Origin of the sequence: Streptomyces sp. NPDC048603, from assembly GCF_043199475.1 — a bacterium.
GTDB lineage: Bacteria > Actinomycetota > Actinomycetes > Streptomycetales > Streptomycetaceae > Streptomyces.
In genome coordinates this window covers 24,039-477,804 of record NZ_JBICVY010000006.1, presented here as the reverse complement: position 1 = coordinate 477,804, position 453,766 = coordinate 24,039, and the positions used below count along the sequence as shown (strand labels likewise).

401 protein-coding genes and 3 pseudogenes (1 of these 404 running past the window's edge) are annotated in these 453,766 nt (G+C 71.8%); 242 read left to right on the top strand and 162 right to left on the bottom strand.

What is annotated here, in order from left to right; all coding sequences use genetic code 11:
• From ACGFQ9_RS17670 to glmM, 5 genes are all read left to right on the top strand, one after another.
• Positions 1-554: the end of an ABC-F family ATP-binding cassette domain-containing protein gene (locus ACGFQ9_RS17670; protein WP_393574779.1), read on the top strand. 1,075 nt of this gene lie to the left of the window's left edge; 554 of the gene's 1,629 nt are visible here — the last part of the coding sequence; its start codon lies off the left edge, out of view; it ends in the stop codon at positions 552-554.
• Positions 555-595: 41 nt separating this feature from the next.
• The gene (locus ACGFQ9_RS17665) at positions 596-1,855 is read left to right on the top strand and encodes a glycosyltransferase family 87 protein (protein WP_393574698.1); all 1,260 of its coding nucleotides are present in this window, start codon (positions 596-598) and stop codon (positions 1,853-1,855) included.
• A gap of 204 nt (positions 1,856-2,059) precedes the next feature.
• A complete protein-coding gene (gene rplM / locus ACGFQ9_RS17660; RefSeq protein ID WP_393574697.1) occupies positions 2,060-2,503 on the top strand; it encodes a 50S ribosomal protein L13 in 444 nt (147 codons plus the stop codon).
• A gap of 42 nt (positions 2,504-2,545) precedes the next feature.
• A complete protein-coding gene (gene rpsI, locus ACGFQ9_RS17655) occupies positions 2,546-3,055 on the top strand; it encodes a 30S ribosomal protein S9 (RefSeq protein WP_393574696.1) in 510 nt (169 codons plus the stop codon).
• Between the two features lie 143 nt (positions 3,056-3,198).
• The gene (gene glmM / locus ACGFQ9_RS17650; protein ID WP_393574695.1) at positions 3,199-4,557 is read left to right on the top strand and encodes a phosphoglucosamine mutase; all 1,359 of its coding nucleotides are present in this window, start codon (positions 3,199-3,201) and stop codon (positions 4,555-4,557) included.
• Positions 4,558-4,620: 63 nt separating this feature from the next.
• Here the strand turns inward: glmM and ACGFQ9_RS17645 are convergent, their stop codons facing one another.
• Both ACGFQ9_RS17645 and coaA read right to left on the bottom strand, forming a co-directional pair.
• Positions 4,621-5,571 (bottom strand): DUF389 domain-containing protein, encoded by a 951-nt coding sequence (locus tag ACGFQ9_RS17645; protein ID WP_393574694.1) that lies wholly within the window; start codon positions 5,569-5,571, stop codon positions 4,621-4,623.
• 25 nt (positions 5,572-5,596) lie between these two features.
• Positions 5,597-6,604 carry a type I pantothenate kinase gene (gene coaA, locus ACGFQ9_RS17640; protein ID WP_393574693.1) on the bottom strand — a complete coding sequence of 336 codons (1,008 nt, stop codon included), beginning with the start codon at positions 6,602-6,604 and terminating at the stop codon, positions 5,597-5,599.
• A 271-nt stretch (positions 6,605-6,875) separates the two neighbouring features.
• Here coaA and ACGFQ9_RS17635 point away from each other — a divergent pair, with 271 nt between their 5' ends.
• The 9 genes from ACGFQ9_RS17635 to ACGFQ9_RS17595 all read left to right on the top strand — a co-directional run bounded on the left by ACGFQ9_RS17635 (position 6,876) and on the right by ACGFQ9_RS17595 (position 15,676).
• Positions 6,876-7,634, top strand: a complete 759-nt coding sequence (locus tag ACGFQ9_RS17635) for a hypothetical protein (RefSeq protein WP_393574692.1) — start codon at positions 6,876-6,878, stop codon at positions 7,632-7,634.
• Positions 7,634-8,425, top strand: a complete 792-nt coding sequence (locus ACGFQ9_RS17630) for a hypothetical protein (protein WP_393574691.1) — start codon at positions 7,634-7,636, stop codon at positions 8,423-8,425. Before ACGFQ9_RS17635 ends, ACGFQ9_RS17630 begins: the two co-directional genes overlap by 1 nt.
• Before the next feature lie 109 nt (positions 8,426-8,534).
• The gene (gene glmS, locus ACGFQ9_RS17625) at positions 8,535-10,382 is read left to right on the top strand and encodes a glutamine--fructose-6-phosphate transaminase (isomerizing) (protein WP_393574690.1); all 1,848 of its coding nucleotides are present in this window, start codon (positions 8,535-8,537) and stop codon (positions 10,380-10,382) included.
• 58 nt (positions 10,383-10,440) lie between these two features.
• Positions 10,441-10,809 carry a holo-ACP synthase gene (locus ACGFQ9_RS17620; RefSeq protein WP_393574689.1) on the top strand — a complete coding sequence of 123 codons (369 nt, stop codon included), beginning with the start codon at positions 10,441-10,443 and terminating at the stop codon, positions 10,807-10,809.
• 4 nt (positions 10,810-10,813) lie between these two features.
• Positions 10,814-12,220 carry an NAD(P)H-hydrate dehydratase gene (locus ACGFQ9_RS17615; RefSeq protein WP_393574688.1) on the top strand — a complete coding sequence of 469 codons (1,407 nt, stop codon included), beginning with the start codon at positions 10,814-10,816 and terminating at the stop codon, positions 12,218-12,220.
• Between the two features lie 137 nt (positions 12,221-12,357).
• Positions 12,358-13,500 carry an alanine racemase gene (gene alr, locus ACGFQ9_RS17610; RefSeq protein ID WP_393574687.1) on the top strand — a complete coding sequence of 381 codons (1,143 nt, stop codon included), beginning with the start codon at positions 12,358-12,360 and terminating at the stop codon, positions 13,498-13,500.
• Between the two features lie 118 nt (positions 13,501-13,618).
• A complete protein-coding gene (locus ACGFQ9_RS17605; protein ID WP_393574778.1) occupies positions 13,619-14,728 on the top strand; it encodes an alpha/beta fold hydrolase in 1,110 nt (369 codons plus the stop codon).
• Positions 14,700-15,224, top strand: coding sequence for a tRNA (adenosine(37)-N6)-threonylcarbamoyltransferase complex ATPase subunit type 1 TsaE (gene tsaE, locus ACGFQ9_RS17600; RefSeq protein ID WP_393574686.1), 525 nt, complete (start codon positions 14,700-14,702; stop codon positions 15,222-15,224). Before ACGFQ9_RS17605 ends, tsaE begins: the two co-directional genes overlap by 29 nt.
• Before the next feature lie 239 nt (positions 15,225-15,463).
• Positions 15,464-15,676 (top strand): hypothetical protein, encoded by a 213-nt coding sequence (locus ACGFQ9_RS17595; protein ID WP_393574685.1) that lies wholly within the window; start codon positions 15,464-15,466, stop codon positions 15,674-15,676.
• Between the two features lie 219 nt (positions 15,677-15,895).
• Here the strand turns inward: ACGFQ9_RS17595 and ACGFQ9_RS17590 are convergent, their stop codons facing one another.
• A complete protein-coding gene (locus ACGFQ9_RS17590) occupies positions 15,896-16,483 on the bottom strand; it encodes a hypothetical protein (protein ID WP_393574684.1) in 588 nt (195 codons plus the stop codon).
• Positions 16,484-16,700: 217 nt separating this feature from the next.
• On the opposite strand from ACGFQ9_RS17590, the gene tsaB reads away from it, so the two are divergent.
• Genes tsaB through ACGFQ9_RS17570 form a run of 4 tightly spaced genes read left to right on the top strand, consistent with a single transcriptional unit; the run spans position 16,701 to position 19,304 of the window.
• Positions 16,701-17,369 (top strand): tRNA (adenosine(37)-N6)-threonylcarbamoyltransferase complex dimerization subunit type 1 TsaB, encoded by a 669-nt coding sequence (gene tsaB / locus ACGFQ9_RS17585; protein ID WP_393574683.1) that lies wholly within the window; start codon positions 16,701-16,703, stop codon positions 17,367-17,369.
• 8 nt (positions 17,370-17,377) lie between these two features.
• On the top strand, positions 17,378-17,890 hold the full coding sequence (gene rimI, locus ACGFQ9_RS17580; RefSeq protein ID WP_393574777.1) for a ribosomal protein S18-alanine N-acetyltransferase: 513 nt from the start codon (positions 17,378-17,380) through the stop codon (positions 17,888-17,890).
• A 5-nt stretch (positions 17,891-17,895) separates the two neighbouring features.
• Positions 17,896-19,047 carry a tRNA (adenosine(37)-N6)-threonylcarbamoyltransferase complex transferase subunit TsaD gene (gene tsaD, locus ACGFQ9_RS17575; protein WP_393574682.1) on the top strand — a complete coding sequence of 384 codons (1,152 nt, stop codon included), beginning with the start codon at positions 17,896-17,898 and terminating at the stop codon, positions 19,045-19,047.
• A 17-nt stretch (positions 19,048-19,064) separates the two neighbouring features.
• Positions 19,065-19,304 (top strand): hypothetical protein, encoded by a 240-nt coding sequence (locus ACGFQ9_RS17570; protein WP_393574776.1) that lies wholly within the window; start codon positions 19,065-19,067, stop codon positions 19,302-19,304.
• Positions 19,305-20,027: 723 nt separating this feature from the next.
• Here the strand turns inward: ACGFQ9_RS17570 and ACGFQ9_RS17565 are convergent.
• Positions 20,028-21,341: a methyltransferase domain-containing protein gene (locus tag ACGFQ9_RS17565; RefSeq protein ID WP_393574681.1), complete on the bottom strand. Its 1,314-nt coding sequence runs from the start codon at positions 21,339-21,341 to the stop codon at positions 20,028-20,030.
• 90 nt (positions 21,342-21,431) lie between these two features.
• Between ACGFQ9_RS17565 and ACGFQ9_RS17560 the strand changes: the two genes are divergently transcribed.
• On the top strand, positions 21,432-22,370 hold the full coding sequence (locus ACGFQ9_RS17560) for a polysaccharide deacetylase family protein (RefSeq protein ID WP_393574680.1): 939 nt from the start codon (positions 21,432-21,434) through the stop codon (positions 22,368-22,370).
• Positions 22,371-22,464: 94 nt separating this feature from the next.
• Positions 22,465-23,436, top strand: a complete 972-nt coding sequence (locus tag ACGFQ9_RS17555; protein WP_393574679.1) for a polysaccharide deacetylase family protein — start codon at positions 22,465-22,467, stop codon at positions 23,434-23,436.
• A 31-nt stretch (positions 23,437-23,467) separates the two neighbouring features.
• Here ACGFQ9_RS17555 and ACGFQ9_RS17550 read toward each other — a convergent pair whose 3' ends face one another.
• Positions 23,468-24,871 (bottom strand): FtsW/RodA/SpoVE family cell cycle protein, encoded by a 1,404-nt coding sequence (locus tag ACGFQ9_RS17550; protein ID WP_393574678.1) that lies wholly within the window; start codon positions 24,869-24,871, stop codon positions 23,468-23,470.
• Between the two features lie 333 nt (positions 24,872-25,204).
• On the opposite strand from ACGFQ9_RS17550, the gene groES reads away from it, so the two are divergent.
• Entirely contained in the window at positions 25,205-25,513 is a 309-nt protein-coding gene (gene groES, locus ACGFQ9_RS17545) for a co-chaperone GroES (RefSeq protein WP_360891066.1), read from the top strand.
• A gap of 113 nt (positions 25,514-25,626) precedes the next feature.
• Positions 25,627-27,258: a chaperonin GroEL gene (gene groL / locus ACGFQ9_RS17540; RefSeq protein WP_393574677.1), complete on the top strand. Its 1,632-nt coding sequence runs from the start codon at positions 25,627-25,629 to the stop codon at positions 27,256-27,258.
• A 102-nt stretch (positions 27,259-27,360) separates the two neighbouring features.
• Here groL and ACGFQ9_RS17535 read toward each other — a convergent pair whose 3' ends face one another.
• The 3 genes from ACGFQ9_RS17535 to ACGFQ9_RS17525 form a co-directional block, all read right to left on the bottom strand.
• Complete coding sequence (locus ACGFQ9_RS17535; protein WP_393574676.1) at positions 27,361-28,059, bottom strand: ester cyclase; 699 nt, start codon at positions 28,057-28,059, stop codon at positions 27,361-27,363.
• Between the two features lie 65 nt (positions 28,060-28,124).
• A complete protein-coding gene (locus ACGFQ9_RS17530) occupies positions 28,125-28,898 on the bottom strand; it encodes an SDR family NAD(P)-dependent oxidoreductase (protein ID WP_393574675.1) in 774 nt (257 codons plus the stop codon).
• 25 nt (positions 28,899-28,923) lie between these two features.
• Positions 28,924-29,610 carry an MOSC domain-containing protein gene (locus ACGFQ9_RS17525; protein ID WP_393574674.1) on the bottom strand — a complete coding sequence of 229 codons (687 nt, stop codon included), beginning with the start codon at positions 29,608-29,610 and terminating at the stop codon, positions 28,924-28,926.
• 89 nt (positions 29,611-29,699) lie between these two features.
• On the opposite strand from ACGFQ9_RS17525, the gene ACGFQ9_RS17520 reads away from it, so the two are divergent.
• Complete coding sequence (locus tag ACGFQ9_RS17520) at positions 29,700-30,599, top strand: LysR family transcriptional regulator (RefSeq protein ID WP_393574673.1); 900 nt, start codon at positions 29,700-29,702, stop codon at positions 30,597-30,599.
• 73 nt (positions 30,600-30,672) lie between these two features.
• Here the strand turns inward: ACGFQ9_RS17520 and ACGFQ9_RS17515 are convergent, their stop codons facing one another.
• Positions 30,673-30,999 carry a WhiB family transcriptional regulator gene (locus ACGFQ9_RS17515; protein ID WP_365104104.1) on the bottom strand — a complete coding sequence of 109 codons (327 nt, stop codon included), beginning with the start codon at positions 30,997-30,999 and terminating at the stop codon, positions 30,673-30,675.
• 379 nt (positions 31,000-31,378) lie between these two features.
• Here ACGFQ9_RS17515 and ACGFQ9_RS17510 point away from each other — a divergent pair, with 379 nt between their 5' ends.
• The 4 genes from ACGFQ9_RS17510 (at position 31,379) to ACGFQ9_RS17495 (ending at position 35,947) form a co-directional block, all read left to right on the top strand.
• A complete protein-coding gene (locus ACGFQ9_RS17510; RefSeq protein ID WP_003948568.1) occupies positions 31,379-31,990 on the top strand; it encodes a response regulator transcription factor in 612 nt (203 codons plus the stop codon).
• A gap of 374 nt (positions 31,991-32,364) precedes the next feature.
• On the top strand, positions 32,365-32,997 hold the full coding sequence (locus ACGFQ9_RS17505) for a sigma-70 family RNA polymerase sigma factor (RefSeq protein ID WP_393574672.1): 633 nt from the start codon (positions 32,365-32,367) through the stop codon (positions 32,995-32,997).
• Between the two features lie 163 nt (positions 32,998-33,160).
• Positions 33,161-34,672, top strand: a complete 1,512-nt coding sequence (guaB, locus tag ACGFQ9_RS17500; RefSeq protein ID WP_393574671.1) for an IMP dehydrogenase — start codon at positions 33,161-33,163, stop codon at positions 34,670-34,672.
• A 150-nt stretch (positions 34,673-34,822) separates the two neighbouring features.
• Positions 34,823-35,947 carry a GuaB3 family IMP dehydrogenase-related protein gene (locus tag ACGFQ9_RS17495; protein ID WP_365104113.1) on the top strand — a complete coding sequence of 375 codons (1,125 nt, stop codon included), beginning with the start codon at positions 34,823-34,825 and terminating at the stop codon, positions 35,945-35,947.
• Positions 35,948-36,093: 146 nt separating this feature from the next.
• Here ACGFQ9_RS17495 and ACGFQ9_RS17490 read toward each other — a convergent pair whose 3' ends face one another.
• Together ACGFQ9_RS17490 and ACGFQ9_RS17485 are read right to left on the bottom strand one after the other, a co-directional pair.
• Positions 36,094-36,561, bottom strand: a complete 468-nt coding sequence (locus ACGFQ9_RS17490; protein WP_393574670.1) for a hypothetical protein — start codon at positions 36,559-36,561, stop codon at positions 36,094-36,096.
• A 148-nt stretch (positions 36,562-36,709) separates the two neighbouring features.
• A complete protein-coding gene (locus tag ACGFQ9_RS17485) occupies positions 36,710-37,939 on the bottom strand; it encodes a nucleotide sugar dehydrogenase (protein WP_393574669.1) in 1,230 nt (409 codons plus the stop codon).
• A 230-nt stretch (positions 37,940-38,169) separates the two neighbouring features.
• Between ACGFQ9_RS17485 and ACGFQ9_RS17480 the strand changes: the two genes are divergently transcribed.
• From ACGFQ9_RS17480 to ACGFQ9_RS17455, 6 genes are all read left to right on the top strand, one after another.
• Entirely contained in the window at positions 38,170-39,876 is a 1,707-nt protein-coding gene (locus tag ACGFQ9_RS17480) for a glycerol-3-phosphate dehydrogenase/oxidase (RefSeq protein ID WP_393574668.1), read from the top strand.
• A gap of 156 nt (positions 39,877-40,032) precedes the next feature.
• Positions 40,033-42,951 carry a protein kinase gene (locus tag ACGFQ9_RS17475; protein ID WP_393574667.1) on the top strand — a complete coding sequence of 973 codons (2,919 nt, stop codon included), beginning with the start codon at positions 40,033-40,035 and terminating at the stop codon, positions 42,949-42,951.
• Positions 42,952-43,069: 118 nt separating this feature from the next.
• Positions 43,070-46,759 (top strand): hypothetical protein, encoded by a 3,690-nt coding sequence (locus tag ACGFQ9_RS17470; protein WP_393574666.1) that lies wholly within the window; start codon positions 43,070-43,072, stop codon positions 46,757-46,759.
• Between the two features lie 137 nt (positions 46,760-46,896).
• Complete coding sequence (locus ACGFQ9_RS17465; protein ID WP_393574665.1) at positions 46,897-48,801, top strand: serine/threonine-protein kinase; 1,905 nt, start codon at positions 46,897-46,899, stop codon at positions 48,799-48,801.
• A gap of 182 nt (positions 48,802-48,983) precedes the next feature.
• Entirely contained in the window at positions 48,984-50,612 is a 1,629-nt protein-coding gene (locus ACGFQ9_RS17460) for a succinic semialdehyde dehydrogenase (protein ID WP_393574664.1), read from the top strand.
• A 295-nt stretch (positions 50,613-50,907) separates the two neighbouring features.
• A complete protein-coding gene (locus ACGFQ9_RS17455) occupies positions 50,908-52,659 on the top strand; it encodes a GMC oxidoreductase (RefSeq protein ID WP_393574775.1) in 1,752 nt (583 codons plus the stop codon).
• A 48-nt stretch (positions 52,660-52,707) separates the two neighbouring features.
• Here the strand turns inward: ACGFQ9_RS17455 and ACGFQ9_RS17450 are convergent, their stop codons facing one another.
• Together ACGFQ9_RS17450 and ACGFQ9_RS17445 are read right to left on the bottom strand one after the other, a co-directional pair.
• Positions 52,708-54,357, bottom strand: a complete 1,650-nt coding sequence (locus ACGFQ9_RS17450) for a hypothetical protein (RefSeq protein ID WP_393574663.1) — start codon at positions 54,355-54,357, stop codon at positions 52,708-52,710.
• A 456-nt stretch (positions 54,358-54,813) separates the two neighbouring features.
• The gene (locus ACGFQ9_RS17445; RefSeq protein WP_393574662.1) at positions 54,814-55,077 is read right to left on the bottom strand and encodes a chorismate mutase; all 264 of its coding nucleotides are present in this window, start codon (positions 55,075-55,077) and stop codon (positions 54,814-54,816) included.
• Positions 55,078-55,411: 334 nt separating this feature from the next.
• Between ACGFQ9_RS17445 and guaA the strand changes: the two genes are divergently transcribed.
• The 4 genes from guaA to ACGFQ9_RS17425 all read left to right on the top strand — a co-directional run bounded on the left by guaA (position 55,412) and on the right by ACGFQ9_RS17425 (position 59,894).
• Positions 55,412-56,992, top strand: coding sequence for a glutamine-hydrolyzing GMP synthase (guaA, locus tag ACGFQ9_RS17440; protein WP_393574661.1), 1,581 nt, complete (start codon positions 55,412-55,414; stop codon positions 56,990-56,992).
• A 211-nt stretch (positions 56,993-57,203) separates the two neighbouring features.
• The gene (locus ACGFQ9_RS17435; RefSeq protein WP_393574660.1) at positions 57,204-58,022 is read left to right on the top strand and encodes a class II aldolase/adducin family protein; all 819 of its coding nucleotides are present in this window, start codon (positions 57,204-57,206) and stop codon (positions 58,020-58,022) included.
• Positions 58,023-58,124: 102 nt separating this feature from the next.
• Complete coding sequence (locus tag ACGFQ9_RS17430; RefSeq protein ID WP_393574659.1) at positions 58,125-59,390, top strand: hypothetical protein; 1,266 nt, start codon at positions 58,125-58,127, stop codon at positions 59,388-59,390.
• A gap of 24 nt (positions 59,391-59,414) precedes the next feature.
• A complete protein-coding gene (locus ACGFQ9_RS17425; protein WP_393574658.1) occupies positions 59,415-59,894 on the top strand; it encodes a DoxX family protein in 480 nt (159 codons plus the stop codon).
• Here the strand turns inward: ACGFQ9_RS17425 and ACGFQ9_RS17420 are convergent.
• Together ACGFQ9_RS17420 and ACGFQ9_RS17415 are read right to left on the bottom strand one after the other, a co-directional pair.
• Complete coding sequence (locus ACGFQ9_RS17420) at positions 59,840-60,064, bottom strand: hypothetical protein (protein ID WP_393574657.1); 225 nt, start codon at positions 60,062-60,064, stop codon at positions 59,840-59,842. The genes ACGFQ9_RS17425 and ACGFQ9_RS17420 overlap by 55 nt on opposite strands.
• Positions 60,051-61,376 carry a PspC domain-containing protein gene (locus tag ACGFQ9_RS17415; RefSeq protein ID WP_393574656.1) on the bottom strand — a complete coding sequence of 442 codons (1,326 nt, stop codon included), beginning with the start codon at positions 61,374-61,376 and terminating at the stop codon, positions 60,051-60,053. Before ACGFQ9_RS17415 ends, ACGFQ9_RS17420 begins: the two co-directional genes overlap by 14 nt.
• A 143-nt stretch (positions 61,377-61,519) precedes the next feature.
• Between ACGFQ9_RS17415 and ACGFQ9_RS17410 the strand changes: the two genes are divergently transcribed.
• Positions 61,520-62,818: a PspC domain-containing protein gene (locus ACGFQ9_RS17410; RefSeq protein WP_393574655.1), complete on the top strand. Its 1,299-nt coding sequence runs from the start codon at positions 61,520-61,522 to the stop codon at positions 62,816-62,818.
• A complete protein-coding gene (locus ACGFQ9_RS17405) occupies positions 62,815-63,498 on the top strand; it encodes a LuxR C-terminal-related transcriptional regulator (protein WP_393574654.1) in 684 nt (227 codons plus the stop codon). Before ACGFQ9_RS17410 ends, ACGFQ9_RS17405 begins: the two co-directional genes overlap by 4 nt.
• Positions 63,499-63,568: 70 nt before the next feature.
• On the opposite strand, the gene ACGFQ9_RS17400 is transcribed toward ACGFQ9_RS17405, so the two are convergent.
• From ACGFQ9_RS17400 to ACGFQ9_RS17385, 4 genes are all read right to left on the bottom strand, one after another.
• The gene (locus ACGFQ9_RS17400) at positions 63,569-64,171 is read right to left on the bottom strand and encodes a hypothetical protein (protein ID WP_393574653.1); all 603 of its coding nucleotides are present in this window, start codon (positions 64,169-64,171) and stop codon (positions 63,569-63,571) included.
• Between the two features lie 54 nt (positions 64,172-64,225).
• On the bottom strand, positions 64,226-65,302 hold the full coding sequence (locus ACGFQ9_RS17395) for an NlpC/P60 family protein (RefSeq protein ID WP_393574652.1): 1,077 nt from the start codon (positions 65,300-65,302) through the stop codon (positions 64,226-64,228).
• A 104-nt stretch (positions 65,303-65,406) separates the two neighbouring features.
• A complete protein-coding gene (locus tag ACGFQ9_RS17390; protein WP_393574651.1) occupies positions 65,407-65,760 on the bottom strand; it encodes a hypothetical protein in 354 nt (117 codons plus the stop codon).
• A 44-nt stretch (positions 65,761-65,804) separates the two neighbouring features.
• Positions 65,805-66,704, bottom strand: coding sequence for an alpha/beta fold hydrolase (locus ACGFQ9_RS17385; RefSeq protein ID WP_393574650.1), 900 nt, complete (start codon positions 66,702-66,704; stop codon positions 65,805-65,807).
• A 140-nt stretch (positions 66,705-66,844) separates the two neighbouring features.
• On the opposite strand from ACGFQ9_RS17385, the gene ACGFQ9_RS17380 reads away from it, so the two are divergent.
• Positions 66,845-67,192: an ArsR/SmtB family transcription factor gene (locus ACGFQ9_RS17380; protein WP_393574649.1), complete on the top strand. Its 348-nt coding sequence runs from the start codon at positions 66,845-66,847 to the stop codon at positions 67,190-67,192.
• A 12-nt stretch (positions 67,193-67,204) separates the two neighbouring features.
• On the top strand, positions 67,205-69,721 hold the full coding sequence (pcrA, locus tag ACGFQ9_RS17375) for a DNA helicase PcrA (RefSeq protein WP_393574648.1): 2,517 nt from the start codon (positions 67,205-67,207) through the stop codon (positions 69,719-69,721).
• 126 nt (positions 69,722-69,847) lie between these two features.
• On the opposite strand, the gene ACGFQ9_RS17370 is transcribed toward pcrA, so the two are convergent.
• Both ACGFQ9_RS17370 and ACGFQ9_RS17365 read right to left on the bottom strand, forming a co-directional pair.
• The gene (locus ACGFQ9_RS17370; protein ID WP_393574647.1) at positions 69,848-71,485 is read right to left on the bottom strand and encodes a peptidoglycan DD-metalloendopeptidase family protein; all 1,638 of its coding nucleotides are present in this window, start codon (positions 71,483-71,485) and stop codon (positions 69,848-69,850) included.
• Between the two features lie 222 nt (positions 71,486-71,707).
• A complete protein-coding gene (locus ACGFQ9_RS17365; RefSeq protein WP_393574646.1) occupies positions 71,708-72,508 on the bottom strand; it encodes an esterase/lipase family protein in 801 nt (266 codons plus the stop codon).
• 197 nt (positions 72,509-72,705) lie between these two features.
• Between ACGFQ9_RS17365 and ACGFQ9_RS17360 the strand changes: the two genes are divergently transcribed.
• Positions 72,706-73,113: a cobalamin B12-binding domain-containing protein gene (locus tag ACGFQ9_RS17360; protein ID WP_393574645.1), complete on the top strand. Its 408-nt coding sequence runs from the start codon at positions 72,706-72,708 to the stop codon at positions 73,111-73,113.
• Positions 73,114-73,283: 170 nt separating this feature from the next.
• Here ACGFQ9_RS17360 and ACGFQ9_RS17355 read toward each other — a convergent pair whose 3' ends face one another.
• Both ACGFQ9_RS17355 and ACGFQ9_RS17350 read right to left on the bottom strand, forming a co-directional pair.
• The gene (locus ACGFQ9_RS17355) at positions 73,284-74,942 is read right to left on the bottom strand and encodes a DUF5691 domain-containing protein (RefSeq protein ID WP_393574644.1); all 1,659 of its coding nucleotides are present in this window, start codon (positions 74,940-74,942) and stop codon (positions 73,284-73,286) included.
• A 75-nt stretch (positions 74,943-75,017) separates the two neighbouring features.
• Positions 75,018-76,373 (bottom strand): SWIM zinc finger family protein, encoded by a 1,356-nt coding sequence (locus ACGFQ9_RS17350; RefSeq protein ID WP_393574643.1) that lies wholly within the window; start codon positions 76,371-76,373, stop codon positions 75,018-75,020.
• 134 nt (positions 76,374-76,507) lie between these two features.
• Here ACGFQ9_RS17350 and ACGFQ9_RS17345 point away from each other — a divergent pair, with 134 nt between their 5' ends.
• The 5 genes from ACGFQ9_RS17345 (at position 76,508) to sucD (ending at position 84,004) form a co-directional block, all read left to right on the top strand.
• Positions 76,508-77,614: an AAA family ATPase gene (locus tag ACGFQ9_RS17345; protein ID WP_393574642.1), complete on the top strand. Its 1,107-nt coding sequence runs from the start codon at positions 76,508-76,510 to the stop codon at positions 77,612-77,614.
• On the top strand, positions 77,611-79,974 hold the full coding sequence (locus ACGFQ9_RS17340) for a DUF5682 family protein (RefSeq protein WP_393574641.1): 2,364 nt from the start codon (positions 77,611-77,613) through the stop codon (positions 79,972-79,974). Before ACGFQ9_RS17345 ends, ACGFQ9_RS17340 begins: the two co-directional genes overlap by 4 nt.
• Before the next feature lie 355 nt (positions 79,975-80,329).
• On the top strand, positions 80,330-81,703 hold the full coding sequence (locus ACGFQ9_RS17335; RefSeq protein ID WP_393574640.1) for a vWA domain-containing protein: 1,374 nt from the start codon (positions 80,330-80,332) through the stop codon (positions 81,701-81,703).
• Between the two features lie 211 nt (positions 81,704-81,914).
• On the top strand, positions 81,915-83,096 hold the full coding sequence (sucC, locus tag ACGFQ9_RS17330) for an ADP-forming succinate--CoA ligase subunit beta (RefSeq protein ID WP_393574639.1): 1,182 nt from the start codon (positions 81,915-81,917) through the stop codon (positions 83,094-83,096).
• A 23-nt stretch (positions 83,097-83,119) separates the two neighbouring features.
• A complete protein-coding gene (gene sucD, locus ACGFQ9_RS17325) occupies positions 83,120-84,004 on the top strand; it encodes a succinate--CoA ligase subunit alpha (protein ID WP_030031032.1) in 885 nt (294 codons plus the stop codon).
• Between the two features lie 154 nt (positions 84,005-84,158).
• Here the strand turns inward: sucD and ACGFQ9_RS17320 are convergent, their stop codons facing one another.
• The gene (locus ACGFQ9_RS17320; RefSeq protein ID WP_393574638.1) at positions 84,159-85,787 is read right to left on the bottom strand and encodes a helix-turn-helix domain-containing protein; all 1,629 of its coding nucleotides are present in this window, start codon (positions 85,785-85,787) and stop codon (positions 84,159-84,161) included.
• A gap of 110 nt (positions 85,788-85,897) precedes the next feature.
• Between ACGFQ9_RS17320 and ACGFQ9_RS17315 the strand changes: the two genes are divergently transcribed.
• Positions 85,898-87,649, top strand: coding sequence for a DUF6350 family protein (locus ACGFQ9_RS17315; protein WP_393574637.1), 1,752 nt, complete (start codon positions 85,898-85,900; stop codon positions 87,647-87,649).
• 725 nt (positions 87,650-88,374) lie between these two features.
• Positions 88,375-88,767, top strand: a complete 393-nt coding sequence (locus tag ACGFQ9_RS17310; protein ID WP_393574636.1) for a hypothetical protein — start codon at positions 88,375-88,377, stop codon at positions 88,765-88,767.
• Between the two features lie 55 nt (positions 88,768-88,822).
• Here the strand turns inward: ACGFQ9_RS17310 and ACGFQ9_RS17305 are convergent, their stop codons facing one another.
• Complete coding sequence (locus ACGFQ9_RS17305) at positions 88,823-89,425, bottom strand: hypothetical protein (protein ID WP_393574635.1); 603 nt, start codon at positions 89,423-89,425, stop codon at positions 88,823-88,825.
• Between the two features lie 256 nt (positions 89,426-89,681).
• Here ACGFQ9_RS17305 and purN point away from each other — a divergent pair, with 256 nt between their 5' ends.
• On the top strand, positions 89,682-90,305 hold the full coding sequence (gene purN / locus ACGFQ9_RS17300; RefSeq protein ID WP_393574634.1) for a phosphoribosylglycinamide formyltransferase: 624 nt from the start codon (positions 89,682-89,684) through the stop codon (positions 90,303-90,305).
• On the top strand, positions 90,302-91,867 hold the full coding sequence (purH, locus tag ACGFQ9_RS17295; RefSeq protein ID WP_393574633.1) for a bifunctional phosphoribosylaminoimidazolecarboxamide formyltransferase/IMP cyclohydrolase: 1,566 nt from the start codon (positions 90,302-90,304) through the stop codon (positions 91,865-91,867). Before purN ends, purH begins: the two co-directional genes overlap by 4 nt.
• Positions 91,868-91,956: 89 nt before the next feature.
• Here the strand turns inward: purH and ACGFQ9_RS17290 are convergent, their stop codons facing one another.
• Entirely contained in the window at positions 91,957-92,604 is a 648-nt protein-coding gene (locus ACGFQ9_RS17290; protein WP_393574632.1) for a hypothetical protein, read from the bottom strand.
• A 274-nt stretch (positions 92,605-92,878) separates the two neighbouring features.
• Between ACGFQ9_RS17290 and ACGFQ9_RS17285 the strand changes: the two genes are divergently transcribed.
• The 4 genes from ACGFQ9_RS17285 to ACGFQ9_RS17270 all read left to right on the top strand — a co-directional run bounded on the left by ACGFQ9_RS17285 (position 92,879) and on the right by ACGFQ9_RS17270 (position 96,786).
• Positions 92,879-93,739 (top strand): bifunctional methylenetetrahydrofolate dehydrogenase/methenyltetrahydrofolate cyclohydrolase, encoded by an 861-nt coding sequence (locus ACGFQ9_RS17285; protein WP_393574631.1) that lies wholly within the window; start codon positions 92,879-92,881, stop codon positions 93,737-93,739.
• On the top strand, positions 93,729-94,178 hold the full coding sequence (locus tag ACGFQ9_RS17280) for a DUF3017 domain-containing protein (protein ID WP_393574630.1): 450 nt from the start codon (positions 93,729-93,731) through the stop codon (positions 94,176-94,178). The genes ACGFQ9_RS17285 and ACGFQ9_RS17280 overlap by 11 nt, the downstream gene beginning before the upstream one ends.
• A gap of 221 nt (positions 94,179-94,399) precedes the next feature.
• Positions 94,400-95,389, top strand: a complete 990-nt coding sequence (locus ACGFQ9_RS17275; RefSeq protein WP_393574629.1) for a malate dehydrogenase — start codon at positions 94,400-94,402, stop codon at positions 95,387-95,389.
• 110 nt (positions 95,390-95,499) lie between these two features.
• Entirely contained in the window at positions 95,500-96,786 is a 1,287-nt protein-coding gene (locus ACGFQ9_RS17270; RefSeq protein ID WP_393574628.1) for a hypothetical protein, read from the top strand.
• Positions 96,787-96,821: 35 nt separating this feature from the next.
• Here the strand turns inward: ACGFQ9_RS17270 and ACGFQ9_RS17265 are convergent, their stop codons facing one another.
• On the bottom strand, positions 96,822-97,334 hold the full coding sequence (locus ACGFQ9_RS17265) for a carboxymuconolactone decarboxylase family protein (protein ID WP_393574627.1): 513 nt from the start codon (positions 97,332-97,334) through the stop codon (positions 96,822-96,824).
• A 46-nt stretch (positions 97,335-97,380) separates the two neighbouring features.
• Between ACGFQ9_RS17265 and ACGFQ9_RS17260 the strand changes: the two genes are divergently transcribed.
• A complete protein-coding gene (locus tag ACGFQ9_RS17260; protein WP_393574626.1) occupies positions 97,381-98,787 on the top strand; it encodes a PLP-dependent aminotransferase family protein in 1,407 nt (468 codons plus the stop codon).
• A 60-nt stretch (positions 98,788-98,847) separates the two neighbouring features.
• Here ACGFQ9_RS17260 and ACGFQ9_RS17255 read toward each other — a convergent pair whose 3' ends face one another.
• The gene (locus tag ACGFQ9_RS17255) at positions 98,848-99,723 is read right to left on the bottom strand and encodes a hypothetical protein (RefSeq protein WP_393574774.1); all 876 of its coding nucleotides are present in this window, start codon (positions 99,721-99,723) and stop codon (positions 98,848-98,850) included.
• Positions 99,724-99,849: 126 nt separating this feature from the next.
• Here ACGFQ9_RS17255 and ACGFQ9_RS17250 point away from each other — a divergent pair, with 126 nt between their 5' ends.
• Positions 99,850-100,209: a hypothetical protein gene (locus tag ACGFQ9_RS17250; protein ID WP_393574625.1), complete on the top strand. Its 360-nt coding sequence runs from the start codon at positions 99,850-99,852 to the stop codon at positions 100,207-100,209.
• 52 nt (positions 100,210-100,261) lie between these two features.
• Positions 100,262-101,458 carry a glutathionylspermidine synthase family protein gene (locus tag ACGFQ9_RS17245; protein ID WP_393574624.1) on the top strand — a complete coding sequence of 399 codons (1,197 nt, stop codon included), beginning with the start codon at positions 100,262-100,264 and terminating at the stop codon, positions 101,456-101,458.
• A gap of 98 nt (positions 101,459-101,556) precedes the next feature.
• Here ACGFQ9_RS17245 and rocD read toward each other — a convergent pair whose 3' ends face one another.
• A complete protein-coding gene (gene rocD, locus ACGFQ9_RS17240; RefSeq protein WP_393574623.1) occupies positions 101,557-102,762 on the bottom strand; it encodes an ornithine--oxo-acid transaminase in 1,206 nt (401 codons plus the stop codon).
• 246 nt (positions 102,763-103,008) lie between these two features.
• Between rocD and glyA the strand changes: the two genes are divergently transcribed.
• The 4 genes from glyA (at position 103,009) to ACGFQ9_RS17220 (ending at position 107,392) form a co-directional block, all read left to right on the top strand.
• On the top strand, positions 103,009-104,322 hold the full coding sequence (gene glyA, locus ACGFQ9_RS17235; RefSeq protein WP_393574622.1) for a serine hydroxymethyltransferase: 1,314 nt from the start codon (positions 103,009-103,011) through the stop codon (positions 104,320-104,322).
• Between the two features lie 102 nt (positions 104,323-104,424).
• Complete coding sequence (gene trpS / locus ACGFQ9_RS17230; RefSeq protein WP_393574621.1) at positions 104,425-105,438, top strand: tryptophan--tRNA ligase; 1,014 nt, start codon at positions 104,425-104,427, stop codon at positions 105,436-105,438.
• Between the two features lie 240 nt (positions 105,439-105,678).
• The gene (locus ACGFQ9_RS17225) at positions 105,679-106,266 is read left to right on the top strand and encodes a 2'-5' RNA ligase family protein (RefSeq protein WP_393574620.1); all 588 of its coding nucleotides are present in this window, start codon (positions 105,679-105,681) and stop codon (positions 106,264-106,266) included.
• A 163-nt stretch (positions 106,267-106,429) separates the two neighbouring features.
• A complete protein-coding gene (locus ACGFQ9_RS17220) occupies positions 106,430-107,392 on the top strand; it encodes a YihY/virulence factor BrkB family protein (protein WP_393574619.1) in 963 nt (320 codons plus the stop codon).
• Here the strand turns inward: ACGFQ9_RS17220 and ACGFQ9_RS17215 are convergent.
• A complete protein-coding gene (locus ACGFQ9_RS17215) occupies positions 107,343-108,602 on the bottom strand; it encodes a D-alanyl-D-alanine carboxypeptidase family protein (protein WP_393574618.1) in 1,260 nt (419 codons plus the stop codon). The two genes, ACGFQ9_RS17220 and ACGFQ9_RS17215, sit on opposite strands and share 50 nt — an antisense overlap.
• Positions 108,603-108,723: 121 nt before the next feature.
• On the opposite strand from ACGFQ9_RS17215, the gene ACGFQ9_RS17210 reads away from it, so the two are divergent.
• Together ACGFQ9_RS17210 and ACGFQ9_RS17205 are read left to right on the top strand one after the other, a co-directional pair.
• Entirely contained in the window at positions 108,724-108,999 is a 276-nt protein-coding gene (locus ACGFQ9_RS17210) for an SCO4848 family membrane protein (RefSeq protein ID WP_393574617.1), read from the top strand.
• A complete protein-coding gene (locus ACGFQ9_RS17205) occupies positions 108,999-110,393 on the top strand; it encodes a metallophosphoesterase (protein WP_393574616.1) in 1,395 nt (464 codons plus the stop codon). The genes ACGFQ9_RS17210 and ACGFQ9_RS17205 overlap by 1 nt, the downstream gene beginning before the upstream one ends.
• Positions 110,394-110,411: 18 nt before the next feature.
• On the opposite strand, the gene ACGFQ9_RS17200 is transcribed toward ACGFQ9_RS17205, so the two are convergent.
• From ACGFQ9_RS17200 to ACGFQ9_RS17140, 13 genes are all read right to left on the bottom strand, one after another.
• The gene (locus ACGFQ9_RS17200) at positions 110,412-111,113 is read right to left on the bottom strand and encodes a TetR family transcriptional regulator (RefSeq protein ID WP_393574615.1); all 702 of its coding nucleotides are present in this window, start codon (positions 111,111-111,113) and stop codon (positions 110,412-110,414) included.
• 11 nt (positions 111,114-111,124) lie between these two features.
• Complete coding sequence (locus ACGFQ9_RS17195; protein WP_393574614.1) at positions 111,125-111,529, bottom strand: thiol-disulfide oxidoreductase DCC family protein; 405 nt, start codon at positions 111,527-111,529, stop codon at positions 111,125-111,127.
• A gap of 3 nt (positions 111,530-111,532) precedes the next feature.
• Positions 111,533-111,937, bottom strand: coding sequence for a hypothetical protein (locus ACGFQ9_RS17190; RefSeq protein ID WP_393574613.1), 405 nt, complete (start codon positions 111,935-111,937; stop codon positions 111,533-111,535).
• 127 nt (positions 111,938-112,064) lie between these two features.
• Positions 112,065-114,287: an alpha/beta fold hydrolase gene (locus ACGFQ9_RS17185; RefSeq protein ID WP_393574612.1), complete on the bottom strand. Its 2,223-nt coding sequence runs from the start codon at positions 114,285-114,287 to the stop codon at positions 112,065-112,067.
• Between the two features lie 51 nt (positions 114,288-114,338).
• The gene (locus tag ACGFQ9_RS17180; protein ID WP_393574611.1) at positions 114,339-115,091 is read right to left on the bottom strand and encodes an alpha/beta fold hydrolase; all 753 of its coding nucleotides are present in this window, start codon (positions 115,089-115,091) and stop codon (positions 114,339-114,341) included.
• Between the two features lie 69 nt (positions 115,092-115,160).
• Positions 115,161-115,697 carry a hypothetical protein gene (locus ACGFQ9_RS17175; RefSeq protein ID WP_393574610.1) on the bottom strand — a complete coding sequence of 179 codons (537 nt, stop codon included), beginning with the start codon at positions 115,695-115,697 and terminating at the stop codon, positions 115,161-115,163.
• A gap of 21 nt (positions 115,698-115,718) precedes the next feature.
• Positions 115,719-116,855 (bottom strand): serine hydrolase domain-containing protein, encoded by a 1,137-nt coding sequence (locus tag ACGFQ9_RS17170; protein ID WP_393574609.1) that lies wholly within the window; start codon positions 116,853-116,855, stop codon positions 115,719-115,721.
• Between the two features lie 89 nt (positions 116,856-116,944).
• Positions 116,945-117,565 (bottom strand): Uma2 family endonuclease, encoded by a 621-nt coding sequence (locus ACGFQ9_RS17165; protein ID WP_393574608.1) that lies wholly within the window; start codon positions 117,563-117,565, stop codon positions 116,945-116,947.
• Positions 117,566-117,717: 152 nt separating this feature from the next.
• Complete coding sequence (locus tag ACGFQ9_RS17160; RefSeq protein ID WP_393574607.1) at positions 117,718-118,485, bottom strand: succinate dehydrogenase iron-sulfur subunit; 768 nt, start codon at positions 118,483-118,485, stop codon at positions 117,718-117,720.
• On the bottom strand, positions 118,485-120,239 hold the full coding sequence (sdhA, locus tag ACGFQ9_RS17155) for a succinate dehydrogenase flavoprotein subunit (protein ID WP_393574606.1): 1,755 nt from the start codon (positions 120,237-120,239) through the stop codon (positions 118,485-118,487). The genes ACGFQ9_RS17160 and sdhA overlap by 1 nt, the downstream gene beginning before the upstream one ends.
• A gap of 26 nt (positions 120,240-120,265) precedes the next feature.
• Positions 120,266-120,742 (bottom strand): succinate dehydrogenase hydrophobic membrane anchor subunit, encoded by a 477-nt coding sequence (locus tag ACGFQ9_RS17150; RefSeq protein ID WP_393574605.1) that lies wholly within the window; start codon positions 120,740-120,742, stop codon positions 120,266-120,268.
• A 5-nt stretch (positions 120,743-120,747) separates the two neighbouring features.
• Positions 120,748-121,128 carry a succinate dehydrogenase, cytochrome b556 subunit gene (gene sdhC, locus ACGFQ9_RS17145; protein ID WP_389471039.1) on the bottom strand — a complete coding sequence of 127 codons (381 nt, stop codon included), beginning with the start codon at positions 121,126-121,128 and terminating at the stop codon, positions 120,748-120,750.
• Between the two features lie 133 nt (positions 121,129-121,261).
• The gene (locus ACGFQ9_RS17140) at positions 121,262-121,891 is read right to left on the bottom strand and encodes a 2-oxo-4-hydroxy-4-carboxy-5-ureidoimidazoline decarboxylase (protein ID WP_393574604.1); all 630 of its coding nucleotides are present in this window, start codon (positions 121,889-121,891) and stop codon (positions 121,262-121,264) included.
• A gap of 328 nt (positions 121,892-122,219) precedes the next feature.
• Here ACGFQ9_RS17140 and ACGFQ9_RS17135 point away from each other — a divergent pair, with 328 nt between their 5' ends.
• Both ACGFQ9_RS17135 and ACGFQ9_RS17130 read left to right on the top strand, forming a co-directional pair.
• Entirely contained in the window at positions 122,220-122,960 is a 741-nt protein-coding gene (locus ACGFQ9_RS17135; RefSeq protein WP_393574773.1) for an RNA polymerase sigma factor, read from the top strand.
• Positions 122,960-124,051, top strand: coding sequence for a hypothetical protein (locus ACGFQ9_RS17130; RefSeq protein WP_393574603.1), 1,092 nt, complete (start codon positions 122,960-122,962; stop codon positions 124,049-124,051). Before ACGFQ9_RS17135 ends, ACGFQ9_RS17130 begins: the two co-directional genes overlap by 1 nt.
• Before the next feature lie 159 nt (positions 124,052-124,210).
• Here ACGFQ9_RS17130 and ACGFQ9_RS17125 read toward each other — a convergent pair whose 3' ends face one another.
• Positions 124,211-125,128 carry a peptidoglycan-binding protein gene (locus ACGFQ9_RS17125; protein ID WP_393574602.1) on the bottom strand — a complete coding sequence of 306 codons (918 nt, stop codon included), beginning with the start codon at positions 125,126-125,128 and terminating at the stop codon, positions 124,211-124,213.
• 169 nt (positions 125,129-125,297) lie between these two features.
• On the opposite strand from ACGFQ9_RS17125, the gene ACGFQ9_RS17120 reads away from it, so the two are divergent.
• Positions 125,298-126,893, top strand: a complete 1,596-nt coding sequence (locus ACGFQ9_RS17120) for a methylmalonyl-CoA mutase (protein WP_393574601.1) — start codon at positions 125,298-125,300, stop codon at positions 126,891-126,893.
• A 45-nt stretch (positions 126,894-126,938) separates the two neighbouring features.
• Positions 126,939-127,640 carry a leucine efflux protein LeuE gene (gene leuE, locus ACGFQ9_RS17115; RefSeq protein ID WP_393574600.1) on the top strand — a complete coding sequence of 234 codons (702 nt, stop codon included), beginning with the start codon at positions 126,939-126,941 and terminating at the stop codon, positions 127,638-127,640.
• Here the strand turns inward: leuE and ACGFQ9_RS17110 are convergent.
• Genes ACGFQ9_RS17110 through ACGFQ9_RS17100 form a run of 3 tightly spaced genes read right to left on the bottom strand, consistent with a single transcriptional unit; the run spans position 127,633 to position 131,110 of the window.
• Positions 127,633-128,775, bottom strand: a complete 1,143-nt coding sequence (locus tag ACGFQ9_RS17110; RefSeq protein WP_393574599.1) for an acyltransferase family protein — start codon at positions 128,773-128,775, stop codon at positions 127,633-127,635. The two genes, leuE and ACGFQ9_RS17110, sit on opposite strands and share 8 nt — an antisense overlap.
• Positions 128,772-130,136: a polysialyltransferase family glycosyltransferase gene (locus ACGFQ9_RS17105; RefSeq protein ID WP_393574598.1), complete on the bottom strand. Its 1,365-nt coding sequence runs from the start codon at positions 130,134-130,136 to the stop codon at positions 128,772-128,774. Before ACGFQ9_RS17105 ends, ACGFQ9_RS17110 begins: the two co-directional genes overlap by 4 nt.
• On the bottom strand, positions 130,136-131,110 hold the full coding sequence (locus ACGFQ9_RS17100; RefSeq protein WP_393574597.1) for a glycosyltransferase family 2 protein: 975 nt from the start codon (positions 131,108-131,110) through the stop codon (positions 130,136-130,138). The genes ACGFQ9_RS17105 and ACGFQ9_RS17100 overlap by 1 nt, the downstream gene beginning before the upstream one ends.
• Before the next feature lie 233 nt (positions 131,111-131,343).
• On the opposite strand from ACGFQ9_RS17100, the gene ACGFQ9_RS17095 reads away from it, so the two are divergent.
• From ACGFQ9_RS17095 to ACGFQ9_RS17040, 12 genes and pseudogenes are all read left to right on the top strand, one after another.
• A complete protein-coding gene (locus ACGFQ9_RS17095) occupies positions 131,344-132,633 on the top strand; it encodes a DUF6716 putative glycosyltransferase (protein ID WP_393574772.1) in 1,290 nt (429 codons plus the stop codon).
• Positions 132,630-133,382 (top strand): annotated as a pseudogene (locus ACGFQ9_RS17090) (cytidylyltransferase domain-containing protein); the annotation flags it as partial. The gene ACGFQ9_RS17095 and the pseudogene ACGFQ9_RS17090, both read left to right, overlap by 4 nt.
• A gap of 68 nt (positions 133,383-133,450) precedes the next feature.
• Positions 133,451-134,359 (top strand): N-acetylneuraminate synthase family protein, encoded by a 909-nt coding sequence (locus ACGFQ9_RS17085; protein WP_393574596.1) that lies wholly within the window; start codon positions 133,451-133,453, stop codon positions 134,357-134,359.
• Positions 134,360-134,572: 213 nt separating this feature from the next.
• Complete coding sequence (locus tag ACGFQ9_RS17080; protein ID WP_393574595.1) at positions 134,573-135,700, top strand: hypothetical protein; 1,128 nt, start codon at positions 134,573-134,575, stop codon at positions 135,698-135,700.
• A 137-nt stretch (positions 135,701-135,837) separates the two neighbouring features.
• Positions 135,838-137,082, top strand: coding sequence for an amidohydrolase (locus ACGFQ9_RS17075; protein WP_393574771.1), 1,245 nt, complete (start codon positions 135,838-135,840; stop codon positions 137,080-137,082).
• 241 nt (positions 137,083-137,323) lie between these two features.
• Entirely contained in the window at positions 137,324-138,376 is a 1,053-nt protein-coding gene (locus ACGFQ9_RS17070; protein WP_393574594.1) for a BMP family protein, read from the top strand.
• 184 nt (positions 138,377-138,560) lie between these two features.
• Positions 138,561-140,219 (top strand): ABC transporter ATP-binding protein, encoded by a 1,659-nt coding sequence (locus ACGFQ9_RS17065; protein WP_393574770.1) that lies wholly within the window; start codon positions 138,561-138,563, stop codon positions 140,217-140,219.
• Positions 140,216-141,331, top strand: a complete 1,116-nt coding sequence (locus ACGFQ9_RS17060) for an ABC transporter permease (protein WP_393574593.1) — start codon at positions 140,216-140,218, stop codon at positions 141,329-141,331. Before ACGFQ9_RS17065 ends, ACGFQ9_RS17060 begins: the two co-directional genes overlap by 4 nt.
• Positions 141,328-142,587, top strand: a complete 1,260-nt coding sequence (locus ACGFQ9_RS17055) for an ABC transporter permease (protein WP_393574592.1) — start codon at positions 141,328-141,330, stop codon at positions 142,585-142,587. Before ACGFQ9_RS17060 ends, ACGFQ9_RS17055 begins: the two co-directional genes overlap by 4 nt.
• A 5-nt stretch (positions 142,588-142,592) precedes the next feature.
• Positions 142,593-142,991 carry a cytidine deaminase gene (locus tag ACGFQ9_RS17050; RefSeq protein ID WP_393574591.1) on the top strand — a complete coding sequence of 133 codons (399 nt, stop codon included), beginning with the start codon at positions 142,593-142,595 and terminating at the stop codon, positions 142,989-142,991.
• Positions 142,992-143,102: 111 nt separating this feature from the next.
• On the top strand, positions 143,103-144,380 hold the full coding sequence (locus ACGFQ9_RS17045; protein WP_393574590.1) for a thymidine phosphorylase: 1,278 nt from the start codon (positions 143,103-143,105) through the stop codon (positions 144,378-144,380).
• A 110-nt stretch (positions 144,381-144,490) separates the two neighbouring features.
• Positions 144,491-144,856, top strand: coding sequence for a hypothetical protein (locus ACGFQ9_RS17040; RefSeq protein WP_393574589.1), 366 nt, complete (start codon positions 144,491-144,493; stop codon positions 144,854-144,856).
• On the opposite strand, the gene ACGFQ9_RS17035 is transcribed toward ACGFQ9_RS17040, so the two are convergent.
• Both ACGFQ9_RS17035 and ACGFQ9_RS17030 read right to left on the bottom strand, forming a co-directional pair.
• Positions 144,770-145,750, bottom strand: a complete 981-nt coding sequence (locus ACGFQ9_RS17035; protein ID WP_393574588.1) for a sigma-70 family RNA polymerase sigma factor — start codon at positions 145,748-145,750, stop codon at positions 144,770-144,772. The genes ACGFQ9_RS17040 and ACGFQ9_RS17035 overlap by 87 nt on opposite strands.
• Before the next feature lie 86 nt (positions 145,751-145,836).
• The gene (locus ACGFQ9_RS17030) at positions 145,837-146,511 is read right to left on the bottom strand and encodes a L,D-transpeptidase family protein (RefSeq protein WP_393574769.1); all 675 of its coding nucleotides are present in this window, start codon (positions 146,509-146,511) and stop codon (positions 145,837-145,839) included.
• Between the two features lie 201 nt (positions 146,512-146,712).
• Between ACGFQ9_RS17030 and ACGFQ9_RS17025 the strand changes: the two genes are divergently transcribed.
• Entirely contained in the window at positions 146,713-147,678 is a 966-nt protein-coding gene (locus ACGFQ9_RS17025; protein ID WP_393574587.1) for a hypothetical protein, read from the top strand.
• 72 nt (positions 147,679-147,750) lie between these two features.
• On the opposite strand, the gene ACGFQ9_RS17020 is transcribed toward ACGFQ9_RS17025, so the two are convergent.
• The gene (locus ACGFQ9_RS17020) at positions 147,751-149,121 is read right to left on the bottom strand and encodes an MFS transporter (RefSeq protein ID WP_393574586.1); all 1,371 of its coding nucleotides are present in this window, start codon (positions 149,119-149,121) and stop codon (positions 147,751-147,753) included.
• Between the two features lie 98 nt (positions 149,122-149,219).
• Here ACGFQ9_RS17020 and ACGFQ9_RS17015 point away from each other — a divergent pair, with 98 nt between their 5' ends.
• Positions 149,220-150,146 (top strand): LysR family transcriptional regulator, encoded by a 927-nt coding sequence (locus tag ACGFQ9_RS17015; RefSeq protein ID WP_393574585.1) that lies wholly within the window; start codon positions 149,220-149,222, stop codon positions 150,144-150,146.
• On the opposite strand, the gene ACGFQ9_RS17010 is transcribed toward ACGFQ9_RS17015, so the two are convergent.
• The 3 genes from ACGFQ9_RS17010 to ACGFQ9_RS17000 all read right to left on the bottom strand — a co-directional run bounded on the left by ACGFQ9_RS17010 (position 150,097) and on the right by ACGFQ9_RS17000 (position 152,735).
• Positions 150,097-151,203 (bottom strand): LuxR C-terminal-related transcriptional regulator, encoded by a 1,107-nt coding sequence (locus ACGFQ9_RS17010; RefSeq protein WP_393574584.1) that lies wholly within the window; start codon positions 151,201-151,203, stop codon positions 150,097-150,099. The genes ACGFQ9_RS17015 and ACGFQ9_RS17010 overlap by 50 nt on opposite strands.
• Before the next feature lie 369 nt (positions 151,204-151,572).
• Positions 151,573-151,938 carry a cupin domain-containing protein gene (locus ACGFQ9_RS17005; protein WP_393574583.1) on the bottom strand — a complete coding sequence of 122 codons (366 nt, stop codon included), beginning with the start codon at positions 151,936-151,938 and terminating at the stop codon, positions 151,573-151,575.
• An 80-nt stretch (positions 151,939-152,018) separates the two neighbouring features.
• Positions 152,019-152,735: an alpha/beta hydrolase gene (locus tag ACGFQ9_RS17000; protein WP_393574582.1), complete on the bottom strand. Its 717-nt coding sequence runs from the start codon at positions 152,733-152,735 to the stop codon at positions 152,019-152,021.
• Between the two features lie 114 nt (positions 152,736-152,849).
• Here ACGFQ9_RS17000 and ACGFQ9_RS16995 point away from each other — a divergent pair, with 114 nt between their 5' ends.
• The 3 genes from ACGFQ9_RS16995 to ACGFQ9_RS16985 all read left to right on the top strand — a co-directional run bounded on the left by ACGFQ9_RS16995 (position 152,850) and on the right by ACGFQ9_RS16985 (position 155,295).
• Positions 152,850-153,998: an adenosine deaminase gene (locus ACGFQ9_RS16995; protein ID WP_393574581.1), complete on the top strand. Its 1,149-nt coding sequence runs from the start codon at positions 152,850-152,852 to the stop codon at positions 153,996-153,998.
• Between the two features lie 140 nt (positions 153,999-154,138).
• Positions 154,139-154,402: a hypothetical protein gene (locus ACGFQ9_RS16990; protein WP_393574580.1), complete on the top strand. Its 264-nt coding sequence runs from the start codon at positions 154,139-154,141 to the stop codon at positions 154,400-154,402.
• A 140-nt stretch (positions 154,403-154,542) separates the two neighbouring features.
• Positions 154,543-155,295 carry a hypothetical protein gene (locus tag ACGFQ9_RS16985; protein ID WP_393574579.1) on the top strand — a complete coding sequence of 251 codons (753 nt, stop codon included), beginning with the start codon at positions 154,543-154,545 and terminating at the stop codon, positions 155,293-155,295.
• Between the two features lie 13 nt (positions 155,296-155,308).
• On the opposite strand, the gene ACGFQ9_RS16980 is transcribed toward ACGFQ9_RS16985, so the two are convergent.
• The 3 genes from ACGFQ9_RS16980 to ACGFQ9_RS16970 are packed head-to-tail and all read right to left on the bottom strand — an operon-like array spanning position 155,309 to position 156,812.
• Positions 155,309-155,509, bottom strand: coding sequence for a PspC domain-containing protein (locus ACGFQ9_RS16980; protein ID WP_393574578.1), 201 nt, complete (start codon positions 155,507-155,509; stop codon positions 155,309-155,311).
• Positions 155,510-155,544: 35 nt separating this feature from the next.
• On the bottom strand, positions 155,545-156,138 hold the full coding sequence (locus tag ACGFQ9_RS16975; protein WP_393574577.1) for a VanZ family protein: 594 nt from the start codon (positions 156,136-156,138) through the stop codon (positions 155,545-155,547).
• A gap of 44 nt (positions 156,139-156,182) precedes the next feature.
• Entirely contained in the window at positions 156,183-156,812 is a 630-nt protein-coding gene (locus ACGFQ9_RS16970) for a PH domain-containing protein (RefSeq protein ID WP_393574576.1), read from the bottom strand.
• A 150-nt stretch (positions 156,813-156,962) separates the two neighbouring features.
• Here ACGFQ9_RS16970 and deoC point away from each other — a divergent pair, with 150 nt between their 5' ends.
• From deoC to ACGFQ9_RS16955, 3 genes are read left to right on the top strand one after another with little or no spacing between them, the layout of a single operon-like run.
• Complete coding sequence (deoC, locus tag ACGFQ9_RS16965) at positions 156,963-157,925, top strand: deoxyribose-phosphate aldolase (RefSeq protein WP_393574768.1); 963 nt, start codon at positions 156,963-156,965, stop codon at positions 157,923-157,925.
• A gap of 5 nt (positions 157,926-157,930) precedes the next feature.
• Positions 157,931-159,367, top strand: coding sequence for an aldehyde dehydrogenase family protein (locus tag ACGFQ9_RS16960; RefSeq protein WP_393574575.1), 1,437 nt, complete (start codon positions 157,931-157,933; stop codon positions 159,365-159,367).
• Positions 159,360-160,265, top strand: a complete 906-nt coding sequence (locus ACGFQ9_RS16955) for an aldehyde dehydrogenase family protein (RefSeq protein WP_393574574.1) — start codon at positions 159,360-159,362, stop codon at positions 160,263-160,265. The genes ACGFQ9_RS16960 and ACGFQ9_RS16955 overlap by 8 nt, the downstream gene beginning before the upstream one ends.
• A gap of 79 nt (positions 160,266-160,344) precedes the next feature.
• Here the strand turns inward: ACGFQ9_RS16955 and ACGFQ9_RS16950 are convergent, their stop codons facing one another.
• A complete protein-coding gene (locus tag ACGFQ9_RS16950) occupies positions 160,345-160,698 on the bottom strand; it encodes a hypothetical protein (RefSeq protein ID WP_393574573.1) in 354 nt (117 codons plus the stop codon).
• Between the two features lie 23 nt (positions 160,699-160,721).
• Between ACGFQ9_RS16950 and ACGFQ9_RS16945 the strand changes: the two genes are divergently transcribed.
• Positions 160,722-161,432 (top strand): uridine kinase, encoded by a 711-nt coding sequence (locus ACGFQ9_RS16945; protein WP_393574572.1) that lies wholly within the window; start codon positions 160,722-160,724, stop codon positions 161,430-161,432.
• Positions 161,433-161,441: 9 nt separating this feature from the next.
• Here the strand turns inward: ACGFQ9_RS16945 and ACGFQ9_RS16940 are convergent, their stop codons facing one another.
• Both ACGFQ9_RS16940 and ACGFQ9_RS16935 read right to left on the bottom strand, forming a co-directional pair.
• Positions 161,442-162,299 (bottom strand): hypothetical protein, encoded by an 858-nt coding sequence (locus tag ACGFQ9_RS16940; protein WP_393574571.1) that lies wholly within the window; start codon positions 162,297-162,299, stop codon positions 161,442-161,444.
• Between the two features lie 251 nt (positions 162,300-162,550).
• On the bottom strand, positions 162,551-163,291 hold the full coding sequence (locus tag ACGFQ9_RS16935) for a SigE family RNA polymerase sigma factor (RefSeq protein WP_393574570.1): 741 nt from the start codon (positions 163,289-163,291) through the stop codon (positions 162,551-162,553).
• Between the two features lie 171 nt (positions 163,292-163,462).
• On the opposite strand from ACGFQ9_RS16935, the gene afsQ1 reads away from it, so the two are divergent.
• From afsQ1 to ACGFQ9_RS16915, 4 genes are all read left to right on the top strand, one after another.
• Complete coding sequence (afsQ1, locus tag ACGFQ9_RS16930) at positions 163,463-164,140, top strand: two-component system response regulator AfsQ1 (protein WP_393574569.1); 678 nt, start codon at positions 163,463-163,465, stop codon at positions 164,138-164,140.
• On the top strand, positions 164,137-165,645 hold the full coding sequence (locus ACGFQ9_RS16925) for an ATP-binding protein (RefSeq protein WP_393574568.1): 1,509 nt from the start codon (positions 164,137-164,139) through the stop codon (positions 165,643-165,645). Before afsQ1 ends, ACGFQ9_RS16925 begins: the two co-directional genes overlap by 4 nt.
• Complete coding sequence (locus ACGFQ9_RS16920) at positions 165,638-166,267, top strand: hypothetical protein (protein ID WP_393574567.1); 630 nt, start codon at positions 165,638-165,640, stop codon at positions 166,265-166,267. Before ACGFQ9_RS16925 ends, ACGFQ9_RS16920 begins: the two co-directional genes overlap by 8 nt.
• A gap of 150 nt (positions 166,268-166,417) precedes the next feature.
• Positions 166,418-166,765, top strand: a complete 348-nt coding sequence (locus ACGFQ9_RS16915; RefSeq protein WP_393574566.1) for an antibiotic biosynthesis monooxygenase family protein — start codon at positions 166,418-166,420, stop codon at positions 166,763-166,765.
• Positions 166,766-166,835: 70 nt separating this feature from the next.
• Here the strand turns inward: ACGFQ9_RS16915 and ACGFQ9_RS16910 are convergent, their stop codons facing one another.
• The 4 genes from ACGFQ9_RS16910 to ACGFQ9_RS16895 all read right to left on the bottom strand — a co-directional run bounded on the left by ACGFQ9_RS16910 (position 166,836) and on the right by ACGFQ9_RS16895 (position 170,590).
• Positions 166,836-167,270, bottom strand: a complete 435-nt coding sequence (locus ACGFQ9_RS16910) for a CBS domain-containing protein (RefSeq protein WP_393574565.1) — start codon at positions 167,268-167,270, stop codon at positions 166,836-166,838.
• 160 nt (positions 167,271-167,430) lie between these two features.
• Positions 167,431-169,089 carry a phospho-sugar mutase gene (locus ACGFQ9_RS16905; RefSeq protein ID WP_393574564.1) on the bottom strand — a complete coding sequence of 553 codons (1,659 nt, stop codon included), beginning with the start codon at positions 169,087-169,089 and terminating at the stop codon, positions 167,431-167,433.
• 84 nt (positions 169,090-169,173) lie between these two features.
• A complete protein-coding gene (locus ACGFQ9_RS16900) occupies positions 169,174-169,980 on the bottom strand; it encodes a purine-nucleoside phosphorylase (RefSeq protein ID WP_393574563.1) in 807 nt (268 codons plus the stop codon).
• 172 nt (positions 169,981-170,152) lie between these two features.
• On the bottom strand, positions 170,153-170,590 hold the full coding sequence (locus tag ACGFQ9_RS16895; protein ID WP_365104371.1) for a gamma-glutamylcyclotransferase: 438 nt from the start codon (positions 170,588-170,590) through the stop codon (positions 170,153-170,155).
• 328 nt (positions 170,591-170,918) lie between these two features.
• Between ACGFQ9_RS16895 and ACGFQ9_RS16890 the strand changes: the two genes are divergently transcribed.
• Together ACGFQ9_RS16890 and ACGFQ9_RS16885 are read left to right on the top strand one after the other, a co-directional pair.
• Positions 170,919-172,358 carry an NAD(P)H-quinone dehydrogenase gene (locus ACGFQ9_RS16890; RefSeq protein ID WP_393574562.1) on the top strand — a complete coding sequence of 480 codons (1,440 nt, stop codon included), beginning with the start codon at positions 170,919-170,921 and terminating at the stop codon, positions 172,356-172,358.
• Positions 172,359-172,533: 175 nt separating this feature from the next.
• Complete coding sequence (locus ACGFQ9_RS16885; RefSeq protein ID WP_393574561.1) at positions 172,534-173,484, top strand: DeoR/GlpR family DNA-binding transcription regulator; 951 nt, start codon at positions 172,534-172,536, stop codon at positions 173,482-173,484.
• 173 nt (positions 173,485-173,657) lie between these two features.
• On the opposite strand, the gene ACGFQ9_RS16880 is transcribed toward ACGFQ9_RS16885, so the two are convergent.
• Together ACGFQ9_RS16880 and ACGFQ9_RS16875 are read right to left on the bottom strand one after the other, a co-directional pair.
• A complete protein-coding gene (locus ACGFQ9_RS16880; protein WP_393574560.1) occupies positions 173,658-174,203 on the bottom strand; it encodes a hypothetical protein in 546 nt (181 codons plus the stop codon).
• Positions 174,204-174,212: 9 nt separating this feature from the next.
• Positions 174,213-181,463: an RHS repeat-associated core domain-containing protein gene (locus tag ACGFQ9_RS16875; RefSeq protein WP_393574559.1), complete on the bottom strand. Its 7,251-nt coding sequence runs from the start codon at positions 181,461-181,463 to the stop codon at positions 174,213-174,215.
• 405 nt (positions 181,464-181,868) lie between these two features.
• Here ACGFQ9_RS16875 and ACGFQ9_RS16870 point away from each other — a divergent pair, with 405 nt between their 5' ends.
• The gene (locus ACGFQ9_RS16870; protein WP_393574558.1) at positions 181,869-186,788 is read left to right on the top strand and encodes an FG-GAP-like repeat-containing protein; all 4,920 of its coding nucleotides are present in this window, start codon (positions 181,869-181,871) and stop codon (positions 186,786-186,788) included.
• 103 nt (positions 186,789-186,891) lie between these two features.
• Here ACGFQ9_RS16870 and ACGFQ9_RS16865 read toward each other — a convergent pair whose 3' ends face one another.
• Positions 186,892-187,320 (bottom strand): hypothetical protein, encoded by a 429-nt coding sequence (locus ACGFQ9_RS16865; RefSeq protein WP_393574557.1) that lies wholly within the window; start codon positions 187,318-187,320, stop codon positions 186,892-186,894.
• Complete coding sequence (locus ACGFQ9_RS16860; protein WP_393574556.1) at positions 187,320-194,570, bottom strand: RHS repeat-associated core domain-containing protein; 7,251 nt, start codon at positions 194,568-194,570, stop codon at positions 187,320-187,322. Before ACGFQ9_RS16860 ends, ACGFQ9_RS16865 begins: the two co-directional genes overlap by 1 nt.
• A 405-nt stretch (positions 194,571-194,975) precedes the next feature.
• Here ACGFQ9_RS16860 and ACGFQ9_RS16855 point away from each other — a divergent pair, with 405 nt between their 5' ends.
• Positions 194,976-199,991, top strand: a complete 5,016-nt coding sequence (locus ACGFQ9_RS16855; protein WP_393574555.1) for an FG-GAP-like repeat-containing protein — start codon at positions 194,976-194,978, stop codon at positions 199,989-199,991.
• 120 nt (positions 199,992-200,111) lie between these two features.
• On the opposite strand, the gene ACGFQ9_RS16850 is transcribed toward ACGFQ9_RS16855, so the two are convergent.
• A complete protein-coding gene (locus ACGFQ9_RS16850) occupies positions 200,112-201,875 on the bottom strand; it encodes an acetyl/propionyl/methylcrotonyl-CoA carboxylase subunit alpha (protein ID WP_393574554.1) in 1,764 nt (587 codons plus the stop codon).
• A 306-nt stretch (positions 201,876-202,181) separates the two neighbouring features.
• Between ACGFQ9_RS16850 and ACGFQ9_RS16845 the strand changes: the two genes are divergently transcribed.
• Positions 202,182-202,643: a hypothetical protein gene (locus tag ACGFQ9_RS16845; protein WP_393574553.1), complete on the top strand. Its 462-nt coding sequence runs from the start codon at positions 202,182-202,184 to the stop codon at positions 202,641-202,643.
• 3 nt (positions 202,644-202,646) lie between these two features.
• On the opposite strand, the gene ACGFQ9_RS16840 is transcribed toward ACGFQ9_RS16845, so the two are convergent.
• The 4 genes from ACGFQ9_RS16840 to ACGFQ9_RS16825 form a co-directional block, all read right to left on the bottom strand.
• Positions 202,647-203,255, bottom strand: coding sequence for a nucleoside triphosphate pyrophosphatase (locus ACGFQ9_RS16840; RefSeq protein WP_393574552.1), 609 nt, complete (start codon positions 203,253-203,255; stop codon positions 202,647-202,649).
• A gap of 22 nt (positions 203,256-203,277) precedes the next feature.
• Positions 203,278-203,412 carry a morphogenic membrane protein MmpB gene (gene mmpB / locus ACGFQ9_RS16835; protein WP_393574551.1) on the bottom strand — a complete coding sequence of 45 codons (135 nt, stop codon included), beginning with the start codon at positions 203,410-203,412 and terminating at the stop codon, positions 203,278-203,280.
• Between the two features lie 89 nt (positions 203,413-203,501).
• The gene (locus ACGFQ9_RS16830) at positions 203,502-203,708 is read right to left on the bottom strand and encodes an acyl-CoA carboxylase epsilon subunit (protein WP_393574550.1); all 207 of its coding nucleotides are present in this window, start codon (positions 203,706-203,708) and stop codon (positions 203,502-203,504) included.
• Positions 203,709-203,716: 8 nt separating this feature from the next.
• Entirely contained in the window at positions 203,717-205,303 is a 1,587-nt protein-coding gene (locus tag ACGFQ9_RS16825) for an acyl-CoA carboxylase subunit beta (RefSeq protein WP_393574549.1), read from the bottom strand.
• A gap of 144 nt (positions 205,304-205,447) precedes the next feature.
• Between ACGFQ9_RS16825 and ACGFQ9_RS16820 the strand changes: the two genes are divergently transcribed.
• The 4 genes from ACGFQ9_RS16820 to ACGFQ9_RS16805 all read left to right on the top strand — a co-directional run bounded on the left by ACGFQ9_RS16820 (position 205,448) and on the right by ACGFQ9_RS16805 (position 209,692).
• Positions 205,448-206,299 carry a biotin--[acetyl-CoA-carboxylase] ligase gene (locus ACGFQ9_RS16820; protein WP_393574548.1) on the top strand — a complete coding sequence of 284 codons (852 nt, stop codon included), beginning with the start codon at positions 205,448-205,450 and terminating at the stop codon, positions 206,297-206,299.
• A gap of 160 nt (positions 206,300-206,459) precedes the next feature.
• A complete protein-coding gene (locus ACGFQ9_RS16815; RefSeq protein ID WP_393574547.1) occupies positions 206,460-207,611 on the top strand; it encodes an adenylate/guanylate cyclase domain-containing protein in 1,152 nt (383 codons plus the stop codon).
• Positions 207,612-207,654: 43 nt separating this feature from the next.
• Positions 207,655-208,473 (top strand): enoyl-CoA hydratase/isomerase family protein, encoded by an 819-nt coding sequence (locus ACGFQ9_RS16810; protein ID WP_393574546.1) that lies wholly within the window; start codon positions 207,655-207,657, stop codon positions 208,471-208,473.
• 103 nt (positions 208,474-208,576) lie between these two features.
• The gene (locus ACGFQ9_RS16805; protein WP_393574545.1) at positions 208,577-209,692 is read left to right on the top strand and encodes a diguanylate cyclase domain-containing protein; all 1,116 of its coding nucleotides are present in this window, start codon (positions 208,577-208,579) and stop codon (positions 209,690-209,692) included.
• 129 nt (positions 209,693-209,821) lie between these two features.
• Here ACGFQ9_RS16805 and ACGFQ9_RS16800 read toward each other — a convergent pair whose 3' ends face one another.
• Complete coding sequence (locus tag ACGFQ9_RS16800; protein WP_393574544.1) at positions 209,822-210,469, bottom strand: TetR/AcrR family transcriptional regulator; 648 nt, start codon at positions 210,467-210,469, stop codon at positions 209,822-209,824.
• Positions 210,470-210,599: 130 nt separating this feature from the next.
• Between ACGFQ9_RS16800 and ACGFQ9_RS16795 the strand changes: the two genes are divergently transcribed.
• Genes ACGFQ9_RS16795 through hutH form a run of 3 tightly spaced genes read left to right on the top strand, consistent with a single transcriptional unit; the run spans position 210,600 to position 213,687 of the window.
• A complete protein-coding gene (locus ACGFQ9_RS16795) occupies positions 210,600-211,469 on the top strand; it encodes an alpha/beta fold hydrolase (protein WP_393574543.1) in 870 nt (289 codons plus the stop codon).
• A complete protein-coding gene (locus tag ACGFQ9_RS16790; protein ID WP_393574542.1) occupies positions 211,469-212,104 on the top strand; it encodes a dihydrofolate reductase family protein in 636 nt (211 codons plus the stop codon). Before ACGFQ9_RS16795 ends, ACGFQ9_RS16790 begins: the two co-directional genes overlap by 1 nt.
• 41 nt (positions 212,105-212,145) lie before the next feature.
• A complete protein-coding gene (hutH, locus tag ACGFQ9_RS16785) occupies positions 212,146-213,687 on the top strand; it encodes a histidine ammonia-lyase (RefSeq protein ID WP_393574767.1) in 1,542 nt (513 codons plus the stop codon).
• Positions 213,688-213,761: 74 nt separating this feature from the next.
• Here hutH and ACGFQ9_RS16780 read toward each other — a convergent pair whose 3' ends face one another.
• The gene (locus ACGFQ9_RS16780; protein WP_393574541.1) at positions 213,762-214,064 is read right to left on the bottom strand and encodes a hypothetical protein; all 303 of its coding nucleotides are present in this window, start codon (positions 214,062-214,064) and stop codon (positions 213,762-213,764) included.
• 108 nt (positions 214,065-214,172) lie between these two features.
• Here ACGFQ9_RS16780 and ACGFQ9_RS16775 point away from each other — a divergent pair, with 108 nt between their 5' ends.
• The 3 genes from ACGFQ9_RS16775 to ACGFQ9_RS16765 all read left to right on the top strand — a co-directional run bounded on the left by ACGFQ9_RS16775 (position 214,173) and on the right by ACGFQ9_RS16765 (position 216,600).
• The gene (locus ACGFQ9_RS16775; RefSeq protein WP_393574540.1) at positions 214,173-214,514 is read left to right on the top strand and encodes a hypothetical protein; all 342 of its coding nucleotides are present in this window, start codon (positions 214,173-214,175) and stop codon (positions 214,512-214,514) included.
• 145 nt (positions 214,515-214,659) lie between these two features.
• On the top strand, positions 214,660-215,916 hold the full coding sequence (locus ACGFQ9_RS16770) for an Ig-like domain-containing protein (RefSeq protein WP_393574539.1): 1,257 nt from the start codon (positions 214,660-214,662) through the stop codon (positions 215,914-215,916).
• A 255-nt stretch (positions 215,917-216,171) separates the two neighbouring features.
• Complete coding sequence (locus ACGFQ9_RS16765) at positions 216,172-216,600, top strand: Ig domain-containing protein (RefSeq protein ID WP_393574538.1); 429 nt, start codon at positions 216,172-216,174, stop codon at positions 216,598-216,600.
• A 34-nt stretch (positions 216,601-216,634) separates the two neighbouring features.
• Here the strand turns inward: ACGFQ9_RS16765 and ACGFQ9_RS16760 are convergent, their stop codons facing one another.
• Complete coding sequence (locus ACGFQ9_RS16760) at positions 216,635-217,564, bottom strand: helix-turn-helix transcriptional regulator (protein ID WP_393574537.1); 930 nt, start codon at positions 217,562-217,564, stop codon at positions 216,635-216,637.
• Positions 217,565-217,742: 178 nt separating this feature from the next.
• Here ACGFQ9_RS16760 and ACGFQ9_RS16755 point away from each other — a divergent pair, with 178 nt between their 5' ends.
• The 5 genes from ACGFQ9_RS16755 to ACGFQ9_RS16735 all read left to right on the top strand — a co-directional run bounded on the left by ACGFQ9_RS16755 (position 217,743) and on the right by ACGFQ9_RS16735 (position 225,288).
• Positions 217,743-218,798, top strand: a complete 1,056-nt coding sequence (locus ACGFQ9_RS16755) for an NAD(P)-dependent alcohol dehydrogenase (RefSeq protein ID WP_393574536.1) — start codon at positions 217,743-217,745, stop codon at positions 218,796-218,798.
• A 122-nt stretch (positions 218,799-218,920) separates the two neighbouring features.
• Positions 218,921-221,122: a sulfatase-like hydrolase/transferase gene (locus tag ACGFQ9_RS16750; protein ID WP_393574535.1), complete on the top strand. Its 2,202-nt coding sequence runs from the start codon at positions 218,921-218,923 to the stop codon at positions 221,120-221,122.
• 111 nt (positions 221,123-221,233) lie between these two features.
• Entirely contained in the window at positions 221,234-223,483 is a 2,250-nt protein-coding gene (locus ACGFQ9_RS16745; protein ID WP_393574534.1) for an MMPL family transporter, read from the top strand.
• Between the two features lie 4 nt (positions 223,484-223,487).
• Positions 223,488-224,630, top strand: a complete 1,143-nt coding sequence (locus ACGFQ9_RS16740) for a sensor histidine kinase (RefSeq protein WP_393574533.1) — start codon at positions 223,488-223,490, stop codon at positions 224,628-224,630.
• Positions 224,623-225,288, top strand: coding sequence for a response regulator (locus ACGFQ9_RS16735; protein WP_393574532.1), 666 nt, complete (start codon positions 224,623-224,625; stop codon positions 225,286-225,288). Before ACGFQ9_RS16740 ends, ACGFQ9_RS16735 begins: the two co-directional genes overlap by 8 nt.
• Positions 225,289-225,550: 262 nt before the next feature.
• On the opposite strand, the gene ACGFQ9_RS16730 is transcribed toward ACGFQ9_RS16735, so the two are convergent.
• The 5 genes from ACGFQ9_RS16730 to ACGFQ9_RS16710 form a co-directional block, all read right to left on the bottom strand.
• A complete protein-coding gene (locus ACGFQ9_RS16730) occupies positions 225,551-225,832 on the bottom strand; it encodes a hypothetical protein (protein WP_393574531.1) in 282 nt (93 codons plus the stop codon).
• A 21-nt stretch (positions 225,833-225,853) separates the two neighbouring features.
• Entirely contained in the window at positions 225,854-226,516 is a 663-nt protein-coding gene (gene msrA, locus ACGFQ9_RS16725; RefSeq protein ID WP_393574530.1) for a peptide-methionine (S)-S-oxide reductase MsrA, read from the bottom strand.
• A gap of 103 nt (positions 226,517-226,619) precedes the next feature.
• Positions 226,620-227,729: a hypothetical protein gene (locus tag ACGFQ9_RS16720; RefSeq protein WP_393574529.1), complete on the bottom strand. Its 1,110-nt coding sequence runs from the start codon at positions 227,727-227,729 to the stop codon at positions 226,620-226,622.
• Positions 227,726-229,330, bottom strand: coding sequence for a M48 family metallopeptidase (locus ACGFQ9_RS16715; RefSeq protein ID WP_393574528.1), 1,605 nt, complete (start codon positions 229,328-229,330; stop codon positions 227,726-227,728). Before ACGFQ9_RS16715 ends, ACGFQ9_RS16720 begins: the two co-directional genes overlap by 4 nt.
• Positions 229,331-229,561: 231 nt before the next feature.
• The gene (locus tag ACGFQ9_RS16710; RefSeq protein WP_393574527.1) at positions 229,562-230,674 is read right to left on the bottom strand and encodes a hypothetical protein; all 1,113 of its coding nucleotides are present in this window, start codon (positions 230,672-230,674) and stop codon (positions 229,562-229,564) included.
• 50 nt (positions 230,675-230,724) lie between these two features.
• Between ACGFQ9_RS16710 and ACGFQ9_RS16705 the strand changes: the two genes are divergently transcribed.
• On the top strand, positions 230,725-231,891 hold the full coding sequence (locus tag ACGFQ9_RS16705) for a cystathionine gamma-synthase (RefSeq protein ID WP_393574526.1): 1,167 nt from the start codon (positions 230,725-230,727) through the stop codon (positions 231,889-231,891).
• A 195-nt stretch (positions 231,892-232,086) separates the two neighbouring features.
• Positions 232,087-233,172: a S1C family serine protease gene (locus ACGFQ9_RS16700; protein WP_393574525.1), complete on the top strand. Its 1,086-nt coding sequence runs from the start codon at positions 232,087-232,089 to the stop codon at positions 233,170-233,172.
• Positions 233,173-233,184: 12 nt separating this feature from the next.
• On the opposite strand, the gene ACGFQ9_RS16695 is transcribed toward ACGFQ9_RS16700, so the two are convergent.
• The 3 genes from ACGFQ9_RS16695 to ACGFQ9_RS16685 form a co-directional block, all read right to left on the bottom strand.
• Positions 233,185-233,436: a hypothetical protein gene (locus ACGFQ9_RS16695; protein ID WP_393574524.1), complete on the bottom strand. Its 252-nt coding sequence runs from the start codon at positions 233,434-233,436 to the stop codon at positions 233,185-233,187.
• Positions 233,433-233,849 carry an RNA polymerase subunit sigma-70 gene (locus ACGFQ9_RS16690; RefSeq protein ID WP_393574766.1) on the bottom strand — a complete coding sequence of 139 codons (417 nt, stop codon included), beginning with the start codon at positions 233,847-233,849 and terminating at the stop codon, positions 233,433-233,435. Before ACGFQ9_RS16690 ends, ACGFQ9_RS16695 begins: the two co-directional genes overlap by 4 nt.
• Positions 233,850-233,988: 139 nt before the next feature.
• Complete coding sequence (locus ACGFQ9_RS16685; protein WP_393574523.1) at positions 233,989-234,519, bottom strand: MarR family winged helix-turn-helix transcriptional regulator; 531 nt, start codon at positions 234,517-234,519, stop codon at positions 233,989-233,991.
• 311 nt (positions 234,520-234,830) lie between these two features.
• On the opposite strand from ACGFQ9_RS16685, the gene ilvA reads away from it, so the two are divergent.
• The 3 genes from ilvA to ACGFQ9_RS16670 all read left to right on the top strand — a co-directional run bounded on the left by ilvA (position 234,831) and on the right by ACGFQ9_RS16670 (position 238,121).
• On the top strand, positions 234,831-236,063 hold the full coding sequence (gene ilvA / locus ACGFQ9_RS16680) for a threonine ammonia-lyase (RefSeq protein ID WP_393574522.1): 1,233 nt from the start codon (positions 234,831-234,833) through the stop codon (positions 236,061-236,063).
• 157 nt (positions 236,064-236,220) lie between these two features.
• Positions 236,221-237,261, top strand: coding sequence for an ATP-binding cassette domain-containing protein (locus ACGFQ9_RS16675; RefSeq protein WP_393574521.1), 1,041 nt, complete (start codon positions 236,221-236,223; stop codon positions 237,259-237,261).
• A 2-nt stretch (positions 237,262-237,263) separates the two neighbouring features.
• The gene (locus ACGFQ9_RS16670) at positions 237,264-238,121 is read left to right on the top strand and encodes an ABC transporter permease (protein ID WP_393574765.1); all 858 of its coding nucleotides are present in this window, start codon (positions 237,264-237,266) and stop codon (positions 238,119-238,121) included.
• 134 nt (positions 238,122-238,255) lie between these two features.
• Here the strand turns inward: ACGFQ9_RS16670 and greA are convergent, their stop codons facing one another.
• Together greA and ACGFQ9_RS16660 are read right to left on the bottom strand one after the other, a co-directional pair.
• Positions 238,256-238,753: a transcription elongation factor GreA gene (gene greA / locus ACGFQ9_RS16665; RefSeq protein WP_393574520.1), complete on the bottom strand. Its 498-nt coding sequence runs from the start codon at positions 238,751-238,753 to the stop codon at positions 238,256-238,258.
• 277 nt (positions 238,754-239,030) lie between these two features.
• Positions 239,031-239,456 carry a DUF4307 domain-containing protein gene (locus ACGFQ9_RS16660; RefSeq protein ID WP_393574519.1) on the bottom strand — a complete coding sequence of 142 codons (426 nt, stop codon included), beginning with the start codon at positions 239,454-239,456 and terminating at the stop codon, positions 239,031-239,033.
• A gap of 120 nt (positions 239,457-239,576) precedes the next feature.
• On the opposite strand from ACGFQ9_RS16660, the gene mca reads away from it, so the two are divergent.
• The 3 genes from mca (at position 239,577) to ACGFQ9_RS16645 (ending at position 241,385) form a co-directional block, all read left to right on the top strand.
• Positions 239,577-240,458, top strand: coding sequence for a mycothiol conjugate amidase Mca (gene mca / locus ACGFQ9_RS16655; protein ID WP_393574518.1), 882 nt, complete (start codon positions 239,577-239,579; stop codon positions 240,456-240,458).
• A 2-nt stretch (positions 240,459-240,460) separates the two neighbouring features.
• The gene (locus ACGFQ9_RS16650; RefSeq protein WP_393574517.1) at positions 240,461-240,709 is read left to right on the top strand and encodes a hypothetical protein; all 249 of its coding nucleotides are present in this window, start codon (positions 240,461-240,463) and stop codon (positions 240,707-240,709) included.
• An 82-nt stretch (positions 240,710-240,791) separates the two neighbouring features.
• The gene (locus tag ACGFQ9_RS16645; protein ID WP_393574516.1) at positions 240,792-241,385 is read left to right on the top strand and encodes a hypothetical protein; all 594 of its coding nucleotides are present in this window, start codon (positions 240,792-240,794) and stop codon (positions 241,383-241,385) included.
• Positions 241,386-241,615: 230 nt separating this feature from the next.
• Here ACGFQ9_RS16645 and ACGFQ9_RS16640 read toward each other — a convergent pair whose 3' ends face one another.
• Positions 241,616-245,158 carry a tetratricopeptide repeat protein gene (locus ACGFQ9_RS16640; RefSeq protein WP_393574515.1) on the bottom strand — a complete coding sequence of 1,181 codons (3,543 nt, stop codon included), beginning with the start codon at positions 245,156-245,158 and terminating at the stop codon, positions 241,616-241,618.
• 115 nt (positions 245,159-245,273) lie between these two features.
• On the opposite strand from ACGFQ9_RS16640, the gene ACGFQ9_RS16635 reads away from it, so the two are divergent.
• From ACGFQ9_RS16635 to ACGFQ9_RS16600, 8 genes are all read left to right on the top strand, one after another.
• Positions 245,274-245,927 carry a hypothetical protein gene (locus ACGFQ9_RS16635; protein ID WP_393574514.1) on the top strand — a complete coding sequence of 218 codons (654 nt, stop codon included), beginning with the start codon at positions 245,274-245,276 and terminating at the stop codon, positions 245,925-245,927.
• Between the two features lie 87 nt (positions 245,928-246,014).
• Entirely contained in the window at positions 246,015-247,661 is a 1,647-nt protein-coding gene (locus tag ACGFQ9_RS16630; protein WP_393574513.1) for a recombinase family protein, read from the top strand.
• A gap of 110 nt (positions 247,662-247,771) precedes the next feature.
• On the top strand, positions 247,772-249,844 hold the full coding sequence (locus ACGFQ9_RS16625; protein WP_393574512.1) for a thioredoxin domain-containing protein: 2,073 nt from the start codon (positions 247,772-247,774) through the stop codon (positions 249,842-249,844).
• A gap of 210 nt (positions 249,845-250,054) precedes the next feature.
• Entirely contained in the window at positions 250,055-251,311 is a 1,257-nt protein-coding gene (locus tag ACGFQ9_RS16620) for a glycosyltransferase (RefSeq protein ID WP_393574511.1), read from the top strand.
• Positions 251,308-253,011 (top strand): ArnT family glycosyltransferase, encoded by a 1,704-nt coding sequence (locus ACGFQ9_RS16615; RefSeq protein ID WP_393574510.1) that lies wholly within the window; start codon positions 251,308-251,310, stop codon positions 253,009-253,011. The genes ACGFQ9_RS16620 and ACGFQ9_RS16615 overlap by 4 nt, the downstream gene beginning before the upstream one ends.
• Positions 253,012-253,019: 8 nt before the next feature.
• The gene (locus ACGFQ9_RS16610) at positions 253,020-254,240 is read left to right on the top strand and encodes a glycosyltransferase (protein WP_393574509.1); all 1,221 of its coding nucleotides are present in this window, start codon (positions 253,020-253,022) and stop codon (positions 254,238-254,240) included.
• A 72-nt stretch (positions 254,241-254,312) separates the two neighbouring features.
• A complete protein-coding gene (locus ACGFQ9_RS16605) occupies positions 254,313-256,748 on the top strand; it encodes a galactose oxidase-like domain-containing protein (protein ID WP_393574508.1) in 2,436 nt (811 codons plus the stop codon).
• 86 nt (positions 256,749-256,834) lie between these two features.
• Positions 256,835-257,929 (top strand): virginiamycin B lyase, encoded by a 1,095-nt coding sequence (locus tag ACGFQ9_RS16600; RefSeq protein WP_393574507.1) that lies wholly within the window; start codon positions 256,835-256,837, stop codon positions 257,927-257,929.
• On the opposite strand, the gene ACGFQ9_RS16595 is transcribed toward ACGFQ9_RS16600, so the two are convergent.
• Entirely contained in the window at positions 257,926-258,582 is a 657-nt protein-coding gene (locus ACGFQ9_RS16595; RefSeq protein ID WP_393574506.1) for a hemolysin III family protein, read from the bottom strand. The two genes, ACGFQ9_RS16600 and ACGFQ9_RS16595, sit on opposite strands and share 4 nt — an antisense overlap.
• 251 nt (positions 258,583-258,833) lie before the next feature.
• Between ACGFQ9_RS16595 and ACGFQ9_RS16590 the strand changes: the two genes are divergently transcribed.
• Positions 258,834-260,669 carry a phosphoenolpyruvate carboxykinase (GTP) gene (locus ACGFQ9_RS16590; RefSeq protein ID WP_393574505.1) on the top strand — a complete coding sequence of 612 codons (1,836 nt, stop codon included), beginning with the start codon at positions 258,834-258,836 and terminating at the stop codon, positions 260,667-260,669.
• A gap of 129 nt (positions 260,670-260,798) precedes the next feature.
• Here the strand turns inward: ACGFQ9_RS16590 and ACGFQ9_RS16585 are convergent, their stop codons facing one another.
• The 4 genes from ACGFQ9_RS16585 to ACGFQ9_RS16570 are packed head-to-tail and all read right to left on the bottom strand — an operon-like array spanning position 260,799 to position 265,269.
• Entirely contained in the window at positions 260,799-261,410 is a 612-nt protein-coding gene (locus ACGFQ9_RS16585; RefSeq protein ID WP_393574504.1) for a hypothetical protein, read from the bottom strand.
• Positions 261,397-262,995, bottom strand: coding sequence for a substrate-binding domain-containing protein (locus ACGFQ9_RS16580; RefSeq protein ID WP_393574503.1), 1,599 nt, complete (start codon positions 262,993-262,995; stop codon positions 261,397-261,399). The genes ACGFQ9_RS16585 and ACGFQ9_RS16580 overlap by 14 nt, the downstream gene beginning before the upstream one ends.
• On the bottom strand, positions 262,992-264,176 hold the full coding sequence (locus ACGFQ9_RS16575; RefSeq protein WP_393574502.1) for a toxic anion resistance protein: 1,185 nt from the start codon (positions 264,174-264,176) through the stop codon (positions 262,992-262,994). Before ACGFQ9_RS16575 ends, ACGFQ9_RS16580 begins: the two co-directional genes overlap by 4 nt.
• Positions 264,177-264,189: 13 nt before the next feature.
• Positions 264,190-265,269 (bottom strand): substrate-binding domain-containing protein, encoded by a 1,080-nt coding sequence (locus ACGFQ9_RS16570; protein WP_393574501.1) that lies wholly within the window; start codon positions 265,267-265,269, stop codon positions 264,190-264,192.
• 96 nt (positions 265,270-265,365) lie between these two features.
• Here ACGFQ9_RS16570 and ACGFQ9_RS16565 point away from each other — a divergent pair, with 96 nt between their 5' ends.
• Complete coding sequence (locus tag ACGFQ9_RS16565; protein ID WP_393574500.1) at positions 265,366-265,797, top strand: hypothetical protein; 432 nt, start codon at positions 265,366-265,368, stop codon at positions 265,795-265,797.
• Positions 265,798-265,915: 118 nt separating this feature from the next.
• On the opposite strand, the gene ACGFQ9_RS16560 is transcribed toward ACGFQ9_RS16565, so the two are convergent.
• Positions 265,916-266,311: a hypothetical protein gene (locus tag ACGFQ9_RS16560; RefSeq protein WP_393574499.1), complete on the bottom strand. Its 396-nt coding sequence runs from the start codon at positions 266,309-266,311 to the stop codon at positions 265,916-265,918.
• Positions 266,312-266,400: 89 nt separating this feature from the next.
• A complete protein-coding gene (locus tag ACGFQ9_RS16555) occupies positions 266,401-267,612 on the bottom strand; it encodes a pyridoxal phosphate-dependent aminotransferase (RefSeq protein WP_393574498.1) in 1,212 nt (403 codons plus the stop codon).
• Between the two features lie 364 nt (positions 267,613-267,976).
• On the opposite strand from ACGFQ9_RS16555, the gene ACGFQ9_RS16550 reads away from it, so the two are divergent.
• Entirely contained in the window at positions 267,977-268,417 is a 441-nt protein-coding gene (locus ACGFQ9_RS16550) for a rhodanese-like domain-containing protein (protein ID WP_393574497.1), read from the top strand.
• Between the two features lie 72 nt (positions 268,418-268,489).
• Here ACGFQ9_RS16550 and ACGFQ9_RS16545 read toward each other — a convergent pair whose 3' ends face one another.
• A complete protein-coding gene (locus ACGFQ9_RS16545; protein WP_393574496.1) occupies positions 268,490-269,428 on the bottom strand; it encodes a GNAT family N-acetyltransferase in 939 nt (312 codons plus the stop codon).
• Positions 269,415-270,833, bottom strand: coding sequence for a KamA family radical SAM protein (locus ACGFQ9_RS16540; protein WP_393574495.1), 1,419 nt, complete (start codon positions 270,831-270,833; stop codon positions 269,415-269,417). Before ACGFQ9_RS16540 ends, ACGFQ9_RS16545 begins: the two co-directional genes overlap by 14 nt.
• A 611-nt stretch (positions 270,834-271,444) precedes the next feature.
• Here ACGFQ9_RS16540 and ACGFQ9_RS16535 point away from each other — a divergent pair.
• From ACGFQ9_RS16535 to ACGFQ9_RS16510, 6 genes are all read left to right on the top strand, one after another.
• On the top strand, positions 271,445-272,716 hold the full coding sequence (locus tag ACGFQ9_RS16535) for a DinB family protein (RefSeq protein ID WP_393574494.1): 1,272 nt from the start codon (positions 271,445-271,447) through the stop codon (positions 272,714-272,716).
• Positions 272,717-272,790: 74 nt separating this feature from the next.
• Positions 272,791-274,002 carry an MFS transporter gene (locus tag ACGFQ9_RS16530; protein ID WP_393574493.1) on the top strand — a complete coding sequence of 404 codons (1,212 nt, stop codon included), beginning with the start codon at positions 272,791-272,793 and terminating at the stop codon, positions 274,000-274,002.
• Positions 273,999-275,240: a hypothetical protein gene (locus ACGFQ9_RS16525; RefSeq protein ID WP_393574492.1), complete on the top strand. Its 1,242-nt coding sequence runs from the start codon at positions 273,999-274,001 to the stop codon at positions 275,238-275,240. The genes ACGFQ9_RS16530 and ACGFQ9_RS16525 overlap by 4 nt, the downstream gene beginning before the upstream one ends.
• A 2-nt stretch (positions 275,241-275,242) precedes the next feature.
• On the top strand, positions 275,243-276,535 hold the full coding sequence (locus ACGFQ9_RS16520) for a SidA/IucD/PvdA family monooxygenase (RefSeq protein ID WP_393574491.1): 1,293 nt from the start codon (positions 275,243-275,245) through the stop codon (positions 276,533-276,535).
• 2 nt (positions 276,536-276,537) lie between these two features.
• Positions 276,538-277,794 carry an aminotransferase class V-fold PLP-dependent enzyme gene (locus tag ACGFQ9_RS16515; protein WP_393574490.1) on the top strand — a complete coding sequence of 419 codons (1,257 nt, stop codon included), beginning with the start codon at positions 276,538-276,540 and terminating at the stop codon, positions 277,792-277,794.
• A gap of 20 nt (positions 277,795-277,814) precedes the next feature.
• Positions 277,815-278,693, top strand: coding sequence for a hypothetical protein (locus ACGFQ9_RS16510; protein WP_393574489.1), 879 nt, complete (start codon positions 277,815-277,817; stop codon positions 278,691-278,693).
• Between the two features lie 47 nt (positions 278,694-278,740).
• On the opposite strand, the gene ACGFQ9_RS16505 is transcribed toward ACGFQ9_RS16510, so the two are convergent.
• The 5 genes from ACGFQ9_RS16505 to ACGFQ9_RS16485 all read right to left on the bottom strand — a co-directional run bounded on the left by ACGFQ9_RS16505 (position 278,741) and on the right by ACGFQ9_RS16485 (position 283,700).
• Complete coding sequence (locus ACGFQ9_RS16505) at positions 278,741-279,190, bottom strand: nitroreductase family deazaflavin-dependent oxidoreductase (protein ID WP_393574488.1); 450 nt, start codon at positions 279,188-279,190, stop codon at positions 278,741-278,743.
• A 237-nt stretch (positions 279,191-279,427) separates the two neighbouring features.
• On the bottom strand, positions 279,428-279,622 hold the full coding sequence (locus ACGFQ9_RS16500) for a hypothetical protein (protein ID WP_393574487.1): 195 nt from the start codon (positions 279,620-279,622) through the stop codon (positions 279,428-279,430).
• A 79-nt stretch (positions 279,623-279,701) separates the two neighbouring features.
• The gene (locus tag ACGFQ9_RS16495; protein WP_393574486.1) at positions 279,702-280,718 is read right to left on the bottom strand and encodes a YdcF family protein; all 1,017 of its coding nucleotides are present in this window, start codon (positions 280,716-280,718) and stop codon (positions 279,702-279,704) included.
• A 22-nt stretch (positions 280,719-280,740) separates the two neighbouring features.
• The gene (locus ACGFQ9_RS16490; RefSeq protein ID WP_393574485.1) at positions 280,741-282,369 is read right to left on the bottom strand and encodes an amidohydrolase family protein; all 1,629 of its coding nucleotides are present in this window, start codon (positions 282,367-282,369) and stop codon (positions 280,741-280,743) included.
• 44 nt (positions 282,370-282,413) lie between these two features.
• Positions 282,414-283,700, bottom strand: a complete 1,287-nt coding sequence (locus tag ACGFQ9_RS16485) for an alanine racemase (RefSeq protein WP_393574484.1) — start codon at positions 283,698-283,700, stop codon at positions 282,414-282,416.
• 174 nt (positions 283,701-283,874) lie between these two features.
• Here ACGFQ9_RS16485 and ACGFQ9_RS16480 point away from each other — a divergent pair, with 174 nt between their 5' ends.
• On the top strand, positions 283,875-284,291 hold the full coding sequence (locus ACGFQ9_RS16480) for a RidA family protein (protein WP_393574483.1): 417 nt from the start codon (positions 283,875-283,877) through the stop codon (positions 284,289-284,291).
• A gap of 92 nt (positions 284,292-284,383) precedes the next feature.
• Here ACGFQ9_RS16480 and ACGFQ9_RS16475 read toward each other — a convergent pair whose 3' ends face one another.
• Both ACGFQ9_RS16475 and ACGFQ9_RS16470 read right to left on the bottom strand, forming a co-directional pair.
• Positions 284,384-285,718: a M14 family metallopeptidase gene (locus ACGFQ9_RS16475; RefSeq protein ID WP_393574482.1), complete on the bottom strand. Its 1,335-nt coding sequence runs from the start codon at positions 285,716-285,718 to the stop codon at positions 284,384-284,386.
• 200 nt (positions 285,719-285,918) lie between these two features.
• Positions 285,919-287,616 (bottom strand): chitinase, encoded by a 1,698-nt coding sequence (locus ACGFQ9_RS16470; protein ID WP_393574481.1) that lies wholly within the window; start codon positions 287,614-287,616, stop codon positions 285,919-285,921.
• A gap of 399 nt (positions 287,617-288,015) precedes the next feature.
• Between ACGFQ9_RS16470 and ACGFQ9_RS16465 the strand changes: the two genes are divergently transcribed.
• The 6 genes from ACGFQ9_RS16465 (at position 288,016) to ACGFQ9_RS16440 (ending at position 293,627) form a co-directional block, all read left to right on the top strand.
• Positions 288,016-288,888, top strand: coding sequence for a hypothetical protein (locus tag ACGFQ9_RS16465; RefSeq protein ID WP_393574480.1), 873 nt, complete (start codon positions 288,016-288,018; stop codon positions 288,886-288,888).
• An 82-nt stretch (positions 288,889-288,970) separates the two neighbouring features.
• Complete coding sequence (cpaB, locus tag ACGFQ9_RS16460; RefSeq protein WP_393574479.1) at positions 288,971-289,678, top strand: Flp pilus assembly protein CpaB; 708 nt, start codon at positions 288,971-288,973, stop codon at positions 289,676-289,678.
• Between the two features lie 7 nt (positions 289,679-289,685).
• A complete protein-coding gene (locus ACGFQ9_RS16455; RefSeq protein ID WP_393574478.1) occupies positions 289,686-290,993 on the top strand; it encodes a CpaE family protein in 1,308 nt (435 codons plus the stop codon).
• A 3-nt stretch (positions 290,994-290,996) separates the two neighbouring features.
• A complete protein-coding gene (locus tag ACGFQ9_RS16450; protein ID WP_393574477.1) occupies positions 290,997-291,365 on the top strand; it encodes a TadE/TadG family type IV pilus assembly protein in 369 nt (122 codons plus the stop codon).
• Between the two features lie 397 nt (positions 291,366-291,762).
• Positions 291,763-292,188 carry a TadE/TadG family type IV pilus assembly protein gene (locus ACGFQ9_RS16445; protein WP_393574476.1) on the top strand — a complete coding sequence of 142 codons (426 nt, stop codon included), beginning with the start codon at positions 291,763-291,765 and terminating at the stop codon, positions 292,186-292,188.
• 95 nt (positions 292,189-292,283) lie between these two features.
• Positions 292,284-293,627, top strand: coding sequence for a CpaF family protein (locus tag ACGFQ9_RS16440; RefSeq protein ID WP_393574475.1), 1,344 nt, complete (start codon positions 292,284-292,286; stop codon positions 293,625-293,627).
• Positions 293,628-293,677: 50 nt separating this feature from the next.
• Here ACGFQ9_RS16440 and ACGFQ9_RS16435 read toward each other — a convergent pair whose 3' ends face one another.
• Positions 293,678-294,886 (bottom strand): RNA-guided endonuclease InsQ/TnpB family protein, encoded by a 1,209-nt coding sequence (locus tag ACGFQ9_RS16435; RefSeq protein ID WP_393574474.1) that lies wholly within the window; start codon positions 294,884-294,886, stop codon positions 293,678-293,680.
• 140 nt (positions 294,887-295,026) lie between these two features.
• Here ACGFQ9_RS16435 and ACGFQ9_RS16430 point away from each other — a divergent pair, with 140 nt between their 5' ends.
• From ACGFQ9_RS16430 to ACGFQ9_RS16390, 9 genes and pseudogenes are all read left to right on the top strand, one after another.
• On the top strand, positions 295,027-295,965 hold the full coding sequence (locus ACGFQ9_RS16430) for a type II secretion system F family protein (RefSeq protein ID WP_393574473.1): 939 nt from the start codon (positions 295,027-295,029) through the stop codon (positions 295,963-295,965).
• A 4-nt stretch (positions 295,966-295,969) separates the two neighbouring features.
• Complete coding sequence (locus ACGFQ9_RS16425; protein WP_393574472.1) at positions 295,970-296,863, top strand: DUF5936 domain-containing protein; 894 nt, start codon at positions 295,970-295,972, stop codon at positions 296,861-296,863.
• On the top strand, positions 296,863-297,549 hold the full coding sequence (locus tag ACGFQ9_RS16420) for a response regulator (protein WP_393574471.1): 687 nt from the start codon (positions 296,863-296,865) through the stop codon (positions 297,547-297,549). Before ACGFQ9_RS16425 ends, ACGFQ9_RS16420 begins: the two co-directional genes overlap by 1 nt.
• Positions 297,550-297,659: 110 nt before the next feature.
• On the top strand, positions 297,660-297,842 hold the full coding sequence (locus ACGFQ9_RS16415; RefSeq protein ID WP_393574470.1) for a hypothetical protein: 183 nt from the start codon (positions 297,660-297,662) through the stop codon (positions 297,840-297,842).
• Positions 297,839-298,489 carry a pilus assembly protein TadG-related protein gene (locus ACGFQ9_RS16410; RefSeq protein WP_393574764.1) on the top strand — a complete coding sequence of 217 codons (651 nt, stop codon included), beginning with the start codon at positions 297,839-297,841 and terminating at the stop codon, positions 298,487-298,489. The genes ACGFQ9_RS16415 and ACGFQ9_RS16410 overlap by 4 nt, the downstream gene beginning before the upstream one ends.
• Positions 298,490-299,101: 612 nt before the next feature.
• The gene (locus ACGFQ9_RS16405) at positions 299,102-299,743 is read left to right on the top strand and encodes an OmpA family protein (protein ID WP_393574469.1); all 642 of its coding nucleotides are present in this window, start codon (positions 299,102-299,104) and stop codon (positions 299,741-299,743) included.
• 20 nt (positions 299,744-299,763) lie between these two features.
• Positions 299,764-300,057, top strand: coding sequence for a hypothetical protein (locus tag ACGFQ9_RS16400; RefSeq protein WP_393574468.1), 294 nt, complete (start codon positions 299,764-299,766; stop codon positions 300,055-300,057).
• Between the two features lie 83 nt (positions 300,058-300,140).
• On the top strand, positions 300,141-300,401 hold the full coding sequence (locus tag ACGFQ9_RS16395; RefSeq protein WP_393574467.1) for a CAP domain-containing protein: 261 nt from the start codon (positions 300,141-300,143) through the stop codon (positions 300,399-300,401).
• A 161-nt stretch (positions 300,402-300,562) separates the two neighbouring features.
• Positions 300,563-300,962 (top strand): annotated as a pseudogene (locus ACGFQ9_RS16390) (GNAT family N-acetyltransferase).
• A gap of 13 nt (positions 300,963-300,975) precedes the next feature.
• On the opposite strand, the gene ACGFQ9_RS16385 reads toward ACGFQ9_RS16390, so the two are convergent.
• Positions 300,976-301,548, bottom strand: a complete 573-nt coding sequence (locus ACGFQ9_RS16385; protein WP_393574466.1) for a GNAT family N-acetyltransferase — start codon at positions 301,546-301,548, stop codon at positions 300,976-300,978.
• Between the two features lie 249 nt (positions 301,549-301,797).
• On the opposite strand from ACGFQ9_RS16385, the gene ACGFQ9_RS16380 reads away from it, so the two are divergent.
• Positions 301,798-302,808 carry a quinone oxidoreductase family protein gene (locus ACGFQ9_RS16380; RefSeq protein ID WP_393574465.1) on the top strand — a complete coding sequence of 337 codons (1,011 nt, stop codon included), beginning with the start codon at positions 301,798-301,800 and terminating at the stop codon, positions 302,806-302,808.
• A 141-nt stretch (positions 302,809-302,949) separates the two neighbouring features.
• Here the strand turns inward: ACGFQ9_RS16380 and ACGFQ9_RS16375 are convergent, their stop codons facing one another.
• The 3 genes from ACGFQ9_RS16375 to ACGFQ9_RS16365 form a co-directional block, all read right to left on the bottom strand.
• Positions 302,950-303,366 carry a hypothetical protein gene (locus ACGFQ9_RS16375; protein WP_393574464.1) on the bottom strand — a complete coding sequence of 139 codons (417 nt, stop codon included), beginning with the start codon at positions 303,364-303,366 and terminating at the stop codon, positions 302,950-302,952.
• A gap of 121 nt (positions 303,367-303,487) precedes the next feature.
• Positions 303,488-303,679 carry a hypothetical protein gene (locus ACGFQ9_RS16370; RefSeq protein WP_393574463.1) on the bottom strand — a complete coding sequence of 64 codons (192 nt, stop codon included), beginning with the start codon at positions 303,677-303,679 and terminating at the stop codon, positions 303,488-303,490.
• A gap of 11 nt (positions 303,680-303,690) precedes the next feature.
• Complete coding sequence (locus ACGFQ9_RS16365; RefSeq protein WP_393574462.1) at positions 303,691-304,542, bottom strand: helix-turn-helix domain-containing protein; 852 nt, start codon at positions 304,540-304,542, stop codon at positions 303,691-303,693.
• 305 nt (positions 304,543-304,847) lie between these two features.
• On the opposite strand from ACGFQ9_RS16365, the gene ACGFQ9_RS16360 reads away from it, so the two are divergent.
• The 6 genes from ACGFQ9_RS16360 to ACGFQ9_RS16335 all read left to right on the top strand — a co-directional run bounded on the left by ACGFQ9_RS16360 (position 304,848) and on the right by ACGFQ9_RS16335 (position 312,374).
• Positions 304,848-305,372 (top strand): ATP-binding protein, encoded by a 525-nt coding sequence (locus ACGFQ9_RS16360; RefSeq protein ID WP_393574461.1) that lies wholly within the window; start codon positions 304,848-304,850, stop codon positions 305,370-305,372.
• 305 nt (positions 305,373-305,677) lie between these two features.
• Positions 305,678-306,031 carry a hypothetical protein gene (locus ACGFQ9_RS16355; RefSeq protein WP_393574460.1) on the top strand — a complete coding sequence of 118 codons (354 nt, stop codon included), beginning with the start codon at positions 305,678-305,680 and terminating at the stop codon, positions 306,029-306,031.
• Between the two features lie 107 nt (positions 306,032-306,138).
• A complete protein-coding gene (locus ACGFQ9_RS16350) occupies positions 306,139-306,855 on the top strand; it encodes an ABC transporter ATP-binding protein (RefSeq protein ID WP_393574459.1) in 717 nt (238 codons plus the stop codon).
• Positions 306,852-309,047, top strand: a complete 2,196-nt coding sequence (locus tag ACGFQ9_RS16345; protein ID WP_393574458.1) for a hypothetical protein — start codon at positions 306,852-306,854, stop codon at positions 309,045-309,047. Before ACGFQ9_RS16350 ends, ACGFQ9_RS16345 begins: the two co-directional genes overlap by 4 nt.
• 161 nt (positions 309,048-309,208) lie before the next feature.
• On the top strand, positions 309,209-310,876 hold the full coding sequence (locus tag ACGFQ9_RS16340; RefSeq protein WP_393574457.1) for a serine/threonine-protein kinase: 1,668 nt from the start codon (positions 309,209-309,211) through the stop codon (positions 310,874-310,876).
• Between the two features lie 223 nt (positions 310,877-311,099).
• Entirely contained in the window at positions 311,100-312,374 is a 1,275-nt protein-coding gene (locus ACGFQ9_RS16335; RefSeq protein WP_393574456.1) for a S8 family serine peptidase, read from the top strand.
• Positions 312,375-312,501: 127 nt separating this feature from the next.
• On the opposite strand, the gene ACGFQ9_RS16330 is transcribed toward ACGFQ9_RS16335, so the two are convergent.
• Positions 312,502-313,269, bottom strand: coding sequence for a hypothetical protein (locus ACGFQ9_RS16330; protein WP_393574455.1), 768 nt, complete (start codon positions 313,267-313,269; stop codon positions 312,502-312,504).
• Between the two features lie 124 nt (positions 313,270-313,393).
• On the opposite strand from ACGFQ9_RS16330, the gene ACGFQ9_RS16325 reads away from it, so the two are divergent.
• A complete protein-coding gene (locus tag ACGFQ9_RS16325) occupies positions 313,394-314,632 on the top strand; it encodes an MFS transporter (RefSeq protein ID WP_393574454.1) in 1,239 nt (412 codons plus the stop codon).
• A gap of 171 nt (positions 314,633-314,803) precedes the next feature.
• Positions 314,804-316,579 carry an FG-GAP-like repeat-containing protein gene (locus ACGFQ9_RS16320; protein WP_393574453.1) on the top strand — a complete coding sequence of 592 codons (1,776 nt, stop codon included), beginning with the start codon at positions 314,804-314,806 and terminating at the stop codon, positions 316,577-316,579.
• A 99-nt stretch (positions 316,580-316,678) separates the two neighbouring features.
• On the opposite strand, the gene ACGFQ9_RS16315 is transcribed toward ACGFQ9_RS16320, so the two are convergent.
• A complete protein-coding gene (locus ACGFQ9_RS16315; protein ID WP_393574452.1) occupies positions 316,679-317,401 on the bottom strand; it encodes an NAD(P)-dependent oxidoreductase in 723 nt (240 codons plus the stop codon).
• Between the two features lie 128 nt (positions 317,402-317,529).
• Between ACGFQ9_RS16315 and ACGFQ9_RS16310 the strand changes: the two genes are divergently transcribed.
• Positions 317,530-318,273 carry a TetR/AcrR family transcriptional regulator gene (locus ACGFQ9_RS16310; RefSeq protein WP_393574451.1) on the top strand — a complete coding sequence of 248 codons (744 nt, stop codon included), beginning with the start codon at positions 317,530-317,532 and terminating at the stop codon, positions 318,271-318,273.
• 224 nt (positions 318,274-318,497) lie between these two features.
• On the top strand, positions 318,498-319,421 hold the full coding sequence (locus ACGFQ9_RS16305; protein WP_393574450.1) for a S1 family serine peptidase: 924 nt from the start codon (positions 318,498-318,500) through the stop codon (positions 319,419-319,421).
• A 104-nt stretch (positions 319,422-319,525) separates the two neighbouring features.
• On the opposite strand, the gene ACGFQ9_RS16300 is transcribed toward ACGFQ9_RS16305, so the two are convergent.
• Positions 319,526-320,230, bottom strand: a complete 705-nt coding sequence (locus tag ACGFQ9_RS16300) for a beta-glucanase (protein WP_393574449.1) — start codon at positions 320,228-320,230, stop codon at positions 319,526-319,528.
• A gap of 258 nt (positions 320,231-320,488) precedes the next feature.
• On the opposite strand from ACGFQ9_RS16300, the gene ACGFQ9_RS16295 reads away from it, so the two are divergent.
• Positions 320,489-323,932, top strand: a complete 3,444-nt coding sequence (locus tag ACGFQ9_RS16295; RefSeq protein ID WP_393574448.1) for an Ig-like domain-containing protein — start codon at positions 320,489-320,491, stop codon at positions 323,930-323,932.
• Between the two features lie 63 nt (positions 323,933-323,995).
• Here ACGFQ9_RS16295 and ACGFQ9_RS16290 read toward each other — a convergent pair whose 3' ends face one another.
• Positions 323,996-324,577 (bottom strand): TetR/AcrR family transcriptional regulator, encoded by a 582-nt coding sequence (locus tag ACGFQ9_RS16290; RefSeq protein WP_393574447.1) that lies wholly within the window; start codon positions 324,575-324,577, stop codon positions 323,996-323,998.
• A gap of 127 nt (positions 324,578-324,704) precedes the next feature.
• On the opposite strand from ACGFQ9_RS16290, the gene ACGFQ9_RS16285 reads away from it, so the two are divergent.
• From ACGFQ9_RS16285 to ACGFQ9_RS16275, 3 genes are all read left to right on the top strand, one after another.
• Complete coding sequence (locus ACGFQ9_RS16285) at positions 324,705-325,127, top strand: DUF1348 family protein (RefSeq protein WP_393574446.1); 423 nt, start codon at positions 324,705-324,707, stop codon at positions 325,125-325,127.
• A gap of 91 nt (positions 325,128-325,218) precedes the next feature.
• A complete protein-coding gene (locus ACGFQ9_RS16280; RefSeq protein WP_393574445.1) occupies positions 325,219-325,587 on the top strand; it encodes a MerR family transcriptional regulator in 369 nt (122 codons plus the stop codon).
• 46 nt (positions 325,588-325,633) lie between these two features.
• The gene (locus ACGFQ9_RS16275; RefSeq protein ID WP_393574444.1) at positions 325,634-326,650 is read left to right on the top strand and encodes an NADPH:quinone oxidoreductase family protein; all 1,017 of its coding nucleotides are present in this window, start codon (positions 325,634-325,636) and stop codon (positions 326,648-326,650) included.
• A 113-nt stretch (positions 326,651-326,763) separates the two neighbouring features.
• Here ACGFQ9_RS16275 and ACGFQ9_RS16270 read toward each other — a convergent pair whose 3' ends face one another.
• The gene (locus ACGFQ9_RS16270; RefSeq protein ID WP_393574443.1) at positions 326,764-327,405 is read right to left on the bottom strand and encodes a hypothetical protein; all 642 of its coding nucleotides are present in this window, start codon (positions 327,403-327,405) and stop codon (positions 326,764-326,766) included.
• 141 nt (positions 327,406-327,546) lie between these two features.
• Entirely contained in the window at positions 327,547-327,861 is a 315-nt protein-coding gene (locus ACGFQ9_RS16265) for an ArsR/SmtB family transcription factor (RefSeq protein WP_393574442.1), read from the bottom strand.
• A gap of 79 nt (positions 327,862-327,940) precedes the next feature.
• Here ACGFQ9_RS16265 and ACGFQ9_RS16260 point away from each other — a divergent pair, with 79 nt between their 5' ends.
• The gene (locus ACGFQ9_RS16260) at positions 327,941-328,273 is read left to right on the top strand and encodes a putative quinol monooxygenase (RefSeq protein WP_393574441.1); all 333 of its coding nucleotides are present in this window, start codon (positions 327,941-327,943) and stop codon (positions 328,271-328,273) included.
• Here ACGFQ9_RS16260 and ACGFQ9_RS16255 read toward each other — a convergent pair.
• Entirely contained in the window at positions 328,270-328,848 is a 579-nt protein-coding gene (locus ACGFQ9_RS16255) for a TetR/AcrR family transcriptional regulator (RefSeq protein ID WP_393574440.1), read from the bottom strand. The two genes, ACGFQ9_RS16260 and ACGFQ9_RS16255, sit on opposite strands and share 4 nt — an antisense overlap.
• 125 nt (positions 328,849-328,973) lie before the next feature.
• Between ACGFQ9_RS16255 and ACGFQ9_RS16250 the strand changes: the two genes are divergently transcribed.
• From ACGFQ9_RS16250 to ACGFQ9_RS16240, 3 genes are all read left to right on the top strand, one after another.
• The gene (locus ACGFQ9_RS16250; protein ID WP_393574439.1) at positions 328,974-330,569 is read left to right on the top strand and encodes an MDR family MFS transporter; all 1,596 of its coding nucleotides are present in this window, start codon (positions 328,974-328,976) and stop codon (positions 330,567-330,569) included.
• Between the two features lie 174 nt (positions 330,570-330,743).
• Positions 330,744-331,073 (top strand): nuclear transport factor 2 family protein, encoded by a 330-nt coding sequence (locus ACGFQ9_RS16245; protein WP_393574438.1) that lies wholly within the window; start codon positions 330,744-330,746, stop codon positions 331,071-331,073.
• 86 nt (positions 331,074-331,159) lie between these two features.
• Positions 331,160-331,777 (top strand): hypothetical protein, encoded by a 618-nt coding sequence (locus ACGFQ9_RS16240; protein WP_393574437.1) that lies wholly within the window; start codon positions 331,160-331,162, stop codon positions 331,775-331,777.
• Between the two features lie 266 nt (positions 331,778-332,043).
• Here the strand turns inward: ACGFQ9_RS16240 and ACGFQ9_RS16235 are convergent, their stop codons facing one another.
• The 3 genes from ACGFQ9_RS16235 to ACGFQ9_RS16225 form a co-directional block, all read right to left on the bottom strand.
• Positions 332,044-333,330: an ABC transporter substrate-binding protein gene (locus tag ACGFQ9_RS16235; RefSeq protein ID WP_393574436.1), complete on the bottom strand. Its 1,287-nt coding sequence runs from the start codon at positions 333,328-333,330 to the stop codon at positions 332,044-332,046.
• A 267-nt stretch (positions 333,331-333,597) separates the two neighbouring features.
• Positions 333,598-334,218 (bottom strand): SMI1/KNR4 family protein, encoded by a 621-nt coding sequence (locus ACGFQ9_RS16230; protein ID WP_393574435.1) that lies wholly within the window; start codon positions 334,216-334,218, stop codon positions 333,598-333,600.
• Between the two features lie 96 nt (positions 334,219-334,314).
• The gene (locus tag ACGFQ9_RS16225) at positions 334,315-334,677 is read right to left on the bottom strand and encodes a DUF192 domain-containing protein (protein ID WP_393574434.1); all 363 of its coding nucleotides are present in this window, start codon (positions 334,675-334,677) and stop codon (positions 334,315-334,317) included.
• Positions 334,678-335,221: 544 nt separating this feature from the next.
• On the opposite strand from ACGFQ9_RS16225, the gene ACGFQ9_RS16220 reads away from it, so the two are divergent.
• Positions 335,222-335,677, top strand: coding sequence for a prepilin peptidase (locus ACGFQ9_RS16220; RefSeq protein WP_393574433.1), 456 nt, complete (start codon positions 335,222-335,224; stop codon positions 335,675-335,677).
• Positions 335,678-335,839: 162 nt separating this feature from the next.
• Here the strand turns inward: ACGFQ9_RS16220 and mgrA are convergent, their stop codons facing one another.
• Positions 335,840-336,880, bottom strand: a complete 1,041-nt coding sequence (mgrA, locus tag ACGFQ9_RS16215; RefSeq protein WP_393574432.1) for an L-glyceraldehyde 3-phosphate reductase — start codon at positions 336,878-336,880, stop codon at positions 335,840-335,842.
• A gap of 133 nt (positions 336,881-337,013) precedes the next feature.
• Here mgrA and ACGFQ9_RS16210 point away from each other — a divergent pair, with 133 nt between their 5' ends.
• The 7 genes from ACGFQ9_RS16210 to ACGFQ9_RS16180 all read left to right on the top strand — a co-directional run bounded on the left by ACGFQ9_RS16210 (position 337,014) and on the right by ACGFQ9_RS16180 (position 344,273).
• Positions 337,014-337,775 (top strand): isoprenyl transferase, encoded by a 762-nt coding sequence (locus ACGFQ9_RS16210; protein ID WP_393574431.1) that lies wholly within the window; start codon positions 337,014-337,016, stop codon positions 337,773-337,775.
• A gap of 349 nt (positions 337,776-338,124) precedes the next feature.
• A complete protein-coding gene (locus tag ACGFQ9_RS16205) occupies positions 338,125-339,441 on the top strand; it encodes a PhoH family protein (RefSeq protein WP_393574430.1) in 1,317 nt (438 codons plus the stop codon).
• Positions 339,442-339,816: 375 nt separating this feature from the next.
• The gene (locus tag ACGFQ9_RS16200) at positions 339,817-340,521 is read left to right on the top strand and encodes a transglycosylase SLT domain-containing protein (protein ID WP_393574429.1); all 705 of its coding nucleotides are present in this window, start codon (positions 339,817-339,819) and stop codon (positions 340,519-340,521) included.
• Positions 340,522-340,652: 131 nt separating this feature from the next.
• The gene (locus tag ACGFQ9_RS16195; protein ID WP_393574428.1) at positions 340,653-342,104 is read left to right on the top strand and encodes an AI-2E family transporter; all 1,452 of its coding nucleotides are present in this window, start codon (positions 340,653-340,655) and stop codon (positions 342,102-342,104) included.
• On the top strand, positions 342,088-342,807 hold the full coding sequence (locus ACGFQ9_RS16190; protein ID WP_393574427.1) for a hypothetical protein: 720 nt from the start codon (positions 342,088-342,090) through the stop codon (positions 342,805-342,807). The genes ACGFQ9_RS16195 and ACGFQ9_RS16190 overlap by 17 nt, the downstream gene beginning before the upstream one ends.
• A gap of 19 nt (positions 342,808-342,826) precedes the next feature.
• Entirely contained in the window at positions 342,827-343,522 is a 696-nt protein-coding gene (locus ACGFQ9_RS16185) for a hypothetical protein (RefSeq protein ID WP_393574426.1), read from the top strand.
• A 22-nt stretch (positions 343,523-343,544) separates the two neighbouring features.
• The gene (locus tag ACGFQ9_RS16180) at positions 343,545-344,273 is read left to right on the top strand and encodes a hypothetical protein (protein ID WP_393574425.1); all 729 of its coding nucleotides are present in this window, start codon (positions 343,545-343,547) and stop codon (positions 344,271-344,273) included.
• A 67-nt stretch (positions 344,274-344,340) separates the two neighbouring features.
• Here ACGFQ9_RS16180 and ACGFQ9_RS16175 read toward each other — a convergent pair whose 3' ends face one another.
• Together ACGFQ9_RS16175 and ACGFQ9_RS16170 are read right to left on the bottom strand one after the other, a co-directional pair.
• On the bottom strand, positions 344,341-344,880 hold the full coding sequence (locus ACGFQ9_RS16175; RefSeq protein ID WP_393574424.1) for an alkyl hydroperoxide reductase: 540 nt from the start codon (positions 344,878-344,880) through the stop codon (positions 344,341-344,343).
• 3 nt (positions 344,881-344,883) lie between these two features.
• Complete coding sequence (locus ACGFQ9_RS16170; RefSeq protein WP_393574423.1) at positions 344,884-345,438, bottom strand: peroxiredoxin; 555 nt, start codon at positions 345,436-345,438, stop codon at positions 344,884-344,886.
• A gap of 137 nt (positions 345,439-345,575) precedes the next feature.
• Here ACGFQ9_RS16170 and ACGFQ9_RS16165 point away from each other — a divergent pair, with 137 nt between their 5' ends.
• Positions 345,576-346,532: a LysR substrate-binding domain-containing protein gene (locus tag ACGFQ9_RS16165; protein ID WP_393574422.1), complete on the top strand. Its 957-nt coding sequence runs from the start codon at positions 345,576-345,578 to the stop codon at positions 346,530-346,532.
• A 52-nt stretch (positions 346,533-346,584) separates the two neighbouring features.
• Here the strand turns inward: ACGFQ9_RS16165 and ACGFQ9_RS16160 are convergent, their stop codons facing one another.
• From ACGFQ9_RS16160 to ACGFQ9_RS16140, 5 genes are all read right to left on the bottom strand, one after another.
• Positions 346,585-348,915 (bottom strand): FtsX-like permease family protein, encoded by a 2,331-nt coding sequence (locus ACGFQ9_RS16160; protein ID WP_393574421.1) that lies wholly within the window; start codon positions 348,913-348,915, stop codon positions 346,585-346,587.
• Complete coding sequence (locus tag ACGFQ9_RS16155) at positions 348,912-349,598, bottom strand: ABC transporter ATP-binding protein (protein WP_393574420.1); 687 nt, start codon at positions 349,596-349,598, stop codon at positions 348,912-348,914. The genes ACGFQ9_RS16160 and ACGFQ9_RS16155 overlap by 4 nt, the downstream gene beginning before the upstream one ends.
• Positions 349,598-350,122: a PadR family transcriptional regulator gene (locus tag ACGFQ9_RS16150; protein ID WP_393574419.1), complete on the bottom strand. Its 525-nt coding sequence runs from the start codon at positions 350,120-350,122 to the stop codon at positions 349,598-349,600. Before ACGFQ9_RS16150 ends, ACGFQ9_RS16155 begins: the two co-directional genes overlap by 1 nt.
• Before the next feature lie 96 nt (positions 350,123-350,218).
• Positions 350,219-350,446, bottom strand: a complete 228-nt coding sequence (locus tag ACGFQ9_RS16145; RefSeq protein ID WP_393574418.1) for a hypothetical protein — start codon at positions 350,444-350,446, stop codon at positions 350,219-350,221.
• Positions 350,443-351,378 carry an SPFH domain-containing protein gene (locus tag ACGFQ9_RS16140; protein WP_393574417.1) on the bottom strand — a complete coding sequence of 312 codons (936 nt, stop codon included), beginning with the start codon at positions 351,376-351,378 and terminating at the stop codon, positions 350,443-350,445. Before ACGFQ9_RS16140 ends, ACGFQ9_RS16145 begins: the two co-directional genes overlap by 4 nt.
• Before the next feature lie 233 nt (positions 351,379-351,611).
• On the opposite strand from ACGFQ9_RS16140, the gene ACGFQ9_RS16135 reads away from it, so the two are divergent.
• Positions 351,612-353,891 carry a transglycosylase domain-containing protein gene (locus ACGFQ9_RS16135; RefSeq protein WP_393574416.1) on the top strand — a complete coding sequence of 760 codons (2,280 nt, stop codon included), beginning with the start codon at positions 351,612-351,614 and terminating at the stop codon, positions 353,889-353,891.
• A gap of 123 nt (positions 353,892-354,014) precedes the next feature.
• Here the strand turns inward: ACGFQ9_RS16135 and ACGFQ9_RS16130 are convergent, their stop codons facing one another.
• The 3 genes from ACGFQ9_RS16130 to ACGFQ9_RS16120 form a co-directional block, all read right to left on the bottom strand.
• Entirely contained in the window at positions 354,015-355,883 is a 1,869-nt protein-coding gene (locus ACGFQ9_RS16130; protein ID WP_393574763.1) for a SpoIIE family protein phosphatase, read from the bottom strand.
• Between the two features lie 940 nt (positions 355,884-356,823).
• A complete protein-coding gene (locus ACGFQ9_RS16125) occupies positions 356,824-357,522 on the bottom strand; it encodes a DUF402 domain-containing protein (RefSeq protein ID WP_393574415.1) in 699 nt (232 codons plus the stop codon).
• A 201-nt stretch (positions 357,523-357,723) separates the two neighbouring features.
• A complete protein-coding gene (locus tag ACGFQ9_RS16120) occupies positions 357,724-359,115 on the bottom strand; it encodes a class II fumarate hydratase (RefSeq protein ID WP_393574414.1) in 1,392 nt (463 codons plus the stop codon).
• A gap of 106 nt (positions 359,116-359,221) precedes the next feature.
• Between ACGFQ9_RS16120 and ACGFQ9_RS16115 the strand changes: the two genes are divergently transcribed.
• The gene (locus ACGFQ9_RS16115) at positions 359,222-360,781 is read left to right on the top strand and encodes a ricin-type beta-trefoil lectin domain protein (RefSeq protein WP_393574413.1); all 1,560 of its coding nucleotides are present in this window, start codon (positions 359,222-359,224) and stop codon (positions 360,779-360,781) included.
• 64 nt (positions 360,782-360,845) lie between these two features.
• On the opposite strand, the gene ACGFQ9_RS16110 is transcribed toward ACGFQ9_RS16115, so the two are convergent.
• Entirely contained in the window at positions 360,846-361,514 is a 669-nt protein-coding gene (locus tag ACGFQ9_RS16110) for a hypothetical protein (RefSeq protein ID WP_393574412.1), read from the bottom strand.
• Between the two features lie 142 nt (positions 361,515-361,656).
• Positions 361,657-362,454, bottom strand: coding sequence for a glycerophosphodiester phosphodiesterase (locus ACGFQ9_RS16105; RefSeq protein ID WP_393574411.1), 798 nt, complete (start codon positions 362,452-362,454; stop codon positions 361,657-361,659).
• 53 nt (positions 362,455-362,507) lie between these two features.
• Between ACGFQ9_RS16105 and ACGFQ9_RS16100 the strand changes: the two genes are divergently transcribed.
• Positions 362,508-362,885 (top strand): hypothetical protein, encoded by a 378-nt coding sequence (locus tag ACGFQ9_RS16100; RefSeq protein WP_393574410.1) that lies wholly within the window; start codon positions 362,508-362,510, stop codon positions 362,883-362,885.
• Between the two features lie 45 nt (positions 362,886-362,930).
• Here the strand turns inward: ACGFQ9_RS16100 and ACGFQ9_RS16095 are convergent, their stop codons facing one another.
• Positions 362,931-364,598, bottom strand: coding sequence for a fumarate hydratase (locus tag ACGFQ9_RS16095; RefSeq protein ID WP_393574409.1), 1,668 nt, complete (start codon positions 364,596-364,598; stop codon positions 362,931-362,933).
• Between the two features lie 169 nt (positions 364,599-364,767).
• Between ACGFQ9_RS16095 and ACGFQ9_RS16090 the strand changes: the two genes are divergently transcribed.
• Positions 364,768-365,454 carry a DUF1707 domain-containing protein gene (locus ACGFQ9_RS16090; RefSeq protein WP_393574408.1) on the top strand — a complete coding sequence of 229 codons (687 nt, stop codon included), beginning with the start codon at positions 364,768-364,770 and terminating at the stop codon, positions 365,452-365,454.
• Between the two features lie 217 nt (positions 365,455-365,671).
• Positions 365,672-366,049, top strand: a complete 378-nt coding sequence (locus ACGFQ9_RS16085; protein WP_393574407.1) for a WhiB family transcriptional regulator — start codon at positions 365,672-365,674, stop codon at positions 366,047-366,049.
• 105 nt (positions 366,050-366,154) lie between these two features.
• Here ACGFQ9_RS16085 and glpX read toward each other — a convergent pair whose 3' ends face one another.
• Positions 366,155-367,189 carry a class II fructose-bisphosphatase gene (glpX, locus tag ACGFQ9_RS16080; RefSeq protein WP_393574406.1) on the bottom strand — a complete coding sequence of 345 codons (1,035 nt, stop codon included), beginning with the start codon at positions 367,187-367,189 and terminating at the stop codon, positions 366,155-366,157.
• A 283-nt stretch (positions 367,190-367,472) separates the two neighbouring features.
• On the opposite strand from glpX, the gene ACGFQ9_RS16075 reads away from it, so the two are divergent.
• Positions 367,473-367,988: a DUF4245 domain-containing protein gene (locus ACGFQ9_RS16075; protein WP_393574762.1), complete on the top strand. Its 516-nt coding sequence runs from the start codon at positions 367,473-367,475 to the stop codon at positions 367,986-367,988.
• Positions 367,989-368,075: 87 nt separating this feature from the next.
• Here ACGFQ9_RS16075 and ACGFQ9_RS16070 read toward each other — a convergent pair whose 3' ends face one another.
• The 4 genes from ACGFQ9_RS16070 to ACGFQ9_RS16055 all read right to left on the bottom strand — a co-directional run bounded on the left by ACGFQ9_RS16070 (position 368,076) and on the right by ACGFQ9_RS16055 (position 371,802).
• Positions 368,076-368,666: a malonic semialdehyde reductase gene (locus ACGFQ9_RS16070; RefSeq protein ID WP_393574405.1), complete on the bottom strand. Its 591-nt coding sequence runs from the start codon at positions 368,664-368,666 to the stop codon at positions 368,076-368,078.
• 116 nt (positions 368,667-368,782) lie between these two features.
• On the bottom strand, positions 368,783-369,019 hold the full coding sequence (locus tag ACGFQ9_RS16065; RefSeq protein ID WP_393574404.1) for an exodeoxyribonuclease VII small subunit: 237 nt from the start codon (positions 369,017-369,019) through the stop codon (positions 368,783-368,785).
• A gap of 52 nt (positions 369,020-369,071) precedes the next feature.
• Positions 369,072-370,304, bottom strand: a complete 1,233-nt coding sequence (gene xseA, locus ACGFQ9_RS16060) for an exodeoxyribonuclease VII large subunit (RefSeq protein ID WP_393574403.1) — start codon at positions 370,302-370,304, stop codon at positions 369,072-369,074.
• Positions 370,305-370,419: 115 nt separating this feature from the next.
• Positions 370,420-371,802 (bottom strand): APC family permease, encoded by a 1,383-nt coding sequence (locus tag ACGFQ9_RS16055; protein WP_393574402.1) that lies wholly within the window; start codon positions 371,800-371,802, stop codon positions 370,420-370,422.
• Between the two features lie 86 nt (positions 371,803-371,888).
• On the opposite strand from ACGFQ9_RS16055, the gene ACGFQ9_RS16050 reads away from it, so the two are divergent.
• Entirely contained in the window at positions 371,889-372,893 is a 1,005-nt protein-coding gene (locus ACGFQ9_RS16050; protein WP_393574401.1) for a 4-hydroxy-3-methylbut-2-enyl diphosphate reductase, read from the top strand.
• A gap of 21 nt (positions 372,894-372,914) precedes the next feature.
• Complete coding sequence (gene ppgK / locus ACGFQ9_RS16045; protein WP_393574400.1) at positions 372,915-373,667, top strand: polyphosphate--glucose phosphotransferase; 753 nt, start codon at positions 372,915-372,917, stop codon at positions 373,665-373,667.
• 190 nt (positions 373,668-373,857) lie between these two features.
• Here the strand turns inward: ppgK and ACGFQ9_RS16040 are convergent, their stop codons facing one another.
• A complete protein-coding gene (locus tag ACGFQ9_RS16040; RefSeq protein ID WP_393574399.1) occupies positions 373,858-374,409 on the bottom strand; it encodes a DUF6542 domain-containing protein in 552 nt (183 codons plus the stop codon).
• Between the two features lie 109 nt (positions 374,410-374,518).
• Here ACGFQ9_RS16040 and ychF point away from each other — a divergent pair, with 109 nt between their 5' ends.
• From ychF to ACGFQ9_RS16025, 3 genes are all read left to right on the top strand, one after another.
• Positions 374,519-375,607: a redox-regulated ATPase YchF gene (ychF, locus tag ACGFQ9_RS16035; RefSeq protein ID WP_393574398.1), complete on the top strand. Its 1,089-nt coding sequence runs from the start codon at positions 374,519-374,521 to the stop codon at positions 375,605-375,607.
• A gap of 200 nt (positions 375,608-375,807) precedes the next feature.
• Entirely contained in the window at positions 375,808-376,089 is a 282-nt protein-coding gene (locus ACGFQ9_RS16030) for a type II toxin-antitoxin system Phd/YefM family antitoxin (RefSeq protein ID WP_385181578.1), read from the top strand.
• A complete protein-coding gene (locus ACGFQ9_RS16025; RefSeq protein WP_393574397.1) occupies positions 376,086-376,340 on the top strand; it encodes a Txe/YoeB family addiction module toxin in 255 nt (84 codons plus the stop codon). The genes ACGFQ9_RS16030 and ACGFQ9_RS16025 overlap by 4 nt, the downstream gene beginning before the upstream one ends.
• 82 nt (positions 376,341-376,422) lie before the next feature.
• Here ACGFQ9_RS16025 and ACGFQ9_RS16020 read toward each other — a convergent pair whose 3' ends face one another.
• A complete protein-coding gene (locus tag ACGFQ9_RS16020) occupies positions 376,423-377,670 on the bottom strand; it encodes a M14 family zinc carboxypeptidase (protein ID WP_393574396.1) in 1,248 nt (415 codons plus the stop codon).
• A 247-nt stretch (positions 377,671-377,917) separates the two neighbouring features.
• On the opposite strand from ACGFQ9_RS16020, the gene ACGFQ9_RS16015 reads away from it, so the two are divergent.
• Complete coding sequence (locus tag ACGFQ9_RS16015; protein ID WP_393574761.1) at positions 377,918-379,039, top strand: HesA/MoeB/ThiF family protein; 1,122 nt, start codon at positions 377,918-377,920, stop codon at positions 379,037-379,039.
• An 82-nt stretch (positions 379,040-379,121) separates the two neighbouring features.
• On the top strand, positions 379,122-380,258 hold the full coding sequence (locus ACGFQ9_RS16010) for a hypothetical protein (RefSeq protein ID WP_393574395.1): 1,137 nt from the start codon (positions 379,122-379,124) through the stop codon (positions 380,256-380,258).
• A 67-nt stretch (positions 380,259-380,325) separates the two neighbouring features.
• Here ACGFQ9_RS16010 and ACGFQ9_RS16005 read toward each other — a convergent pair whose 3' ends face one another.
• Entirely contained in the window at positions 380,326-381,297 is a 972-nt protein-coding gene (locus ACGFQ9_RS16005) for an SMP-30/gluconolactonase/LRE family protein (RefSeq protein WP_393574394.1), read from the bottom strand.
• An 80-nt stretch (positions 381,298-381,377) separates the two neighbouring features.
• On the opposite strand from ACGFQ9_RS16005, the gene ACGFQ9_RS16000 reads away from it, so the two are divergent.
• The 4 genes from ACGFQ9_RS16000 (at position 381,378) to ACGFQ9_RS15985 (ending at position 385,368) form a co-directional block, all read left to right on the top strand.
• Positions 381,378-381,815 (top strand): MarR family winged helix-turn-helix transcriptional regulator, encoded by a 438-nt coding sequence (locus tag ACGFQ9_RS16000; RefSeq protein WP_393574393.1) that lies wholly within the window; start codon positions 381,378-381,380, stop codon positions 381,813-381,815.
• A 154-nt stretch (positions 381,816-381,969) separates the two neighbouring features.
• Positions 381,970-383,220 (top strand): alpha/beta hydrolase, encoded by a 1,251-nt coding sequence (locus ACGFQ9_RS15995; RefSeq protein WP_393574392.1) that lies wholly within the window; start codon positions 381,970-381,972, stop codon positions 383,218-383,220.
• 238 nt (positions 383,221-383,458) lie between these two features.
• The gene (locus tag ACGFQ9_RS15990) at positions 383,459-384,586 is read left to right on the top strand and encodes an alpha/beta hydrolase (protein ID WP_393574391.1); all 1,128 of its coding nucleotides are present in this window, start codon (positions 383,459-383,461) and stop codon (positions 384,584-384,586) included.
• Entirely contained in the window at positions 384,583-385,368 is a 786-nt protein-coding gene (locus ACGFQ9_RS15985) for a trypsin-like serine peptidase (RefSeq protein ID WP_393574390.1), read from the top strand. Before ACGFQ9_RS15990 ends, ACGFQ9_RS15985 begins: the two co-directional genes overlap by 4 nt.
• 70 nt (positions 385,369-385,438) lie before the next feature.
• On the opposite strand, the gene ACGFQ9_RS15980 is transcribed toward ACGFQ9_RS15985, so the two are convergent.
• On the bottom strand, positions 385,439-386,416 hold the full coding sequence (locus tag ACGFQ9_RS15980; protein WP_393574389.1) for an EamA family transporter: 978 nt from the start codon (positions 386,414-386,416) through the stop codon (positions 385,439-385,441).
• A gap of 161 nt (positions 386,417-386,577) precedes the next feature.
• Positions 386,578-387,426 (bottom strand): isocitrate lyase/phosphoenolpyruvate mutase family protein, encoded by an 849-nt coding sequence (locus ACGFQ9_RS15975; protein ID WP_393574388.1) that lies wholly within the window; start codon positions 387,424-387,426, stop codon positions 386,578-386,580.
• 561 nt (positions 387,427-387,987) lie between these two features.
• On the opposite strand from ACGFQ9_RS15975, the gene ACGFQ9_RS15970 reads away from it, so the two are divergent.
• From ACGFQ9_RS15970 to ACGFQ9_RS15940, 7 genes are all read left to right on the top strand, one after another.
• Positions 387,988-389,562, top strand: a complete 1,575-nt coding sequence (locus ACGFQ9_RS15970; RefSeq protein ID WP_393574387.1) for a S8 family serine peptidase — start codon at positions 387,988-387,990, stop codon at positions 389,560-389,562.
• Between the two features lie 69 nt (positions 389,563-389,631).
• Positions 389,632-390,702, top strand: a complete 1,071-nt coding sequence (locus ACGFQ9_RS15965) for a septum formation family protein (protein WP_393574386.1) — start codon at positions 389,632-389,634, stop codon at positions 390,700-390,702.
• A gap of 124 nt (positions 390,703-390,826) precedes the next feature.
• The gene (locus ACGFQ9_RS15960; protein ID WP_393574385.1) at positions 390,827-391,579 is read left to right on the top strand and encodes a GntR family transcriptional regulator; all 753 of its coding nucleotides are present in this window, start codon (positions 390,827-390,829) and stop codon (positions 391,577-391,579) included.
• A 271-nt stretch (positions 391,580-391,850) separates the two neighbouring features.
• On the top strand, positions 391,851-392,036 hold the full coding sequence (locus ACGFQ9_RS15955; protein WP_393574384.1) for an SPOR domain-containing protein: 186 nt from the start codon (positions 391,851-391,853) through the stop codon (positions 392,034-392,036).
• Positions 392,037-392,064: 28 nt separating this feature from the next.
• Positions 392,065-392,484 (top strand): (deoxy)nucleoside triphosphate pyrophosphohydrolase, encoded by a 420-nt coding sequence (locus tag ACGFQ9_RS15950; RefSeq protein ID WP_393574383.1) that lies wholly within the window; start codon positions 392,065-392,067, stop codon positions 392,482-392,484.
• A 143-nt stretch (positions 392,485-392,627) separates the two neighbouring features.
• Positions 392,628-393,056 carry an ATP-binding protein gene (locus ACGFQ9_RS15945; RefSeq protein ID WP_393574382.1) on the top strand — a complete coding sequence of 143 codons (429 nt, stop codon included), beginning with the start codon at positions 392,628-392,630 and terminating at the stop codon, positions 393,054-393,056.
• Positions 393,057-393,291: 235 nt separating this feature from the next.
• Positions 393,292-395,889 carry a SpoIIE family protein phosphatase gene (locus ACGFQ9_RS15940; RefSeq protein ID WP_393574760.1) on the top strand — a complete coding sequence of 866 codons (2,598 nt, stop codon included), beginning with the start codon at positions 393,292-393,294 and terminating at the stop codon, positions 395,887-395,889.
• 55 nt (positions 395,890-395,944) lie between these two features.
• Here the strand turns inward: ACGFQ9_RS15940 and ACGFQ9_RS15935 are convergent, their stop codons facing one another.
• Positions 395,945-396,658 carry a PspA/IM30 family protein gene (locus ACGFQ9_RS15935; protein WP_393574381.1) on the bottom strand — a complete coding sequence of 238 codons (714 nt, stop codon included), beginning with the start codon at positions 396,656-396,658 and terminating at the stop codon, positions 395,945-395,947.
• A gap of 25 nt (positions 396,659-396,683) precedes the next feature.
• Positions 396,684-398,807, bottom strand: coding sequence for a TPM domain-containing protein (locus ACGFQ9_RS15930; RefSeq protein ID WP_393574380.1), 2,124 nt, complete (start codon positions 398,805-398,807; stop codon positions 396,684-396,686).
• A gap of 95 nt (positions 398,808-398,902) precedes the next feature.
• Between ACGFQ9_RS15930 and ACGFQ9_RS15925 the strand changes: the two genes are divergently transcribed.
• Positions 398,903-399,139 carry a hypothetical protein gene (locus ACGFQ9_RS15925; RefSeq protein WP_393574379.1) on the top strand — a complete coding sequence of 79 codons (237 nt, stop codon included), beginning with the start codon at positions 398,903-398,905 and terminating at the stop codon, positions 399,137-399,139.
• A 62-nt stretch (positions 399,140-399,201) separates the two neighbouring features.
• Here the strand turns inward: ACGFQ9_RS15925 and ACGFQ9_RS15920 are convergent, their stop codons facing one another.
• The 4 genes from ACGFQ9_RS15920 to ACGFQ9_RS15905 all read right to left on the bottom strand — a co-directional run bounded on the left by ACGFQ9_RS15920 (position 399,202) and on the right by ACGFQ9_RS15905 (position 403,055).
• Complete coding sequence (locus ACGFQ9_RS15920; protein WP_393574378.1) at positions 399,202-399,999, bottom strand: succinate dehydrogenase/fumarate reductase iron-sulfur subunit; 798 nt, start codon at positions 399,997-399,999, stop codon at positions 399,202-399,204.
• Entirely contained in the window at positions 399,996-401,894 is a 1,899-nt protein-coding gene (locus tag ACGFQ9_RS15915) for a fumarate reductase/succinate dehydrogenase flavoprotein subunit (RefSeq protein WP_393574377.1), read from the bottom strand. The genes ACGFQ9_RS15920 and ACGFQ9_RS15915 overlap by 4 nt, the downstream gene beginning before the upstream one ends.
• A 1-nt stretch (position 401,895) precedes the next feature.
• Positions 401,896-402,717, bottom strand: coding sequence for a hypothetical protein (locus ACGFQ9_RS15910; protein WP_393574376.1), 822 nt, complete (start codon positions 402,715-402,717; stop codon positions 401,896-401,898).
• A 107-nt stretch (positions 402,718-402,824) separates the two neighbouring features.
• A complete protein-coding gene (locus ACGFQ9_RS15905; RefSeq protein WP_393574375.1) occupies positions 402,825-403,055 on the bottom strand; it encodes a hypothetical protein in 231 nt (76 codons plus the stop codon).
• Between the two features lie 405 nt (positions 403,056-403,460).
• On the opposite strand from ACGFQ9_RS15905, the gene ACGFQ9_RS15900 reads away from it, so the two are divergent.
• The 17 genes from ACGFQ9_RS15900 (at position 403,461) to ACGFQ9_RS15820 (ending at position 426,182) form a co-directional block, all read left to right on the top strand.
• Positions 403,461-406,064: an ABC transporter substrate-binding protein gene (locus tag ACGFQ9_RS15900; protein WP_393574759.1), complete on the top strand. Its 2,604-nt coding sequence runs from the start codon at positions 403,461-403,463 to the stop codon at positions 406,062-406,064.
• Between the two features lie 316 nt (positions 406,065-406,380).
• Positions 406,381-408,285, top strand: coding sequence for a translational GTPase TypA (gene typA / locus ACGFQ9_RS15895; protein ID WP_393574374.1), 1,905 nt, complete (start codon positions 406,381-406,383; stop codon positions 408,283-408,285).
• Between the two features lie 505 nt (positions 408,286-408,790).
• Positions 408,791-409,816, top strand: a complete 1,026-nt coding sequence (locus tag ACGFQ9_RS15890; RefSeq protein ID WP_393574373.1) for an ABC transporter permease — start codon at positions 408,791-408,793, stop codon at positions 409,814-409,816.
• Positions 409,817-409,926: 110 nt separating this feature from the next.
• The gene (locus ACGFQ9_RS15885) at positions 409,927-411,732 is read left to right on the top strand and encodes an ABC transporter substrate-binding protein (RefSeq protein WP_393574372.1); all 1,806 of its coding nucleotides are present in this window, start codon (positions 409,927-409,929) and stop codon (positions 411,730-411,732) included.
• Positions 411,733-411,844: 112 nt separating this feature from the next.
• The gene (locus tag ACGFQ9_RS15880; RefSeq protein ID WP_393574371.1) at positions 411,845-412,822 is read left to right on the top strand and encodes an ABC transporter permease; all 978 of its coding nucleotides are present in this window, start codon (positions 411,845-411,847) and stop codon (positions 412,820-412,822) included.
• Positions 412,823-412,832: 10 nt separating this feature from the next.
• Positions 412,833-413,894: an ABC transporter ATP-binding protein gene (locus ACGFQ9_RS15875; protein ID WP_393574370.1), complete on the top strand. Its 1,062-nt coding sequence runs from the start codon at positions 412,833-412,835 to the stop codon at positions 413,892-413,894.
• Positions 413,895-413,925: 31 nt separating this feature from the next.
• A complete protein-coding gene (locus ACGFQ9_RS15870) occupies positions 413,926-415,008 on the top strand; it encodes an ABC transporter ATP-binding protein (protein WP_393574369.1) in 1,083 nt (360 codons plus the stop codon).
• 124 nt (positions 415,009-415,132) lie between these two features.
• Complete coding sequence (locus tag ACGFQ9_RS15865; RefSeq protein WP_393574368.1) at positions 415,133-416,059, top strand: GNAT family N-acetyltransferase; 927 nt, start codon at positions 415,133-415,135, stop codon at positions 416,057-416,059.
• 103 nt (positions 416,060-416,162) lie between these two features.
• A complete protein-coding gene (locus ACGFQ9_RS15860) occupies positions 416,163-417,782 on the top strand; it encodes an ABC transporter substrate-binding protein (protein ID WP_393574367.1) in 1,620 nt (539 codons plus the stop codon).
• Positions 417,783-417,816: 34 nt separating this feature from the next.
• On the top strand, positions 417,817-418,740 hold the full coding sequence (locus tag ACGFQ9_RS15855) for an ABC transporter permease (protein WP_393574366.1): 924 nt from the start codon (positions 417,817-417,819) through the stop codon (positions 418,738-418,740).
• Positions 418,741-418,873: 133 nt separating this feature from the next.
• Positions 418,874-419,821, top strand: coding sequence for an ABC transporter permease (locus ACGFQ9_RS15850; protein WP_393574758.1), 948 nt, complete (start codon positions 418,874-418,876; stop codon positions 419,819-419,821).
• Positions 419,822-419,835: 14 nt separating this feature from the next.
• Complete coding sequence (locus tag ACGFQ9_RS15845) at positions 419,836-420,828, top strand: ABC transporter ATP-binding protein (RefSeq protein ID WP_393574365.1); 993 nt, start codon at positions 419,836-419,838, stop codon at positions 420,826-420,828.
• On the top strand, positions 420,812-421,894 hold the full coding sequence (locus ACGFQ9_RS15840; protein ID WP_393574364.1) for an ABC transporter ATP-binding protein: 1,083 nt from the start codon (positions 420,812-420,814) through the stop codon (positions 421,892-421,894). Before ACGFQ9_RS15845 ends, ACGFQ9_RS15840 begins: the two co-directional genes overlap by 17 nt.
• 351 nt (positions 421,895-422,245) lie before the next feature.
• Positions 422,246-422,440 carry a hypothetical protein gene (locus tag ACGFQ9_RS15835; RefSeq protein ID WP_365113985.1) on the top strand — a complete coding sequence of 65 codons (195 nt, stop codon included), beginning with the start codon at positions 422,246-422,248 and terminating at the stop codon, positions 422,438-422,440.
• A gap of 95 nt (positions 422,441-422,535) precedes the next feature.
• Positions 422,536-423,456, top strand: coding sequence for an N-acetyl-1-D-myo-inositol-2-amino-2-deoxy-alpha-D-glucopyranoside deacetylase (gene mshB, locus ACGFQ9_RS15830; protein WP_393574363.1), 921 nt, complete (start codon positions 422,536-422,538; stop codon positions 423,454-423,456).
• A complete protein-coding gene (locus ACGFQ9_RS15825; protein ID WP_393574362.1) occupies positions 423,453-423,836 on the top strand; it encodes a DUF6113 family protein in 384 nt (127 codons plus the stop codon). The genes mshB and ACGFQ9_RS15825 overlap by 4 nt, the downstream gene beginning before the upstream one ends.
• A gap of 330 nt (positions 423,837-424,166) precedes the next feature.
• Complete coding sequence (locus ACGFQ9_RS15820; RefSeq protein ID WP_393574361.1) at positions 424,167-426,182, top strand: peptidoglycan binding domain-containing protein; 2,016 nt, start codon at positions 424,167-424,169, stop codon at positions 426,180-426,182.
• A 64-nt stretch (positions 426,183-426,246) separates the two neighbouring features.
• On the opposite strand, the gene ACGFQ9_RS15815 is transcribed toward ACGFQ9_RS15820, so the two are convergent.
• Together ACGFQ9_RS15815 and ACGFQ9_RS15810 are read right to left on the bottom strand one after the other, a co-directional pair.
• Complete coding sequence (locus tag ACGFQ9_RS15815) at positions 426,247-427,035, bottom strand: tetratricopeptide repeat protein (protein ID WP_393574360.1); 789 nt, start codon at positions 427,033-427,035, stop codon at positions 426,247-426,249.
• On the bottom strand, positions 427,032-428,045 hold the full coding sequence (locus ACGFQ9_RS15810) for a GNAT family N-acetyltransferase (RefSeq protein ID WP_393574359.1): 1,014 nt from the start codon (positions 428,043-428,045) through the stop codon (positions 427,032-427,034). The genes ACGFQ9_RS15815 and ACGFQ9_RS15810 overlap by 4 nt, the downstream gene beginning before the upstream one ends.
• A 115-nt stretch (positions 428,046-428,160) precedes the next feature.
• Here ACGFQ9_RS15810 and fdxA point away from each other — a divergent pair, with 115 nt between their 5' ends.
• Both fdxA and dapC read left to right on the top strand, forming a co-directional pair.
• Entirely contained in the window at positions 428,161-428,490 is a 330-nt protein-coding gene (fdxA, locus tag ACGFQ9_RS15805; RefSeq protein WP_393574358.1) for a ferredoxin, read from the top strand.
• A gap of 95 nt (positions 428,491-428,585) precedes the next feature.
• On the top strand, positions 428,586-429,683 hold the full coding sequence (gene dapC / locus ACGFQ9_RS15800) for a succinyldiaminopimelate transaminase (RefSeq protein ID WP_393574357.1): 1,098 nt from the start codon (positions 428,586-428,588) through the stop codon (positions 429,681-429,683).
• Between the two features lie 106 nt (positions 429,684-429,789).
• Here dapC and ACGFQ9_RS15795 read toward each other — a convergent pair whose 3' ends face one another.
• Both ACGFQ9_RS15795 and ACGFQ9_RS15790 read right to left on the bottom strand, forming a co-directional pair.
• On the bottom strand, positions 429,790-430,128 hold the full coding sequence (locus ACGFQ9_RS15795; protein ID WP_393574356.1) for an ATP-binding protein: 339 nt from the start codon (positions 430,126-430,128) through the stop codon (positions 429,790-429,792).
• Between the two features lie 183 nt (positions 430,129-430,311).
• Positions 430,312-431,274 (bottom strand): hypothetical protein, encoded by a 963-nt coding sequence (locus ACGFQ9_RS15790; RefSeq protein ID WP_393574355.1) that lies wholly within the window; start codon positions 431,272-431,274, stop codon positions 430,312-430,314.
• Positions 431,275-431,358: 84 nt separating this feature from the next.
• On the opposite strand from ACGFQ9_RS15790, the gene dapE reads away from it, so the two are divergent.
• Both dapE and ACGFQ9_RS15780 read left to right on the top strand, forming a co-directional pair.
• Positions 431,359-432,438, top strand: a complete 1,080-nt coding sequence (dapE, locus tag ACGFQ9_RS15785; protein WP_393574354.1) for a succinyl-diaminopimelate desuccinylase — start codon at positions 431,359-431,361, stop codon at positions 432,436-432,438.
• A 64-nt stretch (positions 432,439-432,502) separates the two neighbouring features.
• Positions 432,503-433,258, top strand: a complete 756-nt coding sequence (locus tag ACGFQ9_RS15780) for a TIGR00730 family Rossman fold protein (RefSeq protein WP_393574353.1) — start codon at positions 432,503-432,505, stop codon at positions 433,256-433,258.
• 58 nt (positions 433,259-433,316) lie between these two features.
• Here the strand turns inward: ACGFQ9_RS15780 and folP are convergent, their stop codons facing one another.
• Positions 433,317-434,177: a dihydropteroate synthase gene (gene folP, locus ACGFQ9_RS15775; RefSeq protein ID WP_393574352.1), complete on the bottom strand. Its 861-nt coding sequence runs from the start codon at positions 434,175-434,177 to the stop codon at positions 433,317-433,319.
• 112 nt (positions 434,178-434,289) lie between these two features.
• Here folP and ACGFQ9_RS15770 point away from each other — a divergent pair, with 112 nt between their 5' ends.
• Positions 434,290-434,604, top strand: a complete 315-nt coding sequence (locus ACGFQ9_RS15770) for a DivIVA domain-containing protein (RefSeq protein ID WP_393574351.1) — start codon at positions 434,290-434,292, stop codon at positions 434,602-434,604.
• Positions 434,601-435,191, top strand: a complete 591-nt coding sequence (locus ACGFQ9_RS15765) for a DNA-3-methyladenine glycosylase I (protein WP_393574350.1) — start codon at positions 434,601-434,603, stop codon at positions 435,189-435,191. The genes ACGFQ9_RS15770 and ACGFQ9_RS15765 overlap by 4 nt, the downstream gene beginning before the upstream one ends.
• A gap of 84 nt (positions 435,192-435,275) precedes the next feature.
• On the opposite strand, the gene ACGFQ9_RS15760 is transcribed toward ACGFQ9_RS15765, so the two are convergent.
• Positions 435,276-436,079 carry an enoyl-CoA hydratase/isomerase family protein gene (locus ACGFQ9_RS15760; protein WP_393574349.1) on the bottom strand — a complete coding sequence of 268 codons (804 nt, stop codon included), beginning with the start codon at positions 436,077-436,079 and terminating at the stop codon, positions 435,276-435,278.
• A gap of 322 nt (positions 436,080-436,401) precedes the next feature.
• On the opposite strand from ACGFQ9_RS15760, the gene ACGFQ9_RS15755 reads away from it, so the two are divergent.
• Entirely contained in the window at positions 436,402-436,569 is a 168-nt protein-coding gene (locus tag ACGFQ9_RS15755; protein ID WP_003966491.1) for a DUF3117 domain-containing protein, read from the top strand.
• A 173-nt stretch (positions 436,570-436,742) separates the two neighbouring features.
• Here ACGFQ9_RS15755 and ACGFQ9_RS15750 read toward each other — a convergent pair whose 3' ends face one another.
• The gene (locus ACGFQ9_RS15750; protein ID WP_393574348.1) at positions 436,743-437,405 is read right to left on the bottom strand and encodes an O-methyltransferase; all 663 of its coding nucleotides are present in this window, start codon (positions 437,403-437,405) and stop codon (positions 436,743-436,745) included.
• A 134-nt stretch (positions 437,406-437,539) separates the two neighbouring features.
• Here ACGFQ9_RS15750 and sigE point away from each other — a divergent pair, with 134 nt between their 5' ends.
• The 5 genes from sigE (at position 437,540) to ACGFQ9_RS15725 (ending at position 441,972) form a co-directional block, all read left to right on the top strand.
• Positions 437,540-438,322 (top strand): RNA polymerase sigma factor SigE, encoded by a 783-nt coding sequence (sigE, locus tag ACGFQ9_RS15745; protein ID WP_393574347.1) that lies wholly within the window; start codon positions 437,540-437,542, stop codon positions 438,320-438,322.
• A complete protein-coding gene (locus ACGFQ9_RS15740; RefSeq protein ID WP_393574346.1) occupies positions 438,319-439,011 on the top strand; it encodes an anti-sigma factor family protein in 693 nt (230 codons plus the stop codon). The genes sigE and ACGFQ9_RS15740 overlap by 4 nt, the downstream gene beginning before the upstream one ends.
• 87 nt (positions 439,012-439,098) lie before the next feature.
• Entirely contained in the window at positions 439,099-440,457 is a 1,359-nt protein-coding gene (locus ACGFQ9_RS15735; RefSeq protein ID WP_393574345.1) for a S1C family serine protease, read from the top strand.
• Between the two features lie 94 nt (positions 440,458-440,551).
• Positions 440,552-440,974, top strand: coding sequence for a sec-independent translocase (locus ACGFQ9_RS15730; RefSeq protein ID WP_393574344.1), 423 nt, complete (start codon positions 440,552-440,554; stop codon positions 440,972-440,974).
• Between the two features lie 251 nt (positions 440,975-441,225).
• A complete protein-coding gene (locus tag ACGFQ9_RS15725) occupies positions 441,226-441,972 on the top strand; it encodes a hypothetical protein (RefSeq protein WP_393574343.1) in 747 nt (248 codons plus the stop codon).
• A 126-nt stretch (positions 441,973-442,098) separates the two neighbouring features.
• Here the strand turns inward: ACGFQ9_RS15725 and ACGFQ9_RS15720 are convergent, their stop codons facing one another.
• From ACGFQ9_RS15720 to ACGFQ9_RS15710, 3 genes are all read right to left on the bottom strand, one after another.
• Entirely contained in the window at positions 442,099-443,259 is a 1,161-nt protein-coding gene (locus ACGFQ9_RS15720) for an Mrp/NBP35 family ATP-binding protein (RefSeq protein WP_393574342.1), read from the bottom strand.
• Between the two features lie 43 nt (positions 443,260-443,302).
• Positions 443,303-443,809 (bottom strand): DUF1003 domain-containing protein, encoded by a 507-nt coding sequence (locus tag ACGFQ9_RS15715; RefSeq protein WP_393574757.1) that lies wholly within the window; start codon positions 443,807-443,809, stop codon positions 443,303-443,305.
• A 184-nt stretch (positions 443,810-443,993) separates the two neighbouring features.
• Positions 443,994-445,268, bottom strand: a complete 1,275-nt coding sequence (locus ACGFQ9_RS15710; protein WP_393574341.1) for a magnesium transporter MgtE N-terminal domain-containing protein — start codon at positions 445,266-445,268, stop codon at positions 443,994-443,996.
• 176 nt (positions 445,269-445,444) lie between these two features.
• On the opposite strand from ACGFQ9_RS15710, the gene ACGFQ9_RS15705 reads away from it, so the two are divergent.
• Entirely contained in the window at positions 445,445-446,251 is an 807-nt protein-coding gene (locus ACGFQ9_RS15705; protein WP_393574340.1) for a hypothetical protein, read from the top strand.
• Between the two features lie 103 nt (positions 446,252-446,354).
• Entirely contained in the window at positions 446,355-446,810 is a 456-nt protein-coding gene (locus tag ACGFQ9_RS15700) for a hypothetical protein (protein ID WP_393574339.1), read from the top strand.
• A gap of 1 nt (position 446,811) precedes the next feature.
• Here the strand turns inward: ACGFQ9_RS15700 and ACGFQ9_RS15695 are convergent, their stop codons facing one another.
• Both ACGFQ9_RS15695 and ACGFQ9_RS15690 read right to left on the bottom strand, forming a co-directional pair.
• The gene (locus tag ACGFQ9_RS15695) at positions 446,812-447,318 is read right to left on the bottom strand and encodes a hypothetical protein (RefSeq protein WP_393574338.1); all 507 of its coding nucleotides are present in this window, start codon (positions 447,316-447,318) and stop codon (positions 446,812-446,814) included.
• 116 nt (positions 447,319-447,434) lie between these two features.
• A complete protein-coding gene (locus ACGFQ9_RS15690) occupies positions 447,435-448,553 on the bottom strand; it encodes a magnesium and cobalt transport protein CorA (RefSeq protein ID WP_393574337.1) in 1,119 nt (372 codons plus the stop codon).
• Between the two features lie 285 nt (positions 448,554-448,838).
• Between ACGFQ9_RS15690 and ACGFQ9_RS15685 the strand changes: the two genes are divergently transcribed.
• The 4 genes from ACGFQ9_RS15685 to ACGFQ9_RS15670 all read left to right on the top strand — a co-directional run bounded on the left by ACGFQ9_RS15685 (position 448,839) and on the right by ACGFQ9_RS15670 (position 451,941).
• Positions 448,839-449,423, top strand: coding sequence for a suppressor of fused domain protein (locus ACGFQ9_RS15685; RefSeq protein WP_393574336.1), 585 nt, complete (start codon positions 448,839-448,841; stop codon positions 449,421-449,423).
• Positions 449,424-449,509: 86 nt separating this feature from the next.
• The gene (locus ACGFQ9_RS15680; RefSeq protein WP_393574335.1) at positions 449,510-450,154 is read left to right on the top strand and encodes a DUF6758 family protein; all 645 of its coding nucleotides are present in this window, start codon (positions 449,510-449,512) and stop codon (positions 450,152-450,154) included.
• Between the two features lie 132 nt (positions 450,155-450,286).
• Positions 450,287-451,156 (top strand): PHP domain-containing protein, encoded by an 870-nt coding sequence (locus tag ACGFQ9_RS15675; protein ID WP_393574334.1) that lies wholly within the window; start codon positions 450,287-450,289, stop codon positions 451,154-451,156.
• Between the two features lie 179 nt (positions 451,157-451,335).
• Positions 451,336-451,941, top strand: a complete 606-nt coding sequence (locus tag ACGFQ9_RS15670) for a MarC family protein (RefSeq protein ID WP_393574333.1) — start codon at positions 451,336-451,338, stop codon at positions 451,939-451,941.
• A gap of 77 nt (positions 451,942-452,018) precedes the next feature.
• Here ACGFQ9_RS15670 and ACGFQ9_RS15665 read toward each other — a convergent pair whose 3' ends face one another.
• The 3 genes and pseudogenes from ACGFQ9_RS15665 to ACGFQ9_RS15655 form a co-directional block, all read right to left on the bottom strand.
• Positions 452,019-452,171, bottom strand: coding sequence for a hypothetical protein (locus tag ACGFQ9_RS15665; RefSeq protein WP_393574332.1), 153 nt, complete (start codon positions 452,169-452,171; stop codon positions 452,019-452,021).
• A 141-nt stretch (positions 452,172-452,312) separates the two neighbouring features.
• Positions 452,313-453,185 carry an alpha/beta fold hydrolase gene (locus tag ACGFQ9_RS15660; protein ID WP_393574331.1) on the bottom strand — a complete coding sequence of 291 codons (873 nt, stop codon included), beginning with the start codon at positions 453,183-453,185 and terminating at the stop codon, positions 452,313-452,315.
• A 132-nt stretch (positions 453,186-453,317) separates the two neighbouring features.
• Positions 453,318-453,766, bottom strand: a pseudogene (locus ACGFQ9_RS15655) (hypothetical protein); the annotation flags it as partial.

Below are 453,766 nucleotides of genomic sequence, written 5' to 3'. Positions count from 1 at the left end.
ACGGGGAGCGGGTCGCGGTCCTCGGCTCGAACGGTTCCGGCAAGTCGCACTTCCTGCGGCTGCTGGCCGGTGAGGACGTCCGGCACACCGGGGACTGGAAGCTGGGCGCACGGGTGGTGCCGGGCCACTTCGCGCAGACCCACGCGCACCCGGAGCTGTTCGGCCGCACCCTCGTCGACATCCTGTGGACGGAGGCCGCCAAGCCCCTGGGCCAGGCGATGGGGGCCCTGCGCCGCTACGAGCTGGAGCGCCAGGCCGAGCAGCCCTTCGAGAAGCTCTCCGGCGGCCAGCAGGCCCGCTTCCAGATCCTCCTGCTGGAGCTGGCGGGCACCACGGCGCTGCTGCTGGACGAGCCCACGGACAACCTGGACCTGGAGTCGGCGGAGGCCCTCCAGGACGGCCTGGAGTCCTACGAGGGCACCGTGCTCTGCGTCACCCACGACCGCTGGTTCGCCCGCAGCTTCGACCGCTACCTGGTCTTCGGCTCCGACGGGATCGTGCGGGAAACTACGGAGCCGGTGTGGGACGAGCGGCGCGTGGAGCGGGTCCGGTAGTCGGCGCGGTAGGCCGCGCGGAGCGCGGGTGGGGAGGGGCTGTGGTGAGGCTGGACCTGGCCGGGAGGGGGCATGCCCTCCTGGAGTGGCTGCTCCGGCCTGCCGCACGGGGCTGGCGGGCCGTCTCGCTGGCCGTGGTCCTCGGGCTCTGCGTGCACGCGAGCCTGAAGTCCAACTGGGGCTCCGACAACGCCTTCCTGGTGAAGGCCGCCGACACGCTGCTCGCGGGCGGCTCGCCGTACGAGGACAAGCGGTTCCTGTACCTGCCGAGCGCGGTGCTGCCGGCCGTGCCGCAGGCGCTGCTGCCCGCCGGGGTGCTGCGCTGGGTGCTGCCGGCGGGGATGTCCGCACTGCTCGCCTCCGGCTGGTGGTGCGCGCTGCGCCTGTTCACGGTCTCCACGGTCTCCCGCTTCGCCTGGCTCGGGTTCGCGGCCCTGGCCATCGGCTTCAAGCCGTACGAGAACCTGGTGACGCTCGGGAACTGGACCGCGGTATCGGCCGCCGCGCTGCCCGCCGCGCTGCTGCTGGCCCACAGGAGCCGCTGGCTCGCGGCGGGTGTGGTCATCGGTCTGGCGATCGCCGTGAAGCCGATGCTGGTGCCGGTGGGGCTGCTGTTCCTGCTGGCGCGGCAGTGGCGGGGGCTGGCCGCTGCCGTGCTGGTGCCGGTCGCGCTGTCGCTGGCCGGGGCGCTGCTGATGCCGAGCCCGGGCCTGTTCTTCACCAAGACCCTGCCGTTCCTGCTGCGCGGCCAGGACGCGTATGCGCTGGTCTGGGACGCCTCGCCGGTCGCGGTGCTGCCGCGGCTGGGGGTACCCGCGGCGGTCGCCGTGGGGCTGGCGGGGGTGCTCGCGGCGGCGGGCCTGTGGGCGGCGTGGCGGCGCTGGACCCGGCCGGCCGGCGAGGCCGCGACCGGCGACGGGGCGTTGCGGCTGGCCGAGACGGCCTGCATGGTGATGCTCGCCGCATTTCTGGTGTCCCGGCCGTCCTTCGACCACTACCTGCTGGTGGTGCTCCCGCTGCTGCTGGCGTCGGTGGTGCGGCCCGGCTCGGGGGCCCGTTCGCCCTGGTTCTGGGCGGCCCTGCTGCCCCAGGTCACCGGCATGCCGTGGAACTGGTACTTCGACCGGGAGCGGCGGGCCTTCAAGGACTGCTTCACGCTGTGTGTGCTCGCTCTCGCGCTGATGCGCGCGTGCGCGGACCGGACCCGGAGTACTCTGGGGACCGTACGAACGGCAGGATCCGCGCCTCCGAAGAGGTCCGCGGGCGCGCCCGCGGAAGCGGGTTCGCGCCCGGCGTTTTGACCCGTCCGGGGCAGCGCGGGTATTCTGCTGGTTCGTTATGCGTATTGGCTTGCTCATTCTCACGTGAAAGGGCCCTTACGCCGGTCCACCGGGCCGATGACCAGCGGTACACACGGGTTGCGTCCCCGGAGTGCACCAGGGCTGTCGTGATCGTCCGTGGTGACCTGTCAGGACCCATCACTGAAGAAGCGAAGGCTACGAACCGTGCGTACGTACAGCCCCAAGCCCGGCGACATCTCGCGCCAGTGGCTCGTCATTGACGCCCAGGACGTCGTCCTCGGCCGTCTGGCGACCCAGGCCGCTGCCCTCCTCCGGGGCAAGCACAAGCCGACCTACGCCCCCCACATGGACATGGGCGACTTCGTCATCATCGTCAACGCCGACAAGGTCCACCTGTCCGGCAACAAGGCCGCGCAGAAGATGGCGTACCGCCACTCCGGCTACCCGGGTGGTCTCCGTGCCGTCCGCTACAGCGACCTCCTCGCGGACAACCCGGAGAAGGCCGTGGAGAAGGCCGTCAAGGGCATGCTCCCCAAGAACACCCTGGGCCGTCAGATGCTCTCGAAGCTGAAGGTCTACTCGGGCGACCAGCACCCGCACGCTGCCCAGCAGCCGGTGCCGTTCGAGATCACCCAGGTCGCGCAGTAATTCCGGCCACCCCCTAAGACGAAAAAGAATCTGAGGAGCATCGTGGCCGAGACCACCCCCGAGACCCCCGTCGACGAGTTCGAGGGCGTCGAGGAGTACACCACCGAGTCCGTTGTCGAGGGCGACTACACCTCCGAGTCCCTCGCCTCCCGCTTCGGTGACCCGCAGCCGGCCGCCGGCCTGGGCCGCCGCAAGAACGCCATCGCCCGCGTCCGGATCGTTCCGGGCACCGGCAAGTGGAAGATCAACGGTCGCACCCTCGAGGACTACTTCCCGAACAAGGTGCACCAGCAGGAAGTCAACGAGCCCTTCAAGGTGCTCGAGCTCGACGACCGCTACGACGTCATCGCCCGCATCGCGGGTGGCGGCGTTTCCGGCCAGGCCGGCGCCCTGCGCCTCGGCGTGGCCCGCGCCCTCAACGAGGCGGACGTGGACAACAACCGCCCGGCGCTGAAGAAGGCCGGCTTCCTCTCCCGCGACGACCGTGCGGTCGAGCGCAAGAAGGCCGGTCTCAAGAAGGCCCGCAAGGCTCCGCAGTACAGCAAGCGCTAATCTCCGCCTGCTGCTCTGCACGAACCCGCCCCGGCGGCACGATCTGTGCTGCCGGGGCGGTTCGTTTACCACCCCCCGCGGCACATACCTGTCACACGCGGTCACGTACAAAGAAGTACCCAGCGCGAACTCGGAGGACAAAAGTGGGACGACTCTTCGGAACGGACGGTGTACGCGGTGTAGCCAACGCGGATCTGACGGCTGAGCTGGCGCTCGGCCTCTCCGTGGCGGCCGCCCATGTGCTCGCGGAAGCGGGCAGCTTCGAGGGGCACCGGCCGACCGCCGTGGTCGGCCGTGATCCCAGGGCCTCCGGCGAATTCCTGGAGGCCGCGGTCGTCGCCGGCCTGGCCAGCGCGGGTGTGGACGTCCTGCGCGTCGGTGTGCTGCCCACCCCGGCGGTGGCGTATCTCACCGGTGCGCTGGGTGCCGACCTCGGCGTGATGCTCTCCGCCAGCCACAACGCGATGCCCGACAACGGCATCAAGTTCTTCGCGCGCGGCGGCCACAAACTCGCCGACGAGCTCGAGGACAAGATCGAGGCCGTGTACCAGGAGCACCGCACCGGTGCCCCGTGGGAGCGTCCGACCGGGGCCGGCGTGGGCCGGGTCAGCGACTACGACGAGGGCTTCGACAAGTACATCGCGCACCTCATCGCGGTCCTCCCGAACCGCCTCGACGGCCTGAAGATCGTCCTCGACGAGGCCCACGGCGCGGCCGCCCGGGTCTCCCCGGAGGCGTTCGCCCGGGCCGGGGCCGAGGTCGTCACCATCGGCGCCGAGCCGGACGGCCTCAACATCAACGACGGCTGCGGCTCCACCCACCTGGGCCTGCTCAAGCGGTCCGTGGTCGAGCACGGTGCCGCCTTCGGCATCGCGCACGACGGCGACGCCGACCGCTGCCTGGCCGTGGACGGCGACGGCAACGAGATCGACGGCGACCAGATCCTCGCCGTGCTGGCCCTGGCCATGCGCGAGGCCGGCCAGCTGCGCCAGAACACCGTGGTCGCCACGGTCATGTCCAACCTCGGCTTCAAGCTGGCGATGGAGGCCGAGGGCATCGCGGTCGTCCAGACCGGCGTCGGGGACCGCTACGTGCTGGAGTCGATGAAGGAGCACGGTTACGCGCTGGGCGGCGAGCAGTCCGGCCACGTGATCATCCTGGACCACGCCACCACCGGCGACGGCACCCTCACCGGCCTCATGCTGGCCGCCCGGGTCGCCGCGACCGGCCGTTCGCTCGCCGAGCTGGCGGGCGTCATGGAGCGGCTGCCGCAGGTCCTGATCAACGTCCCGGACGTGGACAAGTCCCGGGTCGCCACCTCCGCCGAGCTGGCCACGGCCGTGGCCGACGCGGAGCGCGAGCTCGGCACCACGGGCCGGGTGCTGCTCCGTCCGTCCGGCACCGAGCCGCTCGTCCGGGTGATGGTCGAGGCCGCGGACATCGAGCAGGCCCGCGCGGTGGCTGGCCGGCTCGCCGACGCGGTCAAGTCCGCGCTGGGCTAGGACACCACGGGTCCACACGGGACGACACAGGACCACATGGGGTGCGGCGGCCCGCCTCCCGGCTCAGCGCCGGGAGGCGGGCCGCTTCCAGCGGCCCCGCTGGGTGGACCACAGGGCCTTCCAGCCGTACAGGGTCAGCACCCCGGCGAGCATGATCCCGCCCAGGTTCAGCAGGAGCTGCTCCGTCGAACCCCACATCTGCGCGAACTCCCCGTAGCTGAGCGCCACGGCGGCGTTGGCGCCGGCCGGGACGGTGGTCACCGAGATGGCGACGCCGACCAGGGCCCCGGACTTCGCCGAGGTCAGGGAGAGCATTCCGGCCACCCCCGCGAGCACGGCCACCACGAAGGAGAACGGGTCCGGGTTCCAGATGAAGCTGGTGTTCGGGCGCGGGTCGTCCAGCATGCTCTGGTGGAACAGCCCCAGCCCGTCCATCGCCAGGCTGAACACGGTGGTCGCCACGATGGCCGCGCCGAAGCCGATCAGCAGGGCGGCCAGCGACCGCACGGCCAGCCTGGGCCGGCGCTCCACCAGGCTGGTGCACACCCCGGCGACCGGCCCGAACTCGGGGCCGACCGCCATGGCGCCCACGATCAGGATCGCGTTGTCGAGCACCACGCCGCAGGCCGCGATCATCGTCGCGATGATCATGAACGCGGCGTAGGTGATGGTGAGGGTGGACTCCTCGTGAGTGGCCTCGGCGAGCTGCTCCCAGATCACCGCGTCCGCCGGTTCGCCGGGAGCCTCCTCCTCGGCCTCGTCGGCGCGCTTCGACAGGGACAGGTCGATGTTCTCGACCGCGATCGAGCCGTCCTTGTCGATGTTCAGCTGCCGGAGTTCGTGCAGCAGCTGGTCCCCGGCCTCCCGCGCGACATCGCACAGCACCAGGTCACCCCGCGGGTCCCGGGCGGCGCCCGGCAGCACCACCAGATGGGTGGTGCCCACGGTGGACTCGATGACCTCGGCCACGGCTTCGGTGCGGTCGGGCGGTGTGATCAGCCTCAGATGCAGCATGTGCGCACGATACGCACGCCAGGGGCTAGAGCTTGCGCAGACTCAGCTTCTGCACCTTGTGGTCCGGTCCCTTCCGGACGATCAGGTTGGCGCGGCCGCGGGTCGGGGCGACGTTCTCCAGCAGGTTGGGCCGGTTGATGGTGCGCCACATCGTCTGCGCGTACTGCAGGGCCTCCTCCTCGGAGACCTGGGTGTACTTCCTGAAGTACGAGAAGGGGTTCTGGAAGGCGGTCTCGCGGAGCTTCCGGAACCGGTTGAGGTACCAGCGCTCGATGTCCTCGGGGCGCGCGTCCACGTACACGCTGAAGTCGAAGTAGTCGGCGAGACCGACCCTGGTGCGGCCGTCCTTGCCGGGCAGGGCCGGCTGGAGCACGTTCAGCCCCTCGACGATCAGGATGTCCGGGCGGCGGACGACGAGCTGCTCGCCCGGCACCCGGTCGTAGATCAGGTGCGAGTAGACCGGGGCGGTGACCTCGTCCTTGCCGGCCTTGATGTCCGCGACGAAGCGTGTCAGCGCCCGGCGGTCGTAGGACTCGGGGAAGCCCTTGCGGGAGGTCAGCCCGCGCTCCTTGAGCTCGTCCATCGGGTAGAGGAAGCCGTCGGTGGTGATCCGCTCCACCCGGGGGTGCTCGGGCCAGCGGGCGAGCAGGGCCTGCAGCAGCCGGGCCACGGTGGACTTGCCGACCGCGACGGAGCCGGCGACGCCTATCACGAAGGGGGTGCCGGTCTGGGTGCTGTGGCCGTTCCCGGCCGCGTCACCGAGGAAGGTGTTCAGGGTGCCGCGGAGCTGTGCGGTGGCCCCGACGTACAGGTTGAGCAGCCGGGACAGCGGCAGGTAGATGTCGCGCACCTCGTCGAGGTCGATGACGTCACCGAGGCCGCGCAGCCGCTCGACCTCATCGGCGGTGAGCGGGAGCGGGGTGCGCTCGCGCAGGGCGCTCCACTCGGCCCGGGTGAGATCGAGGTAGGGCGAGACATCGGCGGACCGGGGTGGCCGGCTGCCGGGTGCGCTTCGTGGCGGCGAAGTGATCACAAGGCCATTGTCCGTGCTCGGGCGGGGCCGTGGATGGTGCGTTCCGTCACGTGGGTGTCAGGTTCGTCCGGCCTTCGCCGGTGGTTGTACAGAATTTGATCTCGATTGGGGGCAAGCGCTGTATCACCCCCGTCACGATCACGGAATTACGTTGGGGGAGCCGCTCCGGGAGGCATAGATTTCGATCATCCGGCTCCTGTGAGCGCGCTGTGCCCCGTGGGTGGCGGTCGCGTCCGGCCGGCAGTCACCGCAACTCTCCGGGAGATTCTCCGTGCGCAGCACCTTCGTCCGTCGTTCCGTCGCCGCCGCGTCCGCCGTCTCGCTGGCCGTGCTGGCCACCGCCTGCAGCAAGTCCGAGGACAAGAAGGAGGACGCCAAGTCCTCCGCCCCGGCGGCTTCCGCGCCGGCCGCCGGCGGGGCCAAGGGCAAGACGGACGCCGAGCTGGCCAAGCTGATCGTGGCCCAGGGCGACGTGGCCGACCACACCTTCAAGGAGGCCACGCCGGCCGAGGCCGCCGCGGGCGCCGCCGCCACCAGCGACAAGGCCGAGTGCAAGGTGCTCGTCCAGGCCCAGTCGATGGGCGCCCTGGGCACCTCGTCCGGTGCCGCCCGCACCAAGGCCGTCGCCACCCCGAAGCCCGGCGCGGGCTCCAACCCCGAGGACGCGGTGAAGGCCGCTCTGGGCGCCAACGCCACGGCCGTCACCCTCACCTCGTACGACGGCAAGGGCGCCGAGGAGGCCTTCGCCTCGGTGAAGACGGCCGGCACCGCGTGTGCCGGCGGCTACTCGGCCACCCAGGCGGGCGAGACCGGCAAGGTCACCGCCGTCGCCCCGGGTGCGGCGGTCACGGCCGGCGACGAGGCGGCCGCCTACACGGTGACCGGCGACGCCGACGGCATGCCGATCACCACCCAGCTGGTGGTCGTGCGCAAGGGCAACACCCTGGCGACCTTCTCCTCGATCAGCCTGGCCGGCAAGGCCGAGCAGCCGAAGGCTCTCATCGAGGCCCAGGTCAAGAAGCTCGGCTGATGACCGGGCGCCGCGCCCTGGGCGCCTTGTCGGCGCTGTTCGCGGTCGTGCCGCTGACCGCGTGCAGCGGGGGCGGTTCACCGGAGGGCGCGGCTGCCGCGCCGAGCGCGACGGCGTCCGCTCCCGCCACCCCGTCTGCCCCTCCGCCGGTTCCGGCGGGGCCGCCGATGACGATCGACCTGCTCTTCAAGCGGGCCCTCGCCGCCGGTGAGGTGCCGGGCTACCGGATCGACGAGTTCGGCGTGGAAGCCGTCGGACACCAGCGCGGTGGCCGCTCGTACAACGAGCGGGTCGACGAGTACGGTGCGACCGGGCTGCGGCGCGATGCGAAGCCCGTGGCGGACAACGCGGCGTGCCAGCCGCTGGCCGACGCGATGACCGTCGCTCCGGTGGGCCACTGGTACGGGAGCGTCCAGCGGCTGGCCCTGCGGGAGCCCGTCGGTGCCGCGGGCCCCAGGAGCGGGATCGTCCTCTCCTCGTACGAGGGCCGCGGTGCAGAGGCGGCCATGGACGCGTTCCGGGACGCGGCCGCGCGCTGCGCCGGCGGCTTCACCAGCTGGTTCGAGGGCGAGAGGGACCAGATCAGGTCGGTCACCGCCGTGCCGGTCCAGGCGGGTGACGAGGCGTTCGGCGTGGCGGTGGCCGGTGACGTCGGCGGGAGCCGTACGGGTGCCGGTCTGGTCGCGGTCCGCAGGGGCGGCACCGTGTTCACCGTCGTCACGCTCGGGTCCGACTCTCCGGCCCAGCCGCCGAAGGCGCTCATCGAGGCCCAGGTCAAGAAGCTCGGCTAGCAGTCTGACTGAGGCGGCGTCAACCCCGTTCCGGTGACTTCACCGTTGCGGGGTTTTCGTCTTGTTCGGCTACCAGACGGGGCGGCCCCTGCGGCGTACGCTGCCGACTATGTGTGGAATCGTCGGATACGTAGGAGCGCAGTCGGCGCTCGATGTGGTCATCGCGGGGCTCAAGCGCCTGGAGTACCGCGGTTACGACTCGGCGGGGGTCGCGGTGGTCGCCGACGGAGGGCTGGCGACCGCCAAGAAGGCCGGGAAGCTGGTCAACCTGGAGAAGGAGCTCGTCTCGCGGCCGCTGCCGTCCGGGTCGACGGGCATCGGGCACACCCGGTGGGCCACCCACGGCGGGCCGACCGACGTCAACGCCCACCCGCACCTCGACAACTCGGGCCGGGTGTCGGTCGTCCACAACGGCATCATCGAGAACTTCGCCGCGCTGCGCGAGGAGCTCGCCGAGCGCGGCCACCGCATGGAGTCCGAGACCGACACCGAGGTCGTCGCCCACCTGCTGGGGGAGTCCTTCTCCTCCACCGGGGACCTCGCCGAGTCCATGCGGCAGGTCTGCCGCCGCCTGGAGGGCGCGTTCACGCTGGTCGCGGTGCACGCCGACGAACCCGACGCGGTGGTCGGGGCACGGCGCAACTCCCCGCTGGTGGTGGGTGTCGGAGAGGGCGAGAACTTCCTCGCCTCCGACGTCGCCGCCTTCATCGCGCACACCCGGGCCGCGATCGAGCTGGGCCAGGACCAGGTCGTCGAACTCCGCCGGGACGCGGTCACGGTGACCAACTTCGACGGCACGCCCGCCGTGGTGCGCGCGTACCACGTGGACTGGGACGCCTCGGCGGCAGAGAAGGGCGGCTACGACTACTTCATGCTCAAGGAGATCGCCGAGCAGCCGAAGGCCGTCGCCGACACCCTGCTGGGCCGGATCGACGTGAGCGGTTCGCTGACGCTCGACGAGGTGCGCATCCCCGACTCGGTGCTCCGGGAGGTCGACAAGGTCGTGATCGTGGCCTGCGGTACGGCGTACCACGCGGGCATGATCGCCAAGCTGGCCATCGAGCACTGGACCCGCATCCCCTGCGAGACCGAGCTGGCCAGCGAGTTCCGTTACCGCGACCCGATCCTGGACCACCGCACCCTGGTGATCGCCATCTCCCAGTCCGGCGAGACCATGGACACCCTGATGGCGCTCCGGCACGCCCGGGAACAGGGCGCCAAGGTCCTCGCCATCTGCAACACCAACGGCTCGACCATCCCCCGGGAGTCGGACGCCGTCCTCTACACGCACGCCGGCCCGGAGGTCGCGGTCGCCTCCACCAAGGCGTTCCTGACCCAGCTGGTGGCCTGTTACCTGGTCGCGCTGTACCTGGGCCAGGTGCGCGGCACCAAGTGGGGCGACGAGATCAGGGCGGTGATCCGCGAGCTGTCGGACATCGCGGCCGCCGTGGACCTCGTGCTGGAGACGATGGAGCCGGTGCGGGCCCTGGCCCGCTCCCTCTCCGACAAGGACACGGTGCTGTTCCTCGGCCGGCACGTGGGCTACCCGGTGGCCCTGGAGGGCGCGCTCAAGCTCAAGGAGCTGGCGTACATGCACGCCGAGGGCTTCGCGGCGGGCGAGCTGAAGCACGGGCCGATCGCGCTGATCGAGGACGACCTGCCGGTGGTGGTCGTGGTGCCCTCGCCGCGCGGCCGCTCCGTACTGCACGACAAGATCGTCTCGAACATCCAGGAGATCCGGGCGCGGGGTGCCCGGACCATCGTGATCGCGGAGGAGGGCGACGAGGCGGTGGCCCCGTACGCCGACCACCTGATCCGCATCCCGGCCACCCCGACGCTGCTGCAGCCGCTGGTGGCGACCGTGCCGCTGCAGGTGTTCGCGTGCGAACTGGCCACGGCGCGCGGCAACGAGGTGGACCAGCCGCGTAACCTCGCCAAGTCCGTGACGGTGGAATGAGCGGGAGACCGGGACGGCGTACGGCGACCAGGGCGACCGGGACGAGGGGCTGCGAATCATGATCATCGGGGTGGGTATCGACGTTGCGGAGATCGAGCGGTTCGAGGCGGCGCTGGCGCGCACGCCCGGCATGGCCCGGCGGCTGTTCGTCGAGGCGGAGTTGATGCTGCCGAGCGGCGAGCGGCGCGGAATCGCCTCGCTCGCCGCGCGGTTCGCCGCCAAGGAGGCGCTCGCGAAGGCGCTCGGCGCGCCGCCCGGACTGCTGTGGACCGACGCGGAGGTCTGGGTCGAGGACGGCGGCCGGCCCCGGCTCCGGGTGCGGGGCACGGTCGCGGCCCGGGCCGAGGAGCTGGGGGTGGCCTCCTGGCACGTCTCGCTCAGCCATGACGCCGGGGTGGCGTCCGCCGTGGTGATCGCGGAGGGCTGAGACGGTGCGTACCGCTCACCGGGTGGAGGAAGTACGGGCCGCCGAGCGCGAGCTGATGGCCCGGCTGCCGGAGGGCGCCCTGATGCAGCGGGCCGCGGCGGGACTGGCGGCCCACTGCGCGCGGGTGCTCGGCCGGGTGGCCGGCAAGGTGGCCGGGGCCCGGGTCGTCCTGCTGGTCGGGGCCGGGGACAACGGCGGTGACGCCCTGTACGCCGGAGCCCGGCTGGCCCGGCGCGGTGCCGGGGTGCGGGCCGTCCTGATGGACCCGGACCGGGCGCACGGCGGCGGCCTGGCCGCCCTGCTGCGGGCCGGCGGCCGGATCGCGGACACCGTGCCCGGCCGGGCCGACCTGGTGCTGGACGGTCTGGTCGGGATCGGCGGCCGCGGCGGGCTGCGGCCGGCCGCGGCGGATCTGGCGGAGCGGATCCCGGCGGGCGCCACGGTGGTGGCCGTGGACCTGCCGAGCGGGGTGGACGCGGACACCGGCGAGGTGGCGGGCGCCGCCGTCACCGCGGACGTCACCGTCACCTTCGGCACGTACAAGCCGGGCCTGCTGATCGACCCGGGCGCCTCCCGGGCCGGCGAGCTGCACCTGGTGGACATCGGGCTGGGGCCGGTGCTGCCCGGGGAACCCGCCGTGGAGTCCCTCGACGACGCGGACGCGGGCGCGCTGCTGCCCGTACCGACCGCGACGAGCGACAAGTACCGGCGCGGGGTGGTGGGGCTGCTCGCCGGCTCCGCGCAGTATCCGGGCGCGGCCGTGCTCACCGTCGCGGGGGCGCTGCGGGGCGGTGCGGGCGCCGTCCGCTACGCCGGACCGGCGGCGGCGGAGGTGCTGGCCCGCTACCCGGAGGTGCTGATCGGCACCGGCCGGGTCCAGGCGTGGGTGCTCGGCCCGGGCGTGGGCGCGGACCGTCCCCCGCTCCCGGCGGAGGACGTACCCCTCCTGGTGGACGCCGACGGCCTGCGCGGGCTGACCCCGGAGGCGGTCCGCGCCCGTACCGCGCCGACCCTGCTGACCCCGCACGCGGGCGAGGCCGCGGCCCTGCTCGGCGTCCCGCGCGCGTCGGTGGAGGCGTCCCGCCTGTCCGCGGTCCGTGAACTGGCGGCCCGCTTCGGGGCGACGGTCCTGCTGAAGGGCGCGACGACGCTGATCGCGGACCCGGCCCGGATCCCGGTCCGGGTGAACGCCACGGGGGTGCCCTGGCTGGCGACGGCGGGCAGCGGTGACGTCCTGTCCGGCCTGGCGGGCTCCCTCCTGGCGGCGGGCCTGACCGCCGTGGACGCCGCCTCGGTGGCGGCCCACCTGCACGGCTCCGCGGGCCGTCGTGCCGCGCGCGGCGCCCCCACCACCGCCCACGAGATCGCCCTCGCCGTCCCCGCGGCCTGGCGCGCCCTCACGGCGGGCTGACGCCCCGGATCCCCTACGGCCGGCCCCGCACCGGACCTCGCCCCGGCCCGCCCCGGACCCGCCCGACATGACGGAAGCCGTGCTCACCCCGGTGTTCGGGCGAGGTCCGCCGGGAGGTGTCTGAGAGACTGGCCGGGATGAATACGACACCGCGCGTGTACGCCGAGATCGATCTTGACGCCGTTCGGGGGAACGTGCGCGCCCTGCGCGCGCGGGCGGCCCGGGCCGAGCTGATGGCCGTCGTCAAAGCCGACGCCTACGGACACGGGGCCGTGCCCTGCGCCCGGGCGGCCCGGGAAGCCGGGGCCACGTGGCTCGGGACGGCCACGCCCCAGGAGGCGTTCGAGCTGCGCGCGGCCGGCATCGACGGCCGGATCATGTGCTGGCTGTGGACCCCCGGCGGGCCCTGGCAGCAGGCCGTCGAGCAGGACATCGACGTATCCGTCAGCGGCATGTGGGCACTGGAGGAGGTCATCGCGGCGGCCCGCACAGCCGGCCGCGCTGCCCGGATCCACCTCAAGGCCGACACCGGTCTCGGCCGGAACGGCTGCCAGCCCGCCGACTGGGCCGAGCTCGTCGGCGCGGCCGTCGCCGCCCAGGCCGAGGGCACCGTCCAGGTCAGCGGGGTGTGGTCGCACTTCGCCTGTGCCGACGAGCCCGGCCACCCGTCCATCCAGCGGCAGCTCGACCTGTTCCGCGAGATGGTGGCGTACGCGGAGAAGGAGGGAGCCGACCCCGAGGTCCGGCACATCGCCAACTCGCCCGCCACGCTGACCCTCCCGGAGACCCACTTCGACCTCGTCCGGACCGGCATCGCCGTCTACGGCGTGTCCCCGGCACCCGAACTGGGCACCCCCCAGCGGCTCGGCCTGCGCCCCGCCATGAGTCTCAAGGCGACCGTGGCGCTGGTGAAGTCCGTGCCCGCCGGGCACGGCGTCAGCTACGGCCACCACCACACCACCGCCGGCGAGACCGCCCTCGCGCTGATCCCCGCCGGCTACGCCGACGGCATCCCCCGGCACGCCTCCGGCCGCGGCCCGGTCCTGCTCGGCGGCGCGGTGCGGACCGTGGCGGGCCGGGTGGCCATGGACCAGTTCGTCGTGGACCTCGGGCAGGGCACCGGGCACGGCGTACGGGCCGGTGACGAGGCGGTGCTGTTCGGTTCCGGGGAGCACGGCGAACCCACCGCCGAGGACTGGGCGAAGGCCGCGGACACCATCGCGTATGAGATCGTCACCCGTATCGGGGCCCGTGTGCCCCGGGTGTACCTGGGCGGGTGAGACGCCGTGAGTCCCGGTCGGGTGCACCGGGACCGGTGAGCGGAAGGGCGGGACGGGCGGTGCGGGCGTGAGCGAGAACTGGCGCAGGGCCGGCTGGGCCGGTGCCGCGCTCGGCGTGATGGCTGCGGGCGCGGCGGCGGGTGTCGCCGTCGAACGGCTCACCGTGGGCCGCGGCGTGCGCCGGCAGGCGCGGGTCGCCCTCGACGCGGCCGGCCCCTACGGCTCCCTCCGCGGCCGGGAGGGCACCACCCGTGCCGAGGACGGCACCGGACTCCACTACGAGGTCGACGAACTCCCGGCGGAGGGCAAGCGCCGCCGCCCCCTGCGGCGGCCCGCCGCGGCCGGGGTCACCGTCGTGTTCTGCCACGGCTACTGCCTCGGCCAGGACTCCTGGCACTTCCAGCGCGCCGCGCTGCGCGGGGTCGCCCGCGCCGTCTACTGGGACCAGCGCAGCCACGGCCGTTCCGACCGGGGACTGGGCCAGGCCGACGGCGAGCCGGTCACCATCGACCTGCTGGGCCGGGACCTGAAGGCCGTCCTCGACGCCGCCGCGCCGACGGGCCCGCTCGTCCTCGTGGGCCACTCCATGGGCGGCATGACGATCATGGCGCTGGCGGACCAGTTCCCGGAGCTGGTCCGGGACCGGGTGCTCGGGGTGCTGCTGGCCGGCACCTCCAGCGGCGGGCTCGACCAGGTCACGTACGGGCTGCCGGCGGTCGGGATCACGGCGGTGCGGCGGGTGCTGCCGGGGGTGCTGCGCGCCCTCGGTTCGCAGGTGGAGCTGGTGGAGAAGGGCCGCCGGGCCACCGCCGACCTCTTCGCCGGGATGATCAAGCGGTATTCCTTCGGGTCGCGGGACGTCGACCCGGGCGTGGCGCGGTTCGCCGAACGGCTCATCGAGGCCACGCCCATCGACGTGGTCGCGGAGTTCTACCCGGCCTTCCAGGTGCACGACAAGGCGGAAGCGCTGCGGCACTTCGAGGAGATCCAGGTGACCGTGGTCGCCGGGGACAAGGACATGATCACCCCGGCCGGGCACAGCGAGGCCATCGCGGCCGCGCTGCCCGGGGCCGACCTGGTGGTGCTGGAGAACACCGGCCACCTGCTCATGCTGGAGCGCCCCGAGACGGTCACCGGGCTGCTGCTCGACCTGCTGGCCCGGGCCGGGGTGCTGCCCGCAGCCACTACCGTTGGTTCGCATGGAAGCAGTGCACAGCCAGGCCGGTGAGGCCGTCGTCTCCGTCACCGTCGATTCCCCCGAGCGCATGCAGGACCTGGGCCGGCGCATCGCGGCCCTGCTGCGCCCCGGCGACCTCGTCCTGCTGACCGGCGAGCTCGGCGCCGGCAAGACCACGCTGACCCGCGGTCTGGGCGAGGGGCTGGGGGTGCGCGGGGCGGTGACCTCGCCGACCTTCGTGATCGCCCGGGTCCACCCCTCGCTGTCGGGCGGGCCGGCCCTGGTGCACGTGGACGCGTACCGGCTCGGCGGCGGGCTCGACGAGATGGAGGACCTGGACCTCGATGTCTCGCTGCCCGAATCGGTGGTCGTGGTCGAGTGGGGCGACGGCAAGGTCGAAGACCTGTCCGACGACCGGCTGCACGTGGTGATCGCACGTGCGGTGGGCCACGAGGAGGTGCTCGACGACGTCCGCGAGGTCTCGGTGCGGGGCGTGGGCGCCCGCTGGGACGCGGAGCGGCTGAAGGCGCTGACCGGGACGGCCTGAGCCGGCGGGTCGGTCCTCGCGGGCCCGGGCGTGCCCGGGCGGGTCCGGGCGGGTGCGCGGGCCGGTCGTTTCCGGACGTACGGGCGGGCCATACCGGTTGGCCGAACGGGCGGACGGGTAAACATGCCGACAACTCGTCGGCAAGGTGTTGCGCGGGTGCCGCAGTGCGTGGTCACATGGTAGCGAGAAGGAAGTTAGGTCTGCCTAACTTCGGCGTACCCGTGTGTCAGGAGGCAGCCATGTCGGCCATGTCGGCAGCGGATCACGGCGACGCCCCGCGTGCGTCAGGGCCCGCTCTCGTCCCCTTCGGCCTGACCATGCAGGCGCTGCTCGCCTCCTGCGCCGCCGCGAGCGCGGTGTCCACGCCGCCGCCGGCCGCGGCGCGGCGCGGCGGAGCCGTGGCGGAAGAGGCGGGGGCCATCGGCGCCGCCCCGGAGTCCGAGGCGGCCTGAGCGGGCCGCCGCGCGGGCCATGCGCCGCGTGGGCCGTGCACCGAGTCGGCCATGCGCCGTGTGGGCCCTGCGTCCCGTGATTCGTGCGTCCCGTGTCCGCGCGGTGTCGGCCGGTGCCGCGTCCCACCCGCGCCGGACCGTGTCGTGCGGAGGCGCTGTCCTCCGTACGGGTGATAACGGCGGGGCCGCGGGCGGCGCGCGGAGGCCCCGGCCGGTGCCCTACGGGACGACGACGACCTTCGTGCTGATGGTCGCGAACGCCCACACGGCGTCGCCGTCCGCCCGGCTCATCCGGATGCCGCCGGTCTTCTTCTTCGCGTCCGGAGCCGGCAGCGAGCCGTCCACCCGGGCGCTGAAGCCGACCACCACGCCCTCGGCGCTGGTGAACCGCACGACGTGCTCGATCGGCACCCCGTCCGAGCCGGTGACCGCGCCCGACCGCGAGGTGACCGCGTAGCCGCCCGGCTTCGGGTGCACGGTGCTCGGCACCACCGCGAAGGTGCGCGGCTCGGCGCCCGGGGCGCCGTTGGCGCCGCCGGAACCCTCTGCGGCCTCCACCAGCCAGACCCGCTTCAGGCCCACCGAGTAGACCACCCGCTTGCCGGTGCCCGAGTCGGCCGGCACGGGTAGCGGCTTCGCGGGGTCCGCCGCCGGGGCGGGCCGGTTCGGGGCCGGCGGACCGGGCTGCCCGACCGCGGCCGGCTTGCGCTCCGGGGCGCTCGCCGACGCCTGGTAGGCGAGGAAGCCGACGGCGCCCAGAGCCACCGCCGTGAGCCCGGCCACGATTCCCGAGCTGCTGCGTGCCACCTTGCTCCACCTTCCCCGGCTTCCCCGGTGTCTCGTGCCATCGGCCCTGCGACCGGCCGGCGTCCGGCCGGCTCCCTCGGGGCCCGCGCCGGTCCTGCATTCGGTCCTGCATTCGGGCATGCACCCGACCTGGGACGAAGGTACAGCAGGGGCCCCGCGGATCCGGCCCGCAACGGGCGGGCACCGCCGCCCGTCCCTTCGGTCGTAGGCTGTTCGCGTGCTCTTGCTCGCAGTAGATACCGCCACGCCCGCCGTCACCGCCGCCCTCCACGACGGCACGTCCGTCCTCGCCGCCGCCGACCAGGTGGACGCCCGCCGTCACGGGGAGCTGCTGCTGCCCTCCGTCGACGCGGTGCTCGCCGAGGCCGGGGTCACGCTCGACTCCGTGACCGGCATCGTCGTGGGCACCGGCCCGGGCCCCTACACCGGCCTGCGGGTCGGCCTGGTCACCGCGACCACCTTCGCGTCCGTGCTCGGCGTGCCGGTGTACGGCCTGTGCACGCTGGACGGCCTCGCGTACGCCGCCGGGGCCGCGGGCGTCGAGGGCCCGTTCGTGGTGGCCACCGACGCCCGGCGCAAGGAGGTCTACTGGGCGCGCTACGAGGACCCGCGCACCCGCGTCGGGGATCCCGCGGTGGACCGGCCGGCCGATATCGCCGACCGGGTCGCGGGCCTGCCGGCGGTGGGCGCCGGCGCGCTGCTCTACCCGGAGGTCTTCCCGGACGCGCGCGGGCCCGAGCACCAGTCCGCGGCCGCCCTGGCCTCGCTGGCGGCGGAACGGCTGGCCGCGGGGGAGGAGTCCGCGTTCCTGCCGCCCGCACCGCTCTACCTGCGCCGGCCGGACGCGCAGGTGCCGAAGAACTACAAGGTGGTCACCCCGAAGTGACGGGAGTGATGGGAGTGACGACGGCCGTCCTGCGCGAGATGCGCTGGTGGGACATCGAACCCGTGCTGGAACTGGAACACGACCTCTTCCCCGAGGACGCCTGGTCCGCCGGCATGTTCTGGTCCGAGCTGGCGCACGCCCGCGGCCCGCACTCCACCCGCCACTACGTGGTCGCCGAAGTCGTCCCGGACGACGGCTCGGCCCGCCGCATCGTCGGCTACGCCGGACTGGCCGCCGCCGGCGACCTGGGCGACGTACAGACCATCGCCGCCGCCCGCGACCAGTGGGGCACCGGGCTCGGCGCCCGGCTCCTCACCGACCTGCTGCGGGCCGCCACCGCCTTCGAGTGCGCCGAGGTGCTGCTGGAGGTACGGGTGGACAACACCCGCGCCCAGAAGCTCTACGAGCGCTTCGGCTTCGAGCCGATCGGCTTCCGGCGCGGCTACTACCAGCCCGGCAACGTCGACGCGCTGGTGATGCGCCTCAGTGATCCTGCAAACTCCGTTTCCTGTGCGAAGTGAGAACCATGGCTGACGAACCCCTCGTCCTCGGTATCGAAACCTCCTGCGACGAGACCGGCGTCGGCATCGTCCGCGGCACCACCCTGCTCGCGGACGCGGTCGCATCCAGCGTCGACGAGCACGCGCGGTTCGGCGGCGTGGTGCCCGAGGTCGCCTCGCGCGCACACCTGGAGGCGATGGTCCCGACCATCGAACGGGCCCTGCGGGAAGCCGGGGTCAGCGCCCGGGACCTCGACGGCATCGCGGTGACCGCCGGGCCCGGCCTGGCCGGAGCCCTCCTGGTCGGCACCTCGGCGGCGAAGGCGTACGCGTACGCGCTGGGCAAGCCGCTCTACGGGGTGAACCACCTCGCCTCGCACATCTGCGTGGACCAGCTGGAGCACGGCAAGCTGCCGGAGCCGACCATGGCCCTGCTGGTGTCGGGCGGGCACTCCTCGCTGCTCCTGGCACCGGACATCACCAGCGACGTACGGCCGCTCGGCGCGACCATCGACGACGCGGCGGGCGAGGCCTTCGACAAGATCGCGCGCGTGCTGAACCTGGGCTTCCCCGGCGGTCCCGTCATCGACCGGCTGGCCAAGGAGGGGGACCCGGCCGCGGTCCACTTCCCGCGCGGGCTCACCGGGCCGCGGGACGCGGCGTACGACTTCTCCTTCTCCGGGCTGAAGACGGCCGTGGCGCGCTGGATCGAGGCCAAGCGCAACGCGGGCGAGGAGGTGCCGGTGCGCGACGTGGCGGCGTCCTTCCAGGAGGCCGTGGTGGACGTGCTGACCCGCAAGGCCATCCGTGCCTGCAAGGACGAGGGCGTCGACCACCTGATGATCGGCGGCGGTGTGGCCGCCAACTCCCGGCTCCGGGCGCTGGCGCAGGAGCGCTGCGACGCGGCGGGGATCCTGCTGCGGGTGCCGCGGCCCAAGCTGTGCACCGACAACGGCGCGATGGTGGCCGCGCTGGGCGCGGAGATGGTGGCGCGGAACCGGCCGGCCTCGGACTGGGACCTGTCCGCGGACTCCTCGCTGCCCGTCACCGACCCGCACGTGCCGGGCACCTCGCACGCGCACGGCGAGGGCGAGGGGCACGGCCACGCGCACGGGCACGGGCATGCGCACGACCACGACCACGTGCACGAACTCAGCAAGGACAACCTGTACTCGTGAGCGTCACCGTCGCGTTGATGTGGGAGGCCCGGGCCGTCACCGGGCGGGGCGGCGAACTGCTCGAATGGGCCCGGGCGCAGACCCTGGCGCGGGAGCCGGTGCGCCGCGAGCTGCTGCGCGCCCCCCAGGACCGGGTCCTCGTCATCACCTGGTGGGAGGCGGCCGACCTGGCCGCGGACCTTCCCGAACTGCCCGAACCAGCGGCTGACCTGATCACCCGTCCGGTGCACCGCTGGCGCTTCGAGTCGGTGTCCTGAACACCGTGCCATCCGGCTCCGGGGCGCCCGCGGAGCCCCGGGCCGCCGATCCGGGCCCGTCCCGGGGGAGGCCGCCGGTTCACCCGGCCGGGACCGATATCGTCATGCGCATGCCCCGCCGTGATCTTCCTCCTCCGCCGCCGCCCGCGCATCTGCGAGCCTGGCTGAACGAGGACGGGCTGCGGGAACAGCGGGCCGGTCACCTGGTGGAACTGGCGCGGCAGAGCCTCGGGCTGGGACGGCTGCTGCTGCTGTGGACCGTCGCCGCGGTCTTCGCCCTCGGCTGGTCCTTCCTCGCGATGGCCCTGATGGCCTTCGAGGAGCGGGGCGGTGTCCTGGAGGCGCTGATCGGCGGGGTCTTCGCCGTGCTCGGGCTCGGCGTGCTGGTGCCGGCCGGGTTCTGGTGCGCGTGGGGCGTACGGCGCGACCGCGAGGTGCGGCTGCGGCTGCGCGCGTGGGCCGGATCGGAGCCCGCCGCGCCGGATCCCGCCACCGAGGCACGGCTGCGCGCACCGGGCCGCAGCCTGGGCTGGCTGGTGAGCTCCTGCGTGATGTGCGGAGCGGGCCTGTGGGTGGCCTTCGGCGCGGCGGCCGGGTTCCGCCCGGGAGGGGCCGAGTACGCCGAGATCGCGTACGCGCTGGGCATCGGGATGATCCTGTGGATCACCGGTCTGCTGGGCGCCGGCAAGGCGGCCGCCCACTACCGGTGGGCGCGGCGCGCCTTCAGGGGCCCGGCTCCGGAACCGGCCCGGCCTGACGGGCACCTGGAGCCTGGTCGGCATCAGGAGCCCGAGCAGGGCCCGGAGCCTGAGGGCCAGAAGCCTCAGCAGGGCCGGGGGACCGCTCAGGGCCTGAGCCAGGCGCCGGAGCAGGCGAGCCGATGAGCATGGCCGGCGCGCCGGCCACCCGGGTCAGGAACACGGTGGCCGCGTTCCGCCCCTGCGGCTTCACCTTCCGGCGGAGCTCCTCCGGCTCGATCGCCGAGCCCCGCTTCTTCACCGTCAGCACCCCGACCTCGCGCTCGCGCAGCAGCGCCTTGAGTTTCTTCAGGTTGAAGGGGAGCACGTCGGAGATTTCGTACGCCGTCGCGTACGGGGTGGGACGCAGCTCGTCGGCGGTGACGTAGGCGATGGTCGGGTCGATCAGCCGCCCGCCGTCGAGTCCGGCGGCCACCTCGGCGACCAGGTGGGAGCGGATCACCGCGCCGTCGGGCTCGTAGAGCCACCGCCCGACCGGGCCGGGTTCGGGGTCGGGCAGCGGCCGCTCGGGGCAGAGCGAGTGCGGGCCCGGCAGCAGGGTGGCCCGGACCGCGCCGGGGGTCGTGCCGAACCAGAGCACCGCCTCCTTCACGTCCCCGTGGTCGGAGATCCACTCCGCCTCCGCCCCGTCGGGGACGGCCTCGTGCGGGATCCCGGGCGCCGTCTTGATCGCCGCGCGGCGCGTCGTACGGGCGGCCCGCACGGCCCAGGACAGCGGCGGCGAGTACGCCTCGGGGTCGAACGTACGGCCCCTGCCGCCGCGCCGGGCCGGGTCGAGGAAGACGGCGTCGAAGCCGGTGAGGTCGACCTCCGTCACGTCCGCCTCCCGGACCTCGATCAGCCCGTCGAGCCCCAGCGCCTCGGCGTTGGCACGGGCGACGGCGGCGGTCAGCGGGTCGCGGTCCACGGCCAGCACCTCGATGCCGGCGCGGGCCAGGGCGATCGCGTCCCCGCCGATGCCGCAGCACAGGTCGGCGAGACGGCGGACGCCGAGCGCGGCGAACCGCTCCGCGCGGTACGCGGCCACGCTCGCCCGGGTGGCCATCTCGACCCCGCCGGGCGTGAAGTACATGCGGTACGCGTCCTCGGCGCCGAACTTCGCCACCGCACGCTGGCGCAGCCGGGCCTGCCCGAGCGCCGCGGACACCAGCTCGGCCGGGTGCTCGCGGCGCAGCCGGGTGGCGACGGCGAGCTCGCGGGCGGGGTCGTAGTCGCGCAGCGAGTCGAGGAGGGCGCGGCCCTCGGGGGTGAGCAGGGCGGCGAAATCGTGCTGGTTCACCGGCTCATTGTGCGCCAGTCGATGGAAGGTGCGGGTCCGGTCGTGGTGTCGGCCGAGGCGCCGTTTCGACTGCTGACAATATGCCAAGCTATGCAGCTAGTAGGAAAAAAGGAACAAAATGCCCGGCGGGGCGTCGGTTCGCGCGGCCGGTTCGGGGTGGCGCTGGCCGCGCTGCTGGTTGCCGCCCTGGGCACCGCCTGCGGCTCGTCCGAGGCGGACAAGACCCCGACCAAGCCCGGGAAGCCCAAGGCGGGCAGCGAGGCCGGCGCCGCCGGCGCGCCGGTCGACCGGGCGGCCCTGGCCAAGCGGAAGGAACTGGCGCGGCTCGCCGCGGTGAAGAAGTGGGGGCTCGCCAAGCCGCCGCTGATCGCCCCGGCCGCCCCGAAGCAGAAGCCGGAGATCGAGACCCGCGAGGGCTTCGAGGTCGACGACCACGAAGGCCTGCCACCGGTGTTCACCACCATCCCCACCGAGGAAAAGGTGGTCTTCCTGACCATCGACGACGGCGCCGAGAAGGACCCCGAGTTCCTGCGCATGATGAAGGAACTCGACATCCCCTACACCGCTTTCCTCAGCGACTACCTGGTGCGGGACAACTACCCGTACTTCAAGGAGATGCAGGCGGCCGGCGTCACCCTGAACAACCACACCCTCAACCACCGCTACATGCCGGCTCTCTCCTACGAGAAGCAGCGCCAGGAGATCTGCGGCCAGCAGGACAACATCCAGAAGCGCTTCGGCAAGCGCCCCACGGTGTTCCGCCCGCCCTACGGCAACTACAACGAGGACACCCTGCGCGCGGCAGGCTCCTGCGGCATCAAGCACGTTCCGCTGTGGAACGAAGAGGTGTTCCCGGACCGGATGGACTACCGTGAATGGGATCGGGACATCCACCCCGGCGACATCATCCTCACGCACTTCCGGGGCCGGGAGGACTGGAAGGGCACCATGCCTGACATGATTCGCCAGGTCATGAAGACCGTGACGGACAAGGGCTACGCGGTGGGCCGCCTGGAGGACTACCTCTAACCCCCGGCCCCGGGGCCCGGGTTCGCGGGCCCGGCAGATCCGACGGATCCGAACGATCCCAACCGTCCCACCGGGAAGCAGAGGGTCACCCCAGATGCCGAGCACCCCCCGCCGCGACGATGCCGGCGATGCCGCGCCGCTCCGCGGAACCGCCTCCGCCCGCGCGGGCCGCACCGGCCGGCGGACGGCACGGGCGGCGCGCCGTCTGACGGCCGGACTCCTGGCGGCGGGTGCGCTGGCGCTGACCCTCTCCGGGTGCGGGGAGAGCGTGGAGCCGATCGAGCGGCTGGGCCGCAAGGCGACGGGCGAGGCCCACAGCGGCCCGTCCGGCGGCCCCACCTCCCCGGCTCCGTCGGCCGCGCCGTCCGCGTCCTCCGACGCGTACCGGCACTGGGGGCTCTCCCGCCCGCTCGAATTCGCGCCGAAGCCGGAGCGCAAGCCGGCGCTGCCGAAGGCGGCACCGGGGCGGGTCCCGGTGGTCGACCGAATACCCGTGCCGGCCGGGGAGAAGACGGTCTTCCTGACTTTCGACGACGGCGCCGAACGGGACCCGCGCTTCCTGCGGCTGGCAGCCGACCTGAAGCTCCCGATCAGCATGTTCCTGACGGACAGCGTGGCCTCGGGGGGCTACGACCACTTCGCGCAGTTGCGCGATCAGGGCAACGGCAGCCAGATACAGAACCACACGCTCAGCCACCCGAACATGCGGACGCTCTCCTACGAGGCGCAGAAGGCCCAGATATGCGGTCAGCAGGATCGCCTGGCGGCCCGTTTCGGCACCCGCCCCCGCCTGTTCCGCCCGCCCTACGGCAACTACAACGACAACACCCTCCGCGCGGCCAGGGACTGCGGCGCGGAGGCGGTGGTCCTGTGGCGGGCGTCGATGCAGATCAAGAACCTCCAGTACGCGGAGGGCTCTGCCCTCCGGCCGGGCGACATCATCCTGGCCCACTTCCGCGGCCCCGCCGAGCTCAAGGGCACCACGGAAACGGAGATGACCACCCGCATGCTCCAGAAGATCCAGGAGCAGGGCTTCAAGATAGGCCGCCTGGAGGACTACCTCTAGGCCCGTGGCCTGTGGCCTGTGGCCTGTCGCCCTAGGTTCCGTGCCCGGCCAGGACCCCCGCCGGCTCCGGCGCGCTCCGCGCGTCCGCCTCGCGCTGGCGTTCGGCGCTGTCGCTGATGCGGAGGAGCAGGGCGATCATGATCCAGTTGGCCAGGAGCGAAGAGCCGCCCTTCGCCAGGAACGGGAGGGCCTTCCCGGTCAGCGGGATCAGGCCGGTGACCCCGCCCGCCACCACGAAGACCTGGAGGGCGAGGGCCGCGGACAGTCCGACGGCGAGCAGCTTGCCGAACGGGTCGCGGGCGCCGAGGGCCATCCGCAGCCCCCGCTGGACCAGGAGGGCGTAGAGGACCAGGACCGCCATCACACCCGCCAGGCCGAGTTCCTCGCCGACCGTGGTCAGGATGAAGTCCGAGCGGCCTGCGAACTTGATCAGCTCGGGGTGGCCCTGGCCGAGCCCGGTGCCGGTGATCCCGCCGGTGCCGAAGCTGAAGAGGGCCTGTGCGGACTGGTCCGAGATCAGGCCCGGGGGCCGCTGCTCCGGCGGGAGGAAGATGGCCATCGGGTTGAGCCACGCCTGGACGCGGTTCTTCACGTGTGGCTCCGTGGAGCCGACGACGAACGCGCCCGCGGCCGCCATCAGCACGCCGAAGGCGATCCAGCTGGTGCGCTCGGTGGCGACGTAGAGCATCACCACGAAGACGCCGAAGAAGATCAGCGAGGTGCCCAGGTCGCGCTCGAAGACCAGCACCAGCATGGCCAGGATCCAGACGGTGACGATCGGGCCGAGCTGCCGCATGGGGGGCAGCCGCATGCCGAGGAAGCGGCGGCCGGTGAGTGCCAGGGTGTCCCGGTGCTGGACCAGGTAGCCGGCGAAGAAGATCGCGATCATGATCTTCACGAACTCGCCGGGCTGGACCGAGAACGGCCCGATGAAGATCCACCGCTTGGCGCCGTAGGTGTCCGCGCCGAAGAACGCCGGGGCGATCAGCAACACCAGGGCGACGGCCATGGTGATGTACATGAACCGCTGGAGGTACCGGTGGTCGCGCAGCAGGGCGACCACCGCCAGGCAGGCCGCCACCCCGATGACCGTCCACAGCAGCTGCCCCGGCGCGTTCGCCTCACCGCCGTACCGGTCGATGTACGCCTGGTCGAGCCGGTGCAGCAGCACCAGTCCGAACCCGGTGAGCAGCATGGCCAGCGGCAGGATCAGGGGGTCGGCGCAGGCGGCGAACCGCCGTACGCCCAGGTGTGCGACCAGCGACAGCAGGGTCATGCTGATCGCGAACCGGCCGAGGCCGGCGGGCAGCTCGCCGTTCACGGCCAGGCCGGTGTTGACGTATCCGAAGACGGCGATGCCGACGACCAGGGTGAGCAGCAGGGCTTCGGTGCGGCGGCGGGCGCCCGCCACCGTCCGGGGCCTCAGGCCGCGCACGGGAGGTCCGGCGCGATCTGCTCGGCAATGCGGCGGATTGTCTTCATATCGTCTAGGACGGTGATCCTGTCACCATGGTTGCCTCCCCGCCGGTGAGCGCGGCGCGGAATCGCCGCCCTGCGGCCGAAACCCGGTGTTCCGCAACGCCGGGCGGCTCGAATTGGCACTCCGCTTGACCGAGTGCTAATCGCCGGAATAGTCTCGGGCCTGGCACTCGCCACTGGTGAGTGCCAACACAGCGACGGGCAGGTCCGGCACCCGCGACGACGGATCCACCTGGTCGCCACCTCAGACAGTTAACCCCGTGAGATCTCCGAAGGGGGAGGTCGGATCGTGACGACCACCAGCTCCAAGGTTGCCATCAAGCCGCTTGAGGACCGCATCGTGGTCCAGCCGCTCGACGCCGAGCAGACCACCGCCTCTGGCCTGGTCATCCCGGACACCGCGAAGGAGAAGCCCCAGGAGGGCGTCGTCCTGGCCGTGGGTCCGGGCCGCTTCGAGGACGGCCAGCGTCTCCCGCTGGACGTCAACGTCGGCGACATCGTGCTGTACTCCAAGTACGGCGGCACCGAGGTGAAGTACAGCGGCGAGGAGTACCTCGTCCTCTCTGCTCGCGACGTGCTCGCGATCGTCGAGAAGTAATTCACCCGAAGCAGATTGCTTTGAGCTGCGCCCCTGGTCACCCCGCTGATTGCCGGGCGGCGAGGGGCGCGGTTCGTTAAACCCCAGATTTTTCGAGAGGGCTGAACCGCTCCATGGCGAAGATCCTGAAGTTCGACGAGGACGCCCGTCGCGCCCTCGAGCGCGGCGTCAACAAGCTTGCCGACACGGTCAAGGTGACGATCGGCCCCAAGGGCCGCAACGTCGTCATCGACAAGAAGTTCGGCGCCCCCACCATCACCAACGACGGTGTCACGATCGCCCGCGAGGTCGAGCTCGACGACCCGTACGAGAACCTGGGCGCCCAGCTCGTCAAGGAGGTGGCGACCAAGACCAACGACATCGCGGGTGACGGCACCACCACCGCGACCGTGCTGGCCCAGGCGCTGGTCCGCGAGGGTCTCCGCAACGTCGCCGCCGGCGCCTCCCCGGCCTCCCTGAAGAAGGGCATCGACGCCGCGGTCAAGGCGGTCTCCGAGGACCTCCTCGCCACCGCCCGCCCGATCGAGGACAAGACCGACATCGCCGCCGTGGCCGCGCTCTCCGCGCAGGACCAGCAGGTCGGCGAGCTCATCGCCGAGGCGATGGACAAGGTCGGCAAGGACGGTGTCATCACCGTCGAGGAGTCCAACACCTTCGGTCTCGAGCTCGAGTTCACCGAGGGCATGGCCTTCGACAAGGGCTACCTGTCCCCGTACTTCGTGACGGACCAGGAGCGCATGGAGGCCGTCCTCGAGGACCCCTACATCCTGATCAACCAGGGCAAGATCTCCTCCATCCAGGACCTCCTGCCGCTGCTGGAGAAGGTCATCCAGGCCGGTGGCTCCAAGCCGCTGCTGATCATCGCCGAGGACGTCGAGGGCGAGGCGCTCTCCACCCTCGTCGTCAACAAGATCCGCGGCACCTTCAACGCCGTCGCCGTCAAGGCGCCGGGCTTCGGTGACCGCCGCAAGGCGATGCTGCAGGACATGGCCACCCTCACCGGTGCCACCGTCATCGCCGAGGAGGTCGGCCTCAAGCTCGACCAGGCCGGTCTGGACGTGCTGGGCTCCGCCCGCCGCGTGACCATCTCCAAGGACGACACCACCATCGTCGACGGCGCCGGCAACTCCGAGGACGTCCTCGGCCGCGTCAACCAGATCAAGGCCGAGATCGAGGCCACGGACTCCGACTGGGACCGCGAGAAGCTCCAGGAGCGCCTCGCGAAGCTGGCCGGCGGCGTGTGCGTGATCAAGGTCGGCGCCGCCACCGAGGTGGAGCTGAAGGAGAAGAAGCACCGTCTGGAGGACGCCATCTCCGCGACCCGCGCCGCGGTCGAGGAGGGCATCGTCTCCGGTGGTGGCTCCGCTCTGGTCCACGCCTCCAAGATCCTCGCCGACAACCTGGGCAAGGAGGGCGACGAGGCCACCGGTGTCGCGGTCGTCCGCAAGGCCGCCGTCGAGCCGCTGCGCTGGATCGCCGAGAACGCCGGCCTCGAGGGCTACGTCATCACCTCCAAGGTGGCCGAGCTCGACAAGGGCCAGGGCTTCAACGCCGCCACCGGCGAGTACGGCGACCTGGTGAAGGCCGGCGTCATCGACCCGGTCAAGGTCACCCGTTCCGCCCTGGAGAACGCCGCCTCCATCGCCTCCCTGCTGCTCACGACCGAGACCCTGGTCGTCGAGAAGCCGGCCGAGGAGGAGGCCAACGGCCACGGTCACAGCCACGGTCACGGCCACAGCCACTGATCGCACAGCCGCTGATCGCCCCGCGGCGATCGCCCCACGGCATGAGGAAGGCCCCGTTCCGCACTGCGGAGCGGGGCCTTCCCGTGTGCGGCGGCCCGTCGGTCAGGTGCCGGGCGCTCCCATCTCGCGCATGAGGCGAGCCATGTCGTAGTGCCACCAGCTCTCGGTGATCTCGCCGTTGACGCAGCGACAGGTGGTGGTGCCCTGGATGTCGTGGGTCTTCCCGGTCGGCTTCATGCCCATGAACTCGCCCTTGTGCGTGCCGTGGCAGGTCCACACCGTGGTGACGAACTCACCTTCGGCCAGCTGGGCGGAGATGTCGAAGTCCAGGTCGAAGCCGCTGCGCCACATCTTCACGTCCTCGGCCATCGCGGCGCGCCCGATGACCGTGGTCTCCTTCTTGCCGAGGTCGTGGTCGATGTGGTTGGTCGCCATGCACTCGTCGAGCACGGTGAGGTTGCCGTTCATGATGCATTCCTGGAACAGCCGGTTCACCAGGTGCTTGTTGAGCTGCTCGTCCCGGACCACGTCCAGGTTGGTGAACGTCGGCATGCCGTCGCAGAGCGACATCATCTCCCGGAACATCTTGTCCGTCTCCGGGAGCTGAGAGTTCCTCATGGCCTCTTCGTACGAGGGGAACTCGACCACGTCGACGTAGTGCTCCGCGTCCTCGCGGTCCTGGCCGATCATGCTGTGCGTGACGGTCCGCTTGCCCTGGCTCTGGGCGACGTACCGGTCCATGAGGTCGGAGAGGTCGTCGTAGCGACTCGTCTTGTAATCGATTATCTGTACGAATGTCATGGTGTCTCCCGGGCTGGAAGGGGCATGTCTATTTTATTCCCGTACGCCCGTTTGGCCCTGCTGTGCTACTGCGGTCCGTACTTCCGGCCGGTCCGCGAGGACACCCCGCCCAGGAGCCCGCGCGGGGTCAGCTTCACCAGGCCCATCAGCGCCTTGTACCGCGGGTCCGGGATCGACACCGTCTTCCCGCGCGCCAGGTCGGACAGCGCCTCGGAGACCAGCTTGTCCGCGTCCAGCCACATCCAGTTGGGGATGTTGTCGGTGCCCATGCCCGCCCGCTGGTGGAACTCGGTACGGACGAACCCGGGGCACAGCGCCATCAGCCGGACTCCCGAATCGGCCAGGTCCCGCGCCGCGCCCTGGGTGAACTGCACCACCCACGCCTTGCTCGCCCCGTACGTGCCGCGCGGCACGAACGCCGCCACCGAGGCCACGTTGATCACGCCACCGCGTCCGCGCGAGCGCATCGCCGCGGTCGCCGCCGAGGTCAGCCGCAGCACCGCCTCGATGTGCACCTTGAGCATCGTCAGCTCGTCGGCCATGGATACTTCCAGGTAACGGCCCTTGTTGCCGAAGCCGGCGTTGTTGACCAGCAGGTCCACCGGGTGGGTGCGGTCGGCGAGCCGGGCCTCGACCGCGCCGATGCCCTCCTCGGTGGACAGGTCGGCGGAGAGCACCTCCGCCTCGATGCCGTGCCGGTCGTGCAGCTCGGTGGCCTGCTCGCCCAGCCGCTTGGCGTCGCGGGCCACCAGCACCAGGTTGTGTCCCTGGGCGGCGAGCCGGCGGGCGAAGGCGGCGCCGATGCCCGCCGTGGATCCAGTGATCAGCGCAGTCGTCATGGGGGCAACCTAGCCGCCCGGCGGTTCAGTTCCGTACGTCTGCGCCGCTCCCGTGCTGTTCGGCGTACGCCAGGGCCTTGTCCCGGCTCGCCGGCTCCAGCGCGTCACCGGCCGCCAGGATCCGCGGCAGCAGCTGCCGTTCCGTGGTGAACGCCCGGAACAGGAACCCGACCGTCACCTCGTGGCCGGGCCGGTGCAGGACCTCGACCCGGTCGCCGGGGGAGACCTGCCCCTCCTCGACCACCCGCAGGTACGCGCCCGGCCGCACGGCCTGGGTGAACCGCTTGATCCAGCCCGGCTCGCCCAGGTGCCCCTGGAAGGTCCGGCACGGGATCCGGGCGGAGGCCACCTCGAGCACCACGTCCCGGCCGATCCGCCAACGCTCGCCCAGCAGGGCACCGTTCACGTCGAGCCCGGAGGTGGTGAGGTTCTCCCCGAAGAGGCCGCCGGACAGCTCCCGGCCGAGCTCGCCCTCCCACCAGTCCAGGTCCTCGCGGGCGTAGGCGTAGACGGCCTGGTGGTCGCCGCCGTGGTGGCGTTTGGAGCAGACGTCGTCGCCCTCGACGCCGGAGCCCCCGATGCCCTTGGGGCCGGGGGCGAAGACCCGGACCGGCCCCGGGGCGGGGCGCTTGGCGATGCCGGTGAGGCCGCCGTCCGTGTCGCTGTACTCCACAGCGGTGGCCCTGCCCAGGTTCACGGAGATGACGTGCATGAACGAACGCTAACCCGGGTCCGCTCCAATCCCCAAAGGGACAAAGGTGATATTGGCGCGCCTGTCAAAGCAGGTCTTATGCTCGGAGGGTGATCGAGGCACGTCATCTCCGGGTCCTGCGCGCCGTGGCCGCCACCGGATCCTTCTCCGCCGCCGCCCGCGAGCTGGGCTGCACCCAGCCGGCCGTCTCCCAGCAGATGAAGGCGCTGGAGCAGTCCGTGGGCACCCCGCTGCTGGTCCGGGCCGGCCGGGAGACACGGCTCACCGAGGCGGGCGAGGTCCTCGTGCGGCACGCCGCCGGCATCCTCGGCGGGCTGACCGCGGCCGAGGAGGAGGTCGCGGCCATCGCCGGGCTGCGGGCCGGCCGGGTCCGGCTGGTGTCGTTCCCGAGCGGCAGCTCCACGCTGGTCCCCACCGCGCTGGCCGCGCTGCGCGCGAAGAACCCCGGCACCCGGGTCTCGCTGGTGGAGGCCGAACCGCCGCGCTCGGTGGAGATGCTGCGCGAGGGCGACTGCGACGTGGCACTGGCGTTCCGGTACGCGAGCGCGGGCGCGGGGGAGTCGGAGTGGGAGGACCTCGTGGTCCGGCCGCTGCTGACGGACCGGCTGGTCGGCCTGCTGCCGGAGGGCCACCGGCTGGCCGGTGCGGAGAGCGTGGGGATGGGCGAGCTGGCCGGGGAGTCGTGGATCGCGGGCTGCCCGCGCTGCCGCCGCCACCTGGTGGACGTGTGCGAGAGCGCCGGGTTCACCCCGGGCATCGACTTCGCGACCGACGACTACCCCGCCGTGGTCGGTCTGGTCGGCGCGGGCCTGGGCGTGGCGGTGCTGCCCGAGCTCGCGGTGGAGTCCGTACGGGCCAAGGGCGTGTCCACGGTGGCCGTGGAGCCGGTGGTGGAGCGCGAGGTGGTGGCGCTGACCCTGCCGGACCTGGCGCGGGTGCCGGCCGTTTCGGCCACCCTGGCGGAGCTGGAGAGGGCCGCCGCCCGCTAGCGGCCTGCCCGGCGGCGGCCCCTCCTTGCGAAGAAACGTTCCTTCAGGCGTTTCCGGTCCGTCGGGGTGGCTCTCAGTGCGGTGCGGCCGGGCCGGTCGCGCTGCTGGCGGGGATGAGCCGGTGCCGGGCGCGTCCCATCAGTTCCTCGCGCTCGTCCTCGGTGAGCCCACCCCATACTCCGTAGGGCTCACGGACGGCGAGCGCGTGCGCGGCGCATTCCGAGCGCACCGGGCATCGCATGCAGACCTCTTTGGCCGAGGCCTCACGCGCGCTCCGGGCGGCACCCCGCTCTCCCTCGGGGTGGAAGAAGAGAGAGCTGTCGACTCCACGGCAGGCTGCCAGCAGCTGCCAGTCCCAGAGGTCGGCGTTCGGTCCGGGGAGGCGGGAGAAATCTGCCATTGCTAGTCCTCTTGGTGCCGGTACTGAGACGGATACGGTCCAAGTCTCCACACCTACTGTCGTAGTAGATGTAAATATGACTCATTGGGAATCTAGCCTCAGGTACGTGCCAAACGGAAGGAAAGCCGCCAAATAGGGCATAGCTCCAGATGGAGGACAGATGGCTTGTGGCGCCCGTGTCGTGTTCGCTTCCTCACGTAGAGTGCCGAAGGTGTCCGTCCGACCCGTAACTCTTTCGAGTGACCATCGTTGAGAGTGCGAAGGCGGTTGAAAGAAGAAGTTCCCGGACAGGTGTCCGAGGGCATCGACCGCACAGGTGACGATACGTACCAGCCTGGAGGCTCAAGGTGACGCGCATCAGCAGCTGCGGAGGGCGGTCATGACATCCGTCCTCGTCTGCGACGACTCCCCGCTTGCCCGAGAGGCGCTCCGTCGCGCGGTGGCCACCGTGCCCGGCGTCGAGCGTGTGACGACGGCTGCCAACGGCGAGGAAGTCCTCCGCCGCTGGGGTGCCGACCGTTCCGACCTGATCCTGATGGACGTCCGGATGCCCGGGCTCGGCGGGGTCGAGACCGTCCGCCGGCTGCTCTCGGCCGACCCCGGTGCCCGCATCATCATGCTGACGGTCGCCGAGGACCTCGACGGAGTGGCGCTCGCCGTCGCCGCCGGCGCCCGCGGCTACCTGCACAAGGACGCCTCGCGCGCCGAGCTGCGGGCCACGGTCACCCAGGCGCTCGCCGACCCGACCTGGCGACTGGCCCCGCGCCGTCTCCGGTCCGCCGAGATGGGCGCCGCGCCCACTCTCACCGCCCGCGAGATCCAGGTGCTGGAGGGCATGAGTCACGGCCGCTCCAACGCGGAGATCGGGCGGGAGCTGTTCCTCTCCGAGGACACCGTCAAGACCCACGCCCGCCGGCTGTTCAAGAAGCTGGGCGCGTCGGACCGGGCGCACGCCGTCGCGCTCGGATTCCGCTGGGGCCTGGTCCGCTGACCGCGGACCGCTGAGTCGCCGGTCCCCGTCCGCAGCCCGCGGACGGGGCGGCGGCGGCCCGGCCCGCAGCGACCCGTTCCGCCCCCGCGGGGCGCGACCGTGTGTACGGAGCGCGAGCATTCGTTCGTATTCGGTGCGCGGCGGGGGGTTGGCGAGGCACAATCCGGGGGACGTGTCGCTTCGGACGCGATACCGCATGCTTGAGGTGTGCCGCATTCTGGAGATGTGGAGTCCTCGGGTCCCCGGGGACTGTTTCGGCCGAGCGGGAGGGGAGTGCGCAAGCGATGAGTTCAGGCGCGCCCGCTCATAACGCTTCGATGCACAACACGGGCCACGGTGCCGCGGATGCTCCGGCGCCGAGGCACCATGGATTGATGCGCGAAGACGAGGCCCTGGGGTCCCCTGCGGCCACAGGCCCCACCGGCACCGCCAAGCAGGGCGGCAGCGCCGGTGCTGTCGGCGCGCTCGTACGCCGCGCGGTGGAGGGTGACGAGCAGGCCACCCACGACCTGCTCGCCCATGTGCACCCGCTCGCCCTGCGGTACTGCCGCACCCGGCTCTCGCGGCTGCCCGGCGACGCCCGCCACTTCGTCGAGGACCTCGCGCAGGAAGTCTGTGTGGCCGTCCTGATGGCGCTTCCCCGGTACCGGGATACCGGCCGTCCGTTCGAGGCGTTCGTCTTCGCCATCGCCGCGCACAAGGTGGCCGATCTGCAGCGGGCCGCCATGCGGCACCCGGGCAGCACGGCCGTGCCGTCCGACGAGATGCCCGAGCGGCCGGACGACTCGCTGGGCCCCGAGGAGCGGGCGCTGCTGAGCAGCGACGCCGAGTGGGCGAAGAAGCTGCTGGCCAATCTGCCGGAGAACCAGCGGGAGCTGCTGGTGCTGCGCGTGGCGGTCGGACTGACCGCCGAGGAGACCGGGCAGATGCTCGGCATGTCCCCGGGGGCGGTGCGCGTGGCCCAGCACCGGGCGCTCAGCCGTCTGCGGGCGCTCGCCGAGCAGTGAGCGCGGCGCCGCCGCGGTGCCGCGAGCGTGCCCGTCATCTCGCGTGAACTGAATCTCGTATGAACTGACGAAAACTGCGATGGATCTTCATCGTGGAATGAGACGCCTCGCGATCCCGTTAGCATGGACATCCGCGCAGAGCAAGACCATCTGGGAAGGTGTCATGACTGTCAACGGCGACGTCGATGGAGTGCCCGCAAAATTCGCGACGCTGGGGCTGACGTACGACGACGTGCTCCTCCTCCCCGGTTCGTCGGACATGGCGCCGGACGAGATCGACACTTCCTCCCTGATCTCCCGCAACGTCCGGGTGAACATCCCGCTCCTGTCCGCTGCGATGGACAAGGTCACCGAGGCGCGGATGGCCATCGCGATGGCCCGCCAGGGCGGCGTCGGCGTCCTGCACCGCAACCTCTCCATCGCCGACCAGGCCAACCAGGTCGACCTGGTGAAGCGCTCCGAGTCCGGCATGGTCAGCGACCCGATCACGGTCCACCCGGACGCGACCCTGCGCGAGGCGGACGAGCTGTGCGCGAAGTTCCGCATCTCCGGTGTCCCGGTCACCGACCCGTCCGGCAAGCTGCTGGGCATCGTCACCAACCGGGACATGGCCTTCGAGTCGGACCGCGGCCGCCAGGTGCGCGAGGTCATGACCCCGATGCCGCTGGTCACCGGCAAGGTCGGCATCTCCGGCGTGGACGCCATGGAGCTGCTGCGCCGCCACAAGATCGAGAAGCTGCCGCTGGTCGACGAGTCGGGCGTCCTCAAGGGCCTCATCACCGTCAAGGACTTCGTCAAGGCCGAGAAGTACCCGAACGCCGCCAAGGACAAGGACGGCCGCCTGCTGGTCGGCGCCGCCGTCGGCGTCGCCGGCGATGCCTTCGAGCGCGCCCAGGCGCTCATCGAGGCGGGCGTGGACTTCATCGTGGTCGACACCGCGCACGGCCACTCCCGGCTGGTCGGCGACATGGTCGCCAAGATCAAGTCGAACTCCGCGGTGGACGTCATCGGCGGCAACGTCGCCACCCGTGACGGCGCGCAGTCCCTGATCGACGCCGGCGTGGACGGCATCAAGGTCGGTGTCGGCCCCGGCTCCATCTGCACCACCCGCGTGGTCGCCGGCATCGGCGTCCCACAGGTCACCGCGATCTACGAGGCCTCCCTGGCGGCCAAGGCCGCGGGCGTCCCGGTCATCGGCGACGGCGGTCTGCAGTACTCCGGCGACATCGCCAAGGCCCTGGTCGCGGGTGCCGACACGGTCATGCTCGGCTCGCTGCTGGCCGGCTGCGAGGAGTCCCCGGGCGAGCTGCTCTTCATCAACGGCAAGCAGTTCAAGTCCTACCGGGGCATGGGCTCGCTGGGCGCGATGCAGTCCCGCGGCGACCGGAAGTCCTTCTCCAAGGACCGGTACTTCCAGGAGGGCGTCGGCGGCGACGACAAGCTGATCCCCGAGGGCATCGAGGGCCAGGTGCCCTACCGCGGCCCGCTCGCCGCGGTCGTCCACCAGCTGGTCGGCGGCCTGCGCCAGTCGATGTTCTACGTCGGCGGCCGGACGGTGCCGGAGCTGCAGGACCGCGGCCGGTTCGTCCGGATCACCTCGGCGGGCCTCAAGGAGAGCCACCCGCACGACATCCAGATGACGGTCGAGGCGCCGAACTACTCGCGCCAGGGCTGACGCCGTCGCTCACGCCGACGTCGAAGGGGCGGGTCCGCCACGGACCCGCCCCTTCGACGCATGCGTCCGTACAGCGGTCGCGGGAACGCGCCCGTCCGGCCTTCGGGGATACTGGACGATGCAGTAGCCAAAAGGGAAAGGCCACCACACGTGACTGAGATCGAGATCGGGCGGGGCAAGCGCGGCCGCCGGGCGTACGCGTTCGACGACATCGCCATCGTCCCGAGCCGCCGTACGCGGGACCCGAAGGAGGTCTCGATCGCCTGGCAGATCGACGCCTACCGGTTCGAGCTGCCTTTCCTGGCCGCCCCCATGGACTCGGTCGTCTCCCCGCAGACCGCGATCCGCATCGGCGAGCTCGGCGGCCTCGGGGTCCTCAACCTCGAGGGCCTGTGGACCCGCTACGAGGACCCGCAGCCGCTGCTCGACGAGATCGCCGAGCTGCCGGAGGAGGCCGCCACCCGGCGCCTGCAGGAGATCTACTCCGCCCCGATCCAGGCCGACCTGATCGGGCAGCGCATCAAGGAGGTGCGCGACTCCGGCGTCGTCACCGCCGCCGCGCTCTCCCCGCAGCGCACCGCCCAGTTCTCCAAGGCCGTGGTCGACGCGGGCGTGGACATCTTCGTCATCCGCGGCACCACGGTCTCCGCCGAGCACGTCTCCGGCGCCGCCGAGCCGCTGAACCTGAAGCAGTTCATCTACGAGCTCGACGTCCCGGTCATCGTGGGCGGCTGCGCCACCTACACCGCGGCCCTGCACCTGATGCGCACCGGCGCGGCCGGTGTCCTGGTGGGCTTCGGCGGCGGCGCCGCGCACACCACCCGCAACGTGCTGGGCATCCAGGTCCCGATGGCCACCGCCGTCGCCGACGTGGCCGCCGCCCGCCGCGACTACATGGACGAGTCCGGCGGCCGCTACGTGCACGTCATCGCCGACGGCGGCGTGGGCTGGTCGGGCGACCTGCCGAAGGCGATCGCCTGCGGTGCGGACGCCGTGATGATGGGCTCCCCGCTGGCCCGTGCCACCGACGCGCCCGGCAAGGGCCACCACTGGGGCATGGAGGCCGTCCACGAGGACGTGCCGCGCGGCAAGAAGGTCGACCTCGGCACGGTGGGCACCACCGAGGAGATCCTCACCGGCCCGTCGCACACCCCGGACGGCTCGATGAACCTCTTCGGCGCGCTGCGCCGCTCGATGGCCACCACCGGCTACAGCGAGCTCAAGGAGTTCCAGCGGGTCGAGGTCACCGTCGCGGACTCGCAGCACCGCCGCTGACGCACACCGCGTACACACGCCGGAGGGCCGGCACCCGATCGCTCGGGTGCCGGCCCTCCGGCGTTTCCGGGGTCACGGCGCGGGCGCCGTCCGGCTGCCTTCCCGGGCGGGCCGGGAGCCGGCTGCCGGGCAGGCAGCCGGGGACGTCAGGCGCCGGTCTTGCGGGTGGTCTGGAAGGCCGCGACCGCGCCGATGGCGAAGAACAGGAAGTCCATCGGACCCGCAGCCTCCTTCCAGCCGTCGAACAGCACGGAGAAGCCGAGGTCCAGGACGTCGCCGACGCCGATGTGCAGCTCGTCGGCGGCGATCAGGACGATGCCGAACATCTGGCCGCCGAAGACGGCCGCGAGGGACAGCAGCGCGGCGACGACGGGGAGGACCGGGTTGGACCCGCCGAGCTTGCCCGCGGCGACGCCCACGGCGAGGCCGACGCCGACGGCCGCGTAGCCGATCTGGTAGCCGGAGGCGCCGATGATTCCGCCGTAGGCGGCGGCGGTCGCCAGGGCCGCGACGACGGCGGCCACGATGCCCAGCCCGAAGTTGCCGGAGCGGGCCGGGGCCGGTGCGGCCGGGGTCAGCGAGTCGGGCGCGGGCGGCTGGAAGGACTGGGCCATGGGAATCCCCCCCAAGGGATCGGTGCAGTGCGGTGGAGGCGGGCGCGCGCAGGCGTACGTACACCCGGGCACCGCACATAAGCGCGAGATAAGTGACGCCGCAGGCTAGCAGGTCACTCAGACGGCGCAAGCGGGGATTTCCGCCGGGTCAGAGGCGGTGGGCGGCGCCGGCCGGACTGGCGCCGCGGGTGTCGAGGAGGAGCTGGGCCTTGACCGCCAGGCCCTGGAGGTCGTAGGTGCGGTGGTGCTGGAGGAGGACCGTGAGGTCGGCGCTGGCGGCCGCCTCGTAGAGGGAGTCCGCGCGGGGCACCGGCTGCTCGCGGACCCGCCAGCCGGGCACGTACGGGTCGTGATAGCTGATCTGCGCGCCCAGGTCGAGCAGGCGGCCGGCGATCTCGCCCGCCGGGGAGCCCTCCTGGTCGGCCAGGTCGGGCTTGTAGGTGACGCCGAGGAGCAGGACCCGGGCGCCGCGGGCGGACTTGCCGTGCTCGTTGAGCAGGGCGGCGCAGCGCTGGATGACGTACTGCGGCATCCGGCCGTTGATCTCCTGCGCCAGACCGACCATGCGGAGCGGGTGGCCGGGGGTGCGGGTGGTGTGCGGGAGGTAGTTGGGGTCGAGCGGGACGCCGTGGCCGCCGACTCCGGGGCCCGGGCGGAAGGCCTGGAAGCCGTAGGGCTTGGTCTCGGCGCACCGGATGACGTCCCAGAGGTCGACGCCGAGGTCGTGGCAGAGCACGGCCATCTCGTTCATCAGGGCGATGTTGACGTGCCGGTAGTTCGTTTCGAGGAGCTGCACGGTCTCGGCCTCGCGGAGTCCGCGGGCGCGGACCACCTTGTCGGTGAGGCGGGCGTAGAAGGCGGCGGCGGACTCCGTGCAGGCCGGGGTGAGGCCGCCGATCACCTTGGGGGTGTTGGCGAAGGTGTGGGTGCGGTTGCCCGGGTCGAAGCGGCTGGGGGAGTACGCCAGGTGGAAGTCCCGGCCGGCCCTGAGGCCGGAGCCCTGCTCCAGCAGGGGGCGCAGGTGGTCCTCGGTGACCCCGGGGTGGACGGCGGACTCCAGGATGACGGTGGTGTTGGGGCGCATGCGGGCGGCGAGGGCGCGGGCGGCCTCGCCGATGGCGGAGAGGTCGAGGGCGCGGTCGGGGCCGAGCTGGGTGGGGGCGCAGATGACGGCCGTACGGACCCGGCCGAGCTCGGCGGGGTCGGTGGCGATCCGGAATCCGGCCGATGACATACGGCGGACCTCGGCGGCGGTGAGGGGGGTGTCGGTGGTGGGGCCGCAGCCGTAGCCGACGGTCTCGATACCGGCGGAGACGGCGGCCTGGGCGAGCGGGAGGCCGAGGTGGCCCAGTCCGATGACGGCGAGATCTGCGGGCATGGGGGGTGCCGTCCCTTCCCTGGCATGAGGTGGCTGTGCGCGCAAGTCCTGTGGACGCGGGAAGCTGGCGCTATGTCAGACTAGGCGTATATATGACCGATGTGTCGCATTGTGGGGTGGTGGTCGTCGTTGTGTTGTCCACAGGCGGTGGCCGGTGAGGGTGCGCGAGGTCAGACTGAAGTTCACGGGGGACGTGAGCGGGGTGACCCGCACACCGACGGGAGGCAGCGGTGAGGACAGCGGCACTGGGACCGGAACAGCGCGCCGAAGCGCTCGCCCGGATGGCCGAGCGTGAAGTGGACGTGCTGGTGGTCGGCGGGGGCGTGGTGGGCGCCGGCACCGCGCTCGACGCGGTCACCAGAGGGCTCTCGACCGGCCTGGTGGAGGCCAGGGACTGGGCGTCGGGGACGTCGAGCCGGTCGAGCAAGCTCATCCACGGCGGCCTGCGCTATCTGGAGATGCTCGACTTCTCGCTGGTCCGCGAGGCGCTGAAGGAACGCGGCCTGCTGCTGGAGCGGCTGGCACCGCACCTGGTCAAGCCGGTGCCGTTCCTGTATCCGCTACAGCACAAGGGCTGGGAGCGCTTCTACGCCGGATCGGGCGTCGCGCTGTACGACGCCATGTCGGTGTCCAGCGGGCACGGGCGGGGCCTGCCGGTCCACCGGCACCTCTCGCGCAGCCGGGCACTGCGGGTGGCCCCGTGCCTCCGCAAGGACGCCCTGGTGGGCGCGTTGCAGTACTACGACGCCCGGATGGACGACGCGCGGTACGTCGCCACGCTGGTGCGGACGGCCGCCGCGTACGGGGCGCACTGCGCCAACCGGGCGAGGGTGGTCGGCTTCCTGAGGGAGGGCGAGCGGGTCGTCGGCGCCCGGGTGCAGGACGTGGAGGGCGGCGGGGAGTACGAGATCCGCGCCAAGCAGATCGTGAACGCCACGGGGGTGTGGACGGACGACACGCAGGCGCTGATCGGCGAGCGCGGCCAGTTCCACGTCCGGGCGTCCAAGGGTATCCACCTGGTGGTGCCCAAGGACCGCATCCACTCCGCCACCGGGCTGATCCTGCGCACCGAGAAGTCCGTGCTGTTCGTCATTCCGTGGGGCCGGCACTGGATCGTCGGGACCACCGACACCGACTGGGACCTGGACAAGGCGCATCCGGCGGCCTCCAGCGCGGACATCGACTACCTGCTGGAGCACGTGAACTCGGTGCTGGCGGTGCCCCTCACCCGGGACGACGTACAGGGGGTGTACGCGGGCCTGCGGCCGCTGCTGGCCGGTGAGTCGGACGCCACCAGCAAGCTGTCCCGGGAACACACGGTGGCGCATCCGGTGCCGGGGCTGGTGGTCGTGGCGGGCGGCAAGTACACCACGTACCGGGTGATGGCCAAGGACGCGGTGGACGAGGCCGTGCACGGCCTGGACATGCGGGTGGCCGCCTGCGTCACGGAGGACATCCCGCTGGTCGGGGCCGAAGGCTACAAGGCGCTGTGGAACGCGAGGGCGCGGATCGCGGCCCGGACGGGCCTTCATGTGGCCCGGGTGGAGCACCTGTTGAACCGGTACGGGTCGCTGACCGAGGAACTGCTCGCCCTCGTCGAGAAGGACCCCGGGCTCGGCGAACCGCTGGCCGCGGCGGACGACTACCTGCGGGCCGAGATCGTGTACGCGGCCTCGCACGAGGGCGCGCGGCACCTGGACGACGTACTGACCCGGCGGACCCGGATCTCCATCGAGACCTTCGACCGGGGCACCCTGTCGGCCCGGGAATGCGCGGAGTTGATGGCCCCGGTGCTGGGCTGGGACGCGCAGCAGATCGAGAAGGAGGTCGAGCACTACGAGAAGCGGGTAGAAGCGGAGCGTGAGTCGCAGCGTCAGCCCGACGACCTGACGGCGGACGCGGCACGGCTGGGGGCTCCCGACATCGTCCCGCTTTAGTCGAGCGTGTGTTCCGGAGTCCGGGGGAACCGCGGACCCCCGGCTCCCGTCCGTCCCGGAGTGAGGAACAATGAGGGTTCGGCCGGGGCGGGTTACGCCGGGACCCGGTGGACGCCGGGCCGGCCCGAGCGGGCGGCACGATCGCAGAGGGGACGCATGTCGAAGTCGGAGCACACGCCCTCTGGTTCCCGTGGGAGCGAGGACGAGACACGCACCCCGGACCTGACGAAGCGTACGTCGGCGGAGCCGACGGAGAAGGACGCCGGGCAGCCGGGCGCTGCCCGGGGCCGCGAGGCCGAACCGGAACGGGACGCCGGGCGGAAGCCGGCGGGTTCCGCGCCGGAGCCTGCCCCGGCGGAGCCGGGTGGCACCGGGGCGGATGCCACGGCCGCCGACGAGGAATCGGGTGCCGAGATGTCCGTGCCTGCCGAAGCGGAGCCGGAGCCGGAGGCGGCGGAGGCCGCGGGCACGAAGGCGGACCTGGCGAAGCCTGCCGGGGCGAAGCCGGAGTCGGGCAAGTCGGCCGAGCCGGGCAAGCCGGCCAAGTCGGCTGGGTCGGCTGAGGACGAGCCGGATTCCGGGAAGGCCGCCGGGTCGGGGCGGGGTGCCGCTGACGCGGCTGCCGCCGTGGAGCCCGGCGCTGCCGACGGGTCCGCCGAAGCGGAACCCCGGGCGGCCGAGCCGGCCGGGGCCAAGGCGGACCTCGGGAAGCCCGCCGCGGCCAAGCACGTTGCCGGTGCGGCCGGTGCTGCGAAGGCGGACCTCTCGAAGTCCGCCACGGCGAAGCCGGATGCCGGGGACGCCGCGGCAGCCGGTGAGACGAAGGCAGGCTCCGGCGGGTCCGGTGCCCCGAAGCCGGGTGCCGGTGCGGGCGCGGGTGCGAAGGGCCGGGCCGGTACGTCCGACGCGAAGTCGGATGCGGTGAAGGCCGATGCGGCGAAGGCCGACAGGGTGAAGGCCGACAAGGCGGAGCCGGGCAAGGGTGAAGCCGCCCGGGCCGGGCAGGGCACGGCCGGGAAATCCGCGCCCGAGGGGGCCGGGCCGAAGGGCGTGACCGGGGACACCGCCGAGGACGAAGGGCGGCTGCTGGCCCGGCGCTACCGGCTGGAGCGCGTGCTGGGCAAGGGCGGCATGGGCACCGTCTGGCGTGCCGTCGACGAGACCCTCGGCCGGACCGTCGCCGTCAAGGAACTCCGTTTCAGCTCCGGCGTCGACGAGGACGAGAAGCGCCGCCTGATCACCCGGACCCTGCGCGAGGCCAAGGCGATCGCCCGGATCCGCAGCGGTGGCGCGGTCACCGTGTTCGACGTGGTCGACGAGGACGGCCGTCCCTGGATCGTCATGGAGCTCATCGAGGGTTCCTCGCTGGCCGAGTTCATCCGGGAGAAGGGCACGCTCACCCCGCGCCGGGCGGCCGAGGTCGGCCTCGCGGTGCTCGACGTGCTCAAGGCCGCCCACGGAGAGGGCATCCTGCACCGGGACGTGAAGCCGTCCAACGTGCTCATCTCCAACAGCGGCCGCGTGGTGCTCACCGACTTCGGCATCGCCCAGGTCGAGGGCGACCCGTCGGTGACCTCCACCGGCATGCTCGTCGGCGCGCCCTCCTACATCTCGCCCGAGCGGGCCCGCGGCCAGAAGCCGGGCCCGCCCGCCGACATGTGGTCGCTGGGCGGCCTGCTGTACGCGGCGGTGGAAGGCGTCCCGCCCTACGACAAGGGGTCCGCGCTCGCCACCCTCACCGCCGTGATGACCGAGCCCGTCGACCCGCCGAACAACGCGGGCCCGCTCGCGGACGTCATCTACGGCCTGCTGGTGAAGGACCCGGCCCGCCGGCTCGACGACGCCCGCGCCCGGGTGATGCTGACCGAGGTCATCAACGCCCCGGAGGAGCCGGCGGCACCGCCCGCCGACGAGACCCGGGTGATCTCGCTGACCGCAGCCAAGGAAGCCGCCGAGAAGGCCGCGGCGGAGAAGGCGGCCACGAAGGCTGCGGAGAAGGCGGCCGCCAAGGCCGCGGCGAAGCGGGACCGTGAGCAGCGGGAGCGCGCCCGCGAAGCCCTCAAGACGGCCCGCAAGGCCGCCGCCGCGGCGGTTTCGACCACCGCGGCCAACGGTGCCGAGGCGCCGGCACAGACCGGCACCGGATCCGGTGCCAAGTCCCCTGCGGGTTCCTCCGCTTCGGCTCCGGCGGCCCCCTCCTCCGGGCGGCCGGGTGCGGCATCGCTGACGGACGTGGTCCCGCGCCGCACCATCGCGCTGGCGATAGCCGCCGTGGTGGTGGCGCTGGCCGTGATCGGCTCGCTGGTCGCATGGGCGATCGGCGGCGACGACGAGAAGGGCGGCAAGGGCGCCAACAAGGGCGGTCCGGGCAGCAACGCCTCGGGCAGCCCCGCCCCGGGCGGCAGCACCGGATCCGACGGCAAGGGCAACGGAAACGGCGGCACCAACGGTCAGGCCAGCGGAGGCACCCAGGGCACCGGCGGCAGCACGCCCGCGCCGGGCCAGAGCACCGGTTCCTCCGGTTCCGGCTCCGGTACCGGGGGCTCCTCCGGGACGCCGGGCACGATTCCCGGCCCCGGCACGACCCCGGGCGTGCCGGCCGGGCCGGGCACCCTGCCCGCCGGGTACACCACCGTGACCAACGCCAAGTACCACTTCTCGATAGCGATGCCGGATTTCTTCAAGGAGATAGGCACCGCGGGCTCCAACTCGGGCATGAAGTACGCCCGGGACGACAGCAGCTTCCCGAGGATCCAGGTCGACTACAACAACTCCCCGGGGGACGACGCCAGGAAGGCCTGGGCGGAACTGGCGATCGCCGTCGGCGCCAGCAGCAAGGGCTACGAGCTGAAGGGGATCGACACGGTCGAATACCGCGGCTATCCGACCGTCGCGGACTGGGTGTTCGAGCGTGAGCAGAACGGGGTGCGGGTCCGGGTGCTCAACCGCGGCTTCAAGGTGGACGCGACCCACGGCTACGCCATCATGATCACCTGCGCGGCGGACCAGTGGGACGGCCCGGAGTGCACGCAGCTGCGGAACACCGCCTTCGACACCTTCCAGGTGAAGGACTGACCGGATCCTGACGGACGGTCAGCCGCAGCCGGGCGGCTGACCTCGCCGGATCCGGCCCGCGGGCGGGCTGTGCGACGTATCGTGTCACTGGGCCGCGGGAGACTCGGGGGGAGGCGAAGTGGACGATTACGCGGGGCGGATCCTGGCCGGCCGTTATCGTCTGCCGCTGCCGCCGTCCGACGAGTACGAGCTGATCGAGACGCGCGCCTTCGACACGCGGAGCGGGCAGGAAGTCCTGGTCCGCCAGGTGCCGTTACCCGAGGTCGTGGACGCCGAGCTGGTCGAGGGCGGCCGGCCGGAGCGCACCGTGGCGGGCGGCCGGCCGGCGGGGGACCAGCTGGGCGAACTGCCGGCGGTGCGGCGCGCGATCGAGGCAGCGCAGGCCGCGGCCCGGATCCCGGACCACCCCCGGCTGGACCAGGTCTTCGACGTCTTCGCCGAAGGCGGCTCGCTGTGGATCGTCAGCGAACTGGTCCCGGCGCGGCCGCTGGCGGCGCTGATCGCGGACGCGCCGCTGAGCCCGTACCGTGCGGCGGAGGTCGCCTCCGACGTGCTGACCGCGCTGCGGGTGCTGCACGCGCACGGCTGGACGCACCGCAACATCACCGTGCGCACGGTGCTGATATGCGAAGACGGCCGGGTGGTCCTGACCGGTCTGGCGGCGGGCGCTGCGGAGGAAGCGCTGTGCGGCTACGACCCGGTCCCCGCGCCCGACGGCACCGACGACACCCCCGCCCCGCCGTGGCCCGCCGGCCCGATCCCGCCGGCCGTGCCCGGCTCCATCACCCCGGGCCCGCCCGTCCCGAGTGCGCCCGTCCCGGTGGCCGGCACCCCGGGCCCGCCCGTCCATGTGCCCGGCATTCCGGGCCCTGCCGTTCCGGCTCCGTCCGTCCAGGGTCGTGCCGTTCCGGGCCGTGGTGTTCCCGGCCCGGACTCCGCCGACCAGCTCCCGCCCGGCCGGACCGGCTCCGGCCCACTCGTGCCCGGTCAGGCCGCGCCCGGCGCGGCCCCTCACCTCCCGGGCCTTCAGGACGGGCCGGGCCCCGTCCCCGGCGCCTACGGCTGGGCCGCCGCCGACCGGGCCGGACATGACGAGTTCGCCCCGGCACCCGGCGCGCCCGCAGCGGGAGCTCCGGCCCCTGTCGGTTCGGCGGGGAGGGGAGAGATCGAAGCCTTTGGTCCCGGCCTGCCCGGAGCGGATCGGGCCGGTGCAGGAGGCGTTGCGCCCGGTTCCGGTGCGGAGGCCGGCCACGTCGGGACCTCCGGTGCGGGGCTGGCGGCGCTGGCCGCGGGGCAGGCGGTTCCGGGTTCCGGCGCGTCTCCGTCCGGGCCCCAGGGGCCCGTCTACGCCGACCGGATCGCGCCCGGACGCCGGGCGGGGGACCGGCCGGACCTCACGGCCGCCGCGCGGGCCGGTGCCGTGGCGGCGTACCGGGCCGGGACGCGGGCCGCCACCGCGCGGGTCATGGAGGAGAAGCGGGCCGCGGCCGGGCAGGAGCCACCCCGCCCCCGCGGATCCAAGCTGCCGCAGGGGTACTCGTATCCGTACGGCGGCGGCCCGGAGCGCCCCGGACCCGAGACCACCCCGGGCACCCGGACGCCCCCCGACCCCCAGGACGTCCCGGGCGCCCCGGCGGGGATCGACTCCCACGGCGCGCCGGGCTCCGAGGGGGGACCGGGCATTCCTGCCGGGCCCGGCTCCCACGCCGGACCGGGCAGTCAGGCCGGCCCGGGTTCCCAGGCCGGGCCGGATGCGTACGCCGGGCCCGGCCCGGCGGCGGGTTTCGACACTCCGGCCGGCCCGGGCTCCGGGGTGGTCGGCCGGGGCGCGCAGGCCGGTCCTGACTCCCAGGCTGACCGGGGCACTCCGGCCGGTCCCGACTTCCCGGCCGACGCCGGTGTCCAGGCAGGGCCGGGCAGCGGCGACGTCACGCCCTGGCACGGTGCGACGCCACGGCGGCAGCAGTCGGCCGAGAGTGCCGCGGAGGCGCAGGCGCAGGGGCAGGCGGCAGGCGGGGCGGAGGCCGGGCCGGGAGGCCGGCCGGACGGGCCCATCGCGGTGCCGCCGGTGCCGTACGCCCGCCCAGGGCTCTCCGACCGGTTCCCGCTCCCGCAGGGGTACCGGCAGGCGGACGAGGCCGGTCCGAGCAGCGCGCCGGCCCTCGGCCCGGGCGCGCAGGCGCAGCCGCCGGTTCGAGCGGGTCAGCGGGAGTCGGCTCCGGCGGTCCCGTCGGCAGCCCTCCCCGTCCAGCCCCAGTCCCGGTCCGAAGCCCGGCTCGGTACGCAGCCGCAGTCCCGGTCCGAGGTCCAGTCCCCGCCCGGGGCCTGGCCCCAGGCTCAGGCCCCGTCCGAGGTGTGGCCCCAGGTTCCGGCCCAGGCAGCCCAGGCAGCCCAGGCGCCGGCGCAGTCCCAGTCCCCGTCACAGCCTTGGCCGCCGTCCCAGGACCAGGTCCCGTTCGAGGCGTCGGGTGGGTCCGCTCAGGTCCTGCACGACCCCGCCGCGCCCCCGGCCCGCGCCCCCGTCCCGGTCGTCGGCGGTGCGTCCGCCAGGGCGTCGCGGGAGCGGTGGTCCGCCGGGCCCGGAGCGGGTTCGGGGCTGGCCGCCGAGCGGGCGCGGCAGACGCGGATCACCGTCGTCGGGGCCGTCACCGAGCGGTGGGCGCCCGAGCAGGCACGCCCCGTCCAGGGCAACTGGCAGCTGGCCGCACCCGTCGGCCCGGCCACCGACCTGTGGGCGCTCGGCGCCCTCCTCTACCGCTGTGTCCAGGGCCACGCCCCCTACCCCGAGGACAGCGCCGCCGAGCTCGTCGAGATGGTGTGCGCGGAGCCGCCCGCCTTCGCGGAGGAGTGCGGTCCGCTGCGACCCGTCGTCGAGTCGCTGCTGCGCCAGGACCCCACCGAGCGCCCCGACTTCGAGGAACTGCGCGGCTGGCTGAGGTCGCTCGTACGGTCCGCCCCCGAGCCCGACGGCGGCGACCGCGTGGTGCCGCTGCCCGCACCCGACCCCGCCCGGCTGCCGATCGTCCGCCGCCGGGGCGAGGTCCACCACGGCCGGCACCGGCAGGAGAAGCCGGCGCGGGCGCCCCGCAGTGCGCGCTCGCTCGGGCGGAACCTGCTGCTCGGGATCCTGGTCGCGCTCGCCGGCCTGGTGGCCTTCGCCATGCTCTTCATGCCGGAGGCGGACGAGACGCAGGGCGCGGCGAACTCCGGCCCGGCGGGACAGGCGAGTTCCGCGCCGGGCAAGCCGAACGCGCCCGCCCCGCCGTCCTCTTCGCCCGCCCCGTCCAAGGGGTCCGGGCAGCCGCCCGCCACCACCCCGCCCGGGAACGCTCCGGTGCCGCAGCCCTCCGGCCCGGCCCCGGCCGGCTACACCGTCGCGCAGGATCCGGAGGGCTTCCAGATCCTGGTACCCAACGGCTGGGAGCGGAGCGCCAAGAACGATGCCGGGCAGGTGCGTTACTCCGACGGGGCCTACGAACTCATCGTGGTGCCCGGCCGGGACGCCATCGAGGGCACCCCGGACCCGCTCTCCTACCAGAAGAACAAGGAGCGCGAACTGGACCCGTTCCGCATGTCGACCTGGGCCACCTCCACAGGCACCAAACAGACCAAGGTGGGGCAGAAGCTGACGGCGGAGGGTACGTACACCTGGACCGACGCGACCGGCCGCAGCCTCTACGTCCGCAACCTCGTCGCGGCGCTCGGCGGCCGCTACCACGTGGTGATGGTGCTTGGCCCGCAGGACGGACAGGACAAGGTCACCGAGGTGTTCGGCAAGGCCGCGGGGAGTTATCGGGTCGGGAGTTGAGGCTCCCCGGTGACATTCTGATCACCCGTCACTACCGCGATTGCGTCACAGTGCTGTCTCACAGGCCCCGCATGGCTTCGGGTATGCCCGTGCGCTCCGTAATCTGACGACCGAAGTGCACAGAGCGGCGGGAATTCGTGGAACACAGGACAGCCGAGGGCGACACCCTCGCCAACCGGTACCGGCTCGTCGAGCCCATCGGCCGCGGCGGCATGGGCAAGGTCTGGCGGGCGCATGACGAACTGCTGCACCGCACCGTCGCCATCAAGGAGCTGACGGCCGGCCTGTACGTCACCGAGGCCGACCGCGCGGTCCTGCACGCGCGGACCCAGAAGGAGGCCCGTGCCGCCGCGCGCATCGCGCACCCGGCAGTGGTCACCGTCCACGACGTGTTCGAGCACGACGACCGGCCGTGGATCGTCATGGAGTACATCGACGGTCCCTCGCTGGCCGACGCCGCCAAGGCGGCCGGGCGGATCGAGCCCCGCGAGGCCGCGCGCATCGGCCTGCACGTCCTGGGCGCGCTGCGCGCCGCGCACGCGGTGGGCGTACTGCACCGGGACGTGAAGCCGGGCAACGTGCTGCTCGCCGCGGACGGGCGGGTGCTGCTCACCGACTTCGGCATCGCCGCCATCGAGGGCGACGCCACGATCACCCGCACCGGCGAACTCGTCGGTTCCATCGACTACCTGGCGCCCGAGCGGGTGACCGGCGGAGCCCCCGACCCGGCATCCGACCTGTGGTCGCTGGGGGCCACGCTCTACACGGCGGTCGAGGCCCGCTCACCCTTCCGCCGGACCTCGCCGATCTCCAGCCTGGCGGCCGTGGTCAACGACGAACCCCCGGCGCCGCAGCGGGCGGAGGCCCTCGGGCCGGTCATCACGGCCCTGCTCCGCAAGGACCCGGCGAAGCGGCCGTCGGCGGCCGAGGCGGAGCGGATGCTGCTGGAGGCGATGGAGGGCCGGGCGCCGAAGGCGGCCCAGGCGTACGTGCCGACGCAGACCCTGGCCCCCGAGGACCGCGGCGGATTCCCCGCCGCCGCCTCCGCGGGTGCCCCCGCCGGCAGCCCCGCGCGCCCCGCGCCGCGCTCCGGAACGGGGCCCGCGCAGGGTTCCGCTTCCGGCCCCGACCCCCGTACGGGCCCCGCCCGCACCGCGGCGCACGGCCCGGACCACGGCCACCCCGGCGGCGGACCCGGCCGCGCCGCCTCCGGCACCGCCACCACCCCGCTCCGCCCGGGCGCGGCCGGCGCCGGTGCCGGCGCCGGATCCACGGCCCTGCTGTCCGGACCCACCGACGCGGGCGGCCCGGCCGGCCAAGCGGGCCAGGCGGGCCCGTACACGGTTCCCGGCACCCCCGCCGCGCGCGAGCGCCGGAGCGGCAGGCTGCGCCGCGGCGCCGCCGTCGCCCTGGTCGCCGCCCTGCTCGGCGGCGGAGCGGCCTACGGCGTCATCACCTACCTGGACGGGCCGGACGACCAGGACTCCGGCCGCGGCGGCACGGTGACCGGCGGCGTGGACTCCGGCGGTGCCGATGCCGGCGGGAAGGGAAAGACGGGCGGCGACGCCAAGCCGAAGCCCGCCCGGACCGCCCCGTCCGGCTGGCGCCAGGTCACGGACCCGGCGGGCTTCACCCTCTTCGTCCCGAACGGCTGGAAGCGCCAGACGTTCGGGGACCAGATCGACTACACCCCGGACAACGGCAAGCACCGCATCCGGATCAGCATCGACCCGACACCCGACTACAAGAACCCGTACGCCCACCTGCTCGACCTGGAGAAGCAGGTGAGCGCCCGGTCCGCCTACCGGAAGGAGTTCCTGCAGCCGAACACCTTCCAGGGGCAGACCCAGGCGGCCCTGTGGGATTTCAGCTGGCAGGAGAAGAAGGACTTCCCGGGTCCCCGGCGGGCCATCGACCAGATGTACATCGGCCCGGACGGCAAGGAGTACGCCATCTTCATGGCGGGCCCGGCCGCGGACTGGCCGACCACCCGCTCGCAGTTCGACACCGTGCTCAGCGGATGGCAGCCCGCCGCCCACTGACACGCCGGGCCCGGCAGGGTCCCGCCGTGTCCCGCCGTGTCCCGCCGTGTCCCTCCAGGAACGGCCGGATCCGGCCGGATCCGGCCGTTCCGGACGACCCTGCCACCGATCACTGGCGTAAATCCCAAAATCCGGTTACCAGCGGGTACCCAAAGTCATGCGGGCGCAATACGCTCACCCGCATGACGGACTTGCAGGCCCCTGCCCCGCTCCGGACCGCGCCGGAGCCCACCAATCCGGTCGCCGCCGCCCCGGCCGGCGCACGGACCGCCGCCGACGTGGTCACCCCCGAGCTGGTGGCCCGGCTCACCCGGGGGGCGATCGGCTCCGGGCGGACCGCCAACCACACCCCCTTCACCGGGGACAAGCTCGCCGATCTCCCGGAGGCCACGGCCGAGGACGTCGCCACCGCCTTCGAGCGGGCCCGCGCCGCCCAGCCCGCCTGGGCGGCCCTGCCGGTCCGCGCGCGGTGCGCCGTCCTGCTCCGCTTCCACGACCTCCTGCTCGCCCGCCAGACCGAGATCCTCGACCTGGTCCAGCTGGAGACCGGCAAGGCCCGCCTGCACGCCTACGAAGAGCTCATGGCCGTCGCCGTGTCCGCCCGCCACTACGGCCGCAAGGCCCCCGCCTACCTGCGGCCCAAGCGGCACACCGGGGCCGTGCCCGTGCTCACCAGGGTCACCGAGCTGCGTCAGCCGCGCGGGGTCGTCGGCCAGATCGCACCCTGGAACTACCCCCTGGAACTGTCGGTCGGCGACGCGCTGCCCGCCTTCGTCTCCGGCAACGCGGTCGTGATGAAGCCCGACACCGAGACCGCGCTGACCGCCCTGTGGGCCCGGGAGCTGCTGATCGAGGCCGGCCTGCCCGCCGAGGTCTTCCAGGTGGTGATCGGCGAAGGACCGGTGGTCGGCCCCGAGGTGGTCCGGCACGCCGACTACGTCTCCTTCACCGGTTCCACCCGCACCGGCCGCGAGGTCGCCCAGGGCGCCGCCGCCCGCCTGGTCGGCGTCTCCCTGGAGCTCGGCGGCAAGAACGCCATGCTCGTCCTGCACGACGCCGACGTGGAGAAGGCCGCCCAGGGCGCCGTCCGCGCCTGCTTCTCCTCCGCGGGCCAGCTCTGCATATCCATCGAGCGGCTGTACGTGCACGCCTCGGTCGCCGACGCCTTCCTGGAGCGGTTCGCCGCCCGCACCCGGGCGATGCGCCTCGGTGTCTCCCTCGCCTACGGCGCGGACATGGGCTCGCTGGTCGGCGAACGCCAGCTGGAGACCGTACGGCGGCACGTCGACGAGGCCGTCGCCAAGGGCGCCACCCTGGTGGCCGGCGGTGTCGCCCGCCCCGACATCGGCCCGCTGTTCTACGAGCCCACCATCCTCGACGGGGTGGAGGCGCCCATGGCGGTGTGCGCCGAGGAGACCTTCGGACCGGTCGTCTCCGTCTACCGCTTCACCGACGAGGACGAGGCGATCGCGCTCGCCAACGCGACCCCGTACGGCCTGAACTCCAGCGTGTGGACCAAGGACGCCCGGCGCGGCCACGCGGTCGCCGCCCGGCTGCGCACCGGCACCGTCAACATCAACGAGGGCTACGCACCCACCTACGGCAGCGTGCAGTCGCCGATGGGCGGCATGAAGGAGTCCGGCCTCGGCCGCCGCCACGGCTCCGAGGGCATCCTCAAGTTCACCGAGGCGCAGACCGTCGCCCACCAGCGCCTCCTCCCGATGGCGCCCTCGCTCGGCATGGACGACGAGAAGTACGCCGCGCTGATGACCCGCGGCCTCAAGGCCATGAAGGCCCTTCGTATGCGGTAGGGGGTGCCTTGCGGATCAGGCCGGATCAGGGAGCGGCGTCTGGCGCCGTGCATCGCAAGGCGAAAAACGAGGGAGCCGACGCGGTGGGGGCACCGCCCAGCGGTAGCTGGGGGACATCGGCGAGTGAGGACAACGCGGCGAGGTGCGGTGCCAGACGCCGCGAGCCCGGCGTGATCCGCAAGACACCCCCTAGGGAGGCGCGTCAGTGTCGTTCGGCAAGGAGCACGAAGAGCACCAGGAGCACCAAAAGCACGACGGGCACGACGGGCACGAAGAGCGGTACGACTACGACGTCATCGTCGTCGGGTCGGGCTTCGGCGGCTCGGTCTCGGCCCTGCGGCTGACCGAGAAGGGGTACCGGGTCGGCGTCCTGGAGGCCGGCCGCCGCTTCACCCGCGACGCGCTCCCGCGGAACTCGTGGGACCTGCGCAACTACCTGTGGGCACCTGCCCTCGGGCTGTACGGGATCCAGCGGATCCACCTGCTCGGCAAGGTGATGGTGCTGGCCGGCGCCGGGGTCGGCGGCGGCTCGCTCAACTACGCCAACACCCTGTACGTGCCTCCGGCGGCCTTCTTCGAGGACCGCCAGTGGGCGGGCATCACGGACTGGCGGCAGGAGCTGGCCCCGTACTACGACCAGGCCAAGCGGATGCTCGGGGTGCGGCTCAACCCGACCGTGACCCCCTCCGACGTCCACCTCAAGGCGGTCGCCGAGAAGATGGGCGTCGGCGACACCTTCCACCTGGCCCCGGTCGCCGTGTTCTTCGGGGACGGCGAGGACGCCGACGGGGCCTCCACCGCCCGCCCCGGCGAGGAGGCGCCCGACCCCTACTTCGGCGGGGCCGGACCGTCCCGGAAGGCCTGCACCGAGTGCGGCGAGTGCATGACCGGCTGCCGGCACGGCGCGAAGAACACCCTGAACGAGAACTACCTCTACCTCGCGGAACGGGCCGGAGCGGTCATCCACCCGATGACCACGGTGACCGCCCTGGCCGAGCACCCCGACGGCGGCTACCGGGTCCGCACCGTCCCCACCGACCAGCGGCGGGCCGGCAGGGCCAAGGTGCTCCGCGCCCGGCAGGTGGTCCTCGCGGCCGGCACGTACGGCACCCAGACCCTGCTGCACACCATGAAGGACCGCGGGGAACTGCCGCGCCTGTCCGACCGCCTCGGCGACCTGACCCGGACCAACTCCGAGGGCCTGGTGGGCGCCCAGACCGACGACCGGCGCTACCGCCGGAAGCACGGCCGGGACCGGCGCGCGGACTTCACCCGGGGCGTGGCGATCACGTCCTCGGTGCACCCCGACGGGGACACCCACATCGAACCGGTCCGCTACGGCAGGGGATCCAACGCGATGGGGCTCCTGACCGTCCTGCAGGTCCCCTACAGCAAGCACCGGGTGGCCGCCTGGTTCGGCCGCACCGCCGCCCACCCGGTCCAGCTGCTGCGCTCGCTGTCCACCCGCCGCTGGTCCGAACGCACCATCATCGGCCTGATCATGCAGTCGGTGGACAACTCGCTGACCACGTACCGGAAGCCGCGCGGCATCGGGAAGGGACTGCTCACCGCCCGCCAGGGCCACGGTGAGCCCAACCCGACGCAGATCGCGGACGCCACCCGCGCGGCCACCCTGCTCGCCGAGGAGATAGGCGGGTTCCCCGGCAGCAACGTGGGCGAGCTGATGGGCACCCCGATGACCGCCCACTTCCTCGGCGGCTGCCCGATCGGCGGCTCCCCGGAGGAGGGCGTGGTGGACCCCTACCACCGGCTGTACGGCCACCCGGGGATCTCGGTGGTGGACGGCTCGGCGGTCTCGGCGAACCTGGGCGTGAACCCCTCGCTGACGATCACCGCCCAGGCGGAGCGGGCCATGTCGTACTGGCCGAACAAGGGCGAGGCCGACCCGCGGCCCGCGCAGGGCGCGGCGTACGAGCGGCTCGCGGCGGTGGAACCGGTGAGCCCGGCGGTGCCGAAGGACGCCTTCGGCGCGCTGCGGCTGCCGTTCCTGGCGGTCCCGGAGGTCCCCCCGAAACGGCAGCCGTGAGATGGGCGCCGGCCGGTGACCCCTGTACACCGGCCGGCGCGCATCCCGCTATCCGCGCCGGGTACGCCGGCGGACGGAGATCACGAGGGCGGCACCGGCGCCGATGACCGCGACGGACGCGCCGGCCAGCGGCAGCACCGAGCTGCCGGTCCTGCCCAGCTCGCCGTCGGGTGCGGGAGTGCTCCCGTAGGCGGTGGCGGTGGCGGTGGGCGTCGGCGACACGGTCGCGGAGGCGGAGGCCGAGGAGGTCGGGGTCGCGGACGGCGACGCGGATCCGCTCGTCGTCGGCGACGGGCTCCCCGAGGTGCCGGTGGTCGGCGACGGCGAGGTGGTGACGGCGTCCACGGTGAGGGCGGCGGTGTTGTTCCCCGGCTTCAGCTCGGTGGCGGGAGCACCCTCACCCCAGGTGTTCCACCCGACCTTGAGCGAGCCCTTGGCACCGTCGACCACCTTGTCGATCTTCAGCTCGAACGGGAAGTCGATCTTCCGTTCCCGGAAGAGCCGCTGACCGCTCTCGCAGATGTACCGGCGGGTGGGGGTGTCGCCGCTGTAGGGGTCGCCCTTCTCGTCAACGGCCCGGCAGCCGTACGGGGCCTTGGCGGCCGAGACCCCCTGCGGCAGCAGCACGTCGAGGAACGCGCCGGGGAAGCTCCGGTTGTCGATGTGGTCGTCGTACGGGTTCTCCAGCCACCCGGGACCGTCGTTGCGGAAGCCCAGCGGCATCCGCACCGTCTGCCCGGGCCGGCCGGTGACGGTCGTGTCCCGGACCGCCAGGTCGGCCGAGTTGGCGACCGTGAGCCGGGTGCGGTGGTAGTTGTCGCCGGGAGTGAGGTCGGGGGTGCGCAGGGCGGTCGCGGCCGGGCGGGGAACGAGCTTCAGCTTCGGTTTCTTCGGGCGCGGCTGGATCTTGTACTCCAGGTCGTGGCCGACCTGGTAGAAGAGGTCCTCCCGGAAGGCGCCGGAGTTGGCCGTCAGGGCCAGCGGGGTCTCGGAGGACACCTCGTAGGTGGTGCCCGGCAGGAAGTCGCCCTCCACCTGGCACACCACCCGCCACTTCTCGCTCAGACAGTTGCCGTAGTCGCCCTCCAGCTCCATGCCGTGCGAGGTGTAGATGCCGATCTCGATCCTCTTGAGGACCGTCGTGCCGGCGTTCCTGACGACCGGCCGGACCGGCTGGCGCTCGCCGATCGCCGGCTCGGTCTTGATCGGGAGCTTCTCCAGGGCGAGGTCGGTCCCGTTCACGGTGACCTTGGTGGTGGCGGGAGCGATGGTGACGCCCGCCGACCGGCCGGTCACCGTGACGGTGCCGGTCTCGTCGCCCGTCGTGCCCTTGGCGGCCGTGACGTCCAGGGAGACCACGTCCTGGCGCGGAGCCCCCTCCGGCTCGCAGACCACGGCGCTCCCGGCCAGGACGCAGCCCTGGTTGGCGGGCACGGCGGGGAGCGCGACGTCCGCGATGCCCTTGAGCCCGCTCAGGTCCACCCGGTACGTGGCGTCGACGGGGGCGGGCGCCTCCCAGCCGTACACGTGGAAATCGATGCGCTCGGGGGCCGGGTTCCCGGCCTTCGGGAACGGCCGGAGGAAAACCTCGTGATCGGGACCGGCCAGGCGGAAGTCGTGCTCCGCCGCCCCGGCCGGAACACCGGCTCCGGCGGCGATCAGGCCGACGGCAGCCAGTAGGGAGAGTCGCTTTCTCATGATCTGCGAGACCGGCGGCCCCGCACCGGAGTTGCACCCTCCGCCATGTGATCGAGGACACATCAGGCAATCGTGCGGCCGGGCACAACCATCGGGGCTGATCGCGTGTCACCTAGGTGCGATCGGCGGGGACCGCGCTCGGAGGGGGAGCGCGGTACCCGCCCCGACCGTGCCGCGGACCCCGGGGGGAGTCCGCCGCGGACCCCGGGGGGAGTCCGCGGAAGGCGACGGAACGGCCGGCCCCGGGCGTCCCCGGAGCCGGCCGTCCTTCATGAGGTGACCGGGCTGCTGTCCCCTGCCGTCCGGTCACGCGCCGCAGCGAGGTCCCACGACGCACACTCCACGGGCGTACGTCTCATCGCTCCGGCGGAGCCACGCGTGACACCCTCACCAACGAAGGCGCCGGAGGGCGGTCACGGTCCGGACGGGTGACGAACGCCAGCCCGCGCGGGGCCGTCAGACCCGGCCGCGGCACAGCTCCAGCAGGGTCATCGCCAGCGAGGTGCCCGGCTTGCCGAGGGCCTCGCTCCAGTGACCGAGCACCTCCATCTCGCGGGACAGGTGCACCCGGCGGCCGCCGGAGGCGATCCGGGCCTCCTGGATCACCGCGGACACGGCCATCCGCTCCTGGATCAGTCCGATGATCCGGTCGTCGATCGCGTCGATGCGGGAACGGGAGTCGGCGATCAGCTGCTCGGGGGTGGTGGTGAGGGCGGTCATCGGTCTCTCCTGCGGTGTCTCGGGCTGTCGTCTGGGGTGTCGGTGTGTTCGAGGGTGTCCGACAGGAGGTGCGGAAACGCGAGAGCGCCCCGGTCCTGTCGGACCGGGGCGCTCTGCGAAGTCTGCGGCTCAGGCGAGCATCACGCGGACCCATGGCGACCGGACCGACCGGTGCCATAGGTAAAGAGGAAGCTCACCTGCTTGCGCATGGAACGGATTATTACCGCGCGGGCCGTGCCGGGCCAAGCAGGTTCGGATGGTGAGACGAATCCGGCCACCCGTCCCCCGTTAGAATCGACAACACAAGACCCTCTTTCCGCCGGAAGGCCGCCCCGTGCCAGTCGCATCCCCAGCCGCACCGGACGTCGTCCTCGTTGTCGACTTCGGCGCGCAGTACGCCCAGCTCATCGCCCGCCGCGTCCGTGAGGCCCGGGTCTACAGCGAGATCGTGCCCAGCACGATGCCCGTGGCCGAGATGCTGGCCAAGAACCCCAAGGCGATCATCCTCTCCGGCGGTCCGTCCTCCGTGTACGAGGAGGGCGCCCCGCAGCTCGACCGCGCCATCTTCGAGGCCGGGGTCCCGGTCTTCGGCATGTGCTACGGCTTCCAGCTGATGGCCACCACCCTCGGCGGCACCGTCGACAACACCGGTGCCCGCGAGTACGGCCGCACCCCGCTGACCGTCAGCAAGCAGGGCTCGACCCTGTTCGAGGGCACCCCCGAGCACCAGTCGGTGTGGATGTCCCACGGCGACGCCTGCTCCGCCGCCCCCGAGGGCTTCACCGTCACCGCCTCGACGAACGTGGTGCCGGTCGCCGCCTTCGAGAACGACGAGAAGAAGCTGTACGGCGTGCAGTACCACCCCGAGGTGATGCACTCCACGCACGGCCAGCAGATCCTGGAGCACTTCCTCTACCGCGGCGCCGGCCTCGCCCCCAGCTGGACCACCGGCTCCATCGTCGAGGAGCAGATCGCGGCCATCCGCGAGCAGGTCGGCGACAAGCGCGCCATCTGCGGCCTGTCCGGCGGCGTGGACTCCGCGGTCGCCGCGGCCCTGGTCCAGAAGGCCATCGGCTCCCAGCTGACCTGCGTGTACGTCGACCACGGCCTGATGCGCAAGGGCGAGACCGAGCAGGTCGAGAAGGACTTCGTCGCCGCGACCGGCGTGCAGCTCAAGGTCGTCGACGCGCAGGAGCGCTTCCTGAACGCCCTCGCCGGGGTCTCCGACCCCGAGGAGAAGCGGAAGATCATCGGCCGCGAGTTCATCCGCGTCTTCGAGCAGGCCCAGGCCGAGATCATCGCCGAGGCCCCGCACGACACCCCGGTGGAGTTCCTGGTCCAGGGCACCCTGTACCCGGACATCGTGGAGTCCGGCGGCGGCACCGGCACCGCGAACATCAAGTCGCACCACAACGTCGGCGGCCTCCCCGAGGACCTGGAGTTCCAGCTCGTCGAGCCGCTGCGCCAGCTGTTCAAGGACGAGGTCCGCATGGTCGGCCAGGAGCTCGGCCTGCCCGAGGAGATCGTCCAGCGCCAGCCGTTCCCCGGCCCCGGCCTCGGCATCCGCATCGTCGGCGAGGTCACCAAGGACCGCCTGGACCTGCTCCGCGAGGCCGACGCCATCGCCCGCGAGGAGCTGACCGCGGCCGGCCTGGACCGCGAGATCTGGCAGTGCCCGGTCGTGCTGCTCGCCGACGTCCGCAGCGTCGGCGTCCAGGGCGACGGCCGTACCTACGGCCACCCCATCGTGCTGCGCCCGGTCTCGTCCGAGGACGCCATGACGGCCGACTGGACGCGCATGCCGTACGAGGTCCTCGCCCGGATCTCCACCCGGATCACCAACGAGGTCCCCGACGTGAACCGCGTGGTCCTGGACTGCACCAGCAAGCCGCCGGGCACCATCGAGTGGGAGTAGTCCCACCCCGTGCACCCGGTGCGCGCCGGCGCGCACCCGGTACCCGCCGAGGCCGCCGTCCCCTCCCCGGGGGCGGCGGCCTCGCCGCTTCCCGGCACCGGCGGCCCGCCGGAGGGAGCGGCGCATGTCCGTCCTCCCCGTGTCTGTTCTCCTCGCGCGGCGGCCAGTACCTTGCGCCCCGACGACGCCGGAGCCGAGGAAGGGGCGACCGATGGCCGACCAGATCCCGCCGGAGCCGGCACGGCCGGCCCCGCTCCCCGAGGAGCGGCTGGCGTTCGACCTGCCGCCCGTGTTCCGCACCGCCGCCGAGGAGCGCGAGCACCGCAGGCAGCGGCTCGCCGGGGCGCTGCGCGTGTTCGGGCGGCTCGGCTACGAGGACGGGGTCGCCGGGCACATCAGCGCCCGTGACCCCGAGTTCGAGGACTGCTACTGGGTGAACCCGTTCGGCCGGGCCTTCGCCGGGCTCACCGCCGACGACCTGCTGCTGGTGGACGGCGACGGCCGGGTGCTGGAGGGCGCCCGCCGGGTCAACCAGGCCGCCTTCGCGGTGCACGCCGCCGTGCACCGGGCCCGCCCGGACGCCGTCGCCGTGGTGCACACCCCCACCCCGCACGGCCGGGCGCTGGCCTCCCTCGGCGAACTGCTCGCCCCCATCGGCCCCGAATCCTGCGCCTTCTACGAGGACCACGCCCTGCTCGACCAGTACACGGCGCTCGCCGGCGACCCGGAGGAATGCCGGCGGATCGCGCTGGCGCTCGGCCCCCGCAAAGCCCTGATCCTGCGCAACCGGGGGCTGCTGACGGCCGGCGGCTCGGTGGACGCGGCCGCCTGGTGGCTGGTCGCCATGGACCGGGCCGCCCGGGTGCAGCTGCTCGCCCGGGCCGCCGGCAAGCCCGTGCTCGTCGACCACCGCAGCGCGGTCGCCACCCGGGAGCGGTTCGGTACCGACCTGGCCGCCTGGGTGAGCTGGCAACCGCTCCTCCGGCCGGCCGACACGCCGGCCGACACGCCGGTGACGTCAACATCATGAACGGTTAATCACCTGCTCTGACATCGTGCGCAATCCGGAGCACTGCCGCAGTGGTGCACAATTCGCAGGCACTGCACCGTAGTTCAGAGAGGCGGCACGTTCGTGGCTGTCCAAGAGATCCACCGAACCACCCACGGCGGCGGCTGCACCTGCGACGACTGCCCGCACGGAGCGCGCGAGGGCCACCGCCGCGCGGTCGAGGCCTTCCTGGAGAAGCGCGACGGGTTCGCCGCCGGCCAGGGCCTGCCCGCCGCCGTGGCCCGCTCGGCCGGAGCCTCCCGCCAGTGGGTCTCCGACGAGCTGACGCTCTCCGCCCGTACGGTCGCCGACCGGGGCCGCGAGGCCGGGCACTCCTGGCTGTACCTGCTGTCCCGGCGGGCCGTGCTCGCCGTGTGGATCGCCGCCGGGGTGCTGCTGGTGGTGCAGGTCGGCACCGCGCTCGGCACCGGCTGGTCCGCCGCCCGCACCGCCGGGCTGCTGGCCGCGCTGGCGCTGGCGGGGCTGCTCACCGTCGCGGCCCGCGCGCAGACCCTGCGCGGCGGGCTGATCGCCCCGCTGGTCGGCGAGGACAACCGGCTGTCCACCTCCAAGGCGGTGCCCTGCGCCTGGCTGCTGCTCATCGCGTTCGCCGCCCTGCTGCCGGCGCTCCGGCTCGCCGCCTCCGGCCCCGGCCCGGAACGTGACGCCCTGGCCGAGGGCCTCGGGCTGTGGCGGGCCGTGCCCCTGCTGGCCGTACTCGGGCTGACCTCCGGGGTGGCCGTGCTGGTGCGCCGGGTGGTGTCGTTGCGGATCATGCGGCAGCGGCTGCAGAAGCTGCCCGCCGACCGGCCGCGCGGGGTGGACCTGCTGACCGACGACGCGGGCCGCGGCAGCCTGCCGGACGCGCAGTACGTGCTGGTCTCCACGGTGGTACTGGCCTACGCGGCCGTGTCGCTGGCCCGCTTCCCCGACCGGCTGCCCCGGCTGCCGTGGGCGCTGGCGCTGCTGGTGGCGCTGTCGGCGACGGTGTACCTGGCCGCGAAGTACGCCGAGGGCGGCCGCCCCCTCGTCCTGTCGGTCGTACGGACCCGGGAACCGGGGGACCTGGACGGAGCCGTCCGCACCGGGGACGACATCGAGATCCGCGGCGTGGGCTTCGTCCCGCCCGGCGCGCAGACCCCGGAGATGCTGGCCCGGCTGGTGGTGCGGATCGGGGCCGTGCACGTGCCCGTACCGCTGGTGCCGGTCGCGGGCGGCTTCAGCAACCCGTCCGACACGGTGCTGATCGTGCCGGTGCCGGCCGAGGTGGAACCGGGCAGCACCGCGGTACAGGTGGTCACCGCGGCCGGGGTGGAGTCCAACTGCTGCATCATCGAGATCGCCGAATGAACGGCCCCGGGGTATGCATGGGATGTGATCCCCACTGACCTCAGGGAGCGGGCGGCCCGCCACGCGCTGCTGCCGCTGCGTCTCTTCCTCGGCGTGACCTTCGTCTACGCGGGGCTGGACAAGCTGACCGATCCCGCGTTCCTGTCCGACTCCGGGACCGGGTCGATCGGCGACCTGATGCGCGGGGTGCGGGACACCTCGGCGGTACCGGGGCTGGTGGACCTGGCCCTGAAGTCCCCGGTCGGCTTCGCGGTGGTGCTGGCGATCGGGGAGCTGATGGTCGGGCTGGGCACGCTGGCCGGGCTGCTGGCCCGGATCGCGGCCCTCGGCGGGGCGCTGATCTCGCTGAGCCTCTGGCTCACGGTGAGCTGGCAGGTCACCCCGTACTACTACGGCAACGACCTGATCTACCTGATGGCGTGGCTGCCGCTGGTCCTGGCCGGGGCCGGCTATCCGTCGCTGGACGGGCTGATCCGGTCGCGCCGGTCCCTTCGTACGGAGTAGGTGACCAGACCCAGCATGGCCGCCAGGGACAGCCCGCCCATGGTCAGCGGGACGATCACCCACCAGGCCAGGTCGGCCTCCCCGGTCGCGTCGAGCAGGTAGAGCACGCCGGCGGTGAGCAGGACGGCGCCCGCGACCATCCGCCCCGGCTGGAACTCATGACGTCGCACGGGCCACCTCCACCTGTCCCACACCCGCGGTCAGGTGCAGCTCGATCGTTCCGCCGGCCTCGGTGCCGGGAGCGGGCGGCAGGGTCGCCGTCCGGTGCTGGTCGCGTACGCCCTCGATGCGGTCGGGGTTCTCGCCGGGCAGCTGTACGTCGCCGACCCGGACCTTCACGTCCGCCTCGGCGGTGACCTCGCGGGGCAGGATCACCTTGAGCCGGCCCGCCTGGATGGAGGCGTTCACCCCGAGGGTGGTGCCCTTGGCCACGTCCAGCCGGCTCAGGTCCAGGGTGGCGAGGCCGGTGCCCGCCGTGTACGAGGGCCGCACCTGGGCGACCGCGGCGGGCCGCCAGTCGACCCGCCGGAAGTCGGTGCCGATGTCCCGGGGCAGCGCGGCGGACGCGCCGAGCAGCGCCGCGGTCACCAGGGCCAGCAGGACGGTGCCCAGGCCCGTGCGGCCGAACAGCGAGCTCACCAGCAGACCGAGGCCGAACACGGCGAGCGCGCAGGCCAGGCCGATCTGCAGGGCGTGGCCGAGGGGCTCGCCGTGCCAGTTCGCCGCGGTGCCGGCGATCCCGGCGAGCAGCGCCGCGGTGAACACGTGCCCGGCGATCCGGTTCCGCGGTCCGCGCGGCGGCCGCGACAGCCCCTTGCCCTGCCGCACGTGCGGTCCGCCCGAGCCGGGCGGTGGCGGCCCGGACGTGTCGTCCGGCCCCCACAGGTAACCGGTGCCCGGCGCCCCGGTCTTCACCAGCGGGTCCCGCCACCAGGAGGGACCGCCGGGGACGGGCGGTGCGTGCGCCTCCGGCGGGACGTCGACCCGCGGCCGGTCCCCGGCCGGCTCCGCCTCGGCGACTCCGGCGGCCGGCGCGTGCCGGCGGCGCTGCGACCAGTACGCCGCGCCCGCGACGGCCAGGATGACCAGCACCGAGAACCCACCGATGCCGTTGTTGTCCAGCAGCGTCAGGAACAGCGCGCAGCCGACCAGGGCGGCCAGTACGGCCGCCAGGGTGCCGCCCTCGATCCGGCCGGTGAGCAGCTTCCTGGCCTCGCTGTCCTCCTCGCCCTCCATCGGCACGAACAGCCAAGCGAAGCCGTAGAAGATCAGGCCCAGGCCGCCGGTGAGGGCGAGCACACCGAGCACGATCCGGAAGATCACCGGGTCGAGGTCGAAGTGCCGGCCCAGACCGCCGCAGACCCCCGCCAGCGCCTTGTCGCGCTTGGCACGGCGGAGCGGCGGGCGGTCGGCGACCGGGTCCCGGTCCGTCGGCCGGTCGGTCGGCCGGTCCGTCGGCGGGGCGTCCTGGGCTCGGTTCATGCGTCCATGGTGACGGGCCCGCCGGGCCGCCGGAATCCGGCCCTACCCTGGCAGAACCCTGAGAAATCCCCGAGGCCGTACCTGCGGAAACCGGGGGCTTACCCGATGTACCGGGGGGCCGCGCCCGTGTGACCATCGGTGGCATGCCAGCAGTCGCCGCCGCACCGCCCGGAACCCCGCACGCCCCGGAGACCGAGGAGCAGCCCGCGCGCAAGCTGTACCGGAGCGCCGACGGGCGGATGCTCGGCGGGGTCGCGCGCGGTCTCGCCGGGCACCTGGGGCTGCCCGTGCTCTGGGTCCGGCTGGCCTTCTTCGGCCTGTTCGTCCTCGGGGACGGGCTGGGCGTCCTGCTCTACGCCGCGTTCTGGGTGTTCGTGCCGCTCGGGGTCGGCGGCAAGCCCGCCGGCCGCTCCTTCTTCGAGAAGCTGCCCGACGGCAGGCGCCGCCTGCGCCTCGACAAGGGGCAGGTCCTCGCGCTGGTGGTGCTCGCCGCGGGGATGGCGACCTTCGCGGGCAAGGTGCAGGCAGGCGGAGACAACGGCCGCTACCTGTGGCCCACCCTGCTGGTGGGCGCGGGCGTGGTGCTGGTGTGGCGGCAGGCCGACAACGCGCGCCGCGCCCACTGGACCTCCGCCGGCGGACGCAACGCCCGGCTGCTCCAGGTCGGCCGGGCCCTGGCCGGGGTGGCGCTGGTCGGCGTCGGCCTGACCGTCTTCATCGTCGTACGGGGCTCCGCCGCCCAGCTGGGCAACGTACTCACCGCCGCCCTCGCGGTCCTCGTCGGCATCGCGCTGCTCGCCGGACCCTGGCTGATCCGGATGACCCAGGACCTCTCCGAGGAACGCCTGATGCGCATCCGGGCCCAGGAGCGCGCCGAGGTCGCCGCGCACGTGCACGACTCCGTCCTGCACACCCTCACCCTGATCCAGCGCAACGCGGAGGACGCGGGCGAGGTGCGGCGGCTGGCCCGGGCACAGGAGCGGGAACTGCGGAACTGGCTGTACAAGCCGGAGGGCACCGGCAAGGACGAGGCGGAGGAGCCGGCCACCCTGGCGGAGGCCGTGAAGAAGACCGCCGCCGGGGTCGAGGACCACCACGGGGTCCCGATCGAGGTCGTGGTCGTCGGCGACTGCCCGCTCGACGAGAAGCTGGGCGCGCTGGTGCAGGCCGCGCGCGAGGCGATGGTGAACGCCGCCAAGTACGGTGGCGAGGGCGGGCCGGTGCAGGTCTTCGCCGAGGTGGAGGGGCAGACGGTGTTCGTGTCCGTACGCGACCGGGGGCCGGGCTTCGACATCGACGCGGTGCCCGGTGACCGGATGGGCGTACGAGAATCGATCATCGGCCGGATGCAGCGCAACGGCGGCACCGCCCGGCTGCGGGCCGCGGCGGGCGGCGGTACGGAAGTCGAGCTGGAGATGGAGAGGGCGGCGAGCGCGCAATGACCGAGGACAACACGCAGGGCCGGCACGTGCGGGTGGTGCTCGTCGACGACCACCGCATGTTCCGCACGGGCGTGCAGGCGGAGATCGGCGAGACCGGCCGGACCGGGGTCGAGGTGGTGGGGGAGGCCGCCGACGTCGACCAGGCGGTCACCGTGATCACGGCCACCCGGCCCGAGGTGGTGCTGCTGGACGTCCACCTGCCGGGCGGCGGCGGCGTCGAGGTGCTGCGGCGCTGCGCCCCGCTGATGGCGGCGGCGGAGAACCCGGTGCGGTTCCTGGCGCTGTCGGTCTCGGACGCGGCCGAGGACGTCATCGGGGTCATCCGGGGCGGGGCCCGCGGCTACGTCACCAAGACGATCACCGGTACGGACCTGGTCGACTCGGTCTTCCGGGTGCAGGAGGGGGACGCGGTGTTCTCGCCGCGGCTGGCCGGGTTCGTGCTGGACGCGTTCGCGTCGACGGACGCGCCGCCGGTGGACGAGGACCTGGACCGGCTGACCCAGCGGGAGCGGGAGGTGCTGCGGCTGATCGCGCGCGGGTACGCGTACAAGGAGATCGCCAAGCAGCTGTTCATCTCGGTGAAGACGGTCGAGTCGCACGTCTCGGCGGTGCTGCGCAAGCTGCAGCTCTCCAACCGGCACGAGCTGACGCGGTGGGCGACGGCCCGGCGCCTGGTCTGACCGTCGGGCCCGGGGCCCGGGGCCCGGCTGTGCGCCGGGCCCCGGGGCCGGTTGACGGCCGGTCCGCGGGTCAGTCGCGGGTGAGCGTCCCATTGTCCGGGAAGCCGCGCATGGTCAGCTTCGCGGTGCGGTCGTCGGTCCGGCGCAGGGTCACCCGGGTCATGTCGGAACAGCCGGCCCCCTGCGGCTTCTGGACGACGATGTCGTCCGCCACGAGGGTCTTGTCCTGGGGCGCGTCCGAGACCAGGACCCAGTTGGCCTTGCAGTGCAGGGGCTCGTACTCGGCCTTGCCGACGATCTCCTCGACGCGGCCCCCCGTCAGGGTCAGGACCACCGTGTAATCCCCGTTCGGGCTGTCGATGGTGCCGCGCCAGGTGCCCTTCCAGGCGGCGTCCATGGCGGCAGGGGTCGTGGGCGTGGGCGTTGGTGCCGGTGCTGGTGCCGCGGTCGCGGTGGCCGTGACGGTGGCGGTGGGCGCCGGGCTGCCCTCGGCGTCGCCGTCCGATCCGGTGGCGAGGCCGGTGACGGTCGCGGCCGCGGCCGCGCCGACGAGCAGTCCGACCACCAGCCAGATCCATCCGGGCGGGCTCTTGGCGGGCGCGGGCGCGGGTGCGGGTGCGGGTGCGGGGTCGGGTGCGGCCTCGGGCGTGGGTTCGGGCGCGGGTGTGGACATGGTCGGGCTCCCCCCTGGAGACAGGCCAGGGAGCCTACCGGTGCCGGTGCGCGGCTACGAGGGGCGCGTGGCGCCCGCCCACGGCATCGAGTCGATCGGGGCGATGCGCACGGTGGAGCCGGTCCGGGGCGCGTGGATCATCTGGCCATTGCCGATGTAGAGCCCGACGTGGGTGATGCCGGAGTAGAAGAAGACGAGGTCGCCGGGGGCGAGTTGGCTCCGGGCGACGCGCCGGCCCGCGTTGATCTGGGTGTACGTGGTGCGGGGCAGGGAGACCCCCGCCGAGCGCCAGGCGGCCTGGGTGAGCCCCGAGCAGTCGAAGGAACCCGGTCCGGTCGACCCCCAGACGTACGGCTTGCCGATGGCCCCGTGGGCGAAGGAGACCGCGCGGGCCGCGCGGGAGCCGTCGGCGGGCGGTGCGGGGTGGGCGGACGGGGTCCGGTTCCGGGCGGCGGGCGCGGGTCCCCGCGGTGCGGGCGCCGGTCCGGAGTCGGGGTCCATGGCCTCGTAGCGGGCCCGTTCTTCGGCGGTGAGCCGGTTCAGCAGCCGGCGGGCGTCCTCGAGCTTCCCCTCCACGGTCCGCTTGTGCCGGGCGAGTTCGGCCTGTTGGGCGCGGAGGTCGGCGAGCCGTCCGGCGGCCTCCGCGCGCAGCCTGCCGACCTCGTCGAGCCTGCTGCGCACGGTGGCGAGGTCGGCGGCGCTGCGGTCCCCGGCCCGGTCCAGGAGGGCCGCCCGGTCCAGATACTCCTGCGGGTCGTCGGAGAGGACCAGCTGCATGGCCGGCCCGAGGGCGCCGCTGCGGTACTGGGAGGAGGCGAGGGAACCGAGGGCGTTGCGGGCGGTGTTGAGGCGGTCGGTCGTCCGGGCGGTCCGGTCGCGCAGCTCGTCGAGGGAGCGCTGCGCCCGGTCGGCCTTCTCCTTCGCCCCGTTGTACTGCTCGCTCGCGGCCTCGGCCTCCTCGTAGAGCCGGTCCACCCGTTCCTTGACCTGGTCCGGGGTGAGCCGGGGCTCCGCAGCGGAGGAACCTTCGAACGCGGTCGCGGTGGCAGCGCCCGCCAGGGCGAGGGTGGCGGCCTTCCGGACGGTGCCGCCGGAGAGCGGGCGCTGCCTGGGCTTTCGATGACTGGCCACGTCACGCGTCCTTCCGTTGGTCCCCGTTCGTCTTGGGGGAGGACGCTAAACCCGTAGGTAACGGGCAGATGACGAGATGATCCGAAGTGACCGGATGTGATTGATCAGGTCCAGAGAACGGCGATGAAGATATTGGCGATGGTCAGTCCGCCGACCGCACCGAACAGTCCCTTGTCCACCTGCTCCTCGTCCCGCTTCACGTAGACGAGCGCGAGGATCACGAAGAGGATCGCCAGCTTCACGCCGATCTTGATGTTGTTGACGGGGTCGCCGTCCATCTCGTTGAAGCCGACCAGGAGCACGCCGGTCACCAGCATGGTGAGCGCGCCGTGCAGCATCGCGGGCGAGAAGCGGGCCGTGCCCGCACCCATCGCCTTCATCTGGGTCAGGAAGCCGCCGAGCAGCGAGGCGATGCCGATGATGTGGAGGCCGACGAAGACATTGATGAGTACGTCCATGCGCCCGAGCGTACGGGGGCCCCGGACCGGCCCGGGAAAGGGGATCAGGCGAAGAAGCGGAGCAGCTCCTCGGTGACCGCCTCCGGCTGCTCCTCGGGGAGGTAGTGGCCGCAGTCCTCGATGCGCACCACCTTGGTGTCGGTGCCGTGCGAGGGCATCACGGCGACCAGGCTCCCGTGGTTGCTGCGGTCGCCGCCGAGGGCCAGCAGCGGGTGCGGCACCGGTGCGTAGGTGCCGAAGTCGGCGATGTCCTGTGCGAAGGCCCGGTACCAGGCGTTGCCGGCCCGGATGGCGTCCGGGGTGTCGTAGGCGTGGGCGTACACCTCCCGGGAGAAGGAGTCGACGCTCTGCCCGGGGGCGGTCGCCATCTCGCCGAGCAGGTGGTCGAGGAAGAGCCGGAAGCGGCCCGCCAGGAGCTGCTCGGGGAGGCCCTCCACCTGGTTGAAGGCGAACCACCACAGGAAGCGGGGGCCGCCGGGGCGGGGGATCAGGGGCATCTCCAGCCAGCCTGCGTCGGGGTGCGGGACGTCCAGCAGGGCGACCTTCAAGGTGGCCTCCGGGTGGTTGGCGGCGTGCGCGTAGGCGACCATCGCGCCGATGTCGTGGCCGGCCAGGTGGGCGGCCCCGATGCCCAGGTGCCGCAGCAGGGCGCGGATGTCGGCGGCCATCGTCTTCTTGTCGTAGCCGTCGGCGGGCTTGCCGGAGCCGCCCATGCCGCGCAGGTCCACGGCGATCACCCGGTGGCTGCGGGCCAGGGCGGGCATCACCTTGTGCCACTGCCACCAGGTCTGGGGCCAGCCGCCGAGGAGCACCAGGGGCTCGCCGGAGCCGCCGTCCACGTAGTGCAGGCGGGTGCCGTTGACCTCGGCGTGGTGACTGGTGAAGCCGCCGTCGAGGGAGGCGGCGAGGGCGGAGTCGGAAAGGGTCGGCGGGATGCCGGACATGGCGGTTCCTCACGTCGGTGGCGGTCGTCGCGGGGACTGACCGTACGAAGATCTCGAACAGTTCACGACCGTACGAGATCTTCGTATGGTCGGTCAATGGGTGGACCCGTATCCGTACGAGATCTGCGTACAGTGGGGTCATGCCTGCCGCTCACGAGCTGACCCACCCCGAGGCCGGGGACATCGACCTGGTCGGGGTGCTCGCCGCCCTCGGGCACCCCGTACGGCTGGACATCGTCCGCAAACTGGCCTCGCTGGCCGACGGTGAGGAGGCCTTCTGCGGAGAGGTGGTCCCCGACCTCCCCCGCTCCACCGTCACCCACCACCTGCGGACCCTCCGCGAGAGCGGGCTCCTCTGCCAGCGCCCGGACGGCCGCAAGCTCTCCCTCGCCCTCCGCCGGGACGACCTGGAGGCCCGCTTCCCCGGTCTGCTCGGCCTCGTGCTCGATTTTTCGGGGCCGGAACCGGCTGTCGGCCCCGAGCCCTAGACTCGTAGAGCGATGAGCAGCCTCTTTGACGACAGCTTCCTGGCGGACCTCACTCCCTCCGAGGAGGAGCCGCCCCCGCAGCCCGAGGAGTACGCGTACGCCCCGGAGCCCGGCGCGGACGACCTCTTCGAGGGCCACTTCGACGCGCCCATGAGCGGTGACCGGTACTACCGGGACGGCTCGGCGAAACCGGTCATCGATCCGGCCACCCTGCTGGACGGGCTCAACGAGCAGCAGGGTGCCGCCGTGGTGCACGCCGGGTCCCCGCTGCTCATCGTGGCCGGTGCCGGCTCCGGCAAGACCCGGGTGCTCACGCACCGCATCGGGCACCTGCTGGCCGCCCGCAACGTCCACCCCGGCCAGATCCTGGCGATCACCTTCACCAACAAGGCCGCCGGCGAGATGAAGGAGCGCGTCGAGGGCCTGGTCGGCCCCCGCGCCGGCGCCATGTGGGTGTCCACCTTCCACAGCGCCTGCGTGCGCATCCTGCGCCGCGAGTCCAAGAGGCTCGGCTTCACCTCGTCCTTCTCGATCTACGACGCGGCCGACTCCAAGCGCCTGATGGCCCTGGTCTGCCGAGACCTGGACCTGGACCCGAAGCGGTTCCCGCCGAAGTCCTTCAGCGCCAAGATCTCCAACCTGAAGAACGAGCTGATCGACGCCGAGGCCTTCGCCGACCAGGCGGCAGACGGTTTCGAGAAGACGCTCGCCCAGGCGTACGGGATGTACCAGTCGCGGCTGCGCGAGGCCAACGCGCTCGACTTCGACGACATCATCATGACCACGGTGCACCTGCTCCAGGCGTTCCCGGACGTCGCCGAGCACTACCGGCGCCGCTTCCGGCACGTGCTGGTCGACGAGTACCAGGACACCAACCACGCCCAGTACACGCTGGTGCGCGAGCTGGTCGGACCGGGCTACCCCGACCTCCCGCCGGCCGAGCTGTGCGTCGTGGGTGACGCCGACCAGTCGATCTATGCCTTCCGCGGCGCGACCATCCGCAACATCCTCCAGTTCGAGGAGGACTACCCGGACGCGACCACGATCCTGCTGGAGCAGAACTACCGCTCCACCCAGACGATCCTCTCCGCGGCCAACGCCGTGATCGAGCGCAACGAGAACCGCCGCGCCAAGAACCTGTGGACCGACGCCGGCACCGGCGTCGGCATCACCGGCTACGTCGCCGACACCGAGCACGACGAGGCGCAGTTCGTCGCCGACGAGATCGACCGCCTCACCGACGCGGGCGACGCGAAGGCGGGCGACGTCGCCGTCTTCTACCGGACCAACGCCCAGTCCCGGGTCTTCGAAGAGATCTTCATCCGGGTCGGCCTGCCCTACAAGGTCGTCGGCGGCGTCCGCTTCTACGAGCGCAAGGAGGTCCGGGACATCCTGGCCTACCTGCGCGTCCTGGCGAACCCCGAGGACAACGTCCCGCTGCGCCGCATCCTCAACGTGCCCAAGCGCGGCATCGGCGAGCGGGCCGAGGCGATGATCGACGCGCTGGCGGCCCGCGAGCGGATCACCTTCCCGCAGGCGCTGCGGCGGGTGGACGAGGCGTACGGGATGGCCGCCCGGTCCACCAACGCCGTCAAGCGCTTCAACGCGCTGATGGAGGAGCTGCGGACGGTCGCCGAGTCCGGCGCCGGCCCCGCGGTGGTGCTGGAGGCCGTGCTGGAGCGCACCGGGTACCTGGCCGAGCTGCAGGCGTCGACGGACCCGCAGGACGAGACCCGCATCGAGAACCTCCAGGAACTGGCGGCGGTGGCCCTGGAGTTCGAGCAGGCCAGGGCGGCCGGCACCGAGACGGCGGCACCCGGCGCCGCCGCCGGCGGCACCCTGGCCGAGTTCCTGGAGCAGGTCGCGCTCGTCGCCGACTCCGACCAGATCCCGGACGAGGACGAGGAGGGCACGGGCGTCATCACGCTGATGACCCTGCACACCGCCAAGGGCCTGGAGTTCCCGGTGGTCTTCCTGACCGGCATGGAGGACGGGGTCTTCCCGCACATGCGGGCACTGGGCCAGACCAAGGAGCTGGAGGAGGAGCGGCGCCTCGCCTACGTCGGCATCACACGGGCGCGCGAACGGCTGTACCTGACCCGGTCCAGCATGCGCAGCGCCTGGGGCACCCCTTCGTACAACCCGCCCTCGCGGTTCCTGGAGGAGATCCCCGACCAGTACCTGTCGTGGAAGCGGACGGGCCCGGCGCAGAAGCCGGCCGGCCCGATGCGCGGCGGCGGCACGACCGGCGTCCGGGGCGGCGGGAAGGCGACCTTCGGGACCTCGCCGGAGGCGTTCCTGTCCTCCTCGCGCGCGAAGTCCGGCCCGTCCGGCTTCGCCACGCGCCGCACGGCCGACAAGCCGGTGATCTCGCTGGCGGTGGGGGACCGCGTCACCCACGACCAGTTCGGTCTGGGCACGGTCATGGAGGTCCGGGGAGCGGGCGCGGACGCGCAGGCGACCATCGACTTCGGGGACGCCAACCCGAAGCGGCTGCTGCTGCGCTACGCGCCGGTGGAGAAGCTCTAGGCCGGGTCCGCAAAGTATCGCCAGACGCCGCGGGGCAGGCGAGACTTTGCGGACCCGGCCTAGGAGAGTGGCGGGGGAGCGGCTCCGGTGGGAGTCGCTCCGCTGCGGCCGCCCGCCGGGGCAGCGCTAGTTGGGGTTCAGGCCGTGCTTGCGGAGCCAGGCGGAGGGGTCGATCGGGCCGCCGCCGCCGGGCCGGACCTCGAAGTGGAGGTGCGGGCCGGTGGAGTTGCCCGAGTTGCCGGAGTAGGCGATGACCTCGCCGGCCTTGACCTTGCCGGACCGGATCTTGGTGCTGCTGAGGTGGCAGTACCAGGTCTCGGTGCCGTCGGGCGAGGTCACTATGGCCATGTTGCCGTAGGCGCTGTTCCACTGGGTGCGGACGACGCCGTCGGTCGCGGCCATCACCGGAGTCCCGTAGGAGACCGGGAAGTCGATGCCGGTGTGCACGGACATCCACATGCCGCCGGACTGGCCGAAGCCTGCGCTGAGGCCGCGCTGTGCGACCGGGACCGCGAACTTGGGGCGGAGGGCCTCCTTGCGGGCCGCTTCCTCCGCCGCCTTCTTGCGCGCCTCCTCCTGGGCCACCCGCAGGTCGATGCGCTCCTGGGTGCGGCTGGCGCGGTCCGCGAAGTCCCCGGCGTCGGCGCTGAGCGCGGCGAGCTGGGTGTCCAGCTTGTTGTTCACGGCGACCGGCTTGACCGAGGCCGGGTCGGAGGCGGCCAGCGTGGTGACGTCCTCGGCCGGCTTCTCGCCGCCGCCGGTCAGACCGCCCACGGAGGCGGCGGCGACGCCCGCGACGCCCATGACGCAGACCGACGGCACGGCCACGGTCAGCAGGGCGGAACGCTTCGCCGGGGTCCGGCGGCGGTTCGCGGCGGCGGCCTTGGAGTTGACCTTCGCGACGTTCCGGGAGCCGCTCTTGCCGGCGGCGCGGCGCGCGGCGCGCGGGACGGGGTCCGGGTCGGGCTCGGCCGCCTGCCGGGGCATGGCCTGCGTCTCGGCGGCGTGCACTGCGGGGTCGGACTCGTCGGCCTCGTCTGCGGCGTCGGGCTCGTCGAACGACAGCGGCGCGTCCTCGTCGCCCTGGCCGTCCTGCTCGGGCGTGACCACCTCGAACACGGCGGTGGGCTGCGGCTGCTCGTACTCGGCGGCGTACTGCACGGACTGGTCGGCGGCGTATCCGGCGACCTGCGGGGCCGGGTGCCCGGCGGTGTGGTCGACGCCGTACCCGGAGCCGTAATCGGCCTGGTAGGGATCGGTGTTGGAGACCGTGTACGGGTCGCTGAACCCGCTGCCGTACGTGCCGGCGGCGTCGTATCCGGTGCCGTACCCGGTGCTGTACTCGGTGCCGTAGGCGAACTGCTGCGGCTGCTCTTCCGGTACGACGGTGTTCCAGGCGGTCGCGTCGTAGGCGCCGGTCTCCGTGGCGTAGCCGGGCATCGCCCACTGGCCGGAGACGTCGTAACCGAAGGCCGTCTGCTGGTAGTCGGCCGCGGCGGGGGTCGCGTAACCCCACTGGCCGGTGGTGTCCCCGGAAGCGGCCTGGTTCGGGATGGCGGCGGTCCAGGCGCTGCTGTCGTAGGCGCCGGTCGCCGTGCCGTAGGGGTCGTACGAGGTGAACCCGCCCGTGAACCCACCAGTGGCACCGAAGTCCTGGGACTGCGCTTCAAAGGTGCCGTAGGCCATGTTGCCGGCGAAAGTGGTGGTGGAAAGGCCGTCGTACCCGGCATCCGGGTAGTGGCCCGACGATGGGCGGTCGTTCACCAACTTCTCTTTCGCCTCGGCAGTGGGGGGCCTGGGTGGCCGGGGCTTGATGGGACCCCGGGGGGAAGCAGTGGCGTGACTGTACCCGGCGGTTCGTGGCGACGACAATCTTCGGCGGGTTTCCTCCGTTCAGGAACCGGGCATTCGGCCGCCTTTCGGTCGCGCTGGGGGAGAGCCTTGGCCTTGAGTTCGAAATTCGTTCGACTTCCGGGGGGTTCTCGTTTACGCGACGGAAGCGGTGCCCGGGAGCTCCGGGAGGCCCCGGACGGGCCCGTCGAGGGCCTGCCGGACCGCGGCGATGACCGCCGGGTGGGCCGGGAGTGCCAGATGTCCGATGCCGGTGACCTGCACGTTTTCCACGAGCAGGTCCGGGTGCTCGATGCGGGCCGTGCCGGTGGGGACCATGATCGCGTCGAACTCGCTCCAGAACGCCACGAATCGGGTACGGCAGCCGGGCGCGGGTGCGCTCAGCTCCGCCATCACCGGCGAGTCGGGGCGCATCTGGCGGACCACCGGGTGCAGGTCCATGAAGGGGGCGACCGCGGTGCCCGAATGCGGAGTACCCAGCGTCACCAGGGTGCGGACACGGGCGTCGCCGCCGAGGCGCTGCACGTAGTACCGCGCGACCAGTCCGCCGAGGCTGTGCCCGACCAGGTCGACCCGCTCGTGGCCGGTGCGCGCGCAGAGCTCTTCGACGCGGCGGCCCAGCCGGCGGGCGGCCGTCCGGAGGTCCCCGGTGAGCGGCGAGTAGTTGTACGTCTCCACCCGGCGCAGCCGGTGCGCTCCCAGGGCGCGCCGCAGCAGGACGAAGACCGAGCGGTTGTCCGCGAACCCGTGCAGGAGCAGGGCCGGCGGGCGCGGGCCGGGGTCCGCCGAAGGCGCGGGCCGTGGCTCCTGCCGCATTCCGGTGGGGTAGAGGAGAAGGTGGCCGGCGAGCACGATCAGCTCGAGCGCGGCGGCGCGGAGCGCGGCCCCCGGGGCGGGGGCGGCAGCGGGAACGATCAGTGCGAGCGGCAGCCCCATCGACGCCCTCCCCCGATGACGGACGCCTTCCCCGCTGCGCGTGCCGGCGGTACCACCGTGCCGTGCGGCTGGCGGCACGGTGGCGCCTGCGCCCCCGTACGGTGCTTGCTCTCTGTGATTTCCCCCTCGTGGTTGACCGCGAAACGGTGTCGTGCGGGATGCTGTGCTTAACGTTCGTTCACTCAGGAGGCAGTGCGATGGGTGTGACCGGTCCGATCCGTGTGGTGGTGGCCAAGCCGGGTCTCGACGGCCATGACCGCGGGGCCAAGGTGATCGCGCGTGCCCTGCGCGACGCCGGCATGGAGGTCATCTACACGGGCCTGCACCAGACGCCGGAGCAGATCGTCGACACCGCCATCCAGGAGGACGCGGACGCGATCGGGCTCTCGATCCTCTCCGGCGCCCACAACACGCTGTTCGCGCGCGTGCTGGAACTGCTGAAGGAGCGGGACGCCGAGGACATCAAGGTGTTCGGCGGCGGGATCATCCCGGAGGACGACATCGCGCCGCTGAAGGCCAAGGGCGTCGCGGCGATCTTCACCCCGGGCGCGACCACGACGGCGATCGTCGACTGGGTCCGCGAAAACGTCCGCCCGGCAGCCTGACACCTGCGGTGGGCGGGCCGGCCGACCGGGCGGGGCCGGGGGCGCGGGGGCACGCTGCGCGTCCGGTGCGCGCCGTCGTGCCGTGTGCCCACCCGTGCCGCCCTGCGGCACGCCTGCCCACACGGTGCGGTGGGCAGCGGGCCCCGCACCCCCGGCCCCGCCCGGCGGGGTCAGGGCGTGCCCGCGAGCTCGGCCAGCATCGCCCGGCGGAGCCGCAGCGTGGCGGTGAGCCGAGAGAACGCCTCGTCCCAGTACGCGGCACCCCCCTCCGGCTCCGCCCCGCCCCCGCCCTCGCCGTCCAGCCGGCCGGCCTCCGCGGGATCGAGGCAGCGCTCGGCGAGCCCCATCACCCCGCTGAAGCTCCACGGGTAGCTGCCCGCGTCCCGGGCCGACCGCAGTGAGTCGACCACGGCCCGGCCCAGTTCCCCCGCCCACGGCACCTCGCACACCCCCAGCAGCTGGAACGCCTCGGAGAGGCCGTGCGCCCGTATGAACTCCGCGACCCACGAGGCCCGTTCCGCCGGGTCCAGGGTCTCCAGCAGTCTGGCCCGCTCCGCGAGCGAGGCCGTGCCCGGCCCGGCGGCCGGCGGTGCGGCCGCCGAGCCCAGCAGGGCCCGCGACCATTCCGGGTTCCGCTGCCGCACCGCCGCCCGGCACCACGCCGCGTGCAGTTCCTCCGCCCAGCCCCCCTCGACCGGAGCGGCCACGATCCCCGCCGCGTCCAGGCCGCCGAACCGCTCCCGCCAGCAGGCCAGCGGAGCCGCCTCCACCAGCTGGCCCAGCCACCAGGCACGCTCACCGCGGCCCGCCGGCGGCCGTCTGACCACCCCGTCCCGTTCCATGCCCGCATCGCACGCGGCGGGCGGGGCCACTCCCTCCGGGCCCACGCAGGCCAGGGCCCGCTCCGCCATCCGTCCGGCCAGCGCCGAGCCCGGCAGCGCCGACAGCAGCTCCGCCGCGAGCACCCGTACGTTCCTGCTGCGGTCGCCCAGGGCCTGCTCCAGGAAGGGCTCGTCCGCCTCGGACAGGCCCGGCCGCAGAGAGTCCAGGAACATCAGCCGGTCCTCGGCCCGTTCCGTGGTCCAGCCGGCCGCCAGCAGCGCCCGCGCGGCCGCGGGGTCGTGCGCCCGCAGGGAACCCAGCAGGGCCACCCGCTCCGCGAACAGCCCCTCCTGCCACAGCCGTTCCACCTGCGCGGCGTCCCCCGGTTCCGGTAGCTCCCCACCGCCCGACCCGGTGCGCAGCGCGAACCGCCAGTCCGGGTTGAGCCGGGCCAGCCAGCGCCCCCGCGCCCCCGCCAGGGCCAGTGCCCGCGGGCGCAGGTCCGTCCTCGCCCGGGCCGCGTCCAGCAGGGCCGGCAGCTGTGCCGCCGGCGCCCGGTAGCCCTGCCGGGCGGCCGCCGCGAGCCACTGCGGGAGCAGTTCCGCCAGGTCCGGCGCGGCCCCCCGGCGCCCGCCGCCCGCGCTCGCCCGGCCCGCCAGCAGCTGTGCCAGCCGGCGTCGTGCCGGCTCGGGCGGCTCGGGCCGTGGATCCTCCGCCGCGGGCTCCGGCCTCGCGCCCGCCCGGGCCGGCCGCAGCCCGGCCCGGCGGCGCAGCGCCTGCACCGCGGCCGCGTCCAGCAGGGCCTCCGGTGAGCCGGCCTGTCTGCGGTCGGTGCCCAGCAGTGCCGTGCCGACCAGCTCCTCCCAGTCCGGGTGGGACGCCCGGCCCGGGTCCCCGCCCGGGTCCCCGCCCGCGTCCCGGGCGGTCCGGTCGTCGTCCCCCTCCGGACGGCGCGTGGTCGCGTCTGTGCCTCTGCCCGTGTCCGCGGGCCCGGTGATCGCCGTCATGGGCGCCCCTCCCTCGTGTTCCCCGTCGGTCTTTTCCGCCCGTCAGCCGTTACGTCGCGTGGTTGTCGTTGTGCCTTACGACAGCGATACCGGCTCACCCGTCCTCTCGTCCCAGGCGGTCAGCGGGGTGAACCCCCGGTGGCCGCACTCCCCGAACACCGTCACCGGCCCGCCCCCGGACAGCGCGGCCAGCTGCCACAGCCCCGCCCGCGGCCGCCCCCCGGCGGTCCGGACCGGCAGCGCGTCCTGGCCATTCGCGTCCGCCAGCTGCCAGCCGAGCTCACCCGGCACCGGCACGACCGGGCCGAGCACCACCGGCCAGGAATCCAGCCAGGGGTCCTGCCGCAGCGCCGCCCCGTACGCGTCCAGCGCGGCCGCGGCGCCCACCCCGGCGGGCGGCCGGGGCAGCGGCACCGGGGCCGCGAACCGCTCGCCCAGATCGGCCCGCAGCCCGGCCGAGCCGGGCCGGAACCGAGCCTCCGCGTCCAGCACCAGCCCCACCGGCAGGGCCAGTCGGGGCGGCCTGCCGGGCGGCCCGTAGTCCATCACCAGCGCCGTGCGGCCGCTCCGCAGACCGCGCAGCCATATCCGCCGCGTGGTCAGCCGTCCGTCCGCCGACACCGAGTCGTACTGCGCGAGCACCAGCCAGCGGTCCCTGACCGCGGCCGCCCCCTCCGCGGCCGCGGTCAGGCCCACCCTCGTCCGGACCGTGGCGGCCAGCGGCGCCGGCAGCCCGGACACCTCCAGCCAGGCCCGGTCCAGCAGGTGCAGCAGCGCGCACTCCTCCAGCATCCGGCCCGGCCAGCCCGCGCCGGAGCTCGGTATCGTCCCCAACTCCCGTACCCGGGACGCCAGTCCGGGTGCCTGGGCGTCAACCATCCGGGCCGCCGTCTCCTCCCAGCCTCCGTATCCCGTCTGCTCCTGCCCGGCGAGGCCGCCGCGCAGCAGGTCGGCGAGCCGCTGCTCCAGCTCCGCGACCCCCGCACCGATCCGGGCCGCGCGCCGCTCGGCGCGTTTCCGGGCCGCCTCGGCATCAGCCGGTCCGGCGGGTGCGGCGGCCGCGGCGGGCGAGGTGGCGTCCGCCGCCTTCGCCGCCCGTGCCGACAGCCACTCCGCCGCCCAGTCCGGCGCCTCGGCGGCCCCGTCCAGGCCCTCCGCGGCCCACAGCAGCAGCAGTCCCAGTGCGTGCTTGCACGGGAACTTCCGGCTCGGGCAGGAGCACGAGAAGGCCGGCCCTGTCAGGTCCACCACCGTCCGGTACGGCGTCCTGCCGCTGCCCTTGCACACCCCCCACACCGCACCGGAAGCGGAACCTCCGGTCTGTGACCATGGACCCGCCCCGCCCAGCTCGCCCCCTGCCTTGCGTGACGCATCGTCAGGAGCCAGAGCCAGTACCTGTTCCGCCGTCCAGCGGACCCTGTGCCCATTCATGGAAACCACCGTAGGGACCCCCACTGACAATCGTCCTGACCTGCAACGACGTTATGAACCGGGGGTGTTGTCAGTGCGGTGGTGCACGGTGGTTCCAGCAGTCGGAAGCGGCTGCCGAGTCTGGAGGGGGATCCATGAGCCTGCCCGAGAACGGCACCGGTACCGAGGCGCTGCGACCGCACGCCGAAGAAGCCTTCGCGCACGAACTGAAAGCGCTGGCGGCCCAGGACGACCGGCCCCGGCCGCCCCGCTGGAAGCTCTCCCCGTGGGCCGTCTCCGCCTACCTCCTCGGCGGCACGCTCGGCGACGGCACGGTGATCACCCCGAAGTACGTCGGCCCCCGCCGGATCGTCGAGGTCGCCGTCACCACCCTGGCCACCGACCGCGCCCTGCTCCTGCTGGGCGTCCCGGGCACCGCCAAGACCTGGGTGTCGGAACACCTCGCGGCGGCCGTCAGCGGGGACTCCACCCTGCTCGTCCAGGGCACCGCCGGCACCCCCGAGGAAGCCATCCGGTACGGCTGGAACTACGCCCGGCTGCTCGCCCACGGACCCAGCCGCGAGGCCCTCGTCCCCAGCCCCGTCATGCGCGCCATGGCCGAGGGCATGACCGCCCGGGTCGAGGAGCTCACCCGCATCCCGGCCGACGTGCAGGACTCCCTGATCACGGTCCTCTCCGAGAAGACCCTGCCCGTGCCCGAGCTGGGCGAGGAGGTGCAGGCGGTCCGCGGCTTCAACCTCATAGCCACCGCCAACGACCGCGACCGGGGGGTCAACGAGCTCTCCAGCGCCCTGCGCCGCCGGTTCAACACGGTGGTCCTGCCGCTGCCCGCCACCGCCGAGGCCGAGGTCGACATCGTGGCCCGCCGGGTCGAACAGATGGGCCGCGCACTGGACCTGCCCCGGGCACCGGAGGGCCTCGACGAGATCCGCCGGGTGGTCACCGTCTTCCGCGAGCTGCGCGAGGGCGTCACCGGTGACGGACGCACCAAGGTCAAGTCACCCAGCGGCACCCTGTCCACCGCCGAGGCCATCTCCGTGGTCACGGGCGGTCTCGCCCTGGCCGCCCACTTCGGCGACGGGGTGCTGCGGCCCTCGGACGTGGCCGCCGGCATCCTCGGCGCCGTGGTCCGCGACCCGGCGGCCGACGGGACCGTCTGGCAGGAGTACCTGGAGACGGTCGTCCGCGAACGGGACGGCTGGAAGGACTTCTACCGCGCCTGCCGCGAGGTGACCGCATGAGCACCGCGGCAGCCGGACCGCTGCTCCTCGGCGTGCGGCACCACGGTCCCGGCTCCGCCCGCGCGGTGCGGGCCGCACTGGAAGCGGCCCGTCCGGCGGCCGTGCTGGTCGAGGGACCGCCCGAGGGGGACGCCCTGCTGCACCTGGCCGCCGAGCCCGGCATGCGGCCGCCGGTCGCCCTGCTGGCGCACGCCGCCGACGACCCCGGCCGGGCGGCGTTCTGGCCGCTGGCGGCGTTCTCCCCGGAATGGGTCGCCATCCGCTGGGCCCAGGACGCCGGGGTGCCGGTCCGGTTCATCGACCTGCCCGCCGCGCACTCGCTGGCGGGCGGACCCGGCCCCGCCCCCGGTCCCCCGGAGACGGAGCCCGCGGCGGGGGAGTCCGGCCCGGGGGAGTCCGTACGCCTGGACCCCCTGGCGGCGCTGGCCGGGGCGGCCGGGTACGACGACCCGGAGCGCTGGTGGGAGGACGTGGTCGAGCACCGCGGCGCCGAGGCCGGCGACACGACCGCCGACGCGCTCGCCCCGTTCGAGGCCATCGCCGGGGCGATGGCGGCGCTGCGCGAGTCCGGAGGGGACGGCGGCCACGGCCGGGACCTGGTGCGCGAGGCGTACATGCGGCAGCGGATGCGGGCCGCCCGGCGGGAGTTCGGCACCGGCTTCGCCGTGGTCTGCGGGGCCTGGCACGTGCCCGCGCTGCGCGCGCGGACCACCGTGGCCGCCGACCGGGCGCTGCTGGCCGGACTGCCCAAGGTGAAGGTGGAGACCGCCTGGGTGCCCTGGACCCACCGCCGGCTCGCCCGGGCCGGCGGTTACGGCGCGGGCATCACCTCCCCGGGCTGGTACGCGCACCTGTTCGATGCCCGGGACCGGCCGGTCGAGCGCTGGCTGACCAAGGTCGCCGGCCTGCTGCGGGCGGAGGACCGGCAGGTGTCCCCGTCCCATGTGATCGAGGCGGTCCGGCTGGCCGGGACGCTGGCCGCGGTACGCGGCCGCCCGCTGCCCGGACTCCCGGAAACCATGGACGCCGTCCGCGCGGTCATGTGCGACGGGTCGGACGTGCCGCTCGCCCTCGTCGAGGACCGGCTGGTGGTCGGGGACGTCCTCGGCGAGGTGCCGGACACCGCACCCGCGGTCCCGCTCCAGCGGGACCTGACCCGGCGGCAGCGCACGCTGCGGCTCAAGCCGGAGGCGCGGGAGCGGGAGCTCGAACTGGACCTGCGCAAGGACACCGACGCGGACCGGAGCCGGCTGCTGCACCGGCTGCGCCTGCTGGGCATCGGCTGGGGCACACCCACCGCCTCCCGCGGCGGCACCGGGACCTTCCGCGAGACCTGGCGCCTGTGCTGGGAGCCGGAACTGTCGGTGCGGGTGGCCGAGGCGGGCGTCTGGGGGACCACGGTGGCGGCCGCCGCGACCGCCAGGGCCGAGGCCGACGCGGCCGCCGCCGGTGAGCTCGGCGAGGTCACCTCGCTCGCCGAGCAGTGCCTGCTCGCCGGCCTGTCCGGGGCGCTGCCCGCCGTGCTGCGGGCGCTCGCCGACCGGGCGGCGCTGGACACCGACGTGGCACGCCTGGCGAAGGCCCTGCCCGCGCTGGCCCGCTCGCTGCGGTACGGGGACGTGCGCGGCACCGACACCGCCGCGCTCGGCACGGTCGCGGCGGGACTCGCCGAGCGGATCTGCGTGGCCCTCCCGCCGGCCTGCGCGGCCGGCCTGGACGCGGACGCCGCGGCGGAGCTGCGCGGCCATCTGGACGCCGTGCACGGCGCCGTCGGGCTGCTCTGCGCCGCATCCGGCGGCCTCGCAGCCGGCCCGGCGGAGGCCGGGCTGAGGGACCGGTGGGGGGCCGTGCTGCGGACGCTGGCCGGGCGGGACCGGGTGCCCGGCCTGATCCGGGGCCGGGCCGTGCGGCTGCTCCTCGACGACGGGCGGATCGCCGTGGAGGAGACCGCCCGGCTGATGGGGCTGGCGCTCTCCCCGGCGGTCGCGCCCGCCGACGCGGCCGGCTGGATCGAGGGCTTCGCCGGCGGCGGCGCGGGCGGCGGCACCCTGCTCGTCCACGACGAGCGGCTGCTGGGCCTGATCGACGCCTGGCTCACCGGTATACCGGCCGACGCCTTCACCGGCGTACTGCCGCTGCTGCGGCGGACCTTCGGGGCGTACGAGCCGGGCGTCCGGCGGTCCCTGGGCGAGCTGGTCCGCCGCGGCCCGGCCGCCGCGCGCTCCGCCGCCGGCGTCCGGGCGGCCCCACAGGGCTTCGCCCCGGACCTGGACCAGACCCGCGCGGACGCGATGGTCCCACTGGCCCTGCTCCTTCTCGGCGCCGGCGCCGGCGCCGATGCCCGTCCGGCGGGAGGCTGACCCGCGGACGCCCGGCGGGCGCGGCGCACTTGGCCGGCGACCGGCCGGTGCGACAACCGGAAGGGCCGGGCACGCCTCCGCCGGTCCGGCCGGTCCCGGCGGATCCCGAGGCCCGGGCCGGTTCCGCAGAAGGGAGGCTCGCGCGTGCACCGTGCCCGCTACCGGGCCGGGCCGCTGCGGCAGCAGGAGGGGCGGAGGGCGCTTCCGCCGGTCCGGCGAGTTCGGCAGGTCCGACGGACCGGGCCGGTTTCCCGTAACGGACGGGCCGGAGTGCCGAGGGGCACGACCGGCAGGCAGACGCACCACCCGGCAGACGTACCACCCGGAGGAGACGGACGACATGGGGGACGGACGAATGGCACAGCCTCACACCGGCGGAGCGACGGGACGCCCGGCGGATCCGGCCGGTACCGCCGGCCCGGCCCTCCCTGCGGGACCGGCCCTCCCTGCGGGACCGGCCGTGCAGGCGGGACCGGCCGAGGACGCCGGGGCGGGCCGGGGCGGGAGCGGCGGTGCCGGGGCCGACGCCCGCGCGGCGGCCCCCGACGGCACCCGCACGGAGGCCGCGGGCGAAAGGCTGCGGCGTTGGAGGCTGGTGCTCGGCGGGGGAGAGGCCGACGGGACCGGCCGCGGGCTGGGCGGACGGGACGCGGCGATGGACGCCGCGCTCGGCGCGCTCTACGGGGACGCGGGCGGGAACGGAGGGAAGGCCCGCCGCGGCGGGGAGCGGTCGGCCGGGCTGGGCGGCTCGGCACCCTCGGTGGCGCGGTGGCTGGGGGACATCCGTACCTACTTCCCCGGCTCCGTCGTGCAGGTGATGCAGCGCGACGCCATCGACCGGCTCGGGCTGTCCGCACTGCTGCTGGAGCCGGAGATGCTGGAGGCCGTCGAACCGGACGTGCACCTGGTCGGCACCCTGCTCTCGCTCAACAAGGCGATGCCGGAGACGACCAGGGAGACGGCCCGGACGGTGGTCCGCAAGGTGGTCGAGCGGCTGGAGGAGAAGCTGGCGAGCCGCACCCGCTCCACCCTCACCGGGGCCCTGGACCGGTCGGCGCGGACCAGCCGGCCCCGGCACCGGGACATCGACTGGGACCGCACCATCCGGGCGAACCTGAAGAACTACCTCCCCGAGCACCGCACGGTCGTGCCCGAACGGCTGATCGGCTACGGCCGGGCGAGCCGGTCGGTGCAGAAGGAGGTGGTCCTCTGCATCGACCAGTCGGGCTCCATGGCCGCCTCCGTCGTCTACGCCTCCGTCTTCGGCGCCGTCCTGGCCTCCATGCGGTCCATCGCCACCCGGCTGGTCGTGTTCGACACCTCCGTGGCCGACCTGACGGACCGGCTAGACGACCCGGTCGACGTCCTGTTCGGCACCCAGCTGGGCGGCGGCACCGACATCAACCGGGCCCTGGCCTACTGCCAGTCGAGGATCACCCGTCCCGCCGACACCGTCGTCGTCCTGATCAGTGATCTGTACGAGGGCGGCATCCGCGACGAGATGCTGGGCCGGGTCGCCGCGATGAAGGCCGCCGGAGTGCAGTTCGTGGCCCTGCTCGCGCTCTCCGACGAGGGAGCCCCCTCCTACGACCGCGAACACGCGGCCGCGCTGGCCGCCCTCGGGGTGCCCGCTTTCGCCTGTACGCCCGACCTGTTCCCGGAGGTGATGGCCGCCGCGCTGGAGAAGAGGGAAATCGTCGGATCGCACGAATTCACGGTTCCCGAGTGAGGGGATCTGTGACAGGCATCACCGCTCTGGTGTGACCTGCGATTTAGGGACCGGAGTCCCACGGGGATAACCTGCGAGACGGACATGCCGCGTCCACGGTCACCGTGTGCGCTTCCCCAGTGACAGCGCCGTCACGTTGCCCTCCGCGGCACGCCCACGCAGAAACGCGATCACTGCGAAGCGAATCTTTCAATACAAGGGACGGACGCGCGTGGACCTGTTCGAGTACCAGGCGAGGGACCTCTTCGCCAAGCACGGTGTACCGGTGCTGGCCGGTGAAGTCATCGACACGCCTGAGGCGGCTCGCGAGGCCACCGAGCGGCTGGGCGGCAAGTCGGTCGTCAAGGCGCAGGTGAAGGTCGGCGGCCGCGGCAAGGCCGGCGGCGTCAAGCTCGCCGCCACCCCGGACGAGGCCGTCGCCCGCGCGACGGACATCCTGGGCATGGACATCAAGGGCCACACGGTCCACAAGGTGATGATCGCCGAGACCGCTCCGGAGATCCTCGAGGAGTACTACGTCTCCTACCTCCTGGACCGCACCAACCGCACCTTCCTGGCCATGGCGTCCGTCGCCGGCGGCATGGACATCGAGGAGGTCGCCGCGACGACCCCCGAGAAGCTCGCCAAGGTGCCGGTGAACGCCAACGAGGGCGTCTCCATCGAGAAGGCCCGCGAGATCGTCGCGCTGGCCCAGTTCCCGGCCGAGGTCGCCGAGAAGGTCGCCGAGGTCCTGGTGACCCTCTGGGACACCTTCGTCGCCGAGGACGCGCTCCTCGTCGAGGTCAACCCGCTCGCGAAGGTCGCCTCCGGCGACGTCATCGCCCTCGACGGCAAGGTCTCCCTCGACGAGAACGCCGAGTTCCGTCAGCCGGGCCACGAGGAGCTGGTGGACAAGGCCGCGGCCAACCCGCTGGAGGCCGCCGCCAAGGAGAAGAACCTCAACTACGTCAAGCTCGACGGTGAGGTCGGCATCATCGGCAACGGCGCGGGTCTCGTCATGAGCACCCTGGACGTCGTCGCCTACGCCGGTGAGAACCACGGCGGCGTCAAGCCCGCCAACTTCCTCGACATCGGCGGTGGCGCCTCCGCCGCCGTCATGGCCAACGGTCTCGAGATCATCCTCGGCGACCCGGACGTCAAGTCGGTCTTCGTCAACGTCTTCGGTGGCATCACCGCGTGCGACGAGGTCGCCAACGGCATCGTCCAGGCCCTTCAGCTGCTCAAGGACAAGGGCGAAGAGGTCACCAAGCCGCTCGTCGTCCGCCTCGACGGCAACAACGCCGAGCTGGGTCGCAAGATCCTGTCGGACGCCAACCACCCGCTGGTGCAGCGCGTGGACACCATGGACGGCGCGGCCGACAAGGCCGCCGAGCTCGCTGCGGCTGCGAAGTAAAGGGACGAGGTCACAGACTCACCATGGCTATCTTCCTCAACAAGGACAGCAAGGTCATCGTCCAGGGCATGACCGGTGCCACGGGCATGAAGCACACCAAGCTCATGCTGGCCGACGGCACGAACATCGTCGGCGGCGTGAACCCGCGCAAGGCCGGCACCACCGTCGACTTCGACGGCACCGAGGTCCCGGTCTTCGGCTCGGTCGCCGAGGCGATGGAGAAGACGGGCGCCAACGTCTCCGTCCTCTTCGTCCCGCCGGCCTTCGCCAAGGCCGCCGTCGTCGAGGCCATCGACGCCGAGATCCCGCTCGCCGTGGTCATCACCGAGGGCATCGCGGTCCACGACTCCGCCGCCTTCTGGGCGTACGCGACCGCCAAGGGCAACAAGACCCGGATCATCGGCCCGAACTGCCCCGGCCTGATCACCCCCGGCCAGTCCAACGCCGGCATCATCCCGGGCGACATCACCAAGCCCGGCAAGATCGGTCTCGTGTCCAAGTCCGGCACGCTGACCTACCAGATGATGTACGAGCTGCGCGACATCGGCTTCACCTCCGCCGTCGGCATCGGTGGCGACCCGGTCATCGGCACCACGCACATCGACGCCCTGGAGGCCTTCGAGGCCGACCCGGAGACCGAGCTCATCGTCATGATCGGCGAGATCGGCGGCGACGCCGAGGAGCGTGCGGCGGACTTCATCGCGAAGAACGTCACCAAGCCGGTCGTCGGCTACGTCGCGGGCTTCACCGCCCCCGAGGGCAAGACCATGGGCCACGCGGGCGCGATCGTGTCCGGTTCTTCTGGCACCGCACAGGCCAAGAAGGAAGCTCTCGAGGCCGCCGGCGTCAAGGTCGGCAAGACGCCGACCGAGACCGCCAAGCTGGCCCGCGAGATCCTCAACGGCTGATCTCCGGCCGATCTCCGGCTGCTCCGCAGCGAAGCGACGGGCGTGGCCCGCACCCCTTGCCGGGTGCGGGCCACGCCCGTTTCCGCCCTTCCGCCGCCTTCGCCTGTCCGGCTCACTCCATCCGGCTCACTCCGTCCGGCTCACTCGATCAGGCTCACTCCATCCGGGGCACCAGGCGGGCGGGACCGGCCGCCGGCTCGGACCGGAGCTTCTCCTGGAGCTGCCGGGCCTGCTCGCTGAGCTGCTGCGGGCCGTGCCGCGGGGGCACCCCGGACACGGACGTGCCGGGCGCGACCGGCGGCACGTAGCGGGTGGGCGCGGTGACGGCGGTGTAGGCGGTGGCGACCGCGATGGCGGCGGTCAGGCACAGGGCCGCGCGGGTCCAGAACCGCATGCGGTGCTCCCCGGCCAGCCGGACGACCTGGGCCGGCCGCGGCTCCAGGCGCACGGCGGGCACCAGCGCCCCGAGCCGCTCCCGCAGCAGCGCGGACTGCCGGTCCGCCGCCACGCCGGCCAGGTCGGGGAGCCGGGCGGTGAGGCCGGCGTGCGCGTGCAGCAGCCGGTGCCCGGCGGAGGACGTGCTGGCCTCGGTCTCGGCGGCGGTGTCCGGCAGGTCGAGCCCGACGCCGTCGTAGAGGAGCACGGTCCGCCGGTACGAGGGCGGCAGCGCGAGCATCGCGTCGAGCAGGGCGCGGTCGCCGAGGTCCGCGGGGGCCCGGTCGGGGTGCCGGTGGGCGCGGCGGAACCGGTGCCAGGGCGAGAGCGCGTGCTCGTACGCCGCAGACCGCACCCAGCCGACCGGATCGGGGTCGGTGGCGACCTGCGGCCACCGGTCCCAGGCGAGCTGGAAGGCGCGCTCCACGGCCTCCAGCGCGAGGGCGCGGCGGCCGGTGAGCAGGTAGACCTGCCGGAGCAGGGCGGGGGCGGTGTAGTCGTAGAGCGCCTCGAAGGCGGTGTCGGCGGTGTGCCCGGCGTCGGGCGCGGGCACCGGGGCCGGTACCGGTACCGGGGTGAGCGGATTCGCCGCGGCGGGCGGTCCCGGGGCGTCGGGGTCCGGCGGAGAGTCCTGGGCGGGCCGGTGGCCGGCTCCGGGAGCGGCCGAGGAAGCGGCTCCGGCCGGGGTGCCGGCAGCCGCCCCGGCTCCGGCCCCGGTCCCGGCTCCTGCCGTGGTCTCGGCCGTGTATCCCGGTGCGGCTCCCGACGCGGCCGCCGGTCCGGCTCCGGCCGCCGTCCCGGCTCCGGATGCGGCTCCGCGGGGGTTCTCCGGGTTCTTGCGGGCGCGCCCGGAGAAGATGCCCAGCCCGGTGGTCGTGCCGCGTACGGAGCCCGCTCCGGACGCGGGGGGCTTCGGGGCGGGTTCGGCCGAGGTCTTGGCGGCGGGCCCCGGCCGGGTGCCGGCCGGTCCGCCGTCGCTCTTGGCGAAGGCCCGGACGGCGCCCGCGACCCGCGGGGCGTGCCGGCCGGCCGCCGCCGCTTCAGCAGCAGGGGCTTCCGCCCCGGTGGCGGGGGCTTCCGCCGTGGCCGCTCCATCCCCCTCATCCGGCTGGTCGTCAGCCTCCCCGACCTGCTTGCGGAGTTCGCCCAGGAACTTGGCGTACGCCTGGCGCTTGCGGCCGCGGGGTTCGGCACGGCCGGTCTCCCAGGCGCGTACCGTGCTCGCGGTGATGCCGAGCGCCGCCGCGATCTCATCGTGCGTCAGTTCAGCGGCCTCGCGCAGTCTGCGGCGTTCCTTGGGCGACGGGAGGGCAGCCGGCCCGGCGGCCGTGTCCACGCTCTGGGTCATGCCACACCCCGACAGGTCTGGGCGAAAAAGTACATAACCGTATATTGGGCGACACCACGGGCATTCGCCTGTTACGCGACCTTGGCGCGTGTCGTTGGGACCATGGCCGGGTGACCCAAGTGACCGAACGCGGGACGTCGTTGCCGATGCCCCCGTGGGCGGGCCGGCGCCGCCGTTCTCCCGCGGCCGCGGCCTGCGTACTGGGCGGCGCCATGGCCGCCGGGCTGGGGCTCGGCTCCCTGGCCGTGCTCGTCATGGTGCTGTGGATCAGCTCGCCGTATCCCGACAGCGGACCGGGCGGTGCGCTGCACGTGGCGGCCGGGCTGTGGCTGCTCGCCCACGGGACTGAGCTGATCAGGTACGACACGCTGTCCGGGGTACCGGCCCCGGTGGGGCTGACGCCCCTTCTGCTGGTGTCCCTGCCCGTGCTGTTGATCCGGCGGGCGGCCCGGCTCGCCATCGAGGAGGGCGGACTGCCCGGCAGTGCCGTGTTCTCGGCGGTGACCTGCGGCTACCTGGTGGTCGGGGCGGGCGCGACGGCGTACGCGGCGGGCGGGCCGCTGCCGGCCGATCCGCTGAGCGCGGCCTGGCACGTGCCGCTGGTGGCGGCGGCCGCGGCCGCCTGGGGGGTGTGGGCGGCACAGCCGTCGCGGCTGCCCGGATGGCTTCCCGGGGGCGTGCGGAGGGAGCTCGCGCGCTCCCGCTACGCGCTGGCTCTGCGCGCGGGGGGCGCGGGGGCGTTCGTGCTGCTGGGCGGCGGGGCGCTGGTGCTGGGCGCGTCGCTGGTGTGGCACGGCGCGGCGGTCCAGCAGTCGTTCCTCCAGCTGACGGGGGTGTGGTCGGGCCGGTTCGCGGTCCTGCTGCTGGCGCTGGCGCTGGTGCCGAACGCGGTGGTGTGGGGTGCGGCGTACGGGCTCGGGCCGGGCTTCGCGCTGGGCGCGGGGGCCACGGCGACGCCCCTGGCCTTCGCGGGGTCGCCGGCGCTGCCGCGCTTCCCGCTGCTGGCGGCGCTGCCGCCGGCCGGGCCGGGGACGGTGCTGACCGGGATGGTGCTGGTGGTGCCTGTGGTGGCCGGGGTGGTGGTGGGGTGGTTCGCGGTGCGGCGGGGGCGTGAGGTGCCCTACGGCGAGGCGGCGTTGACGGCGGCGCTGGGCGGGGTGGTGTGCGGGGCGGTCATGGCCGTGCTGGCGGTGGCGGCCGGGGGGCCGCTGGGGACGGGGTCTCTGGCGGAGTTCGGGCCGGTGTGGTGGGAGACGGGCGCGGCGGGCGCGGCGTGGACGGCGGGTGTGGGCGTACCGGTCGCCGTCGCGGTGCGGGGCTGGCGCGGGCGGTTCGGCGGGGTGGAACCCGAGGGCGGCGAGGCGTGGCACGTGGCCGGCGTCCGGGAACTCCGCTGGGCGGCCCTCCGCGAAGCGGCCGCCCCGGCGATCGAACCTCCCGCGACGGGGCTTCCCGCGGCGGGGCTTCCCGTGGCCGGATCTTCTGCGACGGGACTCTCTGCGGCTGGACCTTCCGCGCCCGGGCCTTCTGCCGCGGGGCCTTCTGCGGCGGGGCCTTCTGAGGCTGGGCCTTCCGCGCCTTCACCTCCCGCGGCGGGGCTCCCCGGGGTCGGGCTTTCCGCCACGCCGCGGTCGGAGCCGGCCGGTGCTTCCTCCGAGGCACCACCCCCGCCCCTTGTACCGGCCGTCCTGCACCCGGCCCCGGCCCCGGTCCCGACCCCACCCCCCGTCCCGACCCCGCTGCCGACCCCGGGGCCGGAGCCGGAGGCTTCCCCGACCGAGGCGGAGCCGTCGGCACCCCTCCCGCCGGTGCCGGGAGTGGCGGGCGCCCGGGTGGTGGCCCGGCGGGCGCGGCCGACGTAGGCGTGGGCCCTGCCGTCAGAGTGGCGCCGCGGGCCGGGCGCCGCTGTGACGACGGGCCCGGGCCGGATGCCCGCGTCCGCGGGTCTTTCGAGCGAACCGCGGCCGGCGATCACCTCGCCGAAGAACCGTTCCCCGCCGGCCGTGCCGGCAGGGAACGGCCCGAGGTGTCCACAGCCACCTCGGGCCGGTCGGGGCGCAGGAGGCCGGTGCGCGAGAACAACAGCCGCCGGACGCCGGGAGTGCGGTGGGGCCGCAGTCACGCACAGACCCGGCCTTCGATGAGTAGCCGTACTCACGCGGACTTCCGGCATGCGCAGGAGGATGTGCCTGTCCCCGACCGTTCCGCTGGAGGCCCTCTGTGCACCCGCACCCTCACGGCTCACCTCCGAAACCGCGGCCCCGCCCTCATGGAGGCTGGTACGCCGTACCTGCCGTCCTGGCACTCGCGGCTCTGCTTGCGGCCGTCTACGGCGTCGTGTGGGGCTTGCTCACCAAGGCGGGCAAGCACGTGCTGTGTGACGCGACGACGAGCTGCGCACGGACCCCGTACCAGGCGGGTTACGAAGCTCCGGCCTGGCCCGGGTGGGCGTTCGTCACGGCCGGCGTTCTGTTGACGGGCGCGCTGCTCGCGGCCGGCGGTCTGCGCCGGGCCCGAGGGCAGCGCTTCCGCGCCGCCGTCGCCGTGCACACGCCCGGGGGACCGCGGGCCGGACAGGTACGCCGTCATGGCGGGTGAACGCACGGATGCCGGCACGCGGAAGGGAACGGGAACGGGAACGGGAACGGATGCGGGAGCCGCCCGGCAGGCCAACCGCCCGGCCAGGGTCAGCGCCTTCCTCGCCTGCGGCGGCTCGGCCTTGCTGGGCAACTTCTTCACGGGTATCGCCTGGATCAATCCGGCGGTCTTCCTGGGCATGGCCGTTCTGAGCGGGCTCCTGGCCATCGCCGCCGGGCACATCGGCCGGCTGCGCCGTCCGCAGGGCGAGGGCGACGGGCGGGGCCTCGCCCTGCTGGGCATCATCGGCGGCTGGCTGGTGCTGCTCGCCACTGCCCTGGCCGTCGCTCTCGCCGTCCTCGTCCTCGGCGGACTGGGGGCGCTGGCCTCCCTGTTCCAGTAGCCCGGCAGGCAGACAGGCTCCCTGCCGGCAAGCGGCTTCAAGGTGCCGCGCGGGGTTACGGCTTGACGCCGATGAGCTCGCGCAGGGGCTCGGGGAGTTCGTCGTTGCACTTCAGCTCCGCCGAGCGGGTCAGCGCGTCGTCGCGGCAGACGTAGAAGTCCTTGTAGGCGATCTGCAGCGTGTACGAGGACCCCGCCACCAGCAACGCCAGCGACGCGGTGACCAGGCCGCCGATCGCGGCGGTGCGCTGGGGCCGGGCGTAGGCCTGGGGGAGGGTGCCCGGGTTGGCGCCGCCGGCCGCGTCCGGCTGCTTCGGCTTGCCGCGGAGGGCGCTCACGCCCCAGTACAGGGCCAGCGCGCCCAGCAGCAGGCCCATGGAGGGGATGCCGAAGAGGCCGAAGAAGAAGCCCCACATGCCGCAGAGCAGCGCGTACCGGGCGCGCCGCTGGACCGGGTCGGTGGGGTCCCAGCGGGCCGGGCCGCCGCCCATGCCGGTGCCCGGCCCTCCGCCGGGCCCGTCCTCACGGCGCTGGTGCTCGTCCGCGCCGTGGCGGGGCTGCCACGGCTGGTCGGGCCGCCCCTCGGGGGGCGCGGCGAAGGGGTTGTCGTCTCCCTGGGGCGTGGGGGTCGGGGCGGAGGACTGAGGGCGGTCCGGCATCGGGTGCGTTTCTTCCCCTGTGTGGTGAGGGTGGGCGGAGGGAGTTGGGCACGGAGAGCGCTGAGCTGGCGGGCTGGGCTGGAGTGTCGTGTTGTCCATCGCAGACGCTACCGCCCGGGGCGGGGGCCGTCCCTCGGGGGCCGTCCGCTCTGCCGGTATCGTTGCAGGCGGTCGGTCGCTTCGTAGGGTCCCCCGTATAACGGTGATCCCGATTTTCGTGCGATCGCACAAGATGTAGTCGCGAGAAAGGGCCCCCATGGCCGCCTCCCGCCTGGTCGTGCTGGTCTCCGGTTCCGGCACCAACCTCCAGGCCCTGCTGGACGCCATCGAAGCCGACCCGGGAGGCCCCGAGGGTTTCGGCGCGCGGGTCGTCGCCGTGGGCGCCGACCGGCACGGCATCGCCGGGCTCGAGCGGGCCGAGAAGGCCGGCATCCCCACCTTCGTGTGTCCGGTGAAGGCGTACGGCAGCCGCGAGGAGTGGGACCGGGCACTCACCGAGGCCACCGCCGCCCACGAGCCCGACCTCGTGGTGTCCGCCGGATTCATGAAGATCGTGGGCAAGGAGTTCCTGGAGCGGTTCGGCGGGCGGTTCGTCAACACCCATCCCGCCCTGCTCCCCGCCTTCCCCGGCGCGCACGGCGTCCGTGACGCGCTCGCCTACGGCGCGAAGGTCACCGGCTGCACCGTCCACTTCGTGGACGACGGCGTGGACACCGGTCCGATCATCGCCCAGGGTGTGGTCGAGGTCCGGGACGAGGACGACGAAGCCGCTCTCCACGAGCGCATCAAGGAAGTCGAGCGCAGGCTGCTCGTCGAGGTCGTGGGGCGACTGGCCCGGCACGGCTACCGCATTGAGGGACGAAAGGTAACGATCCAGTGACCACCACGCAGCGGGCGATCCGCCGGGCGCTGATCAGCGTGTACGACAAGACCGGACTGGAGGAGCTCGCCCGCGGGCTGCACGAGGCGGGTGTCTCCCTGGTCTCCACCGGGTCGACCGCCTCGAAGATTGCCGCCGCCGGCGTCCCGGTCACCAAGGTCGAGGAGCTCACCGGCTTCCCCGAGTGCCTGGACGGACGGGTCAAGACCCTGCACCCGCGCGTGCACGCCGGCATCCTCGCCGACCTGCGTCTCGACAGCCACCGCGAGCAGCTCGCCGAGCTCGGCGTCGAGCCCTTCGACCTGGTCGTGGTCAACCTCTACCCGTTCCGGGAGACCGTCGCCTCCGGCGCCACCCCGGACGAGTGCGTGGAGCAGATCGACATCGGCGGCCCCTCGATGGTCCGCGCCGCGGCCAAGAACCACCCGTCCGTCGCCGTGGTCACCAGCCCGGCCCGCTACGCCGACGTCCTCGCGGCCGTCCAGGCCGGCGGCTTCGAGCTGACCGCCCGCAAGCGGCTGGCCGCCGAGGCGTTCCAGCACACCGCCGCCTACGACGTGGCCGTGGCCTCCTGGTTCACGAATGCGTACGCGCCGGAGAGCGAGCAGGAGTCCGACCTGCCCGAGTTCCTCGCCGGGGCCTGGGAGCGCAAGGCCGGCCTGCGGTACGGCGAGAACCCGCACCAGGCCGCCGCCCTCTACACCGACGGGCAGCCGGGCGGGCTCGCCAACGCCGAGCAGCTGCACGGCAAGGAGATGTCCTTCAACAACTACGTGGACACCGAGGCCGCCCGCCGGGCCGCCTACGACCACGAAGAGCCCTGCGTCGCGATCATCAAGCACGCCAACCCGTGCGGCATCGCGGTCGGCGCGGACGTCGCCGAGGCCCACCGCAAGGCCCACGCCTGCGACCCGCTGTCCGCCTTCGGCGGCGTGATCGCCGTCAACCGCCCGGTCACCGTGGAGATGGCCGAGCAGGTGGCCGAGATCTTCACCGAGGTCATCGCGGCGCCGGCGTACGAGGACGGGGCCCTCGAGGTCCTCGCCAAGAAGAAGAACATCCGCGTCCTGAAGGTGGACGGCACCCCGCACCAGCCGGGCGACCTGAAGCCGATCAGCGGCGGCGTGCTGCTCCAGCAGTCCGACGTGCTCCAGGCCGAGGGCGACGACCCGGCCAACTGGACCCTGGCCACGGGCGAGGCCCTGTCGGAGGCCGAGCTCGCCGAGCTCGCCTTCGCCTGGAAGGCGTGCCGCGCGGTCAAGTCCAACGCGATCCTGCTGGCCAAGGGCGGCGCCTCGGTCGGCGTCGGCATGGGCCAGGTCAACCGGGTCGACTCGGCCAAGCTCGCGGTGGAGCGGGCCGGCGCGGAGCGCGCGCAGGGCTCGTACGCCGCGTCCGACGCCTTCTTCCCGTTCCCGGACGGCCTGGAGATCCTCACCGCCGCGGGCGTCAAGGCGGTCGTCCAGCCCGGCGGTTCGGTCCGTGACGAGCAGGTGGTCGAGGCGGCGAAGGCGGCCGGCGTGACCATGTACTTCACCGGGACCCGGCACTTCTTCCACTGAGCCGGCTCCCTCGGCTGCCGCCGAAACGGCGAAGGCCCCCGTTCCGCACGCGGTGTGCGGGGCGGGGGCCTTCGCCGTTTCGGCAGGGCTTACGGGCGCCGGAAGTAGTTGCCCGCGGCCGAGGTGGACAGGCCCGCGATCACCCAGATGCTCAGCACCAGGAAGATCCCCGACAGGATCAGGGAGATCAGGATCCCGCCCGCGCCGACCGTCCCGTCGCTCAGGGCGAACAGGTTGCCGATCGCGCCGAGGGCGGTCCACAGGGACATCAGCGATCCGTAGATGATGCCGGACACCCGGATTCCGGTGCGGCCCTTGCTCAGCTTCGCGGCCGTCAGGATCGGCCACAGCGAGAGGGCGAGCGCGGCGAGACCCACGATCACGGCGAGACCGCCGACCAGCGCGCCCCAACCCTCCGCCTCGGCGGAGCCGGAGTCGCTGATGACCGCGGCGGAGATCCCGCCGATGACCAGGACGAGCACACCGCCGAGGGCCTGGAGGCTGCCCATGATCCACAGGATGACGCGGGCGGCCGAGACGCCGCCGGGCATCGGCACGGACATGCCCGCCCCCGGGTAGCCCGCCATGCCCGGTGCCGCCGGGTAGCCGTAGCCCGCCTGCTGCGGGTAGCCGTACCCGGCCTGCGGCGGAATGCCCTGCGGGGCCTGCTGCGGGTAGCCGTACTGGGGCTGACCCTGCGGGGCCCCGTACGGGTTGTGGGGGTCGCCGAAGCTCATGTTGGGGTGTTCCTCCGTGGGGTGGGGACGCGCGGCCCGCCCGGAGGATCAACAGCGACTGAGCGGTCCGCCCCCCGGCTGCCCCGCGGTATCTTCCCGGCCATCGTGGTGGCACGCCCGTTGGCTTGTCCAGCCGGCCGGGCACTTGTACAGCGAGTTGTTGTGCAAGTGCAATCAGTTGCGCACATCTTCGGGACAACTGTGGCAGACCTCCGCCGCACCGCCCCGGTCGGCCGACTGGAACCGGGGCGGGTCCATCCGGAAGGATGGGGACATGACCGCCCAGATTCTCGACGGCAAGGCCACCGCAGCCGCGATCAAGTCCGAACTCAGCACCCGCGTCGAGGTGCTCAGGGCCCGGGGCGTGGTCCCCGGCCTCGGCACCCTGCTGGTCGGCGACGACCCGGGCAGCCGCTGGTACGTCAACGGAAAGCACAAGGACTGCGCCGAGGTCGGCATCGAGTCCATCCGGCGCGAACTGCCCGCGACGGCCACCCAGGAGGAGATCGAGGCGGTCGTCCGCGAGCTCAACGAGGACCCGGCCTGCACCGGCTACATCGTGCAACTGCCGCTCCCCAAGGGCATCGACACCAACCGGGTCCTGCGGCTGATGGACCCGGAGAAGGACGCCGACGGCCTGCACCCGACCTCGCTCGGGCACCTCGTCCTCAACGAGCCGGGCCCGCTGCCCTGCACGCCGTACGGCATCGTGCAGCTGCTGCGCCACCACGGGGTGGAGATCAACGGCGCGCACGTCGTGGTGCTCGGGCGCGGCATCACCGTGGGCCGCTCCATCGGGCTGCTGCTCACCCGCAAGTCGGAGAACGCGACCGTCACCCTCTGCCACACCGGCACCCGCGACCTGTCCGGGCTGCTGCGGCAGGCGGACATCATCGTGGCCGCGGCCGGCGTCCCGCACCTGGTCAAGCCGGAGGACGTGAAGCCGGGCGCGGCGGTGCTCGACGTCGGCGTCAGCCGCGACGAGGAGGGGAAGATCGTCGGAGACGTGCACCCGGGCGTGGACCAGGTGGCCGGCTGGATCTCCCCGAACCCGGGCGGAGTGGGCCCGATGACCCGTGCCCAGCTGCTGGTGAACGTGGTCGAGGCGGCGGAGCGGTCGGCCAGTGAGGACTGAGCGGCCGGCGCCGGCCGATCAAGGAGAGTGGTCCATGGCCGATCAAGGTGAGCGGAAGTCCCGCCGCTTCCCCTCCGTCACCCAGGACACCGCCCGCCCCGAGGGCGGCGGCCGTGCGGCGCCCGGCGACGCGCCCGCCCCGGCCCGCCAGTGGCCCATGCTCACCGTGCTCGCCGCCACCGCGGCCGGCCTGCTGTTCACCGCGTTCGGACATCCCCGGATCGGCTGCCTGATCATCGGCGTGGTGCTGATCGCGGCCGCCGTGCTGCGCCAGGTGCTGCCGTCGGTGGGCATGCTCGCGGTCCGGTCCCGCTTCACGGACGTGGTGACCTACGGGCTGCTCGGCGCGGCGATCACGCTGCTCGCGCTGATGATCGAGCCCAACTCCAGGCTGGAGCTCCCCTTCCTGGAGGACAGCGTCCGGTTCATCGTCCGCTGACAGGGTGAAGGCCGGGCGGTGCCGGCCGGTGCCGGGCAGCGGCGGCCCGGCCGCCGGATCCGCCCCATTGACCAAGGTCGAACGCCGTCCGTGCCTTCAAACCCCCGGCACCCTGTGCCACGTACCACAGGGACCCGGGGGTCGGGCCCTCCCGCGGTCCGATAGCCTGCGCACATGGGGCAGGGACACGCCCCACCGCCAGCTGTCTAACGGAGAAGGCCATGACCCGCACTCCCGTGAATGTCACCGTCACCGGCGCCGCCGGCCAGATCGGCTACGCGCTGCTCTTCCGCATCGCGTCCGGCCACCTGCTCGGCGCGGACGTGCCGGTCAACCTGCGCCTCCTCGAGATCCCCCAGGGCCTCAAGGCCGCCGAGGGCACCGCCATGGAGCTCGACGACTGCGCCTTCCCGCTGCTGCGCGGCATCGAGATCACCGACGATGCCAACAAGGCGTTCGACGGCGCCAACGTCGCCCTCCTGGTCGGCGCCCGCCCCCGTACCGCGGGCATGGAGCGCGGTGACCTGCTCTCCGCCAACGGCGGCATCTTCAAGCCGCAGGGCAAGGCCATCAACGACAACGCCGCGGACGACATCAAGGTCCTGGTCGTCGGCAACCCGGCCAACACCAACGCCCTGATCGCCCAGGCCGCCGCCCCGGACGTCCCGGCCGAGCGCTTCACCGCGATGACCCGCCTGGACCACAACCGGGCGATCTCGCAGCTGGCCGCCAGGACCGGTGCCGCCGTCTCCGACATCAGGCGCCTGACCATCTGGGGCAACCACTCCGCCACCCAGTACCCGGACATCTTCCACGCGGAGATCGCCGGCAAGAACGCCGCCGAGGTCGTGAACGACGAGGCGTGGCTGGCCGACACCTTCATCCCGACCGTCGCCAAGCGCGGCGCCGCGATCATCGAGGCCCGTGGCGCGTCCTCGGCCGCCTCCGCCGCCAACGCCGCCATCGACCACGTCCACACCTGGGTCAACGGCACCGCCGAGGGCGACTGGACCTCCATGGGCATCCCGTCGGACGGCTCCTACGGCGTCCCGGAGGGCCTGATCTCCTCCTTCCCGGTCGTCTGCAAGGACGGCAAGTACGAGATCGTCCAGGGCCTGGACATCAACGAGTTCTCCCGTGCGCGCATCGACGCGTCCGTTCAGGAGCTCTCCGAGGAGCGCGACGCGGTCCGCGAGCTCGGCCTGATCTGATCCGGAGCCGCACGCGCGGCTCCGCCCGAAAAGCCCCGGCCAAACCAGGCCGGGGCTTTTTGGCGCGCAATCGCCTGTCGATCCGTGCAGGCCGAAAATAGGGTCGGCCGGTGACCGACACCCCGATCCCTCCGCAGGCCTCCGGCGACGACCGGGAGGAACCCGCCCCGGGTGCCGCCGGAGCCCCGGACCCCGGCCCGTGGCCCGTAGGCCCGGCCGTGCCGGACGCGGTGCCGGGCACGGCATCGGCCCGGGCCGCGGCCCCGGGCCAGGCCCCGTGGTGGTCGGGTCCGGCGGCGCCGGACGCGGTGACGGCCGTGCCGGCCCCCGCGCCGCACCCGGCTCCCGGTCCGGTGCCGGCCCCGCCCTCCTACGGTCCGCCCGCTCACACCCCGCCCTCCTACGGTCCGCCCTCCTGCAGTCCGCCGCCGGGCGGTGCGGCCGGGCCGGAGGCGGTGACCGCCGCGGGCCCGGTGTGGCCGCTGCCGCGACCGGCGGGTGCCGGGGCGGCTCCGGCGGCGCTGCCGCCCGTTCCTCCCCTGCCGCCACTGCCGCCGGCGTACCCGGCCGTTCCGCCCGCCCTGCCGCCGTCGGTGCTCGCGCCGCACGACCCCCGTGCGCGTGGCCGGCTGATCCCGGTGGCGGCGGGGATCGCGGTGGCGGCGGTGGCGCTGGGCGCGGCCGCCGTGTGGTTCGTACAGCGGGACGAGCCCGCGCGGAAGCCGGAACTGCACGGACCGGTGACGCCGTCCGGCAGCCCTTCGGCCCCTGCCTCGCCGTCCCCGGACCCGTCCTCACGGGCGCCGGAGCCCCCCTCGGGGAACCCGTCGGGTGCGCCGTCGGAGGTGCCGTCCGGGGGTGCGTCCGGGACGGGATCGCCTTCGGCGGGTGCCTCCGGTTTCCCGTCCGCGGCCCCCTCGGCCCCGTCGGCGCCGTCCGTTCCCTCCGTCCCCTCCGCCCCGTCGTCCCCGCGCCGTACCGTCCAGGACCCCAAGGGGTTCACCCTCGCCGTTCCCGAGGGCTGGAACCGCGAGGAGACGAGCAACGGCGTGTTCTACCGTTCGCCCGACCGGACCGCGCTGCTCCAGGTCTTCGAGGTCACCGAGCCGGAGCTCACCCCGCTCGACGCCGTCAGGGCCGCCTCCGAGGGCCTGCGCACGGCGACCCGGGGCTACACCGAGATCCGGATCGGGACCGTCCCCGACGGCTCCGGAGCGGCCGAACTCGTCTACGAGTACGACAGCGCGGAGTCCAGGGGCCTCCGGCGCGGAGTCGAACGGGTCCTGTTCGCCGGCGGCGGCAAGTGGGCGGTACTGGCGGCCGGCCCCGCCGGGGACTGGAACCGTACCCAGGAGGACCTGGCGGCGGCGCTGGCCGCGTTCCGCCCCGGCGGCTGACCGGGCCGGTCGGTGCGGGGCCGTGCGAGGCCGGGTCAGTGCTTGTACATGCCCGGCTTGTAGTGGCCCGGCACCGCGCGCGTGGCGACGCCGAAGCGGTTCCACGCGTTGATCGTCGTGATCACGGCGATCAGCCGGGCCAGCTCCGTCTCCTCGAACTGCTCCGCCGCCCGCGCGTACACCTCGTCCGGGACGAAGCCGTCGGTCAGGACGGTGATCGCCTCGGTCAGCTCCAGCGCGGCCAGCTCCTTCTCGGTGTAGAAGTGCCGGGACTCGCGCCAGGCGCTGAGCTGCACCAGACGCTCCGCGGTCTCGCCGGCGGCGAGGGCGTCCTTGGTGTGCATGTCAAGGCAGAAGGCGCACTGGTTGATCTGGGAGGCGCGGGTCTTGACCAGCTCGACGATGACGGGGTCGAGGTCCTTCTTGGCGGCGATCTCCAGGCCGACCATGGCCTTGTACACCTCGGGGGCGAGGGCGTGCCACTGCATCCGGGCGGGCTCTTCGTGGGCGTAGGACTGCTGCTGCGTCTGCTCGTTGGTGATCGTCATGCGTCCACCGTACGAGCAGGGCGGCCCGCCTGTATGGTCCATATCCATGACGGAATCCTGGGCCAATCCGGCGGCCGGCTTCGGTGCCGATCTGCACCTGGACCTGACCTCCGGACGCGGCCTGAAGGCCGGTCTCGCGGACGCGCTGCGCGAGGCCGCGCGCAGCGGGAGGCTCGAGCCGGGCACCCGGCTGCCGTCCTCGCGGACGCTCAGCGCCGACCTCGGCATCGCGCGGAACACGGTCGCCGAGGCGTACGCCGAACTGGTCGCCGAGGGCTGGCTGACCGCCCGCCAGGGCTCGGGCACCCGGGTCGCGCCGCGCGCCGCGCCGCGCCGGTCCGCGGCCGCCCCGGTCCGCCGTCCGGTCCGGCAGGGCGGAGCCGCGTACAGCCTGCTGCCGGGCTCCCCGGACCTGGGCGGGTTCCCGCGCGCGGCCTGGCTGAGCGCCGCACGCAAGGCCCTGTCGGAGGCCCCGAACGAGGCGTTCGGGTACGGGGACCCGCGCGGCCGGGTGGAGCTGCGGGAGGCCCTGGCCGGCTATCTGGCGCGGGCCCGCGGGGTGTACGCGGACCCGGAGCGGATCGTGCTGTGCGCCGGCTTCGTGCACGCGCTGATGCTGATGGCGAAGGTGCTGCGGGCCCGGCGGGTGCGGGAGGTGGCGGTGGAGTCGTACAGCCTGGACATCCACCGGGACCTGCTCACGGCGGAGGGGCTGCGGACCCGCCCGCTGCCCGTGGACGCGGCGGGGGCGGACACCCCCGGGCTGGCCGGGCTGCCGGTGGGCGCGGTGCTGATGACGCCGGCCCACCAGTTCCCGACCGGGGTGGCGCTGACCCCGGACCGGCGGGCGGCGGCGGTGGACTGGGCGAGGTCCTCCGGCGGGCTGGTCCTGGAGGACGACTACGACGGGGAGTTCCGCTACGACCGGCAGCCGGTGGGTGCGCTGCAGGGCCTGGACCCGGACCGGGTGGTGTACCTGGGGACGGCGAGCAAGTCCCTGGCACCGGGGCTGCGGATGGGCTGGATGGTGGTGCCGCCGGGGCTGCTGGACGAGGTGCTCGCGGTCCGCGGGCAGGCCGACTGGACGTGCAGCGCGCCGGACCAGCTGACGCTGGCGCAGTTCATCACCTCCGGGGCCTACGACCGCCACGTGCGGGCCATGCGGCTGCGGTACCGGCGGCGCCGGGACCAGCTCGTCGCCGCACTCGGCGGGCGGGTGGGGGTGTCGGGGATCGCGGCGGGGCTGCACGCGGTGCTGGACCTGCCCCCGGGGACGGAGCGGGTGGTCCTCCAGTCGGCCGCGCGGCACGACCTGGCGGTGGGCGCGCTGGGTGCCTTCGGGCACCCGGACGCGGAGCTGCCGCCGCGCGACGCGCTCGTCGTCGGCTACGGCACCCCCTCGGACAGCGCCTGGGCCCCGACCCTGGCGGCCCTCTGCGCATCGTTGCCCTAGCCTGCGGAATGCCTGCCCACACCTCGGCCGAGCGCCCGCCCACACCTTCCGCGGGGTCGGTCAGGGCTGCGCCGCCGGGGGCGGTTCGCCGAAGCGGGAGAGGGCCAGTGCGCCGGCCACGGCGACGGCGAAGCCGAGGAGGGCCAGCCAGGCCAGCCCCGGCCGCGTGCGGTCGCCCAGCCACAGGACGCCCACCAGGGCCGGGCCCACCGTCTCGCCCAGGACCATGCCGGCCGTCGCGACCGTCACCGAGCCGCGCGCCAGCGCCGAGGTGAGCAGGAGGAAGGCCGCCCCGCCGCCGACCAGGAGGGCGTAGAACGCCGGGTTCGTCAGGAGCGCCGCCGGTGCCGGGTCGTCGATCAGCCGGACCGAGACCTCCACCACCCCGAAGCCCGTGCCCGCGGCCAGTCCCAGCACCAGCGCCCGCGGCCCCTCCGGCAGCCGCGGCCCCAGCACCGCGCCCAGCAGCAGGATGCCCACCGCCGCGCCGAGCATGGCGAAGCGCAGGGCCGTGGAGCCCTCCTCCGTGCCCTCCGCGCCCGAGGCGAGCCCGAGCATCGCCAGTCCGGCGCAGACGGTCCCGACCGCCGCCCACTCGGCCCGGCTCAGCCGGACCCTCAGCAGCCGGGCCGCCACCACCGCCGTGACCGCGAGGCTCGCCGCCAGCGCGGCGCTCACCGCGTAGATCGGGATGTGCCGGAGCGCGATGATCTGGAGAACGAAACCGGCCCCGTCGAGCGCCAGACCGAGCAGATAGCGCCACTGCCGTACCGCCCGGAGGAACAGGGCCGCGTCCACCCCCGCTCCGGCCCCACCCGCCTCACCCGCCCCACCCGCCCCGTCCGTCGCGTCGGTTGCCGCCGCGGCGCGCGCGGCCACCGCCTGCAGCACCGAGGCCGTACCGAAGCAGACCGCCGCACCCAGCGCGCAAATCATCCCAATCAGCACAAACAGAATGTAGTGCAGTGCCTACCCGGGGTCTCTCCGGCGGCCGGATTCCATCCCTCGCGCGGCCACCCCTAGTCTGTCCGCAGCACGCCACCGGCAGGGGGAGCATCAGACATGGACAGCAGCAGCATCGAGCCCGGCGCGACCGGTACGCCCGGCACGCCCGGCCGGACCGGCACCATCGGTGCCGCCACCCGGCGCCGCATGCGGTCCGGCGGGGTCGCCCTCGGCGGCATGGGCCTGCTCGCGGCGACCCTGGTCGCCTGCGGCAGCGACAAGGAGCCGGACCGCCGCTGCGCCGACCGCGTCACGCTCGACCAGCTCAACATGGAGGAGTGCAAGAAGGGCGGCCGCGGCGCGTACTACTACGGCGGCTACGTCCCCTCGGGCAACAAGGTCACCGGCGGCAGCTTCGACAAGAGCGCCGTCAAGCGCGGCGGCATCGGCGGCGGCTCCAGCTCCAGCGGCGGCTGAACCCCACCAGGCGCACCCGCAGGGCAGCACCCAGAACGACGAAGGACCGGATGTGAAGCGGCACACCATCGAGCCCCGCCCCGACTGGCAGAAGACCGTCGAGGAGCAGGGGCTCATCTACCCGCTCACCCGCTACCCCGACGACTCCCTGCGGCCCTACTGGGACGAGAGCGCGTACTACTCCTTCAGCCTCCCCGAGGTGGAGGCGCTGGAGGACGTGGTCGAGGAGCTGCACGCCATGTGCCTGGCCGCGGCCGCGCACATCGTGGAGCAGGAGCGCTACGCGGACCTGGGGATCACCGACCCGGTGCTGCGGGAGCTGATCGCCGAGTCCTGGCGGCGCCGCGCCGAACAGCCCTCCCTCTACGGCCGGTTCGACCTGCGCTACGACGGCACGGGCCCGGCCAAGATGCTGGAGTACAACGCCGACACCCCCACCTCGCTGGTGGAGGCGGCCAGCCCGCAGTGGTTCTGGATGGAGGAGCGCTTCCCCGGCGCCGACCAGTGGAACTCCCTGCACGAGCGCCTGGTCGACGCCTGGCGGCGGCAGGCCGAACTGCTCCCGCCCGGGCCGGTGCACTTCGCGCACTCCGAGGCCGACGAGCTCGGCGAGGACCTGATGACGGTCGCCTACCTGCAGGAGACCGCCGAGCAGGCCGGCCTGGAGACCGTCGCGCTGTCCGTCGAGAAGATCGGCTGGGACCGGCTGTCCGGCCGGTTCGTCGACGAGAAGCTGAAGTTCATCCGCAGCTGCTTCAAGCTCTACCCGTGGGAGTGGCTGGCCGCCGACGAGTTCGGCCCGCAGGTCCTCGGCACCCTGGACACCGGCGGCGGCACCGGCAGCACCTGCTGGATCGAACCCGTCTGGAAGATGCTGCTCTCCAACAAGGCGCTGCTGGCGGTCCTCTGGGAGCTCTTCCCGGAGCACCCCAACCTGCTGCCCGCCTACCTCGACGGGCCGCGCGAGCTCGCCGGGGAGGACGGCCCCGGATACGTGGCCAAGCCGCTGCTGGGCCGGGAGGGCGCCGGGGTCACCGTGCACCCGCCCGGCGGCGCGCCGTTCGGGCCGGCGCGGCCGGAGGAGCCGGTGTGCTTCCAGGCCCTCGCCCCGCTGCCCGACTTCGACGGCAACCGGGTGGTGCTCGGCGCATGGGTCGTCGAGGACGAGGCGGCGGGGCTCGGCATCCGCGAGTCCGCGGGACTGATCACGGACGAGTACGCCCGCTTCCTGCCCCACGTGATCCTCTAGGGGGTGTCTTGTCGATCAGGCCGCGAGCCCGGCGTGATCGGCGAGACACCCTCTAGGGAGGTCGCGGACCCGGGCCCCGGTCCCGGCCGGCCGGGACGCTACTCGGACAGGACCGCCCGCAGCTGGTCCAGCCCCCAGTCCAGGTCCTCCTTGCTGATCACCAGCGGCGGTGCGATGCGGATCGTCGCCCCGTGGGTGTCCTTCACCAGCACCCCGCGCTCCATCAGCCGCTCGGACACCTCCCGCCCGGAGCCGTGCCCGGGTGCGATGTCCACGCCCGCCCACAGGCCCCGCCCGCGTACGGCGGTCACCGCGCCGCCGCCCACCAGCAGTCCCAGCTCCTGGTGCAGGTGGTCGCCGAGCTCGGCGGCCCGCTGCTGGTACTCGCCGCTGCGCAGGATCGCGACGACCTCCAGGGCCACCGCGCACGCCAGGGGATTCCCGCCGAAGGTGGAGCCGTGCTCGCCGGGCCGGAACACCCCCAGCACGTCCCGGTCGGCGACCACCGCCGACACCGGGACCACGCCGCCGCCCAGCGCCTTGCCCAGGACGTAGACGTCCGGGACCACGTCCTCGTGGTCGCAGGCGAACGTGCGGCCGGTCCGGCCGAGGCCCGACTGGATCTCGTCGGCCATGAACAGCACGTTCCGCTGCCGGGTCAACTCCCGTACGCCGCGCAGGTATCCCTCCGGCGGCACCAGCACGCCCGCCTCGCCCTGAATGGGCTCCAGCAGCACCGCGACGGTGTTGGCCGTGACCGCGTCGGCCAGCGCCGTGAGGTCGCCGTACGGCACGATCTCGAAGCCGGGGGTGTAGGGGCCGTAGTGGTCGCGGGCCTCGTGGTCGGTGGAGAAGGACACGATGGTCGTCGTCCGGCCGTGGAAGTTGTTCGCGGCCACCACGATCTTGGCCTGCCCGTCCGGCACGCCCTTGACCTCGTAGCCCCACTTGCGGGCGGTCTTGACGGCCGTTTCGACCGCCTCCGCGCCCGTGTTCATGGGCAGCACCATCTCCTTGCCGCACAGCTCGGCCAGCTCCGTGCAGAACGCGGCGAACCGGTCGTGGTGGAAGGCGCGGGAGGTCAGGGTGACCCGCTCCAGCTGTGCTCTGGCGGCGTCGATGAGGCGGCGGTTGCCGTGGCCGAAATTGAGCGCCGAGTAGCCGGCCAGCATGTCGAGGTAGCGCTTGCCCTCGACGTCCGTCATCCAGGCGCCCTCCGCGGAGGCGATGACGACGGGAAGGGGATGGTAGTTGTGCGCGCTGTGTGCGTCGGCGGAGCGGATGGCATCAGAGGTAGTCGACACGGGGTCTCCGTTCGTCCGTCCTGCGCCCGGTAGGGCTGTGACAGCGTGTGGCGTCTGTTCTATCCTCGCCGCTCGCCCGGATCAGCGAAAGCATGCCGGTGTCGTGGCCGGTTATGGTGGGGGCACGCGCGGCGACTGGCGCACGGAGAACCAACTCCGGGGAAGCCGCGCGCGCCTGTCCGCAGTCAGGGCCGCCCGCCTGGGCCTCGCGGGGTACGAACCGACATCGACCCCGGAGGAGCCGCCATGACCGCGCGCCAGTCCGTTCCGCAGCCCGCCACGCATCCCGCCGACCTTCCCTCCCGGCATCCCGCCCTGCTGTCCGCCGATCCCGAACTCGCCGCGCTGGTCGCCGCCGAGGAGCGGCTGCAGGCGGACACCCTCCGGCTGATCCCCAGCGAGAACTACGTGTCCGCCGCCGTGCTGGAGGCCTCCGGCACCGTCCTGCAGAACAAGTACAGCGAGGGCTATCCGGGCCGCCGGTACTACGAGGGCCAGCAGAACATCGACCGGATCGAGGCCCTCGCGATCGAGCGGGCCAAGGGCCTGTTCGGCGTGGACCACGCCAATGTGCAGCCCTACTCCGGCTCGCCCGCCAACCTGGCCGTCTACCTGGCCTTCGCGAAGCCCGGCGACACGGTGATGGGCATGGCCCTGCCGATGGGCGGCCACCTCACGCACGGGTGGGGCGTCTCGGCGACCGGCTCCTGGTTCCGCGGGGTGCAGTACGGCGTACGCGCCGACACCGGACGGATCGACTACGACGCGGTGCGGGACCTCGCCCTCGCCGAGCGCCCGAAGATCATCTTCTGTGGCGGCACAGCCCTCCCGCGCACGATCGACTTCGAGTCCTTCGCCTCGATCGCCAAGGAGACCGGCGCGGTCCTGGTCGCCGATGTCGCGCACATCGCCGGCCTGATCGCGGGCGGCGCCCACCCCTCGCCGGCGCCGTACGCCGACGTCATCTCCACCACCACGCACAAGACCCTGCGCGGGCCGCGCGGCGCGATGCTGATGTGCCGGGCCGAGCACGCCAAGGCGATCGACAAGGCGGTCTTCCCCGGCCTCCAGGGCGGCCCGCACAACCAGACCACGGCGGGCATCGCGGTGGCCCTCCAGGAGGCGGCGCAGCCGTCGTTCACGGCGTACGCGCACCAGGTCGTGGCCAACGCCGGGGCGCTGGCGGAGGCCCTGCTGGAGCGGGGCTTCGACCTGGTCTCCGGCGGCACCGACAACCACCTGATCCTGATCGACCTCACCCGTCAGGGGGTCGCGGGCAAGCCGGCGGCGCAGGCGCTGGACCGGGCGGGGATCGTGGTCAACTACAACACGGTGCCGTTCGACCCGCGCAAGCCGTTCGACCCGTCCGGCATCCGCATCGGCACCCCGTCGCTGACCTCCCGCGGCCTGACCGCCGAGCACATGCCGGCCGTGGCCGACTGGATCTCCCGCGCGGTCGCCGCGGCGGCCTCCGGCGACGAGCCGGCCCTGGCCGCGATCCGCTCCGAGGTCGCCACCCTCCTCGCGGCCCACCCGGCCCCGGGCCTCCCGGTGGCGTAGCCCCGCCCGTACCCGGCAGTACAGGAGAGGCGCGCGAGGCGGAGCCGCCGGTTCCGGCCGATGGCGGCCCGAAGCCGCCACCGCACCTGCGAGAATGGGCCCATGGCCTCTGACCGTCCTCGCGCGCTCTCCGGTATCCAGCCCACCTCGGGCTCGTTCCACCTCGGGAACTACCTCGGCGCCATCCGCCAGTACGTCGCCCTGCAGGAGACCCACGACGCCTTCTACATGGTGGTGGACCTGCACGCCATCACCATGCCGCAGGATCCGAAGGACCTCCGCGCGAACACCCGGCTTTCCGCCGCGCAGCTGCTCGCGGCCGGGCTCGACCCGGAGCGCTGCACGCTCTTCGTCCAGAGCCACGTCCCCGAGCACGCGCAGCTCGGCTGGGTCATGAACTGCATCACGGGATTCGGCGAGGCCAGCCGGATGACCCAGTTCAAGGACAAGTCCGCCAAGGGCGGCGTGAACAACGCCACCGTCGGCCTGTTCACGTACCCGATCCTGCAGGTCGCCGACATCCTCCTCTACCAGGCGGACTCCGTCCCGGTCGGCGAGGACCAGCGCCAGCACATCGAGCTGACCCGCGACCTCGCCGAGCGCTTCAACCAGCGCTTCGGCCAGACCTTCACCCTCCCGCAGGCGCACATCGTCAAGGAGGTCGCGAAGATCTACGACCTACAGGACCCGGCGATCAAGATGTCGAAGTCGGCGTCCAGCCCCAAGGGCCTGGTCAACCTGCTCGACGAGCCCAAGGTCACCGAGAAGAAGATCAAGAGCGCGGTCACCGACACCGGCACCGAGATCCGCTTCGACACCGAGAACAAGCCCGGCGTCAGCAACCTGCTGACCATCTACTCCACCCTCACCGGCACCACCGTCCCGGTCCTGGAGGAGAAGTACGAGGGCAAGGGCTACGGCGCGCTGAAGACCGACCTGGCCGCAGTGATGGTCGATTTCGTCACACCCTTCAAGCAGCGGACCCAGGAGTACCTGGACGACCCGGCCGAGCTGGACGCGGTGCTGGCCAGGGGCGCGGAGAAGGCCCGTACGGTGGCCGCCGAGACCCTCGCCCGCGCCTACGACCGCATCGGGTTCCTCCCGGCGCGGCACTGATCCAAGCCCCCGGCCGGGGGCTTGATCGAGCACTCCGCGGCCGGCGGCCCTGGCCGTGAGGGGGGTGCTGGCCGCACACTGGGGCCAGCACACCCGGAGCACGGCCGGCCTCCCCGGCGCGGCACCGGCACGTGCACACCCGGCACGGACACACCCGGCACGGACACAGACACACCCGGCACACCAGGCACACCAGGCCATCCGGCCGCCCGGTCACAGACCAGACGCGAGGAGACATACGTGGGGACCGTTACGCTCGGCGTTTCGATCGCGGTCCCGGAGCCGCACGGCAGCCAGCTCCAGCAGCTGCGCGCCGGCTTCGGGGACGCCGCCGCGTACGGCATCCCCACGCACGTCACCCTCGTCCCGCCCACCGAGGTGGACGCGGAGCGGCTCCCGGAGATCGGCGCCCACCTCGCGGAGGTCGCGGCCTCCCTGCGCCCGTTCCCGATGCGGCTGGCCGGCACCGGCACCTTCCGCCCGCTCTCCCCGGTGGTCTTCGTCAAGGTCGCCGAAGGGGCGGTCGGCTGCACCCGGCTGCAGAGCCTGCTCCGCGACCCCGACGGGCCGGTCAGCCGCGAGCTGGCCTTCCCGTACCACCCGCACGTCACCGTCGCCCACGGGATCTCCGAGGAGGCGATGGACCTCGCCTTCGCCGAGCTCGCGGACTACGCGGCCGACTGGGTCTGCGACGGCTTCGCGCTCTACGAGCAGGGTTCGGACGGGGTCTGGCGCAAACTGCGCGAGTACCCCTTCGGCACCGGCCCGACCGGCGTCCCGGCACAGCTGGGCTCACCCGTCGACGAGCCGACCGTACGCCGCTCCTGAGGCCGTACGCAGACGGCCCGGACGGCCAGGTACCTGAGCCTGCGCAGAACCAGAACATGCAACGGGCGCAGCGAGCGCATCGGGCGAAAAGTCACAGTGGACGACCGTAGCGCCCGAAAGCCGCAATCCTGACTATTTGCATGCGCTCAATTACGGTGAGCGCATGGACTGGCTGAAGAACCTGCCCGTGATCGGCCCCCTGGTGGTCCGCTTCATGCGGACCCGCCTCTGGCGCTCCTACGAACGCCTCGACCGGGTCCACTGGACCAGACTCGCCGCGGCCATCACCTTCATCAGCTTCCTGGCGCTCTTCCCGCTGCTCACCGTCGGCGCGGCCATCGGCGCGGCCACGCTCAGCGAGGAGCAGCTGAAGAAACTGGAGGACAGCCTCGCCGAGCAGGTGCCGGGGATCTCCGAGCAGCTGAACATCACCGGCCTGGTCGACAACGCCGCCACCGTCGGTCTGGTCGCGGGCGCGATCCTGCTGTTCACCGGTATCAGCTGGATCGGCTCCATGCGCGACTGCCTGCGCGCCGTCTGGGAGAAGGACGACGAGGACGAGGGCAACCCGGTCGTCCGCAAGGGCAAGGACGCCCTGATCCTCTTCGGCCTCGGCGGGGCGGCCCTGGTCTCGGCCCTCGCCTCCATCCTCGGCTCGACCGCGGTCGGCCGGTTCGGGGAATGGCTGGGCCTCCCCGAGCGGGGCGCCGGCGGAGTCGTGCTGCGCACCGGCGCCTTCGGGGTCGGCGTGGTCGCCGCCTTCCTGCTGCTGCTCTACCTGCTGACGCTGCTGCCCGGGGTCCGGCCGGAGCGCCGCCTGCTGGTGCAGGCGGCGCTGCTCGGCGCGGTCGGCTTCGAACTGCTGAAGCTGCTCCTCAGCGGCTATATGCGGGAGGTCGCCGCGAAGAGCATGTACGGCGCTTTCGGCGTGCCGATCGCCCTGCTGCTGTGGATCAACTTCACCGCCAAGCTGCTGCTGTTCTGCGCTGCCTGGACCGCCACCGACGGCCCGGAGGCGCCCGTGGAGGATCCCGCGGACCCCGAAGGGGACCCCGCCGGGAATTCCCCGGGGGAATTCACTCCTGGGGGCGACGGCCCCGCTGCGAGCGGGGCCAGCGCCGGTTGACCAGGAACACCCCGCCGGCCAGCGCCACCAGCACGCCGCCGGCGACGGCCAGCGCCGTGGCGAGCCCGCCGGACTCCTCTCCGGCGGCCGCCGGGGTGTTCTCGTGGGACTGGGCGGGCGAGCCGAGCGGCCGGGTGTCGGCGCTCTTGGGCGGCACCAGCTCACCCACCGGCCTGACCTTCCCGGCGGCCGCGAAGCCCCAGTCGAACAGGGCCTTGGTCTCCTCGTAGACGACGTTGCCGCCACCGGCTGCCGGGTTCATCACCGTGACCAGCAGCTTCCTGTTGCCGCGCTGCGCGATGCCGGTGAACGTGGAGCCGGCCATGGTGGTGGTGCCGTTCTTCACGCCTGCGATGCCCGGGTACTGGGACAGGCCGTGCGAGCCCGCCAGCAGGCGGTTGGTGTTCTGGATCTGGAAGGTCTCGCGCGGCTTGCCCGGCTCCTGCTTGCCGGGGAACTCCGCCGAGGCGGTGCCCGCGTACTCCCGGAAGTCCTTCTTCTGCATGCCGGAACGGGCGATCAGGGTGAGGTCGTACGCGCTGGAGACCTGACCGGGGGAGTCGTACCCGTCCGGGGACACCACGTGCGTGTCCAGCGCCTGGAGCTCCTCGGCGTGCGCCTGCATGTCCTTGACCGTCTTGTCGATGCCGCCGTTCATGGCCGACAGCACGTGCACCGCGTCGTTCCCCGAGGACAGGAACACCCCGAGCCACAGGTCGTGGACCGAGTAGTCGAGTTCCTCCTTCAGACCGACCACGCTGCTGCCCGGGCCCACGTCCTCCAGCTCCTGCGGCGCGACCTTGTGGACCTTGTCCTTGGGGAGCGTGGGCAGCACGGTGTCCGCGAAGAGCATCTTCAGCGTGGAGGCCGGAGGCAGCCGCCAGTGCGCGTTGTTGGCGGCCAGGACCTCGCCCGACTCTGCGTCGGCGACGATCCAGGACCGGCCGCTGAGGTCGGCCGGGAGCTGCGGGGCGCCCGGCAGCAGGTTCACCTGGGTGCCGGGCTGGCCCAGCCGGGCACCGCCGACGGTGGACATCTGCGGGGGCGGCACGGCCACCGGCTTCGCGGGGGCTTTCGCGGGCGCCTGGGAGGGGGGCTTGCCGCCCGGCTTCGGGTCGTCGGCGTACGCGGGCGCGGTGAACATCGCGGGCAGAGCCAGTGCGCTCGCCACCACCACCGCCGTGGTCTTCAGCACCTTCGAGGCAGACACGATCGTGAACGTACCTTCATTTTGTCGTTTCACCACATCCGTTCGGCCAACCTGCCGCACGGACTGCCGGGACAGCCCACCCCGGCGCGTCCGTCCCGGGGACGGATCGGATACTGGCCCTATGAAACTTGGCCGCGCCGCCTCCTGGTTCCTGCTCGCCTTCGGGGTGTGGAGCTGGTTCATCTGGGTGTCCTTCGTCCGCAACCTGTGGAAGGACGCCAGCGGCCTCGCCTTCGACGACGCCGGTGACCCGACGGCGTACTTCTGGGTCCACCTGACGCTCGCGATCACGTCCTTCCTTCTGGGGACGGTCGTCGGCCTGATCGGGTTGCGCGGGGTAATGGCCCTTCGCCGCGAGGCGCGCGGCGACGCCGCCGGCCGGGACGGAGCCGTCTGATGGCCGTGGTGGTGTTCGCCCTGGCCGCCGTGGTCGTCCTCACCCTGATCGGCTTCGTCCACCGCTGGCTGTGGATCCGACTCGTCCGCGACACCACCACCGCCGGCTCCCGCCCGCGCCGCGCGTTCACCGCCGCGCTGTGGGTGCTGCCGCTGCTCTCGCTGGCCGCCCTGGTCTCCGGCCGGGCCGGCGCCCCGTTCTGGCTCCAGCAGGCCGTCGCCTGGCCGGGCTACCTGTGGCTTCCGGTGCTGCTCTACCTGACCCTGGCGCTCCTGGTGGCGGAACCCGTCCGGCACGTCCTCCTGCGCCGCCTCCCGAAGCCGGCCGCTCAGGCCCCGTCGGCTCCTCAGGCGCCGGAGTCCGCCGCATCGGCCCGTCCGGGAGGCGAGAACGCCCCGCGGGGCACCCCCACCCTCACCCCCGCCGACGGCTCCGAATCCCCCGCCGCGACGGTCGGCGCTCCGACGACGGCCGTCGTCGAGCCGGGACCCGGGGCCGGGCCCGAGCCCGGGACCGAAGCCGACACCGGGACGGAGCAGGAGGCGGCGACCGCCGCCCACCCGGCCATGACCCGCAGGGTCTTCGTGGCCCGGGCCCTGGCCGGCGCCGCGGTCGCCGCCGCGGCCGGCACCGTCGGCCACGGCACCTACGGCGTGCTCCGCGGCCCCCGCGTCAAGCGCGTCACCGTCCCCCTCGCCAAACTGCCCCGCGCGGCCCACGGCTTCCGGATCGCCGTGGTCAGCGACGTCCACCTCGGTCCCGTCCTCGGCCGCGCCCACACCCTCCGCATCGTCGACACGGTCAACGCCACCCAGCCCGACCTGATCGCCGTCGTCGGTGACCTCGTCGACGGCTCGGTCGCCGATCTCGGCCCCGCGGCCGAACCGCTCGCCGGGCTGAAGTCACGTCACGGGGCCTACTTCGTGACCGGCAACCACGAGTACTTCTCCGGCGCCGCCCAGTGGGTCGACCACGTCCGCGAGCTGGGCCTGCACCCCCTGGAGAACGCCCGCAAGGAGCTCCCGTTCTTCGACCTCGCCGGGGTCAACGACATCGCCGGCGAGAGCGAGGGCCAGGGGCCGGACTTCGAGAAGGCCCTCGGCGACCGCGACCGCGCGCACCGCGCCGCCGTGCTCCTGGCCCACCAGCCCGTGGTGATCCACGACGCCGTCGCCCACGGCGTCGACCTCCAGCTCTCCGGCCACACCCACGGCGGCCAGCTCTGGCCCGGGAACTACATCGCCGACCTCGCCAACCCCACCCTCGCCGGACTGGAGCGGTACGGGGACACACAGCTCTACGTGTCCCGCGGAGCCGGCGCCTGGGGGCCGCCCGTACGGGTCGGCGCACCGTCCGACATCACCCTGGTCGAACTGGCCTCGTACCAGGCTTAGCCCGGTACGCCCCCCGGGTCACTTCTTGCGGTTCGCGGCCGCCTCGGCCATGCCCGGCAGGAAGTCCGTGAACAGTTCGTGGACCTCGCGGACCAGCGGACGCAGCACCCGGAAGCGGGCCAGGACGATGCCCCGGGTGGTCAACTGGGCCCCGCGCTCGGCCAGCCGGCGGGTCTTCTCGCTGTTCTCCGAACGGTCGAAGACCCAGTACAGGACCAGGCCCATCTGCGAGAGCCACATCAGTTCCGGCAGCAGGTCGGCCAGTTCCTCGGGGACCTTGGTCTTCGCCCCGGCCAGCACCTCGCGGTGGATGGCGATGGCCTCGTTGCGGGCGGGCTCCGACTCGGGCGAGAAGGGGCTCAGCGGGCTCTCCGGGTCCGCCGCGTTCTTGAAGAACTGAGAGGCGAACTCGTGGTACGGCGCCGCGATGTCCAGCCAGGCCGTCAGCACCCCGGACAGCCTGGTCTGGAGGTCGGTCTCCCGGTCCAGGATCGGCCGCACGGCCGCCTGGTGGGCCGCGCTGATCCGGTAGTAGAAGCCCTGGACCAGGTGCTCCTTGGACTCGAAGTAGTAGTAGGCGTTGCCTACCGAAACCCCCGCCTCCTTGGCGATGGCCCGCATGGTCGTCTTGTCGTAGCCGCGCTCCTGGAACAGCCGGAGCGCGGTCTCGAGGATGAGCGTGCGGGTCTGCTCGCTCTTGGGGGCCTTCTGCTCTGTCACGGTGTCCGAGCCTATCCGGGGATCTCGCACCGCTCGCCACAGGCTGCCGCTCCGTCACGGGTCGCCCCGCGCCACGCGGCGGCGGCCGCCATGGTGGCCCGGGCGAAGGGCCGTCCCGCCGGGGTGGCGAGCCAGTTGGCCTTCGGCCGGTGTTCCGTCAGTGCCCACAGGCAGACGATGAAGGCGTCGGTCCCGGTCCAGATCTGACCGCTGTCGCCGATCACGGTGATCTCGCGCAGCGTGGACGCGTGGTCCAGGTCCGGGTACCGCCGCCGGGCCTCGGCGGACCCGGCGGGCACCAGCCGGATCGGCACCAGCTGCCGCTGCCCCAGCAGCCAGTGCCGGATGTGCACGCAGAGCGGGCACTGGGCGTCGTAGAGGACGGTCAGCCTGTGGACCGGCGTTCCGGTGTGCACGGCTCAGGCACCGGTCGGGGTTGCCCAGCCCTGCGGGGCGACGGGCGGGATCTGCTGCCGCTCCATCAGGCCGCGGCGGCGGATCTTGTTGAGCACCCAGACGTTGCCGAGGTGCATCACGCCGAGGACCAGCAGGACGACGCCGAGCTTGACCGAGAGCGCCTCGAAGAGCGACCGGGCGTCGGCCACGGTGTCGGCGGCCTTCAGGTAGAGGGTCACGAAGCCCAGGTTGACCAGGTAGAAGCCGACCACCAGCAGGTGGTTGACGGCATCGGCGAGCTTCTCGTCCCCGTGCAGAACGTCGGCGATGAAGATGCGCCCGTTGCGGCTCAGGGTGCGCGCCACCCAGATGGTGAGACCGATGCTGATGAGCAGGTAGATGACGTACGCGACCACGGTGAGGTCCATGCCCCCCGCCTCCTTGAACGTGTTCAAACGCTTGGCGTGAACGACTCTAGGGGTATTTTTGAACAAGTTCAAGCGAAGGTCGGGGGGTGTGCCGGCGGGTGGACGGGCAGGTGGAGCGGCGGGTGGATCAGACCTGCCGGAGTACGTCGAACAGCTCGGCCCGGACCGGTTCGATGCGCGGGTCCACCCGGTAGAAGTCGTGCCGATGCAGCGGTACGAACACCGGCTGCGCGGCCTCCCGGGGCCCCGGCGCCGCCGCCTCCGTCCCGTCCGCCGCTTCCGGCGCCACCCCGTCCGGCCACGGCGGCAGGTCCAGCCCGTGTCCGACGGAGCCCGCCAGCACGTCCGTGTCGCGGCGCACGTTCGCCCAGGCGGCCGGCCGGTCCGGCCCGCCGGCCCCGGCCGCCAGGTCGTCCACCGCCTCCCGGGTCACGTACGCCGGGAACAGCCGCCGGAAGACGTTCGTCAGCGGGCAGCCGGTGGTCAGCAGCGCGATCCGCGGCCGGTACTCCGGTCTGGCCTGCCACAGCGCCAGCACGGCGATCATCGAACCCATCGAATGGCAGTTGAGCAGCACCCGCGTCTCCGGCCGTCCCTCCAGCAGCGCCGTCAGCCGGTGCGTGAACTCCGGTATGGACCGCCCGGTCCAGGTGGCCGGGGTGAAGGGGTGCCCGGAGCGCGGCCAGAACGCACCGAAGGCCCAGATCATGCCCGTGTACCGGCGGGAGTCGGCGCGCAGCACGATCGTCCGCGCCACCAGCAGCACCGCCAGGATCAGCGCGACCAGCATGAACGACCCCAGCGAGGTGAGCAGCCGCATGATGTCCGCCATCAGCTCCTGGTAGCGCTCGTTCAGGTACCCCGGGTCGTGCACGGCCACCGCGCCGAACCCGCCGACCGTCACCGTGACCAGCCCGGCCGCCGCGGCCAGCCCCTGCTCCGCCCGGACCAGCATCCTCGCCGGGGTGCCGGCCGCCGACGCCCGCGCCGCGGCCAGTGCCAGGGCGTGCCGGCGCTCCTCGTACGCCTCCTTCTCGGCCTCCGTACGCGGCCACGGGCGGGCGGCCCACCAGCGGCGCAGCGCCAGCAGCGCCAGCCCCAGCCCGGTCAGCCCGGCCGCCACCACGGTGATCGTGGGCAGGGCGGCCGCGTTCGCCCGGACCGCGGCGGGCAGTTCCACCCGCTGCCGCTCCGGCTCGGCCGTCAGCCAGTCCTGGGTCCACAGCAGGACGGCCGTGGAGCACAGCCAGGCGCTGAAGCAGGCCAGTACGCCCACCGCCACCCCGGCCAGCCCGCGCAGCGCCACGCGGTCGTCCGGGTGCCGCGGGGTCCACAGGCAGAGCGCGCCCAGCGCGAGCAGCAACAGTGCTTGCCCGAGCAGCAGCAGCGCGGTCAGCGTCCCGATCCCCGGCAGCATGGCCTGCGAGGTCCGCTCCCCGCCCGAGGAGTCGTAGTACGCCGCGGAGCCCGCCAGGGTCAGCAGGCAGCCGGCTCCGACCGCGCGCTCACCGAGCCGCCCCGGCCACCACAGGCTCCCGGCGGACACCAGCACCGCCCCGGCGGCCACCGCCGCGAACAGCAGCCGGCCGGCGGTGTCCCCGGCGCCGCTCGCGTACGCCGGCACGGTCAGCAGCAGCGCCAGGGTCAGCACGCCCGCGCACATGTGGCGGGCCGCCAGACCGCGGGCCCGCCAGTTGTACTCCCAGAAGAGCGGCGTGGCGAGCGGCCGGGCGGGCGTCTCGGCCCGCCTGACGGCCTTCCAGGGGTCGCCAGCGAGAGGGGCCGTCCGTGCGACCGAGCGGTACTCCTGCCGTCCGTCCCGTGCGCTGAAGGACATCGCGGCGAGACCGACCACGGGCACCAGTGCCGCCAGCAGCATCGCGGTGCCGGTGCCGTGCTGCCGCACGAAGTGCACCAGCGGGTTGGACTCCTTGCAGACGCCGCCCGCCGGGCCGCCGGTGCCGCACTGCCACACCAGCTGGTCCATCGCCCCCTGGGCGAACGCGGCCACCGCCAGCACCGTCAGCGACAGCCCCAGCATCTGCGTGATCCACCGGTACAGCGCGCTCGCGGGCCGGCGGTCCAGCCGGAACGGCTGCATCCAGGCGACCTGGTTGACCAGCAGGAAGGGCAGCAGGAACAGCCACAGCGCCCGGGTCGCCCCGCCGATGGTCAGCCGCGCCCAGTCGTAGACCTCCCGTACCACCCCCGGCCCGTGCTCCCGGACCCCGGCCGTCCGGTACACCCCCGCCCGCTCGTCCCCGCTGACCCGCCGAACGCCGGAGGGCTGCAGCGCCTCCAGGCGGTCGACGAGGCCCATCCCGGGCACGACCACTTCGACCAATCCCACCCGCTGGTCCATCGGACCAGGCTGACAGGGGAGGGGCCGCCGCGCCATCGGTCAGCGCAGCTGATCCAGAATCAATTCCGCTGTGACGTCCGGGCGTTCGAGCGCGGGCAGATGTCCGGCCCAGGGCAGCTCGGTGTACGTGGCGTCCGGCATGCGGTCGGCGAGGCTCCGGGAGAGCGCCAGGAACCCCGGCAGGTCGTGCGCCCCGCCGAACACCGCGGCCGGCACCCGTACGGCGGCCAGGTCCACGTCCGGCTCGGCGAGTTCGAGCTCCCAGTCGGCGTCCTCGCCCGCCCGGAAGTTGCCCAGCTGCATGTCCCGGACCAGGGCCAGGGCGGCCTCGTCCGCGTCCGGTCCCAGCCAGGTGCGGGCGTTCAGCGCTGCGGCCCCGGGCAGGTCCCCGGCCTCCAGCAGCGCCTCCTCGGCCGCGTCGAACTCCTCGACGTCCGGGGTGGGTTCGAACCCGGGCGCGTTGGGACAGAGCAGCACCAGCCGCTCCACCCGGCCGGGGTGCGCGGCGGCCAGCCGCAGCGCGACCCGGCCGCCGTACGAGGAGCCGACCACCGCGGCCCGCTCGATGCCGAGGGAGTCCAGCAGCGCCAGCACGTCGCCTTCGTCGCTGTACGGCTCGGTCGCCGCGGGCGACTGCCCGCAGGTGCGGAAGTCCGGCAGGACCACTCTGAACCCGGCTCCGGCCAGCGCCTTCCGCTGCCCGTCCCACATCCGGCGGTCGCACACGGAGGAATGCAGCAGCACCACGGCGGGTCCGTCGTCGGGCCCGTCCACATCATGAGAAACGATCACGCCGCGCATGCTGCCACTCTCCGGCTGTCCGCGCACCGTCAATTCCGTGCGACCGGGCGGAGGCCGTCCTCAGATGCTCAGCGAACGGGCGTAGTTGAGCTGGTTCATCACCCAGGGGAAGACCATCGGGTTGGTGACCGGGATCATCGTGGAGTGGTGCCGGCCGCCGCTGGACACGGTCACCTGGACGTATCCCACGGTGAACCGCTCCTTGATCAGCAGGAACAGCAGGCCGATCAGGCAGAAGAAGGCGAAGATGACCGCCAGCGCGATGGCGTAGCCCGGCATCCTCTCCTCCGTGCGGGAGAAGTCCACCGCGTTCCAGATCGCGCCCTTGAGTGGCATGGTCCCGGACGGGGTGATGATCTGGTCCCCGGCGATGGTGATGTCGCCGAGGGAGAAGGGCGCGCCCGCACCCGGCACGGGGTAGGCCGCGGGGACCATCGCGGGGACCGCCGCCGGGACCGGCGGCAGGGCCGGCGGATACGGGGGCGGGCTCGCGGGGTAGGGCTGCGGGTAGCCGTAACTGGGGTTGCCGGGGCCCCACTTGTACTCACCGGGACCCGCCGGGTCGCTTGCGTACGGATTCGGCTGCTGCTCGCTCATGCAGCCGATGGTAGGGCCAACTCAGAACGCTGCCCCGGCAATCTGCAGCTGCCGGTCGGTGAGCTGCTCCTCGGTGGCGCCGGGCCACGGGACGAGGGAGTAGGTCAGGACGCGGCGCTGGTCGCGGGTGGCGAACAGCCCGTTGGTGTAGCCGCCGTAGCTGCCGGTCTTGCCCCAGATCTCGGTGCCGTCGGACAGCGTGAAGTACTGGACCCCGGCCCGGCTGAACGGGCGCTTGGCGTCCGCGTTCGCGGGCTTCTCGAACAGCAGCTGCTGCTGGGCGGGCGGCAGCAGGCGGCCGCGGAGCAGGGCGGTCAGGAACCGTTCCAGGTCGGGGGCGTTGGAGACCATCCCGCCCTCGGCCCAGGCCCACGGGTCGGCGGGCGGCAGGTCGGCCAGCGTACGGGCGGGCATGGAGGTGTCGCCGGCGGCCGGCAGGTGGGTGTGCCGCAGGCCCAGCGGCCGGACGATCCGGCGGTTCAGCTCCTCGGTGTACGTACGCCCGGTGACCTTCTCGATCACCATGCCGAGCAGGAAGTAGTTGGACCCCATGTAGACCTGCCGGATCTGCTTCCCGGTGGCGGGCTCCCCGGCCTCCGGGCACTCGGTCATGGTCTTCACGAACTCGGCCGGGGTGTACGACCGGCCCTTCTCGTAGCAGGCGGGCCGGGGCAGCCCGCTGGTGTGGCTGAGCAGCTGCTCCACGGTGATCGGCGCCCAGTGCGCGGGCAGGGTGCCGGGCAGCACCTCCTGGACCGGGGTGTCCATCGACAGCCGTCCCTCGGCGATCAGCTGGAGCGTGATCGTGGAGGTGAACAGCTTGGTGATGCTGCCGATCCGGAAGGAGGCGGCGGGATCGGCGGACACGGCGCCCGCGGTCCCCGTCCACTTCCCGTCCCGTCCGCCGACCCGGGCCATGGCCCCGGAGGCGACCCCGTCCGGCAGTGTGCCCAGGGCCTTCTGCAGGGCGGCGGCGTCCAGCGGCGTACGCGGATTGATCGTCGCGGCGTAGGGCGCACCGGCCCCGTCGGCACGTTCGGCCGCACCGGCCGGCACCGCTCCGGCGCCGACCGACAGCAGCACCGCTCCGGCAGCCGCCAGGGCCGTCCAACGGGCGGCGGAGAAGAGGGAGTTCGAGGACTTCGCGGGCTTCGTCATGCCGTTCAGTCTTCCGCCGCGAAGATCGTCATCCCATCGGGGAGACCCCCCAGCCGACCCTGAGGACACCCCTACGAGCCCCGGGAGGGCTACTCGGCCTCGGCCTCGGGCTTGCGCCGCGCGGCCGCGAGAACCGCCTCCACGTCCAGGGTGACCTTGGCCCCGATGGACTCGGGCAGGGTGACGACCTCGCCGGGGGCGTGGACGCGATGGGTGTCGTACCCGTCGGCGACCGGATCGGTCAGGACGTGCAGGCGGTTGTGCCGGCGGTCGACGATCACATAGACGGGGATCTTGGCGTTGCCGTAGGCGCGAACCTTGCCTCGCAGGTCGTTCTCGTAGTTGCTCGACGTCACTTCGAGGACGAGCCGGAAGACCGACGGGGCGTAGCAGTTGTTCTCGACGAGGTGTTCGTCGAAGTCGGCATCGACGATGCACAGGTCAGGGATGGCGTAGTCCGACGGCCCGGCGGGCAGCCACAGGCCGATGGCTTGGACCACCTCGGATTCGCCGTCGTCCAGTCCCGCGTCCAGGAAGGGGCGCATGAGCTTGGTCAGGCCCCTGGCGTGGGCGCCGTCTGCTGGTGGGGTCACGACGATGACGCCTCCGATGATCTCGACGCGGTAGCCGGGAAGCCGCTCCATGATTCGGTTGGCCTCGTTGAGCAGGGACCGGTCACCGTGGGGTTGCTCAGCGGGTGCTGCGGACATCACGTGCCTCCCGTGGGCTGCTGTCGAGAGCATCATCGTAGGGCGGGGAGGGGGCGGGAGGCCGGATCTCGCCCCCTCACCCGAACGGGCGAGGGCCCCGCCCCCGGTGCGGAACCGGGTGCGGGGCCCTCGTACGAGCGGGACCGGGAAGGTCAGAAGCGTCGCGTGATCAGCGCGCGCTTCACTTCCTGGATCGCCTTCGTGACCTCGATGCCGCGCGGGCACGCGTCGGTGCAGTTGAAGGTCGTGCGGCAGCGCCACACGCCGTCCTTGTCGTTCAGGATCTCCAGGCGCTGCTCGCCCGCCTCGTCACGCGAGTCGAAGATGAAGCGGTGCGCGTTGACGATCGCCGCCGGGCCGAAGTACTGGCCGTCGTTCCAGAACACCGGGCACGAGGAGGTGCACGCGGCGCACAGGATGCACTTGGTGGTGTCGTCGAAGCGCTCGCGGTCCTCGGCGGACTGCCGGCGCTCGCGCGTCGGCTCGTTGCCGGTGGTCACCAGGAACGGCATGACGTCGCGGTACGCCTGGAAGAAGGGCTCCATGTCGACCACGAGGTCCTTCATCACCGTGAGGCCCTTGATGGCCTCGACGGTGATCGGCTTCTCCGGGTTGATGTCCTTGATCAGCGTCTTGCAGGCGAGCCTGTTCTTGCCGTTGATCCGCATCGCGTCCGAGCCGCAGATGCCGTGCGCGCACGAGCGGCGGAAGGTCAGCGTGCCGTCCAGCTCCCACTTGATCTTGTGGAGACCGTCGAGCACGCGCTCCTTCGGGTCGATCTCGACCTGGAAGTCCTGCCACTCCGCCTGGTCCGAGATCTCGGGGTTGAAGCGGCGGATCCGGAAGGTGACCGTGATGTACGGGGAGGCAGGGGACGCCGAGGGGTCGGTCTCGACCTTTTCGAGAGTCGGGGTGGCCATCAGTACTTACGCTCCATCGGCTGGTAGCGGGTCTGGACGACGGGCTTGTAGTCGAGACGGACGGAGTCCGTGCCGTCGGCCGCGACCTCGCGGTACGCCATGGTGTGGCGCATGAAGTTGACGTCGTCGCGGTTCGGGTAGTCCTCGCGGTAGTGGCCGCCGCGGGACTCCTTGCGGGCCAGGGCCGAGACGGCCATGACCTCGGCCAGGTCGAGCAGGTTGCCCAGCTCGATGGCCTCCAGCAGGTCCGTGTTGAACCGCTTGCCCTTGTCCTGCACCGAGACGTTCCGGTAGCGCTCGCGCAGCTCCGCGATCTTCTCTACCGCCGTCTTGATGGTCTGCTCCGTGCGGAACACCGACACGTTCGCGTCCATCGTCTCCTGGAGCTCGTTGCGCAGCTCCGCGACCCGCTCCGAGCCGGTGGAGTTGCGCAGCCGCTCGACCAGGTCGACCACGAGCTGGGCCGGGTTCTCCGGCAGCTCGACGTAGTCGCTCTTGGCGGAGTACTCGGCGGCGGCGATGCCCGCGCGGCGGCCGAAGACGTTGATGTCCAGCAGCGAGTTGGTGCCGAGGCGGTTGGCGCCGTGCACCGACACGCACGCGACCTCGCCGGCCGCGTACAGGCCCGGGACGACGGTGGTGTTGTCGAGAAGGACCTCGCCCTGGACGTTGGTCGGGATGCCGCCCATGGCGTAGTGCGCGGTGGGCTGGATCGGGATCGGGTCCGTGTAGGGCTCGATGCCGAGGTACGTGCGCGCGAACTCGGTGATGTCCGGGAGCTTGGCGTCCAGCTGCTCCGGCGGCAGGTGGGTGAGGTCCAGGTACACGTGGTCGCCCTCGGGACCGCAGCCGCGGCCCTCGCGGATCTCCGTGTAGATGGAGCGGGACACGACGTCACGGGACGCGAGGTCCTTCATGACCGGCGCGTACTTCTCCATGAAGCGCTCGCCGTCCTTGTTGCGGAGGATGCCGCCCTCACCGCGGGCGCCCTCCGTCAGCAGGATGCCCATGCGCCAGATGCCCGTCGGGTGGAACTGGAAGAACTCCATGTCCTCCAGCGGCAGGCCGCGCCGGTAGCAGGCCGCCTGGCCGTCACCGGTGAGGGTGTGCGCGTTGGAGGTCACCTTGAAGAACTTGCCGTTGCCGCCCGAGGCGTAGACGACGGCCTTCGCCTGGAAGATGTGGATCTCACCGGTGGCCAGCTCGTACGCGACCACACCGGCGGACTGCTTGACGCCGTCGACCTCGGTGATCAGCTGGTCCAGGACGTAGAACTCGTTGAAGAACTCCACGCCCTCCTTGACGCAGTTCTGGTACAGCGTCTGGAGGATCATGTGGCCGGTGCGGTCCGCGGCGTAGCAGGACCGGCGGACCGGGGCCTCGCCGTGGTTGCGCGAGTGGCCGCCGAAGCGGCGCTGGTCGATGGTGCCGTCCGGGGTGCGGTTGAACGGCAGGCCCATCTTCTCCAGGTCGAGGACGGCGTCGATGGCCTCCTTCGCCAGGATCTCGGCGGCGTCCTGGTCGACCAGGTAGTCACCGCCCTTGACCGTGTCGAAGGTGTGCCACTCCCAGTTGTCCTCCTCCACGTTCGCCAGCGCGGCGGCCATGCCGCCCTGCGCGGCGCCCGTGTGGGAGCGGGTCGGGTACAGCTTCGTCAGCACGGCGGTGCGGCTGCGCTTCGTCGCCTCGATGGCGGCGCGCATGCCGGCGCCGCCGGCGCCGACGATGACGGTGTCGTACTTGTGGATCTTCATGAGATTTGTCGCCTCAGCCCCGTTGCCTAGCGGATGTTCGGGTCGAAGGTGAAGATCACCAGCGTGCCCAGAAGGATGGTGAACACCGTGGCGGTGTAGAGCAGGCCCTTCAGCCACAGCCGCGTGTTGGCACGCTCCGCGTAGTCGTTGATGACGGTGCGGAGGCCGTTGGCGCCGTGCAGCATCGCCAGCCACAGCATCAGCAGGTCCCAGCCCTGCCAGAACGGCGAGGCCCAGCGGCCGGCCACGAAGGCGAAGCCGATCTTGCTGACGCCGCCGTCCAGGACGAGCTGGATGAGCAGGTGGCCGATGACCAGGACGACCAGGACGATGCCCGAGAGGCGCATGAAGAGCCACGCGACCATCTCGAAGTTGCCGCGGGTCGACTTGGGCGTCTTGGAAGTGCGCTTGCGCGGGGCCTCGATGTACGGGGCCGGGTTGTCGACGTCGTAGAGCGAGTCGCCCTGCACGTCGCCGATCGCGGAAGAAGTGTCAGAGGACATCGGCGTCACTTCCCGAACAGTTCTGCGGCTGCGTGGCCGAGCACGGGGTAAATGGCCCCGGCCATCAGCACGACCCAGATGCCCACGACGGTCCAGAGCATCTGCTTCTGGTAGCGCGGGCCCTTGGACCAGAAGTCCACGGCGATGACACGGAGACCGTTGAGCGCGTGGAAGAGGATGGCGGCGACGAGGCCGTACTCCAGCAGCGCGACGATCGGAGTCTTGTAGGTAGCCACGACATCGTCGTACGCCTCGGGGGAGACGCGGACGAGAGCGGTGTCGAGGACGTGTACGAACAGGAAGAAGAAAATGAGGACGCCGGTGACTCGATGAGCCACCCAGGACCACATTCCTTCCCGGCCGCGGTACAACGTTCCAGCCGGCACGGAAAACCCTCCGGAAGCGGGGCGGGGGCCAGCCGGCTTCTTTGTCGGTCGGGCCCGGCCGGGTACGGTCCACCGGCCCCCGACATCGTAGCGACGAGTTGTCGGTTCCCTCGCGCGGGGGCCAGCGGTGTGATCAAACAGGCACGGACGGGCTATCCCACAGGGGCGAACCGGGCGATTCCGGGCGGGTGATGTCCGGCGGTCCGGGCGAACGGGACATTTCCTCGTCGGTCAGCGCGGCCAGTACGGCGAGTGCGGCCAGCCGGGCCCGGGCCAGCCGGCGCAGTTCGTCCGCGGCGACGGCCCGCTCCTCTTCCTCCTCGTGCCCCATCCGCTGCCGGATGCCCGCCAGCACCGCGTCCGGGTGCTCCTCGGCCGGATGCCCGTCCAGGCAGATCACGAAGGCGTGCCCGAACTTCCGTTCGTACTCGGCGTGGGCCGCGTCCAGCGCCAGATGGGCCGCGTACGGCGCGCCCTCGTGCAGCTCCGAGGGGAACTCGGCGCTCAGCGCCTCCGTCAGGTCCGCCTGGCGCAGGTCGTACGAGGCCTCGTCGGCGGCGGCCAGCAGTGCGCCCAGATCCGGGTACGGCCGGTGCGCGGCCACCCGGTGCGCCCAACGGCGGCTGCCGCAGCACCGCAGCAGCACCCGCTCGGCCGCCTCGACGGGGGCCGCGTTGAACCGTGCGAGGGCGCTTCCGCGGACCTGGGCCGGGAGGGGGCTGGACAGCGTGGGGCTCCTCGGGACGTGTCGGGTGTGCGGCAACGCTATCGACGCGAACGCGTGCACACGGCACGCAGCGGCCGATTTCACCCGGACGAGAAGGGCGCCGGAGGTGTGAGACTGGGGAGAAGGCGGAAACGGAGAAGGCGACCGAGGCCGCCACCCCCCACAGGAGAGGCCCCGGTCGCCGTTCCGACACGGGCTCGTGCGACAAGCCCGTACCTCTGTCAGCGTCCTGAGTGCGTTTTGTGTCACACCCCGCTCCGCGCAGGAGTGGTTGCTGGTTGTACAACTCGTGGACGTAGGTGCCCGAAGGCCGTAACGTGCTGATTTGCGCAGGACGTACAGGACAGTGGACGGGTTGGGGATTTTGCTGGGGGACGACGCGGAGCTGACCGCCGCGGTGCTCGCGGCGCAGCACGGCGACGAAGGCGCGTTCCGTACTGTGTACCGCGCCGTGCACCCGCGACTGCTCGGGTACGTACGGACGCTGGTCGGCGATACCGAGGCCGAGGACGTCACCTCCGAGGCGTGGCTGCAGATATCCCGCGACCTTTCGGCCTTCGCCGGTGACGCCGACCGGTTCCGCGGCTGGTCCGCCCGGATTGCCCGCAACCGGGCCCTCGACCACATCCGGATGCGCGGCCGCCGCCCCGCCGTCGGCGGCGACGAGACGGAGCTGACCGGACGGGCCGCCGACTCCGACACCTTCGGCGAGGCCATGGAGTCCCTCTCCACCGGCCGCACCATGGCCCTGATCGCCCGGCTCCCGCAGGACCAGGCCGAGGCCGTCGTCCTGCGCGTGGTCGTCGGACTCGACGCCAAGAGCGCCGCCGAGACCCTCGGCAAGCGGCCCGGAGCGGTCCGCACCGCGGCCCACCGGGGTCTGAAGAAGCTGGCCGAAATGCTGGGGTCCGAACACGGAGCGGAGCCCGGCCCGGAACGCGATGACCCGGGCCGTCATAATGCCTCAGGCCGTGCCGCGGACACCGCGGCCACGGGAGGCCCGCGCGATCTCGACGCCGTTCCGGCGCAGCGCGGTCCAGGTGGGGACCTCGTACAGCGAACCGGTGTGACGCATTCACGTTGGCGGACGCAGAAGGACATGTGATGGCCGACGATCGCAACAGGTGGCTGGACTCGGCCGCGGCGGAAAGAATGCTGCGCGGCGAGCCGGTCGGGCCTGTCGCGGATCGCCACGCGGCCGACGAGGCCGCACGTCTACGCGCGGTGCTCGACGAACTCGCGGCCTCCGCCGCACCGGCCGACTCCGAACTTCCCGGCGAGGCCGCCGCACTGGCCGCCTTCCGAACCGCCCGCGGCCCGGCCGGCACCCAACCGGAACACGAAGCGGAGCCCACGGCCGGATCCGCCGACGACCGGGGCCCGCTGGTGGCGCTGGGCAGGACGACGATCCGCCGCCCCGTACGGAACAACTCGCTCCGGCTGGGTCTGGCCGCCGCGGTGGCAGGCGTGGCCCTCGGCGGGGTCGCCGCCGCGACCGGCTCCGGCCTGTTCGGCGGCACCCTCCACAACGCCGCGGACCCCCGCCCGGCCGTGTCGGTCACCACCGGTCCCAGCTCCTCCCCCGGCGAGCGGGCGGCCGGCGGCACCACCGGGCCCGGCACCCCGGAGGGCGGCCACAGCCGGCTCCGCGACAACGACCGTTCCGGCACGCCGGGCACCGGCGGTACGCCGACGGGACCCGGCTCCGGACAGCCGGGCACCGGCACCGGCGGGAACGGTGGGGACGGCGACACCGCAGGCCCGGACCAGGACACCGGCGCAGGCATGGACGGATCCAGGGACCCCGCGACCCGGATGATCCGGGTGGCCGACCTGTGCCGGGCGCACCGGGCGGGCCGGATCACCCTGGACGGCCGGGAGAAGCTGGCCCGCGCGGCGAAGGGCGTCTCGGGCATCGACCGGTTCTGCGACCGGCTGCTCAACGGGGACCCCGACACCTCGGGCAGTGGCGGCGGCGCCGGGGGCACCGGCGGCAAGGGTGGTTCGGGCGGTGACGGCTCGGACCGCTCAGGCGACTCGGACCGCTCCGAGGACCCGGACCCGGACCCGGACGGGACCGGGGGCCGCCGGGGAACCGGCAGCACCTCCAGCGGGATCCTTCAGGCGCCGACGGTCGGCCCGGCCCCGTCGCGCCTGTCGCACCCGGCCCCGAGCGGCGCGGACATCCCGCTGTAACACTTTCCGACCCGTCGGCGCAGTACTGATTGAGCCGACTGGTCATCGGCCGCGCACGAGCCGGGGTTCCCCCCGTACCCCTGGGCTCTGCGCAACCGGCGCGGGCGGGGCACGTTCCCCCGGCCCTGCCCGCGCCCTCAGCTTCCGCCCGCAGGCGGATCACCAGTAGACGACGACCTTGTCGCCGACGGCCACCTGGTCGAACAGCGCGGAGACCTTCCCCATGTCACGCACGTTCACGCAGCCGTGCGAGGCCCCGGCGTAGCCGCGCGCCGCGAAGTCCGCCGAGTAGTGCACCGCCTGGCCGCCGCTGAAGAACATCGCGTACGGCATGGACGTGTGGTAGAGCGTGGAGGTCCATTTCCGCTCCTTCCGGTCCACCTTGAACACGCCCTCGCGGGTCGGGGTGTTCTCCGAGCCGAAGCGGACGTCCATGGACGAGACGACCTTGCCGTCGATCATCCAGGCCAGGGTGCGGCTCTCCTTGCTGATGCACATCACCCGGCCCTGCATGCAGCGCGGGTCCGGTGCATCGAGCTCGTTGGTGGTCGGCGGGCGCAGCTCGTCGGCGGTGGGCTTCCGGCTGTTGCCCTGGACCTTCGCCCAGGTGGCCTGGTCCACCGAACCCGACACGGTCAGCCCGTGCTTGCCCTGGAAGGCGCGGACGGCGGCCGTGGTCTTCGAGCCGTAGAAGGCGGTGGGCGCCGTCTTCAGGTGCCCCAGCTGCCGCAGCCGGGCCTGCAGCTCGCGCACCTGCTCGCTCTCGTCGCCGTTGGCCATCACGTACCTGACGGAGGGCGAGGCCGACGCGGAGGGGGAGCCGGAAGCCGATGCCGAGGGGGACGCGGACTCCGAGGCGGAGGCCGAGGGAGAGGCGTCACCCGGCTTGCCGTCCGAGGAGCCGGTCGGGGAGGGCGCGGGGGAACTGCTGTCCGAAGAGGGCGAGGGCGCGAGCGCGGCCGGCGCGCCGGGCTTGTTCTCCTGCGGTCCACAGGCGGTCGCGGTCGCGGCGAGCACGACGGCGCCGGCCATGCCGAGCGCACGGAAGGTCACTCTCTTGCGGTTCTGGCGAAACATCTTGGTCCCCCGGAGTTCAGTGGCTTCACATAGTTCGATGCCTTGGCTGGCGTGGTTGGTTGCGCACTGTTCCGGGATGTTGCGCCATTGTGACAAGAGGGCGTCCCGGAACGGCGCGGAGACGTTCTACCAGGACCGGACCGGTCGGCGTCATGGAGGTTTCTGCCAGATGTCACACCGCAGGAGTGGATTCACCGAGAGCGGACTGCCGCTGCAACCGGTGTACGGGCCCGAGGCCCTGACGCACTGGGACCCCGCGGCGAGTCTGGGCGAACCGGGGCAATACCCCTTCACCCGGGGCGTGTACCCGAGCATGTACACGGGCCGCCCGTGGACGATGCGTCAGTACGCCGGCTTCGGTACGGCCGCCGAGTCCAACGCCCGCTACCGGCAGCTCATCGACGCCGGCACCACCGGCCTGTCCGTGGCCTTCGACCTGCCCACCCAGATGGGACACGACTCCGACGCGCCGCTCGCGCACGGCGAGGTCGGCAAGGTCGGCGTGGCGGTGGACTCGGTGGAGGACATGCGGGTGCTGTTCGACGGCATCCCGCTCGACCGGGTGTCCACCTCGATGACCATCAACGCCCCCGCCTCGCTCCTGCTGCTGCTCTACCAGCTCGTTGCGGAGGAGCAGGGCGTACCGGGCGACCGGCTGACGGGGACCGTGCAGAACGACGTACTGAAGGAGTACATCGCGCGCGGGACGTACATCTTCCCGCCCGCGCCCTCGCTGCGGCTGGTCGCCGACACGTTCCGGTACTGCCGGGCCGAGATCCCGAGGTGGAACACCATCTCCATCTCCGGCTACCACATGGCCGAGGCGGGGGCCTCGCCCGTGCAGGAGGTCGCCTTCACCCTGGCCGACGGGATCGCGTACGTCCGCACCGCGATCGGCGCCGGCATGGAGGTCGACGAGTTCGCGCCCCGGCTGTCCTTCTTCTTCGTGGCCCGCACCACCCTGTTGGAGGAAGTGGCCAAGTTCCGGGCCGCCCGCCGGATCTGGGCCCGGGTCATGCGCGAGGAATTCGGGGCGAAGGACCCCAAGTCGCTGATGCTGCGCTTCCACACGCAGACCGCCGGGGTGCAGCTCACCGCCCAGCAGCCGGAGGTGAACCTGGTCCGGGTGGCCGTCCAGGGCCTGGCGGCGGTGCTCGGCGGCACCCAGTCGCTGCACACCAACTCCTTCGACGAGGCCATCGCGCTGCCGACGGAGAAGTCCGCCCGGCTGGCCCTGCGCACCCAGCAGGTACTGGCGTACGAGACGGACGTCACGCACACCGTGGACCCCTTCGCCGGGTCCTACGTCGTGGAGTCGATGACGGACGACCTGGAGCGCGCCGTGGTGGAGCTCATGGACCGGGTCGAGTCGATGGGCGGGGCGGTCACGGCGATCGAGCACGGCTTCCAGAAGGCGGAGATCGAACGCAACGCCTACCGGATCGCCCAGGAGACCGACAGCGCGCAGCGGGTGGTGGTCGGCGTGAACCGCTTCACCCTGGACGAGGAGGAGCCGTACCAGCCGCTGCGCGTGGACCCGGCGATCGAGGTCCGTCAGCGGGAACGGCTGGCCCGGCTGCGGGCCGGCCGCGACGGCGCCGCGGTGGACGCGGCCCTGGCGGAACTGCGGGCGGCGGCCGAGGGCACCGCCAACGTGCTGTACCCGATGCGGGAGGCGCTGCGGGCCCGGGCCACCGTGGGGGAGGTGTGCAACGCACTGCGACAGGTCTGGGGCAGTTACGTACCGGCCGAATCCGCATGGTGAAACTCACCGTGGTGTCAGGTGCAAACCCATGCGACACTCCTGCACATGCTGGGTGTCACCGACCTTCCGACCTATCTCGCCGCCCTGGCCCTGATCGTCCTGCTGCCGGGCCCGAACTCGCTGTACGTGCTCTCCGTCGCGGCCCGCCGCGGTGTGCGCGCCGGCTACACGGCCGCGGCCGGGGTGTTCACCGGCGACTTGGTGCTGATGCTGCTGGCGGCGGTCGGTGCCGGGGCGCTGCTCCAGGCCAGCCCGCTGCTGTTCGGCATCGTGAAGTACCTCGGTGCGGGATACCTCGCCTGGATGGCCGTCGGCATGATGCGGGCCGCCCTGGCCATGTGGCGGGACCGCAGGGCCGGGCGGGCGGAGCTGCCGGACACGGCGCTCCCGGCCACGGGGCTCCCGGAGGCGGCGCTCCCGGCCGGGCAGCCGGCGGCGCCGGCCGGTGCGGCCGAGCGCCCCTACCGGCGGGCGCTGGTGGTCAGCCTGCTGAACCCGAAGGCCATCCTGTTCCTGCTGTCCTTCTTCGTGCAGTTCGTCGACCCGGACTACGCCTACCCGGCGCTGTCGTTCCTGCTGCTCGGGTCCCTGCTGCAGCTGAGCAGCTTCCTCTACCTGAGCGCGCTGATATTCGGCGGCACCCGCCTGTCGGCCGCCTTCCGGCGGCGCAAGCGGCTCTCCGCGGGAGCCACCTCCGCCGCCGGCGTGCTGTTCCTCGGGTTCGCCGCGAAGCTCGCGGTCAGCTGACCTTCCGCTCCAGGGCCCGGCGCAGCCACGGGGTCAGCGGGCGTTCCACCAGGCGGTGGATCAGCCAGGCCAGGACCAGCATGAGGGCCAGGGCCGCGGCGAACGAGGCCACGGGCGGGACGTCCAGCCGGCGGTGCAGGGTGTGGATGACCACCCAGCCCAGATGCTCGTGGACCAGGTAGAAGGGGTAGGTCAGGGCTCCGGCCACGGTCAGCCAACCCCAGTTCATCCGGTCGAACACGCCGACCGCCACCAGGGCGATCAGCAGGAACCCCACGGTGACCACGGCGATGATCACCGTGGGCTCGCGGTACGAGAAGAACTTCGGGTTCGGGGCGTGCCACAGGCCGGCCACCGCGTAGTGCTGGCCCAGGGCCCAGCCGAGTACGGCGACGCCCCAGCCCAGCACGTCCCGGCGGTCCCGGTACACCAGGTAGAGGCCCATGCCGCCGATGAAGAACGGCGCGTACTCCGGCATCAGGACGAGGTCGAGCAGCTCGCTCTTCGAGGCGTCGGCGATGACCGCCGCCACGGTCCAGACCGCGCAGAACACCAGGGTCCGCCGACGGCCCCCGCCCGGCAGGATCACGAAGAGCGCGAAGAGCACGTAGAAGCGCATCTCGGCCCACAGCGTCCAGCACACCCCGAGCACCCGCTCGGCGCCCACCGGCTGCTGGAGCATGGTCAGGTTGGTGAGGAAGTCGGTCGGCGAGACCGTCTTCCACGCCACCGCGGGCAGTGCGAACACGGCGGTGACCAGGAGGAGCGCCACCCAGTACGCCGGGTAGAGGCGGGCCACCCGGGAGGCCAGGAAGGACCGCAGCGGCCGACCCCAGGCGCTCATCGAGATGACGAAGCCGCTGATGACGAAGAAGAACTGGACGCCCAGCGGGCCGTACGCGAACCAGGGCGCGGCATCGGGGAACAGCTCGCGCGGCGAGGCGCCCCACGCCTTGGACACGTCCCCGTTGCGCCCGCCGAAGTGGTAGAGGGCGACCATCAGCGCGGCCAGCAGCCGCAGTCCGTCCAGCGCGTGGAGCCGGCGGTGCCGGGTGCCCACGGCCGGCACCGGCTCGGGTTCCGCGGCCGCCGCGGCGCCGGTGCGGGGCTCGGGCAGGGGTGCGGTGACGCTCACTTCGACCGGCCCAACGCGCTCTTCTGCAGGCGGCGGATCCGGCGCACCGCCCGGCGCAGGGTGGGGCTCTTCGGCAGGAAGGACAGCTGGGCCGGGATCCCGCCGGGCAGGCCGAGGGTGGTCAGGCGGCGCCGCTTGAAGTACCGCCAGGTGTGCTCGTCGAGGCGGGTGGACAGGTACCGCTCGGCCTCCGCCCGGCGGGCGGAGAGCACCTGGGACTGCATGGCGTACCCGACGGCGACCAGCAGCCCGTCGAGCGCCTCGTGCACCCGCTCCGGGCCGGGCGCGGTCTGGGAGCGCACGGCCTCGGCGTCCTCCAGGTCCGGCAGCAGGGCGTCCACCACCGTCATCGGCACCCGGTTGCTGTTCTGGTACGGGGCGACCCGGTCCAGCAGCCGGCCGGTCCCGGTGCGGGCCACCGGGATGCCGTACAGGGTGGCGGCGGTGAGCAGCCCGGTGGAGAAGCAGCCGACCACCAGCGCGGGACGGAGCCGCTGGTAGACGACCTCGGCGAGCACCGGCTCGGTCAGCACGGTCAGGCGGGCGCCGAGCCGCGCGGCCTCCTCCTCCACGGAGCGGGAGTAGCGGGCGGGCGCGCTCGGGTGCGGCTTGAAGACGATCTCGGTGTGGCCCAGCGCGTGTGCGCCGCGGACCATCGTGACGTGCAGCTCGTCCTCCTCCTCGGGGGTGAGGAGTTCGAGGGCGGAGAGGTACTGGCCGAGCAGCAGCGCCGGGCCCTCCGCGATGTCGGGCAGCGCCGCCGCCTCCGCGGTGAGTTCGGAGAGCACCTTCAGGAAGGCCTCGGCGGGCACCAGCTCGGCCGGCACCCCGAACTCGGTGAGCAGCAGGGGCTTCAGACCGGGTGCCAGATCCAGGTGCAGCACCCGGCGGATCCGCATGCCCAGCTGCGCTTCCAGCTTGAACCGGGTGGGGCCGTAGCTCATCAGGCCGTCGGCGTAGACCTCGACCGCGGCTCCGGGGAAGAGCTGGCACACCGCCTGCGCGGGGGAGACCTGGATGGACTCCACGATCAGCTCGATCCGGTCCTCGCCCAGCCCCCACAGCGCGCGCAGCTGCCGTTCCCACAGCGGGACGTCCTCGGGCCGAGGGGTCCAGGTGCTCGGGTGGTACGGCTCGATGGTGGCGTTCCAGTCGAGGTGGTCGTCGAAGCGGGTGCGCAGCGCGGCGAAGCCGGGCATCCCGTCCAGCCCCGGGGTGATCTCCGGGATGGGCGCGTTGTTGCTGGTCAGCAGGATCCGGCGGTCGGCCGCGCCGAAGCTGCCCGCGTCGATCCCGGCGGCGAGCGTGGCCATCCCGTACAGGGTGGAGGCCAGGAAGATCTGTGTGGTGCGGAGCTCCATCAGGCGGCCACTCCCTCGCCCGACCGGCGGCGGAGCCGCCGCAGCAGCACCGACCGGTCCGTGTCCATGGAGTCCAGCGCCGTGTCGAGCACGTCCTGCGGCATTCTTCCGAGCGCGGCCGCACTCATCGAACGGAGCTTTTTGGCCACGTCGGGCTCGAACCTTTCAATGGATCCGATGTGATGCGCGATAATTGCACAGTATGTGCGAACGGCTTTCGGCAGCAGCTTTGCCGCATCCCGGTCCGCCGCGGTGTCCGCGATCACCTGATCGAATGCGCGGATGAAATCGAGCTGCCGGACGTCGCCGATCTGCGTGAGTGAGGTCGAAACTCCCCGCCGGTAGAAGATTCCGGCCAGTCCGACCGCCGCGAAGGACTCCGCCTCCCGGTGCAGCCGCCAGATCCACGGCCGGTCCTCGGCGGTCCGCAGACCGTCCGTGAAGTGCAGCAGCCCCCGGTCCAGCAGCCGCCGGTGGTACATCCCGGCCCAGGCGTACGGATAGTCCACCGAGGTCGGGCGCTCGGCGGGCAGGATGCCCGTCCGCGGATCGGCCGGGACGCCCTGCGGGCCGTACGGGATGCGCTGCACGGTGCGCGCCTTCCCGGTCACCTGCACATGGTCGTTGCGGACGAAGTCGCAGTTCAGGGCCTCGATGGCGGCCAGCGTCCGGGCCAGGTGGCCGGGCGCCAGCCAGTCGTCGCCGTCCATGAAGGCCAGGTACTCGCCGCGCGCCGCGTCCAGCCCGGTGTTCCGCGCGGTGGCCAGGCCGCCGTTCTTCTCGTGTCTGAGGTGCACCGCGCCGGGCAGCTCGCGCGCGGCCCGCTCCAGGAGCTCGGGCGTCCCGTCCGTCGAGCAGTCGTCGACGAGGAGGAACTCGAAGTCGTCCCGCGCGTTCAGTTCGAGGCTTTTCAGGGCATCCGGTGCGTATGTCTGCACGTTGTAGAACGGCACGACAACAGAGAGCTTGACCACCCGGCAGACATTAGGCCGTGGTGCGGCATTCACCGTGGACCATGCGAAGATTTTACGTGAACGGCGCGTGGCGCCGGAGTTAACCCGCCCCCACCGCGACCCCCTTCCGTCTCACTCCCCGGCGGATTCTCATTTCGTCGACGGGTTGTTAACCCTCCGTTGTGCGTTCGTTGGGCCGATCACCGGAATTCCGGCATAGCTTCTGGCCCGTGCCAGTAAGCAAGCGGGTCGCAGTGCTCGCCGATTCCGATACGCGATGGAAATGGGGCGCACTCACCGCGCACCGCATCGCCCCCGAATGCGCGGCCGAGGACGGAAACCTGACCGGTTTCCTGCTGCGCGGCCGGGCCACGCCCACCGCCCGCCAGCTCGGCGAGGTGGGCGTACGGGCCGACCGGCTGGACGAGGTGACCCTCCCCGAGTTCCTCGCCGAACTCCGCCGCGAGCGCTACGACATGGTGGTGCTCGCGCTGGTCGGCGGCGCCGTCCAGGCCGCCCTGCACGGCATCGCCGCCCTCTGGCCCGAACCTGCCCGCCGCCCCGTCCTGGTCACCGGCTACGTCGGAGTCGTCTACGAGAAGCTCGCCGACGGCCTGCTGCTGCGCCACGGCGCCGACCTCGTCCTCGCCAACTCCCGCCACGACGCCGGACGCTTCCGCGCCGTGTACGGGGGAGTGGGGGCCGACGCCTCCGCCGTCACCGAGACCGCCCTGCCCTTCCTCGACGGAGCGCCGTACGAGGAGTCCGTCGGCCACGCCCACACCGTGGTCTTCGCCGCCCAGCCCTCGGTGCCCGAGAGCGCCGCCGACCGTGGCTACCTGCTGCGCCGCGCCGCCCAGCACGCCCGCCTGCACCCCGGCCGGGAAGTGCTCGTCAAGCTGCGCAGCAAGCCGGGCGAGCACACCACGCACCTGGAGGAGATCCCCTACCAGCGGCTCGCCGACCGGATGCCGGACCCGCTGCCGCCCAACCTCCGCCTGGTGTACGGGAACATGGGCGAGGTCCTGGACCGCACCGACCTGCTGGTCACCGTCTCCTCCACGGCCGCCCTGGAATCCCTCGCCCGGGGCATCCCCACCGCCGTCCTCACCGACCTCGGCGTCCGCGAGACCCTCGGCAACCACCACTTCCTCGGCTCCGGCTGCCTGGCCTCCTGGGACCAGATCGACGCCGGGCTCCGCCCGGCCGGCGACCCCGCCTGGCTCGCCGCCCAGGGCGTCACCTCCGACGCCCCCTACGAGGCCGCCCGCGCCCGCATCACCGAGCTGCTCTCCCGGCCCGAACTCCCTCCGCCGGCCCCGTACTACACGGCCGTCACCGCGCCCGGCTACCTGCCCGGCATCCTCGCCCGCCATCACCTGGCCCCCGACGGCACCGTGCTCCCGGGCGCCGCCAAACCGCTCCACGAGAAGTCCCGGCTGCGCCGCTACCTGCGCTCCTACCTCCGCGAGGCGGCCCGCGGCACCTACCGCCACGGGGTCCAGCGCGTCGCCCCCGTCATCCGCAGGCTGGGGGAGCTGTGACCGCCCGGACCCCCGCCGGCACCCCGGCCCCCGGCACCCCGCCCGTCCCGCGCGTGCTGGCCGTCATCCCGGCCCGCGGCGGCTCCAAGGGCGTCCCCGGCAAGAACCTCGCCGAGGTCGCCGGAATCCCGCTGGTCACCCGCGCCGTCCGCGCCTGCCTGGCCGCGCCCACCGTCACCGACGTGGTCGTCTCCACCGACTGCACGGAGATCGCCGAAGCCGCCCGGGCCGCCTCCGCCGAGGTCGTCCGCCGGCCCGCCGCCCTCTCCGGCGACACCGCCACCAGCGAATCCGCGGTGCTGCACGCCCTGCAGGCCTTCGAGGAACTCCACTCCACCGAGGTCCACGTGGTCCTGCTGGTCCAGTGCACCAGCCCGTTCCTCGACCCCTCCGACGTCGAGTCGGTCGCGGCCGCCGTCGCCGCCGGCCCGGCCGACTCCGCCCTCACCGTCGCCCCCTTCCACGGCTTCCTCTGGCGGACCGCCCCCGCGGACGGCGGCCACGGCGTCAACCACGACAAGGCCGTCCGGCCCCGCCGCCAGGACCGCCCCCAGGACCTCCTGGAGACCGGCGCCGCCTACGCCATGGACGCGGCCGGGTTCCGCCGCGCCCGGCACCGATTCTTCGGGCACACCCTGCCCGTCCTCACCGATCCCGCCCGCGTGCTGGAGATCGACGACCCCCACGACCTGGCCCGCGCCCGTGCGCTGGCCCCGCTGCTCGACCCGAGCGCACCCGCGCCCGTACCGGCACCCGGACAGGAAGCCGTACCGGCACCCGCATACGCACCCGTACCGACCGAAGGACGCAACCCCGCATGAACGCCACCCAGACCTCCCGCCTGCGCCCGCTCGGATCGCGCACCGCCGGCCCCGGCCACCCGGTCTACGTCGTCGGTGAGATCGGCATCAACCACAACGGCGACCTGGCCAACGCCATCGCCCTGATCGACGCGGCCGCCGAGGCGGGCTGCGACGCGGTCAAGTTCCAGAAGCGCACCCCGGAGATCTGCACTCCGCGCGACCAGTGGGACATCGAGCGGGACACCCCCTGGGGCCGCATGACCTACATCGACTACCGCCACCGCGTGGAGTTCGGCGAGGACGAGTACCGCGCCATCGACGAGCACTGCAAGGAGCGCGGCATCGACTGGTTCGCCTCCCCGTGGGACACCGAGGCCGTCGCCTTCCTGGAGAAGTTCGACGTCCCCTGCCACAAGGTCGCCTCGGCCTCGCTGACCGACGACGAGCTGCTGCGCGCCCTGCGCGCCACCGGCCGCACCGTCATCCTCTCCACCGGCATGTCCACCCCGGCCCAGATCCGGCACGCCGTCGAGGTGCTCGGCAGCGCGAACATCCTGCTCTGCCACGCCACCTCCACCTACCCGGCCAAGGCCGAGGAGCTCAACCTGCGGGTCATCAACACCCTCCAGGCGGAGTACCCCAACGTCCCGATCGGCTACAGCGGCCACGAGACCGGCCTGCAGACCACCCTGGCCGCCGTCGCCCTCGGCGCCGTGTTCGTCGAGCGCCACATCACCCTCGACCGCGCCATGTGGGGCTCCGACCAGGCCGCCTCCGTCGAGCCGGGCGGCCTGCAGCGCCTGGTCCGCGACATCCGCACCATCGAGACCGCCCTCGGCGACGGCGTCAAGAAGGTCTACGAGTCCGAGCTCGGCCCCATGAAGAAGCTGCGCCGCGTCCAGGGCACCGTCGCGGCGGTCTGACCGCAGGTCCGCTCCGCGGGCCCGTTCCTCCCGCCAGTGAGCACCGCGCCCCATCGGGGGCGCGGGGAACTGCGCGACCAGCCACAGCCGGCCCGCGGGCCGGCGCACGGCCGAGGCGCCCCAGCCGGGGTCCGGGGCGGAGCCCCGGTTCCGGGAAGGGGCGGGGAGGGGACAGGCCCGCGCAGCGGCTCCGCACCCCCAAGAGGAGTCGTCGTGAACCCCCCTGCCACCACCCTCGCCTTCGTCGAGAGCCCGGTCCAGCTCCTGAACGTCCTGGAGTGGGCCCACGCGCAGAACGAGCGGGCACCCCTCCTCGACGGGGTCCCCACCCAGCCCGCCCGCGGCGCGGCATCCCCCTCCCACGGGGCGGAAGCGCTGCGCATCATCGTGCTGCCCCCCACCGACCCCATGTCCCGCGGCCAGCTGCGCCGCGTCACCGGGATCGCCCGGGACGAGGGCCACACCGTGCACTGGCAGGAGGCCCGCGGCGGCGCCGGCGCGCCCTTCAAGGCGCTGGCCGCGCTCGCCGGCCGGGTGCGCGAGGCCGAGCGGATCGTCGTCGGCGACCCCTTCTCCCGCTTCGTCCAGCTGCTGCTGGTCCCGGCCCGGGCGAAGGAGCTCGTCGTCGTCGACGACGGCACCGCCACCATGGAGTTCCTGGCGCAGGCCGGCCGCGGCGAACGCCTCCGCCGCTGGCACCGCACCGGCGGCGGCGCCCTCGGCCGGGTCAAGGAGCTGGCGTACGCGCCGGTCTCCGGCACCGCGCGGCGCCGGCTCACCCCGGCCGCCGGGCGCCGGGTGGAGGTCTTCAGCTCCATGCCGGTCACCCCGCTGCCGGGCATGGAGCTCAAGGTCAACGACTTCGGCTGGACCCGCTCCCGGTTCGGCCCGCCCCGGCTCACCAAGGGCACCGACCTGGTCGGGACCTCCCTGGTGGAGACCGGTGTGGTCGACGCCGGGCGCTACCTGGAGGCGGTCTCCCGGCTCACCCGGCAGCACGGCGTGACCCGCTACTTCGCGCACCGCCGCGAGTCCGCGGAGAAGCTCCGCGCGCTGAGCGAGGCGACCGGGCTGGAGATCGTACGTCCCGACCTGCCGCTGGAGCTGATCGCCCGGCGCGGTCCGGTCGGCCGGACCATCCTCAGCTTCCCGTCCACCGTCGTCCACACGCTGCCGTACGCACTGGCCGGTACCGGCGTCCGCGTGACCGTCTGCGACATCGACCCGGCCTGGCTGACCTCCACCGCCACCTCGCGGGCCCGCACCTTCCTGGCCGGGGTCACCGACACCGCCCGGGACGTGCACCGACTGCCCGCACAGGCTGCCCCGGCGGCCGGATGAGCGGCGGAGTTTACCCCCGGGTGTACGCGGTCATGCGTCCGGAGGACGGGATTTCTTCCCCGATCGGGTTGAACTTTTCCTGATCTCCACCCAGTTGGCGGTGATGTACGCCTACCCTTCAACGGGTGAACCAGTTGATGTCCCGCGAGTCCCAGACCGCCCTGCCAGGAAAGCCCGCCCAGCCCGAGCTGCCCGGCAAGGTACCGGATCGCCTGCGCGCCGAACTGATCGCATTCCGCCGGGACTTGCACATGCACCCCGAGCTCGGCCACCAGGAGTTCCGGACCACCGCCGCGATCAAGGCGCGACTGGAGAAAGCCGGCCTCCGGCCACGTGTGCTCCGGTCCGGCACCGGCTTGATCTGTGACGTGGGCACGTGGGACGGCGAGCGGCCCATGCTGGCGCTCCGCGCGGACATCGACGCCCTGCCCATTCCCGACGCCAAGACCCACGCCCCCTACCGGTCGACCGTCCCGGACCGGGCGCACGCCTGCGGGCACGACGTGCACACCGCGACCGTGCTCGGCGCCGGCCTGGTCCTCGCCGAGCTGGACCGGCAGGGGCTGCTGCCCCGGCCGGTGAGGCTGGTGTTCCAGCCGGCCGAGGAGGTCCTGCCCGGCGGCGCCACCGAGGCGATCGAGTCCGGCGTCCTGGACGGCGTAGGCAAGATCATCGCGGTGCACTGCGACCCCCGGGTGGACGCCGGGAAGATCGGCCTGCGGACCGGCGCGATCACCTCGGCCTGCGACCGGCTGGAGGTCAGCCTCGACGGGGCCGGCGGCCACACCGCCCGCCCGCACCTGACCACCGACCTGGTCACCGCCGCCGCCCGGGTGGCCGTCGACGTGCCCGCGCTGCTGGCCCGGCGGATGGACGCCCGCTCGGGCATGTCCGTCACCTGGGGCCGGATCGAGGCCGGGCACGCCTGCAACGTGATCCCGATGCACGCCGAGCTGTCCGGCACCGTGCGCTGCCTGGACCTGAACGCCTGGCACGAGGCGCCGGACCAGATCCACGCAGCCATCGACGAGGTCGCGACCATGCACGGGGCCAAGTTCGAGATCAACCACGTCCGCGGGGTGCCGCCGGTGGTCAACGACCCCGTGGTCACCGAACTGCTCCGGGAGGCGATGACCGCCCGGCGCGGTGCCGAGTCGGTGGAGGACACCGAGCAGAGCCTGGGCGGCGAGGACTTCTCCTGGTACCTGGAGCACGTCCCGGGCGCCATGGCGCGGCTGGGCGTCCGGGTCCCCGGCGACCCCGTCAAGCGCGATCTGCACCGCGGGGACTTCGACGTGGACGAGTCTGCGATCGCCGTCGGTGTGGAGTTCTTCACCGCCGCGGCCCTGCTCGACGGCCGCAGGCCAGGGCCGCACTTGTAGGTCGGGGCCGATCCGGCAAGACCCGTTACAACATCGGCGCGCCTCGCGTCTGACCCGTCCAGCCCTTGGTACACAAGGGCTGGACTGCGGACCCGTCACCGATCGGTCACTGTCCGGTTCGCGACGATCCGATAACGACTCATGAACGGGCCTTTAACTGACATCTACGCGCGTTACGATCGCGGCGAAACCAGCGCCGGTTCTCAGGCGCTTTCAGGTCAGGTTTTGAAGGAGCCTCCCCTTGCGCCGGATCACCCGTATCGCAACCGTGAGCGTCGCGTCCGCGGCTCTCGCGCTGTCCGCCACCGCGTGCGGTGGCAAGAAGTCCGGGGACGCCGGGTCCTCGGACTCGAAGCAGCCCACCGCCGCCATCGCCTACGACATCGGTGGCCGCGGCGACCAGTCGTTCAACGACGCCGCCTACGCGGGTCTGCAGAAGGCCGAAACGGACCTGCAGCTCAAGGGCAAGGAGGCCGAGCCGACCGAGGGTGAGTCCGAGGCCGACAAGGTCCAGCGCCTCACCGAGCTCGCCCGCAACGGCTCGAACCCGGTCATCGGCGTCGGTTTCGCCTACGGCCCCGCGATAAAGAAGGTCGCGCCGAAGTTCCCGAACACCACGTTCGGCCTCATCGACGACACCTCGGTGACCGACAAGAACATCGCGAACCTGGTCTTCAACGAGGAGCAGGGCTCCTACCTGGCCGGCGTCGCCGCCGCCAAGGCCTCCAAGACCGGCACGGTCGGCTTCATCGGCGGTGTCGAGGTTCCGCTGATCAAGAAGTTCGAGGCGGGCTTCGCCCAGGGCGTCAAGGACACCAACCCGAACGCCAAGGTACTCACCAAGTACCTGAGCCAGCCGCCGGACTTCTCCGGTTTCGCCAAGCCCGACCTGGGCAAGGCCGCCGCGCAGGGCCAGCTGGACGCCGGCGCGGACGTCATCTACGCGGCCGCCGGCCTGGCCGGCTCGGGCGCCATCGAGGCCGCCGCCAACAAGGGCGCCTGGGCCATCGGTGTCGACTCCGACCAGTACAACCAGGCGGGCCTGGCCAAGTTCAAGGACAAGATCCTGACCTCGGTCACCAAGGACGTCTCGGACTCGGTCTACAACCTGATCAAGTCCGTCAAGGACGGCAAGCCGCAGAACGGTGAGATCCGCTACGGCCTGGACAAGGACGGCGTCGGCCTGGCCGACTCCAACCCGGAGTACAAGAAGATGACGGACCTGATCGCCGCCGTCGAGAAGGCGAAGGCCGACATCATCGCCAAGAAGATCACCGTCAAGACCGCTCCGTAAGGAAGCGTCTCGACAGGGGTCCGGAGCGGCTGCCCTTGCAGCAGCCCTCCGGGCCCCGAACGGCTTTTGCCGCCGACTTTTCATTTCTGACAGTGCTACGCGCGTAGAGCGCATCGGGACGCGATAGCGTCACCCACCGCCCTGTCCCCTCCCCTCGACTCCTTCCGGCCAAGGAGAGTGCGTCATCAACGCGTCCAGCCCGCCCCTCGCCGTAGAACTGCACGGCATCACCAAGCGCTTCCCCGGCGTCGTCGCCAACAAGGACATCGCCATCACCGTCCGCAAGGGCACCGTGCATGCCCTGATCGGCGAGAACGGTGCCGGCAAGTCGACCCTGATGAAGATCCTCTACGGCATGCAGAAGCCGGACGAGGGCACCATCGCCATCGACGGGGAGCAGGTCTCCTTCAACAGCCCCGGCGAGGCCATCGCCCGCGGTATCGGCATGGTCCACCAGCACTTCATGCTGGCCGACAACCTCACCGTCCTGGAGAACGTCGTCCTCGGCGGCGAGAAGCTCTACGGCATCGGCGCCAAGGCCCGCAGGAAGATCCTGGAGATCTCGGACGCGTACGGCCTCGGCGTGCGCCCGGACGCGCTGGTCGAGGACCTCGGCGTCGCCGACCGGCAGCGCGTGGAGATCCTCAAGGTCCTCTACCGAGGTGCGAAGATCCTCATCCTCGACGAGCCGACCGCCGTGCTGGTCCCGCAGGAGGTCGACGCGCTCTTCGACAACCTCCGCGAGCTCAAGGCCGAGGGCCTGACCGTCATCTTCATCTCGCACAAGCTGGGCGAGATCCTCAAGGTCGCCGACGACATCACCGTCATCCGCCGCGGCACCACCGTCGGCACCGCCGACCCGAGGACCGCCACCACCAAGCAGCTCGCCGAGCTGATGGTCGGTGCCGAGCTGCCCTCGCCGGAGACCCGCGAGTCCACGGTCACCACCACCCCGATGCTCCAGGTCAAGCACCTGACGCTGGCCGACAAGGCCCCCATCACCACGCCCGAGGCGATGGCGCCGAACACCGAGATCGAGTCGGAGGAAGTGCACGAGCACGTCCCGGCCGGCCGTCTCCTGCTCGACAACGTCTCCTTCACCATCCACAAGGGCGAGGTCCTGGGCATCGCCGGTGTCGAGGGCAACGGCCAGACCGAGCTGATCGAGGCCCTGATGGGCATGAACACCCCGGACGGGGGTGTGATCACGCTCGACGGCAAGGACATCACCAAGACCCCGGTGCGCAAGCGCCGCGAGGGCGGCATCGGCTACATCCCCGAGGACCGGCACCGGCACGGCCTGCTGCTGGAACACCCGCTGTGGGAGAACCGCATCCTCGGCCACGTCACCGAGGCCCCCAACTCCAAGCGCGGCATCCTCGACCCGAAGGCCGCCCGCAAGGACACCGAGCGGATCGTGCGCGAGTACGACGTCCGCACCCCCGGCATCGAGGTCACCGCGGCCTCGCTCTCCGGCGGCAACCAGCAGAAGCTGATCGTCGGCCGGGAGATGAGCCACAACCCCAAGTTCCTGATCGCCGCCCACCCCACCCGCGGTGTGGACGTCGGCGCGCAGGCGCAGATCTGGGACGCGATCCGGGAGGCCCGCCGCGAAGGCCTGGCCGTACTGCTGATCTCCGCCGACCTGGACGAGCTGATCGGCCTGTCCGACACCCTGCGCGTCATCTACCGCGGCCGCCTGGTCGCGGACGCCGACCCGGCGACCGTCACCCCGGAGGAGCTGGGCACCGCCATGACCGGCGCAGCCGCGGGGCACCTGGAAGCCAACGACACCAACTCCGCCGCTGCCGACGGTGACACGACGGAGGACGAGGCCCGATGAAGAAAATCGACAAGGACAAGCTGATCCTCGCCTTCGCCGGGCCAGTGCTGGCTCTGGTCAGCGCCTTCCTGCTGACGATGGTCGTGCTGGCGGCGACGGGCGTGGACCCGATCGAGCCGCTGCGCCTGATGATCGAGAACGGCTCGTACGAGGACGTCCAGATCCTCATCGTGAACCAGGCCGGCACGTACTACCTGGCGGCGCTCGCGGTGGCCATCGGCTTCCGCATGAACCTCTTCAACATCGGTGTCGACGGTCAGTACCGGTTCGCCGCGATGATCTCCGCCTCCGTCGGCGCCGCGGTGGCCCTCCCCGGCCCGCTGCACATCCTGCTGATCATCGTCGTCGCCATGCTGGTGGGTGCCGCCTGGTCCGGTATCGCCGGTGTGCTGAAGGCGAAGCGAGGCGTCAGCGAGGTCGTCTCCACGATCATGCTGAACGCCATCGCCACCAGCATCATCGCCTGGCTGATCCTGCCGAAGAACCTCGGTGTGCAGCTGCCCGGCTCCAACGACATCACCACCGGTGAGATCGCCGAGTCCGGCTGGTTCCCGGCCCTTGCCATCGGTGACTCCGGCGAGATCTACGGCTTCACCTTCGTGGCCTTCGCGCTCGGCATCGTCTACTGGTTCGTGCTCAACCGCACCCGCTTCGGCTTCGACCTGCGTGCCAGTGGTGCCAGCGAGTCCGCCGCCGCGGCCTCCGGTGTCGACTCCAAGCGGATGATCATCACCGCGATGCTGATCTCCGGAGCGGTCGCGGGTCTGGTCGGCATGCCGGTCCTGCTCGGCGAGAGCCACACGTACAGCCTGAACTTCCCGCTCGGCGTCGGCTTCACCGGCATCACCATCGCCCTCCTGGGCCGCAACAGCCCGGTCGGCATCTTCTTCGCCGCCCTGCTGATCGCCTTCATCAACAAGGCGTCCGCCGGCCTGGACACGGCCGGTTACGCCAAGGAGATCGGCAAGATCATGGAGGGTCTGATCGTGATCGCGGTCGTCGTCTCCTACGAGCTCGTCCGCCGCTACGGCATCCGCCGTCAGCAGCAGAAGGTCGGCGAGGAGCTGGCCGCCGGCCACGCCATGAAGACCGACAAGGAGGTCGCGGCGTGAGCGCCGGTACCGTTTCCGCGAAGAAGGCGGCGCCCGCTCCGGGCGGCCGCCGCAAGCTGACCCTGCCCTGGGTCCTCCTGATCATCGCCGGTGGCCTGGTGCTGCTCTCGCTGGCCCGGACGATCTCCGGCGCCAACGACCTCACCTCCGTCGGCCAGGTCTCCCAGGCCCTCGTGCTCGCCGTCCCGATCGGCCTGGCCGGCCTCGGTGGCCTGTGGGCCGAGCGCGCGGGCGTGGTCAACATCGGTCTCGAAGGCATGCTGATCCTGGGCACCTGGTTCGGAGCCTGGGCCGGTTACCAGTGGGGTCCGTGGACCGGTGTCCTGGTGGGCATCGTCGGTGGTGCGCTCGGCGGCCTGCTGCACGCGGTCATGACCGTGACCTTCAACGTCAACCACATCGTCTCCGGTGTGGCCGTGAACATCCTGGCGGTGGGCTTCACCCAGTACCTGTCGGAGTTCACCTTCGCCGAGGCCCCGGGCGGCTCCTCCAAGCAGTCCCCGCGCATCGAGCCGATCACGAGCATCACCGTGCCAGGGGCCGACTCACTGGCCGAGCTGCAGGACAAGCACTGGTTCCTGATCTCGGACATCGCCGGCATCGTCGGCGGTCTGCTGACCAACCTCTCGCTGCTGACCGTGGTCGCCCTGCTGCTGATCCCCGCCACCTGGTGGGTGCTGTGGCGGACCGCCTTCGGCCTGCGCCTGCGCTCCTGCGGTGAGAACCCGGTCGCCGCCGAGTCCCTCGGCGTCAACGTCTACAAGTACAAGTACATCGCCGTGATCGTCTCCGGCGGCATGGCCGGCCTCGGCGGCGCCTTCCTGGCGATCGTCTCCACCGGCATCTACCAGGAGGGCCAGACCGGCGGCCGCGGCTACATCGGTCTCGCCGCGATGATCTTCGGTAACTGGATGCCCGGCGGCATGGCGCTCGGCGCCGGCCTCTTCGGCTTCACCGACAGCCTCAAGCTTCGCGGCGGTGCCGAGAACGTCCTCGCCATGGTGCTGCTGGTCGCGTTCCTGCTGGTCCTGTTCGCCGCCTGGCAGCTGTACAAGAAGCAGACCGTCAAGGCGGCCGTCACCGGCGTCTTCGCGGCCCTGCTGTTCCTCCTGTACGCGGTCACCGACGAGATCCCGAGCCAGTTCGTGGACGCCGCCCCGTACGTCACCACCCTGCTGGTGCTCGCCCTGTCGGCGCAGCGCCTGCGGATGCCCAAGGCGGACGGCATGCCGTACCGCAAGGGCCAGGGCAAGTGACGCCGGTGACGACCGCGCACACCCCCGACTGGGACGCCCTCCGGGAGGCCGCCCGGGACGCCATGTCCCGGGCGTACGCCCCCTACTCGGGCTTCCCGGTCGGGGTGGCCGCCCTGGTCGACGACGGCCGGGTGGTCACCGGATGCAACGTCGAGAACGCCAGCTACGGCCTCGGCCTGTGCGCCGAGTGCGGCCTGGTCTCGGCCCTGCAGGCGTCAGGCGGCGGCCGCCTGACGCACTTCACCTGCGTGGACGGCAAGGGCGAGCTCCTGGTCCCGTGCGGACGCTGCCGCCAGCTGCTGTTCGAGTTCGGCGGCCCCGAACTCCAGGTGGACACCCCCGAGGGTGTCCTGCCGCTCTCCGCGATGCTGCCCCAGGCCTTCGGCCCGGACCATCTCCGCTAGGGCTCCTTCTCCGCGGCCCCCGCACCCCGTCCGGTGCGGGGGCCGCACCCGTCTCCCTTCTCAACGCGCGTAGAGTCGCGCACGTACCGAACTTGTCGGAAGGAAACTGCCATGGACGTCATTTCCGTCATCCGCACCAAGCGTGACCGCGGTGAGCTGAGCCCCGAGCAGATCGACTGGGTCATCGACGCGTACACCCGCGGTGTCGTGGCCGACGAGCAGATGTCCGCCCTGGCGATGGCCATCCTGCTGAACGGCATGAACCGTGCCGAGATCGCCCGCTGGACCGCCGCCATGATCGCCTCCGGCGAGCGCATGGACTTCTCCTCCCTCTCCCGCCCGACCGCCGACAAGCACTCCACCGGCGGCGTCGGCGACAAGATCACCCTCCCGCTGGCCCCGCTGGTCGCGGCCTGCGGCGCGGCCGTACCGCAGCTGTCCGGCCGGGGCCTCGGCCACACCGGCGGCACCCTGGACAAGCTGGAGTCCATCCCCGGCTGGCGCGCCCTGCTCTCCAACGAGGAGATGCTGAACGTCCTGGACACCACCGGCGCGGTGATCTGCGCCGCCGGTGACGGCCTGGCCCCCGCCGACAAGAAGCTGTACGCGCTGCGCGACGTCACCGGCACCGTCGAGGCGATCCCGCTGATCGCCTCCTCGATCATGTCCAAGAAGATCGCCGAGGGCACCGGCTCCCTGGTCCTGGACGTGAAGGTCGGCTCCGGCGCCTTCATGAAGAACATCGAGGACGCCCGCGAGCTGGCCCGCACCATGGTCGGCCTCGGCACCGACTCGGGCGTCAAGACCGTCGCCCTGCTCACCGACATGTCCACCCCGCTCGGCCTGACCGCCGGCAACGCCCTCGAAGTCCGCGAGTCGGTCGAGGTTCTGGCCGGCGGCGGCCCGGCGGACGTCGTCGAGCTCACCCTGGCCCTGGCCCGCGAGATGCTCGACGCTGCCGGCGTGAAGGACGCCGACCCGGCGAAGGCCCTGGCGGACGGCTCCGCCATGGACGTCTGGCGCCGGATGATCGCGGCGCAGGGCGGCGACCCGGACGCGAAGCTCCCGGTCGCGCGCGAGCAGCACGTGGTCACCGCCCCGGCCTCGGGCGTGCTGACCCGCCTGGACGCGTACGGCGTCGGCGTCGCCGCCTGGCGCCTGGGCGCGGGCCGCGCCCGCAAGGAGGACCCGGTGCAGGCGGGCGCCGGCATCGAGCTGCACGCGAAGCCGGGCGACACGGTCACGGCCGGGCAGCCGCTGATGACCCTGCACACGGACACCCCGGAGAAGTTCGAGTACGCCCTCGCCTCCCTGGAGGGCACGTACGACGTCGCCCCGGCCGGCACCGCCTTCTCGGCCGCGCCGATCGTCCTGGACCGCATCGCCTGACGCGGACGCTCACTCGGGTGAACGGGACCGGTGGACCACCGCCGGTCCCGTTCGTCATGCCGGGACCGGTGCCGGCGATGAGTTTCGCCCCTGCCGCGGGTCACCACCGTATGGAGATCAGGATCCTGGCCCTGGAGGGGCCCGAGGCCGACCCCGTCGAGCTGTGCGCGCGCGTGAGGGCGATCTGCCGGGACGGGCCCGGCGAGGTGGTGTGCGATGCCACCGCCCTCACCGCGCCCACACTCGGCGCCGTCAACGCCCTGGCCCGCGCCGCACTCACCGCCCGCCGCCTGGGCGTTCCCTTCAGGGTGCGGGCCTCGCCGGCCCTGCAGGCCCTGCTGGACCTGGTAGGACTCGGGGAGCCGCTGGGACAGCCCTTACAGCAGCCCCTACGGCAGCCGCTCCGGCAAGCCGAACAGCGGGAACCAGCGGGCCGTGTCCAGGAAGGCGTTGAGCCCGACGATCCGCCCGCCTGAGATCTCCAGCACCTGCAGCGCCCACGGTGTGTGCCCGTCGCCGTCCTCCGCGGGCCGGTACTGCCCGAAGGCGGGCAGCCCGTTCGCCGTGGTCGGGACGAGCCGCGACCCCTTGCAGCCGATGCCCTGGTTGAGATGCCAGGCGGCAATGTCCGGGATCCCCCGAAGCCACAGGTCGAAGGGAGGCATGGACAGCACCGCGTCTTCATGCAGCAGCGAGGTCAGAGCGGTGATGTCGTACGCCTCGAAGGCGGTCAGGTACCGCTTGAGCAGCTCGGCCTGGTCCGCGTCCAGCGGATCGGCCGGGCTGCTGTCCCGGGGCGGGTGCGCCGCCATCGTCGCCCTGGCCCGCTGCAGCGCACTGTTCACCGAGGCCACGGTCGTATCCAGCAGCTCCGCGGTCTCGTCCGCCTTCCAGGCGAGCACCTCCCGCAGGATCAGCACGGCCCGCTGCTTCGCCGGCAGGTGCTGCAGCGCCGCCACGAACGCCAGCCGCACGGACTCCTTGGCCAGCGCCGCCTCGGCCGGGTCAGCGGTCTGCGGCAGCACCCGCCCGTCCGGCACCGGCTCCAGCCAGGTCACTTCCGGCCGCTCGTTGAGCACGGCGGAGGACTGCGCCTGCGGGGCGGTCAGATCCATCGGGCGGGCCCGCTTGTTCCCCGCGTTCAGCAGGTCCAGGCAGACGTTGGTGGCGATCCGGTACAGCCAGGACCGCACCGAGGAACGCCCCTCGAACTTCGCCCAGCTCCGCCAGGCACGCACGTACGTGTCCTGCACGGCGTCCTCCGCGTCGAAGGACGACCCGAGCATCCGGTAGCAGTACCCGGTCAGCTCGACCCGGTACCGCTCCATCGCCTCGTCCAGCGCCGGATCCGTCGTCGCGAGGTCACTCATGTCGCCCGTCCCCCTTGCTGGTTCCCGTCCCTCCGGAAACTACCCGAGCCCACTGACAACGGCAGCCGGAATCGAGTTCCCGCCGGTCAGGTGCCCGGCTTGCGGCCCCAGACGTAGACGTCCTCGCCCTTGGTGAGGAGGTTCCAGTAGGCCTTGGCGTCGGTGGGGGTCATGTTGACGCAGCCGCCGGAGCCCGGGGGGTTCCACATGCTCTTGGTCGTGGAGTGGAAGGCTATGCCGCCGTCGAAGAACTGGGAGTACGGCATCGAGACGTTGTAGATCGTCGACCAGTGGTTGATGCTGCGGTAGTAGATCTTCTTCAGGCCGGTGCGGGTCTCCGTGCCGTCCTTGCCGGTGCGGACCGGGACCGGGCCGTAGACCAGCTTGCTGCCGTCCTGGATCCAGCTCAGCTGGCGGGTCAGGTCCACGCAGGCGATCCGACCGCGATTGGTCGGGCAGGCGCCCGACTTGTTCGGGGTCTTTCCCGCCGCGCGCTGGGCCAGCATCGTGTTCATCGTCTGCCAGGTCAGCGGGCCGGCGTAACCCATGGTGGGCGTGATGCCGTGCTTGGCCTGGAAGGCCTTGATGGCCTGGCAGTCGGCGGCCGACTGCTTGCCGTCCACCGGGCGGCCCAGGAACTGCTCCACCTGTCGCTGGTACGGGCCGGTGGTCAGGTTGCAGGACGCGGCGGAGGCCGTGCCCGCCGTCCCTATGACCGCCACCGGCGCGGCCAGCGCCGCCAGGCCGGCCGTCACCGCCATCCGCCTGCCGATTCCGCCCGCCCAGCCGGTCCCGCGCCTCGCGATCATTGCGGACCTCCCCGCCTCGCCGCCGTCTGCTTCGGCGGGAAGACGCGTCCCGGGTGCACCGGGTTGCGGGTCGGCTTGCGTAAATCGGCTCGTGCGACCGTCGTACGCCCCCCTGCGTGACGGCGTAGGACATGCCGTGCCTAGCCTGCACGGATGAGCACACCGAACGTTTCCGAACTGCTCGCCGAGTTCCCCGGGTTCGCCCCGTACGTGCGCACCGCGACCCTCCTGCGGCCCTCCGCCGGAACGCCTGGCACACACGACAGCTCCGTCGGCGGGCCCCTGCTGTGGCCCGCGGACGAGGCCTGGCCGTGCTGCCGGGAACCGCACATGGTCTACGTGCGGGAGAAACTGGCTGAGGCCGAGCGGGAGTTGTGGCAGCGCATCGAGCGTGATGTGAGGGAGCGGCGGCGGCCGGGGCAGGCGTACGTGCTGACCGCCGAGGAGGCCGAGGCCCAGTCGCGGATCATGGACGGCGCGTCTTCGCTGGACATGGTGGCCTGGGAACGGGTCCGGATGGTGCCGGAGCCGGTGGTGGGGGAGGGGCCGCCGATGGTCCCCGTGCTGCAGATCCATGCCAAGGACGTGCCGGCCCTGGACCGGCCGGCCGGGAGCGATCTGCTGCAGCTGCTGTGGTGCCCGCAGGACCACGCCGAACCGGACGGGCAGCGGCACTACTGGGGGCCCGTGGTGGAGCTGCGATACCGGGCCTCCGGCGAGGTCGGTGCGGTGGCCGGTGCACCGCCCGTGCCGGACGACGCCGACCCCGTCTACCTGCCGGAGCCGTGCGTCTTCGAGCCCGTCGAGGTGGTCGACCTGCCGGAGCAGGACGAGCTGCCGGAGGAGCTGTACGAGTCCGCCGAGGCGTGGGCCGAGGAGCGGGGGCTGGAGTACAACCGGGTGTTCGGGTGCCTGCCCGGGTGGAAGGCCGGGGGATGGCCCAGCTGGCACCTCACCGACTTCACCGCGATCGACTGCCGGTGCGGGGCCCGGATGCGGCTGCTGCTCACGGTGGACAGTGGCGGGGATCCCAGGCTCAACGTGGGACGGTACGGAGAACTCCGGGTGTTCCGCTGCCCCGAGGACCCCGGGCATCCGGTGCGCCTGAACATCCAGTGAGCAGAGCCGGGGGCCGGGGGCCGGGGGTGCGGGGCCGCTGCCCCGGCCCGCACCCCCGCCCCCCGGCCCGGTCTACGCGGCGGCCGGCCGCCGGGTGGTGAGCAGCCGCTCCGCCCGCCGCTCCGCCCGAGCCACCCGCGAGCCGTACACGGTGATCGACACGACGCCGAGTACGGCCGCCAGGGCCAGCGCCGCCGTGGCCGGCCAGCCGCCGGAGTGGTACGCCAGCGCGCCGAGGGTGCCGCCCGCGCTGGAGCCCAGGTAGTAGGCGGACTGGTAGAGAGCCGAGGCCTGCGCGCGGCCCGTCTTCGCGGTGCGGCTCACCGAGGAGGAGGCGACCGCGTGCCCGGCGAAGAATCCGGCGGTGATCAGGACCAGACCGAGCAGGATCAGCCCCAGGGAATCGGAGAGGGAGGCCAGCAGGCCCAGCGCCGTGGTGGTGACCGCCAGGTACAGGGCACCGCGCCGGCCCAGCCGGGCCACCAGCTGCCCGGCCGCTGCCGAGGCCGCCGTGCCGACCAGGTAGATGAGGAAGACCGAGCCGACCACGCCCTGGCCGAGCGAGAACGGCTCCTCGGTCAGCCGGTAGCCGATCACCGTGTAGACCGCGCCGAAGACCGTCATGAACAGCGCGCCGATGCCGTAGAGGCGCAGCAGCAGAGGGTCCCGCAGGTGTCCGGCGACCGTACGGCCCAGCGCCCGCGGGTCCAGCGAGGCCGGGCGGAAGAACCGGGCCCGGGGCAGCAGGGCGGCGAACACCGCCGCGCAGCCCAGCGCCAGCAGGCCGACGGTCAGCAGCGCGCCGCGCCAGCCCCACAGCTCGGCGGCCCAGCCGGTGACCAGGCGGCCGCTCATCCCGCCGATGGAGTTGCCCGCCACGAACAGTCCGATCGCCGCGACCAGCGCCTTGGGCCGGACCTCCTCCGCCAGGTACGCCATCGCGGACGCCGGGACACCGGCGATCGCCGCGCCCTGCACCGCGCGCAGGACGACCATCCACTCCAGGTTCGGCGCGAACGGCACCAGCAGGCCGACCGCCACGGCCACCGCCATCGAGCACAGCATCATCCGGGTCCGCCCGAACCGCTCGGACAGCGCGCTGAGCGGGAGCACGCACAGGGCGAGCGCGCCGGTCGCGGCCGACACCGTCCAGCTGGCCTGACCGGCCGTCACGCCGAAGTCGGCGGAGATGGCGGGCAGCAGCGCCTGGGTGGAGTAGAGGAGGACGAAGACGGCGAGGCCGGCGGCGAAGAGCGCGAGGCTCATGCGCCGGTAGGCGCGGGTGCCGGGGCCGAGGGGCTCGGGGCCGAGGGGCTCAGAGTCGAGCGGCTCGGCGGCGAGGGGCTCGGGGGAGCCGTGCGCCCCGGTGGTGTCGGAGGGCTCGGGGAACGACGGGGTGGAGGCAGCCACGGTGGTGGCTGCCCCGGTATGAGCGGGAGGCATACCTCGACGGTAGGACTCCTTCTTTCATGCGTCCAATGCGTAGAATCACGGAAATCGATCCACTCGTGCATCAGCACAGCTCACAGGGGTGCTTGTCGATGAGCCGTTACGAAGAAGACATCACGATGACAAGCCTGCTGGCCCCCCGGCTGACCTATTTCGTCACCGTCGCCCGCCACGAGCACGTCACCCGCGCCGCCCATGAGCTGGGGATTCCGCAGTCCACCCTGTCCCGGGCCATCGTCCGGCTCGAACAGGACCTGGGCGTCGCGCTGTTCGCCCGTACCGGCCGCACCGTCTCCCTCACCACGGCCGGCCGCACCTTCCTCGCCTCCGCCGAGCGCGCGCTCGGAGAGATCGGCCGGGCCGCCGGATCCGTGCAGCAGGACGCCGATCCGCACGCCGGCAAGGTGGCGTTCGGCTTCCTGCACACCCTCGGCCCGGAGACCGTCCCCGGGCTGATCCGTGCCTTCCGGGCCGACCACCCCGGGGTCCGCTTCTCGCTCGTCCAGAACTACGGCGAGGCCATGCTGGAACGGCTCCGGGCCGGCGAGCTCGACCTCTGCCTGACCTCGCCGGTGCCGGACGCGCCCGACCTGGCCACCCGGCGCCTGGACGAGCAGCGGCTCCGGCTGGTCGTCCCCGACGACCACCGGCTCGCCGCGCGCAAGCGGATCCGGCTGGCCGAGGCGGCCGACGAAACCTTCGTCACCCTCGAACCGGGTTACGGGCTCCGCAGGATCACCGACGACCTGTGCGCCGAGGCCGGGTTCACCCCCAGGGTGGCCTTCGAGGGCGAGGAGGCCGAGACCCTGCGCGGTCTGGTCGCCGCCGGACTGGGCGTGGCCCTGCTGCCGCCGCCCGCGGTGCCGCGCCCCGGCGTGGTTGAGCTGACCGTGACCGCTCCGCGCGCCGTCCGCGAGATCGGGGTCGCCTGGCTGGAGGGCCACCCGGACACCCCGCCGGTGGCCGCGTTCAAGCGGTTCCTGCTGTCCCGCCGGGGCCGGCTGATCCCGGAGTCCTGAGCGGCGCGGGGGCGGGCGGCGCGGGGGCGGGCGGTGCCGAGCCGGATGCCGCCGCCGCCCGGGCCACCGCGTACCCGGCCTGGAAGCGCGACTTGGCACCCACCGCGCGCATGATCTCCGCGATGTGCCGCTGACAGGTCCGCTCGGACATGCCCAGCCGACGGGCGATGATCTTGTCCTCCAGGCCCTCCGCGAGCATCCGTACGATCTCCCGGCGCAGCTCCTCCGAGAGGGAGCGGGCCTGGTCCGGCCCGACGGTCGTGACGAACGGCTCCGCCGTCAGCCACGACCGCTCGAACACCTCCACCATGAAGTGCACGACGTTCGGCTCCCGCACCACCAGGGCCGCGCCCGGCACGTCGTGCACCGCCATCAGGCCGGTGCTCCGGTCGTAGACGAGCATCCGCGGCAGCCCGTCCCCGAGCGTGCGGACCTGCGCCCCGAGGGCGGTCACCCGCTCCACGTAGGCGGCGGTCGGCCGCGAGTAGCGGGCGGTGTGCTGGTAGATCGTCCGCATCCGGACCCCGCGCGCCAGCAGGGACTCGTCCCGGCCGATCGCGTCCTCCAGTACCTCCTGGGGGCGGCCGCCGCCCGGCTGCGAGATCAGCAGCTCCGCCTCGCAGCCCGCCGAGAGCTGCGCGATCAGCGCCCGTAACGAGCCCAGGTCGGTGACCACCTCCAGGCCGCCCGAACCCGTCCGGTCCCGCTGCGCGGTGCCCGCCTCGTACGCCGGCACCAGGGCCTCCAGGCGCTCCCGGAGCCGGTCCATCTGGTCGTGGGTCTCCCGGACCCGCAGGGCCAGCGGCGCCAGCGCACGGGCCGCCGCAGCGCGCGGGGGCACGGCGGTCCACCGGTCCGGGCCGCCGTCCGGGGCCCGCTGGAGGAGGTGTGCGGCGGCCAGCTCGGTGATCGCGGCGGCGGCCCGGGCGCCGAGCTCGCGGGTCGCCTCGGGGGCGGCGAAGGCGTGCCGCTCCACGGCGTACGCGTACAGCCGCAGGGCGGCGGGACTCAGCTCACCGGCGCCGCCCGCGCCGTTCACATGATCCTCGGCCGGCATGTGGCTATTCGTCCCTTGATGAGGGGTTTCATAAACCCCTCGTATTCCCGCAAGGCGGCAATACGAGGCCCGGGACCGGACCGGCGGCGCATACCGGACCGGCACAGTGGACGGGCGGCGTCACGCGGGGGGCACGCCGACCCGCCGGCGCCGTCCGACCGTGGGGGGGCGGTACGGGCGGCCCGGCGGAGGCGGCGAACGACGCCGGTCCGCTCGGGCATCGGCCGAGTCCCGCCGGCGTCGGCCGACGCCCGCGCGGACCCGCGCCGGCATCGGCTCGGGGCCCCGGGGGCGGCGCCGCCGAGGGCCCCGCCCCGGTCCGCGCCGCCGCCAAGGGCCGAGCCTCGGTCGGCGGGCCGCCGCTCCGCCTCAGGCCGGCTTCGCGTAGTCGCCGTAGCCGGTCCAGTCCAGGGCCACGCACGCCTCGTCGCCCAGCACCCACGCATCGTGTCCGGGGGCGATCTCGATGAAGTCGCCCGGGCCCATCTCGGCGGTCTCGCCGTCGTCCATCACGATCTTCATCCGGCCGCTGACCACGTAGCCCGTGTGGGCCGCCTGGCAGCTGTCGGTGCCCGCGATCGGCTTCACGTGCTCCGACCAGCGCCAGCCCGGCTCGAAGACGGCGCGGCCGACCGGGCCGCCGTCCGTCTGGAACAGGTCAAGCCTGCCCTTGCCGTCCTCGAACGGGCGGGTCTCGTCCGGCTTGTCGAAGTTTCTGAGCTGGATTCCGGCCATCCAGACCGCCTCCCAGGGAGATCCCCGAGCGGGCCCCGAGTCCGCTTCCACTCTACGTTTCCGGCCCGCGCCCGCGCCCGTCAGCCGCGGAGCGACCGGCCGAAGCCCGAGGCCAGCGGCATGCGCAGGCCCAGTGGCGGGGGAGCCGCCAGGGCGTCGGTGACCGGCCGGGACCAGCGGCCGCCCATCACCGAGCCGAGGACGAAGTCCACGGCGAGCGCCACCACTTCGGAGCGGTGCTCGCGCAGCCGGTGACCGTCGGAGTGGACCTCGAACCGGCAGGTCGAACGATTCGCCTTCTTCGCGCGTGCGGCCAGCCGGAAGGACGACTCCGGGTCGGCGCGCCCGTCGTTCGTGCCGTGCACGATCAGCACCTGCCGCCCGGCCAGGTGCTTCACCGGCTCCGGCGGCGCGGACGCCTTTTCGTCCGGAAGGCAAGGGGCAAGGGCCAGGACCGAGTTGACCGCCGGGTGTCCGCCGCCCCGCAGCGCCGTCAGGCCGCCGGACCCGTACCCGGCGAGGCAGACGGGGACGTCGCCGTAGCGCCGTACCACCTCGTCCACCGCCCGCTCGGGGCAGCCGTCCGCGTGCTGCACCACATGGGTCGCCAGCCCGTCCGGGCCGCCTGCCCGGGCGAGTTCCCGTACCAGCGCCCGCACCGGACCGGGGGACAGGAGGGGCATTCCGGGGCGCCCCGGTAAGAGGACCACCGCTCCGCCGACTGCCGTGCCGGATCCGTCCGCGCCGCAGGCCCGCCCCAGGCGGGCCCCGCGCTCCGGCGTCTCATGCTGGGTCACGCCGGAACACTGTCAGAGCGCCGCGCCGTACGCCACCCGTCTGCACGGTCACTGTTACATATCGGCGACCCGAAACGGTCAGGTGTTCTACGCGCGTAGGAGTAGAGTGCGCAGATGACGAGCGAGACCCCCACCCTGCCGACCCCGGACCAGATCCGCCGCTCTCCGAAGGTGCTGCTGCACGACCACCTCGACGGCGGCCTGCGTCCCGGGACCATCCTCGACCTGGCCGGCCAGGTCGGTTACGACAAGCTTCCCGAGTCCGACGCCGACAAGCTGGGCGTCTGGTTCCGCGACGCCGCCGACTCCGGCTCCCTCCCGCGTTACCTGGAGACGTTCGCGCACACCTGCGCCGTCATGCAGACCAAGGAGGCCCTGTTCCGGGTCGCCGCCGAGTGCGCCGAGGACCTGGCGGAGGACGGCGTGGTGTACGCCGAGATCCGTTACGCCCCCGAGCAGCACCTCGAAGCCGGTCTGAGCCTCGAAGAGGTCGTCGAGGCGGTCAACGAGGGCTTCCGCGAGGGCGAGCGCCGCGCCAAGGCCAACGGCCACCGCATCCGGGTGGGCGCCCTGCTGACCGCCATGCGGCACGCGGCCCGTGCGCTGGAGATCGCGGAGCTGGCCAACCGCTACCGGGACAACGGCGTGGTCGGCTTCGACATCGCCGGCGCCGAGGCCGGGTTCCCTCCCACCCGCCACCTGGACGCCTTCGAGTACCTCAAGCGCGAGAACAACCACTTCACCATCCACGCCGGCGAGGCCTTCGGCCTGCCGTCGATCTGGCAGGCCCTGCAGTGGTGCGGCGCCGACCGCCTGGGCCACGGCGTGAAGATCATCGATGACATCGAGGTCGCCGAGGACGGCAGCGTGACGCTGGGCCGCCTGGCCTCCTACGTCCGGGACAAGCGCATCCCGCTGGAGATGTGCCCCACCTCGAACCTGCAGACCGGCGCCGCGGCCTCCTACGCCGAGCACCCCATCGGTCTGCTGCGCAAGCTGCACTTCCGTCTGACGGTCAACACCGACAACCGGCTGATGAGCGGCACCAGCATGACCCGGGAATTCGAGCACCTGGTCGACACCTTCGGCTACTCGCTCGACGACATGCAGTGGTTCACCGTCAATGCGATGAAGTCCGCGTTCATTCCTTTCGATGAACGACTGGCGATGATCAACGACGTGATCAAGCCCGGCTATGCCGAGCTGAAGTCGGAATGGCTGTTCAAGCAGACCGTCTCGACCAGCGGTTCTGTCGCCGTCTAGGCGCGGAGAGCGAAACGGGGGAGCGCCCGGACCGGCCACGGTCCGGGCGCTTTCTCATATCGGATGATGTTTGCGGGGGCGGGTTTGGACTGGCTAGTTTGCGGAGCCGCTCAAGTCCCCGTCGCAAGGACCGAATTCTCATGAAGCAGTCTGCCGTCAAGACCCTCGGTGTCGCCGTCCTCGGCGTGGCCGCCGCCGCTGCCGCCGCCGGGAGCGCCTCCGCGTCCTCCCTGCCGGCGCTCAACCCCACCGACGCGCTGGGCATGGTCGCGACCACGGCCGAGGGTCTGACGCACCAGCAGCAGGGTGCCCAGCAGGGCGGGGCGACCGACCCGGGCGCGGCGGTCGGCCAGGTCACGGGTCTGCTCGGCGGCCTGCCCCTCCCCGGCGGCATCGGCGGCTGACCCCCGCGGGACCCGTCCCGCATCCGTACGCGCGTACGGCGCGGCGCACGCCCGTTCGACCAGGTGTGTGCCCCGCCGTGCCGTGTGCCACGATCGCCCCCCAACTACCGGTCACCACACGGGGTATTGAGGTCTCGGTCATGCGCCTGAAGTCATCCACGGCGGTCGCCGTCCTGCTGCCCGTCCTGCTGCTCGGCACGGCCGGCTGCGGCGGTTCGGACAGCGGCGCGAAGAGCGGCCCCGCCGGCCACCGCCCCGACCCCAAGGGTTCCGCCGCCGCGCCCGCGGCCTCCGCCGCCCCGGGGGCGCCCCCCGCCCCCCGCACCCCGCTGGAGAAGGCCGCACTGGCCCAGGGCGACCTGCCCGGCTACCAGATCTCCGCGCAGGGCAAGAACCCGAACGCTCCGGACGGGCAGCCGCAGGCGGACAAGAAGGCCTGCCAGCCGCTCGCCGACATCATGGGTGACGAGCCCGACCCCACGTCCCGGGAGACCGTGAACCGGGGCGTCGGTTCCCAGAAGCAGCTCGGCCTGGCGGTGTCCGCCTCGATCAGCTCCTACGGCGAGGACGACGCCAAGCGCCTGATGGGCCGGCTCCGGGAGGCGGTCGCCGCCTGCGGCACCGGCTTCTCCGCGACGGTCGAGAAGCAGACCGGCCGCTACACCGAGGTCAAGCCCGCCACGTACAAGGCGGACGGCGACGAGACCGTCAGCTGGACCACCGTCGCCGCGGCCGAGGGCGTCTCCGCCCGGGTGCACCTGGTGGTGGTGCGCGAGGGGGCGACGGTCGTCCGTCTGATGGCCCTCAACGTGGCCGGCGCGAAGACCCCCGCCGAGGTCCCGCACGAGGTCACGGACAAGCAGCTGGCGAAGCTCCGCGGGCAGAGCCGCTGACCCGTCGCGGAATTCACCAGGCGGCGGCGGAATTCTTCTCGTTCGGCATCAGCGCCCACAGTGCCAGGTAGATCAGGAATTGCGGGCCGGGTAGCAGGCACGAGACGACGAATATCAGACGCATGGTGTTCGCGGAAATACCGAAGCGTCGTGCGAGACCGGCGCAGACTCCGCCGATCCACCGTCCGTCACGCGGGCGAACAAGGGCGCTCATGGGTTTCTCCTTTTCGATTCATCTCCTGCGATGAATCAATACTCCCGCGGCACCGCCGAAAGGACCTCGGTCCACGGGTCGAGCCTGACCCTGGGAATCATCGGGGTCGATCCCTGAGAACCCGAAGCCCGGGAACCCGCCCCTTCCTTTTCCGCCCTCCGCCGCAGCCGCGCCCGCATCGCCGGTACGACGACCAGGTGGGCCAGTGCCACGCCGGCCGTGTTCAGCAGTACCGAGTCCACGTCGACGACCTGCCCCGGCACCGCGGTCTGCAGCAGCTCGATCACCAGCGAGGCCAGCGTCCCCGCGGCGGTGGTACGGGCCAGCGAGGACCAGGCGGCCAGCGGGGAGGGCGCGAGGCGCCCGCTCACCAGCGGCAGCAGCACCCCGAGCGGCGCCAGCAGCGCCGTCGCCGAACTGATCCGCCAGGCCGCCTCCAGCGGCCCGTACGCGAGATCGGCCCGGATCCCGGCCAGCGGGGTCAGATTGGGTGCGAGGGCCCACGGCACGTCGAGCGGCCGCAGGGTCAGCCAGCCGACGATCAGCAGATGGGCGGCCAGCAGCACGCCGCCCAGAACCCGGAGCCGGAGTGGTATGGCCGCGTTTCCGCCGGCCTGATGACGCTGCACACCTGCGATGACGCGACCCTCCGCGGCTCCGGTTCCGGTTCGGTCTATCGCGTGGCGAGCAGCACAGTCAGCAGCACGGCTCCGGCCACCGCCGGGGCGATGATCTCGTAGGCCCACCGCACGGCCGCCGGGCCCTGGGCGCCCTCGCGCTTGGCCCCGTTCTCGGCGAGCTCGCGGAGCTCGTCCACGTGCTTGTCGGCCTGCGCCCGCGGCGTGTCCTGGCCGAGGAGCTGCGGATCCGTCTCCCCCTTGCGGGCGAGTGCCTCGCGCCGGGCGATCTGCCGGTTCGCCTTCTTCCGGTCCCGCAGCGACACCGGGATCGCCCACAGCTGGTACTTCGCGTCCTCGGTGTACACCTCGGCCGAGTACCCGGAGCGCAGCGACTCCACGGCGGCCCAGGGCAGCACGATGGTGCGGAAGGGGTTCCGCACCCGCATCCGGTCGGCGTTCGCGTAGACGGCCGGCCGCAGGGTGAAGGCCACGGCCAGTGGTACGACCAGGAGCAGCGCGGCCACCCCGAACCAGGGCTCGTTCCCGGTTCCGCGCACCACGGCGTCCCCGCACAGCCACACGACCAGCGCGAGCAGCAGCACGCCGCCGACCATGGCCATGGGGGAGCGGTACACCCGGTCCTGGTAGACCGGCTCGTCGGCGGAGGGCGCGGGGCTCGTCATGCCGCCGATTGTGCCGCACGGCGTCTCACTCCACGAGATCGGAAGCCCTGTCCCGTACGCCACACCCATTACAAATGTGTCACACCGGGCTCGAAGGAGCGCCGGGGGGTGACATGTCGCTACGCGCGTAGATATGCTCAGGTGGTGACCATGCCCACCACCCTCACCGCATTCGCTGACGTGACGACGTCCGACAGCGCGCTGCGCCGGTTCCTGCACGGGCTGCCCGGCGTCGACGCCGTCGGCCTGGAGGCCCGCGCGGCCGCCCTCGGCACGCGTTCGATCAAGACCACGGCCAAGGCGTACGCCATCGACCTGGCCATCTCGATGATCGACCTGACGACGCTGGAAGGCGCGGACACCCCGGGCAAGGTCCGGGCGCTCGCCGCCAAGGCCGTCCACCCCGACCCGACCGACCGTACGACCCCGATGACCGCGGCGGTCTGCGTCTACCCGGACATGGTGGCCACCGCGAAGGCCGCCCTGAACGGCGCCGACGTCAAGGTCGCCTCCGTGGCCACCGCCTTTCCGGCGGGCCGCGCGGCGCTCCCCGTCAAGCTCGCCGACACCCGTGACGCCGTCGCCGCCGGCGCCGACGAGATCGACATGGTCATCGACCGTGGCGCCTTCCTCGCCGGCCGCTACCTGGAGACCTACGAGCTGATCAAGGCCGTGAAGGAGGCGTGCGTCCGCGAGGACGGCACCGCCGCCCGCCTGAAGGTCATCTTCGAGACCGGCGAGCTGTCGACGTACGACAACATCCGCCGCGCCTCCTGGATCGGCATGCTCGCCGGGGCCGACTTCATCAAGACCTCCACCGGCAAGGTCGGCGTCAACGCCACCCCCGCCAACACCCTCCTGATGCTCGAAGCCGTCCGCGACTTCAGGGCGCAGACTGGAATCCAGATCGGTGTGAAGCCGGCCGGCGGCATCCGGACCACCAAGGACGCGATCAAGTTCCTGGTCCTGGTCAACGAGACCGCGGGCGCGGACTGGCTGACCAACGAGTGGTTCCGGTTCGGCGCCTCCAGCCTGCTGAACGACCTGCTCATGCAGCGCCAGAAGCTGAGCACCGGGCGTTACTCCGGTCCTGACTACGTGACGGTGGACTGATCATCATGGCTTCCCTCTTCGAGTACGCACCGGCCCCCGAGTCGCGGTCCGTCGTCGACATCGCGCCCTCGTACGGCCTCTTCATCGACGGTGAGTTCACCGACGCCGCCGACGGCAAGGTCTTCAAGACCATCAGCCCGAGCAGCGAGGAGGTGCTGGCCGAGGTCGCCCAGGCCGGCGCCGCCGACGTCGACCGCGCCGTGAAGGCCGCCCGCAAGGCCTTCGAGAAGTGGTCCGCGCTGCCCGGCTCCGAGCGCGCCAAGTACCTCTTCCGCATCGCCCGGATCATCCAGGAGCGCAGCCGCGAGCTGGCCGTCCTGGAGACCCTGGACAACGGCAAGCCGATCAAGGAGACCCGCGACGCGGACCTCCCGCTGGTCGCCGCGCACTTCTTCTACTACGCGGGCTGGGCCGACAAGCTCGGCCACGCCGGCTACGGGCCGAACCCGAAGGCGCTGGGCGTCGCCGGCCAGGTCATCCCGTGGAACTTCCCGCTGCTCATGCTGGCGTGGAAGATCGCCCCGGCGCTGGCCACCGGCAACACGGTCGTGCTGAAGCCGGCCGAGACCACCCCGCTCTCCGCGCTGTTCTTCGCGGACATCTGCCGTCAGGCGGGCCTGCCCAAGGGCGTCGTCAACATCATCCCCGGCTACGGGGACGCGGGCGCCGAGCTGGTCGCCCACCCGGACGTCAACAAGGTCGCCTTCACCGGCTCCACCGCGGTCGGCAAGGCCATCGCCCGCCAGGTCGCCGGGACCGACAAGAAGGTCACCCTGGAGCTGGGCGGCAAGGGCGCCAACATCGTGTTCGACGACGCGCCGATCGACCAGGCCGTCGAGGGCATCGTGGGCGGCATCTTCTTCAACCAGGGCCAGGTCTGCTGCGCGGGCTCCCGCCTGCTGGTCCAGGAGTCGATCCACGACGAGCTGCTGGACTCCCTCAAGCGCCGCCTGAGCACCCTGCGCCTGGGCGACCCGCTGGACAAGAACACCGACATCGGCGCGATCAACTCCGCGGAGCAGCTGGCCCGGATCACCGCGCTGGCCGAGACCGGCGAGGCCGAGGGCGCCGAGCGCTGGTCCCCGGCGTGCGAGCTGCCGTCCGCCGGCTACTGGTTCGCCCCGACGCTCTTCACGAACGTCACCCAGGCGCACACCGTCGCCCGCGACGAGATCTTCGGCCCGGTGCTGTCCGTGCTGACCTTCCGTACGCCCGACGAGGCCGTCGCCAAGGCCAACAACAGCCAGTACGGCCTCTCCGCGGGCATCTGGACGGAGAAGGGCTCCCGCATCCTCGCGGTGGCGAACAAGCTCCGCGCCGGCGTCGTCTGGGCCAACACGTTCAACAAGTTCGACCCGACCTCGCCCTTCGGCGGCTACAAGGAGTCGGGCTTCGGCCGCGAGGGCGGCCGCCACGGTCTGGAGGCCTACCTCGATGTCTGATTCTTCGGCGGCGCCTGCGCGCCTGACCGTCTTCAAGACCTACAAGCTGTACGTCGGGGGCAAGTTCCCCCGCTCCGAGAGCGGCCGGGTGTACGAGGTGACCGACCCGAAGGGCAAGTGGCTGGCCAACGCCCCCCTGTCGTCCCGCAAGGACGCGCGTGACGCGGTCGTCGCCGCCCGCAAGGCCTTCGGCGGCTGGTCCGGCGCGACCGCCTACAACCGCGGCCAGATCCTCTACCGCATCGCCGAGATGCTGGAGGGCCGCCGCGACCAGTTCGTCCGCGAGGTCGGCGAGGCCGAGGGCCTGTCCAAGTCCAAGGCGGCGGCCGTGGTCGACGCGGCCATCGACCGCTGGGTCTGGTACGCGGGCTGGACCGACAAGATCGGCCAGGTCGTCGGCGGGGCCAACCCGGTCGCGGGCCCGTTCTTCAACCTCTCCACCCCGGAGCCGACCGGCGTCGTCACCGTGGTGGCCCCGCAGGACTCGTCCTTCCTGGGCCTGGTCTCGGTGATCGCGCCGGTCATCGCGACCGGCAACACGGCGGTCGTCATCGCCTCGGAGAAGGCGCCGCTCCCGGCCCTCTCCCTGGGCGAGGTGCTCGCCACCTCCGACCTGCCCGGCGGCGTGGTCAACATCCTGTCCGGCAAGGCCGGCGAGATGGGCCCGCACCTGGCGGCGCACATGGACGTCAACGCCATCGACCTTGCGGGTGCCGACGAGGCCCTCGCCCGCGAGCTGGAGGTCGCGGCGGCCGACAACCTCAAGCGCGTCCTGCGTCCACAGCCTGTGGACGACTGGTCGGCCGACCCGGGCACGGCCCGGATGACGGCCTTCCTGGAGACCAAGACCGTCTGGCACCCCACGGGCTCGCTGGGCGCGTCCGGCTCGTCGTACTAGTCCTGCGACGGCCCGCGAAGACCGGCCCCGGCAGCGTTCCCCCGTGCTGCCGGGGCCTTCGCGTGCTCCAGGGGGTGTCTTACGCCCTGCCGCCGCCGTTGAGCGGGCTCAGCAGGGAGGCGACGGCCGCCGTCGGCAGCTCGCGCACCGACGGGCCCTGGGTGAGGGTGCCGGTCACCATGCCGGTGCCGACCGCCGGGAAGTCGGCGACCTTGGTGCCGACCCCGTTGTCCAGCGGGTCCACCCCGGTGTGGGCGAGCGGGTTCACCTTCAGGTTGGTGACCTCACCCACTCCGGCGAGTGCGTGCGGTACGGACACCTCGCTCGCCTGCGCCGGGCCTGCGGCCATCGCGAGGGCCGCGCCCGCCACGGAAACGGAGAGGCCGGCGGTGCGGAGAGCGGTGCGGGGTGCGGATGCTGCGTGACGTCCCATGCACTCACCGTAGTCGAGGTGTGATGCTGAATACCAACGGGTGTCAACGGGGGTCCCCCACCGGAGGGAATGCCGCACACTGGTATCCCGTGAGCTGTTCATCTCCCCTTCCCACGCGCGTGGTCCTGCTGACGGGTCCTTCGGGATCCGGCAAGTCCTCGCTGGCCGCCCGGTCCGGGCTGCCGGTGCTCCGGCTCGACGACTTCTACAAGGAAGCCGACGACCCCACCCTGCCGCTGGTCGAGGGCAGCTCCGACATCGACTGGGACTCCCCGCTCTCCTGGGACGCGGACGCCGCCGTGGCCGCCGTCGCCGAGCTGTGCGCGGCCGGACGGACCGAGGTGCCGGTGTACGACATCGCCACCAGCTCCCGGACCGGCGCGGAGACCCTGGACATCGCCCGCACCCCGCTGTTCATCGCCGAGGGCATCTTCGCCGCCGACATCGCGGCCCGCTGCCAGGACCTCGGCCTGCTCGCCGACGCGATCTGCCTGCGCGGCCGCCCGTCCACCACGTTCCGCCGCCGCCTGGCCCGCGACCTGCGGGAGGGCCGCAAGTCCGTGCTGTTCCTGCTGCGCCGCGGCTGGCGGCTGATGCGCGCCGAGCGGGGCATCGTGGCCCGCCACGTCGTGCTGGGCGCGCACCCGTGCGGCCGCGACGAGGCACTGGGCCGCCTCGCGGCGGCGGCCGCCGGCCGCCACCGCCCGGCGAACGCCGGCACCGCCGCCGCGTAAGCCCGCGCGTCAGGGGGCCGGGCAGCCCGTGCCGGGGCTCTCCTGGACGCAGTCGCCGCCGCTGTTGCCGGTGACGGTGGAGCGGTTGAGCGTGAGCGCGCCCCGGTTGAAGATCCCGCCGCCTTCGACGGCGGTGTTTCCGGTGACCGTGCTCCGGTTCAGCGTGGCCGTGCCGCCGTTGTCGTTGTTGATGCCGCCGCCCTGGCTCGACGAGACGTTCCCGCTGATCGTGGCCCGGTCCAGCGTCATCACGCCGCCGACGACGTTGAGGATGCCGGCGCCGAATGCCGCGCCGTTGTCGCTGATGGTGGAGGCGGTCACGTTCAGCGCCGAGGAATTGAAGATGCCGCCGCCGAAGGTGACGCCGGTGTTCCCGGAGACGGTGGAGCGGATCAGGTTCAGCGTGCCGCTGTCGTTGGCGATTCCGCCGCCGATGTTCGCGCCGTCGTTCTCGAAGATGGTCGAGCGGGTCACCGTCACCGTGCCGATGGAGTTGTGGAGGCCGGTGCCGGTGGTGCCGCTGGAGTGGGTGATGAACAGGTTGGTCAGTGACACCGTCACGGCGCCGGTGACGAGCAGGGCGTCCCCGTTGAGGCCCTCGATGCCGGCGCCCTGTCTGCCGACCACGGACAGGTTCTTGTCGATGACGAAGTTGCCGGAGCAGACTCCCCTGAGCACCAGCGAGTCCCCGGGGAACGAGGCGTTGATCGCGTTCTGCAGGTTGTCCCCGGCGTCGCAGTCCACCACGGTCGCGGCGGCCGCTTCCGGCACCGCCGTCCCGACCAGGCCGACCGCGCCCACGGTCACCGTCACCGCCGCCGCCACCACCGGCCGGCGCCAGGCCGCCCGGGCAACTCCGTTGAACATGCCGTTCTCCTGACTCTGCGCGAGAGATTCCGGAGAACGGATGCCCGGGCCGGGCCGGAGCCGGACCGGGGGGTCGTACACGTCCCCCGAACGGCATGGAAGATTGACCGCCCCGGCCCACAGCGGGTCCCGAACATGCGTGCGCGGGACCGGTCGGACCCCCGGCCGACCGATCCCGCGCTTTCCCCCATGGCCGCCGTCCCACCCCCGCAGGACGGCCCCCCTGGCCAGTGGTCTTCGTGTGCCGCCAGTCAGGCGACCAGCTCCTCGAAGGACTCCGCCTCGTCACGGCCGAAGCTCAGTGCCTCGTCCTCGCGCAGCCGGCGCAGCGAGCGCCAGATGCTCGACTTCACCGTGCCGACGCTGATGTCCAGGATCTCGGCGATCTCCGGGTCCGTACGGCCCTCGTAGTAGCGCAGCACCAGCATGGTGCGCTGCGGTTCGGGCAGCCGGGCGAGGGCCTGCCAGAGCACCGCGCGGAGTTCGGTGCCGCGCATCGCGTCCGAATCGCCCGCCGTCTCCGGCAGCTCCTCCGTCGGGTACTCGTTCAGCTTGCGCCGGCGCCAGGCGCTGATGTGCAGGTTCGTCATGGTGCGGCGCAGGTAGCCGCCGACCGCCGCCTTGTCGGTGATCCGGTCCCAGGCCCGGTACGTCGAGAACAGCGCGCTCTGCAGCAGGTCCTCGGCCTCGTACCGGTCGCCGGTCAGGTGGAACGCCGTCGCGTAGAGCGCGGCCCGGCGCTCCTGCACGTAGGCGGTGAACTCGGCCTCCGAGGCGGCCGAGGGAGCAGAAGGGGCGGAGACGGGCGCCGCCGCCGGAGAGACCGCCGAAGATTCCGCGCGCTGGGCGGGAACCGCCTGGTAGCGGTTGGCGTCAATGGCTGTGAGATGCACCGGCCGGGGCCGGGAGACCGTACGGACCGAGGCCCGGCGGTTGACATCGTGCAGCCGCGTGACGACCGCGCTGGTCGTGGTGCTGTGCAGCGTGTTCATCTCGCGCCTCCCCGGCGTGGAGTCTGTGGTCTTCGTCCGACACGAAAAGACTGCCTGCCGGACATGACTGGGCTGTCCGCCGACTGTCACAGGGCTGTCACAGCGGATCTCGGGTGCACGGCCGGTGCACGACGGTCGAACTCCGAACGGGGCATGGGCCAGAATGTGCGGGTGCCTTTCCTGTTGCTGATCGAGGACGACGACGCCATCCGCACGGCGCTCGAACTCTCCCTGTCCCGCCAGGGCCACCGTGTGGCCACCGCGGCGACGGGTGAGGACGGCCTGCGACTGCTGCGTGAACAGCGTCCGGACCTGATCGTGCTGGACGTGATGCTGCCCGGGATCGACGGCTTCGAGGTGTGCCGGCGGATCCGGCGCACCGACCAGCTTCCGATCATCCTGCTGACCGCCCGCAGCGACGACATCGACGTGGTCGTCGGCCTGGAGTCCGGAGCCGACGACTACGTGGTCAAGCCGGTCCAGGGCCGGGTGCTGGACGCCCGCATCCGGGCCGTGCTGCGCCGCGGCGAGCGGGAGGCCAGCGACTCGGCGACGTTCGGCTCGCTGGTCATCGACCGGGCCGCGATGACGGTCACCAAGAACGGCGAGGACCTCCAGCTGACGCCGACCGAGCTGCGGCTGCTGCTGGAGCTCAGCCGGCGGCCCGGCCAGGCGCTGTCCCGGCAGCAGCTGCTGCGGCTGGTCTGGGAGCACGACTACCTCGGCGACTCCCGCCTGGTCGACGCCTGTGTGCAGCGGCTGCGCGCCAAGGTGGAGGACGTGCCGTCCTCACCGACACTGATCCGGACCGTGCGCGGGGTCGGCTACCGGCTGGACAGCCCGCAGTGATCCGTGCCCTGATCGCGGGCCGGCTCTGGACCAGCCTGCGGCTGCGGCTCCTCATCGTGTTCGCGCTGGTCGCGCTGACCGCCGCGGTGTCCGCGTCCGGAATCGCGTACTGGCTCAACCGGGAAGCGGTGCTCACCCGCACCCAGGACGCCGCCCTCGGCGACTTCCGGCAGGAGATGCAGCTCCGCGCGGCCGCGCTGCCCGCCGAGCCGACCCCGCAGGAGCTCCAGCGCACCGCCGAGCTGATGGCGGGCAGTTCCCCCGGCTACAGCGTGCTGCTCGTCGACGAACGCAAGGACGACCGGAAGGTGACCGGCTCGGCCGGGCCGGACGCCTTCACCCTGGACGACGTACCGAGGTCGCTGCAGCTCGCGGTCAACGACCGGAAGAAGGTCACGCCGGCCAACGAGTCCGAGTACCACATGTACTGGCAGCGGACGAAGCCCGGCGGCAACCCCTACCTGGTGGGCGGCACCCGCATCGCGGGCGGCGGCCCGACCGGTTACATGTACAAGTCGCTGGCCACCGAGCGGGACGACCTGAACGCGCTGGCCTGGTCCCTGTGCATCGCGACGGCGCTCGCGCTGCTCGGCTCGGCGCTGCTGGCGCAGGCCGCGGCCCGTACGGTGCTCAAGCCGGTGCAGCGGCTCGGCGACGCGGCGCGCCGGCTGGGCGAGGGCGAGCTGGACACCCGGCTCGACGTGTCCGGTACGGACGAACTCGCCGACCTGTCCCGCACCTTCAACAAGACGGCGGAGGCGCTGGAGAAGAAGGTCGCCGACATGAGCGCCCGCGAGGAGTCCAGCCGGCGGTTCGTGGCGGACATGTCGCACGAGCTGCGGACCCCGCTGACCGCGCTGACGGCGGTCACCGAGGTGCTGGAGGAGGAGGTCGAGGACCTCGACCCGATGATCGCGCCCGCGGTGGCCCTGGTGGTCAGCGAGACCCGGCGGCTCAACGACCTGGTCGAGAACCTGATGGAGGTCACCCGGTTCGACGCGGGCACCGCCCGGCTGGTGCTCGACGACGTGGACGTCGCCGACCAGGTGACGGCCTGCATCGACGCGCGGGCCTGGCTGGACGCCGTCGAACTGGACGCGGACCGGGGCATCATGGTGCGGCTGGACCCGCGCCGGCTGGACGTGATCCTGGCCAACCTGATCGGCAACGCCCTCAAGCACGGTGGCTCGCCGGTCCGGGTGTCCATCCGGGTCTCCGGGGACTGGCTGGTCATCGAGGTCAAGGACAACGGTCCGGGTATCCCGGCGGAGGTGCTGCCGCACGTCTTCGACCGTTTCTACAAGGCGAGCGCGTCGCGGCCGCGTTCGGACGGCAGCGGACTGGGACTCTCCATCGCGCTGGAGAACGCGCACATCCACGGCGGTGAGATCACGGCGGCCAACTCTCCTGAGGGCGGCGCGCTGTTCACGCTGCGGCTGCCGCTGGACGTGGGAAAGGTGATCGCCGGTGGCGACGGTGGCGAGGGCACGGATGAGGATGCGTAGCAGAGCCGCGCGGCTGGGGGTGTTGTTCTCCGTGCCGCTGTCGGCGGCCGTTGCCGGGGTGCTGCTGCTGAGCGGGTGCGGGATCCGGGCGACGACGGTCCCGGTGGACGTGGGCGCGGCGCCCTCACGGGTGTCCTGTGACACCCCGTCGCAGTCCGGTCAGACGTCCGTGCAGGGCATCCGCGCCACCGTGGAACTGGTCTGCGGATCGCAGCTGGTGGGCGTGGAGCGGGTGGTGCCGGCTCCGGAGAAGCGTCCCTCCAAGGACCCGCTGGTGCTGGTCGCGCAGGGGCTGCTGGAGTCGCTGGAGCGGGAGCCGTCGGCGGAGGAGCGGGACTCGGGCTTCACCAGCGTGGTGCCGCGCGACCTGTCGGCGGTCCCCTCGCGGGCCGGCGACCCGGCGGGCACGCTGCGGCTGAGCCGCAAGCCGGAGGACCTGCAGCCGGTGGCGCTGGCCCAGGTCGTGTGCACGCTGGCGGGCAGCGAGGCCGTGTCGGCGGGCCCCGGCCCGGTGATCCTGGGCGGCCCGGACACCGATCCGCCGCGCAAGTGGGAGTGCACGGACGCGATGCGCGCCCGGCCGGAGTCGGTGGCGACGCTGGGGGAGATCGTCCGGGGGTGACGGGCCGGAGGGCCGACGGCCGGTGGGCCGGTGGGCCGGAGGGCCGGAGGGCTGACGGGTTGACGGGTTGACCTCAACCTCGATTGAGGTTCGAGGATGGCTGCGTACCGTCCCTGGTCCCGCATACCGGCGTCCCCGCAGGAGCATCCCGTGAGCACCGATTTCGCCTCGATCATCGAGTACACCGTCGACGGCCCGGACACCCAGCGCGAGCTGGTGGACGCGTTCGTTCCGCTGCTGGAGCGGTGGGTGGCCTGGTACCCGGGCTACGTATCGGCCCGGTTCCACGTGAGCACCGACGGGACCCGGGTCCACAACGTGGTGACCTGGGAGAGCGAGGCGGACTACCGGAACTTCGTCGACACCTCGGACACCGAGGGCCGGCTGGCGGCCATCGAGGCCGCGGTGACCGGGCTGTCCGGTACCGCGGAGTTCGCCGGGGCAGGCGTGCCGACGTACGCGGTGGTCCGGGAGGTCGGGCCGCGGGCCCGGGCGTGACGGGCCCGGGCGTGACGGGCCCGGTGGCGGGGCCGCTCAGGTCCGCCACCGGGCGTCCGGTACCCCGCCGTCAGTTCGCCGCGTAGACGCGGACCGCGAACTCGGCGATCTGCTCGTCGGAGAGGTTCTTCGCCAGGTTGGCCTCGGTGATCATGCCGATCAGCTTGTGGCCGTTCTTGACGTCGATCACCGGCAGGCGCTTGATCTGGTGCATCTCCATGGAGTCGACCGCTTCCATGGCGCTGCCGTCCGCGTCGATCCAGTGCAGGTTGCCGCCGAGGTCGCCCGCCTTCATCGTCGCCGGGTCCTTGCCCTCGGCACAGCACCTGACCACGATGTCCCGGTCGGTGATGAGGCCCTGGAGGCGCTGGTCGTCGCCGCAGATGGGCAGAGCGCCGACGTTCAGGTCGCGCATCATCCGCGAGGCGTCGAGCAGGCTCTGGTGCTCGCCGACGCACTGCACGCCGGCCGTCATGATGTCCCTGGCCTTGAGGTTCTTGGCCATCACTCGTCCTCCGTTTCCTGCCTCGTGCTTCCACGTCCCCCTACGAGCACAGCACGGATGGCGGAACCCGGCGCGTCGGGAGGGCGGCGGGAACGACCGCCCCGGCGCACGCGAAGGCCCCCGGACCCTGGGGAGGGTCCGGGGGCCTTCGGGACCGGGATCAGATGCCTGCCGCCGCGGCGAGGTCCTTCTTGATCGCCGCCAGCACGTCCGCGGCACGGGACCGCGCCGAGGCCAGGTCGGAGGCGTCCGCCACCGGGACCACGACCTCCAGGTAGCACTTCAGCTTCGGCTCGGTGCCGGAGGGGCGGACGATGACGCGCGCCTTGTAGTCGCCCTCCAGGTAGTACCGCAGGCCGTCGGTCGGCGGCAGCTTGTCCGTGCCCTGCGTGAGGTCCTCCGCCGAGGTCACCCGCAGGCCCGCCAGCTCAGACGGCGGCTGCGCGCGCAGCGTGCGCATCGCGTCCGCGATCACCGACAGGTCCGACACCCGCACCGACAGCTGGTCGGTGGCGTGCAGGCCGTGTGCCATGGCCAGGTCGTCCAGCAGGTCGGTCAGGGTCCGGCCCTGCTCCTTGAGCTCCGAGGCCAGCTCCGCCACCAGCAGCGCGGCGGTGATGCCGTCCTTGTCGCGGACGCCCTCGGGGTCCACGCAGTAGCCGAGCGCCTCCTCGTACCCGAAGCGCAGGCCCTCCACGCGGGAGATCCACTTGAAGCCGGTCAGCGTCTCCTCGTACGGCAGCCCGGCCGCCTCGGCGATCCGCCCCAGCAGGGAGGAGGAGACGATCGACTCGGCGAACGTGCCCTGCGCCCCCTTGTGCACCAGGTGCGCGGCCAGCAGCGCGCCGACCTCGTCGCCGCGCAGCATCCGCCAGCCGCCCTCGGCGGAATCGTCGGGCACGGCCACCGCGCACCGGTCCGCGTCCGGGTCGTTGGCGATCACGATGTCCGGGACCACCGCGCGCGCCGCCTCGAAGGCGAGGTCCATCGCGCCCGGCTCCTCCGGGTTGGGGAAGGACACGGTGGGGAACGCGGGGTCCGGCTCGGCCTGCTCGGCGACGAGCGCGGGCGCCGGGAAGCCGGCCCGGGCGAAGGCGGCCGTCAGGACGTCCTTGCCGACGCCGTGCATGGCCGTGTAGACGGTCCGCACGGTCCGGGGGGACCCGGGGCTCAGGACCAGGTCCGTGCGCGCCAGGTAGGCCTCCAGGACCTCCTCGTCGAGCTGCAGCCAGCCGTCGGCGGGACGCGGGACGGTGTCCAGCGCGCCGACCGCCGCGATCCGGTCCGCGATCTCGGCGTCGACCGGGGAGACGATCTGCGAGCCGTCGCCCATGTAGACCTTGTAGCCGTTGTCCCGGGGCGGGTTGTGGCTCGCGGTCACCTCGACGCCGGCGACGGCACCCAGGTGCCTTATCGAGTAGGCGAGGACGGGCGTCGGCAGCGGCCGGGGCAGGACGGCGGCGCGCAGCCCGGCACCGGTCATCACGGCCGCGGTGTCGCGGGCGAAGTCGGCCGACTTGTAGCGCGCGTCGTAGCCGATGACGACCAGGCCGCCCTCGTGCCCGCGGTCCTTGAGGTACGCGGCGAGGCCCGCCGCGGCCCGGATGACCACGGAGCGGTTCATCCGCATCGGACCCGCCCCGATCTCGCCGCGCAGTCCGGCGGTGCCGAACTGCAGGGTGCCGGAGAACCGGTCCGCGAGCCCGTCGAGGTCGCCCGCCTCGATGAGCCGGCCGAGCTCCTCCGCGGTCTCGGGGTCGGGGTCCTCGGCCTGCCAGGCCCGGGCCCGTGCGATCAGGTCGTCCTGCGCGTCCTGCACCACTCTTTGTGCCTCACTCTCGACTTGTGGGTCCCGCGTCGCCGCGTAAGCGCGGCGGTCGCGTACGTCACGTACCGCTACGTATCAGATCCGGGCCAGGACCTGGGTGAGCAGCTCGCCCATGCGGGCGGCCGAGTCGCGGCCGGCCTGGAGGACCTCTTCGTGGTTGAGCGGCTCGCCGGACAGGCCGGCCGCCAGGTTGGTGACCAGGGAGATGCCCAGGACCTCGGCGCCCGCCTCGCGGGCGGCGATGGCCTCCAGCACGGTGGACATGCCGACCAGGTCGGCACCCATGACGCGGATCATGTTGATCTCGGCCGGGGTCTCGTAGTGCGGGCCGGGGAACTGCACGTAGACGCCCTCTTCGAGGGAGGCGTCGATCTCCTTGCACAGCGCGCGCAGACGCGGCGAGTACAGGTCGGTGAGGTCCACGAAGTTCGCGCCGATGATCGGCGAGGTCGCGGTGAGGTTGATGTGGTCGCTGATCAGGACCGGCTGGCCCGGGCGCATGCCCTCGCGGAGACCGCCGCAGCCGTTGGTCAGGACGACGGTCTTGCAGCCGGCGGCCACGGCGGTGCGGACACCGTGGGCGACGGCGGCGACGCCGCGGCCCTCGTAGTAGTGCGTGCGGCCGAGGAAGACCAGGGCGCGCTTGTCGCCGATCTTGTACGAGCGGACCTTGCCGCCGTGGCCCTCGACGGCGGCCGGGGGGAATCCGGGCAGCTCGGTGACGAGGAACTCGGCCTCGGGGGCACCGAGCGCCTCGGCGGCGGGCGCCCAGCCGGAGCCCATGACGAGGGCGACATCGTGGGTCTCGGCGCCGGTCAGCTCGCGCAGACGAGCGGCGGCGGCGGAGGCGGCGGCGTGGGGGTCGGTAACAGATGCGTTCACGCGGATGAGCGTAGCCGCTCCGGGCCTACGCGCGTAGATGGCATAGCTCACGGTGTTCCGATCGTTGCCTTGTCGTTTCCGACGATTTGCGACCGCAGGCCCTTTGACACCCCTGGTCGGGGGCGTGGGGCGTGGGGCGTGGGGCGGGGGTGCGCGGCGGCCCGGCGAACGGTCAGCAGGGGCGCTTGCGGAGTTCCATCACATAGTCGTGGGGGGCGCCGGCCATCTCCGCGGCGTCGGCGATCTCGCCCAGGTAGCGGGCCGAGGGGAGACCGCCCTCGTACCCGTTCAGGACGTAGACCCAGGCCGCTTCCTCGCCGTCCAGGGTGTGCACCCGCACCCGCATGCGCCGGTAGATGTCGAGCCCGACGCCCTCCCAGCGGTCCATCGAGTCCTCGTCCAGGGGGGCGATGTCGTAGAGCGCGACGAACACCTGCTGGCGCGGTGCCTCCACGATCGTGGCGAGCGCGCCCTCCCAGCCCATCTGCTCGCCGCCGAAGGTGAGCCGCCATCCGTTGATCCAGCCCGTGCCGCGCAGCGGCGAATGCGGGGCGCGGCGCGTCATCAGCCGCGGGTCGAGGTTGCCGGCGTACGCGGCGTAGAGCGACATGAGGTTGAGGGTACGGGAGCACCGGCTCCGACCGCGCTCCCCGGTGCCCTACCCGGGGGTTCGGCCGGGGTCGGTCCGGGGCCGGTCCTGGTCCGGTTCCGGGGGGCGCGGGGAGCTGCGCGAGCCACGCGGGGCCGGGTGCCGTGTGCCCACCCGTGCCGCCCCGCGGCACGCCTGCCCACATGGCGCGGCGTGGGGGCCGGCGCCCCGGGCGGAAGCACCTTGAGGCGTGCGGGACAATGGGGCACGGAATGCATCCCCCGGGGACACCCCCCGGACACACCGGCCGGAGCGGCTGCCGGCCGGGCAGACGTGAGGCGGACTTTTCGTGACCCGGATCGTGATCATCGGCGGCGGACCCGGCGGCTATGAGGCGGCGCTCGTGGGCGCCCAGCTCGGCGCGGAGGTGACCGTCGTCGACTGCGACGGTCTGGGCGGGGCGTCGGTGCTCACCGACTGCGTCCCCTCGAAGACCCTCATCGCGACCGCCGAGGTGATGACCACCTTCGACTCCTCCTACGAGGAGCTGGGGATCATCGTCGCCGACGACACCCCGCACATCGAGCAGGCCGCCCGCGTCGTCGGCGTGGACCTCGGCAAGGTCAACCGGCGGGTGAAGCGCCTGGCGCTCGCCCAGTCGCACGACATCACCGCCTCCGTCACCCGGGCCGGCGCCAAGGTCATGCGCGGCCGCGGCAAGCTGGGCGGCCCGCAGGGCATCGACGGCACCCGCGACGTGATCGTGACGGCCGCCGACGGCACCGAGACGATCCTGACCGCGGACGCCGTGCTCATCGCCACCGGCGGCACCCCGCGCGAGATCCCCGACGCCAAGCCCGACGGCGAGCGCATCCTGAACTGGACCCAGGTCTACGACCTGGAGGAGCTCCCCGAGGAGCTCATCGTGGTCGGCTCCGGCGTCACCGGCGCCGAGTTCGCCGGCGCCTACCAGGCCCTCGGCTCGCGGGTCACCCTGGTCTCCTCCCGCGACCGCGTGCTGCCCGGCGAGGACCCCGACGCCGCCGCCGTGCTGGAGGACGTCTTCCGCCGCCGCGGAATGAACGTCATCGGCCGGTCCCGCGCCGAGTCCGCCAAGCGGGTGGGCGACCGGGTGGAGGTCACCCTCTCCGACGGCCGGGTCATCTCGGGCACCCACTGCCTGATGGCGGTCGGCGCGATCCCCAACACCAGGGACATGAACCTGGAGGAGTCCGGGGTCCGGCTGAAGGAGTCCGGCCACATCTGGACCGACAAGGTCTCCCGCACCTCCTCGCCCGGCGTGTACGCGGCCGGCGACGTGACCGGCGTGTTCGCGCTGGCCTCCGTGGCGGCCATGCAGGGCCGTATCGCCATGTACCACTTCCTCGGCGACGCGGTGACCCCGCTGAACCTCAAGACGGTGTCCTCGAACGTCTTCACCGACCCGGAGATCGCCACCGTCGGCTACACCCAGGCCGACGTGGACGCCGGGAAGATCGAAGCCCGCGTGGTGAAGCTGCCGCTGCTGCGCAACCCGCGCGCGAAGATGCAGGGCATCCGGGACGGCTTCGTGAAGCTCTTCTGCCGCCCCGGCACCGGCATCGTGGTCGGCGGCGTGGTCGTCTCCCCGCGCGCCAGCGAACTGATCCACCCCATCTCGATCGCGGTCGACAACAACCTGACGGTCGAGCAGATCGCAAACGCGTTCACGGTGTACCCCTCGCTTTCGGGTTCGATCGCCGAGGTCGCCCGCCAGCTGCACACCCGCAAGGCGACCGGCGAGGCGTGAGCCCGTCGAACCGCGGCGGCCCGCAAGGCCGTTGGGGTCGGGTAACGGAGCGGCGCGAGGAGTTCACCGAACCCTCGCGCCGCGTATACCACTAGTCACCCCGCCCTGCGAACAACTTCGGTATTCCGGCGCAAAGAGCTGAAAGCAGACGGTCGTCCGCGTTACCGTCTGTTCCGTGTTCGCTGCAGAACGTCGCCAGTTGATCCTCGAAATGGTGCGCGCCAACGGGGCCGTGTCGCTCCGTGAGCTCGCCCGCGTCGTCCAGACCTCCGAAGTGACCGTACGGCGGGACGTGCGGGCGCTGGAGGCAGAAGGACTCCTCGACCGCCGGCACGGCGGTGCGGTGCTGCCGGGCGGGTTCACCCGTGAATCCGGCTTCCCGCAAAAGTCCCATCTCGCGACGGCGGAGAAGACCGCCATCGCCGATGTCGCGGCGGGCCTCGTCGAGGAAGGCGAGGCCGTCGTCGTCGGCGCGGGCACCACCACCCAGGAGCTGGCCCGCCGGCTCGCGCGGGTGCCCGGCCTGACGGTGGTGACCAACTCCCTCCTGGTCGCCCAGGCGTTGGCGCACGCCAACCGCGTCGAGGTCGTCATGACCGGCGGCACCCTGCGCGGCTCGAACTACGCCTTGGTCGGCAGCGGTGCGGAACAGTCCCTCCAGGGCCTCCGCGTCTCCCGCGCCTTCCTCTCGGGCAGCGGCCTGACGGCGGAGCGCGGCCTCTCCACCTCCAACATGCTCAGCGCGAGCGTGGACCGCGCGCTGGTGCAGGCGGCGGCGGAGGTGGTGGTCCTCGCGGACCACACCAAGCTCGGCACCGACACCATGTTCCAGACGGTGCCGACGGACGTGATCACCCGCCTGGTCACGGACGAGCCCCCGCCCCACGACGACCGCGCCGCGGCGGAGCTCCAGGCCCTCGCGGACCAGGGCGTCCAGGTCACCATCGCCGGCTCCGGCCCGGCGTCGGTCTCCGGCGGCGGCGACGGCCTCCCGGGCCGCCGCCAGACCCGCCGCGAGGCCCCGCTCCCGGTCCAGCGCCGCGGCGGCCCGACGGCCCAGCTCCGCAGCGCGGCCCCGCTGGGGGAACAGGCGGCGGCGAGGGTGGCGGACCTGCGGCGGCGGTAGTTGGTCTTCCGCCAGTACGGCAGATGCCCCACCCGGGTGGACCCGGGGGGCATCTGTCGGTGGGAGCCCGCCCCCGCAGGACTCCTGCGGGGCCGGACCCTTCTCCGCTGCGCTGAGGATCCTCCGTCAGCTGCTCTCGCGCTGCTGGCGGAAGCCTCACGCACAGGCTTCACTCAGTCGTCCCACCAGCTTTCGAGGTCCTCGTCCCACCAGCTTTCGAACTCCGGAAACCGGCTCGTGGATTCGGCCGGGAAGAAGGGACAGTCGAGTCTCCCTTCGAGGAACCTCAGGACGACATCCGGTGACGATGCCTCGACCACCGTGTAGTCCAGCTGTCCGGCCTCGACTATCAGGGTCGGCCAGGCGTCCGCCTGACCTGTGGGAACCCAGAAGAGGCAGTCGGCATTGTCGGTCGCCCCCCATTCGATCAGCTCGTCCGGACTGATGCCGAACTTGGTCAATGCCGCCCGGATTCCCGGGATCTTCTTGCCTGCGAGGATGGCCGAAGAAGCCTTGGTTCGCGCTTCGATGTCCGGCCAGATCTCAGAGTTTGAATTCCCGTAGATCCAGAGGAAATCGTTGAATCTGCCGGGCCCGTAGACGTCCAGCATGGCAGCGTGGCTGGGCGGAATGGGTGCGATCCCCTTGCCGTCCGACGCCGGACCCCTGCCCGTCACTGGTGGTGGGCAGAGCCGGATCAGCGCGTCCAGTGCTTTCATGCGGCGATCCTAGAAGTTGGGGAAGGTCTTGTCATAGGACCATCCGGATTCACCCACGGCCTCGATCCGTACACCCACCGCACGGTATTTCGCATCACCGTAGATGGGGGTGACGCTCAGGATGACGGTGTCCCCAGTATCCCGTACATAGTCGGCAATCATGTCCTCGGCCTTGGAGATGGCGTCGTTGTTGACATCCTTGCCCTGCGCGATGATGTTCCGCATGTCGGTGCCGGAACCACCGAACTGCTTCCCGATCAAGTGTCCCCGCGAGTCACCCTTTCGGAACCCGTGAGGCTTCCTGCTGTTGGTCCCCGTGCCCGTTTTGGCGGCCAGAGACTCCCGGGTGACCTCCACGTAGGCGCTACCCCGTCGTCCGTCCTTGATCTCGGAGTAGAGCGGCCCGCAGTTGTGGACGAGAACCGGGGTGGAACCGGCCAGTACGTAGTACGTGTGCTCGTTCGCGACGGTGAGGTTGCGCACCGTCTGCTGCTGGGTCCACCGCTTGACCGCTGTGACCTGCACCCAGGTACCGGCCGAGGTGTGAAGCCACTCACCGGCCGTCAGGTCGGTCGCGTTCACCCACTTGCCGAGAGCCGGAGCCCAGAAGGGGTGGTTGCCCGTAGCGGTCAGGGAATCGGAAGCATCACCTGCGGCACCGTCGGTGTCCAGCGTGATCTCGACCAGTTCCTTCTGGCCCACACCGATGATCTCTCCGACGACCGGTTGCGCCTCGGTGATGCCGGTCTCGGCATTGGTGGCCGCTACCTCGTCACCGATCTCGATCTCTTCGATCGGCTTGGCGGATCCGTCGGCCAGGAGAACCTCGGTGCCCGGGACGAAGCTGTTTTTGCACGCGGGTGCTTCGGTGCTGCCGCTGTCGTCGTCCTTGGTGGCCCCCTTCTTCGCTCCGTCGGACTTCTGCGTCTCGGCGGACTTGGACGCCTTGCCGTCGCCGTCGGCCTTCTTGGCCTTCTGCGTCGACGCCTTGCCCTGCCGCGCAGCCGTGGCCTTGGCCTCGTCGGCGCGTTTGGCCGCTGCTGCGGCTGCTTCCTGTGCGGCTCTTCTGGCTGCTGCTGCTTCTTCCTCCAGTTTTCTGGCTCGTTCGGCGGCTTCCTCTATCTGGCGTTTCCACTCGGCCAGGTCCTCGGCGTACTTGGCCATGGCCTGCTGGTAGCGCTCGACCCGTCGGAGGATGTCGCGGGCGAGAGCGAGTTTCTGGGACCAGCTGTTGAAGGCTTCCCAGGCTCGGTCGAGTGCCTTGAGGATGCGCTTGGCGCGTCCGGCGAAGGGGAGTGCGGCGTCGAGTGCGAGTCCTGCGCAGGCGCCCCAGTCGCCGCCGAGGCAGTCGCGGATGTCGTTGTAGCCGGAGGCGTCCTTGAGGATGCCCATGGCGACTTCGAGTGCGATGTCCAGGGCGCTCTTGCCCTGGATCATGCGGGCCCAGGCGGCTTCGGCGTCCGTGAAGTCCTTGATGGGCATCACGGGCGGTGCGATCGACAAACCGCTCGGGTCGCTGTACGTCACCGGCGAGTTGTTCGCGTAGACGTAGGGATTGACCTGCTTGGGCTCGTTGAGGTCGATGACCGGGTCGACGGAGAGGAATCGTCCGGTAGCCGGATCGTATTCACGTGCGCCGAGGTGGACGGTGCCGATGGTCTCGTCGAGTTCGCCGCCGACGAATCCCCTCTTGCCTGGCCACGCGGTCGGTGCTGCACCGCGGACCTCACCGAAGGGCGTGAACTTGCGTCGGGTGACGGCGGAGGTCTTGGCGTCCACGGAGGTGGTCGCCGTGCCGTTGCGGTCGCCCATCAGGTACGACGTGGTGGTCACGCCGTCCTTGACGGTCTTGACCATGGTCGGGCCGGCCGGGTGGGCGTAGTAGCGGGTGCCCTCCAGCTTTCCGGCCTTGGTCAGCTTCACCTCGGTCCCGGGCAGGTACAGGGTGGTGCCCGTGTTGTCACGCTTGATCAGGCGGTTGCCTGCGGCGTCGTAGACGAAGCCGGTCTCATCCGTGCCCCTGGTGACCTTCGCCAACTGGTTGTCGGCGCCCCACTCCCAGGTCTGGGTGTCGCCCTGGATGGTCCGGGTCTTGGTGTTGCCTGCAGCGTCGTACGTGTAGGACTCGGTCCGGCTTCCGTCCGGTCCGGTGGTGTCGACCTTCTTGAGGCCGTTGGCTGCGGGCTGGCCGGGGGTGCCGTAGGTGTAGGTGCGGGTGACGTCCTTGGTCAGGTCACCGGTGGGGGAGTGCTGCACCTCCTTGGTGCGGTTGCCGGCCGCGTCGAAGCTGTAGGAGCTCCAGTACGGGTTGGGTCCGCCCACTTGCGGCTTGGAGCCGGGGCCGGCGGCGTTGGGCTTGGCGGCGCAGTCGTCGGTGGCGGTCCAGGCTTCGTCCATGCGGCGCATGTAGTCGTAGGCGAAGCACTGGACGTCGGGGGTTGCGGTGGGGCCTTCCTTGTCGGTGACCTTGAGGATGTTGCCGACGGCGTCGTAGTCGTACGACGTGTCGTTGATCCGGCCCGGTGCCTTCTCGGTGTCGTTGACCGTGCGGGTGAGCCGGCGGGTCTGCTCGTCGTAGAAGTTCGACGTGTAGACCTGGGATCCGGCGGGGCCGGAGTGGGTGCGGAGCACGTCGCCCATGGGCGAGTAGTCGACCTTGTCGACGAAGGTCTTGCCCTCGATGCCCATGACGGTGGGCAGCTCGAAGTGGTTGTACTTCGTGGTGATGAGCTCGATGGGCAGGCCGGCGACAGCCGGCTGTTCCACCCACTCCGTCAGTCCGGTGTTCTCCCGATACCCAGTCGTGAACTCGTAGGTACCGCCGAGCGCGCCCTCAGAGGAGGGGATGATGACCTTGCTGCCAGTCGGCCGGTAGTCCGTGTCGTACCCCGTGACCTGCTGGGTGTACGCCTTGCCGTCCACATACCTGGTGGACGACACGGGCATGCCGATGGCGCCCGGCAGGGTGTCGAATGTGGTCGACGTCAGCTTCGGGCCCGTCACCGAGCCTTCGTGCATCGCGATGACTCGACCGAGACCGTCGTATTCAGGAGCGACGGTCTTGCCGCGGGCGTCGGTGACACCCGTCAGCCGGTCGCCCTGGCCGTACGTCATCGTGGACGTGCCCTTGTCGGGGTCCTTCTGCTTGGTCTGGCGGCCGCGCAGGTCGTACTCGAACTCCCACTTGTCGCCGGCCTGGTTGACGACCGACTCCAGGGAGCCGTGCCGGCTGTAGCTGTAGGTCGTCTTGTCGTAGGCGCCAGTCGGGGTCTCCGAGCGGAACACCCGGAGTTCCGTCTTGCGGCCGGTGCCGTCGAGGAAGGCCCGCGTCGGCGACTCACCAGTCGGCGGGTCGACGGTGAGGTTGTCGCCGCCGTAGGCTGTGGTGGTCCGGGAGGTCTCCTCTCCGAACTTCCGCGAGATCTGTGCCGTCGAACGGCCCGTGCCGTCGTACTGGGTCACCGTGGAGGACGGGACCTCGTTGTCCTTGGGTGCGAACTGGACGCCGGAGGCGGTGCCTGCGGTGTAGTAGGCGCCGTTGGACTTCCAGACCTGGCCGAGGCTGTTGTAGAAGGTGTCGCTGATGATGCGGCCGCCGGCCAGTGCCTCCATCTGGTTCTGGCGGATGCGCAGGCTGCTGTCGTAGATGTCGTAGCTGGTGCGGTACGTACCGTCGTCCAGCAGCGCCTTGTTGGTGATGACGACCGGACCGTCGGTGCGGACGTCGTAGGAGAACATGCCGTTCGGCGACTTGGCGGTGGGGTTCCGCGAGGGAGACCACACCTTGGTCAGGCGCCCGAGAGCGTCGTACTCCATGACCTGGCGGCGGCCGTTGGTGTCCTGCTTGGCCAGGACGGAGCCGCGGCCCAGGTCGGTCTCGGTGGTCTGCGTGTGTCCGGCGTGGTTGGTCGAGACCGTCTTGGTGACGATCTGGCCCGAGGCAGGGGTGTAGTCGAGCTTGGTGACCTTGCCGAAGACGTCGGTGGTGGTCTTCGGACGGCCGTAGGCGTCGAACGTGGCGCTGCCGTCCACCTGGTACTGCGGCGTGCTGCCGGAGTAGCCGTTCAGCGACTCGGTCGACTTCAGGTTGCCCGCCGTGTCGTAGGACATGCGGACGTCCTTGGTCACGTCGTCCGGGCGCTGAACCGTCGCGTCACACGCCTTGGAGACGGTCTCCATGCGCTTCTGGCGGGCGATGATCCAGCGGGTCTCGTCCGACTCGTACTCGTAGCGCGTGCAGCTGTCGTCGTTTGGGTCGGCGACGTCGCCCTTGTCTGACACCCATTCGGCGATGCCGCGGTTGTCGTACTTGGTTTCCATCGCGGTCCGCCGCCAGCCGCGGTTCTCCGAGAGGAGGATGCGCGAGTTGACGTGCGTGGTCTGCTGGACGAAGGACTGGAGGGGTTCGATGTCCTCGGCCGCGGTCTCGCCCTTGCGGAGGCGGGTGGCAGTGGGGCCGTGGATCCACGGGGTGTAGGTGGTGGCCGCCTCCAGGGCGCCGCCTTCGCCGTTGTAGGCCAGGACCTCGCGGGTCTGGCCGGCGTAGAGGCGGTGGTCGGCTATCTCGACGCCCTCGGAGTCCTTGACCTTGACCGACTTCTTGCCGCCGTCCGGGCCGGCGCGGTCGCCGTCCAGGCCTCGGAAGAAGAGGGTTTCGGTCATGGAGCGCTTTTCGGGCGCGGCACCGATGTAGGTGCGGACGCGCTCGTAGCCGCGCCACTGCGACCAGGTGCGCGTCTTCGGGCGCATCATCTCCGTCTCGTCGTCGAAGGCCCAGGCGGGCTTTCCGAGGAACTGGTAGGAGGTGACACGGGTCGGCGAGTTGCCGTTGCGGTCCTCTTCACGGACGGAGTCCACGATGTGCTTGTGGAACCAGTCGGTGGAGTAGATCTTCCGCTCGCGGTTGGGGTCGGTCGGGTCCGGGAGTTCGGAGACGACCGGGTAGCAGCGGAGGGTGTTGGTCTCCGGCGAGGCCGGCATGACCCGCGGGTCGGCGACGCGGCACTCGGGCTCCGCGTAGTTGACCGCGATGGTGGAGCCGGTCTCGGTGTCGATCGCCTCGATGCGGTAGCGCTTGAAGGGGACCTTGCCGTCGCCGTTGCTGTCGACGCGGTTGTCGAGCTGCTTGCCGCGGAACTTCACCGCGGGGAGTTCGATCGCGGTGTTGGCGGTACCCGATACGGTCGTGCCGTTCTTGCCCACGTGCCGGATCTCCGACAGCCACAGGGGGTAGTCCGAGCCGTCACCGGTCTGCGGGAAGTCCTGGACGAGCTTCCAGGTGTCGACCGGCTTGTGGGTGGTGCCGTTCCAGACGAAGGTGTTGACCTCGGTCAGGCGCTTGCGGGAGAAGAAGGTCGGGGTGAACCGGGCCTTGCACTCCTCGCCCTTGGCGCAGAGCTGGTCGCCGGGGGTGTCGGGCCACTGCTTTGCGATGTTCCAGTCGACCTCGGGCTTGAGCTTGGCCGGGTCGCAGTCGAAGGTGTCCGACTTCAGGCAGCGCTCTTCGACCTTGAAGCGGGCCTCGGCGGGGGCGCTGGTGAAGAGGTTGTCCTCGCGCAGGCCCCAGGAGATGTGGTCGAGCCAGCCGGAGCGGGTGTACTCGCGGGCGGTGGAGCCGCCGGCGATCTTGTAGTTGGAGCCGTAGTAGTTCTGCTCCTTCTGGTACCAGTACGTCATCGCGTTCCCGCGCGGGTCCACGACGTAGTCCAGGTTCCACCGGTACGCCTGGTCGCAGACGGCGTCGGCGAAGGTGGCGTTGTAGCACGGCTCGCCTGGGTGGTTGCCGTAGACCGGCACCGTCCAGGTGGAGTTGGTCACCGGCTTGCCCGAGGCCCAGTTCTTCAGCTTGTTGAGGCCGAAGTGGAACTGGATGCCCTGGGGGTTGGTGAACCGCCAGTGCTCGCCTTCCTTGTCGCCGTTGTCGGCGCCGGAGAGGAGTTCGAGGCGGGAGCCGTCGTCCTTGGCCGGGCGCCACTTCTTGGTGGCGTCGTCCAGGACGAGCGGGGTCGAGCCGCCGTTGAGGGACATGGTGACCATGGGTGCGCCGTGGCACAGGTCGCCCGTGTCGTCCTTCGGGTTGTTGTACCCGGAATCCTTGCGCTTGTCCTGGCTGCACGGAGTGAACGACCGCTCGATGTAGTTCGAGGCCAGGTCCCAGCCGTCACCCACCCACGAGGTCTGCTGCTGGGAGGCGTTCGTACGGCCGTCGATCGTCGAGCTGGAGTAGCCCAGCGACAGTGACGGGCTCGGACCGCCGAGGGAGGCCGGGATGTCCAGCGGGTAGGACCAGGAGAAGTCACCCGCCGAACCGCCGGCCTGCCAGGAACCAGAAGCGCTGAGCGACGTCGCCTTGTACGTGCCGTTCGCGCCGTCCGCACCGGCCGTGGCGGAGATCATCATCGCGCCGCTGGAGGCCGCGGCTGCGGCCGGGGCGGACATGAACGCGCTGCCGGCGAGCTTGGCGGCAGGGGCCCGGTTGGCCGGGGCCTCGAAGGTCGCGATGAGCTTGCCGGTGACCGGGTCGTTCTTGGTCACCACGTCCTGGGACGTACGGCACTCGGGGCGCTGCGGGGTCGTCAGGGAACAGGCGGGTACCGCCTTGAAGCGGAGGCGGGAGCCCCAGCCGCCGCCGTAGGCGTTCTTGAAGGCGTTGTAGTCCAGCTCCACCGAGACCGGGGCGGGCGTGGTGCCCGCGTCGGTGCGCTGGACCGTCAGCAGGAGGCCGTTGCCGGCTCCCGCGCGGTGTGCGGCGGCCCGGTCGTGCAGATCGACCTTGACCTTGACACCGGTCGGGGCGGCGGCGGCCGGAGCCCCCGCGGCTGCGGCCGAACGGCGGTCCGCCGAAGGCGGGTTCTTCGCCGGGAGGGCGGACACGGAGACGGGCAGCTTGCCCGCCTTCACCGCCTTGCCGGGCTTCCCCGCGTCGGCTGCCGCGGGTGCGGAACCGGAAGCGGAACCGGTGGCTGATTTCATCGCCGTGGCGGCCGGGACCGGCGCGTCGGGCAGGCTGATTTCAGCCGTGCCCGGCGCGGGCCACGCCACGTTCGGCGCGGACTTCCACGCCTTCTTCTGCGACTCGGCCGGCCCCGGAGCCGGCTTGCCCTTGACGTCGGTGCCGCTGACCTTCGTCAGCTTCTGGTTGCCGGGCAGCTTGGGCTTGGAGGCCGCAGAGGCCTCCACCACGGTCAGACCCGTGGCCAGCAAGCTGGCGGCGATGAGCGGTATAGGCCACCGCCACGCACGCCTCAGAGGCGCACGCATCGCATGCGCCTGGGATCTTTTCAAGATTCGAACACTCCCGATTATGACGCTCGGATCGCTGTGATTCCGTGCGATTTATCAAGCGCAGAACCTAACAGTGGCGGGGTGTCACAGTCGAGGGATATGCGGAGGGGGTGAGTCCGAATCTGTGCAGGTGGAGGCCATCTTGAGCGGAATGTTGAATTCGGAATTTGGAATTCCCCGCTCCTTCGTGTTAAGGGCGAGTTGTTCCGGGGTGCGGGATCCAGGTCGAATAATCGGCCCGTCGGCTGCTACAAATCAATCGAACACGACGAGCCGAAAACGGATGGCTGAATACCGCTTTTCCGTCGGAGGCCCAGCCGACCTCTTTCGGCCGCTTCCCGGGCGGGCAGCTGCCGGAACCGACACCGAGGACCCACCCCCGTGAGACCCTTCCCGACGCGGACCCGCGTCACCGGGCCGCCCTCCCGCAGGGCACCCGTACTCACCGTGGCGACCGCACTGGTCGCCACCCTGCTCGGCGCGGTGCCCGTCGCCGCGGCGGCCGGCCCGGCCGTGGCGCCGGCCGCCGCCAAGCCGAAGCCCAACACCCCGGCCGCCACCGTGGCCGAACAGCACGCCAAGGCCGGCGCCGAGGCCAAGCGCACCGGCAAGCGCGTCGAGATCGTTTCTCAGCGCACCGAGTACGAGGAGGTCTGGGCCAACCCGGACGGGACCTTCTCGTCCGAGCAGGCACTGGTGCCGATCCGCGTCCACCGCGGTGGCAAGCTCGTCCCCCTGGACACCGGCCTGGCCAAGCAGAAGGACGGCCGGATCGCCACCAAGGCGACCCGCTCCGCCCTGACCTTCTCCGGCGGCGGCAAGGGCCCGCTGGCGACCATGCGCAGTGAAGGCCGGGACATCACCCTGACCTGGCCCAAGCCGCTGCCCACCCCGACGATCACGGGCAACAGCGCCACGTACGCCGAGGTCATGAAGGGCGTGGACCTCCGGGTCAGCGCGGACGCCACCGGCTTCTCGCACCAGCTGATCGTGAAGAACCGCGAGGCCGCGGCCAACCCGGAACTGGCCTCGCTGCCCTTCGGTCTCAAGGGCAACGGCCTGGCGATCCGCAAGGAAGCCAACGGCGAGATGCGGGCGGTCGACCCCTCCGGGCGGACCGTGTTCGGCTTCGCCAAGCCCCAGATGTGGGATTCGGGCGCGGAGAAGGCGGCGGCGCGATCCGCAGCCAAGGCATCCGCCCCGGCCAAGACCGCGGCCGGCGCCCCGGCCGCCGCGACGGCGCAGGACGCGGGCACGCCCGCCACCGAGGGCATCGACATCGGCACCAAGCAGGCCGACCTCGGCGTTTCGCTGAAGGGTGACACCCTCACCCTCACCCCGGACCGCAACCTGCTGACCGCCGCGGACACCACCTATCCCGTCGTCATCGACCCGAAGACGACCGACAGCTGGAAGTCCGCCTGGACGGTCGCGTACAAGCACAACGGCATCGCGGGCACCGCCGACACCAACTACTGGAACGGCGGCACCCTCAGCGACGACGCCCGCGTAGGCTGCGCCAAGGACGCCCAGCGGGGCGGCGCCGTGGTCTGCGCCAAGACCTTCTTCCAGGTCCCGGTGAGCCAGTACCGGGGCAAGAGGATCATGGACTCCACGCTGCGGATCCAGCAGAAGTCCGCGGGTTCCTGGAGCTGCAACTCCGGGGACATCCAGGTCTGGGACACCGACCCCATCAGCAAGTCGACCACCTGGAACAACCAGCCCGACTGGAACCGGATGGTGGACGCCTCCGGCCAGTCCTACGGCGGCCGCAACTGCCCCGGTGACGGCGACACGATCGAGATGAACGTGACCTCCGGAGTGGCCGGCGCCGTCAAGGACGGAAAGTCGCTGTGGACCCTCGGCCTGAAGGCCGCGAAGGACACGGTCGACGTCTCCTGGCGCAAGCTGAACCCGGACAGCCTCCGCATCTCCACCAAGTACAACACCGTCCCGACCTTCTCCGACCGCACGTCGGACCCGTACGTGCCCTGCACCGGTGGCACCATCGGGCGGACGGACGAGGTCGTCCTGCGCGTCCGCGCGAAGGACGCCGAGGACAACTCGCTCAAGGCCGAGTTCCACTACTGGAAGGCCGACAACTACAGCGGCACCTTGCAGGTGGTGCGTCCCGACGTCACCTCGGGCAACGTCGCGACGTTTCCGATCAAGGCGCCCACCGACGGGACCTGGAAGTGGGATGTCAGGGTCTCCGACGGCACCGACACCAGTGCCTGGGCAGGCCAGTGCTCGTTCACCGTGGACCTGAACGGCCCGAAGAGCCCGCCCGACGTGTCGTCGGCGCAGTTCCCCAAGGACGAGCAGAAGCAGACCGCCTACGCCCGCACCGAGGGCACGTTCACCTTCACTGCGGGCACGCAGGGGGCGGACGTCACCAAGTACCAGTGGCACACCTCCGACAACCCGACCGTCCGTACGGTCAACGCGACCTCCACGGGCGGTCCGGCGCAGATCAAGTACACGCCGGTGTCGGCTGGTCCGCACAGCCTCTACGTGTGGAGCCTGGACGCGGCGGGGAACCGCTCGAGCCCGACCTACTACCAGTACTACGCCAAGCGCCCGCTGGAGCGGGACAAGCACGGCGACGTCAACGGCGACGGCCAGACCGACATCTGGAGCGTGGACCCGGGCGACGGCAAGCTGTGGATGGTCCCCGGCACGAGCGGCGGCGCCTTCGGCGTGCCCCGTCAGGCCGAGCACGGCAACTTCGCCTCCGCCCGGTCCGTGACCCAGTGGGGCAGCTGGAACGAGGGGGACTACTACGAGGACCTGATCGTCCTGGAGCCCTCGGCCGACAACAGCCGGCAGAACCTCTACGTCTACCGCGGCGCCGGCAACGGCGAGCTCGAGGACCCCGAAGCCAGCCGGATCGAGCTGGGCACCCGCTTCGACGACAACGACCGCTGGGCGAACGCCGAACAGGTGCTGGCCATCGGCAGCGTCAACGACGACCCCCTGGCCGACCAGACCGAGGGCGACGGCAAGATCGACGAGGCGGACCAGGCCGACCTGCTGGTCAAGACCGGCGGGGAGCTCTGGCTCTACTTCGGCCAGTCCGACGGCACGCTCGACCGGCGCTCCTACGACCCGATCCCGCTCGGCAACGCCGACTGGCAGAACATGACCCTCATCGCGCCCGGCGACCTCAACAAGGACGGTCTGCCGGAGCTCTGGGCACGGGACAAGACCACCGGAAAGATCCACCAGTACACCAGCCGCGCCTCGACCGACCCGACCTCCAAGGCCGGGATCGACCTGAGCGTCTACGGTGACCCGGCCGTGCGCACCCAGTCCATCGGCACCGGCTTCACCGGTACGCAGCACCTGGCCAGCCTCGGCGACTTCGAGAAGGACGGCTTCGCCGACCTGTGGTCGCGTGACAGCAGCGGCGTGCTCTGGGAGCACCCGGGCCGTGCGCCGGTCAGCGGTTCCGCCTTCGGTGCGGCCCGCCAGATCGCGGTCGGCGGCACCCCCTGGACCACGTGCGAGAACGTGCCGTCGGTGACCGCCGGAGCGACCCATAAGCTCTGCGGTCCGATGCTGGCGAAGTTCAAGGCCAAGGGTGGCGCCACCGACTTCGCCAAGCCCTCCGGCAACGTCACGGAAACCCCCGACGGCGGCCGGTTCATCCACCTCCGGACCACCGGCATCACCTATGACAACGCCTCCATCTACTGGCACCCGAGTACCGGTGCCTGGGTGGTCCAGGGTGCCATCCGCACCAAGTGGATGGCGCTCGGCGCGGAGAAGAGCCTCCTCGGCTACCCGACTTCCGACGAGGGCAAGACCTTCGACGAGGTCGGCCGGTTCAGCACCTTCACCGGCTCCGGCGGCGCCGGCGCGATCTACTGGACGCCGGACTTCGGCGCCTGGGAAGTCAACGGAGGCATCTACCGCCGCTACGTGGAGATGGGCGGCCCGAGCCGGCTCGGCTACCCGACCAACGACGAGACCAGGCACACCGACAACATCGGCCGCTACAACCACTTCCGCAAGCGCGGCCAGACCGCGGACAGCGCCTCCATCTACTGGACGTCCGCAACGGGCGCGCACCCGGTGTACGGCGCCATCCGCGCCAAGTGGATCGCGCTCGGCGCGGAGAAGAGCTTCCTCGGGTACCCGAAGTCGGACGAGTACGAGGTCGCGGCCGGTCCCCGGGCGGACTTCGTCGGGGGCTACATCCGCTACAACCGGACCACCGGCGTGGCTCTGGAGCACCGTCCCACCGACCGCACCGCACACCTGCGGACCGACCTGTCCGGTGACTTCAACGGCGACGGCCGCAGCGACATGGCGACCGTCTACGACTACGACGACAACACCACCGCCCTGTGGGTGCTCGACGCCCGCGGTGACGGCGGCTACGAGGAGCCCACGGTCCGCTGGACCAGCGGCAAGGGCAGCTTCGACTACGCCCGCGCCAAGTGGGTCGCCGGCGACTTCAACGGCGACGGCCGCACCGACATCGGCGCGGTCTACGGCTACGCCGACGGCAGCAACGCGCTGTGGAACTTCCTGTCGAACGAGAACGGCACCTTCACCCCGGTCAAGGGCCTGACGGCCGCCGTGGGCAACTTCGACTGGACCAAGGGCATCTACGTCGCCGGCGACTACAACGGCGACGGACGGTCCGACATCGCCATGGTCTACGACTACGGCGACGGCGCGGCCGGCCTGCACACCTGGACGGGCAACGCCAACGGCACCTTCAACTCGGGTGTCGCCAGCTGGCGGGTTCCCACCGGCAACTGGTGGATCTTCCACGCCACGTTCCGCTCCGGTGACGTCAACGGCGACGGCCGCGACGACATCATGGCGCTGTACGGCTACACCGCCGGCGGCGTCGCGATGTTCACCTTCATCGGCCAGCCGAACGGCGGCTTCGCCGCTCCGGTCAAGTCCTGGACCAAGACCAAGGAGCAGTGGGAGTACGCGCGCACCAAGTTCACGGTCGGCGACTACAACGGCGACGGCCGTGCCGACGCGGCGCTGATGTACGACCACGCCGAGGGCAACGACACGCTGAACACCCTGCTCGGCCAGGCGGACGGCAAGCTCGGCGCCGAACTCCGCAGCTGGGACACCCCCGACGGCAACTGGTACGCGTCCAGCGCGGGCGCGACGGTATCGGGCGACGCCGACGGGGACGGCCGCGAGGACGTGTCCATCATGTACAACTACGCCACCGGCGCCACCGCTGCCTTCACGTTCAAGGGCCGCACCGACGGTGGTTTCGAGAGCAGCTTCAAGAGCTGGCAGGCGCTCCCCGGCACCTGGTAGCACCCGGTAATACCCGCATGACATGACGGAGCCCCCGCCCGGAACGATCCGGGCGGGGGCTTCGCCGTGTGTGGCCGTGAGGCCGGTGACGCCGGCCGGTGTCCTAGCCGAGAGAGTCGGTCAGGGCCCGGATGTCCGGTGCGACCTCGACCCAGCCGGGACCGCTCGCCGGCAGGTACATCAGCCGGGGAGCGGTGTGCGGATCGCGGTAGTGCAGCGCCAGCGGCAAGTCCGGCCCCAGGTCCCCGATGAGGACCGATTCCGATGCGGGGACGGACTCGTAGCCTTCGGCCCGGACCGGCCCCGCCCCGTAGAGGGCGGCCTGTTCGGGTGACTGGGCCCACCAGTGGGCGGTCTCCCGGACCATGTTCTCCAGGGAGTACAGCACGGCCTGACCGGTCGGCTTGACCTGCAGGGCCGCGGTCAGGAAGCCGGAAGCCCGGTCGATGGTCCAGATGCCGTCGAGGACTGCCCGCACGAGTTCGCGCGGGAGCTCGAAGGCGCCGATGCTCACGGAGGCGTAGGGGGTCATCAGTCGCCCGTCACCCTTCTGCCGGTCGCTGTCCGCAGGGCGTCCAGGATGGCAGCCCGGTGCTCCGGCGGAGCGAAGTTCCCGTGCTCGGGGAAGTTCCGGCCGTTCACTCCGCGGGACAGCCACGTCACGTGGAGGCCACCGCCTTCCTGGATGACGGCAGTGAATCCGACGGTCTCCCGTGAGTCGTCGAACATCCCCCGGTTGAGGATGTCGTGGCCACCCCGGCGGGGCAGGATGCCACCGGGGGTGTCCCGGTCGCTGCGTCGCGCCTCGAACCGACCGGTCTTCGGCTCATAGATGCCGCTGTAGGCCAGACCGGGCTGGTTCGCATCGATGGAGCCCGCGTTGTCCTCCTGCGACCACTTGCTGGAGAGTCCTCCGCACTTGTTGTTGTGGACGAGGACCGGCTGGTCACCTGCCAGCACGTAGTACGTGTGGAGATCGCTGACCGTCAGGTTGTAGACGCCCTCGGACCAGACCACGAAGCGTTCGACGGCGGTGACCTGGACTGTGGTGCCGGGACCGGTGCTCAGCCACTGCCCCGGCTGGAGCTTGGTGGCATCCACCCACTGGCCGAGATCGGCGACCCAGAAGGGGTGGCCGTCGGTGGCCGTCACGGTCGGGTCCGGAGTGCCCCGGTCACCGTCCGTGTCAATGGAGATGTTGACGAGCTTCTTGCCGCCCGTGCCCTTGATCTCGGCCGTGACGGTCTCGTTGCCCGCCTCGCCCGTCTCTGGGTCCCGGGCCTGGACCTCGTCGCCCAGCCTGACGTCCTCGATCGGCTTGGCCGAGCCGTCGGCCATCAGGACCTTGGTACCGGGGACGAAGCTGTTGCCGTTGCCGGTCGGGCAGCCGCCTCCGGAGCCGCCGCTGTCGTTGTCCTTCGGCCCGGACTTCTTCGGCCCGTCGGACTTCTTCGTCTCGGCCGACTTCGAAGCCTTGCCGTCGCCGTCGGCCTTCTTGGCCTTCTGCGCGGAAGCCTTGCCCTGCTTGGCCGCCGTTGCCTTGGCCTCGTCGGCGCGCTTGGCGGCTGCGGCCGCTGCTTCCTGTGCGGCTCTTCTGGCCGCTGCTGCTTCTTCCTCCAGTTTTCTGGCTCGTTCGGCGGCTTCTTCGAGTTGGCGTTTCCACTCGGCGAGGTCCTCGGCGTACTTGGCCATGGCCTGCTGGTAGCGCTCGACCCGTCGGAGGATGTCGCGGGCGAGTGCGAGTTTCTGGGACCAGCTGTTGAAGGCTTCCCAGGCTCGGTCGAGTGCCTTGAGGATGCGCTTGGCGCGTCCGGCGAAGGGCAGGGCTGCGTCGAGTGCGAGTCCTGCGCAGGCGCCCCAGGAGCCGTTGAGGCAGTCGCGGATGTCGTTGTAGCCGGAGGCGTCCTTGAGGATGCCCATGGCGATTTCGAGGGCGATGTCCAGGGCGCTCTTGCCCTGGATCATGCGGGCCCAGGCGGCTTCGGCGTCCGTGAAGTCCTTGACGGGCATCACGGGAGGCGCGATCGAGAGCCCGCTGGGGTCGCTGAAGGTGATCGGTGAGTTGTTGGCGTAGGCGTAGGGGTTCTGCTGCTTGGGCTCGCTGAAGTCGACGATCGGGTCGACGGACAGGAACCGGGCAGTCGCCGGGTCGTACTCGCGTGCGCCGAGGTGGACGGTGCCGATGGACTCGTCGATCTCGCCGCCGACGAATCCCCTCTTGCCAGGCCAGACCGCCGGAGCGGTGCCGCGGACCTCACCGAAGGGGGTGAACTTGCGGCGGGTGACGGCGGAGGTCTTGGCGTCCACGGAGGTGGTCGCCGTGCCGTTGTTGTCGGCCATCAGGTACGACGTGGTGATCACGCCGTCCTTCGCGGTCTTGACGAGGGTCGGGCCGGCGGGGTGGGCGTAGTAGCGGGTGCCCTCCAGCTTTCCGGCCTTGGTCAGCTTGACCTCGGTGCCGGGCAGGTACAGCGTCGTACCCGTGGGGTCACGCTTGATCAGGCGGTTGCCGCCGGCGTCGTAGACGAGGTCGGTCGACTCGGCGCCCTTGGTGACCTTCTCCAGCTGACCCGTCGTGTTCCAGATCAGGGTCTGGGTGTCGCCCTGGATGGTGCGGGTCTCGGTGTTGCCGGCCTTGTCGTAGGTGTAGGACTCGGTGCGGGATCCGCCGGGTCCGGTGGTGTCGACCTTCTGCAGCCGGTTGGCGGCGGGCTGGCCGGGGGTGCCGTAGGTGTAGGTCCGGGTGACGTCCTTGGTCAGGTCACCGGTGGGGGAGTGCTGCACCTCCTTGGTGCGGTTGCCGGCCGCGTCGAAGCTGTAGGAGCTCCAGTACGGGTTGGGTCCGCCGACCTGCGGCTTCGCGCCGGGACCGGCTGCGTTGGGCTTGGCCGCGCAGTCGTCGGTGGCCGTCCATGCCTCGTCCATGCGGCGCATGTAGTCGTAGGCGAAGCACTGGACGTCGGCAGTGCCGGTCGGGCCTTCCTTGTCGGTGATCTTGAGGATGTTGCCGACGGCGTCGTAGTCGTACGACGTGTCGTTGATGCGTCCCGGTGCCTTCTCGGTGTCATTGACGGTCCGGGTCAGGCGGCGGGTCTGCTCGTCGTAGAAGTTCGACGTGTAGACCTGGGATCCGGCGGGGCCGGAGTGGGTGCGCAGGACGTCGCCCATGGGCGAGTAGTCGACCTTGTCGACGAAGGTCTTCCCTTCGATGCCCATGACCGTGGGCAGCTCGAAGTGGTTGTACTTCATGGTCGTCAGCTCGATGGGCAGACCGGCCACGGCCGGCTGCTCGGACCACTCAAGCAGACCGGTGTTCTCCCGGTAGCCCGAGGTGAACTCGTACGTGCCGCCGAGGGCACCCTCCGAGGACGGGATCGTGATCTTCGTCCCGGTCGGGCGGTACTCCTTGTCGTACCCGGTGACCTCCTGGGTGTACGCCTTGCCGTCGACGTACCGGGTGGAAGCGACGGGAAGGCCGATGGCACCGGGGAGGGTGTCGTACGTGGTCGAGGTCAGCTTCGGACCTGCCAGGGACCCTTCATGGGTGGCGACGGTCCGGCCCAGCGCATCGTACGCGGGAAGCACCGTCTTGCCGCGGGCGTCGGTGACGCTCGTCAGCCGGTCGCCCTGGCCGTACGTCATCGTGGACGTGCCCTTGTCGGGGTCCGTCTGCTCGGTCTGGCGGCCTCGGATGTCGTACTTGAAGGTCCACTTGTCGCCCGCCTGGTTGACGACCGACTCCAGCGCGCCGCGCTGGTTGTAGCCGTAGGTCGTCTTGTCGTAGGCGCCGGTGGGGGAGTCCGAGCGGAAGTAGCGGAGTTCGGTCTTGCGGCCTGCTCCGTCGAGGAAGGCCCGGGTGGGGGTTTCACCGGTGGGCGGGTCGACGGTGATGTTGTCGCCGCCGTAGGTGGTGGTGGTGCGGGAGGTCTCCTCGCCGAGTTTGCGGGAGATCTGGGCGACCGATCGGCCGGACCCGTCGTACTGGGTCACCGTGGAGGACGGGACCTCGTTGTCCTTGGGTGCGAACTGGACGCCGGAGGCGGTGCCTGCGGTGTAGTAGGCGCCGTTGGACTTCCAGACCTGTCCGAGGCTGTTGTAGAAGGTGTCGGAGATGATCCGGCCGCCGGCCAGGGCTTCCATCTGGGTCTGGCGGATGCGCAGGCTGCTGTCGTAGATGTCGTAGCTGGTGCGGTACGTACCGTCGTCCAGCAGCGCCTTGTTGGTGATGACGACCGGACCGTCGGTGCGGACGTCGTAGGAGAAGATGCCGTTCGGGGACTTGGTGGTGGGGGTCCGCGAAGGGGACCACACCTTGCCCAGGCGGCCGAAGGCGTCGTACTCCATGACCTGACGGCGGCCGTTGGTGTCCTGCTTGGCGAGGACGGAGCCGCGGCCCTGGTCGGTCTCCGTGGTCTCGGTGTGACCGGCGTGGTTGGTGGTCACGACCTTGGTGACGATCTGACCGGAGGCAGGGGTGTAGTCGAGCTTGGTGACCTTGCCGAAGACGTCGGTGGTGGTCTTCGGACGGCCGTAGGAATCGAACGTCGCGCTGCCGTCGACCTGGTACTGCGGCGTGCTACCGCTGTAACCGGTCAGCGACTCGGTGGACTTGACGTTGCCGGCCGCGTCGTAGGCCATGCGGACGTCGGAGGTGACGTCCGCCGGGCGCTGCAGCGCCGCATCGCAGGTCTTGGTGACTGCTTCGATGCGCTTCTGGCGGGCGATGATCCACCGGGTCTCGTCCGGGTCGTACTCGTAGCGGGTGCAGCTGTCATCGGAGGGGTCGGCGATGTCGCCCTTGTTCGACACCTGCTGGGCGAAGCCGCGGTCGTCGTACGCGGTCTCCATCTCGGTGCGGCGCCAGCCGCGGTTCTCGGAGAGGAGGATGCGGGACTGGACCTTGGCCGTCTGATGGACGAAGGACTGGAGGGGTTCGATGTCCTCGGCCGCGACCTCGCCCTTGCGGAGCCGGGTCGCGGTGGGGCCGTGCAGCCACGGGGTGTAGGTGGTGGCTGCTTCGAGTGCGCCGCCTTCGCCGTTGTAGGCCAGGACCTCGCGGGTCTGGCCGGCGTAGAGGCGGTGGTCGGCGATCTCGTTGCCCTCGGAGTCCTTGACCTTGACCGACCGCTTGCCGCCCGAGGGCGCCGCCCGGTCACCGTCGAGGCCGCGGAAGAAGAGCGTCTCCGTCTTGGAGCGCTTGTCGGGCGCGGCACCGATGTACGTCCGGACCCGCTCGTAGCCGCGCCACTGCGACCACGTGCGCGTCTTGGGGCGCATCATCTCCGTCTCGTCGTCGAAGGCCCACGCGGGGTTGCCGACGAACTCGTACTCGGTGCGCCGCGTCGGCGAGTTGCCGTTGCGGTCCTCCTCCTGGACGGAGTCCACGATGTGCTTGTGGAACCAGTCGGTGGAGTAGATCTTCCGCTCGCGCTCGGGGTCGGTCGGGTCCGGGAGTTCGGAGACGACGGGGTAGCAGCGGAGGGTGTTCGTCTCCGGGGAGGCCGGCATGACCCGCGGGTCACTTGCCTTGCACTGGGTCGGCGCGTAGTTGACCGCGATGGTCGAGCCGGTCTCGGTGTCGATGGCCTCGATGCGGTAGCGGAGGAACGGCGGCTTGCCGTCGCCCTGGCCGTCCACGCGGTTGGGGAGCTGCTTCCCGCGGAACTTCACCGGGGGGAGTTCGATCGCCGGGTTGGCCGTGCCCACCGCGTTGGTGCCGTTCTTGCCCACGTGGCGGATCTCGGAGAGCCACAGGGGGTAGTCGGTGCCGTCACCGGTCTGGGGGAAGTCCTGGACGAGCTTCCAGGTGTCGACCGGCTTGTGGGTGGTGCCGTTCCAGACGAAGGTGTTGACCTCGGTCAGGCGCTTGCGGGAGAAGAAGGTCGGGGTGAACCGGCCCTTGCACTCCTCGCCCGCCGCGCAGAGCTGGTCGCCGGGGGTGTCGGGCCACTGCTTGGCGATGTTCCAGTCGACCTCGGGCTTGAGCTTCGCCGGGTCGCAGTCGAAGGTGTCCGACTTCAGGCAGCGTTCGTCGACCTTGAAACGGGCCTCCGCGGGGGCCGCGGCGAACAGGTTGTTGCTGCGCAGGCCCCAGGAGATGTGGTCGAGCCAGCCGGAGCGGTCGTACGCGCGGGCGGTCGAACCGCCGGCGAGCTTGTAGTTCGACCCGTAGTGGTTGACCTCCTTCTGGTACCAGTAGGTCATCGCGTTGCCGCGCGGGTCCACGACGTAGTCGAGGTTCCAGCGGTAGGTCTGGTTGCAGACCGCGTCGGCGAAGGTGGCGTTGTAGCAGGGCTCACCGGGGTGGTTGCCGTAGACCGGCACGTTCCAGGCCGAGTTGGTGAGCGGCTTGCCGTCCGTCCAGCCGGGGACCTTGTTGAGGCCGAAGTGGAACTGGATGCCCTGGGGGTTGGTGAACCGCCAGTGCTCGCCTTCCTTGTCGCCGTTGTCGGCGCCGGAGAGGAGTTCGAGGCGGGAGCCGTCGTCCTTGGCCGGGCGCCACTTCTTGGTGGCGTCGTCCAGGACGAGCGGGGTCGAGCCGCCGTTCAGCGACATGGTGACCATGGGTGCGCCGTGGCACAGGTCGCCCGTGTCGTCCTTCGGGTTGTTGTAGCCCGAGTCCTTGCGCTTGTCCTGGCTGCACGGGGTGAAGCCGCGCTCGATGTAGTTCGAGGCCAGGTCCCAGCCGTCACCGACCCAGGAGGTCTGCTGCTGCGAGGCGTTCGTACGGCCGTCGATGTTCGCGCTGGAGTAACCCAGAGACAGCGACGGGCTCGGACCACCCAGGGAAGCCGGGATGTCCAGCGGATAGGACCAGGAGAAGTCCCCCGCCGAACCGCCGGCCTGCCAGGAACCCGAGGCACTGAGCGAGGTGGCCTTGTACGTGCCGTTCGCGCCCGAGGCACCCGGGGTCGCGGCCAGGGTCATGCCACCCGTGGCAGCGGCGGCCGCCTGCGGGGAGCTCAGGAGCGCGGCGGCTGTGGGCTTCGGGGCCGAGGCCGGCTTGGCCGGGGCTTCGAAGGTGGCGACCAGCTTGCCGGTGACCGGGTTGTTCCTCGTGGTGACCGGGACGCTGCCCTGGCACTCCGGGCGCTTCGGGGTGGTCAGCGCACAGGTTGGGATCGCGGTGAACTGCAGCCGGGAGCCCCAGCTGCCGCCGTACGCGTTCTTGAACGCGGCGTAGTCCAGTTCCACCGAGACCGGGGCGGAAGTCCTGCCCGCATCCGTGCGGTTCACGTTCAGGAGCAGGCTGTTCGAAAGGCCGGCGCGCTTGGCGGCCGCCTGGTCGAGCAGGTCGACCTTCAGCTTGACGCCGGTCGCAGCGGCGGCAGCCGGAGCCGCGGCCACCATGGACCGTTTCGCCGGGTTGCCGGACGCGGCGCTCGGCGCGACGGCGGCGACCGAGACGGGCAGGTTGCCCGCCTTTACCGGCTTGCCGGCCACGCCGGTGTCCCGGGCGGGGAGACCGAAGGCCCCGCCGGTGGCTGACTTCAGCGTGTTTTTTCCGGCGCTGGGTGCGTCAGGCAGCGCAATTTCGGCCGAACCCGTCGCCGGCCAGGCGACCTTCGGTGCGGACTTCCACGCCTTCTTCTGGGACTCCGCCGGGCCGGCCGCGGGCTTGCCCTTGACGTTCTCGCCGTTGACCTTGGTCAGTTTCTGGAGGCCCGGCAGCTGGCTGCGGGAGGCGGCGGACGCCTCCACCACGGTCATGCCGCTGGCGAGCAGTGCGGTGGCCAGCAGCGGTATCGGCCACCGCCAGACACGCCTCGAAGGCGCGCGCATGGCACGCGCCTGGGATCGTCTCAAAATCGAACACTCCTTATCGGGTCGCGCAGATCGCGGTGATTCCGCGCTGCGGATAATCGCGCCGAATTTAACAGTGGGCGGGGCTGTGGCGTCGGCGTTTCCAGGGGGAGTTCGGGGTTACTTCACGGCATGTTGGCGCAGGTCCGAGGGGGTATGTGGAATGGGAAATTCGGAGTTCCGCATTCCGGTGAACGTCTGATAAAGGCTGCGGATTCTGGGGGATCGTGTCGAATTCGAGGCGGTCCGACTGCTACAAATCAATCGAACGCATGTGACCTGTTACCGGATGGCTGGATTCCGCCCTCCGGTGAGAGGTTCGATCGATTACTTTCGGCCGCCCCTGAGAGGGGGCGGCCGGAACCGACCCCGAGGACTCAGTCAGTGAGACCCTTCCCGACGCGGTCACGCGTCGCGGGACCGCCCTCCCGCAGGGCGCCCGTACTCACCCTGGCGACCGCGCTCGTCGCCACCCTGGTCGGCGCGCTGCCCGCGGCCGCCGCGGGGGCCCCCGCGCTCACCTCCGCCGTGCAGGCGGCGAAGGACGCGAAGGCCGACCAGGAGAACATGTCCCCCGAGGCGAAGGCCTCGGCCAAGGCCGAAGCCGAGGCCAAGCGCACCGGCAAGCGCGTCGAGGTCCCCTCGCTGCGTTCGGAGACCGAGGAGGTCTGGGCGAACCCGGACGGGTCGTTCACCTCGGAGCAGTCGCTGGTGCCCACCCGGGTCCGTCGCGGCGGGGCCTACGTCCCCGTGGACACCGGACTGGTGAAGCAGAAGGACGGCCGGATCGCCCCCAAGGCGACCGTCGCCGGGCTCAGCTTCTCCGGCGGCGGCAAGGCCCCGCTGGTCACCATGCGCAAGGACGGCCGGGACATCACCCTGAGCTGGCCGAAGCCGCTGCCCACCCCGACGGTCGAGGGCAACAGCGCCACGTACGCCGAGGTCATGAAGGGCGTCGACCTGCGGGTCAGCGCCGACGTGACCGGCTTCTCGCACCAGCTGGTGGTCAAGACCCGCGAGGCCGCGGCCAACCCGGAGCTGGCCTCCGTCGACTTCGGCCTCAAGGGCAACGGTGTCACCGTCAAGAAGGAGGCCAACGGCGAGCTGCGGGCCGTCGACCCCGCGGGCCAGACGCTGTTCAGCTCCGCCAAGCCCCAGATGTGGGACTCGGGTGCCGACCAGCCCCAGCCGGCCGCCACCCCGGCCCCCACCCCGCCGGCCGAGTCCGCCGGCGGATCCTCGGCCAAGGCCGCTGCGGAGGCCGGAGCCGCCGCCGCAGCCCAGGGCACCACGGCCGCCAAGGCCCCCAAGTCCCCTGCGGCCGACCGGGTGCGCGCCGTCGACGGCATCTCCCTCGGCAGCAAGCAGGCCGACCTCGGTGTGGCGCTGAAGTCCGACAGGCTGACACTCACCACGGACCGCAAGCTGCTCACCGCGGCCGACACCGCGTTCCCGGTCGTCATCGACCCGGTGTGGCGGGACGACTGGAAGTCGGCCTGGGCGATCGCCTACAAGCACAACGGCATCGCCGGTTCCGCGAACACCAACTACTGGAACGGCGGCACCCTCAGCAACGACGCCCGCGTCGGCTGCGCCAAGGACGCCCAGCGGGGCAACGCCGTCGTCTGTGCCAAGACCTTCTTCCAGGTCGGCATGGGCGGCATGGGCGGCAAGCAGATCCTGGAATCCACCCTGCGCATCCAGCAGAAGTACGCGGGCTCCTGGGGCTGCAACTCCGGTGACATCCAGGTCTGGGACACCGACGGCATCTCCGGCGCCACCACGTGGAACAACCAGCCCGCCTGGAAGCGCCTCGTCGACGCCTCCGGCCAGTCCTTCGGCGGCCGCAACTGCCCCGGCGACGGCGACACGGTCGAGCTGAACGTGACCTCCGCGGTCGCGGACGCCGCCCGCTGGAGCTGGCCCGCCTGGACCTTCGGCCTGAAGTCCGCCAACGACACGGTCGACGTCTCCTGGCGCAAGCTGAACCCGGACAGCGCCCGCATCTCGACCAAGTTCAACACGCTGCCCAACCCCATCTCCCCGGATGAGCGCTCGATGGACCCGTCCCTCCCTTGCGCGGGCGGCCAGATCGGCACCACCGACGAGGTGGTGCTGCGCGCCCGCATCAGCGATGCCGAGGACAACAAGCTCTGGGCCGAGTTCCACTACTGGAAGGAAGACGACTACTGGGGCACCATCCAGAGGCCCAGGGTCGAAATCACCAACGGTAACGTCGCCCTACTCAGGATCCCGAAGGCGGACCTTCCCGGAACCACCTACCGGTGGGACGTACGCGGTCTCGACGGTACCGGCGACGGTCCCTGGGCCGGCCAGTGCGCGTTCAGCATCGACCGGGACCGCCCCGGTTCGAAGCCGGGCGTGAGTTCGCCGCAGTTCCCCAAGGACGATCAGACGAACAACGCCTACGCGCGCACCGAGGGCACGTTCAACCTGACCCCCAACGGGGTCGACGACATCGTCAAGTACCAGTGGTACACGGCGTCCGACCCGACCGTCCGCACGGTGAACGCGACCTCCACCGGCGGTCCGGGGCAGTTCAAGTACACCCCGACCGCTGCGGGCCCGCACAGTCTCTTCGTCTGGAGCCTCGACGCTTCCGGCAACCGGTCCGACGTCACCTCGTACACCTACTACGCCAAGCGCCAGCTGAACCGGGACAAGCACGGCGACCTCGACGGCAACGGCACCGTCGACATCTGGAGCGTCGACCCCGGCTCCGGCCGGCTGTGGATGCACCCGGGTAACGGCGACGGCTCGTTCGAGGCGTCGAAGAAGCTCGACAAGGGCTCCTTCGCCAACGCGGCCTCGCTGACCCACCGGGGCAGCTGGGACGCGGACTACTACGAGGACCTGGTCGCCCTGCGGCCGGCACCCGACAACAGCCGCAAGCACCTGTACCTCCACCGGGGCAGTGGTGACGGCGACCTGGAGCACAGCGACGCCACCGCGATCCAGATGTCGACCCAGTACTCCTCGGACGACCGCTGGGGCCAGGCCGACCAGGTGGTGGCGATCGGCAGCGTCAACGACGACATCGATCCCCTCGGAGACACCGGGGACGGCAAGATCGATGCCGCCGACAACCCCGACCTGCTGGTGAAGGAGGGCTCCAACCTCTGGCTCTACGCAGGAACCCCCTCGGGCACGCTCGGTCTGCGCAACTTCCGGCCGATCCCGCTCGGCAACGCCGACTGGCAGGACATGACCCTGATCGCCCCCGGCGACCTCAACAAGGACGGTCTGCCGGAGATCTGGGCCCGTAACACCAAGACCGGCAAGATCCACCAGTACACCAGCCGCAAGACCACGGACGCCACGGCGGCAGTGGCCCTCGACCTGACCGTGTACGCGGATCCGGCGGTCCGGACCACGTCCATCGGCACCGGCTTCACCGGCACCGCCTACCCGCACCTGAGCAGCAACGGTGACTTCGAGAACGACGGCTTCGTCGACCTGTGGTCGCGCAACGGCGACGGGGCGATCACCGAGTTCCCGGGTCGCGCGCTGAGCGCCGGCTCCGCCTTCGGTGCCGCCAAGCAGCTCGTCCTCGGCGGTACGCCCTGGAACGAGTGCGAGACCCTTCCTTCGTTCGCCGACGAGAAGGTCAAGCACTCCCTGTGCGGGCCGCTCCTGGCCAAGTTCAGGGCCGAGGGCGGCCTCACCGGCTTCGGAAAGCCGACGGGCCCCGTCGGTGTGTCCGGCGACGACGGCCGGTTCATGAACTTCCGCATGAACGGCTACAACTACGACAACGCCTCGATCTACTGGCACCGCAGCACCGGTGCCTGGATCGTGATGAACGGCAACCGGGAGAAGTGGATCAGCCTCGGGGCGGAGAACGGCTTCCTCGGCTACCCGACCTCTGACGAGATCCGCAACCCCGACGGCGTCGGCGTGGTGTCCACGTTCAGGGGATCGGGTGGCGACGGTGCGATCTACTGGTCGCCCGAGACCGGTTCCTGGTCGATCCACGGCACGATCTACAAGAGGTACCTCGCGTCCAACGGTCCCAGCGGCGCGCTCGGCTACCCGACCACCGACGAGGTGGCCAACGCCGACGGCATCGGCCGCTACAACCACTTCCGCAAGCGGAACGAGGCCTCCGACAACGGCTCCATCTACTGGACCACGACCACCCAGAAGCCGTTGGTGGTCCGCGCCGGCGTCCGCAACAAGTGGGTTTCGCTCGGTGCCGAGAAGAGCTTCCTCGGCTACCCGAAGTCGGAGGAGTACCAGGTCTACGGCGGAACCCGCGCGGACTTCGACGGCGGCTACATCCGGTACAACTCCACCACCGGCGTGAGCGCCGAGCACAAGCCGAACGACCGCACCGCCCACCTGCGCACCGACCTGGCGGGTGACTTCAACGGTGACGGCCGGTCCGACATGGCCACCGTCTACGACTACGGCTCCGACGACACGGCGCTCTACACCCTGGCCGGCAAGGCGGACGGCGGCTTCGCCGCGCCGCTGCTCGCCTACGAAACCGGCGTCGGCAACTGGCGCTACAGCCAGTCGCAGTGGGTCGCGGGCGACTTCAACAACGACGGCCGCGACGACCTGGCCGCGCTGTACGACTACGGCAACGGCCAGAACGCCATGTTCACCTTCCTGGGCCAGGCCGACGGCACCTTCGTCCAGCTGGGCAAGAGCGCGGCCTCCCCGGCCGGCAGCTGGGAGCCGAGCAAGGCCAAGCTTGTCGCCGGTGACTTCAACGGCGACAAGCGCGACGACGTGGCGTTCTTCTACGACCACGGCGGCTCGACCGGCGCCCACACCTTCCTGTCGAAGGCGGACGGCTCGTTCGACTACTCCTTCGGCAGCTGGCGCTCCGCCCAGGGCGGCTGGTACTGGAACGAGTCCAAGCAGGTCGCGGGCGACTTCAACGGCGACGGCCGGGACGACATCCTCGCCGTCTACGGCTTCGGCTACGGCACCGTGACCGCCTACACCCTGCTCGGCAAGCCCGACGGCGGTTTCGCCGACCCGGTGGCCTCCTGGACCCGCTCCCCGGGCAACTGGGAGTTCAACAAGAGCCGGATCACCGCGGGCGACTACAACGGCGACGGCCGCGCCGACCTCGGGATCCTCTACGACTACACCGAGGGCAAGGCGGCGCTGTTCACCCTGACCGGCAAGCCCGACGGCGGGGTCAACGAGGACTTCAAGAGCTGGGAGGTCCCCGCGGGCAACTGGTACGCCGGGTCGTACGGCATGCCGGTGTCCGGTGACAGCAACAAGGACGGTCGCGAGGACATCGCGATCATGTACAACTACGGCACCGGAGCCACCGCGGCGTTCACCTTCAAGGCCCGCACCGACGGAGGGTTCGAGAACCCCCTGAAGAGCTGGCAGGCCGCACCGGGCACCTGGTAGTGCAGTAGCCCGGTAGCACCACAGCACGAAGCCCCCGTCCGGAAGATCCGGGCGGGGGCTTCGTCGTGCTGCGTGCGGGACGTCAGTCCTTGATCAGGGCGTCAGTCCTCGATCAGGGCGTCAGTCCTTGATCTCGCAGATGGTGGCGCCGGAGGTGACGGAGGCGCCGACCTCCGCGTTCAGGCCGACGATGGTGCCCGAGCGGTGCGCGTTGAGCGGCTGCTCCATCTTCATGGCCTCCAGGACGACCACGAGCTCGCCCTCGGTGACCTGCTGGCCCTCCTCGACGGCGACCTTGACGATGGTGCCCTGCATGGGCGAGGCCAGGGTGTCGCCGGAGGCGGCCGGGCCGGACTTCTTGGCGGCGCGGCGCTTGGGCTTGGCACCGCCAGCGGCGGCCGTACGGGCCAGGGTCATGCCCAGCGAGGAGGGCAGGGAGACCTCCAGGCGCTTGCCGCCGACCTCGACCACGACGGTCTCGCGGCCGGGCTCGTCCTCGGTCTCCTCGGCCGCCGGGGCGGCGAAGGCCGGGATCTCGTTGACGAACTCGGTCTCGATCCAGCGGGTGTGGACCTTGAACGGGGTGCCGTCGGTGGGCGCGAAGGCCTTGTCGACGACGACCGCGCGGTGGAACGGGATGGCGGTGGCCATGCCCTCGACGTGGAACTCGGCCAGCGCGCGGGCGGCGCGCTGCAGGGCCTGCTCACGGGTGGCGCCGGTGACGATCAGCTTGGCCAGCAGGGAGTCCCAGGCCGGGCCGATCACGCTGCCGGACTCCACGCCGGCGTCCAGGCGGACACCGGGGCCGGTCGGCGGGTTGAAGACGGTGACGGTGCCGGGGGCCGGGAGGAAGTTGCGGCCCGGGTCCTCGCCGTTGATGCGGAACTCGAAGGAGTGGCCGCGCAGCTGCGGGTCGCCGTAGCCGAGCTCCTCGCCGTCGGCGATGCGGAACATCTCGCGGACCAGGTCGATGCCGGTGACCTCTTCGGTGACCGGGTGCTCGACCTGGAGGCGGGTGTTGACCTCCAGGAAGGAGATCGTTCCGTCGAGGCCGACCAGGAACTCGACGGTGCCGGCGCCGACGTAGCCGGCCTCCTTGAGGATGGCCTTGGAGGCGGCGTACAGCTCGGCGTTCTGCTCCTCGGAGAGGAACGGGGCCGGGGCCTCCTCCACCAGCTTCTGGTGGCGGCGCTGGAGCGAGCAGTCACGCGTGGAGACGACGACCACGTTGCCGTGGGAGTCGGCCAGGCACTGGGTCTCGACGTGGCGGGGCTTGTCGAGGTAGCGCTCGACGAAGCACTCGCCGCGGCCGAAGGCGGCCACGGCCTCGCGGACGGCGGAGTCGTAGAGCTCGGGCACCTCTTCGAGGGTGCGTGCGACCTTCAGGCCGCGGCCGCCGCCGCCGAAGGCGGCCTTGATGGCGATCGGCAGGCCGTGCTGCTTGGCGAACTCGACGACCTCGTCGGCACCCGAGACCGGGTCCGGGGTGCCGGCCACCAGCGGCGCGCCGGCGCGCTGGGCGATGTGCCGGGCGGCGACCTTGTCGCCGAGGTCGCGGATGGCCTGCGGCGGCGGGCCGATCCAGGTCAGGCCCGCGTCGATGACCGCCTGCGCGAACTCGGCGTTCTCGGAGAGGAAGCCGTAACCGGGGTGGATGGCGTCGGCGCCGGAGTCGGCGGCGGCCTGCAGGACCTTGGAGATGTCCAGGTAGCTGGCGGCGGGGGTGTCACCGCCCAACGCGAAGGCCTCGTCGGCCGCGCGGACGTGCAGAGCGTCCCGGTCCGGATCGGCGTATACGGCTACGCTCGCGATCCCGGCGTCCCGGCAGGCCCGGGCAACGCGGACAGCGATTTCGCCACGGTTGGCGATGAGCACCTTGCGCACGATGGCTCCCTCCTGAGAATCATGCTGAGTTTAGGGACAGCCGACACGGGCTTTCGACCCGTCTCCGGAGGTGAGCTTGCCCACACAGAGCGTGATTCGAGGCCGGGTCGAGTGAAAGAACCCTTGTGGCGCCCCAGGTCGGAGGCATCCCCAACGGCACAGTAACCCTGACATGTGGCCAAGGTCTCTGTGCGCACGCGCAGCGGCCCGCGATGAATCTTTGTGGGATCCCTACCAAGCCTCTGATCTTTCTTTGCCCGTGTCCGGACTCTTGTCCCGCGGTTTACCCGTTAGTAGCCTCCGGGCATGCTGCGGAGACTGGTGGCCGGAACGGCCGCGCTCGTGCTCGTCGCGGAGGCGGCGGTCGTCGTCCTGGTGCACGTCGTGCTGGGGCGCACGACGGAAAGCCAGTCCATGTCGATCGCGGGCAGCGATCCGGATGTCATGTCTATGGCAACCTACGTGCTGGGCGCGGGCATGGGCGGCTTCCTGCTGCTGTGTGCCGGGCTGCTCGGCTTCGCCGCCGTACGCGACCGGGCGCCCGCCCGGTTCGCCCGCGGGGTCCTCTTCGGCGCGGCGGTGACCCACGGGCTGCTCGGCGCGCTGGTCGTCGGCCTGGTGGGCTGGTCCGCCTTCGCCGTGCTGATGCTGGCCCTCTGCCTGATCGTCCTGGCCCTGATGCTCTACACCGGCACCCCCGGCCGGGACGCTGGGCCGGGGGCGGACGGAAACGGGCGGATCTCCGGGATCAGGCCCACGAGTCCCTGATGATCAGGCCCACAGGTCCGTGATGGACACGCCCAGCTCGCCCAGCAGCGAGCGCAGCAGCGGCAGAGACAGCCCGATCACGTTCCCGTGGTCGCCCTCGATGCCCTCGATGAACGGCCCCGACAGGCCGTCCAGGGTGAACGCCCCGGCCACGTGCAGCGGCTCCCCGCTCGCCACGTACGCCGCCACCTCCGCGTCCGTCGGCTCGCCGAACCGGACCGTCGTGGAGGCCGTCGCCGACACCTGATGCCCGGCCGCCGTGTCGATCACGCAGTGCCCGGTGCGCAGCACCCCGGCCCGCCCGCGCATGGACTTCCAGCGGGCCGTGGCCTCCTCGGCGTCCGCGGGCTTCCCCAGCGCCTCGCCGTCCAGCTCCAGGACCGAGTCGCAGCCGATCACCAGCGCCCCCGCGGCGTCCGGCAGGCCGGCCACCACGCCCGCCTTGGCCTCCGCCAGGGCCAGCGCCAGCTCGGCCGGGGTGTCCGCGTCCAGCGAGTCCTCGTCGAAGTTGCTGACGATCACGTGCGGGGCGAGCCCGGCCTGCCGCAGCAGGTTCAGCCGGGCGGGGGATGCGGAGGCGAGGACCAGGGTGCGCGGTGCGGCAGAAGTCATGGACCTCATCGTAGGGCGGGGCTCAGAGGCCGCCCACGCCCAGGACGTACACGGCGACCAGCATGGCCACCGCCAGGACCAGGGTCAGCCGGCGGATCATCGCCTGAGCCTCGCGCATGTCCTTCGGCGGCTCGTCTTTCGGGTCGGACCAGAGCATGCCCCGATCCTCCGCCCCCAAGCGGAACGGCGCCTGAGTACGGGTACTCAGGCGCCGCCTTCCGTTCCCCTAGGGGACACCCTTCACCGCTATGCGGGCCAGTAGGTACGGCCCCACGCGCGCGGGCCCGGCTGCGGCATCCGCCGCCGCGCCACCAGGGCCGGATCGGCCCACTGGTCCGCCACGCCCGGAGCGCCCGGCGACACCGCTGCCAGCGCCGCCGCGCGCGCTTGGACCACCGCCAGTGCGGCGGCCAGCTCCTCGGGGGTCGGGTTCCCCTTGACGACCTTGATCACCGGACCTCCTAGAGGGGGATGTTCCCGTGCTTCTTGGGGGGCAGGGACTCACGCTTCGTGCGCAGGGCACGCAGCCCCTTCACGATGTGTGCCCGGGTCTCGGACGGGAGTACCACCGCGTCCACGTAACCGCGGTCGGCCGCCGTGTACGGGTTCAGCAGGGTGTCCTCGTACTCGGCGATCAGCTGCGCCCGGGTGGCCTCGACATCCTCCGCCTCGGCGATCGCCCGCCGGTGCAGGATGTTCACCGCGCCCTGCGCGCCCATCACGGCGATCTGCGCGGTCGGCCAGGCCAGGTTCAGGTCGGCGCCCAGGTGCTTGGAGCCCATGACGTCGTACGCGCCGCCGAAGGCCTTGCGGGTGATGACCGTGATCAGCGGGACGGTGGCCTCGGCGTAGGCGTAGATCAGCTTGGCGCCGCGCCGGATGATGCCGCCGTACTCCTGGTCCACGCCCGGCAGGAAGCCGGGGACGTCCACGAAGGTCAGCACCGGGATGTTGAAGGCGTCGCAGGTGCGGACGAACCGGGCGGCCTTCTCGGAGGCGTTGATGTCCAGGCAGCCGGCGAACTGCATCGGCTGGTTGGCGACGATGCCCACCGGGTGGCCCTCGACCCGGCCGAAGCCGGTCAGGATGTTCGGCGCGAACATCGCCTGGGTCTCCAGGAACTCGCCCTCGTCCAGCACGTGCTCCAGCACGGTGTGCATGTCGTACGGCTGGTTGGCGGAGTCCGGGATCAGGACGTCCAGCTCGCGGTCGGAGTCCGAGAGCTCCGTGTCGGCCTCCTCCGGGAAGGCCGGCGGCTCCGAGAGGTTGTTCGAAGGGAGGAAGGAGAGCAGGGATTTGACGTACTCGATGGCGTCCTTCTCGTCGCCCGCCATGTGGTGCGCCACGCCCGAGGTCGTGTTGTGGGTCCGGGCGCCGCCCAGCTCCTCGAAGCCCACGTCCTCGCCGGTGACCGTCTTGATGACGTCCGGGCCGGTGATGAACATGTGCGAGGTCTGGTCCACCATCACGGTGAAGTCCGTGATCGCCGGGGAGTAGACGGCGCCGCCCGCACACGGTCCGACCACCAGGCTGATCTGCGGGATCACCCCGGAGGCGAGGGTGTTCCGGCGGAAGATCTCGCCGTACATGCCGAGGGCCATGACGCCCTCCTGGATCCGGGCGCCGCCGGAGTCGTTGATGCCGACGACCGGGCAGCCGGTCTTCAGCGCGAAGTCCATGACCTTCATGATCTTCTGGCCGTAGACCTCGCCGAGCGCCCCGCCGAAGACGGTGAAGTCCTGTGAGAACACGGCCACCGGGCGTCCGTCCACGGTGCCGTAGCCGGTGACGACTCCGTCGCCGTAGGGGCGGGTCTTCTCCAGCCCGAAATTGGTCGAACGGTGCCGGGCGAGCTCGTCGAGCTCTACGAACGAGCCTTCGTCCAGAAGCAGCGCGATCCGCTCACGGGCCGTCAGCTTGCCCTTCGCGTGCTGCTTCTCCACCGCCCGCGCGGATCCGGCGTGCGTGGCCTCGTCGATACGGCGCTGCAGATCCGCGATCTTCCCCGCGGTGGTGTGGATGTCGATGGACTCTGAGGGTTGAGACATCGGGGTCGCGGCTCCCTGAGTGGTGAACTTCAGTGGTGTCCACTGCCTGGTCAAGTGATTGACAGCTGCTGGCTACTGGTGCGTAGCGTATCGGCGGGCATGGCGCACGGCAGTGCGGCGTTTGACACACCTAATGTGGCTTGCATGACGCCATCCGATGCCTCAGCCGGACGCTGGTCGAGCCTTGACCGCCCGCCGCTCTCCGCCGCCGCGCTGCGGCGCTCCCTCCTCACCGAAGGCAGCCTGTGGACCTCCGTCGAGGTCGTGGACTCCACCGGCTCGACCAACTCCGACCTGGCGGCGCGGGCCGACGGGCTGCCCGAGGGGGCCGTGCTGGTCGCCGAGGAGCAGACCGCCGGCCGCGGACGGCTGGACCGCAGCTGGGTCGCCCCCGCCCGCTCCGGCCTGTTCTTCTCGGTCCTGCTCAAGCCCGGCAAGCGGGTGCCGGCCGGACAGTGGGGCTGGCTCACGCTGCTGGCCGGGGTCGCGACCGCCGCCGGGGTGGCCCAGGCCGCCGGGGTGGACACGGCCCTCAAATGGCCCAACGACCTGCTCGTCACCGTGGACGGGGAGGAGCGGAAGGCGGGCGGCATCCTCGCCGAGCGCGTGGACGACGGGCTCGTCATCGGCATCGGCCTCAACGTCACGCTGACGGAGGACGAGCTGCCGGTGCCCGCGGCCGGCTCGCTGGCGCTGGCCAAGGCCGCCGTCACCGACCGCGAACCGGTGCTGAAGGCCGTGCTGCGGTCGATGGAGGACTGGTACGGGCGCTGGCTCGCGGCGGGCGGCGACGCGGCCGAGTGCGGCCTGCAGGAGACCTACGCGGCGGGCTGCGCCACGCTGGCCCGGCACGTCCGGGCGGAGCTGCCGGGCGGCCGTGAGCTCACCGGTACGGCGGAGGCGGTGGACGCGGACGGCCGCCTGGTCGTCCGTACGGCCGAGGGCACCCGCGAGGCGGTGTCCGCGGGCGACGTCATCCACCTGCGCGGGCACTGAAGGAGGCACTGGCGGGGCCGGAAGCACACCGGAGGGAAATCCGGCCCCAGGTGGAGGAGTGAGCTACGGCACACCTGCCGTATGGTTTAGGCGATCCCGGTGCTCCCGGTGATCAACCGGTTCGCAGGGCGGTGCGCACGGAATGGACAGGAGGCGGCCCTTGACCGTCGACGACGCTGGTTCCGGCGCGGTGTCCCCGAGCGGTAGCCACGTGATGCCCATCGGGCGTGACCAGCACCACCCGCACCACGAGGTGGACCACACCGCACAGCCGACCGCCGATCCCCTCGCCATCCGGCTGGAGCAGCTGATCCTGGGTGCGGAGCGCCGGTACACGCCGTTCCAGGCGGCGCGCAGCGCGGGTGTGTCGATGGAGCTGGCCTCCCGCTTCTGGCGGGCGATGGGCTTCGCGGACATCGGCCAGGCGCGGGCGCTCACCGAGGCGGACGTGCTGGCGCTGCGCCGGCTGGCGGGTCTGGTCGAGGCGGGGCTGCTGAGCGAGCCGATGGCGGTGCAGGTGGCCCGGTCCACCGGGCAGACCACCGCCCGGCTGGCCGAATGGCAGATCGATTCCTTCCTGGAGGGGCTCACGGAGCCGCCGGAGCCGGGGATGACCCGGACCGAGGTCACGTACCCGCTGGTCGAGCTGCTGCTGCCGGAGCTGGAGGAGTTCCTCGTCTACGTATGGCGGCGGCAGCTGGCCGCAGCCACCGGCCGCGTGGTGCAGGCCGCGGACGACGAGGAGATGGTGGACCGGCGGCTGGCCGTCGGCTTCGCCGACCTCGTCGGATTCACCCGTTTGACGCGGCGTCTGGAGGAAGAGGAGCTCGGCGAGCTGGTCGAGGCGTTCGAGACCACCTGCGCGGACCTGGTGGCCGCGCACGGCGGACGGCTGATCAAGACGCTGGGCGACGAGGTGCTGTTCGCCGCGGACGACGCGGGGACGGCCGCGGAGATCGCGCTCCGGCTCATCGAGACCATGGAGGCGGACCCGCAGATGCCGGAGCTGCGCGTCGGCATCGCCTTCGGGACGGTCACGACCCGCATGGGCGACGTCTTCGGGACCACGGTGAACCTGGCGAGCCGGCTCACCTCGATAGCGCCCAAGGACGCGGTGCTGGTGGACGGGGCGATGGCCGAGGAGCTCGGCCGTACGGGCGCGGCGCCGGTCTCGGAGAAGGAAGCCGAGGCGGAGGAGGGCGGCGGGTCCTACCGCTTCGCCCTGCAGCCGATGTGGCAGCGGCCGGTGCGCGGGCTGGGAGTCGTGGAGCCCTGGTCGCTGACCCGGCGTACGCCTAAGATCCCCGGTTGACAGGGCGATAACGCTCGTTAACCGGGAGGGTCGGGTGGGTCGGATGGATCAGGGTCAGGGTCAGCGCTTCGGGGAGTTCGTCGAGGTGCGCCGGCACGGCGACGGCGGTGCGACCGGGGTCGTGGAGCTGGTGCTGGACCGGCCCAAGGCGATGAACGCGGTGTCCACGGAGATGGCCCGGTCCATCGGCGCGGCCTGCGCCGCGCTGGCCGCGGACCCGGACGCCCGGGTGGTGGTCCTGACCTCGACGCACGAGCGGGCGTTCTGCGTGGGCGCGGACCTCAAGGAGCGGAACTCGCTCTCGGACGCCGAACTGGTCGCGCAGCGGCCGACCACGCGCGGCGCGTACGGCGGCGTGCTGGAGCTGCCGATGCCGACGGTCGCGGCGGTGCACGGGTTCGCGCTGGGCGGCGGCTTCGAGCTGGCGCTGGCCTGCGACCTGATCGTGGCGGACGAGACCGCGGTGGTGGGTCTGCCGGAGGTCTCGGTCGGGGTGATCCCGGGCGGCGGCGGTACGCAGCTGCTGCCGCGCCGGGTGGGCGCGGCGCGGGCGGCGGAGCTGATCTTCACTGCCCGGCGGGTGGAGGGGGCGGAGGCCCTGGCGCTGGGCCTGGTGGACGAGCTGGTCGGTGCGGGCCGCGACCGGGAGCGGGCGCTGGAGCTGGCCGGGGCCATCGCGGCGAACTCGCCGGTGGGGCTGCGGGCGGCCAAGCGGGCGCTGCGGCTGGGGCACGGGATGGACCTGACGGCCGGGCTGGAGATCGAGGACGCCGCCTGGCGCACGGTCGCCTTCTCCGGGGACCGGGCGGAGGGCGTGGCGGCCTTCAACGAGAAGCGGAAGCCGAACTGGCCCGGCCGCTGATCCGTGCCGCCGATGGCCCGGCGCGTGGCTCTGTGTGACGGTCGCACGACCGGATGCCGCATCAGGTGTCACTAAATCGGACAAAGCTCCCTACTCTGGGGTGATGGGAGTGGACGGGCGGCTGCGGGCCGTGGTGACCCTGGCGCAGGCCATGGCGGCGGCGCACACGCCGAGGGATGCGGTGCGGGCTGCCGCGCACGGGGCGCGCACCGCGATCGACGGGTCGTTCGCCGCGATCTCCGCGTGGGAGCGCGAGCGGGGCCGGCTGCGCGTCCTGGTGAACGAGGGGGCGCGGCGTCCCGGCGAGGAGGAGTTCCCCGAGGACGAGTCCTACCCCGTGCACGACTTCCCGGAGATCACCGAGTTCCTGCACGAGCGCTGGGCCGGGGGCGGCGGCCCGCACGCCTGGGTGGAGAGCGCCGGCAGCGGCCGTCCCGGGCGGCGCGGGGAGGCGCTGCGCCGGCGCCGCCGCGGGTCCTGCGTGGTGGCGCCGCTCGTCCTCAGCGGGCGGGCCTGGGGCGAGCTCTACGTCGCCCGGGACGAGGGGCTGCCCGGGTTCGACGGGGACGACGCGGAGTTCGCGGCGGTCCTGGCGGCCGTGGTGGCCGCCGGACTGGCGCAGAACGAGCGGCTGGAGGAGGCGCGGCGGCTGGCCTTCACCGATCCGCTGACCGGGCTGGCGAACCGCCGGGCGGTGGACATGCGGCTGGACGAGGCCCTCGAACAGCACCGGGCGGCCGGGGCGGTGGTCAGCCTGGTGGTCTGCGACCTGAACGGCCTGAAGCGGGTCAACGACACCCTCGGGCACGCGACGGGCGACCGGCTGCTGGAGCGGTTCGGGTCGGTGCTCAGCCTGTGCGGGGCGATGCTGCCGGGCGCGCTGGTCGCGCGGCTGGGCGGGGACGAGTTCTGCGTGGTCTCGGTCGGTCCGTCGGCGGACGAGGTCGTACGGGTGGCGGAGCTGGTGTGCGAGCGGGCGGGGGAGCTGGAGCTGGGTGAGGGGGTGGCCTGCGGGGTCGCCTCCACGGGGGACGACATCGGGCCGCTGAAGTCCTCGCGGCGGCTGTTCCGGCTGGCGGACGCGGCGCAGTACAAGGCGAAGGCCGCGCGGTCGGCGAAGCCGGTGGTGGCGGGGCGGGACACCGCCGTGGTCCGCCTCGCCGACGCGGCCCGCCCCGCCACGCCCGCCGAACGCCGCCGCTTCCGCGGCCGCGGCTGACCCTCCGCCGAAGTGTGTGCGCGGCTCCGCGGAAGGTGTGGGCAGGCGTTCCGCAGGGTGATGGCGACGCGGCACGCCTGCCGCACGGCGGCGTGGACGGCACGCCTGCCCACACGGCGGCGTGTGGCCTCAGAGGCCCCGCTCGACCATCGAGATGACGTCCTGGCCGGCTGCGCGGGCCTGCTCGGGGGTGATGCCGCGGAGCGGGCCGTCGATCATCAGGACCGCGAGTCCGTGGACCGCGGACCAGGCGAGGAACTCGGCGCCCGGGCGCCGCTCCGGCGGCAGCAGGCCCGCCTCCACCAGGCCGTCCAGCGCGGAGCCGAGGATCTCGAAGGGGGTCAGCCCCTGCTCTCCGGCGGCCGTGTCGTCGGCCGCGTGGGTCATGTCGGCCGGGGTGTGGAAGGCGGCCCGGAACAGCCCCGGTTCGGCGACCGCGTAGCCGAGGTAGCCGGTGCCGACGGCCCGGAACCGGGCGCGTGCCCGGGTGGCCGGGTCCGCGGTCGCCGGCACCGCCGCCTGCTCGGCCTCCATGCGGGCGGCGACCCCCGCCATGGCCGCCATCGAGACGGCGTGGACCAGGGCGTCCCGGTCGGCGAAGTGCCGGTAGGCGGCATTGGGGGCCACCCCGGCCCGCCGGGTCACCTCGCGCAGGGAGACCGCCGCGGGCCCGCCCTCGGCCGCGAGTTCCACCGCCGCGTCGAGCAGGGCCCGGCGCAGGTTCCCGTGACGGTAGGTGCTGCGTTTCGGTGGCGTCGGGTCGGGTGTGGCTGTCATCTGGCCTGCTCCTTCGGGGAGTTCGCGGTACGGCGCGGAACCTTCATGTGGACAGCGTCCACTTTCTGTGGCTACTCTACCGACAGCCGATGTGAACGGCGTACACATTGAGGGGGATTCCATGACTGCCGTGACTGCCGTGACTTCCGAGACCGCGGTCTCGGCCGACGGCACCGTCATCGCCTTCGACCGGAGGGGCGCAGGACCGGCCCTGGTCCTGGTCAGCGGCGCGTTCGGGGTGCGCGAGGACCCGCGCTGGCGCGAGCTCGCCGAGGAGCTCGCCGGTCGCTTCACCGTCGTCGCCTACGACCGCCGGGGCCGCGGCGACAGCGGCGACAGCGGCGGGGCCGGTGACACCGGCGAGGGGGGTTCCGCCGCGCGGTACGACGTACGGCGCGAGGTGGAGGACCTGTCCGCGGTGATCGCCGCCGTGGGCGGAACGGCGTACCTGTTCGGCATCTCCTCCGGCGCGGTGCTCGCCCTGGAGGCGGTCGCCCGCGGCGCGGCCGTCACCCGTCTCGCCCTGTACGAGCCGCCCTTCGTCGTGGACGGCAGCCGGCCGCCGGTCCCCGCCGACTACCTCGACCGGCTGACCGCGCTGCTGGCCGGGGGCTCCCGCGGGGACATGGTCGAGTACTTCATGACGGCCGCGGTCGGAGTGCCCGCCGAATACCTCGGCGGGATGCGCCAGGACCCGTCGTGGGGCTTCATGGAGTCGGTCGCGCACACCCTCCCGTACGACGCCGCGGCCATGGGGGACACCATGCGCGGCCGCCCGCTGCCGGAGGGCCGCTGGTCCCCGGTGTCCGTGCCGGTGCTGGTCGCCGACGGCGACGCGAGCTTCCCCTGGATCCACGCGGCCGCCGACGCGCTGGCCGGGGTGCTGCCCGGCGCCGTGCGCCGCACCCTGGAGGGGCAGGACCACGGCGTGGAGGCGAAGGCCGTGGCGCCCGTGCTGGCGGAGTTCTTCGGCCCGGACGGTGAAGAGGAGGAGCGCTGATGGGCGGCAGGGTGTTCGTGTCGATCGGGATGAGCCTCGACGGCTACGTCGCCGGCCCCAACGCCCGCCCCGGCAACCCGCTCGGGGACGGCGGCATGAAGATCCACCGCTGGCTCTACGAGGTGGAGGCCTGGCGGGAGCGGCAGAGCCTCGGCGGCGGCGGGCGCAGCGCCTCGGGCGAGATCGTCGAGGAGAACTTCGCACGGGCCGGCGCCTACGTCATGGGCCGCCGGATGTTCGACGAGGGCGAGGCCGACTGGCCGGACCCGCCGCCTTTCCGGGCGCCCGTGTTCGTCCTCACCCACACCCCGCGCGGGCCCTGGGAGCGGGGCGGAGGGACCACCTTCCACTTCGTCACCCACGGCGCGCACGAGGCCCTGGAGCAGGCCCGGGAGGCGGCCGGCGAGAAGGACGTGCAGATCGCGGGCGGGGCCGAGACCGTCCGGCAGTACCTCAACGCCGGCCTGGTGGACGAACTGGAGGTGCACCTGGCCCCGCTGGTCCTGGGCTCCGGCGTCCGGCTGCTCGACGGCGTGGACCCGGAGATCGCCCTCGCCCCGGAGCGGACCGTGGGGACCGGCGAGGTCACCCACATCCGGTACCGGGTGTCCCGGGGACGTGCCCCGGGACACTAGTGACATATTGAGATTCAGTCCGTAGGGTGCTGAATATGGATATGCAAACCGTCGTGGTGGGGACGTCCGGCACCACCGCCGAGGACGTCATCGCCGTGGCCCGCGGGAACGCGCGGGTCGAGTTGTCCGCAGAGGCCCTCGACGCGCTCGGGCGCGCCCGCGCGATCGTGGACGCGCTGGCCGCCAAGCCCGAGCCCGTCTACGGGGTGTCCACCGGGTTCGGCGCCCTCGCCACCCGGCACATCTCGCAGGACCTGCGGGCACAGCTCCAGCGCAACATCGTCCGCTCGCACGCGGCCGGCATGGGGCCGCGGGTCGAGCGCGAGGTGGTCCGCGCCCTGATGTTCCTGCGGCTGAAGACCGTCGCCTCCGGCCACACCGGCGTCCGCCCTGAGGTCGCCCAGACCATGGCCGACGTACTCAACGCCGGCATCACCCCGGTCGTCCACGAGTACGGCTCCCTCGGCTGCTCCGGCGACCTCGCGCCGCTCTCCCACTGCGCGCTCGCGCTCATGGGCGAGGGCGACGCCGAGGGCCCCGACGGCACCCTCCGCCCGGCCGGCGAGCTCCTCGCCGAGCACGGCATCACCCCCGTCGAGCTCCGCGAGAAGGAGGGCCTGGCCCTCCTCAACGGCACCGACGGCATGCTCGGCATGCTCTGCATGGCCCTCGCCGACCTCCGCCGGCTCTACACCTCCGCCGACATCACCGCCGCGCTCTCCCTGGAGGCGCTGCTCGGCACCGACAAGGTGCTCGCCCCCGAGCTGCACGCCATCCGCCCGCACCCCGGGCAGGGCGACTCCGCCGCCAACATGGCCGCCGTGCTCAAGGGTTCCGGCCTCACCGGGCACTTCCAGGACGACGAGGCCCCCCGGGTGCAGGACGCCTACTCGGTGCGCTGCGCCCCGCAGGTGGCCGGCGCCGGCCGCGACACCATCGCGCACGCCGCCCTGGTGGCCTCCCGCGAGCTGGCCGCCGCCGTGGACAACCCCGTCGTCCTCCCGGACGGCCGGGTCGAGTCCAACGGCAACTTCCACGGCGCGCCCGTGGCGTACGTCCTGGACTTCCTCGCGATCGCCGCCGCCGACCTCGGCTCGATCGCCGAGCGCCGCACCGACCGGCTGCTGGACAAGAACCGCAACCACGGCCTGCCGCCCTTCCTGGCGGACGACGCCGGCGTGGACTCCGGCCTGATGATCGCCCAGTACACGCAGGCCGCGCTGGTCAGCGAGATGAAGCGGCTGGCCGTCCCGGCCTCCGCCGACTCGATCCCGTCCTCCGCGATGCAGGAGGACCACGTCTCGATGGGCTGGTCCGCCGCCCGCAAGCTGCGTACCGCCATCGACAACCTGACCCGCATCGTCGCCGTGGAGCTGTACGCCGCCACCCGCGCGGTCGAGCTGCGCACCGGGCTGGTCCCGGCGCCCGCCTCGCAGGCGGCCGTGGCCGCGGCGCGCGCGGCCGGTGTGGGCGGTCCCGGGCCGGACCGTTTCCTCGCCCCCGACCTGGCCGCCGCCGAGGAGTTCGTCCGTACGGGCGGGCTCGTCGCGGCGGTGGAGAGCGTCACCGGGCCGCTCGCCTGAGTGTCCGACCCAACGCCGAAGGGCCGCCCCACTGAAGGTGGGGCGGCCCTTCGCCGTGTCGGGGCGCCGGGGCGCTACCGGGCGCGCGTACGGCTCGCCGAGAGGACCACGAAGCCGGCGCCGACGCCCAGGCAGGCCACGCCGCCGAAGACGTACGGAGTGGTGTCCGGGCCGCCGGTGTCGGCGAGCGCGAGCTGCGGCGGTGCGGACTGCGCTCCCGCCTGCGGGGAAGCGGCGTTCCCGCTCACCGGGGTGGTGTCGGCGGCGGGCGTGCCGGAGCGCTCCGGAGCGGTGGCGTTGGCCGAGGGGACGAACCAGAGGGCGCCGAGGAGGGTGGTCGCCCCCAGGGCGGTGAGCAGCGGTCGACGTGCGGACACGGTTCGATCCCCCTTGTGGCAGCAGCGAATTGGCCGTGTGGGCCGATGCTAATGAAAGGGGCGGGTCGTGGGAAAGTCGGGGCGGCCCGCAGGCTTACTCTCCGTCTCATGGAGACATCAGAGACGACGAGATTCATCCGGCTTCGTGTTGATCTGGTACTGGAAGTGCCGGATCCGGATGCACTCACCGGAGCGGCGCTGGAGCACATCAAGGCCGACGAGTACATGCCCGAGGACGAGCGCTCGCACGCCGAGGCGACCGTCCGCGAGGACGAGGCGGAGGCGCTGGCCTATCTCATCGACCCCACCGACCTGGTCGCGGAGGTGCCCGGAGTGGAGCTCGCACAGGCCTCCTGGAGCACCGAGGCGGTCGATTACGACCCCGACTCCCTGGAGTGGGACATCGACGAGGAAGATGGGGTCTTCAACGAGGAGGACGACAGCGCCTGACAGTGGGGTGGCCCACATCGGAACCGTATGTGGAACCGATCCCCCCGCCGCTTGCGTTTGTCCGTCCAAGGAGGGGGCTCCGTCCCCTGTCTTGGGACCGATGCTCAGGTTCCATCCTCGGGGTTCCGGCAACGATGGAGTGAGTGTGAGGACGAACAGCAAGCGGCGGAGAGGCCTGGCGGCCGTATCCGCCCTGCTCGGCGGGGTGCTGGTGCTCGCGGGCTGTAACGACGGCGGCAGCGACGAGAAGCCGAAGGACGGCGCGGCGAGCGGGAACTCCCAGGCGGACGTCGACGCCGCCGCGGCCAAGGACACGTCCAAGGCCCGAATAGCCATCACCCCCAAGGACGGCGCCACCAACGCCGGTCTGAACTCCACCGCCGTGACCGTCAGCGACGGCACCCTCACCAAGGTGGAGCTGAAGTCCTCCGAGGGCGGCGCCGTCCCCGGCAAGATCTCCGCCGACGGCAAGAGCTGGAAGCCGGACGCCGCGCTCAAGCGCTCCGCGAAGTACTCGCTGTCGGCGACCGCGAAGGACGCCGGGGGCCGCGAGGCGCACGAGAACGCCTCCTTCACCACGGTCTCCCCGGAGAACAGCTTCGTCGGCTCGTTCACCCCGGAGGACGGCTCCAAGGTCGGCGTCGGCATGCCGGTCTCGATCACCTTCAACAAGCCGATCAGGGACAAGAAGGCGGTCCAGTCGGCGATCACCGTCACCTCCACCAGCGGCCAGGAGATCGTCGGCCACTGGTTCAGCGCCCAGCGGCTGGACTTCCGCCCCGAGCAGTACTGGAAGGCGAACTCCACCGTCACGCTGAAGATGAAGCTGGAGGGCGTGCAGAGCGCTCCCGGCGTCGTCGGCGTCCAGGACCGCACCGCCACCTTCAAGATCGACCGCAGCCAGGTCTCGGTCGTCGACGCCAAGACGAAGAAGATGACGGTCACCCGGGACGGGCAGGTCGTCAAGACCATCCCGATCTCCGCGGGCGCCCCGGCCAACCCGACCTACAACGGTCAGATGGTGATCTCCGAGAAGTTCAAGGAGACCCGGATGAACGGCGCCACCGTCGGCTTCACGGACGACGACGGCAAGGGTGAGTACGACATCAAGGACGTCCCGCACGCGATGCGGCTGTCCACCTCCGGGACGTTCATCCACGGCAACTACTGGGGCGCCGACTCGGTCTTCGGCAGCGTCAACACCAGCCACGGCTGTGTCGGCCTGAACGACGTCCAGGGCGCCGGCGACCCGAACCAGCCCGCCGCCTGGTTCTTCGACAACTCGCTGATCGGCGACGTCGTCACGGTCACCAACTCCCCGGACAAGACCATCAAGCCGGACAACGGCCTGAACGGCTGGAACATGGACTGGGCCTCCTGGAAGGCCGGCTCCGCGGTCTGATCCACCGCGCGTCTCCCGCCACCGGAACCCCGCGTACGGCGGGGAGCACCCGGGCACACCGCCCGGAGCTCCCCGCCGTACGCGTTTCCGTCTCGCGTACTGGTGCTCCGCAGGCGCCGGGCCTATGCTGCCGGGGCTCAACGAAATTCGGACACGCACGACCGCACTTCGAACGCGCACGCCACCGGCGTGCGCGTGCGCATGTCCGGGCCGTCCGCGGAGGCGGCCGGCCCCCGTCGAGCTCGGAGGGTCCTCTTGAGAAACTCTTCCCGCGCGTTCCGCCGCGGCCCCACGGCCGCCCTGGTCGGCGGCCTGGCCGTCATGCTCGCCCTGGCCGGCGCACCGGCCCACGCGGCCGCCCCCGCCGCCGAGGCCGGCCCGGCGGTCGCCAGGAGCACCGCCGCGGCCGCGATCGTCGTCGCCAACCCCGGCACGCAGACCGGCTACCAGTACGACAGCGTCAGTCTGCAGATGACCGCCTCCGGCGGCACCACGCCCTACACCTGGTCGGCCGTCAACCTGCCGACCGGCACCCGGATCGACCCCGCCACCGGCAAGATCTCCGGGTTCCTGCGCGGCGCCGGGACCCGTACGGTCACCGTGACCGCGACCGACACTTCCGGCAACTCGGGGAGCACCTCGTTCACCTGGCGCGTGATCCGCGACGCCTGCCCGCGCTGCTGACCGCCCGGACGGTGACGCGGTGGGCGGGCCGTCCCTACGGGGTCCGGTCCGCCCGCCGTGCCGCTCCCCGGTCCGGCTGCTCGTCCGGCTGAGCCTGTTCCTGCCGGGCCCGTTCGGGCACACCCCAGGAGTTCAGCAGCGCCAGCGCCTCCGCGGACGGCGAGCCGGGCTCCGCATGGAAGGTGACCAGCGCCTGTTCCGGGTTGTCCGTCACCCGGAACGTCTCGAACGACAGCGACATCGGCCCCACCAGCGGATGCCGCAGCCGCTTCACGCCGTGCGCCTTGTCCGCGACCGTGTGCGCCGCCCACAGCCGCCGGAACTCCTCGTTCTTCACCGACAGCTCGCCCACCAGCGGGGACAGCTGCGGGTCCTCCGGGTGCAGCCCCGCGTACAGCCGCAGATTGCTGACCACTTCACAGGCCCGGCAGTCCCAGTCCTGGTACAGCGCGGCCGTGGCCTCGTCCAGGAACACCAGCCGGACCAGGTTCCGCTCCGCCGGCGGCATCGCCTCGAAGTCCCCGAACACCGCCCGCGCCAGCCGGTTCCAGCCGATCACGTCCTGCCGCCGGCCCACGATGTACGCCGGTACGCCCTCCATGGCCTCGAGCAGCGTCAGCAGCTCCGGGCGGACCCGCTCGGGCCGGTAGCTCTGCCGGCACATCCGCCCGCGCCCCTTCGGACGGGCCAGGTGCACCAGGTGCTCCCGCTCCACCTCGTCCAGCCGCAGCGCCCGGGCGATGGAGTCCAGCACCTCCACCGAGACGTTCTGCCCGTGGCCCTGCTCCAGCCGCGTGTAGTACGCCACCGACACCCCGGCCAGCTGCGCCAGTTCCTCGCGGCGCAGTCCCGGCACCCGCCGGTGCCGCCCGTACGCCGGCAGCCCCACGTCCTGCGGCTGCAGCCGGGCCCGCCGGGAACGCAGGAACTCGCTCAGTTCGGCTCGCTGATCAAGCTGGTCCATACCGTCAGTATCACCGGCGGGCCCGCCCCGGCCCCGGGCTCATCCTGACCCTGTCGGTGGTAGGTTCGCCGGTCCTAGGCAGGCCAGGGGGCTGGGTGGCCCGCCCCCGCCCCGGCATCGTGGTGCCCGTCAACCACGCACCAGCACCACCGACGGACACGATCCGAGGAGTCACCGCATGTCCCAGGCCACCGTCACCGAGGCCGTCGCCTACGCCGTCCCCGCCGCCAAGGCCCCGCTGGAGCGGACCACCGTCCCGGTCCGCGCCGTCGGCCCGCGGGACGTCCTCATCGAGATCAAGTACGCCGGCATCTGCCACTCCGACATCCACCAGGCCCGCGACGGCTGGGGCGAGGGCATCTACCCGATGGTCCCGGGCCACGAGATCGCCGGTGTGGTCGCCGCCGTCGGCGGGCAGGTCACGAAGTTCGCCGTCGGCGACCGGGTCGGCGTCGGCTGCCTCGTCGACTCCTGCCGCGCGTGCGAGTACTGCCTCCGCGGCGAGGAGCAGTTCTGCGCCGAGGGCCCCGTCTTCACGTACAACGCCCTCGACCGCAACGGCGCCCCGACGTACGGCGGCTACGCCGGCCACGTCGTCGTCGACGAGAACTACACCGTCCGCATACCCGACGCCCTCTCCCTGGACGTCGCCGCCCCGCTGCTCTGCGCCGGCATCACCCTCTACTCGCCGCTCAAGCGCGCTCAGGCGGGCCCCGGCAAGAAGGTCGCCATCGTCGGCCTGGGCGGCCTCGGCCACATGGGCGTCAAGATCGCCAAGGCGCTGGGCGCCGAGGTCACCGTCCTCTCGCAGACCCTGCGGAAGAAGGACGACGGCCTGGCCCTCGGCGCGGACCACTTCCACGCCACCGCCGACCCGGCGACCTTCGAGCAGCTGGCCGGCCGCTTCGACCTGGTCGTCTCCACCGTGTCCGCCCCGCTCGACTTCACCGCCTACCTGGGCCTGGTGAAGACCGGCGGCGCCCTGGTGAACGTCGGCGCCCCCGAGGAGCCGGTCTCCCTCAACCTGTTCTCCGTCATCAACGGCAACAAGTCCCTCACCGGCTCCATGATCGGCGGCATCGCGGAGACCCAGGAGATGCTGGACTTCTGCGCCGGGCACGGACTCGGCGCGGAGATCGAACTGATCCGCGCCGACCAGATCAACGAGGCGTACGAGCGGGTCATCGCCGGCGACGTCCGCTACCGCTTCGTCATCGACAACTCGACCATCTGAGGCGGCGCGGACCGCACCGGACCGCCGTCACAAGCAGTTCACACCCTGTGCATGGATCCCGGCCGGGCCCGCCGCGCATGATCGGTTCACATCCCGTCAGCCCCAGCGCACAGGAGTCCGCGATGCCGAGCCGCCGTCATTTCCTCGCCGGATCCGCGGCGGCGGCCGGCCTCGCCGCGCTGCCCGCCCTGGCCGGCACCACCCCGGCGCGGGCCGCGGAGTCCGGCACGGGGGCCGCCGCTCCGGGCCCGCCCAACCTGGTGGTCGTCCTCGCCGACGACCTCGGCTACGGCGACCTCGGCGCGTACGGCCAGAAGCTGATCGCCACCCCCCGCCTGGACCGGCTCGCCGCCGAGGGACTGCGCTTCACCGACGCCTACTCCGCGGCCGCCGTCTGCGCACCCTCCCGGGCCTCCCTGCTGACCGGTCTGCACACCGGGCACTCCGCAGTCCGCGCCAACCCCGGCAGCGGAGGCCAGGGCTCCCTCCGGGCCGGCGACACCACCTTCGCGGAGGTGCTCCGCGCCCGCGGCTACCGTACGGGGCTCTTCGGCAAGTGGGGCTTCGGACCGGAGGCCGCGGACCAGGAGAGCCACCCCAACTCCCGCGGGTTCGAGGAGTTCTACGGCTACATCGACCACTCCCACGCCCACCAGTACTACCCGTCCCGGCTCTGGCACAACGGCGCCGAGGAAGCTGTCGCCACCGGCTCCTACGCCCCGGACCTGATCGTGTCCAAGGCCCTCGGGTTCCTGGACGAGCACGCCGGCGGCGCCGACCCGTTCCTGCTCGTCGTCGCGCCCACCCTCCCGCACGCCCCCTCCGACGTCCCCGACACCGGCGCCTACGCCTCCCGCTCCTGGACCTCGCAGAACAAGGGGCACGCCGCCCAGATCACCCGCCTCGACCAGCACGTCGGCACGATCGTGGACCGGCTCGCCGCGCTCGGCGTGGCCGGCTCCACCGTCGTGCTGTTCGCCAGTGACAACGGGCCGCACGAGGAAGGCGGCGTCAACCCCGACCTGTTCGACGCCAACGGTCCCCTCCGCGGGTACAAGCGGAACCTCTACGAGGGCGGGGTCCGCGTCCCGCTGCTCGCCTGGGCCCCCGGCCGCATCGCCCCCGGCACCACCAGCTCCCGTCCCACCCCGCTCTACGACCTGCTGCCCACCCTCGCCGACCTGGCCGGCGCCCCCGCCCCCGCCGACATCGACGGGCTGTCCGCCGTGCCCGTGCTCGACGGCCGCGCCGACCTCGCCCCGTACCACTCGCACCTGTACTGGTACCGCGACGAGCAGGGCGTCACCAGCCGCGCCAACGCCCAGGACGGCGGCCGGGCCAAGCAGATCGCCGAGGCCGTCCGCAAGGAGGACTGGAAGGCCGTCCGCTTCGCCCCGGCCCGCGACCGCACCGCCCCCGACGCCCAGTGGGCCTTCGAGCTGTACGACCTGGCCGCGGACCCCGGCGAGACCCGCGACGTGGCCGCCGCCCACCCCGCCCTGGTCACCTCGCTGACCGCCCTCCTGCAGGCCTCCTGGGCGGACACCTACGCACGCCGCCCCTGGGGCCTGACCACCACGGCCGATCCGGCCGCCGGCACCGTCACCACCACCCTCGCCAACGGCACCGCCCGGCCCTGGACCGACGCCCGGGTCACCCTCCGCGCCCCGGCCGGCTGGACCGTCACCGCGACCGGCCCCGCCACCGCGGCCTCCCTCGCGCCGGGCGCCGCGCTCACCACCACCTGGCGGATCACCCCGCCCCCGACCGCCCTCCCCGGCACCACCCACCCGCTCACCGCCGATGCCGCCACCTCGGCGTACGCCTTCACCGCGGCCCGCCCCTGGACGGTCCTGCCGCCCGCGCCCGCCCGCGACTCCTGGCTCAGCGACCTCCCCTGGGTCTCCGCCGCCAACGGCTGGGGCCCGGTCGAGCTCGACCGCTCCAACGGCCGCAAGCCGGCCGGGGACGGCACCGCCATCTCCTTCGGCGGGCGTACGTACGCCAAGGGCCTGGGCGTGCACGCACCGTCGGAGATCGTCTACCACCTCGGCGTGCGGGCGGACCGCTTCACGGCCCTGGTCGGCATCGACGACTTCTCCACCGCGCAGTCCGCGGCCGGCGCCACCCGGGCCCGCGTCGTCGGCGACGGCCGCACCCTGTTCACCAGCGGCGTGCTCACCGGGGCGGGCGGCCCGGCCCGCGTCGACCTCGACGTACGCGGCGTCCGCCTGCTCCACCTGGTCGTCGAGGACGCAGGCGGCAACACCGCCTTCGACCACACCTCCTGGGCCGAGCCCTGGCTGATCGTCCTCCGCGCCTGAACCACCCCCCGCCGCGCTCCCGTCGGGGCGCCTTGTCCACCGACCGGTGGACAACAGGTCCAACCGGCCGATCCTGTCGGCGGAACACCCCCGGCGGCGAGGCTGAACGGCATGAAGAACCTCACCGTACGCATGGCCCGGCACAGCGCCCGGCACCCCTGGCAGGCCATCACCGGATGGCTCCTCTTCGTCGTCCTCTGCCTCGGCGCGGGCATCGCCCTCGGCTCCAACCCGGCCACCTCAGAGGACTTCCGGATCGGCGAGGCCGGCCGCGCCGAGGCCCTCGCCGCCGACGGCGGCCTCCAGCAGAAGCCCCTCGAACGCGTCCTCATCCAGGCCGCACCCGGCACCGGCCCGCTCGACCGCGCCGAGGCCGAAGCCGCCGCCCGGGAGATCGGCACCCGGATGCGACAGCTCCCCGAGGTCCTGTCGGTCGCCGACCCGGTGCCGAACGCCGCGGGCACGGCCCTGCGCGTCGACGTCACCATGAAGGGCGCGGAGCTCGACGGGAAGAAGCACGTCGACCCGCTGCTCGCACAGACCGCCGAAGTCCGGGCCGCCCACCCGCGGCTGACCGTGGAGGAGGTCGGCAGCCCCTCCATCGGCAAGGGCGTCGACAAGCTCCGCGGCGAGGACCTCTCCCGCACCGAGGTCATCGCCCTGCCCGTCACCCTCATCACCCTGCTGCTGGTCTTCGGCTCCCTGATGATGGCCGTCGTACCGCTGCTGCTGGCGCTCTCCTCGATCGTCGCCGCGGTCGGCCTGTCGATGCTCGCCTCGCACGTCTTCCCCGACGCGGGCGTCGGCACCAACGTCATCCTGCTGATCGGCCTGGCCGTCGGCGTCGACTACACCCTCTTCTACCTCAAGCGGGAACGCGAGGAACGGGCCCGGGCCGGCGGCCGCCTCACCACCGAAGCCGTCGTGGAACTGGCCGCGGCCACCTCGGGCCGGGCCGTGGTCCTCTCCGGACTCGCGGTGGCCGTGTCCAGCGCCACCCTCTACCTCGCCGACGACGTCATCTTCTCCTCCATCGCCACCGGGGCCGTCGTCGTCACCCTCGTCGCCGTCCTCAGCTCGCTCACCGTCCTGCCCGCCGTGCTCGCCAAGCTCGGCGACCGCGCCGAACGCCGCACGGCCCGCCGACAGGCCCGTGCCGAGGCCCGCGCCGCCGCAGGCAAGCCCGTACGCCGCACCCTGCGCACCCGGCGCGCCCCGCGTACCGGATCGCGTACCGGCGGCGGCCGGATCACCGCCGCCGTCCTCCGCCCGGTCGCCAAGCACCCCGCCGCCACCCTCGCGGTCTCCGGCCTCGCCCTCGTCGCCCTCGCCCTGCCCGTACTGAACATCAACATCACCGAGATGAGCCGCGAGACGCACTCCCGCGCCATCCCCGCCATGAAGACCTACGACCGGCTGATGGCGGCCTACCCCGACCTGAAGGCCATGCACCAGGTCGTCGTACGCGCCGACGCCGAGAGTGCCGAGGACGTCGCCGGCGCCCTGCGCACCCTCGCCGACCGGGCCGACGCCGAAGACCCGGCGATCGGCGGCACGCCCGTCCTGCGCGTCTCCGACGACCGCCGCGTCACCCTGCTGGAGATGGCCGTACCGCACTCCGTGAGCAGCCCCGAGGCCGAGGCCTCCCTCAAGAGGCTCCGCACCGAACTGGTCCCCGGCACCGTCGGCGCGCTCGCCGGGACCGAGGTCGCCGTCACCGGCGAGGTCGCCCGCTACGCCGACTACCCCGCCCACCAGAAGAGCAAGCTGCCGCTCATCGTCGGCGCGCTGCTGCTGGTCACCTTCGCCATGACCGTGTGGGCCTTCCGGTCCGTGGTGCTCGGCCTCGTCGGAGTCGTGCTCAACCTGCTCTCCGCCTTCGCCTCGCTGGGCCTGCTCGTCCTGGTCTTCCAGAACGAATGGGCCGAGGGGATCCTCGCCTTCGAGTCCACCGGCTCCATCGGCTCGCGCGTCCCGCTGTTCCTCTTCGTGATCCTCTTCGGCCTCTCCATGGACTACCAGGTGTTCGTGATCAGCCGGATCCGCGAGGCCCGCCTGAACGGCACCCCCACCCGGCAGGCCGTCATCGAGGGCCTGTCCTCCTCCGCCGGAGTGGTCACCAGCGCGGCCCTGGTGATGGTCACGGTGTTCGGGAGCTTCGCCGCCCTGCACCTGATCGAGATGAAGCAGATCGGCTTCAGCCTCGCCGCCGCGGTCCTGCTGGACGCCTTCGTGATCCGGATCCTGGTCCTGCCCTCCCTGATGCTGCTGCTCGGCGAGGCCAACTGGTGGCCCGCACGCGGAACGCTCCCTACCGCCCACCCCGAGCAGACGGACCGTCAGCCGGTCTCCGTAGGCTGACCACATGACCGACCGACCGGGCCGCAGGGACCTCCACCGCTGGTACACCGCCGCCTGGCTCCTCCTGGGCCTCGTCCCCTCGGCCATCGCCACGGGCGACGACTCGGGGCCGGCGAAGGCGGCCTCCCTGCTCCTGGTGGGCGCCGCCTTCGCCTACGCGGCCGTCCACCGGGCCCGGGACCACAGCCCCCTCTACTTATGGGTGCTGGCCCTCGGGCTCGGGGTGATGGCGGCCCTCCCCGGGGGCGGCGCGGCCCTCTTCGTCGCCGCCCTCCCGCAGTTCTGGTTCCAGTCCCGCGGCCCCCGGGCCGCCCTGCTGCTCAGCGGCTGCGCCGCGGCGGCCACCGTGGCCGGCAGCCTCTGGCTCGACTCGCCGGGGAACGCGGCGGCGACCCTCATCGGCTACCTCGTGTCCGTCGTGGCCGGCCTCCTGCTGCACCGCCTGCTCGCCGACACCGAAGCCCGGGCCACCGCACTGGCCGCCGAACTCTCCCTCACCCAGGAGCAGCTGGCCGAGGCCCACCGCCGCCAAGGGGCCGCCGACGAAAGGGAACGCATGGCACGGGAGATCCACGACACCCTCGCCCAGGGCTTCGCCTCCATCATCGTCCTGGCCGAGGCGGCCCGGGCCGGACTCGGCGGCGACCCGGAACGCACCGCACGCCAACTCCGCTCCATCGAGCAGACCGCCCGCGAGAACTTCGCCGAAGCCCGGGTCCTGGTCGGCTCCGCCCCGCACAGCGGCCTGACCCCCGGCTCCGTGGTCCCCACCCTGCGCCGCACCCTGGAACGCTTCGCCCAGGACACAGGGATCACGGTGGACGCGGACCTTCCCGAGGACGTCGACTGCGACCAGCAGACCCGGATCGCGCTCCTCCGCTGCACCCAGGAATCCCTGGCCAACGTACGCAAACACGCCGACGCGAGCACGGTCCTGGTGGTCCTCACCCAGCACCCGCACGCCATCGAACTCGAAATCACCGACGACGGACGCGGCTTCGTGGTCGCCGAATCCCACGGCTTCGGCCTGGACGGCATGCGCAAACGCCTCGCCGAACTCGACGGCGACCTGACGGTGACCAGCTCGGTCGGCGACGGCACCCGCATCCTGGCCACCCTCCACACCACGGGAGCTCACCATGCCTGACAGCGCACAGCCCGCGCCCGAGCCGATCCGGGTCGTGGTGGTGGACGACCACACGGTCATGCGCGCAGGAGTGATCTCCCTCCTGGCCCCCGTCCCGGACATCGAGGTCGTCGGCGAGGCGGGCGACGGCCGCGAAGCGGTCGACCTCATCGCCCGCCTGACCCCGGACGTGGCCCTGGTCGATCTCCGGATGCCCGTCATGGACGGGGTCGCGGCCACCGCCGCGATCGCCGCCGGCCCGGCCCCCACCCGGGTACTCATCCTCACCACCTACGACACCGACGTGGAGATCGAACGGGCCGTCGAGGCGGGCGCGATCGGCTACCTCCTCAAGGACACCACCGCCGACCAGCTCGCCGAGGCCGTCCGCTCCGCCGCCCGCGGCGAAACCGTCCTCGCCCCCCGCGTCGCCGAACGCCTGGTCGCCCGCATGCGCCGCCCCGCCCCGGTCGTCCTGACCGCCCGCGAACAGGACGTCCTGACCGCCGTCGCCGACGGCCTCTCGAACGCCGAGATCGGCAGACGCCTGGTCATCGCCGAAGCCACGGTCAAGACCCACCTCCTCCGCGTCTTCGCCAAACTCGACGTCAGCGACCGCACCCACGCGGTGGTCGTCGCCCTCGACCAGGGCCTCCTCACGGACCGCCGCCGTCCTTGAAGAGCGCTGAACGGCGGCACGATCCGTACGATCACGATCAGCCGCGCCCGAGGCGCCGCCAGGTAGTAGAACCAGCCGTCGGCAGCGTCCATCCGGCGCAGGCCGCCTGACCGGGGGCGTTGCCGATGTCACCGACATCGATGCCCATGGCGGCCAGCCACGAGCTGGTCCGCCAGGCGTTCGACCTCGGCCACGACGTGGTCGGGAGTGCCACCCGCGACATGCGCGTGGTCAGGGTCGTACTCCCAGCGGCATTCCTCGCTCACTGTTCGGGCAGGGAGAGGGCGGCGTGGGCCTGGTCCAGGATTCTGCCGATCTCGGCGGCGGCACGCCGGGCCTCGGTCGCGTCGGCCGACTGCGCCGCGTCCTCCCACCGCCGCATCTCCGCCGCCAGTCGTGGCTGCCGCTGGATGTGGACGTAGACGGCCCATTGGGTGATGAAGCGGCGCAACGGGGCGAGGTCGGAACCCTGCCGCGACTGGTCGGCCGCGGCATCCAGTTCCCGGGTGAACGAGGGCAGCGCCGCCGGGGCGATTCGCGCCACAGCTTGAGTCCCCCGCCGCTGTCACTCGGCCTTGGCCAGGCCGATGGGGCAGGAGACGCCCGTGCCGCCGATGCCGCAGTAGCCCGCGGGGTTCTTGTCGAGGTACTGCTGGTGGTATTCCTCGGCGTTCCAGAAGGGGCGGTCGGCGGCGGGGAGGACCGCCGTGGTGATCTGGCCGTGGCCGGAGGAGGTCAGGGCGCGCTGGTAGGAGGCTCGGGAGGCCTCGGCGGTGGCCTGGTGGGCGTCGGAGTGGGTGTAGATCGCGGACCGGTACTGGGTGCCGACGTCGTTGCCCTGGCGGAAGCCCTGGGTGGGGTCGTGGGCCTCCCAGAAGACCTTCAGGAGGGTCTCGTAGGAGACCTCGGCGGGGTCGAAGACGACCCGGACGACCTCCGTGTGGCCGGTCCGGCCGGAGCAGACCTCCTCGTACGTCGGGTTCTCCGTGTAGCCGCCCTGGTAGCCGACCAGCGTGGTCCACACGCCCGGGGTCTGCCAGAACTTGCGCTCCGCGCCCCAGAAACAGCCCAGGCCGAAGTCCGCGACCTCCAGGCCCTCCGGGTAGGGGCCGGAGAGGGGGTTCCCGAGGACCGTGTGCCGGGCGGGCAGGGTGAAGAGGGGCTCCGGGCGGCCCTTGAGGGCCTGCTCGGCGGTGGGGAGCTCGGGCGTACGGCGGTACGTGAACATGCGTCCTCCTGATGTGTACCCAGGAGAACGGGGGAGGGGGGCCGGTGATTCCCCCCTCCCCCGGGGGCTGTGGTTACGGAACCCTTACGCGCAGGGGCGCCGCCTACAGGCCCGGGGTCACCTGGCGCACGGTGTAGTCGCGCATCCGGAGGTACCGGCCCTTGGGGTCGGTCGTGTAGATCCACGGTGCGGCGCCGATGTACCCGTCGACCGCCCGGAACTGCTCGGCCGCCGCCAGGTACCGGTCCTGCCAGTACAGGACCCAGGCGAGCATGTGCCGCACCTGCGCCGTGCGCCGGTCGCCGGGGTCGGCCGATTCGACGTCGGCGAGGGCCTTCGTCGCCGCCTCGACGATCTCCGGCCGCTTGTAGTACGTGTCCGGGTCGAGCTCGCTGTCGTACGTCTCGTGCTCGAAGAAGGCGTAGAGGGGGAGGAGGGACAGCAGGTCCCCGGGGTCGCCCGCGTCCGCGGACCGCCGGGCGAAGGACTCGGCCAGCTCGTGGGAGCCCTGCCACTTCGCGCACCAGTACTGGAGCGCGCTCGTGTGCGCCGCCAGCACCTTCGGGTCGCGCTTCACGATCTCGGCCCACAGGGCCTCGTACCGCTCGTGCGGGTAGCCGAAGGCCATGGCGATCGGCTGTTCCAGCATGTACGGGACGGGGTCCGCGGGGTCCGCGACCCGCTGGGCCTCGTGCACCAGTTCCTGGGCCTTGCCCAGCAGCTGGTGGAAGACCCGGAACTGCTCCTCGGTGGTGTACTTCGCGAGCTTGGAGCCGCGGACCTCCCATGCGAGCAGTACGGCGGCGTCGGCGTCGACGGCTGTGGCCGTCGCGTCCCCGGGCCGGGCGGCCCGCCAGGCCCGCAGCCAGCCGTCGTCCTGGACGGCGAGCTCCGCCACCTGCCCGATCCGCCCGACGCGCCTGTCCCAGTCGGTGCCGGCCGCCTCGATCCAGGCCGCACCGGCCTCCCAGTCCCCGGACCGGACCGCGTCCAGGACGGCGGTCACCTCGGCCGGCGGCGGGGCGCTGTGCTCGGTGTCGAGTTCCTCGCCCGGAACGAACCCGAGGGCGACGACCGCGGCCGCGGACTTCTCCTGGCCGTGGGCGGACCCCGACCCCACCCAGACACCCGTCGCCTTGCGCCGCTGTTGCAGGGCCTGCCACAGCTTGAACAGGGCGACGAGCAGCATGACGACCAGGACGATGCGGATCACGAGGCGGGCACCAGCTTCCGGAGCGGGGCGGTGTCGGGGCGGTCGGCGACCGCCGCGTCCAGGGCGAGGGTGAGCTGGTCGGCGAAGCCGTCCGCCGGGTAGCGGACCGAGGCCGAGTCGGACCAGGAGAGCTGCCAGCGGGCGGTGCCGCGGGCCGTCAGCTCGACGGTGACCAGCTGGTTGAGGGCGCGGCGGACGGCCGGGCGGGCGAACTCGCGGGCGGCGCGGCCGGTGGCCGCCGCGGCCTGCTCCGACTTCGGGAAGTGGTCGGCGATCCGCCACAGCACGGCCGGGTCGGCGTCGATCGCGTCCAGCAGGGAGGGGAGCGTGCCGTCGGTGCCCTCGGCGGTGAGGGCGGTGCGGATGTCCTCCGTGCCCTGGGCCACGTACTGGCTCATGCTGCTGTGGACCAGGTCCTCCCAGTCCATCCGGGGCATCGCCAGGGCCTCGGGGGTGAGCACCTCCCGCTCCAGCGCGGTGAACGCGGCGGCCGGGTCGGAGAGCAGCTCCAGCGACGGGCGGGCGGAGCCGGCGCCCGGGCGGCCGTCGTCGGGCAGGGCCTCGATGCGGGCGACGCGCTCGGCGAGCGGCGGGTGGCTGTCGTACGGGGAGGCCTGCTCGGTCGGCAGGTCGCTGCGCAGGTCGTCGAGCTCGGCGGTGCGGGCGGCGAGGAGCTCGGCGAAGCCGCCGAAGAACTGGCCGGGGCGGGGGAGCAGGCCGGCACCGACGCCGAGGGTGGCGTAGGAGCCCATGTAGAACTCGTGTGCGGGGGAGAGCGCGTTGAGCTCGCGCAGGGCGGAGGCGTAGGCGTCGCGGCCGCAGATGCGGGCGGCGGCGAGGTCGGCGGCGAACTCCTGGCGGCGGGAGGTGGAACGGGTGGCCCGCAGGTAGAAGTTGCCGTACGCGGTGTAGATCTTCGCCATGGCGCGGTAGGTGACGCCGGTCCCGGTGGTGTCGACCGCCTTGGCCTTCTTGCCCTTGGCGAGGCGCTTCTCGGCGGCCTTCTCCTGCTTGGCGGTCTCCTTGGCGACCTTGTTGTCGGCGCGCTCGTGGAAGTGGGCGATCGTGCGGACCAGCTGGGTCCGGCCGCGCACGATGAGCGGCATCATGCGGGTGTCGGAGTTGCTGTAGTGGCCGAGTTCGTGACCGAGGACGGCGCGCAGCTGCGTCTCGTCGAGGCCGGTCATGAGGGGGAGGCCGAGGAAGAGGGTGCGCTTGCCGCCGAGCAGGCCGAGCAGCCGGGCCTCCTCGCGGACGGCCGCGTTGACCTCGTCGACGAGCACGATCTCGTCGGGGGCGCGGGTGCCGACCTGGTCGGCGAGTTCGCGGACGGCGGCCCAGAGCCGGGGCTCCTGCGCTTCGGTGACGCGGATTCCGGGGGTCGGCTCCGGCTTGGGGGTGCGCAGCATGGTCATGCCGCGGAGGATCGGGATCGAGAGGACCACCGACACGATGACGATCTTCGCGGTGAGCGGGCCGGCGTCGGTTTTCGTGATCACGAGCCAGTCGGCGCCGGCCAGGGCGGCGATCAGGACGAGACCGAGCAGATAGAAGCCGGCGAGCAGTACGAGTGCGCGCAAGGCGCGCAGATATGCGCCCATTCGGACGGATCCCCCCACAGGATGCACACGCGCGGTTCGCGCGTGTCGGTGCTTGATTTGTTGCTTGTGTTGATGTCGCTGCTGGTGTGAAGCCTGATGAGTATGCAGCGTGCGGCCTGTGGGGGAAACCTGATTGCGTGTGGGGTCCGTGGAGGTCCGCAGAGGTCCGCAGAGGTCCGAGGAGCTCCGGGTCGGCGCGCCGGCCTGCCGGCCTGCCGGCGCGCCGGAGCGTCAGTGGGGCAGGGTGGCCGGGGAGCCGCCGTTGGCCTCGTAACCGCCGACCGCCAGGGCGCGGAACACCGCGTACATGTGGGCCGGGTCCGGGTTGTGCGACCAGGGCAGCGCGCCCACGTAGCCGTCCACGTGGCTGACCTGCTCCATCGCCTCGGCCCAGCGCTCGCCGTTGACGAGGAAGAACACCAGCAGGTGCCGGACGTGCGGCAGCATCGGGTCGTCCGCGCGGGCGCCGTGCGCCGCGTACAGCGCGCCCTCCACGGCACGGCTGACCACCGCGCTCCCGAAGAAGTCCCGCACGAGGGCGACGTCGGGCAGGTGCTCGTACACCGCGAACAGCGGCAGCGCCGCGAGCAGCGAGCCCTGCGGGGCGCGGGCGGCCGCCGCCTGCGCGAAGGCGTCGGCCTGTGCGCGCGAGCCGTGCCACTTCTCGCACAGGTAGTGCAGCGCCGCGATGTGCGCGCCCATGTGCGCGGGCGCGCGGTCGATCACCTTCGCCCACAGCGCGTCGAACTCGGCGGGCGGGTACGCCAGTCCGCGCGCGATCGCCAGCTCCGTGATGTACGGGACGGGGTCGCCGGGGGCCAGGGCCGCGGCCTTGGCGCAGGCCTCGCGGGCTTCCTCCAGGATGATCCGGTGGTCGGTGGAACCGACGCCGCCGGACTGCCGCCAGGCCTGCTGCACCAGGAACTCGGCGTGCACCTGGGCGCCGCCCGGGTCCTCCTCCGCCTCCAGCCGCCACGCCTTCAGCCAGCCCGCGCCGGTGCCCGGCTGCTGCGCCAGCTCCAGGGCGGCCGCGCCCGCGAACGCCTGCACCCGCTGCCAGCGCACCTCGCCCTCCGCGGGGGTGCCGGCCAGCAGCCGGGAGGCGGCCTGCCACTTCTGCGTGCCCTGGACCACCGCGAGGGCGTCCATCAGGTCCTCGTCGGGCCCGGGGACCCGGATGTCGAGCTGTTCCTGCCGTACGAAGCCGTAGTCCGCGGGGTCCGCCGCGTCGGGGCTGCCGGGCGCGACCAGCTGCGGTCCGACACCGCCGCGGCGGCGCCGTATCCACGGAGTCAGCACGGCCACCAGCATGCCGATCGCGATCAGGAACCAGAGAATCTCCATGCCTCAAGCGAACCAGACGGACCGGCCCGGAGGCGAATAGGCTCTGCTCCATGAGCCACGACAGCCACCAGAGCCACGAGCACCAGAGCTTCGAGACCCGCGCCATCCATGCGGGCAACACGGCCGACCCGCTGACCGGCGCGGTCGTTCCCCCCATCTACCAGGTGTCGACGTACAAGCAGGACGGCGTCGGCGGACTCCGCGGCGGCTACGAGTACAGCCGCAGCGCCAACCCGACCCGGACCGCGCTGGAGGAGAACCTCGCCGCGCTGGAGGGCGGCCGGCGCGGCCTGGCCTTCGCCTCCGGCCTGGCGGCCGAGGACTGCCTGCTGCGCACCCTGCTCTCCCCGGGCGACCACGTGGTCATCCCGAACGACGCCTACGGCGGTACGTTCCGCCTGTTCGCGAAGGTCGTCTCGCGCTGGGGCGTGGAGTGGTCGGTGGCGGACACCTCCGACCCGGCGTCCGTGCGCGCCGCCCTGACCGACAAGACCAAGGTCATCTGGGTGGAGACCCCCTCCAACCCGCTGCTCGGCATCACCGACATCGCGGTGGTCGCGGACATCGCGCGGACCGCGGGCGCCAAGCTGGTCGTGGACAACACCTTCGCCTCGCCCTACCTGCAGCAGCCGCTCGCCCTGGGCGCGGACGTGGTCGTGCACTCGCTGACCAAGTACATGGGCGGACACTCGGACGTGGTCGGCGGCGCGCTGGTCACCGCCGACGCGGCGCTCGGCGAGGAGCTGGCGTACCACCAGAACGCGATGGGCGCGGTGGCCGGTCCGTTCGACTCGTGGATCGTGCTGCGCGGCATCAAGACGCTGGCCGTCCGCATGGACCGGCACAGCGAGAACGCGACCCGCGTCGCCGAGATGCTGACCAAGCACCCGAAGGTCACCAAGGTCCTCTACCCCGGCCTGCCCGAGCACCCGGGCCACGAGATCGCCGCCAAGCAGATGCGTTCCTTCGGCGGAATGATCTCCTTCCAGGTCGTGGGCGGCGAGGAGGCGGCGGTCGAGGTCTGCAACCGCGCGCAGCTGTTCACCCTGGGTGAGTCCCTTGGCGGCGTGGAGTCGCTGATCGAGCACCCCGGCCGGATGACGCACGCCTCGGCGGCCGGCTCGGCGCTGGAGGTCCCGTCCGACCTGGTCCGCCTCTCGGTGGGCATCGAGAACGTGGACGACCTCCTCGCGGACCTCTCCCAGGCCCTGGCCTAGACATCCGGGACACCGGAGCGGTCCGGCCCTGACCCTGACGGCCCCGCCGCGGCGACGAGCCCGGCGGGGCCACGGTTTTCGGGTTCGAAGCTTGTTCGGGTTCAAAGCTTGCCGGGTGTACAGGACGGCCCGTCCAAGCGGACCTAGCCTGAATGAGGGGTTCCTCGTTCTCTCCTCGCGAAGGGCAGCGAACTCATGAAGGTACGGGCCAGAGGTGCCGTGGTCTCGGCCACGGCGTTGCTGCTCGGGCTGACGGGTGGCGGCGGATCGGCGTACGCCCAGGACCTGGATCCCAGGGAGATCTACGAGCAGGCGGCGCCGGGCACCGTTCAGGTGCTGGGGAAGAACTATGCGGGCAGCGGTTTCATCTACAACCCCGACAAGGGGCTCATCGCCACCGCCGCGCATGTGGTGGAGGGCGAGTCGTCGTTGAAGGTGGTGGTCGAGGACCGGGCGCCGGCGCCCGCCCGGGTGGTCGGGATCGACCCCTGTCAGGATCTGGCCGTGCTGACGTTCACCTCGCCGCAGTCGGACCTGAAGGGGCTCAAGTTCGGCCCCAGCAAGGAACTGCAGACGGCCGACGAGGTCGTCTCGCTCGGATACCCCCAGGCGCTCGGCGACAATCCGACGGCACAGAAAGCCGCCTTCACGAGCGGCTCGGTGCAGAACCCGAACGTCGTCAACGCCGAGCCGTCGGTGTCGATGCCGCGCTATCCCGTCAGCATCCAGCACTCCGCCACGGTGAACCCGGGCAACTCCGGTGGCCCCCTGCTCAACAGCAAGGGCGAGGTAGTCGGCATCAACACGCTGAGTGCGCTCCAGGCACAGGGACAGTTCTACGCGATCACCGCCGACCACGCCCGGCCGGTGCTCGACGTGCTGGCCGGCGGGGACATAAAGAACTCCCCGGGCTGGGACCTCGCGGCGGTGGACGATCCCGACCTGCTGGCGGACTACGAGCTGCCCGAGGACCAGGCCATCATCGAGAAGGCGCAGAAGCAGTTGGCCGACGCCGGTGTGACCGGGGTGCTGGTGCAGTCCGCCAAGACCAACTCCCCTGCGGGAAAGGCCAAACTGACGGAGGGGGACGTGGTGACCACCATCAAGGACACCCCCGTGACGACCGTGGCGGAGGTCTGCGACATCCTGCAATCCGCCGAGCCGGGTGCGACCCTGCCGATGGAGGGCGTGTACTCCTACAACGCCGACGGCAAGGAGACCAAGTTCGGCGAGGCGTGGACCACCGACCTCGTCCTGAGCAAGAAGCAGAACACCGGCTGACGGGGCCGCCGGTCACCAGCCTTCCAGGGGTGGGGCGACCGATTCCGACGGGACCACCCAGGGGCGGGTGAGCGAGGCCCAGACCAGGAAGGCGACGGCGGCGGTGAGCAGCAGCCACCAGCCCAGGCGGCGCAGTGCGCGGCGGCGCCGGCGCAGCACCCCGCCGCGGGCGGCCGCGCGGGACGCCAGGTCCGCCGGGACGGCCGGGTGAGGCCCGTCCAGCATCCGCCGTACGTCGAGCTCCTTGCGGTCGGGCGGGCTCATGCGGCGGCCCCCCGCTCCGGGCGCCGCAGCACCGAGATCGCGCGGGCGCGCAGCGCCCGGACCCGCTCCACCGGCAGTCCCAGCTGCGCGGCAGCCTGCGGCTCGGCCACGCTCTCGTACACCAGGAGCACGACCACCAGGCGGGCCTGCGGCCGCAGCCGGGACAGCGGGCCGCCGCGGCCCCGGTGGTGCCGCCAGGCGGTACGGGCGAAGGCGGCGCAGAGCTCCTGCCGGGTGTGGTCGTAGGGGTCGTCGCCGCGCAGCCGCGGCCAGTCGGCGAACGTACGGGCCAGGGCGCCCGCGAGCAGGGCCCGGGCGGCGGCGTTCGCGTCCTCCGGCTCGGTGGTCAGCAGGGTGGCGACGTGCAGCAGCCGGCCCGCCGCCCCCGCGACGAACGCCGTGAACTCCTCCAGCTCCGCGGAGTCCCCGACCCCGTCGGAGTGCCGGAACCCGCCGAACCCCCTGTCGTCCACGTGCTTATGGTGCGGGCAGCCCGGCGGGGTGGGTCAAGAGGTAGGACGGGGCCGGGTCGGGAGGCCGGACCCGGACGGGTCAGGAGGCCGGGCCGCCCTCGGACGCCGCGCCCATCAGCTCCGACAGCGACAGGTTGAAACGGGTGAGCAGGGTCGCGAACGTCTCGCGCTCGCCCTCCGTCCAGCCGTCCGTCACCAGGGCCATCAGCTCGCGCCGCGAGGAGCGCACCTCCTCCAGCCGGGTCAGCCCGCGCGGGGAGAGCGCCAGCACGACCGCGCGGCCGTCCTCGGGGTGCGAGGTCCGCTTGACCAGGCCGGTCTCCACCAGCGGGGCGACCTGCCGGGTCACCGTGGAGGAGTCGATGCCCATCCCGCAGGCCAGCGCCTTGACGCCCATCGGACCTTCCAGGTCCAGCCGGTTCAGCAGCAGGTACGCGGCACGGTCCATCGAGTTGCGGGCCTGGCCCACACCGCCGAGGCGGGTCTGCTCCGCCCGGCGGGCGAACAGCGCGACCTGGTGCTGCAGCGCGTCGAGCAGGCCGGCTCCGGCGGGAACGCGCTCGTGCGCGGCCTGCGCCGGCAGGTCGGGATTGGCCGGGATGGAGGGCATGGCCGTGGGCTCTCTTCGCGTGGGGCCGACAGGGATGGGGGACAGCGTACGCGGATGGACTGTGGCCCGTATGCGTCGTGCGGGAACTGGGGTCACCGGATCCGGCGACGGCGGTCGGCTCGCCCGGTCCGGGGCCGTACCGGGGGCAAGTGTGCGGCAGGCGGGCCATGTCGCGTACGTCGTTCCGCATGGCGAGATCCACTCGCCGCCGGTCCCGCCGCGGTCCCGCCGCGGGTCCCCGGGCCCCGTCCCGGCCGCCCGTCGCCGGATCTCCTGGCGCCCCGGGCGCCCCGGGCTGCAAGACTTGCGGCATGAGCTACCGCATGCCTCTGCCCGTACCCCAGGTGATCCTCGACGACGTGCGCGGGGCGCAGAAGATGCTGTCCGGGGTGTCGCGGATGACTCCGATGGAGGGCAGCCGCCACCTGTCCGCGCTCACCGGCTCCCCGGTGCACTTCAAGTGCGAGAACCTGCAGCGGACCGGCTCCTTCAAGCTGCGCGGCGCGTACGTGCGGATCGCAGGCCTGCGCCCCGAGCAGCGCGCGGCGGGGGTGGTCGCGGCCAGCGCCGGGAACCACGCGCAGGGCGTGGCCCTCGCGTCCTCCCTGCTCGGGGTGCGCGCCACCGTGTTCATGCCGGTCGGGGCCCCGCTCCCGAAGGTGGCCGCGACCCGCGACTACGGCGCCGACGTCCGCCTGCACGGCCAGGTCGTGGACGAGACCCTCGCCGCCGCGGAGGACTACGCGGAACGGACCGGGGCGGTGTTCATCCACCCCTTCGACCACCGGGACATCATCGCGGGCCAGGGCACGGTCGGTCTGGAGATCCTGGAGCAGTGCCCGGAGGTGCGGACCATCCTCGTCGGGATCGGCGGCGGCGGGCTGGCGGCGGGGATCGCGGTCGCGGTGAAGGCGTTGCGGCCGGACGTACGCGTCGTCGGCGTGCAGGCGGCGGGTGCGGCCGCGTACCCGCCCTCGCTGGCGGTCGGGCACCCGATCTCCATCGACAACCCGAGCACGATGGCCGACGGCATCCGGGTGGGACGCCCCGGTGACGTGCCGTTCCGCATCATCGGGGAGCTCCTGGACGACGTCCGCACCGTCTCCGAGGACGAGCTGTCCAGTGCGCTGCTGCTGTGCCTGGAGCGGGCGAAGCTGGTGGTCGAGCCGGCCGGGTGCAGCCCGGTGGCGGCGCTGCTGAGCGAGCCGGAGCTGTACGGGAACGGGCCGGTGGTGGCGGTGCTGTCCGGCGGGAACGTCGATCCGCTGCTGCTCCAGCGGATCCTGCGGCACGGCATGGCGGCGGCCGGCCGCTACCTCTCGCTGCGGCTGCAGGTGGCGGACCGGCCGGGGGCGCTCGCCGGTCTGCTGGGGGTGCTGTCGGTGGCCGACGCGAACGTGCTGGACGTGAGCCACGTACGGACCGACCCGCGCCTGGGGCTGACGGAGGTGGAGGTCGAGCTGCACCTGGAGACCAAGGGGCCGGAGCACTGCGCGGAGGTGGCGCGGGCCCTGCACACCGCGGGCTACCGGGTGATGAGCTGAGCCGGGCTGCGGAAACTCCCGGGCGGGACGCGATATAGCGCGATAGCGTGTGGGCCTGTGCCGCTCGTGTCGCCCGTATGGGCGTATCGGTCGGCCTGCTCATACGATTTGCGTGCGAAACATGGGTAACACCCGATTCAGTACTGGGAGACTCCATATGCCAGGCGCGATCTACGCCGAAGGCCTGGTGAAGACCTTCGGTGACGTACGAGCCCTGGACGGCGTGGACCTCGATGTCCCCGAGGGCACCGTGCTGGGCCTGCTCGGCCCGAACGGCGCGGGAAAGACCACGACCGTGCGTGTCCTGACCACCCTCCTGCAACCCGACAGCGGCAAGGCCGAGGTCGCGGGGATCGACGTACTCAAGCACCCCAACGAGGTCCGCCGGGCGATCGGCCTGTCCGGGCAGTTCGCGGCCGTCGACGAATACCTGACCGGCCGCGAGAACCTCGAAATGGTCGGCCGGCTCTACCAGATGCGCGCCAGGGCGGCGAAGGCCCGCGCGGGGGAGCTCCTGGAGCGGTTCAACCTCGCCGACGCCGCCGACCGCACCGCGAAGACCTACTCCGGAGGCATGCGCCGCCGCCTCGACCTCGCGGCGGCGCTCGTCGTCCGGCCGCCGGTGATGTTCATGGACGAGCCGACCACCGGCCTGGACCCGCGCAACCGGCAGGCCCTGTGGGAGGTGATCCAGGAGCTGGTGGCCGGCGGCACCACCCTGCTGCTCACCACCCAGTACCTCGAGGAGGCCGACCACCTCGCGCACGACATCTGCGTGGTCGACCACGGCCGGGTCATCGCCCGCGGCACCTCCGACCAGCTCAAGGCGCAGACCGGCGGCGAACGCGTCGAGGTCGTGGTCCACGACCCGGCGCACATACCGGCCGCCCGCGAGGTGCTGGCCGCCTTCGGCAAGGGCGAGACCACGGTCGAGGAGCACACGCGCAAGCTCACCGTCCCGGTGGCCGGCGGGGCCAGGCTGCTCGCCGAGGTCATCCGCGAGCTGGACGGACGCGGGATGGAGATCGACGACATAGGGCTGCGCCGCCCGACCCTCGACGACGTCTTCATCTCCCTCACCGGCCACGCGGCCGCGCTGACGGAGGAGGAGAACGGCGGTCCGGGAGCCGGTGCGGGGGCCGGCCCGGCGGACCGGTCCAAGGGCGGCCGCAAGGCCCGGAAGGAGACGGTGAAGTGAGCATCGCGAACGGAACCGGGGCCGAGGGGCTCGCCGCGCCCCGGCCGCGCGGCGGGGTCCTGCAGTCCCTGGGCGACTCGCTGGTCATCACCAAGCGCAACCTCATCCGGATGTCCCGGATCCCCGAGATGATCATCTTCGGGCTGATCCAGCCGGTGATGTTCGTCGTTCTGTTCAGCTACGTCTTCGGCGGCTCGATCAGTGTCGGCGGCAGCACCTCGCCCGCCGCCTACCGTGAGTTCCTGATGGCGGGCATCTTCGCGCAGACCGTCACCTTCGCCACCGCCGGCGCGGGCGCCGGCATCGCGGACGACATGCACAAGGGCCTGATCGACCGGTTCCGGTCGCTCCCCATGGCCCGCGGCGCGGTCCTCACCGGCCGCACCCTGGCGGACCTGGTGCAGACCGCGCTGACCGTGACCGTCCTCGCGGTGGTCGCGCTGATCGTCGGCTGGCGCACCCACACGAGCTTCGGCGAGGTACTGGGCGGCTTCGCCCTGCTGATGCTGATGGGGTACGCGTTCTCCTGGATCGGCGCGCTGATCGGCCTGTCGGTCCGCACTCCGGAGGCGGCCACCTCGGGCGGCCTGATCTGGCTCTTCCCGCTGACGTTCATCTCGAACGCGTTCGTGCCATCGGACAACATGCCGTCCTTCCTGCAGACGATCGCCGAGTGGAACCCGTTCAGCGCGACCGTGCAGGCGACCCGCGAGCTCTTCGGCAACCTGCCGCCCGGGTACCAGGCCCCGGACGCCTGGCCGATGCAGCACCCCGTGATCGCGTCCGTCCTGTGGTCCGTGCTGATCGTCGTGGCGTTCCGGACCCTGGCCGTGCGCAAGTACCGCTCGGCCGCCGCCTGAGCCGCGGCCCGGACGGCACCGAGCCGCGGCCCGGACACGCGGAAGCCCCCCACCGGCGGGTGGGGGGCTTCCGCGTATGCGTTCGCGTTCGAGTTCGCGCGAGTTCGCGCTCGCGCTCGCGTTCCGGGGGACGGTCAGCCGGTGAAGGGCTTCACGCCGAGGATGCGGACGGACGCCTTCTTGCCGTTCGGCAGCTCGTACTCGGCGTCCTCACCGGTCTTCTTGCCCATCACGCCGGCGCCCAGCGGGGACTGCGGCGAGTACGTCTCGAAGGCCGAGGACGCGTACTCGCGCGAGGCCAGCAGGAACTCCATCGTGTCGTCCGGGTCGCCGTCGAAGGCGATGGTCACCACGGTGCCCGGCGCCACGACGCCGTCGGACGCGGGGGCGGTGCCGACCTTCGCGCTCTCCAGCAGCTGGGTCAGCTGGCGCACGCGCAGTTCCTGCTTGCCCTGCTCCTCCTTGGCCGCGTGGTAGCCGCCGTTCTCACGGAGGTCACCCTCCTCGCGGGCGGCCGCGATCTTGGCGGCGATCTCCGTGCGGGCGGGACCAGACAGGTAATCCAGCTCGGCCTTGAGCTGGTCGTACGCCTCCTGGGTCAGCCAGGTGACGCTCTCGCTCGTCTGGGTCACAGGTGCTCCTCGTCGGTACAGGGGACTTCATGGCCGCGCACCCGTGCAGCGGTGCGGGCGAAACCACGAGCCTAACAATTCGGGAAGAAAAGGGGGAGGACACCGTGTGTATGAAGTGTGTCATTGCGGGCCCGCGGCACGCGTGCAGAGGCGGTCCGGAGCCCGTGCAGTGTCCCTCGCCGAGTCCCTTGCCGAGTCCCGCACCGGAGCCTGCGACACCGGGCCCGCGCAGGGGGTCTGGGCGCGCCGCGCCGGGCCCTGCCGGCGGGAGGGGGGATCAGCCGGCGGAGCCGGCGGGCTGGCACCCCACGAGCTCGATCATCGTCGCCCGGCCGGTGGTCTTGAGGGTGACCATCTCGTCGACCCGCTCACCGGGCTGCGCGAAGGTGAAGTCGGCCCGGCCGACCTCGCCGTGCGTCTTGTCCTGGGAGCTCAGCGTGCACACCCCGGTGACGCCCGCCTCCTTGCGGACCTCCAGGTGCACCCGCACCTCGGAGTCGGAGACCACGTCGTACTTGATCACCTCGGCGCTGACGCTCTGGCCGGCCACGTAGTCCCAGCCGATCCATCCGACCAGGCCGAGCAGGCCGACCCCGAGGACCGATCCGATGATCTTGAGCTTGCGGTCGGCGCGTTCGTCGGCGGAACGGCCGTAGCGGCCCTCGGGCAGCCCTCCGGGCAGTCCCTCGCGCACCGAGCCCATGATCGATCCTCTCTCCGGGGGCCAGGAATTTTCCGTCCCCCGATTCGGTCACTATAGAAGCCGCCCACTCGCCAGCCGACCGCCGCCCCTCGACGGTGCCGAATCACAGAGGATCCTGTCTTGACCGAGCAGCTTCGACTGATGGCCGTCCATGCCCACCCCGACGACGAGTCGAGCAAGGGCGCGGCCACGATGGCCAAGTACGTCTCCGAGGGGGTGCCCGTCCTCGTGGTGACCTGCACCGGTGGCGAGCGCGGCTCGATCCTCAACCCCAAGCTCCAGGGCGACAAGTACATCGAGGAGAACATCCACGAGGTCCGCCGCAAGGAGATGGACGAGGCCCGCGAGATCCTCGGCGTCGAGCAGGAGTGGCTCGGTTACGTCGACTCCGGCCTGCCCGAGGGCGACCCGCTGCCGCCGCTGCCCGAGGGCTGCTTCGCCCTGGAGGACGTCGACGAGGCGGCCGGCCGCCTGGTCAGGAAGATCCGCGCGTTCAAGCCGCAGGTCATCACGACGTACGACGAGAACGGCGGCTACCCGCACCCCGACCACATCATGACCCACAAGATCACGATGGTGGCCTTCGACGGCGCGACGGACACCGAGAAGTACCCCGAGGCCGAGTTCGGCCCCGCCTACCAGCCGCAGAAGCTCTACTACAACCAGGGCTTCAACAAGCCGCGCACCCTGGCCCTGCACCACGCGCTGCTGGACCGCGGCCTGGAGTCCCCCTACGGGGAGTGGCTGGAGCGCTGGAAGGAGTTCGAGCGCAAGGAGCGGACCCTGACCACGCACGTGCCGTGCGCGGAGTTCTTCGAGATCCGTGACAAGGCGCTGATCGCCCACGCCACCCAGATCGACCCGGACGGCGGCTGGTTCCGCGTTCCGCTGGAGATCCAGAAGGAGGTCTGGCCGACGGAGGAGTACGAGCTGGCGAAGTCGCTCGTCGACACCGCCATCCCCGAGGCCGACCTCTTCGCGGGCATCCGGGAGAATGCGTAGCCATGAGCGCTTCCCAGGCAGTCGTGACCCAGTTCCTTCCGCTGGCCGCCGACACGTTCGACAAGAACAAGGTGACGCCGGGCCTCCTCGGCTTCATCGTGTTCGCGGCTCTGGCCGTCGGCGTGTGGGCCCTGATGAAGTCGATGAACCGGCACATGGGCCGGGTGAACTTCGAGGAGGCCCCGGCGACCCCGGCCCCGGCCGGCGGTTCCGGCGGTTCCGGCGGGGGCACGGACTCCGACCGGCAGTAGCGGCCGCCCGGGCCCGCGGGCCGGCCGCCCTCCCCGGGAAAACCGGTGGGGCGCGGCCGACCCCGGCATGCATGATCACCGGGTGAACGGAAACCCGGACCCCTTCGACGCCGACACGGTCTTCGCGCCCCTGCGCGGCATCCGGGTCTGGAACGTCCTGCTGCCCGGCTTCATCGACCGCGACCTGCCGCTCCCCTTCTTCCGGCCGATGCCGAGCGCGGTCTACTTCGCGCTGCACACGGACCGGAAAGGGAGTGCGATCGGCGCCTGGGCCCGCGACGGGTTCATCCGGGTCGCGGCCGCGGACGACGAGGGCGTGCTCACCCTGTCCCGCGTCGACGAGCCCGTCTGTCCGCCCGAGCTCGCCGACCTGGCCGACGAGGACGAGGACGAGGACGACGAGTTCGCCGTCGGGGGCTGCGGCCACGACTTCCTCGGCACCGACATTCCGCTCGCCCTGACCCGCGTCCGCTATGCCCTCGACGACGGCTCCGACCTCGTTCCCGGCGCCTTCCGCTGCGCCGAGTTCACCTTCGGCCCCGCCCGCGTCTTCCTCGACCCGATGAACTTCGACGGCATCCGGATCCAGGGGGCGGGAGCGTACGAGAAGTGCGTCGCCGATCAGCGCTCCCGCACCACATTCGGCCCGGTGCGGGAACACGTCTGGGTCCCCTGAACCACGGCTCCCGGGGGGTCAGGCGAGACCTTGCGGACAGCGGCCCGACGAGATCGCCGCCGGAGCCCGCGCCGGACACCGTCGACCCGCGCCGGAGCGGGCGCCGGGATCCACGGCCGACCGGACGGGGCCCGAGCCGTGCGGGACGCGAGGGCCCACAGGCACGGCTCGCCACGACCACCCCGGTCGGCGGATCGGGCCGCTCAGACCGCTCAGGCCGCCCGGTCGGCTCAGGCGGAGCCGGACGGCGGCGGTGGCGGCACCGGAACGCCCATGATCTCGCGGGAGTGCCGGTTCGGGACCATCTGCAGGCGCCAGGCCTGCCAGCCCTCCGCCGGGTCCACACCGCGCGCCAGAACCACCCCGTACGCCTCCACGCAGTCCTCCAGCCGGGCGTCCCGGGCCGGGTGCGGGGACGCCCCCAGGGCGGCGAGCTCCGCCGCGGCCGCCTCCGCCTCCGTCTCGCCCGCACCCCCGGCGTACGGCAGCATCGTGCAGCGCAGGAACCGCGCCCAGTCCTGACCGCGCAGGTCCCCGTACGAGACGAACAGCGCCAGCGCCTCCTCGCACAGCGACACCGCCTGCGCCAGCCGGCCGTTCCCCGCGTCCACCACCGCCAGCTCCAGGCAGGTCCACGCCTCCCCGTGCGCCAGCCCGATCCGGTGGAAGTCCGCCCGCGCGTCCACCAGCAGCTGCCGGGCGAACCCAGAGTTCCGCAGGTTGCCGGTCTGCGCCGCCCGCTGGTCTCGGGTCACCCGGCCCGAATGGTGCCGCGCGCACGCCAGCCCGTACACGTCCCGCATCCGCGAGAACATCGTCCGCGCCCGCTCCAGCTCCCGCACCGCCCGGTCCCGCTCGCCCAGCTCCTCCAGCGACTGCCCCAGGTAGTACAGCGACCACGCCTCGCCCCGCACGTCCTCCGCCTCCCGGTGGCGTACGTGCGCCTCCCGCAGCCGGTCCGCCGCAGCCGACGGGTCACCGCCCACCAGCCGTGACCGGCCCAGCTGGGTCAGCGCCCATGCCTCGCCCCGGGCGTCCCGGGTCCGCCCGTACAGCTCCAGCGCCCGGTGGAACTCCTCCTCCGCCGCCCGTACGTCGTCCGTCCGCAGGTACACCTGGCCCCGCTGGAAATGCGCCCACGCCTCCCCGTGCACGCTCTCGCTCTCCCGGTGCAGGGCGAGGGACTCCTCCAGCAGCGCCAGCGCCTCCGGCAGGTGCGCCAGATCCCGCTCCACCGCCGCCAGCGCGTGCAGCGCCCACGCCCGGTCACCCGCCAGCTCCGCCCCCTCCTGCAGGGCGACCGCCTCGCGGATCTTCGCGGCCGCCTCCGCCAGATGCCCCTGGTGGTGCAGGGTGATCCCCAGCGACACCAGCGCCCGGGCCGCACCCGCCTGCTGGTTCGCCTCCTTGAACTGGTCCACCACCGAGCTCAGCGTCGTACGCGCCCGGTCCAGCTCGCCCAGCTGCCGCGCCGCGATGCCCGTACGCCACTGCACCGAGCGGACCATCACCGCCCGGCCGTCGACAGCGCCGCCGGTCCCGGTCCCGGTCCTGTTGCCGGTCATGTTCCCGGTCCCGCTCGCGAGAGCGGTTCCGCCGGTGCCGTCAGCCTCACCGGCCTCGTCGGCGTCGCCGGTCTCGCCGTCGGCCGTCCCGGCCACCGCCTGCGTCAGCTCGTTGATCTCGCCCAGCCGGTACAGGTCCCCGCGCAGCAGGCAGTGGTCGCACAGCGCACCCAGCAGGTCCAGCACCGCCTGCTGGTCCACCCCCTCGGTGTGCCGCAGCGCCGCCGTGATGAAGCTGGACTCCTCGTCCAGCCAGCCCAGCGCCGCCTCCACGGAGGCGAACCCGTGCCCGCCGAACTGGTTCGCCCGGGTCGACGTCCGGCCGTCCACCAGCCGGATCACCGAGTCCGCGAGCTGCGCGTAGTTCCGGATCAGCCGTTCGTGCGCGGCCGCCAGCACCTCCCGGCCGACCGTCTCGCGCTGCCGGGCCGCGGCGTACGAACGCACCGCGTCGTGCATCCGGAAACGGTGCCCACGCACCCGGTCGACCAGCCCGGCCCGCCACAGTTCCTCCAGCGTGCCCAGCGAGTCCCGCTCCGGTACGTCGAGCAGCGCGGCGGCGGCCGCGGCCCCGAGCGAGGCCCGCCCGGCCAGCGGCAACCGCACCAGCAGCCGAGCCGCCCCCTCCGGCAGCTCCCGCCCGGCGACCCGGAGCGCCCGCCCGAGAGCCCCGCCCGTACCACCCGGGGCGGCGGCCCCGCCCGGGCCGCCGGTGCCCTCCGGGCCCGGCGCCCGCATCGCCTCCACCAGCGCCCCGGCCCCGAGCCGCGGCACCAGCGGCCCCAGCACGCGCAGCGCCAGCGGCAGCCCGCCGGCCTCCCGGGCGAGCTCGCCCGCCCCCGTCCCGGCCGTGCCGGACCCCGCCGTACCGCCGGACCCCGCCGTACCACCGGACCCCGCCGTACCGCCGGACCCCGCGGTACCGCCGGACTCCGCCGTACCGGTCCCACCCGCCCCCGGACCGCTCTCGCCCGCCCCCGGACCGGTCCCACCCGCTGCCGCCAGAAGCAGCCGCACCGCCTCCTCGCCCCCCAGCGGCGCCACCTCCAGGTGGTGCACCCACGCCGGGGTGTCCGAGGGAAGGGCAAGCGGCTGCCGCGCGGTCACCAGCACCAGCGAGTCCGACCGCTCCGGCACCAGCAGCCGCACCTGCTCCGCGTCCACAGCATCGTCCAGCACCACCGCCACCGGCAGCCCCTGCACGTGCTGGTGGTACAACTCGCCCAGCTTGCGCACCTGCTGCTCGGTCGAGGACCGCTCCCGGAACAGCAGCTGCTCCCGCGGCGCCCCCAGCCGGTTCAGCAGGTGCAGCAGCGCCTCCCGGGTCGGCAGCGGGGACTCCCCGCCCGGCGACCCGCCCCTCAGGTCCACCACGCACGCGCCCCGGTACTGGTCCCGCAGCTGGTGCGCCACCCGGAGCGCCAGCGCCGTCCGCCCCACCCCCGGCTCCCCGTGCAGGACCACCACCACCGGCCGGGTCTCCGTACTGGCCCGCGCCGCCTGCACCCACTGCGCGATCCGCGCGACCTCCGCCCGCCGGCCCTCGAACGCCCCGGCAGGATCGGGCAGTTGCCCGAAACTCTGCTCCAGTACCCGGCGCCGCCGCGCCTCCGCGCTCCGGTCCCCACCGCGCAGCTGCGTCCCGGCCCCCGGCCCCCGGCGCGGCCCCCGCGCGGCCACCGCCACCTTCCGCTGCTGCTCCAGGAACGGCCGGATCCCGCGCACCTCCAGCGCCGACAGCCACTGCAGCCTGAGCTGCTCCGGCCCGCCCGGCTGCCCCAGCGCACCCGCCCGCCGGTGCGCCGCCGGCAGATGCGTGGCCGTCACCTTCAGCACCGCCGTGACCGCCCCGGCCGCACCCACCACCGCTCCAGCGCCCAGCGCCGTACCGGAATCGACCCCCAGCGCCACGTCCGCCCCGAAGGCCGCCAGTGCCCCGACCGCCGTCACCAGCAGCGCCGTCGCCGTGTTCCCGCGCCGGAAGGCCTCCCCGAGCGACTCCTCGCCGGCCGCCGCCTCGTCCAGCGCCCGTACGTACGCCTCGTACTCCTCCGCCGCGCTCGCGGCCAGCGCGTCCAGCGCCTCCCGCCCCCGCGCCAGCAGCGCCGCCCCGTCGACCGCCGCCGCCCCGGTCCCGGAACGCCGCACTTCCTCGTCGACCGCCCGCACCAGAAGCGCTTCGGCCTCGCTCCGATGGCTGTCCCGCATCAGCAATCTCCTCCGAGCGTCCCGACAGGGCTCCCCAGTGTCCTGCGTGACCCCCGCGAGCGCGAGGGAATCTGAGCTAGATCAGAGGGAAGAGCGGTCCCCTACACTCAACCCCTTGATCCAACTCACTTGTACGGGGGACAACATGACGGTCCGTGATATTCGGACGGCGGCAAGGCTGATAGGCCGCCGCAACGCACTCCGCTACCTGGCCATCGGCGCCGGCGCCACCCTGCTGGCGGCCTGCGGGGGCAAGGACGAGCCGCCCGCGCAGAACGCGAACCAGGCCGCCGGCACGGCCGGCACCACAGCCGCCACGCCGGCCCCGACCACGCCGCCCAAGAAGAAGGGCGTCCTGGAGCGCTCCTTCGAGGCCTTCGTGACCGGCACCTGGCAGATCCGGTCGACCATGCCCGGCGGCGACGTGGTCCAGGGCAAGGCCACCGTCACCCCGCACTCCTGGTCCATCGCCTGGGAAGGCGGCGCCGAATCCTGGGAGGGCAACTACCGGCTGCACGGCAGCGGTGTCCTGGCGATCGGGTTCCTGACCGGCCCCAAAGCCCTGACCCGGGAGAACGACACCCAGGCCCACTCCGTCCCGGTGAACGTCGGCGAGAGCTTCAACCTCACGCTCCCGTGGCAGCCGCCGGGCAGCGGCAGCACCGGCGACGGCCAGCAACTCTCCGCCGCCTACGCCGACAACACCCTCACCATCCGCCACATAGAACGCTCCGGCAGCACCACCACCCACACCTGCACCCGCGCCTGACCCGCACGCGTGACCGACCTCCCTTTCGTGCGTTATCCCGAGCATCGGATGAACGCTCGATGGGGTGGGTGGCGCATGAAGGCTGAGGTGCGTGAGGATCACGCGACGCTGGCCGGGCTGGGGTTCGACGCCAGGGAACTGGAGGCGCTCGGCCTGGACGAGCCCGTCACAGCCGAACCCTCCGGGCTCATGGAGGTCTACCTGCGGCGCAGCAGCCGGAAGGAAGACCTGGCCACGCTTCGCGAACAACTGCGAGAGATCGTGCACTGGGCCGCGGCGAACGGTGTGCGGATTCGGCACGTCTGGTTCGAGCAGCTCTCGGCGTCCAAGAGTCACGTACGCCGAAGGGAGTTCGAGAAGGCCACCCAGGCGATCGTGGACGGCAGGTCCAAGACGCTCGGTGTATGGAAGACGGACCGCTTCGACAGGCGCGGCATGGGCGCGGTGGGACGGATGCTCGACGAGTTCGACCGCAGGGATGCGCGGCTCGTGTCCGTGTCCGAAGGACTGGATTCGTCCCGGGGCGGCCGTCTGGTCTTCGCCGTGCTGAGCGAGCGCGCCAGAGAAGAAGCGAAGGACATCGCGAGGCGCGTCAAGGTCGGCCATGACGCACACAAGGCGGAAGGGCGGCGGGGGACGGGGAGGCCGCCGTTCGGTCTCCACAGCCCACCCGGCAGTGGCAAGGTCCAGCCCCACGCAGATGAGTACGGCACGGCCCGGAGGCTGGCCGAACTGTTGCTCGACGGGTGCACGACGAGACAGACGGCGCACCGGCTCAACGAGGAGGGGCACCGGACCCGGAGTGGCGCCACCTGGTCCCCCACGGCGGTGAGCAAGCTCGCCCAGTCCCCGCTCTTCGCCGGTATGGTCCCGGTCCGTCGGCGCAGGACGGACGAGTACGGCAACCAGCTGGACAGCTGGGCCGGATACGGAGAACCGCTGCGTGACGGGGGAGACCAGATCGTGCTGTGCGGCGCCGGGGTCATCACCCCTGCCGAATGGTTCGAGATCAAGGGGCTCATTGCGGGCCGGATCGACGAGCGCTGGCTGACCGGGCAGCCCGGGGCGAAGTACCTGGGGGCGGGCAGCTACCGGTGCGGTCGACCGCGCGACAAGCACGGCACCGGGCAACCGGAACCCTGCGGTGGCCCGATGAGCCACCGCGGGGGCCGGTACGGCTGCTCCGTCCGCCAGACCCGGGGCAGGTCCGTCTGTGCGGGTGTCGTGACCCTGGCCGGTCGCATCGACCACGCGGTCGGGCAGGCATGGGTCGACCACATCAGGGCACTGGACCCGGATGATCCGGTCGTCGCCGAGGTGGCCCGCCGGTGGCTCGGGTTCGCTGATCCCCGGACGCAGGCAAGGAAGACCGAGATGCAGCAGGCTCTCGAATCGGCCCGGAAGCGCGTGAGGAGACTCGAGGACGATTTCTATGTCTACGGGAAGATCGAGGAAGCACGCTTCGAGGAGTTGAGCGAAGGGCAACGCGTCCTCATCGGGAACCTGACGGAGTCCCTCGAAGCGCTGGATGCCGAGTCGGTCCTTGCACCGCTCCGGGGAGTCGGAGCCCTGCGTGAGGCATGGGAGACGGCGGACATGGTGGACAAGCGGATGCTCCTGCAGTGCACCCTCGGGGAGAACGGCATCACGGTCAGACCCGCCGCGAGGCAGGGAGACCCCACACCGATCCTGGAGCGGCTCGACTTCGACTGGATCTCGAACAGGGGCGCTTGATCGGTGCGACGATCTGATCATCCGGTGAGACCTCCGCCGCCCCGGTGAGGGTGATGGGCGCGTGTCCGCCGGTGGGGCGCGGACTCGCCGGGTGCGCAAGGATGTGGGCCATGCCCAACCGACTCGCGCAGGCCACGTCCCCGTACCTCCTCCAGCACGCCGACAATCCCGTCGACTGGTGGCCATGGGAGCCCGAGGCGTTCGAGGAGGCCCGGCGCCGCAACGTACCCATCTTCCTGAGCGTCGGTTACAGCAGTTGCCACTGGTGTCATGTCATGGCTCACGAGTCCTTTGAGGACGAGCTGACCGCCGCCTACATGAACGAGCACTTCGTCAACATCAAGGTGGACCGCGAGGAGCGGCCCGATGTCGACGCCGTCTACATGGAGGCCGTGCAGGCCGCCACCGGGCAGGGTGGCTGGCCCATGTCCGTCTTCATGACGCCCGAAGCCGAGCCGTTCTACTTCGGGACGTACTTCCCGCCCGAGCCCCGGCACGGGATGCCCTCGTTCATGCAGGTGCTGGAAGGAGTGCGGACCGCCTGGGCGGGCCGGCCCGGCGAAGTGGCCGAGGTGGCCGGCAGGATCACGCGTGACCTGGCCGGCCGTACGCTGAGCACGGGGTCGGGCGGACTGCCCACCGAGGAGACCCAGGCCCAGGCGCTCCTCCAGCTGACCCGGGACATCGACCCGGCGAGCGGCTGGTTCAAGGGAGACACCAAGTTCCCGCCCTCGATGGTCATCGAGTTCCTGCTGCGACACCACGCGCGCAAGGGTTCCGTCGCGGCGCTGGAGATGGCCGAGGGGCTCTGCGGAGCCATGGCGCGTTCCAGCCTCTACGACCAGCTGGGTGGCGGCTTTCACCGCTACGTGCTCCGGCCGCGCCCCGGAGCGACCCTGGTCCCGCACTTCGAGGCGATGCTCTACGACAACGCGCTGCTCTGCCGGGCCTACGCCCACCTCTGGCGGGCCACCGGTTCCGAGCTCGCGCGGCGGGTCGCGCTGGAGACCGCCGACTTCATGGTGCGGGAGCTGCGGACCGCGGAGGGCGGGTTCGCCTCGGCGCTCGACGCGGACAGTGAGGACCCGGTCAGCGGGCGGCACGTGGAGGGGGCGTACTACGTCTGGACGCCGGCGCAGCTGCGGGAGGTGCTCGGCGAGGAGGACGGGCTGCTGGCGGCGGCGTACTTCGGGGTGACCGAGGAGGGCACCTTCGAGCACGGGGCCTCGGTGCTGCAGCTGCCGCAGGACGGCCCGGTGGTGGACGGGGAGCGGATCGAGGGGATCCGGGCCCGGCTGCTGGCGGCCCGGGAGCAGCGTCCGGCGCCGGGCCGGGACGACAAGGTGGTCGCGGCCTGGAACGGGCTGGCGATCGCCGCGCTCGCCGAGTGCGGGGCGTTCTTCGGGCGGCCGGATCTGGTCGAGCGGGCCACCGAGGCGGCCGATCTGCTGGTGCGGGTGCACTTCGACGCGGCCTCCGGCCGGGCCCGGCTGGGCCGGACCAGCAAGGACGGCAAGGCGGGGGCGAACGCCGGGGTGCTGGAGGACTACGGCGACGTCGCCGAGGGGTTCCTGGCGCTGGCCGCGGTCAGCGGTGAGGGCGTGTGGCTGGACTTCGCCGGTCTGCTGGTGGGCCTGGTGCTGGACCGGTTCACCGCGGAGGACGGCAGCCTCTACGACACCGCGCACGACGCGGAGCGGCTGATCCGCCGGCCGCAGGACCCGACGGACAACGCGGCCCCGTCCGGCTGGACGGCGGCGGCCGGCGCGCTGCTCTCGTACGCGGCGCACACCGGCTCGGAGGTGCACCGGACGGCGGCCGAGCGGGCGCTCGGCGTGGTGCACGCGCTGGGGCCGCGCGCCCCGCGCTTCATCGGGCACGGGCTGGCGGTGGCGGAGGCGCTCCTCGACGGTCCGCGGGAGGTCGCGGTGGCCGGCCACCCGGACGACCCGGCCACGGCCGAGCTGCACCGGGCGGCGTTGCTGGGGACGGCTCCCGGGGCTGTTGTGGCGGTGGGTCTGCCTCAGCGTGAGGGCACGGGCGACGGAGAGTTCCCCCTTCTGGCCGAGCGCACACTCGTGCACGACCTTCCGACGGCGTATGTGTGTCGACATTTCGTCTGCGCGCGGCCTACGACAGATCCGGTCGAGTTGGCGCGGCAGTTGGGTGGGGTTCGTCCCTGAAGATCCCGGAGTGGCATCAACTCCGCTGGATGATGGCTCAGTTCAGAAACTTGGTTTTTATCTGAAGAGTGTCTGGGTTTCATCTCCGCTGCCTAGTCTCATGGCTGCGGGGGCGGCGGGCCGGGGGGCCTGCCGGTGGTTCCCCCAGGGGGGTTTCAGCTCGCCGCGGTCCGGCAATGGTCGGCCGCGGCCTGCCTGTGGGGGGATCTTTTGTTCACGTCCGTGTTCATTGCTGCCATTTCCCTGGCGCTCTTCTGGATGGCCGCGTTCACGCTGTGGTGGCAGATGCACGCCTGGCGCACGCCCGAGACGCTGGCCGCGACCCGCTTCGACCGTCCCGACGGCGAGGGGAAGCTCGCCTTCTCGCTGCTCCTGCCGGCCCGCCACGAGCAGGCGGTGCTGGAGCACACCATCGACCGGCTGCTCGAATCCGGCCACACCGACTACGAGATCATCGTGATCGTCGGCCACGACGACCCGGAGACCGCGGAGGTCGCCGAGCGGGCGGCCGGCCGCGCGCCCGACCGGGTGCGGGTCGTCGTCGACCACCACGAGGCGAAGAACAAGCCCAAGGCCCTCAACACCGCGCTGCCGCACTGCCGGGGCGACATCGTCGGGGTGTTCGACGCCGAGGACCAGGTCCACCCCGAGCTGCTGGCGCACGTGGACCACGCGTTCCGCTCCACCTGCGCCGACGTGGTGCAGGGCGGGGTCCAGCTGATCAACTTCCACTCCAGCTGGTACAGCCTGCGGAACTGCCTGGAGTACTTCTTCTGGTTCCGCTCCCGGCTGCACCTGCATGCGCAGAAGGGGTTCATCCCGCTCGGTGGCAACACCGTGTTCGTCCGCACCGAGGTGCTCCGCGAGGCCGGCGGCTGGGACCAGAACTGCCTGGCCGAGGACTGTGACCTCGGGGTCCGGCTGTCCTCGGTCGGCAAGAAGGTGGTCGTCGCCTACGACTCCGACATGGTCACCCGCGAGGAGACCCCGGGTTCGCTGGTCAGCCTGCTCAAGCAGCGCACCCGCTGGAACCAGGGCTTCCTCCAGGTCTACCGGAAGAAGGACTGGAAGCAGCTGCCCGGCCGCGGCCAGCGCTGGCTGGCCCGCTACACCCTGATGACGCCGTTCATGCAGGCGGCCTCCGGGGTGATCATCCCCGTGAACACCGCCGTCGCGCTGTTCCTCGACGTGCCCGTCGGCATCGCCATCATCACCTTCCTCCCGATGATCACCGCGATGGTCACCTTCGTCTTCGAGATCGTCGGACTGCACGACTTCGGCCGCCAGTACGGGCTGCGCGTGCGCTTCGTGCACTACCTCAAGCTCGTCGTGGGCGGCCCCTTCTACCAGGTCATGCTGGCCGGCGCGGCGATCCGAGCGGTCTGGCGCGAGCAGCGCGGCCGCAACGAGTGGGAACTCACCAGCCATACCGGCGCCCACCTCGCCCGAGAGGACAGCCGCCAGTGACCGCCACCCTGCCCCCGGCCTCCGCCACGGCCTCGGCCACTGATCCCCGGTCCGCCGCCTCCGGCTCCGCTTCCGTCACCGGCCTTCCCGGCCCGGGCGGTCCCGGCCCGTCGCCCGCCTGGGTCAGGCCGCAGGTCCAGTTCCGGCGCTCCCGCCCGGACCTCCTCCTCTGCGGTGTCCTGCTGCTCGCGATCCTGCTCGTGCAGGGCTGGAACATCACCGCCTTCCCGCCGCTCTCCGACGACGAGGGCACGTACCTGGCCCAGGCGTGGGCGGTCCAGCAGGGCGAGGGGCTGGCCCACTACACGTACTGGTACGACCACCCGCCGCTCGGCTGGATCCAGGTCGCGGGTCTGACCTACCTGCCGTCGCTCTTCGTGCCCGAGTCCATGACGGTCGCCTCGATGCGCTTCGTGATGCTCCTGGTGTCGGCGGTGAGCGCGGTCCTGCTCTACGTGCTCGCGCGCCGGCTGTGGCTGCCGCGCTGGGCGTCCGGCCTGGCGATGGGCCTGTTCGGGCTGTCCCCGCTCTCCGTGGTGCTGCAGCGGGAGATCTTCCTGGACAACCTGGCGGTCATGTGGATGCTGCTGGCCTTCTGCCTGGCCGCGTCGCCCAGCCGCCACCTGTGGCACCACTTCGCATCGGGTCTGGCGGCCGCCACCGCCGTGCTGACCAAGGAGACGATGCTGGTGGTGCTGCCGGCGCTGCTGGTGACCATGTGGCGGCACAGCCACCGGGACACCCGCAAGTTCGCCGTCACCGGAGCCGTCACCGCCTGCGCCCTGATAGGCCTGTCGTACCCGCTGTACGCGCTGCTCAACGCCGAGCTGTTCCCCGGCGAGGGCCATGTCTCGCTGATCGGCGGGATCACGTACCAGATGGGCCGCGAGGGCTCCGGCTTCATCCTCGATCCCGGCTCCGGCTCGCACGGAGTGTTCCAGTCCTGGCTGTACTACGACGCGGTGCTGCCGCTCGGCGGACTGGCCGGCGCGGTCCTGCTGCTGCTCACCTTCCGCTGGTCGGTCACCGCCCGCGCGCTGGCCGGGCCCGCGCTGGCCGCGGTCATCCTGGCCCTGGTCGCGATGCGCCCTTCCGGCTACCTGCCGGCCATGTACGTCATCCAGGCCCTGCCCTTCCTCGCGCTGGTGCTGGCCGGCGGCGCGGCCAGCATCACCCACGCCGTGCTCCGCCGCGGCCCGTGGCGGATCACCTACGGGCGCTGGGCCGTGCTGGCGGTGCTCGTGGCGACGGCCGCGGTGTACGTCGTACCTCGCTGGTACGACGGGAACCGTACGGCGCTCACGGTCGACGCCAACGCCCCCTACCGGCAGGCCGCGGCCTGGCTGGGCACCGAGGTCGAGGCCCCGGAGACCACCCGGGTGCTGCTCGACGACGCGCTCTGGCTGGACGCGGTGCACGCCGGCTTCGAACCGGGCCTGGGCGCCATCTGGTTCTACAAGGCGGACCTCGACCCGGCGGTCACCAAGACCCTTCCGCGCGGCTGGCGGGACATCGACTACGTGGTGTCCTCGCCGACGGTGCGCCGGGACGCCCGCGACCTGCCCAACGTCAAGGCGGCGCTGGAGCATTCGACGCCGGTGGCCGTCTTCGGCAGCGGCGAGGACCGCATCGAGATCCGCAGGACCGACCGCGAGGACCGCGGGAACCGCGACCTGACGACGACCACGAGCGGGAGCTGAGGCACGCCATGAGCGAAGACCTGTGGACCTCCGCCGTACCCGATCCGACGCTGGAGGCGGCGCCGGGCGCGGAGCCCGGCAGCGTCACCGTGATCATCCCGACCTTCAACGAGTCGGGGAACGTGGCGGAGCTGCTGCGGCAGCTGGCCGCTTCGCTCCCGTCCCGGCTGCCGGTCGAGGTGCTGTTCGTCGACGACTCCACCGACGACACCCCCGAGGTGATCGAGAAGGCGGCCCGTGACTGCCCGTTCCCGGTGGCCGTGCTGCACCGCGAGGAGGCGGTGGGCGGGCTCGGCGGCGCGGTCGTCGAGGGCGTGAAGCGGGCGGCGACCGACTGGGTCGTGGTCATGGACGCCGACCTCCAGCACCCGCCGCACCTGGTGCCCGAGCTGGTCGGTGAGGGGGAACGCACCGGCGCCGAACTCGTCGTCGCCTCCCGCTACATCAGCGGCGGCAGCCGGGCCGGGCTGGCCGGGAACTACCGGATCGCGGTGTCCCGGGGCGCGACCTGGCTCACCAAGGGACTGTTCCCGCGGGCCCTGCGCGGCATCAGCGACCCGATGAGCGGGTTCTTCGCGATGCGCCGTTCGGCGGTGACGGCGGAGGCGCTGCGCCCGCTCGGCTACAAGATCCTGCTCGAACTGGCGGTGCGCTGCCGTCCGGCGAAGGTGGCCGAGGTGCCGTTCGTGTTCCAGGAGCGGTTCGCGGGGGAGTCCAAGTCCACCGCGAAGGAGGGCATGCGGTTCCTGACGCACCTGGCGTCGCTGCGGACCGCGAGCCCGCTGGCCCGGATGATCGGCTTCGGCCTGATCGGGCTGTCGGGTTTCGTGCCGAACCTGGCCGCGCTGTGGCTGCTGACCCGGGCCGGGATGCACTACCTGCCGGCGGAGATCGTGGCGAACCAGGCCGGGGTGGTGTGGAACTTCGTGCTGATCGAGGTGCTGCTGTTCCGGGACCGGCGGCAGTACCGCCACTGGGCGGACCGGGTCGGCCGGTTCGCGCTGCTCGCCAACGCCGATCTGCTGCTGCGGATCCCGCTGATCGCGCTGTTCGTGGCGAAGGCGGGGCTCGGCGTGCTGCCGGCGACCGCGCTGGCGCTGGTGACCACGTTCGTCCTGCGGTTCGCGGCCACCGAGGCCCTCGTCTACCTGCCGCGCAAGAACCGGCCGGGCAAGAACCGGCCGAGCCTGCCGCGCGAGAACTCCGGGAACCGCCACCCGGCCCACTGACCCGAGTCGTATCCGACCCGCGTCCGACCGGCGGCCGGGTCGAGCCGCACAAGACAAGGGAGTACGTCAACCATGCGCATCCCGAACCGACGGGTGCGGCGGGGCCGGCGACGGGCCGCCCTGCTCACCGTCGGGGCGTTGGCCGGCGGCCTGCTGCTGACCGCACCGCAGCAGGCCACCGCCGGCCCGCCCAATCTGCTCACCAACCCCGGATTCGAAACCGCCGGCGCCGCCGGCTCCGACATGCCCTCCTGCTGGTCGAAGTCCGGCTGGGGCGACAACGACTTCACCTTCGCCACCGTCGCCGACGCGCATTCCGGCACCAAGGCGATGCGGGTGACGCTGACCCGCCGGGTGAACGGCGACCGCAAGGCCCTGGTCACCGAGAACACGGCCTGCGCGCCGGCCGTCGTACCGGGCAAGCAGTACGACCTGTCGGCCTGGTACAAGTCCAACACCCCGGACGTGTCGGTGACCGTGTTCCGGCGGGAGTCCACGACGGGCGCCTGGCAGTACTGGACCGATCTGCAGAACCCGCCGGTCAGCGCGGCCTGGGCGCGTACGGAGGTCCGTACGCCGGTGGTCCCGCCGAACACGGACAAGATCGCGTGGGGGATCTCGGTGTACGGGGTGGGCACGCTCACCACGGACGACTACGCGATGGAGGAGGTCGGGGCGACGGGTCCGACGCCCACCTGCACCGGCACCGCGGAGGAGTGCGCCAAGGGCAAGTGGGAGGTGATCCCGGCGAAGAACCCGACGCGGTCGATGCACGCGGTGGTGCTGAAGAACGGCAAGGTGCTGCTGATCGCGGGTTCGGGCAACGACATCGCGCAGTTCAACGCGGGCACCTTCACCTCGGCCGTGTACGACCCGGCGAACGGCTCGTTCAAGACCATCCCGACGCCCGTCGACATGTTCTGCGCGGGTCATGTGCAGCTGTCGGACGGCCGGGTGCTGGTGATGAGCGGCAACAAGGGCTATCCGTCGGCCGACGGGAAGATCGGCTACCAGGGGCTGAAGGACTCCTACGTCTTCGACCCGGCGACCGAGAAGTACACCAAGACCAATGACATGAACGGCGGGCACTGGTATCCGTCGGCGACGATCCTCGGCAACGGCGACGTGATCTCCTTCGGCGGCCTGAAGGAGGACTCCACGGGCAACGTGACCGCGGAGAAGTTCTCGGCGGCGCAGAACAAGTGGCTGCCGATGAACGAGGTCAACCAGACCTGGTCGTACTGGGGCCTGTACCCGTCGATGATCCTCATGCAGGACGGCCGGCTGTTCTACTCGGGCAGCCACACCTTCGGCAACGGCACGCCCGGCACGGGCGCCTCGGTCTACGACTACGCGGCGAACACCATCACGGACGTGCCCGGCCTGCGCAACAAGGACCAGCGGGACGAGTCGGCGAGCGTGCTGCTCCCGCCGGCCCAGGACCAGCGGGTGCTGACCATCGGCGGCGGCAACAACGAGACGAACCCGGCTGCGAACCGGCTCACCGACGTCATCGACCTGAAGAAGCCGAGCCCGGCGTACACGGCGGGCCCGGACCTGCCGCAGGGCCTGGTCGACCAGGGCGCGGGCAAGCGGCCGCAGACCGGCGCCGAGGGCAAGATGTACGTGTCGGCGGTGCTGCTGCCGGACGGGAAGGTCTTCGAGACGGGCGGCGGGCTGTACGACCGGGCCGACCCGGTGTACGAGGCCTCCTTCTTCAACCCGGTCACCAACCAGTACGAGCCGGGGCTGGCCACCGACCCGATCCCGCGGACGTACCACTCGTCGGCGTTCCTGATGCCCGACGGGCGGGTCATGTCGGTGGGCGACAACCCGGGCAACGGCACGTACAACCACAACGTGTCGATCTACACCCCGCCGTACCTGTTCAAGGGGCCGCGGCCGCAGATCACTTCGGTGATCGACAACCAGTGGGTGTACGGGGACACGCAGCGGATCACCGTGAACCGGCCGGTCGCCAAGGCGGAGCTGATCCGTCCGGCCGCGGTCACCCACTCCTCGGACCCGAACCAGCGGTTCGTGGACCTGCCGCTGACCGTGGTGAACAACACGACGGTGGACCTGAACGTCACCAGCAACCCCAACCTGGCGCCGCCCGGCTGGTACATGCTCTTCGCGGTGGACGCGAACGGCGTCCCCTCCATCGCCCAGTGGGTGCACCTGGGCGGCGCGCCCGCCATGGCCGCGCTCGCCGGGGAGCAGGACCAGCCGTCCGCGCACCAGCACACCTTCGCCGACAAGCTGGGCCCGGCCAAGAAGAACCCGGCGAAGCGGGACTCGGCCCCGGTCAGTCCGAAGGTGGCGGGCTGCGACCGGCACTACGGCACGGCCACGGTGTGCGTGCCGACGGTCTTCCCGGCGGAGGTCCAGAGCACCGGCAAGGACCGCTGCGAGTGGCTGGCCACGCACAGGTACCCGAAGCGGATGAAGGTCAACGGCAGTGATCCGCTCCGCCTGGACGGGGACGGGGACGGCTACGCCTGCTGACCGACGCCCGGGCGGGGCGGGCGGAACACCCGTTTGACGGCTCGTCACCACGGTCCGGAATGGGATGTTCCTCCTAATCTGGGCCCATGCCCGAGACCACCCTGCCCAGCCCGCGCCGCCACCGACCCCCGGGCCGGTGGCGGCGCCTCGCCGTACTGCTCGCCTTCGGTCTGCTCGCCTTGCCGGCGCCCGCCTTCGCCGGGCCGCAGGGGACTGACGGGACTGACGTGACTGACGGGACCGCCGTCGGAACGATCGTCGAGTTCGCGGTGCCGACCGAGAACGCCAACCCGGTCGGCATCACCGGAGGCCCCGACGGGAACGTGTGGTTCACCGTCCAGGCGGTGGGGGACAACAAGATCGGACGGATCACCCCGCGCGGCAAGATCAAGGAATTCCCCCTGCCTGACCCCGCCAGCTTCCCGGACGACATCACCGACGGCGCCGACGGCAACCTCTGGTTCACCGAGCCCTTCGGCAACCGGATCACGCGGATCACGCCGAAGGGCCGGTTCACCGGGTTCCCGCTGCCGCAGGCGGACAGCTTCCCGTTCGGCATCACCCGCGGGCCGGACGGGAACGTGTGGTTCACCGAGAACGGGGCCGCCAGGATCGGACGGATCACACCGACGGGGAAGATCAAGGAGTTCCCGCTGCCCGCCGACAGCTTCCCGTACCGGATCGCGGCGGGCCCGGACGGCAATCTCTGGTACACCCTGCCCTTCGGCAACGAGATCGGGCGGATCACCCCGCGCGGCGAGGTCACCGAGTTCCCGCTGCCGAACCCGAACGGCGCCCCGTTCAACATCGCCGCCGGCCCGGACGGGAACCTCTGGTTCACCGACGGCGGCGGTCTCGATCACGAGATCGGGCGGATCACCCCGCGCGGCGAGGTCACCCGGTTCCCGCTGCCGACGCAGAACACCGGCCCGATCGGCATCGCGGCCGGCCCGGACGGGAACCTGTGGTTCGCCGAGTCCAACCGCAACAGGATCGGCCGGATCACCCCGGCCGGGGTGATCACGGAGTTCGACATCCCGACCCCGAACCTGGACAACACCCCCTTCCACATCGCCAAGGGGCCCGACGGCAACATGTGGTTCACGGAACTGGTGGGCAACCGCGTGGGCCGCGTGACCGTGGGCGGCCCCGGCCACGGCCACGGTCCCGGCAAGTCCTAGGCGCGGTACGCCGCGAGCGAGATGCCCACGTAGTGGGCGATGAAGGCGACCAGGGTCAGTGAGTGGAAGACCTCGTGGAAGCCGAAGAAGCGCGGGGAGGGGTTGGGCCGCTTCATCCCGTAGATGACCCCTCCCGCGCTGTACAGCAGGCCGCCGGCGATCACCAGGACGAGGACGGCGATGCCGCCGGTCCGCAGGAAGTCGGGCAGGAAGAAGACCGCGGCCCACCCCATCGCGATGTAGCACGGGGTGTAGAGCCAGCGCGGGGCGCCGACCCAGAACACGCGGAACGCGATGCCGGCGGCGGCCGCGAGCCAGACCGCCCAGAGCAGGGTCCGCCCGGTGGACGGCGGCAGCAGCAGCACGGTCAGCGGTGTGTACGTGCCCGCGATGATCAGGAAGATGTTGGCGTGGTCGAGGCGCCGCAGCACGGCTTCGCCGCGCGGCCCCCACGTCCCCCGGTGATAGACGGCGCTGACGCCGAAGAGCAGACACGCGGTGAGGATGTACACCCCGCAGGCCACCCGGCCCCGGGTGGAGTCGGTGAACGCCATCAGGACCAGGCCTGCGACGACCACGGCGGGGAACATCCCGGCGTGCAGCCAGCCGCGCATCACCGGCTTGGCCAGGGCTTCTGCAGTCATGGACGCCATGCTACCTACGGGTCCGTAGGTTTTTTATGGGGCTGGCCCCCTTGAGCCGCCGTGGAATCTGACGTAGATCGTCGGCTTTACCGAAGATTGAATCGAGTGGCGATGCTCACGTGAGAGGCCCCCTGGACATATGCGCACTTCCACCGGATGATCAGATGAGTGTTGACGGCACCGGATGAGCGGAGCGCGAAGGCGTCCGGGTCGCGGCCCCCACGGGGCAGACATCAGAAACCCCTCTACAAGGAGCAATCGTGGCGCGCGACAACGCGGCTCCCTCCACCTCCCTTCCCACCAACCACCAGGAACTGATCGCCTGGGTCGATGAGATTGCTGCCCTGACCGAGCCCGACCGAATCGTCTGGTGCGACGGTTCCGAGTCCGAGTACGAGCGGCTGTGCGAGGAGCTCGTCGCGAAGGGAACCTTCCGGAAGCTCGACCCGGTCAAGCGGCCGAACTCCTACTACGCGGCCTCCGACCCCTCCGACGTCGCGCGCGTCGAGGACCGGACCTTCATCTGCTCCGAGAAGGAGGAGGACGCGGGCCCGACCAACCACTGGAAGGCCCCCGCGGAGATGAAGGAGCTCTTCGCCGGTGAGAAGGGCATCTTCCGCGGCTCCATGAAGGGCCGGACGATGTACGTCGTCCCGTTCTGCATGGGCCCCCTCGGCTCGCCGCTGTCCGCACTGGGCGTCGAGATCACCGACTCCGCCTACGTCGCGGTCGCCATGCGCACCATGACCCGCATGGGACAGGCGGTCCTGGACGAGCTCGGCACCGACGGCTTCTTCGTCAAGGCCGTGCACACCCTCGGCGCTCCGCTCGCCGAGGGCGAGGCCGACGTCCCGTGGCCGTGCAACACCACCAAGTACATCTCGCACTTCCCGGAGACCCGCGAGATCTGGTCCTTCGGCTCCGGCTACGGCGGCAACGCCCTGCTCGGCAAGAAGTGCTACGCCCTGCGCATCGCCTCCGTCATGGCACGTGACGAGGGCTGGCTCGCCGAGCACATGCTGATCCTCAAGCTGACCCCGCCGGCCGGCGAGGGCGAGACGAAGTACGTCGCGGCCGCGTTCCCGTCCGCCTGTGGCAAGACCAACCTGGCCATGCTGGAGCCCACGATCCCCGGCTGGACGGTCGAGACCATCGGCGACGACATCGCCTGGATGCGCTTCGGCGAGGACGGCCGCCTCTACGCGATCAACCCCGAGGCCGGCTTCTTCGGCGTCGCCCCCGGCACCGGCGAGCACACCAACGCCAACGCCATGAAGACGATGTTCGCCAACACCGTCTTCACCAACGTCGCGCTGACCCCGGACGGCGGCGACGTCTGGTGGGAGGGCATGACCGAGGAGGCGCCCGCCCACCTCATCGACTGGAAGGGCAACGCCTGGACCCCGGAGTCCGGGACCCCGGCCGCCCACCCCAACGCCCGCTTCGCCGTCCCGGCCGCCCAGTGCCCGACGATCGCACCCGAGTGGGAGGACCCCAAGGGCGTCCCGATCTCCGCGATCCTCTTCGGCGGCCGCCGCGCCTCCGCCGTCCCGCTGGTCACCGAGTCCTTCGACTGGAACCACGGCGTCTTCATCGGCTCGAACATCGCCTCCGAGAAGACCGCCGCCGCCGAGGGCAAGGTCGGCGAGCTGCGCCGCGACCCGTTCGCCATGCTGCCGTTCTGCGGCTACAACATGGGCGACTACATGGGCCACTGGATCAAGGTCGGCCAGTCCGCCGACGCGGCCAAGCTCCCGAAGATCTACTACGTGAACTGGTTCCGCAAGAACGACGCGGGCAAGTTCGTCTGGCCCGGCTTCGGCGAGAACAGCCGTGTCCTGAAGTGGATCGTCGGACGCCTCGACGGCAAGGCCGAGGGCGTGGAGACCCCGATCGGCATCCTGCCGGCCAAGGACTCCCTCGACCTCGACGGCCTGGACCTCCCGGCGGAGGACCTCGACTTCCTCCTCACCGTCGACAAGGACGTGTGGCGCCAGGAGGCCGCGCTGGTCCCCGAGCACCTGAACACCTACGGCGACCACACTCCCAAGGAGCTGTGGGAGCAGTACCACGCGCTGGTGGAGCGTCTCGGCTGAACGATTCTTCCGAGCTGATTCCTCCGCCCCGCGCGGATTGAACGTGGGAACCCCCGACCAAGCGGTTCCCGCCGCTGTGGGAACCCCCGACCAAGCGGTTCCCACCGCAGCACACGGCCTGTCCTACTGTCAGGAAGATCGTCCGCGGTCTTCCAGGTAGGTCGTGTGCGTCTGCTGACGGCGGGCCTCCCTGTCCTGGAGGCCCGCCGTCAGGCGTTCCGCCTCCTCGTACAGCAGCCCCAACTGCCGCTCCAGGTGCCGCTCCGGCGGCACCGAACCCGGCTGCAGCCGGCTCCACCACCGGGTCCGGTTGTACGTGTCCACGCACTCCGGCACGTCCTGCCGGACCGCCCGGGACAGCGCGTGCACCGTCTCCGGCTCGGCCTGCAGCACGTCCGCGACCCAGCCGGGGTCGAGCAGCGCCTCGTACAGCCCCAGCAGTTCGGTCAGCTTCCCGCCCCCGGCTGGCGGCAGCTCCACCTCCGCGAGGTAGACCTGCAGCCGCTCGAAGTCCTCCCGCAGCACGCCGAGCTGCTCCCGCGGGTCGAAGTCCGGTACGGGCGGCCGGTCGGGCGGGGCGATCAGCGCACCGGCCGCGTACAGCCCCGCCACCACCACCGGCCAGTACGTGCCGGCCACCCCGGTGAGGGCCAGCCCCACCCCGAGCAGCCCGCAGCCGCTGCCGGCCAGGTTCTTCTTCGACTCCAGGTACGCGAGCGCCCTGTTCCTACTGGTAGCCACGGATCTCCTCGAAGGCCCCGTTGAGCGTGCCGTTCCCGTCGGTGGCGTCGAACACCCGGCCTCCGGTGATCTCCGCGATGTGCGACAGCTCCTTGCGGTCCCCGTCCCCGAACAGCACCGCGAAGACCGGCGTCCTGCGCTGCCCCTCGGGCAGTCCTGCGTAGAACGAGTCGAAGTGCTTCGCGTCGACGCCCTCGGTGTTCTCCCCGTCCGTCATCAGCACGATCGAGGTGAAGCCGTCCGCCCCGCTCTTGCCGAGGTGCTCGTAGGCCGCCTCCAGACTGCTGTAGACCGCCGTGCCGCCCTCCGGTTTCAGGGCCTGCACGTCCCCGCGGATCGCGTCCAGGGCGGCATCGGCCCGCCCCGGCTCGACCACGTGCGTCTTCACCTTCTTCACCTTCGACCCGAACGGCAGGAGCGTGACCTCCTCGCGGTCCCGGAACCGCCGGCCGGTCTGCGAATCGCCCGTGCCGGTCAGCTCCGACAGGGCCTTCTTCAGCCGCCCGATCCGGTCCCCGTCCGCCATCGAGCCGGAGGTGTCCAGCACGTACACCGTCCGCGAGGGGCGCCGCAGTTCGTGCTCGTAGGAGGCCAGCAGCCCGTCCGCGACGGTCCGGGTGCCGGGGAACGGCAGCTCCCGGCGCGGCTCGGCCGCCAGCCCCGGGCCGAGGGCCACCCCGGCGGCCACCGGACGCCGGAACGTCCGGTCGGTGATCTCCTTCTGGACCGCCGCGCCCCGCAGGTGCTCGGTGAGCGCCCGGCCCGACTCGCGGGCCCCGGCGGGCGCCGAGGCCAGCAGCGTCAGCGGGTAGTCGGCGGTGACCACCCCGTCGCGCGGCCGGATCACGGTCAGCCCCGCCTTGCCGTCCCGGTTCATCGACAGCAGCACGGACTCGTAGTTGACCAGCGCGTCGACGTCGCCACGCCGGGTGTAGGCGGAGGCCAGCCAGCCGGAGGACCCGGAGGTGAGCTTCTGCCCGCCGAAGAACTCCTTCAGCCTCGGGGTCGCCTTGGCGACGTCCTCCGCCGACAGCGCGGCCTGCGCGCCGGACAGCCCGGAGGCCACCGAGACCAGCGCGGAGAAGCCCGAGTTGGAGCGCACCGGGTCGGTCATCCCGTATCCCAGCCGGCCGGCGGCGACCGCCTCGTGCACGGCGGACCAGGTGACCTCCTCGGGCTTCCACCCGAGCCGGGCCACCGCGTCCCCCTTCACGCCGATCGCCACCGGCGAGGACATCACCGAAGTCTCGGAACTGAGCTTCCCCGCCGCCTCGGGCCGCAGCCGCAGATAGTCGTTGGAGGCCAGCCAGATGGCGTCGAACCGCCCGTCGGCCTTCCCGGAGGCGACCGTCTCGACGGCATCGAGCGTCCCGCTCCAGGTCAGCTCCACATGCACCCCGGTGGCCTTCTCGGCCCCCTTCAGCACGGTCTCCATATCGGCCAGCTCACTGGAGGCCAGCACCCGCAGGGTGCCTTCCTTGTACACGCTCTTCTCCGGCTCGTCGGGCCCGTCGGAGCCGGCGCTGCACCCCGCGGTGGCGGCCAGCGTCACCAACGCCAGAGCGGCACCGATCCACCGCCTCACGGCGCACCTCCTTCGAGCGCGCCCGACGTCCGCGTCCGCGCCAGGTACGCCGACGCCGCCTGGAGTTCGCCGGTCAGCGACTCCACCGTCGCCGCCATCGACTCCGTGGCCTGCACCTTGTACGTGTCGATCGCGTCCAGCGTCCGGTAGATCTGCCCGAACGCCGCCCGCAGCGTCTCCGCCCCCACCGCCGGATCGGCGGCGATCCGCTGGATCTCCCCGCTCTGCGAGCTCAGCATCTCCGCGTTCCCGCGGATCAGGTCCTCCGTCGTCCCCCGCAGCGCGTTGACCTGCTCGACGACCTTCCGCTGGTTGTCCAGCGCCGACGCCAGCATCACCGCGATCCGCAGCGCCGACACCGTGGTCGTCGCGGCCCGGTCCACGCCCTTGATCAGCTCGTCGTTGTTGCGCCGGACCACGTCCATCGCCAGGTAGCCCTGCGCGCAGACCGCGAGCTGGGTCAGCAGGTCCTGGTGCTTCTGCCGGACCGGGAACAGCACGTCCGCCCGCATGGCGTCCGCCTGCTGCGGATCGGCCGCCGTCAGCTCGGCCACGCGCTGCTCGACGGCCCCGTCCAGGGCCTCGGTGAGCACCGCGTACTCCTGGAGCTTGCCCATGGTCTCCCACAGGCGGGTCCGCTCCGTGTGCAGTGCCGCGTTGTCCCGCCGCAGTTCGTCCTGGCCGCTGCGCAGCGCGCCGACGATCCGGTTCAGCGTCGCCTGCGAGGAGGCGTACTTCGCGACGTGGTCGCGGAAGCGGTTGCCGCCGGGCAGCCTGGCCAGCAGCTTCCGGGCGCCCTTCGCGGGCGTGTCCTTCGGGTCCAGGTCCTCCACGGTCCGGCGCAGTTCGACCAGGGACCCGGCGACCCGGCCCTGCGCGTCGCCGCCGCCGTCGGACAGCGAGCGCACGGCCCGGTCCAGCATCCGGTTGGACTGCTGGGCGGCGGTGCGGATGTCGGCCGTGCCCAGCGCGGTGATCTCGCCGATCCGTCCGGCGAACTCGGGCGAGCGGGTGTCGAGTCCGGCCAGCGAGCCGACGTATTCGCCGGCCCGCCGGGCCATCGCCTCGCGCACGTCGTCCTGGAGCGGGACCAGGCCGGCGGCCTGCTCCCGGCGGACCGGGGCGACGGGTTCGGGCGCGGTGAGGACCAGTGGTGCGTCCTCGGGTGGCGTGAGTGTCATGTGCGTACGTCCCCTAGCCCTTGGCCCGCTCGGCGAGCTTCTGCAGGATCTTGACGGTGGGTGTGCCGACCTGGTTGATGCCGGTCAGGCCCTGGTTGAGGTAGGCCGTGTGCGGCGCGGTCGCCTTGGTGAACTCCTGGACGCCGTTCTGCGGGCGGAATCCGTGGCGGACCGCCAGTTCGCGCAGGGCGGGGTCGGTGGCGAGCAGCTCCCCGAGCTCCTTGGACGTGTCGTTCAGCGGGACGAAGGTGTGGTCGCTGTTGACGGTGGTGTCCGGGTAGAGCACCACCATGTCGCCGGCCGGCTGCCCGCGCAGCAGCAGCGCCGCGACCTGGGACTCGTACACGAGGACCAGCGGCTGTCCGGCTCCGCTGACGAACTCGCGGAACGGGGCGTCGGTGCTGGGCGGCTGCTGGCCCTGCGGTGCCGTGAGCTTGTTCAGCAGCGGCGCGGTCGCCTCCACGCCCTGGTCGTCGGAGACCACGGTGTGGCTGTTGGCGACGTTGGAGACCGCGGCGAGGTACAGGGCGCCGGAGTTGGAGGAGGTGGGGTCCGTGGACCGGATGAGTACCTTGCCGAGCAGCTCGGGGTGGGCCGCGGAGCCCTTCAGCTGCTGCCAGGTGCGGTCCTCGCGGGCGGCCTTGACGTACTCGCCCATCAGCAGGGTGCCGGTGTTCTTCCCGGTCAGCTTCGCCAGGCCGTTGTCGGCGAGCACCTGTGCGGTGCCCGCACGGGTGACCACGACGAGCGGGGAGAAGAACGGGACGGTCGAGGAGCCCTGCGTGCCGGACTTGGCCTTGACCTCCTTGGCCGGTTCGCTGCTGCTCGGGAACGCGAAGTCGTAGTTCTTGAGAGGGAGTTGGTCCATGGCCCAGGAGCCGGACGTCTCCGTCTTGACGGTGTAGCCCTTGGCGGAGAGGGCCTTGACAACGTCGGGGTCGGCGAAGAACTCGGCCTTTTCGGAGCCGATCACGCCGTGCACGGTCTTCGTTGCCGTGTGTTCAGGGTCCTGAGGTCCGCCTCCTGCGAGGATGACGGCTACCACGCCGCCGATCAGCAGGACTGCCAGGACGATTCCGAGGATGCGTCTCACGGGGGCAGCGTGCTCGCGGAAACCCACATTCCGCGGTGGAGTGAATGAACGTCAGGTGACGAGGTGGTCCCTATTCGACAGGGGAACAATCGAGCCATGAGTACGTCGAGTGTCTCGGGTCCGCCGCGCTGGCAGGGCTGGTTCACCGGCCTGGTGGGGGTGGCGGCGCTGCTGGTCTTCGCCCCGCTGGCCCTGTACGTGTGGGCCGGCGGGAGCGGGTCGGCGCCGCCGGGCGGGGGGTACGAACCGGCCGCGGACGCGGCGGTGTCGGGCTGCCGAATCGATCCGGCAAGCAGGCGGCTGCTGGCGGAGGTCGAGGTCACCAGCCGGGCGCCGGGGGCGGGCTCGTACGTGCTGACGGTCGAGTTCCGTCAGGAGCCGCCGGTGGGCACCGTGCAGGCGCTGGTGCGGCTGGACGGGGTCGCGCCGGGCGCGACGGTGCGCGGCGAGGCGGTCGGCCCGGTGTGGCCGGCCGGGGTGGCGCCCTGGTGCGGGGTGGCGGGCGCGGAGTTCACGGCCGCGGGGTGAGCGCTCCCGGGCGGGTACGGCCCGGGCGGGCGCGCGCGCGGTACGGTCTGCGCGGACGGCCCGCGCGGGAATGTGTGGCGCCCGGCCCGGGGCCTCCGCGGCCCCGGGCCGGGGCCGGTCAGCGGGCCCCGGCGAGGTCGTGCTCGGCGAGGGCTGCGGTGTGCGCGTCCATCTGCTCGGCGGCGAGGATCGCGACGGCGGTGTCGGCGCGCGAGGCGGCGACGAGCAGCACCCGGGCGGCGAGCTCGTGCGCGCGGCGGTGCAGGGTGCCCCGGTCCTCGCCGGTGAGCGCGGCGTGCCGGGCGGGCGGGGTGCCGCGGAGCCGGGCGACCTGGGTGGCGATCCGCTCGGCGGCTTCGCCCAGGCCGAGCTCGTCGGTGGCGGCGAGCAGGGTCGTCAGGTGTCCGGCGAGCTGGATGTCCAGCTCTTCGGCGCGGCTGCGATGGGGGAATTCGGTGTGGCCACGGCCCATGCGGACCGCGACCGCAGGCTTGGTCCGGTTCGGCTCGTACATGAGGAAGCCTCCTGCGTGGTCAGGAGGCCATCCTACATTGGATCCGATCTAAAGTTGAGCTTGATCTTGTCGAGAGTTCCTCGAATCGGTCAGTGCTGGGAGTACCCGTCGAGGAACTTCCCGATCCGGGTCACCGCGTCGGCGAGGTCCGTGGCGTTGGGCAGGGTCACGATCCGGAAGTGGTCGGGCTCGGGCCAGTTGAATCCGGTGCCGTGGACCACCATGATCTTCTCGGCCCGCAGCAGGTCGAGGACCATCTGCCGGTCGTCCTTGATCTTGTAGACGGCCGGGTCCAGCTTCGGGAAGAGGTACAGCGCGCCCTTGGGTTTCACACAGGTGATCCCCGGGATCTGGGTGAGCAGCTCGTACGCCGTGTCGCGCTGCTCCAGCAGCCGTCCGCCGGGCAGCACCAGGTCGTCGATCGACTGCCGCCCGCCGAGGGCGGTGGCGACCGCGTGCTGCGAGGGCATGTTGGCGCACAGCCGCATGTTCGCCAGGATGGTGAGGCCCTCGATGTAGGACTCGGCGTTCTTCTTCGGGCCGCAGACGGCCATCCAGCCGGACCGGTAGCCGGCCACGCGGTAGTTCTTGGAGAGGCCGTTGAAGGTGAGGCAGAGCAGGTCGGGGGCGATGGCGGCGGTGTTCGTGTGGGTCGCGCCGTCGTAGAGGATCCGGTCGTAGATCTCGTCCGAGCAGACCACCAGGTTGTGGCGGCGGGCGATGTCCGTCAGGCCGCGCAGCATCTCGTCGTCGTAGACGGCGCCGGTGGGGTTGTTCGGGTTGATGATCACCAGCGCCTTGGTGCGGTCGGTGACCTTGCGCTCGATGTCGGCGAGGTCCGGCATCCAGTCGGACTGCTCGTCGCACCGGTAGTGCACGGCGGTGCCGCCGGCCAGGGAGACGGAGGCGGTCCAGAGCGGGTAGTCCGGGGCCGGGACGAGCACCTCGTCGCCGTCGTCCAGCAGGGCCTGCATGGCCATCTGGATCAGCTCGGACACCCCGTTGCCGAGGTAGATGTCCTCGACGTCCAGGTCGATGCCCTTGGTCTGGTAGTGCTGCATCACCGCGCGGCGTGCGGAGAGCAGCCCCTTCGCGTCCCCGTACCCGTGGGCGCTGCCCAGGTTCCGGAGCATGTCCTCAAGGATCTCCGGCGGACACTCGAAGCCGAAGGCCGCGGGGTTGCCGGTGTTGAGCTTGAGGATGCGATGACCTGCCGCTTCGAGCCGCATGGCCTCTTCGAGCACGGGGCCGCGGATCTCGTAGCAGACATTGGCGAGCTTCGTTGACTGGATCACCTGCATGACGGGAGCTTACGGGTCCGCGGCCGCGCCCGCTCGGGCTTTCCGGCCCGGTCCGGTGCGGCGTTATGTCCGGATTCGGGGGATGGGGAGGCGGGGGCGCCGACTGCCCTTGGAATGACCGGCCCGACCGCCGCTCCGGCCTGCGGAACGGGTGTGCCCGCCGGGAATCGCGGGAGCCGGTGTTGCCCTCGTCACTCCACCCTACGCTCGGCCGTTCCGGGGCGCGTCCGGGGCGGCCGCCCGCCGCCCCGGACGGTGCCCGGAGACCGGCCCGGACGATCCGGGAAAAGCGCTGGTTGCGGAAATGCGCGGGGAGATCATAATCTGACGCGGACAGGTCCTCATTCCTTACGAAGGAGAGTCGGTGTCCGAAAGTCACGAGCTTTTCGAGTTCCTCCGGGCTGAGAGCAAGGTTGCCGGAGTTCCGGCCTCGGTCGAGCAGTCGCAGGCGTATTTCCTGGCGAAGCTCGCATCCGAATGCGACCCCTCTGACGTCGAACACGACATCTCTCACAAGATTCCCGGTGTCGTCGTCGTGGACACGCGCAGCGCGGAGTCCTACCAGGAGGCCCACATACCTGGCGCGCTGAACCTGCCGCACCGCGACCTCGTCGCCGAGCACGTCACCGGCCTCGACCGGGAGGCCACCTACGTGACCTACGGCTTCGGCCCCGACTGCAACGCCGGCACCAAGGGCGCCGCGAAGCTCGCCGTGCTCGGATTCAAGGTCAAGGAAATGATCGGCGGATTCGAGTACTGGAAGCGGGACGGATTCCCGGTCGAGACCGGAAACCCGTCCGCCTGATATTTCCGCCGGACTCCCCGGACGGATTTTCCGGCCGGGCTTTCGGCCGGTATCTGCGGCGATCGGGAACGCTCAGGGCTGCGTTCCCCGGGGAGAACCGGGGGAGCGTAGCTCGACGGCGTTCAGGAACGGTGCCGCGAATTTCCTGTCGTCGATTCCGCCCTCGGTTATGAGGTGTCCGGTGAGGGGCTGCTCCGCACCGGCCGGCCCCGAATACCCGAGGATGAGGCAGGGGTCGTTCAGGGCGGTGAGGTTCAGGACCAGGTCGGCCTCGTCGCAGCCGGTCGGGTCGGCGAAGGCCTGGGAGGGGACCGCCTCGAAACCCATGTTCACCTTGAAGGAGAACAGCCCCGCCTGTGTCAGGTGTCCGTACAGGTTCGGCTCGTCGCCCAGCGTGGCCCACGCGTACCCCTTGAGGCGGGCGGTCCGCATCGCCGAGAAGTAGAGGGTGCGGGCCAGGCTGTGCCGGCGCCAGGACTCGCTCACCGCGGAGAAGCGGATGCGGATGGCGTCCTCGTCCGGGCACTCCAGGACCAGGCAGCCGCCGACCAGCTCCTCGCCCTCGAAGGCGAAGACCGCGAAGTACTTCTGCGGCCCGTGCAGGACGGACTCGCGGTGGCGCCGCGCGTAGGGGACGCCGTACTGCATGCCGGCGACGCGCTCCTCGTAGAGCGAGAGGAACCGGTCCAGGGTCCCGGCGTCGACCCGGTCCTGCACCTCCTCGCGCAGGGCGGCGGCCGCGCGGCGCTGCGAGCGGCGGATGTCCTGGCGGGGCTTGGTCTCCAGCCGGGCGAGGAACCCGTCCTCGTCGGGGCCGAGCCGGGCGAGCCAGGTCAGCATCTCCGGCTTGCGGATGAACCCGCCGGCGGCGAGTTCCGGTGCGAGCTCCCCGGGCGGGTTCTGCATCCGCACCACGTCGATGTGGTCAGCGGCGGTGAGCCAGGGCGCGGCTGCCAGTTCCGCCGGCTCGATCAGAGCGACCGACAGACCGTGTTCGTCAATGACCTTCATGCGTCCTCCACCAGTCCTGGCCCTCCTGGGGAAGGGTGTCGATCGGATCATAGAAGGGGTACGACCGCTGACGGGCCGTCGGATCGTCCGCCTCCAGCGGCGTCAGGTAGTTCTTCGTCCAGTAGGAGATCCCGCGCTCGCGGTCGTAGGAGTCCACCTGGTCGATCCACCGCTTGCCCACGAAGGGGACGTCGCACACGATCCGCGGGGTGGCGAAGCCGGGCAGATAGCCCATGATCCCGCGCTGCAGCCGCTGCGCCTCCCAGACGGCCACCCGCCAGTGCTCGCTGTTCGGGATCATGTCGCAGAGGTAGAAGTAGTACGGCATGACGCCGGCGCCGTCGAGCAGCGCGAAACTCAGGTCGAGCAGGGCCTCGACGGAGTCGTTGACCCCGCGCATCAGCACGCCCTGGTTGCGCACGTCGCGCACCCCGGCCTCGAACAGGGCGGTGGAGGCCCGTGCCACGGCGGGGGTCACCGACTGCGCGGTGTTGGCGTGCGTGTGGACGGCGATCTGCACCCCGTGCTGGCGCGCCTTGGCGCAGACCCCGGCGAGCCCGTCGAGCACGTCCTTCTGGAGCCAGTGCTGGGGAAGTCCCACCAGGCCCTTGGTGGCGAGCCGGATGTCGCGGATGTTCGGGATGTCGAGCAGGGCGCAGAGGAACGCCTCCAGCCGGGGCCAGGGCACGTTCGCCACGTCGCCGCCGGAGACCACCACGTCCCGGATGGAGGGGCTGGCCCGGAGGAACTCCAGCATCCGGTCCAGCCGGTCGGCCGGCTTCAGGGTCAGGCGGACCTTGGCGACCTGAGGGGTGCTGTTGCCGACCAGGTCCATGCGGGTGCAGTGCCCGCAGTACTGGGGGCAGGTCGGCACCAGTTCGGCCAGCACCTTGGTCGGGTAGCGGTGGGTCAGGCCCTCGACCGCCCACATCTCCGCCTCGTGCAGCGAGTCGCGGCTGGCGTACGGGTGCGATGCCCACTCGGGGTGACGGTCGCCGAACACCGGGAGCATGTAGCGGCGCACCGGGTCGGCGAGGAGCCGGTCCAGGTAGCCGGCCGCGCCCGGGGCGAGGTCGGGGACCATCGTGTTGAGCATCTGTGGCGTGATCAGCATGGACATGGTGGCGCGTTCCCGCTGGTCCCGTACGAGATCCGCCACGAACGACTCGTCGAGCTTTTGGCCGAAAACCGTCTGGAGCTGACGCGCATTCTTGATGCAGTTCGCGCGCTGCCACTGGGCGGAGTCCCATTCGGCCACGCCCACGCCCGCCCAGCCGGGAAATCTCGTCCAATCCGGCTCGACCAGTGGCCGGAATTGGTAGTCGTACGGCTGTGATGCCGGAACGGAATTCTCCGCTCCTGTGGACACGTCGAGCGATGTGTCCGGATTGCTGGTAATGATCATGGTTCTCAGACCCCACCGATCGGGTGGCCCGGGGAGCCCCCGTGGCGCTCAGTAACGATCTACGCGACGAGCTGATTTGCATGCAAGAACAGATTGCAAACGGTCCGCGAACGGTCACCCCTTACGTCCGCCCGGTCCATCTCTACCTGACGCACGGAGCGTTGATCAAGAGATGACCTCGGTTTTTCTGCGATGCGGAAGCCGTGGCTGTTTGGGCAGACCAGCCGGTATGGCCCTAATGTGTCCAGGTTCGCCGAGTATGTTCAATGTGCCCACATGTTGGACGCTTCCCGAAAGCAAGTCGCCTGTAATTGCTTGACATTCCCGTGACACAGACCTGAGAGTTCGTGATCGTGGTGGGGAGGGAGGGCTGCTCTGTCCGCATCCTCGCCGTTCCAACCGAGGCGCGGGAAAGGCGTACGTTGTCTATCAACTGGGCAAATCAGCACGACTTCCAGACACTTCTGAAGCGGTCCGAAATCGAAGACAAGCCGGTGTTGCTCGACCTTCACTCCCCGGACTGTTCGGGGTGTACCGAGCACGACCGAGCCATCTATTCCGATCCCGAGATCGCCCGGGACATCATGGAATACACACTTCCGGTTCGCGTCGTGACCACGGACCCCGACCGGGCCAGCACCGACATCATCAACAACCACATCTTCATCTGGTCCCCGACGGTCCAGCTGCTCGCGCCGGACCAGACCCGCTACCACGAGTGGAACGGCGCCCCGCGCCGCACCCGGCTCTCCGTCGGCTACCAGACGGTCTTCCACGACACGGCCGGCCACCTGACGCCCGAGTCCTTCAAGGCCCAGTTCCTCGTCGGCCGCGGCAAGGCCGCCCTGCGGAAGCAGAAGTACGGCGAGGCCATCCGCCTCTTCGACGAGGCGGTCACCCGCTACTCCCAGGACCGCGTCACCGTCGAGGAGGCCGAGCGCTGGCGCAAGGTCGCCAAGGAGAGCGGCACCATCGACACCTCGTGGGACCAGCACCGGCAGGTCACCACGTCCCCGCTGGCCGCCGCGGTCGAGCGGTTCGCGCAGACCGTCGCCGCGCTGCCGGACAGCGTCCTGATGAAGGACTGGATCGGCAAGCCCGGCCCCGGCGACTGGCAGTGGTACTCCGACTGCCTCCGCGAGGTCGTCCTCCAGGCGTACCAGGAGCTCTGCGACTTCGCCGTCATCGCCGAGCGGGAACGCGCCAAGCACGGGCCGGAGTTCAACGACACCCACCGCCTGCTCGGCCAGCACCGGTTCGCCTACCGCGAGTTCCAGTCGCTGTTCGTCGGCGTCCCCGACGCCCTGCTCGACAAGACGCCGCTGCGCTCCGAGCGCTCCATCCGCGAGAACCTCGCGCACGTCATCATGGCCGAGTGGTGGGCGTACCGGCCGCAGATCCTGCACGCCCTGGACCGGGGCCGCAAGGGCCTGTCCCCCGAGGTCGTCCCGGCCACCGACACCGTCGCCGAGCACGGCGAGCCCCTCGGCAGCCACGAGAGCCTGCACGAGCTCCTCGCCCTCTACGAGCGCCTGCACCTGCGCAACACGCAGGACTACTCGGACATCACCGAGAAGGAACTCGGCATCCGCTCCGCCTGGTGGGAGCTCGGCCCGGTCGAGCTGCGCTTCCGCCTCAAGCGGTACATCTGGCACCCGCGTGACCACGCCGTCTCGATCGACAAGATCCTCGACGCGGCCGGCCACCGGCACACCGCCAACCACCGCTTCGCGTCCCGCCTGTTCAGCGGACTGGGCACCGCCGAGGCCGCCCTCATCGGCGCCGACGGCTTCATGTCCGACCGCGTGGACGCCCTGACGGCCACCATCAACGAGCGCGCCGACGAGGCCGCCCGCCTGCTCAGCCAGGTCTCCGCGGGCTGACGACGAACCACCGGTCCGGCCCGGCCGCACACCGTTCGGGCCGGACCCGCCAACTCCCGATGGGGTAGCACGACATGAGAGCCTTCTGGCTGCTGACCGGAGCCTCCGCGGTATCCACCGTGGGCAACACCTTCCTCTACATAGCCATCCCGTGGGCTCTCCTGGAGTCGACCGATTCGAGCCTGCTGGCCGTGCTCAGCGTGGCCGCGCAGACCGCCCCCTACCTGGCCGCGCCGTTCCTCGGCACGTTCATCGACCGCTACGACCGGCGGGCCCTGTTCGCGGCCGGCGAGCTGATCCAGGGCGCGTCGGTCGCGCTCGTCCCGCTGCTCCTCGCGTACCAGCAGGTGGCCGCCGTCTTCGTGGCCCTGTTCGTGCTCGGCCTGGCCAACGTCGTCTCGGACGTCGCCGGGGACTACGGCCTGATCCCGGCCCTGGTACCGCGCGAACGCCTGGACCAGGCCTCCAGCCAGTTCACCTCCATCCTCCTCGTCGCCCGGTTCGTGGGCCCCGCCCTCGCCGGTTTCACCATCGCCGGGATCGGCACCACCTGGGCCCTGGAGATCGACGCGGCCACGTTCGTCCTCACCGCCCTGACCGTGGTCTTCATGCCGAAGGCCGAACCCCAGGCGGTCACCGCGTCCCTCTCCGCCATGCTCAAGGAGGGCATCGCCTACTTCCGGGCCCGGCCCGACCTGCGCAGGCTCACCTTCGCCGTCGCGCTCTACAACCTCGGGGCGGGCGCCCTGGAGCCCACCCTGCTCACGGTCGGCGGCGACCACTGGGACTGGTCCCCGACCGCCCTGGGCGCCGCCGTCTCCTGCGGCGCGGTGGCCGCGGCCCTCGGCGCCTGGCTGAGCCCCCGCGCCCTGTCCGGGGACAACCGGCACCGGCAGATCGCCCTCTGGCTCGCCGTCGCGGCCGTCGGCTCCCTCGGCCTGCTGGTCAGCGCCCCGCTGGCGGTCGTCGCCGGGTTCTGCGTGCTCTGCTTCGGCGAGGGCGGTGTCAACGCCGCGACCATGGCCTACCGGCAGCAGGAGATCCCGGACGAGCTCTCCGGCCGGGTCAACGCCGTCATCCGCACCTTCATCACCGGAGCCGTACCGGTCTCGGCCCTGATGCTGGGCCTGACCGTCAACCTCACCGGATCCCTCCAGGTGTTCTTCCCCGTGTCCGCGGCCGCCCTGCTGGCCGTCGCCGTATGGACCTTCCGGCGCCGGACCGCCCCCGCGCACCCGGCCGACCGCCACCCGCTCGCCACCAGCACGTCGAGGAACAGCTCATGAAGAAGGTTCTGCTGATCAACACCAGCGGAGAGCCCGCCGCCAGGCTCCTGCAGGACCGCGCCGGCATCCGGCTGTCGGTGATCACCACACCCGGATACCGGCACTTCTACCGCGAGGACACCGACGTCACCCTCGTCGACAGCGTCGAGGACCTCACCCGGGTCCGGCTCGCCGCCCTGGAGATCCGCAAGCGGAACCCGTTCACCCACGTGGTCGCCCCCTCCGAGTACAGCCTGCAGGCGGGCGGCTACATCCGCTCGTACTTCGGCCTCACCGGACCCGGCTACGACACGGTCAACGCCTTCTCCAACAAGCACGTGATGAAGCAGCGGCTCGCCGGCGCCGGCCTGCCCGTCGCCCGGTTCCAGCAGATCAACGCCTTCACCGAGGTCACCGGCGCCGCGGCCCGGCTCGGCTGGCCCGTGGTGGTCAAGCCGGTGATCGGCGGCGGTGCCGAGGACGTCTTCGTGGTCCGCGACGAGGACCACGCCCGCGAGCTGGCCGACGCCGAGGAGACCCGGCAGCTGCGCGAATCCCCGTACCCGATGCTCGCCGAGGAGTACGTCGACATCGAGGCCGAGTACCACTGCGACGGCGTGGTCGTCGGCGGAGAGGTGCGCTTCGCCGCCGTCTCCCGCTACTTCAGCCCCGTCCTGCGCAGCGTCGGCGCGCTCGTCGGCTCCTACACCCTCCCCGACGACCACCCCGACGCCATCGCCGTACGGGAACAGCACGCCACCGCCGTGAAGGCCCTCGGCCTCACCGACGGCGTCACCCACCTGGAGGTCCTCGCGGGGCCCCGGGGCCACCTGGTCGGCGAGGTCGCCAACCGGCCCGGCGGCGGCGGGATCGCCGAACAGCTGCTGTACCAGTACGGCGTCGACATCTGGACGGAGTTCCTCGCCACGGCCCTCGGCGACCCGGCCGGCTGCCCCACCGGACCGCGCGCCGACCACATGGTGCAGTACATGCTGCCCCGCCCGCTCGGCACGGTCACCGCCGTCAGCACCGAGGCCGACCTGCTGCGCGCCCCGGGCGTCGTACACGCCGACGTACGGGTCGCCCCCGGCGACACGACCACCGGCGTGGTCCACTCCGCCACCTTCGCCGGCCTGGTGCTGATGAGGGCCGACACCGAGGAACAGGTGCGGGAACGCATCGAGACGCTGGGCCGGCACTACGAGATCGCCGTCACCCCGCACCCCACCACTGCCGCCACCACCCCCGAGGAGGGCTGAACGTGACCGCCACCGACGTGGGAATACTCGGCATCGGAGCCGGACCCGCCAACCTCGCCCTCGCCGTCGCGCTGGAGGAGCTCGCCCCCTCCCTTGCCGCGGACACCCTGCTCGTCGAGCAGAGCGAGAACACCGTCTGGCAGCGAGGACTGCTCATCCCGTGGGCGCAGAGCCAGGTCTCCTTCCTCAAGGACCTGGCCACGCTGCGCAACCCGCGCTCCCGGTACACCTTCGTCAACTACCTGCACGAGACCGGCCGGCTCGACGACTTCATGAGCCTGGGCACGTTCACGCCCTACCGCAGTGAGATCTCCGACTACCTGGCGTGGGTCGCCGCCGGGCTGGAACGCGTCCGCGTCGAGTACAACCGGAGGGTCGCGAGCGTCGAGCCCGTGCGCGACGGCTCCGGGACCCTGTCCCACTGGCGGGTCGGCTTCTCCGACGGCCGCAGCCTCACCGCCCGGCACCTCGTCGTGGCGGCCGGCCGCGATCCGCGCGTCCCCGAGGTCTTCCGCGGGCTCCCGGCCGACCGCGTGATCCACAGCAGCGAGTACTCCGGGCGGATCGCCGCCCTGCCCCGGGACGTCCCCCAGCGGATCGCCGTCATCGGCGGCGCCCAGAGCGCCGTGGAGATGCTCCAGGCCGTCCAGGAGACCCTGCCGGACTGCTCCCCGGTCCTGGTGGTCCGCGGCATCGGCCTCACCCCGTACGTGTCCTCGAAGTTCACCGGCCGGTTCTACTCGGCCGCGGCCTCCGAGGAGTTCTTCGGCATGGACGACCGGGGCCGGGCCCTGGTCCTGGAGGAGATGGCCCGCAGCAACTACTCCGGTGTCACCCCCGAACTCCTCGACGGCCTCTACCACCGCATGTACCGGGACCGGCTCGACGGCAAGGAGGCGCTGCGCATCCTCACCGCGACCGAGACCGTCGCGGCGAGGGCGTACGGGCCGTCCGACGGCGACGGCGACGGAGTCCTGCTGACCCTCCGGAACCGGGCCACCGGAGAGGAGTCCGAGCTGCACTGCGACCGGGTTCTGCTCGGCACCGGCTACGACCCGGCCATGCCCGCGGTCGTGCGCGACCTGGGGGAACGGCTCGGACTGGCCGAGATCGACGTCGAACGCGGCTACCGGGTCCGCACCCCCGACCCCGGCGGCGACCGGGCCCGCCTCTACCTGCAGGGCGTCAACGAGGCCACCCACGGCATCGCCGACTCCCTGCTCAGCACCATGGCCGTGCGCGCGGCGGACATCGTCGCGGACCTGGAGTCCGCGGCCGGGGGGCGGGCCGGCTGACCATGGACCTGGCACAGCTGCCGGCGCCGGCGCCGGACCTGGGTGCGGCGGCACCGGCGCCGTTACCGGCCCCGGCACCGGCACCGGCACTGGACGTGGCGGAGCTGCGGGCCCGCACCCCGGGCTGCGCGCGGTCCGCGTACTTCGACAACGCGGGCTCCGCCCTGCCGACAGAGCGGGTCACCCGGACGGTCATCGACCACCTGCTCCTGGAACGCACGGTCGGCGGCTACGAGGCCGCCGACCTGGCCGCCGGCCGGCTGGAGGCCGTGTACACCTCGGTGTCCCGCCTGCTCGGGGCGCGTCCGCACGAGATCGCGCTGGTGGAGAACGCCACCCGGGCGTGGGACATGGCCTTCTACTCCATCCCCTTCGAGCCGGGCGACCGCGTCCTCACTTCCCGCAGCGAGTACCCGAGCAACGCGCTGGCCTTCCTGCACGCGAGGGACCGGTACGGCGTCCGGGTCGAGGTGGTCCCCGACGACGAGCACGGCCAGCTCTGCCTCCGGTCCCTCGCCCGGATGCTCGGTCAGGGCGGGGTCCGGCTGGTCGCCGTCAACCACGTCCCGACCTACGACGGACTGGTCAACCCGGCGGCGGCCATCGGCGGACTCGCCCGCCGGGCCGGCGCGCTGTACCTCCTGGACGCCTGCCAGTCCGCCGGTCAGCTGCCGCTGGACGTGCGCGAGATCGGCTGCCACATGCTGTCGGGCACCGGCCGCAAGTACCTGCGCGGACCGCGCGGGACGGGCTTCCTCTACGTCTCCGAGGACGTGGTGGACCTCCTGGACCCGCCGCTGCTGGACCTGCGGGCGGCCACCTGGACCGGCCCGGACACCTACGAACTGCGTCCGGACGCGCGCCGGTTCGAGACCTGGGAACGCAACGTGAGCGGACAGCTCGGCCTCGGCGCCGCCGTGGACGACGTCCTGGCCCTGGGGATCGACGCCATCCGGGCCCGGATCGCGGCCCTGTCCGGCCGGCTCCGCGCGGGCCTGGCGGAGCTGCCCGGCGTGACCGTCCACGACCGCGGCACGGTCCGCAGCGGCATCGTGACCTTCACCAAGGACGGCCGCACGGCCCAGGAACTGGTGGCCCGGCTCCTGGAGGCCGGCGTCACCACGGCCTTCTCGTTCCCCTCCCGCGCGCGCTACGACGACCGCGCGGACAAGCCGGAGGCCGTCGTCCGCGCCTCCGTCCACTACTACAACACCGATGCGGAGCAGCAGTCGCTCATCGACACGATGGCCGCTCTCTGACCTCTCCGGAGCGTGATCACGTGACCGAGTCCACGACGTACGAGTTCCTCGCGGTCGACGAGCCGCTCGACGAGATGCAGCGGCTGGACGTCCGGCTGCTCTCCAACTGGTCCTGCGACAGCCCGCGGACGCTGGTCGCGACCGCCTCGATCAGGGCCTTCCAGGCCGACCCCCGGGTCCTGATGGAGCGCTACTTCGACGTGCACGCCGCCGTGTCGCCCTGGGGCACCCGCGAACTCATCTTCCGGATGCCGCAGGACAGCTTCTCCGTCCCGCTGGCCCGGCGCTACGGCGCGGAGTCCTGGACCGCGGCCGGGCACGCCCTGGTCGTGCTGCGCACGGACTTCGCGGGCCGGACCGGCGGAGGTGCGGAGCATCCGGTGAGCCGCTTCACGGACGTCCGGGAGGACCTGGCCGCGGGCGGGCGGCGCGCCCTGTACCTGTCGTGGCTCGCCTCGCTGGGCGACCCCGACGCGTACGCCGGGGCGGAACTGCCGGACCTGGAGGCGGAGACGGAGCCGCCGGTCCCGCCGAACCTGACCGACCTCGGTCCGGGACTGACGGCCCTGGCGGAGTTCCTGTGCGTCGACGGGCGCCTGCTGCGCGTGGCGGCGGAGGCGAGCCAGGACACGCGGTCGCAGTCCCGCGCGCACAGCCGGAAGCTCAGCCAGTGGATCCACCGCCTGCCGGACGCCGACAAGAACCGCCTGCTGCTGCGCGCCCTGCAGGGCGGCGCGGCGGGCCCCGTCGAGGCCCGGATCACCGGCGGCGCGACGGCGCCCCGCCGCACCGTCGCCGACCTCCTCCGCCGCGCGTCCGCGCGCGACCGCTGCGAGGTGGCGATGGTGAGCTCGCCCGGGAGGCCCCTGTCGGACCCCTGCGGCACGATGGCCGGATGAAGGCACTGAGGCCGGTGATCAGGGGGCGGTGAGCCGCCGGGCGGCGGTCAGCGGTCCACGAGGACCAGGGGGATCTCGCGGGTGGTGCCGGCCTGGTGGTCGTCGTACGCCGGCCAGAGGCCGGTCATCAGGCCCCAGTACGCCTCCCGCTCCTCCGGGGTGGCCGTCCGGGCCTTCGCCTGGAAGACCGCCGGGCCGACCTGGACGCGCACCTCGGGGTCGGCGTCCAGGTTGAGGTACCAGTGCGGGTGCTCGTCGGCGCCGCCGTTCGAGGCGATCAGGACGTAGCGGCCGGCGTCCGCTTCCTCGCCGTAGATCAGCGGGGTGCGGACCGCCCGGCCGGAGACGCGGCCCACGGTGGTGAGCAGGAGGGTCGGGACCCCGTGCCAGAGGTGTCCGGCGGCGCCGTCCGTCTCCACGTACTCGCGTACGTGGTCGAGCTGCCGGCCCGGCTGCGGGTCCCGGGGGTGGTCCCAGTCCACGTCCACCGTGTTCATGTGGGGGCTGCCTCTCGCCGTGTTCTCTCCGCGCGTGTGCGACTTGCGCGGTTAACGACGGGCAACGTCCGGAGTAACGTCAATCCTTCCCTTTTGTGACGGTTATCGGGTTGTATGCCCGACTCCCGCGCCCCAACGCACGCGGCACCCCGGTCCGGCGCCGGGCAGGCCGCGATGGCCCGGGAGCGGGGAGGCGCAGAGCCCCGCTCCCGGGCCCGAGGGGGTCGGCTCCGAGCGTTACGGCAGGTAACGCTCGATGACCCTCGCCCCCTCCTTCTCGATCAGCTTCCGGGCCTTCTCGACCCGCTCCGGAGTCGGGTCGGCGCCCGTGGCCATCACGAGGTCCTCGGGGTCGTAGGGCCGCTCGCCCCCGCTGAAGAGCTGGGCGGGGCGGCGTTCGCTCTCGGGCTGCTTGTCCGCTTCTCTTGCCATCTCGTACCTCCCTCGGAGCCCCCCGGAACCCCATCCTCCGACCAGCCGCACATGAACGCACGTCGGGGCCGGGACGCGCTCACGCGCCGGTGCCGGCCAGCACCCCGAGGACCGCCAGGCCGGCCAGAGCCGCGCAGATGCCCAGGTTGACCACCCGGTGTTCCCAGAACACCGCCACGAACTCGCGGATCGTCGCGCTCGGCCAGAAGTACCGGGCCGTCGGCGAGCCCAGCACCTGCCCGTTCACCCCCGCCTTCCGGGCGGTCATCGCGGCCCGGAAGGCGTGGAAGTTGTTGGTGACCACCACGCACCGGTAGTCCGCCCGGTCCGCCTCCATCAGCTCCCGGCTGAAGACCATGTTCTCCGTGGTCGTCCGCGACCGGTCCTCCACCCGCACGTGCTCCTCCGGCACCCCCCGGTCGATCAGCCAGTCCGCCATCGCCCGGGCCTCCGCGACCTTCTCGTCCGGCCCCTTCCCGCCCGAGGTGAGCAGCAGCGGCACCCGCCCGCCGCGCTCCAGCTGGGCGGCGTAGATCCGCCGGCCCTTCTCCAGCCGCGAGGCCAGCAGCGGCGGCACGCGCTCGCCGCCGATCAGGCCCGAGCCCAGCATCACCACGTAGTCCACGTCCCCGCGCACCCGGATCCGGCCGTACAGGAACGCGTACGCGAGGAAGCACACGAAGATGAAGGAGACGTACAGCGAGAGCAGCACCAGGGCCAGCACCACCGCGTCGAGCGCCGGTGAGCCGCGGGTGCCGACCACCACCAGCAGCGCGACCATCGCGTAGATCGCCAGGCCCACCAGCCCGGACAGCAGGTTCGCCGGCCGCCGGCCCTCCTTGCGGACCATGGTGAGCCCGTTGGCGATCAGCAGCGCGCCGAGGATGAGGATCCCGACGGCCGGTCCGAGGAACAGCAGGACCACCACCGTGACCGCCACCGCCCCCGGCAGGTGCCGCAGCTGGAACAGCAGGGCCGGCAGCAGGCTCAGGAAGGCCAGCCCGAGCAGCACCGCGTTCTGGAACCGGCGCCGGTCCTTCCGGACGCTCACGCAGAAGATGACGAACAGGACCGCGGCCGGGACGAATGCGAGCATGTGCCCATCGTACGAACTGCGCTCAACGGCCTTGAGACGCACGGCCCATGGGAGTGCGCCACACCCGGCCCGGCGCCGTGCGCCGCACCGAACGCCCCGCCAGCACGTCCGTCCTGCGCCCGTCCCGCACCGTGAACCGCCCGTCGATCAGCACGTGCGGGATCCCCCGCGGCAGCCGCCTGGGCTCCTCGTACGTCGAGCCCGCCGCGACCGTCTCCGGATCGAAGAGCACCAGATCGGCCCGGTACCCCTCGCGCACCAGCCCCCGGTCGGGCAGCCGCAGCCGGGCCGCCGGCCGGCCCGACAGATGGGCCACGCACTCCTCCAGGCCCAGCACCCCCAGCTCGCGCACGTAGCGGCCGAGGTAGTGCGGGAAGGTCCCGTACGCCCTCGGGTGCGGCTTGGCGCCCCGCAGGATGCCGTCCGAGCCCCCGGTGTGCGCCGGGTGCCGCATGATCGCCCGCACGTTGTCCTCGTGGCCCACGTGCTGCAGCACCGTCGTCCCCAGCCGGTCCGCGAGCAGCAGACCCCGCGCCGTCTCCCAGCCGTCCAGCCGGCGGCCCACGTGCGCCCCGGCCAGTACCGGGTCCCCGACCCCCGACACCTCGACGGCCGACCAGTCCACCGGCACCCCGTGGCAGCCGTCCGAGCCCGTCACCTCCAGCGCGTACCGGATCCGCTCGGCGGCTGCCGGGTCGGCCAGCCGCGCCAGCAGCGCCTCCGGTCCGCCCTCGTGCGCCCAGCCCGGCAGCAGCGCTGCCAGCGTGGTGCAGCCCGGGGTGTACGGGTAGGTGTCCAGGGTGATGTCCGCGCCGTCGGCCAGGGCCGCGTCCAGCAGGGCGAGGAGGTCGCCGGCCCGGCCCGCGTTCTCGGCGAAGTTCATGGTGGCGTGGGCCAGGTGCAGGGCGCAGCCGGCCCGCCGGGTCAGCTCGATCATCTCGGCGTAGGCGGCGAGCGCGCCGCGCCCGTACGAGCGGTGGTGCGGGCAGTAGTAGCCGCCGTACGCGGCCACCACCCGGCACAGCTCGGTCAGTTCGGCCTCGTCCGCGTACATGCCGGGGGTGTAGGTGAGCCCGGAGGACATGCCGGCGGCCCCGTCGGCCAGGCCCTCCGCGACCAGCGCGCGCATCCGGTCCAGCTCGGCGGGGGTGGCGGGCCGGTCGGCCCAGCCGAGCACATGGGCCCGTACGGTGCCCTGGGGGACCAGGTAGGCGGCGTTGACGGCGATGCCGCGGCCGTCGAAGCCCCGGTCGAGCCGGTCGAGGTACTCGCCGACGGTCCGCCAGTCCGGGTCGAGGCCGTCGGTGTCGCCGTTCCACCCGGCGATGGCGGTGCGCACCCCCTCCAGGGTGCGGTCGTCGACGGGCGCGTACGACAGGCCGTCCTGGCCGAGCACTTCGAGGGTGACGCCCTGCGCGGCCTTGGCGCTGTGGTCCGGGTCGCGGAGCAGCGCCAGGTCGCTGTGGGCGTGCATGTCGATGAAGCCGGGTGCGAGGGCGAGGCCGTCCGCGTCGACGGTGATCCGCCCCGCGGGGACCCGGCGGTCCCGCCCGATGACGGCGATCCGCCCCTCGTGCACGCCGACGTCGGCGCGGTAGGAGGGCCCGCCGGTCCCGTCGACGACGCGGGCCCCGCGCAGCACGAGATCCATCGGCCGGAAGCCCCCCGTCCCCTCGGCTTGACCGCCTCCGCCCGCTAGAAGAACGTCCGGATGCAGTCGGTGACCGTCCCGTCGGGCTCGACCACGGGGATCAGCGGCCACTTCTCGAAGATGGTGCACGGGTGGGCCATGCCGAGCGCCACCCAGTCGCCGACCTCCAGGCCGGTGCCCTCCTCCGTGTCCAGCCAGGCGTGCTGGTCGGACAGTTTGGCGACGGTGATGCCGGTGCCGGGCCGCTCCCGCCCGTCGGCCCCGCGCACCGCCAGCACCTGCGGCAGCCCCAGGTCGTAGGCGATGTCCCGCTTGCCGGCGTTCACGAAGGCCTGGCCGGGGGTGGGGCGGGAGACGACCTGGGTCCACAGCCGGAAGGCGGGCTGCAGGCCGCCCTCCTCGGGGATCCGGTCCTTGAAGGGGGTCAGGCCCGAGTACCAGCCGTGGTCGTGCGAGAGGTACGCGCCGGAGCGCAGCAGCTTCAGGACCGGCAGGGACAGCTCCGGGACGGCCGAGAACACGTCCGCGACCACGTCGAACCACTCGCTGCCGCCCGCACTGACGATGATCTCGGGCAGGTCCCGCCCGGCGAACAGGCCCGCCTTGTCGAAGTCGGCGGCGAGAGCCACCAGCCGCTCCATCCAGGCCCGGACCGTGGTCGCGTCGGCGCCCGGCATGGTCGCCTCGTAGCCGGCCACCCCGGACAGCCGGAGGGTGTCCGTCGCGACGACCGCGGCGGCGATCTCGTGGCACTCGGCCTCGGTCCGCACCCCGGTGCGGCCCTCCGCGCCGGCGCCGAGCTCGACCACCACGTCCACCCGCCGCTCGGTGTGCCCGCGCAGGGCGGCGTCCATCAGCTCGACCCCGCGCACGGAGTCCACGTAGCAGACGAAGCGGAAGTCGGGGTCGGCGGCGAGCTCCGCGGCGACCCAGCGGAGGGCCGGCGCGTCGACGAGCTCGTTGGCGAGGAAGATCTTCTCGATGCCGAAGGCGCGGCAGACCCGGGCCTGGTGGGGCATGGCGACGGTAATGCCCAGCGCGCCGAGCTCGATCTGCCGCTCGAACAGCTGCGGGGCCATGCAGGTCTTGCCGTGCGGGGCGAATCCGAGGCCGTGGCGCTCGCAGAAGGCGGCGAGCGCGGCCAGGTTGTGCTCCAGCGCCTCGGCGTCGAGGGTCAGCACGGGGGTGGTGAACCCGCCGCCGTACAGGCTGCGCCGCTCGGCGGCCAGCTGCCCGACGGTGAGCCCGGCGGCCTGGGCGTCCGGCGGCAGGCCCTTGAACCGGTGGTCGACCGGTTCGTCGGCGAGCCGTCGTGTCGCTTCGCTGCCCATGAGTGCCCTCCTGAGGTGCCGCCCTCCGGGCGGGGGTGGCGGCCCGGGGGCAGCGGTTGTTTCCGGTGCCGGTGCAAGCTGTCTAACATCCGGCTGACACCCGGTCAACGTCCGGCTCTGCTGCCCCAGGACTGGCGCTGCCCCGACCCCGGCCACAAACCCAGGAGAGAGCGCATGAGTGAGAAGACGGCCATCAGCCCCGCCACCCACCCGGCCCCGCCCGCCCGGTTCTCGCACGGTGTGCGCAAGGGGAACATCCTCCAGGTCGCCGGCCAGGTCGGCTACCTCCCCGCGGCCGAGGGGCAGCCGCCCACCGTCGCCGGCCCCACCCTGCGCGAGCAGACCCTCCGGACCCTGGAGAACGTCCGCTCCGTCCTGGAGGCCGGCGGCGCGGGCTGGGACGACGTGGTGATGATCCGCGTCTACCTCACGGACACCGCGCACTTCGCCGAGATGAACGAGATCTACAACGCGTACTTCGAGGAGCACCTCAAGGAGTTCCCGGAGGCGCCGTCCGCCCGCACCACCGTCTACGTCGGCCTGCCCGCCGGCCTGCTGGTCGAGATCGACGCCCTGGCCGTCCTGGGCTGAGCATGCCGGAGGGCGCCCCTCCAGGAGGAGGGGCGCCCCGGCCGGCCATCGGATCAGCCGCGCGTCACCTGTCGCGGGCCACGTGTCGCGCGTCAGGTGCAGTACTGCGCTTCCTTGCCGATCGAGCGGTACATGCAGTCCGCGTTCTCCAGCAGCTGCAGCACCGCGTCGCGGTTCCGGCTGGTCTCGCGCTCGATCACCTCGTCGGGCGGGTAGAAGCCGCCGCCGCCCGAGCCGGCCGGATACATCTCGAAGGTGTAGCCGAAGATCTTCTGGTTGCCCCACAGCCAGTCGTCGATCGTCCCGTCCGTGATGTACAGGTCGCTCGACTGCTCGGCGGTGTAGCCGTTGCTGGCGGCCATCTTCTGGCCGACCGCCTTGAAGGCGCCCAGGTCGTCCGCCGTCAGGCCGGGCGCGGTGTCGTTGTACGTCCACCCGTACGGCCACAGCACCAGCTCGCTGTACGTGTGGAAGTCGATGGCGGCCGTGATCTGCTGCTTGCCGCCGACCACCCGGCTGCGGACGAAGTCCGAGACCGCCTTCACCTCGGGCGCCGACTCGGCGGCCGGCCCGCGGTAGGTCTCGGAGCTCCTGCTGCCGCTGGAGCCGCCGCAGCAGCCCCACTTGTAGTTCCAGTTGCGGTTCTCGTCGGTGCCGACGTACGAGGAGCCCGAGTTCGGCTGCCGGTTCTTGCGCCAGGACCGGTAGGAGCCGGTGGCGATGTCGTACTCGCCGCCGTCCGGGTTGAGGTCCGGGATGATCCAGATCTCGCGGCCGTTGACCATGTTGGTGATCCGCGAGTCGGTCCCGTAGTCCTCGCCGAACTCGCGCAGCAGGTACAGGGCCATCTCGACGGTCAGGTGCTCGCGGGCGTGCTGGTGGTGGGTGAAGAGGACCTCGGGCTCGTTCTCGTCGGTCCCCACGTTGTCGCTGATCTTGATCGCGACGAGGTCGCGGCCCTGGTACGACTTGCCGATCACGCGCTTGCTCATGATGTTCGGGTACTGCGCGATCCGCTGGTCGATCTCGGCGCTCATCTCCCCGTAGTTGTGGTAGCGGGAGTCGGCCGAGGGGAAGTCCATGGGGCTCGCGGCGACGCCGGGGATGGAGCGGTCCGGGGGGCCGGCCAGAGCTTCCAGTTTGTAGCCGAGCGAGCGCAGCTTCTTCGCCTGCATGGTGTCGGCGCTCACCACCACCGTGTGGTCGTCGACCTCGTCGATCGAGACGCCGTGGCGGAGCAGCGCGGTCCGGTCGGCCGGGGTGGACGGGCCGTGGATCCGGTACTGGACGATCGCCTCGTCCTGGGTGGCGGTGGACGGTGTCGGGGGTGCCGAGGCCGTCGCGCTCATGCCGTAGGCGGGTGCGCCGAGCGCGAGCGCCAGCAGGGCCGCCGTGAAGACGGACCTCCGGCGGGTGTGTAGCCGCATGCGATCTCCTGGGTCGGGAGCGTGGGGGTAGCCGTGCGGACGCGCACAGCGTGCGCTCATGACATGGACCGGTCAAGTGCCACAACCGGCCACCCCCACACATGCCCGCTATCCGGAAACCACACCGAGCCCGGGGCGCACTACCCCCGTGCGGGCGAAGCCGCCTGACGCGGTGTCGGCAGCAGCGACGGCAGTGGTCGCTACGGCAGGCCGTGGACCTTCGGCGCGACCGCGTTCGACCAGGCGTTCCCCGCCTTGGCGTCCCAGTTCGTCGACCAGGTCATCGCTCCGCGCAGCGCCGGGTAGGTCTTCGAGGGCTTGAACGATCCGCAGTTCGTGCCCCGGGCCAGGCAGTCCAGCGCGTTGTTCACCACGCCCGGCGCCACGTAGCCACTGCCCGCCCCGCTCGGCGAGGCCGGCAGGCCCAGGCCCACCTGCGAGGGGTCGAGCCCGCCCTCCAGCTGGATGCAGGCCAGCGCGGTCAGGAAGTCCACGGAGCCCTGCGAGTACACCTTGCCGTCGCAGCCCAGCATGGAGCCGCTGTTGTAGTACTGCATGTTGACGACGGTGAGGATGTCCTTGATGTTCAGCGCCGTCCGGAAGTACGCGTTCGAGGTCGACTGCATGTCGATGGTCTGCGGGGCCATGGTGATGACCAGCGAGGGCCCGGCCTTCTGCGACAGCGAACGCAGCGCCTGCGTCATGTAGGTCGCGTTGAGCCCGTTCTCCAGGTCGATGTCGATCCCGTTGAAGCCGTACTCCTGCATCAGCGCGTACGCCGAGTTGGCCAGGTTGTTCGCGGAGGCGGAGTCGTTGACCGTGATGGTCCCCTTCTCCCCGCCGACCGAGAGGATGACCGACTTCCCGGCCGCCTTCTTCGCCGCGACGTCCGCCTTGAACTGCGCGACCGTGTAGCCGCCGAGTCCGGCCGAGTCCAGGTTGAAGGTGATCGCGCCCGGCGTGGTGGTCGCGTCGGCGAAGGACACCGCGATGATGTCGTACGCGTTCGGCACGTCCGAGATCCTCTGGACGGTCGCGCCGTTGTCGAAGTTCTGCCAGTAGCCGGTCACCGCGTGCCGCGGCACGGACGGGTTGCCCGGGTCCGGGTTGCCGCCGCCCGTCGTGGTGCCGCTGACCGGCGCGGACTTCGGCCCTTCACCCGCCTGGTTGTAGGCGCTCACCTGGAAGGAGTACGTGGTGGCCCGGCTGAGCCCGGTGATCTGCGTGGTGGTCCCGGTGACCGTGGCCACCCGGCTGCCGTCCTTGTACACGTGGTAGCCGTCGGCTCCGCCGACCGCGTTCCACGAAAGGGTGAGCGCGTTCTCCGACTGGCCGGAAACCGCGAGTCCGGCCGGTGCGCCCGGCACCGAGGGGCCGGGACCGGTGCCCCCGCCGCCGTCCGGCCCGAACACGCTGAACTCGTCCACGTGGAAGGCCGGCTGCCCGTACCAGCCGTGCGTGTAGACGGTCACCTGGGTGGTGTTCGCCCCGGTGGTGAAGGTGGTGGACAGCTTCTGCCAGCCGCCGCCCGAGCCCGGGGTCCAGGTGGAGACGTCCTGGGTCCCGGTGCCGGTCGCGCCGAGGTACACGTAGGACCCCTGGACCTGCGCGCTCAGCGTGTACGTCGAGTTCGGCTTGACCTTGACGGTCTGGCTGCAGCGGGCGTTGTCCTGTCCGGCCGGGGTGGCCTTCAGGGCCCCGGCCCCGGCGGAGGTGGGGGAGGAGACGGCGGCGCCGCTGCCGCCGGAGCAGGCCCAGTCGGCGAGGCCCGACTCGAAGCCTCCGTTGCGGACGTTGTTCACGTCGGCGGCCTGCGCGGTGCCGGTCACGAAGGCGGTCAGACCGGTCGCGGTGAGGGTGGCGGCGCCCAGGAGGGCGAGGGAGCGTATGCGGTTCACGAGGGCTCCGTGGGGGGAGGGGAGGGGAGGGGAAGCGGCGGTGCGGGGAACAAGTGGGGGATCCCGCAGCCGAGTTGCCCCAGGGCTGCCCCGGGGCTGCTCCAGGGTTGGTCCAGACCAATCCTGCTGTCAAGAGTCCGCGCAAAGTGGCCGGAAACGATCGGTAACGGCTTCCCGGATGTCCGGATTTCCGGTCACCTGTGACATGTGCTCCCGGCATGGGAATCCTCAAGACCCTGCCTGACCGGCGGTGACGCGGTTATGGTGCTGCGCAGGAGGGATGGGGGCACCGCCGGCGGCAGCTGGGGGAGCGTCGGCCGTCGCGTTCGCGCAGTGCGGTGCGTGTACGGGGACGTGCCGCCGGACGCGCCCGCGGGCCAGGGGAACAGGGGGATTCGCGTGCCGACCGCCATCGCCGTCACCAGCGCCGACCTGGTGCTGCCCGCCCCCGACCGGCACACCCCGCCGGCCGCCGTCCTGCACCCGCCCGACCGGCAGGACCTGGAACGCGCCCTCACCGACACCGCCGCCCTGCTGGACCGGCACGGACACCTGCTGGTCCTCCTCCCCGACTGGCTGCCCGCCCCCGCCGCCCGCCGGCTGCACACCGTCCGCGCCATCCTGGAATCCGACCGGATCGCGCTGCTCCCGGTCGATCTGCCGCCGCTCGGCACCGCCCTGCTGGCCCGTCAGCTCAGCCAGCTCACCGTCTGCGACTTCAGCCCCGGCGTCATCGCCTCCGCCGCCCGGCTGCTCTCCCACTACATCTACGCGGGCGCCGTCCTCGGCACCGTCTCCCGGCTCGACCGGGTCCCCGTCGACCTCAAGGCGCACGCCCGCTCCTGGTCGCCCAGCGCCCAGTTCACCGTACTGGCCAACCCCAGACCCCACCTGGCCCGGCTCGGCCCCGGCGCCGAACTGCCACCGGGACCCGGCTTCGCCACCCACCTCGCCTTCGCCCGCGGCAAACTCACCGGGGACTGGCCGGCCGCCGAACTCGGCCCCGCCTGGCAGGTCCAGGGCGTCATGGAACACCCCCTGCCCGCGGACTCACCCGCCTGGTGGGGCACCCCCAAGCTGATCGAGTTCGCCGCGGCCATCCCCGACATCGGCGTCCTCTACCAGCTCGTCGCCTCCGTCCGCCGCGAGGAGTGCCGCTGGTGCGGCCTCGAACTCATCGGCGACCGCTGCGGCTTCTGCGCCACCCCGATCCCGTCGGCGGCCGCATCGGCAGCATCGGCCGAAGCGGCCCCGTCGACGGCCCGGCCCTGACCGCAGCACCGTCCAGCCCTGACCGCTCCAGCCTGATCGCTCCAGCCCCTGATCCGTTCCGAACGACGAGGTCCCACGGCCCATGAACTCACGCCAGCGCCGCGGCGTCATCCTGCTGCTCCTCTCCGTCCTGTGCGCGATCGGCGCGTTCGCCGGAGTGGCCGCGGTGATCGGCGACGTCAACTCCAAGGTCGGGCCCGAGGTGGAGGCGTACCGCGTGAAGGCCGACATAGCTCCGCACACCGCACTCGACGCCGGGAAGTTCGAGAAGGTCACCATCCCCGAGCGCTGGCGCCCCGCCACCGCCGTCACCGACCTGGGCACGGTCACCGGAAAGATCACCCTCACCACCCTCAGGAAGGGCTCCCTCCTCCAGGCGGACATGTTCGTCGACCGCCCGCGGCTGCAGCCCGGCGAGCAGGAGATCGCCATCATGATCGACGCCTCCACCGGGGTCGCCGGCAAGGTCCGCTCCGGAGACAAGGTCAACATCCTCGGCACCTTCAAGGGCAAGAAGGCCACCGACCCCGACCGCTCCGTGATCATGGTGTCGAACGCCCGGGTCATCGACGTCGGCCGGCTCACCCCGGTGGAGAAGTCCGGCGACCGCAAGGGCACCGGCACCGTCGACGCCGTCCCGATCACCTTCGCCGTGAACGCCAAGGACGCCCAGCGCGTCGCGTTCTCCGAGTCCTTCGCCGAGCACGTCCGCCTCGCCCTGGTCGCCCCCGGCACCGAATCGGCACCCCCGGGCGCCGACCGCTGGTACACCCTCGACGGGGACAAGTGAGGCCGGCATGACCGTCACCCGAATCCTCCCGGCCACCGGGGACCCCGACGCCGCCCGTACGGCCGTCACCTTGATCGGCCAGCTCCCCTCCGTGGAGCCGGCCCGCCCGGTCGCCGACTCCTCCACCCTCCTCGACGTCCTGTCGGGCCTGGCCGCCGAGTCCGTCGACCACCTCCCCGAGGTGGTCCTGGTCCACGAGCGGATCGGCCCGCTCCCCGCCCTCGAACTCATCCGCGAGATCGCCCTCCGCTTCCCCGCCGTGGGCGTCGTCCTGGCCACCTCCGACACCGGCCCCGGCCTGTTCTCGGCGGCGATGGACGCCGGCGCCCGCGGCCTGGTCGGACTGCCCCTCTCCTACGACGAACTGGCCGCGCGCATCCAGGCCGTGGCCCAGTGGGCGACGGGCGTACGCCGCCACCTCGGCGGGGCCGGAGGCCCCGGCGGCGGCGCGGCCGGGGACCGCTTCACCGGCCGCGGCACCGGCCGCGTCGCCACCGTCACCGGAGCCAAGGGCGGGGTCGGCACCACCCTCTGCGCCGTCCAGTTCGCCCTGGCCGCGGCCGCGGCGGGCCGCCGCACGGCCCTGGTGGACCTCGACCTCCAGGCCGGCGACGTCGGCTCCTACCTGGACGTCCAGTTCCGCCGCTCGGTCGTCGACCTGGCCGGCATCCAGGACATCTCCCCGCGCGTCCTGGCCGACGCCGTCTACGAACACCCCACCGGCCTGGCCCTGCTCCTGGCCCCGGCGGACGGCGAACGCGGCGAGGAGGTCGATGAACGCACCACCCGCCTGGTCCTGACCGCCCTCCGCCACCGCTACGAACTCGTGGTCGTGGACTGCGGCACCCAGATGACGGGCGCCAACGCGACCGCCGTGGAACTGGCGGACGTGGCGGCCCTGGTGGTGACCCCGGACGTGGTCGCGGTCCGCGCCGCCAAGCGCATGGTCCGCATGTGGGAACGCCTCCAGGTCCGCAAACCGGAGGACACCACCATGCTGGTCAACCGCTGGACCCGCCACACGGAGATAAACCCCTCCCTCATCGAGAAGATCACCCGCACCCGCCCGACCCGCACCCCCGTCCCGGCGAACTACAAGGAACTGGCCCCCGTCCTGGACGCGGGCCGAGTCCAGGACCTGGACGCCAAGTCCTCGGTCAAACAAGCCCTGTGGAAACTCGCCGCCGAACTGGACCTCCTCCGAGCGGCCCCCGACGAGAACGCCGCAACACCCGCCCCGAGCGGCGCCCTGGCCCTCCGCACCCCGGGCCCGGTATCCCGCCTCCGCTCCCGCCGCGGCAACCGGGAGGGCTGACCCATGCGCCGGGCGGCCGACAGAGACCGGGGCCAGGTGGCGATCGAGTTCGCCGGCATGCTCCCCCTGATCCTGCTCCTCATCGCAGCGGTCTGGGAGTGCGTCCTGATCGGCTACGCCTTCTCCCTGGCAGGCAACGCGGCGGACGAGGGCGCCCGCGCGGGCGCCGTCGAGGGTGACGGAGCCTGCGCCTCCGCCGTGATGGAGCACGTGGGCGGCGCCTGGGGCGCCACCTCGTCCTGCGGACCCGAGTCGGCGGGCGTCTACCGGGCCAAGGTCACCCTCACGATCCCGGTCCTCGTCCCGGGCCTGAACACGGGCCTGACCGTCGAAGGCGAAGCCGGCGCAGCGATGGAGAGGAAGGTCCCCTGACATGCATCGGCATCCGGTCCCGCCGACGTTCGATGCCCGGCGCTCCGAGAACGGAGCCCCCATCTCCTCCGGGGCGCAGCCCCGTCGTGTCCTGGGGCGGAGCTCCGAGTCGGAGGCAGAGCCGCACGCGGATCGGGGGCGCAGCCCCGAAGGGGCCGGGGCGGAGCCCGGCCGGGGCACGGGGCGCAGCCCCGAGGGGTTCGCGGCGGAGCCGCGCCGGGGTTCGGGGCGGAGCCCCGCGGGGTCCGGGGCTCAGCCCCGTCGTGTCCTGGGGTGGAGCCCCGAACCGGGGCCGGAGCCTCGCCGGGGACGGGGGCGGAGCCCCGTGGGGTCCGGGGCGGAGCCCCGAGGGGGGCTGGGGCGCAGCCCCAGTTTCGGGAAGGGGCGGGGAGGGGACATGGCCCCGCAGGGACCCACCCCGGCCAACGCCGACCACGCCAAAAGCCCGCGCCAGGCCCGAGCCCGGGACCGAGGCCAAGTCGCCCTGGAGTACATCGGCTTCCTGCCGATCCTCCTCCTCGTCGGCCTCGCCGGCATCCAGCTCGGCTGGACCGCGTACTGCGAACAACAAGCGGAGACCGCCGCCCGCACCGCCGCCCGCGTCGCCGCCCGTACGGACGAGAACCCCGAAGCCGCAGGCATCGCAGCCGGCCAGGCAGCCGTCCGCGAAAGCATCCGCGGGGCCACCGAGGTGAACGTCAGCGCCGGCGACGACGTCACCACGGCCACCGTCCGCATCACGGTGAGGTCGATCATCCCCGGCCTCGACATCGAACGACGCGAACGAACAGCCATCATGCCCAGCGACCGGAAGAGGACCTGACCCATGAACCGCGTACCGGGGCGTCGCGCCCCAGCACACCAGCGCGGGCACGGGCGGCGGCCCGCTCCCACCCGCCAAAGCGAGAGGCGCAACGCATGAGCCTTCGCAGCCGCGTCAACACCCCCGACGACCCCCACACCCCCCGCCCCGGCGAGGACGGCCGACTCGTCTCCTCCTACCGCGCCAAGCTCCTGGAGGAGATCGACCTCGCCGAGATGTCCGCGCTCGCGCCCGCCGAACGCCGCGCCCGCCTCGAACGCGTCCTCGGCCACCTCATCAGCCGCGAGGGCCCGGTCCTCTCCACCACCGAACGCACCGCGCTCATCCGCCGCGTCGTCGACGAAGCCCTCGGCCTCGGCGTGCTCGAACCCCTCCTCGAAGACCCCACCATCTCCGAGATCATGGTCAACGGCCCCGACCACATCTACGTCGAGCGCGCCGGCCGCGTCGAACAGCTCCCGCTCCGCTTCGCCTCGCACGAGCAGCTCATGCAGACCATCGAGCGCATCGTCTCCGCCGTCAACCGCCGCGTCGACGAGGCCAACCCCATGGTCGACGCCCGCCTCCCCACCGGCGAACGCGTCAACGTCATCATCCCGCCGCTCTCCCTCACCGGCGCCACCCTCACCATCCGCCGGTTCCCGCGCGCCTTCACCCTCCCCGAGCTGATCGCCCTCGGCACCCTCGACGAGCAGATGCTCCTGCTCCTCTCCGGCCTCGTCCAGGCCAAGACGAACGTGATCGTCTCCGGCGCCACCGGCACCGGCAAGACCACCCTCCTCAACGCCCTCTCCGCCCTCATCCCCGACGGCGAGCGCATCATCACCATCGAGGACTCCGCCGAGCTCCAGCTCCAGCAGCCCCACGTCATCCGGCTCGAATCCCGCCCCCCGAACGTCGAGGGCAAGGGCCGCATCACCATCCGCGACCTCGTCCGCAACAGCCTCCGCATGCGCCCCGACCGCATCATCGTCGGCGAGGTCCGCGGCGGCGAGACCCTCGACATGCTCCAGGCCATGTCCACCGGCCACGACGGCTCGCTCGCCACTGTGCACGCCAACAGCGCCGAGGACGCCCTGATGCGGCTCCAGACCCTCGCCTCCATGTCGGAGGTGGAGGTCCCCTTCGAAGCCCTCCAGGACCAGATCAACAGCGCGGTCAACATCGTCGTCCAGCTCACCCGGTTCGCCGACGGCACCCGCCGCATCACCGAGATCTCCGTCCTCGACTCGCACGGCCGCGAACCGTTCCGGATCACCACCGTCTGCCGGTTCGCCGCCCAGCCAGTCGCCGCCGACGGCCGCGTGTACGGCTACTTCCAGTACTTCCCCCTCCCGCGCCGCATCGCCGAACGCCTCTACATGCACAACCAGCCGATTCCGCCGACCTTCGGAGTCGCCGCCACCGACGACCAGCTCACCACCCGGATCTCCCTTTGACTCCTCCGTGCCCTGTGGGGCAGGGATTCCTAGCTCACTTCGCCTGGCGCCTAGCAGGTGGCAGGACTTACAAGATCAGCACTAGCCGGGTTGAGACCTGCCGGGATGAGCATCACCTGTGCGGAGTTCTTGTCCCTAGGGGAGACGACTCCGCAGGCGGTGCACGTATAGGTCCTTTCGGAGAGGGGGAGTGCGTGCTTGGCTCTCGCTCCGCAGTGCGCACAGTCCATCGTGGTGTGCGGGGGGTGTACCAGGTGCACGGCCCGGCCGTGCTTGCGGCCCATCTCGACCAGAGCCGTCTTCGTCGCCGTAATGGCGGCGTCTGCCGCCTTGCGGGCCATGGTCGTTTTGGCGAGGAACTTGGGCCGGAAGTCCTCTACCGCAAGCGCGTCATGGTCGCGTACGACGCGCTTGGCCCACTTGCGGGCCGTTTCCTGCCTCTGGCGGGCGACCTGCTTGTAGACCTTCGCGCGCAGGTGCTTGGCGTGCCGGTAGCCCTTCGACCCGGGCTTGCCCTTCGCGGGTCTGCGTCGGGCCATCATCCGGTCGTACCGGGTCAGCCGCTCCTGGGCCCTCTTCCCGTGCTGGGCGTGCGGGAGGTCGTGGGCGTCGGAGGTGGTGGTGGCGGTCTCCTTCACACCCCAGTCGATGCCGATCACCCGGCCGGTGGACGGGAGCGGCTGTCCCTCCGTGGGCACGACGAAGGAGGCGTACCAGTGGCCGAGGGTGTCTCGGTAGACACGCACCGAGGATGGTGCCGCAGGCAGTTCACGGGACCACACCACCGTGATCGCGATCTCGCCCGCCAGGTGCAAACGGCCGTCCCTCAGCCGGAATCCACGCCGGGTGTAATTCAGGCTCGGGTCGGTCTCGCGCTTCCTCTTCCACTTGGGCATCCCGGCCCGTCGCGCCATCGGCAGACGGTCCTTGATGACCCTGAGCGCCTTGGTCCGGGCCTTGGCGAAGTCCCGGATGACCTGCTGCTGAGGAACCGAAGAGCCTTCCCGCAGCCATGCGTTCGCAGCCCGCTCCCTGGTCAGCATCTTGTCCAGCGAGGCGGGCCCGCACGTCAGCCCGTCTTCTGGGTGCGCCTTGTTGCGCTCGTGGACGGCCTTGGACTTGGCGACGCACTCGTTCCAGATCCACCGACACCGCGACCACTCGGCTTCCAGCCGAGCGAGCGCGGTGGACGACACGCGCAGCCGGTAGGTGTACCGGGCATGCCCGGACCCGCCCTCGGCTGTCACTGCTGTCGTCACCCCTGGAGCGTGGCACACCCCACTGACAACGCACCTAGCAGGAAAGAAGAGATGAGCAGAGAACCGCGCGGCTCCGCGGCTCCGGGCCACGGAACCATTCCTCCCCGGCCCGAAGGGCACGGCTTCCTGGGAGAGCTCCGGTGACCCTTCCCGTCGCCCTCACCCTCGCCGCCGCCCTCCTGGCCACCGTGTTCCTCGTCTACGGGTTGCACGCGTACGCCAAGGGCCGCGCCGAACGCACCGCCCTGATCAACCGCCTCTCCGACTCCGGTGAGCCCGAGCAGACCGGCCGCAGGCGCCGCTTCCGGGGCGTGGACCGGCGCCTCCGCCGCACCACGCTCGGCCGCCGCATCGAGCTGAAGCTCGCCACGACCGGCCTGGACCTCACCCCCGGCGAGTTCTTCGTCTACATGACCGCCTCGGTCGCCGGCGTCTGGATCGTCGCGTCATCCCTCCTCGCACCGTTCTTCGGCCCGGTGGCCGGCCTGATCGGCCTGTGGTCGGCGAACGCCTTCCTCAACTGGCAGCGGGCCCGCCGTACGGAGCGCTTCATCAACCAGCTCCCCGAACTGGCCCGCATCCTCGCCAACGCCACCCAGGCCGGCCTCGCCCTCCGCACGGCCATCGGCATAGCTGCGGAGGAGCTGGAAGCCCCGGCGGGCGAGGAACTCGGCCGCGTCGCCAACCGCCTCGCCGTAGGACACTCCATCGAGGAGTCCCTGGGCGAACTCGCCGACCGCCTCCCCTCCCGCGAACTCTCGGTCCTGGTCTCCACGCTCGTCCTGTCCTCCCGGGCAGGCGGCGCGATCGTGGGCAGCCTCCGCAACCTCACCATCACCCTGGAACAGCGCAAGGAGACGCGGCGCGAGGTCCGCACCCAGCTCTCCCAGGTCACGGTGACGGCCTACCTCATGCCCTTCATCGGCCTGGGCTCCCTGCTCATGGTCGACGCGATGATGCCCGGCGCCCTGGAACGCATGACAGGAGCCATCCCCGGCCAGATCGCCGTCCTGGTGGCCCTCGGCCTCTTCGCCCTGGGCTTCGTCTCCATCCGCCGCCTGTCGAAGATCGAGGTGTGAGCCGATGGTCCTCCTCGCCCTCGCCCTGGCCGCGTCCCTCTCCGTCCTCGGCATCTTCCACGGCATCCGCCTCTACCGCTCCGAGGTCGCCCTACCCCCCGACCTCGCCCTGGCCCTGGAAGTCGGATCCACCCGCACCACGGCCGTCGGCTCGGTGGTCGACCGCATGGGCATCCGCTACGCGCCCCTCGTCCTGCGACTGATGGGCCCCAAGCGGGTGGCGGCCAAACGCCTCCAGATCGACCGGGCCGGCAACCCCTCGGGCCTCACCATCGACCGATACGCGGCGCGCCGCGCGGTGTACGGCGCCCTGGGTGCGGTGGGCGCCTTCGCGATGCTCATCAACGGCCGGCTGCTGCTCGCCCTGCTCATGGTGGCCTTCGGCCTGTTCTGGATCGAGGCGGGCCTGTGGTCGGCGATCCGCATCCGCCGCGACAACATCGAACGCACCCTCCCGGACTTCCTGGACGTCCTGGCGGTGGTCGTCAGCGCAGGCCTCGGCTTCCGCCAGGCCCTGGAACGCGTCGCGGAACGCTACAGGGGCCCTTGGTCGGACGAAATCCGCATCACCCTCCAGCAGATGGACATGGGCGTCAGCCGCCGCGAGGCCTTCGCCGACCTCCGCCGCCGCAACGACAGCGAACAGGTCGCCCAGTTCGTCACGGCCCTCCAGCAGGGCGAGGAACTCGGCTCCCCGATCGTCGAAACCCTCATCGCCATCGCCGAGGACATGCGCCGCACGGACGCCCAGAGCGCGCGGCGGCGCGCAGCCAGGGCGGTCCCCAAAGCAACCTTCGTGGTCACGACGTTCATGCTCCCGGGCACGATGATCCTCCTGCTCGGCGGCTTCATCTACGGCGCGGACATCGACTTCGGTGCGCTGCTCGGAGGTGGCTGATGACTCGCGTACTCATCGCCGACGACAACCCGGTGATCCGAGCAGGCCTGGCAGCTCTGCTCTCCCGGTACGGCGACCTCCAGGTCGTCGCCCAGGCGACGAACGGCGGCGACGCCCTGGCCCTCACCCGCCGGCACCGTCCGGACGTGGTCCTGCTGGACGTCCGCCTGCCGGGTGTGGACGGCATGTCCGCCCTGCCGCACCTGGCGCAGCTGGCATCCGTCCTGATGCTCACGTACAGCCGTGAGCCGGAAGTCATCCGCGAGTCGTTACTCCTGGGCGCGAACGGCTACTTGGTGCACGGCGAATTCACGCCGGATGACCTCGCTCGCGCGGTCCGCGATGTCCTGACCGGCCTCGCGTACTTCACACCGACGGCGGCGAGTGCGGTCCTGGCGGACCTCCGGGCGAGAGGGTCTTCGCATGAGCAACGAACTGTGGCACAGTCGACGGAGCGAGTCCCCAACCATGCTGAGTTCGGCCTGAGTTCGCGGGAGGTGGAAGTGATGGATCTGATCGCGTCCGGGATGTCGAACCAGCAGATCGCCGCCACCTGCTTCATCAGCGAGAAGACGGTCAAGAACCACATCAACCGCATCTTCGCGAAGTTGCAGAGCGGGAGCCGCAGCGAGGCCATAGCGAGGTGGCTGGGAACGATCCGTTCGGGGGTGCCGGGTCATGGGTAGGGGCTGTGGGCACTGGGTCCGCAGATGGGTCCCCGGACCCTTTGCACCCGTGGGGGGCGTTCCGTACCGTCCGCGAGTCGACAGCGGGACCGGACCGGGAGGGGACCCCTATGAGGAACCTCAAGTGGCGACGGCAGTTGGGAAGAGACGAAGGTCAGACGGCCTTCGAGTACCTGGGCATTGTTGTGGTCATCGTGCTGATCATCGGCGCGATCGTGGGAACAGGTCTGGCGGGGACCATCGCCAACGCCATCGCTCAGGCTGTGGAGGACATCACGAGCCAAGGCGGCTGAGCCGCACTGCGAATCGGGACAGTGGGCAGGCTTTCCCCCTCTACGTGGGGATGTTCGCCCTACTGCTGTTTGCGGCGTTCGCCTTCTTCGTGGTGGGAATGGCGGGGGCTACCCGTAGCCAGGCGCAGGGTGCCGCTGACGCAGCAGCGTTGGCGGCCGCCCGCGACGTCCGGGACAACGTCTTTTCTGGCCTGGATTTGACCGAGCTTAGGCCGGAGGATTGGCAAGGCATCCTCGATGGCAAAGGGTTTGACGCAAGCGATGCATGTGCAGCTGCCGAAGAGCTCGCAGGGTTGAACAGAGCGAACGAGGTGCGGGCCGGCTGCGAGGTGGCGCTTCCGAGGTTCACCGTTAGTGTGCAGACGGATGACCCGGTGGGTAAGTCAGTTATCCCGGGGACACAGAACGGGCATGCCACCGCTACCGCCACAGCAGTGATCGAACCACGCTGCTGGCTTGCGCCAGTGCCAACACCCGGCCCTACGCCGCCCCCGACTGACCCGCCCGATGGGGGAACCGGCAAGCCGGATCCCGATCCGATCGACTTCGAATGCGTTGAGGGAAAAGCCTTCAAGCTGGATCCTCTGAACCCAGGAGAACTGTCCGATCTGGCACGAAGCATGTTCAAGGTGCGGCTGGACGGCTAATGGCGGTACGAGAGACAAGGAAACTGGCAGGGATGAGCGTTCGGCGGATGGCGAAGACCCGCGGGGGAGCAGCCGTAGGCGTAGCGGTGGTCCTAGCCCTCACGCTGGCTGGGTGCGGTATAGGCGACGACGAGAAGCCCAAGGCCGAACAGGCCAGCCCGACAGCGAGGACTGGCAACACGCCTGCCCCTGGCAGCACCAGTGCAGCACCCCAGGAAGCTCTTGCTACATCCAAGGGGCCGGCAAGTGTGTCGCTGGTAGTTACCTCCGCAGTGCGCGATCAGGGTGGCTTTCTCACCGTGAGCGGAGTGGTCAAGAACAGTGGTTCGCAGGCCTTTGTGCAGACGGCGTTGTGGCGCGGGGACGAGAAGAACTCCAGCCCGGCATCGGTGGCTGGAGCTACTGCGGTCGATCGAGTAGGTAAGAAGCGGTACTACGTGCTGCGGGACACAGAGGGAAGGTGCCTATGCACGACGGGGCTGACACGCATCGCAGCTGGTGAGGAAGTGCCCTTCTTTGCCCAGTTCCCGGCCCCCCCGTCTACGTCCACTGAGGTGGAATTCAGCATCCCTACCTTCGCCGCAGCGACCGTGAAGATCTCGGGGTGACCCCATGACCACACGCCATCGCACAGCCGCCGCCACAGCCATAGCGGGCATGGTCATAGCTGGGGCCCACCTCATCGGCGCCACCAGCGCATACGCCGACGACCCAGCCCCCTCCGTGCCGCCAGGCACGGAGCCGGTCACCGCCGCCCCGGTGAACATCGACTCGAACTCGCCTGGGCTCAAGATGCCTCAGGGCGGCGTCCTCGCGGCGCCCAAGGTGCTGGACATCGCCGAAGTAGTCGAAGACCTCGGCGGTGAGGAGCGGCGCCAGGAGACCAATCAGAACGTCATGATGGCCCTCCAGGCCGAGGTCCTCTTCCCTGAGGACAGCGACGTCCTCAACGCCCAGGCCGCCGCCCGCATCCAGGCCATCGGCCAGGAGATCAACCAGCAGAAGGCGGTCCAGGTCCGCGTCTTCGGTTTCACCGACGACCAGGGCAGCTACGAGCACGGCAAGGTGCTCTCCAAGAAGCGCGCCGACGCCGTCCAGCGCGAGCTGGCCAAGACGGTCACCAACCCCTCCGTCACCTTCGACATCCGCGGCTACAGCGAGGACTACCCGATCGCCGACAACAAGACCGAGGAAGGCCGCAAGAAGAACCGCCGCGTCGAGATCACCTTCCCCCGAGGCGCGACCAAGCAGTAGTTGTCCGGAAGGGTGGTTCGGTGAGCTACATGCAGTGGGAGGACATCTACGAGGAGGCGTGGAAGCGCCCGGCCTCGCTGGCGGGCCGGCGGTGCCCGGAGTGCGGGCGAGAGGACCTCAACCTGATCTTCATAGCCTGGGAGATGTCGGACGGTAAGGTCTCGGCCGCACTCTGGTGCGGCGCGTGCCTCCACGGAATCAGTATCTGCAATGGCATCAGGCCGAAGGCCGGACACGTCTGGAGCCGGGACGACGCGGAGCGCGAAAGGCCGGTGCCCAACTTCACGCTGATTCCACCGGAGTGGACTCCATAGCCCCGACCGCAGCCGGCACCTGAACCGCTCCGGTGGATGCACGCTCCCGCTGGACTCGTGGGCCGGATCCAGTGGGCGTACGCGTGACCGCCACGCCGGGCGAGATCCTGGAATTGGTCAACGCCGAACGCGCGAAGAGCGGCTGCCCGGCCCTGAAGGAGAACGCGCAACTCGCCAAGGCCGCCCAGCCCTTCGCGGAGGACGCGAGCAAGAACAACCTGGACGACCACACCGGTTCCGACGGCTCCTCCCCCGAACAGCGGATCGCGGCCGCCGGCTACGTCGACAGCGGTGTCTGCATCAGCGGCACCTACGTGGTGCAGGTCTTCGGGCCGCCTGCGTGAAACCGTCCACTGACGGAGGGCCGCCGGTGCGGCGGGTGAGGGCCGTGCCTCGAACGCGATGGTAATGGTCGCTGAGCGTAGGCACCCCTATACTTCGGTGGGTGCAGCACACGACCATCAGGCGCGCCGGCGCCCTTGACGCAGGCTGTCTCACCTCGCTGATGCAGCAGTCCAGCGCCTATCAGGGGCGGTACGCCTCGATCATCTCCGGATACGAGGTCACGGCGGACTACATCGCCCGGCATCAGGTCTTCGTTGCCGTCGATGCGGGCGGCGCGGTGCTGGGCTTTTACACGGGTGGTGGAGCCGCCGGAGCTGGACCTGGCTTTCGTGGCGGATGAAGCGCAGGGTCTGGGCATCGGCCGACTCCTGATCGAGCACATGATGGGTGAGGCTCGCAGGTTCGGCCTCACTGGCGTACGCGTGGTCTCCCATCCCCCGGCAGAGCAGTTCTACCGGCGCTTGGGGGCAGAACTCGTAGGCACGATCGCTCCGTTGCCACCGAAGGTCACCTGGGAGCGCGCGGAGTTGCAGTTCACCGTTCCCGCGCTGGGCTCGTAGCCGAGTCAGCCTGTCAGCGCAGGTCGAGTCGCATGAGGACCCGGGGATGACCGGCCAGTACCGAGGTGGTGTCGGCGGCGTGGGTGAATCCCGCGCGCTCGAAGTTCTTCCGGATCCCGGCGTACGCCATCGTCGTGTCCACCTGAGCGTCCCCGTTGTCCAGGGGATACGCCTCGATCGCCGGTGCGCCGTGGGAGCGGGCGAACTCGACCGCCCCGACGATCAGGGCGTGCGAGACCCCCTGCCGACGATGACCAGGGCGTACGCGGATGCACCACAGCGACCACACCGGCAGTTCGTCAACGTGCGGGATGGTGCGGCTGCGGGCGAAGGACGTGGCCGACCGCGGTGCCACTGCAGCCCAGCCGACCGGCTCGTCGCCGTCATAGGCGAGCACCCCGGGAGGGGGCTCCGTGCGGCACAGTTGGGCGACGTACTCGCCACGGGCCGGCCCGCGGAGTTCGTTGTTGAGCTTGGACGGGATCCGGTAGCTCAGACACCAGCAGACGTTGGCACCAGGTGACTTCGGGCCCACCAGGGCCCGGACATCCTCGAACACCGATGCCGGGCGAACTTCAAGGGTCATGCCGCCACGATGTCACGACGTCCATGACGACGCTGGTGCGAATTTCTGCGGATGGGCCGGTTCCCGTGGCCGGAGGAGTATCCGGAGGCGGTGGTCGATTTCGTGCGCCGCGCGGTGGAGCTGCCGAAGGCTACGCCGGTTATGGGGGGTGGCCGTACGGCGGTGCGGAAGCGGCGGGCTGGTCTGCTTGCCGGGAATCGGATCGCCATCAACGGAGTTGGTGGGGGATGAGCCGTTAATTGGAGGGTCATGCGAGCGATTCAGGTGTACGAAGTGGGCGGTCCCGAGGTGCTGCAGGAGGCCGAGGTGGACCAGCCGCGGCCGGGTCCGGGCGAGGCGGTCGTGGAGGTCGCCGCATCCGGGGTCAACTTCCTCGACGTCTACCACCGCGAGGGCCGGTACAGCCTCCCGCTGCCCTTCACCCCGGGCACTGAGGGCGCCGGCACGGTCGTCGAAGTCGGACCCGGCGTCGCTGACGTCGCGGTCGGGGACCGGGTCGGTTGGGTGGAGATTCCCGGCACGTATGCCGAGCGGGCCGTCGTGGACTCCTCCCGGCTGGTGCCGCTGCCCGACGACATCGGCTTCGAGACAGCCGCCGCCGTGCTCCTCCAAGGCATGACCGCGCACTATCTCGTCAAGGACGCCTACCCGGTTCAGGGGGGCGACACGGTGCTCGTGCATGCGGCTGCCGGTGGCATGGGGCTGCTTTTGACCCAGCTCATCACCCATCTCGGCGGCAGGGTGATCGGCACGACGTCGACCGCGGCGAAGGCCGAGCTGGCGAAGCGTGCCGGGGCCGCCGAGGTGATCCTTTCCTCCGCAGTCGACGATCTCGCAGCCGAGGTGAGGCGGCTCAACGGCGGTCAGGGACTGCCGGTTGTCTTCGACGGCGTCGGCGCGCACACCTTCGATGCGAGCCTCGCCAGCCTGCGAACCCGCGGCCATCTCGTGCTCTTCGGCGCGGCAAGTGGTGCCGTGCCGCCGTTTGATCCGATGCGGCTCGCCCACGGCGGTTCGCTGACCCTGATCCGCCCCAGCCTCGGGGACTTCATCGCCGATCGGTCCGAACTGCTCCGACGGGCCGCCGATGTGTTCGAGTGGGTGCGCTCCAAGGCGCTTGAGGTCACCGTGACGGGCCGCTACGCATTGTCCGAGGCCGCCCAGGCCCACAGCGATCTGGAGGCTCGGCGTACCACCGGCAAGCTGCTCGTCGTACCCGATGCGGCCGCTATTGGACGCCGCGAGGAGACGCAGAGCTGATCGCGGGTGACGAGGTCGGGGATCTTGGAGACTGAGATGTCGAGGGCATGGCCGACCGTCATCGCCAAGATCCCCGACAGCGTCAGGCACTCAGCAGCCGAGACCTGGCTCACCCGTCCGCAACCTCCCGGGACGGAACATCTAGAGCTCGTCCCTACCGCAACTGCCGTGTGCGGTACCCATGACCTGCGAGGCCTGCTTCCCGGTGAGCTCAAGCTCCTGCTTGGTCTTGATGGCCTGATCGACGAGGGCCTGCCCGTAGGCGAGGCAGAGCGCGTTGCCATGGGCCACGAGCACGTCGTCGTTGATGCGGTCCAGATCCGGGTAGTGCTTCCGGATCGACCTGAGGTAGAGCTTGGCCGACAGTCCTGTCAGCCCGCGTGCTTCGGCGGGGGCCGCTGACGGGCTCGCGGACGGGGCGGCCGATGCGGACACGGACGGCGTGGCGGCCGGTGTCGCCGAGGCACTCGCCCCAGCGCCACCGGACGGGCCGCATGCCGAGGCGCCGAGAGCGGTGAGCGTAAGACAGACGGCGAGCAGGGGCAGACGCTGGTGCATGAATCTCCTGGTACACGAGTGAACCGATGGATTCTCGCCCATACCCGGCGGACTGCACGACTGTATTTTCCTGCGGAGTGGCGGGGCTCTGCCGCCCATTGATCACAACTCGCCGCACGCCTCAGAGCAGGTGGTCCGCCTTGCCGGCCTTGATGTCCCGGATGAGGGCCTGGAGAGCGGCCCTGCTGTCGGTCAGCGGGCGGTCTTCCTGGCCGGCCACGGCGATGTAGCTGTTGCCGTCCCCGTCCACCCCGATCCGGTAGCAGGCGTTACCTTCTGCGCAGTACGGGTTTTCCCACTCGATGTCCGGCATGCCGACTCCCCTCAGAGTTCCTTGCTGATCGTGCGGATGAGATCGCGGGAATCCGATGGTGAGAGCGCGATCCGCTCCATCCAGTCCAGGTGTGCTTGGTACTTCCCCAACTGGGCCTGCTCGTGCAGGAATTCCGGGCCATGTGTGCTGTCCACCTGGACTGTGTCCAGTTGGGGTACAGGCCCCTCGGCGTAGAGGATCGTCTGCCCGGCGCCGGGGAACGCGCCGGCCGTGAAGGGGATGACTCGCAGGTTCACGTTCTCTCGCTCTGCATGCGCGAGCAGGGCCACAAGCTGCGCCTTGGCCACCCCGGCCCCGCCGAACTGCATGCGCAGGGCGGCTTCGTGCACGAGGCTCGTGTACGTGACTGCGGATGGCCCGGTAAGGATCTCCTGACGCTCCAGCCGGAAGGCGACGCGGAGGGCGATGTCCTGCTCGCTGAGTGCAGGTACGCCGGCCCGGAAGATGGCCAGGGCGTGATCGGCGGTCTGCAACAGGCCGGGGATGTGCAGGGCCAGCGAGGTGCGCATGCCCGACGCGTGCGCCTCTAGCTCTGCGATATCCAGCAAGCCGGCCGGCATCCGATCCCTGTATCGGTCCCACCAGCCTCGCTTGCGGCGTCCGGTCATGGCGGCCAGTGCCGAAACGTAAGGCCCGTTGGTGCAGCCGTAGTTCGCGGTCAGGATGCGTAGGCGCTCCACGCTGATGGTCCGAGTGCCCGATTCGATGTTCGGGACCTTCCCCCGATCCATGCCGAGTAGCCCAGCTGCGAACTCGGCTGTGAGGCCGGCGCTCAGGCGCAGTTGGCGCAGCTCGGCCCCCAGTCGCCGTTGACGGTACGTCGGCAATGTCCTTGGTGGCATGTCGGAAGTCTGCCGCTAACCGCTTCTCGGGTCCATGAGTGGCTAGGCAGCCAAGAGTTGGTGGCACGGTAGCCACCTTTTCCCCTACAGTGAGTAGCGCACCGCTTACGCAAGGCGAGTTGAAGTGCATCGCGCGGCCCTGCCCGCACGCTCCCTCCCCCGGAGGGGCGGGTCCGTGCGAGGGGAGACAGGCCACACTCGCCGCCCGTGCCGCACACGAACGGTCCGCGTCAGCCCCTGTGCGCGTCGAGCTTCCGAACCGAACCGTCAACGCTGTCACCGCAGATGACATCTGGGAGCCGAAGATGATCCTTCCCTTCACCCACCCCGCCCCCGCCCGGTGCCCCCTCGCCCGGGACTCGGCAGACACCCCACAACCCGCATCGCCCGACCTGCTCACGTGCAGCGTGACCCTGCCCGCCGGGCCCCGCGCGGCGGCCGTCGCGCGGCAGACCGTACGGGCCGCGCTGCACGCCTACGCGCTCGCCCCGCTCGAGCCAACCGCCGTACAGGCCGCGTCCGAACTCGTCGGCTCCGCCTGGCGGATGGACCCCGAAGGGGAGCTGTACCTGTCGGTCCGTTTCCGCGACGGCTCGCTCCGTCTGATCGCCTACGACGGGCACACCGAGCACACCCACCCCCGCCTCGCCGCGCACTGCGAGGCCCGGCGTCGGGCCACCCTCCGCGTCCTGGCCGCCGTCGTGCGCGACCACGGCGGCGACTGGGGGTTCGGGCCCTCCCGGGAGCCCGGCGGCGGCACCCGGACCTGGGTCAGCCTTCCGCATCGGCCCCCGGCGCGACCGGTACTCCAGGGGTCTCCCCGGCCGTGAGCGGGGTCGGCCGGTGAGTCCCGGTGCGCCACCTACCGGTATCGGCATCCTGTTCCACCGGTTGTCCATCCCCAGCCGAAGCCGATACCTGGACAGCAAGCCGTACGGCGATCAAGCTGCCGCGACGGAAGAACTTTTTTGGCCTGGAACGATCATCTGTGATTCTCTTGTGATCAAGCCGGGGGGGACGGCGATCTGCACAACGACCTTGCCCACCCCCTGTGTTGGTCAGGGAGGAACCCACTCTCCGACCAGATCGATCCGCGGCATCCGCAGCGGAGACCAACGGAAAACGTGGGGAAGCAATGCAGCGAAAGACGGCAATCCGAGGTGCGGCAGTTCTGCTCGCGGGCGGCGTTCTGCTGGGCACGGCCCCGGCCATGGCGGCCGACCTGAGCTCGAACCACCGTGGTGTCGCGTACGCGTACAGCACCGGCACCAACACGCGCAGCGCCATCAAGGACACGCGCGCCGATGACCGCTCGGTCTACGTGCAGTACTACCGCACCAGCAACAACGAGGTGCGCACCGTCCACAACAAGAGCGGCAACGGGACCACGGTCACCAGCCCTTCTGGTGCCACCGTGTGGAAGCTCCGCGCGTGCGAGGTCATCGAGTGGGCTCCGGACCAGTGCGGAAGCTGGGACTCCAGCCGCTGACAGCGTGATCGGCGCGTAGGCACGACGCCGAGAGCATGAGGCACGAACGGGGCCACCGCCGGACACTCGCCAGGCGGTGGCCCCGTTGTCATTTCAGTGAGGGAAACATGGAACCAGCAATCAGCGATACACGAGCCGCCCGGCGGAACGCGTCTCGGACCGTGGCACTCGAGCTGGCCTCCCTGCGCCACTCGATCGGCGATCGCGTCCTGTTCGACGGTCTCGACCTGACGTTGTTGGCCGGCGAGTCCGCAGCCATCATGGGCCCCAGCGGAAGCGGCAAGAGCACCCTGCTCTCGTGCGCCCTGGGACTCGTCAAAGCGGACGGAGCCGTACGGGTCGCGGGTACCGACATCGGCCGGCTGAGCGGTCGTCGCCTTGCCGAACACCGGCGGACGACGGTCGGTGTGGTCTTCCAGTTCGGTGAACTGCTGCCCGAACTCAGTCCGGTGGAGAACGTCGCCCTCGCCGCCCTGCTCTCCGGTACCTCCCGGCGGACCGCGTACGCCGAGGCGGCCGCGTTGCTCGGCGAGCTCGGAGTCCCGGTGGCGGACACGCCCACCTCCTCCCTCTCCGGCGGAGAGCGTCAGCGCACCGCCGTCGCCCGCGCCCTCATCAACAGTCCGTCCCTCCTGCTAGCCGACGAGCCCACCGGCGCGCTCGACGAGGCGAACCGGGAGAGCGTCGCCGACATGCTCTTCTCCCTGCCCGAGCAGCGCGGCTGCGCCCTGCTGGTGGTGACGCACGATCCGCAGGTGGCGGCCAGGGCCGACCGGACCTGGACGCTGTCCGGCGGAGTCCTCACCGAACGGGCCGCGTCATGACCTCGCTCCGCAGCAACGCCGCACTGTGCTGGCACCTCGTCCGCATCGGCTCCGCCGCCCGGCGCGCCGGCGACTCCATCCGCGCCGTGGCCCTCGCCTGCGCCACCCTCGCCCTGACCGTCACCGTCACCGCCGTGGTCCTCGTCTTCGCCTCGTACGAGGGCCGGGACGCCCGGGCGGCGGCCCGCGGCCCGGTGTTCACGCAGTCGGCGACGGCCTCCGGGGCCAAGGCCCTGTGGAACGAGCGGACCGATCAGCTCTTGGACCGCACCGCGTTCTCGGTGGTCTACATCGAGCCCCTGGTCCCGGACGCACCGCTGCCGCCCGGGGTGTCGAAGTGGCCCGAGCCCGGTCAGGCGGTCATGAGCGGCGCGCTCCTCGACGCGGGCGCCGCGGAAGGGATCAAGAGCCGGTACGGGACCGTCGGAGGCGTCATCAAAGCCTCCGGTCTCACGTCCCCGGGCGAACTGCTGGTCTACGCCCGCCCGCACACCGGTCTGGGGGGTCCCGGAGTGATGCAGCCGATCTCCGGCTACGGCAGCGACACACCGTTCCCCCTCGGTGACGCCACCGCGCCCGAACCGGTCTTCATGATCCTCAACGTGCTCCTCTTCATGGCCGTGCTGCCCGCCGGCGCCCTCGCGATCACCGCGGCCCGTACCGGCGCCGCCGCACGCGACCGGCGTACCGCGCTGCTGACGGCACTCGGCGGGGGCCGGCCGGCACGTGCCGCCATGAACGTCGGCGAGGCCCTGGTCCCCACGGCCACGGGAGCACTCATCGGCGCCGTCGCGAACATCACCGTGATGTGCACGGATCTGCCCCTGCCGGTCGTCGACTTCACCATCGCATCCGTCGACGCCCGCAACTCCTGGCCGATGCTGCTCCTCGCGCCGGTGATCGGCGGACTGCTCGTCCTCCTCGCCGTGGTCCTCACGCACCCGGCGCAGCGCGGACACGGGCACGAGACCCGGCCGCGCCCCGCGTCCTCGCGGCTGCCGCGCTGGTGGCCGTACGTCTTCCCGGTCGCGTTGATCATCGCGATCCGCGGGCCCGAGTGGGCCACCAGCCCGATGGCACGGCAGACGATCTACGTTCTCGGGCTCGTCGGGACACTGGCCACCCTGCCCTCCGTCATCACCCTGCTCTCCGCGGCCGCCGGACGCGGGCTCGCCCGGGCGGGCCGCCGCACCGGACGTTCCGGCGCGCTGCTGGCCGGCCGCTGGATGGCGGCGTGGCCCGGCGCGGTCGCGCGACTCACGGCCGGGGTGGTGATCGCCTTCGTGGTCATCGGCCAGACCCAGCTGTGGTACGCCCGCACGACGGGGCCGGCGGTCGACGCCGCGTACACCGAGGCACGCGTGGGCCGGAGTGTCCTTCTCGTGGGGATGCCGGAGACCACACCCTCGGCGAAGCCCTTCCTCGACGCCCTTCCCAGCCAGGTGCGGGACCTCCGTGTGGGCATGGACCACACGAAGGGCACATTGGAGATCACCGGCCGCTGTGATGCGCTCCGGGCGCTTTCGCTCCCGTGCTCGGGCACGGCCACGGAGGTCGACCCCCGCGACCCCGCGTTCGACATCCGCGTCCATGAGATGTCCAACTGGCTTGGAGGAGTCGGCGGCTTCTTCGTACGCGCCACGGACACGCCGACCGGGAACTCGATCCTTCTGGTGAGCGCCGACGGGAAGGACCTGCCCGTCCCCGAGGTGAAACAGGCCGCCAACGCCCATCTCGGCATCTCCCCACGAGTGGCCACGATCACGGGCGAGTGGCTGGGAGGCGCGAAGGAGCTGACGGAGAAGAGCCTGTGGCTCATGCTCTTCGGAGCCTTCGGCGCCGTGGTCGTCGCGATCTCCATCGTGGTCGGAAACCTCTCGGAGTTCATCCGGTACGCCCAGCGCATGCACTCCTTGAGCGTCCTGACGGGCCGGCGGGCGATCTACTTCAGCGCCTCCTTCTTCTCCCTGTTCCTGCCACTCGTCGCGGCCTCCGGGCTGGGTCTGGTCGCACATGTGTGGCTGGCCTCCCCCCTGACCTCGGGCACCTACCGCAACGAGCACTTCGACATCTCCTGGCCCCTGCTGTACGGCATCGGGGCCGGCGCCGGTCTCACCGCTCTGCTGGTCTGGATCTGGGGAGCGGCAGCCGCCTCCCGGCAGAAGGCCGCCTGGCGCCCGAGCGCCGACTGAGCACGTCGTTCGACGTCGCGTCGCCCCCACCGGTCGGCCCTCTGCCTTCGCCGCAGCGTGCTCTGTATGATCCAGCCCCCAGCCAGGGGAGGGGGACGGGCGGTATGGAGGGCTTAGGGCCGTCGGGCCCGACGCACGTGGGGCCGTTCCGGGTGGTCGGTGTGCTTGGCCAGGGCGGGATGGGCCGGGTGCTGTTGGGGCTGGCGCCGGACGGGCGGCTCGTGGCGGTCAAGCAGGTGCTGACCCGGTTCGCCGACGACGACGGGTTCCGGGCCCGGTTCCGGCGTGAGGTCGCCGCCTCGCGCAAGGTGTCGGCCGCCTACACGGCGGCCGTGATGGAGGCCGACGCGGACGCACCGACGCCGTGGCTCGCCTCGGTGTTCGTGGCCGGACCGTCGCTGGGTGCCGTGGCAGTGGAGTCGGGCCGGCTGCCCGAGGTCGTGGTCCACCGGCTCGCGGCCGGGCTGGCGTCGGCTCTGGTGGAGATCCACCGGGCGGGGCTGATCCACCGGGACCTCAAGCCGGACAACGTGCTCCTCGCCGAGGACGGAGTGCGGGTGATCGACCTCGGTATCGCGCGCACGGCGGAGAGCGAGGGCAGTACCGGGCTGACCCGGACCGGCTGGGTGATCGGCTCGCCCGCGTTCATGTCGCCCGAGCAGGCCGAGGGGAAGCGGCTGACGGCGGCGAGCGACGTGTTCTCGCTCGGATCGGTGCTGGTCCTGGCGCTGACGGGCAGCAGCCCGTTCGCACGGGAGTCCACCCTGCAGACGCTGTACGACGTGGTGCACTCCGAGCCGGACCTGAGTGCCGTGCCGGCGGGGCTGCGGGGGATCGTGGAACGGTGCCTGGCCAAGGATCCGTTGGCCAGGCCGTCCCCGGCGGAGTTGCTGGAGCTCCTCGGGCCGGTCGCCCCGGCCGGGCGGCATTGGCCGTCGGCCGTGTACCGGATGATCGCCGAGCAGCGGGCCGCCATCGACCGTCTGCTCGGCCATGGCCCGGGCCACACCGACGTGTCCGAGCGGCCCGAGGAACAGGTATCGGAGTCGGTTCCGGTGCCGGATTCCGCGCCCGAGCCGGAGCCTTTGCTCACGGCGGCCGAGCCTGTGGCCGAGCCGGTAACCGGGCCTGCACCCAGACCTGTACCTATACCTATACCTGTGCCTGTGCCTGCGCCTGCGCCTGCGCCTGCGCCAGGACCCGTACCCGAGCCCGCCGCCACCCCCGAGCGCGGCACCCCCGAGCGCGGCGGCACCCCGCCGGTCGCCGCCCTCCGGCACCCGACACCGCCGCGCCCGGCGCTCCTCCGGCGGCGGACCGCGGCGCTGGTGGCTGCCGGTGTGCTCGGAGCGACCGCGTACGCGGTGTACGGCCTGACTCGGGGAACCGATGCCGAGCCGTACAACGGCCTGCCGGCCTGTGGGCAGCTGACAGCCACGCTGCCGCTGGTGGGCCGGGAATCGACGGACGATTTCCACACCGAGACTTCCGGCTTCGCGCAGACGCAGTGCAGCTGGTACGAGGTGCAGACGGTTTTCCGTACGAAGTCAGCGGTGGTCCGGTGGGAGGCGAATCTCGGTGCGGGCGCGGTCCGTGACGCGGCGGCCCGGCTGGAGGGTTTCCGCGAGGCCGGGGGCTGGCGGAAGGAGGGGGCGGGCATCGGCCTCGGTGACGAAGCGTTCTGGAGCGATCCCGGCGGCGATTGGAAGTGCACGCTCGTGGTCCGCGAGGACAACCTGGCGGTCTCGGTGAGCATGCTGGCCGAGTCGGACTGTGACCGGACGGTCAAGGACGTGGCCAGGGCAGCGATCAGGGCTGTGCCCCGCTGAACCGGCCGACGGAGGTCCCCCGGCCCCGGACCCGTCGCTGCGGTGGGCCGTCGAGGTGAGTCCGTTACGGCATTGGGTGTCCCGTCGTGGTGTCGACTCGGGGTTGCCGGGCCCTGCCCCGCCGATCATGTGGGGCGAATCCGCCGGCCCCGCCCGTGCGACGGACGGCGACGTGCCGCGTCCGGGCCGGGATACCGGGAGGTCCCGATTGTCGAGGAGGGCCATGCGTCCCGTGCGCGTACTGAGGCTGTTGCTGGGGGCCGTACCCCTGCTGGCGAGTCTGGCGTTCGCGCCCGGCGCCGTACAGGCCCGGGCGGCCGAGCCCGGGGACCGACAGCAGTCGGTCACGGCACCGGCTGCCCCCGGACCCGGGGCGGAGAAGAAGCAGGGGACGTCGAAGCCGGTGTGCTCGCCCAAGCCCGGCCGGGCCGCCTGTTCGTCCCTGATCCGGACGGACCTGCCGGCGGTCCGGAACCTGGCCCCGGGCACCCTGCCGGAGGGCCTCGGCCCTCGCGACATCCGCAGCGCCTACCAGCTGCCCTTCGGGGCCGGCCGGGGCCGGACCGTGGCACTCGTCACCGCTTTCCACTACCCGACCGCCGAGGCCGACCTGGCCACCTACCGCAGCACGTACGGCCTGCCGCCGTGCACCACGGCCAACGGCTGCTTCGACCAGGTCTTCGCGACGGGCAACCAGCCGCCCGTCGACGCCGGCTGGGCGCTGGAGGCCGCCATCGACATCGACGCTGTCAGCGCGGCCTGCCCCGCCTGCAACATCGTGCTCGTCGAAGCCGCCAGCGACACGATCGGTGACCTGCTCACCGCCGTCCAGGTGGCCCGTACGCGCTTCGACGACAACACGCCGCAGGCCAAGTACATCTCCATGAGCTGGGGCGACGGGGAGAACAACATCCAGCCGGTCATCGACCCGGTCTACTTCGACTTCCCCGGGGTCGCGTTCGTCGGGTCTTCCGGCAACACCGGTGGCGTCACCAACTGGCCCGCCATCTCCCAGTACGTCACCGGAGTCGGCGGCACCCGCCTCAACCAGCCGTTCCCGATTCCCGGTCCGCAGCAGAACCGCCCGGGCGGCTGGTACGAGACCGCCTGGTCCGGCTCCGGCTGCGGATTCTCCGCGTTCCAGCCGAAGCCGCCGTGGCAGGGCGCCTTCTGCAACTGCCGCACCAACGCGGACGTCTCCGCCGTCGCGGACCCCTTGACCGGCATCGCCATCTACACGACGACTCCCCCACCGGTGGGGCCGTCGGGCTGGCTGATCGCCGGTGGCACGAGCGTCGCCGCACCGCTGGTCGCATCCATGTTCGCCCTCGCCGGCACCCCCGGCCCCAATGACCGCCCCGCCTCCTACCCCTACGCCAACCCCCGGGCGTTCTGGGACATCGACCGGGGCACCGCCGGCGCCTTCTCCGCCGGCCTCGGCTACGACCTGCCCAGCGGTCTGGGCAGCCCGCGCGGAGTCCGCGGCTTCCGCCGCTGACCCCGCGCCCCGAGCGGAACCAGCCAGACCAGCGCCCGGCCGGCTCAGCCCCGGCCGGGCGCGGTGCTGACGCCACCCGGCGGGGCGGGAGGCGGTGGTACGGCCGGGCGCTGACCGGCGCCGCGGGTCACCGGTAGGGGTAGACGATCCCGATCACGCCCAGCCAGAGGCACCCGCCGACGAGCAGCCCGAGGAAGGTGCGCTTCAGGACCACCATGAGCAGGGTCTCCGTGGGGGCGTGGCGGCTCGGCCGCTGCGGGTCGTAGACGACGTGGATGTTCTCCGTCGAGCGGCGGGGGGCGTGCTGCGAATACTCGTTGCCCATGGTGTCGGTGAACTTGTAGTAGCCGGACTGCTTGCCGTTCGGGTAGTACTTCTGGGCGGCCAGCACGGTGACGCCCCGCCGGGCGAGCACCACCCGGTCGGAGATGTCGGAGACGAAAGCGGCGGCGCACAGCAGGCTGAAGAGCAGCCAGGGCACCGAGAGGAAGGCGAACATGCCTTCGTCCACGCCGTATGTGTGGCCGACCCAGTAGACGTAGCCGCCGTAGGCGAGCAGGACGGCCGCGATCCCGGCAACCACCCACCACATCTTGATTTCGCCGGTGGTGGCTTCGGTGGTGACCAAGGCACTGCCCGCAGGGTCGCGCTCCTCGGGGAGGGCCGCTTCGAGGGCGGTGAGGAACATGCCGGTGGCGGTCGGGTTGCCGCCCTCGATGCGTTGGACGACACCGTCGGTCAGGACGATCTTGAGGGCCTTGTCCCCGTCGGGGTGGACCTCACGCACGGCGGCGAGGGGTATCTTCTTGCGCTCCTTGAACCGTTCGATCTTCAGCGAGTCGGGGGTGAGGATCGTGGAGACGTCGCCCTTGGCGAGGATTTGGGGAGAGATCACGGCCCGTTCGACCGCCGCCTCCGCCGGGAGGTTGTACGCGCGCAGCGGGTAAGGCGCCGCCCCGCCCCGGGATAGGGAAGCTGCCCGATCCGGCGGGGGCTCCTCAGTCCGCAGGGTGAGACGCGTGACAGAAGACAAGACGGGAGCCGTGCGCAGGGGCGGGCGGCGGGCCGTGCTGCGCGACCGGAACGCGCGGCTCTATCTCGGTGCCGTGCTGGTCTCGGGCTTCGGCACCTCGGCCTTCTGGCTGGCGGCCGGCGTGTGGGTGAAGACCCTCACGGGCTCCGACGGCCTGGCCGCGCTCACCTTCCTCGCGATGTGGCTGGCCACCCCCTTCGGCCCGCTGCTGGGCACGATCGCGGACCGGGTACGGCGCAAACCCCTGCTGATCGGCGTCAACCTCGGCCTCGCCGTGCTGCTGCTGTCCCTGCTCGCGGTGGACTCGGCGAACGACCTGTGGATCCTCTTCGCGGTGCTGGTGGCGTACGGGGTGGGCGGGGTCGTTCAGGACGCGGCCGAGGCCGCCCTGATCGCGGTGGCCGTCGACCGCGCGCTGCTCGCCGACTTCAACGGGCTGCGGATGGCCGCGAACGAGGGGATGAAGCTCGTCGCGCCCCTCGCCGGAGCTGCGCTGTGCGTGCGGTTCGGCGGGCAGTGGGTGGCGGTGCTCGACGCCGTCAGCTTTCTCCTGGCCGCCTGGATCCTCACCCGGCTGCCGGTGACCGAGAAGGCGCCGGTGCGCGATCCCGGCACGGACGGCGGCGGCCGGTGGGCCGAGACCGCCGCGGGCGTCCGCGCCCTCTGGGACCGGCCGCACCTCCGCGCCCTCACCCTCGCCGCCGGAGCCGTCATGGCCGGCGCCGGCCTCGGCAGCTCCTTCCTCTACGCCCTGGTCGACGACGGGCTGAACCACTCGCCCGCCTTCCTCGGCGTCCTCTACACCGCCCAGGGCATCGGCTCCATCGCCGCCGGGCTGCTCGCGGGCACCCTCATGCGCCGCTGCCCGCCCCACACCTACGCGGCCGCCGGCATCACCCTCTTCGGCACGGCGGTCGCCCTGCGTGCCCTGCCGTACGACGCCACCGCCCTGGCCTGCAGCGTGGTCATCGGCGCCGGCCTGCCCTGCGTGATCATCGCCGCGCTGACCGCCGTACAGCAGGACGTGCCCACCGAACTCGTCGGGCGCGCCGCGGCCGGGGCCAACGCCCTCCTCTACGCCCCGAACGCGCTGGCTCTCGCCATCGGCCCGGCCCTGGTCCCCGTCGTCGACCACCGGCTGGCCCTGCCGCTGATCGGCGCGGCGGTGGTGGCCGTGGGCGCTGCCCTGGCCACCGCGCGGGCGGGGCGCGGTGGCTCCCTTTGAGTGGAATGCGGCCCGCGCGCGGGGGCGGCACATGGATCCGGCACCCCGCCGCGGGAGAGAGTGCACCCCGTCTGTGCGGGTGGTGTCCTTCCAGCGAGGGGAACGGTGTTTCTTATGCGGAGCTCGAAGCCTGCCGTCCGGTGGCGGCGCCGGAGGCGGTTCCTGGCCGGGATGACCGGTGCGATGTTCCTCGCCGCGCTGCTCGGCGCTCCGGCGGCCCACGCGCAGTTCCACCCTGCGGTGAACTACGTCGTCGGCACCAACCCGCAGAACCTGGCGCTGGGGGACTTCGACGACGACGGCGACCTCGACATCGCCTCCGCGAACTTCACCAGCAGCGACGTCTCGGTGCTGCTGAACAACGGCAGCGGTGTCTTCGGCACGAAGACGGACTTCGGCGCGGACTTCGGGTCCGCGTCGGTGGCGGTGGCCGACTTCAACGGCGACGGCCTCCTCGACCTGGTGTCCGCGAATTCCCAGGCCGACAACGTCTCGGTGCTGCTGGGCAACGGGGACGGAACGTTCCAGTCCGCCCTGGACTCCACTGTGGGCAGTGGGCCGACCTCGGTGGAGGCGGGCGACTTCAACTCCGACGGCATCCCCGATCTGGCCACCGCGAACGACCCCGGCGGCGATGTGTCGGTGCTGCTGGGCGACGGCGACGGAACGTTCCAGGCCGCCGTGAACTACCCGGCGGACCTGGGGGCGTTCACGGTGAAGGCGGGAGACTTCAACGGAGACGGCAACCTCGACCTCGTCTCCTCCAACCGGCTGGCCGACAACGTGTCGGTGCTGCTGGGCAACGGGGACGGAACGTTCGGCACGGCCACCGACTTCCCGGCGGGCGACCAGCCGTTCTCGGTGGTCGTGGCCGACCTCGACGGCAATGCCGTTCTCGACCTGGCCGTCGCGAACTCCAGCACCGGCAGTGTGTCGGTCCTGGTGGGCACCGGAACCGGCTCGTTCGGTGCCCCCGTCACCTACAACGCCGGCAGCCTGACGAGATGGGTGACGGCGGGCGACATCAACGGCGACGGCAACCTCGATCTGATCACCGCGAACGCCGGCAGCAACAGCGTCGCGGTGCTGCTGGGCAACGGGAACGCCACGTTCGGCGCGCCCCAGCCCTTCGGCGTGGGCTCCTTCCCGACCGGGGTGGTGGTGGGGAACCTCGACGGCGACGCCCGCCCCGACGTGGCCGCCGCCAACCTCTTCAGCGACAGCGTGTCGGTGCTGCTGGATGCCGCCGCGTCGGCCACCACGCTGGCCTCGTCGCTCAACCCCTCCCTGGCCGGCGATTCGGTGACCTTCACCGCCACGGTGTTCGGCAACGAGGGCACGCCGACCGGCACGGTCACCTTCAAGGACGGCGCGACCGTCCTGGGCAGCGACACACTCGACGGCTCGGGCATGGCGACGTTCACCACCAACGCCCTGACCGTCGGAACCCACCCCATCAGCGCCGAGTACGGCGGCAGCACCACCTACGAGACCTCCGTCAGCAACATCGTCAACCAGGTCGTGAACGCCAGGACCTGCGCCACCGCCGACGCCACGATCACCGGCACGGACGGCAAGGACTTCATCACCGGCACCCCGAACAACGACGTGATCTTCGCGCTGCGCGGCAACGACGTCGTCAACGGTGCCGGAGGCGATGACCTCATCTGCGGCGGCCCCGGGAACGACACCCTGACCGGCGGCACCGGTAACGACCGCATCGAGGGCGGCACCAACAACGACGTGATCAACGGCAACGACAGCAACGACGAGCTGCTCGGCGGCGACGGCAACGACACGATCGGCGGGGACGGCGGGAACGACGCCCTCTTCGGTGAAGCGGGCAACGACAGCCTCAACGGCGGCACCGGCACCAACACCAACGACGGCGGCTCCGGCCGGAACACCTGCACCAACCCGGCCGCCGGACTGAACTGCACGAACTGACCCTCCGCACACCACCGCGTGCCCCCTGGAACCCTTCCAGGGGGCACGCGCATGAGCGGCCCCGTGGTCGCGGTCGCGGCGCCGAGCGCCGGCACCGCCTCAGTAGCCGATGGTGAACCGCCGCTGGACGAAGCGCGGCAGCTCCGCTTCGTCCACGAGCGCTACGGCCGCGTCCTCGACGGAGATGCGGCTGCGCCCCTCGGCGTCGAGCACCGGCTGGTCGCCGCCGAGGCGGAACCGGCCCGTGCGCTCCCCGGGCGCGATGTCCTCCGCCGGGCTGAAGTACGTCCAGAGCCGGTTGGACGTACGCAGCACGTTCAGTGCGTCCCGGTGGCCGCGCACCGCCGCCGCGTAGGACCGGGGCAGCCCGAGCCGGTCGAGGCTCTCGTTCAGGTGCTCGTCGGAGTCGGCGTGCACGAGGCCGGGTTCGACCTCCAGGCTGCCGGCCCCTCCGATCACGATCAGCCGGGTCCGCGGCCGGCTCTCCAGCCCCTTCAGCAAGGCCCGCGCGGCGGTGGCGAAGACCGAGGGGTCGGCCACCGAACGCCGGACCGTGTCGCCGAAGTCCGCTGCGGCGTTGCCGGGCTGGAACCCGCTGATCAGTACGTCCAGCCCGGGAAGGGCAGCGGCGACGGCCTCGGCGTCGAAGACGTCGAGCTCCTTCCAGAGGACCTCTGCCCGCTCCCCGCCCGCCCGCTCCTCGCTCTCCCGTATCCGCGAGGTATCGCGGGTGAAGGCCGTGACCTGGTGTCCCCGGTCGACCGCCTCGGCGACAACCCGGCTGCCGATGGTCCCGGTGGCTCCGATGACTCCGATGCGCATGACTCTCCCCTTCGTCGTGACAACGCAGCACAGTGCCGACGCCACACCAAGCCGTGACGCCGTGCGAAAACTATACGGCGTGAAGTTACTGCACGCGCATCACTTCCAGGACGCTGTACGGTGACGGCGTGGAGAGCGTGACGAGGGCGGCGAAGACGACGGGACGTACCGGTGGGCGCCGTGAGCGGCTGCGTGCCGAGACGACGGCCGAGATCAAGAAGGTCGCCCTGGATCTGATGGCCTCCGGCGGGCCCGACGCCATCACCCTGCGGGCCATCGCCCGCGAGATGGGCATGACCGCCAACGCCATCTACGGCTACTTCGCCACCCGCGACGACCTGGTCACCGCGCTGATCAACGACGTCTACACGGCGCTGGCCGATGCCGTGGACGCGGCCTGGGGCGCCTGCGCCCCCGTCGACGGCCCGGCCGAGCGGATCCGGGCGTGGGCGCACGCCTTCCGGGACTGGGCCCTGGCCAACCCCGAAGGCTTCCGCCTCGTCTACGGCGACCCCGTGCCCGGCTACCGGGCACCCGAGGGGGGTGCCGCTCCGGAGGCCGCCCGCCGCGTCTGCACCGGCCTCGCCGGACTGGCCGACGCCGCCTGGCCGCAGGCCGAACCCCTCTACGCGGACAGTGACTTCGACTGGCCCGATTTCGACCCCGGCCTGCTCGACAAGGTCCGCCCGGCCTTCCCCGGCCTCCCGCCCGCCGCCGTGGCCCTGGCCCTGCGGATCTGGGGGCACCTGCACGGCCTGGTGTCCCTGGAGGTCTACGGGCACCTGCGGACCCAGACCGTGAGCCCGGACAAGCTGTTCCGTGCCGAACTGGCCGGGCTCCTGCGCTCGTTGGGGCTCACGCAGAACGGCTAGCCCGGGTTGTCCGCCCTCTGTAACAGGTTGTCGATAACGGCGCTCAATCCGATCGGCGTTGTCGTACCCATGTCATAGGATCTTCACATCGCACACGCCGGGGGACCACGGCCCGCATCTGATGTGGGCCGTGCTGCTGTGCAGTGACTGTTTCCACGCAATACCGCGTTTCCACAGCCTCCCCTGCGCGCGTCCGATCCGACTTCTCTACGGGGAGAGACTGAATGCAGTTCAAGAAGTTCATGGGTCGCCGTCCGGCCGCCGTCGCGGGTGCCGTGTTCTCCGCGGCCCTGCTCGCCGCCGTTTCGGCGCCGGCCAACGCCGCCACCGCGTCCGGTGAGATGACGGACGCCGAGATGCTGAGCGTCGTCAAGGCCTACTCGGCCGCCAACCCGACCGGCCCGGAGAAGGACACGCTGATCATCGGCGGCGCCCAGGCCAGCATCAAGCAGTACCCCTACATGGCCCAGATCTTCACCCAGGACTACCAGGGCCGTGGCTACTTCTGCAGCGGCTCCGTCGTGGGCCCGAAGAAGATCCTGACGGCCGCGCACTGCCTGGCCAACCGGAACCCGAAGAAGACCGTCGTCGTCACCGGTGCCACCCACCGCGCCGACCAGAACGGCCTCTACGGCGGCAAGATGTACGCCGCCAGCAAGCACTGGATCCACGGGGCGTACAACGCCTCCAAGATCGACAACGACATCGCGGTCGTCACGCTGTCGAAGGCCACCGCCGCCAAGCCGATCAAGACCACCTGGTCCGGCGACACGGCGTCGTACAAGCCGGGCACCAAGTCCACCGCCCTCGGCTGGGGCCGCACCAGCGGCGCCGCCAACGCCTCGCTGTCGCCGAACCTGAAGAAGGTCGACCTGCCGATCCAGTCCGACTGGACCTGCAAGAACAAGTTCTGGGGCTCGACCTACATCAAGGGTCACATGGTCTGCGCGGGCAAGCCGGCCACCGGCCGCGACGCGGGCACCAACACCATCTGCAACGGTGACTCCGGCGGTCCGCTGGTCGTCAACGGCCGCGTCGTCGGCATCAACTCCTTCGTCTCCGGCCGGGGTTGCACCGACAAGGGCTCCTACCCCGTCTTCGTGAAGTACAGCTGGTACTCGAAGACCGTGGCGCCGCAGATCCGATAATCGCCGACACCAGTCGAGCGGTTCCCTGCAGCAACCGGGCGGCCCTGCCCGCCCTGATCTCTCCGGTCAGGGCGGGCAGGGCCGCTCCGCTGTCCGGCCCCTGATCACCTCGGCATCGTCCGGTACACCTGCAGCGAGGACACCTCGTACGACATCTCCTCGCAGTCCGGCTCCGGGGCGGGGTGGTAGCGGCCCGCGCTGACCGACAGGTTCACGATCAGATAGGCCCGCCAGCGGCGGCCGACTCCCCTGCGGTCGTCGAAGACCCGCTTGCCGTTCACCCACCAGGTCACCGACTTGGCCCCGAACTGCACCTTGAGGTCCACCCAGCCGCCGGGCGACACGGCGGCCGCGTCCCGGTGGTAGTGGCCGGCCTGGCGGACGTGGTTGGAGAGCTCCAGGAGATCGGGATTGTCGGGGTGGTACTCGAAGACGTCGATCTCCTGGTCCCCGTCCCGCCAGGTCCAGATGGCCGGCCAGGCGCCGATCTCCCCGGGCAGCCGGACCCGGGCCTCCAGCACGTCCTCGGTCTGCACCATGAAGCCTTCCGCGCTGCCCTCGGTGGTGAGCAGGCCGGCGTTCCACTTGCCGTCCGGGCGGCGGGTGGCCCGGAAGACACCGTCGCGGCTGTAGGAGGGATCCGCGACCAGATAGTCCAACTTGTTGTCGCCGGGATTGATCGGGCCGCCGTTCGGATAGGCCCAGGAGCGGCCTGCGACCCACTGCCTCTCCGAGGCGAAGTCGGCGGTGAACACGGGAGCCTGCGTCGTCTTGCGGGGGCGGAGCCTCTGCACTATTCGCTGGAGCACATCCCAGGTCTGCCCGAAACCGGAACCCCCGATACCGGCGCCCGGGGGGCGCAGGGACGGCACCGGCGGGGCGCACGGGAGCAGGGGCTTCTCCTCCGCCCGGGTGCTTCTGCAAGGGATCCCGGTGAATTCCCGTGACCCGTGAGCCAACGCCCGCCGGGGGTCTCGCGGTCCTGTCATTGTCACTGGCGAACAGCACACCCCGCCGGTCTACGGGACCGGAAGGAGAGGCATGAGCAGAGCCAGACAGGGGGACCCATGCTGAACGGACGCATGCGGCAGCGGCGCACCCTCACCATCGTCAGCAGCATCCTCCTCGTACTGCAGGCCCTGGTCCTCACCGGCCCGGCCCCCGCGTGGGCCGGCCAGGACCAGGCGCTCGAAACCGGCTTCGAACCACACAACGCCACGGCCAACCCGCGGCGGCCCTCGCAGGTCGCCGTCATGCGGGGATGCACGGTCCGCATCGACAACAACTTCGGCAAGGACGGCTTCCCGATCACGCGGACGACCACCGTGCCCTGCAACGGAGACCCGTCCCTCGCGTTCGACTCGCAGGGGCGGCTGTTCGTCACGCACCTCTCGTCGAGCTTCACCACCACGGCCAATCGCTTCGGGGTGGGCGTCGCCCGGATCAACGACCTGACGACGAACGGGACGCAGACCTACACCCCGGTGCAGGTCAGCCCCAACACCCCGTTCAACCACGACAAGCAGTGGCTGGTGGCCGATGCCAACCCCACCAGCCCCTACCGGGACAACCTGTACGTCGTCTGGACGCACCTCGGTACCCCGTGGCAGATCCAGTTCTCCCGCTCCGTGAACGGCGGAGCGAACTGGTCGGCACCGTCCGTCCTGTCCGTGGCCGCGGACGGGAACCCCTGGCCCTCCCACGCCGCGGTCGGCCCGAACGGCGACCTCTACCTCGCCTACCACGCCAACATCTGCAACGAGGGCGCGGACGGAGCGGCCAATCAGGGCACCGTCCAGCTCCTCCGCGACGGCTCCGGCGGCGCCGACTTCGCGGCCGGGACCGTGCAGCAGCGGACCACCGCGTTCGGGACCGGACAGGCGACGGTCACCTGCAACGTGCAGGACGGCGCGGGTGACATCCCGGGAACGGACTTCTGGCTCCAGGGCTCGATGCAGCCGTGGGTGCTGCCCGACCCCGCCCGCCCCGGCAACGTCTACGTCCTCGCCAACGACGACCCGGACAACGCCTTCGGGACCGGCGACGACTCCGACGTCCACATCGCCCGCTCCACGGACAACGGCGCCACCTTCGGCACGCCCACCAGGGTCGACCACGGGCCGGGACAGACCTTCGCGATCATGCCCACCGCCCACATCGACCAGGACGGGAACATCGTCGCCCACTGGTACGACAACCGCGGCGGCGCGAGGAACGGCGGCACCGGGCCGAACGGGAACAACAACTTCCTGCTCGACCTCTACGGCACGGCCAGCCGGGACGGCGGACTGACGTGGTCGCAGGACTTCAGGATCAGCGACGCACCCTTCGACCCCGATCTCAACGCCCGCTGCCGTTTCGGGAACAACGCGAACTGCGGCCAAGTGACCACGTCCACCCAGCAGACACTGCGCATCGGCGAGTACAACGGCGTCTGGACGGTCGACGGCATCGGCTACGCGAGCTGGACCGGCAACGCCACCCCGCCCGTTCCGGGCACCAGCCCGGCCGCCGGCGCGCAGACCACCTACTACGACACGTTCTCGGTGCTCGGCGCGTTCCCCGACGCCTTCGAACCGAACGAGTCGATCGACACCGCCGTCGCCGCCGCGCTCGGCACGAACAACCGGGTCACCAAGCCGCGGCTCACCCTGCACAGTGCGACCGACGTCGACTTCTTCCGGATCGAGCCCCGGAGGACCGGCCACCTGCAGGCCGAGATCGACTTCAACGAGGTGATCTCCGGGCTGCAGGTCCGCGCGTACGACAAGTTCGGCAACCCGGTCGCCACCGGGGCCAGCGCCACGACCAGGCCGGGCAGCTCGCTCAGCCGGCTCGCGATCCCGGTGGTCAAGGACGAGCCCTACTTCCTCGTGGTCAGCGACGCGGGCATCACCGACCCGACCAGACCGGGTGACGCCTCACCGACCGACCCGCCACAGGCCACCTACGACCTCACCGTCATCAACCGGGAGGCACCCGAGCCCTTCGGGCTCGACCTCAAGCAGGAGTCCGACTCCGGCCGGTCCGCCAACGACGACGTCACCAGGATCACCGGGCCTGAGCTCTTCCTCCGGGTGGACGACGCCGACCTGAAGGCCGCCGGCATCCCGTTGTCACCGCAGAACGCCACGACCACCCTCGCCGACGACGCCCCCGGCTACAAGGTGGCCGTGGAACGCGACGGCGAGCGCATCGGCTTCGCCCGGCCCGTGAACCCGGTCACCAAGCCCGGCCTCTACGAGATCGACCTCGACCCGGTCCTCTCGGAAGGGGAGAACCTGATCACCGCCGAGGTGATCATCGTCGATCCCTCGGACGACCCGGGTGTCCCCGGCACCGGGCACACCGTCGGATCCGGCCCGGAGAGCGCGCACCGCCTGCTGATCCAGCTCGACACGGTGGCCCCGGCCCGGCCGGCCGCCCCCGACCTGCTGGCGTCCAGTGACACCGGCGGGAACCCGATCGACAACATCACCACCATCGACAAGCCGGCTTTCGAAGGCTCGCCGGTCGAGCCGAACGCACTGGTGCGGCTGGCCGCCGACCCCGAGTCCGCCGTCGGCCCGACCGTGGTCGGCAAGGACACCGCCACCTCGGCCGGTGCGTACGAGGTCGCCAGTGACGCGCTCGACGACGGCCGGTACGACTTCACCGTCCGGCTGGAGGACCTCGCCGGCAACGTGAGCCCGGAGTCGCCGGCCCTCCCGGTGACCATCGCCAAGCACTCGCTCACCCTCACCGGTGCCGACGCGGACCTCCTGGTCGACATCGCCCAGGGCCGGGTGACCGGCTACCCGGGCATCCCGGGCGGCTTCGCCGGCATCATCGGCATCCCCGTGGTCAACCTCGACGCGAACAACCACGCCGTCGCGGTCCGGGGAGGCGCGGGCGACGAGTCCCTCACGTTCACCCCGACCGGCCCCGCCGCCGGCCGCCTGGTGCGCTCCAACTCCGACCAGGTGCTGAACTTCTCCCGCGTGGCCGGCGATGTGGCGATCGACCCCGACGGCGGCGACGACGAGGTCACCATCGTCGGCACCACGCGCGGCGACACGATCCGGGCCGTGGTGGACACCGCCACCCTGCTCCGGGTCGAGGCCCTGCCCCTTCTGCGCGCCCCCGCCCTCCAGCCGCTGCTCGGCCTCAGTGTCACGACCGCCACCACGGAACGGATCGGCATCCTCTCGCGCGGCGGGCAGGACACGATCGACATCAGGGTCAAGGACACGGTCGACGCCCAGCTGTCCGTCGACGGCGGAGCCCCGAGCAAGGTCCGGCCGGAGAAGGGCGACGAGCTGATCGTGCGCGGCGATTCGCCCAGGGCCGTGCTGCACAAGGAGTACGACGGCAAGTCCGGCTCGGGCTCCGTGCTCGTCAAGTACCCGAAGGCGACGGACACCAAGACCCGCATCGACTTCTCGGACATCGAGAACGTGACCCTCGACGACCACAAGCACAAGGACAAGGAGGGACACCACCACTACCCGTACCCCTACCCCAAGAGCTGACGGCCCGTCCGCCGCTCAGGACCTGCGCCCCGCCCCGGCACACCCGGGGCGGGGCGCACGTCCTCACCCGGACGGGCGCGCGTGCGCGAGCAGCAGCTCGGCGGTCTCCCGGGCGCGGAGGGCCGGCTCCCGGCCGGGGGAGAGGGAGGCCACCACCGTGGCCCCCTCGACCAGGATCAGCAGCTGGTCCGCCAGGACGGAAGGGCCGGAGCGATCGGGATGGCCAGGATGCCCGGGATCTCCACCCGCCAGCTCCCCCAGCAGAGCGCGGAGTTCCGTCTTGTGGACCCGCACCACATCCGGCGCCGCCGCGCCCAGCTCGCCGTAGGTGTTGAGGAAGGCGCAGCCGCGGAAGCCGGGCTCGGTGAACCAGTCCCCGAGCCAGTCGAAGACGGCGAGCACCCGCTCGCGGGGCTCCGCCGGACGGGTGGCCGCGGCCCGCAGGGAGTCCGTCCAGCGCCGGTCCCGACGCTCCAGGTACGCGGTGACCAGGGACTCCTTCGCCGGGAAGAGCCGGTACAGCCGCTTGAGCGGCACCCCCGAAGCGGTGCGGATGCGGTCCATGCCGACGGCCTGGACCCCGTGCGCGTAGAACAGCTCCTCCGCCGTGTCGAGCAGCCGGGTCCTCGCCTCTTCGTCGTCCATGACAGCAGCCTAGCCCGAATCCCCTTGCGGGGAGAACGCTCGTTCTCATATCGTCACCCCATGGCGAGAACGCTCGTTCTCGCATCGTGTGCGCCTCGTGCACCCCTCGTGCCGAAGGGACGGAACCATGACCGCGACCCGCCCGCCGTTGCCCCCGTTCACCGAAGAGACCGCCCGTGCCAAGGTCCAGGCCGCGGAGGACGCCTGGAACACCCGCGACCCCGAACGGGTCGCCCTCGCCTACACCGAGGACTCCCGCTGGCGGAACCGTGAACGCTTCCTCCAGGGCCGCGAGGAGATCCGCGCCTTCCTCACCGAGAAGTGGGAGCGCGAACTGGACTACCGCCTCCGCAAGGAACTCTGGTCCTACACCGGCAACCGCATCTCGGTGCGCTTCGAGTACGAGTGGCACGACGCCGAGGGCCAGTGGTGGCGCAGCCACGGCAACGAGCAGTGGGAGTTCGCGGACGACGGCCTGATGCGCCGCCGCGAGGCCAGCATCAACGACATCCCGATCGCAGCCTCCGACCGCCGCCTCCACGACCGCTAGCTGTGGCGGGACATGAGGCTGCTGACGTCTGATCAGCTCATCGTGGATGGATCCCGGAAGGTTGCGGTGCCCCTGGGCGTTGCCTCCAGGTATGAAGATCGGCGAAGCCTCCAGAGTCAGCGGTGTGAGTGCGAGATCGTTGCGGCACTACGAGGATGAGGGCTTGATCGTCCCTGGTCGTTTCAGCAACGGGTTCCGCGACTACTGCCAGTCCACGATCGACCGGGTGCTCGTCATCCGCACGCTGCTGGAGTCCGGGCTGCCCGTGCGATTGATCAGAGAACTCCTGCCCCGCCTCACTGACGGATCGGGTGCCGGCACGGATGCGGTGTGCGCAGAGTTCCTGCAGGAGGTGCAGAGCTATCACGATCGGCTCGCTGCCCGCATCGCGGTTCTCAGCGACCAGCAGGCGGCGCTCGACGCCTACCTGCGAGAGGCCGCCCGCCGTGCCGATCTCTGACCGCTACTTGACCTTGCCGTAAGTGTCAGGACCCTACGTTCGGTGCATGGAGATCGACGAGCGGCAGAACGCCACCGAGCAGACGGTACGAGCACTGGTCCAGCGGACGCACCGGGGACCGAAGGATCTGACCTTCACGACCGATCAGCCGCGCCCCACCCCCGGGCCCGGCGAGTATCTGATCCGTGTAGGCGCCGCCGGGGTCAACTTCGCTGACGTCATGCAGACCCATGGAACCTACGGCGGAGGACCGCAGGCCCCCTATGTGGCAGGCTTCGAGGCGGCCGGCGAGATCGTGGGAGTCGGCCCGGACGTCGGGAATCCGCTGCAGCTCGGCACCCACGTCGTCGGAGCCGGCCCGGGCGCCTTCGCGCAGTACATGACGATGCCGGCCGCGGGTGTGCTTCCCGTGCCGTCCGGCTGGAGCGACGCCGAAGCCCTCGGGTTGGTGCTCAACTGGGCCACCGCCTTGGCGGCACTGAAGCCGCTGGGTGAGATCAAGCCGGGTGAGGCAGTACTCATTCATGCCGCTGCCGGAGGTGTGGGGCAGGCCGCCGTTCGTCTCGCCCGCCACTACGGTGCGCGCGTGATTGCCACGGCCTCACCGGAGAAGCACGACACCGTCAAAGCCCTCGGCGCCGATGAAGTCCTGGACAGCCGGCGCCCCGGTCTGGCAGGGGAGATTACCCGCCTGACCGGCGGTATCGACCTGGTCCTGGAATCGGTGGGACAGGCCACGTTCAAGACCAGCCTGTCCGTCACGAAACCCTTCACCGGACGCGTCGTCGTGTTCGGCGCCGCTTCCGGCGACGCCACCCTCACCACACGCGACCTGGTCTTCACCCACCAGGTCCAAGTGAAGGGTTTGCACATCGGTGCACTGGCGGTCGCGGCCCCGTCCATGTACCGGTCGTTGCTCATCGAGATCGAGGCCCTCATCGCCCAGGGCGTCTACCCGCCTGGCACTCCCCGCGTCCATCCCCTGGCCGAAGGGCCGGCAGTGCTGCAGCAACTCGAAGCGGGCCAGAGCCGTGGCAAGCTCGCCCTCGATCCCTGGCTCTAGGACGCGCCGCAGTCATCAGGCCAAGGCCGTCGAGCGGCGCAAGCCGCCGCCCCGCACCGCCGGCGCTGCGGCCGGTAGTGGCCCGTTCGCTCCCGGTTGCGAGCCGGTGGGTGTCACCCGATAGTGGGAAAGGCCGGGGCGCCCGGACCGGTGAACAGAGCCGGGCCCGTCCGGTCCACCTGAGCATCGCACCCGTCACGCCACGGGCCTCCGGATCCGGCCGACCGCCACCCATGGTCACCGCCCGGCACGGTGAAGTCCGCCCCGTGCCGGGCGGTTTGGTCCCTGATCAGGTCGTTCAGCCGTCTCCCCAGCGAGCCCAGCCACGGCAGGTCGGCTCTGGCCACCGGCCCGTACTCCAGCGACGGGCAGCCGTCGGGTGGCTGTGCCAGAGCCGGATATCCCGCCAGGCCCACCCTCGCCCCGGGGTTGCGCCGCCGGAGTCCGTCCACCAGGGCGGCGTACTCGGCGTCCAGGTCGGCGAACCTCTGGGACAGCCAGACCGCACCGTCCCCCTCCGTGAAGTACGCCGTGCAGGGCGCGCCCAGCCCCAGCGCGGCACGGCCCCGCTCCCGGCACTCGCCGACGATCTCCTCCAGGCCGAGCGGGGCCCGGCCCGGGTCGGCCGGGCGCGAGGGCGGCGCCGGTTCAGGTGCCGGCGGAGGTTCGGCCGAGACGGGCGCGGCCGCCGCCCATGCCCCCGCGAGGGCGGCGGTCACGACGAGTGCCAGGGTCTTGAAGGCTGCTTTCCGCATGGCTGTCTCCTCTGGTCGGGAGCCGGGAAGCTCCCGGCTCACGTCACCAAAGGTAGCCAAGGCGATTACGGAGCGTAATCCCTCGAACGGGTGCTACCGCTTCTCTCCGGCCGCCTCCCGGCCGCCCCGCCCCGCCGCCCGTCACTCCGGTTCGGCCGCCACCAGTGCCAGCAGCCCGGGGAAGCGGCCCTCGATCTCCTCCCGCCGCAGGCTCGCCATCCGGCTGTTGCCCCGGTTGACCTGCCGTATCAGGCCGGCCTCGCGCAGCACCCGGAAGTGATGGGTGGTCGTGGCCTTCGAGACGGGAAGGTCGAAGGAACTGCAGGTCCGCGCCGCCCCGTGCGGCGCGGCCACCAGAGCCCGCACCACGCGGCGGCGCAGCGGGTCGGCGAGCGCGGCCAGGACCGCGCCGAGCTCGATCTCCTCCGGGGCCGGGTGACCCTCGCCGTCGGGCATCTGACATCTCCTCAAGGTATGGCTTGCATCGTACCTGGAGGGCTTGTAGCGTCCGGCAGGTACGAAAACGATCTTACCTGTGGAGAAGGGGACCCCCCTCATGGAGCAGCCGTTCACCCTGGTCGGCTTCGCCCGCCCCAAGCCCGAGCGCGTCGACGAACTGCGCGCCGTACTGGCCTCGTTCGTCGAGCCGACCCGCGCCGAACCGGGCTGCCTGGAGTACCACTTCCACGAGGACCGCGCCGAGCCCGGGGTCTTCGTCTTCTACGAGGCGTGGCGCTCCGAGGCGGACCTGGAGGCCCACCTCGCGCTCCCGCGCATGCAGGAGTTCTGGGAGCGCCGGATGGACTACCTGCAGACGGACTTCGACATCCGCTTCCTCGACATGATCAGCCCCTACCTCCGCGCCTAAGCCCTGCCGGTGTCCGTGTGGTGGGCCTGGGTGATGAGGTCGATCGCGACGGACAGCGTGGCCTGCCGCTTCTCCTCCTGGTCGCCCTCCACGTGCTGGAGGAACATCATCCCGGCGTGCATGGTGAACAGTGCGCTCACGCACCGCACCTGATCGGTCATCGGGGCGTCGGGTGCCCTCAGCAGGTCCACCATCGTGAACATCCGCTGCTTGAAGATCTCGCCGATGCTCAGCTCGCGCAGCGTCGCCTGGTTCTCCTGCATGAACCGGTACAGCGGGGAGGCGAACGACAGCGCCTCGCTGTACCGGCGCAGGATCTCCTGCTTGGTCTCCAGGGTTCTGGGCTGTGTCCCGGCCCAGGCGATCAGCTCGTCGATGGGCCTGGTCAGGTCCTCGAAGATGCTGATGATGATCTCTTCCTTGGTCTTGAAGTGGTAGTAGAGCGCCGCCTTCGTGACCTCCAGGCGCTCCGCGATCTCGCGCAGCGAGGTCTTCTCGTACCCCTGCTCGGCGAACAGCTCCAGCGCGACGTCCTGGATGCGCTGGCGCGTATTGCCTCGGCGCGTGCTGGACATGGCTCTCCCCATTTACTTACTTGACGCCCGGCTAGTTACGGGTCTACCTTCCCCAGTGTAGTGAACTAGCCGGTCGGCAAGTAAGGGTCTGGCGGGCCGATGCAGTGGGGTGCAGGGGAGTGGACATGAGCGACACCGTGATCAAGGGAGCCTCGGCGGAGGAGGTGAAGCCGCGCAGTGTCCGCGTCGTGCTGCTCGCACTCATGATCGCGATGCTGCTCGCGATGCTCGACAACATGATCATCGGCACGGCGATGCCGACGATCGTCGGCGAACTCGGCGGCCTGGAACACCTCTCCTGGGTGGTGACCGCCTACACCCTGGCCACCGCCGCCTCCACCCCCATCTGGGGCAAGCTCGGCGACCTGTACGGCCGGAAGGGCTCCTTCCTCACCTCCATCGTCATCTTCCTGATCGGATCCGCGCTCAGCGGCATGGCCCAGGACATGGGTCAGCTCATCGGCTTCCGCGCGATCCAGGGCCTGGGCGCCGGCGGTCTGATGGTCGGCGTGATGGCGATCATCGGCGACCTCATCCCGCCGCGTGAGCGCGGCAAGTACCAGGGCATGATGGCCGGCGTGATGGCCCTGGCCATGATCGGCGGACCGCTGGTCGGCGGCACCATCACCGACCACATGGGCTGGCGCTGGTCCTTCTACATCAACCTGCCGCTCGGCGCGGTCGCGCTCGCCATGGTCACGGCGGTGCTGCACCTGCCCAAGAAGGAGAAGGCCAAGCCGCGGATCGACTACCTCGGCGCCGCCCTCCTCACCGTCGCGATCACCTCCACCGTGCTGGTCACCACCTGGGGCGGCACCGAGTACGCCTGGGGCTCGGCCGAGATCATCGGCCTCACGGTCCTCGGCATCGCGGCCCTCGCCGCCTTCCTCTACGCCGAGACCCGCGCGGCCGAGCCGATCATGCCGCTGCACATCTTCCGCAGCCGCAACTTCACCCTGATGTCCGTGATCGGCTTCCTGACCGGTTTCGCGATGTTCGGCGGCGTGCTCTACCTGCCGCTGTTCCAGCAGTCCGTGCAGGGCGCCTCGGCCACCAACTCCGGCCTGCTGCTCCTGCCGATGCTGCTGTCCATGATGGCCGTCTCCCTGGTCGCGGGCCGGATCACCACCAACAGCGGCAAGTACAAGCTGTTCCCCATCGCCGGCGGCGCGCTGATGGTGGTCGGCCTCTACCTGCTGGCCACCATGGACACCGGCACCTCACGGCTGGTCTCCGGCGTCTACATGGCCGTCCTCGGCGCGGGCCTCGGCTTCCTGATGCAGATCACCATGCTGGTCGCGCAGAACAGCGTCGAGATGAAGGACATGGGCGTCGCCTCCTCCTCGGCCACCCTCTTCCGCACGCTCGGCGGTTCGTTCGGCGTCGCGCTGATGGGCTCGCTGTTCACCAGCCGGGTGCAGGACACCATGACCGACCGGCTGGGCGAGGCGGGCGCCGCCGCCACCGGCGCCTCCGCCCAGCTGGACGCGGCGAGCCTGGCCAAGCTGCCCGAGGCGATGCGCGAGGCGTACCAGCACGCGGTCGCCGCCGGCACCCACTCGGCCTTCCTGCTCGGCGCCGGCGTCGCCGTGCTCGGCTTCCTGGCCGCCTGGTTCGTCAAGGAGGTCCCGCTGCGCGGGGCCGGCCCCGCCGCCGCCCCGGACGGCGAGGCCCCCGCGGAGACCTCCGGCGCGCCGCGCCAGGAGCCCGTCGCGCACTGAGCCCCCGGGGCGTCCCCGCCCGGCCCGGCCCCGGCCCCCGGTGGATCCATCCACCGGGGGCCCTCGCGTTCCCGTCGGAGTGTCCCGGCCGCCGGACGGGGCGCCGGGTGTTTCCTGGTCGGGCGCGGGGCGTACGCCCGTACGCCCGTACGCCGACCAGGAGGGCACCGCACCGTGACCATCGCCCCGGCCAACCTGTCCGACCCGACCGTGGCGGCCTTCGTCAAGGCCGTCAACGCGCATGACAAGGAGGCCTTCCTCAAGGTCCTCGCCGCCGACGCGACCATGTCCGACGACGGTTCGGACCGCGACCTCCAGGAGTGGATCGACAAGGAAATCTTCGACACCGGCGGCCACATGGACGTCCAGAAGGAGTCCGACGGCGGACACACCCTGGTGGTCAACTACCGCAACGACACCTGGGGCGAGATGCGCACCCGCTGGCGCTTCGTCATCTCCCCCGGCGGCGGGAGGATCAGCCGCTTCGAGACCGGACAGGCGTGACCGCGAGGTCAACGCCGTCGCTCCCGTACGGGTGAATGCGGGCCCGGTGTCGTTCCGGGCCCGCGCGGCGTCCCGTTGGTCCGGGCATGAAGCGCACCCGGATCGCCGCTCTCGCCCTCGTCACGACCGCCGGGGCCCTCGCCCCCGCCCTCGCCTCCGCCGCCGATCAGGCCTCGTACATCCAGGACCCGGTGGGCGACGGCAAGGCCATGAAGAAGCTGTGGACCACGGACAAGGAACACAAGATCGAGGGACAGGCCCGGTTCCACCCCGGGGTCGTCTACACGATGACCGAACGCAAGGGGGACAGGAACGAGCACCAGGGGGAGTGGGGCACCAAGGTCCCGGACCCGGAGTCGCTGGCCTGGGAGCCGAAGTTCGAGTTCGGGTGGGCGGTGTCGGACGCCAAGCTGGTGAAGGGGGCCGTGACGACGCAGGGCGGGAAGCACCCCGTCGTACTGCACGGGGTCCTGCGGAAGGCGGACGGCGCCACGGTCGCGGAGGTGCGCAGCAGCGTCGCCGACCGGCCGGCCAAGGGCAGGGCCACGCTGCCGGGCGGGAAGCGGATCGCCTGCGACACGGGGGAGTACACGGTGGAGTGGTCGATCACCCGGACGCACTACGGAACCGTGGGCGGAACGATGAAGTGGAACGCGGACTGCACCAACCACCGGACGGCCTTCCGCCAGGCGGGCGCGCGCTGAGCCCGTCGCCCCGGGCACCTTGTGGGTGCCGTTGCGGGCGACCGGGCCGCGGCTCCGGATCGGGAGTCGTGCCGGTCGTGCTGCGGCCGCACGGGGTGGGGTGCGGCGCGGGTGCTGCGTCGTGCAGCGGGGTGCTGCGTCGTCATGCGGGTACTGCGGGCAGTGCGGGTACTGCGGGTTCTGCGTCGTACTGAGGGTGCTGCCGGTGGTGCCGGCCGGTCCGAGCGGGCCCTACAGGGGGGCGGGTCCGGGGACCATCACCGGGTTCAGGACTTCTTGGACTCGTTGCGCGACTTGTTCGCGATGTCCTCCAGGACCGCCTTGGGATCGGCGGCGGGTTCCACCGCACGGCCGATGTTGCGCTTGATGGTGTCGCTGACCGTGACCCAGTTCGGGTTGTTGACCGGGTACAGCTGGGCACCGCGCAGGGCGGCGAGGAACGCCTGGTCGGTCGCCTCGATACCGGTGCCGTTGCCGGAGGAGGCGCGGGTCGCGGTGACCGTCGACGGCAGCAGGTGGTACTGGCCGGCGAACTCGGACAGGTACTTGTCCTGGTAGATGAAGTCCAGGAACTTGCCGATCTGCTGCTTGTGCTCGTTCTGGTTGAACGCCACCATCCAGTCCGCGACGCCGACCGCCGGCGGGGTCTCCGCCGGGCCGAGGCCCTCGTTGACCGGCATCGGCATGGTCTTCACCGCGATGCCCTTGGCCTTGGCCTCCTGGTAGAGCGAGGGGTAGCCGTTGAGCATGCCGACCTCACCGCGCAGGAACGCGCTGAACGCGTCCTGACGGTTGAACTTGCCGGGCTGGACCGGACCGACCAGGCCGGGGGAGACCAGGTTGGTCTTGATCCACTGGAAGGTCTCGACGTTCGCCTCCGAGGACAGGGCGTAGTTGCCGCTGGTGTCCACGTAGCCGCCGCCGTTGCTGAGCTCCCAGATCAGCGCTTCGGCGTGCGCCTCCTCGGGGCCGAGCGGGAGCGCGTAGGGGTACCTCACGCCCTCCTTCTTCAGTGCCTGGGCGGCCTCCTTCAGGTCCTTCCAGTTCTTCGGAGGAGTCACCTTGGCCTTGTTGAACAGCGTCTCGTTGTAGAAGAGGAGACGGCTGCTCGCCACGAAGGGCAGGCCGTAGAGGGTGTTGCCGATCGAGCCGGCCTCGGCCAGCGGCTGCAGGAAGTTGGCCTCGGCGCGGACCGAGAGCAGCTCGTCCGCGGGGTAGATCTTGCCCTCGGCCGCGAAGTCCGAGTACGAGCCCATGAGCGCCATGTCCGGCGCCTTGCCCGCCTTGACCATGCGGCTGACCTCACGGTCGATCTCCGCCCACGGGAGCAGCTTCACCTCGACCTTGATGCCGGGGTGCTGGGCGGTGAATTCGTCGGTCGCCTTGTCCCAGAACGTCTTGGAGCTGGTCTGGGGCGTGGTGCCGTATTCGGCGGCGACCAGCTTGAGGGTGGCGTCGTCTCCGTCGCCGGAGGAGGAGCCGCAGCCGGAGAGCGAGAACAGGAGGCCGAGTGCGGCCGAGGTCGCCGCCGCCCCGAAGAATCTTCGTCGCACGGGTGAATTCCCCTGGATTTCTTTTGGTTACTTATGGGTTACTCCGGGGCCCGGTGTCCTGACGTGACCCGAGGTGGCCCGATGGCCGGAATTCTCTCGTGCCCGGGGGGCGACGGATTCCAGCGCCCCCACACTTATGGGCAATGCTCCAACTGCCGTTATTCCGGCTGGTGTTTTCTTATATGACGCGGGAAATGCGGACGCGCGTAGACATGCCGAATGCCCGTTTCCGGAAGAGCCGGGACGGGTTGGTGTTTTGCTAGAACGTTATGAGGCGTGGAACTCGCCGGCATACGGATCCGGGTCACCGGTTTCCGGATTACGCCCCTCCTGCCAGCGGCGCTGGGCCTTGCGCCAGTGGACGAAGCCGATCGGGCCCCCGTCCCAGAAGGTGATCCCGACCGGGCTCACGTCGAACTCGTCGGAGAAGAGGCGGAGCAGGAATTCGGCCATGCCGTAGGGATGGACGGCGAAGGCGTCGGCGGTGTGCCGGCCGCAGACCAGGACCGGCCAGCGGTCCGGGTCGGGGTCGGTGGTGAGCCAGCAGAGGATGTCGTCGGCGGCGGTGACGCCCCAGGCGAGGATCGACTCGGGGTCGATCCCGAAGGCGGCGCGGCCGCCGTCCGCGACCCAGGCGGCGCGGGCGTTCGCGGTCGCCTCGCCCATCTCGGCGGGGTCCCACTGGAGGCCGGGCTTGGGGAGGGGGAGCAGGATGCTCGCCTCGCCGTTGACGGTGCCGGCGCCGTAGCGGCCCATGAAGGCCACGAAGTCGGCGGGGAAGCGGGTGTTCCAGGCGGCTTCGGCGGCCTGCCAGTCGATGTCCTCGTCGGCGCCGTGGGTGGCGGGCATGAGTCGCTCCAGCGCAACCAGCTGCGCGTTCTCCGTCATCGCCGCCCGCTCCCCGCCCGCTCCCGGCCCGCCGTTTGCCCAACCGTCCCAACTTACCGTGCCTCGCGGGGGCCTGGCCCGACCGGTCCGGGGCGGCTACGCGAGGGTGAGGACGGTGCCCGGGCGGAGGTCCCAGGCGGTGAAGGCGCCGGCTTCGGCCTCCAGGACGTGGCGGGAGCGGAGGCGGGGGAGGCCGAGGCGGTTCGGGGGCATCGTGCGGACCGCGAGGACGCGGAGGTCGCGGTCGAGGTGGGCGACGTCGATCGCGAAGCGCATGCGGAAGGTGTGCACGGAGGCGGCGGGGGTGAGGAGCATGGCGCCCTCGATGCGGGTGCGGCCGAGGAGGCCGCGGGTGCGGGCGCGGTAGGAGGCGGCGATCTCCAGGGGGACGGTCGGGCCGGCCGGGCCGATGCGGAGTTCCGTTTCGCCGTCCGTCCACCGTTGCCTGCGGCGTGCCATGGCGTGCCCCTTCTCCGTGCCCTCCGGTCGCGCGTCGGGGCTCAGGGTAGACCCGTCCCGGCGGGGTCCCTAGGGTCGCCGCATGGGTGTGATCGTGATCGTCCTTGCCGTCGGGTACGGGGTGGGTGCGGGGCTGTTGCTGCCGCGGGCCGTGTACCGGCTGTCCGTGCCGGCGGGGGAGGCGTGGCGGGCGGTGTGTCCGGCGGGGCATCCGGTGCGGGGGTGGCTGGGGCCGGCGCCGGTGGCGGTGGCGGGGCGGTCCGATGCCGGCGGTGTGCCGGCCTCGGGGGCGCAGCCCGGCTTCGGCGGGGCGGAAGCGAGGGAGCCGGGCGGTGTTCCGGTGTGCCCACCCTCCCCCGAGCTCTCGACTTCGCTCGAGCAGGGGGGACCCCCATCGCCCTGCGGAACGCCTGCCCACACCCCCGGCGGAGGGCCTGCCCACACCTCTGGTGGAGGGCCTGCTCGCAGCTCGCTGTGGCTTGGCGTTGTTACCGGGCTTGTGTCCGGGGTGGTGGCAGGTGGGGTTGGGGGGAGGCCTGAGGGAGTGGTGTTCGTCGGGGTGGTGCCTGTGCTGGTGGTGCTGGTGATGGTCGATCTCGCCGTGCACCGGCTGCCCGATGTGCTGACCCTGCCGCTGGCCGGGGGACTCGCCGTCGGGCTGGGGGTGGTCGCCCTGGTGCCCGGGGCGGGAGGGTCCTGGCGGGGCGCGCTGCTCGGCGGGGCCGGGCTAGGGGCGGCGTACCTCGTGCTGCACCTGATCAACCCCGGCGGGCTCGGGCTCGGCGACGTCAAGCTGGCGCTCGCGCTCGGGGTCGCTCTTGGGTGGTACGGGTGGGGGGTATGGGCTGCCGGGGCCTTCCTCGGCTTCCTCTACGGCGCCCTGCACGGCCTCGCCCTGCTCCTGGCCCGGCGTGCCGGGGCCCGTACGGCTTTCCCCTTCGGCCCGGCCATGACCGCCGGGGCGCTCACCGGAGTGCTCATGGGTGGACTCGGAGCGTAATCGTGTGCCGCCAATGCACGCAGCAGGCTTTACGAAGGGTTATGGTGGAACCCCCCCCTCGGGCCGGTCCGTATCCCCCCCACGGACCGGCCCGTTTTTCGTTCCCCGCCCCCCGCGGGGAAACGCGCAGGTCAGGGAGGCGGGCCCGAGGCCCCGCCGGCCTCAGCCCCGCTGGGCCCAGATGTTCGTGCCGGGCGTGGAGACCGCGAAGGAGTCGATCTCCTTCAGTTCCTCCTCCGTCAGCGGCGCGCCGGCCAGGGCGGCGACGTTCTCCTCCAGCTGCGACACGTTCGACGCGCCGATCAGCGCGGAGGTCATCCGGTCGTCCCGCAGCACCCACTTCAGCGCGAGCTGCGCGAGCGACTGGCCGCGGCGGGCGGCGATGTCGTTCAGCCCGTTCAGCCGCCGGACCACCTCCTCCGAGAGCAGCCGCGGGTTCAGGGACTTGCCCTGGGTGGCCCGCGAGCCCTCCGGGAGGTTCCCGCCGAGGTACTTGCCGGTGAGCAGCCCCTGGGCCAGCGGTACGAAGGAGATGCAGCCCATGCCGGACTCCTCCAGCGTGTCCAGCAGGCCGTCCTCCTCCGTCCAGCGGTTGATCATGGAGTAGGAGGGCTGGTGGATCAGCGGGCGCACGCCCATGTCGCGCAGGATCCGCACCGCCTCGGCGGTCTGCTCCGCGGTGTAGGAGGACACGCCGACGTAGAGCGCCTTGCCCTGCTGGACCGCGGACGCGAGCGCGCCCATGGTCTCCTCCAGCGGGGTCTCCGGGTCGAACCGGTGCGAGTAGAAGATGTCGACGTAGTCCAGGCCCATCCGCTTCAGCGAGCGGTCGAGCGAGCCGAGGAGGTACTTCCGGCTGCCCCACTCGCCGTACGGGCCGGGGTGCATCAGGTAGCCGGCCTTGGTGGAGATCACCAGCTCCTCGCGGTACGGCGCGAGGTCCTGGGCGAAGATCTTGCCGAAGTTCAGCTCGGCGGAGCCGGGCGGCGGCCCGTAGTTGTTGGCCAGGTCGAAGTGGGTGACGCCCAGGTCGAAGGCGCGGTGCAGGATGGAGCGCTGGGACTCCAGGGACTTGTCGTCGCCGAAGTTGTGCCAGAGGCCCAGGGAGATCGCGGGAAGCCTGAGGCCGCTGTGGCCCGTGCGCCGGTACTCCATGGAGTCGTAGCGCGAGCCGGCTGCCCGATAGGGATTGGTATCAGTCACGTTGTCCTCCCTATCACGGACTTGTGACAGACCGAGTTGGGACGGCCCTCCCCGCGCGCAGTAGTGTGGCGGCCTCGGGGGACCGAAGGACCGCAATTCGCTCGGGGGCTATGCACGGAGGGGCTGGAGGATCGTGAAGCTGCGCGACCTGGTGTACAGGCTGTACGCACGCCGGGTGGAAGGCCGACTCGACCACGCCGCGGTGCCCAAGCACATCGGCGTCATCCTGGACGGCAACCGGCGCTGGGCGAAGGCGTCCGGCGGTACCACCGAGCAGGGCCATCAGGCCGGCGCCGACAAGATCTCGGAGCTGCTCGGCTGGTGTGAGGAGACCGACGTCGAGGTCGTCACGCTGTGGATGCTCTCCACCGACAACCTGGACCGGTCCGAGGAGGAGCTGCGGCCCCTCCTGGCGATCATCGAGAACACGGTGCGGAACCTCGCGGCCGACGGCCGCTGGCGGGTTCACCATGTCGGGAACCTGGACATCCTGCCCGCCCGCACCCAGGCCGTGCTGAAGGAAGCCGAGCAGGACACCCTCGGCCGCACGGGCATACTCGTGAACGTCGCCGTCGGCTACGGCGGCCGCCAGGAGATCGCCGACGCGGTGCGCTCGCTGCTCCTGGAGCACCACGGGAAGGGCACCTCGATCGAGGAGCTCGCCGAGATCCTGGACATCGACCACATCTCGGAGCACCTCTACACCCGCGGCCAGCCCGACCCGGACCTGGTGATCCGCACCAGCGGCGAGCAGCGGCTGTCCGGATTCATGCTCTGGCAGAGCGCGCACTCCGAGTACTACTTCTGCGAGGTCTTCTGGCCCGCCTTCCGCAAGGTCGACTTCCTGCGGGCCCTGCGCGACTACGCGGCCCGGCACCGGCGCTACGGCACCTGACCGACGCCGGCGCGGACGGCCCGGCCGGTTCCGGCCGGGCACCTGACGCCCCCTCGGCCCCTCCCGCCACCCTCGCAAGTCCTTCACCTGGGATTCACCGATCGTCCGTCATATGCCATGGCATGGCGGTGCCCCTTCGAGGGAATATCCCTGGCAGGTCGACGCCCGATCCACGGGTGTCGAATCTCAGCGGACGGCACGGTGCCGTCCGCCCGGGAGGCCCTTTGCACCAGGACGCTCGTGCGGTTCGCACGGACTTCAGGGGAGGGCCGGAAATCGGCCCCGGCATTGCGGCCGATGACCGGTCCGGTCTTCATGGCCCGACCTCTTACGAGGGGGTAGTCCTTCCGTGGTGACCAGCACAAAGCGCCGCCTGTCCGACAGGCGGACCTACGTCCTCGACACCAGCGTCCTGCTGGCGGACCCCAACGCCTTCTCCCGGTTCGACGAGCACGAGGTCGTGCTCCCGATCGTGGTGATCACCGAGCTGGAGGCGAAGAGGCACCATCCCGAACTCGGGTACTTCGCCCGGCAGGCCCTGCGCCTGCTCGACGACTTCCGGGTCCGGCACGGCCGCCTCGACGCCCCCATCCCGATGGGCGAGCTGGGCGGCAGCCTCCGTGTCGAGCTCAACCACTCCGATCCCGGGGTCCTCCCGGCCGGCTTCAGGCTGGGGGACAACGACTCCCGCATCCTCGCCGTCGCCCGCAACCTGCAGGCCGAGGGGTACGACGTCACGGTCGTATCGAAGGATCTTCCGCTGCGCATCAAGGCGTCCTCGGTGGGCCTGCTCGCCGAGGAGTACCGGGCGGAGCTGGCCATCACCGACGCCGGCTGGACGGGGATGACCGAGCTCGCCCTCTCCGGGGAGCAGATCGACCTCCTCTACTCCGAGGAGCGGCTCTACGTGCCGGAGGCGGCCGAGCTGCCCGTGCACACCGGGCTGGTCCTGCAGTCCGAGCGGGGCAAGGCCCTGGGCCGGGTCACCTCCGACGGGAACGTGCGGCTGGTCCGCGGCGACCGGGAGGCGTTCGGCCTGCACGGCCGCAGCGCGGAACAGCGCATCGCGCTGGACCTGCTGCTGGACCAGGAGGTCGGCATCGTCTCCATGGGCGGCCGGGCCGGCACCGGCAAGTCGGCGCTGGCGCTGTGCGCGGGCCTGGAGGCCGTCCTGGAGCGCAGGCAGCACCAGAAGGTGATGGTCTTCCGGCCGCTGTACGCGGTGGGCGGGCAGGAGCTGGGCTACCTGCCGGGCACCGAGGCCGAGAAGATGAGCCCCTGGGCGCAGGCGGTCTTCGACACCCTGTCCTCGGTGGCCGGGCGCGAGGTGATCGAGGAGGTGCTGGGCCGCGGGATGCTGGAGGTGCTGCCGCTCACGCACATCCGGGGCCGCTCGCTGCACGACGCCTTCGTCATCGTGGACGAGGCCCAGTCCCTGGAGCGGAACGTCCTGCTGACCGTTCTGTCCCGGATCGGGGCCAATTCCCGGGTCGTTCTGACGCATGACGTGGCGCAGCGCGACAACCTGAGGGTCGGGCGGTACGACGGAGTGGTCGCCGTGGTCGAGAAGTTGAAGGGCCATCCGCTCTTCGCCCACGTCACGCTGACCCGCTCCGAGCGCTCGCAGATCGCCGCGTTGGTGACGGAGATGCTCGAAACCATCTGAACCGGACACCGCATCGGTTCGGCAAACCGTCCATAGCGGAAAGCGAGTTGGCGCCGCCCGGCAAAGGCCCAGGAGCCTAGCCGGGCGGCGTCGTGCTGCACAGGGATTTGCGGGAACCGGACAGGACTTGGCCGGTGTGACCTTTCCCACGCAACGGGGAATTGCCCTGCGGCGTCGGCGTCCGGCAGAGTCTGTTCTCCGTCAGGCCCCGCATGCGGCACAGCTGTACCTGCAGTACCACAACTCCAGAACGACCGCCGTATGCCGCCCGCTACGGGCCAGCGTCTCCAGTGACCGCGTTACACGGAGGCCAGTGCGAGGGGCGCTCTTGCGGCCGTTGCGGTCACGTTGCGGACGCTGCTGGAAGGACATCGTGTGAGCCGGATCTCGGTCAGGGGATTCGCCGTGGCTTCTGCCACTGCGGTCACCACCGTCGGCGCCGTCGTGGGTGTTGCCACGGGCGACGCCCAGAACGACCTCGAGACGACCGCTTCGGGTGCCACGCTCCTGGCGGACATTCCGGTCGGCGAGCAGGCCCAGGTCCAGACCGCTGCGCTCGCGCAGCAGGCCGACGCCATCGCCCTCTCCGCCGATGCGGACGCCAGGAAGGCCACGGAAGAGGCCGCCCGCGTCCAGGCCGCCCAGCTGGCCAAGGAGAAGAAGGCCGCCGCCGAGAAGGCCGAGGCCGAGGCGAAGGCCAAGAAGGAGCGCGAGGCGAAGGAGCAGGTCGCCAGCCGCTCCAACCCCACCACGCGCGACAGCTCCGGCTTCCAGGTCAAGGGCTCCTACACCGTCTCCGAGGTCAAGGCCATCGCCCGGCAGATGGTGCCGGCGAGCCAGTTCACGTGCTTCTCGAACATCGTGAACCACGAGTCCACCTGGAACTACCGCGCGCAGAACCCGTCCTCGGGTGCCTACGGCCTGGTCCAGGCGCTGCCCGGTTCGAAGATGTCCTCGGCCGGTGCCGACTGGCGCACCAACCCCGCCACCCAGATCGAGTGGGGTCTCAACTACATGAACGACCGCTACGGCAGCCCCTGTGGCGCGTGGTCGTTCTGGCAGGCCAACCACTGGTACTAGGTCTTCCTCAACCTCCGGGGAGCCCCGCACCGTCCTACGGTGCGGGGCTCCCCGCGTGTACGGTCGACGAGGCGCTGACGACCGGACGGGTGGGGGTCCCCCCGACGCAGTCTGGGGGAGAGAGGGACGAAATGGAGAAGAGAAGGGGCTGGCTCGGCCGGCTCGGCAACGAGCTGAACCGCATGGATCAGCGGCTGTCCGAGAGACGGGCCGAAGTCGAGGCCGACTCGCTCGGGGGGCAGGCACCGGAGAACAATGCCGCGCCGGGTGTGCCCGGTGGGCCCGGCGTACCCGGTGCCGCCGCGGTCGGAGCCCCCGCCGCGACCCAGGCCGCCTCCCTCCCGGCTCCCGGGGCGCACGCCGGGCACGGCACCCACGCCGCCCACGGCGAGCTGCCCGTACCGGTCCATCCGGGAACGCTCGCGACCCGCCCCGACCCGGCGAGCATGATCCCGTGGGGGGTCCGGGTCGCCGCAGAGGCGAGCTGGCGGCTGCTGCTCCTCGCGGGCATGCTCTGGGTGATGATGAAGGTCATCAGCGAAGTCCGGCTGGTGGTCCTGGCCTTCGCCGCCGCCCTCCTGGTCACCGCACTGCTGCAGCCCTTCGTGGTCCGGCTGCGCCGGCTCGGCCTGCCGCGCGGGCTGGCCACCGCGGTCACCGCGGTCCTCGGCTTCGTGGTGATCGGCCTGGTCGGCTGGTTCGTGGTCTGGCAGGTGATGGAGAACCTGGACAACCTCTCCGATCGGGTCCGGGACGGTATCAACGACCTCAAGACCTGGGCGCTGGACAGTCCGTTCCACGTCACCGAGAAGCAGATCAACGACATCGCCAAGAACCTGACGGACACCATCGGCACCAACACCGAGGAGATCACCTCCGCGGGCCTGCAGGGCGCCACGGTGATGGTCGAGGTGCTCACCGGCATGCTGCTCGCCATGTTCTCCACCCTCTTCCTGCTCTACGACGGGAAGCGGATCTGGGGATGGGTGCTGGGCCTGGTCCCGGTGGCGGCCCGGGCGGGCGTGGCCGGCGCCGGACCGCGCGCCTGGCGCACCCTCACGGCGTATGTCCGGGGCACGGTGATCGTCGCGCTGATCGACGCGATCTTCATCGGTCTCGGCCTCTACTTCCTTCACGTGCCGATGGCGGTCCCGCTGGCCGTCTTCATCTTCCTGTTCGCCTTCATCCCGCTGGTCGGCGCCGTGGTCTCGGGCGCGCTCGCCGTGGTGGTGGCCCTGGTGACCCAGGGCGTGTGGACGGCCCTGATGGTGCTCCTGGTCGTCCTCGCCGTGCAGCAGATCGAGGGCCACGTACTGCAGCCGTTCATCCTGGGCCGCGCCGTCCGGGTCCACCCGCTCGCCGTGGTGCTGTCGGTGGCGGCCGGCGGAATGATCGCCGGGATCGGCGGCGCCGTGGTTGCGGTCCCGCTGGTCGCGGTCACCAACACGGTCGTCGGCTACCTCCGGGCCCACTCCCGGGAACTCCCGGGCCGTATCGGCCCGGGGCCGCACGGCGCGACCGCGCTGGCCGTGCAACTGCCGCCGGAGCAGGGGGAGCGGGGATCCGGTGATCAGCGAGCCTGAGCTCGACGGGGTCCCGGAGCAGCCCGCAGGGCAACTCGTGGCCGAGCAGCAGGACCGGCCGCGCCGGCCGCGCCCGTCCCCGGTGTGGCTGCTGGCCGGTGCGGTGGCCGCCTCCGCGCTGTGGGCGGGCGGTCTGTACCTCGTACGCGAACCCGACCGGCCCGGACCGCCGATCCCGTACGCACGGCCCACCTCGCTGTGCGACAAGGCGAAGACGGCCGCCCTGACCCGGATCACCGGCGACCTGAGGCCCCAGCGGCGCGAGAACGAGCGGCTGCACGAGGCGGTGGACCTGTCCTGGTGCGGGCTCGGCACCGCAGCGGACGGGAGGCAGGAGGCGTCCGGGCGCCCGTACCTCTCGTACGACGTCACCGTGACGGTGGAGCTGCACAAGAAGGCCGACCCGGAGCCGGAGTTCGAGGCGGGCCTGCATCTGGCGCCGTACGAGGGACACGCCTCACACGAGGTGTCCGAGGTGCCCGGACTCGGCGAACGGGCTCTGATGTACGGGTCCGGGCCGCGCCAGGGCCCTCGGCTGAGGGTGCTGGACGGCGGCGCGGTGATCACCCTGGAGACCAACTGGTCCATGTCCGGCAACGACTGGCCGGAGGGGGGCGAGGTTCCGCCGGAGCCTGATGAGAGCGCCCTGCAGGCTGCGATGATCGAGGACATGCGGGCGCTGCTGACGGCGCTCAGGGGATAGTGCGGGGGCGGGGGCCGACATGATCAGCGAACCCGAGCTGGACGGGCAGTGGGACGACGCGCGCCCGCCGGAGCCGGCCGGAGGAGCGGTCGCGGCTGCCCCGGCACGGCGCCGGGCGCGGCCGTGGGTATGGGCGGCGGGCGGGGCACTGGCCGCCTCGGCACTGTGGGCGGGCGGCCTGTACGCCCTCGGGCAGCGGCCGGACGCGCCCCCGGCGATGGCCTACGAGCTGCCGGAGAACCTGTGCAAGGTGCTGGAGATCCGGGCGCTCACCCGGATCGCGGGCGATATGCACGGCAACGGACCCGAGCACCGGGAGGCCCCGGACCCGGTGCTGGACCAGGCGATCTGCTTACTGTCCGACCGTGACCGGTCGGAGGGGCTCGGCTACTTCGTGACCGCGCAGGTACAGCTGCACAAGAAGACCGACCCGGCCGCCGAGTTCGAGGTCGAGTCGCTGATGTACGACGGGTCTCCGGAGCGGTCCCAGGTCCCGGGCCTGGGTGAGCGCGCCCTCATGCTCGTCGCAGACGCCGGCGACGGTGCGGAGCTGAAGGTGCTGGACGGCGGCGCCGTCTTCCGGCTCTCCGTCAGCGCGACGAACTTCGGCGAGGGCCTACCTGACGGATCCTTGGAGCGGATGGACACGACGGCGGTCCAGGCGGCTTTGATCGAGGACATGCGGGAGTTCCTGAAGTCCTTGAGGAAGAAGTAGGAAGACAAAGGGGGGCGGGGCCGTGATCACGGAGCCCGAGCTGGAGGAAACGGGGGAGCCGGCGTCCGGACCGTACGCCGCTCCGGACGCGTCGTCGGACGTGGTGGAGCCGGCGGCGCCGCGCGAACGCCGCTCACGGAGGGGCCTGCTGTGGGCGCTGGGCGGGGCCGTGGCCGCGTCCGTGGTGTGGGCGGGCGGGCTGTACGCGTACGGGGACCGGGCCGCCGCGCCGGAACAGGCCTACCGGCTGCCGGAGAAGCTGTGCGAGGAGTTCAGGCCGACGGCGCTGGGCAAGGCCGTGCCCGGCCTGTCCGACGGCAGGGGCACCCGGAGCGAGGAGGGGCGGGGGACCCTGGAGTGGGGTGTGTGCGCGCTGGCGGGCAAGTCGGAGAAGACCCCGTCCGGAGAGTGGCTGCTCTACACCATCGAGCTGGTGGTGGAGCGCCACACCGAGATCGATCCCGCCGTCGAGTTCGGGCTGGGCGTTCCCGCCGGGAACGTCGGCCAGACCTCGACGGTGTCCGGCCTGGGGGAGAAGGCGTTCTTCACCGACGCGGGTGCCGGGCGCCAGCCGGTCCTGCGCGTGGTGGACCACGAGGCGGTCTTCACCCTCAGGATGGACGCGTCGTCGATGACCGGCGACGGAGCCCACAGCCTTGAGGTCGTCACGGACAACGTCGACTACGAGGCGGTCAAGTACGCCATGATCGAGGACGTGCGGAAGCTGATGGACACCCTCCGCGAGAAGTGAGCCCGGCGAGCAGGAAGGGGCCCCGCCGGACGGCGGGGCCCCTTCGCGTGCGCGCAGGACGGGCGGACTACTCGGCGGCGAGCGCCGCCTCCGCGTCCAGGGTGACCGCGACGGCCTGGATCACCGAGGCGATCTTGAAGGCCTCCTGGACCGTCTCCCGGTCCACGCCGGCCTTGCGGAGCACCTGCTCGTGCGAGTCCAGGCACTGGCCGCAGCCGTTGATCGCGGACACCGCGAGCGACCACAGCTCGAAGTCGACCTTCTCCACGCCCGGGTTGCCGATGACGTTCATCCGCAGACCGGCCCGCAGGGTGCCGTACTCCGGGTCGGAGAGCAGGTGGCGGGTGCGGTAGAAGGTGTTGTTCATCGCCATGACCGCGGCGGCGGACTTGGCGGCGGTGTACGCCTCCGGGGAGAGGGCGGCCTTCGCCTCCGGCTCCAGCTCACGCAGCACGATGGGGGACCGGGCGGCGATCGCGCAGGAGAGCACCGTGCCCCACAGCTGCTGCTGCGTCAGGGTGTTCTGGTTGCCGATGACCGAACCGAGGTTCAGCTTCAGGTCCTTGGCGAAGTCCGGTATGGCGGACTTCAGGGAGTCGAGGGACATCCGTCACTCACCGGCCAGCAGCGCGCCGGCGTCGAGGGTGTCCTCACCCTTGGTCCAGTTGCAGGGGCACAGCTCGTCGGTCTGCAGGGCGTCCAGGACCCGCAGGACCTCCTTCGGGTTCCGGCCCACGGAACCGGCGGTCACCATGGCGAACTGGATCTCGTTGTGGGGGTCGACGATGAAGACGGCGCGCTTGGCGAAGCCGTCCTCGCCCTCGACGCCGCAGGCCTGCATCAGCTCGTGCTTGACGTCGGCCAGCATCGGGAAGGGCAGGTCACGCAGGTCGGCGTGGTCCTTGCGCCAGGCGTGGTGCACGTACTCGGAGTCGCCGGAGACACCCAGGATCTGCGCGTCGCGGTCGGCGAACTCCTCGTTCAGCTTGCCGAACGCGGCGATCTCGGTCGGGCACACGAAAGTGAAGTCCGCAGGCCAGAAAAACACCACACGCCACTTGCCCTCGTAGGACTTGTGGTCGATCTGCTCGAACTGCTTGCCGGCCTCCAGCGAAACGCAGGCGGTCAGGTCGTAGCTGGGGAACTTGTCACCGACAGTGAGCACGAACTCTCCTTGCGGAACTGGAAAATATGCCTTTTTGGGGCTTTTCCGAGTGGGTTGGACGGATCTCACATGCTGGCACAGCAGCATTGATTGTGGAAATCGCTAGAGTTGAACGACGTGATCGGAGGTACCTATCAGTGGCAGTCGGTAATACGGGCAACAGGGCAGCGAAGCAGCCCACCCTCGCCCAGCTCCGGGCCTTCGCCGCCGTCGCCGAACACCTCCACTTCCGGGACGCCGCCGCGGCCATCGGCATGAGCCAGCCCGCGCTGTCCGGCGCGGTGTCCGCGCTGGAGGACGGCCTCGGCGTGCAGTTGCTGGAGCGCACCACCCGCAAGGTCCTGCTCTCCCCGGCCGGCGAGCGGATAGCCGCCCGCGCACGGCTCGTGCTCGACGCGGTGGGCGGGCTGATGGAGGAGGCCGAGGCGGTACGGGCGCCCTTCACCGGTGTGCTGCGCCTGGGGGTGATCCCGACCGTGGCGCCGTACCTGCTGCCCACCGTGCTGGGGCTGTTCCACCGGCGCTGGCCGGGCATGGACCTCCAGGTGCACGAGGAACAGACCGCATCCCTGCTGGACGGGCTGGCGGCCGGCCGGCTGGACCTGCTGCTGCTCGCCGTGCCCCTCGGTGTCCCCGGGGTCACCGAACTCGCCCTCTTCGACGAGGATTTCGTGCTGCTCGTACCCAGGGAACACCCGCTGGCCGGCCGGAAGGACATACCGCGCGAGGAACTGCGCGGCCTGCAGCTGCTGCTGCTCGACGAGGGCCACTGCCTGCGCGACCAGGCCCTGGACGTCTGCCGGGAGGCGGGCCGCGGCGAGGGCGCCGACGTCACCACCACCGCGGCCGGGCTCTCCACCCTGGTCCAACTGGTCGCCGGGGGGCTGGGGGTGACCCTGCTGCCGCGCACCGCCCTGCGGCTGGAGGCCTCCCGGAACGAGCACCTGGCCACCGGGTACTTCGCCGAGCCCGCGCCGTCCCGGCGGATCGCCCTGGCCATGCGCACCGGCACCGCCCGGCAGGAGGAGTTCCGGGCGGTGGCGGCGGCGCTGCGGGAGGCGGTCCGGCCGCTGCCGGTGTGGCAGACGGACTGACCGACCCACCCGCCGACCCCGCCCGCCGGCTCAGGCCCGCCGGCCCGCGCGCCTACTCGGTGCGCAGGCCGTCCGGCCGCATCAGGCGCAGCAGCGGCGGCAGGCCGAGCAGGGTCACCGCGGCCACCACCGCGGCGCCGATGCCGGTCATGGCGAGCACCGGGGTCCAGTCGACCCGGACCGGATACCCGGTCATGCCGAGCAGCAGGAGGCCCAGCCCGGTGCCGGCCGCGGCGGCCAGGAGCAGGCCCACGGCGATCGGCAGGACCGACTGCCACAGCTCCGACAGGGTGAGCGTGGACCGCCGGGTGCCGAAGGCGACCAGCGCGGCCAGCAGTTTCCGCCGTTCCCGCAGCTGTTCCAGCTGGGAGACCAGCAGGCTGGTGCCGATCAGCGCCAGCACCCCGGCCGCGCCGAAGTACAGGCCGGTCTGCACGGAGGCGTAGCTGCTGTCCACCCGGGTCTTCCCCAGGCTCAGCGCGTGGGCGAACGGGTCGGCCTTGAACACCGCGGTACGGACGTACTCGATCGCGTCCGGGTCGGAGGTGTCGGCGAGGACGTCGATGGAGGCGTGCTCGTAGCCGTTCGTGCTCCTGGGGGCGGCCGAGGGGGTCAGCAGCAGCCCGGAGGTCGGGCCGCCGGTCGGGGTGGTGCCGCCGTGGACCGTACGGAGGTTCGCCGGGACGGTCAGCTCGACCGGCGGGGGCCCGCCCGGCTCGCGCTGCAGGACGTTGCCGGCGAACAGCTTCTCGCCGGCCTTGGCCGTGGGCATGTCGCTGCCGCCGGCCACCATGAAGGCGTCGCCCTCCCGGCAGGTGCCGATCGCGGCGATCTCCTTCAGGGCCGTGCAGCTGCCGATGGTGACGCTCAGCTGGTCTCCGCCGCCGTCCGCCCGGTGGGATGCCTGGGTGCCGCGCAGTGCGATGGCCCGGGTGACGCCCGGGGACCGCTCCAGCTTCCCGGCCAGCTCGTCCGCCAGCGCGCCCTTGTCCGTGAGCACCACGGCCGTGGCCCGGGCCAGGTCGTGGCCGGTGTCCTCGACGAAGTCGCCGCGGGAGCCGGCGAACAGCATCTGCAGGGCGATGGCCCCGGCGACCGCCACCGCGACCCCGCTGACCAGGCGGGCCGCCGTACCGCTGTCGACCTGGAGCCGGCGGACGGCCAGCTGCCAGGAGACCGGACCGCCGGACATCCCGCGCACCAGCCGCTCCAGCAGCCAGGGCAGCAGGGCGGTCGTCCCGACCAGCAGCAGCACCACACCGGCCGACACCTGCCACTGGTTGAACGTGCCGTTGTCCCTGCCCTGTCCGAGCATCGGGAGGAGCAGGCCGGCACCGGCGGCCGGCATCAGCAGCCGCCACCACACGCGCCGCCGGGACGGCTTGGCGGTGCGGACGACACCCAGCGGCTCGATGACCACCCCGCGCAGCGCGAACAGGGTCACCAGCACGGCCGCGGCGGGCACCGCCACCGTCACCAGTGCGGCCAGCCCCGGGTTCGGGGTGAGGTCGTGCGGGAAGAAGCTGCGCTGGCGCAGGTCCATGTTCCCGACGACCTCGCGGCCCAGGAAGAACAGCCCCACGCCCATGGCCAGTCCGGTCAGCGCCCCGGCCAGGGCCTCCCCGGCGGCGATCCGGCGGACCATCCGGCCGTCGGCGCCCACCAGGCGCAGCGCGGCCAGCCGGCGGTCGCGGCGTTCGCCGCCGAAGCGGACGGCGGCGGCGATGAACACGGCGACCGGCAGCAGCAGGGCCAGCAGGGTCATCAGGACCAGCAGGAGCAGGACGGGGTCGGACGAGGGCTCCTCGACCTCGATGGCGTAGTGGTCGATCCGCTTGACCCGGTACTGGCCGAGCTCGCCGCCGCGGTCCTTCGCCAGGTCGTGGCCGGTGTAGAAGTACAGCTCGTGCGGGCCGATCAGGCCCGCGTCGCCGATGATCTGGGTGATCCTCCCGTCCAGCCGCTCGCGGAGCAGCCGGCCGTCCCCGGACTTCAGCAGCCGCTCCAGGGCGGGGGAGACCGCCAGTTCACCCGGGGCGGGGAGCGCCTTCAGGCCCGGCGGGACGGGGGCCTCGGGGCCTTCCGCCCTGACCAGTACGCCGCCGATGTCCCGGCCGTGGTACGTCTGGTTGGCCGAGGCGACCAGCAGGGTGTCCGGGCCGGGCTTCGGCAGGTTCTGCGCGTTGTACAGGCCGCGGGCGTCGCCCCGGGCGTCGCGGGCCGCGAAGGCGTTGGGCAGCGAGGTGGTGATCAGCAGCAGGGCCACGCCGATGCCGACGCCCAGGCCGGTGAGCAGGGTCCGGGTCCAGCCCTCCCGGCCGCCGCCGAAGGCGAACCGGGCGCCCATGGCGAGGTCCCGGCCCCAGATGCGGAGCAGGCTCATACGATCCGCTCCATGTCGCGGGACCTGCCGTCGCGGACCACGATCTCGCGGTCGGAGTAGGCGGCCACCCGGGCCTCGTGGGTGACCAGGACGACGGCGGCGTTCGCGGACCTGGCGGCCTCGGTGAGCAGCTGCATCACCAACTCCCCGTTGAGGGAGTCCAGGGCGCCGGTGGGCTCGTCGGCGAAGACCACGCGCGGACCGGTGACCAGGGCGCGGGCCACGGCGACCCGCTGGCCCTGTCCGCCGGACACCTCGCCGGGCCGCTTGTCGCGCACCTCGGCGACCTGGAGGCGGTCCATCCACTCCAGTGCGGTGGCCTCGGCCTGCCTGCGCCGGACGCCGGCGAGGCGGAGCGGGAGGGCCACGTTCTCCAGGCAGGTCAGCTCGGGGACGAGCTGACCGAACTGGAAGACGAATCCGAAGTCCGAGCGGCGCAGGGCACTGCGCTCGGCGTCGCTCATCGTGGTCAGCTCGCGGCCCGCGTAGGTGATGGAACCGGAGTCGGGCGTCAGGATGCCGGCGAGGCAGTGCAGCAGGGTGGACTTGCCGGAACCGGAGGGGCCCATCACGGCGACGACCTCGCCGGGGTGGATGGAGAACTCGGCGTCGTCCAGGGCGTGAGTGGTCCCGTAGGTCTTGCGGAGGGCGGTGGCTGCGAGCACGGAGCCTGCGGGGGTCATCACCGGGTCACCTCCTGCCGGAGCTGTCCGAGCCGGGCGGCGGTGAGTTCCAGCCAGCGGAGGTCCGCTTCGAGGTGGAACAGGGCGTGGTCGCAGATCAGCTGGTCGGCGAGGTCGCCCTTGCGCTTGCGGGTGGTGAGGATGCGCATCAGACGGAGGTGCTCGGCGCGCTGGGTGTCGAGCATGTCGGCCGCGGAGCGGCCGGTGAGCAGGGCCAGGACGACCTTGGTGTAGAGGGTCGACTGGAGGTACGGCTCCGGCTTCTCGGGCTGCGTCAGCCAGTGCCCGACGTCGGTGACGCCGGCCTCGGTGATGGCGTACCGCTTGCGGTCGGGGCCGTCGCCCGCCTCGATCCCTTCGACCTCGACGAGGCCGTTCTTCAGGAGGCGGGACATGGTCGAGTAGACCTGCCCGTACGCGAGCGGCCGGTCGTGGCCGAACTTCTCGTCGTAGGCGCGCTTGAGGTCGTAGCCGTGCCGGGGCCCGGCCTCAAGTAGGCCGAGGAGGGTGTGACCTATGGACATGCGGACGACTCTACACCCCATGTATACACGCGGTGTATACATGGGGTGTAGAGCGATGTCGGGCCTCGGAAATCCCTGGTCAGGGGGCTGATGGCCTCAGGAGTCGCTTTTCGGCGGCCGCCCCCGCCGAGGCATCGGCCCCGGCGCGCTGGGCAGCCGCCCGGCCTCCGCCAGCGCCCGCCGCAGCAGGAACTCGATCTGCGCGTTCGCGCTGCGCAGCTCCTCGCCCGCCCACCGGGCCAGCGCGTCGTACACCTGGGGGTCCAGCCGCAGCAGCACCTGCTTGCGGGCGGCGCGGCCGGACGGCTCGGGAGGCGGGGTCACTGGTACAGGGTGCCCGTGTTGACCACCGGCTGGGCGGCGCGGTCACCGCACAGCACCACCATCAGGTTCGAGACCATCGCGGCCTTCCGCTCCGGGTCGAGGTCCACGATGTCCTCCTCGGTCAGCCGGTTCAGTGCCAGTTCGACCATGCCCACCGCGCCCTCCACGATCTGCTTGCGGGCCGCCACCATCGCCCCGGCCTGCTGCCGCTGGAGCATCGCGGAGGCGATCTCCGGAGCGTACGCGAGGTGCGTGAAGCGGGACTCGATGATCTCGACTCCGGCCGCGTCGACCCGCGCCTGTAGTTCCGCGGCCAGCTTCCCGGTGATCTCCTCGGAGTTCTCGCGGAGCGAGAGCCCGGCCTCGTCGTGGGAGTCGTAGGGGTACTCGATGGCGATGTGCCGGACCGCCGCCTCCGCCTGGGTCTCCACGAACTCGGTGAAGTCCTCGACCTCGAAGACCGCGCGCGCGGTGTCCTCGACCCGCCACACCACGACCGCGGCCAGCTCGATCGGGTTGCCGTAGGCGTCGTTGACCTTCAGTACGGCGGTCTCGTGGTTCCGGACCCGGGTCGAGATCTTCTCCCGCGAGGTCAGCGGGTTGACCCAGCGCAGGCCGTCGGTGCGGATGGTGCCCCGGTAGCGGCCGAACAGCTGGACCACCCGGGCCTGGCCGGGCTCCACCACGTTGAGGCCGCTCATCGCGACGATCGACCCCATGAAGACGAGGAGGCCCAGCACGATCAGGGCGACCTTGAGGCCGGCCGGCCCGGCGACCGCTCCGGCGACGACCAGGCCCACTCCACCCAGCATCCCGGCCAGGCCGGCCAGCAGGGCCGGGCCGCCGCCGATGCTGTGCGCGGCGTACTCGCGCGCCTTCGATCCGGCCCCCGCGCCGGTCTGATCCGTCGTCGTACCCGCAACTTCGGTCATGGTTCTCCCCGTTCATGTCGTTCCCGGGCATCACCGGGTCCTAGCAAAGTGATATCACTTTTTTGCTCGGCCGCAACCCGCACGGCATCATGTGCGTCGGTTCCGGTGGAGTGAGGTGCTGATTCTCACGTCCGAATTGGCCGGTATTGGTCGAAATTCGACGACCTTTGGGCATTCCTGCGGTGTTAGTTTTCGGAGCTGACGTCGGGGGGTTATCGAGCGGAGCGGGAGCGATGGGCCGAGCAGAGGCGCGGAGAGCGCAAGGCGGGCGCGGTGCACGACGCGCATCGAACGGCGCCCGTGCGGGCGGCGGAGGCAAGAAGAGCTTCATACGCCGCCTCTTCACCTGGAAGAAGATCCTCGGCACGTTCTTCGGTGTGATCCTGCTCGGAATGGCCGCCCTGCTCATCGCCTACTTCGTGGTGGAGAAGCCGAACCCCAACGAGCAGGCGGAGCTGCAGAGCAACGTCTACAAGTACGCCGACGGCTCCATCATGGCCCGCAGGGGCAAGGTCAACCGCGAGATCGTGGGCCTCGACCGGATCCCCAAGGACGTCCAGACGGGCTTCATCGCCATCGAGAACAAGTCCTTCTACAAGGACCAGGGCGTCGACCTGTTCGGCGTGGCCCGGGGCGGCGTCAACACCGTCCTCGGCCGGGGCACGGCGGGCGGCTCCACCATCACCCAGCAGTACGTCAAGAACTACTTCCTGAACCAGGAGCAGACGGCCACCCGCAAGGTCAAGGAACTCATCATCTCGCTCAAGGTCGACAACGAGATGGAGAAGGACGAGATCCTCGCGGGCTACCTCAACACCAGCTACTTCGGCCGCGGCGCCTACGGGATCCAGGCCGCCTCCCAGGCCTACTACGGCGTGGACGTCGAAAAGCTGACGCTGGAGCAGGGCGCGTACCTGGCCGCCGTCCTCCAGGCCCCCAGCCAGTACGACTGGGCCACCGCCGGCCCCAACGGCAAGCGGCTGGTCCTGATCCGCTTCAACGGCGTGCTCGACAACATGGTCGAGATGGGCGCGCTGGATGCCGGCAAGCGCAAGACCCTGCAGTTCCGGGAGCCCATCAAGCCCAAGCCCGCCCCCGGCCTCGAAGGCCAGAAGGGCTACCTGGTCCAGGCCGCCAACGCCGAGCTCCGCCGCCAGGGCGTCACCGACGACCAGATCGAGGCGGGCGGCTGGAACATCACGCTCAACATCGATCCGAAGAAGCAGAAGGCCCTGGAGACCGCCGTCCAGGAGGAGCTGGAGTCCAAGCTCGACCGCAAGGACACCAAGAACCGTCCGGTCGACCAGAACGTCCAGGCCGGCGCCACCTCCGTGGACCCCAAGACCGGCTCCATCGTCGCCATGTACGGCGGCACCGGCCTGCAGGACAAGTACGCCAGCAACGCGCTGCGCACCGACTACCAGCCCGGCTCCACCTTCAAGCCGGTCGTGCTGGCCTCCGCCCTCGAGAACGGGTCGGAGACCCAGGACGAGAAGGAGATCACGCCGAACACCATCTACGACGGCACCAGCAAGCGGAAGGTCGTCGGTGCCTCGGAGCCGTTCGCCCCGCAGAACCAGGAGGACCGGAGCTACGGTGACGTCACCGTCCAGGAGGCCACCAACCGCTCCATGAACTCCGTGTACGCGCAGATGTTCGTGGACGTGGGCCCGCCCAAGGTGAAGAAGACCGGCCTGGCCATGGGCATGAACGGGAAGCGGGACGGCTGGCCCGAGGAGAGCCCGGCGCTCTCGCTCGGCACCATGAGCGCCAACACCGTGGAGATGGCCGGGGTCTACGCCACCCTCGACCGCCACGGCAAGAAGGTCACTCCGACCATCGTCAAGTCCGCCACCCACGCCGAGCGCACCTTCAGGCCGCAGCAGGCCATCGGCGGCCAGGCGATCAGCAGCCGCACCGCCGACACCGTCACCAAGGTGCTCATCGGCGTCGTCGAGGACGAGTCCGGCTCCGGCAAGAAGGTCCGCAGCAGCGCCTACCAGGCCGCCGCCAAGACCGGTACGACCGAGAACAACAAGTCCGCCTGGTTCGCCGCGTACACCCCGGAGCTGGTCACCGTCGTCGCGATGTTCGGCGAGGAGCCCGTCACCTTCAAGCAGACCACGCTGACCGGTACCGCCGGCGGCGGCCGGGCGGGCGGTTCCAGCTTCCCGGCCGACATCTGGAAGGCGTACACCCTGGCCGCGCTCCAGGGCGCGGACACCGGCAAGTTCGACCTGGAGGACGCCGACATGGGCGCCCCGGCCGCACCGCCGACCAAGAGCACCAGCCCGTCGAGCTCGGCCAGCAGCTCGCCCAGCGGCTCGGCGAGCACCAAGCCCTCGGGCTCGCGCTCCCCGAACCCGAGCGGCAGCCAGTCGGGCAAGCCCAACCCGAGCGGCAGCAGCTCCGGCAAGCCGTCGTCCAGCCCGCCGACCTCCCCGTCGACGAAGCCGACCCCGCCGACCAAGCCGCCCTCGGGCAGCGCCGACATCAAGCCGCCCACGCAGTAGGCGACACCGGGCCGGCCGTCGGCGCCGGACCACGAAAAGGCCGCCGCCCCGCAGCGAATCCGCTGCGGGGCGGCGGCCTTTTCGCGCTGCCTGCCGGAGCAGGCGACGGCCGTCCGCCGGGGATCAGCCGCGCCCGCCGCCCGGCAGCGACATCTCGAACCAGACCACCTTGCCGCTGCTCAGCCGGGTCGCGCCCCACCGCCGGGCCAACCGGTTGACCAGGAACAGCCCGCGGCCGCCCTCGTCGGTCTCCCGGGCCCGGCGCTGCCGCGGCAGCTGTGGTGAGTCGTCGCCGACCTCGCAGCGCAGCACGTCCGTGCGCAGCAGACGCAGGGTCACCGGCCGTTCCGCGTACCGGACGGCGTTCGTGACCACCTCGCTGACCAGCAGCTCCACCGAGTCCTCCAGCTCCTCCAGGCCCCACCGGGACAGCGCGCGGCGGGCGAACCGGCGGGCCCGGCCCGGAGCGGTCTCCTCCGGGTCCAGGAACCAGTACGCGACGTCGCTGGGCGCGATCCCGTCGAAGCGGGCCGCGAGCAGCGCGATGTCGTCGTCCCGGTCACCCGGCCCGAGCATGTCGAGGATGTCGTCGCAGAGGGCCTCCAGCGGCGGCGGATGGTCCAGCCCGGTCAGCTGGGCCGTGGTGGCCAGCCGCTCGCGGAGCTGCTCGATGCCCGTCCACACGTCGCGCAGCCGGGACTCCACCAGGCCGTCGGTGTACAGCAGCAGGGTGGCCCCGGCCGGTGCGTCCAGCTCCACCGCCTCGAAGTCCACGCCGCCCACGCCGATCGGCGCGCCCGGCGGCACCCTGAGCACCTCGGCGCGCCCGCCCAGGTGCAGCAGCACCGGCGGCGGGTGGCCCGCGTTGGCGATGGTGATCCGGTGCGACACCGGGTCGTAGACGGCGTACAGGCAGGTGGCCATCCGGTCCGAGCCGAGCCGCTGGGCCTGCTCGTCGAGGTGGTGCAGCACCTCGCCCGGCGGCAGGTCGAGCTGGGCCAGGGTCTGCGCGGTGGTGCGCAGCTGGCCCATGATCGCGGCGGAGGTCATGGAGTGCCCCATGACGTCACCGACGACGAGCGCGACCCGGCTCCCGGGCAGCGGTATGGCGTCGTACCAGTCGCCGCCCACCCGGGCGGTCTCGGCCGCCGGCAGGTAGCGCGAGGCCAGCCGCACCCCGGTCGGCTGGGGCAGGCTGTCGGGCAGCATGGTGCGCTGCAGCTCGTCGGCGATGTACGCCTCCCGGCCGTACAGCACCGCCTTGTCGATGCCGAGCGCGGTGTGCGTGGCCAGCTGCGCCGCGACCAGCAGGTCGTTCGGCTCGAACGCGGGCCGCTCGGGACTGCGCAGGAACACGGCCGCGCCGATCACCCGGCGGCGGCCGCGCAGCGGCGCCAGCACCGCCCGCTGGCCGCTCGGCAGCGGGTGCTCGTCGCCGAGCAGCTCGGGCAGCGCGGCCCGGGCGGCTGCGGAGTCGCCGAACACCGGCCGTACGCCGCGTAGCACCTCGGCGAGCGCCCCGCCGGGCCGGATCTCGCACAGCTCGGCCGCGGGCAGGTCGCCCTGCGGGCCGACGAGCGGCAGCTGGCTGAAGTCGAGCTCCCCGGCGCCCCCCGCGGCCCCGGTGAGTTCGAGCCCGGTCCCGAGCTCGTCGATCGGCCGCAGCCGGTCGGTACGGCGAAGCCTTAAGACGACCGGGCCGACCGGACGCTCGTCGCCGACCGGCAGCGGATCGCGCAGGTAGACCAGGATGGCGTCGGAGAAGGTCGGGACCGTGGCCCGGCACAGGCCGAGCACGATCTCGTCGAGGTCGATGCCGCGGGCGATGCGGCGGGTGGCCGCCCCGACGAACCGCAGCCGGTCGCCTTCCCGGCGTGCCGCCGTGGCCTCGGCGCCTGCCGGTATCCCGGACCGGCCGGACCCGTCACCGCGGGCGTCGGGACCGGCACCGGCGCCGGCCGTGACCGTACCGGTGATGCCGGTGCCGGGCATGCCTCCGCCCGGCACCGCCGCGGCCTCGCCGCGAGGTGCCGGTACGCCGTGCGCGCCGGGGTCGCCGAGGCCGTCGTGCCCGCCGAGGCCGTCGTCGCCGAGGCCGTTCGGGTCGCCGTGCCGCTCCGCGCCGCCGGGCGCGGCGGTCGCGTTCCGCGCGGCCGCGGTGTCACGGGCCCGGGCCCCGGCGTCCGTGGCACCCGCGTCCGGGCCCGTTCCGTCCGTACCGCTCATGCCGTCCGTGCCAGGGGTGTCGTACGTACCGCCCGCGCCAGGGGTGCCGTCGGTGCCGGCCGTGCCGGATCCGGGCTCCGCGGCACCGGCGTTCCGCGCGGCCGCCGCGTCGCGGGACCCGTCACCGGCCTCCGGATCCGGCGGCCGCGCTCCGGGCGGGCTGCCGCCGGCGTGCCGGGCGGGTGGGATCGAGCCGGGCAGGGCGACGGGCACGGACCCGGCCGGGCGGCCGCCCGGCGCGGCGTCCTCCGGCCCGTCCGGGCCGGCCGTGAGCCCCTCGCGCGAGCGGGCGCCCGCGCAGCCGTCGCCCGGGGCGGGCGCCTTGCCGTGGCCGAGGTCGTCCCGGTCGGCCGGGGTACGCGGCGCCGGGGCGCTCTGCGCGCCCGCCGCGGACGCGGGCACGGCCCGTGTGCCCGGACCCCGCCGTGCCCGGCGCGGCCCCGGCACGTCGGAGCTGCCCGCGGCGGCAGGCTGCGGGCCCTCGTGGGAGGTGGGGTACTCCGTCACGCGTGGAATTCCGTCCGTTCGCGCTCGATGTGCGCTGCACTCAACTCGGTCAGTCGCGGTATACCCGCTCAGCGGCGGGGGCACCGTCACCCCCGGGTACCGCGTCCCGCTCGTTACCAAGTCCCGCGCGCAGCATGCCAATTACGCAGCCTTGCGGAGGACGATCCTACGTTTGAACCCCGGGGGCGCATCAAGGGTCTCATGAGGTCATATACGCCGGGGTGCGGTCCCAGTCCTCGGGCAGAACCGGAACCTTCCAGCTCGGATCGGGTCTCCAGTCCTGCCAGCCGGAGGAGAAAGGAGCCCCCCAGGCGCCGATCAGACGGGCCGCTTCGAGGCCCGCCGCCCGTACCCGGTCCGCGTCCTGCGGGCTCATCAGACCGGACCGCTGGGCCTGCGCGAACTCGTCCTCGTCCAGCCACTGCCAGCTCCGGTCGGGGTAGACCGCGATGTCGAGGAAGTGGTCCTCGGAGTCCATGCCGCCGTCCCAGCGGGTGCGGGGCGACTCCAGGTTGACGTACCAGTTGCGGAACTCCCAGCCGGGCCCCCAGAACAGCCACACCGACCACGGGTCGCCGGGCTTGGCCAGCTTGAGCACTCCCTCGCCGGACCACATCGAGCGCGCGGTGGTCCGGCGTGCCGTGTAGCGGGTGGCGAGCGGCTCCCGGCTCACCGGACTGCCGTCGGCCAGCACCGGCTTGACGCATTCGGTCCCCGGGGCCATCCACACGGCGAGCAGGTCCCCGGTGTCCTGGACCACCGTCACCGGCCGGCAGATGTGCACCTGACCGTCCAGGCCCGGGGCGTGGTCGCGGTAGCGCCAGAGGATGTGCTCCCCGGGCGCCCAGTGCGTGTCCCGGGTCCCCTGTGTGCTCCGTGCCTCGTCGGTACCTTCCATGCCCAGATAGTAGGCGCGGGCCTCCCGGGACCGCTGCGGTGCAGGTCACTGGGGGTCCTCGTGGCGGTGCCAGGGGGCGCGTACGGGGCCCGGGAGCGGCCGGAATCAGGTGGTTCCGGAGCCGCTCCGGGAGCCGTACGCCCGGCCCGCGCGCGGACCGGGGCTGGTTCGGGGCCTGTTCGGGGCCGGTTCGGGTCCGGGTCAGGGCCGGGTCATCCGGAGCACGTCCAGGGCCCGGTCCAGCTCCTCCAGCGTCAGGTCGCCACGGTCGACGTAGCCCTCCTCCAGCACCACCTCCCGGATCGTCTTCCGTTCCGCGAGGGACTTCTTGGCCACCTTGGCCGCCTCCTCGTAGCCGATGTACCGGTTGAGCGGGGTCACCACCGAGGGCGAGGATTCCGCGTATTCCCTGGCCCGGGCGGCGTTGACGGTGATCCCGGCGACCGTGCGGTCGGCGAGCAGGCGGCTTGCCGCGCCGAGCAGCCGCACGGATTCGAGCAGGTTCCGGGCCATGACGGGGAGCATCACATTGAGTTCGAAGTTCCCGGCGGCCCCCGCCACGGCGACGGTGGTGTCGTTCCCGGTCACCTGTGCGGCCACCATCAGCACCGCCTCGGGGACCACCGGGTTGACCTTCCCCGGCATGATCGAGGAGCCGGGCTGCAGATCCGGCAGATTGATTTCGGCCAATCCTGTGCGGGGGCCGGAGGCCATCCAGCGCAGATCGTTGGCGATCTTGGTGAGCGAGACCGCGATCGTGCGGAGCATCCCGGAGGTCTCCACCAGGGCGTCCCGCGCGCCCTGGGCCTCGAAGTGGTTCCGGGCCTCGGTCAGCGGCAGGCCGGTGTCCGCGGCCACCTCGGCGATCACCTCCTCGGAGAAGCCCATCGGCGTGTTGATGCCGGTGCCGACGGCGGTGCCGCCCAGGGGCAGTTCGGCGAGCCGCGGCAGCGCCGCCTGCAGGCGCTCGACGCCGTAGTGGATCTGGGCGGCGTACCCGCCGAACTCCTGGCCCAGGGTGACCGGGGTGGCGTCCATGAGGTGGGTGCGGCCCGCCTTGACCACCTCGGCGAACTCGGCGGACTTGTGGGACAGCGCCGCCGCCAGGTGCCGCAGGGCCGGGATCAGCTCGTGGGTGACGGCGGCGGTGGCGGCGATGTGGATGGACGAGGGGAACACGTCGTTGGAGCTCTGCGAGGCGTTGACGTGGTCGTTGGGGTGGACGTCGCGGCCCAGCCGCTCGGTGGCGAGGGTGGCGATGACCTCGTTCATGTTCATGTTGGACGAGGTGCCGGAGCCGGTCTGGAAGACGTCGACCGGAAAGTGCTCGTCCCAGCGGCCCTCCGCGACCTCGGCGGCGGCCGCCCCGACGGCCTCGCCGACGGCCGGATCCAGTACGCCGAGCCGGACGTTGACCCGGGCCGCAGCGGCCTTGATCCGGGCCAGAGCGGCGATGTGGGAGCGCTCCAGGCGCTGCCCGGAGATGGGGAAGTTCTCCACGGCGCGCTGGGTCTGGGCCCGCCATTTGGCGTGTGCGGGGACCCTCACCTCGCCCATGGAGTCGTGCTCGATCCGGAACTGGTCCTCGGTCATCTTCGTGGCCTCCTCAAAAAGTTGAGCAATTGTCTTGTTCGAAGTGTTCCCATCTCCCCTACCCGCCAGTAGATACCGGGGGTAACACCTACTCGGGGAGGCGTTCATGGCGCGAACCAGACCCAGACTCAGAGTCAGATGTACCTTCGCCGCCGTCGCGGCGTTCGCGGCCGCCCTCGGGGGCGTCACCGCCATCACCCCCATGGCTCAGGCGGCCACCCCCACGGCCACCATGACCCCCACGGCTACCACCTCGGGCTCGGCGATCACTCCACTTCCGCCGGAACTGGAGACCGTACGGGCCGCCGAGGCCGTGAAGATCTACGGCGACTCCGCCATCCGCCCGATGAACCAGCGCAGGACCGGGCTCATCTCGCTCGGCGACAGCGAGATATCGGGCGAGGGCATCGGCAGCTACGACCCGGCGACCAACACGCCGGACAACCAGTGCCACCGCTCGCCGGACACCGCCATCCACCGCACCGGCATCCAGGCCGACCTCACCTTCAACGTGGCCTGCTCCGGCGCGTACACCGGAAACATCCGGATCGGCGGGAGCAAGCAGTACGCCGACGAGCTCGTGCAGAGCGACAGCCTCGCCATCAAGGCCCGCAACACCCGCGTCAAGATGGTCCTGCTGGTCGCCGGAGCCAACGACGACCTGCAGTTCGGCCCGGTCATGACCGACTGCGTGACCCGCTGGGTACTCGGCCAGGGCGTCTGCGAGCCGAAGTACGCCCCCGGCTGGCAGGCCCGGGTGGACGGACTGCGGCCGAAGGTCGAGGCCACCGTCGCCGACCTGAAGACGGTCATGCGGAACGCCGGCTACGCCGACTCCGACTACAAGCTCGTCGTCATGGGCTATCCCAGCCCCATCGGCCCCGACTTCAACGACAACCCGGACTTCCCCGGCAAGCTCCCGGGCGGCTGCGCCGGCTACGACTCCGACGCCACCTGGGGCCGCAACCAGGCCGTCCCGGCGTTCGAGCAGGGCATGCGGGAAGCCGCCCGCAACTCCGGCGCCGTCTACCTCGACAACTCCCGGCTCTTCCACGGCCACGAGGTGTGCATGGAGGACACCTGGGCCCGCGGCCTCTACCTGGACCTCGGCGACCACTTCCCGTGGGACGAGAACACCACCCGCCAGTCCTTCCACCCCAACCGGCGCGGCCACGGCGCGTTCGCGTCCTGCCTGACCCAGCTCTACGCCTCCGGCCTGCGCGAGGCCTCCTGCGCAGACCCGGCCTCCACGGGCAACCCGGTGCTGGTCCCCGGCGCCTGGGACGACCTGTACGCCCCGCTGCGGAACGAGGCGACAGGCAACTGCCTCGACGCCAGGGGCGCCGCCAGCGCCAACGGCACCCAGGTCCTCGGCTGGGACTGCCACGGCGGCCGCAACCAGGGCTGGTGGTACGACCCCGCCAACCGGTCCGTGCACGTCGAGCTCACCCACGACCGGTGCCTGGACGCCCCCGGCGCCGACTACGGCGCGGGCACCGGCCTGATCCTCTGGAACTGCCACGGCGGCGCCAACCAGGACTTCGTCCGTGACGGCGCCACCATCCGCCCGGCCGCCGCGACCGGCATGTGCCTGACCGTCGGCGCGGCACAGGATCCCCTCCGCCTCCAGCCCTGCAACGGCTCCGCGAACCAGCGCTTCGCCTGACAGGAGCACGTCCCCCCACATCCGGCCGGCGCACCCCGGCCGGGTGCCTCGTGTGTCTGCCGCCCTACTTCGGCTCGGGCGCCAGCGGGGCCGCGGCGACCTTGAACCCGCCCTCGACGACCCGGGCGAACGCCGCCGGAGCCATGCAGGTACCCGTGACGGCCGGCCCGGGCTTGCCGTCCTTGCCCACGTCGAGGTTGCCGACGCCCCAGGAGAAGCCCAGCCGGTCCGGCTCCCCGCCGCGGCCCTCCTCGATGCTGATGCCGATCCGCTGCTTCTCGTTCCCGGTGTTCGACTTCTTGACCACCGCGGTGAGGGTGGCCGTCCGGCCACCCGTGACCAGGCAGTCCACCTCGGCGACGGCCCTGCCGACGAACTCCTTGCCGGTCGGCGACTCGGAGGCCGGCACCCGGTGGTACACCGTCACCAGGCCGCGGGCATCGGTGGGCAGCCCCTTCTCCAGACCCTTGACCGGGAACGGCTTGCTCCACGGCACACCCTCGGCGTCGACCGAGAACCGGATCTCGTGGTCGGGGGAGTACGGATAGGAGATCCGTCCCGCTCCCTGCACCGAGGCAGTACGGGGAGCGGCGGACGGCGTGGGCGCGGCAGCCGGTGCGGACGCGGCAGCCGGCGCGGGCGAGGGTGCGGCGGCCGGCGCGGGTGCGGCCGCCACCAGCGAGGCAACGGCGGCCAGTGCGAGGGCGGGCAGGGCGGCAGTGCGGATCTTCATGTGAACTCCCCTGGTCAGGCGCCCCGTTCGGGCACATGACAACCCTCGCCCGGAGCCCCGGGGAGCAGCCATCTGCCGATCGGCCCGACATGCAGGGCCGCACTATGCCGATCGGCAGAGGAGCAGAGCGGGACGGCGGCGCTCAGCGGGCGCCGATGTACTCCCGCACCTCGCGCGGCCGGTTGGTGATGATCGTCTCCACGCCGAGGCGCAGGCACAGCTCGACGTCCTCGGGCTCGTCCACGGTCCACACCCGCACCCGCAGCCCCTTGGCCCTCAGCCGTCCCACCAGCCCGGGGTCCTTGCGCACGAGCTCGATCCCCGGTCCGGCATGCCCGGCGAACGGCGGCCGCGGCGGGCGGACGGCCCGCTCGATCAGGTACACGGACGGCAGACCGGGCGCGAGCCGGTTCAGCCGCACCAGGGCGTTCCGGGAGAAGCTCATCACCTCCACCCGCCCCGAGGCCCCGTCCGCCAGCCCGTACGCCTTCAGCACGCGCACCAGCTCGGCCTCCAGCCGTCCGCCGGCCCGGCTCGGGTGCTTGGTCTCCACGGCCAGCCCCACCGGGTACGGCGCCCCCAGCGCCAGCTCCAGCAGCTCCTCGAACCGCAGCACCCGCGCCCCGCCGTGCCCGGGCCCCTTCCAGCCGCCGAAGTCCAGCGCGGCCAGCTCCTCGTAACTCATCGCGGACACCACCCCGCGCCCGTCGGAGGTCCGCCCGACGCTCCGGTCGTGCACGCACACCAGCTGCCCGTCCCGGCTGAGCCGCACATCGCACTCCAGCGCGTCGGCCCCGTCGGCGATGGCCTGCCGGTAGGCGGCGAGGGTGTGCTCGGGGTGCTCGTGGGAGGCGCCCCGGTGCGCGACGACACGGACCGCGGACCGCACGGCCGCACCGCCCCGATTGGACCGGGTGGAAAGACTGGACAGAGGGGTCATGCCCCAGACGTTATCGGGATACGCCCGCCACACCGGTACCGCATGCTGCACGGATGGCCGAACACTTCGTGACGCTTCCCTGTGAACCCTGCGAGCGGTGCGTCTTCCATGCCTGGCAGCGGGTGGAGGGCGGGCGGTTGCGCTGGTACTCCGACTGGACCTGCGACAACTGCGACTTCGCCGGCCCGTCCATCGGGTGCGTCCGTGACGGGGGCTGGGGTCCGGCCGCGTACGAGGTCCGGGAACGCATCGTCGAGCAGGAGGGCACGGTCCGGGTCCGCATCGGCGGCCCGGACGGCGTCCCGCTCAAGGCGGCCCGGGAGATCCTCGGCCTGACCATCGCCGAGCTGAACCGCCTCCGCGTCCACGGCTACGACGCCACCCCCGTGGAAGCCGCCCTCCTGGAGTCGCGCCGTACGGCGGGCACGTAAGGCAGCGGGGCGGGAGCTCCGTGGAACTCCCGCCCCGCCGGGGTGTTACGCCAGGCCCGGCCCGCGGACCGGGATGTGGGTGAAGGTCGGCTCCGGGGCGGGGTTCTGGAAGAAGTCGTTGCCCTTGTCGTCAACGACGATGAACGCCGGGAAGTCCTCGACCTCGATCTTCCAGACGGCCTCCATGCCGAGCTCCTCGTACTCCAGGACCTCGACCTTCTTGATGCAGTCCTGGGCCAGGCGGGCCGCCGGGCCGCCGATCGAGCCGAGGTAGAAGCCGCCGTGCGCGCCGCAGGCGTCGGTGACCTGCTGGGAGCGGTTGCCCTTGGCCAGCATGACCTTGGAGCCGCCCGCCGCCTGGAACTGCTCGACGTAGGAGTCCATGCGGCCGGCCGTGGTCGGGCCGAAGGAGCCGGAGGCGTAGCCCTCCGGGGTCTTCGCCGGGCCGGCGTAGTAGACCGGGTGGTCCTTGAGGTACTGCGGCATCTCCTCGCCCGCGTCCAGCCGCTCCTTGATCTTCGCGTGGGCGATGTCGCGCGCCACGACCAGCGGGCCGGTGAGGGAGAGGCGGGTCTTGACCGGGTGCTCGGTCAGGGTCGCCAGGATGTCGTCCATCGGCTGGTTCAGGTCGATCCGGACCACGTCGCCGGCCTCGTCCAGGTGCTCGTCCGTCGTCTCCGGCAGGAAGCGGGCCGGGTCGCGCTCCAGCTGCTCCAGGAAGACGCCCTCGGCGGTGATCTTCGCGACCGCCTGGCGGTCGGCGGAGCAGGACACCGCGATCGCGACCGGCAGGGACGCGCCGTGGCGGGGGAGGCGGACCACGCGGACGTCGTGGCAGAAGTACTTGCCGCCGAACTGCGCGCCGATGCCGATCTTCTGCGTGAGCTCGAAGACCTGCTGCTCCAGGTCGAGGTCGCGGAAGCCGTGGCCGAGGGCGGAGCCTTCGGTGGGCAGCTCGTCCAGGTAGTGAGCCGAGGCGTACTTGGCGGTCTTCAGGGCGTGCTCGGCCGAGGTGCCGCCGACCACGATGGCGAGGTGGTAGGGCGGGCAGGCCGCCGTACCGAGGGAGCGGATCTTCTCCTCCAGGAACTTCATCATGGAGGACTCGTTCAGGACGGCCTTCGTCTCCTGGTAGAGGAAGGACTTGTTGGCCGAGCCGCCGCCCTTGGCCATGAAGAGGAACTTGTACGCGCCGCCGTCGGTGGCGTACAGCTCGATCTGCGCGGGCAGGTTCGAGCCGGTGTTCTTCTCCTCCCACATGGTCAGCGGGGCCATCTGCGAGTAGCGGAGGTTCAGCCGCGTGTAGGCGTCGTAGATGCCGCGGGAGAGGGCCGCCTCGTCACCGCCCTCGGTGAGCACGTTCTGGCCGCGCTTGCCCATGACGATCGCGGTGCCCGTGTCCTGGCACATGGGCAGGACGCCGGCCGCCGCGATGTTCGCGTTCTTGAGGAGGTCGAGGGCGACGAACTTGTCGTTGGCCGAGGCCTCCGGGTCGTCGATGATGCGGCGCAGCTGCGCGAGGTGCGCCGGCCGAAGGAAGTGCTGGATGTCGTGGATGGCCTCTTCGGCCAGCTTGCGCAGCGCCTCCGGCTCGACCTTGAGGAAGGTGCGTCCGTCCGCCTCGAAGGTGGACACGCCCTCGGACGTCACCAGCCGGTACGGGGTGGTGTCCTCGCCCAGGGGCAGCAGGTCGGTGTACGCGAACTCCGGCATGTGTGGCCATTCCTCACTCGGCAGACAGCGCTGACGACCAATTGGCAGCGCAGCACACCAGCGTAGGACGTCGGCCTCGAAGGTCGGTATGTGAGGTAAGGCTCAGTCGGTGCCCGACTCACTCCACTCTGCAGTATCGCGATCTATCGTGTTTGGCTATGCTGCTCGCGTGGACCTGGAAAAGCATCCCGCTGCCCCCGCCGCCTCCCCCGCCGAGCTGCGCGCCTCGGACGCCGACCGCGACCGGATCGCCCGGATCCTGAGCGATGCCTTCGCGGAGGGCCGGCTCACCGCGGAGGAGCACTCCGAGCGCCTGGACACGATGTACGCCGTGAAGACCGTCGGCGAGCTGGAGCAGCTGGTGCGGGACCTGCCGGCGGGCCAGGGCGGCCTCCCGCACGGCGCGGCCGGTGGTCCGGCGGGGGCCGGGCAGCCGGCCCCGTACGGACCGGCGGGCGCGGGCTACTCGGAGTCCGTGGTCGCCGTCTGCAGCAGCTCCGCCCGGCGGGGCCGGTGGCGGCCCGGCCCCCGCACCCGCGCGGTGGCGGTGATGGGCGACGTCGCCATCGACCTCACCGAGGCCGTGTTCGAACAGCAGCTCACCGAGATCAACGTGACCGTGGTGATGGGCAACGTGGAGATCCTTGTCCCGGAGAACGTCACCCTGCGCGGGTTCGGCAACGGAGTGCTGGGCAATTTCGAGATCCGCGGGGAGAGCCGCGGCGAGACGGACCCGCAGGCACCGGTCGTGGTCGTCCGCGGGTTCGCGCTGCTCGGGAACATCGAGGCCCGCCCCAAGCGGGGCGCCCGGCTGGTCGACCTGGCGAACCGGCTGCGCAAGCGGACGGACGGCTGAGCGGGAGCGAGGGCGGCGCGGGCGAGGGCGGGAGAGGCAGCGCGGGCGAGGGCGAGGGCGGAGAGGCAGCGGCGGACGCCGGTGGCGGGCGGCCGGTTCCCGGCCAGTTCCCGGCCGGATCGCCCCACACGGCGCATATGGGCGCGCACAGCGGGTAGGGACAGGTGCATCGTCTCCGCTCGTGAATGGCTCGTGAATACGTCGTCAGGAGTAGACCGTGCAGCATCCGCCGCATCAGTCCCCGCAGGTAGCCACCGTCTCCGCTCTGCCCAGCCCGCGGATGCCCTCGCGGGAAGAGGACGGCCCATGGCACGCGGAGGCGGTGTGCAAGCGGGACGAGGCGGGACTGTTCTTCGCGCCGTCCAAGGAACCGACCGCGGCCCGGCTGTCGCGCGAGGAGGCCGCCAAGCGGGTCTGTGCCCGCTGCCCGGTCATGATCGCCTGCCGGCAGCACGCGCTGCTGCAGCCCGAGCCGTACGGGGTGTGGGGCGGTCTCACCGCCGCGGAGCGCCGCGTGGTGCTGGCGCGGATGCGCCGCCGGGCCGGTGAGCTGCGGCAGCAGCCCGGCAGCGAGCCGGTCGCCGCCGCGGGCTGACCCGCCCGGCGTACGCCCGCCGTACCTCATGACCTGATGACGTCACCACGTCATGCGGAAGGGGCGGCCCCCGACGGGGCCGCCCCTTCCGCGTACGACTACGGACTACTCGGCCCGGTCGAAGTCGATCGCGCTGTACGCGCGCAGCTTCGAGAGCCGGTGGGTGGAGTCGATCTTCCGGATGGTGCCCGACTTGGAGCGCATGACCAGCGACGAGGTGGACGCCGTCTCCGAGCGGTAGTGCACGCCGCGGAGCAGCTCGCCGTCGGTGATGCCGGTGGCCACGAAGAAGACGTTCTCGCCGGAGACCAGGTCGTTGGTGGTCAGGACGCGGTCCAGGTCGTGGCCGGCGTCGAGGGCCTTCTGGCGCTCGGCGTCGTCCTTGGGCCACAGCTTGCCCTGGATCACGCCGCCGAGGCACTTTATGGCGCAGGCGGAGATGATGCCCTCGGGGGTGCCGCCGATGCCGAGCAGCAGGTCCACGCCGGTGCCCTCGCGGGCGGCCATGATGGAGCCGGCGACGTCGCCGTCCGAGATGAACTTGATGCGCGCGCCGGTCTCGCGGATCTCCTTGACGATGCCCTCGTGGCGGGGGCGGTCCAGGATCACCACGGTGACGTCCTCGACGGCCATGCCCTTGGCCTTGGCGACCCGGCGGATGTTGACCGAGACGGGGGCGTTGATGTCGACGAAGTCGGCGGCCTCGGGGCCGGTGACGAGCTTGTCCATGTAGAAGACCGCGGACGGGTCGAACATGGTGCCGCGGTCGGCGGCGGCCAGGACGGCGATGGCGTTCGGCATGCCCTTGGCGTTGAGGGTGGTGCCGTCGATCGGGTCCACGGCGATGTCGACCTCGGCGCCGGTGCCGTCGCCGACCCGCTCGCCGTTGAAGAGCATCGGGGCTTCGTCCTTCTCGCCCTCGCCGATGACGACGACGCCGTTCATCGAGACGGTGGAGATCAGGGTGCGCATGGCGTTGACCGCGGCACCGTCGGCGCCGATCTTGTCGCCACGCCCGACCCACCGGCCGGCGGCCAGGGCGGCGGCCTCGGTGACCCGGACCAGTTCCAGTGCGAGGTTGCGGTCGGGGGCCTCGGGAGAGACTTCGAGCTGGGGCGGCAGGTTGTGGTGCTCGGTCATCGGAGCGCACCTTTCTGTACGACGACGGCCGTGAAGTGAGGGTGCTGGAACTCTATCGGTACGTCGACAAATTGAGCAGAGGGGGTCACTTATGAGCGGCATATCGGGCGGCCGGCGGTCCCGTACGGCGCCCGGGGCAGTCTGCGGGCCGCCGCCCGGGCCGCGCCAGAGGCGCACCGGAGGCGCACCGGAGGCGTGCGGGAGGTACGGCGGGGACACACTCGAGGCGGACCCCTGTCGGTGATCGTTCCGGCCGTACGGGACGATAGGGGGCGTGGCAGGTATGAAAGGCAAGCAGACGGTCTTGGACATGGTCCGGTCGCTGGCGGTGCTCGGGGTCATCGTGGGCGGGATCTACATCTTCATCCCGCATGACGAAAAGGCCGATCCGACGCGCGTGGTGGACTACCGCGTCGAGACCATTACCGCCCGGAGGGCGGCTCCCTACCCGCTGGCCGCGCCCGTGGGCCTGCCGCAGGAGTGGCGGGCGACCTCGGTCACGTACGAGCGGAAGAACGCCAACGCGTGGCACCTGGGCTTCCTGGACCCGGGCAACCAGTACGTGGCGGTCGAGCAGTCCAGCGACCCCTCGGAGAAGTACCTGGCGGGGGTGACGCAGCAGGCCCGGGCCACCGGCCGGACGCAGCAGGTCGGCGGCACGGCCTGGGAGCTCTGGGACGGCCCGAAGTACGACGCGCTGGTGCTGAAGGGCGAGGGGCACGTGACGGTGGTGACCGGCACGGCCTCCTTCGAGCAGCTCGGCAGGATGGCCGCGGCGCTGGAGTTCAAGAAGGGCTGAGCCCGCGAAGGCGGGAACACGAGAAGAGGCCGCCCGCCCCGGGGAACCGGGGCGGGCGGCCTCTTCCGCTGCTGTCGGCGGTGTCGCTCAGACGGTGGTGACGACCTGGTCGAAGTCCAGGCGCGGGGAGCGCGGGAACCAGGCGTCCTCGCCGGGCTTGCCGATGTTGACCACCATGATCGGGGTGTGGTCGTCGTCCAGGAACTCCTTCTGCACGCCGGCGAAGTCCACACCGGTCATCGGGCCGGCCGCCAGGCCGGCCGCGCGCACGCCCACGATGAAGTAGGCGGCCTGCAGGGCGGCGTTCAGCAGCGCGGACTGCTCACGGACCGGGCGGGCGCTGAAGAAGGCGTCCTTGGCCTGCGGGAAGTGCGGGAGCAGCTGCGGGAGCTCCTCGTGGAACTCGTTGTCCGCGGAGAGGACGGCGACCAGCGGGGCGGCGGCGGTCTTGGCCTGGTTGCCCTCCATCAGGTGCTGCACCAGGCGCTCGCGAGCCTCCGGCGAACGGACCAGGGTTATCCGCAGCGGGGTCCCGTTGAAGGCGGTCGGGCCGTACTTGACCAGGTCGTAGATCGCCTGGACCTGCTCCTCGGTCACCGGCTCGTCGGTGAAGGAGTTGGCGGTGCGGGCCTCGCGGAACAGGAGGTCCTGGGCGGCGGCGTCAAGAACGAGGGACATGGAATGCCTTCTTCCAGGGGCGGAGGTGCGTTGTTGAAAACTGTACAACCAGATAGGTGAAAGTTCAACAAATCGGTTGTGGTGCCGCCTCCGGCTCCGTTCCCGCGCCCCTTCCCCTACTCCTCGCGGCCCCCGTCGCCGGTGTCCGCCGCCTCCCGGGCCGCCAGTGCGGAATCCAGGCGCGCGCGGGCCCCCTCCAGCCAGTGCCGGCAGACCTTCGCGAGCTCCTCGCCCCGCTCCCAGAGCGCCAGGGACTCCTCCAGCGAGGTGCCGCCCGCCTCCAGCTTGCGGACCACCTCGATCAGCTCGTCCCGGGCCTGCTCGTACCCCAGCGCCGTTTCCGCCTCGGCCATTCCCTGCCACCTTATGTGTGTCGTACAACGAAAATATTGCGGGAGCGTGAAGTCACTCCGCGTCGCGACCGGTCTCCCCCTCGGCCACCGAGACCGCGAACTCGCCCGCCGCGACCCGCGCCCGCAGCACGTCGCCCGCCGAGACCTCCTCCGGCGACCGCACCACATGCCCGTCGGCCCGCTGCAGCACCGCGTAGCCGCGCTCCAGCGTCGCCGCCGGGGACAGCGCCACCACCCGGGCACGGGTGTGCGCCAGCTCCGACTCCGCCCGGTCCAGGAGGTGCCCCAGGGTCCGCCGGCTGCGCCCCAGCAGCGCCTCCAGCTCGTCCTCCCGGGTCTCCACCATCCGCTGCGGATGCACGAACACCGGCCGGGCCAGCGCGTGCGCCAGACCCCGTTCCTCCCGGTCCAGCAGGCCCCGTACTGCGCGCAGGGCGCGGTCACGCAGCTGCCGGACCCGCTCCAGCTCCTCCCCGACGTCCGGGACCACCTTCTTCGCGGCGTCCGTCGGCGTGGACGCCCGCAGGTCGGCCACCAGGTCCAGCAGCGGGGTGTCCGGCTCGTGCCCGATCGCCGAGACCACCGGGGTGCGGGCCGCGGCGACCGCCCGTACGACCTGCTCGTCGGAGAACGGCAGCAGGTCCTCCACGCTGCCGCCGCCGCGCGCCACGATGATCACGTCGACCTCGTCCAGCGCGTCCAGCTCCTTGACCGCCTGCACCACCTGGGGCACCGCGTGCACGCCCTGGACCGCCACGTTGCGGACCTCGAAGCGGACCGCGGGCCAGCGGCGCCGGGCGTTCTCCAGCACGTCCCGTTCGGCCGCCGAGGCGCGGCCCACCACCAGCCCGACCAGCTGCGGCAGGAACGGCAGCGGCTTCTTCCGCTCCAGGGCGAACAGGCCCTCGGCGGCCAGCGAGCGCTTGAGCCGCTCCAGCCGGGCCAGCAGCTCCCCGATGCCCACCGGCCGTATCTCGAAGGCGCGCAGGCTGAGCTGGCCGCGCGGCGCGTACCACTCCGGCTTGGCCAGGACGACCACCCGCGCGCCCTCCGACACCGCGTCCGCGACCTCGTCGAACACCTGCCGGTAGCAGGTCACGCTCACCGAGATGTCGTGCGACGGATCGCGCAGGGTCAGGAAGACCACCCCCGCACCCGGACGGCGGGACAGCTGGGTGATCTGCCCCTCCACCCACACCTGACCGAGCCGCTCGATCCAGCCCCCGATGAGCCGGGACACCTGGCCGACGGGCAGCGGCGCCTCGGCCGACGTATTCAGACCCATGCCCGAAGGCTAACGGGCGCCGCCGACACGCCCCCTTGATTGAGCCTCGGTTCGCTTCCGGGGCGCCGGAAGCCGCTGCCGACGGTCGACCGCTCGGCAGGCGCGCCTCATCGGCTCACTCGCCGGGGGATCCGCCGGGGGAACCGGTCCGGTGTCGCCCCCGCTGCACCACCAGCACCGCCAGCCCCACGGCCAGCCAGACCGCGCCCACCACCTGCGCCGCCCGCGACGCCTCGGCGATCACCGCCACCGTGACCGCCGCGCCCAGCACCGGCACCAGCAGGTGCTTCCACCGGCTGGGCGGACCGTCCCCCCGCTTCACCCAGAACCAGCCCACCACCGAGGCGTGCAGCAGGGTGAACGCCACCAGCGCCCCGATGTCCACCACCGAGACCAGGTGGTCCAGCCCGTCGTCCCGGCGGGCCGCCCACACCGCCGCGGCCAGCGTGATCACCGCCGCCACCAGCAGTGCCGCCCGCGGGGTGCCGCCCGAGGTGCGCGCCAGCGCGCGCGGCAGCCGCCGCTCGCGGGCCATCGCGAACAGCAGCCGTCCCGCCGCCGCCTGCCCGGCCAGCGCCGCGAAGGCGGCCCCGACCGCCTTGCTCACCGCCACCAGGTCGTGCAGCCAGTCCCCGACCGAGGCGTTCACCGCGTCGTAGAAGGCGGGCCCCTGCAGCGCCGGGTCCGCCGCGAGCTCCGCCGCGGAGAGCGGGGTGAGCAGCGCCGCCAGATACGTCTGCGCGAAGAACAGCGCGCCGGTCAGCGCCAGGCAGCACAGCAGCGCCCGGGCCACCCGCCGCGAGCCGCCGGTGACCTCCTCCGCGAAGGAGGCGATCGCGTCGAAGCCCAGGTAGGACAGCACCGCCACCGAGACCGCGCCCAGCACCGCCGCCGGGCTGAAGCCGAGCGAGCCGTCGCCGGTCAGCGGCGAGAGCCAGCCGCGCCGGGCCCCGTCCGACGCCAGCACGGTCACCGCGGCCACCAGGAAGACCAGGAGCACGGTGATCTCCATGGCCAGCACGACGAAGCCGACGCGCGCCGCCGCCCGTACGCCCCACAGGTTGAGCAGCGTGGTCACCGCCACCGCCAGTGCCGTCCACACCCAGGCGGAGACCTCCGGCACCAGCGCGTTCATCGCGATCCCGGAGAAGAGGTAGGCCACCGCGGGGATCAGCAGGTAGTCCAGCAGCGCCATCCAGCCGGCGATCAGCCCCGCTCCCTCGCCCAGCCCCTTGCGCGCGTACGTGAACACCGACCCGGCCTGCGGCGCCACCCGCACCATCTGCGCGTAGGAGAAGGCGGTGAACCCCATCGCGACGGTCGCGCAGAGGTAGACCAGGGCGACCGCCCCGTGCGACCGGGCGTCGAGGGTGCCGAAGACGCCGACCGGGGCCATGGGGGCGATGATCAGCAGCCCGTAGACCACCAGGTCCCGGAAGCCCAGATTCCGCCGCAGTCCGCCCTGGTCGTGGCTTACCTCCGCCCGGACCTCCGCCATGCTTCCTCCGAGCGACGGGGTGAACAGGATTCCGCCCCAGTCTCTGTCGGCGGACCGATCTTCGGGCCGATCGACGCGGCCGTACGATGGTCCGTATGACTGCTCCCGCTTCGCCCGCCTCCCGTCGCCGTGTGCTGCTCGCCGCCCCCCGCGGTTACTGCGCGGGCGTCGACCGAGCCGTGATCGCCGTCGAGAAGGCCCTCGAGCAGTACGGCGCTCCGGTCTACGTCCGCCACGAGATCGTGCACAACAAGTACGTCGTCCAGACGCTGGAGAAGAAGGGCGCGATCTTCGTCGAGCGGACCGAAGAGGTCCCGCCCGGCAACATCGTGATGTTCTCCGCGCACGGCGTGGCCCCCGTGGTGCACGAGGAGGCCGCCCGCGGCAGGCTCGCGACCATCGACGCGACCTGCCCGCTGGTCACCAAGGTGCACAAGGAGGCCATCCGGTACGCGAACGAGGACTTCGACATCCTCCTGATCGGCCACGAGGGCCACGAGGAGGTCATCGGCACCTCCGGTGAGGCCCCGGACCACATCACGATCGTCGACGGCCCGCACGACGTGGACAAGGTCACCGTCCGGGACGAGTCCAAGGTCGTCTGGCTCTCCCAGACCACCCTGTCGGTCGACGAGACCATGGAGACCGTCGACGCGCTGAAGACGAAGTTCCCGCTCCTCGTCTCCCCGCCGAGCGACGACATCTGCTACGCCACCTCGAACCGCCAGGCGGCCGTCAAGGTGATGGGTGCGGACTCCGACCTGGTCATCGTGGTCGGCTCGAAGAACTCCTCGAACTCCATCCGGCTGGTCGAGGTCGCCAAGGACGCCGGCGCCAAGGCCGCCTACCTGGTCGACTTCGCCAGCGAGATCGACGAGGCCTGGCTGGAGGGCGTCACCACGATCGGCCTCACCTCCGGTGCCTCGGTCCCCGAGGTCCTGGTCGAGGAGGTCCTCGAATGGCTGGCCGAGCGCGGCTACGCCGACGTCGAGATCGTCAAGACGGCCGAGGAGTCCATCACCTTCTCGCTGCCCAAGGAACTGCGTCGGGACCTGCGGGCCGAAGCCGCGGAACTGGTCGCCGATAAGTAGGTCCTTTCGTACGGTATGTCCATGCAGACGACGCAGATCATGGGCGTGGACATCGGCGGCTCCGGCATCAAGGGCGCACCCGTGGACCTGGCACGCGGCGAGCTGGCGGCCGAGCGCCACAAAGTACTGACACCGCACCCGGCCACCCCCGAAGGGGTGGCCGGGTGCGTTGCCGAGGTGGTCCGGCACTTCGAGTGGTCCGGCCCGGTCGGGATCACCTTCCCGGGGGTCGTCACGGGCGGGATCACCCGTTCGGCGGCCAACGTGGACGAGGCGTGGATCGACCTGGACGCGAGGGCGCTGCTCTCCCGGCAGCTGGACGGGCTGCCGGTGACGGTCCTCAACGACGCGGACGCGGCGGGCGTCGCCGAGATGACGTACGGCGCGGGCCGCGGCCGCCAGGGCACGGTCATCCTGCTCACCCTGGGCACGGGCATCGGCAGCGCCCTCTTCACGAACGGCCACCTGGTCGCCAACAGCGAGCTCGGCCACCTGGAGCTGCACGGGCACGACGCGGAGACGCGGGCCTCGGTGAAGGCGAAGGAGGACGGGGAGCTGAGCTGGGAACGCTGGGCCAAGCGGCTGCACAAGTACCTGGCCCACGTTGAGATGCTCTTCTCCCCGGACCTCTTCATCCTGGGCGGCGGCGTCAGCCGCAAGCCGGAGAAGTTCCTGCCCCTGATCTCCGGCATCCGCGCGGAGATCGTCCCGGCCCGGCTGCAGAACAACGCGGGCATCGTCGGCGCCGCCATGGCCGCCCGCGACGGTCACTAGCACCGCAGTCCCGGTGCCCCCGGTGTGGGCAGGCGTCCCCGCAGGGCGGGACGGGTGGGCACACCGGGGCACCCCCGCCCGGCAACTGCGCCCCGCACTGCCCGCAGCCGTGCGCCCACCGTGTGTCCAGCCCTGCTGCCACCGGTGTACGGCCCCCCACCGCCGGTGGAGCAGCCGGCCGCCCGGCCGGTCAGCCCTGGGCGGGTACCCGGCGGGCCATGCGGATCCGGCGGCGGCTGCTCCGCACCGCCCGCCGCGCCAGCGCGATCAACGCCGCCACCAGCGTCCCCGCGTACAGCCACCCCGCGTGCAGCGACAGCGCCGTGACCACCCCCATCACCTGTCCGCCGATGCCCCCCGACCCGCCCGCGATGGGCCACACACCGACCGCGAAGGCGATCGGCACCGAGACCGGGGCCGTGATCAGGTCGGCCGGCCGCACCCAGAGCGCGGTCACCGCGGCCACCGGCAGGAAGAGCACCCCGTACGCGATCAGGGACACATCGAAGATCAGCCAGTCGATCCCGCCCGCCAGCACCATGGCGGCGCAGGCGAACAGCCCGCCGCCGAGCCCGGTCAGCCGGGGCCGGGGCAGCCGGCCCGGTCCGCCCGGCCGGGGCCGGGGCCGTACGGCCGCCCCGCCGGTCGCGGCCGGCGGCCGCCGCTGGGCCGGAGGCGCCGGGGGCCGCTGCAGCCGCCGCTGCGCGGGGTGATGATCTGACCGCACCCTGTATTGCTCCACCCCATGAGGCTAGGTGCCGCACCCCGGTTCGAGGCCCTGGGACACGCGTAAACTGTCTGATGGCCCATGCCCGGGCCGTACCCTCCAGCAGCTACGGGAAGTCGCCAACGTGTCGCTCACGATCGGAATCGTCGGTCTGCCGAATGTCGGCAAGTCGACCCTGTTCAACGCCCTGACCAAGAACGACGTGCTGGCGGCCAACTACCCGTTCGCCACCATCGAGCCCAACGTGGGCGTCGTCGGTGTCCCGGACGACCGTCTGGCCAGGCTCGCCGAGGTCTTCAACTCGCAGCGCGTGCTCCCGGCGACCGTCGACTTCGTCGACATCGCCGGCATCGTGCGCGGCGCGAGCGAGGGCGAGGGGCTGGGCAACAAGTTCCTCGCGAACATCCGTGAGTCGGACGCGATCTGCCAGGTCATCCGCGCCTTCAAGGACGAGAACGTCGTCCACGTCGACGGCAAGGTCTCGCCCAAGGACGACATCGAGACGATCAACACCGAGCTGATCCTCGCCGACCTGCAGACCATCGAGAAGGTCCTGCCGCGGCTGGCCAAGGAAACCCGGATCAAGAAGGACGTCGCCCCCAAGGTCGCGGCCGTCGAGGCGGCCAAGGAGATCCTGGAGAAGGGCGACACCCTCTTCTCCCAGGGCATCCTCCAGGGCTCCGAGAAGGCGGAGCTCCTGCACGACCTGCACCTCCTCACCACCAAGCCCTTCCTCTACGTCTTCAACGTGGACGAGGAGGAGCTGACGGACGAGGCCTTCAAGGACGAGCAGCGCGCCCTGGTCGCCCCGGCCGAGGCGATCTTCCTGAACGCCAAGCTGGAGGCGGACCTCGCCGAGCTCGACGAGGAGGACGCCATGGAGCTCCTCCAGTCCGTCGGCGCCGAGGAGCCCGGCCTGGCCACTCTGGCCCGCGTCGGCTTCGACACCCTGGGCCTGCAGACCTACCTGACGGCCGGCCCGAAGGAAGCCCGCGCCTGGACCATCAAGAAGGGCGCCACCGCCCCCGAGGCGGCCGGTGTGATCCACACCGACTTCCAGAAGGGCTTCATCAAGGCCGAGGTCATCCACTTCGCCGACCTGATCGCCTGCGGCTCCGTCGCCGACGCCCGCGCCGCCGGCAAGGCCCGCATGGAGGGCAAGGAGTACGTCATGCAGGACGGCGACGTGGTGGAGTTCCGCTTCAACGTCTGAGCGGACGACACGACACCACGTCGCTGACGTGGCAAACATGCAGGTCAGAAGGGGTCGACTCCGCCGAGGGTCGGCCCCTTTGTTGTTTCCCGTGCTGGAATGGTGCCGGGATATCCGGCCGTCGGTCAGCCGCTCGGCCCGGCCGGAAAGCGCCGCGAGTGGTACGTTATTAGGTACCACTTGAGGGGAGAGGCCAGGTCATGTCGATAACCGCGAGCGAAGCCCGCAAGGAACTCTTTCCGCTGATCAAGAAGGTCAACGAGAACCACGAGGCCATCGAGATCGTCTCCAAGCACGGCAACGCCGTGCTCGTCTCGGCCGAGGATTACGCGGCGCTGCGTGAGGGCTCGTACCTGCTGCGCTCCCCGGCGAACGCCCGGCGGCTGCTCAAGGCGTACGAGAACGCCCTGGCCAACATCAACGTGTCGGAGCGCGAGCTGATCGATCCGGACTCGGCGGACGCGGGTGCGGGTGCTGCGTGAGGCTTGTCTTCGAGGACCAGGGCTGGGAGGACTACACGTCCTGGCTCAAGAACGACCGCAAGATGCCCGCCCGGATCAACAAGCTCATCGAGGACGTCAGGCGTGATCCCTTCACGGGCATCGGCAAGCCGGAGCCGCTGAAGTACCACCTGCCCGGGGTCTGGTCGCGGCGGATCGACGACGAACACCGGCTCGTCTACCTGGTGACCGACAAGGAGATCGTCATCCTCGCGGCCCGGTACCACTACTGACCGACGGTGTCGTCGGTCTCCCGCCACAGGCAGGTGGTGACCCGGCAGGCAATCCGGTGCGGCCGCCCGCCCGATTCTTCCGTCAGTCCGCGGTGAGCAGGCGGTCCGCCAGGGACAGGACCGTGCGGGCCTGGAAGGCGGACTGGGTGGTGGGCGGGATCCAGGTGGGCGCGTACGCGGCCCGCAGTTCGCCGGACCACTCCGCGACCAGGGCCGCGAGGGTGTCGGCGGCACGGGCTTCGGCCGGCAGTGCCGGGTCCATGCCCCGGCGCATCATCGCGGCCGCGCGGAGGGGGATGCGGCGGGCCGCGATGCCCAGCGAGGCGCAGTTGCCGGCGGTGTCCGCGAGCCCCGGCAGGCCCTGGGCCCGGAGGTCCTTCCACGTGTCCACCACCCCGCCGCACGCACCGAGCAGCTCCCGGGCGGCTTCCGTGAACGGTCCGGGCCGGCCGCGCAGGCCGCCGAGCGCCCGCTCCAGCCGGTCCGCCCGCGTCAGCAGCAGCTCGCTGACGGCGGCGATCGCGGCATCCGGCGAGGTGCCCGCGGCGCCGGGGCCGCTCACCCCGCACGCCGCCCAGGCCGGGGCCTCGACCACCGCGGACACGGTGCCGTGGCGCATCGCGTACAGCCATGTGGCCTGGGCCGAGAACCCGGCCGGGTCCCGTTCGGTGACCACCTCGGAATCCGGGAGCACCAGGACCCCGGGGTGCCGTACGTCCCAGTCGATGCCGTCGTACGGCCGGTGCTCGACCGGGATCCCGAACGCCGAGGCGGCCCGGGCCAAGTCCTCCGCCGCCCCCGGGACCTCCTCGGTCAGCTGGACGAACGCGCCGCCGACGTCCACGCCGTGCAGGGAGAACTGGGCCACCGGACGCAATTCGTCCAGCAGGTCCACCAGGACGCGCGACTCCGGCAGCAGGGTCTCGCGCTCCCCGCCGGCCGGCAGGAACTCCGGCTGGGCGGTGGAGGCGGGCCGGAACAGGCCCCGGTAGTAGTCCTCCAGCGAGGCCGGCCGCCGTATCCACCCGTCGTTGAGGGCCATCCCGTCGGGGTCCAGGCACAGCAGGAAGTGCCAGGTGCACCCGGTGCGCTCCAGCTCGTGCGGCGCGGCCGCCAGCCGGAGTGCCGTGAGCCCGCCGACCGGCTCGTTCGCGTGCGCTCCGGCGACGACCAGAACGTCGTGCCGGCCCCGCCGACCGACGGACAGCAGCCACAGGGGCCGACCCCCGCGCGAACGGCCGACCTCCCGCAGCCGCAGGGCACCGGGGTGGTCCTCCGCCAAGCGCCTTGCGCGCGCGGTCAGTTCGGTGAGTGTCGGGTACAGGTCCACGGTGCGACTGGGTGTTCCTACCGGACCTCAGCTGCCGGTGGAGTTGCTGGCGCCGGTGGTTTCCTTCTTGTCCAAGGGGCGTATCTCGATCTTCTTGGGCATTCGAGTTCTCCTCGTCAACATCGCTTGTGCTGGGGCCAGTTGAAGATCCCGTTCTGTCGCCTAGGGTGAGTTGAACCGGTTCGGAGTGTCAAGCATGCGTTTCCGGAAATGGGGAGGGATGCGCGTGAAGAGCTACGGTTCCGGCATGCGGCGGCCGCGCGTCAAACCGGAGCACCGTGCGTATCGCACCGCAGACGGCCATGTGCGGATCGGGAGCGTCGTGTACGGCATCGGTGCCGAGATCCGCGACCCCCATGGCTGGGTGTGGTCGCTGGTGGACGCTCTGGACGGCACCCGGGAGGTGGGGGAGGTCGTCGAGGCGGTGCTGAGCGAGCACGTGGCGCTGGCGGAGGAAGACGTGTGCGAGGCGCTGGTGGACCTGTTGGAGGCAGGTTTCGTCGAGGACGCCGCTGCCGCTCCGCCTGTGGAGCTGTCCGAACGGGAGCAGAAACGGTACGGCCGCGGTGCCGCTCTGTTCCGGTGGATGGACCTGACGCCCCGGAACTCCGTGTGGGACGTGCAGATGCGCCTTCGCGGCGCACGCGTCCTGCTGATCGGTGTGGGAGGGACTGGAGGATATGCGGCTCAGGCGCTGGTTGCGTCAGGTGTTGGACTGCTGCACCTCGTGGAGCCCGATGTGGTGGAGCTGTCGAATCTGAACCGGCAGCCCCTCTTCCAAGAGAGCGATATAGGGCGACCGAAGGCCGACGCCGCCCTGGAGGTCCTCAGGGGCAAGAACTCGGACGTGCGGGTGACGGGGGAGCGTGGACATGTTCGCGGGCCGGGCGATCTGAGGGCTCGGCTGGCTGCCGATGACTACAGTCTGCTCGTGCTTGCCGCCGACCGGCCGGATGCCATTCGCCGGTGGACGAACCGTGCCTGCCTGGACGCGGGGGTGCCGTGGGTAGACGGTGGATACCGGGGTCCCCTGGTCAGCGTGGGAGTGCATGTGCCCGGCCGCGGGGCCTGCTGGGAATGCCTGCGCGCCTGGGAGGTCGAACGCCGGGACTTACGGCTGGGCCCCGACGAGGATGAATCGGCTGCTTCGCCTCGGATGCCATGGAATCCCGCCAATGCTGTGACGGCCGGTCTGTCCGGCAGCCTGCTGGCACATGCGGCGCTCGCCCTCCTGACGGGTGTACCGGCCCTCGATCCCGGTTGCCGACTGGGTTTGAACCTGATGGTGCCGGGAGAGCCGATGACGGAGAGGTTCCCCCGCCGCCCCGACTGCCCGGCCTGCGGAGACGCACCCAGGGGCCATGGCTGATCATCCGTTCCCGTCAGTGGACGGGACGTCGCGGGTCCGCCTTCATCCACTCGCAGTACGGGGCGACGGTACGGAGTGGATCGTGGGCCGCGTGGCCTCCGGGCGCTGTGTGGCCCTGCCCGATGTCGGCAAGCGGGCCGTTGAGCTGCTCGACGGGGGGATGACCGTGGACCTGGTCACCACCGCGCTGGTCGAGGAGACCGGTGAAGAGTTCGACGTTCTGGATTTCGTCGATGCCTTGATCGGTCTCGGCTTCGTGGCTGAGGTGGATGACGGAGTGGTGCCGTCTCCGCAACTGCCAGTACCCACGTTCCCGGGGATTCGCGCGGTGCACGTACGGTGGATGCTGAATCCTCTTGTTCCCTTACTTGTCGGCCTGTTCGTTCTGGCTGCTCTCGCGGTGATCGTTTCTCATCCCGATGTGTCGTTGGGTTACCGCGAACTGCTGTGGAACGAACGAGGGACTCCCGTGCTGATCCTGGCGGCCGTTGCGGGCTGGGTTCTTCTCTTCCTGCACGAATTCGCCCATCTCGCAGTGGCGCGCGCCGCAGGGGTGCCGGCGCGCATACGGTTGGGAACGAGGCTGCAGTTCCTCGTCATGCAGACGGATGTCAGCGGGATCGAACTCGCCCCTCGCCGTGCTCGGATCACCACGTACCTGGCCGGTATGGGGTCCGACCTGACTGTGTTCGCCGCTGCTGCTCTCTTCGCCGCGGCGACCGCGCCCTCAACGGTCGCCCACCGGATCCTCTCGGCCGTGTCCCTCCTCGCCCTCCTGATGCTTCCCTTCCAACTGCTTGTGTTCCTGCGGACCGACCTCTACTTCGTTCTGGAGGACCTCGTCGGTTGCCGTGACCTGCACGGGGATGGTCTCGCGTATGCGCGGCACAGATTTCGCCGCCTGTGTCGTGCCCTGGCACGGCGGAGCGCCGTCAGGGTGGACCCTGTTCCCGGGGTGCCCGCCTCGGAGCGGGTCGCCGTACGTGCCTATGCCGTGGTTCTCGTCCTCGGGACGGCCGGGTGTTTGTCTTTCCTCGCTCTGGTTACCGCGCCCGCTGATGTCACGCTGCTGGCCCAGGCGGCGAACGCTGTGACCGGGGGCCATTCGTGGACAGACCGGCTGGATGCCGCCGCAGTGCTGGCGTTGCTCGGCGGTGGTCACCTTCTGTGGTTGATGACCTGGATCAGGGGTCGCAGGGTCAAGAAGGCCCGGTCCTGACAGCGCGTCGGGCGGACCGCGGGGCGGCCTCCGTGCACAGGATGCCCTGTCGCCCGGCCCGGGAGGGTCAGAGGCCGCGGACCGCGGCGATGGTGAAGGTGGTCGGGGTGCCCGTCGAGGGGGTCAGGGGGCCGCCCTTGTCGAACTGGGAGCGGACGACCAGGGTGCGGCCGTGGGCGCGGGCCAGGGTGGTCGGGATCTGCAGGGACGGATCGGTCAGGCTGTCGCTGAGACGGGCGCGGGTGCCGTCGGCCGAGAGCTGCCAGCGGCTGAGGGTGTTGGTGGTGTTGTGGGCCACCCGCAGGGTGCCGCCGGGGGAGAGGTGCAGTCCGTCGGCGGCCTTCATGTCCCCGCCCCGGAGGGCGACCCGGGTGATCGCGTCCGAGCGGAGGTCGATCCGGTACAGCACGCCGCTGGGCATGTCCACGGTGAGGAGGTAGCGGCCGGCCGGGTCGGAGACGATGCCGTTCAGGGTGACGGAGCCGGCCGGGAGGTCCAGGTCGTACGCCACCCGCAGTTCGCCGGTGCCGCGGGCCAGGTCGGCGGGGGTGACCCGGTAGACGGCGGAGCGGAAGCTGTCCGTCAGGTAGGCGGTGCCGTCGGGCGTGATCGTCAGGTCGTTGATGAAGAAGGGCTCGGCGCCCGTCGCCTCGAAGTGGGCGATGCGGGTGCGGGTGGCCGGGTCGTAGACCGCCACACCGGTGTTGGAGTCGGTCACCCAGAGCCGCCCCCGGTCGTCCACCCGCAGTCCGTTGGCGGTGTCCCGGCCGTCCGTGCCGGCCGGCAGGAACACCTCGGCCGTGCGCTGCCCGGGGCGGGCCCGGTAGACGGTGCCGTCCGCGTAGGAGCCGACGTAGACGTCGCCGGTGCGGGCGTCCGCCGTGATGCCCTCCGGATAGACCTTGGCGCCCGGCAGGACGAAGGCCGTCGATATCTGCGGGCAGGTGGCCGGTGTGGCCGCCGAGGCGGAGGGGGCGGTCGCCAGTGCCGCCAGCAGGGTCGTCGCGATGGCCGCCGTGCGCTTCAGGTGTACTCGCATGATGATCAGACCTCTCGTGTCGATGTGAATGTGAATGTAAGTTAGAGCTCTAATGCTTGCAAGGCCTTTAGGATGCGGGAATGACCTCCATGCCCGCCGAGGAGCGCATCGGCTCCCACATCAAGCGCGCCGAACAGGCTCTGATGGCGGCGAAGCACGCCGCGCTCAAGCCGGCCGGAGTAACGGTTCCGCAGTACGCCGCGCTGCTCTGTCTCGCCGAGAACCCCGGTATCTCCGCCGCCGCCCTGGCGCGGATGTGCGGGGTCACGCCGCCGACGATGAACACCGTGCTGAAGAACCTCCAGGAACGCGGGCTCATCGAGCGCACCCCGCACGAGTGGCACCGCAACGTGCTGGAGACCCGGCTCACCGACGAGGGCCGGGCCGTGATGGCCGTGGCGGACGCGGCGGCCGTACGGGTCGAGCGGGCGCTCGCCGCCACGTTCACGGAGGAGGAGCGGGAACTGCTGCTCGCGCTGCTGGGGCGGTGCGGCGATCTGCTCGGCTCCCAGCCCTGAGGTCGGGCCGGCGCCCCGTTCATCCGAGATTCACATCATCTTTTTTGCGGGTTTCGCAACCCGGCGAGTCATGGCTGCATCAGGACCAATGGGATGACAAGCCGTTTGTCCGGCGCGAGGCGCGGGGCAGCCATGACCGTTCGGAGCGAAGTCCGTGCATCAGTACCCGCAGCAGCCGCAGCAGCCGCACCGATCGCCGCAGCCGCCGCAGCCGTACCCGCCGCAGCACCAAGCTCCGCAGTACCAGCAGCGCCAGCAATACCAGCAGCACCAGTACGCCGAGTACTCCGAGTACGGCGAGCACGGCGAGTACGGCCACGAGCCGCCGCAGCCGCCCCGGCGGTCCCGGAAGAAGGCGTGGATCGGTGCGACGGTCGTCGTCGCGCTGCTCGCCGGCGGCGGCGCCGGCTGGGCGTACTGGAAGACGGACTGGTTCGACGGCAACGGCCAGACGGTGAGTTACGGCACCCCGACCGCGGCCGGCGGCGGGAAGACCGGCGGCGGGAAGTCCGACGGCAGTGCCCCGGCGCCCTCCGGGGACCAGGACGTGTCCCTGCCCACCGGCCCCGCGGCGGCGTTCAAGCAGACCAGCAAGCTCGACGACGGCACCCGCATATCCAAGACCCGCCTCAAGGGCGCCAAGTCCGGCTTCGAGGGCGACGTATGGGTCTGGACGCCCAAGGAGTACGACGACCCCAAGTACGCGAAGAGCGGCTTCCCGGTCCTCATCTCCCTCCCCGGCGGCAACGGCTACCCGGCCAACTACTGGTCCGACCGCAGCCTCGGCCTGCAGAAGGCGATCAGCGAGGGCGTCAAGAAGGGCACCAGCCTGCCCTTCGTCCTGGTCATGCCGGTCCTCAACCCGGACAGCAAGTACTACTACGACGGCTCCGACATCCCGGGCCAGGCCAAGATGGGCACCTGGATGGCCGAGGACGTCCCCGACTTCGCCAAGGCCAACTTCCGCACCTGGAAGTCCCGCGACGGCTGGGCCTTCATGGGCAACTCCTCCGGCGCCTTCGTCGGACTCAAGCAGGTCATGCAGCACCCGGACCGCTTCAAGGCCGTGATCTCCAACGGCGGCGACATCGTCCCCGACTCCCCGCTCTGGAGGGGTCACCAGAAGGAGATGGACGCCAACAACCCCGAGAAGCTGGCCCAGAAGCTGATCGACACGCCGGGGAGCCCCGAGGTGTACGTCAACTTCCAGTACGGCACCAAGGAGGGCGGCAAGGCCAAGCTGGAGCAGTTCCGGCAGAAGTACGGCAAGGGCCCGGTCAAGGTGGACATCCACGAGATCCAGGGCGGCGACCACAACGGCTGGGACTACGTCCGGGGCATGAAGGAGAGCGCCCTGGAGAAGACCAGCAAGGTGATGAAGGCGCCGAAGCCGGACGCGGGGTGACCCGTCACCTTGCGGGTGACCCGTCACCTTGCGGGTGACCCGTCACCTCGCGGGGTAGCCCGTCGCCCTGCGGGGTGACCCTCACCCCGCGTCCGGCGGTGCCTTCGGTGTGCCCGGCGGCAGGGAGTGGCGAGCGCCACGTCCGTCCCTGACGCGCCGGGGGCCGCCGCAGGCAACCCCGGAGGGGATTTCGGGCTCTCTATCGTGTGTAAGGGGGATCAATCGGTAACCATCGGAGATGTCCGTGCAGCATGACCAGCAGGGCGGCCAGGAAGACCCAACCGGCCCGGGGGACCCGACCGGCCCGGCCGCCCCGACCCGCCCCACCGGCAGGCCCCGCCGCAGGCGCCTGCTCCTGATCTGCGGGGCGCTCACGCTCGCCCTCGCCGCCGGGGGCGGCGTGGCGGCGTACCAGTTCGACCTCTTCGGCGACATAGGCGAGCCGATGAGCTTCGGCAAGGCCGAGGGCGCCGCCGCCGAGGACCCCGCCGTACGCCCGGGGACCCGGATGCCCACCGGCCCGGCCGCCCGGTTCGTCCGGCAGGCCCGCCTGCCCGACGGCACCGAGATCGGCAAGACCACCCTCAAGGGAGGCAAGTCCGGCTTCACCGGCGACGTCTGGGTCTGGGTGCCCAAGGAGTACAACGACCCGGCGTACGCCCGCAGCGCCTTCCCGGTGCTGATCTCGCTCCCCGGCGGCCGCGGCTACCCGAACAACTACTGGGGGACCGGTCCCGGCCTCGGGCTCCAGCAGGCCGTCACCGAGGGCGCGAAGGCCGGCCGCAGCCTGCCCTTCGTCCTCGTGATGCCGGTGATCAACGCCGACACCAAGAACCACTTCGACGGCTCGGACATCCCCGGACAGCCTCGGATGGGCACCTGGATGGCCGAAGACGTACCGGATTTCGTGAAGGCGAATTTCCGTACCTTCACCTCCCGCGACGGCTGGGCCTTCATGGGCTCCTCCTCGGGCGGTTTCGGCGCGCTCAAGCACGTCCTGAAACACCCCGACCGGTTCAAGGCGGTCATCGCCAGCGGGGTCGACACCGTCCCCGACTCCCCGCTGTGGAAGGGGAACCGGCAGGCGATGGACGAGAACAACCCGGAGAAGCTCGCCGAGAAGCTGATCAGGGCGGGCGGCCCGGACGTCTACCTCAACTTCCAGATCGGCACCGCGGAGAGCGGCCGGAACATCGCCGACACGTTCATGCGCAACTTCTCCCGGGGGCCCGTGCACACTCGCCTGCAGGTGATCCAGGATGGATCGCACAACGGCAAGTCGTACGTACGAGGCATGAGGGAGGGGTCGCTGGAGTGGATCAGCAAGGTACTGCTCGCACCCACCCCCGACCCCGGGGCGCGATGAGCCCCGTGGCCAAGGGCATATCCGCGGTCGTCGCCGCCGTGCTGGCGATGATCACGGTGGCATGGTTCAGACCCAGCCCCGGGAAGGCCGCCGAGCACCCGTTCCCGACCGTCGGCGTGCTGATGGCGGGCGGGGAGCACTGGTGCACGGCGAGCGTGGTCGACAGCCCGAAGGGGAACGTGGTCGCCACCGCCGCGCACTGCGTGGCCCCCGAGGGCAAGGACGGGGAGCCCGGCGAGGTCGCGCACGACGGCCTCGCCATCGGCGAACTGTCCTTCGCCCCCGCCTTCTCCGGAGAGGGCTCCGGCCGGCAGCCGCTCGGCCTGTGGCGGGTCAGCTCGGTGCACGTCGACGACCGCTGGTCCAAATGGGGCGAGGACACCGCGGACTACGCCTTCCTGACGGTCGAGCCGGACGAGGACGGCCGCAGCCTGCAGGACGTGGTGGGCCGCGAGCGGGCCCCGCGGCCGGACTGGCACTCCGGGTACGAGCGGGAGGTCACGGTGGTCGGCTACCCGGAGGAGGACCACAACCCGGAGAACGAGCCGATCTCCTGCACCACCCGCACCGGCCATGACGAGGACGACCCGGACATGCTGTACATCAGCTGCGCCGGCTTCTGGACGGGCACCAGCGGCAGTCCGTGGATCGCCGACCGCGGTCCGGAGCAGCCGGGCCGGCTGATCGGGGTGCTCAGCGGTGGCGACACCGATGTGGACTCCACCGCCGCCCTGTTCGACGACCGGGCCGAAGCCCTCTACGCAAGGGCCGCCCGCGGCTGACCCGCCCGGCTCGCCGCCGTCCGGCTCGGCACCGTCCGGCTCGGCACCGTCCGGCTCGGCACGGTCCGGCTCAGCTCCGCCGCTCGGTCCGTACGATCACGCAGACCGCGGCCACCACGATCATGCCGCCGACCACGATCGGCCAGGTCAGCGCCTCGTCGAGGATCAGTGCCCCGAGGGCCACGGCGACCACCGGGTTGACGTACGCGTAGGTGGCGACCAGTGACAGCGGCGCGGTGCCCAGCAGCCAGACGTACGCGGTGAAGGCCACCAGCGACCCGAACAGGATCAGGCCGCCGAGGGCGGCCCACGAGGCGCCGGACACGGCCCCGGGGTCGAACTCCCGCAGGTCGCCCCGGACGAGGCCCACCAGCAGGCCCGCGACACCGCCCGCCACCATCTCGTACGCGCTGGCCGTGAACGGGTTGGCGGGCATGGGCAGACGACCCGAGGCGAACGAGCCCAGCGACCACGTCAGCGTCGCGCCCAGCACCGACAGCACGCCCCACAGCCTCACGTCCCCGGTCAGCCCCGGACTGCACAGCACCGTGAGCCCGGCCATGCCGAGCAGGACGCCGGCCAGCGTGCTCGGCGCCGGACGGTCCCCGGTCCCGGCCCGCAGCAGCACCACCCACATCGGCACGGCCGCGACCAGGAGCGCGGCGAGGCCGGAGGGTATCTCGGTCTCGGCCAGTACGACCAGGCCGTTGCCGCCGAGGACCAGCAGCAGGCCGACCAGGACCGCCGAGCCCAGCTGCCGGCCGCTGACCCTGAGCGCGGCCGGGCCCTGCCGCCAGGCCACCAGGGCGGTCAGCAGCAGGCCGGCGGTGACGAACCGGATGCCGGCCGAGAGGAAGGGCGGGATCGTCTCGACGACGATCCGGATGCCGAGGTAGGTGGAACCCCAGACGACGTAGACGATGGCGAGCGCCGCCCAGACCGTACCGGTGACCTTGCGGGAGCCGGGAGCGGCGGACCCTGTGGCGGTCGCTTCGGCGGGCGGGGCTTCTGGGCTGCTCTCCGCAGAGTTGGCGTTCGATGTGGACACGCCAGGATCCTATGGTTGTTGGTGGATGCAGGTATCTGAATTTCCGCCCGCGGTCCCATCGCCCGCCCGCGGTCCCATCGCCCGCCCGCGGTCCCGTCGCCCGCCCGCGGTCCCGTCGCCCGGCCGCGGCCCGTCACCCCGTGCGCGGGTCCGTCCCTCGTTCAGTTGCCTTCCGTGAGAAGGGCGTTGAGCTCCCCGTACGGCAGGGAGTCCGCGACCGCCCCGTAGGTGCCGGCCGCCAGCAGTTCCTCGGTCGCCCGCTTCACCAGGGCGTAGGCCGCCTCAGCGACCCACGACCCGAGGCTGACCCGGGACACGCCCAGGGCCCCGAGTTCGGCGACGGCCGGGGCGCCCGGTCCGGCCAGGACGTTCAGCGGGGCCGGGACGCCCTTGGCGAGCTCGGCCACGGTCGCCGGGTCGTGCACGCCGGGGACAAAGACGCCGCTGGCCCCCGCCTCCAGGTAGCGGGCGGCCCGGGCCAGGGTCTCGTCCAGCCGGGCCGGGCCCTCCGCGCCGTACCCGCGGAGATAGGTGTCGATGCGGGCGTTGACGTAGAGCGGGACCCCGGCCGAGTCGGCGGCCGCCCGCGCGGCTGCCAGCCGCTCGGCCTGCTCGGCGGGGGAGCGGGACCCGTCCTCGATGTTGATCCCGACGGCACCGGCGTCCAGCACCCCGGCGACCGTCTCGCCGACGGCGTCCGCGTCCGCGCCGAAGCCGCCTTCGATGTCGGCGGTAACCGGCACGGACACGGCGTCCACCACCCGGCGGATCAGGTCCAGCGCGCGGTCCCGGGCGAGCACGTCCCCGTCGGGTGCGCCGAGGGACCAGGCCACCCCGGCGCTCGTCGTGGCGATGGCGGGCGCCCCGGCCGCTTGGACGATCCGGGCGGTGGCCACGTCCCAGGCGTTGGCGAGGGCGAGCGGGGCGGCCGGGTCGTGCAGCGCGGTGAAGGCGCGGGCCCTGGCGGTGAGTGCCGTGAGTTCGGAGGCAGCGGATACGTGAGCGGTCATGCCGCCATTCGACCAGGGGGAGCGCGTGCCGGTCCTGCGGATTTCCGACATCAACGCCGCGTGGGCTCCGCCGCCGGACGGTACGCGCGCCTGCCGTGCCCGGGCGTTCCCGCCCGGGCGGCGCCCGGTGTCTCGTCACGCCGTATTGCGTGCGCACGAAAAATGCACAACTCCGTCCGACTACCGGTGACTGCGGAACCGAGCGCTCCGCCACCCCGGCGGTGGCGGGATTCCGCCCCCGGTCCGGCCGGCCGGACCGGCGGCCTCCGCGCACCTCATCGCGGGGAGACGGTCCGGCGGACGGTGCGGGAGGCGCGGGGGCGCGGGCCGGCCGACTTGGCCGGAACGGCACCTGGGCAGCGGGCGCGGGGTGTGCACCGGCGCTTTTCCCGAACGTGGCGGCCGTGTGGCACGGACGTTACGCGGTTGTTCGCCCCTTGTGGGACCGCCTGATGCTGGGTCAGTCTTTCGGAGGCGACGGGCCCAACGGCGCACACACGCATTGTCATGGGCATGTCGCTTACCCCCCGCAACGCACCACCTATGAGGAGGACACCTCACATGTCCGTGATGCGTCACACCCGCCGGAAGCTCGCCGGTGTCAGCGCGATCGCCGTCGCTGCGCTCGCCATCGGCACGGCCGTCGCACTCCCGGCCTCGGCCGCCGGCGGAACCGCCGCGGCAGGCGTGATCGAGAACGCCGGAGCCTCGGGCACGGTCGCCGACAGCTACATCGTGATCCTGAAGGACTCCGCCGCCCGCTCCACCCTCGCGAGCGGCAAGTCCGTGGCCGAGCGCCACGGCGCGAAGATCGAGCGCGTGTACAAGGCCGCGCTCAACGGCTACGCGATCTCCGCCTCGGAGGCGCAGGCCAAGAAGATCGCCGCCGACCCGGCCGTCAAGTCCGTGGTGCAGAACCGGACGTTCACCGTCAGCGCCACCCAGCCCAACCCGCCGTCCTGGGGCCTGGACCGCATCGACCAGGCGTCGCTGCCGCTCAACCAGAGCTACACCTACCCGGACAAGGCCGGCGAGGGCGTCACCGCGTACATCATCGACACCGGTGTCCGGATCAGCCACAGCGACTTCGGCGGCCGCGCCTTCAACGGCTACGACGCCATCGACAACGACAACGTCGCCCAGGACGGCCACGGCCACGGCACGCACGTCGCCGGCACCGTCGGCGGCACCGCCTACGGCGTGGCCAAGAAGGCGAAGATCGTCGGCGTCCGCGTGCTCAACAACCAGGGCTCCGGCACCACCGCCCAGGTGGTCGCGGGCATCGACTGGGTGACCCAGAACGCGGTCAAGCCGGCCGTGGCGAACATGTCCCTCGGCGGTGGCGCCGACACCGCGCTCGACACCGCCGTGAAGAACTCCATAGCCGCCGGCATCACCTACGCGGTCGCGGCGGGCAACGAGAACACCGACGCCAGCACCAAGTCCCCGGCCCGGGTCGCCGAGGCGATCACGGTCGGCGCGACCACCAGCACCGACGCGCGCGCCAGCTACTCCAACTACGGCACCATCCTGGACCTGTTCGCGCCGGGCTCGAGCATCACCTCGTCGTGGAACACGAACGACACCGCCACCAACACCATCTCCGGTACGTCGATGGCCTCGCCGCACGTCGCCGGCGCGGCCGCGGTGTACCTGTCGCAGAACCCGTCCAGCACCCCCGCCCAGGTCGGCTCCGCCCTGGTGGCCGCGGCCACGCCCGGCGTGGTGACCAGCCCCGGCAGCGGCTCGCCGAACCGGCTGCTCCGGGTCGGCGGCGGCAGCACCACCCCGCCCGGACCGAAGTTCGAGAACACCGCGGACTACGCGATCAGCGACAACTCCACCGTGGAGTCCCCGGTCACGGTGAGCGGAGTGGCGGGCAACGCCCCGGCCACCCTGAAGGTCGCGGTGGACATCAAGCACACCTACATCGGTGACCTGAAGGTCGACCTGATCGCCCCCGACGGCACCGCCTACACCCTGCACAACCGCAGCGGCGGCAGCACGGACAACATCCTGCAGACCTACACGGTCAACGCCTCCAGCGAGGTCGCCAACGGCACCTGGAAGCTGCGGGTGAACGACAACGCGAACATCGACACCGGCAAGATCGACGCCTGGTCGCTGCAGTTCTGACCGCAGTGAGCGGATGAGTGCGGGGGCGACCGTTCCGGCGGTCGCCCCCGCTGCGTACCATTCGCACCCGTGAGCGACCAGACGCCCGATCCCTGGGCCCCGCCCTCCGGCCGGATGCCATGGATTCCCCAGGCTGACCGGCCCCCGTGGACGCCGCCCGCCCCGGCGCCGGGGAAGCGGCGCACCAGGGTGCCGGTGGCCGCGGCGGTCGCCCTGGTGGTGGCGGTGGCCGGCACCGGAGTGGTGCTGCTGGGCCGGGAGTTGTCCTCCTTCACCGACGGCCTGGAGCGGAAGTCCGCCGCCGCGCGCGGCGGTGCGGTCGGAACGGCCGCGCAGGTCGGCGACGTCGAGGCGGGGGACTGCTTCAACGTGCCGGGCGGACGGCTGGAGGGGCCCACCCCCAGGGTGTTCACGGTCGCCTGCACCGAGCCGCACGACGCCGAGGTCACGGCGGTCCTCGACGAGCCGCGGAGCCCCTGGCCGGGGGAGGACGCGCTCGACGACCGGTCCGGTGAGGGCTGTTGGCGGGCCCAGGACCGGTACGCCATGGACGCCTGGGCGCTGCCCGCGCACGCGGAGAGCCACTACTTCGCGCCCTCCCGGGAGGGCTGGCGCGCCGGGGACCGCAGGACGGTGTGCGTCATCGCCACCACCGGGGCGGAGCACCGGGGGAGCGTACGGCAGCCCGGGGGCGGGTTCACGGAGGGGCAGCGGGCCTTCCTGGGCCCGGCGAACCGGGTGGAGTTCGTGCTCGCCGACAAGCCGCGGCCGGAGCCGGAGCAGGCCCCCGCGGCCTACCGCGACTGGGCCCGGTGGGTGGACGGCGCACTGGCTGCCGAGGAGCGGGCGCTGGGCGCGCTGACGGGCTCGGCCGGGGTGCGGCGGGCCGCGGCGGCCCAGCGGGAGGCCGTACGGGAGTCCCGGCGCGCCTGGGAGCGGGCCGCGCGGGCGAAGGGGACGGAGGCCTTCGAGGAGCAGTGGGACGCGGGGCTGTCCGCGCTTTCGGTGGAGGCGGAACGGGAACTGCGGCGGGAACTGGGGCTTTCGGACAGGGTTCCGGAGTGGTTGCAGGAATTCGAGGACGGGCGGGGCGGCCCGGGAGGCGGTTCCGGGGACGGTCCGGCGCGCGAATCGGCGTGACCCACGGTAACTGTGTTTGAGTGACCTCGCTTCATCACATCGGGTGAAACTCTGGCCTTTGCTTGCGGTGCTCAACCAACCGTTGCCAGGCTGTAGCTGTCTGTCAACCTGAGGGGAGTGGCCCGTGACTTTCGGTGAGCAGCCGGCCTATCTGCGCGTCGCCGGTGATCTGCGGCGGAAGATCGTCGATGGGTCCCTGCCTCCGCATACCCGGCTCCCCTCGCAGGCGCGGATCCGGGAGGAGTACGGGGTCTCCGACACCGTCGCGCTGGAGGCCCGCAAGGTCCTGATGGCCGAGGGGCTGGTCGAGGGCCGCTCCGGCTCCGGCACGTACGTGCGCGAGCAGCCGGTGCCGCGCCGGGTGCACCGCTCCGCGTACCGCTCGGCCGGCAGTTCCACCCCCTTCCGCCAGGAGCAGGCCGAGGCCGGGGCGCGCGGCACCTGGGACTCCAGCAGCGAGCGGGTCGAGGCCCCGGAGGAGATCGCCGAGCGGCTCGGCATCGCCCCCGGCGACCGCGTGATGCGCACCCGCTACGTCTTCCGGGACGCCGGCGAGCCGATGATGCTCTCCACCTCCTGGGAGCCCCTCTCGGTGACCGGCCGGACTCCGGTGATGCTCCCCGAGGAGGGCCCGCTCGGGGGCTGCGGCGTGGTCGACCGGATGGCCGCGATCGACCTCGTCGTGGACAACGTGGTGGAGGAGGTCGGGGCCCGGCCCGGTCTCGCGGACGAGCTCCACGCCCTGGGCGGCGTACCGGGCCATGTGGTCCTGGTCATCGGGCGCACGTACTTCGCCTCCGGCCGGGCCGTCGAGACGGCGGACGTGGTGATCCCGGCGGACCGCTACCGCCTCGCGTACCACCTGCCCGTCAGATAGGCCCCGCCGCCGCCCGGGTTCCGCCGCCGCCCGGGTTCCGCCGTCGTCCGGGTCCCGCCCGACCCGGTGTCCCCAACAGCCCTTTCCGAGTGGGTCGTTCGCGCCTCGCGCACCGGCGCGCACGGCCCACTCGTACGCATGGCCGGATGCGTACGCCTGTGAGGTGTCTCTTGGTGAAAACTCATATCCGCTGAGTGAAGGTCGGGCGTAAGCTCAGGCATATGCGCAATGCGGTTTCCTGGGCAGGTACGTCGGCGGAGGGTGAAGCGCGATGAACGACAGCGGTGCCCTGCTCCCGTGGCTGGTCATACGGCAGGACGACAACGGCAACCGCTACCGGGTGGGGCGCTATGCCACCCGGGCCGAGGCCCAGAAGGTCATCGACAGCCTCGACGACCGCGGACACAAGCAGCTCTACTGGGTCGAACGACTGGGTCAGACCGCCACCACCAACTGAACCGACCGGAACGGCGTAGGCTCCGCTCATGACTGAACGCGTGGTCGTGGGCGGAGCCCTTTTCCATGACGGGCGCCTGCTGGCCGCCCGGCGCAGCGCGCCGCCCGAGCTGGCCGGCCGCTGGGAGCTGCCCGGCGGCAAGGCCGAACCCGGGGAGACCGGACCCGACGCCCTGGTCCGCGAACTCCGCGAGGAACTCGGCGTGGAGACCGAGGCGCTGGAGCGGATCCCGGGGGAATGGCCGCTCAAGCCCGGCCTGGTGCTCCACGTGTGGACCGCGCGTCTGCTGTCCGGTGCGCCGGAGCCGCTGGAGGACCACGACGAACTGCGCTGGCTCGCCCCGGACGAGCTGGACTCCGTGGACTGGCTCGACCAGGACCGCCCGGCGGTCGCCGAGGCCGGCCGCCGGCTCCGGGCCGCCGCGCCCGTGGCATCCGGGGGCGCATGAGGGGCGCGCTGTAGGCCGTACGTGCCACAGTGCGCCGGTGGATGAGGTCCCGGACGGTAGGACGACCGGAATATCGGGTATGTCGTCATTGTCCGGATCTCGTCCCTGAAGAACCGCACTGGGGTCCGTTGTCGGCCCGGGAAGTGATCGGCGTGATCGAGACAGACGGTGAGTGCGCCGAATGGGCCTTTCCCGCCGAACCGGGTGCCGTCCGTACCGCCCGCCACGCGGTGCTCGGCAAGCTGCTGGCCTGGGGGCTCGATCCCCTCTGTGAAGTGACCGTCCTGCTGGTCAGCGAGCTGGTGACCAACTCCCTGCGGTACGCCTCCGGTCCCATCGGGGTCCGTCTGGTCCGGCGCTATCCGGCCACCGACGGCCAGGTGGAAGACCCCTCCCTGCTCGTGGAGGTTTCCGATCCGCTTCCGGATCCGCCCCGCGAACGGCCCGCCACAGCCGACGACGAGGGTGGCCGAGGGCTCCATCTGGTGGCGGTCTCGGCGCAGCGCTGGGGGACCCGGCGCGACAAGACGGGCAAGACAGTGTGGTTCGAGTTGCCGCTTCCTGGTGAGTAACAAGGGGAAGGACGGTACGGGGGACGCCCCGGACGGCACGGTCCGGCGACAGCCGGAGGCCCCCGGGGAAGATCACGGGTAATGGCTCAAAATCAACGAGACCTTGCTGTGATCGTGAACGCCGTGCGAGGCGTGCCCGTGGTGCTGAATACTTCGGTCATGGCCGGTCCGGTTGCGGTGAGCTGGAGGGGACGGTCGCGTGAGCGAAATACCTGCGCAGGCACATCAGGCCCGCATGCCCCGGGAGACGTGGCACGACTCGTTGTGGCACAGCAGCCCGCCTGGCTCGATATATGACTACATCAAGGTCGCGTCCTTCTCGATCGGCCCCGACGGCCTCATCGACCAGTGGAGCCTGCGTGCCGGGGAACTCTTCGGGCTGACCCCGGCCCAGGCGGTCGGCCGCGACCCGGTCGACGCCTTCATGCCCGCCGAACTGCGCGCCGACGGCCACCGCAAGGTCGCCGAGATACTCGACGGCAAGGAATGGACCGGCCTGATTCCGTTCCGCATGCCCGACGGCTCCGGCCGGCACGGCGTGGCCGAGATCTACGTCATGCCCACCGAGACCGAGACCGGCGAGCGGGCCGCGCTCTGCGTCGTGGTCGACGTACGCGCACTCCGCCGGATCGAGTCCGACCTGGCGGCTTCGCAGGCGATATTCGGACAATCTCCCTTCGGCTTTCTCCTCTTCGGTACCGACCTCACCGTGCAGCGCGCCAACCGCCGCTTCGCCACCGTCTTCGGCGGCGCCGCCGAGGACCACCGCGGCCGCACCGTCCACGACTACCTGCCCAAACGGGAGGCCGACCGGATGACCGCCGCCCTGCGGCGGGTGCTGGAGACCGGCGACGCCGTCACCGACCTCCAGATCAGCGGGGCCGCCCCCGGCAGCCGCGAACACCGCCACTGGTCCATCAACCTCTACCGCGTCCACGGCGGCTCCGGCCGCCCGGTCGGCGTCGCCGGCCTCGGCACCGACGTCACCCGCCGTCACCTCGCCGCCCGCGAGGCCGCCGGCGTCCGCCGCAACCTCGCCCTGCTCAACGAGGCCGGCCACCGCATCGGCAACTCCCTCGACCTGGAGACCACCGCCCGCGAACTCCTCGACGTCACCGTGCCCGGCTTCTGCGACCTCGCCTCCGTCGACCTCTACGAAGGCCTGCTGCTCGGCGACGACGACCGCCCCGCCCGCCACCGGGGACCGGGCCGGCCCAGCCTCCCCGGCCGCGGCTCCGGCCGTGCCCCCTCCGCCCCGCTGCGCCGCGTGGCCTTCGCCAGCGCTGTCTCCGACGCCCCGCTGTCCGGCCCGCCCGTGGCCGTCGGGGAGACCCACCGCTACCCGGCCGCCACCCCCGGCGCCCTCGCCCTGCGCACCGCCCGCCCCCGGCTGCTCGAAGGCGGTGACGGCGGCGGCGCGAACCCCGCCCATTCCCCCCTCGTCCAGTCCACCCTCGTCGTCCCGCTGGTCGCCCACGACACCGTCGTCGGACTCGCCCAGTTCTCCCGCACCAAGGGCAGCGAACCCTTCGGCGAACGCGACCGGGCCGTCGCCGTCGAACTCGCCGCCCGCGCCGCCGTGTGCATCGACAACGCCCGGCTCTACCGGCGCGAACACGAACGCGCGCTCATCCTCCAGCGCAGCCTGCTGCCCCCCGGCGATCCCGAGGCCGCCGGTCTGGACATCGCCTGCCGCTACCTCCCCGGCAACGCGGCCACCGAGGTCGGCGGCGACTGGTTCGACGTCATCGAACTGCCCGGCCACCGCACCGCCCTCGTCGTCGGCGACGTCATGGGCCGCGGCCTGCGCGCCGCGGTCGCCATGGGCGAGCTGCGCACCGCCGTACGCACCCTCGCCCTGCTGGACCTGGAACCGGCCGAGGTGCTCTCCGCCCTCGACGAGGTCGCCCGCGGCCTCGGCGCGCCGGGCGGCGGCCGGCAGCCCTCGCGGGCCGCCCTGCAGTCCCGGGACGCCGACCTCTCCGAGGTCTACCTCGCCACCTGCGTGTACGCCGTCTACGACCCGGTGACCCGGCGCTGCACCATCGCCAACGCCGGGCACATGCCCCCCGTCCTGGTGGAACCCGCCGAGCCCGGCTCCGGCCCGCGCCCCGGCCTGCTCCTGGAGGTCCCGCCGGGCATGCCGCTCGGCGTGGGCGGCGAACCCTTCGAGGAGGTCGAGGTGGAGCTCCCCGAGGGCGCCCTGCTCGCCCTCTACACCGACGGCCTGGTCGAATCCCGCGACCACCCGCTGGAAGAGGGGCTGCGCGGCCTGCGGGACGCGCTCGCCGACCCGGTCCGTCCGCTGGAGGACGTGGCCGACCACGTCCTGGCCACCCTGGAGACCCGGCACGGCGAGGACGACATCGCCCTGCTCATGGCCCGCGTCCAGGGCCTGCCCACCGACGCGGTCGGCGACTGGCAGCTGCCCCGGGAGGCGCGCTCGGTCGGCCGGGCCCGGGAACTGGCCCGTGCCAAACTCCCGGCCTGGGGCTTGGAGGGCCTGCTCGACACCACCGAACTGCTGGTCAGCGAACTGGTGACGAACGCCCTCCGGTACGGCGAGGGCGAGATCCGGCTGAGATTGCTGCTGGACCGCACCCTGGTCTGCGAGGTCTGGGACGGCAACCTGGTCCAGCCCCGGCGCCGCCGCGCCCGCGATACCGACGAGGGGGGCCGCGGCCTCCAGCTCGTCGGGCTGCTGTCCGCCGGCTGGGGCACGCGGCGCACCCACCGGGGCAAGACGGTGTGGTTCGAACTCCCCTTGCCGGGCGCCGGCACCGAACCCCTGTCGGAACTCTCCGCCGAGCAGCTCCTGAACATGTACGGCTGACCGCCCGGCACCCGGCGCCGCTGCGGGGAGGGGGGCCGCCCGCAGGGCAGGGGGTTTACGCGGCTCGCTTCAAGGCGGCCAGACGGGCTTCGATCTCCGAGGTCCGGCCCAGGTCGTCCAGGGCCTCGAACTGCGCGTCCAGTGAGGACGCCGCCAGTTCCTGCTTGCCCATCGCCCGCGCCTCCTCCCGGCGCACCTTGTCCTCGAACCGGCTGATCTCGCTCGTCGGGTCCAGCACGTCGATGCTCTGGACCGCGTCCATCATCCGGTTCTGGGCCTCCGCCGTCTTCGACCGCGCCACCAGCTCGTCCCGCTTCGCCTGCAGCTCGGTCAGCTTGTTCTTCATCGAGTCCAGGCCGGCCTTCAGCTTGTCCACGACCTCCGTCTGCGCCGCGATCACCGGCTCCGCCGTCTTCGCCTCCTTCTCCGCCTGCAGCTGCCGGCCCAGCGCCACCTTCGCCAGACCGTCGAACTTGTCCGCGTCCGCCGCCGCCCCGCCCGCCCGCAGCTCGTCCGCCTTCCTGCTCGCCGCGAGCGCCTTGTCGCCCCACTCCTTCGCCGCGTCCAGGTCCTCCCGGTGGTCCTGCTCCAGCAGCCGCAGGTTGCCGATCGTGGTGGCGACCGCCTGCTCCGCCTCCGCGATGTTGTTCGTGTAGTCGCGGATCAGCTGGTCCAGCATCTTCTGCGGGTCCTCCGCCTGGTCCAGCAACGCGTTGATGTTGGCCTTGGCGAGCTGGGCGACCCGGCCGAGAATGCTCTGCTTGCTCATGCGTTCTGCTCCTTGTCGTGTTCGGTCAGAAGCGGCCGCCGCCGCCCATCCGCCCCCGCGTGCCGCCGCCCCCGAAGGACCCCGGTCCCGGACCGAAGCCCCCGCCCCCGAAGCCACCGCCGCCCCCGCCCCGCCCGGCGCCCCGCAGGATCTCGCCGAGGATGATCCCGCCGAGCACCGCGCCGCCCATCCCGTCCATGCCGCCGCCCCCGGGCCGCCGTCCCGCGTACGGGTTCTCGTACCCCCGTACGTCCTGTTCGGCCAGCCGCTGCGCTTCCCGGGCCAGCGCGTCCGCCCGCTGGGCCTCCGCCAGCGCGCTCGGCGCGTCCGTTCCGGCCAGCTCCGAGGACCGCTGCAGGTGCCGCTGGGCCTCCGCCAGCCGGGTCCGGGCCGTGGCCCCGACCGCGCCCCGGCTGGTGGTGATGTAGTCGCCGGCCGCGCCGATCGCACTGCGGGCGGACAGCACCGCCCGGTCCAGCAGGGCACGGGCCCGCTGGTGCGCGGTCTCCCGTTCCCGGGCCCCGGCCAGGGCCTCGTCGAGCGCGGCGTCCGCCTCCTCCACCCGGCGCAGCGCGTCGATCGGGTCGTAGCTCCCGCCGTCCCGTTCCCCGTGTACGTCGGCCAGGACGGACTCCGCCCGACCGATCCGGCCCCGCAGGTCCGCGGTCGACACCCCCTCGGGCGTCCCGCTCAGCAGTCCCCGGGCGTCCGCCAGGTCGGCCTCCGCCTCGGCCAGCGCCCCGTCGAGCTTCCCGGCCGCCTCGGCCAGCTCCTGCGCGCGCCGCTCCACCGCGTCCACCAGGGTCACCGCCTGGTCCACCGCGCCCTCGGAGGCCCGGACGTGCACAGCGGCCCTGGCGTTGTCGCCCGCCCCGACCGCGGCCCGTGCCTCGTCCAGGTTCGTGCCGGCGAACAGCAGGCGGTCCTCGGCCTGTTCGGCGTTGGAGGCGACGGGCGCGGCGGCGGAAGCGGCGTACCGGCGGGAGAGCGCGGTGAGGGTGGCCCCGGCGGTGACGGTGCGCCCGGACATGGCCCGGAAGCGCTCCCCGACCGCGGCGAGCGCCTGCGGGGCGTTCTTCTCCAGGTCGCGCAGCCGGTCGAAGGCCGCCGATTCGGTGTCCAGGCGGCGGTTCGCCTCGCTGCACCGGGCCACGATCTCGTCGAGCATCCGGCGCCGGGTGGCGTCGTCCTCGGGGTAGGCGTCGTCCAGCTGCTGGCGCAGCCGGAACGCGTGCGTCAGCTCGTCCCTGGCGTGGGCCACCGCGGCCTCGAACGGCCTCGCCGCCTCCTCCCCGAACTGGGCCGTGGCGAAGCCGAGTTCCTCGGTGCTGGTGCGGACCGCGTCGTCGGTCTCCACCAGCAGCGCCTTCGCCCTGGCGTCGAGCTCGGGCAGTGGCAGTCCGCCGGCGGCGTGCTCACCCCAGCCCGCGGGCCGCGTCTGCGTTCCGCCGCGCCCCTTCCGCCGCCTGCTCCGGGAGTACGCGTACACGCCCAGTGCCCCGGCCGCGCCGACCGCGACCACCGGCAGGACGTAGTCCCCGGCGCCGCTCTCCCCGCCGCCGTCGTCCTGGCCGCCGGGGTCGGCGGGCCCCGGGGTGATGGCGGGGGCGGGGACCGGCTGCCCGCCGAGCACCGCGTCGTAGCCGTTCGCGGCGCCGATGGCGGCACCCGCCCAGTCGTTCTGGCGCAGGGGCGGCTCGATCGCGGTCCGCGCGACCTCGGCCAGCTGCTCCCGGGTGAAACCGGAGTCGACCGCCGCCGAATAGGCGTACTGCCGTGCCCCGGTGGCGACGGCGAGCAGGACGTCGTTCTGGCCGAGGCCGTTGCGTTCTGCGGTGGCGTCGGCCCAGCTCTGGGCGGAGCGCCCGGAGAAGTCGCGGACGTAGGCGACGAAGAGCTGGATCCGCCGGTCGGCGTAGAGCCGGTCGAGGGCGGCGGTGACCTCGCCCCTCCGGTCGCCGAGGGCCCCGACCCGGTCGGTGATCTGCCCCTGCCGGTCGAGGTTGACCGGGTCCTCGGCGGGCACGGAGAACACCGGCGGCACGACGCCGGCGGCAGCGGATGCCGGGACCCCGGCTCCGAGCAGCACGGCGGCTCCCGTGAACGCGGCCCGCACGGCGATCCCGGTGATCGATCTCCTCGGCGGCATCACATGGGGGAGCGTATGGGTGGTTTCGTCCGATCGCGACCGGAGATCCGATCACGTTCCGTGACCCCTGCCGCCGATCCGTCGTTGGACGGGCCATGAAGAAGATCGTTTCCACCACCGCCCTGGCCCTGGCCGCCCTCGCCCTCGCCGGCCCGGCCCACGCCGACGACGACAGCAACTTCGGGCCCGGCGTGAACGCCGCGAACAACTGGAACTTCTCCGCCGCCGCGGTCTGCTTCCAGGAACTGGCCGTCGTCCCGGTCGGCGGCTCGTGGACCGGCAACACCACCAACCACTGCACCAACGGCAACGTGCTGAACCACTCGGAGTAGGTACGGACACCGGGCCGCCCCCGGCCCCGGGTGGGGACGGGGGCGGCCCGGTGCGGTCCGGGTCAGCCGCCCTTGCGGCGCGAGATCTTCGAGCCCAGCCAGACCAGCGGGTCGTACTTGCGGTCCACCGCCCGTTCCTTGAGCGGGATCAGTGCGTTGTCGGTGATCTTGATGCCTTCGGGGCAGACCTCCGTACAGCACTTGGTGATGTTGCAGTAGCCCAGGCCGTGTTCCTCCTGGGCGGTCCGCTTGCGGTCGAGGCCCTCGTCCCCGGCCGCGTCCAGCGGGTGCATGTCCAGTTCGGCCACCCGCATCAGGAAGCGGGGCCCGGCGAAGGCCGGCTTGTTCTCCTCGTGGTCGCGGACCACATGGCAGGTGTCCTGGCACAGGAAGCACTCGATGCACTTCCGGAACTCCTGTGACCGGTCCACGTCCACCTGCTGCATCCGGTACTCGCCCGGGGCCAGCCCCTGGGGCGGGACGAACGCCGGGACTTCCCGCGCCTTCCGGTAGTTGAAGGAGACGTCCGTGACCAGGTCGCGGATGACCGGGAAGGCGCGCAGCGGGGTGACCGTGATGGTCTCCTCGCGGGAGAACGTCGACATGCGCGTCATGCACATCAGCCGCGGGCGGCCGTTGATCTCCGCGCTGCACGAACCGCACTTGCCCGCCTTGCAGTTCCAGCGGACCGCCAGGTCCGAGGCCTGCGTGGCCTGGAGGCGGTGGACGATGTCCAGGACGACCTCGCCCTCGTGGACCTCCACTCGGAAGTCCCGCAGTTCGCCGCCCTCCGTGTCGCCCCGCCAGATGCGGAACCGGGCCTCGTAGCCCCGTCCGGTTCCGGTGTCAGTCGCAGTCACTCGTAGAGCTCCTCTTCGGCGAGGTACTTGACCAGCTCCTCCTTTTCGAAGAGGGCGAGCAGGTCGGGGCGGATGGGTTCGGTCCGCTGGCGGACCAGCCGGATGTGGTCGGCCGCGGGGTCGGCGGGTGCGGGGGAGACCGGGTGGCAGACCAGGTTCACCGGGCGCCAGTCGCGGTCCATGGCGGGGCAGTCCTCGCGGGTGTGGCCGCCGCGGCTCTCGGTGCGTTCCAGTGCGGCCCGTGCCACGCACTCGCTGACCAGCAGCATGTTCCGCAGGTCCAGGGCCAGGTGCCAGCCGGGGTTGAACTGGCGGTGCCCCTCGACCCCGGCCTTGGCCGCCCGGACCCGCAGGGCGCGCAGCCTGCCCAGGGCCTGCTGCATCTCGCTCTCCCGCCGGATGATCCCGACGAGGTCGTTCATGGTCTGCTGGAGTTCCTGGTGGAGGGTGTACGGGTTCTCCGCGCCCTCGTCCGCGTGGAAGGGGGCCAGTGCCTCGGCCGCGGCGGCGTCCACCTCCGCCTGGTCGACGGCGGTGCGGTCGTGCGCGGCGGCGTAGTCCGCCGCGTGCAGTCCGGCCCGGCGCCCGAAGACGAGCAGGTCGGACAGCGAGTTGCCGCCCAGGCGGTTCGAGCCGTGCATGCCGCCCGCGACCTCGCCGGCCGCGAACAGACCGGGTACGCCCACGGTCGCGGCCGTGTCGGAGTCGACGGCGATCCCGCCCATCACGTAGTGGCAGGTGGGGCCGACCTCCATGGGTTCGGCGGTGATGTCCACGTCCGCCAGCTCCTTGAACTGGTGGTACATGGACGGCAGCCGGCGCTTGATCCGCTCGGCGGGCATGCGGGTGGAGACGTCCAGGAACACGCCGCCGTGCGGGGTGCCGCGGCCCGCCTTGACCTCGGAGTTGATGGCGCGGGCCACCTCGTCGCGGGGGAGCAGTTCCGGCGGGCGCCGGTTGTTGTCCGGGTCCTCGTACCAGCGGTCGCCCTCGGCCTCCGTCTCGGCGTACTTCTCCTTGAAGACGTCCGGGACGTAGTCGAACATGAACCGCTTGCCCTCGCTGTTGCGCAGCACGCCGCCGTCACCGCGGACCGATTCGGTGACGAGGATGCCCTTCACCGACGGCGGCCAGACCATGCCGGTCGGGTGGAACTGGATGAACTCCATGTTGAGCAGGGGCGCGCCGGCGAGCAGGGCCAGGGCGTGGCCGTCGCCGGTGTACTCCCAGGAGTTGGAGGTGGTCTTGAAGGACTTGCCGATGCCGCCGGTGGCCAGGACCACCGCCGGGGCCTCCAGGACGAAGAAACGGCCGGATTCGCGTTCGTAGCAGAACGTTCCGGACACCCTCTCCCCGTCTTTGAGGACGCGGGTGACCGTGCACTCCTGGAAGACCTTCAGACGGGACTCGTAGTCCCCCGTCTCCTTGAAGTCCTGCTGCTGGAGCTGGACGATCTTCTGCTGGAGGGTGCGGATCAGTTCGAGGCCGGTACGGTCGCCCACGTGCGCGAGCCGCGGGTACTCGTGCCCGCCGAAGTTGCGCTGGGAGATCCGCCCGTCGGGCGTACGGTCGAACAGCGCGCCCCAGGTCTCCAGTTCCCAGACCCGGTCGGGTGCTTCCTTCGCGTGCAGCTCGGCCATCCGCCACTGGTTGAGGAACTTCCCGCCGCGCATGGTGTCGCGGAAGTGCACCTTCCAGTTGTCGCCCTCGTTGACGTTGCCCATGGAGGCGGCGATGCCGCCCTCGGCCATCACCGTGTGGGCCTTGCCGAACAGGGACTTGCAGATCACGGCGGTACGGGCGCCCTGCTCACGGGCCTCGATCGCGGCGCGCAGGCCGGCGCCTCCCGCGCCGACCACGACCACGTCCCACTGCTGCCGGTCGACTTGAGCCATGTCAGAAGATCCTCGGGTCGTTGAATACGCCGGTGGCGAGCAGGTACACGTAGAAGTCGCAGAGCGCCACGGTGATCAGGGAGGCCCAGGCGAGCTGCATGTGCCGGGCGTTGAGCTTCCCCACCCAGCCCCACAGCCGGTAGCGCACCGGGTGCTTGGAGAAGTGCCGCAGCCGGCCGCCGATGATGTGCCGGCAGGAATGGCACGAGAGGGTGTACGCCCAGATCAGCACGGAGTTGACGAGGAAGATCAGAGTGCCGAGGCCCATGTGGCCCCACTCGTAGCTCTCGTCGCGGAAGGTCAGCACCGCGTCGTACGTGAGGATGCCCGCCACCGGCAGCGCCGTGTAGAAGAAGTAGCGGTGCATGTTCTGGAAGACCAGCGGGAAGCGGGTCTCGCCGGTGTACTTCGCGTGCGGCTCGGCGACCGCGCAGGCGGGGGGCGAGGACCAGAAGCTCCGGTAGTACGCCTTGCGGTAGTAGTAGCAGGTCAGCCGGAAGCCGAGCGGGAAGACCAGGATCAGCAGGGCGGGGGAGAGAGCCCACCAGCTGCCGAAGATCTCCCAGTTGGGGCCGCCCTTCATCGGGACGCAGTTCTCCGCGAGGCACGGGGAGTAGAAGGGCGAGACGTAGGGGGCCGCGTAGTAGTCGGCGTTCGCGAAGGCCCGCCAGGTCGAGTAGACGACGAAGGCGAGCAGCCCGGCCGCGGTGGCGGCGGGGGCCAGCCACCAGCGGTCGGTGCGGAGGTGCCGGGCCGGGATCGCGGCCCGGGAGGCGTCGTGGACGCCGGTCAGCTGCTGGGGTGGTTCGGTGCCTGTGGCCAAAGTGAACTCCGGGAGGAGTGGTCAGGGGTGGCCCAGGAGACCCAGCCGTCCGCGGACCGCGGACGGCTGGGCCTGATGGGGGTAGGCGGAAGGTTACGGCTGCGGAATCAGGGTGCCCGACGGTCGCGGGCGCCCAGGCCCTCGTCATCGGTGTCCGTCCACAGCGCGTTGTCGTACGGGGTGTCCGGGACGGGAACCATCCTGGACGCGGCGGGGGGTGCGGACGCGCCGCTCTGCTCCCCGCGCTGCCGGGCGGCCTTCTGCTCGAGCTGCTCCACCTTGCGGGTCAGCTCGTCGAGGTTGCGGCGTACGGCATTCAAATCGTCCTGCAGGGACATGACTTGCCCTCACTTCCGCAGGTTGCGGTGGCAACGCCCAAGTGCGCCTGCGAGTGTCGCTCCTCCCGTCCCCGGTTGTGAAGGGACGTGCAGCGATTCCGGGCGCACGGGCCTGATCTGTGCGCCCCTCCCTGCTCCCATTGTCATCCCTCGCACGGGGGACCGCGCAGCCCCGCGGTACCCGGATTGGTCCGCACGGGTGGGGTTCGCGGCGTGGCGCGGGCCGGCTGCGGCACCTGCGGCCCCGCGTCGATTTCAGTGGGTCCCGTCACCAGTGTGATCAGCTCCATATACCGCCGTACGTGATCTCCGTACGTGATCACGTACGCGAACCCCCACGCCCCGCTCGCCCCGGAGGTACCACCCATGTCCCAGAGCCAGAGAAGGCGCAGATCCATGGCCTCCATGGCGCTCCTGACCTCGGGCGTCCTGGCACTGCCGCTGCTGGCCGGCTGCAGCTCCGGTGAGGAGGACGGCGGCCCCGTCTCCGCCGGTCCGGACATCGCGGCGACCGCCCGATCGGAGGTCGCCGACGGCGGGGTGCTGCGCTGGGCGGTGGATTCCGTGCCGGGGACGCTGAACGCCTACCAGGCGGACGCGGACACGACCACGTCCCGGATCGCCGGGGCGGTGCTCCCGCACCTGTTCACGCTGGACGCCAAGGGACGGCCGGTGGCCAACCCGGACTACCTGGAGAAGGCCGAAGTCGTCGAGCGCGAGCCGAAGCAGGTCGTGCTGTACAAGCTGAACCAGAAGGCGGTGTGGAGCGACGGCCGGGAGATCGGCGCGTCCGACTTCCTCGCCCAGTGGCGGGCACTGAGCGGCAAGGACTCGGCGTACTGGACGGCCCGCAACGCCGGATACGACCGGATCGAGAAGATCGAGCGCGGCGCCAGCGACCTGGAGGTCCGGGTCACCTTCGGCAAGCCCTACGCCGACTGGCAGTCGCTGTTCTCCCCGCTGTACCCGAAGCAGGTCACGTCCAAGCCCGAGGCGTTCAACGAGGGCGCGCGGGAGGCGCTGAAGGTGACGGCGGGGCCGTTCGCGGTCGGCGCCGTCGACAAGAAGGCCGGCACGGTCACGCTGTCCCGGAACGCGCGCTGGTGGGGGGCGCCGGCCAAGCTGGACACCCTGGTGCTGACCGCCGTGCCGCGGACCGAGCGGGCTTCCGCACTGGCCTCCGGGAAGGTGGACCTGGCCGAGCTCGACCGGGCGGGCGTGGACCGGATCGCGCTGGCCAAGCGGGACGCGGCCAAGGAGGAGAAGGCCAGGAAGGAGGCGGGCGACCACGGAGCGGTCGGCCAGGACGCGGTCGGCCAGGACGCGGTCGGCCAGGGCGCCCCGGCGCACGGCCCCGGGACCTCGGTGACCCCCGCCGAGGCCATGCGCTCGTGGGCACTGGCCCACGGCGCGGACGAGGAGAAGGCGGCGGCGGAACAGGAGGCGCGCCGCAACGGCGCGGAGGCGGTGCAGCGCTACGCCGCGGAGCAGAAGGCGCTGCGCGGCTTCGCCGTACGGAAGTCCCTGGAGCCCGCGTACACCCAGCTGGCACTGAACGGGGCGTCCGGGCCGCTGGCCGACGAGCGGGTGCGCCGGGCGGTGGCCCGTGCGCTGGACCGGCAGGCTCTGGCCGAGATCGTGCTGAAGCCGCTGGGGCTGCCTGCCAGGCCCGTGGGCAGCCACCTGGCCCTGGCCGGGCAGCGCGGGTACACCGACAACAGCGGGGCCCTGGGCAAGCAGGACACCAAGGAGGCCCAGGCGCTGCTGGCGGACGCGGGCTGGCGGCGGAGCTCGCAGGGCACCGTCCCGGCGGGCACCAAGGCGAGCAGCGCGGCGGAGAAGAAGGACGACGCCAAGCGCCCGCCGGGGCCGGGCACCGGCGACGACGGCCTGTACATCGTGGGGCAGCACGACGAGCGCAACGGGGACCTGTCCTCGGCCGCGCAGGGCGCCCGGGAGGCCGCGGACCAGGCGGCGGAAGGGGCGGCGGTGGGCCGGCTCGGCCGGGCCGCGCCGGTGCTCGGTGCCGCCTTCCAGGGTGCCCGGGCGGCCGCCGGGCTGCCCGCGGTCCGGCCCGGCGAGCCCGGTGACGAGTTCGGGCCCGAGGGCAGCGGCGAGGGCCTGCCGGACGCGCCGGTGCTGCCCGAGGCCGTTCCGTACGGGCCGGACGGGGAGATCGTCGACGCGGACCGGTTCGCCGGCTCCGGGCAGTACGACTCCCGCCTGCCGGAAGGGGCCCCCGGAGCCGCGGACCGGCCGGGGCAGCCCGGCCCCGGGCCGGACACCGTGCTCGCGCCCGCACCGCTGGGCGAAGCGCCGCAGGCGCCGGTGCTGACCCGGGCCGACGCCGTCGCCGACGGCAAGCGGAACCCCGCCCGGGATGGCGAGGCCAAGGCCAGCGGGGCCCCGGCGGAGCAGGCCGCGGCCGGTGCCGCCGGGGTGCTCGCCAAGGACGGCAAGCCGCTCAACCTGAGGTTCGTGCTCCCGTCCGGGGCCGGATCCGAGCCGCTGCGGGCCGTCGGCGAGCGGATCGCGCAGATGCTGAGGACGATCGGCATCCGGACCGAGCTGACCAAGGTCGCCGACGAGAGCTTCTTCAAGGACCACATCGCCTCCGGCGCCTACGACCTGGCCCTGTACTCCTGGCCGACGACCGCCTACCCGGCCACCGACGCCCGCCCGATCTACGCCAAGCCGGAACCGGCCGCGGACGGCTCGCTGCTCGTCGAGCAGAACTACACCCGGGTCGGCACCGACCACATCGACCAGCTGTTCGACCAGGCGGTGGGCGAGCTGGACGAGGCCCAGGCGCGGGAGCTGATGCAGCAGGCCGACGCCAGGATCTGGGCGGTTGCCGGATCGATTCCGCTCTACCAGCGCCCGGAGCTGGTGGGCTCCCGGCCGGGTGTGGTCAACGCCGGTGCCTTCGGTCTCGGCGCCCCCCGCTACCAGGACATCGGCTGGAAGAAGCCCGCCGCGGCCAGGGAAAAGAACGGGAAGAACAAGTAGCGGTCCCGTGCAGTCCGCATGAACTCCCCGGTAGCTAGCTCAGATGTGACTCAATTCCCTTGCCCGCCGGAACCCCCGGCGGGCAAGGTCGTGACCGGCCCTTTGACCCGGCTCTTCACCGCTTTTCCAGCTGATCGCGCCCGCCCCGGCGGCCCACCCCACACTCAGTCGTCCGGCCTCTTGACATACCCCCCGGCGGGCGGATCGCGCCGCGCGACGTACCATGGGGTAAGGCCGTGGCAGGTTTTCCGCCCGGCACAGGCTCGCGTACCAGGCCGTACGTGACGCCATCCACGATCCCGGGAGAAGCGCCGCAGTGCCCACGCGCCACGACATCCGTAACGTAGCCATCGTCGCCCACGTCGACCACGGCAAGACGACCATCGTCGACGCCATGCTGAAGCAGGCCGGCGCCTTCGCCGCCCACCAGCAGCTCGACGACCGCATGATGGACTCGAACGACCTGGAGCGTGAGAAGGGCATCACGATCCTCGCCAAGAACACGGCGGTGAAGTATCACCCCAAGGACGGCGGGGCCCCGATCACGATCAACATCATCGACACCCCCGGCCACGCCGACTTCGGTGGCGAGGTCGAGCGCGGTCTGTCGATGGTCGACGCTGTCGTTCTGCTGGTGGACGCCTCCGAGGGTCCGCTGCCCCAGACCCGCTTCGTGCTCCGCAAGGCCCTCCAGCAGCGGAAGCCGGTCATCCTCTGCATCAACAAGACGGACCGCCCGGACTCCCGGATCGACGAGGTCGTCAACGAGACCTACGACCTCTTCCTGGACCTGGACGCCGACGAGGACCAGATCGAGTTCCCGATCGTCTACGCCTGTGGCCGTGACGGCATCGCCTCGCTGACCAAGCCGGAGGACGGCACCGTCCCCGCCGACAGCGAGAACCTGGAGCCGTTCTTCTCCACCATCCTGGAGCACGTCCCCGCCCCGGTGTACGACGACGAGGCCCCCCTCCAGGCCCACGTCACCAACCTGGACGCCGACAACTTCCTCGGCCGCATCGCGCTGCTCCGCGTCGAGCAGGGCGAGCTCCGCAAGGGTCAGACCGTCGCCTGGATCAAGCGCGACGGCTCGATCTCCAACGTCCGCATCACCGAGCTGATGATGACCGAGGCGCTCACCCGCAAGCCGGCCGAGGTCGCCGGCCCCGGTGACATCTGCGCGGTCGCCGGTATCCCGGACATCATGATCGGCGAGACCCTGGCCGACCCGGAGAACCCGGTCGCCCTGCCGCTCATCACGGTGGACGAGCCGGCCATCTCCATGGTCATCGGCACCAACACCTCCCCGATGGTCGGCCGCGGCGGCTCCGGCAAGGGCGCGGACGCCAAGGCCGCGGTCAAGGACCGCAAGGTCACCGCCCGCCAGGTCAAGGACCGTCTGGACCGCGAGCTGATCGGTAACGTCTCGCTGCGCGTCCTGGACACCGAGCGTCCGGACGCCTGGGAGGTCCAGGGCCGTGGTGAGCTCGCGCTCGCCATCCTGGTCGAGCAGATGCGCCGCGAGGGCTTCGAGCTGACCATCGGCAAGCCGCAGGTCGTCACCCGCGAGGTCGACGGCAAGGTGCACGAGCCGGTCGAGCGCATGACCATCGACGTGCCCGAGGAGCACATGGGCGCCGTCACCCAGCTGATGGGTGTCCGCAAGGGCCGCATGGACAACATGTCCAACCACGGCTCCGGCTGGGTCCGCATGGAGTTCGTCGTCCCGTCCCGCGGCCTGATCGGCTTCCGTACGGAGTTCCTGACGCAGACCCGCGGCACCGGCATCGGCCACTCGATCCACGAGGGCCACGAGCCGTGGTTCGGCGCCCTGCAGACCCGCAACAACGGCTCCCTGGTCGCCGACCGCGCCGGTTCGGTCACCGCGTTCGCGATGACCAACCTGCAGGAGCGCGGCGTGCTGTTCACCGACCCCGGCACCGAGGTGTACGAGGGCATGATCGTCGGCGAGAACTCCCGCTCCGACGACATGGACGTGAACATCACCAAGGAGAAGAAGCTCACCAACATGCGCTCCGCCTCCGCCGACTCCTTCGAGGCGATCGTCCCGCCGCGCAAGCTCTCCCTGGAGCAGTCCCTGGAGTTCTGCCGCGACGACGAGTGCGTCGAGGTGACCCCGGAGGCCGTCCGCATCCGCAAGGTCGTCCTGGACCAGAAGGAGCGCTCCCGCACCGCCTCGCGCGCCAAGGCCGCCAAGTAGCCGCCAGGTAGCCCCCGAGGGTTCCGTCAGGTTCTTATTGCCTGCTCACAGCCCCTCTGCCACGGTGTTCCGTGGTAGGGGGGCTGTTTCGTTTTGTCAAACGGATTATCTCGTTCAGGTGTCCGGATAACGGTCGTCACACTCCGGAAGGTGTGCTAACAGTCCGTTTCGGGCGTGTCTGTCTCTGCTCGCTTTGTCCGGATTTCGGTTTTCTGGGGTGGGGTGATGTTGTGAAAACGAGACCGGCCAGATGTGGTTTCAGCTGGGGGGCTTCCCTGAGGATGGCTCCAATGAGCTCGGGTCAATGGGTCACGCACTGTGGGGAGTGCCGACTCACGAGCACACTTGGGGTACTGGAGAACTAGCCGTCAGGGGTGTCGGCGATCCTCCTTGAGTGCCCCTCACGTAGTGACAAGTGAACTCATGAGGAGGACCCCATGCGTGGTGCCACAAGCGCCAACTGGGTCACGCGCGCGACTGAGATCGCACTGGGGGCGACGCGATCGTGACCAGCCCTGCGCAGACTGAGGGTGCAGCAGCGCCCAACGTCCTTGTCGAGGAGCCGTCCAAGGACGCTCCGAAGGCCAAGGACCCCGCTGGGCTGTCCCCTGGGCAGCTCATGTGGCGGCGATTCAAGCGGGACAAGGCCGGAGTCATCTCCGCGTTCATCGTCCTGTTCTTCTTCGCCGTCGCGCTGCTCGCGCCGGTGATCGCCAACATGTACGGGAAGAACCCGTACGAGCTGTACGGGCAGAACACCGAAGGACTCCTCGATGAGTTCAGCATGCCGGTGGGCTCGTTCGGAGGTGCCTCCGGCGAGTTCTGGTTCGGCATCGAGCCGGTTCTGGGTCGAGACGTCTTCACGCAGCTGCTGTACGGCATGCGGACGTCGATCTTCACGGCCCTGATCGCGACGATCATCATGGTCGTCATCGGCGTGCTGATCGGTCTGGTCGGCGGGTACTACGGCGGGAAGGTGGACTACTGGCTCGGCCGGTTCACCGACTTCCTGCTCGGTATCCCCAGCCAGCTGTTCTTCATCGCCTCGATGCCGGTGGTCGTGGCCGCCTTCGTCAAGCCGGACGAGGAGACGCCCACGGCGCTGCGTGCAGCAGCGATCGTGATCGTGCTCTCCTTCCTCGGGTGGATGGGCCTGTCCCGTCTGATCCGTGCGGCGACGCTCTCCCTGCGTGAGCGGGAGTTCGTCGAGGCAGCCAAGATCGCGGGCGCTTCTCCCTGGCGGATCATCCGCAAGGAGCTGCTGCCCAACCTGGTGACGCCGATCCTCGTGCAGGCAACGCTCATGCTGCCCGCCACGATCCTTTCGGTGGCCTTCCTCTCCTACGTGGGCGTCGGCTACGTCGAGCCCACCCCGGACTGGGGCCGGATGTTCGCCATCGGTGCCGGCATCTATGAGCAGGACCCGGCGTACATGTTCTACCCGGGTATCGCGATGGTCGTCTTCGTCGTCGCCTTCAACCTGCTCGGCGACTCGGTACGGGACGCGTTCGACCCCAAGTCCGGTCGCTGACGTCACTGCAGCGGGACAGCTGCCGCCCAGGCATACCTGATTGACGATCCGTCATGCGGGTTGCCAGGCAGCACAGTTGGATCACTACCTACAGATAGGTACTCATCACCATGAGCATCTTCGGCACGCGCAAGGCGACCGCGATCGTCATCGCTGTTGCGGCGGGCTCGCTCGTCCTGACCGCCTGCGGTGGCAACGACAACAAGAGCGACACCTCCAAGACCCAGGGCAAGACCAAGGAGGACGCGGCCAAGCAGTCCGCCGCCGTCTCCTTCGGCGACGCCAAGGCGTCCACCGGTCCGGCCGCCGAGGTTCCCGGCGCCCGCCCCGGCGGCACCGTGAGCGTCTACCAGACGGACGACTTCTCCCACCTGGACCCGGCGCAGAGCTACGTCTCCGACGCCCGCATTCTGGGCCGCCTCCTCCACCGTGGTCTGACCCAGTACCAGGAGGACGAGACCGGCAAGATGACCGTCGTCGGTGACCTCGCCACCGACTCCGGCAAGACCACCGACGGTGGCAAGACCTGGACCTACACCCTCAAGGACGGGATCAAGGACCAGAACGGCAGCCCGATCACCTCGGCGGACGTCCGCCACACGGTCGAGCGCCTCTACGCGCCGTTCGTCACCGACGGCCCGGTCTACCTGCAGAACTGGCTGTCCGGCGAGGGCACCACGTACCGCAAGGCGCTCCCGGAGGGCCCGTACGGCGGCCAGCACCTGGGCAACGACGTCCTGGAGACCCCGGACGAGAAGACCATCGTCTTCAAGTTCAAGGAGCCGCAGGCCGACCTGCCGCAGGCCCTCGCGATGACCGGCTACTCCATCGTGCCCGCCAAGACGGACACCAAGGAGAAGTACGACACCGCTCCGGTCGCCCTCGGTCCCTACAAGATCGCGGACTTCAAGCCGGGCAAGGAGATGAAGCTCGTCAAGAACGAGAACTGGGACGCGAAGACCGACTCGGTCCGCCACCAGTACGTCGACGGCTTCAACATCGCGTTCAACCAGGACGACGAGGCCCAGACCAAGGCGATCCTGGCCGACCGCGACGAGGCCAAGAACGGCATCCAGATGACCGGCACCGTGGCCACCACCCAGGTGCAGAACGTCGTCAACGACGCCGCCGCCAAGGCCCGGACGATCTCCGGTTACCAGCCCTACGTCTGGCAGCTGAACTTCAACCTGGACCGGGTCAAGGACAAGCGCGTCCGCGACGCCATCACCATGGCCATGCCGAACAAGAACGTCTACCAGCCGGACGGCGGTGCGTTCGGCGGTGAGGTCGCGACCGGCCTCATCTCCCCGACCACCCCGGGCTTCGAGAAGGACTACGACCCCTTCGGCAAGGCGAAGAACCCGAACGGTGACATCGAGGGTGCCAAGAAGCTCCTCAAGGAGGCCGGCGCCGAGGGTCTGAAGCTGACCTACGCGTACGCCAACACCCCGAAGCGCCAGCAGCAGGCCGTCGTCATCGCCGACCGCCTGAAGGCGATCGGCATCGACGTCCAGAAGAAGGAGATCGACAGCGCCACCTGGTACGAGCAGGTCGGCAAGGTCGACAACGGTCTGGACCTCTACATGACCGGCTGGGGCCAGGACTGGCCGTCCGCCTCCACCGTCATCCCGCCGCTGTACGACGGCAAGCAGCTGCAGGACGGTTCCTCGGTCTACTCGCACATCAACGACCCGAAGGTCAACGACGCCATCGCCGCGGCGAAGAAGATCGTCGACCCGGCTGAGGCCCAGAAGGCGTGGACGGCGCTGCACCACGACATCGTGGAGCGCATCAACCCGGCCGCCCCGCTGTACTTCACCAAGTCGCTGCAGATCCAGGGCTCGAACGTCGGTGGCGCCCGCTACTCGAACGACCTGAGCGCGATCGACGTCACGCGCGTCTTCCTGAAGAGCTAACACTCTCAGGCCGAAGCCCCGGTGGGTGTGCGGACGGCGGTCCGCACACCCCCGGGGCACCGGTCCGATCCCAATCGACCCCTCACGCCGCCGTCCTGAGAGCAGCGACCCCATGCTTCAATTCCTTCTTCGCCGGACGTTCGGCGCAGTCCTGATCCTGTTCCTGATCAGCGCATTCACCTTCTTCATGTTCTTCGCCATCCCGCAGGATCCCGCCCTGCTGGCCTGTGGCAAGAACTGCACCCCGGACGCCCTCGAGGTGATCCACAAGAACATGGGCCTGGACAAGCCCGTACCCGTCCAGTTCTGGGACTACATGGTCGGCATCTTCGCCGGCCGTGACTTCTCCGTCGGCCACTGCTCGGCTCCCTGCTTCGGTGTCTCCTTCGACAACCAGCAGATGATCTGGGACACCCTGGTCGACCGCCTCCCGCTGACCATCTCGCTGTCCGTGGGCGGCCTCATCGTCTTCCTGGTCGTCGGCCTCGGCGCCGGCATGATCGCCGCTGCCCGCAAGGGCACCTGGATCGACAAGACCTTCAGCAGCGCCTCGCTGGTCCTGTCCTCGCTCCAGATCTACTTCCTCGGCCCGGTCGTCCTCGGCATCTTCGTCTACAGCACCGGCTGGCTGGAGAAGCCGAAGTACGTGCCCTTCTCCGAGAGCTTCGGCGGCTGGTTCATGGGCCTGCTGATCCCGTGGATGGTCATGTCCGTCATCTTCACGGCCAACTACACCCGTATGGCGCGCTCGACGATGATCGAGCAGCTCCAGGAGGAGTACGTCCGCGCCGCCCGTGCCAAGGGCATGAGCAACAAGTACGTCTTCTTCCGGTACGCCTGGCGCGGTTCGCTGATCCCGATCGTGACCATCCTCGGCATCGACCTCGGCGCGCTGCTCGGCGGTGCGGTCGTCACCGAGTACACCTTCGGTCTCGCCGGAATCGGCCGCCTCGCGGTGGAGTCGGTCAAGGACAAGGACCTGCCGCTGACGATGGGCGTCATGGTGTTCAGCGCCGCGCTCATCCTCTTCTTCAACATCGTTGTGGACGCTCTCTACGCGATCATCGACCCGCGCGTGCGTCTGGCCTAGGAGAACGACCGTGACCACACTCACCAAGACCGAGGACGTCCCGGCTCCGACCGAGTCCGACGCCTTCCTGTCGGTGCGCGACCTGCGGGTCCAGTTCTCCACCGAGGACGGCATCGTCAAGGCGGTCGACGGCCTCTCCTTCGACCTGAAGCGCGGCCAGACCCTGGGCATCGTGGGCGAGTCCGGCTCCGGCAAGTCGGTGACGAACCTGACCGTGCTGGGCCTCCACAACCCGCGGACCACCAACATCACCGGCTCCATCAGGCTGGACGGTCAGGAAGTGACCGACCTGAAGGACAAGGAGCTGGAGACGCTCCGCGGCAACAAGATGGCGATGATCTTCCAGGACGCGCTCACCGCCCTGTCGCCGTACTACACCATCGGCCGCCAGATCTCCGAGCCGTTCCGCAAGCACACCGGCGCGAGCAAGAAGGAGGCCCGGGACCGGGCCATCGAGATGCTCGGCAAGGTCGGCATCCCCGACCCCAAGCGCCGGGTGGACGACTACCCGCACCAGTTCTCCGGCGGTATGCGCCAGCGCGCGATGATCGCCATGTCCCTGGTGTGCAACCCCGAGCTGCTGATCGCCGACGAGCCGACCACGGCCCTCGACGTGACCGTCCAGGCGCAGATCCTCGACCTGCTCAAGGACCTGCAGCAGGAGTTCGGCTCCGCGATCATCATGATCACGCACGACCTCGGCGTCGTCGCCAACATGGCCGACGACCTCCTGGTCATGTACGCGGGCCGGGCCGTGGAGCGCGGCACCGTCCGCGAGGTGCTCCAGAAGCCCTCGCACCCGTACACCGTGGGTCTGCTCCGGTCGATGCCGAGCCTGACCTCCGACGTCAACGAGCCGCTCACGCCGATCCCCGGATCGCCGCCGAGCCTGCTCAACCCGCCGCCCGGCTGCGCCTTCAGCGCCCGTTGCTCGTACACGGACCTGGTGGCCGGCGGCCTGTGCACCTCCGAGCGTCCGCACCTCGCGGACGGGCGGGCGGCCGCGTGCCACCTGACGGCGGAGCAGAAGCAGCAGGCTTTCTTCGAGACGATTCAGCCCCGGCTGGGCTGATAGCTGATCACCAGCGACTGGGGCTAAGACCATGACCGAGAACACCACCACCAAGGCCGTCGAGCCGCTGATGGTCGTGGAAGGGCTGCAGAAGCACTTCCCGATCATGGGCGGATTCCCGATCAAGCGGAAGGTCGGCGCGGTCCAGGCCGTCGACGGCCTGACCTTCGACATCAAGCCGGGCGAGAGCCTGGGCCTCGTCGGCGAGTCCGGCTGCGGCAAGTCGACCACGGGCCGGCTGATCACCCGCCTGATGGAGCCGACCGGCGGCAAGATCACCTACAAGGGCCAGGACATCACCTACGCCGGCCGCAAGAAGCTGGCGCCGATCCGGTCCGAGATCCAGATGATCTTCCAGGACCCGTACGCCTCGCTGAACCCGCGGCAGACGGTCGGCACGATCATCTCCAGCCCGATGGAGATCAACGGGATCAACCCGCCCGGCGGCCGCGAGAAGAAGGTCCGCGAGCTCCTGGAGACCGTGGGTCTGAACCCGGAGCACTACAACCGCTTCCCGCACGAGTTCTCCGGTGGCCAGCGCCAGCGCATCGGCGTCGCCCGCGCCCTCGCGCTGGAGCCGAAGCTGATCATCGCGGACGAGCCCGTCTCGGCCCTCGACGTGTCGATCCAGGCGCAGGTGGTCAACCTGCTCCAGGAGCTCCAGCGGGACCGCGGCATCGCCTTCGTGTTCATCGCGCACGACCTGTCGATCGTCCGGCACTTCTCCGAGCGCGTCGCGGTCATGTACCTCGGCAAGATCGTGGAGATCGCCGACCGGGACTCGCTCTACAACCGGCCGCGGCACCCGTACACGCACGCGCTGCTGTCGGCCGTGCCGGAGACGGACGACCTCGACGGCACCAAGCGCGAGCGGATCCGCCTCTCCGGCGACGTCCCCTCGCCGATCATGCCGCCGTCCGGCTGCCGCTTCCGCACCCGGTGCTGGAAGGCGCAGGACATCTGCTCCTCGCAGGAGCCGCCGCTGGTGCAGCTCTCCACCAGCAAGCCCGGCCACCTGACGGCCTGCCACTTCCCGGAGGACCCCACCACCGAGAAGCACGCCGAGGACATCGTCCTCGACCCGGCGCTGCAGGCGCTGGAGGGCGACGCGTAAGCGCACCCTTCCGGCACAGGGCCCCGCACTCCTCGTGCGGGGCCCTGCCCCTTTCCCGGCTCCCTCTCCCGGCTCCCCCTTTATTGGGTTGTCCGGCAGACGGGCGGCCGGGGAGAGTGGACGGATGCTGACCGTCCGGCCTGCGGGCCCCGGCGACGCGGGCGACATCTGCGCCCTGCTCAACGCCGTCGACATGATCGAGATCGGCCGCCCGGAAACGGACCTGCACGAGGTGGAGGCCGACCTCAACCACCCCGACGCGGACCTGGCCACCGACTCCTGGCTCGCCCACGACGGCGGCCGGCTGGTCGCCTACGGCATGGTCTGGCCGGAGGGCGAGCCCGGGCTCGTCGGCGCCGACCAGTACGTACTGCCCGAGCACCAGGACGCCGCCGCGAGGATGCTGCGGCTGATGGAGGTGCGGGCGCGGGAGATGGCCGGCGGGGTGCCCGGCAGCCTGCGGATGCAGCTCAACACCGAGCCCACCCTCGACACCGCCCTGCTGACCGCCCGCGGCTGGCAGACCGTACGGCGCTACCAGGTGATGGTCCGCTCCCTGGACCCCGCGGCAGCCCTGCCCGGCGAGGCCCCCGCCGGCCTCTCCCTGCGCCACTGCGGCACCGCCGAGGAGGACCGCCGCCGGGCGCACGCCCTGGTCGAGGACTCCTTCGCGGAGCATTTCGGGCACGTCCACCGGGACTACGAGGCCTGGCTGGACCACTACTCCTTCCGAGACCTGGACTGGTCCCTGGTCTGGATCGCCTCCCTCCCCGGCGAGGGCGACGTGGGCGTGGTCCTCTCCCGTGACGACCGCACCTCCATGGCCTGGGTCAACCACCTGGGCGTACGCAAGGACCAGCGCGGCCGGGGCATCGGCGGGCACCTGCTCCGGCACGCCTTCGCCTTCTACGCCGCCCGCGGCCGGGACACCCTGGGCCTCGGCGTGGACACCCTCAACGCCACCGGGGCCCTCGCGCTCTACGAGGCCCACGGCATGAGCACCCACTACGCGGTGAACACCTGGGAGCTGCCGTTGCACTCCAAGGGGTGACAGGGACGGGACGCGCGGGTCCAATCGGACTCACCTGGAGTGAGATCGCGCCTCCATGCGGTGACATTGCTCCCAGTCGAGCAGTCACCACGAAGGAGGCACGATGCGCGGAGCCACCCACGCCACCTGGGCCGCCTGCGCCGTGGCCGTCGCCCTTGCGGCGGCCGGCTGCGGCGGCGGCGACACGAGCGGGGCCGGTGCCGGCATCATCAGCTCCTCCTGGGGAGACCCGCAGAACCCCCTCGAACCCGCCAACACCAACGAGGTGCAGGGCGGCAAGGTCCTCGACATGGTCTTCCGCGGGCTGAAGCGGTACGACCCGAAGACCGGCGCGGCCCAGGACATGGTGGCCGAGAAGATCGAGACCACCGACAGCCAGAACTTCACCGTCACCCTCAAGGACGGCTGGAAGTTCAGCAACGGCGAGCCCGTCACCGCCGAGTCCTTCGTGGACGCCTGGAACTACGCCGCGGACGTCCGCAACAAGCAGAACAACGCTACGTTCTTCAGCAACATCATGGGCTACGACGACGTGCACCCGGCCTCCGGCGAGCCCAAGTCCAAGACCATGTCCGGCCTGGTCGTCAAGGATCCAAAGACGTTCACCGTCGCCCTGAAGGACAAGTTCTCCACCTGGCCGCAGACCCTGGGCTACCAGGCGTTCTCCCCGCTGCCGAAGTCCTTCTTCACCGACCACGACGGCTGGCTGGCCAAGCCCGTCGGCAACGGCCCGTACACGGTGGAGTCCTACACCAAGGGCACCGCCATGCAGCTGCGCGCCTGGGACGGCTACACCGGCCCGGACAAGGCGCAGAACGACGGGGTCGACCTGAAGGTCTACACCGACAACAACACCGCCTACACGGACCTGATCGCCGGCAACCTCGACCTGGTCGACGACGTCCCCGCCTCCCAGCTCAAGAACGTCAAGAGCGACCTCGGCGACCGCTACATCAACCAGCCCGCCCTGATCACCCAGACCCTCACCTTCCCGCTGTACGACCCCCAGTGGGGCAAGCCGGGCACGGAGAAGGTCCGGCAGGGCATCTCCCGGGCCATCAACCGCCCGGAGATCACCAAGCAGATCTTCCAGAACACCCGCAGTCCCGCGATGGACTGGACCTCCTCCGCGCTCGGTGCGGCGGGCGGCTTCAAGGACATGTGCGGGGAGCTGTGCACCTACGACCCGGCGGCGGCCAAGAAGCTCATCGAGGAGGGCGGCGGACTGCCCGGCGGGAAGATGACCATCACCTCGAACGTGGACACGGGCTCGCACCGGACCTGGATGGACGCCGTCTGCAACAGCATCAACAACGCCCTCGGCCAGGGCCCGGTCTGCACCGTCAACCCGGTCGGCACCTTCGCCGACTTCCGCAACCAGACGACCAACTTCAAGCTCACCGGCCCGTTCCGGTCGGGCTGGCAGGGTGACTACCCGCTGATCCAGAACTTCCTGCAGCCGCTGTACTACACGGGCGCCTCCTCCAACTACGGGAAGTTCTCCGACCCGGAGTTCGACCGGCTCGTCGACGAGGCCAACCGCGAGTCCGACACCGCCAAGGCCATCGCGACCTTCCAGGACTCCGAGAAGATCCTCGCCGCGCAGATGCCCTCGATCCCGCTCTGGTACCAGAACGGCAGCGCCGGCTACTCGGAGCGCCTCACCGACGTCGAGCTGAACCAGTTCAGCGTCCCCGTGTACGACCGGATCAAGGTCAGCTGAGCCTCCGCTCCCGCCGCACACCCCGGAGCATTGCATGGGACGTTATGTGATCCGGCGGCTGCTCCAGATGATCCCGGTGTTCATCGGCAGCACGTTCCTGATCTTCTTCATGGTCTACGCGCTCGGCGACCCGGTGGCGGCGCTGTTCGGGGACAAGGCCCCCGACCCCGCCACCGCGGCCCGCATCCGCAAGGACCTCTACCTCGACCAGCCCCTGTGGAAGCAGTACCTCCACTACATGGGGCAGATCTTCCAGGGGGACTTCGGCACCGCCTTCAACGGCCAGCCGGTCACCGAGCTGATGGCGAGCGCCTTCCCCGTCACCCTCCGGCTGACCTGCGTCGCCATCGTCATCGAGATCCTCGTCGGCATCACCCTCGGCGTGATCAGCGGACTGCGCCGCGGCCGGACCGTGGACACAGGCGTCCTGGTGGCCACCCTGGTCGTCATCTCGGTGCCCACCTTCGTCACCGGCTACCTGCTGCAGTACCTCTTCGGGGTGAAATGGGGCTGGGTGAGGCCCACGGTCTCCTCCGAGGCCACGTTCGGCGAACTGCTGCTGCCCGGCATCGTGCTCGCCCTGGTGTCGCTGGCCTACGTCACCCGGCTCACCCGGACCTCCATCGCAGAGAACAACCGGGCCGACTACGTCCGCACCGCCGTGGCCAAGGGACTGCCGCGCCGCCGGGTCGTCACCCGGCACCTGCTCCGCAACTCGCTGATCCCCGTGGTCACCTTCATCGGCACCGACATCGGCGCCCTGATGGGCGGGGCCATCGTCACCGAGCGGATCTTCAACATCCACGGCGTCGGCTACCAGCTCTACCAGGGCATCCTGCGCAACAACGCCCCGACCGTGGTGGGCTTCGTGACCATCCTGGTCATCGTCTTCCTGCTGGCGAACCTGCTCGTCGACCTGCTCTACGCGGTCCTGGACCCGAGGATCCGGTATGCCTGAGCCCGAGCGGCCGCTGGTCCCCCCGGCCCACGCGGTGCCCGAACGCCCCGGAGCCCCCGACCGCCCCGAGGCGTACGACCCGCTCCGGCCCGGCGACCGGGAGGCCGTCGCCCCCACCGGCACGGGCGGCCCCATGGACCTGGCACTGGAGGAGGCGGAGAGCCTGGAGAAGACGCTCCCCGACGTGCCGGACGGGCCCGCCGTGCCCTCCCCGTCGGACGCCGCCTCCGCCGGACGGGCCCGCTCGCTGTGGTCCGACGCCTGGCACCAGCTGCGCCGCAACCCGGTGTTCGTCATCTCGGCGCTGCTGATCCTCTTCCTCGTCTTCATCGCCATCTGGCCGCAGGCCATCACCTCCGGCGACCCGCTCCAGTGCGACCTGTCCAAATCGCAAGCCGGCTCCGAGCCCGGGCACCCGTTCGGCTACGACACCCAGGGCTGCGACGTGTACACGCGCACCGTGTACGGCGCCAAGGCGTCCATCACCGTCGGTATCTGCGCCACCGTCGGGGCCGCCCTGCTCGGGTCCCTGCTCGGCGGTCTGGCCGGCTTCTTCGGCGGCTGGGGCGACGCCACGCTCTCCCGGGTCGCCGACATCTTCTTCGGCATTCCGGTGGTCCTGGGCGGCCTGGTCTTCCTGTCCGTGGTCACCAGCACCACGGTCTGGCCGGTGGTCGGCTTCATCGTGCTGCTCGGCTGGCCGCAGATCGCCCGCATCGCCCGCGGCTCCGTGATCACCGCCAAACAGCACGACTACGTCCAGGCGGCGCGGGCCCTCGGCGCCGGCAACGGACGGATGCTGACGCGCCACGTCGCCCCCAACGCGGTTGCCCCGGTCATCGTGGTCGCGACGATCGCCCTGGGCACGTACATCGCCCTGGAGGCCACCCTGTCCTTCCTCGGTGTCGGTCTGCGCCCGCCCACCGTCTCCTGGGGCATCGACATCTCCAACGCCGCCCCGCAGATCCGCAACGCCCCGCACATGCTGCTGTGGCCCGCGGGAGCGCTGAGCATCACCGTGCTGGCGTTCATCATGCTCGGCGACGCGGTGCGCGACGCCCTCGACCCCAAGCTGCGCTGAGGAGCCCGACGTCCATGCTGCTCGAAGTACGCGACCTGCACGTGGAGTTCCGCACCCGGGACGGCATCGCCAAGGCGGTCAACGGGGTCGGCTACGCGGTGGACGTGGGGGAGACCCTCGCCGTCCTCGGCGAGTCCGGCTCCGGCAAGTCGGTGACCGCCCAGGCGGTGATGGGCATCCTGGACTCCCCGCCCGGCAGGATCACCGGCGGCGAGATCCTCTTCAAGGGCAAGGACCTGCTCCGGATGAAGGAGGAGGACCGGCGGCGGATCCGCGGCGCGGAAATGGCGATGATCTTCCAGGACGCCCTGTCGGCCCTCAACCCGGTGCTCTCCGTGGGCAGCCAGCTCGGCGAGATGTTCGAGGTCCACCGGGGCATGTCCCGCAAGGACGCCCGGGCCAGGGCCGTGGAGCTGATGGACCGGGTGCGGATCCCGGCGGCCAGGCAGCGGGTGGGGGACTACCCGCACCAGTTCTCCGGGGGGATGAGACAGCGGATCATGATCGCCATGGCGCTGGCCCTGGAACCCGCGCTGATCATCGCCGACGAACCCACCACCGCGCTCGACGTCACCGTCCAGGCACAGGTCATGGACCTGCTCGCGGAACTCCAGCGCGAGCTCGACATGGGCCTGATCCTGATCACCCACGACCTCGGGGTGGTCGCCGACGTGGCCGACCGGATCGCCGTCATGTACGCCGGCCGGATCGTGGAGGCGGCCGGCGTCCACGAGATCTACAAGGCGCCCGCGCACCCCTACACCCGGGGCCTGCTCGACTCCATCCCCCGGCTGGACCGGAAGGGGCAGGAGCTCTACGCGATCAAGGGCCTGCCGCCCAACCTGCTGGCCATCCCGCCGGGCTGCGCCTTCCACCCGCGCTGCCCGATGGCCCAGGACGTGTGCCGTACGGACGTCCCGCCGCTCCACCCGGTCACCGGATCGCCCGTCCCCCGGTCCAGCGCCTGCCACTTCTGGAAGGAATGCCTCCATGCCCGGCACAGCTGAGGCCATCCTCGAGGTCCGCGGCCTGGTCAAGCACTACCCGCTCACCCGCGGCATCCTCTTCAGGAAGCAGGTGGGCGCGGTCAAGGCGGTCGACGGGGTGGACTTCGCCCTCGCCGCCGGCGAGACCCTCGGCATCGTCGGGGAGTCCGGCTGCGGCAAGTCCACCGTGGCCCGGCTGCTGGTCCACCTGGAACGCCCCACCGCGGGCACGATCCACTACCAGGGCGAGGACATCACCAAGCTGTCCGGCCGGGCCCTCAAGGCGGTCCGCCGCAACATCCAGATGGTGTTCCAGGACCCGTACACCTCCCTCAACCCGAGGATGACGGTCGGCGACATCATCGGCGAGCCCTACGAGATCCACCCCGAGGCGGCACCCAAGGGCGACCGGCGCCGCAGGGTCCGGGAACTCCTCGACCTGGTCGGCCTCAACCCGGAGTACATCAACCGCTATCCGCACCAGTTCTCGGGCGGCCAGCGCCAGCGCATCGGGATCGCCCGGGGCCTGGCCCTCCAGCCGCAGGTCATCGTCGCCGACGAACCGGTGTCCGCCCTGGACGTCTCCGTCCAGGCCCAGGTGGTCAACCTGCTGGAACGCCTCCAGGCCGAGCTCGGACTGGCCTACGTGTTCATCGCGCACGACCTCTCGATCGTCCGGCACATCTCCGACCGGGTGGGGGTGATGTACCTGGGCCGGATCGTCGAGACCGGCACCGACACCGAGATCTACGAGCACCCCACCCACCCCTACACCCAGGCCCTGCTCTCCGCCGTCCCGGTCCCCGACCCGGAGGCGCGCGACCGGAGCGGGGGCCGGGGCGGCGAAGCCGGGGGGCGGATCATCCTCAGCGGCGACGTGCCCTCCCCGGCCGACCCGCCGTCCGGCTGCCCCTTCCGGACCCGTTGCTGGAAGGCACAGGCCCGGTGCGTCACCGAAGTCCCGCTGCTGACGGTCCCCGGGGAGTTCGCCCGCCGGGGCGGTCCCGCCGCGCACCCCTCGTCCTGCCACTTCGCCGCCGAGCGGCAGGTGGTCCCGCCGGCCGCCGGGCCGCCCTCCGCCGGGTGATCCCCGGCGGGCTCCCGGGATTGGCCGAATCCCGCCCCCGAGGCCCTTCCGCGGCCCGCTCGGGCGGCAACTCGCGTTACTCATAGGCAACATGACCGATTCGCCGGCGATACCTGGTCCCGCAATGGTGGGAAACGTACGGTCCGTGCGGGTGCCGTAACCCGGCCGGGGCGGCGTGAAACCGCCCCGGCCGGCATGGCCGTGCACCACTCCATGCGCGGCATGCGCCCCTCATGCTGCCGGAGTTCGACCGGATCCCACGTACGGATAGTTATGATCCATAGCGCATGGTGGGTATGACTCCGTCGTGTGCGCGTACCCGATGTCCGTCCGACGTGGAGGTGAATCGCCGTGGCACTCTCGATCTCGGCGGCGGTGCTGCTGGCTGTCATCGTCTTCCTGCTGGTGAAGAAGTCGGGACTGAAGGCCGGGCACGCCGTCGTCTGTGTGCTGCTGGGCTTCTACCTCGCCAGCTCCTCCATCGCCCCCACCATGAACCAACTCACCAACAGCGTGGCGGGAATGATCAGCGGCCTGAAGCTGTGAGCCCGACGCGGTGAGCGCGTGCGCCCAGGGGGGATCCGCAGGGCACCCCTGGGGACTGTCCGGCTGATCCGCCGGACAGACCCTAGGCTGACCTCATGAACGCTCTCCCAGCCCGGCGTCTGCTCCTCGTGCACGCGCACCCGGACGACGAGTCCATCAACAACGGCGTCACCATGGCCAAGTACGCGGCCGAGGGCGCCCATGTCGCCCTGGTCACCTGCACGCTGGGCGAGGAGGGCGAGGTCATCCCGTCCGGGCTCGCGCACCTGGCGGCCGACCGCGACGACAGCCTGGGGGAGCACCGGGTGGGCGAGCTGGCCGAGGCGATGGCCGAGCTGGGGGTCGCCGACCACCGCTTCCTCGGCGGCCCGGGCCGGTTCCGCGACTCCGGGATGATGGGCGTGGAGCAGAACCACCGGCCCGGCGCCTTCTGGGCGGCCGACGTCGACGAGGCCGCCGCGTACCTCGTGGAGGTGATCCGGTCCCTCCGCCCGCAGGTGCTGGTCACCTACGACCCGGACGGCGGCTACGGCCACCCCGACCACATCCAGGCCCACCGGGTCGCCATGCGGGCCGCCGAGCTGGCCGGGGAGAAGGCGTACCGGCGCGATCTCGGCGAGCCGCACACGATCGCCAAGATCTACTGGAACCGGGTCCCGCGCTCGGTGGTCGAGGAGGGCTTCGAGGGGCTCCGGGCGGCCGGCGCCGAGGCGCCCTTCCCCGGTGTCGCCACCCCCGAGGACGTGCCGGGCGTCGTGGACGACGAGCGGATCACCGCCGAGATCGGCGAGGACGAGGCCGCGGGCGGCACCGCCTACCGGGCCGCCAAGGCGGCCGCGATGCGCGCCCACGCCACCCAGATCGCCGTCGACGGCCCGTTCTTCGCACTCTCCAACAACCTGGCCCAGCCGCTCTTCGGGCGCGAGTACTACGAGTTGGCCGCCGGCCGCTCCGGCGCCCCGGCCGGCACCCGCGAACACGACCTGTTCGCCGGGATCGAGGGAGTCCCGGCATGACCGGCACCTTCACCGCGGGGCGGATCGCGGCCCTGCTGGCCCTGCTGGTGGCGGGCGCGGTCACCGGCACGGCGGGCTGGCTCGTGGTGGACCTGTGGCTCCCGGCGGGGCTGCTGCTGGCCCTGGTGGCGGCGTTCGGGGTGTTCCTGGCGGGCCGGATCGCCACCGGCAGCGGTCTCGGGGTCGGTGCGGCGGCCGCCGGATGGCTCCTCACCTACGTGATGCTCAGCGTGCCGCGTCCGGAAGGGGACTTCCTGATGGGATCGACCGGAATCGGCATGTATGCGTACCTTTTGGGTGGCGCCGCGGCCGCTGTGATGTGTGCCACGATGCGCGGGCCCGTCGACCGACCGGTTTCGGCCGACCGGCCCGGCAGGTGACGTCCCGTTCGGGGTGGTCCCGCCATCAGTCCCCGGAAGGGAACCGGGGGTTGTGGAACGGCGCCCGGCGAGCGTTCCCGGACCCGGCCGGAACCCCGCTTGCTCCGCCCGCCGGTTGCGCCGCGGTGGCGGCCAGTATGGTGTACGGGCCGCCGAGCTGCCCGCGCACGGTATGACGGGCGGCGGAGCCAACCGGGAGAACATGCCTTGAGTCGTGAAACTGACAGTTCGTCCTCCGGGCCCCAGGGGCGCGGTGGAGCCGCTTACCCGTCGGGTACGCCGCCGTACGGATCACGCCAGTACCCGGCGAACGCCCCGGAGGGGGACTCTGTGACTTCCAAGCCGTCTGGTCCTGCCGCCGGCCACGCCGCGGGCGACCCCGACTCCGACGTGCCGAAGACCGAGACCACGCTGACGACCCGGATCCGGATCAACATTCCGGGCTCCCGGCCGATCCCGCCCGTGGTCGTCCGCAAGCCGGTCGGCGAGGGCGACGGCGGGGCCGGCGCCCCGGAAGCCAAGGCCGCCCCGGCCGCCGCCCCGGCACCGGCACCCGCGTCCCCCCGGGCCCTGTCGCCCGGTGGCGAGTCCGCGCCCGCCGCGGAGCAGGGCCCGGCCGCCTCGGAGGGCAGCAACTGGTTCGCCCCGCGCAAGACGGCGCCCGGCGCCGCCGCCCCGGCTGCCCCTGCCGCCCCGGCCGGGCCTGCCGCCCCGGCCGCGCCCCGGCCCGGTCTGCCGACCCGTCCGGGCGGTCCCGGCGTGGGCACGGCCCCGCGCGGCACCGGACCCGGCGCTCCCGCCGGCCCGGCCGGCCCCGGTTCCGGCGCCCCCGGCGGCCGCACCGGTGCTCCCGCAGGCCGCATCGGTGGCCCCGCCCCGGCCCCGGCGGGCTTCGCCGGTCCGGGCAACGCGCCCGGCCAGGGCCCCGGCCAGGCCGGCTCCCCGCTGCCCAACCGCTTCCCGGCCGGCGGCCCGGGTGCCCCCGCGCCGGCCCCGGCACCCGGCGGCCCGGCCGTGCCCGGCCCCGGCGCCACCCCGGCCCACGGAGTCCCCGCGGCCCAGGGGCCCTTCACGCCCCCCGGCCCCGGCGGATCCGGCGTCCCCGGAGGCGGTTTCACGCCCGGGGCCTTCCCCGCTCCCGGTGCTCCCGGCCCCGGCGGCCCCACCGGAGGCCCCGCCTTCGGCGGGATGCCCGTGGCGGGCCCCCCGGCCGGCGATGACCCCGCGGCCCCCCGCTGGCCCGGCCCCGAGGTCGGCAACGGAACCCTGCCGCGCGTGGACAGCCCGGCCGCCGTCGCCGCGGCCTCCATGCCCCGGCCCGCCCCGGTCCCGGTCTTCGACGACCCGGTGCCGTCCCGCCGGCCCACCACGGTCACCGCGGCGCCCGCCGGCAAGCCGGCCAAGAAGGGCCGCTCCAAGCTGGTCCTGGCCGTCGGCGGGATCCTCGTGCTGCTCGGCGTCGCCTACGGCGCCGGACTGCTGCTCAACCACTCCGACGTACCCAAGGGCACCACGGTCCTCGGCGTGGACATCAGCGGCAGCCGCGAAGAGGCCGTCGCCAAGATGCAGACCGCGTTCGGCAACCGGGCCTCCTCGCCGCTCCAGCTGACCGTCGGCGGCAAGCAGGCCGAGCTGAAGCCGGAGAAGGCCGGGCTGTCCCTGGACAGCCAGACCACCGTGCGCAACGCGGCCGGCAGCGACTACAACCCGATCACCGTGATCGGCTCCCTCATCGGCCAGGAGCGCCCGGCCACCCCGGTCATCCCGGTCGACGAGGAGAAGCTGCTGGTCGCCCTCCAGGAACTGGCCGGCAGCTCCGGCAGCGCCACCGAGGGCACCATCAAGTTCGAGCCGAACAAGGTCACCGCGGTCCCCGGCAAGACCGGCGCGAGCCTGGACGTGGACGCCTCCCTCGCGAAGGTGACCGACGCGTACCGGGCCCAGGTCAAGACCGGCAAGGCGGTGCCCGTCGAACTCCCGGTCACCGACAGGGCCCCGACCGTCACCCAGGCCGAACTCGACCGCGCCATGAACGAGTTCGCCAAGCCGGCGATGTCCGCGAACGTCACCGTCAAGGCGGGCGGCAAGTCGATCCCGTTCGGACCGGCCAAGTCCCTTCCCAAGATCCTCAGCATGACCGTGGTGGAGGGGAAGCTGGTCGAGAAGTACGACCTGGAAGCGCTCAAGGAGCTCTACGGGAACACCTTCGACGGAGTCCTGATCACCCGGGGCAACGGCGAGAAGACCGCCGTGACCCCGCAGGACGTCGCGGGTGCGCTGGGCAAGGCGCTCCGCGGCAAGACCGCGGCCGAGCGCGTCGGCGTCATCGAGACCGACCCCAGCTGAGCCCCGGCCCCACCGGAGCGGCCTTCGGAGCCCCCTGCCCGACCCGGGCAGGGGGCTCCGGTGCTCAGTTCAGCAGGGCGCGGGCGGCCCGGGCCTCCGCGCGGACGCGGTCCGCAGCACCCTCGTCCACGGCCTCGACCATGTCCGCGTACGCCTCCAGTTCGGCCGCGCCGGCCTTGAACTCCCCCCGGTCCACGAGCAGCCGGGCCCGCTCGTAGCGGAGCGTCGCGGGGTGCGAGGGCAGCAGCAGCGACAGGTCCAGCGCCCACAGGGCCACCGCGGACTGCTCCGGCCGGGCCGCCGCCCAGGACCGGATGTTGTTCAGGATCCGCAGCACGATGTCCAGGGTGCGGGCCGGCTCGAGCGCCTCCGAGGCCAGTTCCGCCGGCCCCGCGCCCAGTGAGGCCCCGCCGGCGAACGGGTCCACGGTGACCCGCTCCTCCGGATCGCCGAAGCCCACCACGAAGTGCCCCGGCAGGCCCAGCCCGTACACCGGTGCCCCGGCCCTCCGGGCGACCTCCAGCCACACCACCGACAGCAGGATCGGCAGCCCGCGCCGCCGCTGCAGCACCCGGTGCAGCAGGGAGGACGACAGCCGCCCGTAGTCCGCCGGGGTGCCGTGGAAGCCCATCCGTCCGCCCAGCAGCTCCGTCACCGCCGCCGCCCACGCCCGGGGGCTGCGCTGCCCGTACGGGAGCAGCCCCGCCAGCCGGTCCAGCTCGATCTGCGCCTCGTCGACGGCCCGCTCGTCCAGGTCCGGGTCGGCCTCCGCGGCCAGGTAGAGGCAGAGCAGTGACAGGTCGGGGCGCTCGGACCGGGCCTCCTCCGCGAAGGCGTCCCGGAAGCCGCTCACGAGCCCGCCGCCCGGACGTGGTGGTACAGGTGGTGCGTCACGAAGCCCATGCCGTCGTAGAGGCCCCGTGCGCCGCCGTTGCCGGTCTCCACCTGGAGCCAGGCCGCCGAGGCGCCCTCCGCCAGCGCCTGCCGGGCCAGCGCGGCCATCACCGCGGTCGCCAGGCCCTCCCGGCGGTGCTCCGGGGCGACCTCCACCGCGCCGAACCCGGCCCACCGCCCGTCGACCACCAGCCGCCCGATCGCCTTCCCGGGCACGGTCGCGAACCAGACGGAGGGACCGGCCGACAGGACCCTGCGGGCCACGTCCGGGTCGGACACCTTCCCGTAGCGCGCCAGCCACTCCTCGCCGCACTCCCGGGACAGCAGGACCTCCGCCCCCGCACCTGACGCGGCACCTGACACATCCACCGGCTCCACGAGGTCGGCGATCGGCGCCAGCGACGCGATCCGGACCTCCGTGGACACCTCCCGGACCCAGCCGCGCTCCTCGAGGGCCGCGCACAGCGCCTCCTGGGTGTCCGCGGCGCCCGTCGAGGTCTGGACATACGCCGGAAGTCCCCGTTCCGCATACCAGGCCGTCACTCGCGCGAGTGCTTCGTCCAGCGGTATCCCCAGGTCGCCGAGGGGGAGTACGGAGTTCGCCCGCCGGGTGAAACCGGCCGCCGCGCGCAGTGTCCAGCCTCCGAGCGGTTCGCTCTCCAGTGGCTGCCAGGCGCGTGCGCCCGCCCGCGCGAGCTCCTCGAAACCGGCGGCCGGCCCCCGGCGGCGGGCCGGGGCGGGAGGCACGACCTTGCCCGCGACCAGCGAGGATTCCGCGATCCGGACGGTTTCTCCGCTCTTTCGTGTGATCACCAGCACACCGCTGGTCCATGATGTGAGAACGCCGAGCGTGTCCGTGAACGCCGCACCCCGGTCACGAGCAGGCAGAAGGCTTCGCACGGAGACTCGTTTACCCACGTCAGCGGGGGTGATGCGAATCTCCAGCAGTGCTCCACCAGTGATCTCCACAGCTCTCTAGCCCCTCTTGTTCGGTTCGTGGCCGGGATTGGCGATACTAGGTGCGGGCATCGACGACGCCGCGCTCCCGCGCGATATGGACAGCCCTACCGAGGAGGAACAGAGCGTGACCTACGTCATCGCGGAGCCTTGTGTCGACGTCAAGGACAAGGCATGCATCGAAGAGTGCCCCGTCGACTGCATCTACGAGGGCCAGCGGTCCTTGTACATCCACCCGGACGAGTGCGTCGACTGCGGCGCCTGTGAGCCGGTGTGCCCCGTCGAGGCGATCTTCTACGAGGACGACACCCCGGAGGAGTGGAAGGACTACTACAAGGCGAACGTCGAGTTCTTCGACGAGCTCGGTTCGCCCGGTGGTGCCTCCAAGCTCGGTCTGATCGAGCGCGACCACCCCTTCGTCGCGTCGCAGCCGGCGGACATCAACGCCGGGCACTGACACACCATCCCGGTCCTGGCGGCAGTCCTGCCGCCAGGACCGGGCTTGTTTTCCGGAGCCCTCCGGAGCCCTCCGCAGAAAGCGAGCACAGCACCGTGGCCGCAGTATCGTCCCGTCTGCCCGTCTTCCCCTGGGACAAGCTCGAGCCGTACAAGGCGACCGCCGCCGCCCACCCGGACGGCATCGTCGACCTGTCCGTCGGCACCCCCGTCGACCCGGTGCCGGAGCTGATCCGGCAGGCCCTGGTCGACGCCGCCGACTCCCCGGGCTATCCCACGGTGTGGGGGACGCCCGCGCTGCGCGACGCCATCTCCGGCTGGGTGGAGCGGCGCCTGGGCGCCCGCGAGGTCACCCACCACAACGTGCTGCCGGTGGTCGGCTCCAAGGAGCTGGTGGCCTGGCTGCCGACCCAGCTCGGCCTCGGTGCGGGCGACCAGGTCGCCTACCCCCGGCTCGCGTACCCGACGTACGAGGTCGGCGCCCGGCTGTGCGGCGCCGAGCCCGTCGTCTACGACGACCCGGTGGCCGACCTCGACCCGGCCCGGGTCAGGCTGCTGTGGCTCAACTCCCCGTCCAACCCGACCGGCAAGGTGCTCCCGAAGGAGGATCTCCTGCGGATCGTCGGCTGGGCCCGGGAGCACGGGATCCTGGTCTTCAGCGACGAGTGCTACCTGGAGCTGGGCTGGGAGGCCGACCCGGTCTCCGTCCTGCACGAGGACGTCTGCGGCGGCTCCTTCGAGGGCCTGGTCGCCGTGCACTCGCTCTCCAAGCGCTCCAACCTGGCCGGCTACCGCGCCGCGTTCCTGGCGGGCGACGCGGCCGTGCTCGGGGAGCTCCTGCAGATCCGCAAGCACGGCGGCATGATGACCGCCGCGCCGGTGCAGGCGGCCACGGTCGCGGCCCTGGGCGACGACGCGCACGTCCACGAGCAGCGGGAGCGGTACGCCGCCCGGCGGGCCGCCCTGCGGGCCGCGCTGGAGGCGCACGGCTTCCGGATCGAGCACAGCGAGGCCAGCCTCTACCTGTGGGCGACCCGGGACGAGCCGTGCTGGGACACCGTCGCGTACCTCGCGGACCTCGGCATCCTGGTCGCGCCCGGCGACTTCTACGGTGAGGCGGGCGGCAGTCACGTCCGGGTCGCCTTCACCGCGACCGACGAGCGGGTCGAGGCTGCGGTCAAGCGCCTGGGCTGAGCCCGGCGGGGACCCGCCGACAAGCCCGAGGGGGCCCGGAGCGCACGCTCCGGGCCCCCTCCGCGTGCCGTACGGCTTCGGCGCCCGTACGGCGGGACGGACCGGCTCAGGCGCCGAGCGCCGGCAGGGTCTGCGCCGCCGACAGCGCGTCCCCGGCGGGGACGGCGGACAGCGCGTCCCCGGCCGGCACACCGCCGAGCAGCTGCTTGGTCGGCAGGCCGCCGTCCTGGGTGGCGCCGCCGACGAGGCCGGTGGCGGAGTCCAGCGCACCGGCCGAGCCCAGGGCCCCGGCGGAGTCCAGGGCACCGACCGAACCGAGCGCGGGGAGGGCGGCGGCCTCGGCGCCCGCGGCGCTCGCCGATCCGGCCGCCACGACCACGGGGGCTGCTCCGGCCGCGACGAGCAGCGCGGCGCGGGCGATCCGGCGGGTCAGGGGGAGGGACATGTGCGTGCTCCTAGCGTTGGCTTGCCGATTACGCCGTGAACAACTCCTCCAGGGGCGGCGGAGGTTGCGGAACTCCCGGGTAAAGACCTGGCAATGCGTCGTTTTATCGGCTCCGCACCGCGATTCCCCGCCCCGGATAGGTGACTGGCTGAACGGCCGTGCGATCACCATCCTGCCGCTCCGCTACTTCGCCAGGAAGATCCGGACCGTCCGCTCGTCGGTGTTCCGCGGGTCGCCGTCCCCGGACTTCCCGCTCCCGCCGGTCACCTTCCAGGCGCCCTTGTTCTTCCCCGCGACCCACGCCCGGCCCGCGTACGACACCCGCTCGATGCCCAGCTCCGGCGCGTGCGCCACCGCCCAGTGGGCTATCTCCCAGCCGCGCTGCCCGTCACCGGGCACCGCGCCGGAAGCCCCCATGCCGGAGGCCGGCACCAGCGGCACCGACAGCGCGCCGTCCTCCTCCGCGCCGGAGCCCTCCCGGACGCCCTTGCCGAACACCCGCTCCAGCCGCGCGGCCAGCCCGGCCCGGTCACCCGGGGTCCGCGGGGCCGGCCCGCTGCAGGTCAGTGCCGCCGGGGCGCGTCCGGTCAGGGCCGCGGCCAGCAGCACGGCATCGGGCTCGTGCTTGGCGTACGCCTGGGGGAAGCCGCTCTTCTGGACCTTCTGCGCGGCCACCGTCAGCGGCATCCGCGAGTAGCCCGGCACCTTGGCCAGCCGGTCGTAGAAGATCCCCGCCGAGTACACGGGGTCCCTGATCTGCTCCGGCGTGCCCCAGCCCATCGAGGGGCGCTGCTGGAACAGCCCCAGCGAATCCCGGTCGCCGTGGTCGAGGTTGCGCAGTGCGGACTCCTGCATGGCCGTGGCCATGGCGATCGTCACGGCACGCTCGGGCAGCCCCTTGGAGGTGCCGACGGCCGCGATGGTCGCCGCGTGCGCCGCCTGTTCCGGGCTGAGTTCGTAGGACGAACCCTCCGCCGCGGAGGAGCCGTCCGCCGCCCGGACGGTGCAGTGCGGAGCCCCGGCACCACCCGTCGAGTCGTACTGCACCAGGAAATATCCGGCCAGACCGAGCAGCACCAGCGAGCCGGCCACCAGGCGGGCCGGACGGCGGCGGGAGCGCGGTCTTTGCTGATCGTCGGTTGACACGCGGCCCACCGTACTTGAGCCGGACGACACGTCCAGTGTCCGGACGAGACCCCTTGGCCAAAGCTCCTGGAGTTAGGGTGCCTCATGACCGAATCCGAGCTCGACCTCACCCTGGACGCCGCCGAGCTGACCGCCCGGCTCGTCGACATTCCGTCCGTGAGCGGCGACGAGAAGGTCCTCGCCGACGCCGTCGAGGAAGCACTGCGCAAGCTGCCGCACCTCACCGTGGACCGCTACGGCAACAACGTCGTGGCCCGTACGCACCTCGGCCGGACCGAGCGCGTCGTACTGGCCGGACACCTGGACACCGTGCCGATCGCCGACAACGTGCCGTCCCGCCTGGACGAGAACGACGTGCTCTGGGGCTGCGGCACCACCGACATGAAGTCCGGGGTCGCCGTCCAGCTCCGCATCGCGGCCACCGTGCCGGAGCCGAACCGCGACCTGACATTCGTCTTCTACGACCAGGAAGAGGTCGCCGCGGACCTCAACGGCCTCGGCAAGGTCGCCGAGGCCCACCCCGACTGGCTGGCCGGAGACTTCGCGGTCCTGCTCGAACCGTCCGACGCGGAGGTCGAGGGCGGCTGCCAGGGCACCCTGCGGGTGCTGCTCCGCACCTCCGGCGAGCGCGCCCACTCCGCCCGCAGCTGGATGGGCTCCAACGCCATCCACACGGCCGCGCCGATCCTCGCCACGCTGGCCGCCTACGAGCCGCGCAAGCCCGTCATCGACGGCCTGGAGTACCACGAGGGCCTGAACGCGGTCCGCATCGAGGGCGGCGTCGCCAACAACGTGATCCCCGACTCCTGCACCGTGACCGTGAACTTCCGCTACGCCCCGGACCGCAGCGAGGAGGAGGCGCTGGCGCACGTGAAGGAGGTCTTCGCGCACTGCGCGGTCGAGGAGTTCGTCGTCGACGACTCCTCCGGCGGCGCCCTGCCCGGCCTGTCCCACCCGGCCGCGGCGGCCTTCATGGAGGCGGTCGGCGGCCGCGCCATGCCGAAGTTCGGCTGGACGGACGTCTCCCGCTTCAGCGCCCTCGGCGTGCCCGCGGTGAACTACGGCCCCGGCGACGCCCTCCTCGCCCACAAGGTCGACGAGCGGGTCGAGACCAAGGCGATCCTCCACTGCGAGGAACGACTCCGTGCCTGGTTGACGGACTGAATTCCGCTCCCGGCCACCTTCGTGCGCCTACCCTTGCCGGACGATCGTCAGGAGGGAGCACGCTATGGCCAACCCTGAAAGCGGCCGCCGGAAGCCGGAGGAGCAGCAGCTCGGACCGGTGCTGCGGAGGCGGGGGCAGGTGCAGGCGGGCAGTACGACCGATCAGCGGTTGCTGGACTCGGCAGGGCCGACGGAGTGGGTCCACACCGATCCCTGGCGGGTGCTGCGCATCCAGTCCGAGTTCATCGAGGGCTTCGGGACGCTGGCGGAGCTGCCGCCGGCGATCAGCGTGTTCGGCTCGGCCCGTACTCCGGCGGACTCGCCGGAGTACGAGGCCGGCGTACGGATCGGCCGGGCCCTGGTCGACGCCGGCTTCGCGGTGATCACCGGCGGCGGGCCGGGCGCGATGGAGGCGGCCAACAAGGGCGCCCGGGAGGCCAACGGGATCTCCGTGGGCCTCGGCATCGAGCTGCCCTTCGAGCAGGGCCTGAACGCGCACGTCGACCTGGGGCTGAACTTCCGGTACTTCTTCGTCCGGAAGACCATGTTCGTCAAGTACTCGCAGGGCTTCGTGGTCCTGCCGGGCGGCCTCGGCACGCTGGACGAGCTGTTCGAGGCGCTGACCCTGGTCCAGACCCAGAAGATCACCCGGTTCCCGATCGTGCTCTTCGGCACCGAGTACTGGCAGGGCCTGGTCGACTGGCTGAAGAACACGGTGGTGGCGCAGGGCAAGGCCTCACCGCACGACCTGTTCCTGTTCCACGTCACCGACGACGTGGACGAGGCCATCGCGCTGGTCACCAAGGAAGTCGCGAAGTAGCCCCGTCCGACCGGCCCGCCCGCGGCGGTCCGCCGGCGGGCCCGTCGGACGGGCCCCGTCAGGCGAGCCCCCGGCGGGCGACCGCCGGGGGGCGCAGGCCCTGGATGGAGCGGACCATGTCCAGCACCTGCCGGGTCTCCGCGACCTCGTGGACGCGGTAGACCTGGGCGCCCAGCCAGGCCGAGACGGCGGTGGTCGCCAGGGTGCCGAGGAGACGCTCCTTGACCGGCATGTCCAGGGTCTCGCCGACGAAGTCCTTGTTGGACAGGGACACCAGGACCGGCCAGCCGGTCTCCGTCATCTCGCCCAGCCGGCGCGTGGCCTCCAGCGAGTGCCGGGTGTTCTTCCCGAAGTCGTGCCCCGGGTCGATCATGATCGCGTCGCGGCGGACGCCGAGTGCGGCCGCGCGCTCGGCGAGCCCCACGGTGACCTGGAGGATGTCCGCCATCACGTCCGCGTACTCGGTCCGGTGCGGCCGGGTCCGGGGCTCGACCCCGCCGGCGTGGGTGCAGACCAGCCCCACGTCGTACCGGGCGGCGACCTCGGCCAGCTTGGGGTCTACCCCGCCCCAGGCGTCGTTGAGCAGATCGGCCCCGGCCTCGCAGACCGCCGCGCCGACCTCGTGCCGCCAGGTGTCCACGCTGATCACCACGTCGGGGTGGCGACGGCGCACCTCGGCCACGAAGCCGACGGTGCGGCGGGCCTCCTCGGCCGCGTCCACGTGCTCGCCCGGACCCGCCTTGACCCCGCCGATGTCGATGATCGCGGCACCCTCGGCCACCGCCTGCTCGACCCGGTCCAGGGCCGGCTCGTCACGGAAGGTGGCGCCCTGGTCGTAGAAGGAGTCCGGGGTCCGGTTCACGATGGCCATGATCACCGGCTCGTGGGTGTCGAACTCACGCCTGCCCAGTCGCAGCATCCCCTGTTTCCTCCTTTGACGGTCCGCCTGCGACCTTAACCGCCGCGGGTCCGTGCGACGATCGAGACCCCTGAGGTGTCGTCGTCGGCCGTAATCGGCAAAGGGAGTGATCGTGTTCTGGTTCCTGCTGATCGCGCTCGTGGTGGTCGTCGCAGCGGTCACCCTCGCGGTGATCGGGGGCGGTGAGGAGGCGGTGCTGCCCGAGGTGGCACCCGAGCAGGTCGTGGACGGTCTGCCCGAGCACCGGGCCGTCCTGCGCGCCGACGTGGACGCCCTGCGGCTGCCGGTCGCCCCGCGCGGCTACCGGATGGCCGAGGTGGACGAGGCGCTGGCCCGGCTCGGTGCCGAGCTGGAGGCGCGGGACGCGCGGATCGCCGCGCTGGAGGCCGCGGCGGCCCGCCCGCTCCTCTCCAAGGGGGACGAGTGACCGTACCGGCCGTCCTCGCCGCCCCGGGGCCGGACGGGGCACTGCGCTGCCCGTGGGCCCTGGCCACCGAGGACTACATCGCCTACCACGACGAGGAGTGGGGGCGCCCGGTCCACGGGGACGACGCGTTGTACGAACGGCTCTGCCTGGAGGCGTTCCAGTCGGGGCTGTCCTGGCTGACGATCCTGCGGCGGCGGGAGGGCTTCCGGGCCGCCTTCGCGGGCTTCGAGATCGCCGCGGTCGCGGAGTTCGGCGAGCGCGACGCGGAACGGCTGCTGGCGGACGAGGCGATCATCCGCAACCGCATGAAGATCGAGGCGACCCTGGCCAACGCGAAGGTGCTGGCCGGCTGGGAGCCCGGGGAGCTGGACCGGCTGATCTGGTCGCACGCTCCGGCGGAGCCGGCCCCGGCACCGCACAGCACCTCGGAGGTGCCGGCGGTGACCGCGGAGTCCACGGCGCTGGCGAAGGCCCTGAAGAAGGCCGGCCTGCGTTTCGTCGGCCCGACCACGGCCTACGCCCTGATGCAGGCCTGCGGCCTGGTCAACGACCACCTCTCCGCCTGCGCCTCCCGCACCCGCGGCTGACCGCGACCGCCCCGCGGGCCCGGGAGGCGGCCACGGCCGGTCGGCCGACCGGGGCCTGTCCGGCGGATCAGGGTCGGACAGGCCTTAGCGGCCCAGGTACTTCGGGGCTTCCTTCGCCAGGAAGGCGGCCACCGCGATGGAGTGGTCCTCGGAGGCCCCGGCCAGGGTCTGCAGGGCGTCCTCCTTCTCCAGGCTGTCGGACAGGGAGTGCGAGGCCCCGAAGGCCAGCGAGGCCTTGATCGCCGCGTACGCGACCGTCGGGCCGTCGGCCAGCGTCCGGGCCACCGCGGCCGCCTCCGCGGCCAGGGAGTCGGCCGGGACCACCCGGTTGGCGATGCCGAGCTCGTACGCCTCCTGCGCCTTCAGCGAGCGCGGGAACAGCAGCAGGTCGGACGCCCGGGAGGCGCCGATCAGCCGGGGCAGGGTCCAGGACACGCCGGAGTCCGCGGTGAGCGCCACCCCGGCGAAGGAGGTGTTGAAGGAAGCGGTGTCGGCGACCACGCGGAAGTCCGCGGCCAGCGCGAACCCGAAGCCGGCGCCCGCCGCCACGCCGTTCACGCCCGCCACCACCGGCTTCGGCATCGAGGTGAGGGCCCGGATGATCGGGTTGTAGTGCTCGGCGACCGTGTTCATGGTCAGCGAGGTGCCGGACTCGCGGTCCGACAGCAGGTTCCCGACGTGCTCCTTGAGGTCCTGGCCCACGCAGAAGGCGCGGCCGCCGGCCGCGGTCAGCAGGACCGCCCGGACCGCGGTGTCCTCGGCCGCCGCCTCGACCGCGTCCCGCAGGGCGACCTTCGCCTCGGTGTTCATCGCGTTCATCGCGTCCGGGCGGTTGATCGTGATCGTCGCGAGTCCGTCGGTCACTTCGTAGAGCACGCTGTCGGCCATGGTGCGGGGTTCCCCCTTCGTCGCGGGTGTCGTCTCCGGTCAGCATGGCGGAACCTCCGGTGCCCCGGCATGCCACTTCGTGTGATGTGCATCAAAGATCAGGGCGCCCCTGCCCCGGTGGCGGGGGCGAAGTATCGCAGGCGGATCCCCGAAATGAGTGGTTTTGGAAGAGCGCGTTGCGCAAGCGTTCCCGGCTGATGTTGGTCATCGGGTCCTGACATGCGGGATAATGGCCGGGAAGCAATGTGTTCGATGCCGGGTACTAGGCGCCTGAATGGGGCCGTCGGCTGACGATGAGCTGGTTTCAGGAAGGGGAACGAGCATGGCGGCCATGAAGCCGCGGACGGGTGACGGCCCGCTCGAGGTGACCAAGGAGGGGCGGGGCATCGTCATGCGCGTACCGCTCGAAGGCGGCGGTCGGCTCGTGGTCGAGCTGACCCCGGACGAGGCCGACGCCCTCGGCGACGCCCTGAAGAAGGTCGTCGGCTGAAGCGCCGGCACCCTTTGAATTTCGCACACTGCCCCGGTCGCCCCGCGCGACCGGGGCAGTGCTGTGTCCGGTCCGCCCGGCGCGTCACCGCCGTGTGGGCCGCGGCGTGTCCCGCGCGCCCGATCAGCCACTCCGGCGCTTTCCGCCCCGGCCGGGTCCGCCGTAGGACGGCGTCAGCGCCGTACGGCGCAGAGCAGGCCGTCGCCCACCGGCAGCAGCGCGGCCTCCAGGGCCGGGCTCTCGCGTACCGCGCGCAGCAGTTCGCGGACCCGGAGCACCTCGGCGGGCTGGGCGGCCGAGTCGACCGTACGGCCGTCGGAGAAGACCCCCTCGAAGCACACCAGCCCCCCGGGGCGCAGCAGGCGCAACGATTCAGCTAGGTAGTCCATGGACTCGAACGGGTCGCCGTCGCAGAACACGAGGTCGTACCCGCCGTCCGCGAGGCGGGGCAGGACGTCCAGCGCCCGGCCGGGGATGAACCGGGCCCGGTTGCCCGCGAAGCCGGCCGCCCGGAACGCCTGCCGGGCGAACGCCTGCCGGTCGGGCTCGGGGTCCACGGTGGTGAGCACGCCGTCGGGACGCATGCCGTGCAGCAGGTGGATGCCGGAGACCCCGGTTCCGGTGCCGATCTCGGCGACGGCCTTGGCGTCGGCGGCGGCGGCGAGCAGGCGCAGCGCGGCCCCGGTGCCGGGGGAGACGGAGCGCAGGCCCGCCTCCCTCGCCCGGTCGCGGGCCCACCGCAGAGCGTCGTCCTCGGCGACAAACGCGTCGGCGAACGCCCAGCTCGTCTGCCGGTTGCCGGTAATGACCCTCTCCTGTCCCCTTAGTTGGCGCAACGGTGACTGTATCCGCTGGTGGTGGGAACCCGCAGATGGGACCGGGCGTTGAGGGGGGAGAGGGGGTATTCGTCCCCCGGCCCGTGCAAAGTTCGGGCAAAAACACTTATCCCGAGCTGACGGAGGGGGTGGCTATGGTAGGGGCTCCACTGGACACCACCAGAGCCGATAGGGGAGGTGCGGCTGCGCCTGTGGATCGTGGAGGCGTGTTCAGACGCCTCTTCTGGTCGGCGGGTGAGCCGAAATCCGTGACCGACAATGCTGACCGCTTCCACTCCGCCGCCGCCGCAACCACCGCGAGCTTCGCCGATGCGGGCTCCCAGGCGTGGACCCCTCCCTCATGGGAGGAGATCGTCAGCACGCACAGCGCACGCGTCTACCGCCTCGCCTACCGGCTGACGGGAAACCAGCACGACGCCGAGGACCTCACCCAGGAGGTCTTCGTCCGGGTCTTCCGTTCCCTCTCCACCTACACGCCGGGCACCTTCGAGGGCTGGCTGCACCGGATCACCACGAACCTCTTCCTCGACATGGTCCGCCGCAAGCAGCGGATCCGCTTCGACGCGCTCGCCGACGACGCCGCGGAGCGGCTGCCCAGCCGCGAGCCGTCCCCGCAGCAGGTGCTGCACGACACGCACTTCGACGCCGACGTCCAGCAGGCGCTGGACACCCTCGCGCCCGAGTTCCGCGCCGCCGTGGTGCTCTGCGACATCGAGGGCCTGTCGTACGAGGAGATCGCCGCCACCCTCGGCGTGAAGCTCGGTACGGTCCGCAGCCGGATCCACCGCGGCCGCTCCCACCTGCGCAAGGCGCTCAAGCACCGTTCCCCCGAGGCCCGGGCGGAGCAGCGTGCGCTGGCCGGGGTCGGCGGGACCGGTGTCCTCGGCCGGTTCGGGGGAGGAGGCGGGACCGAGTGACCGGAGCCAGTCCCTCGCCGTCACCGGCGGAAGCGCACCTCGGCGACCGGCTCGCCGCGCTGGTGGACGGTGAGCTGAGCCATGACGCGCGCGAGCGGGTGCTCGCGCACCTGGCGACCTGTGCCCGCTGCAAGGCCGAGGCGGACGCGCAGCGACGCCTGAAGGCCCTGTTCGTGGAGACCGCGCCGCCGCCACCGCCGGCCGCCCTGCTGGCACGTCTGCAGGGCCTGCCCGGACAGCCCGCGGGGCCGGGCGGACCGGGCATGCCGGGCGCGGACCCTTTCGCGTTCGCGCTGCCGGCCGCGCCGCCCGCGTCGCGGCCGCGGCAGGGTTTCCCGATCCATGAGGTGGGGGCACGCCCCCGCCGCAGGTTCGCCTTCGTCGCCGCCGGCGCCGTCTCCCTCGCGGCCATCGCGCTCGGCGGGTCCCTGCCGATCGAGACCCGTGTCGAGCCGAACGCGCGCGGGGAGGGCGGAACGAGCGTCACCCCGTCGAGCCGGCCGGCGATGACGGGCGGGGTGCTCCCCATGTCCGGCGGAGCCGTCGTGACGGCGGACATGGCCCTGCACGGCCGCGCCCCCAGCCCCGCCGCGGCCGGCCCCGCCCTGGCCACGGCCTGGAGCCCGGCGGCCCGGCCCGGCCCCCTCCCACCGTCCCCGACCGCGTACCCGGCCCGCCTCGGCCGCTGACCCGACCGGCCGCGGCGCGGACGGCGGACCTGGTTGAATCCTCCGCAGATGCGCCGTCCGCCGGCGCGTGACGTACGGGGAGTGCCCATGTCCGACAGTCAGGCGACCGAGGCGACCGAGGCTGCCAAGCAGGCCCCGGTGTGGTGGAGCCGGCCCGACGGCCCGGCGCGGACACCTCCCGCCGGGCCGGGAGACCGCTCCGGCCCGGCCGCAGCGGCCCACGGGACGCCGGAGGTGCCGGAGGCAGCGGAGGCGGGCGGAGCGGCCGGGGAGCGGCAGGCCGCGGTGCCGGCGCCCCGGTACGACCCCTGGGGCGAGGTGCCGCAGGCGCCGCTGCAGGTCTTCGACGCCGGACGTCCCCCGTCCGCACCCCGCCGCCGGACCCTGGTCGCCGCCGGCGTCGGCATCGCCCTGCTCGCCGGCGGCATCGGCGGCTACGCCGGCGTCCTCGCCGAGCGGCAGGCGTCCACCCGCCTGGAGCTCCCGCAGGCCGCACCGGAGAACAGGGACCGGGCCCCCGACAGCGTGGCCGGGATCGCGGCCACGGCCCTGCCGGGAGTGGTGACCCTCCACGTCAGCGGCGGCAGCGGTGCCGGAGGCGGCACCGGAACCGGCTTCGTGCTCGATCACAACGGCCACATCCTCACCAACAACCACGTGGTCGCCGGTGCCAAGCGGATATTCGTGACCTTCAGCACGGGCGAGAGCGTGGCGGCCGAGCTCATCGGCCGCGACACCGGCTACGACCTCGCGGTCGTCAAGGTCGACGGGGTCCGGGGCCTGCGCCCGCTCGCCCTCGGCAACTCCGAGAACGTGAAGGTCGGCGACCCGGTGGTGGCCATCGGCGCGCCGTTCGACCTCTCCAACACCGTCACCTCGGGGATCATCAGCGCCACCGGCCGCCCCATCACCGCGGGCGGGGACAAGGGCGACGGCAGCGACGTCAGCTACGTCGACGCCCTGCAGACCGACGCGCCGATCAACCCCGGCAACTCCGGCGGCCCACTGCTCGACGCCCGGGCCCGGGTGATCGGCATCAACAGCGCCATCCGGGGCGCCGAGAAGGGCGGCACCGGCGCGCAGCAGCAGAGCGGCAGCATCGGCCTCGGCTTCGCCATCCCCGTCAACCAGGGCAAACGCGTGGCCGAGGAGATCATCCGCACCGGGCGCGCCACGCACCCCGTCATCGGAGTCACCCTGGACATGCGGTACGAGGGCGACGGAGCCAGGGTCGGCAGCCGGTCGGCCGGCGGCCCGGCCGAACGGGCCGGGATCGAGGCAGGCGACGTGATCACCCGGGTGGACGGGCGGCGCGTTCACGGCCAGGACGAGCTGATCATCAAGATCCGCGCACACCGCCCCGGCGACCCCCTCACCCTGACTCTGCTCCGTGACGGCCGGGAACGGACCGTCGAACTCACCCTCGGTTCGGCGAACGGCTCGTGACAACCACGGATATGGGTGGAGCGAGGTGTCGCCGGAGGGAGAACGCCGGGTACCGTTGTCGGGGCCCGCAGGATGAGAGCCGAGGAGCGGCAAGGTGTTCAACGACATAGGCGGCCTTGAGCTGGTCACCATCGTGGTGCTCGCGATCCTCGTCTTCGGCCCCGACAAGCTGCCGAAGGTCATTTCGGACGTCACCGGGTTCATCCGCAAGGTCCGTGCGTTCTCGGACAGCGCCAAGCAGGACATCCGCTCCGAACTCGGCCCCGATTTCAAGGACTTCGAGTTCGAGGACCTGAACCCGAAGACGTTCATCCGCAAGCAGCTGACCGAGAACGAGGACCTGAAGGAGATCCGCAGCAGCTTCGACCTGCGCAAGGAACTCGACGAGGTCACCGACGCCGTCAACAGCCGGGAGACGGAGTCGCCCGCGCCCGGGGCCGCCACCAGCCTGGAGAAGAAGCCCGGGAGCCCCGCCGCCGCGCCGCGCCCGACGGCGTACGACCTGGACGCGACCTGAGGGACCCGCGGCCGCGCCGACGGCCCGTCCACGGCCGCGGCGGAGCCCGCCGGGACGGCGCGGCATGACGGCCACCCGGGGGGTTCTGTCGCCGCTTGCCCGGTCAGGGCGGGACGGATGGCTATTCTCTCCATCTGTCCGGACGCAGGCCGCCCGTGGGTGGGGGGTGCCCCCTGGCTCCACCGGGGAGACCCCCGAGCGAAGCGAGGGGGAGGGCCGTTCCGGATCCCACGGAACGAGAGGCCGCGCAGATGGAGACCACCAGTAGTAGCCGGGTAGGGGCGCAGCCCGCCGCGGAGGAGGCCGATCCTCCGCAGCCGGAGCAACAGGCGCCCGCGCCCGCCGGGGCACCGGCACAGCCGCAGGACGGGACGCAGACCGCTGCGGCGCCGCAGCCCCTGCCGACCGCCCGGCGGGCCGCCGAGGGCTTCCTCGGTGCCGATTTCCCCTGGTACGGGCTGGACGAGGCGTTCACCGGGCCGCGCTGGCTGATGCAGGTCGGCACCGGCGCCGACGGCGCCGTCGAGCACGGCTCGGTCGGGCACGGCGACGAACCGTCCGTACGGGGCGAGATCGCCACCGGCGAGAAGGAACGCTTCGCGGTCGTGATCACGGTCGCCAGCAACCCGCTGCGGCGCAGTGGGGACGGCACCGGCGTACTGGAGGCCACCTCGGTCTCCTCCGCCGCATGGCTGGCCGGCTCCGGGCTGCTGGCCTTCACCTGGCCGGGGCAGATGGACCACCAGCGGCGCGGCGACTGGCTGGACCAGCAGACCGAGGCGGCGTGGGAGCTGGCCGACGATCTGGCGGGGCCGGACTGGTCGACGCTGTCGCTGCCGGTGGACGGTGTGCCGACGCCGTTCCACTACCGCGAGTCCGAGTTCGGCTGGGTGCTCGCGGGGTCGACGCAGGCCGGGGTCCACGTCGGGGCGTACGGACGCGGCATGAGCGCGTACGGTCTGGCGTTCGCGCAGACCGATCTGGCGGGGTACCAGTAGGGGCTACGGCAACGGCCACCGCCTGAGCGGTGGCCGTGTACACGCTGCGCGATCCCTGCGGCCCCGTGTCCCGGTGTGCCCACCCGTCCCGCCCTGCGGGACGCCTGCCCACACCGGGGCGGGGTGTCAGAACTTGTTGCGCGGGGTGATGCCCAGGGACATGCCCGCCAGGCCGCGGGCGCGGCCGCCGAGCTTGCCGGCGATGGCGCGGAGGGCCGAGCCGGCCGGGGAGTCGGGGTCGGCGAGGACGACCGGGCGGCCGTTGTCGCCGCCTTCGCGGAGGCGGACGTCGATCGGGATCTGGCCCAGCACCGGCACCGTCGCACCGACCGTCTTCGTCAGGCCGTCGGCCACCAGCTGGCCGCCGCCCGTGCCGAACACGTCCACCATCTCGTCGCAGTGCGGGCACGGCAGCCCGGACATGTTCTCGACCACGCCGACGATCTTCTGGTGGGTCTGGACGGCGATCGAGCCCGCCCGCTCCGCCACCTCCGCCGCGGCCTGCTGCGGGGTGGTGACCACCAGGATCTCCGCGTTCGGCACCAGCTGCGCCACCGAGATCGCGATGTCACCGGTGCCCGGCGGCAGGTCCAGCAGCAGCACGTCCAGGTCGCCCCAGAAGACGTCGGCCAGGAACTGCTGCAGCGCGCGGTGCAGCATCGGGCCGCGCCACACCACCGGGGCGTTCCCCGGGGTGAACATGCCGATGGAGATGACCTTCACGCCGTTCGCCGAAGGCGGCATGATCATGTTCTCGACCTGGGTGGGCCTGCCGTCCACACCGAGCATCCGCGGCACGCTGTGCCCGTAGATGTCCGCGTCGACCACGCCCACCTTCAGGCCGTCCGCGGCCATCGCCGCGGCCAGGTTGACCGTCACCGAGGACTTGCCGACGCCGCCCTTGCCGGAGGCCACCGCGTAGACCCGGGTCAGCGAACCCGGCTTCGCGAAGGGCACCTCGCGCTCGGTCTGGCCGCCGCGCAGCGCCGTGGCCAGCTCCTTGCGCTGCTCGTCGCTCATCACGTCCAGGGAGACGTCCACCGTGGTGACGCCCGCGACCTTCAGCACGGCCTCGGACACGTTCTTGGTGATGGTGTCGCGCATCGGACAGCCCGACACGGTCAGGTAGACCGTGACGGCGACCGCGCCGCCGTCGCCGATCTCCACCGATTTGACCATGCCGAGCTCGGTGATCGGCCGGTGGATCTCGGGGTCGTTGACCGTCGCCAGCGCGTCGAGGATCGCGTCCTGCTCGGGCGTGGCGGCAGCGGGTGTGTCGGTAGCCATGCCCTCGATGGTACGGCCCGGTAGCACGCCGGATCCAAGCCCGCTAGCGGTCGCCTTCGTCACTCTCCGCGGGGAACAGCCGCCGCTCGTCCATCTCCTTGATCAGGTCCTGGAACTCCGACCTGATCCAGTCGCGGGTCGCCACCTCGCCCAGACCCATCCGGAGCGCCGCGATCTCCCGCGTCAGATACTCGGTGTCCGCGATCGACCGCTCGTTCTGCTTGCGGTCCTGCTCGTGGGTGACCCGGTCCCGGTCGTCCTGCCGGTTCTGCGCCAGCAGGATCAGCGGGGCGGCGTAGGAGGCCTGCAGCGACAGCATCAGGGTCAGGAAGATGAACGGGTACTCGTCGAACCGCAGGTGCGAGGGCGCGAAGATGTTCCACAGCACCCACAGGATGATGACCAGCGTCATCCAGACGATGAACCGGCCGGTGCCGAGGAACCGGGCGATCTTCTCGGAGAACCGGCCGAACGCCTCCGGGTCGTACGTGGGGAGGATCGCCCGGCGCGGCGCCCGCGGCAGGTCCAGCCGGACCCGCGAACGCGTCAGCGCGCTCGAACCCGTCCGCTCCGCGGCCTCCTCGCCCCGGTCCCGGAACCGCGGCCGCTCGCGTTCCCGCTCCCTCTCCCGTTCGGCGAGCCCGTGCGCGCGGGCGTGCAGGCGCGCCTGCCGGCCGGCCTGCTCGCGCCGCTCCCGCAGCTGCTCCCGGCGCCGCTCGCGCGCGTCGTCGCGCTCACTGCCCACGCCCGGTCGCCTCCTCCGAGTGGAAGTCCGTCTCCCGCCAGTCGTCCGGCAGCAGGTGGTCCAGTACGTCGTCCACGGTCACCGCGCCCAGCAGCGAGCCGCTCTCGTCGACCACCGGCACCGCCACCATGTTGTACGCGGCGAGGTAGCTGGTCACGGCGGGCAGCGAGGCGTCCGGCCGCAGCGGCGGCAGGTCGGCGTCCACGATCGAGCTGACCAGGGTGAACGGGGGGTCGCGCAGCAGCCGCTGGAAGTGGACCGTGCCCAGGTACTTGCCGGTCGGGGTCTCGTCCGGCGGCCGGCACACGTACACCTGCGCGGCCAGCGCCGGCGACAGGTCGGCCTGCCGGACCCGGGCCAGGGCGTCGGCGACGGTGGCGTCCGGGCGCAGCACGATGGGTTCGGTGGTCATCAGACCGCCCGCGGTGTTCTCCTCGTACGACAGCAGGCGGCGCACGTCGGCCGCGTCCTCCGGCTGCATCAGGGTCAGCAGCCGCTCCTGGTCGTCCGCGGGCAGTTCGGAGAGCAGGTCGGCCGCGTCGTCCGGGTCCATCGCCTCCAGGACGTCGGCGGCCCGCTCCTCCTTCAGCTTGCCGAGGATCTCGATCTGGTCGTCCTCCGGCAGCTCCTCCAGCACGTCCGCGAGCCGGTCGTCGTCCAGGGCGCTGGCCACCTCGGCGCGCCGCTTCGGCGTCAGGTGGTGCAGGACGTTCGCCAGGTCGGCGGGGCGCAGCTGCTCGAAGGTCGCGAGGAGGCTCTCCGCGCCCTGGCCGTGCTCCTCCAGGGAGAAGCCGGTGACCGCCGACCACTCCACGGTCAGGGTCTCGCCGCGGCGGCGCAGCGCGCCGCCCTTGCCCTTCCGGACGAAGATCTTGTCGATCTCCCAGTCCCGGCGGGCCGGCAGCTGCTGGATGGCCACGTCCAGCACGGTGACCTCCTCACCGCCCTCGACCAGCTTCACCCGGCGGTCCAGCAGTTCCCCGAGGACCAGCCGCTCGGTCGGGCGCTGCTCGAAGCGGCGCATGTTGACCACACCGGTGGTGATCACCTGGCCGCCCTCGACGCCCGTCACCCGGGTCATCGGCAGGAAGATCCGGCGTCTGCTGACCACCTCGACGACCAGACCCAGGATGCGGGGCGGGCGGCCGCCGACACGCAGCATCGCGACCAGGTCGCGGACCCGGCCCACCTGGTCGCCGTTGGGGTCGAAGACGGGTACGCCCGACAGGTGCGAGACGAAGATCCGCGGGGCGCCTGCAGCCATCCGAGCGCCTCCTGGAACGTGGTCGTGGGCGGGGTCCTGTCCGGGTCGTGCAGCTCAGGCTAGCCCGTGGCACACCGATCCGCGCTGGTGGGGCGCCCGCCCGGGGACCGGCGGGCGAACCCCGGGCGGGTACGCTGCCTGCTGCTTGGCAACGACGACGAGAGAGGTACCCGCCCGTGACCGACCGCTTCCCCGCCGCACGGCTGCGCCGGGCCGCCCTCGCCGGGGCCCTGTGCGCGGGCCTCGCCCTCGGCGGCACCGGCTGTGCGGAGAAGGAGGACCCGGACAAGGGCACCAACGGGGTCGGGAAGCTGTCCGCCGAGCAGATCGAGGACAAGGCCCGGGCGGCGGCCGACGGCGCCGACTCGGTGCGGCTGTCCGGCACGGTGGTCAGCGGTGGCAAGTCCTTCACCCTGGACATGCGGCTGAAGTCGGACGGCGGCTCCGGCGAGGTGAAGTCGAAGGACAGCACCTTCCGGCTGCTGCGGGTCGGGGAGCAGCTCTACCTGAAGGCCGACGCGGCGTTCTGGGGGCAGTCGGAGGCGGCCGGGAAGCTCGGCGACAAGTTCGTGAAGGTGCCCGAGGGCGACCCCTCGTACAAGCAGCTGCGCGGCTTCACGGACATGGACGTCATGCTGGACGGGCTGCTGGGGCTGCACGGGAAGCTGGCGAAGGGCGCCGCGTACACCACGGTCGGGCACACCCGGTCGGTCATGGTGACGGCGGACAAGGGCGCGGGCGGCCGGCTGACGGTGTCGCTGGAGGGCACGCCGTATCCGCTGCGGATGGAGCGGGCCGGGGGAGCGGGGACGGTCGAACTGGCCGACTGGGGGACGAAGTTCCAGATCGAGGCGCCCCCGCAGGACCAGACGGTGGACTACGGCTCCCAGCTGCCGACCACGCGCGGCACCGGCACTTCCCAGGGGTCGGGCTCCGGCTCCGGCTCGGGTTCCGGCCAGGGCTCCGACCCCTCCCGGGGCTGACCCCGGCGGCCGAGCCGTACCCGCCCGGCCCGGCCGCCCGGCGGGTACGCCGATATCCTGAAGGTCCGAGATCGGGGGCTTTCCTCTTGCGGAAGGCGGCACGATGAACCGGCGCCGACACCTCATGCTCCTCGCAGCCCCGCTCCTCGTCTTCCCGGTGGCCCTCGCTCCCGCCCACGCGGCGCAGGCCGGCACCGCGGGGACGGGCGGGGCCGTACAGGCCGTGAAGGTCACCAAGGTCGAGGTGGTCACCCTGCTGAAGTCGGGGGAGGCCGTCGAATGCAACGGCAAGCCCGTGGCCATGGCCTTCGACGGGAAGATCACCGCCACCGGGCCGGGCACGGTCCGCTACCACTGGACGGTGGGCACCGGCCGGGCCCCGGTCTCCCCGGGGTCCGCCGCCTTCGGGCCGGGCACCGCAACCCAGGTCATCCTGCAGGTCTTCGACCTGCCGGCGCCCAAGAACGCCAAGGCGGTGAGCGGGTACGTCACCCTCCACCTGCCGGACCAGAAGAAGAGCGCCCGCAGCGAGCAGGTCACCTTCCCCTGCAAGAAGTGAGCTACTTCTTCTTGCGCTTCAGCAGCAGCTTGGGCAGGCCCGCCGGGATGGGACGGCGGGTGATGCCCGGGGAAGGGAGGGGAGCCGCGGCCAGCGAGCCCGCCGGGAGGTCGGTGCCGGCCGACTGCGGTTCCAGGCGCAGCAGGCGGCACTCGCGCGCCCAGCGCTCCGTCATCTGCTCCGAGTCCGGCGCGTTCAGCCGCTTGCCCTTGAGTTCCGCGACCGCCGCCTCCCAGGACTCGCTGCCCGGCGCCAGTTCGCTCACCCGGGCAGTCCAGGCCACCAGCCGGCCGCCCTTGTCCTTGCTGCGGACGGTCACCTCGGCGGTGCCCCCGTCGGCCAGTCCCGGGAACGGCTGCTCCCCGGGCCCGTCGCCCAGCACGTGCGCCGCGCCGTCGACCCAGGCGTGCCAGAGCGCCCGGTCGGGGCCGGTACCCCGGACCCAGATGAGGCCGGACTTCTTGGTGGCCTCCTCGACGAGGGCCAGCTCGAGTGCGCTGAGAGTCATGCGCACAGAGTAGGCGACGGTGTGCGGCGTACCCGGAGCCGTCCGTCAGGTGGCCAGGTGCCCCGGTGCCCAGGTGCCCAGGTGCCCAGGTGGCCGGGGAAGGGGGAGGGCGGCCCCTACAGCCAGCCGTTGCGCCGCAGCGTCCGGTGGATGGTGAAGCAGGCGCCGAAGATCGCGGCCATCACCATCGGATAGCCGTACTTCCAGTGCAGTTCCGGCATGTGGTCGAAGTTCATCCCGTACACGCCGCAGATCATGGTCGGCACCGCGATGATGGCGGCCCACGAGGTGATCTTCCGCATGTCCTCGTTCTGCGCCACCGTCGCCTGTGCCAGGTTGGCCTGCAGGATCGAGTTCAGCAGCTCGTCGAAGCCCATGACCTGCTCGTGGACCCGCGCCAAGTGGTCGGCCACGTCCCGGAAGTACTTCTGGATGTCCGGGTCCACCAGCCGCATGGGCCGCTCGCTCAGCAGCTCCATCGGCCGCATCAGCGGCGACACGGCCCGCTTGAACTCCAGTACCTCACGCTTGAGCTGGTAGATCCGTCCCGCGTCCGAGCCGCGCGGCGCGCCCCTCCCGGCGGGTGCCGCGAAGACCTCGCTCTCCACCAGGTCGATGTCGTCCTGCACGGCTGCCGCCACCGCGATGTAGCCGTCGACCACGTGGTCGGCGATCGAGTGCAGCACCGAAGAGGGTCCCTTGGCGAGGAGGTCGGGCTCGTCCTCCAGGCGGTGGCGCAGACCCCGCAGAGAGCCCTGCCCGCCGTGCCGGACGGTGATGACGAAGTCCCGTCCGGTGAAGCACATCACCTCGCCGGTCTCCACCACCTCGCTGGTGGCGGTGAGTTCGTCGTGCTCGACGTAGTGGATGGTCTTGAAGACGGCGAAGAGCGTGTCGTCGTAGCGCTCCAGCTTCGGCCGCTGGTGGGCGTGCACCGCGTCCTCGACGGCCAGCGGGTGCAGCCCGAACTCGGCGGCGATTCCCGCGAATTCGGCCTCGGTGGGCTCGTGCAGGCCGATCCAGGCGAAGCCGCCGTCCTTGAGTACCTCGCGCATCGCCGCGCGCGGGGTCGGGCAGGCGGCCTGCGGCAGCCGGCGGCCGTCGCGGTACACCGCGCAGTCCACGACGGCGCTGGTCGCGGAGCGGTCGCGGGTGCTCTCGTACCCGGGCTGAACGGGAGTGGACTTGCGCAGGGCGGGACGGACGACTGCGCGCAGGTCACGGATCATCGACATGGCTGGCTCCTACGCACGGCGCTGACCGTGCGGGTGGGAGACCTTCCGGCGGGCCCTTCGCGGGACGACGGCGCGGAACGCGCTACCGCGGCAGGGCGGCGGAAGGAACAGGACGACGGGAGACGTGGTGGCCGGTACTGCCCGATCGACTTCGATCCATCGCAGCCCCACCTCCTCCGGCCGGTCCCCCGTAAGGGACGTCCCAATCCAGCGGTCAACACTATCAGCCGACAGGTGGTCAAAACCCTCCCTTTACCCGTCTCATATGAGTTCTATGCTCGCGGCATGGCAGATCTCCTGGCACTTGTCGAAGCCCGGCTGCGCACCTCGCTCGGCGAACCCGACGCCCGCGCCGCCGTCACCTTCCTCGGCACCGACCGCATCGAGGTGCTCCGCTTCACCGCGGGCGACCTCGTCCGGTACGCGACCCTCGGCATGTCCGCCCAGCCGATGGGCGACCCCACGGCGGTGGTGGCCGACCCGGTGCGCGGCCCGCGCGCCGAGCTGCTGCTGACCGTCCGGGCCGGTCTCGCGGACACCGACAAGGTGCTCCGTCCGCTGGCCGTGCTGGCGGCCAGCCCGCAGGTGGAGGGGCTGGTGGTGGCCCCCGGCGCGTCACTGGACCTCGGTGAACCGCTGTGGCCCGGGGCGCCGTTCAGCTCCGTCCTGGTGGCCGAGCCGGGCGGGCTGGTCGAGGATCTCGAACTGGACGAGCCCATGGAGCCCGTACGGTTCCTGCCGCTGCTGCCGATGACGCCGAACGAGGCGGCCTGGAAGCGGGTGCACGGCGCGCCGGCGCTCCAGGAGCGCTGGCTGGCCCGTGGCACGGACCTGCGGGATCCCCGGCGCGGAACCGTCGCCCTGGACTGAGACCGGGCCCCGAAGGGGTGCGGTTGGCATCCGGACGGGTGATCGTCCCTTGACGCGGCACCGGCCGGAGAGGAACGTGGCTTCTTATGAGGGGCGAACCGTCTTGCCCGAAGTGCGGTAGCCGGGTCAGGGCGCCCGGTCTCTTCTCCGACTCCTGGCAGTGCGCCGTGCACGGCGCCGTCCAACCCCTGCAGCCGGTCGTGCCGCCCAGCGTCGAAGGGCTCGGAGTGATCGTCGCCCGCGCCAGGGTGCCGGTCTGGATGCCGTGGCCGCTGCCGATCGGCTGGCTGTTCACCGGGGTCGCCGCCGCGGGGGACGACCGCAGCGGCGGCCGTGCCACGGCGGTGGCCTGCTCGGGCCCCGGGCCGGTGGGCGGCATGGGCGAAATGGTGCTCGTAGCGGAGGAGCTCGGGGTGGGCCTGGGTGCGCGGTACGCCGGCATCGACGGCCCCGATCCCGGCGCCTACCTGAACGTGTCCCGGTCGCCGGACGCCAAGGTGATCGCGGGTGGCCGGCCGACCCCGCTCTGGCACGTCTCCGGTGCGCCGGAGGACCGGGCCGTGTTCGTGGGAGAGGCGCGCGGGATCTGGCTGTGGGCGGTGGTCTGGCCCGAACAGTCGGGTCTGCTGATGTACGAGGAACTGGTGCTGGCCGACCTGCGGGACGCGGGCGCCGAGGTCGAACTCGTCCCCTGCGGTGCCCTCAGCCCCCGCATCCTCGCCACCGACTGAAACCGGGGCCCGGCCCGGCCCTCGCCGGGCCTGGGCCGCGGTCCCGGCCGCGGCCGGTCCGGGCGCCGTGACATGGCCGATTCACCGGTATCCTGAGGTGTCCCCGTCCGTCCTGCCCCCTGGAGCCGTGCTGTGCGCATCGATATGCACGCCCACTCCACGGCATCCGACGGTACGGACACCCCCGCCGAGCTGGTCCGCAACGCGGCCGCCGCCGGGCTGGACGTGGTGGCGCTGACCGACCACGACACCGTCGGCGGGTACGCCGAGGCCGTCGCGGCCGTGCCGCCCGGCCTGACCCTGGTCACCGGCGCCGAGCTGTCCTGCCGTCTCGACGGCATCGGGCTGCACATGCTCGCCTACCTCTTCGACCCCGAGGAGCCGGAGCTCGCCCGCGAGCGCGAGCTCGTCCGGGACGACCGGACCCCCCGGGCCCTGGCGATGATCGGCAAGCTGCAGGACCTCGGCGTGCCGGTCACCTGGGAGCAGGTCTCCCGGATCGCCGGCGACGGCTCGGTGGGCCGGCCGCACGTCGCCACCGCCCTCGTCGAGCTGGGCGTGGTGCCGGACGTCTCGGCCGCGTTCACGCCGGACTGGCTCGCCGACGGCGGCCGCGCGTACGCCGAGAAGCACGAGCTGGACCCGTTCGAGGCGATCCGGCTGGTCAAGGCGGCCGGCGGGGTCACCGTCTTCGCACACCCGGCCGCCGTCAAGCGCGGCCGGTGCGTGCCGGAGAGCGCCATAGCCGAGCTGGCGGCCGCGGGCCTGGACGGCATCGAGGTCGACCACATGGACCACGACACCGCCACCCGCGTACGGCTGCGCGGCCTCGCGGACGAGCTGGGCCTGCTCGTCACCGGCTCCAGCGACTACCACGGCAGCCGCAAGACCTGCCGCCTCGGGGAGTACACGACCGACCCCGAGGTCTACGGCGAGATCACGCGCCGTGCGACCGGCGCGTTCCCGGTGATGGGCACCGGCGGAACCGCCGCCGCCCGCTGACCCTCCGCGTACCGGGCCTCCGCCGGGTGCCGCACGCGTCCTGAGAGACGTGTGCCGGGCCCGCACCGGACCGCCCCGCCCCTGCGCCGGAGCTGTCGCGCGTACGGGAACACCCGTGTCGGCGCACCGCTGCGCCCTTTCCACTCCACTTGTACGACCACTCCTGCAAGGCATCTTTCGTGTTCGACTTCGCGGTCTTCGGATCCCTCTTTCTCACCCTTTTTGTGATTATGGACCCGCCGGGGATCACTCCGATCTTCCTCGCCCTGACGTCCGGGCGGCCGGTCAAGGTCCAGCGCCGGATGGCCTGGCAGGCGGTCTGCGTGGCCTTCGGCGTCATCGCCGTCTTCGGTCTCTGCGGCCAGCAGATCCTCGACTACCTGCACGTCTCCGTGCCCGCGCTGATGATCGCGGGCGGTCTGCTGCTGCTGCTCATCGCACTGGACCTGCTCACCGGCAAGACGGACGAGCCGAAGCAGACCAAGGACGTCAACGTCGCCCTCGTCCCCCTGGGCATGCCGCTGCTGGCCGGTCCGGGTGCGATCGTCTCGGTGATCCTCGCCGTGCAGAAGGCGCAGGGCTTCGGCGGGCAGGTCTCGGTGTGGTCCGCGATCGTGGCCATGCACGTGGTGCTGTGGCTGGTGATGCGGTACTCGCTGGTGATCATTCGGGTGATCCGTGACGGTGGCGTGGTCCTGGTGACCCGGCTGGCAGGCATGATGCTGTCGGCGATCGCCGTCCAGCAGATCATCAACGGTGTGCTGCAGGTGGTCGAGGCCGCCTGACCCGGTCGTGCCCGGCCTCCACAACGGTCGAAGGCCCCGCTCCCTGACCGGGAGCGGGGCCTTCGTCGCGTGGGTGCTCAGGCGGACGCGGACTCGGCCGGCCGGATGAGGATGCGCTGGCCGATCGCCGCCGCCTGCTGCACGATCCGGTTGACGGAGGCCGCGTCCACGACGGTGCTGTCCACGGCGGTTCCGTCGACGTCGTCCAGGCGCAGAATCTCGAAGCGCACGGGCTTCTCCCTTCGTCAGTGTTCTCCTTGCAGAGGGTCCAACGAAGGATAGAACGAAATCATTCCCTACGCTAAAGAAATTTTTTCACTGGCTAATGATCGGCGTGGGACGCGAGCGGTCCGGGTGCTTCGTGAGGGCGTTCAGGCGGTGTAGGCGGACTCCCAGAACGCGGTCAGTGCCGCGGCCGTCGCCGAAGGGTCCTCGGCGTTCGGGGAGTGGTCCGTCCCCTCGATCACCACCCGCGCAGCATCCAGCCGCCGGGCCATGTCGTCCATCTGCGCCACCGGCCAGACGTAGTCCGAAGCCCCCGAGAGCACCAGCTTCGGCAGCGGCACCCCGGCCAGTTCCGCGACCCGGTCGGGCTCGGAGATCAGCACCCGGCCGGTGCCGATCAGCTGCTCGGGGACCGTCCCCAGCCAGCGGTCGCGCAGGAAGGCGGCCAGCTCCGGGGAGTCCGGGACGGCGTCCTCCGGGTCCGCCGCGCGCATCGCGGCCCAGACCCCCGGCATGTCCTCGCGCATCGTCTCCAGCGCGGCGACCAGCAGCTTCGTACGGGCCTGCTGGTCCTCACAGATCGCGCCGGGGCCGCTGCTCATCAGGGTGAGGCTGCGGAAGGGCGCGGGGTCGCGGATCACGGCGGCGCGGGAGACCAGTCCGCCGAGCGAGTGCCCGACCAGGTGCAGGGGCGAGCCTTCCGGACCCTCCGAGGCGAGTGCGGCGGCCTGGGCGAGCAGATCACGGGCGAGCTCGTCCAGGGAGTACGCCGACTCCTCGCGCGGACCGGGGCTCTCGTGCTGGCCCCGGCCGTCCACGGCGACCACCCGGTACCCGGCCCCAGCCAGCGGCTCCAGCAGCCCGATGAAGTCCTCCTTGCTGCCGGTGAAGCCGGGTACCAGCAGCGCGGTGCCCCTGGACGGCTCGCCGGCCTCATGGACGGCGAACCCGCCACGGGCGGTCTCCAGGCGGCGGGCACGGGCAGACGAGGGCAGCGTCAGGCGCGGCGGCTTGCTCATGCCACGAGGTTACCGGCCGGTTCGCACCGGCCGGGCGAGAACGGCCGGGGACGGCGCGGCCGCCCGCGAGAAGGCCGAAGGCCCGGGCTTCCCTGGGGGAAGTCCGGGCCTTCGGGGGGTGCCGGGCCGCGTCTAGCGGGTGCGGCGGCGGGTGCGGGGCGGCTCGACCGGGGGAGCCATCTGGAAGTCCGGCTCCGGGGTCTCCGGGACCACGGGCTTGCGGATCCGCGGACGGCGCGCGGCGACCGGCTCGGCCACCGGGGCGGCCGGGGCCTCGGCCACGGCGGCCTTGCGGGTGCGGGTCCGCTTGGGTGTGGCGGGGGCTTCCCCGTCGACCGGGGTCACCGGGGCGGCCTCGGCGGCCGGGGCCGCCTCCGCGGTCTTGCGGGTCCGGGTCCGGCGCGGCTTCGCCGGGGCCTCCTCGGCCACCGGGGCGGCCGGGGCCTCGGCCACGGCGGCCTTGCGGGTGCGGGTCCGCTTGGGTGCGGCGGGGGCTTCCCCGTCGACCGGGGTCACCGGGGCGGCCTCGGCGGCCGGGGCCGCCTCCGCGGTCTTGCGGGTCCGGGTCCGGCGCGGCTTCG

What these genes read in the sequence shown, in the direction of transcription:
- ACGFQ9_RS16710 (WP_393574527.1), bottom strand. Translation starts at nt 230,674, where the DNA reads ATGGAGATTCTCTGGTTCCTGATCGCGATCGGCATGCTGGTGGCCGTG.
- ACGFQ9_RS16515 (WP_393574490.1), top strand. Translation starts at nt 276,538, where the DNA reads ATGGACCTGGCACAGCTGCCGGCGCCGGCGCCGGACCTGGGTGCGGCG.
- leuE (WP_393574600.1), top strand. Translation starts at nt 126,939, where the DNA reads ATGCTGGGTGTCACCGACCTTCCGACCTATCTCGCCGCCCTGGCCCTG.
- ACGFQ9_RS16130 (WP_393574763.1), bottom strand. Translation starts at nt 355,883, where the DNA reads ATGCCCGGCACCGGCATCACCGGTACGGTCACGGCCGGCGCCGGTGCC.
- ACGFQ9_RS17515 (WP_365104104.1), bottom strand. Translation starts at nt 30,999, where the DNA reads ATGGCAGATTTCTCCCGCCTCCCCGGACCGAACGCCGACCTCTGGGAC.
- ACGFQ9_RS16115 (WP_393574413.1), top strand. Translation starts at nt 359,222, where the DNA reads ATGGCGCGAACCAGACCCAGACTCAGAGTCAGATGTACCTTCGCCGCC.
- ACGFQ9_RS15940 (WP_393574760.1), top strand. Translation starts at nt 393,292, where the DNA reads ATGCCCCGGGAGACGTGGCACGACTCGTTGTGGCACAGCAGCCCGCCT.
- ACGFQ9_RS15735 (WP_393574345.1), top strand. Translation starts at nt 439,099, where the DNA reads ATGTCCGACAGTCAGGCGACCGAGGCGACCGAGGCTGCCAAGCAGGCC.
- ACGFQ9_RS17450 (WP_393574663.1), bottom strand. Translation starts at nt 54,357, where the DNA reads ATGAGAAAGCGACTCTCCCTACTGGCTGCCGTCGGCCTGATCGCCGCC.
- ACGFQ9_RS17510 (WP_003948568.1), top strand. Translation starts at nt 31,379, where the DNA reads ATGACATCCGTCCTCGTCTGCGACGACTCCCCGCTTGCCCGAGAGGCG.
- trpS (WP_393574621.1), top strand. Translation starts at nt 104,425, where the DNA reads ATGGCCTCTGACCGTCCTCGCGCGCTCTCCGGTATCCAGCCCACCTCG.
- ACGFQ9_RS16610 (WP_393574509.1), top strand. Translation starts at nt 253,020, where the DNA reads ATGAGCGAAGACCTGTGGACCTCCGCCGTACCCGATCCGACGCTGGAG.
- guaB (WP_393574671.1), top strand. Translation starts at nt 33,161, where the DNA reads ATGACTGTCAACGGCGACGTCGATGGAGTGCCCGCAAAATTCGCGACG.
- ACGFQ9_RS16600 (WP_393574507.1), top strand. Translation starts at nt 256,835, where the DNA reads ATGCCCGAGACCACCCTGCCCAGCCCGCGCCGCCACCGACCCCCGGGC.
- ACGFQ9_RS17165 (WP_393574608.1), bottom strand. Translation starts at nt 117,565, where the DNA reads ATGTCCGCAGCACCCGCTGAGCAACCCCACGGTGACCGGTCCCTGCTC.
- ACGFQ9_RS17150 (WP_393574605.1), bottom strand. Translation starts at nt 120,742, where the DNA reads ATGTCCTCTGACACTTCTTCCGCGATCGGCGACGTGCAGGGCGACTCG.
- ACGFQ9_RS16225 (WP_393574434.1), bottom strand. Translation starts at nt 334,677, where the DNA reads ATGGCACGCCGCAGGCAACGGTGGACGGACGGCGAAACGGAACTCCGC.
- tsaE (WP_393574686.1), top strand. Translation starts at nt 14,700, where the DNA reads ATGGAAGCAGTGCACAGCCAGGCCGGTGAGGCCGTCGTCTCCGTCACC.
- ACGFQ9_RS16640 (WP_393574515.1), bottom strand. Translation starts at nt 245,158, where the DNA reads ATGCGGGACAGCCATCGGAGCGAGGCCGAAGCGCTTCTGGTGCGGGCG.
- ACGFQ9_RS17010 (WP_393574584.1), bottom strand. Translation starts at nt 151,203, where the DNA reads ATGCCGGCCGAGGATCATGTGAACGGCGCGGGCGGCGCCGGTGAGCTG.
- pcrA (WP_393574648.1), top strand. Translation starts at nt 67,205, where the DNA reads ATGAGCAGCCTCTTTGACGACAGCTTCCTGGCGGACCTCACTCCCTCC.
- ACGFQ9_RS16270 (WP_393574443.1), bottom strand. Translation starts at nt 327,405, where the DNA reads ATGCGGAAAGCAGCCTTCAAGACCCTGGCACTCGTCGTGACCGCCGCC.
- ACGFQ9_RS15795 (WP_393574356.1), bottom strand. Translation starts at nt 430,128, where the DNA reads ATGTCCCTCCCCCTGACCCGCCGGATCGCCCGCGCCGCGCTGCTCGTC.
- ACGFQ9_RS17005 (WP_393574583.1), bottom strand. Translation starts at nt 151,938, where the DNA reads ATGGCCGGAATCCAGCTCAGAAACTTCGACAAGCCGGACGAGACCCGC.
- ACGFQ9_RS16750 (WP_393574535.1), top strand. Translation starts at nt 218,921, where the DNA reads ATGCCGAGCCGCCGTCATTTCCTCGCCGGATCCGCGGCGGCGGCCGGC.
- ACGFQ9_RS16805 (WP_393574545.1), top strand. Translation starts at nt 208,577, where the DNA reads ATGGGAGTGGACGGGCGGCTGCGGGCCGTGGTGACCCTGGCGCAGGCC.
- ACGFQ9_RS15990 (WP_393574391.1), top strand. Translation starts at nt 383,459, where the DNA reads ATGTCCGTGCAGCATGACCAGCAGGGCGGCCAGGAAGACCCAACCGGC.
- ACGFQ9_RS16490 (WP_393574485.1), bottom strand. Translation starts at nt 282,369, where the DNA reads ATGGATCTCGTGCTGCGCGGGGCCCGCGTCGTCGACGGGACCGGCGGG.
- ACGFQ9_RS15880 (WP_393574371.1), top strand. Translation starts at nt 411,845, where the DNA reads ATGCTTCAATTCCTTCTTCGCCGGACGTTCGGCGCAGTCCTGATCCTG.
- ACGFQ9_RS16255 (WP_393574440.1), bottom strand. Translation starts at nt 328,848, where the DNA reads ATGTCCAGCACGCGCCGAGGCAATACGCGCCAGCGCATCCAGGACGTC.
- ACGFQ9_RS17620 (WP_393574689.1), top strand. Translation starts at nt 10,441, where the DNA reads ATGATCATCGGGGTGGGTATCGACGTTGCGGAGATCGAGCGGTTCGAG.
- ACGFQ9_RS17340 (WP_393574641.1), top strand. Translation starts at nt 77,611, where the DNA reads ATGAGCACCGCGGCAGCCGGACCGCTGCTCCTCGGCGTGCGGCACCAC.
- ACGFQ9_RS17020 (WP_393574586.1), bottom strand. Translation starts at nt 149,121, where the DNA reads ATGCCTCCCGCTCATACCGGGGCAGCCACCACCGTGGCTGCCTCCACC.
- ACGFQ9_RS16420 (WP_393574471.1), top strand. Translation starts at nt 296,863, where the DNA reads ATGACTCGCGTACTCATCGCCGACGACAACCCGGTGATCCGAGCAGGC.
- ACGFQ9_RS16175 (WP_393574424.1), bottom strand. Translation starts at nt 344,880, where the DNA reads ATGTCCCTCGACTCCCTGAAGTCCGCCATACCGGACTTCGCCAAGGAC.
- ACGFQ9_RS17345 (WP_393574642.1), top strand. Translation starts at nt 76,508, where the DNA reads ATGAGCCTGCCCGAGAACGGCACCGGTACCGAGGCGCTGCGACCGCAC.
- cpaB (WP_393574479.1), top strand. Translation starts at nt 288,971, where the DNA reads ATGAACTCACGCCAGCGCCGCGGCGTCATCCTGCTGCTCCTCTCCGTC.
- glpX (WP_393574406.1), bottom strand. Translation starts at nt 367,189, where the DNA reads ATGACCGAGCACCACAACCTGCCGCCCCAGCTCGAAGTCTCTCCCGAG.
- ACGFQ9_RS15855 (WP_393574366.1), top strand. Translation starts at nt 417,817, where the DNA reads ATGGGACGTTATGTGATCCGGCGGCTGCTCCAGATGATCCCGGTGTTC.
- ACGFQ9_RS15700 (WP_393574339.1), top strand. Translation starts at nt 446,355, where the DNA reads ATGAACCGGCGCCGACACCTCATGCTCCTCGCAGCCCCGCTCCTCGTC.
- ACGFQ9_RS16985 (WP_393574579.1), top strand. Translation starts at nt 154,543, where the DNA reads ATGCGCCTGAAGTCATCCACGGCGGTCGCCGTCCTGCTGCCCGTCCTG.
- deoC (WP_393574768.1), top strand. Translation starts at nt 156,963, where the DNA reads ATGCCCACCACCCTCACCGCATTCGCTGACGTGACGACGTCCGACAGC.
- ACGFQ9_RS17170 (WP_393574609.1), bottom strand. Translation starts at nt 116,855, where the DNA reads ATGACGAAGCCCGCGAAGTCCTCGAACTCCCTCTTCTCCGCCGCCCGT.
- ACGFQ9_RS16305 (WP_393574450.1), top strand. Translation starts at nt 318,498, where the DNA reads ATGCAGTTCAAGAAGTTCATGGGTCGCCGTCCGGCCGCCGTCGCGGGT.
- ACGFQ9_RS16295 (WP_393574448.1), top strand. Translation starts at nt 320,489, where the DNA reads ATGCTGAACGGACGCATGCGGCAGCGGCGCACCCTCACCATCGTCAGC.
- ACGFQ9_RS17560 (WP_393574680.1), top strand. Translation starts at nt 21,432, where the DNA reads ATGCAGCTAGTAGGAAAAAAGGAACAAAATGCCCGGCGGGGCGTCGGT.
- ACGFQ9_RS17290 (WP_393574632.1), bottom strand. Translation starts at nt 92,604, where the DNA reads ATGAGCTTCGGCGACCCCCACAACCCGTACGGGGCCCCGCAGGGTCAG.
- ACGFQ9_RS17045 (WP_393574590.1), top strand. Translation starts at nt 143,103, where the DNA reads ATGGACGTCATTTCCGTCATCCGCACCAAGCGTGACCGCGGTGAGCTG.
- ACGFQ9_RS15780 (WP_393574353.1), top strand. Translation starts at nt 432,503, where the DNA reads ATGGCCAACCCTGAAAGCGGCCGCCGGAAGCCGGAGGAGCAGCAGCTC.
- ACGFQ9_RS17175 (WP_393574610.1), bottom strand. Translation starts at nt 115,697, where the DNA reads ATGAGCGAGCAGCAGCCGAATCCGTACGCAAGCGACCCGGCGGGTCCC.
- ACGFQ9_RS15660 (WP_393574331.1), bottom strand. Translation starts at nt 453,185, where the DNA reads ATGAGCAAGCCGCCGCGCCTGACGCTGCCCTCGTCTGCCCGTGCCCGC.
- ACGFQ9_RS16360 (WP_393574461.1), top strand. Translation starts at nt 304,848, where the DNA reads ATGATCCTTCCCTTCACCCACCCCGCCCCCGCCCGGTGCCCCCTCGCC.
- ACGFQ9_RS17335 (WP_393574640.1), top strand. Translation starts at nt 80,330, where the DNA reads ATGGCACAGCCTCACACCGGCGGAGCGACGGGACGCCCGGCGGATCCG.
- sucD (WP_030031032.1), top strand. Translation starts at nt 83,120, where the DNA reads ATGGCTATCTTCCTCAACAAGGACAGCAAGGTCATCGTCCAGGGCATG.
- ACGFQ9_RS17460 (WP_393574664.1), top strand. Translation starts at nt 48,984, where the DNA reads ATGACGGACTTGCAGGCCCCTGCCCCGCTCCGGACCGCGCCGGAGCCC.
- ACGFQ9_RS17025 (WP_393574587.1), top strand. Translation starts at nt 146,713, where the DNA reads ATGAGCACACCGAACGTTTCCGAACTGCTCGCCGAGTTCCCCGGGTTC.
- ACGFQ9_RS15710 (WP_393574341.1), bottom strand. Translation starts at nt 445,268, where the DNA reads ATGGCTGCAGGCGCCCCGCGGATCTTCGTCTCGCACCTGTCGGGCGTA.
- ACGFQ9_RS17530 (WP_393574675.1), bottom strand. Translation starts at nt 28,898, where the DNA reads ATGACGACTGCGCTGATCACTGGATCCACGGCGGGCATCGGCGCCGCC.
- ACGFQ9_RS17160 (WP_393574607.1), bottom strand. Translation starts at nt 118,485, where the DNA reads ATGGCCACCCCGACTCTCGAAAAGGTCGAGACCGACCCCTCGGCGTCC.
- ACGFQ9_RS15915 (WP_393574377.1), bottom strand. Translation starts at nt 401,894, where the DNA reads ATGGCTCAAGTCGACCGGCAGCAGTGGGACGTGGTCGTGGTCGGCGCG.
- ACGFQ9_RS15930 (WP_393574380.1), bottom strand. Translation starts at nt 398,807, where the DNA reads ATGCCGCCGAGGAGATCGATCACCGGGATCGCCGTGCGGGCCGCGTTC.
- ACGFQ9_RS16825 (WP_393574549.1), bottom strand. Translation starts at nt 205,303, where the DNA reads ATGTCTCAACCCTCAGAGTCCATCGACATCCACACCACCGCGGGGAAG.
- ACGFQ9_RS15680 (WP_393574335.1), top strand. Translation starts at nt 449,510, where the DNA reads ATGAGGGGCGAACCGTCTTGCCCGAAGTGCGGTAGCCGGGTCAGGGCG.
- ACGFQ9_RS16290 (WP_393574447.1), bottom strand. Translation starts at nt 324,577, where the DNA reads ATGGACGACGAAGAGGCGAGGACCCGGCTGCTCGACACGGCGGAGGAG.
- ACGFQ9_RS16195 (WP_393574428.1), top strand. Translation starts at nt 340,653, where the DNA reads ATGGAGAAGAGAAGGGGCTGGCTCGGCCGGCTCGGCAACGAGCTGAAC.
- ACGFQ9_RS16810 (WP_393574546.1), top strand. Translation starts at nt 207,655, where the DNA reads ATGGATCAGGGTCAGGGTCAGCGCTTCGGGGAGTTCGTCGAGGTGCGC.
- sigE (WP_393574347.1), top strand. Translation starts at nt 437,540, where the DNA reads ATGGTAGGGGCTCCACTGGACACCACCAGAGCCGATAGGGGAGGTGCG.
- ACGFQ9_RS16545 (WP_393574496.1), bottom strand. Translation starts at nt 269,428, where the DNA reads ATGAAGGTCATTGACGAACACGGTCTGTCGGTCGCTCTGATCGAGCCG.
- ACGFQ9_RS16500 (WP_393574487.1), bottom strand. Translation starts at nt 279,622, where the DNA reads ATGGCAAGAGAAGCGGACAAGCAGCCCGAGAGCGAACGCCGCCCCGCC.
- ACGFQ9_RS17390 (WP_393574651.1), bottom strand. Translation starts at nt 65,760, where the DNA reads ATGGACGTACTCATCAATGTCTTCGTCGGCCTCCACATCATCGGCATC.
- ACGFQ9_RS17405 (WP_393574654.1), top strand. Translation starts at nt 62,815, where the DNA reads ATGACCGAGGACAACACGCAGGGCCGGCACGTGCGGGTGGTGCTCGTC.
- ACGFQ9_RS16315 (WP_393574452.1), bottom strand. Translation starts at nt 317,401, where the DNA reads ATGCGCATCGGAGTCATCGGAGCCACCGGGACCATCGGCAGCCGGGTT.
- ACGFQ9_RS16350 (WP_393574459.1), top strand. Translation starts at nt 306,139, where the DNA reads ATGGAACCAGCAATCAGCGATACACGAGCCGCCCGGCGGAACGCGTCT.
- ACGFQ9_RS17385 (WP_393574650.1), bottom strand. Translation starts at nt 66,704, where the DNA reads ATGTCCGGCATCCCGCCGACCCTTTCCGACTCCGCCCTCGCCGCCTCC.
- ACGFQ9_RS16940 (WP_393574571.1), bottom strand. Translation starts at nt 162,299, where the DNA reads ATGTTCAACGGAGTTGCCCGGGCGGCCTGGCGCCGGCCGGTGGTGGCG.
- ACGFQ9_RS16945 (WP_393574572.1), top strand. Translation starts at nt 160,722, where the DNA reads ATGCTGAATACCAACGGGTGTCAACGGGGGTCCCCCACCGGAGGGAAT.
- ACGFQ9_RS16095 (WP_393574409.1), bottom strand. Translation starts at nt 364,598, where the DNA reads ATGCCGGAGTTCGCGTACACCGACCTGCTGCCCCTGGGCGAGGACACC.
- ACGFQ9_RS16050 (WP_393574401.1), top strand. Translation starts at nt 371,889, where the DNA reads ATGGTCCGTATGACTGCTCCCGCTTCGCCCGCCTCCCGTCGCCGTGTG.
- ACGFQ9_RS17435 (WP_393574660.1), top strand. Translation starts at nt 57,204, where the DNA reads ATGGCCGACCAGATCCCGCCGGAGCCGGCACGGCCGGCCCCGCTCCCC.
- ACGFQ9_RS16440 (WP_393574475.1), top strand. Translation starts at nt 292,284, where the DNA reads ATGAGCCTTCGCAGCCGCGTCAACACCCCCGACGACCCCCACACCCCC.
- ACGFQ9_RS17035 (WP_393574588.1), bottom strand. Translation starts at nt 145,750, where the DNA reads ATGAGTGACCTCGCGACGACGGATCCGGCGCTGGACGAGGCGATGGAG.
- ACGFQ9_RS16845 (WP_393574553.1), top strand. Translation starts at nt 202,182, where the DNA reads ATGCTGCGGAGACTGGTGGCCGGAACGGCCGCGCTCGTGCTCGTCGCG.
- ACGFQ9_RS15935 (WP_393574381.1), bottom strand. Translation starts at nt 396,658, where the DNA reads ATGAGCAAGCAGAGCATTCTCGGCCGGGTCGCCCAGCTCGCCAAGGCC.
- ACGFQ9_RS17040 (WP_393574589.1), top strand. Translation starts at nt 144,491, where the DNA reads ATGGAGATCAGGATCCTGGCCCTGGAGGGGCCCGAGGCCGACCCCGTC.
- ACGFQ9_RS17275 (WP_393574629.1), top strand. Translation starts at nt 94,400, where the DNA reads ATGACCCGCACTCCCGTGAATGTCACCGTCACCGGCGCCGCCGGCCAG.
- ACGFQ9_RS15970 (WP_393574387.1), top strand. Translation starts at nt 387,988, where the DNA reads ATGTCCGTGATGCGTCACACCCGCCGGAAGCTCGCCGGTGTCAGCGCG.
- ACGFQ9_RS16530 (WP_393574493.1), top strand. Translation starts at nt 272,791, where the DNA reads ATGAGAGCCTTCTGGCTGCTGACCGGAGCCTCCGCGGTATCCACCGTG.
- ACGFQ9_RS17475 (WP_393574667.1), top strand. Translation starts at nt 40,033, where the DNA reads ATGTCGAAGTCGGAGCACACGCCCTCTGGTTCCCGTGGGAGCGAGGAC.
- ACGFQ9_RS16745 (WP_393574534.1), top strand. Translation starts at nt 221,234, where the DNA reads ATGAAGAACCTCACCGTACGCATGGCCCGGCACAGCGCCCGGCACCCC.
- ACGFQ9_RS16275 (WP_393574444.1), top strand. Translation starts at nt 325,634, where the DNA reads ATGGAGATCGACGAGCGGCAGAACGCCACCGAGCAGACGGTACGAGCA.
- ACGFQ9_RS15720 (WP_393574342.1), bottom strand. Translation starts at nt 443,259, where the DNA reads ATGGCTACCGACACACCCGCTGCCGCCACGCCCGAGCAGGACGCGATC.
- ACGFQ9_RS17190 (WP_393574613.1), bottom strand. Translation starts at nt 111,937, where the DNA reads ATGGACCTCACCGTGGTCGCGTACGTCATCTACCTGCTCATCAGCATC.
- ACGFQ9_RS16075 (WP_393574762.1), top strand. Translation starts at nt 367,473, where the DNA reads ATGAAAGGCAAGCAGACGGTCTTGGACATGGTCCGGTCGCTGGCGGTG.
- ACGFQ9_RS16755 (WP_393574536.1), top strand. Translation starts at nt 217,743, where the DNA reads ATGTCCCAGGCCACCGTCACCGAGGCCGTCGCCTACGCCGTCCCCGCC.
- ACGFQ9_RS17075 (WP_393574771.1), top strand. Translation starts at nt 135,838, where the DNA reads ATGTCCCGCGAGTCCCAGACCGCCCTGCCAGGAAAGCCCGCCCAGCCC.
- ACGFQ9_RS16335 (WP_393574456.1), top strand. Translation starts at nt 311,100, where the DNA reads ATGCGTCCCGTGCGCGTACTGAGGCTGTTGCTGGGGGCCGTACCCCTG.
- ACGFQ9_RS16480 (WP_393574483.1), top strand. Translation starts at nt 283,875, where the DNA reads ATGAGTGAGAAGACGGCCATCAGCCCCGCCACCCACCCGGCCCCGCCC.
- ACGFQ9_RS16125 (WP_393574415.1), bottom strand. Translation starts at nt 357,522, where the DNA reads ATGGAAGGTACCGACGAGGCACGGAGCACACAGGGGACCCGGGACACG.
- ACGFQ9_RS17525 (WP_393574674.1), bottom strand. Translation starts at nt 29,610, where the DNA reads ATGCACGTCATCTCCGTGAACCTGGGCAGGGCCACCGCTGTGGAGTAC.
- ACGFQ9_RS15975 (WP_393574388.1), bottom strand. Translation starts at nt 387,426, where the DNA reads ATGACCGCTCACGTATCCGCTGCCTCCGAACTCACGGCACTCACCGCC.
- ACGFQ9_RS16920 (WP_393574567.1), top strand. Translation starts at nt 165,638, where the DNA reads ATGCGTAGCAGAGCCGCGCGGCTGGGGGTGTTGTTCTCCGTGCCGCTG.
- ACGFQ9_RS16105 (WP_393574411.1), bottom strand. Translation starts at nt 362,454, where the DNA reads ATGACCCCTCTGTCCAGTCTTTCCACCCGGTCCAATCGGGGCGGTGCG.
- rimI (WP_393574777.1), top strand. Translation starts at nt 17,378, where the DNA reads ATGGGAGTGACGACGGCCGTCCTGCGCGAGATGCGCTGGTGGGACATC.
- ACGFQ9_RS16485 (WP_393574484.1), bottom strand. Translation starts at nt 283,700, where the DNA reads ATGGGCAGCGAAGCGACACGACGGCTCGCCGACGAACCGGTCGACCAC.
- ACGFQ9_RS15955 (WP_393574384.1), top strand. Translation starts at nt 391,851, where the DNA reads ATGAACGACAGCGGTGCCCTGCTCCCGTGGCTGGTCATACGGCAGGAC.
- ACGFQ9_RS17130 (WP_393574603.1), top strand. Translation starts at nt 122,960, where the DNA reads ATGGCCGACGATCGCAACAGGTGGCTGGACTCGGCCGCGGCGGAAAGA.
- ilvA (WP_393574522.1), top strand. Translation starts at nt 234,831, where the DNA reads ATGAGCTACCGCATGCCTCTGCCCGTACCCCAGGTGATCCTCGACGAC.
- ACGFQ9_RS16375 (WP_393574464.1), bottom strand. Translation starts at nt 303,366, where the DNA reads ATGCACCAGCGTCTGCCCCTGCTCGCCGTCTGTCTTACGCTCACCGCT.
- ACGFQ9_RS17535 (WP_393574676.1), bottom strand. Translation starts at nt 28,059, where the DNA reads ATGACATTCGTACAGATAATCGATTACAAGACGAGTCGCTACGACGAC.
- ACGFQ9_RS17305 (WP_393574635.1), bottom strand. Translation starts at nt 89,425, where the DNA reads ATGCCGGACCGCCCTCAGTCCTCCGCCCCGACCCCCACGCCCCAGGGA.
- ACGFQ9_RS16820 (WP_393574548.1), top strand. Translation starts at nt 205,448, where the DNA reads ATGACGCCATCCGATGCCTCAGCCGGACGCTGGTCGAGCCTTGACCGC.
- glyA (WP_393574622.1), top strand. Translation starts at nt 103,009, where the DNA reads ATGACCGCGCGCCAGTCCGTTCCGCAGCCCGCCACGCATCCCGCCGAC.
- ACGFQ9_RS15840 (WP_393574364.1), top strand. Translation starts at nt 420,812, where the DNA reads ATGCCCGGCACAGCTGAGGCCATCCTCGAGGTCCGCGGCCTGGTCAAG.
- ACGFQ9_RS16240 (WP_393574437.1), top strand. Translation starts at nt 331,160, where the DNA reads ATGAAGCGCACCCGGATCGCCGCTCTCGCCCTCGTCACGACCGCCGGG.
- alr (WP_393574687.1), top strand. Translation starts at nt 12,358, where the DNA reads ATGAATACGACACCGCGCGTGTACGCCGAGATCGATCTTGACGCCGTT.
- ACGFQ9_RS15695 (WP_393574338.1), bottom strand. Translation starts at nt 447,318, where the DNA reads ATGACTCTCAGCGCACTCGAGCTGGCCCTCGTCGAGGAGGCCACCAAG.
- ACGFQ9_RS15845 (WP_393574365.1), top strand. Translation starts at nt 419,836, where the DNA reads ATGCTGCTCGAAGTACGCGACCTGCACGTGGAGTTCCGCACCCGGGAC.
- ACGFQ9_RS15900 (WP_393574759.1), top strand. Translation starts at nt 403,461, where the DNA reads ATGGCGCTCCTGACCTCGGGCGTCCTGGCACTGCCGCTGCTGGCCGGC.
- ACGFQ9_RS16055 (WP_393574402.1), bottom strand. Translation starts at nt 371,802, where the DNA reads ATGGCGGAGGTCCGGGCGGAGGTAAGCCACGACCAGGGCGGACTGCGG.
- ACGFQ9_RS17360 (WP_393574645.1), top strand. Translation starts at nt 72,706, where the DNA reads ATGGGTGTGACCGGTCCGATCCGTGTGGTGGTGGCCAAGCCGGGTCTC.
- ACGFQ9_RS16015 (WP_393574761.1), top strand. Translation starts at nt 377,918, where the DNA reads ATGCGGCGGCCGCGCGTCAAACCGGAGCACCGTGCGTATCGCACCGCA.
- ACGFQ9_RS15885 (WP_393574372.1), top strand. Translation starts at nt 409,927, where the DNA reads ATGAGCATCTTCGGCACGCGCAAGGCGACCGCGATCGTCATCGCTGTT.
- ACGFQ9_RS17105 (WP_393574598.1), bottom strand. Translation starts at nt 130,136, where the DNA reads ATGGAGCTCCGCACCACACAGATCTTCCTGGCCTCCACCCTGTACGGG.
- ACGFQ9_RS17220 (WP_393574619.1), top strand. Translation starts at nt 106,430, where the DNA reads ATGGACTGGCTGAAGAACCTGCCCGTGATCGGCCCCCTGGTGGTCCGC.
- ACGFQ9_RS16760 (WP_393574537.1), bottom strand. Translation starts at nt 217,564, where the DNA reads ATGGACCAGCTTGATCAGCGAGCCGAACTGAGCGAGTTCCTGCGTTCC.
- ACGFQ9_RS17355 (WP_393574644.1), bottom strand. Translation starts at nt 74,942, where the DNA reads ATGACGGCGATCACCGGGCCCGCGGACACGGGCAGAGGCACAGACGCG.
- ACGFQ9_RS17125 (WP_393574602.1), bottom strand. Translation starts at nt 125,128, where the DNA reads ATGTTTCGCCAGAACCGCAAGAGAGTGACCTTCCGTGCGCTCGGCATG.
- ACGFQ9_RS17085 (WP_393574596.1), top strand. Translation starts at nt 133,451, where the DNA reads ATGAACGCCACCCAGACCTCCCGCCTGCGCCCGCTCGGATCGCGCACC.
- ACGFQ9_RS15985 (WP_393574390.1), top strand. Translation starts at nt 384,583, where the DNA reads ATGAGCCCCGTGGCCAAGGGCATATCCGCGGTCGTCGCCGCCGTGCTG.
- hutH (WP_393574767.1), top strand. Translation starts at nt 212,146, where the DNA reads ATGCAAACCGTCGTGGTGGGGACGTCCGGCACCACCGCCGAGGACGTC.
- ACGFQ9_RS17365 (WP_393574646.1), bottom strand. Translation starts at nt 72,508, where the DNA reads ATGGGGCTGCCGCTCGCACTGATCGTTCCCGCTGCCGCCCCCGCCCCG.
- ACGFQ9_RS16660 (WP_393574519.1), bottom strand. Translation starts at nt 239,456, where the DNA reads ATGGGCTCGGTGCGCGAGGGACTGCCCGGAGGGCTGCCCGAGGGCCGC.
- ACGFQ9_RS17250 (WP_393574625.1), top strand. Translation starts at nt 99,850, where the DNA reads ATGGACAGCAGCAGCATCGAGCCCGGCGCGACCGGTACGCCCGGCACG.
- ACGFQ9_RS17400 (WP_393574653.1), bottom strand. Translation starts at nt 64,171, where the DNA reads ATGTCCACACCCGCGCCCGAACCCACGCCCGAGGCCGCACCCGACCCC.
- ACGFQ9_RS16955 (WP_393574574.1), top strand. Translation starts at nt 159,360, where the DNA reads ATGTCTGATTCTTCGGCGGCGCCTGCGCGCCTGACCGTCTTCAAGACC.
- ACGFQ9_RS16415 (WP_393574470.1), top strand. Translation starts at nt 297,660, where the DNA reads ATGAGGAACCTCAAGTGGCGACGGCAGTTGGGAAGAGACGAAGGTCAG.
- ACGFQ9_RS16695 (WP_393574524.1), bottom strand. Translation starts at nt 233,436, where the DNA reads ATGAGCCCGCCCGACCGCAAGGAGCTCGACGTACGGCGGATGCTGGAC.
- ACGFQ9_RS16505 (WP_393574488.1), bottom strand. Translation starts at nt 279,190, where the DNA reads ATGAACACGGTGGACGTGGACTGGGACCACCCCCGGGACCCGCAGCCG.
- ACGFQ9_RS17320 (WP_393574638.1), bottom strand. Translation starts at nt 85,787, where the DNA reads ATGACCCAGAGCGTGGACACGGCCGCCGGGCCGGCTGCCCTCCCGTCG.
- ACGFQ9_RS16555 (WP_393574498.1), bottom strand. Translation starts at nt 267,612, where the DNA reads ATGCAGGTGATCCAGTCAACGAAGCTCGCCAATGTCTGCTACGAGATC.
- ACGFQ9_RS16990 (WP_393574580.1), top strand. Translation starts at nt 154,139, where the DNA reads ATGAAGCAGTCTGCCGTCAAGACCCTCGGTGTCGCCGTCCTCGGCGTG.
- ACGFQ9_RS17255 (WP_393574774.1), bottom strand. Translation starts at nt 99,723, where the DNA reads ATGATTTGCGCGCTGGGTGCGGCGGTCTGCTTCGGTACGGCCTCGGTG.
- ACGFQ9_RS16380 (WP_393574465.1), top strand. Translation starts at nt 301,798, where the DNA reads ATGCGAGCGATTCAGGTGTACGAAGTGGGCGGTCCCGAGGTGCTGCAG.
- ACGFQ9_RS16495 (WP_393574486.1), bottom strand. Translation starts at nt 280,718, where the DNA reads ATGCTCGCATTCGTCCCGGCCGCGGTCCTGTTCGTCATCTTCTGCGTG.
- ACGFQ9_RS17485 (WP_393574669.1), bottom strand. Translation starts at nt 37,939, where the DNA reads ATGCCCGCAGATCTCGCCGTCATCGGACTGGGCCACCTCGGCCTCCCG.
- ACGFQ9_RS16685 (WP_393574523.1), bottom strand. Translation starts at nt 234,519, where the DNA reads ATGCCCTCCATCCCGGCCAATCCCGACCTGCCGGCGCAGGCCGCGCAC.
- ACGFQ9_RS16525 (WP_393574492.1), top strand. Translation starts at nt 273,999, where the DNA reads ATGAAGAAGGTTCTGCTGATCAACACCAGCGGAGAGCCCGCCGCCAGG.
- ACGFQ9_RS16775 (WP_393574540.1), top strand. Translation starts at nt 214,173, where the DNA reads ATGGAGACATCAGAGACGACGAGATTCATCCGGCTTCGTGTTGATCTG.
- ACGFQ9_RS16650 (WP_393574517.1), top strand. Translation starts at nt 240,461, where the DNA reads ATGAGCGCTTCCCAGGCAGTCGTGACCCAGTTCCTTCCGCTGGCCGCC.
- ACGFQ9_RS16110 (WP_393574412.1), bottom strand. Translation starts at nt 361,514, where the DNA reads ATGAAGATCCGCACTGCCGCCCTGCCCGCCCTCGCACTGGCCGCCGTT.
- ACGFQ9_RS17205 (WP_393574616.1), top strand. Translation starts at nt 108,999, where the DNA reads ATGGCCGTGGTGGTGTTCGCCCTGGCCGCCGTGGTCGTCCTCACCCTG.
- ACGFQ9_RS17350 (WP_393574643.1), bottom strand. Translation starts at nt 76,373, where the DNA reads ATGAATGGGCACAGGGTCCGCTGGACGGCGGAACAGGTACTGGCTCTG.
- dapE (WP_393574354.1), top strand. Translation starts at nt 431,359, where the DNA reads ATGACCGAATCCGAGCTCGACCTCACCCTGGACGCCGCCGAGCTGACC.
- ACGFQ9_RS16950 (WP_393574573.1), bottom strand. Translation starts at nt 160,698, where the DNA reads ATGGGACGTCACGCAGCATCCGCACCCCGCACCGCTCTCCGCACCGCC.
- tsaD (WP_393574682.1), top strand. Translation starts at nt 17,896, where the DNA reads ATGGCTGACGAACCCCTCGTCCTCGGTATCGAAACCTCCTGCGACGAG.
- ACGFQ9_RS17260 (WP_393574626.1), top strand. Translation starts at nt 97,381, where the DNA reads ATGACGGAATCCTGGGCCAATCCGGCGGCCGGCTTCGGTGCCGATCTG.
- ACGFQ9_RS17265 (WP_393574627.1), bottom strand. Translation starts at nt 97,334, where the DNA reads ATGACGATCACCAACGAGCAGACGCAGCAGCAGTCCTACGCCCACGAA.
- ACGFQ9_RS16800 (WP_393574544.1), bottom strand. Translation starts at nt 210,469, where the DNA reads ATGACAGCCACACCCGACCCGACGCCACCGAAACGCAGCACCTACCGT.
- ACGFQ9_RS16880 (WP_393574560.1), bottom strand. Translation starts at nt 174,203, where the DNA reads ATGAAAGCACTGGACGCGCTGATCCGGCTCTGCCCACCACCAGTGACG.
- ACGFQ9_RS16000 (WP_393574393.1), top strand. Translation starts at nt 381,378, where the DNA reads ATGACCTCCATGCCCGCCGAGGAGCGCATCGGCTCCCACATCAAGCGC.
- ACGFQ9_RS16345 (WP_393574458.1), top strand. Translation starts at nt 306,852, where the DNA reads ATGACCTCGCTCCGCAGCAACGCCGCACTGTGCTGGCACCTCGTCCGC.
- ACGFQ9_RS16705 (WP_393574526.1), top strand. Translation starts at nt 230,725, where the DNA reads ATGAGCCACGACAGCCACCAGAGCCACGAGCACCAGAGCTTCGAGACC.
- ACGFQ9_RS17445 (WP_393574662.1), bottom strand. Translation starts at nt 55,077, where the DNA reads ATGACCGCCCTCACCACCACCCCCGAGCAGCTGATCGCCGACTCCCGT.
- ppgK (WP_393574400.1), top strand. Translation starts at nt 372,915, where the DNA reads ATGCAGACGACGCAGATCATGGGCGTGGACATCGGCGGCTCCGGCATC.
- ACGFQ9_RS16700 (WP_393574525.1), top strand. Translation starts at nt 232,087, where the DNA reads ATGAAGGTACGGGCCAGAGGTGCCGTGGTCTCGGCCACGGCGTTGCTG.
- ACGFQ9_RS16185 (WP_393574426.1), top strand. Translation starts at nt 342,827, where the DNA reads ATGATCAGCGAACCCGAGCTGGACGGGCAGTGGGACGACGCGCGCCCG.
- ACGFQ9_RS16030 (WP_385181578.1), top strand. Translation starts at nt 375,808, where the DNA reads ATGTCGATAACCGCGAGCGAAGCCCGCAAGGAACTCTTTCCGCTGATC.
- ACGFQ9_RS15760 (WP_393574349.1), bottom strand. Translation starts at nt 436,079, where the DNA reads ATGGCCGACAGCGTGCTCTACGAAGTGACCGACGGACTCGCGACGATC.
- ACGFQ9_RS17605 (WP_393574778.1), top strand. Translation starts at nt 13,619, where the DNA reads ATGGCTGCGGGCGCGGCGGCGGGTGTCGCCGTCGAACGGCTCACCGTG.
- ACGFQ9_RS16135 (WP_393574416.1), top strand. Translation starts at nt 351,612, where the DNA reads ATGGGCCGAGCAGAGGCGCGGAGAGCGCAAGGCGGGCGCGGTGCACGA.
- ACGFQ9_RS17410 (WP_393574655.1), top strand. Translation starts at nt 61,520, where the DNA reads ATGCCAGCAGTCGCCGCCGCACCGCCCGGAACCCCGCACGCCCCGGAG.
- ACGFQ9_RS17210 (WP_393574617.1), top strand. Translation starts at nt 108,724, where the DNA reads ATGAAACTTGGCCGCGCCGCCTCCTGGTTCCTGCTCGCCTTCGGGGTG.
- ACGFQ9_RS16595 (WP_393574506.1), bottom strand. Translation starts at nt 258,582, where the DNA reads ATGGCGTCCATGACTGCAGAAGCCCTGGCCAAGCCGGTGATGCGCGGC.
- ACGFQ9_RS16790 (WP_393574542.1), top strand. Translation starts at nt 211,469, where the DNA reads ATGGGCGGCAGGGTGTTCGTGTCGATCGGGATGAGCCTCGACGGCTAC.
- ACGFQ9_RS17490 (WP_393574670.1), bottom strand. Translation starts at nt 36,561, where the DNA reads ATGGCCCAGTCCTTCCAGCCGCCCGCGCCCGACTCGCTGACCCCGGCC.
- ACGFQ9_RS16355 (WP_393574460.1), top strand. Translation starts at nt 305,678, where the DNA reads ATGCAGCGAAAGACGGCAATCCGAGGTGCGGCAGTTCTGCTCGCGGGC.
- ACGFQ9_RS16100 (WP_393574410.1), top strand. Translation starts at nt 362,508, where the DNA reads ATGGCCGAACACTTCGTGACGCTTCCCTGTGAACCCTGCGAGCGGTGC.
- ACGFQ9_RS16140 (WP_393574417.1), bottom strand. Translation starts at nt 351,378, where the DNA reads ATGACCGAAGTTGCGGGTACGACGACGGATCAGACCGGCGCGGGGGCC.
- ACGFQ9_RS16445 (WP_393574476.1), top strand. Translation starts at nt 291,763, where the DNA reads ATGGCCCCGCAGGGACCCACCCCGGCCAACGCCGACCACGCCAAAAGC.
- ACGFQ9_RS16935 (WP_393574570.1), bottom strand. Translation starts at nt 163,291, where the DNA reads ATGAACACGCTGCACAGCACCACGACCAGCGCGGTCGTCACGCGGCTG.
- ACGFQ9_RS15905 (WP_393574375.1), bottom strand. Translation starts at nt 403,055, where the DNA reads ATGTCCCTGCAGGACGATTTGAATGCCGTACGCCGCAACCTCGACGAG.
- glmS (WP_393574690.1), top strand. Translation starts at nt 8,535, where the DNA reads ATGTGTGGAATCGTCGGATACGTAGGAGCGCAGTCGGCGCTCGATGTG.
- ACGFQ9_RS16320 (WP_393574453.1), top strand. Translation starts at nt 314,804, where the DNA reads ATGACCGGTGCGATGTTCCTCGCCGCGCTGCTCGGCGCTCCGGCGGCC.
- ACGFQ9_RS16265 (WP_393574442.1), bottom strand. Translation starts at nt 327,861, where the DNA reads ATGCCCGACGGCGAGGGTCACCCGGCCCCGGAGGAGATCGAGCTCGGC.
- ACGFQ9_RS17015 (WP_393574585.1), top strand. Translation starts at nt 149,220, where the DNA reads ATGAGCCGTTACGAAGAAGACATCACGATGACAAGCCTGCTGGCCCCC.
- ACGFQ9_RS16625 (WP_393574512.1), top strand. Translation starts at nt 247,772, where the DNA reads ATGCCCAACCGACTCGCGCAGGCCACGTCCCCGTACCTCCTCCAGCAC.
- ACGFQ9_RS16450 (WP_393574477.1), top strand. Translation starts at nt 290,997, where the DNA reads ATGCGCCGGGCGGCCGACAGAGACCGGGGCCAGGTGGCGATCGAGTTC.
- ACGFQ9_RS15850 (WP_393574758.1), top strand. Translation starts at nt 418,874, where the DNA reads ATGGACCTGGCACTGGAGGAGGCGGAGAGCCTGGAGAAGACGCTCCCC.
- ACGFQ9_RS16740 (WP_393574533.1), top strand. Translation starts at nt 223,488, where the DNA reads ATGACCGACCGACCGGGCCGCAGGGACCTCCACCGCTGGTACACCGCC.
- ACGFQ9_RS17595 (WP_393574685.1), top strand. Translation starts at nt 15,464, where the DNA reads ATGTCGGCCATGTCGGCAGCGGATCACGGCGACGCCCCGCGTGCGTCA.
- ACGFQ9_RS15755 (WP_003966491.1), top strand. Translation starts at nt 436,402, where the DNA reads ATGGCGGCCATGAAGCCGCGGACGGGTGACGGCCCGCTCGAGGTGACC.
- ACGFQ9_RS16120 (WP_393574414.1), bottom strand. Translation starts at nt 359,115, where the DNA reads ATGACCGAGGACCAGTTCCGGATCGAGCACGACTCCATGGGCGAGGTG.
- ACGFQ9_RS15870 (WP_393574369.1), top strand. Translation starts at nt 413,926, where the DNA reads ATGACCGAGAACACCACCACCAAGGCCGTCGAGCCGCTGATGGTCGTG.
- ACGFQ9_RS16840 (WP_393574552.1), bottom strand. Translation starts at nt 203,255, where the DNA reads ATGACTTCTGCCGCACCGCGCACCCTGGTCCTCGCCTCCGCATCCCCC.
- ACGFQ9_RS16405 (WP_393574469.1), top strand. Translation starts at nt 299,102, where the DNA reads ATGACCACACGCCATCGCACAGCCGCCGCCACAGCCATAGCGGGCATG.
- ACGFQ9_RS16675 (WP_393574521.1), top strand. Translation starts at nt 236,221, where the DNA reads ATGCCAGGCGCGATCTACGCCGAAGGCCTGGTGAAGACCTTCGGTGAC.
- ACGFQ9_RS17310 (WP_393574636.1), top strand. Translation starts at nt 88,375, where the DNA reads ATGGCGGGTGAACGCACGGATGCCGGCACGCGGAAGGGAACGGGAACG.
- ACGFQ9_RS16230 (WP_393574435.1), bottom strand. Translation starts at nt 334,218, where the DNA reads ATGACGGAGAACGCGCAGCTGGTTGCGCTGGAGCGACTCATGCCCGCC.
- ACGFQ9_RS16560 (WP_393574499.1), bottom strand. Translation starts at nt 266,311, where the DNA reads ATGTACGAGCCGAACCGGACCAAGCCTGCGGTCGCGGTCCGCATGGGC.
- ACGFQ9_RS15725 (WP_393574343.1), top strand. Translation starts at nt 441,226, where the DNA reads ATGGAGACCACCAGTAGTAGCCGGGTAGGGGCGCAGCCCGCCGCGGAG.
- ACGFQ9_RS16995 (WP_393574581.1), top strand. Translation starts at nt 152,850, where the DNA reads ATGACGAGCGAGACCCCCACCCTGCCGACCCCGGACCAGATCCGCCGC.
- ACGFQ9_RS16865 (WP_393574557.1), bottom strand. Translation starts at nt 187,320, where the DNA reads ATGACCCCCTACGCCTCCGTGAGCATCGGCGCCTTCGAGCTCCCGCGC.
- mshB (WP_393574363.1), top strand. Translation starts at nt 422,536, where the DNA reads ATGAACGCTCTCCCAGCCCGGCGTCTGCTCCTCGTGCACGCGCACCCG.
- ACGFQ9_RS16970 (WP_393574576.1), bottom strand. Translation starts at nt 156,812, where the DNA reads ATGACGAGCCCCGCGCCCTCCGCCGACGAGCCGGTCTACCAGGACCGG.
- folP (WP_393574352.1), bottom strand. Translation starts at nt 434,177, where the DNA reads ATGCTGCGACTGGGCAGGCGTGAGTTCGACACCCACGAGCCGGTGATC.
- ACGFQ9_RS16370 (WP_393574463.1), bottom strand. Translation starts at nt 303,679, where the DNA reads ATGCCGGACATCGAGTGGGAAAACCCGTACTGCGCAGAAGGTAACGCC.
- xseA (WP_393574403.1), bottom strand. Translation starts at nt 370,304, where the DNA reads ATGGGTCTGAATACGTCGGCCGAGGCGCCGCTGCCCGTCGGCCAGGTG.
- ACGFQ9_RS16070 (WP_393574405.1), bottom strand. Translation starts at nt 368,666, where the DNA reads ATGTCCCTCGTTCTTGACGCCGCCGCCCAGGACCTCCTGTTCCGCGAG.
- ACGFQ9_RS16285 (WP_393574446.1), top strand. Translation starts at nt 324,705, where the DNA reads ATGACCGCGACCCGCCCGCCGTTGCCCCCGTTCACCGAAGAGACCGCC.
- mmpB (WP_393574551.1), bottom strand. Translation starts at nt 203,412, where the DNA reads ATGCTCTGGTCCGACCCGAAAGACGAGCCGCCGAAGGACATGCGCGAG.
- ACGFQ9_RS17555 (WP_393574679.1), top strand. Translation starts at nt 22,465, where the DNA reads ATGCCGAGCACCCCCCGCCGCGACGATGCCGGCGATGCCGCGCCGCTC.
- ACGFQ9_RS16250 (WP_393574439.1), top strand. Translation starts at nt 328,974, where the DNA reads ATGAGCGACACCGTGATCAAGGGAGCCTCGGCGGAGGAGGTGAAGCCG.
- ACGFQ9_RS17630 (WP_393574691.1), top strand. Translation starts at nt 7,634, where the DNA reads ATGACCGGGCGCCGCGCCCTGGGCGCCTTGTCGGCGCTGTTCGCGGTC.
- ACGFQ9_RS17505 (WP_393574672.1), top strand. Translation starts at nt 32,365, where the DNA reads ATGCGCGAAGACGAGGCCCTGGGGTCCCCTGCGGCCACAGGCCCCACC.
- ACGFQ9_RS16910 (WP_393574565.1), bottom strand. Translation starts at nt 167,270, where the DNA reads ATGGCCAAGAACCTCAAGGCCAGGGACATCATGACGGCCGGCGTGCAG.
- msrA (WP_393574530.1), bottom strand. Translation starts at nt 226,516, where the DNA reads ATGTTCACGTACCGCCGTACGCCCGAGCTCCCCACCGCCGAGCAGGCC.
- ACGFQ9_RS15950 (WP_393574383.1), top strand. Translation starts at nt 392,065, where the DNA reads ATGACTGAACGCGTGGTCGTGGGCGGAGCCCTTTTCCATGACGGGCGC.
- ACGFQ9_RS16875 (WP_393574559.1), bottom strand. Translation starts at nt 181,463, where the DNA reads ATGCGTGCGCCTCTGAGGCGTGCGTGGCGGTGGCCTATACCGCTCATC.
- sdhA (WP_393574606.1), bottom strand. Translation starts at nt 120,239, where the DNA reads ATGAAGATCCACAAGTACGACACCGTCATCGTCGGCGCCGGCGGCGCC.
- ACGFQ9_RS17645 (WP_393574694.1), bottom strand. Translation starts at nt 5,571, where the DNA reads ATGCTGCATCTGAGGCTGATCACACCGCCCGACCGCACCGAAGCCGTG.
- ACGFQ9_RS16960 (WP_393574575.1), top strand. Translation starts at nt 157,931, where the DNA reads ATGGCTTCCCTCTTCGAGTACGCACCGGCCCCCGAGTCGCGGTCCGTC.
- ACGFQ9_RS16065 (WP_393574404.1), bottom strand. Translation starts at nt 369,019, where the DNA reads ATGGCCGAGGCGGAAACGGCGCTGGGGTACGAGCAGGCCCGGGACGAG.
- ACGFQ9_RS16735 (WP_393574532.1), top strand. Translation starts at nt 224,623, where the DNA reads ATGCCTGACAGCGCACAGCCCGCGCCCGAGCCGATCCGGGTCGTGGTG.
- ACGFQ9_RS16365 (WP_393574462.1), bottom strand. Translation starts at nt 304,542, where the DNA reads ATGCCACCAAGGACATTGCCGACGTACCGTCAACGGCGACTGGGGGCC.
- ACGFQ9_RS16280 (WP_393574445.1), top strand. Translation starts at nt 325,219, where the DNA reads ATGAAGATCGGCGAAGCCTCCAGAGTCAGCGGTGTGAGTGCGAGATCG.
- ACGFQ9_RS16475 (WP_393574482.1), bottom strand. Translation starts at nt 285,718, where the DNA reads ATGCGGCTACACACCCGCCGGAGGTCCGTCTTCACGGCGGCCCTGCTG.
- ACGFQ9_RS16980 (WP_393574578.1), bottom strand. Translation starts at nt 155,509, where the DNA reads ATGAGCGCCCTTGTTCGCCCGCGTGACGGACGGTGGATCGGCGGAGTC.
- ACGFQ9_RS16425 (WP_393574472.1), top strand. Translation starts at nt 295,970, where the DNA reads ATGGTCCTCCTCGCCCTCGCCCTGGCCGCGTCCCTCTCCGTCCTCGGC.
- ACGFQ9_RS17030 (WP_393574769.1), bottom strand. Translation starts at nt 146,511, where the DNA reads ATGGCGGTGACGGCCGGCCTGGCGGCGCTGGCCGCGCCGGTGGCGGTC.
- ACGFQ9_RS16150 (WP_393574419.1), bottom strand. Translation starts at nt 350,122, where the DNA reads ATGTCCATAGGTCACACCCTCCTCGGCCTACTTGAGGCCGGGCCCCGG.
- ACGFQ9_RS15865 (WP_393574368.1), top strand. Translation starts at nt 415,133, where the DNA reads ATGCTGACCGTCCGGCCTGCGGGCCCCGGCGACGCGGGCGACATCTGC.
- ACGFQ9_RS17120 (WP_393574601.1), top strand. Translation starts at nt 125,298, where the DNA reads ATGTCACACCGCAGGAGTGGATTCACCGAGAGCGGACTGCCGCTGCAA.
- ACGFQ9_RS16385 (WP_393574466.1), bottom strand. Translation starts at nt 301,548, where the DNA reads ATGACCCTTGAAGTTCGCCCGGCATCGGTGTTCGAGGATGTCCGGGCC.
- ACGFQ9_RS15685 (WP_393574336.1), top strand. Translation starts at nt 448,839, where the DNA reads ATGGCAGATCTCCTGGCACTTGTCGAAGCCCGGCTGCGCACCTCGCTC.
- ACGFQ9_RS16160 (WP_393574421.1), bottom strand. Translation starts at nt 348,915, where the DNA reads ATGAGCCTGCTCCGCATCTGGGGCCGGGACCTCGCCATGGGCGCCCGG.
- purN (WP_393574634.1), top strand. Translation starts at nt 89,682, where the DNA reads ATGGCCGCCTCCCGCCTGGTCGTGCTGGTCTCCGGTTCCGGCACCAAC.
- ACGFQ9_RS16860 (WP_393574556.1), bottom strand. Translation starts at nt 194,570, where the DNA reads ATGCGCGCGCCTTCGAGGCGTGTCTGGCGGTGGCCGATACCGCTGCTG.
- ACGFQ9_RS15925 (WP_393574379.1), top strand. Translation starts at nt 398,903, where the DNA reads ATGAAGAAGATCGTTTCCACCACCGCCCTGGCCCTGGCCGCCCTCGCC.
- ACGFQ9_RS16565 (WP_393574500.1), top strand. Translation starts at nt 265,366, where the DNA reads ATGAGTACGTCGAGTGTCTCGGGTCCGCCGCGCTGGCAGGGCTGGTTC.
- ACGFQ9_RS16155 (WP_393574420.1), bottom strand. Translation starts at nt 349,598, where the DNA reads ATGACCCCCGCAGGCTCCGTGCTCGCAGCCACCGCCCTCCGCAAGACC.
- ACGFQ9_RS16715 (WP_393574528.1), bottom strand. Translation starts at nt 229,330, where the DNA reads ATGGGCGCATATCTGCGCGCCTTGCGCGCACTCGTACTGCTCGCCGGC.
- ACGFQ9_RS15825 (WP_393574362.1), top strand. Translation starts at nt 423,453, where the DNA reads ATGACCGGCACCTTCACCGCGGGGCGGATCGCGGCCCTGCTGGCCCTG.
- ACGFQ9_RS17380 (WP_393574649.1), top strand. Translation starts at nt 66,845, where the DNA reads ATGCCTGCCGCTCACGAGCTGACCCACCCCGAGGCCGGGGACATCGAC.
- ACGFQ9_RS16540 (WP_393574495.1), bottom strand. Translation starts at nt 270,833, where the DNA reads ATGATCATTACCAGCAATCCGGACACATCGCTCGACGTGTCCACAGGA.
- ACGFQ9_RS17415 (WP_393574656.1), bottom strand. Translation starts at nt 61,376, where the DNA reads ATGAACCGAGCCCAGGACGCCCCGCCGACGGACCGGCCGACCGACCGG.
- ACGFQ9_RS17060 (WP_393574593.1), top strand. Translation starts at nt 140,216, where the DNA reads ATGAAGAAAATCGACAAGGACAAGCTGATCCTCGCCTTCGCCGGGCCA.
- ACGFQ9_RS16575 (WP_393574502.1), bottom strand. Translation starts at nt 264,176, where the DNA reads ATGACACTCACGCCACCCGAGGACGCACCACTGGTCCTCACCGCGCCC.
- groL (WP_393574677.1), top strand. Translation starts at nt 25,627, where the DNA reads ATGGCGAAGATCCTGAAGTTCGACGAGGACGCCCGTCGCGCCCTCGAG.
- ACGFQ9_RS16605 (WP_393574508.1), top strand. Translation starts at nt 254,313, where the DNA reads ATGCGCATCCCGAACCGACGGGTGCGGCGGGGCCGGCGACGGGCCGCC.
- ACGFQ9_RS16005 (WP_393574394.1), bottom strand. Translation starts at nt 381,297, where the DNA reads ATGCGAGTACACCTGAAGCGCACGGCGGCCATCGCGACGACCCTGCTG.
- ACGFQ9_RS17285 (WP_393574631.1), top strand. Translation starts at nt 92,879, where the DNA reads ATGACCGCCCAGATTCTCGACGGCAAGGCCACCGCAGCCGCGATCAAG.
- ACGFQ9_RS15690 (WP_393574337.1), bottom strand. Translation starts at nt 448,553, where the DNA reads ATGTCGATGATCCGTGACCTGCGCGCAGTCGTCCGTCCCGCCCTGCGC.
- ACGFQ9_RS16895 (WP_365104371.1), bottom strand. Translation starts at nt 170,590, where the DNA reads ATGTCGCTCTACGCCGCGTACGCCGGCAACCTCGACCCGCGGCTGATG.
- ACGFQ9_RS17570 (WP_393574776.1), top strand. Translation starts at nt 19,065, where the DNA reads ATGTGGGAGGCCCGGGCCGTCACCGGGCGGGGCGGCGAACTGCTCGAA.
- ACGFQ9_RS16455 (WP_393574478.1), top strand. Translation starts at nt 289,686, where the DNA reads ATGACCGTCACCCGAATCCTCCCGGCCACCGGGGACCCCGACGCCGCC.
- ACGFQ9_RS15860 (WP_393574367.1), top strand. Translation starts at nt 416,163, where the DNA reads ATGCGCGGAGCCACCCACGCCACCTGGGCCGCCTGCGCCGTGGCCGTC.